This is a genomic window from Enterobacter genomosp. O, assembly GCF_001022965.1.
Classification (GTDB): Bacteria; Pseudomonadota; Gammaproteobacteria; order Enterobacterales; family Enterobacteriaceae; genus Enterobacter; species Enterobacter cloacae_L.
Genome location: NZ_LECZ01000027.1, coordinates 573,035 through 1,025,771 on the forward strand (window position 1 = coordinate 573,035; position 452,737 = coordinate 1,025,771).

At 55.7% G+C, this 452,737-nt stretch carries 458 protein-coding genes, 2 tRNA genes, 1 other RNA gene, 8 pseudogenes and 1 other annotated feature (2 of these 470 cut by a window edge); of the genes and pseudogenes, 218 read left to right on the top strand and 251 right to left on the bottom strand.

What is annotated here, in order from left to right; genetic code table 11:
* Nucleotides 1–183, top strand: a pseudogene (locus ABR39_RS25160) (helix-turn-helix domain-containing protein); its annotated part reaches 66 nt to the left of the window's first position; the annotation flags it as partial.
* A gap of 79 nt (nt 184–262) precedes the next feature.
* Here ABR39_RS25160 and ABR39_RS21470 read toward each other — a convergent pair.
* Entirely contained in the window at nt 263–700 is a 438-nt protein-coding gene (locus ABR39_RS21470) for a GNAT family N-acetyltransferase (RefSeq protein WP_047348637.1), read from the bottom strand.
* A 452-nt stretch (nt 701–1,152) separates the two neighbouring features.
* Here ABR39_RS21470 and ABR39_RS21475 point away from each other — a divergent pair, with 452 nt between their 5' ends.
* A complete protein-coding gene (locus tag ABR39_RS21475; RefSeq protein ID WP_047348638.1) occupies nt 1,153–1,698 on the top strand; it encodes a cysteine hydrolase family protein in 546 nt (181 codons plus the stop codon).
* A 64-nt stretch (nt 1,699–1,762) separates the two neighbouring features.
* Here ABR39_RS21475 and ABR39_RS21480 read toward each other — a convergent pair whose 3' ends face one another.
* Entirely contained in the window at nt 1,763–2,239 is a 477-nt protein-coding gene (locus ABR39_RS21480) for a WbuC family cupin fold metalloprotein (protein ID WP_047348639.1), read from the bottom strand.
* A 304-nt stretch (nt 2,240–2,543) separates the two neighbouring features.
* On the opposite strand from ABR39_RS21480, the gene ABR39_RS21485 reads away from it, so the two are divergent.
* Nucleotides 2,544–3,014 carry a hypothetical protein gene (locus tag ABR39_RS21485; RefSeq protein WP_047348640.1) on the top strand — a complete coding sequence of 157 codons (471 nt, stop codon included), beginning with the start codon at nt 2,544–2,546 and terminating at the stop codon, nt 3,012–3,014.
* A gap of 51 nt (nt 3,015–3,065) precedes the next feature.
* Here ABR39_RS21485 and ABR39_RS21490 read toward each other — a convergent pair whose 3' ends face one another.
* Both ABR39_RS21490 and ABR39_RS21495 read right to left on the bottom strand, forming a co-directional pair.
* The gene (locus ABR39_RS21490) at nt 3,066–3,989 is read right to left on the bottom strand and encodes a LysR substrate-binding domain-containing protein (protein WP_047348641.1); all 924 of its coding nucleotides are present in this window, start codon (nt 3,987–3,989) and stop codon (nt 3,066–3,068) included.
* 24 nt (nt 3,990–4,013) lie between these two features.
* Entirely contained in the window at nt 4,014–4,547 is a 534-nt protein-coding gene (locus tag ABR39_RS21495) for a MarR family winged helix-turn-helix transcriptional regulator (RefSeq protein ID WP_047348642.1), read from the bottom strand.
* Between the two features lie 130 nt (nt 4,548–4,677).
* Here ABR39_RS21495 and ABR39_RS21500 point away from each other — a divergent pair, with 130 nt between their 5' ends.
* The 3 genes from ABR39_RS21500 to ABR39_RS21510 all read left to right on the top strand — a co-directional run bounded on the left by ABR39_RS21500 (nt 4,678) and on the right by ABR39_RS21510 (nt 7,501).
* Entirely contained in the window at nt 4,678–5,838 is a 1,161-nt protein-coding gene (locus ABR39_RS21500) for an MFS transporter (protein ID WP_047348643.1), read from the top strand.
* A gap of 58 nt (nt 5,839–5,896) precedes the next feature.
* Entirely contained in the window at nt 5,897–6,334 is a 438-nt protein-coding gene (locus ABR39_RS21505; RefSeq protein ID WP_047348644.1) for a VOC family protein, read from the top strand.
* 228 nt (nt 6,335–6,562) lie between these two features.
* Nucleotides 6,563–7,501, top strand: coding sequence for an omptin family outer membrane protease (locus ABR39_RS21510; RefSeq protein WP_047348645.1), 939 nt, complete (start codon nt 6,563–6,565; stop codon nt 7,499–7,501).
* 137 nt (nt 7,502–7,638) lie between these two features.
* Here the strand turns inward: ABR39_RS21510 and ABR39_RS21515 are convergent, their stop codons facing one another.
* The 3 genes from ABR39_RS21515 to ABR39_RS21525 all read right to left on the bottom strand — a co-directional run bounded on the left by ABR39_RS21515 (nt 7,639) and on the right by ABR39_RS21525 (nt 9,124).
* Nucleotides 7,639–7,959, bottom strand: coding sequence for a cupin domain-containing protein (locus tag ABR39_RS21515; protein ID WP_047349061.1), 321 nt, complete (start codon nt 7,957–7,959; stop codon nt 7,639–7,641).
* Nucleotides 7,960–8,093: 134 nt separating this feature from the next.
* Nucleotides 8,094–8,576, bottom strand: a complete 483-nt coding sequence (locus ABR39_RS21520; protein WP_047348646.1) for a glutathione peroxidase — start codon at nt 8,574–8,576, stop codon at nt 8,094–8,096.
* Between the two features lie 59 nt (nt 8,577–8,635).
* Nucleotides 8,636–9,124, bottom strand: a complete 489-nt coding sequence (locus ABR39_RS21525) for a DinB family protein (protein ID WP_010430762.1) — start codon at nt 9,122–9,124, stop codon at nt 8,636–8,638.
* A gap of 135 nt (nt 9,125–9,259) precedes the next feature.
* Here ABR39_RS21525 and ABR39_RS24265 point away from each other — a divergent pair.
* A pseudogene (locus tag ABR39_RS24265) lies at nt 9,260–9,526 on the top strand (LysE family translocator); the annotation flags it as partial.
* Here ABR39_RS24265 and paaY read toward each other — a convergent pair.
* From paaY to paaA, 13 genes are all read right to left on the bottom strand, one after another.
* A complete protein-coding gene (paaY, locus tag ABR39_RS21530) occupies nt 9,524–10,120 on the bottom strand; it encodes a phenylacetic acid degradation protein PaaY (protein WP_025757959.1) in 597 nt (198 codons plus the stop codon). The pseudogene ABR39_RS24265 and the gene paaY overlap by 3 nt on opposite strands.
* 9 nt (nt 10,121–10,129) lie before the next feature.
* A complete protein-coding gene (paaX, locus tag ABR39_RS21535) occupies nt 10,130–11,065 on the bottom strand; it encodes a phenylacetic acid degradation operon negative regulatory protein PaaX (RefSeq protein WP_025757961.1) in 936 nt (311 codons plus the stop codon).
* A 133-nt stretch (nt 11,066–11,198) separates the two neighbouring features.
* A complete protein-coding gene (gene paaK, locus ABR39_RS21540) occupies nt 11,199–12,515 on the bottom strand; it encodes a phenylacetate--CoA ligase PaaK (protein ID WP_047348647.1) in 1,317 nt (438 codons plus the stop codon).
* Between the two features lie 27 nt (nt 12,516–12,542).
* On the bottom strand, nt 12,543–13,748 hold the full coding sequence (pcaF, locus tag ABR39_RS21545; protein ID WP_047348648.1) for a 3-oxoadipyl-CoA thiolase: 1,206 nt from the start codon (nt 13,746–13,748) through the stop codon (nt 12,543–12,545).
* Nucleotides 13,741–14,169, bottom strand: coding sequence for a hydroxyphenylacetyl-CoA thioesterase PaaI (gene paaI / locus ABR39_RS21550; RefSeq protein ID WP_047348649.1), 429 nt, complete (start codon nt 14,167–14,169; stop codon nt 13,741–13,743). The genes pcaF and paaI overlap by 8 nt, the downstream gene beginning before the upstream one ends.
* A complete protein-coding gene (gene paaH, locus ABR39_RS21555) occupies nt 14,159–15,583 on the bottom strand; it encodes a 3-hydroxyacyl-CoA dehydrogenase PaaH (RefSeq protein WP_047348650.1) in 1,425 nt (474 codons plus the stop codon). Before paaH ends, paaI begins: the two co-directional genes overlap by 11 nt.
* A 1-nt stretch (nt 15,584) precedes the next feature.
* The gene (gene paaG, locus ABR39_RS21560; RefSeq protein ID WP_123156798.1) at nt 15,585–16,373 is read right to left on the bottom strand and encodes a 2-(1,2-epoxy-1,2-dihydrophenyl)acetyl-CoA isomerase PaaG; all 789 of its coding nucleotides are present in this window, start codon (nt 16,371–16,373) and stop codon (nt 15,585–15,587) included.
* Nucleotides 16,373–17,140: a 2,3-dehydroadipyl-CoA hydratase PaaF gene (paaF, locus tag ABR39_RS21565; RefSeq protein ID WP_047348651.1), complete on the bottom strand. Its 768-nt coding sequence runs from the start codon at nt 17,138–17,140 to the stop codon at nt 16,373–16,375. The genes paaG and paaF overlap by 1 nt, the downstream gene beginning before the upstream one ends.
* Entirely contained in the window at nt 17,137–18,207 is a 1,071-nt protein-coding gene (gene paaE, locus ABR39_RS21570) for a 1,2-phenylacetyl-CoA epoxidase subunit PaaE (RefSeq protein WP_047348652.1), read from the bottom strand. Before paaE ends, paaF begins: the two co-directional genes overlap by 4 nt.
* A 7-nt stretch (nt 18,208–18,214) precedes the next feature.
* Entirely contained in the window at nt 18,215–18,712 is a 498-nt protein-coding gene (gene paaD / locus ABR39_RS21575) for a 1,2-phenylacetyl-CoA epoxidase subunit PaaD (protein WP_047348653.1), read from the bottom strand.
* Nucleotides 18,713–18,723: 11 nt separating this feature from the next.
* On the bottom strand, nt 18,724–19,470 hold the full coding sequence (gene paaC / locus ABR39_RS21580; RefSeq protein ID WP_047348654.1) for a 1,2-phenylacetyl-CoA epoxidase subunit PaaC: 747 nt from the start codon (nt 19,468–19,470) through the stop codon (nt 18,724–18,726).
* Between the two features lie 8 nt (nt 19,471–19,478).
* Nucleotides 19,479–19,766 carry a 1,2-phenylacetyl-CoA epoxidase subunit PaaB gene (gene paaB, locus ABR39_RS21585; protein ID WP_003857353.1) on the bottom strand — a complete coding sequence of 96 codons (288 nt, stop codon included), beginning with the start codon at nt 19,764–19,766 and terminating at the stop codon, nt 19,479–19,481.
* A gap of 12 nt (nt 19,767–19,778) precedes the next feature.
* Nucleotides 19,779–20,708 (bottom strand): 1,2-phenylacetyl-CoA epoxidase subunit PaaA, encoded by a 930-nt coding sequence (paaA, locus tag ABR39_RS21590; RefSeq protein ID WP_047348655.1) that lies wholly within the window; start codon nt 20,706–20,708, stop codon nt 19,779–19,781.
* Between the two features lie 284 nt (nt 20,709–20,992).
* Between paaA and paaZ the strand changes: the two genes are divergently transcribed.
* The 3 genes from paaZ to ABR39_RS21605 all read left to right on the top strand — a co-directional run bounded on the left by paaZ (nt 20,993) and on the right by ABR39_RS21605 (nt 27,179).
* On the top strand, nt 20,993–23,035 hold the full coding sequence (gene paaZ, locus ABR39_RS21595; RefSeq protein ID WP_047348656.1) for a phenylacetic acid degradation bifunctional protein PaaZ: 2,043 nt from the start codon (nt 20,993–20,995) through the stop codon (nt 23,033–23,035).
* 644 nt (nt 23,036–23,679) lie between these two features.
* Complete coding sequence (tynA, locus tag ABR39_RS21600; protein ID WP_047348657.1) at nt 23,680–25,953, top strand: primary-amine oxidase; 2,274 nt, start codon at nt 23,680–23,682, stop codon at nt 25,951–25,953.
* Nucleotides 25,954–26,072: 119 nt separating this feature from the next.
* A complete protein-coding gene (locus ABR39_RS21605) occupies nt 26,073–27,179 on the top strand; it encodes a GGDEF domain-containing protein (protein ID WP_047348658.1) in 1,107 nt (368 codons plus the stop codon).
* Nucleotides 27,180–27,188: 9 nt separating this feature from the next.
* Here the strand turns inward: ABR39_RS21605 and ABR39_RS21610 are convergent, their stop codons facing one another.
* On the bottom strand, nt 27,189–28,175 hold the full coding sequence (locus ABR39_RS21610) for a GlxA family transcriptional regulator (protein ID WP_047348659.1): 987 nt from the start codon (nt 28,173–28,175) through the stop codon (nt 27,189–27,191).
* A 121-nt stretch (nt 28,176–28,296) separates the two neighbouring features.
* Between ABR39_RS21610 and ABR39_RS21615 the strand changes: the two genes are divergently transcribed.
* Both ABR39_RS21615 and ABR39_RS21620 read left to right on the top strand, forming a co-directional pair.
* Nucleotides 28,297–29,061 carry an alpha/beta fold hydrolase gene (locus ABR39_RS21615; protein ID WP_052952213.1) on the top strand — a complete coding sequence of 255 codons (765 nt, stop codon included), beginning with the start codon at nt 28,297–28,299 and terminating at the stop codon, nt 29,059–29,061.
* Nucleotides 29,058–29,672, top strand: a complete 615-nt coding sequence (locus ABR39_RS21620) for an FMN-dependent NADH-azoreductase (RefSeq protein WP_047348660.1) — start codon at nt 29,058–29,060, stop codon at nt 29,670–29,672. The genes ABR39_RS21615 and ABR39_RS21620 overlap by 4 nt, the downstream gene beginning before the upstream one ends.
* 52 nt (nt 29,673–29,724) lie before the next feature.
* On the opposite strand, the gene ABR39_RS21625 is transcribed toward ABR39_RS21620, so the two are convergent.
* Nucleotides 29,725–31,224: an aldehyde dehydrogenase family protein gene (locus ABR39_RS21625; protein WP_047348661.1), complete on the bottom strand. Its 1,500-nt coding sequence runs from the start codon at nt 31,222–31,224 to the stop codon at nt 29,725–29,727.
* Between the two features lie 241 nt (nt 31,225–31,465).
* Here ABR39_RS21625 and feaR point away from each other — a divergent pair, with 241 nt between their 5' ends.
* Nucleotides 31,466–32,374 carry a transcriptional regulator FeaR gene (feaR, locus tag ABR39_RS21630; protein ID WP_047348662.1) on the top strand — a complete coding sequence of 303 codons (909 nt, stop codon included), beginning with the start codon at nt 31,466–31,468 and terminating at the stop codon, nt 32,372–32,374.
* Here feaR and ABR39_RS21635 read toward each other — a convergent pair whose 3' ends face one another.
* Genes ABR39_RS21635 through ABR39_RS21645 form a run of 3 tightly spaced genes read right to left on the bottom strand, consistent with a single transcriptional unit; the run spans nt 32,375 to nt 35,527 of the window.
* On the bottom strand, nt 32,375–32,692 hold the full coding sequence (locus tag ABR39_RS21635) for a YdbL family protein (protein WP_047348663.1): 318 nt from the start codon (nt 32,690–32,692) through the stop codon (nt 32,375–32,377).
* Between the two features lie 7 nt (nt 32,693–32,699).
* Nucleotides 32,700–32,891, bottom strand: coding sequence for a YnbE family lipoprotein (locus ABR39_RS21640; protein ID WP_014169918.1), 192 nt, complete (start codon nt 32,889–32,891; stop codon nt 32,700–32,702).
* Entirely contained in the window at nt 32,888–35,527 is a 2,640-nt protein-coding gene (locus ABR39_RS21645; protein WP_047348664.1) for a YdbH family protein, read from the bottom strand. The genes ABR39_RS21640 and ABR39_RS21645 overlap by 4 nt, the downstream gene beginning before the upstream one ends.
* Nucleotides 35,528–35,737: 210 nt before the next feature.
* On the opposite strand from ABR39_RS21645, the gene ABR39_RS21650 reads away from it, so the two are divergent.
* Nucleotides 35,738–36,727 carry a 2-hydroxyacid dehydrogenase gene (locus ABR39_RS21650; RefSeq protein WP_047348665.1) on the top strand — a complete coding sequence of 330 codons (990 nt, stop codon included), beginning with the start codon at nt 35,738–35,740 and terminating at the stop codon, nt 36,725–36,727.
* A gap of 19 nt (nt 36,728–36,746) precedes the next feature.
* Here the strand turns inward: ABR39_RS21650 and ABR39_RS21655 are convergent, their stop codons facing one another.
* The 3 genes from ABR39_RS21655 to dcp all read right to left on the bottom strand — a co-directional run bounded on the left by ABR39_RS21655 (nt 36,747) and on the right by dcp (nt 42,361).
* Entirely contained in the window at nt 36,747–37,952 is a 1,206-nt protein-coding gene (locus ABR39_RS21655) for an MFS transporter (RefSeq protein WP_047348666.1), read from the bottom strand.
* Nucleotides 37,953–38,377: 425 nt separating this feature from the next.
* Nucleotides 38,378–39,925, bottom strand: coding sequence for a methyl-accepting chemotaxis protein (locus tag ABR39_RS21660; protein ID WP_047348667.1), 1,548 nt, complete (start codon nt 39,923–39,925; stop codon nt 38,378–38,380).
* Between the two features lie 402 nt (nt 39,926–40,327).
* Complete coding sequence (gene dcp / locus ABR39_RS21665) at nt 40,328–42,361, bottom strand: peptidyl-dipeptidase Dcp (protein ID WP_047348668.1); 2,034 nt, start codon at nt 42,359–42,361, stop codon at nt 40,328–40,330.
* A gap of 142 nt (nt 42,362–42,503) precedes the next feature.
* Here dcp and ydfG point away from each other — a divergent pair, with 142 nt between their 5' ends.
* Both ydfG and ABR39_RS21675 read left to right on the top strand, forming a co-directional pair.
* Entirely contained in the window at nt 42,504–43,250 is a 747-nt protein-coding gene (ydfG, locus tag ABR39_RS21670; RefSeq protein WP_047348669.1) for a bifunctional NADP-dependent 3-hydroxy acid dehydrogenase/3-hydroxypropionate dehydrogenase YdfG, read from the top strand.
* Between the two features lie 91 nt (nt 43,251–43,341).
* Nucleotides 43,342–44,028: a GntR family transcriptional regulator gene (locus ABR39_RS21675; RefSeq protein WP_047348670.1), complete on the top strand. Its 687-nt coding sequence runs from the start codon at nt 43,342–43,344 to the stop codon at nt 44,026–44,028.
* A gap of 35 nt (nt 44,029–44,063) precedes the next feature.
* Here the strand turns inward: ABR39_RS21675 and ABR39_RS21680 are convergent, their stop codons facing one another.
* On the bottom strand, nt 44,064–44,495 hold the full coding sequence (locus ABR39_RS21680) for a universal stress protein (protein WP_047348671.1): 432 nt from the start codon (nt 44,493–44,495) through the stop codon (nt 44,064–44,066).
* A gap of 287 nt (nt 44,496–44,782) precedes the next feature.
* Between ABR39_RS21680 and ydfZ the strand changes: the two genes are divergently transcribed.
* Nucleotides 44,783–44,986 (top strand): putative selenium delivery protein YdfZ, encoded by a 204-nt coding sequence (gene ydfZ, locus ABR39_RS21685; RefSeq protein WP_025757991.1) that lies wholly within the window; start codon nt 44,783–44,785, stop codon nt 44,984–44,986.
* A 43-nt stretch (nt 44,987–45,029) separates the two neighbouring features.
* Here the strand turns inward: ydfZ and ABR39_RS21690 are convergent, their stop codons facing one another.
* From ABR39_RS21690 to ABR39_RS21715, 6 genes are all read right to left on the bottom strand, one after another.
* Nucleotides 45,030–46,493 carry a mannitol dehydrogenase family protein gene (locus ABR39_RS21690; protein WP_047348672.1) on the bottom strand — a complete coding sequence of 488 codons (1,464 nt, stop codon included), beginning with the start codon at nt 46,491–46,493 and terminating at the stop codon, nt 45,030–45,032.
* 236 nt (nt 46,494–46,729) lie between these two features.
* A complete protein-coding gene (locus ABR39_RS21695) occupies nt 46,730–48,064 on the bottom strand; it encodes an MFS transporter (protein WP_047348673.1) in 1,335 nt (444 codons plus the stop codon).
* 24 nt (nt 48,065–48,088) lie between these two features.
* Nucleotides 48,089–49,453: an MFS transporter gene (locus ABR39_RS21700; protein ID WP_047348674.1), complete on the bottom strand. Its 1,365-nt coding sequence runs from the start codon at nt 49,451–49,453 to the stop codon at nt 48,089–48,091.
* Between the two features lie 73 nt (nt 49,454–49,526).
* Nucleotides 49,527–50,546: a Zn-dependent oxidoreductase gene (locus tag ABR39_RS21705; RefSeq protein WP_047348675.1), complete on the bottom strand. Its 1,020-nt coding sequence runs from the start codon at nt 50,544–50,546 to the stop codon at nt 49,527–49,529.
* A 14-nt stretch (nt 50,547–50,560) separates the two neighbouring features.
* Nucleotides 50,561–51,775, bottom strand: a complete 1,215-nt coding sequence (gene manD / locus ABR39_RS21710) for a D-mannonate dehydratase ManD (protein ID WP_047348676.1) — start codon at nt 51,773–51,775, stop codon at nt 50,561–50,563.
* 111 nt (nt 51,776–51,886) lie between these two features.
* A complete protein-coding gene (locus ABR39_RS21715) occupies nt 51,887–52,213 on the bottom strand; it encodes a YnfA family protein (RefSeq protein ID WP_025757996.1) in 327 nt (108 codons plus the stop codon).
* A 152-nt stretch (nt 52,214–52,365) separates the two neighbouring features.
* Between ABR39_RS21715 and ABR39_RS21720 the strand changes: the two genes are divergently transcribed.
* Together ABR39_RS21720 and speG are read left to right on the top strand one after the other, a co-directional pair.
* The gene (locus tag ABR39_RS21720) at nt 52,366–52,704 is read left to right on the top strand and encodes a DUF1283 family protein (protein ID WP_047348677.1); all 339 of its coding nucleotides are present in this window, start codon (nt 52,366–52,368) and stop codon (nt 52,702–52,704) included.
* Nucleotides 52,704–53,264: a spermidine N1-acetyltransferase gene (speG, locus tag ABR39_RS21725; RefSeq protein WP_047348678.1), complete on the top strand. Its 561-nt coding sequence runs from the start codon at nt 52,704–52,706 to the stop codon at nt 53,262–53,264. The genes ABR39_RS21720 and speG overlap by 1 nt, the downstream gene beginning before the upstream one ends.
* Nucleotides 53,265–53,407: 143 nt before the next feature.
* Here the strand turns inward: speG and ABR39_RS21730 are convergent, their stop codons facing one another.
* On the bottom strand, nt 53,408–54,124 hold the full coding sequence (locus ABR39_RS21730; RefSeq protein WP_047348679.1) for a YnfC family lipoprotein: 717 nt from the start codon (nt 54,122–54,124) through the stop codon (nt 53,408–53,410).
* 98 nt (nt 54,125–54,222) lie between these two features.
* Between ABR39_RS21730 and ABR39_RS21735 the strand changes: the two genes are divergently transcribed.
* The 3 genes from ABR39_RS21735 to dmsD all read left to right on the top strand — a co-directional run bounded on the left by ABR39_RS21735 (nt 54,223) and on the right by dmsD (nt 57,892).
* The gene (locus ABR39_RS21735; protein WP_047348680.1) at nt 54,223–54,489 is read left to right on the top strand and encodes a DUF1161 domain-containing protein; all 267 of its coding nucleotides are present in this window, start codon (nt 54,223–54,225) and stop codon (nt 54,487–54,489) included.
* A 256-nt stretch (nt 54,490–54,745) separates the two neighbouring features.
* Nucleotides 54,746–57,184: a selenate/tellurate reductase subunit YnfE gene (gene ynfE / locus ABR39_RS21740; protein WP_047348681.1), complete on the top strand. Its 2,439-nt coding sequence runs from the start codon at nt 54,746–54,748 to the stop codon at nt 57,182–57,184.
* A gap of 93 nt (nt 57,185–57,277) precedes the next feature.
* Nucleotides 57,278–57,892, top strand: coding sequence for a Tat proofreading chaperone DmsD (gene dmsD / locus ABR39_RS21745; protein ID WP_047348682.1), 615 nt, complete (start codon nt 57,278–57,280; stop codon nt 57,890–57,892).
* 51 nt (nt 57,893–57,943) lie between these two features.
* Here dmsD and ABR39_RS21750 read toward each other — a convergent pair whose 3' ends face one another.
* A complete protein-coding gene (locus ABR39_RS21750) occupies nt 57,944–59,659 on the bottom strand; it encodes a SulP family inorganic anion transporter (RefSeq protein WP_047348683.1) in 1,716 nt (571 codons plus the stop codon).
* A gap of 283 nt (nt 59,660–59,942) precedes the next feature.
* On the opposite strand from ABR39_RS21750, the gene ABR39_RS21755 reads away from it, so the two are divergent.
* On the top strand, nt 59,943–60,350 hold the full coding sequence (locus ABR39_RS21755) for a cell envelope integrity TolA C-terminal domain-containing protein (protein WP_123156799.1): 408 nt from the start codon (nt 59,943–59,945) through the stop codon (nt 60,348–60,350).
* Nucleotides 60,351–60,511: 161 nt separating this feature from the next.
* Nucleotides 60,512–61,165 carry a LysE family translocator gene (locus ABR39_RS21760; RefSeq protein WP_047348685.1) on the top strand — a complete coding sequence of 218 codons (654 nt, stop codon included), beginning with the start codon at nt 60,512–60,514 and terminating at the stop codon, nt 61,163–61,165.
* Nucleotides 61,166–61,273: 108 nt separating this feature from the next.
* Here ABR39_RS21760 and gcvA read toward each other — a convergent pair whose 3' ends face one another.
* A complete protein-coding gene (gene gcvA / locus ABR39_RS21765) occupies nt 61,274–62,176 on the bottom strand; it encodes a transcriptional regulator GcvA (RefSeq protein ID WP_240477088.1) in 903 nt (300 codons plus the stop codon).
* A gap of 116 nt (nt 62,177–62,292) precedes the next feature.
* On the opposite strand from gcvA, the gene ABR39_RS21770 reads away from it, so the two are divergent.
* Nucleotides 62,293–62,619: a gamma-glutamylcyclotransferase family protein gene (locus tag ABR39_RS21770; protein WP_047348686.1), complete on the top strand. Its 327-nt coding sequence runs from the start codon at nt 62,293–62,295 to the stop codon at nt 62,617–62,619.
* Between the two features lie 190 nt (nt 62,620–62,809).
* On the opposite strand, the gene ABR39_RS21775 is transcribed toward ABR39_RS21770, so the two are convergent.
* The gene (locus tag ABR39_RS21775; RefSeq protein WP_047348687.1) at nt 62,810–63,646 is read right to left on the bottom strand and encodes a MipA/OmpV family protein; all 837 of its coding nucleotides are present in this window, start codon (nt 63,644–63,646) and stop codon (nt 62,810–62,812) included.
* A 203-nt stretch (nt 63,647–63,849) separates the two neighbouring features.
* Between ABR39_RS21775 and ABR39_RS21780 the strand changes: the two genes are divergently transcribed.
* The 3 genes from ABR39_RS21780 to ABR39_RS21790 all read left to right on the top strand — a co-directional run bounded on the left by ABR39_RS21780 (nt 63,850) and on the right by ABR39_RS21790 (nt 66,532).
* The gene (locus ABR39_RS21780) at nt 63,850–64,527 is read left to right on the top strand and encodes a response regulator (RefSeq protein WP_047348688.1); all 678 of its coding nucleotides are present in this window, start codon (nt 63,850–63,852) and stop codon (nt 64,525–64,527) included.
* Nucleotides 64,527–65,915: a sensor histidine kinase gene (locus tag ABR39_RS21785; RefSeq protein WP_047348689.1), complete on the top strand. Its 1,389-nt coding sequence runs from the start codon at nt 64,527–64,529 to the stop codon at nt 65,913–65,915. Before ABR39_RS21780 ends, ABR39_RS21785 begins: the two co-directional genes overlap by 1 nt.
* 137 nt (nt 65,916–66,052) lie before the next feature.
* Nucleotides 66,053–66,532: an RrF2 family transcriptional regulator gene (locus tag ABR39_RS21790; protein ID WP_047348690.1), complete on the top strand. Its 480-nt coding sequence runs from the start codon at nt 66,053–66,055 to the stop codon at nt 66,530–66,532.
* A gap of 65 nt (nt 66,533–66,597) precedes the next feature.
* On the opposite strand, the gene oqxB is transcribed toward ABR39_RS21790, so the two are convergent.
* Nucleotides 66,598–69,753: a multidrug efflux RND transporter permease subunit OqxB gene (gene oqxB / locus ABR39_RS21795; RefSeq protein ID WP_047348691.1), complete on the bottom strand. Its 3,156-nt coding sequence runs from the start codon at nt 69,751–69,753 to the stop codon at nt 66,598–66,600.
* 24 nt (nt 69,754–69,777) lie between these two features.
* Nucleotides 69,778–70,953, bottom strand: coding sequence for an efflux RND transporter periplasmic adaptor subunit (locus tag ABR39_RS21800; protein ID WP_047348692.1), 1,176 nt, complete (start codon nt 70,951–70,953; stop codon nt 69,778–69,780).
* A 336-nt stretch (nt 70,954–71,289) separates the two neighbouring features.
* On the opposite strand from ABR39_RS21800, the gene ABR39_RS21805 reads away from it, so the two are divergent.
* The 3 genes from ABR39_RS21805 to ABR39_RS21815 all read left to right on the top strand — a co-directional run bounded on the left by ABR39_RS21805 (nt 71,290) and on the right by ABR39_RS21815 (nt 72,334).
* Nucleotides 71,290–71,643 carry a helix-turn-helix domain-containing protein gene (locus ABR39_RS21805; RefSeq protein WP_047348693.1) on the top strand — a complete coding sequence of 118 codons (354 nt, stop codon included), beginning with the start codon at nt 71,290–71,292 and terminating at the stop codon, nt 71,641–71,643.
* 70 nt (nt 71,644–71,713) lie between these two features.
* On the top strand, nt 71,714–72,031 hold the full coding sequence (locus ABR39_RS21810; RefSeq protein ID WP_047348694.1) for a YebG family protein: 318 nt from the start codon (nt 71,714–71,716) through the stop codon (nt 72,029–72,031).
* 87 nt (nt 72,032–72,118) lie between these two features.
* Nucleotides 72,119–72,334, top strand: a complete 216-nt coding sequence (locus ABR39_RS21815; protein ID WP_047348695.1) for a DUF6500 family protein — start codon at nt 72,119–72,121, stop codon at nt 72,332–72,334.
* Between the two features lie 109 nt (nt 72,335–72,443).
* Here ABR39_RS21815 and ABR39_RS21820 read toward each other — a convergent pair whose 3' ends face one another.
* Entirely contained in the window at nt 72,444–72,980 is a 537-nt protein-coding gene (locus tag ABR39_RS21820) for a GNAT family N-acetyltransferase (RefSeq protein WP_047348696.1), read from the bottom strand.
* Between the two features lie 190 nt (nt 72,981–73,170).
* Nucleotides 73,171–74,211, bottom strand: a complete 1,041-nt coding sequence (locus ABR39_RS21825; protein ID WP_240477089.1) for an NAD(P)/FAD-dependent oxidoreductase — start codon at nt 74,209–74,211, stop codon at nt 73,171–73,173.
* Between the two features lie 320 nt (nt 74,212–74,531).
* Between ABR39_RS21825 and ABR39_RS25920 the strand changes: the two genes are divergently transcribed.
* Both ABR39_RS25920 and ABR39_RS21835 read left to right on the top strand, forming a co-directional pair.
* Nucleotides 74,532–75,059 carry a hypothetical protein gene (locus ABR39_RS25920; protein ID WP_072059271.1) on the top strand — a complete coding sequence of 176 codons (528 nt, stop codon included), beginning with the start codon at nt 74,532–74,534 and terminating at the stop codon, nt 75,057–75,059.
* Nucleotides 75,060–75,157: 98 nt separating this feature from the next.
* A complete protein-coding gene (locus tag ABR39_RS21835; protein ID WP_047348699.1) occupies nt 75,158–75,811 on the top strand; it encodes an AbiV family abortive infection protein in 654 nt (217 codons plus the stop codon).
* Between the two features lie 218 nt (nt 75,812–76,029).
* On the opposite strand, the gene ABR39_RS25170 is transcribed toward ABR39_RS21835, so the two are convergent.
* Together ABR39_RS25170 and ABR39_RS21840 are read right to left on the bottom strand one after the other, a co-directional pair.
* Nucleotides 76,030–76,701 (bottom strand): GIY-YIG nuclease family protein, encoded by a 672-nt coding sequence (locus ABR39_RS25170; protein WP_072059272.1) that lies wholly within the window; start codon nt 76,699–76,701, stop codon nt 76,030–76,032.
* A gap of 254 nt (nt 76,702–76,955) precedes the next feature.
* Nucleotides 76,956–77,153 carry a hypothetical protein gene (locus ABR39_RS21840; RefSeq protein ID WP_047348700.1) on the bottom strand — a complete coding sequence of 66 codons (198 nt, stop codon included), beginning with the start codon at nt 77,151–77,153 and terminating at the stop codon, nt 76,956–76,958.
* Between the two features lie 313 nt (nt 77,154–77,466).
* Here ABR39_RS21840 and ABR39_RS21845 point away from each other — a divergent pair, with 313 nt between their 5' ends.
* Nucleotides 77,467–77,877, top strand: coding sequence for a YybH family protein (locus ABR39_RS21845; protein WP_047348701.1), 411 nt, complete (start codon nt 77,467–77,469; stop codon nt 77,875–77,877).
* 44 nt (nt 77,878–77,921) lie between these two features.
* Here the strand turns inward: ABR39_RS21845 and ABR39_RS21850 are convergent, their stop codons facing one another.
* On the bottom strand, nt 77,922–78,377 hold the full coding sequence (locus ABR39_RS21850) for a hypothetical protein (protein WP_047348702.1): 456 nt from the start codon (nt 78,375–78,377) through the stop codon (nt 77,922–77,924).
* Nucleotides 78,378–78,732: 355 nt separating this feature from the next.
* On the opposite strand from ABR39_RS21850, the pseudogene ABR39_RS25175 reads away from it, so the two are divergent.
* Nucleotides 78,733–78,810, top strand: a pseudogene (locus ABR39_RS25175) (helix-turn-helix domain-containing protein); the annotation flags it as partial.
* Here the strand turns inward: ABR39_RS25175 and ABR39_RS21855 are convergent.
* Nucleotides 78,776–79,279, bottom strand: a complete 504-nt coding sequence (locus tag ABR39_RS21855; protein WP_047348703.1) for a winged helix-turn-helix transcriptional regulator — start codon at nt 79,277–79,279, stop codon at nt 78,776–78,778. The pseudogene ABR39_RS25175 and the gene ABR39_RS21855 overlap by 35 nt on opposite strands.
* 61 nt (nt 79,280–79,340) lie before the next feature.
* On the opposite strand from ABR39_RS21855, the gene ABR39_RS21860 reads away from it, so the two are divergent.
* Nucleotides 79,341–79,577 carry a tautomerase family protein gene (locus tag ABR39_RS21860; RefSeq protein WP_047348704.1) on the top strand — a complete coding sequence of 79 codons (237 nt, stop codon included), beginning with the start codon at nt 79,341–79,343 and terminating at the stop codon, nt 79,575–79,577.
* A 65-nt stretch (nt 79,578–79,642) separates the two neighbouring features.
* Here ABR39_RS21860 and ABR39_RS21865 read toward each other — a convergent pair whose 3' ends face one another.
* Nucleotides 79,643–80,527, bottom strand: coding sequence for a LysR family transcriptional regulator (locus tag ABR39_RS21865; RefSeq protein ID WP_047348705.1), 885 nt, complete (start codon nt 80,525–80,527; stop codon nt 79,643–79,645).
* A 114-nt stretch (nt 80,528–80,641) separates the two neighbouring features.
* Between ABR39_RS21865 and ABR39_RS21870 the strand changes: the two genes are divergently transcribed.
* The 4 genes from ABR39_RS21870 to ABR39_RS21885 all read left to right on the top strand — a co-directional run bounded on the left by ABR39_RS21870 (nt 80,642) and on the right by ABR39_RS21885 (nt 84,602).
* On the top strand, nt 80,642–81,769 hold the full coding sequence (locus ABR39_RS21870) for an alpha/beta hydrolase (RefSeq protein WP_047348706.1): 1,128 nt from the start codon (nt 80,642–80,644) through the stop codon (nt 81,767–81,769).
* Between the two features lie 49 nt (nt 81,770–81,818).
* Complete coding sequence (locus ABR39_RS21875) at nt 81,819–83,015, top strand: MFS transporter (RefSeq protein WP_047348707.1); 1,197 nt, start codon at nt 81,819–81,821, stop codon at nt 83,013–83,015.
* Nucleotides 83,016–83,087: 72 nt separating this feature from the next.
* Entirely contained in the window at nt 83,088–83,711 is a 624-nt protein-coding gene (locus ABR39_RS21880) for a glutathione S-transferase family protein (RefSeq protein ID WP_047348708.1), read from the top strand.
* 153 nt (nt 83,712–83,864) lie between these two features.
* A complete protein-coding gene (locus tag ABR39_RS21885; RefSeq protein WP_047349065.1) occupies nt 83,865–84,602 on the top strand; it encodes a YoaK family protein in 738 nt (245 codons plus the stop codon).
* Here the strand turns inward: ABR39_RS21885 and ABR39_RS21890 are convergent.
* Nucleotides 84,552–85,001: a MerR family transcriptional regulator gene (locus ABR39_RS21890; protein WP_047348709.1), complete on the bottom strand. Its 450-nt coding sequence runs from the start codon at nt 84,999–85,001 to the stop codon at nt 84,552–84,554. The two genes, ABR39_RS21885 and ABR39_RS21890, sit on opposite strands and share 51 nt — an antisense overlap.
* A 92-nt stretch (nt 85,002–85,093) precedes the next feature.
* Between ABR39_RS21890 and ABR39_RS21895 the strand changes: the two genes are divergently transcribed.
* The 6 genes from ABR39_RS21895 (at nt 85,094) to clcB (ending at nt 91,162) form a co-directional block, all read left to right on the top strand.
* Nucleotides 85,094–86,041 (top strand): NAD-dependent epimerase/dehydratase family protein, encoded by a 948-nt coding sequence (locus tag ABR39_RS21895; RefSeq protein ID WP_047348710.1) that lies wholly within the window; start codon nt 85,094–85,096, stop codon nt 86,039–86,041.
* Nucleotides 86,042–86,316: 275 nt separating this feature from the next.
* On the top strand, nt 86,317–87,027 hold the full coding sequence (gene osmY, locus ABR39_RS21900; protein WP_047348711.1) for an osmoprotectant ABC transporter permease OsmY: 711 nt from the start codon (nt 86,317–86,319) through the stop codon (nt 87,025–87,027).
* 18 nt (nt 87,028–87,045) lie between these two features.
* Nucleotides 87,046–87,945 carry an osmoprotectant ABC transporter substrate-binding protein OsmX gene (osmX, locus tag ABR39_RS21905; protein WP_047348712.1) on the top strand — a complete coding sequence of 300 codons (900 nt, stop codon included), beginning with the start codon at nt 87,046–87,048 and terminating at the stop codon, nt 87,943–87,945.
* Between the two features lie 8 nt (nt 87,946–87,953).
* Nucleotides 87,954–88,601, top strand: a complete 648-nt coding sequence (osmW, locus tag ABR39_RS21910; RefSeq protein WP_014169860.1) for an osmoprotectant ABC transporter permease OsmW — start codon at nt 87,954–87,956, stop codon at nt 88,599–88,601.
* Nucleotides 88,601–89,749, top strand: a complete 1,149-nt coding sequence (osmV, locus tag ABR39_RS21915; protein ID WP_047348713.1) for an osmoprotectant ABC transporter ATP-binding protein OsmV — start codon at nt 88,601–88,603, stop codon at nt 89,747–89,749. The genes osmW and osmV overlap by 1 nt, the downstream gene beginning before the upstream one ends.
* 102 nt (nt 89,750–89,851) lie before the next feature.
* Nucleotides 89,852–91,162, top strand: a complete 1,311-nt coding sequence (gene clcB, locus ABR39_RS21920) for a voltage-gated ClC-type chloride channel ClcB (RefSeq protein ID WP_065365753.1) — start codon at nt 89,852–89,854, stop codon at nt 91,160–91,162.
* On the opposite strand, the gene bioD is transcribed toward clcB, so the two are convergent.
* The 3 genes from bioD to ABR39_RS21935 all read right to left on the bottom strand — a co-directional run bounded on the left by bioD (nt 91,097) and on the right by ABR39_RS21935 (nt 94,170).
* Nucleotides 91,097–91,792 carry a dethiobiotin synthase gene (gene bioD, locus ABR39_RS21925; RefSeq protein ID WP_047348715.1) on the bottom strand — a complete coding sequence of 232 codons (696 nt, stop codon included), beginning with the start codon at nt 91,790–91,792 and terminating at the stop codon, nt 91,097–91,099. The genes clcB and bioD overlap by 66 nt on opposite strands.
* 130 nt (nt 91,793–91,922) lie before the next feature.
* A complete protein-coding gene (gene mlc, locus ABR39_RS21930; RefSeq protein WP_047348716.1) occupies nt 91,923–93,143 on the bottom strand; it encodes a sugar metabolism global transcriptional regulator Mlc in 1,221 nt (406 codons plus the stop codon).
* A 130-nt stretch (nt 93,144–93,273) separates the two neighbouring features.
* Nucleotides 93,274–94,170, bottom strand: coding sequence for a LysR family transcriptional regulator (locus ABR39_RS21935; RefSeq protein WP_047348717.1), 897 nt, complete (start codon nt 94,168–94,170; stop codon nt 93,274–93,276).
* Between the two features lie 121 nt (nt 94,171–94,291).
* On the opposite strand from ABR39_RS21935, the gene ABR39_RS21940 reads away from it, so the two are divergent.
* A complete protein-coding gene (locus ABR39_RS21940; protein WP_047348718.1) occupies nt 94,292–95,545 on the top strand; it encodes an MFS transporter in 1,254 nt (417 codons plus the stop codon).
* A gap of 63 nt (nt 95,546–95,608) precedes the next feature.
* Here ABR39_RS21940 and ABR39_RS21945 read toward each other — a convergent pair whose 3' ends face one another.
* The 3 genes from ABR39_RS21945 to ABR39_RS21950 form a co-directional block, all read right to left on the bottom strand.
* On the bottom strand, nt 95,609–97,000 hold the full coding sequence (locus ABR39_RS21945) for an APC family permease (RefSeq protein ID WP_047348719.1): 1,392 nt from the start codon (nt 96,998–97,000) through the stop codon (nt 95,609–95,611).
* Nucleotides 96,990–97,184, bottom strand: a complete 195-nt coding sequence (locus tag ABR39_RS26415; protein WP_048339063.1) for a hypothetical protein — start codon at nt 97,182–97,184, stop codon at nt 96,990–96,992. Before ABR39_RS26415 ends, ABR39_RS21945 begins: the two co-directional genes overlap by 11 nt.
* Before the next feature lie 172 nt (nt 97,185–97,356).
* Nucleotides 97,357–98,775: a glutamine synthetase family protein gene (locus tag ABR39_RS21950; protein ID WP_047348720.1), complete on the bottom strand. Its 1,419-nt coding sequence runs from the start codon at nt 98,773–98,775 to the stop codon at nt 97,357–97,359.
* Between the two features lie 213 nt (nt 98,776–98,988).
* Between ABR39_RS21950 and puuD the strand changes: the two genes are divergently transcribed.
* The 8 genes from puuD (at nt 98,989) to ABR39_RS21990 (ending at nt 107,942) form a co-directional block, all read left to right on the top strand.
* Complete coding sequence (gene puuD / locus ABR39_RS21955; RefSeq protein ID WP_047348721.1) at nt 98,989–99,753, top strand: gamma-glutamyl-gamma-aminobutyrate hydrolase; 765 nt, start codon at nt 98,989–98,991, stop codon at nt 99,751–99,753.
* A 25-nt stretch (nt 99,754–99,778) separates the two neighbouring features.
* A complete protein-coding gene (gene puuR, locus ABR39_RS21960; protein ID WP_047348722.1) occupies nt 99,779–100,336 on the top strand; it encodes an HTH-type transcriptional regulator PuuR in 558 nt (185 codons plus the stop codon).
* A 157-nt stretch (nt 100,337–100,493) separates the two neighbouring features.
* The gene (puuC, locus tag ABR39_RS21965) at nt 100,494–101,987 is read left to right on the top strand and encodes an aldehyde dehydrogenase PuuC (RefSeq protein ID WP_047348723.1); all 1,494 of its coding nucleotides are present in this window, start codon (nt 100,494–100,496) and stop codon (nt 101,985–101,987) included.
* On the top strand, nt 101,984–103,264 hold the full coding sequence (locus tag ABR39_RS21970) for an NAD(P)/FAD-dependent oxidoreductase (protein ID WP_047348724.1): 1,281 nt from the start codon (nt 101,984–101,986) through the stop codon (nt 103,262–103,264). The genes puuC and ABR39_RS21970 overlap by 4 nt, the downstream gene beginning before the upstream one ends.
* 25 nt (nt 103,265–103,289) lie before the next feature.
* Nucleotides 103,290–104,561 carry a 4-aminobutyrate transaminase gene (puuE, locus tag ABR39_RS21975; RefSeq protein ID WP_047348725.1) on the top strand — a complete coding sequence of 424 codons (1,272 nt, stop codon included), beginning with the start codon at nt 103,290–103,292 and terminating at the stop codon, nt 104,559–104,561.
* A gap of 150 nt (nt 104,562–104,711) precedes the next feature.
* A complete protein-coding gene (locus ABR39_RS21980; RefSeq protein WP_047348726.1) occupies nt 104,712–106,199 on the top strand; it encodes a carboxypeptidase M32 in 1,488 nt (495 codons plus the stop codon).
* A 228-nt stretch (nt 106,200–106,427) separates the two neighbouring features.
* The gene (asr, locus tag ABR39_RS21985) at nt 106,428–106,841 is read left to right on the top strand and encodes an acid resistance repetitive basic protein Asr (protein WP_047348727.1); all 414 of its coding nucleotides are present in this window, start codon (nt 106,428–106,430) and stop codon (nt 106,839–106,841) included.
* Between the two features lie 279 nt (nt 106,842–107,120).
* Nucleotides 107,121–107,942, top strand: a complete 822-nt coding sequence (locus ABR39_RS21990) for a trypsin-like serine peptidase (RefSeq protein WP_047348728.1) — start codon at nt 107,121–107,123, stop codon at nt 107,940–107,942.
* Between the two features lies 1 nt (nt 107,943).
* On the opposite strand, the gene ABR39_RS21995 is transcribed toward ABR39_RS21990, so the two are convergent.
* The 4 genes from ABR39_RS21995 to ABR39_RS26420 form a co-directional block, all read right to left on the bottom strand.
* Nucleotides 107,944–110,106: a bifunctional diguanylate cyclase/phosphodiesterase gene (locus ABR39_RS21995; RefSeq protein WP_047348729.1), complete on the bottom strand. Its 2,163-nt coding sequence runs from the start codon at nt 110,104–110,106 to the stop codon at nt 107,944–107,946.
* Nucleotides 110,107–110,190: 84 nt separating this feature from the next.
* Nucleotides 110,191–110,520 carry a multidrug/spermidine efflux SMR transporter subunit MdtI gene (gene mdtI / locus ABR39_RS22000; protein WP_047348730.1) on the bottom strand — a complete coding sequence of 110 codons (330 nt, stop codon included), beginning with the start codon at nt 110,518–110,520 and terminating at the stop codon, nt 110,191–110,193.
* Nucleotides 110,507–110,869, bottom strand: coding sequence for a multidrug/spermidine efflux SMR transporter subunit MdtJ (mdtJ, locus tag ABR39_RS22005; protein ID WP_047349066.1), 363 nt, complete (start codon nt 110,867–110,869; stop codon nt 110,507–110,509). The genes mdtI and mdtJ overlap by 14 nt, the downstream gene beginning before the upstream one ends.
* Nucleotides 110,870–110,986: 117 nt before the next feature.
* On the bottom strand, nt 110,987–111,157 hold the full coding sequence (locus tag ABR39_RS26420) for a hypothetical protein (protein WP_429052949.1): 171 nt from the start codon (nt 111,155–111,157) through the stop codon (nt 110,987–110,989).
* 133 nt (nt 111,158–111,290) lie between these two features.
* Between ABR39_RS26420 and ABR39_RS22010 the strand changes: the two genes are divergently transcribed.
* On the top strand, nt 111,291–112,325 hold the full coding sequence (locus ABR39_RS22010; RefSeq protein ID WP_047348731.1) for an AI-2E family transporter: 1,035 nt from the start codon (nt 111,291–111,293) through the stop codon (nt 112,323–112,325).
* A gap of 3 nt (nt 112,326–112,328) precedes the next feature.
* Here the strand turns inward: ABR39_RS22010 and ABR39_RS22015 are convergent, their stop codons facing one another.
* Nucleotides 112,329–113,276, bottom strand: coding sequence for a zinc-dependent alcohol dehydrogenase family protein (locus tag ABR39_RS22015; protein ID WP_047348732.1), 948 nt, complete (start codon nt 113,274–113,276; stop codon nt 112,329–112,331).
* A gap of 28 nt (nt 113,277–113,304) precedes the next feature.
* Nucleotides 113,305–114,330, bottom strand: coding sequence for an LLM class flavin-dependent oxidoreductase (locus ABR39_RS22020; protein WP_047349067.1), 1,026 nt, complete (start codon nt 114,328–114,330; stop codon nt 113,305–113,307).
* 178 nt (nt 114,331–114,508) lie between these two features.
* Between ABR39_RS22020 and yajD the strand changes: the two genes are divergently transcribed.
* Both yajD and ABR39_RS22030 read left to right on the top strand, forming a co-directional pair.
* Entirely contained in the window at nt 114,509–114,856 is a 348-nt protein-coding gene (gene yajD, locus ABR39_RS22025; RefSeq protein WP_006808895.1) for an HNH nuclease YajD, read from the top strand.
* Nucleotides 114,857–114,909: 53 nt separating this feature from the next.
* Complete coding sequence (locus ABR39_RS22030; RefSeq protein WP_047348733.1) at nt 114,910–115,179, top strand: hypothetical protein; 270 nt, start codon at nt 114,910–114,912, stop codon at nt 115,177–115,179.
* Nucleotides 115,180–115,190: 11 nt separating this feature from the next.
* Here ABR39_RS22030 and ABR39_RS22035 read toward each other — a convergent pair whose 3' ends face one another.
* Complete coding sequence (locus ABR39_RS22035) at nt 115,191–115,976, bottom strand: MipA/OmpV family protein (RefSeq protein ID WP_047348734.1); 786 nt, start codon at nt 115,974–115,976, stop codon at nt 115,191–115,193.
* A gap of 124 nt (nt 115,977–116,100) precedes the next feature.
* Here ABR39_RS22035 and ABR39_RS22040 point away from each other — a divergent pair, with 124 nt between their 5' ends.
* The 4 genes from ABR39_RS22040 (at nt 116,101) to ABR39_RS22055 (ending at nt 122,290) form a co-directional block, all read left to right on the top strand.
* Complete coding sequence (locus tag ABR39_RS22040) at nt 116,101–116,796, top strand: response regulator (RefSeq protein WP_047348735.1); 696 nt, start codon at nt 116,101–116,103, stop codon at nt 116,794–116,796.
* Complete coding sequence (locus ABR39_RS22045; RefSeq protein WP_047348736.1) at nt 116,793–117,989, top strand: sensor histidine kinase; 1,197 nt, start codon at nt 116,793–116,795, stop codon at nt 117,987–117,989. The genes ABR39_RS22040 and ABR39_RS22045 overlap by 4 nt, the downstream gene beginning before the upstream one ends.
* A gap of 78 nt (nt 117,990–118,067) precedes the next feature.
* Nucleotides 118,068–119,216: an efflux RND transporter periplasmic adaptor subunit gene (locus ABR39_RS22050; RefSeq protein WP_047348737.1), complete on the top strand. Its 1,149-nt coding sequence runs from the start codon at nt 118,068–118,070 to the stop codon at nt 119,214–119,216.
* Complete coding sequence (locus tag ABR39_RS22055; RefSeq protein ID WP_047348738.1) at nt 119,213–122,290, top strand: efflux RND transporter permease subunit; 3,078 nt, start codon at nt 119,213–119,215, stop codon at nt 122,288–122,290. Before ABR39_RS22050 ends, ABR39_RS22055 begins: the two co-directional genes overlap by 4 nt.
* A 22-nt stretch (nt 122,291–122,312) precedes the next feature.
* Here ABR39_RS22055 and ABR39_RS22060 read toward each other — a convergent pair whose 3' ends face one another.
* Nucleotides 122,313–123,080 (bottom strand): arylamine N-acetyltransferase family protein, encoded by a 768-nt coding sequence (locus ABR39_RS22060; protein WP_047348739.1) that lies wholly within the window; start codon nt 123,078–123,080, stop codon nt 122,313–122,315.
* 96 nt (nt 123,081–123,176) lie between these two features.
* Here ABR39_RS22060 and ABR39_RS22065 point away from each other — a divergent pair, with 96 nt between their 5' ends.
* Complete coding sequence (locus tag ABR39_RS22065) at nt 123,177–124,631, top strand: PLP-dependent aminotransferase family protein (protein WP_047348740.1); 1,455 nt, start codon at nt 123,177–123,179, stop codon at nt 124,629–124,631.
* On the opposite strand, the gene ABR39_RS22070 is transcribed toward ABR39_RS22065, so the two are convergent.
* Nucleotides 124,603–125,487 carry a LysR family transcriptional regulator gene (locus ABR39_RS22070; protein WP_047349068.1) on the bottom strand — a complete coding sequence of 295 codons (885 nt, stop codon included), beginning with the start codon at nt 125,485–125,487 and terminating at the stop codon, nt 124,603–124,605. The genes ABR39_RS22065 and ABR39_RS22070 overlap by 29 nt on opposite strands.
* A 135-nt stretch (nt 125,488–125,622) precedes the next feature.
* Here ABR39_RS22070 and ABR39_RS22075 point away from each other — a divergent pair, with 135 nt between their 5' ends.
* A complete protein-coding gene (locus ABR39_RS22075) occupies nt 125,623–126,603 on the top strand; it encodes an NAD(P)H-dependent flavin oxidoreductase (protein WP_047348741.1) in 981 nt (326 codons plus the stop codon).
* Between the two features lie 66 nt (nt 126,604–126,669).
* Here ABR39_RS22075 and ABR39_RS22080 read toward each other — a convergent pair whose 3' ends face one another.
* A complete protein-coding gene (locus tag ABR39_RS22080; protein WP_047348742.1) occupies nt 126,670–127,116 on the bottom strand; it encodes a hypothetical protein in 447 nt (148 codons plus the stop codon).
* 75 nt (nt 127,117–127,191) lie between these two features.
* Entirely contained in the window at nt 127,192–128,247 is a 1,056-nt protein-coding gene (locus ABR39_RS22085; RefSeq protein ID WP_047348743.1) for an SDR family oxidoreductase, read from the bottom strand.
* A gap of 97 nt (nt 128,248–128,344) precedes the next feature.
* Here ABR39_RS22085 and ABR39_RS22090 point away from each other — a divergent pair, with 97 nt between their 5' ends.
* Complete coding sequence (locus ABR39_RS22090) at nt 128,345–129,232, top strand: LysR family transcriptional regulator (RefSeq protein WP_047348744.1); 888 nt, start codon at nt 128,345–128,347, stop codon at nt 129,230–129,232.
* A gap of 46 nt (nt 129,233–129,278) precedes the next feature.
* A complete protein-coding gene (locus ABR39_RS22095) occupies nt 129,279–129,584 on the top strand; it encodes a hypothetical protein (RefSeq protein ID WP_430748980.1) in 306 nt (101 codons plus the stop codon).
* An 8-nt stretch (nt 129,585–129,592) separates the two neighbouring features.
* On the opposite strand, the gene umuC is transcribed toward ABR39_RS22095, so the two are convergent.
* Nucleotides 129,593–130,855, bottom strand: a complete 1,263-nt coding sequence (gene umuC, locus ABR39_RS22100; protein WP_047348745.1) for a translesion error-prone DNA polymerase V subunit UmuC — start codon at nt 130,853–130,855, stop codon at nt 129,593–129,595.
* The gene (umuD, locus tag ABR39_RS22105) at nt 130,839–131,273 is read right to left on the bottom strand and encodes a translesion error-prone DNA polymerase V autoproteolytic subunit (RefSeq protein WP_047348746.1); all 435 of its coding nucleotides are present in this window, start codon (nt 131,271–131,273) and stop codon (nt 130,839–130,841) included. The genes umuC and umuD overlap by 17 nt, the downstream gene beginning before the upstream one ends.
* Before the next feature lie 343 nt (nt 131,274–131,616).
* Between umuD and ABR39_RS22110 the strand changes: the two genes are divergently transcribed.
* Nucleotides 131,617–131,817 (top strand): hypothetical protein, encoded by a 201-nt coding sequence (locus ABR39_RS22110; protein WP_047348747.1) that lies wholly within the window; start codon nt 131,617–131,619, stop codon nt 131,815–131,817.
* Nucleotides 131,818–131,853: 36 nt separating this feature from the next.
* On the opposite strand, the gene ABR39_RS22115 is transcribed toward ABR39_RS22110, so the two are convergent.
* Nucleotides 131,854–132,720 carry an aldo/keto reductase family oxidoreductase gene (locus tag ABR39_RS22115; RefSeq protein WP_047348748.1) on the bottom strand — a complete coding sequence of 289 codons (867 nt, stop codon included), beginning with the start codon at nt 132,718–132,720 and terminating at the stop codon, nt 131,854–131,856.
* A gap of 143 nt (nt 132,721–132,863) precedes the next feature.
* On the opposite strand from ABR39_RS22115, the gene tcp reads away from it, so the two are divergent.
* Complete coding sequence (gene tcp, locus ABR39_RS22120; protein ID WP_047348749.1) at nt 132,864–134,525, top strand: methyl-accepting chemotaxis citrate transducer; 1,662 nt, start codon at nt 132,864–132,866, stop codon at nt 134,523–134,525.
* Between the two features lie 26 nt (nt 134,526–134,551).
* Here tcp and smrA read toward each other — a convergent pair whose 3' ends face one another.
* Nucleotides 134,552–135,115, bottom strand: coding sequence for a DNA endonuclease SmrA (gene smrA, locus ABR39_RS22125; RefSeq protein ID WP_047348750.1), 564 nt, complete (start codon nt 135,113–135,115; stop codon nt 134,552–134,554).
* A gap of 356 nt (nt 135,116–135,471) precedes the next feature.
* Nucleotides 135,472–136,383: a LysR family transcriptional regulator gene (locus ABR39_RS22130; RefSeq protein WP_047348751.1), complete on the bottom strand. Its 912-nt coding sequence runs from the start codon at nt 136,381–136,383 to the stop codon at nt 135,472–135,474.
* Nucleotides 136,384–136,558: 175 nt separating this feature from the next.
* On the opposite strand from ABR39_RS22130, the gene ABR39_RS22135 reads away from it, so the two are divergent.
* The 7 genes from ABR39_RS22135 (at nt 136,559) to uspE (ending at nt 143,735) form a co-directional block, all read left to right on the top strand.
* Nucleotides 136,559–137,869, top strand: a complete 1,311-nt coding sequence (locus ABR39_RS22135) for a M20 family metallo-hydrolase (protein ID WP_047348752.1) — start codon at nt 136,559–136,561, stop codon at nt 137,867–137,869.
* Nucleotides 137,869–139,314, top strand: coding sequence for a M20 family metallopeptidase (locus tag ABR39_RS22140; protein ID WP_047348753.1), 1,446 nt, complete (start codon nt 137,869–137,871; stop codon nt 139,312–139,314). Before ABR39_RS22135 ends, ABR39_RS22140 begins: the two co-directional genes overlap by 1 nt.
* A 41-nt stretch (nt 139,315–139,355) precedes the next feature.
* Complete coding sequence (abgT, locus tag ABR39_RS22145) at nt 139,356–140,882, top strand: p-aminobenzoyl-glutamate transporter (protein ID WP_047348754.1); 1,527 nt, start codon at nt 139,356–139,358, stop codon at nt 140,880–140,882.
* A gap of 10 nt (nt 140,883–140,892) precedes the next feature.
* The gene (gene ogt, locus ABR39_RS22150; RefSeq protein WP_047348755.1) at nt 140,893–141,408 is read left to right on the top strand and encodes a methylated-DNA--[protein]-cysteine S-methyltransferase; all 516 of its coding nucleotides are present in this window, start codon (nt 140,893–140,895) and stop codon (nt 141,406–141,408) included.
* 183 nt (nt 141,409–141,591) lie between these two features.
* A complete protein-coding gene (fnr, locus tag ABR39_RS22155) occupies nt 141,592–142,344 on the top strand; it encodes a fumarate/nitrate reduction transcriptional regulator Fnr (protein ID WP_006174991.1) in 753 nt (250 codons plus the stop codon).
* Nucleotides 142,345–142,492: 148 nt separating this feature from the next.
* Nucleotides 142,493–142,675, top strand: coding sequence for a hypothetical protein (locus ABR39_RS22160; protein WP_235836410.1), 183 nt, complete (start codon nt 142,493–142,495; stop codon nt 142,673–142,675).
* 109 nt (nt 142,676–142,784) lie between these two features.
* Nucleotides 142,785–143,735, top strand: a complete 951-nt coding sequence (uspE, locus tag ABR39_RS22165; protein WP_047348757.1) for a universal stress protein UspE — start codon at nt 142,785–142,787, stop codon at nt 143,733–143,735.
* Between the two features lie 120 nt (nt 143,736–143,855).
* On the opposite strand, the gene pntB is transcribed toward uspE, so the two are convergent.
* Both pntB and pntA read right to left on the bottom strand, forming a co-directional pair.
* Nucleotides 143,856–145,244, bottom strand: coding sequence for a Re/Si-specific NAD(P)(+) transhydrogenase subunit beta (gene pntB / locus ABR39_RS22170; protein WP_047348758.1), 1,389 nt, complete (start codon nt 145,242–145,244; stop codon nt 143,856–143,858).
* A gap of 10 nt (nt 145,245–145,254) precedes the next feature.
* Complete coding sequence (gene pntA, locus ABR39_RS22175) at nt 145,255–146,784, bottom strand: Re/Si-specific NAD(P)(+) transhydrogenase subunit alpha (protein WP_047348759.1); 1,530 nt, start codon at nt 146,782–146,784, stop codon at nt 145,255–145,257.
* A gap of 535 nt (nt 146,785–147,319) precedes the next feature.
* Here pntA and ydgH point away from each other — a divergent pair.
* The 3 genes from ydgH (at nt 147,320) to folM (ending at nt 150,593) form a co-directional block, all read left to right on the top strand.
* Nucleotides 147,320–148,264: a DUF1471 family protein YdgH gene (gene ydgH, locus ABR39_RS22180; RefSeq protein ID WP_047348760.1), complete on the top strand. Its 945-nt coding sequence runs from the start codon at nt 147,320–147,322 to the stop codon at nt 148,262–148,264.
* A 184-nt stretch (nt 148,265–148,448) separates the two neighbouring features.
* Nucleotides 148,449–149,831: an amino acid permease gene (locus ABR39_RS22185; protein WP_047348761.1), complete on the top strand. Its 1,383-nt coding sequence runs from the start codon at nt 148,449–148,451 to the stop codon at nt 149,829–149,831.
* 39 nt (nt 149,832–149,870) lie between these two features.
* Complete coding sequence (gene folM / locus ABR39_RS22190; RefSeq protein WP_047348762.1) at nt 149,871–150,593, top strand: dihydromonapterin reductase; 723 nt, start codon at nt 149,871–149,873, stop codon at nt 150,591–150,593.
* On the opposite strand, the gene ABR39_RS22195 is transcribed toward folM, so the two are convergent.
* On the bottom strand, nt 150,590–150,925 hold the full coding sequence (locus ABR39_RS22195; RefSeq protein ID WP_047348763.1) for a GlpM family protein: 336 nt from the start codon (nt 150,923–150,925) through the stop codon (nt 150,590–150,592). The two genes, folM and ABR39_RS22195, sit on opposite strands and share 4 nt — an antisense overlap.
* 128 nt (nt 150,926–151,053) lie before the next feature.
* On the opposite strand from ABR39_RS22195, the gene rstA reads away from it, so the two are divergent.
* From rstA to tus, 4 genes are all read left to right on the top strand, one after another.
* The gene (gene rstA / locus ABR39_RS22200; protein WP_047348764.1) at nt 151,054–151,770 is read left to right on the top strand and encodes a two-component system response regulator RstA; all 717 of its coding nucleotides are present in this window, start codon (nt 151,054–151,056) and stop codon (nt 151,768–151,770) included.
* Nucleotides 151,771–152,019: 249 nt separating this feature from the next.
* On the top strand, nt 152,020–152,280 hold the full coding sequence (locus ABR39_RS22205) for a hypothetical protein (protein ID WP_047348765.1): 261 nt from the start codon (nt 152,020–152,022) through the stop codon (nt 152,278–152,280).
* A gap of 75 nt (nt 152,281–152,355) precedes the next feature.
* Nucleotides 152,356–153,654 carry a two-component system sensor histidine kinase RstB gene (gene rstB, locus ABR39_RS22210; RefSeq protein WP_047348766.1) on the top strand — a complete coding sequence of 433 codons (1,299 nt, stop codon included), beginning with the start codon at nt 152,356–152,358 and terminating at the stop codon, nt 153,652–153,654.
* 73 nt (nt 153,655–153,727) lie between these two features.
* Entirely contained in the window at nt 153,728–154,657 is a 930-nt protein-coding gene (gene tus, locus ABR39_RS22215; protein ID WP_047348767.1) for a DNA replication terminus site-binding protein, read from the top strand.
* Here the strand turns inward: tus and fumC are convergent, their stop codons facing one another.
* Together fumC and fumA are read right to left on the bottom strand one after the other, a co-directional pair.
* Nucleotides 154,658–156,052, bottom strand: a complete 1,395-nt coding sequence (gene fumC, locus ABR39_RS22220; RefSeq protein WP_047348768.1) for a class II fumarate hydratase — start codon at nt 156,050–156,052, stop codon at nt 154,658–154,660. It lies immediately after the preceding gene.
* Between the two features lie 180 nt (nt 156,053–156,232).
* Nucleotides 156,233–157,879 (bottom strand): class I fumarate hydratase FumA, encoded by a 1,647-nt coding sequence (gene fumA / locus ABR39_RS22225; RefSeq protein ID WP_047348769.1) that lies wholly within the window; start codon nt 157,877–157,879, stop codon nt 156,233–156,235.
* A 199-nt stretch (nt 157,880–158,078) separates the two neighbouring features.
* Between fumA and manA the strand changes: the two genes are divergently transcribed.
* Both manA and ABR39_RS22235 read left to right on the top strand, forming a co-directional pair.
* Entirely contained in the window at nt 158,079–159,254 is a 1,176-nt protein-coding gene (gene manA / locus ABR39_RS22230) for a mannose-6-phosphate isomerase (protein ID WP_047348770.1), read from the top strand.
* Nucleotides 159,255–159,353: 99 nt separating this feature from the next.
* Nucleotides 159,354–160,886: a YdgA family protein gene (locus ABR39_RS22235; RefSeq protein ID WP_047348771.1), complete on the top strand. Its 1,533-nt coding sequence runs from the start codon at nt 159,354–159,356 to the stop codon at nt 160,884–160,886.
* A 123-nt stretch (nt 160,887–161,009) separates the two neighbouring features.
* Here ABR39_RS22235 and ABR39_RS22240 read toward each other — a convergent pair whose 3' ends face one another.
* Nucleotides 161,010–162,038, bottom strand: coding sequence for a Mal regulon transcriptional regulator MalI (locus ABR39_RS22240; protein WP_047348772.1), 1,029 nt, complete (start codon nt 162,036–162,038; stop codon nt 161,010–161,012).
* 177 nt (nt 162,039–162,215) lie between these two features.
* Between ABR39_RS22240 and malX the strand changes: the two genes are divergently transcribed.
* The 3 genes from malX (at nt 162,216) to add (ending at nt 166,127) form a co-directional block, all read left to right on the top strand.
* Nucleotides 162,216–163,808: a maltose/glucose-specific PTS transporter subunit IIBC gene (gene malX, locus ABR39_RS22245; protein WP_047348773.1), complete on the top strand. Its 1,593-nt coding sequence runs from the start codon at nt 162,216–162,218 to the stop codon at nt 163,806–163,808.
* A 48-nt stretch (nt 163,809–163,856) separates the two neighbouring features.
* Nucleotides 163,857–165,029, top strand: coding sequence for a MalY/PatB family protein (locus ABR39_RS22250; RefSeq protein ID WP_047348774.1), 1,173 nt, complete (start codon nt 163,857–163,859; stop codon nt 165,027–165,029).
* Between the two features lie 96 nt (nt 165,030–165,125).
* Nucleotides 165,126–166,127, top strand: coding sequence for an adenosine deaminase (gene add, locus ABR39_RS22255; protein ID WP_047348775.1), 1,002 nt, complete (start codon nt 165,126–165,128; stop codon nt 166,125–166,127).
* 50 nt (nt 166,128–166,177) lie between these two features.
* Here add and ABR39_RS22260 read toward each other — a convergent pair whose 3' ends face one another.
* A complete protein-coding gene (locus ABR39_RS22260; protein ID WP_047348776.1) occupies nt 166,178–167,218 on the bottom strand; it encodes an oxidoreductase in 1,041 nt (346 codons plus the stop codon).
* A gap of 243 nt (nt 167,219–167,461) precedes the next feature.
* On the opposite strand from ABR39_RS22260, the gene blr reads away from it, so the two are divergent.
* The 12 genes from blr to gstA all read left to right on the top strand — a co-directional run bounded on the left by blr (nt 167,462) and on the right by gstA (nt 177,630).
* A complete protein-coding gene (gene blr / locus ABR39_RS24275) occupies nt 167,462–167,587 on the top strand; it encodes a division septum protein Blr (RefSeq protein WP_196364997.1) in 126 nt (41 codons plus the stop codon).
* Between the two features lie 231 nt (nt 167,588–167,818).
* A complete protein-coding gene (ydgT, locus tag ABR39_RS22265) occupies nt 167,819–168,034 on the top strand; it encodes a transcription modulator YdgT (protein ID WP_013096896.1) in 216 nt (71 codons plus the stop codon).
* An 86-nt stretch (nt 168,035–168,120) separates the two neighbouring features.
* The gene (locus ABR39_RS22270; protein WP_047348777.1) at nt 168,121–168,561 is read left to right on the top strand and encodes a DUF2569 domain-containing protein; all 441 of its coding nucleotides are present in this window, start codon (nt 168,121–168,123) and stop codon (nt 168,559–168,561) included.
* 76 nt (nt 168,562–168,637) lie between these two features.
* Nucleotides 168,638–169,219: an electron transport complex subunit RsxA gene (gene rsxA, locus ABR39_RS22275; RefSeq protein ID WP_008500564.1), complete on the top strand. Its 582-nt coding sequence runs from the start codon at nt 168,638–168,640 to the stop codon at nt 169,217–169,219.
* Nucleotides 169,219–169,797, top strand: a complete 579-nt coding sequence (rsxB, locus tag ABR39_RS22280) for an electron transport complex subunit RsxB (protein ID WP_028012918.1) — start codon at nt 169,219–169,221, stop codon at nt 169,795–169,797. Before rsxA ends, rsxB begins: the two co-directional genes overlap by 1 nt.
* Nucleotides 169,790–171,820, top strand: coding sequence for an electron transport complex subunit RsxC (gene rsxC, locus ABR39_RS22285; RefSeq protein WP_047348778.1), 2,031 nt, complete (start codon nt 169,790–169,792; stop codon nt 171,818–171,820). The genes rsxB and rsxC overlap by 8 nt, the downstream gene beginning before the upstream one ends.
* Nucleotides 171,821–172,873, top strand: a complete 1,053-nt coding sequence (gene rsxD, locus ABR39_RS22290) for an electron transport complex subunit RsxD (RefSeq protein WP_047348779.1) — start codon at nt 171,821–171,823, stop codon at nt 172,871–172,873.
* Between the two features lie 10 nt (nt 172,874–172,883).
* On the top strand, nt 172,884–173,504 hold the full coding sequence (gene rsxG, locus ABR39_RS22295) for an electron transport complex subunit RsxG (protein WP_047348780.1): 621 nt from the start codon (nt 172,884–172,886) through the stop codon (nt 173,502–173,504).
* Between the two features lie 2 nt (nt 173,505–173,506).
* Nucleotides 173,507–174,193 (top strand): electron transport complex subunit E, encoded by a 687-nt coding sequence (locus ABR39_RS22300; protein ID WP_047348781.1) that lies wholly within the window; start codon nt 173,507–173,509, stop codon nt 174,191–174,193.
* Nucleotides 174,190–174,825 (top strand): endonuclease III, encoded by a 636-nt coding sequence (gene nth / locus ABR39_RS22305; protein ID WP_042719087.1) that lies wholly within the window; start codon nt 174,190–174,192, stop codon nt 174,823–174,825. The genes ABR39_RS22300 and nth overlap by 4 nt, the downstream gene beginning before the upstream one ends.
* A gap of 590 nt (nt 174,826–175,415) precedes the next feature.
* Entirely contained in the window at nt 175,416–176,924 is a 1,509-nt protein-coding gene (dtpA, locus tag ABR39_RS22310; RefSeq protein ID WP_047348782.1) for a dipeptide/tripeptide permease DtpA, read from the top strand.
* A gap of 100 nt (nt 176,925–177,024) precedes the next feature.
* On the top strand, nt 177,025–177,630 hold the full coding sequence (gstA, locus tag ABR39_RS22315; RefSeq protein WP_047348783.1) for a glutathione transferase GstA: 606 nt from the start codon (nt 177,025–177,027) through the stop codon (nt 177,628–177,630).
* An 89-nt stretch (nt 177,631–177,719) separates the two neighbouring features.
* Here gstA and pdxY read toward each other — a convergent pair whose 3' ends face one another.
* From pdxY to anmK, 5 genes are all read right to left on the bottom strand, one after another.
* Nucleotides 177,720–178,580: a pyridoxal kinase PdxY gene (pdxY, locus tag ABR39_RS22320; protein ID WP_047348784.1), complete on the bottom strand. Its 861-nt coding sequence runs from the start codon at nt 178,578–178,580 to the stop codon at nt 177,720–177,722.
* A 67-nt stretch (nt 178,581–178,647) separates the two neighbouring features.
* Nucleotides 178,648–179,922 carry a tyrosine--tRNA ligase gene (tyrS, locus tag ABR39_RS22325; protein WP_047348785.1) on the bottom strand — a complete coding sequence of 425 codons (1,275 nt, stop codon included), beginning with the start codon at nt 179,920–179,922 and terminating at the stop codon, nt 178,648–178,650.
* A 125-nt stretch (nt 179,923–180,047) separates the two neighbouring features.
* Nucleotides 180,048–180,704, bottom strand: coding sequence for a pyridoxamine 5'-phosphate oxidase (gene pdxH, locus ABR39_RS22330; protein WP_024909355.1), 657 nt, complete (start codon nt 180,702–180,704; stop codon nt 180,048–180,050).
* Between the two features lie 57 nt (nt 180,705–180,761).
* Complete coding sequence (gene mliC, locus ABR39_RS22335; RefSeq protein ID WP_047348787.1) at nt 180,762–181,085, bottom strand: C-type lysozyme inhibitor; 324 nt, start codon at nt 181,083–181,085, stop codon at nt 180,762–180,764.
* A 93-nt stretch (nt 181,086–181,178) separates the two neighbouring features.
* Nucleotides 181,179–182,303: an anhydro-N-acetylmuramic acid kinase gene (anmK, locus tag ABR39_RS22340; protein ID WP_047348788.1), complete on the bottom strand. Its 1,125-nt coding sequence runs from the start codon at nt 182,301–182,303 to the stop codon at nt 181,179–181,181.
* A gap of 255 nt (nt 182,304–182,558) precedes the next feature.
* Between anmK and slyB the strand changes: the two genes are divergently transcribed.
* Nucleotides 182,559–183,026, top strand: coding sequence for an outer membrane lipoprotein SlyB (gene slyB, locus ABR39_RS22345; RefSeq protein ID WP_047348789.1), 468 nt, complete (start codon nt 182,559–182,561; stop codon nt 183,024–183,026).
* Nucleotides 183,027–183,225: 199 nt separating this feature from the next.
* Nucleotides 183,226–184,587: a sensor domain-containing diguanylate cyclase gene (locus tag ABR39_RS22350; RefSeq protein WP_047348790.1), complete on the top strand. Its 1,362-nt coding sequence runs from the start codon at nt 183,226–183,228 to the stop codon at nt 184,585–184,587.
* 35 nt (nt 184,588–184,622) lie between these two features.
* Here the strand turns inward: ABR39_RS22350 and slyA are convergent, their stop codons facing one another.
* Nucleotides 184,623–185,063: a transcriptional regulator SlyA gene (gene slyA / locus ABR39_RS22355; protein WP_024909359.1), complete on the bottom strand. Its 441-nt coding sequence runs from the start codon at nt 185,061–185,063 to the stop codon at nt 184,623–184,625.
* Between the two features lie 186 nt (nt 185,064–185,249).
* Here slyA and ABR39_RS22360 point away from each other — a divergent pair, with 186 nt between their 5' ends.
* From ABR39_RS22360 to ABR39_RS22370, 3 genes are read left to right on the top strand one after another with little or no spacing between them, the layout of a single operon-like run.
* Nucleotides 185,250–185,486 carry a DUF1656 domain-containing protein gene (locus ABR39_RS22360; RefSeq protein ID WP_047348791.1) on the top strand — a complete coding sequence of 79 codons (237 nt, stop codon included), beginning with the start codon at nt 185,250–185,252 and terminating at the stop codon, nt 185,484–185,486.
* Between the two features lie 2 nt (nt 185,487–185,488).
* Complete coding sequence (locus tag ABR39_RS22365) at nt 185,489–186,352, top strand: efflux RND transporter periplasmic adaptor subunit (protein WP_047348792.1); 864 nt, start codon at nt 185,489–185,491, stop codon at nt 186,350–186,352.
* Nucleotides 186,349–188,382, top strand: a complete 2,034-nt coding sequence (locus ABR39_RS22370) for an FUSC family protein (RefSeq protein ID WP_047348793.1) — start codon at nt 186,349–186,351, stop codon at nt 188,380–188,382. Before ABR39_RS22365 ends, ABR39_RS22370 begins: the two co-directional genes overlap by 4 nt.
* On the opposite strand, the gene sodC is transcribed toward ABR39_RS22370, so the two are convergent.
* The 3 genes from sodC to ABR39_RS22385 all read right to left on the bottom strand — a co-directional run bounded on the left by sodC (nt 188,361) and on the right by ABR39_RS22385 (nt 190,144).
* The gene (sodC, locus tag ABR39_RS22375) at nt 188,361–188,879 is read right to left on the bottom strand and encodes a superoxide dismutase [Cu-Zn] SodC (RefSeq protein WP_047348794.1); all 519 of its coding nucleotides are present in this window, start codon (nt 188,877–188,879) and stop codon (nt 188,361–188,363) included. The two genes, ABR39_RS22370 and sodC, sit on opposite strands and share 22 nt — an antisense overlap.
* Nucleotides 188,880–188,959: 80 nt before the next feature.
* Nucleotides 188,960–189,856, bottom strand: a complete 897-nt coding sequence (locus ABR39_RS22380) for an aldo/keto reductase (protein WP_047348795.1) — start codon at nt 189,854–189,856, stop codon at nt 188,960–188,962.
* Nucleotides 189,857–189,904: 48 nt separating this feature from the next.
* Complete coding sequence (locus tag ABR39_RS22385; RefSeq protein WP_008500587.1) at nt 189,905–190,144, bottom strand: DUF1289 domain-containing protein; 240 nt, start codon at nt 190,142–190,144, stop codon at nt 189,905–189,907.
* Nucleotides 190,145–190,293: 149 nt separating this feature from the next.
* Between ABR39_RS22385 and eptA the strand changes: the two genes are divergently transcribed.
* The 5 genes from eptA (at nt 190,294) to rnt (ending at nt 194,975) form a co-directional block, all read left to right on the top strand.
* Nucleotides 190,294–191,919, top strand: a complete 1,626-nt coding sequence (eptA, locus tag ABR39_RS22390) for a phosphoethanolamine transferase EptA (RefSeq protein WP_047348796.1) — start codon at nt 190,294–190,296, stop codon at nt 191,917–191,919.
* Nucleotides 191,920–191,960: 41 nt separating this feature from the next.
* Nucleotides 191,961–192,560 (top strand): TetR/AcrR family transcriptional regulator, encoded by a 600-nt coding sequence (locus tag ABR39_RS22395; RefSeq protein ID WP_047348797.1) that lies wholly within the window; start codon nt 191,961–191,963, stop codon nt 192,558–192,560.
* A 53-nt stretch (nt 192,561–192,613) separates the two neighbouring features.
* The gene (locus ABR39_RS22400) at nt 192,614–193,711 is read left to right on the top strand and encodes an alkene reductase (RefSeq protein WP_047348798.1); all 1,098 of its coding nucleotides are present in this window, start codon (nt 192,614–192,616) and stop codon (nt 193,709–193,711) included.
* 101 nt (nt 193,712–193,812) lie between these two features.
* Nucleotides 193,813–194,220, top strand: coding sequence for a lactoylglutathione lyase (gene gloA, locus ABR39_RS22405; RefSeq protein WP_013096923.1), 408 nt, complete (start codon nt 193,813–193,815; stop codon nt 194,218–194,220).
* A gap of 95 nt (nt 194,221–194,315) precedes the next feature.
* Nucleotides 194,316–194,975 (top strand): ribonuclease T, encoded by a 660-nt coding sequence (gene rnt, locus ABR39_RS22410; RefSeq protein ID WP_047348799.1) that lies wholly within the window; start codon nt 194,316–194,318, stop codon nt 194,973–194,975.
* Nucleotides 194,976–195,050: 75 nt separating this feature from the next.
* Here rnt and grxD read toward each other — a convergent pair whose 3' ends face one another.
* On the bottom strand, nt 195,051–195,398 hold the full coding sequence (gene grxD, locus ABR39_RS22415; protein WP_003832760.1) for a monothiol glutaredoxin 4: 348 nt from the start codon (nt 195,396–195,398) through the stop codon (nt 195,051–195,053).
* A 338-nt stretch (nt 195,399–195,736) separates the two neighbouring features.
* On the opposite strand from grxD, the gene ABR39_RS22420 reads away from it, so the two are divergent.
* Both ABR39_RS22420 and sodB read left to right on the top strand, forming a co-directional pair.
* Nucleotides 195,737–196,510 (top strand): C40 family peptidase, encoded by a 774-nt coding sequence (locus ABR39_RS22420; RefSeq protein ID WP_047348800.1) that lies wholly within the window; start codon nt 195,737–195,739, stop codon nt 196,508–196,510.
* 122 nt (nt 196,511–196,632) lie between these two features.
* A complete protein-coding gene (gene sodB, locus ABR39_RS22425) occupies nt 196,633–197,214 on the top strand; it encodes a superoxide dismutase [Fe] (RefSeq protein ID WP_047348801.1) in 582 nt (193 codons plus the stop codon).
* A gap of 38 nt (nt 197,215–197,252) precedes the next feature.
* Here sodB and ABR39_RS22430 read toward each other — a convergent pair whose 3' ends face one another.
* A complete protein-coding gene (locus ABR39_RS22430) occupies nt 197,253–198,419 on the bottom strand; it encodes an MFS transporter (protein ID WP_047348802.1) in 1,167 nt (388 codons plus the stop codon).
* Nucleotides 198,420–198,582: 163 nt separating this feature from the next.
* Nucleotides 198,583–198,672: a YnhF family membrane protein gene (locus ABR39_RS25765; protein ID WP_020688313.1), complete on the bottom strand. Its 90-nt coding sequence runs from the start codon at nt 198,670–198,672 to the stop codon at nt 198,583–198,585.
* Nucleotides 198,673–198,969: 297 nt separating this feature from the next.
* On the opposite strand from ABR39_RS25765, the gene purR reads away from it, so the two are divergent.
* Nucleotides 198,970–199,995 carry an HTH-type transcriptional repressor PurR gene (purR, locus tag ABR39_RS22435; protein WP_047348803.1) on the top strand — a complete coding sequence of 342 codons (1,026 nt, stop codon included), beginning with the start codon at nt 198,970–198,972 and terminating at the stop codon, nt 199,993–199,995.
* Between the two features lie 17 nt (nt 199,996–200,012).
* On the opposite strand, the gene punR is transcribed toward purR, so the two are convergent.
* Nucleotides 200,013–200,924: a DNA-binding transcriptional activator PunR gene (gene punR, locus ABR39_RS22440; RefSeq protein ID WP_047348804.1), complete on the bottom strand. Its 912-nt coding sequence runs from the start codon at nt 200,922–200,924 to the stop codon at nt 200,013–200,015.
* Between the two features lie 115 nt (nt 200,925–201,039).
* Here punR and punC point away from each other — a divergent pair, with 115 nt between their 5' ends.
* Nucleotides 201,040–202,239, top strand: coding sequence for a purine nucleoside transporter PunC (gene punC, locus ABR39_RS22445; protein ID WP_047348805.1), 1,200 nt, complete (start codon nt 201,040–201,042; stop codon nt 202,237–202,239).
* Between the two features lie 298 nt (nt 202,240–202,537).
* The gene (cfa, locus tag ABR39_RS22450; RefSeq protein ID WP_047348806.1) at nt 202,538–203,686 is read left to right on the top strand and encodes a cyclopropane fatty acyl phospholipid synthase; all 1,149 of its coding nucleotides are present in this window, start codon (nt 202,538–202,540) and stop codon (nt 203,684–203,686) included.
* Nucleotides 203,687–203,717: 31 nt separating this feature from the next.
* Here the strand turns inward: cfa and ABR39_RS22455 are convergent, their stop codons facing one another.
* Entirely contained in the window at nt 203,718–204,359 is a 642-nt protein-coding gene (locus ABR39_RS22455) for a riboflavin synthase (RefSeq protein WP_047348807.1), read from the bottom strand.
* 225 nt (nt 204,360–204,584) lie between these two features.
* Here ABR39_RS22455 and mdtK point away from each other — a divergent pair, with 225 nt between their 5' ends.
* The 4 genes from mdtK (at nt 204,585) to ABR39_RS22475 (ending at nt 207,983) form a co-directional block, all read left to right on the top strand.
* A complete protein-coding gene (mdtK, locus tag ABR39_RS22460; protein WP_047348808.1) occupies nt 204,585–205,958 on the top strand; it encodes an MdtK family multidrug efflux MATE transporter in 1,374 nt (457 codons plus the stop codon).
* Between the two features lie 153 nt (nt 205,959–206,111).
* Nucleotides 206,112–206,188 (top strand) — tRNA-Val (locus ABR39_RS22465).
* A 4-nt stretch (nt 206,189–206,192) separates the two neighbouring features.
* A tRNA-Val gene (locus tag ABR39_RS22470) sits at nt 206,193–206,269 on the top strand.
* A 118-nt stretch (nt 206,270–206,387) separates the two neighbouring features.
* The gene (locus ABR39_RS22475; RefSeq protein WP_047348809.1) at nt 206,388–207,983 is read left to right on the top strand and encodes an FAD-NAD(P)-binding protein; all 1,596 of its coding nucleotides are present in this window, start codon (nt 206,388–206,390) and stop codon (nt 207,981–207,983) included.
* Nucleotides 207,984–208,011: 28 nt separating this feature from the next.
* On the opposite strand, the gene ABR39_RS22480 is transcribed toward ABR39_RS22475, so the two are convergent.
* Nucleotides 208,012–208,647, bottom strand: coding sequence for a carbonic anhydrase (locus ABR39_RS22480; protein ID WP_047348810.1), 636 nt, complete (start codon nt 208,645–208,647; stop codon nt 208,012–208,014).
* Between the two features lie 72 nt (nt 208,648–208,719).
* Entirely contained in the window at nt 208,720–209,502 is a 783-nt protein-coding gene (locus ABR39_RS22485; RefSeq protein ID WP_047348811.1) for an MBL fold metallo-hydrolase, read from the bottom strand.
* A 125-nt stretch (nt 209,503–209,627) separates the two neighbouring features.
* Between ABR39_RS22485 and ABR39_RS25770 the strand changes: the two genes are divergently transcribed.
* Nucleotides 209,628–209,768 carry a hypothetical protein gene (locus ABR39_RS25770; protein ID WP_013096938.1) on the top strand — a complete coding sequence of 47 codons (141 nt, stop codon included), beginning with the start codon at nt 209,628–209,630 and terminating at the stop codon, nt 209,766–209,768.
* A gap of 35 nt (nt 209,769–209,803) precedes the next feature.
* On the opposite strand, the gene ABR39_RS22490 is transcribed toward ABR39_RS25770, so the two are convergent.
* From ABR39_RS22490 to ABR39_RS26030, 5 genes are all read right to left on the bottom strand, one after another.
* Entirely contained in the window at nt 209,804–210,283 is a 480-nt protein-coding gene (locus tag ABR39_RS22490; RefSeq protein WP_047348812.1) for a GlcG/HbpS family heme-binding protein, read from the bottom strand.
* 90 nt (nt 210,284–210,373) lie between these two features.
* Nucleotides 210,374–210,985 (bottom strand): response regulator transcription factor, encoded by a 612-nt coding sequence (locus ABR39_RS22495; RefSeq protein WP_047348813.1) that lies wholly within the window; start codon nt 210,983–210,985, stop codon nt 210,374–210,376.
* Nucleotides 210,978–212,291 (bottom strand): sensor histidine kinase, encoded by a 1,314-nt coding sequence (locus ABR39_RS22500; RefSeq protein WP_240477090.1) that lies wholly within the window; start codon nt 212,289–212,291, stop codon nt 210,978–210,980. Before ABR39_RS22500 ends, ABR39_RS22495 begins: the two co-directional genes overlap by 8 nt.
* An 88-nt stretch (nt 212,292–212,379) precedes the next feature.
* Nucleotides 212,380–213,786 carry a DUF1996 domain-containing protein gene (locus ABR39_RS22505; protein WP_047348814.1) on the bottom strand — a complete coding sequence of 469 codons (1,407 nt, stop codon included), beginning with the start codon at nt 213,784–213,786 and terminating at the stop codon, nt 212,380–212,382.
* 144 nt (nt 213,787–213,930) lie between these two features.
* A complete protein-coding gene (locus ABR39_RS26030; RefSeq protein ID WP_014831607.1) occupies nt 213,931–214,098 on the bottom strand; it encodes a hypothetical protein in 168 nt (55 codons plus the stop codon).
* Nucleotides 214,099–214,343: 245 nt separating this feature from the next.
* On the opposite strand from ABR39_RS26030, the gene ABR39_RS22510 reads away from it, so the two are divergent.
* The 4 genes from ABR39_RS22510 to ABR39_RS22525 are packed head-to-tail and all read left to right on the top strand — an operon-like array spanning nt 214,344 to nt 217,437.
* Entirely contained in the window at nt 214,344–215,174 is an 831-nt protein-coding gene (locus tag ABR39_RS22510; protein ID WP_165587303.1) for an ABC transporter substrate-binding protein, read from the top strand.
* Nucleotide 215,175: 1 nt separating this feature from the next.
* Entirely contained in the window at nt 215,176–215,991 is an 816-nt protein-coding gene (locus tag ABR39_RS22515) for an amino acid ABC transporter ATP-binding protein (protein ID WP_047348815.1), read from the top strand.
* Entirely contained in the window at nt 215,991–216,767 is a 777-nt protein-coding gene (locus ABR39_RS22520) for an amino acid ABC transporter permease (protein ID WP_047348816.1), read from the top strand. The genes ABR39_RS22515 and ABR39_RS22520 overlap by 1 nt, the downstream gene beginning before the upstream one ends.
* Nucleotides 216,751–217,437, top strand: a complete 687-nt coding sequence (locus tag ABR39_RS22525; RefSeq protein ID WP_047348817.1) for an amino acid ABC transporter permease — start codon at nt 216,751–216,753, stop codon at nt 217,435–217,437. Before ABR39_RS22520 ends, ABR39_RS22525 begins: the two co-directional genes overlap by 17 nt.
* Here the strand turns inward: ABR39_RS22525 and fumD are convergent.
* The 4 genes from fumD to ABR39_RS22545 form a co-directional block, all read right to left on the bottom strand.
* Nucleotides 217,418–217,627 (bottom strand): fumarate hydratase FumD, encoded by a 210-nt coding sequence (fumD, locus tag ABR39_RS22530; RefSeq protein ID WP_008500615.1) that lies wholly within the window; start codon nt 217,625–217,627, stop codon nt 217,418–217,420. The two genes, ABR39_RS22525 and fumD, sit on opposite strands and share 20 nt — an antisense overlap.
* A 110-nt stretch (nt 217,628–217,737) precedes the next feature.
* Entirely contained in the window at nt 217,738–218,550 is an 813-nt protein-coding gene (locus tag ABR39_RS22535; protein ID WP_008500616.1) for a MetQ/NlpA family ABC transporter substrate-binding protein, read from the bottom strand.
* A 23-nt stretch (nt 218,551–218,573) separates the two neighbouring features.
* A complete protein-coding gene (locus ABR39_RS22540; protein WP_047348818.1) occupies nt 218,574–219,242 on the bottom strand; it encodes a methionine ABC transporter permease in 669 nt (222 codons plus the stop codon).
* Nucleotides 219,235–220,257, bottom strand: a complete 1,023-nt coding sequence (locus ABR39_RS22545) for a methionine ABC transporter ATP-binding protein (protein WP_047348819.1) — start codon at nt 220,255–220,257, stop codon at nt 219,235–219,237. The genes ABR39_RS22540 and ABR39_RS22545 overlap by 8 nt, the downstream gene beginning before the upstream one ends.
* Nucleotides 220,258–220,657: 400 nt before the next feature.
* Between ABR39_RS22545 and ABR39_RS22550 the strand changes: the two genes are divergently transcribed.
* The 5 genes from ABR39_RS22550 (at nt 220,658) to lpp (ending at nt 225,530) form a co-directional block, all read left to right on the top strand.
* Nucleotides 220,658–222,028: a pyridoxal-phosphate dependent enzyme gene (locus ABR39_RS22550; RefSeq protein ID WP_047348820.1), complete on the top strand. Its 1,371-nt coding sequence runs from the start codon at nt 220,658–220,660 to the stop codon at nt 222,026–222,028.
* Nucleotides 222,029–222,039: 11 nt separating this feature from the next.
* Nucleotides 222,040–223,185 carry a trans-sulfuration enzyme family protein gene (locus tag ABR39_RS22555; protein WP_047348821.1) on the top strand — a complete coding sequence of 382 codons (1,146 nt, stop codon included), beginning with the start codon at nt 222,040–222,042 and terminating at the stop codon, nt 223,183–223,185.
* A 73-nt stretch (nt 223,186–223,258) separates the two neighbouring features.
* Nucleotides 223,259–223,555, top strand: coding sequence for a hypothetical protein (locus tag ABR39_RS26425; protein WP_430748981.1), 297 nt, complete (start codon nt 223,259–223,261; stop codon nt 223,553–223,555).
* A gap of 7 nt (nt 223,556–223,562) precedes the next feature.
* On the top strand, nt 223,563–224,984 hold the full coding sequence (gene pykF / locus ABR39_RS22560; protein ID WP_047348822.1) for a pyruvate kinase PykF: 1,422 nt from the start codon (nt 223,563–223,565) through the stop codon (nt 224,982–224,984).
* 309 nt (nt 224,985–225,293) lie between these two features.
* Complete coding sequence (lpp, locus tag ABR39_RS22565) at nt 225,294–225,530, top strand: murein lipoprotein Lpp (protein WP_010430241.1); 237 nt, start codon at nt 225,294–225,296, stop codon at nt 225,528–225,530.
* Between the two features lie 61 nt (nt 225,531–225,591).
* Here lpp and ldtE read toward each other — a convergent pair whose 3' ends face one another.
* The 9 genes from ldtE to ABR39_RS22610 form a co-directional block, all read right to left on the bottom strand.
* On the bottom strand, nt 225,592–226,605 hold the full coding sequence (gene ldtE, locus ABR39_RS22570; RefSeq protein WP_047348823.1) for a L,D-transpeptidase LdtE: 1,014 nt from the start codon (nt 226,603–226,605) through the stop codon (nt 225,592–225,594).
* 97 nt (nt 226,606–226,702) lie between these two features.
* Entirely contained in the window at nt 226,703–227,119 is a 417-nt protein-coding gene (gene sufE, locus ABR39_RS22575) for a cysteine desulfuration protein SufE (RefSeq protein ID WP_047348824.1), read from the bottom strand.
* Between the two features lie 14 nt (nt 227,120–227,133).
* Complete coding sequence (sufS, locus tag ABR39_RS22580) at nt 227,134–228,354, bottom strand: cysteine desulfurase SufS (RefSeq protein WP_047348825.1); 1,221 nt, start codon at nt 228,352–228,354, stop codon at nt 227,134–227,136.
* Nucleotides 228,351–229,622: a Fe-S cluster assembly protein SufD gene (sufD, locus tag ABR39_RS22585; protein ID WP_047348826.1), complete on the bottom strand. Its 1,272-nt coding sequence runs from the start codon at nt 229,620–229,622 to the stop codon at nt 228,351–228,353. The genes sufS and sufD overlap by 4 nt, the downstream gene beginning before the upstream one ends.
* Complete coding sequence (sufC, locus tag ABR39_RS22590) at nt 229,597–230,343, bottom strand: Fe-S cluster assembly ATPase SufC (RefSeq protein ID WP_047348827.1); 747 nt, start codon at nt 230,341–230,343, stop codon at nt 229,597–229,599. Before sufC ends, sufD begins: the two co-directional genes overlap by 26 nt.
* Before the next feature lie 9 nt (nt 230,344–230,352).
* Nucleotides 230,353–231,843: a Fe-S cluster assembly protein SufB gene (sufB, locus tag ABR39_RS22595; protein ID WP_024909392.1), complete on the bottom strand. Its 1,491-nt coding sequence runs from the start codon at nt 231,841–231,843 to the stop codon at nt 230,353–230,355.
* 8 nt (nt 231,844–231,851) lie between these two features.
* Complete coding sequence (gene sufA / locus ABR39_RS22600; protein ID WP_008500631.1) at nt 231,852–232,220, bottom strand: Fe-S cluster assembly scaffold SufA; 369 nt, start codon at nt 232,218–232,220, stop codon at nt 231,852–231,854.
* Between the two features lie 313 nt (nt 232,221–232,533).
* Complete coding sequence (locus ABR39_RS22605) at nt 232,534–233,262, bottom strand: MerR family transcriptional regulator (RefSeq protein WP_047348828.1); 729 nt, start codon at nt 233,260–233,262, stop codon at nt 232,534–232,536.
* Between the two features lie 189 nt (nt 233,263–233,451).
* The gene (locus ABR39_RS22610) at nt 233,452–234,672 is read right to left on the bottom strand and encodes a diguanylate phosphodiesterase (protein ID WP_047348829.1); all 1,221 of its coding nucleotides are present in this window, start codon (nt 234,670–234,672) and stop codon (nt 233,452–233,454) included.
* A gap of 338 nt (nt 234,673–235,010) precedes the next feature.
* On the opposite strand from ABR39_RS22610, the gene ycgZ reads away from it, so the two are divergent.
* From ycgZ to fdhF, 4 genes are all read left to right on the top strand, one after another.
* Entirely contained in the window at nt 235,011–235,250 is a 240-nt protein-coding gene (gene ycgZ / locus ABR39_RS22615) for a regulatory protein YcgZ (protein WP_024909397.1), read from the top strand.
* 4 nt (nt 235,251–235,254) lie between these two features.
* Nucleotides 235,255–235,575, top strand: coding sequence for a hypothetical protein (locus ABR39_RS22620; RefSeq protein WP_047348830.1), 321 nt, complete (start codon nt 235,255–235,257; stop codon nt 235,573–235,575).
* A 29-nt stretch (nt 235,576–235,604) separates the two neighbouring features.
* Nucleotides 235,605–235,883 (top strand): biofilm/acid-resistance regulator YmgB/AriR, encoded by a 279-nt coding sequence (locus ABR39_RS22625; RefSeq protein ID WP_047348831.1) that lies wholly within the window; start codon nt 235,605–235,607, stop codon nt 235,881–235,883.
* A gap of 192 nt (nt 235,884–236,075) precedes the next feature.
* Nucleotides 236,076–238,226 (top strand): formate dehydrogenase subunit alpha, encoded by a 2,151-nt coding sequence (gene fdhF / locus ABR39_RS22630; RefSeq protein ID WP_047348832.1) that lies wholly within the window; start codon nt 236,076–236,078, stop codon nt 238,224–238,226.
* A gap of 47 nt (nt 238,227–238,273) precedes the next feature.
* Here fdhF and fliB read toward each other — a convergent pair whose 3' ends face one another.
* The 7 genes from fliB to ABR39_RS22665 all read right to left on the bottom strand — a co-directional run bounded on the left by fliB (nt 238,274) and on the right by ABR39_RS22665 (nt 245,616).
* Complete coding sequence (fliB, locus tag ABR39_RS22635) at nt 238,274–239,491, bottom strand: flagellin lysine-N-methylase (RefSeq protein ID WP_047348833.1); 1,218 nt, start codon at nt 239,489–239,491, stop codon at nt 238,274–238,276.
* Nucleotides 239,492–239,601: 110 nt separating this feature from the next.
* Nucleotides 239,602–240,243 (bottom strand): helix-turn-helix transcriptional regulator, encoded by a 642-nt coding sequence (locus tag ABR39_RS22640; protein WP_047348834.1) that lies wholly within the window; start codon nt 240,241–240,243, stop codon nt 239,602–239,604.
* A gap of 51 nt (nt 240,244–240,294) precedes the next feature.
* Nucleotides 240,295–240,807, bottom strand: a complete 513-nt coding sequence (locus tag ABR39_RS22645) for a fimbrial protein (RefSeq protein ID WP_047348835.1) — start codon at nt 240,805–240,807, stop codon at nt 240,295–240,297.
* Nucleotides 240,808–240,818: 11 nt separating this feature from the next.
* Nucleotides 240,819–241,766 carry a fimbrial protein gene (locus tag ABR39_RS22650; RefSeq protein ID WP_047348836.1) on the bottom strand — a complete coding sequence of 316 codons (948 nt, stop codon included), beginning with the start codon at nt 241,764–241,766 and terminating at the stop codon, nt 240,819–240,821.
* Between the two features lies 1 nt (nt 241,767).
* Nucleotides 241,768–244,308, bottom strand: coding sequence for a fimbria/pilus outer membrane usher protein (locus ABR39_RS22655; RefSeq protein WP_047348837.1), 2,541 nt, complete (start codon nt 244,306–244,308; stop codon nt 241,768–241,770).
* 44 nt (nt 244,309–244,352) lie between these two features.
* Nucleotides 244,353–245,030, bottom strand: coding sequence for a fimbrial biogenesis chaperone (locus ABR39_RS22660; protein WP_047348838.1), 678 nt, complete (start codon nt 245,028–245,030; stop codon nt 244,353–244,355).
* A 55-nt stretch (nt 245,031–245,085) separates the two neighbouring features.
* A complete protein-coding gene (locus ABR39_RS22665; protein WP_023292658.1) occupies nt 245,086–245,616 on the bottom strand; it encodes a fimbrial protein in 531 nt (176 codons plus the stop codon).
* Nucleotides 245,617–246,060: 444 nt separating this feature from the next.
* Between ABR39_RS22665 and ABR39_RS22670 the strand changes: the two genes are divergently transcribed.
* Together ABR39_RS22670 and ABR39_RS22675 are read left to right on the top strand one after the other, a co-directional pair.
* Nucleotides 246,061–246,720 carry a winged helix-turn-helix transcriptional regulator gene (locus tag ABR39_RS22670; protein WP_047348839.1) on the top strand — a complete coding sequence of 220 codons (660 nt, stop codon included), beginning with the start codon at nt 246,061–246,063 and terminating at the stop codon, nt 246,718–246,720.
* 66 nt (nt 246,721–246,786) lie between these two features.
* Entirely contained in the window at nt 246,787–247,416 is a 630-nt protein-coding gene (locus tag ABR39_RS22675; RefSeq protein ID WP_047348840.1) for a helix-turn-helix domain-containing protein, read from the top strand.
* A gap of 44 nt (nt 247,417–247,460) precedes the next feature.
* On the opposite strand, the gene ABR39_RS22680 is transcribed toward ABR39_RS22675, so the two are convergent.
* From ABR39_RS22680 to ydiJ, 3 genes are all read right to left on the bottom strand, one after another.
* Nucleotides 247,461–247,655, bottom strand: coding sequence for a YdiH family protein (locus ABR39_RS22680; RefSeq protein ID WP_003857766.1), 195 nt, complete (start codon nt 247,653–247,655; stop codon nt 247,461–247,463).
* Between the two features lie 85 nt (nt 247,656–247,740).
* Nucleotides 247,741–248,151 (bottom strand): 1,4-dihydroxy-2-naphthoyl-CoA hydrolase, encoded by a 411-nt coding sequence (gene menI, locus ABR39_RS22685; protein ID WP_047348841.1) that lies wholly within the window; start codon nt 248,149–248,151, stop codon nt 247,741–247,743.
* Entirely contained in the window at nt 248,148–251,204 is a 3,057-nt protein-coding gene (ydiJ, locus tag ABR39_RS22690) for a D-2-hydroxyglutarate dehydrogenase YdiJ (RefSeq protein ID WP_047348842.1), read from the bottom strand. Before ydiJ ends, menI begins: the two co-directional genes overlap by 4 nt.
* A gap of 324 nt (nt 251,205–251,528) precedes the next feature.
* Here ydiJ and ydiK point away from each other — a divergent pair, with 324 nt between their 5' ends.
* Both ydiK and rprA read left to right on the top strand, forming a co-directional pair.
* Entirely contained in the window at nt 251,529–252,644 is a 1,116-nt protein-coding gene (ydiK, locus tag ABR39_RS22695; protein WP_047348843.1) for an AI-2E family transporter YdiK, read from the top strand.
* Nucleotides 252,645–252,853: 209 nt separating this feature from the next.
* Nucleotides 252,854–252,961: antisense sRNA RprA (rprA, locus tag ABR39_RS24425), an RNA gene on the top strand.
* Between the two features lie 5 nt (nt 252,962–252,966).
* Here the strand turns inward: rprA and ABR39_RS22700 are convergent.
* The 3 genes from ABR39_RS22700 to ppsA all read right to left on the bottom strand — a co-directional run bounded on the left by ABR39_RS22700 (nt 252,967) and on the right by ppsA (nt 259,358).
* Nucleotides 252,967–255,342, bottom strand: coding sequence for a glycoside hydrolase family 3 N-terminal domain-containing protein (locus tag ABR39_RS22700; protein WP_047348844.1), 2,376 nt, complete (start codon nt 255,340–255,342; stop codon nt 252,967–252,969).
* A gap of 3 nt (nt 255,343–255,345) precedes the next feature.
* Nucleotides 255,346–256,746, bottom strand: a complete 1,401-nt coding sequence (locus ABR39_RS22705; protein ID WP_047348845.1) for an MFS transporter — start codon at nt 256,744–256,746, stop codon at nt 255,346–255,348.
* A 233-nt stretch (nt 256,747–256,979) separates the two neighbouring features.
* Nucleotides 256,980–259,358 (bottom strand): phosphoenolpyruvate synthase, encoded by a 2,379-nt coding sequence (gene ppsA, locus ABR39_RS22710; protein WP_047348846.1) that lies wholly within the window; start codon nt 259,356–259,358, stop codon nt 256,980–256,982.
* Nucleotides 259,359–259,693: 335 nt separating this feature from the next.
* Here ppsA and ppsR point away from each other — a divergent pair, with 335 nt between their 5' ends.
* The 8 genes from ppsR to ABR39_RS22750 all read left to right on the top strand — a co-directional run bounded on the left by ppsR (nt 259,694) and on the right by ABR39_RS22750 (nt 267,822).
* Entirely contained in the window at nt 259,694–260,527 is an 834-nt protein-coding gene (ppsR, locus tag ABR39_RS22715; protein ID WP_023311315.1) for a posphoenolpyruvate synthetase regulatory kinase/phosphorylase PpsR, read from the top strand.
* 152 nt (nt 260,528–260,679) lie between these two features.
* A complete protein-coding gene (gene aroH, locus ABR39_RS22720) occupies nt 260,680–261,726 on the top strand; it encodes a 3-deoxy-7-phosphoheptulonate synthase AroH (RefSeq protein ID WP_047348847.1) in 1,047 nt (348 codons plus the stop codon).
* 210 nt (nt 261,727–261,936) lie between these two features.
* Nucleotides 261,937–262,119 (top strand): hemin uptake protein HemP, encoded by a 183-nt coding sequence (gene hemP / locus ABR39_RS22725; RefSeq protein ID WP_047348848.1) that lies wholly within the window; start codon nt 261,937–261,939, stop codon nt 262,117–262,119.
* Between the two features lie 73 nt (nt 262,120–262,192).
* On the top strand, nt 262,193–264,175 hold the full coding sequence (locus tag ABR39_RS22730; protein ID WP_047348849.1) for a TonB-dependent hemoglobin/transferrin/lactoferrin family receptor: 1,983 nt from the start codon (nt 262,193–262,195) through the stop codon (nt 264,173–264,175).
* Nucleotides 264,176–264,211: 36 nt separating this feature from the next.
* Nucleotides 264,212–265,240: a hematinate-forming heme oxygenase ChuS gene (gene chuS / locus ABR39_RS22735; protein WP_047348850.1), complete on the top strand. Its 1,029-nt coding sequence runs from the start codon at nt 264,212–264,214 to the stop codon at nt 265,238–265,240.
* Complete coding sequence (locus ABR39_RS22740; protein WP_047348851.1) at nt 265,237–266,058, top strand: heme/hemin ABC transporter substrate-binding protein; 822 nt, start codon at nt 265,237–265,239, stop codon at nt 266,056–266,058. Before chuS ends, ABR39_RS22740 begins: the two co-directional genes overlap by 4 nt.
* On the top strand, nt 266,058–267,050 hold the full coding sequence (locus ABR39_RS22745; protein WP_047348852.1) for a FecCD family ABC transporter permease: 993 nt from the start codon (nt 266,058–266,060) through the stop codon (nt 267,048–267,050). The genes ABR39_RS22740 and ABR39_RS22745 overlap by 1 nt, the downstream gene beginning before the upstream one ends.
* On the top strand, nt 267,043–267,822 hold the full coding sequence (locus ABR39_RS22750) for a heme ABC transporter ATP-binding protein (protein WP_047348853.1): 780 nt from the start codon (nt 267,043–267,045) through the stop codon (nt 267,820–267,822). The genes ABR39_RS22745 and ABR39_RS22750 overlap by 8 nt, the downstream gene beginning before the upstream one ends.
* Here ABR39_RS22750 and ABR39_RS22755 read toward each other — a convergent pair.
* A complete protein-coding gene (locus ABR39_RS22755; RefSeq protein ID WP_047348854.1) occupies nt 267,789–268,712 on the bottom strand; it encodes a LysR family transcriptional regulator in 924 nt (307 codons plus the stop codon). The two genes, ABR39_RS22750 and ABR39_RS22755, sit on opposite strands and share 34 nt — an antisense overlap.
* A 140-nt stretch (nt 268,713–268,852) precedes the next feature.
* Between ABR39_RS22755 and ABR39_RS22760 the strand changes: the two genes are divergently transcribed.
* The 5 genes from ABR39_RS22760 to ABR39_RS22780 are packed head-to-tail and all read left to right on the top strand — an operon-like array spanning nt 268,853 to nt 273,625.
* The gene (locus tag ABR39_RS22760) at nt 268,853–269,560 is read left to right on the top strand and encodes a CoA transferase subunit A (RefSeq protein WP_047348855.1); all 708 of its coding nucleotides are present in this window, start codon (nt 268,853–268,855) and stop codon (nt 269,558–269,560) included.
* Between the two features lie 2 nt (nt 269,561–269,562).
* The gene (locus ABR39_RS22765) at nt 269,563–270,219 is read left to right on the top strand and encodes a CoA transferase subunit B (protein WP_047348856.1); all 657 of its coding nucleotides are present in this window, start codon (nt 269,563–269,565) and stop codon (nt 270,217–270,219) included.
* Nucleotides 270,220–270,228: 9 nt separating this feature from the next.
* Nucleotides 270,229–271,410, top strand: a complete 1,182-nt coding sequence (locus tag ABR39_RS22770; protein WP_047348857.1) for an acetyl-CoA C-acetyltransferase — start codon at nt 270,229–270,231, stop codon at nt 271,408–271,410.
* A 43-nt stretch (nt 271,411–271,453) separates the two neighbouring features.
* Nucleotides 271,454–272,845 (top strand): GntP family permease, encoded by a 1,392-nt coding sequence (locus tag ABR39_RS22775; RefSeq protein ID WP_047348858.1) that lies wholly within the window; start codon nt 271,454–271,456, stop codon nt 272,843–272,845.
* Nucleotides 272,846–272,854: 9 nt separating this feature from the next.
* Nucleotides 272,855–273,625, top strand: coding sequence for a 3-hydroxybutyrate dehydrogenase (locus ABR39_RS22780; RefSeq protein WP_047348859.1), 771 nt, complete (start codon nt 272,855–272,857; stop codon nt 273,623–273,625).
* 42 nt (nt 273,626–273,667) lie between these two features.
* Here the strand turns inward: ABR39_RS22780 and selO are convergent, their stop codons facing one another.
* The 14 genes from selO to thrS all read right to left on the bottom strand — a co-directional run bounded on the left by selO (nt 273,668) and on the right by thrS (nt 286,306).
* Nucleotides 273,668–275,110 (bottom strand): protein adenylyltransferase SelO, encoded by a 1,443-nt coding sequence (gene selO, locus ABR39_RS22785; protein ID WP_047348860.1) that lies wholly within the window; start codon nt 275,108–275,110, stop codon nt 273,668–273,670.
* Between the two features lie 61 nt (nt 275,111–275,171).
* Nucleotides 275,172–275,888, bottom strand: a complete 717-nt coding sequence (locus ABR39_RS22790) for an EAL domain-containing protein (protein ID WP_047348861.1) — start codon at nt 275,886–275,888, stop codon at nt 275,172–275,174.
* A 293-nt stretch (nt 275,889–276,181) separates the two neighbouring features.
* Nucleotides 276,182–276,646, bottom strand: coding sequence for an NlpC/P60 family protein (locus tag ABR39_RS22795; protein ID WP_008500650.1), 465 nt, complete (start codon nt 276,644–276,646; stop codon nt 276,182–276,184).
* 73 nt (nt 276,647–276,719) lie between these two features.
* Entirely contained in the window at nt 276,720–277,475 is a 756-nt protein-coding gene (btuD, locus tag ABR39_RS22800; protein ID WP_047348862.1) for a vitamin B12 ABC transporter ATP-binding protein BtuD, read from the bottom strand.
* A complete protein-coding gene (locus ABR39_RS22805; RefSeq protein WP_047348863.1) occupies nt 277,475–278,026 on the bottom strand; it encodes a glutathione peroxidase in 552 nt (183 codons plus the stop codon). Before ABR39_RS22805 ends, btuD begins: the two co-directional genes overlap by 1 nt.
* Nucleotides 278,027–278,048: 22 nt before the next feature.
* A complete protein-coding gene (gene btuC, locus ABR39_RS22810; protein ID WP_047348864.1) occupies nt 278,049–279,029 on the bottom strand; it encodes a vitamin B12 ABC transporter permease BtuC in 981 nt (326 codons plus the stop codon).
* Between the two features lie 104 nt (nt 279,030–279,133).
* On the bottom strand, nt 279,134–279,433 hold the full coding sequence (gene ihfA / locus ABR39_RS22815) for an integration host factor subunit alpha (RefSeq protein WP_003857805.1): 300 nt from the start codon (nt 279,431–279,433) through the stop codon (nt 279,134–279,136).
* Between the two features lie 4 nt (nt 279,434–279,437).
* A complete protein-coding gene (pheT, locus tag ABR39_RS22820; protein WP_047348865.1) occupies nt 279,438–281,825 on the bottom strand; it encodes a phenylalanine--tRNA ligase subunit beta in 2,388 nt (795 codons plus the stop codon).
* A 15-nt stretch (nt 281,826–281,840) separates the two neighbouring features.
* Nucleotides 281,841–282,824 (bottom strand): phenylalanine--tRNA ligase subunit alpha, encoded by a 984-nt coding sequence (gene pheS / locus ABR39_RS22825; protein WP_010426091.1) that lies wholly within the window; start codon nt 282,822–282,824, stop codon nt 281,841–281,843.
* A gap of 62 nt (nt 282,825–282,886) precedes the next feature.
* Nucleotides 282,887–283,011 (bottom strand) — a sequence feature (Phe leader region).
* Entirely contained in the window at nt 282,962–283,006 is a 45-nt protein-coding gene (pheM, locus tag ABR39_RS26035; RefSeq protein ID WP_001386830.1) for a pheST operon leader peptide PheM, read from the bottom strand. Its footprint overlaps the feature before it by 45 nt.
* 117 nt (nt 283,012–283,128) lie before the next feature.
* Entirely contained in the window at nt 283,129–283,485 is a 357-nt protein-coding gene (rplT, locus tag ABR39_RS22830) for a 50S ribosomal protein L20 (RefSeq protein WP_000124850.1), read from the bottom strand.
* 51 nt (nt 283,486–283,536) lie between these two features.
* Complete coding sequence (rpmI, locus tag ABR39_RS22835) at nt 283,537–283,734, bottom strand: 50S ribosomal protein L35 (protein ID WP_003030583.1); 198 nt, start codon at nt 283,732–283,734, stop codon at nt 283,537–283,539.
* Nucleotides 283,735–283,831: 97 nt separating this feature from the next.
* Nucleotides 283,832–284,374 (bottom strand): translation initiation factor IF-3, encoded by a 543-nt coding sequence (gene infC, locus ABR39_RS22840; protein WP_014069901.1) that lies wholly within the window; start codon nt 284,372–284,374, stop codon nt 283,832–283,834.
* A gap of 3 nt (nt 284,375–284,377) precedes the next feature.
* Nucleotides 284,378–286,306 carry a threonine--tRNA ligase gene (gene thrS / locus ABR39_RS22845; RefSeq protein ID WP_047348866.1) on the bottom strand — a complete coding sequence of 643 codons (1,929 nt, stop codon included), beginning with the start codon at nt 286,304–286,306 and terminating at the stop codon, nt 284,378–284,380.
* Between the two features lie 322 nt (nt 286,307–286,628).
* On the opposite strand from thrS, the gene yncL reads away from it, so the two are divergent.
* Together yncL and yniD are read left to right on the top strand one after the other, a co-directional pair.
* Nucleotides 286,629–286,721: a stress response membrane protein YncL gene (gene yncL, locus ABR39_RS25780; protein WP_021241082.1), complete on the top strand. Its 93-nt coding sequence runs from the start codon at nt 286,629–286,631 to the stop codon at nt 286,719–286,721.
* A gap of 98 nt (nt 286,722–286,819) precedes the next feature.
* Complete coding sequence (yniD, locus tag ABR39_RS25785) at nt 286,820–286,927, top strand: small membrane protein YniD (RefSeq protein ID WP_008500658.1); 108 nt, start codon at nt 286,820–286,822, stop codon at nt 286,925–286,927.
* 76 nt (nt 286,928–287,003) lie between these two features.
* Here the strand turns inward: yniD and ABR39_RS22855 are convergent, their stop codons facing one another.
* Complete coding sequence (locus tag ABR39_RS22855) at nt 287,004–287,762, bottom strand: DUF481 domain-containing protein (RefSeq protein ID WP_047348868.1); 759 nt, start codon at nt 287,760–287,762, stop codon at nt 287,004–287,006.
* 295 nt (nt 287,763–288,057) lie between these two features.
* On the opposite strand from ABR39_RS22855, the gene pfkB reads away from it, so the two are divergent.
* The 3 genes from pfkB to ABR39_RS22870 all read left to right on the top strand — a co-directional run bounded on the left by pfkB (nt 288,058) and on the right by ABR39_RS22870 (nt 290,353).
* Nucleotides 288,058–288,990 carry a 6-phosphofructokinase II gene (gene pfkB, locus ABR39_RS22860; protein WP_047348869.1) on the top strand — a complete coding sequence of 311 codons (933 nt, stop codon included), beginning with the start codon at nt 288,058–288,060 and terminating at the stop codon, nt 288,988–288,990.
* Between the two features lie 106 nt (nt 288,991–289,096).
* Complete coding sequence (gene ghoS / locus ABR39_RS22865; protein WP_047348870.1) at nt 289,097–289,387, top strand: type V toxin-antitoxin system endoribonuclease antitoxin GhoS; 291 nt, start codon at nt 289,097–289,099, stop codon at nt 289,385–289,387.
* Between the two features lie 105 nt (nt 289,388–289,492).
* Nucleotides 289,493–290,353 carry a fructosamine kinase family protein gene (locus ABR39_RS22870; protein WP_008500662.1) on the top strand — a complete coding sequence of 287 codons (861 nt, stop codon included), beginning with the start codon at nt 289,493–289,495 and terminating at the stop codon, nt 290,351–290,353.
* Nucleotides 290,354–290,389: 36 nt separating this feature from the next.
* Here the strand turns inward: ABR39_RS22870 and ABR39_RS22875 are convergent, their stop codons facing one another.
* Entirely contained in the window at nt 290,390–290,926 is a 537-nt protein-coding gene (locus ABR39_RS22875; protein WP_047348871.1) for a YniB family protein, read from the bottom strand.
* A 148-nt stretch (nt 290,927–291,074) separates the two neighbouring features.
* Between ABR39_RS22875 and hxpB the strand changes: the two genes are divergently transcribed.
* The 3 genes from hxpB to ABR39_RS22890 all read left to right on the top strand — a co-directional run bounded on the left by hxpB (nt 291,075) and on the right by ABR39_RS22890 (nt 293,957).
* Nucleotides 291,075–291,746 (top strand): hexitol phosphatase HxpB, encoded by a 672-nt coding sequence (gene hxpB / locus ABR39_RS22880; RefSeq protein ID WP_047348872.1) that lies wholly within the window; start codon nt 291,075–291,077, stop codon nt 291,744–291,746.
* A gap of 101 nt (nt 291,747–291,847) precedes the next feature.
* On the top strand, nt 291,848–292,438 hold the full coding sequence (locus ABR39_RS22885) for a metal-dependent hydrolase (protein ID WP_023335366.1): 591 nt from the start codon (nt 291,848–291,850) through the stop codon (nt 292,436–292,438).
* A 127-nt stretch (nt 292,439–292,565) separates the two neighbouring features.
* Complete coding sequence (locus tag ABR39_RS22890) at nt 292,566–293,957, top strand: L-cystine transporter (RefSeq protein ID WP_047348873.1); 1,392 nt, start codon at nt 292,566–292,568, stop codon at nt 293,955–293,957.
* Nucleotides 293,958–294,005: 48 nt separating this feature from the next.
* On the opposite strand, the gene cedA is transcribed toward ABR39_RS22890, so the two are convergent.
* Complete coding sequence (gene cedA / locus ABR39_RS22895; protein ID WP_279657047.1) at nt 294,006–294,281, bottom strand: cell division activator CedA; 276 nt, start codon at nt 294,279–294,281, stop codon at nt 294,006–294,008.
* Between the two features lie 167 nt (nt 294,282–294,448).
* Here cedA and katE point away from each other — a divergent pair, with 167 nt between their 5' ends.
* Nucleotides 294,449–296,698, top strand: coding sequence for a catalase HPII (gene katE, locus ABR39_RS22900; protein WP_047348875.1), 2,250 nt, complete (start codon nt 294,449–294,451; stop codon nt 296,696–296,698).
* An 89-nt stretch (nt 296,699–296,787) separates the two neighbouring features.
* Here the strand turns inward: katE and chbG are convergent, their stop codons facing one another.
* The 7 genes from chbG to osmE form a co-directional block, all read right to left on the bottom strand.
* Nucleotides 296,788–297,537 carry a chitin disaccharide deacetylase gene (chbG, locus tag ABR39_RS22905; RefSeq protein WP_047348876.1) on the bottom strand — a complete coding sequence of 250 codons (750 nt, stop codon included), beginning with the start codon at nt 297,535–297,537 and terminating at the stop codon, nt 296,788–296,790.
* A gap of 11 nt (nt 297,538–297,548) precedes the next feature.
* A complete protein-coding gene (locus tag ABR39_RS22910; protein ID WP_047348877.1) occupies nt 297,549–298,904 on the bottom strand; it encodes a 6-phospho-beta-glucosidase in 1,356 nt (451 codons plus the stop codon).
* A gap of 110 nt (nt 298,905–299,014) precedes the next feature.
* The gene (gene chbR, locus ABR39_RS22915) at nt 299,015–299,833 is read right to left on the bottom strand and encodes a transcriptional regulator ChbR (protein ID WP_047348878.1); all 819 of its coding nucleotides are present in this window, start codon (nt 299,831–299,833) and stop codon (nt 299,015–299,017) included.
* Nucleotides 299,834–299,862: 29 nt separating this feature from the next.
* Complete coding sequence (gene chbA, locus ABR39_RS22920) at nt 299,863–300,210, bottom strand: PTS N,N'-diacetylchitobiose transporter subunit IIA (protein WP_047348879.1); 348 nt, start codon at nt 300,208–300,210, stop codon at nt 299,863–299,865.
* A 47-nt stretch (nt 300,211–300,257) separates the two neighbouring features.
* Complete coding sequence (gene chbC / locus ABR39_RS22925) at nt 300,258–301,616, bottom strand: PTS N,N'-diacetylchitobiose transporter subunit IIC (protein ID WP_047348880.1); 1,359 nt, start codon at nt 301,614–301,616, stop codon at nt 300,258–300,260.
* Nucleotides 301,617–301,696: 80 nt separating this feature from the next.
* The gene (gene chbB, locus ABR39_RS22930; RefSeq protein WP_047348881.1) at nt 301,697–302,014 is read right to left on the bottom strand and encodes a PTS N,N'-diacetylchitobiose transporter subunit IIB; all 318 of its coding nucleotides are present in this window, start codon (nt 302,012–302,014) and stop codon (nt 301,697–301,699) included.
* Between the two features lie 281 nt (nt 302,015–302,295).
* Entirely contained in the window at nt 302,296–302,640 is a 345-nt protein-coding gene (gene osmE / locus ABR39_RS22935; RefSeq protein ID WP_010430142.1) for an osmotically-inducible lipoprotein OsmE, read from the bottom strand.
* A 232-nt stretch (nt 302,641–302,872) separates the two neighbouring features.
* Between osmE and nadE the strand changes: the two genes are divergently transcribed.
* Both nadE and cho read left to right on the top strand, forming a co-directional pair.
* The gene (nadE, locus tag ABR39_RS22940; RefSeq protein WP_047348882.1) at nt 302,873–303,697 is read left to right on the top strand and encodes an ammonia-dependent NAD(+) synthetase; all 825 of its coding nucleotides are present in this window, start codon (nt 302,873–302,875) and stop codon (nt 303,695–303,697) included.
* Nucleotides 303,698–303,845: 148 nt separating this feature from the next.
* Nucleotides 303,846–304,724: an excinuclease Cho gene (gene cho / locus ABR39_RS22945; RefSeq protein ID WP_047349072.1), complete on the top strand. Its 879-nt coding sequence runs from the start codon at nt 303,846–303,848 to the stop codon at nt 304,722–304,724.
* Here cho and ves read toward each other — a convergent pair.
* The 7 genes from ves to astC all read right to left on the bottom strand — a co-directional run bounded on the left by ves (nt 304,702) and on the right by astC (nt 312,412).
* Nucleotides 304,702–305,259, bottom strand: a complete 558-nt coding sequence (gene ves, locus ABR39_RS22950; RefSeq protein ID WP_047348883.1) for an environmental stress-induced protein Ves — start codon at nt 305,257–305,259, stop codon at nt 304,702–304,704. The genes cho and ves overlap by 23 nt on opposite strands.
* A 297-nt stretch (nt 305,260–305,556) precedes the next feature.
* Complete coding sequence (gene spy / locus ABR39_RS22955) at nt 305,557–306,051, bottom strand: ATP-independent periplasmic protein-refolding chaperone Spy (RefSeq protein WP_047348884.1); 495 nt, start codon at nt 306,049–306,051, stop codon at nt 305,557–305,559.
* Between the two features lie 338 nt (nt 306,052–306,389).
* Nucleotides 306,390–307,355, bottom strand: a complete 966-nt coding sequence (astE, locus tag ABR39_RS22960) for a succinylglutamate desuccinylase (protein WP_047348885.1) — start codon at nt 307,353–307,355, stop codon at nt 306,390–306,392.
* A 9-nt stretch (nt 307,356–307,364) separates the two neighbouring features.
* Nucleotides 307,365–308,690, bottom strand: a complete 1,326-nt coding sequence (astB, locus tag ABR39_RS22965) for an N-succinylarginine dihydrolase (protein ID WP_047348886.1) — start codon at nt 308,688–308,690, stop codon at nt 307,365–307,367.
* Nucleotides 308,677–310,164, bottom strand: a complete 1,488-nt coding sequence (gene astD / locus ABR39_RS22970; RefSeq protein ID WP_047348887.1) for a succinylglutamate-semialdehyde dehydrogenase — start codon at nt 310,162–310,164, stop codon at nt 308,677–308,679. The genes astB and astD overlap by 14 nt, the downstream gene beginning before the upstream one ends.
* Nucleotides 310,161–311,195, bottom strand: a complete 1,035-nt coding sequence (gene astA / locus ABR39_RS22975; protein WP_047348888.1) for an arginine N-succinyltransferase — start codon at nt 311,193–311,195, stop codon at nt 310,161–310,163. The genes astD and astA overlap by 4 nt, the downstream gene beginning before the upstream one ends.
* Nucleotides 311,192–312,412, bottom strand: a complete 1,221-nt coding sequence (gene astC / locus ABR39_RS22980; RefSeq protein ID WP_047348889.1) for a succinylornithine/acetylornithine transaminase — start codon at nt 312,410–312,412, stop codon at nt 311,192–311,194. Before astC ends, astA begins: the two co-directional genes overlap by 4 nt.
* Before the next feature lie 433 nt (nt 312,413–312,845).
* Between astC and xthA the strand changes: the two genes are divergently transcribed.
* The 6 genes from xthA (at nt 312,846) to ABR39_RS23010 (ending at nt 319,021) form a co-directional block, all read left to right on the top strand.
* A complete protein-coding gene (xthA, locus tag ABR39_RS22985) occupies nt 312,846–313,652 on the top strand; it encodes an exodeoxyribonuclease III (RefSeq protein WP_032645347.1) in 807 nt (268 codons plus the stop codon).
* A gap of 6 nt (nt 313,653–313,658) precedes the next feature.
* On the top strand, nt 313,659–314,342 hold the full coding sequence (locus tag ABR39_RS22990; protein ID WP_047348890.1) for a TVP38/TMEM64 family protein: 684 nt from the start codon (nt 313,659–313,661) through the stop codon (nt 314,340–314,342).
* A gap of 15 nt (nt 314,343–314,357) precedes the next feature.
* On the top strand, nt 314,358–315,518 hold the full coding sequence (locus ABR39_RS22995) for an ABC transporter substrate-binding protein (RefSeq protein ID WP_430748985.1): 1,161 nt from the start codon (nt 314,358–314,360) through the stop codon (nt 315,516–315,518).
* Entirely contained in the window at nt 315,491–317,020 is a 1,530-nt protein-coding gene (locus ABR39_RS23000; RefSeq protein WP_047348892.1) for a thiamine ABC transporter permease, read from the top strand. The genes ABR39_RS22995 and ABR39_RS23000 overlap by 28 nt, the downstream gene beginning before the upstream one ends.
* Entirely contained in the window at nt 317,020–317,640 is a 621-nt protein-coding gene (locus tag ABR39_RS23005) for an ATP-binding cassette domain-containing protein (protein WP_047348893.1), read from the top strand. The genes ABR39_RS23000 and ABR39_RS23005 overlap by 1 nt, the downstream gene beginning before the upstream one ends.
* Before the next feature lie 73 nt (nt 317,641–317,713).
* Nucleotides 317,714–319,021 carry a sulfurtransferase gene (locus ABR39_RS23010; RefSeq protein ID WP_047348894.1) on the top strand — a complete coding sequence of 436 codons (1,308 nt, stop codon included), beginning with the start codon at nt 317,714–317,716 and terminating at the stop codon, nt 319,019–319,021.
* Here ABR39_RS23010 and ABR39_RS23015 read toward each other — a convergent pair.
* Together ABR39_RS23015 and ABR39_RS23020 are read right to left on the bottom strand one after the other, a co-directional pair.
* Nucleotides 319,018–319,635 carry a CDP-alcohol phosphatidyltransferase family protein gene (locus ABR39_RS23015; RefSeq protein ID WP_047348895.1) on the bottom strand — a complete coding sequence of 206 codons (618 nt, stop codon included), beginning with the start codon at nt 319,633–319,635 and terminating at the stop codon, nt 319,018–319,020. The two genes, ABR39_RS23010 and ABR39_RS23015, sit on opposite strands and share 4 nt — an antisense overlap.
* A complete protein-coding gene (locus ABR39_RS23020) occupies nt 319,628–320,197 on the bottom strand; it encodes a carboxymuconolactone decarboxylase family protein (RefSeq protein WP_047348896.1) in 570 nt (189 codons plus the stop codon). The genes ABR39_RS23015 and ABR39_RS23020 overlap by 8 nt, the downstream gene beginning before the upstream one ends.
* A 75-nt stretch (nt 320,198–320,272) precedes the next feature.
* Between ABR39_RS23020 and ABR39_RS23025 the strand changes: the two genes are divergently transcribed.
* Nucleotides 320,273–320,689 (top strand): pyrimidine (deoxy)nucleoside triphosphate diphosphatase, encoded by a 417-nt coding sequence (locus ABR39_RS23025; RefSeq protein WP_047348897.1) that lies wholly within the window; start codon nt 320,273–320,275, stop codon nt 320,687–320,689.
* On the opposite strand, the gene ABR39_RS23030 is transcribed toward ABR39_RS23025, so the two are convergent.
* Entirely contained in the window at nt 320,649–320,927 is a 279-nt protein-coding gene (locus ABR39_RS23030) for a DUF1496 domain-containing protein (protein ID WP_047348898.1), read from the bottom strand. The genes ABR39_RS23025 and ABR39_RS23030 overlap by 41 nt on opposite strands.
* Before the next feature lie 228 nt (nt 320,928–321,155).
* Here ABR39_RS23030 and gdhA point away from each other — a divergent pair, with 228 nt between their 5' ends.
* Entirely contained in the window at nt 321,156–322,499 is a 1,344-nt protein-coding gene (gene gdhA / locus ABR39_RS23035) for an NADP-specific glutamate dehydrogenase (RefSeq protein WP_047348899.1), read from the top strand.
* A gap of 69 nt (nt 322,500–322,568) precedes the next feature.
* Here the strand turns inward: gdhA and ABR39_RS23040 are convergent, their stop codons facing one another.
* From ABR39_RS23040 to ABR39_RS23050, 3 genes are all read right to left on the bottom strand, one after another.
* The gene (locus ABR39_RS23040) at nt 322,569–324,476 is read right to left on the bottom strand and encodes a DNA topoisomerase III (protein ID WP_047348900.1); all 1,908 of its coding nucleotides are present in this window, start codon (nt 324,474–324,476) and stop codon (nt 322,569–322,571) included.
* A gap of 4 nt (nt 324,477–324,480) precedes the next feature.
* On the bottom strand, nt 324,481–325,524 hold the full coding sequence (gene selD / locus ABR39_RS23045) for a selenide, water dikinase SelD (protein WP_047348901.1): 1,044 nt from the start codon (nt 325,522–325,524) through the stop codon (nt 324,481–324,483).
* A gap of 116 nt (nt 325,525–325,640) precedes the next feature.
* Nucleotides 325,641–326,192: an NAD(P)H nitroreductase gene (locus ABR39_RS23050; protein ID WP_047348902.1), complete on the bottom strand. Its 552-nt coding sequence runs from the start codon at nt 326,190–326,192 to the stop codon at nt 325,641–325,643.
* Between the two features lie 167 nt (nt 326,193–326,359).
* On the opposite strand from ABR39_RS23050, the gene sppA reads away from it, so the two are divergent.
* From sppA to ABR39_RS23070, 4 genes are all read left to right on the top strand, one after another.
* Entirely contained in the window at nt 326,360–328,216 is a 1,857-nt protein-coding gene (sppA, locus tag ABR39_RS23055) for a signal peptide peptidase SppA (protein WP_047348903.1), read from the top strand.
* Nucleotides 328,217–328,279: 63 nt separating this feature from the next.
* Nucleotides 328,280–329,296 carry an asparaginase gene (gene ansA / locus ABR39_RS23060; protein WP_008500705.1) on the top strand — a complete coding sequence of 339 codons (1,017 nt, stop codon included), beginning with the start codon at nt 328,280–328,282 and terminating at the stop codon, nt 329,294–329,296.
* Nucleotides 329,297–329,305: 9 nt separating this feature from the next.
* The gene (gene pncA, locus ABR39_RS23065) at nt 329,306–329,947 is read left to right on the top strand and encodes a bifunctional nicotinamidase/pyrazinamidase (protein WP_047348904.1); all 642 of its coding nucleotides are present in this window, start codon (nt 329,306–329,308) and stop codon (nt 329,945–329,947) included.
* Nucleotides 329,948–330,168: 221 nt separating this feature from the next.
* Nucleotides 330,169–331,425, top strand: coding sequence for a glycoside hydrolase family 18 protein (locus ABR39_RS23070; RefSeq protein ID WP_047348905.1), 1,257 nt, complete (start codon nt 330,169–330,171; stop codon nt 331,423–331,425).
* A gap of 294 nt (nt 331,426–331,719) precedes the next feature.
* On the opposite strand, the gene ABR39_RS23075 is transcribed toward ABR39_RS23070, so the two are convergent.
* Together ABR39_RS23075 and msrB are read right to left on the bottom strand one after the other, a co-directional pair.
* Nucleotides 331,720–331,983: a YeaC family protein gene (locus ABR39_RS23075; protein WP_430748986.1), complete on the bottom strand. Its 264-nt coding sequence runs from the start codon at nt 331,981–331,983 to the stop codon at nt 331,720–331,722.
* A 56-nt stretch (nt 331,984–332,039) separates the two neighbouring features.
* Nucleotides 332,040–332,453 carry a peptide-methionine (R)-S-oxide reductase MsrB gene (gene msrB, locus ABR39_RS23080; protein ID WP_029739831.1) on the bottom strand — a complete coding sequence of 138 codons (414 nt, stop codon included), beginning with the start codon at nt 332,451–332,453 and terminating at the stop codon, nt 332,040–332,042.
* Between the two features lie 341 nt (nt 332,454–332,794).
* Here msrB and gapA point away from each other — a divergent pair, with 341 nt between their 5' ends.
* Together gapA and ABR39_RS23090 are read left to right on the top strand one after the other, a co-directional pair.
* A complete protein-coding gene (gene gapA / locus ABR39_RS23085) occupies nt 332,795–333,790 on the top strand; it encodes a glyceraldehyde-3-phosphate dehydrogenase (protein ID WP_020884442.1) in 996 nt (331 codons plus the stop codon).
* 74 nt (nt 333,791–333,864) lie between these two features.
* Nucleotides 333,865–334,749, top strand: a complete 885-nt coding sequence (locus tag ABR39_RS23090; protein WP_047348907.1) for a D-hexose-6-phosphate mutarotase — start codon at nt 333,865–333,867, stop codon at nt 334,747–334,749.
* Between the two features lie 96 nt (nt 334,750–334,845).
* Here ABR39_RS23090 and ABR39_RS23095 read toward each other — a convergent pair whose 3' ends face one another.
* Entirely contained in the window at nt 334,846–335,592 is a 747-nt protein-coding gene (locus tag ABR39_RS23095) for a MipA/OmpV family protein (RefSeq protein ID WP_047348908.1), read from the bottom strand.
* A 430-nt stretch (nt 335,593–336,022) separates the two neighbouring features.
* On the opposite strand from ABR39_RS23095, the gene yeaG reads away from it, so the two are divergent.
* From yeaG to ABR39_RS23110, 3 genes are all read left to right on the top strand, one after another.
* Nucleotides 336,023–337,957, top strand: coding sequence for a protein kinase YeaG (yeaG, locus tag ABR39_RS23100; protein ID WP_047348909.1), 1,935 nt, complete (start codon nt 336,023–336,025; stop codon nt 337,955–337,957).
* A gap of 74 nt (nt 337,958–338,031) precedes the next feature.
* On the top strand, nt 338,032–339,315 hold the full coding sequence (locus ABR39_RS23105; RefSeq protein WP_047348910.1) for a YeaH/YhbH family protein: 1,284 nt from the start codon (nt 338,032–338,034) through the stop codon (nt 339,313–339,315).
* A 99-nt stretch (nt 339,316–339,414) separates the two neighbouring features.
* Entirely contained in the window at nt 339,415–339,915 is a 501-nt protein-coding gene (locus ABR39_RS23110) for a YbaK/prolyl-tRNA synthetase associated domain-containing protein (protein WP_047348911.1), read from the top strand.
* 20 nt (nt 339,916–339,935) lie between these two features.
* Here the strand turns inward: ABR39_RS23110 and yoaI are convergent, their stop codons facing one another.
* Complete coding sequence (gene yoaI, locus ABR39_RS25925; protein ID WP_088205013.1) at nt 339,936–340,040, bottom strand: small membrane protein YoaI; 105 nt, start codon at nt 340,038–340,040, stop codon at nt 339,936–339,938.
* A 146-nt stretch (nt 340,041–340,186) separates the two neighbouring features.
* On the opposite strand from yoaI, the gene ABR39_RS23115 reads away from it, so the two are divergent.
* Complete coding sequence (locus ABR39_RS23115) at nt 340,187–340,633, top strand: DUF441 domain-containing protein (protein ID WP_024908579.1); 447 nt, start codon at nt 340,187–340,189, stop codon at nt 340,631–340,633.
* Here the strand turns inward: ABR39_RS23115 and ABR39_RS23120 are convergent.
* The gene (locus ABR39_RS23120) at nt 340,617–341,408 is read right to left on the bottom strand and encodes an AraC family transcriptional regulator (protein ID WP_047348912.1); all 792 of its coding nucleotides are present in this window, start codon (nt 341,406–341,408) and stop codon (nt 340,617–340,619) included. The two genes, ABR39_RS23115 and ABR39_RS23120, sit on opposite strands and share 17 nt — an antisense overlap.
* A gap of 99 nt (nt 341,409–341,507) precedes the next feature.
* Between ABR39_RS23120 and ABR39_RS23125 the strand changes: the two genes are divergently transcribed.
* Nucleotides 341,508–342,695, top strand: a complete 1,188-nt coding sequence (locus tag ABR39_RS23125) for a CynX/NimT family MFS transporter (RefSeq protein WP_047348913.1) — start codon at nt 341,508–341,510, stop codon at nt 342,693–342,695.
* Between the two features lie 121 nt (nt 342,696–342,816).
* On the opposite strand, the gene ABR39_RS23130 is transcribed toward ABR39_RS23125, so the two are convergent.
* A complete protein-coding gene (locus ABR39_RS23130; RefSeq protein ID WP_047348914.1) occupies nt 342,817–343,527 on the bottom strand; it encodes a CTP synthase C-terminal region-related (seleno)protein in 711 nt (236 codons plus the stop codon).
* 101 nt (nt 343,528–343,628) lie between these two features.
* Between ABR39_RS23130 and ABR39_RS23135 the strand changes: the two genes are divergently transcribed.
* Nucleotides 343,629–343,973 (top strand): DUF488 domain-containing protein, encoded by a 345-nt coding sequence (locus tag ABR39_RS23135; protein WP_047348915.1) that lies wholly within the window; start codon nt 343,629–343,631, stop codon nt 343,971–343,973.
* On the opposite strand, the gene ABR39_RS23140 is transcribed toward ABR39_RS23135, so the two are convergent.
* Both ABR39_RS23140 and ABR39_RS23145 read right to left on the bottom strand, forming a co-directional pair.
* Entirely contained in the window at nt 343,974–344,279 is a 306-nt protein-coding gene (locus tag ABR39_RS23140; RefSeq protein ID WP_047348916.1) for a periplasmic protein, read from the bottom strand. It lies immediately after the preceding gene.
* Between the two features lie 80 nt (nt 344,280–344,359).
* Nucleotides 344,360–344,614 (bottom strand): putative hemolysin, encoded by a 255-nt coding sequence (locus tag ABR39_RS23145; protein ID WP_047348917.1) that lies wholly within the window; start codon nt 344,612–344,614, stop codon nt 344,360–344,362.
* Nucleotides 344,615–344,923: 309 nt separating this feature from the next.
* Between ABR39_RS23145 and ABR39_RS23150 the strand changes: the two genes are divergently transcribed.
* Together ABR39_RS23150 and ABR39_RS25795 are read left to right on the top strand one after the other, a co-directional pair.
* Entirely contained in the window at nt 344,924–345,952 is a 1,029-nt protein-coding gene (locus ABR39_RS23150; RefSeq protein ID WP_047349073.1) for a sensor domain-containing diguanylate cyclase, read from the top strand.
* Between the two features lie 45 nt (nt 345,953–345,997).
* Complete coding sequence (locus ABR39_RS25795) at nt 345,998–346,096, top strand: YoaK family small membrane protein (protein WP_014883431.1); 99 nt, start codon at nt 345,998–346,000, stop codon at nt 346,094–346,096.
* Between the two features lie 130 nt (nt 346,097–346,226).
* Here the strand turns inward: ABR39_RS25795 and ABR39_RS23155 are convergent, their stop codons facing one another.
* The 3 genes from ABR39_RS23155 to ABR39_RS23165 form a co-directional block, all read right to left on the bottom strand.
* Complete coding sequence (locus tag ABR39_RS23155; protein WP_047348918.1) at nt 346,227–346,475, bottom strand: GlsB/YeaQ/YmgE family stress response membrane protein; 249 nt, start codon at nt 346,473–346,475, stop codon at nt 346,227–346,229.
* Between the two features lie 283 nt (nt 346,476–346,758).
* The gene (locus tag ABR39_RS23160; RefSeq protein ID WP_047348919.1) at nt 346,759–348,231 is read right to left on the bottom strand and encodes a sensor domain-containing diguanylate cyclase; all 1,473 of its coding nucleotides are present in this window, start codon (nt 348,229–348,231) and stop codon (nt 346,759–346,761) included.
* A 125-nt stretch (nt 348,232–348,356) separates the two neighbouring features.
* Nucleotides 348,357–349,877 carry an EAL domain-containing protein gene (locus tag ABR39_RS23165; protein ID WP_082132676.1) on the bottom strand — a complete coding sequence of 507 codons (1,521 nt, stop codon included), beginning with the start codon at nt 349,875–349,877 and terminating at the stop codon, nt 348,357–348,359.
* 235 nt (nt 349,878–350,112) lie between these two features.
* Here ABR39_RS23165 and ABR39_RS23170 point away from each other — a divergent pair, with 235 nt between their 5' ends.
* A complete protein-coding gene (locus ABR39_RS23170) occupies nt 350,113–351,612 on the top strand; it encodes an EAL domain-containing protein (RefSeq protein ID WP_047348920.1) in 1,500 nt (499 codons plus the stop codon).
* A gap of 291 nt (nt 351,613–351,903) precedes the next feature.
* Here ABR39_RS23170 and ABR39_RS23175 read toward each other — a convergent pair whose 3' ends face one another.
* The 3 genes and pseudogenes from ABR39_RS23175 to ABR39_RS25215 form a co-directional block, all read right to left on the bottom strand.
* Nucleotides 351,904–352,149 (bottom strand): DUF2543 family protein, encoded by a 246-nt coding sequence (locus ABR39_RS23175; protein WP_047348921.1) that lies wholly within the window; start codon nt 352,147–352,149, stop codon nt 351,904–351,906.
* A 74-nt stretch (nt 352,150–352,223) separates the two neighbouring features.
* Complete coding sequence (locus ABR39_RS23180) at nt 352,224–352,571, bottom strand: DUF1304 domain-containing protein (protein ID WP_047348922.1); 348 nt, start codon at nt 352,569–352,571, stop codon at nt 352,224–352,226.
* 77 nt (nt 352,572–352,648) lie between these two features.
* A pseudogene (locus tag ABR39_RS25215) lies at nt 352,649–352,816 on the bottom strand (isocitrate/isopropylmalate family dehydrogenase); the annotation flags it as partial.
* Between the two features lie 130 nt (nt 352,817–352,946).
* On the opposite strand from ABR39_RS25215, the gene ABR39_RS25930 reads away from it, so the two are divergent.
* Nucleotides 352,947–353,243 carry a hypothetical protein gene (locus tag ABR39_RS25930; RefSeq protein WP_131701717.1) on the top strand — a complete coding sequence of 99 codons (297 nt, stop codon included), beginning with the start codon at nt 352,947–352,949 and terminating at the stop codon, nt 353,241–353,243.
* A gap of 220 nt (nt 353,244–353,463) precedes the next feature.
* Here ABR39_RS25930 and ABR39_RS23185 read toward each other — a convergent pair whose 3' ends face one another.
* The 5 genes and pseudogenes from ABR39_RS23185 to ABR39_RS23205 all read right to left on the bottom strand — a co-directional run.
* Nucleotides 353,464–354,102, bottom strand: coding sequence for a hypothetical protein (locus tag ABR39_RS23185; RefSeq protein ID WP_047348923.1), 639 nt, complete (start codon nt 354,100–354,102; stop codon nt 353,464–353,466).
* Nucleotides 354,103–354,254: 152 nt separating this feature from the next.
* Nucleotides 354,255–354,962, bottom strand: coding sequence for a hypothetical protein (locus ABR39_RS23190; protein ID WP_123156802.1), 708 nt, complete (start codon nt 354,960–354,962; stop codon nt 354,255–354,257).
* Between the two features lie 237 nt (nt 354,963–355,199).
* The gene (locus ABR39_RS23195; RefSeq protein ID WP_047348924.1) at nt 355,200–355,466 is read right to left on the bottom strand and encodes a hypothetical protein; all 267 of its coding nucleotides are present in this window, start codon (nt 355,464–355,466) and stop codon (nt 355,200–355,202) included.
* Between the two features lie 87 nt (nt 355,467–355,553).
* A complete protein-coding gene (locus tag ABR39_RS23200; protein WP_047348925.1) occupies nt 355,554–356,156 on the bottom strand; it encodes a hypothetical protein in 603 nt (200 codons plus the stop codon).
* A gap of 103 nt (nt 356,157–356,259) precedes the next feature.
* Nucleotides 356,260–356,523, bottom strand: a pseudogene (locus ABR39_RS23205) (DUF1133 family protein); the annotation flags it as partial.
* On the opposite strand from ABR39_RS23205, the pseudogene ABR39_RS25220 reads away from it, so the two are divergent.
* Nucleotides 356,510–356,800, top strand: a pseudogene (locus tag ABR39_RS25220) (tyrosine-type recombinase/integrase); the annotation flags it as partial. The pseudogenes ABR39_RS23205 and ABR39_RS25220 sit on opposite strands and share 14 nt — an antisense overlap.
* 137 nt (nt 356,801–356,937) lie before the next feature.
* Here the strand turns inward: ABR39_RS25220 and icd are convergent.
* Entirely contained in the window at nt 356,938–358,188 is a 1,251-nt protein-coding gene (icd, locus tag ABR39_RS23210) for an NADP-dependent isocitrate dehydrogenase (RefSeq protein WP_003857898.1), read from the bottom strand.
* Between the two features lie 117 nt (nt 358,189–358,305).
* On the opposite strand from icd, the gene rluE reads away from it, so the two are divergent.
* The 6 genes from rluE to ABR39_RS23240 all read left to right on the top strand — a co-directional run bounded on the left by rluE (nt 358,306) and on the right by ABR39_RS23240 (nt 363,728).
* Nucleotides 358,306–358,959 (top strand): 23S rRNA pseudouridine(2457) synthase RluE, encoded by a 654-nt coding sequence (rluE, locus tag ABR39_RS23215; protein WP_047348926.1) that lies wholly within the window; start codon nt 358,306–358,308, stop codon nt 358,957–358,959.
* 9 nt (nt 358,960–358,968) lie between these two features.
* Nucleotides 358,969–359,442, top strand: coding sequence for an NUDIX hydrolase (locus ABR39_RS23220; protein ID WP_047348927.1), 474 nt, complete (start codon nt 358,969–358,971; stop codon nt 359,440–359,442).
* Nucleotides 359,443–359,482: 40 nt separating this feature from the next.
* Nucleotides 359,483–360,595 carry a tRNA 2-thiouridine(34) synthase MnmA gene (gene mnmA, locus ABR39_RS23225; RefSeq protein WP_047348928.1) on the top strand — a complete coding sequence of 371 codons (1,113 nt, stop codon included), beginning with the start codon at nt 359,483–359,485 and terminating at the stop codon, nt 360,593–360,595.
* A 27-nt stretch (nt 360,596–360,622) separates the two neighbouring features.
* Nucleotides 360,623–361,252, top strand: coding sequence for a high frequency lysogenization protein HflD (hflD, locus tag ABR39_RS23230; RefSeq protein WP_013097081.1), 630 nt, complete (start codon nt 360,623–360,625; stop codon nt 361,250–361,252).
* A 19-nt stretch (nt 361,253–361,271) separates the two neighbouring features.
* Nucleotides 361,272–362,642, top strand: coding sequence for an adenylosuccinate lyase (gene purB, locus ABR39_RS23235; RefSeq protein WP_047348929.1), 1,371 nt, complete (start codon nt 361,272–361,274; stop codon nt 362,640–362,642).
* Nucleotides 362,643–363,053: 411 nt separating this feature from the next.
* Nucleotides 363,054–363,728: an SOS response-associated peptidase gene (locus ABR39_RS23240; RefSeq protein ID WP_047348930.1), complete on the top strand. Its 675-nt coding sequence runs from the start codon at nt 363,054–363,056 to the stop codon at nt 363,726–363,728.
* A 51-nt stretch (nt 363,729–363,779) separates the two neighbouring features.
* On the opposite strand, the gene cspF is transcribed toward ABR39_RS23240, so the two are convergent.
* Nucleotides 363,780–363,992, bottom strand: a complete 213-nt coding sequence (gene cspF / locus ABR39_RS25225) for a cold shock-like protein CspF (protein WP_072059276.1) — start codon at nt 363,990–363,992, stop codon at nt 363,780–363,782.
* Between the two features lie 285 nt (nt 363,993–364,277).
* On the opposite strand from cspF, the gene ABR39_RS25230 reads away from it, so the two are divergent.
* Nucleotides 364,278–364,496, top strand: coding sequence for a cold shock domain-containing protein (locus ABR39_RS25230; RefSeq protein WP_072059277.1), 219 nt, complete (start codon nt 364,278–364,280; stop codon nt 364,494–364,496).
* Nucleotides 364,497–364,741: 245 nt separating this feature from the next.
* Here ABR39_RS25230 and ABR39_RS26295 read toward each other — a convergent pair whose 3' ends face one another.
* A complete protein-coding gene (locus tag ABR39_RS26295; RefSeq protein WP_240477092.1) occupies nt 364,742–364,906 on the bottom strand; it encodes a YnfU family zinc-binding protein in 165 nt (54 codons plus the stop codon).
* Nucleotides 364,907–365,053: 147 nt separating this feature from the next.
* Between ABR39_RS26295 and ABR39_RS25235 the strand changes: the two genes are divergently transcribed.
* Entirely contained in the window at nt 365,054–365,281 is a 228-nt protein-coding gene (locus ABR39_RS25235) for a hypothetical protein (RefSeq protein WP_072059278.1), read from the top strand.
* A gap of 173 nt (nt 365,282–365,454) precedes the next feature.
* Nucleotides 365,455–365,793: a hypothetical protein gene (locus tag ABR39_RS25935; protein ID WP_131701718.1), complete on the top strand. Its 339-nt coding sequence runs from the start codon at nt 365,455–365,457 to the stop codon at nt 365,791–365,793.
* Between the two features lie 376 nt (nt 365,794–366,169).
* Here ABR39_RS25935 and ABR39_RS23245 read toward each other — a convergent pair whose 3' ends face one another.
* Both ABR39_RS23245 and ABR39_RS23250 read right to left on the bottom strand, forming a co-directional pair.
* Nucleotides 366,170–367,438 carry a Y-family DNA polymerase gene (locus tag ABR39_RS23245; RefSeq protein WP_047348931.1) on the bottom strand — a complete coding sequence of 423 codons (1,269 nt, stop codon included), beginning with the start codon at nt 367,436–367,438 and terminating at the stop codon, nt 366,170–366,172.
* A gap of 2 nt (nt 367,439–367,440) precedes the next feature.
* Nucleotides 367,441–367,860 (bottom strand): translesion error-prone DNA polymerase V autoproteolytic subunit, encoded by a 420-nt coding sequence (locus tag ABR39_RS23250; protein ID WP_047348932.1) that lies wholly within the window; start codon nt 367,858–367,860, stop codon nt 367,441–367,443.
* A 756-nt stretch (nt 367,861–368,616) separates the two neighbouring features.
* On the opposite strand from ABR39_RS23250, the gene ABR39_RS23255 reads away from it, so the two are divergent.
* Complete coding sequence (locus tag ABR39_RS23255) at nt 368,617–369,153, top strand: serine acetyltransferase (protein WP_047348933.1); 537 nt, start codon at nt 368,617–368,619, stop codon at nt 369,151–369,153.
* A gap of 6 nt (nt 369,154–369,159) precedes the next feature.
* Here the strand turns inward: ABR39_RS23255 and ABR39_RS23260 are convergent, their stop codons facing one another.
* From ABR39_RS23260 to ABR39_RS23365, 22 genes are all read right to left on the bottom strand, one after another.
* Nucleotides 369,160–369,594, bottom strand: a complete 435-nt coding sequence (locus tag ABR39_RS23260; protein ID WP_047348934.1) for a tail fiber assembly protein — start codon at nt 369,592–369,594, stop codon at nt 369,160–369,162.
* Nucleotide 369,595: 1 nt separating this feature from the next.
* Entirely contained in the window at nt 369,596–371,422 is a 1,827-nt protein-coding gene (locus ABR39_RS26040) for a phage tail protein (RefSeq protein ID WP_052952214.1), read from the bottom strand.
* 2 nt (nt 371,423–371,424) lie between these two features.
* Nucleotides 371,425–371,976 (bottom strand): phage tail protein I, encoded by a 552-nt coding sequence (locus ABR39_RS23270; protein ID WP_047348935.1) that lies wholly within the window; start codon nt 371,974–371,976, stop codon nt 371,425–371,427.
* Nucleotides 371,969–372,883 carry a baseplate assembly protein gene (locus tag ABR39_RS23275; RefSeq protein ID WP_047348936.1) on the bottom strand — a complete coding sequence of 305 codons (915 nt, stop codon included), beginning with the start codon at nt 372,881–372,883 and terminating at the stop codon, nt 371,969–371,971. The genes ABR39_RS23270 and ABR39_RS23275 overlap by 8 nt, the downstream gene beginning before the upstream one ends.
* Nucleotides 372,873–373,220 (bottom strand): GPW/gp25 family protein, encoded by a 348-nt coding sequence (locus ABR39_RS23280; RefSeq protein WP_047348937.1) that lies wholly within the window; start codon nt 373,218–373,220, stop codon nt 372,873–372,875. The genes ABR39_RS23275 and ABR39_RS23280 overlap by 11 nt, the downstream gene beginning before the upstream one ends.
* Before the next feature lie 38 nt (nt 373,221–373,258).
* On the bottom strand, nt 373,259–374,377 hold the full coding sequence (locus tag ABR39_RS23285) for a contractile injection system protein, VgrG/Pvc8 family (RefSeq protein ID WP_047348938.1): 1,119 nt from the start codon (nt 374,375–374,377) through the stop codon (nt 373,259–373,261).
* A 1-nt stretch (nt 374,378) separates the two neighbouring features.
* A complete protein-coding gene (locus tag ABR39_RS23290; protein ID WP_047348939.1) occupies nt 374,379–374,594 on the bottom strand; it encodes a tail protein X in 216 nt (71 codons plus the stop codon).
* Nucleotides 374,569–375,030, bottom strand: coding sequence for a phage tail protein (locus ABR39_RS23295; RefSeq protein ID WP_430748987.1), 462 nt, complete (start codon nt 375,028–375,030; stop codon nt 374,569–374,571). Before ABR39_RS23295 ends, ABR39_RS23290 begins: the two co-directional genes overlap by 26 nt.
* A 5-nt stretch (nt 375,031–375,035) precedes the next feature.
* The gene (locus ABR39_RS23300; protein WP_047348940.1) at nt 375,036–376,895 is read right to left on the bottom strand and encodes a hypothetical protein; all 1,860 of its coding nucleotides are present in this window, start codon (nt 376,893–376,895) and stop codon (nt 375,036–375,038) included.
* Nucleotides 376,896–377,009: 114 nt separating this feature from the next.
* On the bottom strand, nt 377,010–377,297 hold the full coding sequence (locus tag ABR39_RS23305) for a phage tail assembly protein (protein WP_047348941.1): 288 nt from the start codon (nt 377,295–377,297) through the stop codon (nt 377,010–377,012).
* 49 nt (nt 377,298–377,346) lie between these two features.
* Nucleotides 377,347–377,853: a phage major tail tube protein gene (locus tag ABR39_RS23310; RefSeq protein ID WP_047348942.1), complete on the bottom strand. Its 507-nt coding sequence runs from the start codon at nt 377,851–377,853 to the stop codon at nt 377,347–377,349.
* Nucleotides 377,850–379,319, bottom strand: coding sequence for a phage tail sheath C-terminal domain-containing protein (locus ABR39_RS23315; protein WP_047348943.1), 1,470 nt, complete (start codon nt 379,317–379,319; stop codon nt 377,850–377,852). The genes ABR39_RS23310 and ABR39_RS23315 overlap by 4 nt, the downstream gene beginning before the upstream one ends.
* Nucleotides 379,320–379,357: 38 nt before the next feature.
* Nucleotides 379,358–379,981, bottom strand: coding sequence for a phage baseplate assembly protein V (locus ABR39_RS23320; protein ID WP_047348944.1), 624 nt, complete (start codon nt 379,979–379,981; stop codon nt 379,358–379,360).
* The gene (locus tag ABR39_RS23325; RefSeq protein WP_047348945.1) at nt 379,974–380,528 is read right to left on the bottom strand and encodes a hypothetical protein; all 555 of its coding nucleotides are present in this window, start codon (nt 380,526–380,528) and stop codon (nt 379,974–379,976) included. Before ABR39_RS23325 ends, ABR39_RS23320 begins: the two co-directional genes overlap by 8 nt.
* An 8-nt stretch (nt 380,529–380,536) precedes the next feature.
* Nucleotides 380,537–381,199: a hypothetical protein gene (locus ABR39_RS23330; protein ID WP_047348946.1), complete on the bottom strand. Its 663-nt coding sequence runs from the start codon at nt 381,197–381,199 to the stop codon at nt 380,537–380,539.
* 1 nt (nt 381,200) lies between these two features.
* Nucleotides 381,201–381,557 carry a head-tail joining protein gene (locus ABR39_RS23335; protein WP_047348947.1) on the bottom strand — a complete coding sequence of 119 codons (357 nt, stop codon included), beginning with the start codon at nt 381,555–381,557 and terminating at the stop codon, nt 381,201–381,203.
* A complete protein-coding gene (locus ABR39_RS23340) occupies nt 381,557–381,892 on the bottom strand; it encodes a DUF2190 family protein (RefSeq protein ID WP_047349079.1) in 336 nt (111 codons plus the stop codon). The genes ABR39_RS23335 and ABR39_RS23340 overlap by 1 nt, the downstream gene beginning before the upstream one ends.
* Before the next feature lie 69 nt (nt 381,893–381,961).
* The gene (locus tag ABR39_RS23345; RefSeq protein ID WP_430748982.1) at nt 381,962–384,082 is read right to left on the bottom strand and encodes a ClpP-like prohead protease/major capsid protein fusion protein; all 2,121 of its coding nucleotides are present in this window, start codon (nt 384,080–384,082) and stop codon (nt 381,962–381,964) included.
* Nucleotides 384,030–385,550, bottom strand: a complete 1,521-nt coding sequence (locus tag ABR39_RS23350; protein WP_047348949.1) for a phage portal protein — start codon at nt 385,548–385,550, stop codon at nt 384,030–384,032. Before ABR39_RS23350 ends, ABR39_RS23345 begins: the two co-directional genes overlap by 53 nt.
* 8 nt (nt 385,551–385,558) lie before the next feature.
* Nucleotides 385,559–385,774, bottom strand: a complete 216-nt coding sequence (locus ABR39_RS23355; RefSeq protein ID WP_047348950.1) for a hypothetical protein — start codon at nt 385,772–385,774, stop codon at nt 385,559–385,561.
* On the bottom strand, nt 385,771–387,888 hold the full coding sequence (locus tag ABR39_RS23360; RefSeq protein ID WP_047348951.1) for a phage terminase large subunit family protein: 2,118 nt from the start codon (nt 387,886–387,888) through the stop codon (nt 385,771–385,773). Before ABR39_RS23360 ends, ABR39_RS23355 begins: the two co-directional genes overlap by 4 nt.
* A gap of 3 nt (nt 387,889–387,891) precedes the next feature.
* On the bottom strand, nt 387,892–388,395 hold the full coding sequence (locus ABR39_RS23365) for a DUF1441 family protein (RefSeq protein WP_047348952.1): 504 nt from the start codon (nt 388,393–388,395) through the stop codon (nt 387,892–387,894).
* A gap of 273 nt (nt 388,396–388,668) precedes the next feature.
* Between ABR39_RS23365 and ABR39_RS25245 the strand changes: the two genes are divergently transcribed.
* Nucleotides 388,669–388,887, top strand: a complete 219-nt coding sequence (locus ABR39_RS25245) for a hypothetical protein (protein WP_072059279.1) — start codon at nt 388,669–388,671, stop codon at nt 388,885–388,887.
* Nucleotides 388,888–388,971: 84 nt separating this feature from the next.
* Here ABR39_RS25245 and ABR39_RS26045 read toward each other — a convergent pair whose 3' ends face one another.
* The 8 genes and pseudogenes from ABR39_RS26045 to ABR39_RS23405 form a co-directional block, all read right to left on the bottom strand.
* Entirely contained in the window at nt 388,972–389,145 is a 174-nt protein-coding gene (locus tag ABR39_RS26045) for a hypothetical protein (protein ID WP_165587298.1), read from the bottom strand.
* 56 nt (nt 389,146–389,201) lie between these two features.
* A complete protein-coding gene (locus ABR39_RS23375) occupies nt 389,202–389,519 on the bottom strand; it encodes a hypothetical protein (RefSeq protein ID WP_047348954.1) in 318 nt (105 codons plus the stop codon).
* Nucleotides 389,520–389,627: 108 nt separating this feature from the next.
* A complete protein-coding gene (locus ABR39_RS23380; RefSeq protein WP_047348955.1) occupies nt 389,628–389,882 on the bottom strand; it encodes a hypothetical protein in 255 nt (84 codons plus the stop codon).
* A gap of 221 nt (nt 389,883–390,103) precedes the next feature.
* Nucleotides 390,104–390,334 (bottom strand): hypothetical protein, encoded by a 231-nt coding sequence (locus ABR39_RS26050; protein WP_240477096.1) that lies wholly within the window; start codon nt 390,332–390,334, stop codon nt 390,104–390,106.
* Nucleotides 390,335–390,349: 15 nt separating this feature from the next.
* A pseudogene (locus ABR39_RS23390) lies at nt 390,350–390,768 on the bottom strand (glycosyltransferase family 2 protein); the annotation flags it as partial.
* A 511-nt stretch (nt 390,769–391,279) separates the two neighbouring features.
* Nucleotides 391,280–391,606 (bottom strand): annotated as a pseudogene (locus ABR39_RS23395) (hypothetical protein); the annotation flags it as partial.
* Nucleotides 391,582–391,896, bottom strand: a complete 315-nt coding sequence (locus ABR39_RS23400) for a hypothetical protein (RefSeq protein ID WP_240477093.1) — start codon at nt 391,894–391,896, stop codon at nt 391,582–391,584. The pseudogene ABR39_RS23395 and the gene ABR39_RS23400, both read right to left, overlap by 25 nt.
* On the bottom strand, nt 391,896–392,153 hold the full coding sequence (locus ABR39_RS23405) for a transcriptional regulator (RefSeq protein ID WP_023311189.1): 258 nt from the start codon (nt 392,151–392,153) through the stop codon (nt 391,896–391,898). The genes ABR39_RS23400 and ABR39_RS23405 overlap by 1 nt, the downstream gene beginning before the upstream one ends.
* Before the next feature lie 94 nt (nt 392,154–392,247).
* On the opposite strand from ABR39_RS23405, the gene ABR39_RS26300 reads away from it, so the two are divergent.
* Nucleotides 392,248–392,643, top strand: coding sequence for a hypothetical protein (locus ABR39_RS26300; RefSeq protein ID WP_023311188.1), 396 nt, complete (start codon nt 392,248–392,250; stop codon nt 392,641–392,643).
* A gap of 435 nt (nt 392,644–393,078) precedes the next feature.
* On the opposite strand, the gene ABR39_RS23415 is transcribed toward ABR39_RS26300, so the two are convergent.
* Nucleotides 393,079–393,333 carry a hypothetical protein gene (locus ABR39_RS23415; RefSeq protein WP_047348958.1) on the bottom strand — a complete coding sequence of 85 codons (255 nt, stop codon included), beginning with the start codon at nt 393,331–393,333 and terminating at the stop codon, nt 393,079–393,081.
* Between the two features lie 428 nt (nt 393,334–393,761).
* On the opposite strand from ABR39_RS23415, the gene ABR39_RS23420 reads away from it, so the two are divergent.
* From ABR39_RS23420 to ABR39_RS23455, 8 genes are all read left to right on the top strand, one after another.
* Nucleotides 393,762–394,034 carry a hypothetical protein gene (locus ABR39_RS23420; RefSeq protein ID WP_047348959.1) on the top strand — a complete coding sequence of 91 codons (273 nt, stop codon included), beginning with the start codon at nt 393,762–393,764 and terminating at the stop codon, nt 394,032–394,034.
* A gap of 222 nt (nt 394,035–394,256) precedes the next feature.
* Nucleotides 394,257–396,161 (top strand): hypothetical protein, encoded by a 1,905-nt coding sequence (locus ABR39_RS23425; RefSeq protein WP_047348960.1) that lies wholly within the window; start codon nt 394,257–394,259, stop codon nt 396,159–396,161.
* Nucleotides 396,082–396,387, top strand: coding sequence for a DUF4060 family protein (locus ABR39_RS23430; RefSeq protein ID WP_346417731.1), 306 nt, complete (start codon nt 396,082–396,084; stop codon nt 396,385–396,387). Before ABR39_RS23425 ends, ABR39_RS23430 begins: the two co-directional genes overlap by 80 nt.
* Before the next feature lie 61 nt (nt 396,388–396,448).
* Nucleotides 396,449–396,664: an excisionase family protein gene (xisR, locus tag ABR39_RS23435; RefSeq protein ID WP_010429804.1), complete on the top strand. Its 216-nt coding sequence runs from the start codon at nt 396,449–396,451 to the stop codon at nt 396,662–396,664.
* Nucleotides 396,664–397,950, top strand: a complete 1,287-nt coding sequence (locus ABR39_RS23440) for a site-specific integrase (RefSeq protein ID WP_047348962.1) — start codon at nt 396,664–396,666, stop codon at nt 397,948–397,950. The genes xisR and ABR39_RS23440 overlap by 1 nt, the downstream gene beginning before the upstream one ends.
* 73 nt (nt 397,951–398,023) lie before the next feature.
* Entirely contained in the window at nt 398,024–398,695 is a 672-nt protein-coding gene (gene phoP / locus ABR39_RS23445; protein ID WP_045285019.1) for a two-component system response regulator PhoP, read from the top strand.
* Nucleotides 398,696–400,159, top strand: a complete 1,464-nt coding sequence (gene phoQ, locus ABR39_RS23450; protein ID WP_047348963.1) for a two-component system sensor histidine kinase PhoQ — start codon at nt 398,696–398,698, stop codon at nt 400,157–400,159.
* Between the two features lie 91 nt (nt 400,160–400,250).
* Nucleotides 400,251–401,372 (top strand): cupin domain-containing protein, encoded by a 1,122-nt coding sequence (locus ABR39_RS23455; protein WP_047348964.1) that lies wholly within the window; start codon nt 400,251–400,253, stop codon nt 401,370–401,372.
* Between the two features lie 88 nt (nt 401,373–401,460).
* On the opposite strand, the gene ABR39_RS23460 is transcribed toward ABR39_RS23455, so the two are convergent.
* Nucleotides 401,461–401,952 (bottom strand): REP-associated tyrosine transposase, encoded by a 492-nt coding sequence (locus tag ABR39_RS23460; protein WP_047348965.1) that lies wholly within the window; start codon nt 401,950–401,952, stop codon nt 401,461–401,463.
* A gap of 99 nt (nt 401,953–402,051) precedes the next feature.
* A complete protein-coding gene (pepT, locus tag ABR39_RS23465; RefSeq protein WP_047348966.1) occupies nt 402,052–403,275 on the bottom strand; it encodes a peptidase T in 1,224 nt (407 codons plus the stop codon).
* 237 nt (nt 403,276–403,512) lie between these two features.
* Here pepT and potA point away from each other — a divergent pair, with 237 nt between their 5' ends.
* Genes potA through potD form a run of 4 tightly spaced genes read left to right on the top strand, consistent with a single transcriptional unit; the run spans nt 403,513 to nt 407,321 of the window.
* The gene (potA, locus tag ABR39_RS23470; protein ID WP_165587305.1) at nt 403,513–404,661 is read left to right on the top strand and encodes a spermidine/putrescine ABC transporter ATP-binding protein PotA; all 1,149 of its coding nucleotides are present in this window, start codon (nt 403,513–403,515) and stop codon (nt 404,659–404,661) included.
* Nucleotides 404,645–405,502 carry a spermidine/putrescine ABC transporter permease PotB gene (gene potB, locus ABR39_RS23475; protein WP_047348968.1) on the top strand — a complete coding sequence of 286 codons (858 nt, stop codon included), beginning with the start codon at nt 404,645–404,647 and terminating at the stop codon, nt 405,500–405,502. The genes potA and potB overlap by 17 nt, the downstream gene beginning before the upstream one ends.
* Complete coding sequence (gene potC / locus ABR39_RS23480) at nt 405,499–406,290, top strand: spermidine/putrescine ABC transporter permease PotC (RefSeq protein WP_047348969.1); 792 nt, start codon at nt 405,499–405,501, stop codon at nt 406,288–406,290. The genes potB and potC overlap by 4 nt, the downstream gene beginning before the upstream one ends.
* Nucleotides 406,287–407,321 carry a spermidine/putrescine ABC transporter substrate-binding protein PotD gene (potD, locus tag ABR39_RS23485; protein ID WP_047348970.1) on the top strand — a complete coding sequence of 345 codons (1,035 nt, stop codon included), beginning with the start codon at nt 406,287–406,289 and terminating at the stop codon, nt 407,319–407,321. Before potC ends, potD begins: the two co-directional genes overlap by 4 nt.
* Before the next feature lie 47 nt (nt 407,322–407,368).
* On the opposite strand, the gene ABR39_RS23490 is transcribed toward potD, so the two are convergent.
* Nucleotides 407,369–408,598 (bottom strand): EAL and HDOD domain-containing protein, encoded by a 1,230-nt coding sequence (locus tag ABR39_RS23490; RefSeq protein WP_047348971.1) that lies wholly within the window; start codon nt 408,596–408,598, stop codon nt 407,369–407,371.
* Nucleotides 408,599–408,836: 238 nt separating this feature from the next.
* Here ABR39_RS23490 and ABR39_RS23495 point away from each other — a divergent pair, with 238 nt between their 5' ends.
* Entirely contained in the window at nt 408,837–410,768 is a 1,932-nt protein-coding gene (locus ABR39_RS23495; protein WP_047348972.1) for a methyl-accepting chemotaxis protein, read from the top strand.
* Between the two features lie 45 nt (nt 410,769–410,813).
* Here the strand turns inward: ABR39_RS23495 and cobB are convergent, their stop codons facing one another.
* The 5 genes from cobB to lolC are packed head-to-tail and all read right to left on the bottom strand — an operon-like array spanning nt 410,814 to nt 415,752.
* On the bottom strand, nt 410,814–411,635 hold the full coding sequence (gene cobB, locus ABR39_RS23500; protein WP_047348973.1) for a Sir2 family NAD+-dependent deacetylase: 822 nt from the start codon (nt 411,633–411,635) through the stop codon (nt 410,814–410,816).
* A gap of 14 nt (nt 411,636–411,649) precedes the next feature.
* On the bottom strand, nt 411,650–412,561 hold the full coding sequence (gene nagK / locus ABR39_RS23505) for an N-acetylglucosamine kinase (RefSeq protein WP_047348974.1): 912 nt from the start codon (nt 412,559–412,561) through the stop codon (nt 411,650–411,652).
* A 53-nt stretch (nt 412,562–412,614) separates the two neighbouring features.
* On the bottom strand, nt 412,615–413,859 hold the full coding sequence (lolE, locus tag ABR39_RS23510) for a lipoprotein-releasing ABC transporter permease subunit LolE (RefSeq protein ID WP_047348975.1): 1,245 nt from the start codon (nt 413,857–413,859) through the stop codon (nt 412,615–412,617).
* Complete coding sequence (gene lolD / locus ABR39_RS23515) at nt 413,859–414,560, bottom strand: lipoprotein-releasing ABC transporter ATP-binding protein LolD (RefSeq protein ID WP_047061583.1); 702 nt, start codon at nt 414,558–414,560, stop codon at nt 413,859–413,861. The genes lolE and lolD overlap by 1 nt, the downstream gene beginning before the upstream one ends.
* Nucleotides 414,553–415,752: a lipoprotein-releasing ABC transporter permease subunit LolC gene (gene lolC, locus ABR39_RS23520; RefSeq protein ID WP_047348976.1), complete on the bottom strand. Its 1,200-nt coding sequence runs from the start codon at nt 415,750–415,752 to the stop codon at nt 414,553–414,555. The genes lolD and lolC overlap by 8 nt, the downstream gene beginning before the upstream one ends.
* 256 nt (nt 415,753–416,008) lie before the next feature.
* Between lolC and ABR39_RS23525 the strand changes: the two genes are divergently transcribed.
* From ABR39_RS23525 to ABR39_RS24370, 4 genes are all read left to right on the top strand, one after another.
* Nucleotides 416,009–417,082, top strand: coding sequence for an acyltransferase family protein (locus tag ABR39_RS23525; protein WP_047348977.1), 1,074 nt, complete (start codon nt 416,009–416,011; stop codon nt 417,080–417,082).
* A gap of 149 nt (nt 417,083–417,231) precedes the next feature.
* Nucleotides 417,232–420,678 (top strand): transcription-repair coupling factor, encoded by a 3,447-nt coding sequence (gene mfd / locus ABR39_RS23530; RefSeq protein WP_047348978.1) that lies wholly within the window; start codon nt 417,232–417,234, stop codon nt 420,676–420,678.
* Nucleotides 420,679–420,826: 148 nt separating this feature from the next.
* On the top strand, nt 420,827–421,792 hold the full coding sequence (gene ldtC, locus ABR39_RS23535) for a L,D-transpeptidase LdtC (RefSeq protein WP_047348979.1): 966 nt from the start codon (nt 420,827–420,829) through the stop codon (nt 421,790–421,792).
* Between the two features lie 568 nt (nt 421,793–422,360).
* Entirely contained in the window at nt 422,361–425,387 is a 3,027-nt protein-coding gene (locus tag ABR39_RS24370; protein WP_052952216.1) for an autotransporter outer membrane beta-barrel domain-containing protein, read from the top strand.
* Between the two features lie 78 nt (nt 425,388–425,465).
* Here the strand turns inward: ABR39_RS24370 and bhsA are convergent, their stop codons facing one another.
* Entirely contained in the window at nt 425,466–425,723 is a 258-nt protein-coding gene (bhsA, locus tag ABR39_RS23545) for a multiple stress resistance protein BhsA (protein WP_047348980.1), read from the bottom strand.
* Nucleotides 425,724–425,967: 244 nt separating this feature from the next.
* On the opposite strand from bhsA, the gene comR reads away from it, so the two are divergent.
* Nucleotides 425,968–426,603 (top strand): TetR family copper-responsive transcriptional repressor ComR, encoded by a 636-nt coding sequence (comR, locus tag ABR39_RS23550; RefSeq protein ID WP_047348981.1) that lies wholly within the window; start codon nt 425,968–425,970, stop codon nt 426,601–426,603.
* Between the two features lie 59 nt (nt 426,604–426,662).
* Here the strand turns inward: comR and ABR39_RS23555 are convergent, their stop codons facing one another.
* From ABR39_RS23555 to yceD, 22 genes are all read right to left on the bottom strand, one after another.
* Nucleotides 426,663–427,202 carry a glycine zipper 2TM domain-containing protein gene (locus tag ABR39_RS23555; protein ID WP_008500779.1) on the bottom strand — a complete coding sequence of 180 codons (540 nt, stop codon included), beginning with the start codon at nt 427,200–427,202 and terminating at the stop codon, nt 426,663–426,665.
* A gap of 193 nt (nt 427,203–427,395) precedes the next feature.
* Nucleotides 427,396–428,700, bottom strand: coding sequence for an NAD(P)/FAD-dependent oxidoreductase (locus tag ABR39_RS23560; RefSeq protein WP_047348982.1), 1,305 nt, complete (start codon nt 428,698–428,700; stop codon nt 427,396–427,398).
* Between the two features lie 237 nt (nt 428,701–428,937).
* The gene (gene ycfP / locus ABR39_RS23565; protein ID WP_008500781.1) at nt 428,938–429,480 is read right to left on the bottom strand and encodes an alpha/beta hydrolase YcfP; all 543 of its coding nucleotides are present in this window, start codon (nt 429,478–429,480) and stop codon (nt 428,938–428,940) included.
* A 34-nt stretch (nt 429,481–429,514) separates the two neighbouring features.
* Entirely contained in the window at nt 429,515–430,540 is a 1,026-nt protein-coding gene (nagZ, locus tag ABR39_RS23570) for a beta-N-acetylhexosaminidase (RefSeq protein WP_047349083.1), read from the bottom strand.
* 11 nt (nt 430,541–430,551) lie between these two features.
* Entirely contained in the window at nt 430,552–431,376 is an 825-nt protein-coding gene (gene thiK, locus ABR39_RS23575; protein WP_047348983.1) for a thiamine kinase, read from the bottom strand.
* Entirely contained in the window at nt 431,357–432,004 is a 648-nt protein-coding gene (lpoB, locus tag ABR39_RS23580; protein WP_047348984.1) for a penicillin-binding protein activator LpoB, read from the bottom strand. Before lpoB ends, thiK begins: the two co-directional genes overlap by 20 nt.
* Nucleotides 432,005–432,014: 10 nt before the next feature.
* On the bottom strand, nt 432,015–432,389 hold the full coding sequence (locus ABR39_RS23585) for a YcfL family protein (protein ID WP_047348985.1): 375 nt from the start codon (nt 432,387–432,389) through the stop codon (nt 432,015–432,017).
* Nucleotide 432,390: 1 nt separating this feature from the next.
* The gene (gene hinT / locus ABR39_RS23590) at nt 432,391–432,750 is read right to left on the bottom strand and encodes a purine nucleoside phosphoramidase (protein WP_006809243.1); all 360 of its coding nucleotides are present in this window, start codon (nt 432,748–432,750) and stop codon (nt 432,391–432,393) included.
* 257 nt (nt 432,751–433,007) lie between these two features.
* The gene (gene ptsG / locus ABR39_RS23595) at nt 433,008–434,441 is read right to left on the bottom strand and encodes a PTS glucose transporter subunit IIBC (protein WP_047348986.1); all 1,434 of its coding nucleotides are present in this window, start codon (nt 434,439–434,441) and stop codon (nt 433,008–433,010) included.
* A 297-nt stretch (nt 434,442–434,738) separates the two neighbouring features.
* On the bottom strand, nt 434,739–435,533 hold the full coding sequence (locus ABR39_RS23600) for a metal-dependent hydrolase (RefSeq protein ID WP_047348987.1): 795 nt from the start codon (nt 435,531–435,533) through the stop codon (nt 434,739–434,741).
* 10 nt (nt 435,534–435,543) lie between these two features.
* A complete protein-coding gene (holB, locus tag ABR39_RS23605; protein WP_047348988.1) occupies nt 435,544–436,548 on the bottom strand; it encodes a DNA polymerase III subunit delta' in 1,005 nt (334 codons plus the stop codon).
* Nucleotides 436,545–437,186 carry a dTMP kinase gene (tmk, locus tag ABR39_RS23610; RefSeq protein WP_047348989.1) on the bottom strand — a complete coding sequence of 214 codons (642 nt, stop codon included), beginning with the start codon at nt 437,184–437,186 and terminating at the stop codon, nt 436,545–436,547. The genes holB and tmk overlap by 4 nt, the downstream gene beginning before the upstream one ends.
* On the bottom strand, nt 437,176–438,198 hold the full coding sequence (yceG, locus tag ABR39_RS23615; RefSeq protein WP_047348990.1) for a cell division protein YceG: 1,023 nt from the start codon (nt 438,196–438,198) through the stop codon (nt 437,176–437,178). Before yceG ends, tmk begins: the two co-directional genes overlap by 11 nt.
* 2 nt (nt 438,199–438,200) lie before the next feature.
* Nucleotides 438,201–439,010: an aminodeoxychorismate lyase gene (pabC, locus tag ABR39_RS23620; protein ID WP_047348991.1), complete on the bottom strand. Its 810-nt coding sequence runs from the start codon at nt 439,008–439,010 to the stop codon at nt 438,201–438,203.
* A 120-nt stretch (nt 439,011–439,130) separates the two neighbouring features.
* Nucleotides 439,131–440,372 (bottom strand): beta-ketoacyl-ACP synthase II, encoded by a 1,242-nt coding sequence (gene fabF / locus ABR39_RS23625; RefSeq protein ID WP_048339067.1) that lies wholly within the window; start codon nt 440,370–440,372, stop codon nt 439,131–439,133.
* Nucleotides 440,373–440,463: 91 nt separating this feature from the next.
* On the bottom strand, nt 440,464–440,700 hold the full coding sequence (acpP, locus tag ABR39_RS23630) for an acyl carrier protein (RefSeq protein WP_003857954.1): 237 nt from the start codon (nt 440,698–440,700) through the stop codon (nt 440,464–440,466).
* Nucleotides 440,701–440,854: 154 nt separating this feature from the next.
* Entirely contained in the window at nt 440,855–441,589 is a 735-nt protein-coding gene (gene fabG, locus ABR39_RS23635; protein ID WP_010429699.1) for a 3-oxoacyl-ACP reductase FabG, read from the bottom strand.
* Between the two features lie 12 nt (nt 441,590–441,601).
* Entirely contained in the window at nt 441,602–442,531 is a 930-nt protein-coding gene (gene fabD, locus ABR39_RS23640) for an ACP S-malonyltransferase (protein WP_047348993.1), read from the bottom strand.
* A 15-nt stretch (nt 442,532–442,546) separates the two neighbouring features.
* Complete coding sequence (locus ABR39_RS23645; RefSeq protein WP_047348994.1) at nt 442,547–443,500, bottom strand: beta-ketoacyl-ACP synthase III; 954 nt, start codon at nt 443,498–443,500, stop codon at nt 442,547–442,549.
* Between the two features lie 6 nt (nt 443,501–443,506).
* A complete protein-coding gene (gene plsX / locus ABR39_RS23650; RefSeq protein ID WP_063955808.1) occupies nt 443,507–444,541 on the bottom strand; it encodes a phosphate acyltransferase PlsX in 1,035 nt (344 codons plus the stop codon).
* Nucleotides 444,542–444,621: 80 nt separating this feature from the next.
* Nucleotides 444,622–444,795, bottom strand: coding sequence for a 50S ribosomal protein L32 (gene rpmF / locus ABR39_RS23655; protein WP_003857964.1), 174 nt, complete (start codon nt 444,793–444,795; stop codon nt 444,622–444,624).
* Between the two features lie 16 nt (nt 444,796–444,811).
* A complete protein-coding gene (gene yceD / locus ABR39_RS23660; protein WP_014883375.1) occupies nt 444,812–445,333 on the bottom strand; it encodes a 23S rRNA accumulation protein YceD in 522 nt (173 codons plus the stop codon).
* Nucleotides 445,334–445,473: 140 nt separating this feature from the next.
* Between yceD and ABR39_RS23665 the strand changes: the two genes are divergently transcribed.
* Complete coding sequence (locus ABR39_RS23665; RefSeq protein WP_047348996.1) at nt 445,474–446,058, top strand: Maf family protein; 585 nt, start codon at nt 445,474–445,476, stop codon at nt 446,056–446,058.
* A gap of 94 nt (nt 446,059–446,152) precedes the next feature.
* On the opposite strand, the gene rluC is transcribed toward ABR39_RS23665, so the two are convergent.
* On the bottom strand, nt 446,153–447,100 hold the full coding sequence (gene rluC / locus ABR39_RS23670) for a 23S rRNA pseudouridine(955/2504/2580) synthase RluC (RefSeq protein WP_047348997.1): 948 nt from the start codon (nt 447,098–447,100) through the stop codon (nt 446,153–446,155).
* Nucleotides 447,101–447,672: 572 nt separating this feature from the next.
* On the opposite strand from rluC, the gene rne reads away from it, so the two are divergent.
* Nucleotides 447,673–450,807 (top strand): ribonuclease E, encoded by a 3,135-nt coding sequence (gene rne / locus ABR39_RS23675; protein ID WP_047348998.1) that lies wholly within the window; start codon nt 447,673–447,675, stop codon nt 450,805–450,807.
* A 41-nt stretch (nt 450,808–450,848) separates the two neighbouring features.
* Here rne and ABR39_RS23680 read toward each other — a convergent pair whose 3' ends face one another.
* Complete coding sequence (locus ABR39_RS23680) at nt 450,849–451,751, bottom strand: LysR family transcriptional regulator (RefSeq protein ID WP_074164689.1); 903 nt, start codon at nt 451,749–451,751, stop codon at nt 450,849–450,851.
* Nucleotides 451,752–451,896: 145 nt separating this feature from the next.
* Here ABR39_RS23680 and ABR39_RS23685 point away from each other — a divergent pair, with 145 nt between their 5' ends.
* Nucleotides 451,897–452,737 carry the 5' portion of an MFS transporter gene (locus ABR39_RS23685; protein ID WP_047349000.1) on the top strand. The gene runs 374 nt beyond the window's last position, so the window shows 841 of its 1,215 coding nt (coding positions 1–841); the start codon lies at nt 451,897–451,899; the stop codon falls past the right edge of the window.

Here is a 452,737-nt window from a genome sequence, read left to right on the forward strand (position 1 = left end):
CGGCTCAGACGGCGTGATGCAGCCGCTCATCTGGAACTGACTGAACTGCAGGTACAGCGGCTGGTCAACCGTTACCGTGAATCAGGCGCAGCAGCACTGGCTCACGGCCACAGGGGAAAGCCCGGCAATCATTGTTATTGTCTGCCTGACCCCTTTAAACTTCATGTACTGGCTCTGGTGCACTGAGAGCCATCAACCCCGTATTAGCCAATCCGGAAGAATTCAGAGCCAGTCTGATAAAATAGAGCAGACATCCCGGCCTTCATTTAGCACTACGAATGCAGGTGGCAGGGCGGTAGAAAATGATTTCAGGGTCACCTTCATCAAGGTTGTCTATGTAACCGCTTGGTCTGAAGCCCAACCTGACAAACAACTCCTGCATCTGCCTGTTCGACATGTTGGCGGAACCGAACAATTTCGAGTCGGTGATAGCTGACTCGAAATGTCTAACAATTGCTGTGCCTAACCCCTGGTTACGATATTCTACGCCTACCATCACCATCTCAATAAAAGGCTGGTCAAAGAAATGGCGCGTTAATACGCCGTAAGCGACCACCCGATTATTTACCTCTGCAACACAACAGCACGCCGACCCGAGCCAGTAACGAATTTGGTCACGTCGCGCCATGCTCTCTGCGGCAACTGAGTCGATGGCGCAAAGCGCCTCATAGTCATCAATACTAGCTGAACGTACGCACATGATCTCATCTTCTCCGTAGTAGCCAACTGCAATAGTTGTCAGAGTCCGAAGTAGGCTTTCTGAAACTTAATCGCAATAAACTGTTTTTTCATTGTGTTACGGAACTCCCTTTTTATACTTGACCATCATAATAAAAAGTTGAAGACAGTTCTCTAAAGAAGAAAATGTGACATTTTAAATTTGCAATAACACGTTGCACCTACTGATGTTGGTGTATTGAAGAGAATCTCTCACCAGGGCTATAACTGGACACGATAGTTGCGTTAACAGCGAAATAAACAAAGGTCATTGCATGGTTAAGTCAGTTCAGCCAACAACCCCCCTCACCACCACCGACACCTTCGGCGGCGTGGGCGTATCTGTAGCGAACGACTGACAAACAGAACCTCATCCCCGCCAATCTGGACGGGGAAATGTGTCTCCGTTCATCACCTTCTGAATGGAGAAAGAAAATGGTTTCATCTGACAATGCTCTCTTAGTTATCGACATGCAGCAGGGACTGTTCAATGGCCCGGTTTCCCCCTGTTCCGCCGATGCCGTTCTGGCAAATATCCGTTTGTTAATAGCCAAAGCGCGTCACGCGCAGGTGCCCGTCTTTTTTGCCCGCCATACCGGGCCTGATAACTCTCCGTTTTCAGAGAAGAGTCCGTTAACAAGCCTGCTACCCAAACTGGAGGTGAAGCGTGAGGTGGATGTTGTTTTCACAAAGCGCTATCCCAGCTGTTTTCGGGATACCGTATTGCAGCGTGAACTTAATCAGAGAGGCATCAAACAGCTGGTCATTGCCGGGATGAAGACAGAGTTTTGTGTCGATACCACTTGTCGGATTGCACCGGAACTGGGTTTCAGGACGGTATTGATTTCAGATGCACATACCACAATGGATAATGAATATTTATCTGCCAATGACATCATTACTCATCACAACAGCACGCTGGCAGGCCCATTCGTGACGCTGTCGACTGCCAGTGACTGGCATTTTAATACTGTCAGTTGAGTCAGCGGGATCTTGTCTATCTTGCCCGGCTCGCCCTTACGCGCGCCGGGCACCGGAGAGAATCTTAGAGGGTAAAACCACCGTCACCCACTTGCGCCTGAGCGTACCACTTCATCAGCTCGGCGGTGCCTGGTGCGTTTTCAGCCGGTGACCATGAAGCGGTATCGTGCTCAGCCACGGGCTGATAACCGCCGTGTTTTACCTCAAAAATAACGCCGCCTTTATCCAGGGACAGCACGGCATGCCAGGTCCCTGCGTCCATCTCCAGCACCTTGCACTCTTCACCTAATACAACGCGCTTAGTCACGGTACCGTTGTCATCAAAATTCAGCACCAGAAAGCGGCCGCTAAGCGCGGTCAGCAGTTCAAACGTGTGCGGGTGGCGATGAGGGCGAACATAAGTACCGGGCTCCATCGCAATGGCCAGGCGCTGCACCGGGTCGCTCAGCTCAGGATGTAAATTACGATGCGCGCGTAAGCGGGGAGAATTTGCGGCCTGCTCGCTCTGTTGCTGCAGGTCACTGAAAGTAATTTGTTTCATATACACCTTTATGAATAGGATCGGCTGACGGCAACCCGATTGCCGCAAGACGTTATATCATTTGGAACAGTTGATGAGCCATGGCATTTGTGAAACAAATCGCTGCAGGGAGAAATTACGCGAGGCTGATGTCCGAAGCGCCACTTTTCGCGGCGACATCGCGCACAACGTTGAGTAAAACTCACATTAATTCTCACTATTTATCGTTTTTCAAACACGTTTATCTTGAAATACAATCCGCACAGCCCTGGGATATATTTATCACGTCTAAAAATAATGAATACCAAGCCTGTATGGAGCACCTATGACACTCGATGTTTTATTCCGTGTGACGAAAATTATCGCGGCACATAAAAACGGTACCGGTGAAAATTTACATGAAATAATAAAGATTCTTTCAGCAGAAAAAGAGAACTCAGAAGTGCTGTCACCCTTTATCCATCGGCTGCATCTGCTCTCTTTCGCTCAGGGCAATCCGGGCAACGCCGAGGAGCTGCTCGCAGCGCATTTACCAAAAGATGATGGGATCCTCCCGCTGCTTGACTTCGCGGACTGGCCCCGGGTGCGTTACGCCGCGTCGGGCGAAGCGCAGACGGCGGAATCAGAGGAGTATTTCCGTAAAATGACCTCGGCTGCTAATCTGTTACGTTCAGCGCTGATCGATGCCGAACGCGCAAAGGGAACGCCTGCGCTGTATATTCTCGATAAATTGCTCAACCTGAATAGCGCCCTGCCGGAAAGATATAGAAAAATGGCGAACATTCCCTACGCGTAAATACATTTAATATGCAGGACATCCCATAAGGAATATCCTGCATTGATATTGTTAAAGCCGTTTTTCATCGTATTCAAGACAGACGATATCCAGGGCGGGAACAACCGGCGAGTTAAGGTTAAGCCAGTTCAGCAGCCGTTCAATACTCTGCGCTCGGAGCGAATTTTTCGGCCAGACAAGATAGTAGCCGTCTCCCGTGGCGATGGCTTCCCTGAAGGGCAATGCGAGCAAGCCACTTTTCAGGGCTTCCAGCGTGAGACGAAGGTCCGCCATCGCGACGCCGTGTCCGTTCATGGCGGCCAGGCTTCCCTGCTCCAGGGTGTCGAACACAATCCCGCTACTCATGTCGAGCCCGGGAAAAAACCCCGTCCTTTTCAGCCAGCGTCGCCAGTCTCGTCGGTCCGGCGAGGGATGAATCAGATCGCACTGCGGAAGCTGCTGCCGGGCTGATTCAAGCAAAGACGGGGTACAAACAGGAATAAGCCATTCACTGAAAAGCAGCCGGCTCTCTGTTGCTTCACCAAAATAGCCATTACCGAGGAGGATCGCACAATCGTATGGCTCGCGGCTGAAGTCAACCGTGTCGAAGTCCATCCAGACGCTGGCAATTTCGATTTTGGGTTTCGCATGGTTCTCGCGAAAGGTTTTCAGAACATTAAGAAGCCATCGCATCGTCAGGCTGCTGGGTGCTTTAAGACGCAGAAGGTGATTTTCACTTTTAAATGCGCGGCAGGCCCACTCGATGCTGGTGAAACTCTCGCTCAGATGTCCGGCCAGAATACGCCCGGCGTCACTGACCTCGACTCTCGGGCCTTGCCGTTTAAAAAGCTCACAGTCGAACCACATTTCAAGCGTCCGGACATGTCTGCTGACCGCCCCCGGCGTGATGTTGAGCGCTTCAGCGGCCTTGCTGAAGGAGTTCAACCGCGCGGCAACTTCAAACGCGCGCAGGGCATACAGTGGAGGTAAGGCCATAATTTCCCTTTCAGTGAGGTTTATTCATGCAGTGGTTTTATCGGTACCCGGCGACGTATCCGCCTCGTCCTCGGGCGGAAACGTCAGCAATAACTCCCTGAGCAGGGACTCAAGCTGCGCGCGCTGTGCGTCAGATAAGTTTCCCAGCAGCGCATTTTGCGTTTGGGTATGAACGAGCAGCGCCTGTTCGATACGCTCCAGCCCGAGTGACGTCAGGCTTACGAGAGTGCTGCGCTTGTCATCGGGATCGGCAACTCGCCGGATAAGCCCCTGTTGTTCTAGATGCGTAAGCCGGTTCGTCATCGCCCCGGAGGTGATCAGTAGCGATTTATACAGCTGCGTGGGCGAAAGACAGTACGGCTCTCCGGCGCGACGCAGCGTGGCGAGCACGTCAAATTCGCCCTCGCGAAAGCCAAACGCCGCCATGGCCTGCGCGCGTTTTTTTCCCAGATGCTTCATTAGCCTGAGCATTCGGCCAAAAATTTTCATCGACGAGGCGTCCAGCTCAGGCATGGCGCGGCTCCACTGGTCGACGACGAAGTCTACATGGTCTTTCATTTTCACCCCTGATGGCGTGGGAATTTATCGTGTTGTGCGGTACATCTTACACAAAAACACATTTTATCTTAACGTTAAGATAAATGCTCGCGGCGATTTGCCAGAGCTATTCACAACCGAAAAGGATTCCATGTTGAAACGCACGTCTCCATTACTCTTCGCCATTATCGCGTTTATCGTCGGGTTGAACCTGCGCCCCATTCTGGCATCTGTCGGGCCGCTTTTTTCCGTGCTACAGCGCGAAACGGGGCTGACGGCCACACAATTCAGCCTGCTGACCACCCTGCCGGTCGCGATGATGGGCCTGGCCGCCCTGTGCGGACCCTGGCTGCTAGCCAGAGTCGGTGCAGTCCGGGGGATCGCGATCGGTCTTTTCATCCTGCTGGTGGCCTGTTTATTACGCGGCTTGAGCGCTTCGCTGGCGGGGCTGATGGGCACTGCGTTACTCGGCGGGGCCAGCATCGGCACGATCCAGGCGTTAATGCCTGCCCTGATTAAAAAAGAGTATGCCCAAACGGCCAGCACGGTTATGTCGCTGTTCAGCACGGGCATTATGGCCGGTGCAGCATTAGCCGCCGCCAGCGCTGAACCGTTGTTTTCGTGGCTGACGCTGAAACCGGCGCTGGCCATGGCAGGCCTGTTAGCACTGCTTGCGCTGATGCCGTGGCTGGCCCTCGTAACGCGTTCGCAAAGTGAGAATACGGCCCGCGAAGCCGTTACGCTCTCCTCCTCCCGGACAGGGTTACTGCTGCTCTTTTTCGGCGTCGGGACGGGAGCCTATACGCTGGTGCTCGCCTGGCTGCCGCCGCTCTATATTCAGGCGGGATGGTCCGCACGCAGCAGCGGCTATATGCTGGCCTGGCTGACGTTAACCGAGGTGGTCGCAGGGTTTGTCGTCTCCGCGCTGATTGGTAAATTCCCCGACCGCCGCGTTCCGCTGATTACGGTCCTGCTGCTGCTGCTGGCAGGATTACTGTGTCTGGTCTTTGCGCCGGGCACCACGCCGGTGTTATCAACACTGCTGCTTGGCACAGGGATCGGCGCCCTCTTCCCGCTGTCGCTCATCGTCACCTTCGATCACGCCCGCACGCCCGCGCAGGCCGGGAAGCTATTGTCTAACGTTCAGGGAGGTGGATATATGATTGCCGCGCTAATGCCGTTAATTGCAGGGATCGTTCGCGACAGCGCAGTTTCACTGACCAGCGCATGGCTGGTCATGAGTGCGGGTGTTATCCTGCTGATCGTCATCGCGCTGAAGTTTAAACCCGTCGTGAAGGCGCAGGTGCGGTGAATGCGGTACCCGATTTGAGAGCCTTACTAAAAATTTTCCAGCCAATTAAGGAGTGGATATGTCGCAGACGTTACCGGGAATCGATGTCTTATTTATCGCCGGCTTCGGGCCTATTTCGCAAAGCACCGACGCCAGCACCGCGTTTTATGTCCAGACGCTCGGTTTGCCGCTGAAGCCGATGGAAGGAAATGCCGACTATCTGCTCACTGAAGAGGGACAGTTGCCAGGCGTGAAGCATTTTGCCGTCTGGCCGCTCTCGCAGGCGGCAACCTCCTGTTTTGGTGAAGCGCAGTGGCCCTCTGAGCACCCGATACCGCAGGGATGGATTGAATATGAGGTGCAGGACCTGGATTCTGCTACCCGCATTTTGAGCGAAAAAGGCTATCGCCTGCTGGTGGCCAACCGCATCGAACCGTGGGGACAGACCGTTACTCGCCTGCTCAGCCCGGAGGGCCTGCTGACCGGACTGACGATCACGCCGTGGCTGCGCGGGTAAACGGAATTTATTGTTGCGCCGGTTACAGTGAATCAACTGACTGCTATTTTGCACCGAGCCGGTAATGTTTTAAATATTATCGGCCGCCTCCTTCAGGCGGCCCAAAGTTAAATATCGCCCCTTACGTCAAATTATAAAAAATTACCAAAACTGGCAGTTGATTCTTATTTGCGTGACTTTTAATATTTCCCTGCAACTCATTGATTAATTTGTTTTAGGGAAATAAAAATGACAAGAAATATTGTTGCGGGAATGATGATGGCCGCGTTTTCAGGGGCGGTATATGCAGGTGTCTCACAAGTCACCCCGGATTTCTCACCGGAAAGCTTCACGGTTTCGGCCTCTGCCGGGATGCTGAGCGGAAAATCCCACGAGATGGTTTATGACGAAGTCACAGGAAGAAAAGTTAGCCAGCTGGACTGGAAAATAAAAAATGTCGCTATTCTGAAAGGCGATATTTCCTGGGACGCGTACTCATTTTTGACGCTGAACGCCCGCGGCTGGACCTCTCTGGCATCAGGCTCAGGTCACATGGATGACTATGACTGGATGAATGCAAAGCAATCCTCCTGGACAGACCATTCAAGCCATCCTGCGACCAACGTCAACTATGCCAATGAATACGATCTCAACGTAAAAGGCTGGATCTTCCAGGGCGATAATTATAAAGCGGGCGTCACCGCAGGTTATCAGGAAACCCGCTTCAGCTGGACGGCGACCGGTGGTTCTTACAATTACGACAACGGCGCCTATCAGGGGAATTTCCCGGCAGGTGAACGCGGCATTGGTTATAGCCAGCGCTTCTCTATGCCGTATATTGGCCTTGCAGGTCAGTACCGCTTTAATGACTTTGAATTTAACGCCCTGTTCAAATTCAGTGACTGGGTTCGCGCGCATGATAACGACGAGCACTATATGCGCGATCTGACCTTCCGCGAAAAGACTTCTGATTCCCGCTATTATGGCGCGTCCGTTGATGCCGGATATTACGTGACGCCGCACGCGAAAGTTTTTGCTGAATTTACCTATAGCAGTTACGAAGAAGGTAAAGGCGGTACGCAGATTATTGATACCAATACCGGGCAGTCCGGCTCTATTGGCGGGGACGCTGCGGGTATTTCTAACCACAACTATACCATTACAGCGGGTCTGCAATATCGCTTCTAATTCAGACGTTAAAACAGACCAGGCCCCTTACGGGGCCTGAGATTGATGACAAACCCTGCCATCAACATTTTTGCCGGGTGGCGCTGCGCTTACCCGGCCTACATTTCACACCGGGCGAAATTCCAAATCGCACTGTGTCAGCAGTCTGAAATTTCGGTTTCAGGTAGATCGATGATAACCAGTGTGCCAAAGCTGCCGATTTCCACCGTATGAGGCACGCCCGCTTTGGCTATATAAAGCTCGCCCGATCTTACAGAGATTTGTTTGCCGTTAACACTCAGTTCCAGACGTCCGTCAATGACCAGTAATCCCTCGTCATACTCATGCACCTCTTCAGTGACTGAGCGCTCATCCATTCGTAAAATTTTGAGATTTGCTTCCCCAACGCGGCCTAATACGTGAGAGCGCCAGGCCTCATTTAATCCATCTGCTTTAGACTTAAGGTCAAAAAGCGACATAAGCTCGTTCCCTTTGATATTCGTATGGAACATTTATGCCATATAAATTTTCTTTCGCTATATAACAAATAGGGGAAAACAAGGCGAAAAACAGACTAAAGAAAGGCCATCAGGCCCGCTCCAATCGAAAACGCTTAACTTTCCAGGGCAGCAAGAATTGCAGACTCCATTTTCTCGGGCTTTGTCATCGGTGCAAAGCGCTTGAGAGGTTCCCCGTTGCGTCCGATCAGGAACTTCGTAAAGTTCCACTTAACTCGCCCGCCCAGCACGCCGGGCAGTTCGTTTTTCAGATAACGAAACAGCGGGTGCGCTTCAGTTCCATTTACCTCTACTTTCTCGAACATCGGGAAACTGACGCCGTAGTTGATGTAACAGGTTTTTGAAATGTCGTCGGCACCACCGGGTTCCTGCTTACCGAACTGATTGCAGGGGAAGCCAAGCACCACCAGCCCTTGAGCCGCATATTTCTTGTATAGCGCTTCAAGCCCGGCGTACTGAGGCGTGAAGCCGCACTGGCTTGCCGTATTCACGACCAAAACCACTTTACCCGCGTAGTCGGCCATAGAGATTGGTCGGCCATCCAGGCTGGTCGCTGTAAGTTGGTAAAAATGAGTCATACTGGCATCCTCAAAACAGAACCTGTTCTAATTCGACGATTGTTTCTAACGTTGGCCTGTTAGTGATTGTGATCCCTCAGAAAAACAGTGAGCACATCCTTAGGCGGGGTAATTCCCGTTTCTGAAAGCATCCAGCCCACTGCACCACGATGATATGAGCCATGAAATAAGACATGATTAAGCATATCCATCGCTTTCATCTCACCGTATCCGCCATCGACAAAACGAAATTTTATCGTTTCCTGGAAATCAGCGGCACTCATTGCGCCTGCGTGTTGTATATACCAGTCAGCGCATTCAGACATCTTTAAAAGAAGTTCGTCTGAAGATGGAGTTTCTGGCGTATTTAACGCTGTGTACTGGTGTTTTTGACCGGTAATATTTGCTCTGAAAATCATATCCACAACATATATATGGTTCATAAGCCTGAGCATCAGATGGTGCTTCTTAGCATTCTCCAGGATATCGACCTTCTGCATTGCCCGTAGTGTTTCTGCGTCCGCCCAGCGTTTGAACTTAAATAACGTGACAATCGTGTCTGCGTTCATTTATCTCTCCAGATTAATTCAAAATTATCATATCAGTTCAGGCCTGATATTCCAGAACTTCACGGGTTGGGGCCTGACGCGTTCCTTGATAACAATAAAGCGTTGCGACATCAGGCTGATTAAGAAACAACCATCCTGGTTGCGCTAGGTCTGGGTGCTCTGCTGGCGGTTTCAGAACTGGCTTACACGGTGCTGAAAGTTTGTGGTGCTGCCTACTTAAGCTGGCTGGGCTGGCAGCTGCTGATACGCCCCCGGTCGTCCTTCAGTCACAGCGATAGCAATGCCGCTTCCAGGGGAAACTGGTTTATCAGAGGGATGCTTGGGAATGTGCTTAATCCCAAAATGGGTATTTTCTATGTCTCTTTACGTCCGCTTCTCCCGCGAAGCGGACCTTCCACCTTACACCGCCGACTTCGGCCGTAAATTCTCATCAAACGTCAGCCGTTTCCGTTCAGGCTCAACCTCACGCAGCGGCTCCACCTGATGCATCGTCAGCTTGCATCGTTCCACCAGCACCTGATACTCCCGCGTGCCCTGCTGCTTCCAGGCGAGCTCCTGCTCGCTCAGCTCGCGGATCGCTTTGGCCGGGCTGCCGATAATCAAATGGTTGGCGGGCATTTCCGCTTTCGCCTTCACGAACGCCGCCGCGCCGACGATGCTGTTTTCACCTATGACGGCCCCGTCCATCACCACCGCGTTCATGCCCACCAGCGCGTTGCGCCGGATCACGCAGCCGTGGAGAATGGCGCTGTGGCCGATATGGCCGTCCTCTTCCACCACCGTGTCCTGCTCCGGGAAACCGTGCATCACGCAGTTGTCCTGAATGTTCGCACCGTCTTTCACCACGATACGACCAAAGTCGCCGCGCAGGCTGGCATTCGGGCCGACATACACGCCCTTGCCCAGAATCACGTCGCCAATCAGCACCGCCGTTGGGTGAACATAGCTCTCGTCCGGCACCACCGGCGTCAGACCGTCAATTTGATAAACAGGCATCTTCCCTCCTTATGCGCTCGTAAGACCACCAAAGCGTTGATAGTAGAGCGTGCCGGGCACGGGCAGTTCGCCGACGGAGGTTTCGCCCTTCTCGCTGACAAACGCCAGCGCCCCCGGTGCCACACGCTGATAAATATTAATGCAGAGCTGTCGGGCGCTTTGTCCCGCCCAGTGCGCAGGCAGTAACTCTTCCGGCAGCAGCGGGTCTTTCAGCACCACGCGACGATAAAAGTGAATCAGTAACAGCTGGATCTGGAAGCAGCGTTCCGGCGTCAGTTCCTCCGGCGCGGCCTCCTTCAGCAGCGGCAGCAGCGGGCGGAACGAGCTGATAAACGTCTCGTACATCGCGTTTTGCTCGGTCAGCTGCCAGCACTCTTCTACCCGTGAACGCAGCGCGGCGCGGGAGAGCGCCAGCGGCGAATGGGCTTCAAAGAAAATCACGTTTTCCGCCACGCCGGCATCATGAAGCAGAGACTGCACGTCCGCCAGATGCTGCGACGGCGAGGCCATCAGGCTCGGCGCCAGCGTGCCAAATCCCTGCCAGATAAGCTGTTTTTTGACGTCGGCGAGGGTGTTTTTATCCAGCCCCTCCGAGAGCAGCAATAACCATTTGCCGTCCCAGGCGGGCAGTTCCGCGCGGTAGATCTTGTTTTCCGCGCGACGCGTCAGGCGCAGGCCTTTATCGCTCAGGCGGTAAAAGCTGCGCCGCCCGATGCGCGAGACGTCCAGCCAGCCCTCTTTGTTGAGGCGAAACAGCGCGGTACGCACGAAGCGTTCACCAAACCCCATGCCTTCCAGCAGGGCCGCCAGGCTGCCGAGCCAAATCTCACCGCCGCGATGGGAAAGCGCGTCACCGTATAACGAGGAGATAAGCGATGTCCCGCTAACGGGAACGGAGCTGACCGCATGCTGGATAAAGGCGTCGAGTTTATTCATGTGATTCATTCTGTTGTTATTTTTGTCCTGGATGAATCATAGCATAGGAATCTGGCATCGACCCTCACCCTAACCCTCTCCCCGTGGGAGAGGGAACTTAGTACACCCTCTCCCTTTGGGAGAGGGCTGGGGTGAGGGAAATTCAACCGTTGGCCGCCACCTTACGCAAATCAAACACCCGGCAGGCTTTCCCCTCCGAGCGCGGGATGCTGCCGCAGTTGACGATCGTCACGTCGGTGGAAATCCCGACCATCGATTTGATCCGGTGGCGCAGCTGGTGGCACACCTGACAGCGCTGCTCGTGGGTCAGCGTCAGGCTGCTCTCTTTCAGCTCCACCTTCACGGAAAGTGAATCAAGATGGCCGCGACGGTTCACCTCCAGCTGGTAGTGCGGAGAGAGATGTTCGAACTTCACAATCTCCTCTTCCAGCTGCGACGGGAAGACGTTGACGCCGCGGATGATCAGCATATCGTCACTACGCCCGCTGATGCGGTCCATGCGGCGCATGCTGCGCGCGGTGGCCGGCAGCAGACGCGTCAGGTCGCGGGTGCGGTAGCGGATAACAGGCAGCGCCTCTTTGGTCAGCGTGGTGAACAGCAGCTCGCCCTGCTGGCCGTCATCCAGCGGCGTGCCGTCGTTCGGGTTGACGATCTCCGGGTAGAAGTGATCTTCCCAGATGGTCGGGCCGTCGACGGTTTCGATACACTCCATCGCCACGCCCGGCCCCATCACCTCGGAGAGGCCATAAATGTCCAGCGCCGTAATGCCCAGGCGTTTTTCGATTTCGCGACGCATGGCCTGCGTCCACGGCTCGGCACCGAAGACGCCCACGCGCAGGGAACAGCCGCTGGCATCGCCGCCCATCTGGCGCTCCAGCTCTTCAATCAGGTTGAGGCAGTAGGATGGCGTCACCATGATCATGTCCGGCTGGAAATCACGGATCAGCTGCGCCTGTTTCTCCGTCTGGCCGCCGGACATCGGGATCACCGTCGCGCCTAAACGCTCGGCGCCGTAGTGCGCCCCCAGCCCGCCGGTAAACAGGCCATAGCCATACGCCACGTGAATTTTGTCCTTCGCGCTGCCGCCCGCGGCGCGCAGGGAGCGGGCCACCAGGTTGGCCCAGTTGTCGATGTCGTTTTGCGTGTAGCCCACGACGGTCGGTTTGCCGGTGGTGCCGGATGAGGCGTGAATGCGCACCACCTGCTCCATCGGCACGGCAAAGGTATCGAACGGATAGTTATCCCGCAGGTCCTGCTTGGTGGTGCACGGGAATTTACGGATATCCGCCAGCTCTTTGAAATCGTCAGGGTGAACGCCCGCGGCGTCAAACTTGCGTTTGTACATCGGCACGTTGTTATAGGCGTGGTGCAGCGTCCATTTCAGACGCTCGGTTTGCAGCGCCTGTAACTCGTCAAGGGAGGCCGTTTCAATCGGATCAAGCTTTGTTGTATTTGTCATTGTAGGGTACTCACATTGTTTTTATGCTCAAACACGCTCAAGGATCATGGCAATGCCCTGACCCACACCGATGCACATCGTACACAGCGCGTAGCGCCCGCCGCGTCGGTGCAGTTCATTGCTCGCGGCCAGCGCCAGCCTGGCACCGCTCATCCCCAGCGGGTGGCCCAGCGCAATCGCGCCGCCGTTCGGGTTGACGTGCGCGGCATCATCCGGCAGACCCAGCTGACGCAGCACGCCCAGCGCCTGCGCGGCGAACGCTTCGTTAAGCTCAATCACGTCCATATCGTTAATGCTGAGTCCGGCGCGCTCCAGCACCTTACGCGTGGCGGGTACCGGGCCGAGCCCCATCAGACGTGGCTCCACGCCCGCCGTTGCCATCGCCACGATCCGCGTGCGCGGAACTAATCCCTGTGCCAGCGCCGTCTGCTCGCTGGCGATGAGCAGCGCCGCCGCGCCGTCGTTAACGCCGGAGGCATTTCCCGCCGTGACTGCCCCGTTCTTGCGAAACGGCGTTTTCAGCCCGGCAAGCTGCTCGAGCGTGGTGTCCGCGCGCGGGTGTTCATCCACGCTGAACTCTGTGAACGCGCCCTTTTTACCCGGCACCTGCACCGGCACAATCTCCTGCGCCAGAATGCCGTTCTGCTGCGCCCGAGCGGTATGCTGCTGGCTGCGCAGCGCGAACGCGTCCTGATCGGCACGACTAATATTTAACAATTCAGCTACATTCTCTGCCGTTTCCGGCATAGTGTCAGTTCCGAATTGCTGATGCATGAGCGGATTCACAAATCGCCAGCCGATGGTGGTATCAAAGATTTCCGCCTGACGCTGAAACGCGGCGGTGGCTTTGCCCATCACAAACGGCGCGCGGGACATCGACTCCACGCCGCCCGCGATCAGCAGGTCGCCGTCGCCCGCCTTAATGGCGCGAGCGGCAAAACCAATCGCGTCCAGCCCCGACCCGCACAGGCGGTTAATGGTGGTCCCGGAGACCGTCTGAGGCAGACCGGCCAGCAGCGACGACATACGCGCCACGTTGCGGTTATCTTCCCCCGCCTGGTTGGCGCAGCCGTAAATCACGTCGTCAATCCGCTCGAGGTCGAGCTGCGGATAGCGGGCCAGCAGCGCGCGCAGCGGCACGGCGCCGAGATCGTCGGTTCTTACCGCAGAAAGCGCGCCGCCGTAGCGCCCCACCGGCGTTCGAACGCCATCACAAATAAATGCGTCACGCATCTGCCTCTCCTGTCACGCTGCCGCCGATGCGGTGAGATTTCCCGCGAAAAAGGGCGACGGTTTTCTGTTGTTGGTTTTGGATCTCAATGTCATATACGCCGGTCAGCTTGCCCTGATGCTTCACCCGCGCGGTGGCGGTAAGCGTGTCACCGGCAAAGCCCGGACGCAGAAAATCAATTGAGCAGCCTGAGGCCACCGCCGCCAGCCCCTGGCTGTTGCAGGCGTAGGCAAAGGCAGTATCTGCCAGGGAAAACAGCTGCCCACCGTGGCAGGTTTTGTGGCCGTTAAGCATCTGTGGAGTGATGGTCATGGTCACCACCGCGTAGCCGTCGTCCATGTCGACAATGTCCATCCCCAGCGCCTGCGCGCAGGCGTCCCGTTCGTACATGGCGCGGGCGTTATGCCAGGCGTTATGACTCATAGCTACTCTCCAGAAGCGCGCGCTGGCGCAGCAGTGAACAGGGGCGATAGCGTTCTTCGCCGTAATGGCGCTGCAGGTTCTCCAGCAGCGTCAGCAGGCGCTGCCAGCCCAGACGCTCGCCCCAGGCAATCGGGCCGCTCGGGTAGTTCACGCCGAGACGCATGGCGGTATCAATATCCTTCTCGCTGGCGACCCCTTTTTGCAGGGCGTCCAGCGCTTCGTTGGCAATCATCGCCACCGTGCGCCAGATCAGCAGGCCGGGATAATCGGCAATTTGCACCACCCGTTTTCCCTGCTGCTGCAGGTAGCGGATGACTTTTTGCGTCGCGGTGTGGGGGTTGCTGGCAGCCGCCGCAATGACCGCCACGTCGCCCTCCATGCGGTCAACGACCACCACCGGGCCGTTAAGACGTAGCGCCAGCGCCTGCGCGGTTTCCCCCTGCGTTTCTACCAGATACACGTCATCAATCTCGGTGACACCGTCACTTCTTTTCTCCACACGCATCGGGCTGTAGCTGTCATTCACCGCCTTGACCCACTGCACGTCGGGTTTGTCACCCTGCCAGTCGTAAACGCCCTTCCCGCTCTTTTTGCCCAGCCGTCCTGCCAGCACCAGCTCCTGCTGCACCAGCGAGGGCAGAAAACGACGCTCCTGCCAGAAGGCGTTAAATACCGAGCAGGTCACCGCAAAGTTAACGTCCTGGCCAATCAGGTCGGTCAGCTCCAGCGGCCCCATCGGGAAGCCGCCACCTTCGCGCAGGGCGGCGTCAATGACCTCTGGCGCGGCCACCTGCTCTTCCAGCGCGCGCCAGGCTTCGGAATAGAACGGACGCGCGACGCGGTTGACGATGAACCCCGGCGTGGACTGGCAGCGAACGGGCTGTTTCCCCCAGTTCAGCGCCAGCTCGCACAGCGCGTCGGCCACTTCCGGTGAGGTTGCCAGCCCGCTCACCACTTCCACCAGCTTCATCACCGGCGCCGGGTTAAAGAAGTGCAGCCCCGCGACGCGCTCCGGGTGGTTCACGTCCGCCGCAATCGCGGTAATGGAAATGGAAGAGGTATTGCTGGTCAGCACCGTCTGCGGCGGACAGATCTCAGCCAGCTGCGCGAACAGCGCCTTTTTGACGTCCAGCCGCTCGGCGGCCGCTTCAATCACCAGATCGGCCGCTGAGAGCGCGTTGATATCCGCGGCAGGAAGCAGCCTGGCAAGGATCTGGCTGCCGGCATCGGCGGAAAGTTTTCCCCGCGTCACCCGGGAGGCCAGACGCTGACGGATCCCGTCGATGGCGCGCGAAATCGTATCGCTCGAAATGTCATAGAGCAGAACCTGATGGCCGTGGCTGGCCGCCACTTCGGCAATCCCGGCGCCCATCGTGCCGCTGCCAATTACGGCGACAGTGCGTATGTTCAGCATCTTATTTCCCCGTAAAGTTCGGCGCGCGCTTCGCCAGGAAGGCGCTGACGCCCTCGCGGTAGTCGTCGCTGCGCCCGGCCATGCGCTGATAGTCGCGCTCGAGATCGAGCTGAGCGTCAAGGGTGTTGGTTTCTGCGGCATTGATGGCCTGCTTAATCAGCCCCAGCCCGAAGGTCGGCTGAGAGGCAAAATGCAGCGCCATCTGCTGCGCGGTAGCGGAGAGCTGGTCGTCATCCACCACCTGCCAGATCATCCCCCACGCCTGCGCCTGTTCGGCGCTAAGCTTGTCGCCGAGCAGCGCCAGCCCCATGGCGCGGGCGCGTCCGGCCACGCGCGGCAGCAGCCAGGTGCCGCCGCAGTCCGGCACCAGGCCGAGCTTGCTGAAGGCCATCACAAAGTTGGCGGAGCGCGCGGCAATCACCATGTCGCAGCCGAGCGCCAGCGTAGCCCCCGCGCCAGCAGCCACGCCGTTGACCGCACAAATGACCGGTTTCGGCAGCTTTGCCAGGCGGCGCACCAGCGGGTTGTAAAAGGTCTCAACGGACATGCCGAGGTCCGGCGCCGGGCCGTTGGGGTCGACGTTGCGGTCGTTCAGATCCTGACCGGCACAGAAACCGCGCCCGGCGCCGGTGATCAGCAGGCAGCGAACGGTGTCATCCCGCTCGGCCTGCTTCAGGCATTCGGCAAGCTGCTGATGCATCACGTCATTGAAGCTGTTCAGACGCTCCGGGCGGTTCAGGGTAATCGTCATGACGCCCTGTTCTACTTGACTGAGAATAAATTCCACAATTAGCGTCCTTTAAAGTCGGGAGTGCGTTTTTGTAAGAAGGCGTCGATGCCTTCCCGGCGGTCTTCGGTGGCAGAAAGCAGCGTAAAAAGCTGACGCTCCTGCGCCAGCCCGGCCTGCAGCGGCACCTCCTGAGACTGGCGCAGCGCCTGTTTCGCCGCCTGCAGGGCCAGCGGAGAGTGGTGCGCCATCAGCGCCGCCTGCTTCAGGGCATACTCCAGCGTCAGCGCAGCCGGGAAAATATCGCTGACCAGCCCCGCGCTCAGTGCCTGCTGCGCGGAGATACTCTCGCCGGTCAGCACCATTTTGCTGGCGAGCGATTTACCCACGCTGCGAATCAGACGCTGGGTGCCGCCCGCGCCGGGCATAATGCCCAGCGTGATTTCCGGCAGGCCAAAACGGGCGTTATCGCCCGCAATCACCACGTCGCACAGCAGCGCCAGCTCGCAGCCTGCGCCCAGCGCGAAGCCGTTCACGGCGGCGATCAGCGGTTTAGGAAACGCGTTGATTCGCGCCCACAGCTGCGGGCGAATATCGTTCAGGGTGGCAGGCAGGTCTTTCTCTGCCATTTCATTGAGATCGGCCCCGGCGGCAAAGCAGCGCTCGCTGCCGTAAATCACGCAGACGGAAATCTCGATGTCAGAAGCCGCGGCTTCAAGCTGCTCAGCAATCTGCGTCAGCAGCGCATTGTTGAGGGCGTTGCGCGCCGCCGGACGGTTCAGCGTCAGCTGCAGCACGCGGCCATGACGGGTTACGGTCAGTTCGCTCATGCCATTCCCTTCGCGTCAAAATCCACGATCACGTCAGCGGTTAACGGCAGCGACTGGCAGCTCAGCACGTATCCGGCGGCCAGCTCGTCCGGCTCCAGGCTGTAGTTGGTCGCCATGTCCACCTTCCCGCGCAGCACTTTGCATTTACAGGTGGCGCATACGCCGCCCTTGCAGGCATACGGCAGATCCGCGCCCTGGCGCAGGGCGGCATCGAGAATACTTTCATCGTCCGCCGTCAAGGTGATTTCACGGTCGCGTCCGTCCTGGCGCACGGTCACTTTCTGGCCTTCCGCCTGCACGCTCACCGCGCGCTTAACGGCATTTCCGGGCGTATTAAAGCGCTCAAGATGAATGGACGTTTCCGGCATCCCCAGCGCCTTCAGCGCGGCTTCCGCGTCGTCCATCATCGCCGACGGGCCGCAGATAAAAGCTTCGTCGTACTGGCGGAAGTTGATCAGGGTTTTCGCCAGCGCCTGCAGCTTTTCGCCGTCGATGCGGCCGTAAAGCAGGTCGCTGTCCAGCCGCTCCTGGCTAAAGATGGAGACCAGCTGCAGCCGCTGCGGGTATTTGTCCTTCAGGTCCGCCAGCGCCTGGCGGAACATCATGCTCTGGCTGCTGCGGTTGCCGTAGATCAGGGTGAAATGGCTGTTCGGTTCGGTCGCAAGCGTTGCGGAGATAATCGCCAACATCGGGGTGATCCCGGAGCCTGCCGCAATCGCCAGATAGTGGCCTTCGCGTTCGGCCCGCGGCTGGTAGCCAAACTGCCCCTGAGGAACCATCACCTCCAGCGCCATACCCGCTTTGATCTCATCCCGGGCATAGCGGGAAAAGCGCCCGCCGTCGATGGCTTTGACCGCCACGCTGATCTCGCCCGGGGCGGTACTCCGGCAGATGGAGTAACAGCGGCGCAGCTCGTCCCCGCCCAGCTTCGTTTTCAGGGTCAGGTGCTGGCCGGGACGAAACCGGTAGGCTTCCTGCAGCGCCTGCGGCACCGCGAACGTGATGGTCACCGCGTCGCGGGTTTCCGGTTCCACTTTTGCCACTGTTAATGAATGAAACGTTGTCATGGCAGCCTCAAATACATTTGAAATAGTCGAAGGGCTCACGGCATGTATTGCAGCGGTAGAGCGCTTTGCAGGCCGTCGAACCAAATTCACTGATAAGCGAGGTGTCGGTGCTGGCGCAGCGCGGGCAGCTCACCTCGGCCGGCGCGTGCGCGTGACAGCTATGACCCACGGGCGGGCTGATGCCGTAGGCCCGCAGGCGCTCGCGCGCGTCGGCGGTCATCCAGTCGGTGGTCCAGGCGGGTTCAAGCTGGAGCACGATATGCACCGGGGTAAAGCCGTGGGCGGTCATCGCGTCGCGGATCGCCCCCAGCAGGTGTTCCGTTGCCGGACAGCCCGAGTAGGTGGGCGTGAAGCCGATAACCCAGCCGTCACCCTGCGCCTTCACGCTGCGCACCATGCCTAAATCGGTGATGGTTAATACCGGCACTTCCGGGTCCGGGATCTGGCTTAACAGCGACCAGATCTGAGGAATTTGCGCAGGCGCGATGTCGACGAGGCGTTGCATAGCGTTCTCCTTTACCACTGCTGGCCGGGGTACGCGCGCTGGAGATACTGCATTTCCGCCAGCATCGGGCCCAGATGTTCGGTATGCAGCCCCTGCTTGCCCCCGGTGCGGTACGCCGCCTCTTCGGGCACCTGCAGGCAGGCTTCATTCAGACCGGCAAAGACTTCGCTTTCCCACGGCTGGCGCAGGAGGCGCGGGTCAACCGCCACGCCGGAGTCAGTCAATTCCAGCTCAACGTCATCCGCCTCAAACAGCTCGGCGGTAAAACGCCACAGGCTGTCGATGGCCTGCTGCATTTTTTGCGCGGAGGTTTCGCTGCCGTCGCCCAGCCGCACCAGCCAGCCCCGGCTAAAGCGCAGGTGATAGCGCGCCTCTTTAATCGCCTTGGCAGCGATGGCGGCAAGCTGGCTGTCGCGGCTTTGGGTGAGCCGTTCGTACAGCGCCACGTTCCAGGCATCCATCAGGTACTGGCGGGCAATCGTGTCGGCGAAGCTGCCGTTCGGCTGCTCCACCAGCAGGACATTGCGGAACTGGCGCTCGTCGCGACCAAACGCCAGGGTGTCTTCATCGCCCTGGCCTTCCAGCTCTGCGGCATAGGTCAGGAAATTGCGCGCCTGGCCCAGCAGATCAAGACCGATATTGGCGAGCGCGAGGTCAAGCTCCAGCTCCGGCGCGTGGCCGCACCAGGCGCCCAGACGCTGGGAGAGCACCAGACCGTTGTCGCCCAGACGCAGGGCATAGGCAGTCACTGAATTCATTCTTTGCCTCACATGTGCTCGATGCCGTCGGGGATGGTGTAAAACGTCGGGTGGCGGTAAACCTTGCTTTCCGCCGGGTCGAAGAACTCGCCGCTCTCTTCGGGTTGAGAGGCGACAATCTCGCTCGCTTTCACCACCCAGATAGAGCACCCTTCGCTGCGGCGGGTGTAGGCATCGCGCGCATTTTCCAGCGCCATGCGGTCGTCGGCGGCATGCAGACTGCCCACGTGACGGTGGGATAACCCCTGTTTGCTGCGTACGAACACTTCGTACAGCGGCCAGTAGACATTGCTCATGGTTTTTTCCTCTTATGCGGCCTGACGGGCGCGCTGTTTTTCGGCGTGCGCCAGCGCGGCTTCCCGCACCCACGCGCCCTCTTCCCAGGCTTTACGCTTGGCGGCCAGGCGTTCGTGGTTGCAAATGCCGCGTCCGCTAATGACCTCTTCAAACTCCTGCCAGTCGATCTCGCCGAAGCGGTAATGGCCGCTCTCGTCATCAAAGCGCAGGTCGGGATCGGGCACCGTCATGCCCAGCATTTCCACCTGCGGCACCGTGTTGTCGACAAAGCGCTGGCGCAGCTCGTCATTCCCGAAGCGCTTGATTTTCCACGCCAGGCTGCGGGCGCTGTTCGGCGAGTTGTCGTCGTTCGGCCCGAACATCATCAGCGCCGGCCACCAGAAGCGGTTGATGGCGTCCTGCAGCATCTGCCGCTGGGCCTCGCTCCCCTGCGCCAGCGCCATACAGGCTTCAAAGCCCTGACGCTGGTGGAAGCTCTCTTCTTTACAGATTTTCACCATCGCCCGGGCATACGGACCGTAGGAGGTACGGCACAGCGCGACCTGGTTGACGATGGCGGCACCATCTACCAGCCAGCCGATCACGCCGATGTCGGCCCAGCTCAGGGTTGGATAGTTAAAAATGGAGGAGTATTTCATCCTGCCGTCGAGCATCTTCTGGTAGATGTCTTCCCGCGCACAGCCCAGCGTTTCCGCCGCGCTGTAGAGGTAGAGCCCGTGTCCGGCTTCGTCCTGCACTTTCGCCAGCAGGATCGCCTTGCGGCGCAGCGTCGGGGCGCGGGCGATCCAGTTTCCTTCCGGCAGCATGCCGACAATTTCGGAGTGCGCATGCTGACCAATCTGGCGGATCAACGTCTTACGGTAGGCGTCAGGCATCCAGTCCTGAGGCTCAATCGCCGTCTCCTGCGCTATGCGCTGCTCAAACCGTTGTTCTTGCGTCACGTCATCACCTTTATGATTCGTTAGTTTGCAAATTAAAGCGTAATGTTGAATCACTTTGTTTTTTAAAAGTTACACAAAGGTTAAATATAACCCCAAGAATTGTTTCCTTGTTTTGTGATGCCGCTCGCAAGGCTTTTACTTCAGGCCCTACAGGCAGCGCCTTCTGGCGAGGAGATTCAGCATGCCGGATCACAATGTTAACAATTCATTAAAACTCAGCTTGATTTTTATGATTCGCGATCAAACTATTAATAGTGAAATTACGTAACATTTGGAGATAAGCGATGCAGCAGTTAGCCAGCTTCGTGTCCGGCACCTGGCAGTCTGGCCGGGGCCGCGAACGCACTATTCATCACGCCATCAGTGGCGAAGCGCTGTGGAGCGTGACCAGCGAAGGGCTGGACATGGCGGCCGCCCGCCGCTATGCGATTGAGCGCGGCGGTGAAGCGCTTCACGAGATGACCTTTATCGAGCGTGCTGCCATGCTGAAGGCGGTGGCAAAGCACCTGCTTGGCGAGAAAGAGACGTTTTATGCCCTGTCCGCTCAGACCGGGGCGACGAAAGCAGACAGCTGGGTTGATATTGAAGGCGGCATAGGCACCCTCTTCACTTACGCAAGCCTGGGTAGCCGCGAGCTGCCGGACGACACGCTGTGGCCGGAAGATGAGTTAATCCCGCTGTCTAAAGAAGGCGGCTTTGCGGCGCGCCACGTTCTGACCTCGAAGTCCGGCGTGGCGGTGCATATCAACGCCTTTAACTTCCCCTGCTGGGGCATGCTGGAAAAACTGGCGCCGACCTGGCTTGCCGGCATGCCCGCTATTATCAAACCCGCTACCGCTACCGCACAGGTAACGCAGGCGATGGTGAAATCCATCGTGAACAGCGGACTGGTGCCGGACGGCGCCATCAGCCTGATCTGCGGCGGCGCGGGTGACCTGCTCGACCAACTCGACAGCCAGGACGTGGTGACCTTTACCGGCTCAGCCAGCACCGGGCAAAGCCTGCGCGTACACCCGAATATTGTGGCGAATTCCATTCCCTTCACCATGGAGGCGGACTCCCTGAACTGCTGCGTGCTGGGTGAAGACGTCACCCCGGAACAGCCGGAGTTTGCCCTGTTCATCCGGGAAGTGGTGCGCGAGATGACCGCCAAGGCCGGGCAGAAATGTACCGCTATCCGCCGGATTATCGTCCCGCAAAACCAGGTTGACGCCGTGAGCCAGGCGCTTATTGCGCGGCTGGAAAAGGTGGTGATGGGCGACCCGGCGCAGGAAGGGGTGAAGATGGGCGCGCTGGTCAACGCCGAACAGCGCGCGGACGTGCAGGAGAAAGTGGAGCAACTGATCGCCGCAGGCTGCCAGATCCGTCTGGGCGGCAAAGCCGATATGCAGGCCGCTGGCGCGTTCTTCCCGCCAACCCTGCTGTTCTGCCCGCAGCCGGATGAAACCCCTGCCGTTCACGCGACGGAGGCTTTCGGCCCGGTTGCGACCCTGATGCCGTATCGCAATGCACAGCACGCGATGCAGCTTGCCCGCGCGGGCGGCGGCAGCCTGGCGGGAACGCTGGTCACCGCCGATTCGGCGATTGCCCGCCGGTTTATTGCCGGCGCGGCGCGCGCCCACGGGCGTATTCAGATCCTTAACGAAGAATCGTCAAAAGAGTCCACCGGCCACGGTTCCCCGCTGCCGCAGCTGGTCCACGGCGGTCCGGGCCGCGCGGGCGGGGGCGAAGAGCTGGGCGGCCTGCGCGCGGTGAAGCACTACCTGCAGCGCACCGCGATCCAGGGCAGCCCGACGATGCTGGCCGCCATTGGCAAACAGTGGGTGCGGGGCGCAGCGGTGCAGGAAGATCGCGTTCATCCGTTCCGCAAATACTTTGAAGAGCTGCAGCCGGGCGACAGCCTGCTGACGCCGCGCCGCACCCTCACGGAAGCAGACATCGTGAACTTTGCCTGCCTGAGCGGGGACCACTTCTACGCCCATATGGACAAGATCGGCGCGGCAGAGTCGATCTTTGGCGAGCGTGTGGTGCACGGCTACTTCCTGATTTCCGCCGCGGCGGGACTGTTCGTCGACGCGGGCGTCGGGCCGGTGATTGCCAACTACGGTATGGAAAACCTGCGCTTTATCGAGCCGGTTAAGCCGGGCGACACCATTCAGGTGCGTCTGACCTGCAAACGCAAAACGCTGAAAAAACAGCGTACCGCGGAGGAAAAACCAACCGGCGTGGTGGAATGGTCCGTTGAGATTTTCAACCAGCACCAGCAGGCCGTGGCGCTCTACTCCATTCTGACGCTGGTGGCGCGCCAGCGGGGCGATTTCAGCTGAGTTCCCTGCTTCTAATCCTCTCAACAATGGCTGAGCGCTCTCAGGTAATTGCAAGCAGACGCAATAACGCTGCTTTTAGAATGACTGAGGGCCTTCAGCGATGCCCTGGTCCGGCTGTAAATCGCCGAGGCGTTTCCGTAAGGCCGGGGCGAGGCGCAGGGATGCAGGGTCATGCCCGACCCGATAGCCCGAAGGAATAAGCTGAGGACAAAATTGCCGGGAGCAATTTTGGACAGCGCCTGCGCTGGCCCTGAAAGGGTGAGCCCCAAGGATGGGGCGAGCAATCCGCGAAGCGGCGATTTACCGCCGGGAGCCCGGGTCGCCAGGGTGGTGGCGATTGAGCCACCCTGGCACGTTCACAGGTCATGTCGTTACAGAGTAGCAAGGAACATGAAGTGAACGGAATGACCACCACAGCCGTATGTTCCCCCTCACCCCAGCCCTCTCCCTGTGGGAGAGGGGGCCGTCTGTGCTGACATCATTTGTGGGGAGAGGAAATAGCCCGGCATGTGATGTATCCCCGCTCTTTTTTTAACCTGGCAAGACCAACAAATAACCTGGCAGATGCAGGCAAACGCTTTTCTCATGGGCCTGTCAGGATAAGGCTGTCACAACACAATAAACACAACAAGATGAGGTCTACGATGGGAAGCAATTCTTCTTTTTCTGCCCGTAGAACGGCGCTGGCCATGGCCGTTGCGCTGTGGTGCGCCTGGCAATCCCCTGTTTTCGCCCACGGCAGCGAGGCGCATATGGTCCCGATGGACAAGACGCTGCAGGACTTCGGCGCGGACGTTCAGTGGGATGATTACGCACAGATGTTCACCATTGCGAAAGACGGTGCCTTTGTGAAGGTTAAACCGGGCGCGAAAACCGCCATCGTCAACGGTAAAACCCTCAAGCTTGAGGTGCCGGTGGTCATGAAGGGCAAGAAGGCCTTTATCTCTGACAGCTTCATCAACGATGTTTTCCAGTCTGGTCTTGACCAGACCTTCCAGGTGGAAAAAAGCCCTCACCCGTTAAACGCGCTAACGGGGGACGAAATCAAGCAGGCCGTAGAGATTGTTAAAGCCTCAGCGGATTTTAAGCCGAATACCCGCTTCACCCAGATTGCCCTTGCCGAGCCAGAGAAAGCCAAAGTGTGGGACTTTGTGCTCAACGGTACGGCAGTCGATGCCCCTCGCCAGGCGAAGATCGTCATGCTCGATGGAAAGCACGTTATCGAAAGCGTGGTGGATCTGAAGGATAAAAAAATCCTGCGCTGGGAACCTGTGAAAGACGCGCACGGCATGGTGCTGCTGGATGATTTCACCGCGGTGCAGCAGATTATCAACGAGAGCACAGAGTTTGCCGAGGTGCTTAAAAAGCACGGCATTACTGACACGAAAAAAGTGATTACCACGCCGCTGACCGTGGGCTATTTCGACGGTAAAGACGGTCTGAAGCAGGAAGATCGCCTGCTGAAGGTGGTGAGCTACCTCGACGTTGGCGACGGCAACTACTGGGCGCACCCGATAGAGAACCTGGTCGCGGTTGTCGATCTTGAACAGAAGAAAATTCAGAAGATCGAAGAAGGCCCGGTCATCCCGGTTCCGCTCACCCCGCGCCCGTATGACGGCCGCGACCGGGTAGAAACGGTGAAAAAACCCCTGGAGATCGTCGAGCCGGAAGGCAAGAACTACACCATCACCGGCGATATGGTGCACTGGCAGAACTGGGATTTCCACCTGAGCCTCGACTCCCGCGTCGGCCCGATGATTTCGACCGTGACCTATAACGACAACGGCAAAAAGCGCCAGATTATGTATCAGGGCTCCTTAGGCGGGATGATTGTCCCGTACGGCGACCCGGACGTCGGCTGGTACTTTAAAGCCTATCTCGACTCCGGCGACTACGGCATGGGCACCCTGACCTCCCCGCTGGTGCGCGGGAAAGACGTGCCGTCTAACGCCGTGATGCTCAATGAAACCATCCCGGATTACACCGGCGCGCCGATGGAGATCCCGCGCGCGATCGCTATTTTCGAACGCTACGCCGGGCCGGAGTACAAGCATCAGGAGATGGGCCAGCCGAACGTCAGCACCGAGCGCCGCGAGCTGGTGGTGCGCTGGGTGAGTACCGTTGGCAACTACGATTACATCTTCGACTGGGTGTTCCATGAAAATGGCACCATCGGCATTGACGCCGGCGCGACGGGTATCGAAGCGGTGAAAGGCGTGCAGGCGAAAACCATGCACGATGCCACCGCGAAAGACGACACCCGTTACGGTACGCTGATCGATCACAATATCGTCGGCACCACCCACCAGCACATCTATAACTTCCGCCTGGATATGGACGTGGACGGCGTCAACAACAAGCTGGTGGCGATGGACCCGGAAGTGAAGCCGAATACCGCCGGTGGCCCGCGCACCAGCACCATGCAGGTGAATCAGTACGATATTGATACCGAGCAGCAGGCGGCGCAGAAATTCGACCCGGGCACCATTCGGCTGCTGAGCAACACCCGCAAAGAGAACCGCATGGGCAACCCGGTCTCGTACCAGATAATCCCTTACGCGGGCGGTACGCACCCGGTAGCGACCGGCGCGAAATTTGCCCCGGACGAGTGGATCTACCATCGCCTGAGCTTTATGGACAAACAGCTGTGGGTGACCCACTACCACCCGGATGAGCTCTACCCGGAAGGCAAATTCCCTAACCGCTCAATCCACGACACGGGTCTGGGGCAGTACAGCAAAGATAACGAGTCGCTCAACGACCAGGATGACGTGGTGTGGATGACCACCGGCACCACCCACGTGGCGCGCGCGGAAGAGTGGCCGATCATGCCAACGGAATGGGTGCATACCCTGCTCAAACCGTGGAACTTCTTCGACGAGACGCCAACGCTCGGGAAGAAAAAAGACGATAAATAACCACCTACCGGGCAATTGCCCGGTTTTTTTTTGCCTCTGCAATTGAGGTTCGTCCAGGCTTGCTTATAGTTACTGATATCTCACCTGCATGATTTATCCCCCGGACGGGAAAGGACTTTATGGAAAAAAGAAAAAAACCGACACTTGAACGGGCAACCTGGCCAACGCGCCATGCCATGGTCATGCATGGGCTGGCGATGAACCTGCCGTGGCTGGCCTTCGTCAACGTCAGCTTCGCCGTGATGATTCTGCTGCGACACGTTCTGCTTAAGGCCGGCGATCCCCTTTATCCCCACTCGCCGCAGCTGACGAAAATAGTTGATGCCTCCATGCTCGGCATAACCCTCCTCTCAGCTGCGCTGATCCTCATGGCCTGGCGGCGCATCGCCGGTATCAGTGTGGTGTTGTTTATTTGTAGCGCCATCTGGTCGGTGTCCTGTTTCTGGTTTATCACTCATCTGCTGCTCCCGCACGTCTGGCCGCTGTGCGTCATTTTATTGCTCTCCGGCTTAACAGCGCTCTATTTTTATCCTAAAGGGTTGCTCGCCTTTGTGCTGCCGCTCTGGATCACCCTGCCGATAGCAAGCTGGGTACGAAACGATGGCCTCAACCTTCACTTCATTGTTATCTGGAGCGTCTTTACGCTGATCCTCATCTGCGGGCGTTTCATCCTGTTAAGCTGGTTTGACGAGGCCTGGCGGCGCAACCAGCAAAATCAGCTGCTGATCTCCAGGCTGGACGCGCTGGCGCATCAGGACCCGTTAACCAAAACCGCCAACCGCCGGAAAATGGAAGTGGTGCTGGAAAACGCCGTTGAGCAGAAAAAAGCCTTCTCGGTGATCATGCTGGATATCGACTATTTCAAGCGCTACAACGATACCTACGGGCACCAGGCGGGTGACGAATGTTTGACGCGCGTGGCGAGGGTGCTGAAGCAGTCGGTGCGCACACCTGAGGATGTGGTTTCACGCTACGGCGGTGAGGAGTTCGTAGTGATCCTGTTTAACTGCCCTGAAGCCATCGCTGAAAAGGTTGCCCTGCGTATTCAGGAAGGCCTGCGCGCGGAGTCTATACCGCACGGCGCCTCAACCGTCAGCGACCACGTTACCGTCAGTATGGGCATTGCGAGCATGGCGGAGGGGTTAGCCGGCACCGAGATCATCGCCCGCGCCGACGCGGCGCTGTACCGGGCGAAAGAGGCCGGGCGGGATCGGGTTTGCCGGTGAGAACGCCGGCTATTCCACATGCCGCTCGGCGATCCACTTACGGTATTGCCCGGGCGACATTCCCGTCACGCCGGTGAATGCGCGTCTGAATGCCGTGTCGTCAGCGTAACCGCAAGCCTCGGCAATCTGCCCTATCACGTTTCCCGGCTGCTCGAGGAGCCGCATCGCCTTTTCAATACGCATGCGCGTCAAAAAGTTTTTAGGGCTTTCATTCATCTCTTCCGCCATTTTTCGGTGCAGGGTGCGGGTGGTCATATTCAGCGCCCGCGCCAGCTGCTCCACGGTAATCGCCGGATTTTCATACCGGACGATGTGCTCCGCTTTCATAATCATCGGGTGTACTGAGTTTAAAAAACCAGCCGGCGCGTAAACCTGCTGAGACAACGGCTGGCTGTCAGCCACGGCCATATCGGCCGTCAGGCGCGCCAGCTTCTGCCCCGCGTGCAGACGAATGATGTGCAGCGCCAGGTCAACCCACGAGAGCGGGCCTCCGGAGGTGATAATCCGCGCGTCCTGTACCAGCGCCTTACCCCAGACCGGTTTGCTGAGCGGGTAACGCTGGCGGAAAGTGTGGTAAAGCCACCAGGTTGTCGTGCATATCCGGCCATTTAGCACCCCCGCTTCGGCGAGAACCAGCCCGCCGGCACAGGCTCCCGCCAGCATCGCACCCTGACTATGCTGGCCCCGCAGCCATTCGCCAGCCTCGTGGACCGCCGCTGGCGAGACCGGGCGCTTTTGTTCGTCAAGCTTCATCCCGCTGACAATCACGAGATCGAAAGTTCCGCCGGTGGTAAAACTCCCGTCGGCGTCAATCAGCCGGCCCTGTGCGTCCGGAACCGGCGTCCCCTCCGCCGTGATGATGACCGCTTCAAAAGCAGAAATGCCCTCGCCGTCCGGCTGCTGGGCAATCACCTCATTGGCCAGCCAGAACATGTCGCAGAGCCCAGCCACGGCTGACTTCATGCTGCCGGGTAACGCTAAAATGCCAATTTTCATGATGCAGGCCTGAGCAGAATGTCTGATTTCGTATGTTAACCGTCATTTCGGACACTACAAGCGTCATTACACCTCTCGTTACACTGTGCTTCACCGTTACTCAGAAAATTACGTCACGCCTATGAAACCGACACGCTTGCCCGTTCTTCTCACTTTGCTGTGCCTGGCTGCGTCGCAGCCAGTGCAGGCGCGGATTAATAACATCGTCCTCGTGCACGGAGCCTTTACCGATGGTTCCGTCTGGCAGGCGGTGATCGGCCGCTTGCAGTCCCGGGGCTACCGCGTCACGGCGGTGCAGAACCCCCTGACCTCGCTGAAGGAGGACGTCGCCGCCACGGAGCGCGTCATCGATCGCCAGCAAGGGGATGTTGTCCTTGTCGGGCACTCCTGGGCCGGCGCGGCGATCGCCCAGGCGGGCAATAACCCGAAGGTGAAGAAGCTGGTTTTCCTTTCCGCCCTTGCCCCCGACAGCGGAGAATCGGTCGCCTCTCTTCTGACCCGACTTAACGCACCGATGGCGGACATGCGCCCGGATAAACAGGGATTAATCTGGCTCGACGATCCCGTCGCTTATCAGCGCGTGATGGCCAACGACCTGCCTCTCAGCCGCGTAAAAGTGCTTACGGCGACCCAGCAACCTATCGCCGCAGGCGCCTTTAGCGAGAAGGTTGAGCACGCCGCCTGGCGTGAAAAGCCCTCGTGGTATCTGCTGACCGAAGACGATCGCGCCCTCTCTCCCGGCGTCCAGCAGCAGCTTGCCGGTGCCATGCACGCCACCGTCATGCGGATTAAGAGCAGCCATATGTCGATGATTTCCCATCCGGACGCCGTCAGCCAGCTTATCGAACAAGCAACCCAGCCCGACGTAAAGGAAACCAAAAAATGAAGATCCTGCATATAGATTCAAGCATTAACGGCGAGTTCTCACTTTCACGTCAGCTGACGGCAGAGGTGGTTCGCCAGCTCGCGTCAGACAAGGTGGTCTACCGTGACGTCGTTAAGACGCCCGTTGCCCATCTCACCGGCACCGTTGCCGCCGGCTTCCGGCCGCTGCGGATAGCCACGGACGCGACGGCGGAAGACGTCCGCGAACACCGGCTGTCCGGGGAGCTGGTGAACGAGTTTCTCGACAGCGACATTATCGTGATCGGTGCGCCTATGTATAACTTCTCCGTCTCAACGCAGCTTAAAGCGTGGTTAGATCGACTGGCCCAGCCGGGAAAAACCTTCAGCTATACCCCGACGGGCCCGGTGGGACATGCGACCGGCAAGAGGATTATTGTCGTCTCCACCCGAGGGGGGATCTATCACGGTACGCCAATCGCGGACATGGATTTTCAGGAGCGATACCTGCAGAAGTTTTTTGGCTTTCTGGGCATCGACAGCGTGGAATTCGTGCGTGCTGAAGGGGCAACGCGCGGTGAGGAGATCCGCGCTAAAGGCGTTGCGCAGGCGTTTGACGCTATTCCGTCCGTCATCGCCGCCTCGCTGAAATAGTCATCGGGTGAAAGCTTGCCGGGTAAGGCGTAGCCGCCACCCGGCTTGTTTTTTAATACCGCACGCAAACCGATTTGGTTTCGCACCAGCCGTCCAGCCAGTCCGGGCCAAAGTCACGTCCGGTACCAGACTGCTTCATCCCGCCGAACGGCAGGTTGGCGTCGATCAGCGTATGGCTGTTCACCCATACGGTGCCCGCCTGCAGCCTGTCGGTATACTCCAGCGCCTTGCTGATATTCTGCGTCCAGACGCTGGCCGTCAGGCCATATTCGGTGTCGTTTGCCAGCTGGAGCGCCTCTTCCCCGTCGGAGACGCGCACCAGGTTGACCACCGGGCCAAACACCTCTTCGCGGGTCAGCCGCAGCGCGGCATCCGGGTTCACCACCAGCGTAGGCGAAACGTAATAGCCTTTGCCTTCCGGGCCACGGTTCCCGACGATCAGCTCCGCGTGGCGAGACTTCGCTTCATCGAGGAAGGTCTGCACCTTGTCGCAATGCGCACGCGACACCAGCGGGTTGATAAACGCCTCCGGCGACATGCCCGGCCCGACGCTCAGGGATTTCACCGCCTGCTCAAACCCGCTGACCAGCGTGTCAAACAGCGGCGCTTCAATATAGATGCGGGAGCTCGCCGCGCAGACCTGTCCCTGGTTCAGGAAACTGCCGGTCATCAAGCCTTCTATCACCCACGCCGGGTCGGCGTCTTTCAGCACAATGGCCGGGTTTTTGCCCCCCAGTTCGAGGGTCACACCGGTCAGCGTGTCCGCCGCCGCGCGGGCAATTTGCTTGCCCGTTGCCGTTGAGCCGGTAAAACTGACCTTGGCAATATGCGGATGCGAGGTCAGCGCTGCGCCACACACCGCGCCGCTTCCGGTCACCACGTTAAACACGCCTTCCGGAATGCCGGCTTCGCTGGCCAGCTCCGCCACGCGCAGCATGGTCAGCGGCGTGGTTTCGGACGGTTTAATGACGATAGAGCAGCCCGCGGCCAGCGCTGGCATCACTTTCCACATCCCGATCATCAGCGGGAAGTTCCAGGGCACAATCCCGGCCACCACGCCAACCGGCTCTTTGCGCGTCCACGCCTGGTAGCGAGCGCCGTGCGGCAGTGGAATGGAGAGGTCGAGCGTTTTACCCGCAATTTTGGTGGTCAGCCCGGCGGTATAGCGCATCCAGTTCAGGGTGCAGCCGACTTCAAAGGCGCGGGAAATGTTGATGGATTTGCCCTGCTCCAGCGTTTCCAACTGGGCCAGCTCCTCGCTGTGCTTCTCAACCAGATCGGCAAAATGGAGCAAGATCCGCTCGCGCTCCGCCGGTAATTTTCCGGCCCAGCTGCGGGCGACAAAGGCGCGCCAGCCGGACATCACCGCGCGGTCGACGTCATCGACGCTGGCATCGGCAGTGGAGGCAATCACCTCGCCGGTGGCCGGGTTGTAGACATTGAGCCGTTTTTCACTGTCCGACGCGGCCTGACGCCCTTCAATCCACAGGCCATGATGTCGGTCTAAAAACTGCTGCACGGCAGGCTGAATAGCCACCTGTGATTCAGACATAGGATACTCCTTCGTTATTATTCGCAGGGTGTTAATCCAGTCTAAGAGGGGTTTCGCATTCTCGCTTTTGTCTCTGTGACATTCGCTTTGCCACCTGTGACAGGCTCCGCAAATCGTGATAATTCCGTCTTATATCGCTGTCCCCGGTGAGTGTTCTTTCCTATAGTCAGCCCCAGAGCTCTGACAAAATGCAACACAAATGCAACAATGCGAAAACGTTGACGGTGCAGTGAGAGAAACGATGGCGTGTGCAAGCGAGCAGGAACAGTATCAGCAGTGGCTGGCGCAAATTAACCAGGTTTGCGGGCGCTTTAACGCGCGTCCTCTGGAGGGAAAATTCTTCGGTGAACTGGAAACCAGCTACGCGCGCAGCCTGAAGCTCAGTACCGTGACCGCAGGCGGCGTTAACCTGTTCCGCTCCCGTCAGGAAATCACACAGAGTAACGATGCCTGGTTCTATACCGTTTTCCAGCTTGAAGGCAGCGCGGAAATTGAACAGGACGACCGCCGCGCGGTGCTGAAAACCGGTGATATCACGCTGCTTGACGCATCGCGCCCCTGCTCAATCAACTGGCAGGAAAAATCCCGCCAGATTTCTCTGCTGGTCCCCCGCCAGATTATTGAGCAGCAGTGTCGGTTTCAGGAGATAAGCTGCGCGCTCCCCCTTTCCCGCTCGTTGCCGACGGTCCAGCTGAGCCATCGTCTGTTGATGGACAGCATGAATAACGCCGACCTGAGTGACCGGGAGAGCGAAGCAGCGCTCGAAGCGATGGTCTGCCTGCTGCGCCCCGCTTTCCAGCAGCGCGAGCTGATTCAGCCGCGTAAGGAACGCCAGTTCCAGCACGTGGTGGCGATGATTGACGACCATATTCAGTCTGAATCTCTGCGTCCGGAATGGATTGCCGCCGAGAGCGGAATGTCCGTGCGCAGCCTCTACCGCATGTTTGCCGAGAAGGGGCTGGTGGTGGCGCAGTACATCAAAAACCGTCGTTTAGATCTCTGCGCGCAGGTGCTGCGCTCGGCCGGGGATGATGAAAAGCTGGCGGGAATTGGCTACAGCTGGGGGTTCACCGACCATAGCCATTTTTCAACGGCGTTTAAGCAGCGTTTTGGCGTCTCGCCGGGCGAATACCGCAGGCGCTACCGCTAGCTACTTCCTGAGCCATTTTCCGTTAATGCCCTTCACGTACTCGCCCGGCTGCGCGCGGGCAACCAGTTTTTGACCTGCCATTTTCGCCACTTCATCGACAGGCAAATTATTGCTGTCAGCCAGCTTCTGGTAGTTTTCCGCGCGCGCCGCGTTAATACGGCTGACCAGCGCCAGCGTTTCCGCGTCCTGTTGAATCGGGGCAATATACCCGCTGAGGGTTTCCCCCACGCGCCCCTGCGACCGCGCATCGTTTAAGGTCAGCGCAGCCGCCTGCACGTTCAACCCTACTACCAGTAAAATCAGAGCTAATCGTTTCATGACGTCCTCAGAACAGATCGCTGCGCGATTTCAGCAGGGTTTCAACGTCTTTATCGACCTTAATATGGATCTCATGTTCGATTTTGACATTCATATTGATGGTAATCGGCTCCTTTGGCGCAGCGACTTCAATACGCGGCGTACAGCCGGTCAGTAGCGCGGCAACGGCAACGGTGAGCACACCAGCCATCTTTTTCATTGTTGTTCCTCACTTTCCTTGCCAGTCGAACTGCGGGGAGCAGGTATCGCCGCATGTTGCTCAAACCAGGTTTGCAGGTTGTCTCCAAAACGCAGGCTGCGCCAGAGGGTAAAGACATTCTCGTCATGGGTATAGTTCAGGTTGACGGAGCTGCTTTTGCCATCCACGCGGCTGGTCCCCTTGATGGTCGCCTGCATGGTTAATTCACCCAGGTTATCTAAATTGATTCTCGTCCACGAACGCGAAATTTCCATATAGCGGAGCCAGTTAATCGCCGCGCCCGCTACCATATTATCTTTCACGATGGCGTCTGCCGTGTCTTTATCGATGCGCAACGTCATGGGTCCCGGGTTGGTCAGCCAGCCATCTTTAATGATCCATTTTTCATTGTCCAGCCAGAACGGCAGCGCTCCGCTGACCGGGCCCGACATGGCAAACTGTTTCGGATTCACGGCGCCGATCAGTTCGCTCGAGGAGATATTGTCCACGCGCAGCAGGGCCGGATCGTGCTGCGGCATCCTCAGCTGCTGCATGGTGATCTTCCCGCCGAGGGTTTCCACCTTCACGTTGGTGAGCAGAAGCGGATTGTCCTCAGTCCAGGGATAGTCCCCCTGTAAGTCGGCGGTGATGTTGCGCGCGGTCACGAGGTTTACGACTTCGCCAATGCGTAACGTAACCGGGCCGCGCGTGCCCAGGGACCAGGTCCCCTCGCTAAAGCGGAACGGCAGTACAAAATCGACGCCGTTGATCTGGTTATCAGGCATCCAGGCGCTGCCGGATTTCAGTACCCCGTGGCCACCCGCTTCAAAGCCCTGATCGGCCGCCGCCGAGAAGGCGACCTGCGCATAGAGTTCCCCGTCGCGCAGCGTCATTTTCCAGTCCGGCGGGATCAGCGGCTGGAACACGGTGAGCGACTGTTTCGGCCACCAGGCCTGCCCGCGAAGACGTACGCCATCCCATCGACCATTAACCTGCACCGGGCCGATTTTGTCCGCATGGAGGTCGCCCTTAAACTGGAATATCGTCGGGTCGGTGCCGTCGACGCTGAAGGTCAGGACCGACGGAGGTAAAAAGCTGCCGCCGGAGAAACGGGTTTGGCCGGCGTTGAGCGACAGCGCGCCGCTGAAGCTCGGCTTAGCGGGATCGCGGAACCAGCGCACCGGCCTTTCCAGCACCAGGCGCGGTTTGCTGACTTCCATCGTGCCGTACTGGAGCTTGTCAAAACCGGTGGAGAGCGCCGTCAGCTCGATAAGCTTGTCGCGCCACTCGCCTTTTCCGGCGACATCCCAGCGGGCATTCATCGGCGTAAAGCCGCCTTTCCCCCAGTAGCGCCACTGCCACAGGCCGTTGTCAGGTAAAAAGTCGTTGGCCTGTCCGTCCAGGTGAAGTTCAAAATCACCCATTTCGTTTTCATGGGCGCGTAGAATGGCCTGTAGACGTCCGTCCACGCCCTTCTGCGTCAGCTTAACGCCCGCCAGCGGCCAGCGGATTTCATCGATATCGAGTGAGTTGACGATGCGCCCGCGCGAGCGGAGCAGCGCGCCCGGCTCAAAGTCGAGCTGCGGTTCATACAGGCTACCGGTCAGTTTTGCCGGCAATCTGGCGTAAAGAATGAGATCGTTTTGCTTCGCCTCGCCGCTCAGGTGCAGCGGCATGTCGCTGTTTTCCATGCTGAGCCTGCCGGGACCAATATTCAGTACCGCGTTGCCTTTGCCCGCATCGCCGTGAGTCAGCACGTTCAGTCTGCCGGTCAGGGTGGCTTTCTCCAGCCCCTGCTGCCAGTTGTCAGCGCGAAGCGAAACGCGCCCGCTCAGCGGCATACCGGAAAGATCCCAGTTCCAGCGTCCGTCGCTGATGTTCAGCTGTTCAGCGGTTACCTGCCACGGCAGGTCGAGCAGCGGATCGGGGTTGTCTCGCGCCATCACCACCAGTTGCCCCTGATTCTCTTCCCAGTCGAGATCGGCATCGACCAGGGACGTTAACTGTGGCACGTTAAAGGTCGCGACCGCGTGGCCCTTCACCGGCACGCCGTCCGGAACCAGCGGCAGGGTGAACTCGCCCACCAGCTTAATGGGCTGCGGTTGGTCAGGAAGCTGAATATCGAACTGGCTGACGGAGAGCGTCTGGCCGCGAAGCGTTCCTTTAATGCTGACCTGCTCGCCTTTATAGGCGATCTCCTGGCTTGAGGGGGTCAGCGACGCGTTCAGCTCACCCTGCCACTGCTGCCAGGGCGAAAGCGTCAGACGATGAACGGTGAGCCAGGTATTGGGCAATACCGCCTGCCACTGGGCCAGCGTTTTGGGGGCAACCGTCGACGGTGCGGACTGGGGAATTTTGCTGAGGCAGACGGAGTTTAAATCCAGCGCGCCAATATCCAGCTTCCAGCGGCTTGGATGTGACAGCGTCACGTTATTGATGCGGGCAATCTCGCAGTCTTCAACCAGATAGCGGAGATCGGGGATAACCAGCGCGTGACGAGTGAGCTTAGGGCTCTCTTCGAAGGCAATGCGCGTCCCGACAGGCAGCCAGATCCCGGCGAGCGTCGGTACCCACTGGGCGAGCGTCATCAGCAGCGTCAGCGGCAACAATATGAACAGCAGTAATAGCGCAAGTGCGGCTTTGTATTTACCCTTCATGGGCAGTTAATATCCTGATTTAGCGAAAGAATTAAGCCGGCAGTGCCGATCATTGTCGCATGTTTAGCCAGTTAGTTGAAGGGAATGCCATTTTTAAGGATAGATGCTCTAGAATAATTGATAGAACTTATTGAATTCAATAATATTTTAGAAATTGTAAGATAATTTTAATCATGCTAACGTGAATGTAAAATCACTGGAGAAAGTCTTATGAAACTCGCGGTATATAGCACAAAGCAGTACGACAAAAAGTATCTGCAACATGTTAACGAGGCTTACGGGTTTGAGCTTGAATTTTTCGACTTTCTGCTGTCCGAGAGAACCGCCAAAACGGCGCACGGCTGTGAAGGCGTCTGCATCTTTGTTAACGATGACGGCAGTCGTCCGGTGCTGGAGGAGTTGAAAAAACAGGGGGTGAAATACATCGCCCTGCGCTGTGCGGGCTTTAACAACGTGGACCTCGACGCGGCGAAAGAGCTGGGTCTGAAGGTGGTTCGCGTGCCGGCGTACTCCCCGGAAGCGGTCGCGGAACATGCGATTGGCATGATGATGTCGCTCAACCGTCGTATTCACCGCGCTTATCAGCGTACCCGTGACGCCAACTTCTCGCTGGAAGGGCTCACCGGCTTTACCATGTACGGCAAAACCGCCGGCGTGATCGGCACCGGTAAAATTGGCGTGGCCGCCCTGCGCATTCTGAAAGGCTTCGGCATGCGTCTGCTGGCGTTTGATCCGTACCCAAGCGCGGCGGCGCTGGATCTGGGCGTGGAGTACGTCGACCTGCCGACCCTGTTCTCCCAGTCTGACGTGATCTCCCTGCACTGCCCGCTGACGCCGGAAAACTACCACCTGCTTAACCAGGCGGCGTTTGACCAGATGAAAGACGGCGTGATGATCATCAACACCAGCCGCGGCGGGCTGGTTGACTCCCAGGCCGCTATCGAAGCGCTGAAAACCCAAAAAATTGGCGCGCTGGGGATGGACGTGTATGAGAACGAACGCGATCTGTTCTTTGAAGACAAGTCTAATGATGTGATTCAGGACGACGTGTTCCGTCGCCTCTCTGCCTGCCATAACGTGCTGTTTACCGGACACCAGGCGTTTCTGACCGCCGAAGCGCTGATCAGCATTTCGGAAACGACGCTGGGGAATTTGCAGCAGCTGGAAAAGGGTGAGGCCTGCCCTAACGAACTGGCTTAAGCCCAACGCCGGGTGGCGTCTATACCTCACCCGGCACGTTTGTTTCCCAGCTCCGGTGAGCAACGCGCCACCAGAGCAGGACGGCCAGCAAGGCAATCGCGCTCAGTACGCTGAATGCCGTCGCAAAAGAGTAGTGCCCCGCGATCGTGCCGGTTAACGCCGGACTCATGGATGCCCCAACCCCTTGCATCAGCATCACCACGCTCTGCCCGGCATTGACGTGCCCGCTTCCTCGCAACAGCACCACAATAAACGACGGTACCACGACACCCAGGATCCCGGCGGCCAGCCCGTCAAGAATTTGTACCGGAATCATCATTACGGGCGCATCCGTGGACGCCGCCAGCGCCGCGCGCACCGGCATCACCAGCAGCGCCAGCATAATTAAGCGCCAGTAGCCGTAACGCTCTATGCGATGCGCCACCCAGATGGCGACGGGGATCATCACCGCCTGAGAGATGATGACGGTGCCCGCCGCATACAGGCCGGGGTTAATCGAGGCCGGTGCCGCTGCCACCCTCATGCTCAGCATCGGCAGCAGCGCGGCGTTTGCCAGGTGGAACAGCAGCAGCGTCAGGCCGGTCACAAACAGCGCGCGGTTTTTCATCAGCACCGTAAAGCCGGGAACCGGCAGGCTCTCTGAAGAAGACAGCCCCCGCGCGGCATTGTTATCGATATCGCCGCTGCGAATGGCCAGCAGCGCGCACAGCGTTAGCAGCGTCGTGCAGGTCATCAGCAGGAATATCCCGCCGACGCCCCAGTACCAGGCGATGCCGCCTGCAATCAGTGCGGTGGCAAAGTTGCCGCCGTGATTAAACGCCTCATTTCTACCCATCTGCGCGCTGAATCCGCTCTGGCCGGTCAGCCCCAGCGTAATCCCCGCAATTAGCGGCCCGACAAACGCCGCACAGATACCCGTTACTATCTGCGAAATAGCCACGATACCGCTCTGCTGACTAAACCAGAGCAGAAGCGTACTGAGGGTGATGAGCAGGCACACCAGCGCCAGCACGGTCCGCTTGCTGCGGGAGGTGTCGGTGATGAACCCCGCCGGTAGCGTGGCCAGTAACCCCGCCAGCCCTCCTGCCGTCATCAGTATGCCGATATCATCGGGGGTCCAGTGACGTTCGGTCAGAAAAATACCGAGAAAGGGACCAAGGCCATCGCGAACATCCGCGATGAAAAAACTCGTCAGGCATAACGCCCGCAGCGAACGAAGAGACATACTTCCTGCCTGTAAGGTATCCGGCTCGCGTTCTGCGATGACCCGCAGCCAGACGATCGCACAATAAACTTAAAGACGTAGTGTAGCGGTGCTTTTTGAAAAACAAATGACGACCTAAAGAGAGGATTCACGTGGGAAGCTACGTGTCACACCAGCCTTCCATGAGCTGAAGCAAAATGTGAATAGCCGCCGGAAACATCAGCAGAACGAGTAAAACCGTCATTGCGGCAATCACCATTGGAAACTCCTTTTTAAATTTTTCATCCTACGAAATCGTAGACCGTATTTTTTAATTGTCACTGGCGCTCGGCTACTTTTCTCAATATTCACGGGGACGTGCTTTTAATAAGACATCCCCGTTAAGGTTTGATTAATTGACGCGTTTAAAACGCTGGAGTTTTACCGTTAAGCTGTGCTTTTGCTGATCAAATCGCAAAGTTCTCCGTCATCTGCTTCAGGGTTCTGGACTGCTCGGTCAGAGCCTGTGATGCCGCAGCGGACTGCTCGACAAGCGCCGCATTCCCCTGCGTCACCCCATCCATCTGGGTAACGGCCGTGCTGATTTGCATGATGCCCTGCATTTGCTCAACCGAGGCCATTGAAAGGCTATCCATCGCTTCTGCAAGCGTAGCCACGTTGCTGGCGGCGCGTAAAATCGTCTCTGCGGTTCTGGATGCGACCGACACACCGTTGTCGACATCCTCAACGGCATGCTCAATCAGGGCCCCAATTTCCTTTGACGCCGTTGCGCTGCGCTGAGCGAGATTCCTGACTTCTGTCGCCACCACGGCGAAGCCGCGGCCATGCTCACCGGCACGAGCAGCCTCGACTGCTGCGTTAAGCGCCAGGATATTCGTCTGGAAAGCAATCCCTTCAATAACGCTGGTGATTTCTTTAATCTTCAGGGCATTAGCCGAGATATTTTGCATCGTTTCGCTCATCTCGCCCACGGCAGACTCACCTTCGCGTGCCAGTGCCTCCGTCTTTCTCGCGGACGTTGCCGTGTGCTCTGCAACCTCGGTGTTATTGCGAACGGTCATCGTCAGCTGTTCCATGCTGGCGGCAGTCTGTTGCAACGCTGCCGCCTGTTCCTCGGTACGAGACGATAGCTCCATATTTCCCTGCTCGATCTCTCCGGCAGCGAGATCGACCGAGGCCGCTGCCTCTTTGATTTCAGCGACAAGCGTTTTCAACTGGGTCTGCATGTTGTCCAGAGCGGCAAGCAGCGCGCCGGTTTCGTCCATACGGGTAATACGTATGGTTGAGGTGAGATTGCCAGCAGCGATAGTATTCGCCGTATTTACGGCCTGCTTGAGCGGTCGGAGAATACTGCGCGAAAGCAGTATGCCCGTCAGCAGCGCGGTAATAACCGCAGCAATCATTCCCACGACAATCATCATTCGCGTTCGGAAGCGTTCTTCAGCCAGTCGGGTTTGGCGTTCAGCCATAATGCCATACTCATCACTCAGCGCTTGCTGAATAACGCCCCGCATGGCGTCCATTTGGGCTTTTCCGGTATTCCGCTCAACGTTATTGATAAATGAATCCATATTTTCGCCCCCGCGGGATACGCTCTCCCTGCGCTGGATTAACGGCTGTGCAAATGACCTTTTCCATTCCTCTTCAAGTCTGGAAAGGGATGTTAATTTCTGCAGCTGCGACGGATTATCACGCGTAAGCCCCGCAATCTCTTCTACTTTGCTTTTAAACCTCTCATCACCCTGCGTGAAAGGCTCAAGAACATCCTGGCTTCCGGTGAGCGCAAAACCTCGAATACCTGTTTCCATGTTGATCAGGCTTTCGGTCAGGGAGCGAAGATTATCGACCACTTTGTAGCTATGGACGTTGAGCTTGCTTACGGCCGTCACTCTGTCAAAGCTCAAATAGAGCAATCCGCAGACGACGGACATTAAAACCACAATTGCGCCAAATGCTATGGTAAGCCGGGTGCCGATGTTGAGATTTTTAAACATTACTCTTCCTTAATAATTAGCATAGGTTCATCTTCTGGAGATGAATTTTAATAACGGCTTATTTTTTGTGGTTAATGAAATCAGGAATCCATCATGCCCACACCCATGCTAATCGGCAGCGAAAATTAATACTTTAGATCGGAGTTAAATTATATTTATCACCTAACCAGGACAATTCTCATATTTTATTCGAGACTGTATTTATAACAAAATAAATAATTAAATAAACTTGCAGGCTTATTAAATTTGAGATTCTCGAAAACAGGCGGAATTGATATTATTTGATTTCAAAATATTAACAAATGTAAGTATTAGTTCGTTTTTTAAACATATAGGGCGTTAACGGTTTTTTATAAATAACCGGACCGCGCGGCCCGGTTTTACTTCCAGCCTGAACGCTTGCTATTCGCTCAGCCCGCGATTCTCCAGCATCGGTTCAATCTTCGGATCGTGCCCACGCCAGTTACGGTACAGTTCAGCTAAATCCGTACTGTTACCGCGAGACAGAATCGCCTCGCGGAATTTTTGCCCGTTTTCACGCGTCAGGCCGCCCTGCTCGACAAACCACTGGTAGCCATCGTCCGCGAGCATCTGCGTCCACAGGTAGGCGTAATACCCTGCCGCGTAGCCTCCGCCAAAGATATGGGCAAAATAGCTGCTGCGGTAGCGCGGCGGCACGGCGGGCAGATCCAGCCCCTCTTTTTTCAACGCTGCCGCTTCAAAATCCTCTACGCTCGAAACGGCTTCACTGATGCCGTGCCAGTTCATATCCAGCAGCGCGGCCCCCAGCAGCTCCGTCATGTCATAGCCTTTGTTGAAATGCGTCGCGTTGAGCATGCTTTCCCGCAGCGCGTCCGGCATCGGTTCACCGGTTTCGTAATGGCGGGCGTAGTGGGTAAACACCTGTGGATGGCTGGCCCAGTGCTCATTAATTTGTGACGGGAATTCAACGAAATCACGCGGCGTATTGGTGCCGGAGAGCGTGGCGAAACGCTGGCTGGCAAACAGGCCGTGCAGCGTATGGCCAAACTCGTGGAACAGGGTTATCACGTCATCCCAGGAGAGAAGCGCGACGCCGCCGTTCGCCGGTTTTTGGTAGTTACAGACGTTGTAGATCACCGGACGGGCAGCAAACTCGAAGGATTGCTCGACGAAATTCCCCATCCATGCCCCGCCCTGCTTGGAATCGCGCGCAAAGAAGTCGCCGTAAAACAGCGCCATGCCTTCTCCCGTATGGTCGAAAATTTCCCATACGCGGACGTCCGGGTGATAAACCGGAATATCGAAGCGCTCGACGAAGCGGATGCCAAACAGCTGGCTGGCCGCCCAGAATACGCCATCCTGCAGCACGGTGTTGAGCGCGAAATAAGGCCTGATTTGCGACTCATCGAGGGCATATTTTGCCTGACGCACGCGCTCCGCGTAAAAAGCCCAGTCCCAGGCCTGCACGGTGAAACCACCCTGCTCGTCATTAATAACCTTCTGAATATCGGCCTGCTCGCGCTCCGCGCGGGCGCGGGCGGCAGGCACAATACCGCGCATAAATTCCAGCGCGGCTTCCGGGGTTTTCGCCATCTGATCGGCGGTGCTCCAGCTGGCGTAATCCTCAAAGCCCAGCAGGCGGGCCTGTCGCGCGCGCAGCGCCGTCAGGCGAAGGATCAGCGCGCGGGTGTCGTTTTCATCCCCTTTCTGGGTACGCGTCCAGCCTGCGTTAAACAGGTTTTCGCGCGTCTGACGATTGCGCAGCGCTGAAAGCGCGGGCTGCTGGGTGGTGTTCAGAAGCGGGATCAGCCAGCGATCGTTTAGCCCCCGCTCCGCGGCAGCCTGCGCAGCGTCAGCGATCTCAGCGGCGCTCAGCCCATCAAGCTGGTGGGCATAATCCACCACCAGCCCGCCCGTCTTATCGGCAGCCAGCAGACGCTGATTAAACTGGCTGGTCAGGGAGGCCGCCTCGGTATTCAGCGCCTTCAGCTCGGCTTTTTCTGCCTCATTCAGACGCGCGCCGGCCAGAATAAACCGCTGATACATATCCTCTACCAGCCGGTGTGATTCGGCATCCAGCACGGCGCGGTCCTGCCAGACGCTCTCCACGCGGGCGAAAAGCACGTCGTTCAGCCAGATATCGTTCGCCAGTTCGGCAAGCTCGGTAGAGAACTGTTCCTCCAGCTCCTGCAGGTACGCATTGGTGTGCGCGGAGGTCATGGCGAAGAAAACGCTGCTGACGCGCGAGAGCAAAGCGCCGCTTTTCTCCAGCGCCAGCACGGTATTGTTGAAATCTGGGGCTGCGGTTTGAGAGATAATGGCGTCAACGTCCGCGCGCTTCTGGCGCAGGGCTTCATCGAAAGCCGGACGATAGTGGCTGTCGTTGATTTCATCAAAATGGGGAGCCTGATATGGCAACAGGCTGATTTCAAAAAAGGGATTGGTGGCCGTCATCTTTCACTCCTGAGTACGGGTATCCTCCCAGAGTAGGCCAGGCCGCCATCCCCTGCAATGCTGTCATACAAATGTTGCCTTAACGCACCCTCTGCGGCCGTGCTATGTTAGTACAACACAAAAAGCGTTGAGGAACAGTGAGATGATTATTTTAGTTACCGGGGCAACGGCAGGTTTTGGTGAAAGCATCACGCGTCGCTTCGTCGCCAACGGGCATAAGGTTATTGCGACCGGCCGCCGTCAGGAACGTCTGCAGGAGCTGAAAGACGAGTTAGGCGACAGCATCCTGACCGCGCAGCTGGACGTACGTAACCGCGCGGCCATTGAAGAGATGATTGCCAAACTGCCCGCCGAGTGGCGCGCCATCGACGTGCTGGTCAACAATGCCGGTCTGGCGCTGGGCATGGAGCCCGCCCATAAAGCCAGCGTGGAAGACTGGGAAAACATGATCGACACCAATAATAAAGGCCTGGTCTATATGACCCGCGCGGTCCTGCCGGGCATGGTCGAGCGCAACCGCGGCCACATTATCAATATCGGCTCCACCGCCGGGAGCTGGCCTTACGCGGGCGGCAACGTCTATGGCGCGACGAAAGCGTTTGTGCGTCAGTTCAGCCTTAACCTGCGTACCGATCTGCACGGCACCGCCATTCGCGTCACCGATATCGAGCCGGGTCTGGTAGGTGGCACCGAGTTTTCCAACGTCCGATTCAAAGGCGATGACGCGAAAGCGGGCAAGACCTACGAAAATGCTAACGCGCTGACGCCGGAAGATGTCACCGAAACGGTCTGGTGGGTGGCAACGCTGCCAAAACACGTCAACATCAATACCGTAGAAATGATGCCAGTCAGCCAGAGTTTTGGCGGACTTAGCGTCCATCGTGGCTAAATGTGCCCTTCCCGGCCTGCGGGCCGGGTCTGTTTCGGGTCATAAAAGAATGGTAGTATGTTCAGGCTAACTCTCTGAGAAATGACAACTCATGGCCGCTGAATCGCAACTTAATCCCACCCAGCCCGTAAACCAGCAAATCTATCGCATTTTGCGACGTGATATTGTCCACTGCCTGATCCCGCCGGGAACGCCGCTTTCTGAAAAAGAGGTGTCCGTGCGTTTTGACGTTTCCCGCCAGCCGGTGCGTGAAGCCTTTATTAAGCTTGCGGAAAACGGCCTGATTCAAATCCGTCCGCAGCGCGGCAGCTACGTGAACAAAATTTCACTTTCTCAGGTTCGTAACGGGTGTTTCGTTCGCCAGGCCATTGAATGCGCGGTGGCGCGCCGTGCCGCGGCGCTCATCAACGACAACCAGTGTTACCTGCTTGAGCAGAACCTGCATCAGCAGCGCATTGCGATTGACCGTAAGCAGCTCAATGACTTCTTTCAGCTTGATGATGAATTCCACCAGAAACTGGCGCAAATTGCGGATTGCCAGCTAGCCTGGGACACCATCGAAAACATCAAGGCCACCATTGACCGCGTGCGCTACATGAGCCTCGATCACGTTTCGCCGCCGGAAATGTTGCTCCGGCAGCATCATGATATTTTCAGCGCGCTTGAAAAACGCGACCAGGACGGCGTGGAAAAAGCGATGACGCTGCACCTGCAGGAAATTAGCGAGTCCGTGCAGCTTATTCGTCAGGAAAATAGCGAGTGGTTTAGCGAAGAGTAATATTACGCCGCCCCCTTTCGGGCGCGGCGATAGGGTTAACGAACGACTAACACCGGAATCGTGGCGTAGCGCAGGATTGTTTCGGCATTTGAGCCCAGCAAATGCGTAGTGATGCTCGGATTTTTCGACCCGATGACGATGACGTCATATTCCCCCTCTTTGCTGAGCCTGATGATTTCATCGCGGACGTTGCCAAAGCGAACCATGCTGTGAATATTCTCAGGAGAGATATCGAACAGCCTTTTAAGCTCGTTCATTTTCTTCCCGGATTCTGCGGTCATATACTCTTCAAACTTTTTAATATCGGCATTGAATCCCCGCAGCAGAGACCGACTGCTGGCAGGCAGAATGTTGACCAGGGTAATCGAGGCGCCCTCAGCCTTCGCAAGGTTAGCCGCGTGGCGCACCGCTTTGTCGCTCAAATCCATTTCAAACACATCAACAGGCATCAAAATCTTCTTATACATAAGCCTGACTCCTTATTCCAATGAAAGGGTTATTTCCTGAACCCAGCATGACACCGGGAATATAAACCAACCCTCAACGCTTCCCTGTCGAAACTATCAGTAAAAGAAAATAACTGTCTGGTTTGTAAATTACCGTCGTGAACGGTCACCGCCCGGCACAATAAAGAAAAAAGTGTGAGTTTGATCAAAAACAAAAAAATGAAGCGCGGACAGGCGTATTTATATGCCCCGTGAACGGCAAACCTGAAATAGCGCCGTAACGAACAGGTTAGAGAGGAGAAAATACCATGATGACATACGACCGTAACCGCAATGCAATCACCACTGGCAGCCGCGTCATGATTAGCGGCACAAACCAGTTCGGCGTGATTAAAGCGATCCACAGCGACGGCCTCAATGCCGAGCAGGTGCGTCGTAGTAAAACGGTGGAAGTGGAAGGATGCGAAGGTAAGTTCGAACCGATCGAGCTGATTCGCCTGGGCATGCACTAAACCGCGTGCAGACATGCCGCCGCGCACGGCGGCATGTGCTGAATTACCGTTGAGACACGTACTGGGCCACGGTCGCTTTCGCGCCCTTTTGCAGTAACGTCTGGTATGCCTTCATCACCGCATCAACAAAGACTGATTCCTGCGGTAACTCTTTGCCGAAGATGGCCTCGATGCCGAGCAGCGCGTTGACCCGACTCTCCCCCTCCGTACTTCCCTTCACTGCCGCCTGAATCACCGCCAGCTGCGGGTCGCTCACGTCGATGGCGTTACCCTGCTCATCCACGCCGCCGACATAGCGCATCCAGCCAGCCACACCCAGCGCCAGCAGTGGGAAAGGTTTCTGGTCCACAAGGTGCCAGCGCACGGAATCCAGCATGCGCTGCGGAAGCTTCTGGCTGCCGTCCATCGCGATTTGCCAGGTACGGTGGCGCAGGGCCGGGTTGCTGTAGCGGGCAATTAGCAGATCGGCATAGCGCCCTAAATCAACGCCTTTCACTTTTAAGGTTGGCGCCTGTTCGTTAAGCATCAGCGCGTGGGCGGCGACGCGGTAGTTCTCATCTTCCATACACTCGTTGATATGCTGATAACCCGCCAGATATCCCAGGTACGCCAGGAACGAGTGGCTGCCATTGAGCATGCGCAGCTTCATCTCTTCAAACGGAATGACGTCTGACACCAGCTCGGCTCCGGCTTTTTCCCATTCGGGACGCCCGGCGACAAAGTTATCTTCAATCACCCACTGGCGGAACGGTTCACAGGCCACCGCGGCGGGATCGCGTACGCCGGTCAGCTGTTCGATTTTATCCAGCGTATCGGGCGTAACCGCGGGCACGATACGATCCACCATGGTGGACGGGAAGGTAACGTGGGCTTCGATCCAGTCCGCCAGCTCGCCGTCTACCGCGCGGGCGTAAGCGCACGTCACGTTGCGCATCACGTGGCCGTTCTCCGGCATGTTGTCGCAGGACATCACGCTGAACGCAGGCAGGCCCGCCGCTTTGCGCCGCGCCAGCGCTTCCACCACCACGCCAGGCGCGGATTTTGGCTGGTGCGGGTTTTGCAGGTCGGCAACGATAAACGGGTGATCGAGCATCAGTTGTCCGGTCGCCGGCGAATGACAGTACCCTTTCTCGGTGATGGTTAGCGAGACAATCGCCACCTGCGGTTCGCACATCGCGGCCAGCACGGTCTCGAGCCCGTCGACCTGCGCATGCAGCGCCTTTTTGACGACGCCAACCACGCGGGATGTCCACGCATCGGCGGACATTTCCGCCACGGTATAGAGCTTATCCTGCGCGTTCAGATCGGCAATCTGCTGCTCGCCGCCAATCAGGTTAACCTCGCAGTAGCCCCAGTCGCTGCCCTGCTCAGCCGCGAGAATGTCGGCATAGACCGCCTGATGCGCGCGGTGAAAAGCGCCAAACCCTAAATGAACAATGCGTGCTTTGAGGCTGTTGCGATCGTACTGAGGCAGCGTCGCCCTGGACTGTAATAACGTGTTTTCCATGATTAAGACTCGTTAATTAGAAAGCTGTGGATCGCTGCCGCTTTTTCTGAAGCGGCAGCGCCTGCTGACTACACCAACTAGAATGGCAGTCGGGGTAAGAGATTGCTGACATCCACCATACTGATAATGCCGTTTGTCATTTTGATTTATATTAACTTTTGGTCAGGTGGTGTGACATGAATATCAAGCTGTGTGATAGATTTCAAAAGATATAAACCATCACCACTCTTCTGAAATTAATGTTTTCCCCACTCCTGATACTCGCTCTCGCGCCGACGAGGCGCAGTTTCAGGCAGGGTCAACAGGCCTACCACCGAGATCGCGCCAAGGACAATGACGTAGGCCGCCATGCCATAGTAGTGGCCGTGCGTCATTTGCAATATTTTAACCGCCACCAGGCCCAGAACGCCGCTGCCAATGAGCGAGCCCACCTGCCAGATCAACGCAATGCCGCTACAGCGGATATGGGTCGGGAACAGTTCCGGAAAATAGGATGCCTGCGGGGCATAGCACATGCTGTGGCCGAAGGTAATCACGGCAATCATCGCTATTTGCGTCAGCCAGTAGCTGTCCTGATTGATAGCCATAAAGAACGGCACGATAGCCACTACCTGGAGAAGTGCACCCATAATGTAAACCGGCTTGCGGCCAATCCTGTCGCTGAGCGCGCCCATGAGCGGAATCGCAATAATCTCCAGCAGAACAGCAACAATCATCGTTTCCATCAGGATCGTGGCGCTGAGACCGTTGGCTTTCCCGTAGGCCAGCACGATAACCGTAAACATCGCGAACGTGCAGGCTTCAATCAGCTTGGCACAGACCCCTTTTGCCACAATACCCGGATAATCTCGTACCACTTCTATCACCGGGCGAGACTCTACGGCTTTGGTCTCACGGATTTTGGCAAACACCGGAGACTCATCAATGCGCAGACGAATAAACAAACCAACCAGCACCAGCACCGCGCTGAGCAGGAACGGAATGCGCCAGCCGTAGCTCATCATCTCTTCAGGCGTCAGGACGATGTTGAGCAAGGCAAACAAGGCCATCGGCAGCAGGAAACCCGCCGGCGCCCCTACCTGTACCCAGCTGGCAAAGAATCCGCGTCGTTTGGGCGTAGCGTATTCAGCCGTCATCAGGACCGCGCCCGCCTGCTCGCCGCCCACGCCAAACCCCTGCAGTATGCGGATCAAAATCAGTAATACCGGTGCCCAGATGCCAATTTTTTCATACGTAGGCAGAAGGCCGATACAAAATGTCCCTAGCCCAACGATCAGGATAGTCATCACCAGCGCTTTTTTACGTCCGACTTTATCGCCAATATGGCCGAACACAATGCCGCCGACAGGACGAGCCAGGAAGCCCACCGCATAGGTTGCGAAGGCGGCAAGCGTGCTAATCAGCGGGTCGCTGCTCGGGAAAAAAAGATGACCGAAAAACAGCACCGCGGCCGTGCCATAGGCAAAGAAGTCGTAATACTCGGCCGCGGTACCAATCGCCGAAGCGGTCGCCACGCGCTTGATAACAGGGGTATTATCCACTTCATTTTTTACATCAACTGAACTCACCATGTGTTTGTTCCTGCCAAAAAGATGTTAAATGAATCGCGTGCTGCGTTGGGATAACCCCTGCTGCGCCGTGTGTTCCGCAGCGTCTTCTGCAAGACTCAAATCACGGTCCCGCACTTCTGGCATCAGGATCGCCGAGATCAGCCCAATCACGGAATAGGCCACCAGCATGGCAACAATTGGCCACCAGGAGCCGGTCATATTGCAGAAGATCCCCGCCAGCACCGGACCAAAGCCCACCGCCACCAGACCGCCCGCCTCTTTTGAGATAGCCATGCGGGTAAAGCGATTCCGTGAACCAAACATCTCCGCCATGGTGATATTTTCCAGCGCAAACAGCCCCAGCACGGCGAAGTTATGGATAACGATGATAGAGAGCATAATCGTCCCCGGCGCATAGCTCTTATCGACGATAATCGACAGCATCGGGTAGGCCAGAATAATGGCTGAGATATTGAGGATAATGTACGGCAGACGGCGCCCCACTTTATCGGAAAGCCAGCCCAGCAGCGGGATGGAGATAAACCCGAGAATGGAGCTGATCATCAGCGCGTCGGTAGGGATGGCTTTATCGAACAGCAGCGTCTGGACCAGATACCCGGCGAGGAAGGTCTGGATCAGCCCCGAGTTACCCGCCTGACCAAACCGCAGGCCGGTCGCCAGCCAGAAGGATTTACTTTTCACCATGGCGCTCAGCGAGGTGTCCGGCACCGCGCGTTCTTCGTCATTTACTTTCTCGAAGACCGGGCTCTCTTTCAGGTTCATTCGCAGCCAGATGGCAAAAATCATCACCACAACGCTGGCGAGGAACGGCACGCGCCAGCCCCAGGCGAGCAGCTGTTCGCGGTCGAGGGCGAAGAACATAATGGCCCAGATAGCCGTTGCGCTCAGCGTCCCGCAGTTGGTGCCCATCGCCACCAGCGAGGAGATGATGCCGCGTTTTCCTTTTGGCGCGTATTCCGCCAGCATGGTCCCGGCCCCGGAGATCTCGGCCCCGGCACCCAGCCCCTGAATAATACGCAGCGTCACCAGCAGAACCGGGGCAAAAATACCGATATGCGCGTAAGTCGGCAGGACGCCAATCAGCGTGGTGCAGATCCCCATCATGGTGATGGTGATAAACAGCACCTTCTTACGGCCGATGCTGTCGCCCATTCGGCCGAAAATAAAGGCTCCAACAATGCGCGCAATATACCCTGCGCCGTAGGTTCCCATCGCCAGGATCAGCGCCATCGCGGCAGACTGTTCCGGGAAGAAGATCTCATGGAAGACCAGGGCCGCCCCCAGCGAGTAAAGCTGAAAGTCCATAAACTCCAGGGCGGTGCCCAGCCAGCCGGAAACGGCGGCTTTCACCAGATCGGAGGTGGTTCTTTGAGGTTGTGCTTGCGTCATAATGGCTATCTCTGAAAGGTAAGATGCGTACCACTTAGAGCCTGTCTGCGCAGGCTCTTAACCGCTTATAGGATTATTGGCCGAACGTGAGTAACACTTTGCAGCACTGCCGCTGGTCTTTCTCAAACAGTTCGATGGCGTCTGTAACAAGTTGATAGTCAAAGGTATGGGTAACCAGTTTTTCGGGGTCGATCAGCCCCTTTTCCAGCCAGTCGATGACGACCGGGAATTTGTTGGCATTCAGGCGCGAGGAGAAAATCGACAGCTCTTTGCCGGTGATGCCCTGCTGAACGATCTGGCTCGGCTCGCTGGAGAAGCCCATCAGCACGATGCGCGCCGCCGGAGAAGCCAGTGATATCGCCTCCTGCAAAATCGTCGGATGGCAGGCGGCATCAATGATTAACGTCGGTTTAATGCCTTTTTCGTCCAGCGCGGCCTGCAGCGACTGCTCGCCGTTATTCAAGACCCAGTCCGCGCCGCTGCGCTGGGCCATCGCCAGCCGTTCGTCTATGCGGTCAACCACGATAACCTGCTTCACCTTGTAGACGCCTTTCAGCGCCTGAACGGTGACCAGCCCCATCGGGCCCGCACCGTAAATCAGCGCAACGTCCTGTTCAGTGGGACTGGCCTGCCCCGTCACGTTGGCGGCAATGGTGAAGGGCTCAACCATGACGGCGTGTTTATCCGGGATCGCATCCGGGATGGGCCAGGCATTTTTAGCGGGCACTGCCGCATATTCGCTGAACCCGCCGTCGCGGTGAACGCCCAGCACCACCAGCGAGGTGCAGACGTTAGGCTTACCCACGGAGCACGGATAGCAGTGCCCGCAGCTGATCACCGGATCGACCGAGACGCGCTGGCCCAGACGCGCGCTGTCAACGCCCTCGCCCACGGCGTCAATTACGCCAAAAAACTCATGGCCGATGACGCGCGGATACTTCGCAAATGGGTTATGCCCGCGGTAGATGTGGCTGTCTGAACCGCAAATCCCGGCCAGTTTAACCTTAACGCGCACTTCACCTGCGCCCGGCAGCGGGAGTGGCCGCTCTTCAATAACCAGCTGGTTCGGCTGTTGAATCACTACGCTTTTCATCGTTCGCTCCTCATTTACCAGTTCCACAGCGTGCCGTCTTCAAGACGAGCCACCGGCAGATAGGCAGGATCGTACGGATACTTCGCTGCCAGTTTTTCATCAAATTCGATGCCCAGGCCCGGCTTGTCGCCCGGATGCATATAGCCGTTATCAAACCGCCAGCTGTGCGGGAAGACCTCCAGCATCTGTTCGGAATAGCCCATATATTCCTGCACGCCAAAGTTCGGTACCCACAGGTCGAAATGCAGCGCGGCCGCGTGGCAAACTGGCGACAGATCCGACGGGCCGTGTGAACCGGTACGCACCTGGTAGAGCGAAGCGAAGTCCGCGATGCGGCGCATCCCGGTGATCCCGCCCGCGTGGGTAATGGTGGTGCGGATATAGTCGATAAGCTGCTCTTCTATGAGCTGCTTGCAGTCCCAGATGCTGTTGAACACTTCGCCCACCGCAATCGGCGTGACGGTGTGCTGGCGGATAAGACGGAAGCAGGCCTGGTTTTCCGCAGGCGTCGGGTCTTCCATCCAGAACATGCGGAACTCTTCGATGCTCTTGCCGAAGCGCGCCGCTTCAATCGGCGTCAGGCGGTGGTGCATGTCGTGCAGAAGATGCTCGTTGAAGCCAAATTGGCTGCGCACCGCGTCGAACAGCTTCGGTGTAAAATCGAGGTATTTTTCGGTAGACCAGAGCTGCTCTTCCGGCCAGTCGCCTTTGGTCGCAGGCTCGTAGGCCAGCCCTTTTCCTTTGGCCATACCGTAGGTGGTTTTCATGCCCGGCACGCCGCACTGCACGCGGATCGCCTTAAAGCCCATCTCTTTATGGCGGGCGTAATCTTCCAGCACGTCGTCAATGGTGTGGCCGGTAGTGTGACAGTAGACCATCACTCCTTCACGGGAGGCACCGCCAAGCAGCTGATAGAGCGGCATGTTGGCGGCTTTGGCTTTGATGTCCCACAGCGCCATATCCACAGCGGAGATGGCCGACATGGTGACCGGGCCGCGGCGCCAGTAAGCGCCCTTATAGAAAAACTGCCAGATATCTTCAATGCGGTGCGCATCGCGGCCAATCAGCTGGGGGCAAAGGTGATCCTTCAGGTAAGAGGCCACGGAGAGCTCGCGACCGTTCAGCGTAGCGTCACCGAGGCCGACAATCCCCTCATCGGTGGTGATTTTTAGGGTGACAAAGTTCCGCCCCGGGCAGGTAACAAACACGTCAGCCGCGACAATCTTCATAATTCCTTTCCTTACATCGTTCATTGTGATGCTGGAAATTTACCCACCAACCCTACTACCATACAAGTATAATGATCGTGAAATCAGCGAACGATCACAAAATCCGGGGGCTCAGGCCCGCCCCCATCCCGCCACAATAATCAGCATACCGCACAGGGCAATCAGCGCGCCGGCCCAGTCGTACGCGCTGAGCTTGACGCCGTCCACCACGCGTAACCACAGCAGCGCCGTACAGACATAGACTCCACCGTAAGCCGCATAAACGCGGCCGCTTGCCGCCGGATGTAGCGTTAACAGCCAGACGAACAGGGCCAGCGCAACGCCCGCCGGGATCAGCAGTAATGCGCTTCCCCCCTTCTTCAGCCAGAGCCAGGGCAGGAAGCAACCGATGATTTCGCAGAGCGCGGTGGCAAAAAAAAGCAGCGTCGTTTTAAGCATATTTCACATCAGGTGAGGATTTATTTAGACATCATACCTGATGATGTCCTTTACTTTTCCATACTTGCTCCGCGGGTATGCCGTGATTTCGCTTTGGTGTAGAATCTGTACGGGGTAACTTGATTATCTGCACCCATTTAAAAGGAAACGCTATGACCACATTAAGCAAACGCCTTTGTCTGACAGCCGTGCTGGCGCTGTCATCGTTCGCCTTTGCCGCCTCTGCGACAGCGGAAACCAGCAAGCTCATTATTGAGTCTGGTGACAGCGCGCAAAGCCGTCAGAACGCCGCCATGGACAAAGAACAATGGAATGACACCCGTAACCTTCGTCAGAAAGTTAACAAACGTGCTGAAAAAGAGTGGGACAAAGAAGATGTCGCTTTTGACGCCCGCGATAAATGTCAGCAAAGCGCAAACGTCAACGCCTACTGGGAGCCTAACACCCTGCGCTGCCTGGATCGCCGCACTGGCCGTACGGTAGCCCCATAATGTCGGCTCCCTGTGACATTAAGCTCCGCCCGCTGGAGCGTGAAGACCTGCGCTTTGTCCACCAGCTCGACAACAATGCCAGCGTGATGCGCTACTGGTTCGAAGAGCCTTACGAGGCCTTTGTCGAGCTGTCCGATCTCTACGATAAGCACATTCACGATCAGAGCGAACGGCGTTTTGTGGTGGAGTGTGAAGGCGAAAAAGCCGGTCTTGTGGAGCTGGTTGAAATCAACCACGTTCACCGCCGGGCAGAGTTCCAGATCATCATCTCCCCTGAGCATCAGGGAAAAGGCCTTGCCTCACGGGCGGCGAAGCTGGCAATGGATTACGGATTCAACGTTCTGAATCTCTACAAGCTTTACCTGATTGTGGACAAAGAGAACGAGAAAGCGATCCATATCTACCGCAAGCTGGGCTTTATGGTGGAAGGTGAGCTGATTCACGAGTTCTTTATCAACGGTGAATACCGCAATACCATTCGCATGTGCATCTTCCAGCACCAGCACCTGGCCGGACACAAGCCGTCAGGCGCCAGCCTGCTGAAACCTACCGCGCAGTGAGATGAATGACAAACCCTGTCATCAACAATCGAGTTGTCTTTCTTGCCGGGTGGCGCTTTGCTTACCCGGCCTACACTGTGCAAAATATGTAGGCCCGTGCAAGCATAGCGCCGCCGGGCGAAGTAACCTGCGCGGCTTTACTGTCAGTAGTATTCAATCGTGTTTTTGATGGTGTACTTGCGCTCCACGGCGGGTTTGACGCTATCGTCCGTGATGGTCAGATCGCAGCTCACCGGATTATTGTGGCGATCGTAGTCGCAGCTCTGCGTCACGTTGCCCAGCGGTTTGTCGTTCAGCATGCTGACTGCCGAGTAATCCATTCTTTTGCGCACGTCTTTAGACGGCGTGGCCTGGACGGAAAGATGCTGATCCCCGGAGACGGTGGTTTTGCCCAGCGGGTAGCCGTCCGCATCGTAGCGATATTTCACCTCCATCTCTTTGCCGTGCGCCGCCACCACAAAACCGTTGTCGTCGGTATCCCACGTCACGCCGGCTGACGGCAGTTCGGCCAGCTGGCATTTCCCCTGCAGCTTCACTTTCCGCTGCTGGGTTTCCGCATCAAGGTAGTAATTGGCATCCAGCACCAGCGCCACGCCGGTGTTAGCCTCCAGGTCGTGCAGCTCCAGCGTATCAAAACACCCTTCCGCCGACACGGTGCCGGCAATCCGTTTGGACACTTCACCTTTCTCGTTGAACAGCGTCTGGGTAAAGTCTTTGACCGGGCCGCGCAGAGGATCAAAATCAAATTCGTTCGAAAAGCTCGCCATCTCGGGCGTAAACGACAGCGGCGCGGAGCTGTTGTCGCACCCCACCAGTGCTGCTGCCAGTAGCGTTATCGCTGCGTATTTCTTCACATTCATTACCGTACAGGGAGATTATTCCCAATCATATTAGCAAATACAGTTGTTTACACGAAGCCTGCTAAAATTAATCTACACACAGAGAAAAGGAGCTAAAGATGAAACGGTTACCCTGGATTACCGCCCTGCTGTTAATGAGTGCCTCAACGGCCGCGCTGGCGGCGCCGGATTCCTGCGAGCGCGTGAAAAGCGACATTCAGCAGAAAATCATCAACAACGGCGTGCCTGAGTCAGGCTTTACGCTGAGCATCGTGCCGAACGACCAGGCCGACCAGCCGGGCACGCAGGTTGTGGGCCATTGTGCTAACGACACCTTTAAAATTTTGTACACCCGTACAGGCTCCGGAGCTGGTGAAGCTCAGTAATTTACCCACAATCCCCGTTGATTTGATGAGGATTAAGATCTAATACCCCCAAATAAGTAACACTCACCCCATCATTAGCCCGGTTGTAATTACGGGAAAAATAATACGCAACTCTCTACCCTAAATAATTCGAGTTGCAGGAAGGCGGCAAGGGAACGAATCCCCAGGAGCGTACATAAGTACGTGACTGGGGTGAGTGAGTGCAGCCAACGCACCTGCAACTTGAAGTATGACGGGTATAATGATGGGGTGAGCCATGTCCGATACTGAACATCACGGCGGAATTAGCCGTCGAACACTCGTGAAATCTACTGCCATAGGTTCTCTGGCGCTTGCCGCCGGCGGTTTGTCGTTGCCCTTTGGCGTGAAAAGCGCTGCCGCCGCGGTGCAAAGCGCCATGAACGCTGCCGAAGATAAAGTGGTCTGGGGCGCCTGCTCGGTCAACTGCGGCAGCCGCTGCGCATTGCGTCTGCACGTTCGGGACGACGAAGTGTACTGGGTCGAAACGGACAACACCGGCGAGGATATTTACGGTAACCATCAGGTGCGCGCCTGCCTGCGCGGACGTTCTATTCGCCGTCGCATTAACCATCCGGACCGTCTGAACTACCCGATGAAACGCGTGGGCAAACGCGGTGAAGGCAAGTTCGAGCGCATCACATGGGATGAAGCGCTGAACGCCATCACCGCCAGCCTGAAAGACGTGGTGGCCAAATACGGCAACGAAGCGGTTTACATCAACTACTCCTCCGGCATTGTCGGCGGCAACATCACTCGCTCCTCACCTTATGCTTCACTGGTAGCGCGCCTGATGAACTGCTACGGCGGCTTCCTGAGCCACTACGGCACCTACAGCACGGCGCAAATCGCCTGCGCGATGCCCTACACCTATGGCAGCAACGACGGCAACAGTACGTCTGATATAGAAAACACCAAACTGGTGGTCATGTTCGGCAATAACCCGGCGGAAACGCGCATGAGCGGCGGCGGGATTACGTACTATCTGGAGCAGGCTCGCGAGCGCTCTAACGCCCGCATGATCGTTATCGACCCGCGCTACACCGACACCGCTGCCGGACGCGAAGATGAATGGATCCCAATCCGCCCGGGCACAGATGCCGCGCTGGTGGCGGGTATCGCCTGGGTATTGATCGACGAAAACCTGGTCGACCAGCCGTTCCTGGATAAATACTGCGTCGGCTACGATGAAAAAACGCTGCCGGAAGGCGCGCCCGCTAACGGCCACTACAAAGCGTATATTCTCGGCAAGGGCGAAGACAATACGGCGAAAACCCCTGAGTGGGCCTCCCGCATTACGGGCATACCCGCCGATCGCATCATTAAGCTTGCGCGCGAGATTGGCTCCGCAAAACCGGCCTATATCTGCCAGGGCTGGGGACCACAGCGTCAGGCGAACGGGGAACTGACGTCTCGCGCGATCGCGATGCTGCCTATCCTCACCGGAAACGTGGGCATTAACGGCGGTAACAGCGGCGCGCGTGAGTCGACGTACACCATTACCATCGAGCGTATGCCGCTGCCGGATAACCCGGTCAAAACGCAAATTTCCTGCTTCAGCTGGACGGACGCCATCGCCCGTGGGCCGGAGATGACCGCCCTGCGCGACGGCGTGCGCGGTAAGGAGAAGCTGGATGTACCGATTAAGTTCATCTGGAACTACGCGGGCAACACCATCATCAACCAGCACTCCGATATCAATAAAACCCACGACATCCTGCAAGATGAAAGCAAGTGCGAAACGATCGTGGTGATCGACAACTTTATGACCTCATCGGCTAAATATGCCGATATCGTGCTGCCGGACCTGATGACCGTCGAGCAGGAAGACATCATTCCTAACGATTACGCCGGGAACATGGGCTACCTGATTTTCCTCCAGCCCGTGACCGCGCCGAAGTTTGAACGCAAGCCCATCTACTGGATCATGAGCGAAGTGGCGAAACGCCTCGGCCCGGATGTCCATCAGAAATTCACCGAAGGACGCACGCAGGAGCAGTGGCTGCAGTACCTGTATGCCAAAATGCTCGAAAAAGACCCTAAGCTGCCGTCCTATGACGAACTGAAAAAAATGGGCATTTATAAGCGCAAAGATCCTAACGGGCACTTTGTGGCCTATAAAAAATTCCGCGAGAATCCGGAAGCCAATCCGCTGAAAACGCCGTCGGGCAAGATTGAAATTTACTCCAGCAAGCTGGCGGAGATTGCGGCCACCTGGGAGCTGGCAAAGGATGAAACCATCAGCCCGCTGCCCGTCTACGCCTCGACCTTTGACGGCTGGGATGCGCCCGAACGCGCGCAGTTCCCGCTGCAGCTGTTTGGCTTCCACTTTAAAGCCCGAACCCACTCAAGCTATGGCAACGTCGACGTGCTGAAGGCGGCCTGCCGTCAGGAGGTCTGGCTTAATCCTGTGGATGCCGAAAAACGCGGCATTAAGAACGGCGATACGGTGCGCGTCTTTAACGATCGCGGTGAGGTGCGAATTGAAGCGAAAGTCACGCCGCGCATCATGCCCGGCGTGAGCGCCATGGGCCAGGGCGCCTGGCACGACGCCAATATGAACGGCGATCGCATCGACCACGGGTCATGCATCAATACCCTGACCACGCACCGCCCGTCGCCGCTGGCAAAAGGCAACCCGCAGCACACCAACCTGGTGCAGATCGAGAAGGTCTAGAAAGTGAAGCGCATGACCGTGGTTTATTCTATGGTCTATAAATTGGTTTAACACAGTCGCGCGGGCGAAATCCGCGCGAGCAAGGAAGATGTAATGAAAGACGTCTCACAGCGTGAATCGTTCGCGTTTAGCGCCCGCGTACTGGGCGCGCTGTTTTATTTCTCACCCGACAGCGAACAGGCTGCGCCGCTGGTGCAGGCCCTCACCGCTGGCGACTGGGTTCAGGACTGGCCCCTGCCGCCGGAAATGCTGCAACCCGTTGCCGAAACCTTTGCCGCGCCTGCCGATGAGCCGCTGACGGACGCCTGGCAACGGCTGTTTATTGGCCCTTATGCCCTGCCCGCTCCGCCATGGGGTTCCGTCTGGCTCGACCGCGAATCCGTGCTGTTTGGTGACTCGACTCTCGCTCTGCGCCAGTGGATGCGGGAAAACAGCATTGCTTTTGAGATGCAGCAGAATGAGCCGGAAGATCATTTCGGTACGCTGCTGCTGCTGGCGGCGTGGCTGGCCGAGAATGGCCGCGAAGCGGAGTGCGCTCAGCTTCTTGCGTGGCACCTGCTGCCGTGGAGCACCCGCTTCCTCTCGGTGTTTGTCGACAACGCCGGGCATCCGTTTTATACCGCGCTGGGTCAGCTTGCGCAGCTGACGCTCGCGGACTGGCGTTCTTCGTTACTTATTCCGGTTGCGGAAAAGACGCTGTATCGCTAAGGGTTGTGGCTTGCTCGCGGGTGGCGAGCAAGCCTTCTACCCGAATTTGGTTTACACCTCTGCACCCGATTCACTTGCACTCTCTTTGCTTTGAATGAACCGGAGTGCCAGATAAAGATCTGGCGCCAGAATCATGTCATCATCATTCATTGTTGGCCGACTATCTTTAAACCAGCGCGTTAATTCCGTTTTCCTGCCCGCCAGGATTAACGTCACCTGCCGAGCTTTCAGGTCGCGCTTTAGCTCATTTATGGTTGCCAGGACACTGATGTCTGAATAGGTGAAGCAAGCCACGGCATCAATAATCACCCATTTAGGCTGTAACGCAGCACCATCAACTAAGTTCAATACCCGGCGTTTAAAATAAGCCACATTAAAATAGGTCAACGGTGAGTTAAATCGATACATCAGCACGCCCGGAACCATTTTAATATCGGTTGTATTACCTAATGAGTGAATCATTCCATCTTCGTCAATTCCCAGTAAGTGCTCAGAAGGACGAAATACGGTACGAAGGAATTGTAACAGGCCAAGCAACACCGCAAGGCCGATCCCCTGGATAACGCCGATAATTAAAACACAGCCAAACGTGAAGAAGGCCAGGCGAAATGCCTGTTTATTTCTTCGTCTCAGGTTCCATAAACCACGTAAATCAATCAATGACCAGGATGCATACATTAGAACGATACCTAATGCAGATACCGGAATAAATTGTAATGGCTGAGTGAAAAATATCACCACGATGCCGATGAGTAAGGCAGCGACGATGGAAACCAGCTGACTTTTCCCACCAACGGAATCATTAACCGCGGTTCGGGAATCGGCTCCACTGATAGCAAACCCTTGAGATAATCCCGACATGAGGTTTGCGATACCCAGTGCCCGGAACTCTGCATCAGCATTGATTTCATAGCCATTTTTCGCGGCGAAACTGCGGGCGGTCAGCATCAGACTGACAAAACTGACCAAAGCCAGGTTCAGCGCCGGGATGACTAAATCACGCATGGGACCGGGCTGGAACGCTCCCCAGTGAACGACAGGTAAACCCGGCTGGAAGCCGTCCCCTCCAATGGTGGCAATACCGTACTGTTGCGCAGAGGTTCCCCATACCAGTGCCGTTGCTATGACTATGGCAATCAAAGGCGCTGGCCAGTGGCGACGATACGTTTTAATAACCATTAAAATAATTAACGTTAAAAGCGATATCCCTATCGTTAATAAATGGCTGTCTGAAATTCGGCCGGGCAAAGCCATTATTTTCTCAATAACCTGGGCTTCATCTAGCTTTATCCCCAAAACCTTGCCTAATTGCCCGACAATAATCGTCACGGCTACGCCATTAAGCAAACCAGTCAGAATGGGATGAGAAAGCAGATCGGCAAGCGCGCCCAGGCGAAATTTACTGGCAAGCAGGCACCATCCGCCCATCATCAATGTCATGACGATCGTCAACTGCCAGTGCAGTTCGGGATTTCCCGCAGAAAGAGGAAACACGACGGCCGCAATCACCGCGCAGGTCGTGGCATCAGGGCCAACAATAAGCTGACGTGAAGAGCCAAACAGTGCGTAAGCTATCATCGGTAAAACGCAGGAATACAGCCCTACTATTGCCCCAACCCCCGCCAGCTCAGCATAAGCAATAGCAACGGGTAGCGCGACAGCCGCAACGGATAACCCGGCTTTAACATCATCTTTTAGCCAGCTTTTATCGTAGGCTAACAAATTTTGTAACCCAGGCATGTAGTTCAACAATAGCTTTCCGAACACGTTATTCTCCGGACATGAATATTACCCGCGAAATGTTGGCACACTTTTAAGTGAGGTTCTGGCTTTCAAATGCTCCGGACGGAGGCCCCGCCGCACGGGTCCTGTAAATACTTAACTACTTTGATTGGTGTTAAACATAGTTCAAAAACGACCGATTAGCCGAAGGTGGCGCCGGCAGCCATGTCGCCGACGCTGTGACCGTTATTGGTAGTTGAAAAGAGGTCGGGAAATACGGAAGAATATATAAATATTACTGAAGCTTAAATGGATTGCGGGGTAAGAAATGGAAATGTCTCAGGCAGTAAAGAAAATCGCGATAGTGGCTCTACTGGTGAACCTGACCGCGGGATGCGCACCGCTACACCCTTCCGGTTGCCATAAGACCACGGCAACGGGTAATTGCGGTTCAGGACGCTGGGACGATCGGGATGAATGGGGCGCGCAGGCGCGAGCAATCAGGGCGGCAATCAATGCCGAAATTGAAGAGCCGCAAAACTGGAAAGGGAAAAAATGCAGGTTGCATATTGAATTTGCTCCGGATGGCACGCCTTTAAGCATCTCAACCAGCAACGGCAATAGAGCCTATTGCGAAGCGATAATATCAGCCGCCCAAAAAGCCAAATTCCCGGCCTTCAGCAATCCGGAAGTTTATAGAGATTTTCAAAAATCCCGCTTCGACATGCGCGGTTAGCATCATGATAATGTTTTGAATGGCGCGCTTTGCTCAACGTTGACATCCTGCTTCAGGCCATGTCCGCTTCATGCCAGAAGCAGACGCTGCGGTATATTCCACTTTCGGCTCGAATCGGACTGAGGTAACGTAGCGGAAATATTTTTCCGGACTCAACCAGAATGCCTTCCATCGAAACGTTTATCACTTTTCTTCTCGCGCTGACGCTTCTGGAGATTTCTCCTGGTCCAGACATGATGCTCACTATCGCCAGAGGAGTCGGTCAGGGAAGACGCATTGCACTGCTTACGGTACTGGGCAATGTATTTGTAGCAGGTTTTGTGCAAGTCTCTTTTCTTGTCCTGGGGCTGGTAACCGTTGTTCATGCCTGGCCGGTTGCGCTGGATCTGCTCAGGTGGGCTGGTGCGGCTTATCTAATCTGGCTGGGCATAAAAATGATTGCGACTTCAGGCACTGATACGCGGCTGCGAAAAACTGCAAAAATTTCTGACTGGAATGCCGTTAAGGAAGGCGCCCTGAACAGCCTGACTAACCCAAAATCCCTGCTGTTCATGTTTGCTTTTCTTCCTCAGTTTGTCGATCCCGCCGCGGGCCCTGTCTGGCTGCAATTGCTTGTTCTGGGTAGTATCCAAAAGCTGGCAGGAATTGTTTCCCTGGGGTCAGTCGCGATGGCATCAGGAACATTTGGAAACTGGCTGGGTAAACACCCAGGCTTTATCAAATGGCAGGAACGATTTACAGGCGTTGTCATGATAGGCCTCGGAATCCGCATGTTGTTTAGCGGGACTGGCGTAGTATCGAAATCTGCCCGTTAAGTTTTACCTAAACGGTAAACCCAGGGTCCGCTCCTCGCCCGTAGCGGACCTTCAGCTCAGCCAGCTTATCCGCTGAGTGCCAGAAGCGGACTATCCTTAGAGCGCCATTCAATCTTTAAGTAAGCTCATTTCTTCAGCGAGCCATTGTCTTAGAATGCTTATTTTAAAGGAATCCTTATTATCTGAACGGTAGACTAAATCATATCCCCGCTCAGCTTTCAGTTTGTACTTTGGGAACGGAACAACAAGCCTTCCAGCAGCTACATCATCTGCAATCAGAACGCTGCGTCCCAGAGCAACGCCTTCACCACGTATAGCAGCCTCTGTCGCCATGCTGCCAAGAGTCCATAAGGGACCCTGTTGGCAGCTGATATTTTTTTCCCCGGCCATCTCAAACCATGCCTTCCAGTTCGCCAGCATTCTGTACTCATGTAGAAGAACGCAGTTTAAAAGCGCCTTAATCTCTGTCAGGCCATTATGCTTCTCAAGAAAACCAGGACTACACACAGGGGTGACCGTTTCATCGAACATACGTTCAGATGAAACATCTCGATAATTGCCATGGCCGTAACGAATTGCAGCATCTACCTGACCATCATTAAGATCCACGTTAACGTCAGTAACGTCCAGCTCAATGTCGAATTCAGGATATCGCTGCCTGAACCGGCTTAGCCGCGGCGCTAACCACTTACTGGCAAATGAAACCGTCGTACTTATACGCAAACTCTTTATCCGGTCTCTACCGCGCAGACGCTCAGACTCCCTCATCAAATCACTCAAAAGAAGGGTAACCGCACGGTGAAATTCAGCCCCTTCCTCCGTCAGTATTATCTGTCGCGTCAGTCTTAAAAATAGCTTTAACCCCAGATGCTCTTCGAGCTTCCGGATTTGTCGGCTTATCGCGCCATGCGTAACGTGCAGCTCCGCTGCCGCCAGCGTCATGCTTGAGAGACGGGCAGTGGCTTCAAAAGCGCGCAGAGTCTGCAATGGGGGGAGGCGATCGAACATCATACGCGTGATAATAATTCACGCGTATTGTGAGAACAAATGATTTGTCAGGCCAGGGGCCGGAAATCAAAATTAACGCCAGGAACGTTATCATTTTCATAGCAATACTCGGAGGAGTAATGGAAAGTTTGTTTGTTTACGGGACGCTCGGGCCGGGCCGGCCTAATGCTCATATTCTTGAAAATATTGGGGGAACATGGCAGGAAGGCCACGTTGGTGGTTCTCTATTAGAGAAAGGCTGGGGTGCAGAGATGGGTTATCCGGGGATTGTACTGAATGACTCAGGCGATCGCGTACAGGGCTTTCTTTTCACGTCAGAGAATTTACGTCATTACTGGCACATACTCGATGAGTTCGAAGGTTCTGAGTATGAACGGGTTCCGGTTGAGGTAACCACATCTACCGGTCAGACAGTACATTCATGTATTTATATGCTCAAAGCATAAACGTTGAGGCCCGCTGTGAGCGAATGACACAATGGCCAGGACACGATCTTCTGACAATATTCTCTGCAATGAACTGAAATAGTCCATGATTGTTCCTGCCTGTAAACGGGTCCGCCCCGCCATCTTAAGCGGAGCGGCTTATCTATGTCGTTAGTGCGCGCTCAAAACCTCAGGACAGCGCAACCAACAATCAGAAGCTGTAGGTCACCTTCAAACTTCCCGTAGGCGATGTCTTACGTTGCACAATCGGGCTATCGGCGGCATCTCCCACCAGCTGCGTCACGCCCGCTGCGGCAAGCACGCTCCAGCGCGAGGTGAGCCTGTGGGTCCAGTCAAGATTCAGCGAATACGCATAAATTCCGGCACCGGCGTCATGTCGGGCAAATCCCGATGCGGCCGACTGGGCGGCGCTGACCCCGTAGTACGTTTGCATATACTTGTCGGATCCCCAGCTGCCGGTCAGCGCCAGCGTGACCGTATTATTCGGTGAAGTATAGAGCGGACTGGAAATGCCGAAGTGTACCGCCTCGCCGTTATCTCTCTCAGAAACCGGAACCTCAGCCTGCAGCTGCAGATTAAGCCAGTCGGTCACCCTGTACCCCAGCCCCGGCACCACGATAGCCGAGCCTTTTATCTCGCCCATCCCTCGCAGCTCGTCGCTGCCGGAGCTGATCGAATCGCTGCTCACGTCTTTGTCTTTACGGCCTATGCGATAGCTCAGCGCCGCGCTGTAATCCAGGTTGCCGATGTTGTTGCCGTAACCGATCCCCCGCGTGGTGCCGATAAAAAAACCATTGGCCATGGAGTAATCCACCACCTGCGCCGCGCCGACGCGGATTTTATCTGAACCCGAGTAGCGTGGCGCGACGTCCACGCCGCCCCCCAGGGTTAACACATTGCCCTGACTCTGCTCTGCCGCCAGCGTTGGGGCGGCCAGTAGCGCCAGCACAATGCCCGGCACGATATTTTTCAGGCGGCGGCCCGGGAATAAATGGGGGAACGTATGACGCAGTTCGATGTTTCTCATTAAGGAAGTCCTTATGGATTCAAATGATGACGATGCAGGCGGTTAAACGCCAGAACGCCCATTTTGAATACTGACCCTAAGGTTCTTATGAGCCGAAAATGAAGAAAGACTGAAGCGCGCGCGGGTGCTGTAAACCGGACAGATTACCTGATACCGTTTTTTTCTTAAGATGTTCTTCATTCACTGCCGATACAGTAACTAATGTGAAAATTCTACTTATTGAAGACGACCTGGATCTCGGCAACGGCGTACGTATCGCCCTCTCAGATCAGGGATTTGACGTTATATGGGTACGCCGGAAAGAGGATGCGCTGCATCAGCTTAACGTCTGCGTGCCCGAACTTATTTTGCTCGACCTGGGGCTTCCCGATGGCGATGGCATGAGCCTGATGACGCGCTTGCGTCAGCAGCTTAAGGGGATCCCCGTCATCATCCTGACGGCGCGAGGGACGCTGCAGGATCGCCTGTGCGGGCTGGATGCGGGCGCAGACGACTATCTCGTCAAACCCTTTGTTCTCGCCGAGCTGCTGGCGAGAGTGAGAGCCCTTGCGCGACGCAGCTACGGTTTTGAGAATGAAGCAATTGAAATTCGCGGGCTGTCTCTGCATGTGCCGACGCGTCGCGTAACGGTGAGCGCGCGCAACGTTGACCTGACGGCCAGCGAATACGCCCTGCTTGAAACGCTGATGCTGCGCGCAGACCGCGTGCTTACGCGCCGCTTCCTGGAAGAAAGGATATTCGGCAACAAAGAAAACCTCAGTAACGCGCTCGACGTGCATATGGGTAATTTGCGGCGAAAAATCGGCGACGGCTATGTGCGAACGGTACGTGGGGTTGGGTATGTCATTGATACCGTCGCTGTCCAGAAGGTGACCGGTTAATGCGAAGCTTTTGGTATCACCTGAGACGCCCGACGCTGGTGCGGCGAATTATCATCGCCCAGATGCTGCTGCTTACCCTGCTGTGGTGTCTTTTTTTAACCTTTATTCTGTGGGAGGACCTGCGCAGTCCTCCCATTCTCACGGGCAGCAAGACGTACGAAACCCTTTTTACCCTGGTTGAGCGGATGGACGAACGCCCACAGGATCGTACCGCCGTGCTGGCAGCGTTCAGCAAAGCGTTGCGGGAAGGTTACGGCGGCGGTGAAGATCCCGCGCTGTCAATCAACTTCATCGTGCGCAAAAATAACGCGATTGTTTTTTCATCCCCAGGTGCACCAACGGGAGTAACCAACACCCGGCTGGGGGAAATGCAGCGTGTTCAGAGCGACGGTCGTACCTGGACCAGCCGAACCCTTAAATCCGCTCACTCCGACGTTGAGGTCACCCTTTTCACCCCGGCCGGCGGCTGGAACTTCTTTATCTACCTGAACTCGCGCGGGTACTACATCATGCCGCTGCTGGTCTGTATTCCTTTTCTTCTGTTCCCCGCGTGGATGTCGATCCGCATTGCGATGCGCCCCTGGAACAAGGTGGTCAATGAAATTACGTTACGCACGCCTGACGATCTCTCGCCCTTAAAAGCCGTTCCCAGGCACAGGGAGCTTCGCCAGATGGTGGACGCAATCAATGACTTCCTTGCCAGAGTGCGTGAAAGCGCTGAAAGGGAGCGGGTTTTCATTGGCGATGCCGCGCACGAGCTGCGGACTCCCCTCGCGGCAATGCGCATTAACGTGGAGGCGCTGCAGTCCTGGGTCATCAGCGAGAGCCAGCAGGAGCTGCTTGCGGGGGTTATTCGCAGCAACGGCCGCGCTGCGCGCCTCGTCAATCAGCTGCTGCTAATGATGCACAGCGAAGCGCGCATTGACACGGACATGGAGCCCGTGCCGCTGACGACGCTCATCCAGGAGCGAATGGCCGAGCTGGAACCGTTAGCCTCTGCGCGCAGGATCGAGCTGGAATTCTTCGCTGAGGATGAAATCTGGATCGCAGGCGTCAGGGAACGCCTGATGTCGCTGGTTGATAACCTCATTGAGAACGCAGTGAAGTACAGCCCTGAGGGCGGTCGGGTTCAGGTCGACGTGCGTGCGCTAGATCGCTGCACGCAGCTGCGCGTTTCCGACGCGGGCCCCGGTATTCCGGCGGAACTGCGGGAGCGCGTGTTCGACAGGTTTTTCCGCGACCCGAATCAGATGCAAAGCGGAAGCGGCCTGGGACTTGCCATCGTCAAAGCGGTGGCGCAGCAGCACAACAGCAGCGTAAACCTGAGCTCTTCTGCAGAAGGCGGTCTCATGGTGACGGTCGACTTCCCAAACCGCACGTTTAGCTAAACCGAAACAGGGTGTTCGATCGCAAATGCCGCAGATTGCTTCAAAATAATTACCGTATTTGTTATATTGTTGTTTATTGCTTATTCACCTCTGCGGTGCCAAAAAGAACAAGATTCACCGCAACCCAGGATACAAAAATGTTAGATTACCGCTTCCCGACAGCTTTGCAGATGGTTCTCAGCGTAGCGATGGCGGAGCAATTGGGTGAACGTTCGACGAGTGCGATTCTGGCCTACGGCCTGGAAGCGAACCCGAGCTTCATCCGCAAATTGATGGTTCCGCTCACGCGCGACGGCATTATCGTCTCAACGCTTGGCCGCAATGGTTCTATTCATCTTGGCCGCCCGCCGGAAGAGATCACCCTGCGCGATATCTACCTTTCGGTTATCGAAGATAAAAAGCTGTGGGCGTCGCGCCCTGACGTGCCGGCCCGCTGCGTGGTCAGCGCCAACGCATGCTGGTACTTCAAGTCGATTTCCGAAGAAGCCGAGGAAGCTTCGCTGGCGGTACTGGCCCGCCATACCGTGGCAAGCGCCCTGGAAGAGGTCAAAAAGGCCGATACCAGCGGCTGCGATCCGGTGCCTGAACTTATCGCCAAGTATAAAGAAGCGCTTTAACTTTTCTTGAGTGCAAAAAAAACCGCCTTCACTGTGAAGACGGTTTTTTATTATCTGCAACGTCCCTACGCAGGCAGAACTTCCCTTTCCGCTTTTTTCCCGCGCGTCACGAATTTACGCAGCGTCACGTAAAATACCGGCGTCAGGAACAGACCAAACAGCGTCACGCCCAGCATCCCGGAGAACACCGTGATCCCGGTGACGCCGCGCACTTCGGCACCCGCGCCGTGGCCGAGGATCAGCGGAATGGTCCCGGCAATAAAGGCGATGGAGGTCATCACAATCGGGCGTAAACGCAGGCGGCACGCCTCCAGCGCGGCCTCCATGATCCCTTTGCCCTGAATTTCCAGCTCGCGGGCAAACTCCACGATAAGAATGGCGTTTTTACAGGCCAGCCCCATCAGTACTACCAGCCCCACCTGCACGAACACGTTGTTATCGCCGCCGGTCAGCCAGACGCCGAACAGCGCGGAGAGCATCGTCATCGGCACGATGAGGATCACCGCCAGCGGCAGCGTCCAGCTTTCATACAGCGCCGCCAGCACCAGGAACGCCAGCAGCACCGCGACCGGGAAGACGATCAGCGCCGTGTTGCCCTGCGTGGCCTGCTGGAAGCTCAGGTCCGTCCATTCAATGTTCATCCCGTTCGGCAGGATCTGCTTAGACATGCCTTCCAGCTGCGTCATCGCCTGCGTGGACGAAAGCACGCGCGGGTCGGCATCGCCAATCAGGTCCGCCGCCGGGTAGCCGTTATAACGAATCACCGGATCCGGACCGTAGGTAGTGCTGATTTTCACCATACTGCCAATCGGCACCATTTCGCCCTGGTTATTGCGGGTGCGTAAGTTAGCAATATCCTCCACGCTGTCGCGGAACTGCCCGTCGGCCTGGGCCATCACGCGCCAGGTACGCCCGAACTGGTTGAAGTCATTCACGTACGACGAGCCCAGATAGGTTTGCAGCGTACCGAAGAGATCGGTCAGCGACACGCCCTGCGCTTTCGCCTTATCGCGGTCAACCTGCACGTCCAGCTGCGGCACGTTAGCCTGGTAGGTCGAGATCGGGAAATGCATCCCCGGCGTCTGCATAATCGCACCGGACATGGTGTTCACCGCGTTTTGCAGCGCGCCATAGCCCAGACCGGCGCGATCCTGAATGTACAGGGAATAGCCCGACCCCTGGCCCAGCCCTAAAATCGGCGGCGGCAGGATGGAAAAGCCAAAGCCCTCCTGGATTTGCGCGATTTTCGCGTTAATCTCCGCGTTAATTTCCGCAGCAGAATGTTTACGCTGGTCAAACGGCTTCAGGCCAAAGAAGACCGTCCCGGTATTCGGCGTGTTGGTAAACTGCAGCGCATTCAGCCCCGGAAACGCGACCGCATAGTCCACGCCTTCCGTATTCATCCCGATTTCGCTCATTTTGCGGATCACCGCGTCGGTGCGCGCCAGAGAGGAGCCTTCCGGCATTTTCACGCCGCCAATCAGGTACAGTTTGTCCTGCGTCGGTATAAACCCGCCGGGTACCGCTTTAAACATCACGCCCGCCGCGCAGAGCAGCAGCAGGTAAACGACAAACACCGAGCCGCGACGTCCGAGCGTTTTGCCCACCAGCCCCTGATAGCCGTTCGAGCTGCGGTGGAAAAAGCGGTTAAACGGACGGAAAAGCCAGCCGAACAGGCGGTCGATAAGCCGGGTCGGAAAATCTTTTGGCGCGCCGTGCGGTTTTAACAGCAGTGCCGCCAGCGCCGGCGAAAGCGTCAGCGAGTTAATGGCGGAGATCACCGTGGAGATCGCAATCGTCACCGCAAACTGCTTGTAGAACTGACCGGTCACGCCCGAAAGAAACGCCATCGGGACAAACACCGCGCACAGCACCAGCGCAATCGCGATAATCGGGCCGGACACCTCACGCATCGCCTGATGCGCCGCCGCAAGCGGCGCCAGCCCCTCTTCGATATTTCGCTCGACGTTTTCCACTACCACGATGGCGTCATCCACCACGATACCGATGGCCAACACCAGCCCGAAGAGGCTCAGGGTATTCAGCGAGAAGCCCAGCAGGTAAAGAATGCTGAAGGTACCCACTACCGAAACCGGCACCGCGATCAGCGGTATGATCGACGCGCGCCAGGTTTGCAGGAACAGAATCACCACCAGCACGACCAGCACCACCGCTTCCAGCAGCGTTTGCACCACCGCACGGATGGAGTCGCGAACAAATACCGTCGGATCGTAAGGTGCCGCCCACTTCATATCCGCCGGGAAACGCGTGGACAGTTCGTCCATTTTGGCGCGCACCGCGTTAGACAGGTCGATGGCGTTCGCCCCCGGCGACTGGAAGATACCAATCCCGACCGCGTCTTTATTGTTGAGCTGGGAACGCAGCGCGTAGCTGCCGGAGCCCATTTCGATACGCGCCACGTCGCGCAGGCGAACGACCGAACCGTCCTGCGCCGTTTTCAGCACAATATTGCCAAACTCTTCTTCGGTGTGCAGACGGCCCTGAGCGTTAATGGAGATCAGGAAATCGCTCTCTTTCGGCAGCGGCTCGGCGCCAAGCTGTCCGGCAGAAACCTGCACGTTCTGCTCCTGCATCGCCGTGACCACGTCCGAAGCGGTCAAGCCGCGTGACGCCACCTTGTTGGGATCCAGCCAGACGCGCATCGCGTATTCGCCGGAGCCGAAGATCTGAATCTGGCCGACGCCTGGCAGGCGCGCCAGCTCGTCCTTCACCTTCAGCGTGGCGTAGTTGCGCATGTACAGGGAATCGTATTTACCGTTTGGTGAAAACAGATGCACCACCAGCGTCAGCGTCGGCGACTGTTTCTGGGTGGTAATACCCAGACGCCGCACGTCTTCCGGCAGTCGCGCCTCGGCCTGCGCGACGCGGTTTTGCACCTGAACCTGAGCCTGATCGGGGTCAGTCCCCGGACGGAAGGTCACGGTGGTCACCAGCACGCCGTCCGAGCCCGCGACGGATTTCATGTACATCATGTTTTCAACGCCGTTGATGGCTTCTTCCAGCGGCGTCGCCACGGTCTCTGCAATCACTTTCGGGTTGGCGCCCGGGTACTCCGCGCGCACCTGCACGCTTGGCGGCACGACGTCAGGATATTCGCTCACCGGCAGCAGCGGGATGGCGATTAACCCTGTGATAAAAATCAGAATCGACAGGACGGCGGCAAAAATCGGCCTGTCGATGAAAAAGCGGGAAAAGTCCATGGGTTGGATTCTCAGGTCAAAGGATCAGTTGAGGGCGGTGCTGGCGGTCATGGCGACGGTTTTTGCGTTCACCGGCATACCCGGCATAAACACTTTTTGTAAACCATCGATGATGACTTTATCGCCAGGGTTCAGCCCCTGCCGCACGATGCGTAAACCGTCTGCCAGACGTCCCGGCGTAATGTCGCGACGCTGCGCTTTCCCCTCTTTATCCACGATATAGACGTATTTGCGATCCTGATCGGTCAGCACCGCTTTGTCGTCGACAAGCGTGGCTTTGAATTCCGCGCTGCCCGGCAGGCGTACGCGGGCAAACAGTCCCGGCGTGAACTGACGCTGCGCGTTATCCAGCAGCGCGCGCATGCGGATGGTGCCGGTGCTCGGCGTCAGCTGATTATCCAGGAAGTCGACTTTGCCCTGATGGGGATAACCCTCCTCGCCCGTCAGGCCAATCTCCACCGGCAGCGCCATGTGGTTGCTGGACGCCCCCTGCCCGCTGCGGGCAAGGTTTTGATAGTGAAGGTAGGTTGACTCGTCCACGTCAAAGTAGACGTAAACCGTCTTCTGCGAGACCAGCGTGGTGAGGACGCTGGCGGTGTCGCCCGCGGTGACCAGGTTACCGCTGGTGATCAGCGCCCGGCTGGCGCGGCCGTCGATAGGCGCGGTCACCCTGGTGAAGTCCAGGTTGAGCTGCGCCGCGTCTACCGCCGCCTGCGCGGCGCGAATGTCTGCCTGCGCCTGAACGGCGGCCGAGCGACGCTGTTCCCACTCTTCCCGTGAGACCAGGTGAGTATTGATCAGCTTATCGGTACGGTTAGCCTCACTTTGCGCCAGGCTGGCCTGCGTTTTGGCTCTCGCCAGGTTCGCCTGCGCCTGTTCCAGCGCGGCGCGATAGGTTCTGTCATCAATGGTGAACAGCACCTCGCCCTTCTTCACTTCCTGGCCGTCGGTGTAATTCACCTTATCAATGTAGCCGGAGACGCGCGGGCGCAGCTGAACGCTCTCCACCGCTTCAATCCGGCCGTTAAAACTATCCCACTGGCTAATGGATTTCACGACCACGTCAGCGGCGCTGACGGCGGGCGCGGGTGGCGCGGCGTTTTGCGCGACGCTGTTATCACACCCGACGAGCAGCACGGAGAGGAACATCACCCCCAGCACGCTCGGATAAACGTTACCCCAGGTTTTTTGCAGGCTCATTATTTTTATTCCGGTATTGGTAGCCGCCGGGCAAGACGCTGCGGGAGACGCCGCGCCACTTCCTTTGTCCGGTAGCTGGCTTAAGGCCATTTGTGTCGTTCATCGCCACAAAACTGTAACAGTTGCGAATACACTATCGCGGCGATTGTAGGAAGGCGCTTAATTAAGTGCAAGAATAATTGTTGCACTTTATGTGCTATTTGAGCCGATGTTAAAAGACCCGTTTCGGTCAGGGTTTTAAATGCAACAATAAAACTTGCAATTAATACAAAAACGCGCCACCTTTAAATGCAACAGACAAAGTTACTTTTAGATATTCTGCGTGGGGGTACCCAGATGAACACTGGCGCATTTATGCATGATTTACTCGACTGGATCGACAACAACCTGGACAGCCGTCTGGACATTGAGTCCGTCGCCAGGCGATCCGGCTATTCAAAATGGCACCTCCAGCGCCTGTTCAAGGAACATACGGGCTATCCCCTCGCCGGGTACATTCGCGCGCAAAAGCTGAAAAAATCGGTTGAGCGGTTATCCCACAGCGACGAACCGATTCTGAACGTGGCGATCGCGCTGGGCTTTGACTCCCAGCAGTCCTTCAACCGCAGCTTTAAGCGTCAGTATGGTCAGGCGCCTGGGGCATGGCGGCGGAGCATGGGTGGCCCGGAAACGCAGCAGCTACGCCAGTAATGCATATTTTGCTGCAACTTCGATCTGTAGCTGCTATACTGTATATAATTACAGTATAGCGAGGTGCACGATGGCTGTTGAAACAAAATTTGTTGTCGTAAGAAAAGGTGAAGAGAAAATGACATTTGCCAGCAAGAAAGAGGCTGACGCTCACGACAAGCTGCTCGATATGGCAGACGCGTTCACCGACTGGCTGTTGCAAAGCGGAATGCAGATGGACGAAACGCAGGCTGAAAATCTTGGCCTGTATTTCGCCGAGCAGAAAGAGACCGTGCAGCATATTCTGCGTACCAGCAAGCTTCCCGATGTCACTGCCCCAGCTGCAACCGTTAAAACAGAATCTGATGCGGCTGAAACGAAAAAAATCAGGGCCGTGAAAGCGGCCTGATTGTCAGCAAATCATCACCTATCCGGAAGCCGTAAGCAGATAACTGCTTACGGCTTTTTTAGTCAGAAAAAGAGTCAAGGAGATGGCGTGCGGCAAGGAATAAAGGAAAAAATCATCAGGATCTGTGATGCAAAAATCACCGCTAAGGGAAGCGACGTTGGGCTTTCGTTTTATGCTTTTTTTGCTAATAAAAATGACGACCCAGAACTGCTTATGGAAGTGGCGCACTGGTGGATTATGGAAATGAAACTGGACCATTTTGAAAAGGCTGAAAAGATCAGAAAGCTTGTTTTAGCCTTGTAACACCTGCGCTCAATGCAGACCTAAGCTTCAGAAGATTTCCCGCATAGTGCCAATGGCGGACGTTGGTACTTTCCTCATCGCTAATATCAATAAGTTAGAATAAATACGCTCACATAGATTGTCTTAACCACTCACTCAGTGTGAGAGAAAAAAGCAGGCTAGGCGGCGCATCTTTCACATCATGAATCTCTTTTATGTATTGCAACCCCGCTTTTTGAAGAACTTTCTGCGATGCCACGTGATGACCTCTTACTACGGCAGATATCTCAGTCAGCTTTAACTCACCAAATCCATATCTGATAGAGCTTTTCGAAAACTCTGTTGCCAGACCTTTTCCCCATGCCTCTGTGGCGAAACGATATCCTAAATTATTAATTACGATATCCGCATAACTGCTGACGCTCAGCCCACCAAAACCAATGATTCTTTCAGGACTTTCCTGTAACGCGATTGCCCAGTTTCCAAAGCCGTGCGTTTCCCAGTGGTTGATCCAACGGGCTAAGACAGTTTGTGCATGCTGTATGTCCGGATATGGCCCTGCTGGATTAAAGGTGTTCGTAGCCGGGTCGCCATAAATTCTGAAAAGATCATCCAGGTCAGACGTCGTTACGGGGCGAAGGTGCAGTCGGGAGGATTGAAGTTGCAAAACAATTTCCTGAATAATGAGCTTATTGGCTTAGTGATAGAACTGTTTTTATAGTAAGAAAAAAGCAGGTTCGCAACACCGTGCCAGGAATGGATGCTAGCGTCATTTATTATCTCACCTTCTGCAGAATTGCTCTGAACATTTCCATCTCGCTATCTTTCCTGTTTGTAGTAATAGCTTCTAAGGAGTGCTATTTATTTATAAAGCGTGATGGCCGGTAACATTGCGGGATTGCATTGCTCTGCACCTCGCGTAACTCCTCTGAAACCACTCTGCCAATCGTCGCTGCGCACGTCACGGCTGGGTGCATTGAAGCGACGTAAACGCTCCTGCTCTCATCCGTAAAACCAAGAACGGGATACCCATCCTGAATAACAGGACGCTCTCCTGTTGAGTACTGAATGAGAGCAGCCGACTCTGCGCCCGTGAGCCTGCTTCTTACCGCACGTTGTGCAGCCTCCACCGTTTCTTTGACGTTGCCGCTTGCCGGGTAATCTTCTGCGGCTAATAACTCACCGTTGCGCGCTTGCCGAACCTCAATATCATCACCTGAGACGATCGTATTGACCACGCGCTGGGGGACCGTAAAGCGCAGTAATATAGCCGGTGATGACAGAACCGGAACATGGATACCCACCCGCTCAGTCAGCGCTGGAATACCTGTCCCACAGGCCAGCACGACGCAATCTGCATCCAGTTTACCCCGAGAGGTCAGGACGCCTGTCACCCTCCCCTCCGTCATGCAAAGATCCGTAACGGTTGTTTGCGTATTTAGCACGATGCCTTTTTCACAGGCTTTTTCGAGCAATAGTCGCGTTGCGCTGGCGGCATCAATGGCACCATCTTTTACAGCATAGCGGGCCTGTGAGGGAGGATTTATCAGGGCAGGCACAAGACGGGTAATTTCAGCCTTATCGATGAGACGTTCGCCCTGCCGGCAGGACCCGGATGCCGTGCCGTAGCTTAACGAACCACTCCATTGAATGTGAAGTCCAGGAATGTGTTCTTCCAGCCTGTGCCAGTCCGCAAGTGCGATGCGCCGGATAAACACGTCGGCCGCATCATCCTTCACCACACCGGTCAGCCAGCCAAACGCATTACCTGTCGCACCTGAGGCAGGCATATCGTGTTCAACAAGTGTGACGTCAAATTCACCGTGGTCGAGATGCCATGCAATGGATACGCCAGTGATCCCAGCCCCTACGATAACGATCCTTTTTTTATGGGTCACGGTGCCCGTCTCCTGTGTGGGGAACATGTCATGCCATGATGCGAAAGTAATCTCTTACAGGTTATTTTGTAGGATTGCAAAATTCGCGGGCAAAACGGTTCAGGACAGCGGTTTTCGTCGTAAGCTTCTTGCTCAAAAAAAATATCTTGTCGCTGTCCGTTTTGTGCCAAGAGCAGACATTCTTTATGCGAGTGAATTTAATTATAATAACTTAAAGTTGGACTCGCTTGTTTAGGGGGGCTAACCCGTGGTTAAATACAGACTGCCGTTAAAATAAGCATTAGGCTACTTTGAAATTTATCAGTCGTCACGGAGAAACTATGAGAATTCCAACTAGTCGTAACCCCAAGTTGATGTCGAGCCTCAACCCAAACCTGACGAGCAGTATTAATCCTAAGCTAACTAGCAGCATTAACCCAAAGCTGACATCAAGCATCAATCCCAAACTGTCCTCAAGTATCAATCCTGCGCTTACATCGAGCATAAACCCCAAGTTGACCAGTTCAATCAACTACAAGCTCATGTCAAGCAAAAATCCAAATCTCACGTCAAGCATCAATCCCAAGCTAACCTCATCGATCAACCCAAATATATCGTCTAACATTCCAGGATTATATTTATTTGATCTAGCACTAAATGCGGTAGGATTCACCGTATCGTCAACTCCGAACTACTGGTTGTTATTTGATCCACACTGTCAATTTATTGGTGTTGCTGTTAATTGTCGGCAGAATTTTTTCATTGAATTTGATCTGGATAATAATTTTGTTGGATTCTTTATTCACGCCAAAGATCAAAGCTGGTTAAGATTCAACATAAATAACGACTGGGTGGGGCTGACCACATAACCTTACTAGTACGCGTCACAATGCACTATATAAAAACATGGCTTTCCCGCTCTCTATCGGAGTGTATTCCAAGAGTAAATTTTTGAAGCGGAGTATAAGTGAAAAAACACGAAGGCATGTCAAAATACAAGCTGAATAAAATAGCTGCTGAGTCTTTGAGAAATAGTATCCGTCTTCATTTTGACTCAATGCTGCTCTATGAGAACGGTTCGTATCCAAGTGCATTTCAGCTTTCAGTCCTGGCGCTTGAAGAGTTCTCAAAGGCCATCTGGGTAGATCACTACATTTGGTCATCTGAAACTAATGAGGGCTATCCAGATGTTCAATTTGAGCAGGCATGGTTAAAACTTCTATATCTACATCCCAAAAAACAGTGGAACTTTGTAGCAAAAGAAATAGATGATTATTCTCCAGGTTTTATTTCCATGATACAGAATAGAGAATTAGAAGAGAAAAAACAGAATTCTATATACGTTGGTTTGTCTCGCATGAAAGGAGTTGTTGATATAGATAGCCGAGTCTCTACCCCTTGGAGAATTAAACAAAAAGATGCCAGGCAGTTTATATCAGTTATCAATGATGAATTACTAAGGATAGCTGTGAGAATTGAGGAGAATGAATTTTATTTCGAAGGAGGAAAAGGAATGGATGAAGTATTTGATTATGAAATCTATAAAAATCTTTTGCAATGGCCTCATAAAAGCGGAATGAAAAATAATAGGTGGAGGAAGAAAAACCATCTACGGAAATAATAACTTTTTGTTTGTGACTTTCTCTCCCAGCGCCTATCTCCAGCCGTCCGCTTCTCGTTCTCAGCAGACCGTTATCGGCAGGTGCTTGTCTGCTGCGCGTCAGAAGCATATATAATTCGTTAACCAATGGGTGAAAAAATACTTCTGGAACATATTAACACTTCATTATTTTAAATTACTTCTTCATCAATGAATAAATAATTTCATAGTTAAAAAAATTAAATCTTATTTTTATGATTAATTTGCTTTGCTAATGAGCTATAAACCAAATCAACGAAAACATATTTTTCACATTCCCAAGGTTCACTACTAGATGGATTTACTAAATCTGGCTTCCCCCCCATTAGACTATGTATGTGCGAATAAATACCCATTCTTTCTGAGAGTTGCATTAGTTTTACTTGATGTTCTGGTGGGAGCATTTTATTTTTAAACCATGTTGTAAATATATGTTTAGTAAGCTCTTTAGTACAAATAAACCATTCACCCTGACGTCTTTCATTGCTAAATTTTTCATGTAGATACTTTTCTTTTTCTGATCCGCCAGGTTCCAAAGCGTGTAATATTAATTGACCAAATGTACCTGTTTGCAGGTTAGACAATCTTTTTAGCACATTATTGGAACGTCCTATTTTCACATACAGTCCCGAGTAAGGATTATTTATATCTGAAGAACCGGCCCAAGTATCAGGCACTTGTAAAATATAATAAATACTACTTACTTTCCCACTTGATACATTATTTGCCCAAATCTGCCATTCTTCCATCCAGCTGTTTGCAGCTTCCCTCGAGTCAAAGGCATGACTTGTATGGTATAATTCACCACTATCCAATAACATATCGAACACATATTTTCCACTCTCTATTATTCTTAAGTTGTCGGCTTTCATGGAAGTACCTCACAAATATACAGGAATATATAAAAAGAACTTTACTACATTTGTTAATGTGAAATCCATTCTTATTGTTTCAATTACAATATCCTCATCGATTATGTTACCACATAACTCTTGCATTATTTAATGCACGCGACTCATTGCTAGTGATAACGGTTTTAATGTTTTCTTCTCACTCTAAGCTAACTTTAAAAATAAACTTGATCTAAAATATATCAAAATAGATTGTTAGTTTAGATATCCTATTTTTAATCACTTAGAGGATCAACCTGATTTTCTCTAATAAGATTTCGCAACGCAGTACGAGCAGCGGCGACTTCTGTCATCCCATTAAGAGCCACGCTGGACTGCCCTCCTCTAACCCCAAAGACTGTGACCATGTTCTCTTCACAGAAAAACTCCGCTTCATACTGAAGGCCATCTTTCTCTACGCGAATATATGACATAACAACCTCATTTCAATATCTTTTGCTTGAATTATATATTCACAAAATAATTTAAGCAATCTGGCCTAAGACTTTACACTAAGCTTGCCTTGTAAGCATCCTGCAAGTATTCCAGTAAAATGAATCATTCGCTTTGAGAATATGTCCAAAGAACGGTTCAGGTATCCTCTCAGGCTAATATCCGTTTCTCGCTCTTAGCAGACCTAACGTTACCTAATCCCCCCAACGCCCCCCGCCACAAAACCTGGTAGCTATACAAACACGCCAGATTCTCACGTTAATACGCATTCCCCCTATCAACGAGGAAACGCGCATGCCCCAACACCCGCTACGCCAGATAATCGAATCCTGCGACCACGCCATCACCACTAAAAACTATGACGCGTTGATGGAGTTCTACGCCGAAGACGCAGCCCTGGTAGTTAAACCCGGCATGACCGTTAAAGGCAAAGAAAACATCCGCAGCGCATTTATTGCTATCTCTGATTATTTTCAGGACCAGCTGATAGTCGAACAAGGGGAAATGCAGGTGATCGAAGGCGGCGGCAATGCCCTCGTTATCATGGAAACCGTTCTGCGTTTTCCTGATGGTCAGGGTGGGATAACGGAAATGTCGCGCCGCGCAACCTATGTTTTTCGACAGGAAAACGACGGTCGCTGGCTTTGTACCATCGACAACTCCTACGGAACGTCGCTTCTGGATACGGGGAACGCATCACATTAATCACGGTTTCAAAGGGGCGCTACCGCCCCTCTACGCCAGCACCCTTAATGCGCAGTAATGCGCGGCTCCTTCACGAACTCAGCCAGCAGCCACACCATATCGTGCAGCAAGCCCGTCAGCTCTTTCGCTACGGGAGCGGGCAGCGTTCCCCCCATAACCGCTTGCGTCAGCGCCAGTGCATAGTCCACCTGAGTCAGGGTGTCCTGCCAGCAGTCCGGCACGCAGGAGTTCATTTTCTCCCCCATGATCAACTGCGCGATCAGGTCCGGCGGAAGATCGACATCGCAGAGTTCCCGCAGCTTGCGCAGAGCCTGAAGGAGACGGTCGCAAAGCACGGTAAACAGATTCGCATCCTCGATTTCGACCAGCACGCTCACCAGCGCGGCGCAGCTGTCAGCGACGTCAAAAAGATCGGCATCAGCCGGAAGCGGCCGGGAGATAAGGTGCTGAATGACGTTTTCGTCAGACGGGAGATAAGTCAGGGTTGGGATAGTAGCCATAGTAAGGCATCCTCAGTGTGTAAATTGGGTGAACCACCCGATGAGTTCCTACGCTCGAGGGGGTAGCGCTGACAGAGGTAGGAATGCCGCCCACAGAGAAAACGGCCAGCCTTACGGCTGCTCCGCCAGCGCCACCGCAATTTTAACGAGTTCGGCGCTGCCGCGACATATAAATATCGCTCTGTAGATGCGGGTTCCTACGCCCGATTGCGGATGTGCCGCAACGCAGGCACTTTACGACCCCGATCGGTTGAAGAAAAGACATAACCCTGAATTTCACACGGTTACTTTGCGGTTTGCGAGGCGCCTTCCAGAATGACAACGCGGCCCTAAACTTTAAGGGTATCAATCACCGCTCTCGCTGGGCTTCGACTCCCAGCAGTCCTTCAACCGCAGCTTTAAGCGTCAGTATGGTCAGGCGCCTGGGGCATGACGGCGGCGTATTGGCTATCGTGAAACGTTAACCGAACGTTTTTAGGGTCAACGAACTTACCGTCGGCGGTAACATAGGCGCTATTCACCACTTCTCCACTTTCTTTGTCTGTTAAGGCAATATGCGGTGCGTCGTGCAGTATGTTTTTATGACCCCACTCCATCAAAGAGAAAAGAATCGGCGCAAGGCTGCGGCTTTTGGCGGTGAGAACATACTCATACCGTTCACGCGCCCCTTCTTCCTGATAAGGGATTTTGCAAAGCAGGCCGAGTTCAGTCATTTTTTTTAACCGGTTCGCCAACGTCTGCCTGGTGATTTTTGTATGATCCCGTATCGTTTCAAAGCGTGTTACCCCATAAAACGCCTCCCTCAGAATCAACAAAACCCATTGATCGCCAAGAAGCTCAGCGGCCGCCGCTAGCCCACAAAGCTCAGGTAATAAGTACGGTAATGATTTATTTTTTGACATATCTTCGTTTGCCTCGTAACCTGAGTATGATTTAAAGACTCAGTTATTTAAGGAGAATACAATGCCCTTCGTAAATGTGCAAACCATTAAAGGAATTATGAATTCGGAGCAAAAAAAAGAACTGCTACGTCGTATGACTGACCTTGTTGTTGAAATTGAGGGAAACGGCGATCCTGAATTCCGGCGTTCAGTATGGATCCGTATTGACGAGCATGAACCGGAACAGTGGAGTCTTGGGGGAATACAGCCCACATCTGAAATGATTGCTGCAAAATTTGCCTCACCACAGCGGTCCTGATTTATTTTTAGTCATAGCCCACCGGCGGGCATTTTGAATGTCCGCTCTCATGATGTTATGCCGCCCTAAATCCTCAACGTATCAATCACCGCTCTAAGCGCAGGCGACACGTTGCGGTGCGGATAATAGAGGTACAATCCGTCCATGCGCAGGCTATAACGCTGCAACACCCGGATAAGCGTTCCGCGCTCTATATCATCAGCCACCAGCTCCACCGGAACATAGGCCAGCCCAAGCCCCAGCCGGGCGGCTTCGGCTTCCATGTAGCTGTCAGACAGCGCCCATTGCCCCTCTGGCCGATGGGTGATTTTCTTCCCGTCCTGAACCAGCTCCCACTGGTAGTCACCCCCGTCGGCAAACTGGTAGGAAATGCAGGGATGAACCACTAAATCCGCAGGCGTCTGGGGAAAACCGTAGCGGCGAAAGTGTTCCGGGGTAGCCACTACGGCCATTTCCATATCAGGGGTAATGCGCACGGCGATCATTCCCTGCCCTACCTCTGGCCCCAGCCTGACGCCCGCATCAAACCGCTCGGCGATGATGTCAACGAAGCGGCTTTCGTTTATCAGCTCCAGCCGGATATCCGGGTAACGCTGTTTAAAAATAGCGAGCTTTGGCAGCAGGCATTTGTCGATGGCGTGCTGGCTGGCATTAATGCGTACCGTACCGGACGGCGTCTGGCGGTAGTGCGCCAGCGTCGCCAGGCCCGTATCAAGCACATCGAACGCGGACTCGGCGGTCTGATAGAGCTGCTCCCCGGCGTGGGTCAGAGACAGCTTGCGCGTAGTACGGACCAGAAGCTGAACGCCCAGCCGCTCTTCCAGCTCGCGAACCGAGCGGCTGATCCCGGACTGCGCCAGGCCGAGCCGCTGTGCGGCCGCCGTGAAGCTCCCCTCCCTTACCACCTGCATAAACAGGTACAGCTCATTGTAGTTTTCCCGCTTTGCCATCGTGACTCGCCATTTATAACAATCTGGTATTAATCTTAGCAGTTTTCGGGCCCTAATCAGCACTATTTTTGCTAACTATAATGCCTGCATCACAACAACACAGGGCACCTTTTCATGAAAACATTCACCCAAAAACTGTCCGTTGCGATGCTGCTATGTGCATCATTAAGTGGAGTGACAACAATGAGTTATGCTGAGACAACCAATCCAAACGCGCCTGTTTCCATGGTGACCACCTGGGACAAAACCTTCGCCGAGAGTGATAAAGTCGACCACCGTAAGGTGACTTTCCAGAACCGTTACGGAATCACGCTGGTGGGCGATCTGTATTTGCCTAAAAACCGCGGCGACCGCAAGCTGGCGGCCATTGCCGTGAGCGGGCCGTTTGGCGCGGTCAAGGAACAATCCAGCGGCCTGTACGCCCAGACCCTGGCGGAACAAGGGTTTGTCACCCTGGCATTCGATCCGTCTTATACGGGCGAAAGTGGCGGCCAGCCGCGTAACGTCGCGTCTCCGGATATCAACACCGAAGACTTTAGTGCGGCGGTTGATTTTCTGGGGTTACAGAAAGAGGTTGATCGTAATCGCATTGGTATTCTCGGCATCTGCGGCTGGGGCGGTATGGCGCTGAATGCGGCCTCCATGGACACCCGCGTGAAAGCGGTCGCCACCAGCGTGATGTACGACATGAGCCGGGCGATGGGTCACGGCGTCGGCGACGGCAAAGATCGTTATTCAACGTCCGATCGCCGTGCCGTCCTGCAGTATCTGAACGAGCAGCGCTGGAAAGATGCCGAGCGTGGCACCTTTGCGCACGGCGGCCATGACATCTATGTCGATGAGAACGGCAAGGTGACTGCTGCGGAACGTATTCTGCCGGACGCGTTACCCGCCAACCCAAATCCGGTACTCAAGGAGTTCTTTGATTACTACCGGATGCCGCGCGGCTTCCATGCCCGCTCCGTCAACTCCACCGGCGCATGGACCGCGACAATGCCGCTGTCGTTTATGAATATGCCGCTGCTGAGCTATGCCGGCGAGATCGCTATCCCGACGCTTATCGTGACCGGTGAAAAGGCGCACTCCCGCTATTTTGCAGAAGATGCGTTTAAAGCGGTCGGCAGCAAGCAGAAGGAACTGGTGATTGTCCCGGGCGCAAACCATGTCGATCTTTACGACAATGTTGCCGGGAAGATCCCGTTCACCCGGTTTGACCAGTTCTTCAAAACCAGCCTGAAATAAACCCCTACGCCACCCGTTCTGCGCGGGTGGCTCTTCGCGAAAATAGACTATGTCCTCACTGACCCATACCCCACCACAACACGCTGAACATGCGCGCTGGAGCGGCGTTTTTGCCATGACCCTGTGCGTATTTGTTCTGATTGCATCTGAGTTTATGCCCGTCAGCCTGCTTACCCCTCTCGCCAGAACGCTGGATGTCACAGAGGGGCTTGCCGGCCAGGGAATTGCCATCTCCGGCGCGTTGGCGGTTCTGACCAGCCTTTTCCTTTCCCAGCTTGCCGGGAATATGAATCGTAAATACCTCCTGCTGGGCATGACCCTGCTGATGGCACTCTCGGGGATCGTTATTGGTTTCGCCCCGAACTATCTGACGTATATGCTCGGCCGCGCCCTGATCGGAATTGCCGTCGGCGGGTTCTGGTCCATGTCTGCCGCAACGGCCATTCGCCTTGTTCCTCCACATCAGGTTGCGCGCGCGCTGGCTATTTTCAACGGCGGTAACGCGCTGGCAACGGTGGTGGCCGCCCCGCTTGGCAGCTACCTTGGCGCCACCATTGGCTGGCGCGGCGCATTTCTTTGCCTGGTGCCGGTGGCGATAGCGGCGTTCATCTGGCAGTGTTTTAGCCTGCCGGACATGCAGGGGCGTAAAAACGGTGCGTCACAGGGAAGCGTTTTTCGGCTATTCCGCCAGCCTGCGGTTTCCGTCGGTCTGATGGCCTGCGGCCTGTTCTTTATGGGTCAGTTTGCGCTGTTTACCTATCTGCGCCCGTTCCTCGAAACCGTCACCCAGGTGAGTGGAACCGGGCTGTCGCTGATTTTGCTCACCATCGGCGTCGCGGGTTTTGTGGGCACCCTGTTCGTTGCCCTGGTGCTTAATGCCGCGTTTTACGTGACGCTGATCGCGATCCCTCTGCTGATGGCCGCCATCGCAGTCGCGTTGATTCTCACCGGGCATAACGTGTGGATCGTCGCCCTGCTGTCAGGCCTATGGGGGATGCTGGCAACGGCGGCACCGACGGGATGGTGGACGTGGATTGCGCGAACGCTGCCGGAGGATGCCGAAGCTGGTGGTGGACTGATGGTCGCGGTGATCCAGCTCGCCATTGCGCTCGGTTCAACGGCGGGCGGTATAGCGTTCGATCGTTACAGCTGGCAGACCACGTTTGCACTGAGTGGCATCGTGCTCGTCTGTGCGGCAGCGCTAACGTTTCTGCTTTCGCGTCTTCACAAACAACGCGCCGGATGATTTTTTGACCCTTGTCTGCCTCGCTGGTGTATTGTTTTTAAACAATGACATCCAGTAAAGGACACCTGCGCAATGATCAGCATCCTCGGTAAAACCACCTCCATCAACGTTCGTAAAGTGCTCTGGACCTGCGAAGAAGCGGGCATCGCTTACCGGCAGGAAGATTACGGCAGCGGTTTTGCCTCGACGGAAACGGAGGCCTTCCGCGCCCTGAACCCCAACGCCATGGTGCCGGTACTGATTGATGGCGATTTCGTGCTGTGGGAGTCCAATTCCATCTGCCGCTATCTGGCGCGCAAGGCGGAACGTCACGATCTGCTGCCCGCAGAACCGCAGGCCTGCGCCAACGTTGAGCGCTGGATGGACTGGCAGGTATCGGAATTTAACACCGCCTGGCGCTATGTTTTCCCGGCGCTGGGACGTAAAAACCCGGACTTTAACGATCCCGAGCGCATTGCGGCGGGTATTAAAGAGTGGAACCATTGCGTCAGCATTCTGGAGAATCAGCTGCAGCGCACCGGAGCCTTTGCAGCGGGCGAGACGTTTACCCTTGCGGACGTAGTGCTTGGGCTGTCGGTGAATCGCTGGAAAATGACGCCGTTTGATAAGCCTGACGTGCCCGCCATTGAGGCCTGGTTTGAACGCCTCAACCAGCGCCCGGCGTTTTTGCGTCACGGAAATAACGGCATGATTTAACGTATTACCCCCCATCTTGAGAAAGGGTATTTTATTTAATTACTAAACCCGTGAAGTCGTCAGAGGGAATAATAATTAAGCCATATCCTGGACAGCCCGTTGCGCCGCTTTGCTAGCCTGAATATTCAGGCAAAGTTCAACCCGGAGGTATTCTTGCTGATAAGACTCAAGAAAGAACGAACGCACCAGGAGGATCGCCGGCTTGCTCTCTGGCTGGCGACCTCAGCAGGTTTGCTGAACGCCATCGCCCTAGGGGCTTTCGGCTTTTTTCCCTCACACATGACCGGCAACACCTCTCAATTATCCAGCGAAGTCTCTTCCACCGATCTGAGCGATATTATTTTTTTCGGCTCGATTATTCTCTCCTTTGTGGCAGGCGCAATCATTGCGCGCACGATCGTGATATGGGGCATTATCCATAACATCAGACTGGTTTTTTGCCAGATCCTTTTTGTTGAGGGGTTATTACTGAGCGGCGTCTCTTTTTACGAAATGTATTTTCATGCCCTCACCAGCAACCGCGAGATTATTCTTTTTCTCTGCGGCCTGATGGGTATTCATAATTCCACCTCTACGCAGCTTTCCGGTGGACGAGTGAGATCGACGCATATTACCGGCACGCTGACGGACGCAGGGATATCCCTGGCCTCCGTTATGGTGGCGATGCTGCGCAGAGATTACTCCAAAGATACGGCGGCGCAAAAAAGCCAGCTGAAAACCCACTTAACCACCCTGTTCTCGTTTATTACCGGCGGGATCGCCGGGCTGCTGCTGTTCAGATGGATTGGGTTTAACGCCATGCTGGCGCTCGGGCTGATGCTGACCGTGGTCGCCACCGTCTCAATTATCACCGTCTCTACGCGAGTTCGACGGGTCCGCGCTGCCGTCTGAGCGTTGCAACTGCCCCAGCAGGCGCTGCATGTTGTCGTCACAGGATATCCCGTCCGGCCTGCTGGTGATGCTTGCGACCAGCGTCAGCAGCTCTTTTCGGTTTTCCTCGAGCTGCTTCTGCATCGCCTCTATTTCTGCAATGCGCGTCTTAAGGGACTGGACCAGTCCCTCATGATCCCAGCGCTGTTGCGGCTGCGGCAGGAAGCGGCGTATTTGCTCGAGGGTGAACCCGGCACGCTGCGCATTGTCGATGATGTTCAGCAGCGCTGCCGCGTCGGTTGAATACGAACGGTATCCGTTACCCTGCCTGACCGGTCGCGGCAGTAAACCTTCCGCCTCATAAAACCGAATGCGCGACGGGGTAATTCCCGTCATTTTCGACAGCTCGCCAATTTTCATTTCGTCAGCTCTGGCATATTGACCTTAAAGTTAACTTTAAGCTTAAACTTTCTATACGGTCAATCGGATCGCCAACTCATCAGGGAGCTACCATGCAAACTATTCTCGGCGCCAGCGGGCAAATTGCCCGTGAACTGACCCGCGAGCTTAAACGCAAATACACCGACGATATCAGGCTGGTCAGCCGCCATCCGCAGAAAGTCAACGCCAGCGATATCACGGTGGCGGCCGATCTCCTGGATGCGCAGCAGACGCAGAAGGCGGTTAGCGGCAGCGACACGGTCTACTTTACCGCCGGTCTGCCGCCTGACTCCGCCCTGTGGGAGCGTCAGTTCCCCACCATGCTGGAAAATGCGCTGGAGGCCACGCGAAAGGCGGGCGCAAGATTCGTCTATTTTGACAATACCTACATGTACCCTCAGAGCGACGTGCCGCAGATCGAAGAGACGCGCTTCGCGCCCCGGGGACGAAAAGGCAACGTGCGCGCGCAGATGGCCAACCGGGTGCTTGACGAAATGCAGCGGGGCGACATTCCCGTCATCATCGGTCGGGCACCTGAGTTTTACGGGCCTGACAAAACGCAGAGCTTCACGAATACGCTCATTATCGACAGGCTGAAGCAGCACAAACGCCCGCGCGTTCCGGTCCGTGACGATACGCTTCGTACGCTTATCTGGACTCCGGATGCCAGCCGCGCGCTCGCCCTGCTGGGCAATACGCCTGAGGCCTACGGGCAGACGTGGCATTTGCCGTGCTGGGACGAAAGGCTAACGTATCAACAATTTGTGACCCTCGCCTGTGACATCTTCGGTCAGAAGGCGGATTACGCCGTGCTCGGCAAGCTGGCCTTCGCCGCGACGGCGCTGTTTTCACAGGGGGCCCGTGAAATGCGGGAGCTGTTTCCCAGGTACGACGTTGACAACCTGTTTGATTCAACGAAATTTAAGCGCCGCTTCCCTGATTTTGCCGTCACCTCCTACCGGCAAGGGCTGGAGGAAATCTGGCAGGAATGCAGAGCAAGAGACGCTAAAACCGCATAATTTCCGTGCCGCACGAACTCGTAGGTGACGCTTTAAACGTGACAGCGTCACATTTAAATCTTCTCTTTAGGACTATTCTGCCCGCCCCATATCAGGCCTTACGCCATAAGGCCTGACCTGATGTTGTCACTATTTTCATAGGGTTACTGATTTCACCCCTTCGCTGGAACCCTTCCCAAACGCTTGCTATAGGTCATCTACCCCTGCCGAAACATGGCATAACAACAGGCAACCGGTGGTTGCTATAACGCATGCGCACAGGGAGACACACCGCAATGCATCCATTACTCAAACGTTCGCTGCTGTTTGTCGGCGCCATTATCGCGGTCCTCGCTCTCCTCGTCTGGGGCATCGGGCTGGAGACGATTAAGGCGCGCCAGGTTGACCTGGTTTATCTCGGGCAACAGCACATGATTCTGGTTTTCTCGTCGATGTTCTTTGCCCTGCTGGTCGGTATTCCTGCCGGTATCCTGCTGAGCCGCCCGGCCGCGCGGGGTATCGCCGAATACGTGATGCAAATCTTCAACGTCGGCAACACGCTGCCGCCGCTGGCCGTACTAGCGCTGGCGATGGTGGTGATTGGCATCGGCGATACGCCCGCCATCATCGCCCTGTTCCTCGCCTCGCTGCTGCCGATAGTGCGTAATACCTACGCCGGGCTGTGCTCGGTCCCGGCGTCGCTGCTGGAAGCGGCAAACGGGATTGGGATGACCAAATGGCAGCGTCTGCGCCAGGTCGAGTTGCCGAACGCCTGGCCGGTCATGCTCTCGGGGATCCGCATCGCCACCGCCATTAACGTCGGAACCGCGCCGCTGGCGTTCCTGATTGGCGCCAGCAGCTACGGTGAGCTGATTTTCCCCGGCATCTATCTGAACGATTTCCCGACCCTGATCCTCGGCGCGGCGGCCACCGCCCTGTTCGCCCTGATCCTCGATACCCTGCTGGCGGCGCTGGGTCGCGTGATGAGTCCCCATCTCGCTCGATAACAATAACAAGGAGCTTTTATGAGACTGTTTTCCGGCCTGACGGCGCTGTGTGCCGCGGCGCTGTTCACCAGCCAGGCGATGGCGGCCCCGCTGATTCTGGCAACCAAGAGCTTTACCGAGCAGCATATTCTCTCGGCGATGACCGTGCAGTACCTGCAAAAGAAAGGCTTTCAGGTGCAGCCGCAAACCAATATCGCCACGGTGATTTCCCGTAACGCAATGATCAACAAACAGATTGATATGACCTGGGAGTACACCGGCACGTCATTAATCATCTTCAACCATATCAACAAGCGCATGTCGCCGCAGGCGTCTTACGAGACGGTGAAACGCCTGGACGCGAAGCACGGTCTGGTCTGGCTCAAGCCCGCCGATATGAACAATACCTATGCCTTCGCCATGCAGCGCAAGCGCGCCGAGGCGGAACATATCAACACCATGTCAGAGATGGTGGCGAAAATTGAGCAGGTTCGTAAAACCAACCCGGACAAAAACTGGCTGCTGGTCTTAGACCTGGAGTTTGCCGGGCGCAGCGACGGCATGAAGCCGCTGCAGGCGGCCTATAACCTGACGCTGGATCGCCCGCAGATCCGCCAGATGGACCCCGGTCTGGTTTATAACGCGGTGCGCGACGGCTTCGTCGACGCCGGTCTGATTTACACCACCGACGGGCGCGTGAAGGGCTTCGACCTGAAGGTGCTGGAGGATGACAAAGGATTCTTCCCGAGCTACGCCGTCACCCCGGTGGTGCGTAAGGACACGCTGGAGGCCAACCCGGGCCTGGAAGAGGCGCTCAACACCCTCTCGGCCCAGCTCAACAACGACGTTATCACCGAACTGAACAAGAAGGTGGATATCGACCATCAGTCACCGCAGCAGGTCGCCCGAGATTTCCTGCGTAGCAAACAGCTGCTGTAGGAGGCGCTATGGAGACGATTCACTACATCCTCGATAACTGGGACTACCTGCTGACCCTGACGCTGCAGCATCTGTGGCTGGTGGCGCTGGCCGTGGGCTTAGCCATTCTCATCGGCGTTCCGCTGGGCATTTTGATTGTCCGCCACAAGTGGCTGGCGACGCCGGTGCTGGGAATAGCCACCATCGTGCTGACCATTCCGTCCATTGCTCTGTTTGGCCTGATGATCCCGCTGTTTTCGCTGATCGGTCAGGGTATTGGCGCCCTGCCCGCGATTACGGCGGTGTTTCTCTACTCGCTGCTGCCGATTGTGCGCAACACCCACACCGCGCTCGACAGCCTGCCGCCGGGCCTGCGCGAAGCCGGGCGCGGCATTGGCATGACCTTCTGGCAGCGTCTGCGCTGGGTTGAAATCCCGATGGCTCTGCCGGTGATTTTCGGCGGCATCCGCACCGCCGTGGTGATGAACATCGGCGTGATGGCGATTGCCGCGGTGATCGGCGCGGGCGGTCTGGGCCTGCTGCTGCTCAACGGCATCGGCGGAAGCGATATTCGCATGTTGATTGCGGGCGCGCTGATGATTTGTCTTTTAGCGATTGTGCTCGACTGGCTGCTGCACCGTCTGCAGGTGGTACTGACTCCTAAGGGGATTCGATAATGATAAAACTGGAAAACCTCACCAAACAATTTTCACAGAAGCACGGCCAGACCTTTAAGGCCGTCGATAACGTCAACCTGAACGTGCCCGAAGGGGAAATGTGCGTCCTGCTTGGCCCTTCCGGCTGCGGGAAAACCACTACCCTCAAGATGATCAACCGCCTGATCGCCCCGAGCAGCGGGACGATCCTCATTAACGGCGAAGACACCAGCGGCATGGACACCGTGACCCTGCGCCGCAACATTGGCTACGTGATCCAGCAGATTGGCCTGTTCCCGAACATGACCATTGAAGAGAACATCACCGTCGTACCGCGCATGCTGGGCTGGGATAAAGCGCGCTGTAAAACCCGCGCCGAAGAGCTGATGGATATGGTGGCGATGGATCCCCACAAGTTTCTCCACCGCTATCCGCGCGAGATGTCCGGCGGGCAGCAGCAGCGTATCGGCGTCATCCGCGCCCTGGCGGCGGATCCTCCGGTACTGCTGATGGATGAACCCTTCGGCGCGGTGGACCCGATCAACCGCGAGGTGATCCAGAACCAGTTCCTGGAGATGCAGCGCAAGCTGAAAAAAACCGTCATGCTGGTCAGCCACGATATCGACGAAGCCCTGAAGCTCGGCGACCGTATCGCGGTATTCCGTCAGGGGAAAATCGTTCAGTGCGCAAGCCCCGATGAGCTGCTGGCGAAGCCGGCGAATGAGTTTGTCGGCTCGTTTGTCGGCCAGGACCGTACGCTGAAGCGTCTGCTGCTGGTTTCTGCGGGCGACGTGACCGACCAGCAGCCAACCATTACGGTGCGGGGCTCGACGCCGCTTCCCGAAGCCTTTGCGACCATGGATGATAATGACATTCGTGCCGTGACGGTGGTCGATGAGAACGGCAAACCACTGGGCTTTGTGAAGCGTCGCGAAGCGCGCAACGCCAGCGGTATCTGCGCCGACATCCTGCATCCGTTCCGCATGACCGGCAAAGCGGAAGACAACCTGCGCGTGGTGCTTTCACGCCTGTATGAGAGCAATACCAGCTGGATGCCGATTGTGGATGAGGACGGGCGATACAACGGCGAGATTTCGCAGGACTATATTGCCGAGTACCTGAGCTCCGGGCGTACGCGCCGGGCGCTCAATATTCACAGCGACGGCTAACCTTTCCGGCCGGGCATCGCCCGGCCTTTTCGCACGCAGACCTTTTGCTAACCCCGCGATTTCCCGCCACAATATCGTATCGTCCTCGTTAAAACGCGACCCATGCAACGTCTTCATACCTACCCCGACATCCGCGCGATGTTTCGTCGCCTGCTGATTGCCACCGTCACCGGCGTGCTGGCCGCGCTGGCCGTTGCGGCGTTCCGCCACAGCATGTACCTGCTGGAGTGGCTGCTTCTCAGCAACGACAGCGGCAGCCTGGTGAATGCTGCCGCGTCGCTCTCTCCCTGGCGGCGCGCGCTGACGCCAGCCCTGGGCGGCCTGGCAGCCGGGCTGCTGCTCTGGGGATGGCAGCGGCTGACCGCGCAGCGCCCTCACGCCCCTACCGATTATATGGAAGCGCTGGAGACCGGGGACGGCCAGTTTGATTACGGCGCCAGCCTCGTGAAATCTCTTGCCTCGCTGCTGGTCGTTGCCAGCGGAAGCGCCATCGGGCGTGAAGGGGCTATGATCCTGCTCGCCGCCCTCGCCGCCTCCTTTTTCGCCCGACGCTTTACGCCGAAATCCGAATGGAAGCTCTGGATCGCCTGCGGTGCCGCGGCCGGGATGGCCAGCGCCTACCATGCGCCCTTGGCCGGGAGCCTGTTCATTGCAGAAATCCTGTTCGGCACGCTGATGCTGGCCTCGCTCGGCCCCGTGGTAATTGCGGCGGTGGTGGCGCTTCTCACCACGCAGCCCCTGGCACCCGGTGCCGGCACGCTCTATGAAGTTCATCTGAGCGGCACCCTCAGCGCGGCGGATTATGCCCTGCTGGTCGCCATGGGCCTGCTGGCTGGGCTCTGCGGGCCGCTGCTGATGTGGCTGATGGCCTTCAGCCACGGGCTATTTTTGCGCCTTAAACTTTCTCCGCCGTGGCAGCTGGCGCTGGGCGGCTTGATCGTCGGGCTGCTTTCTCTCCTCACGCCAAAAGTGTGGGGGAATGGCTACAGCGTGGTTCAGGCTTTTCTGCTCGCCCCGCCGCTGCTGACGGTGATTGCCGGGGTGTTTGTCTGTAAATTGCTGGCGGTGCTGGCCAGCAGCGGCTCGGGTGCGCCGGGCGGGGTGTTTACGCCCACGCTGTTTGTCGGCATGGCGACGGGGATGCTGTTAGCACAACTTTTCGCGCTGTGGTTACCGGGGTCTGAAACGGCGATTTTGCTGGGTCTGGCGGGAATGGCAACGCTACTCGCCGCGACCACGCATGCGCCTATTATGTCGGCGCTGATGGTCTGTGAAATGACCGGACAGTATTTTTTACTGCCCGGCTTGCTGGTCGCCTGCGTGGTGGCGTCCGTGCTGTCGCGGACGTTACGCCACGACTCGGTCTACGGTCAGCACGCCACCGAGGGAAGAGAGATCGATGTACTGCGCTAGCTCGCGCTGCTCGGCGCGAGGCAGATAAGGCAGTTCTCCCACCAGCGGCCCCGGCAGTTTGGTACTCAGCACGTCGATGATCTCGGCGTAGTGCGCCAGGCCCGGGTTGATGCGGTTTGCCACCCAGCCAATCAGCGGCAGGCCGTCATTGGCAATCGCCTGCGCCGTCAGCAGCGCATGGTTGATGCACCCTTCCTGGATACCCACGACCATCACCACCGGAAGCTGTTCCTGCACCACCCATTCAGACAGCGGGCGCAGGTCATTCATCAGGCTGCGCCAGCCGCCCGTGCCTTCAACCACCACGTGATCGACCTTCTCGCTCAGGTTCGCCAGGCCGTCGGACAGCAGCGGGTAATTAATCAGGCCGCTGTGCGCCACGCTGCTCTCGTCTTCGCTTAACGCAATGGGGTTGACCGCGTGATAAGGCAGTTCCAGCGACGAGACGCTTTGCAGCACCAGGGCGTCTTTATTACGCAATCCCTCTGGCGTCTCTTTACTCCCTTTTGCGACCGGTTTGTACCCTGCCACGCGTTTACCGCTTGCTGCAAGAGCCTGCAGCAATGCGCGGGATACAACGGTCTTGCCGACAGAGGTATCTGTACCAGTAACAAAGAAACGCTTAAGCATGACTCACTCCACCTCTTGGGTATGCTTCGAAAATATAAACCAGGTAAATAATTCAGTGGAGGAAGTCTACGGGATGCGTGCGCTACCCGGCTTGAGATAGCGCAATTTTTCTTACATCTGCGGAAAAGAGTTAACCCTGTAACAGGCGGATCAACAGCGAGCCGTTATACATGGCGTCTTTGACCAGCGCCGCCCCGGCCATCGTGCCCTGGTTGGAAAACTGGGTGCTTTCTACCGCAATATTTTTGCTGTAGGCGGGAAGCGACTGCTGGTGGATGCAGGCGGAGATCGCCGGGAACAGGATCTCCGCCGCCTGGCTGAGCGGCGAGCCAATGAGGATTTTTTGCGGGTTAAAGAGGTTCACCATAATCGCCAGAATGCGGCCAACGTTATTCCCCACGCCGGTAATAATGTCCTTCGCCAGCAGATCGCCCTGGCGCGCGGCGGCGCAGAGTGAATCTACCGTTAGAGGTTGGCCGTGCAGCGAGGAGCTCATGGACTGGCCGAGCCTCACCTGCGCCAGCTCCAGCACGCTTTCCACGCTGGCTATGGTCTCCAGACAGCCGTGGTTGCCGCAGTAGCAGCGCTTGCCGTACGGGTCGACCTGGGTGTGGCCAATTTCCACCAGGCTGCTGCTTCCGGCGTGAAGAAGACGTCCGTCGGTGATCACGCCCGCCCCGACGTTATGGTCGATGACCACCTGAATCACATCCCGCGCGCCGCGGGAGGCGCCGAACAGCGCCTCCGCCATGGTCCAGGCGCTGATGTCGTGCTGAATATAGACCGGCACGCCGGTGTGGTTTTTCAGTACTTCGCCCAGCGGCATCTCTTTGACGTCTTCATAAAACGGCATGCGGTGAACAATGCCATTTTCGGTATCAATAATGCCCGGCATGGTGATGGCAATAGCGGTTAAGCGCTCAAGCCGCTGCTGGTGGCGAATAAAGAAGTGATCGATGTGCGTGACAATTGCATCGAGAAGCGGTTCTTCCGCGTTGAGGGGCAGTTCAAGCCGGTCTTCCACCACCAGCTTGCTGCTCAGATCTCGCAGCGCGAGAAAGATCTCCCCCCGGCTGATGCGCAGAGAAAGATAGTGCCAGGCTTCCGTCTCGACCACCAGCCCGACGGCCGGACGGCCGCGGCTGCCCGGCTCCTGAATTTCCGTTTCCTGAACCAGGTGCGCTTCCAGCATTTCGCGGACAATCTTGGTGATACTGGCGGGTGCCAGCTGTGCCAGGCGCGAAAGATCGATACGCGAAACCGGACCAAGCTGATCAATCAGGCGATACACCGCGCCGGCGTTGGTCTGCTTAATCTGATCGATATGCCCTGGCTGACTATCAGCAACCACCTCGTACTCCCTTATTTTCGAGCTTCGAAATAAACTGTGGGCTATGGTGAAGCACTTGCATGGCTGCCGTCAAATATTTACTTAGCCATGTGATTTACCGCACATTTTCGCCCACTTTTCCCTGGAAATATCACCCTAAAGACGCGGTAATGAGCTGCTGTTTGAAGCGCTGCGCGGCATGGCTCTGTTCACGATGTTTTGACCAGACCAGCCACATCTCTGAAACGGCGTCCTCTTCGGCGATGCTCACCCAGCGCATTTCGCGCAATTGTACCCGTTTAAAGGAAGCCGGGAGAATAGACACTCCCAGCCCGGCGGCGACCAGGCCAATAATGGTCATCGCTTCCCCGACTTCCTGAGTGATGACCGGCGCAAGATCGTAGCGGCGCATCAGTCCCAGAATATCGTCGTACAGCCCCGTCCCGACCTGCGGGTCAAAAAAGACGAACGGCTCTTTTGCCAGCTCTGCCAGCGACACCGCCGGACGCGACGCCAGCGGATGATCGCGCGGGATCATGGCCATCAGCGGCTCGCGCAGAATGACCTGCCACGCCAGCGTGTCCGGCAGCTGGGTATTACGCATCAACCCCAGATCGAGCGAACCCTCATTGAGCGGCGCGATCTGCTCGCGGGTATTGATTTCGCGCGTCTGAATGTGAACATCCGGGAAATGGCGACGAAATGACGAAAGGGTCTCCGAGACGGCGCTGATAAACGGCGCGGACGAGGTAAACCCGATTCGCAGCTCTCCCGCTTCCCCGAGATACAGCCGTTCTGCCCGGGCGGCGGCATCCTCGACCATGCTCAGAATTTGTCGGCTGTCGACGAGAAACTGCTTTCCCGCCGCCGTCAGGCTCACGCTGCGGTTGGTGCGGGCCAAAAGACGCGCCCCGACCTGCTGCTCCAGGATCTGAATCTGCTGGCTTAACGGTGGCTGAGAGATGTTCAGCCGTGCCGCCGCGCGGCCAAAATGCAGCTCTTCGGCGACGGCGATAAAGTAGCGGAGATGACGCAGCTCGATATTCATATTTTTAAAGTATCATTTGAGATTATTAATATATTAGACAGAATATTTACATTTTCCTACCCTGAAGAGGTGGTCATACCCGTCACCAGAAATCACGGGGATGTTTAAGCAAGGAAACTGTGTGAGTCGTACAACTTCCATTGATATCGATCCGGCCAGCGACATCAATGATTTACCCATCGCATCGCAGCCGGTTCAGTTTATTAAACGTGGTACCCCCCAATTTATGCGCGTCACGCTGGCGCTCTTTTCCGCCGGTCTGGCGACCTTCGCCCTGCTCTATTGCGTTCAGCCGATCCTGCCCGTGCTTTCGCACGAATTTGGCGTATCGCCTGCCAGCAGCAGTATTTCACTCTCGATTTCTACCGGTATGCTGGCGGTTGGCCTGCTCTTTACCGGCCCGCTGTCCGACGCCATCGGCCGCAAGCAGGTGATGGTGACGGCCCTGATGCTGGCCTCGGTCTGTACGCTACTCTCGACCATGATGACCAGCTGGCACGGCATTCTGGTGATGCGCGCGCTGATTGGGCTATCGCTCAGCGGCGTGGCGGCGGTCGGGATGACTTACCTTAGCGAGGAGATCCACCCGAGCTTTGTTGCCTTCTCGATGGGGCTTTACATCAGCGGGAACTCGATCGGCGGGATGAGCGGACGCCTGCTGAGCGGGGTGTTCACGGACTTCTTTAACTGGCGTATTGCGCTGGCCGCGATCGGATGTTTTGCGCTGGCATCAGCCCTGATGTTCTGGAAAATTCTGCCGGAGTCGCGTCATTTCCGTCCTACCTCCCTGCGCCCGAAAACGCTGTTTATCAACTTCCGTCTGCACTGGCGCGACAAGGGGCTGCCGCGCCTGTTCCTGGCAGGCTTCCTGCTGATGGGCTCTTTCGTTACGCTGTTTAACTATATTGGCTATCGCCTGATGCTCTCTCCGTGGCACCTGAGCCAGGCGGTGGTCGGCCTGCTTTCCGTGGCGTACCTGACCGGCACCTGGAGCTCGCCGAAGGCCGGGGCGATGACCGCACGCTATGGGCGCGGCCCGGTGATGCTGTTCTTCACGGCGATGATGCTGCTCGGCCTGCTGCTGACGCTCTTCTCCTCCCTGTGGCTGATTTTTGCCGGCATGCTGCTCTTCTCGGCGGGGTTCTTCGCCGCCCACTCGGTCGCCAGCAGCTGGATTGGCCCGCGGGCGCGTCGCGCCAAAGGCCAGGCATCGTCGCTGTATCTGTTTAGCTATTACCTGGGTTCCAGCATCGCCGGGACGCTCGGCGGCGTGTTCTGGCATAGCTACGGCTGGAACGGCGTGGGCGGGTTTATCGCGCTGATGCTCTGTGCCGCACTGCTGGTGGGAGCAAGTCTTCATAAACGTCTGAGATAATAAGCCTGCGGGATGATGCCCGATCCAGATAAACGGCACCAGCGTACTGGTGCCGTTTCGCGTTCAGGAATCCCAGGCCTGCTCTATCTTAGCGGCTTCAAACTGCGGAGGCGGTTTGCGGAAACGGCGCGTCAGCCATGTCAGGTAAAGGATCCCCAGTGCCGCCCAGATGAGGCCAAGCGTCAGGGACGTCGCTTCGAGGTTTATCCACAGCACGCCGACCGTGACGGCACCGATGAGCGGCAGCAGGAGATAGTGGAACCGATCTTTCCACGTTTTGTTCAGCCCCTTGCGCCGCCAGAAATGGTTGTACACCGAGAGATTAACAAACGTAAACGCCACCAGCGCGCCGAAGTTGATCAGCGCCGTCGCGGTCACGAGATCGAAGTACAGGGCAGACAGCGCGACTATCCCTACCATAATGACGTTCAGGGCCGGAGTACGCCATTTCGGATGCACGTAGCCAAACACCCGCTCCGGAAAGACGTTGTCACGCCCCATCACATACAACAAGCGTGAGACGCTGGCGTGCGAGGCCAGGCCTGAAGCGAGCGTATTCACAAACGTGGTACACAGAAACACCGACTGGAAGAGCTTGCCGCCTACGTACAGCGCAATTTCCGGCAGCGCGGCGTCCGGGTTCTTGAAGCGCGCGATCGTCGGGAAAAAGAGCTGCATGAAAAACGAGGCAATAATGAATATCAGCCCGCCATACAGTGCGGTCAGGAAAATGGCTTTGGGAATCACCCGCGCCGCGTTTGGCGTCTCTTCCGACAGCGTAGTAACCGCGTCAAAGCCGAGGAAAGAGAAGCAAACGATAGTCGCGCCGGTAATAATAGGGATCAGGTGTGCGTTCTCGCTGATAAACGGCTGGAGCGACCAGACGGTACCGACGCCCTCTCCCTTGTGCAGGCCATGCACCACGAGTATGACAAACACCACCATGATGGCGACCTGCACCAGCACAAACAGGGTGTTAAAGTTGGCGACTAAATTAACGCTCTTCAGGTTCGCCAGCGTCAGGATCGTCACAAACCCCACCACCCAGACCCACGGCGGCACTTCAGGGAACAGCGCGGAAAGGTAGATCTTCGCCAGCAGCACGTTGATCATCGGCAGGAAGAGATAGTCCAGCAGCGATGACCAGCCGACCATAAAACCCAGGTGGGGTCCGATCGATTTCTGCGTGTAGGTGTACGCAGAGCCCGCTTCCGGGAACTGTCGCACCAGCTTGCCGTAGCTGATGGCGGTAAACATGACGCCAGCCAGCGCCAGGAGATACGAGGCTGGCACGTGGCCATTGCTGATGCCGGACACGATGCCGAAAGTATCAAACACGGTCATGGGGGTGAGGTAAGCCAGCCCCATCATGACCACCTGCCAGAGCTTGAGGGAGCTGCGCAGTCGGGTTTTTCCGGCCATGCCCGGCGAGTCAAGAGAGGTGTTAGTCGCCATATACCGTCCCCCCCATGCTTACCGTGGTTTGCAATCGCGTTGACCTTAACGCAAACCTGCTTAGCAAAGGGGGAAGTTGTAAAGAACACACGCGATCGTACCAGCGCACCGTCTCTGGTTCGCACTCACAGCAGGAGCCTGACTGGCCCCCTTCGCCCTGCGGATAGTTGAACATCTGCATCATTTCCTACCTCGTCACACAGTGTCGTTAAGAAAATCCCTGTGCCGCCTGCGCTCCATAACGCGACTCCCGGGAGATAGCTGGCGTGCCAGCGAACAGTTAGGCCAGGCTCCGCGCAGGCCGTTTGGTGATACGTATGCGATGAAACAAAGCGGCCCCTTACCGGGGCACGTCATCAGGCGTTTTTCAGCATCCACTCAATTTCAGTTTCGGTAATCAGGCGTTCAAACTGCAGCAGTTCATCATTTTTGCAGGCGTGATAGACGTGGCAGAAACGTTCGCCCAGCCGCTCCCGAAGACTATCGTTTTGCATAAATTCCCACAGCGCATCGCTCTGGCGAATCGGGAACGGCAGCCCGTCCTGCTCCAGGCCATTGCCTTCCACTTCTTCCTGCAGGGGTAAATCGTTATCCAGCCCATGTAAGATGCCGGCAAAAATCGCCGCCATTACCAGATATGGGTTCGCGTCTGCTCCCGCCACCCGGTACTCGACCCGGTGGTTATGGCGATCGCCGCAGGGGATACGCAGGGCAACCGTGCGATTATTGTGTCCCCATGACGCCTGCGTCGGCACGTACATTCCCGGCTGGAAACGGCGGTAGGAGTTGACGTTCGGTGCCAGCAGCGCCATGGACGCCGGCATCAGATCGATCATCCCGGCCAGCGCGCGCTTCAGCAGCGCGGAGTCCTCGCCGCTGGCGTCTGCGAGCACGTTTTCGCCTCTGTTGTTCTGCATGCTGATGTGGATATGCATCCCGCTGCCCGCATGCTCTTCATACGGCTTTGCCATAAACGTGGCGTGCATCTTATGTTTTTCCGCCATCTGTCTGACGAGTCGTTTCAGCGCCAGCGCATCATCGCAGGCATCGAGCACGTTTTCCGTATGGTGCAGGTTAATCTCAAACTGGCCCGGGGAGGCCTCAGCCACTGCCCCGTCGGCGGGGATCAGCTGCAGCTGCGCCAGTTCGTCAATGTCATTCAGCACGTCAGCAAAGTGGTTCAGGTTATCAACCGAGTAGACCTGGCTCTGCGTGTTACGCACGTCGGTGCCCGGCGCGCAAGGTGGCTGCAGATAGCCCTCGGCATCGCGTTTACGGTCAAGCAAATAGAACTCCAGCTCTACCGCTACCACGGGGAACAGACCGCGCTGGCGCAGCTGCTGCCAGAGTCGGTTGAGTACGTTCCGCGGCTCAACGTCAAAGGGAGCGCCATCTTCATCGACCATGGTGAGCTGCACCTGACCAATGTACTCCGGGTCGGCGGCGGACGGCGTCAGGGTGCCCGGCACCGGCACGCAGATACAGTCCGGCTCGCCGAGCTCCTGCCCCAGGCCCGCCTCTTCCACGACGTTACCCAAAATGTCCATGGCAAAAACCGATGCCGGGAAATAGCAGCCTTTTTCAAGCTTGCTCAGTCCTGCAACCGGGATGCGTTTGCCGCGAAAACAGCCGTTCAGGTCGGTCAGGAGGACATCAATAAACTGGGTGTCAGGATACTTTTCTAAATAGCGCTTCACTTCCTGCGTAAAGGCGCTGCCCCGCCTCTCATCCGTGTGCTGCACAAAGTTCTCAACTTCTACGATATTGGTTTCCATGATTTACCACCGTTTTTGGATTTGCGTTCGCTGCTCAGGACTGTCAAATATAATGTCCACCCTATCGAATCTGTATGCAAACAAATTGTTTGTCAAATGTTAAATTAAGTTTGCAAAAGGCAGATCCCGTTGCTAGATTGAGAAAATATTGAACGAAAAGGCCGTTTAACAGGCGAGAATGGCCTAAATTTAGTCCACTTTGTGAGGGCGATCATGGAAAATATAATGAACAAGCCAGTTATTGGCGTGGTGATGTGTAGAAACAGGCTTAAGGGTCATGAGACCCAGACCCTGCAAGAAAAGTACCTGAACGCCATTGTTAACGCGGGGGGCTTACCTATTGCCTTACCGCATGCGCTGGCAGAGCCAGAGCTCATTACCGCTCTGCTGCCAACCCTGGACGGGATTTACCTGCCGGGCAGCCCAAGTAACGTGCAGCCGCACCTTTATGGTGAAAACGGCGATGAGCCTAACGCCGATCCCGGGCGAGATCTTCTGAGCATGGCGCTGATTGCCGCCGCGCTCGAAAGGCGCATCCCCATTTTCGCCATCTGCCGGGGGCTGCAGGAACTGGTTGTTGCCACGGGAGGGACGCTGTATCGTCGCCTGTTCGAGCAGAACGACCTGCTTGAGCACCGGGAAGATCCTGAACTGCCGGTTGAGCTACAATACGCCCCGTCTCATGAGGTTCAGGTTCAGGAGGGAGGACTGCTGTCTCAATTAATACCAGGCTGTAACACATTTTGGGTAAACTCGTTACACGGGCAAGGTGCACGAACGTTAGGACCACGGCTCCGCGTGGAGGCCCGTTCGACGGACGGGCTGGTCGAAGCGGTCAGCGTTCATGACCACCCTTTCGCCCTCGGCGTGCAATGGCACCCCGAATGGAACAGCAGCGAGTACGCCCTGTCACGTATGTTGTTTGAAGGTTTTATCACCGCCTGTCAAAGCCACATTGCCGAGAAGCAACGGCTTTGACCACTACCGTAAAGGAAATGCAACTATGAGCGATGACGGACTGGCGCCAGGGAAACGTCTGTCTGAGATCCGCCAGCAGCTGGGTCTCTCGCAGCGGCGTGCCGCCGAACTGTCTGGGTTAACACACAGTGCCATCAGCACCATTGAACAGGACAAAGTCAGTCCTGCCATCAGTACGCTGCAAAAGCTGCTGAAAGTCTATGGGCTGTCGCTCTCGGAATTCTTTTCGGAACCGGAAAAACCTGATGAACCGCAGGTGGTTATTAATCAGGACGACCTTATCGAAATAGGCAGTCAGGGGGTTTCGATGAAGCTGGTTCATAACGGAAATCCGAACCGTACGCTGGCGATGATTTTTGAAACTTACCAGCCTGGAACCACGACCGGAGAGAGGATCAAACACCAGGGTGAGGAGATCGGTACGATACTGGAAGGTGAAATAGTGCTGACCATTAATGGCCAGCCTTATCACCTGGTTGCGGGGCAGAGCTATGCCATCAATACCGGCATACCGCACAGCTTCAGCAACACCTCGGCAGGCATCTGCCGCATTATCAGTGCCCACACCCCCACCACGTTCTAATTACCACTCGGTCCCGGCGTAAGCGCGCTTCCGCCGGGACAAATAAAAACGATTAATGTCGGCATTTAACGAGTTAATTCCCGGGATGCCCCACGGCTTCGTATTGCCTGAAACGGCCATGCCTTTATTTATCTGATTGCGAAAGAAAGGAGTGAATATGCATTTTCAGCACCTGACTTACTGGCAGGATAAAGCAAAAAACAGCGCCATTGAGACCCGGTTATTTATTAACGGCGCCTATTGTGACGCCGCCGATAATGCCACGTTTGAAACCGTCAATCCCGCTACCCAAAAGACGCTGGCGAACGTGGCCCGGGGCAAGCAGGCGGACGTGGACCGCGCGGTTCACGCCGCGCGTGAGGTATTTGAACGCGGTGACTGGTCGCAGGCGTCTCCGGCTCAGCGTAAGGCCGTGCTAAATAAGCTCGCCGACTTAATGGAACGCCACGTCGAAGAGCTGGCCCTACTGGAAACGCTGGACACCGGTAAACCCATCCGCCACAGCCTGCGCGACGATATTCCCGGCGCGGCTCGCGCCATTCGCTGGTACGCCGAAGCGGCGGATAAGGTCTACGGCGAAGTGGCGCCTACGGGTCCGGGCGAGCTGGCGATGATCGTGCGCGAGCCCATCGGGGTTGTCGCAGCCATCGTCCCCTGGAACTTCCCGCTGCTGCTGGCCTGCTGGAAGCTGGGCCCGGCGCTCATTGCGGGCAATAGCGTGGTATTGAAACCGTCGGAGAAATCGCCCCTCACCGCCCTGCGGCTGGCCGGGCTGGCAAAAGAGGCGGGCCTGCCGGACGGCGTGCTGAATGTGATAAGCGGTTACGGTCACGAAGCGGGCCAGGCGCTGGCGCTGCATCCGGAGGTCGAGGTGCTGACGTTTACCGGCTCTACCCGCACCGGCAAGCAGCTGTTGAAGGACGCGGGAGAAAGCAACATGAAGCGCGTCTGGCTGGAGGCAGGCGGCAAGAGCGCCAACATTATCTTTGCCGACTGTCCGGACCTGGACAAGGCCGTGAGCGCGACCGCCGCCGGGATTTTTTATAACCAGGGGCAAGTCTGTATCGCCGGCACCCGCCTGCTGCTCGAAGACAGCATCGCCGATGACTTCCTGGCAAGGCTGAAGGCGCAGGCCCGCCACTGGCAGCCGGGCGATCCGCTCGACCCCGACAGCACGATGGGAATGCTCATCGACGCCGCGCACGCCGATACCGTCCACACGTTTATTCGCGAGGGAACCCGAAAAGGTACGCTGCTGCTGGACGGGCGGGAACAAGCATGGCCTTCCGCAGTCGGCCCAACCATTTTTATCGACATCGACCCTGCCTCCCCGCTGTGCCGGGAAGAGATTTTCGGGCCGGTGCTGGTCGTCACCCGCTTTAAAACCGAAGAGGAAGCCTTAACGCTGGCCAACGACAGTGAATATGGGCTTGGCGCTGCGGTATGGACCCGCGATCTCTCCCGCGCGCACCGCATGAGCCGCCGCCTGAAGGCAGGCTCGGTCTTCGTCAATAACTATAACGACGGTGATATGACCGTACCCTTTGGCGGCTATAAGCAGAGCGGCAACGGTCGCGATAAGTCCCTGCACGCGCTGGAAAAATTTACCGAACTGAAAACCATCTGGATTGCCCTGGAGCCTCAATCATGACCGAACATACCACCAGCTACTACGCGGCCAGCGCGAACGCTTACGAACCTTTCCCGACGCTTAACGAGTCGATCAGCTGTGACGTGTGCGTGGTGGGCGGCGGCTATACCGGCCTCTCCTCCGCGCTGCATCTCGCCGAAATGGGCTACGACGTGGTGCTCCTTGAAGGCGCGCGCATCGGCTTCGGCGCCAGCGGACGCAACGGCGGCCAGCTGGTTAACTCCTACAGCCGCGATATCGACGTGATTGAGAAAAACTACGGGCCCGATGCCGCCAGAGTCCTCGGGAGCATGATGTTTGAAGGCGGGGAAATCATCCGGGAGCGTATCCAGCGCTATCAGATCCAGTGCGACTATCGTCCAGGCGGGCTGTTTGTGGCGTTAAACCATAAGCAGCTGGAGACGCTGGAGGAGCAAAAAGCCAACTGGGAACGCTACGGCAACACGCAGCTGGAGCTGCTGGACGCCAGCGCCATCCGCCGGGAAGTCGACAGCGAGCGCTATACCGGCGCGCTGCTGGACCGCAGCGGGGGGCACATTCACCCGCTGAACCTGGCGATCGGCGAAGCGGACGCCATTCGCCTGAACGGCGGGCGGGTGTATGAACAGTCCCCGGTGACCGCCATTCAGCACACCAGCCCGGCCGTGGTGAGCACGCAGCATGGCCAGGTGACGGCCCGCTACGTGATCGTCGCCGGGAATGCCTATCTGGGCGACAAGATAGAACCGGATCTGGCAAAACGCAGTATGCCCTGCGGCACCCAGGTGGTGACCACCGCCCCGCTGCCGGAAGAGGTAGCCCGCACGCTGATCCCCAATAACTACTGCGTGGAAGATTGTAACTATCTGCTGGATTACTACCGTCTCACCGCCGACAACCGCCTGCTGTACGGTGGTGGCGTAGTTTACGGCGCGCGCGATCCGGACGACGTCGAGCGCATGGTGATGCCAAAGCTGCTGAAAACCTTCCCACAGCTGGCAGGCGTCAAAATCGACTACCGCTGGACGGGCAACTTCCTGCTGACCCTGTCACGCATGCCGCAGTTTGGTCGTCTGGATAAAAACATCTATTACATGCAGGGCTACAGCGGCCACGGCGTGACCTGCACCCACCTGGCCGGACGGCTGATCTCGGAACTGTTGCGCGGTGACGCTGAGCGCTTTGATGCGTTTGCCAACCTCCCGCACTACCCCTTCCCGGGCGGTCGCAGCCTGCGGATTCCATTCACGGCGATGGGCGCGGCGTATTACAGCCTGCGCGATCGTCTTGGCGTATGATCGTTTCGACAAAAGGGTATCTGACATGAGTAACCAGGAATTTCATCAGCGCAGACTTTCTGCCACCCCGCGCGGCGTAGGCGTAATGTGTGATTTCTTTGCCCGCACGGCGGAGAATGCCACGCTTACCGACGTGGAAGGCAACGACTATATCGATTTCGCCGCTGGGATCGCGGTGCTGAATACCGGCCATCGTCATCCTGAACTGGTGGCCGCAGTGGAAAAACAGCTTCACCAGTTCACCCACACGGCCTACCAGATTGTGCCGTATGAAAGCTACGTTTCATTAGCCGAAAAACTTAACGAGCTGGCCCCGGTGCAGAGCCCGGCCAAAACGGCGTTCTTCACCACGGGCGCGGAAGCGGTGGAAAATGCCATTAAAATCGCCCGGGCCCACACCGGCAGACCGGGCGTGATTGCCTTCGGGGGAGGTTTTCACGGCCGAACCTATATGACCATGGCGTTAACCGGCAAGGTCGCGCCTTATAAGCTGGGATTTGGCCCCTTCCCGGGGTCGGTTTATCACGTGCCGTATCCTTCCGAGCTGCACGGCATTACGACGCAGGATGCCATCACGGCGATAGAACGCCTGTTCAAAGCGGATATTGAGGCGAAACAGGTGGCGGCGATTATTTTTGAACCCATCCAGGGCGAAGGCGGATTCAACGTCGCCCCGCCAGAGCTGGTGGCCGCCATCCGCCGCATCTGTGACGAGCACGGGATCGTGATGATTGCCGACGAAGTGCAGAGCGGCTTCGCCCGTACGGGCAAACTGTTTGCCATGGAACACTACGCGGACAAGCCTGACCTGATGACGATGGCGAAAAGCCTGGCAGGCGGAATGCCGCTGTCCGGCGTGGTGGGCCGCGCCGGGATCATGGACGCGCCGGCTCCCGGCGGTCTGGGGGGGACCTATGCAGGTAACCCGCTGGCGGTGGCCGCCGCGCACGCGGTTCTGAATATTATCGACAACGAGTCACTGTGCGCCCGCGCCTGTCATCTGGGGGATCGACTGACAGCCACGCTGGAAGAGATTCAGGGCACCTTCCCTGCGCTCGTGGCGATAAGGGGGAGAGGATCGATGATTGCGGCGGAGTTTTTTGATCCCGAGAGCCGCGAACCTTCGGCCGCCATTGCGCAGGCGATCCAGCAAAAGGCGCTCGCCCAGGGCCTGCTGTTGTTGATCTGCGGCCAGTACGGCAATGTGATCCGCTTCCTTTATCCGCTGACCATTCCGGATGCCCAGTTCACCCAGGCGCTGGCGATTTTGCAACAGGTTATGCGTGATAAGGCCTAAGCGCCCACCGAAAACCGTCTGCCGGAATGCCGGCGACGGTTTCAAAGGAGGAGGTCTACATAGATTTCCTCCGCGTGGGAAATGTTGGGGAATTTGGTCTGTTTCATTGTATGCTCCCTGAAACACATCCCTGGCAAGAGGAAATAAGAATTGCAAAAAACATCCGCCTATCAGTCACTTGTGAAAACCTTCCAGCGCCTCTCCCGCTTCTCGCACCTCTCCTCCATCGCCAGCTGGGACATGTTCACCATGATGCCGCCAGGCGGCAGCGCCGCGCGCGGTGAGGCGCTGGCGGAGATGAGCGTCCTGCAGCACCAGATCCTGACCGATAAGAAAGTGGGCGACCTGCTGGCTGCGGCGGCAGGTGAAGAACTCAATGACGTCGAACAGGCCAACCTGCGCGAAATGACGCGTCACTACCAGCAGGCCTCGCTGCTGCCGGAATCGCTGGTGGAAGCCAAATCCCTGGCGGGCAGCAGGTGTGAGCACGCCTGGCGCACGCAGCGCCCCGCTAATGACTGGCGGGGTTTTTCCGCCAACCTGAAAGAGGTGGTCAAACTCAGCCGCGAAGAGGCTCGCCTGCGGGCCGAAGCCAAAGGCTGTACGCCGTACGACGCGCTGCTGGATATTTTTGAGCCCGACATGACCAGCGCCCGTCTGGACGTTCTGTTCGGCGATATGAAATCCTGGCTGCCGGACCTGCTGGCAAACGTGGTGGAAAAACAGGCTCAGCGGTCGTTCGTTCCGCCGCAGGGCCCCTTCCCGACCGCGACGCAGCGCGAGCTGGGCCTGGAAGCCATGAAGATGCTCGGCTTCGATTTTAACGGCGGTCGACTGGACGTGAGTGCGCACCCGTTCTGCGGCGGCGTCCCGGAGGACGTGCGCATCACCACGCGCTATGACGAGGATGAGCTGCTCAGCGCGCTGTTTGGCGTGATCCACGAAACCGGACACGCGCGCTACGAACAAAACCTGCCGCGCGCGTGGGCAGGACAGCCAATTGCCCTGGCCCGCTCAACCGCGATCCACGAATCCCAGAGCCTGTTCTTTGAAATGCAGCTGGGACGCAGTGAAGCCTTCCTTAAACATCTTCTCCCTGCGGTGCACGCCCGCTTTGGCAGCCAGGCGGCGTTCAGCGAAGAGAACTTTATTGCCTGGAACCAGCGCGTGAAGCCGGGCTATATCCGCGTCGATGCGGACGAAGTGAGCTATCCGGCACACGTGGTGCTGCGCTATGAGATTGAGCGGGCGCTGATCAACGGCGAGATTGAGGTGGACGATATCCCCGCCCTGTGGGATGAGAAAATGCAGGCGTGGCTCGGATTATCCACCAAAGACAACTACCGCAACGGCTGTATGCAGGATATCCACTGGACCGACGGCGGTTTTGGTTACTTCCCGTCTTATACGCTGGGCGCCATGTATGCCGCGCAGCTGTTCCACGCCGCCAGCAACGCGCTGCCGGGGCTTCAGGCCTCCATCGCCGAGGGCGATTTTTCCGCCCTCTTCGACTGGCTGCGTCAGAACATCTGGCAGCACGGTAGCCGCTTTACCACGTCGCAGTTAATAACCCAGGCGACGGGTGAAGATCTGAACATTCGCTACTTCCGCGAACATCTGACCTCCCGTTATTTGTAATCTGTTTGGCCGGGGGTGAGGGACCTCCAGTAGAAGAGCCGTATGTTCCCCCTCACCCCAGCCCTCTCCCTCAAGGGAGAGGGGGCCGTCCGTGCAGGAGCCCGGCAATGTACATATGGTTACACGCCGATACCAATCACTCACGGAAACCTCGAATTTACAGGGATATAGTTATTTCAACGGCCCCGCAGTGGGGTTAAATGAAAAACCAAATTCGAGGGTATGAGAATGAATAAAGTATTAGCTCTGGTTGTTGCCGCTGCTATGGGTCTGTCTTCTGCTGCATTTGCTGCTGACACTACCGCAACTGCTGCACCGGCTGCCGCACCTGCTGCAACCACCACCGCTGCGCCAGCAAAAGCGGTTCACCATAAGAAACATCACAAAGCTGCAGCGAAAAAAGAAGCCGCTGCACCAGCAGCCGCAGCGCCAACCGAGCAAAAAGCGCAGGCTGCCAAAAAGCACCACAAAAAAGCCGCTAAACCGGCTGTAGAGCAGAAAGCGCAGGCTGCTAAAAAGCACCACAAACACAAAAAAGCGACCAAACCGGCCGTAGAACAGAAAGCGCAGGCTGCTAAAAAGCATCACAAAAAAGCAGTAAAACACGAAGCTGCTAAACCAGCTGCACAGCCAGCTGCGTAAGAGTACAAGCTTAACCGTGCCCTTCGGGGCACGTTGGTAAACCGGCGCTGAACCGGAACAGGTTCCGCGCCGTTTTTTTTATCCGGAGGGCGTATGCTGCGACGCTATCGGTTTGAGCTGATTCTGATTCTGCTTATTTTATGCGCGCTCATCGCCAGCCATTTTTATCTTTCCTGATTGTAGCACGCTGATTTTACTCCCACTTTCGCGCTGTCCCGTCTATAGTATTTTCATAGGGTTCACTTTTAATAATCATAATTACCCCCACCAGAGTGTGATATGCGTAAATCTGTTGTGTTGTTACTGGGAACGTTTGGTCTTTTTTCTGGATTTTCACATGCGGATGATGGCGGTGATGACACCATTAGCGCGAAAGAGCTAAAGACGCTTTTTTTCGGTCATGACGATCGCACGCGCGTCACCGATCCTACTCAGGCGCCCTGGGACGCTATAGGCCAACTGGAAACCGCCAGCGGTAACTTATGTACTGCAACGTTAATCACCCCGCAGCTTGCCCTGACGGCAGGCCACTGTCTGTTAACGCCGCCAAACGGCAAGCCGGATAAAGCGGTTGCCTTGCGTTTTGTGTCGCAAAAAGGCCTCTGGCGCTATGAAATCCACGGCATTGAAGGCCGGGTTGATCCGTCTCTTGGCAAACGCCTAAAACCGGACGGTGACGGCTGGATCGTGCCGCCGGGGGCCGCCTCATGGGATTTTGGCCTGATCGTTTTGCGCTACCCGCCTTCAGGCATTACCCCGCTGCCGTTATTTGACGGCGACAAAGCCGCGCTTACCGCCGCGCTGAAAGCCGCCGACCGCAAGGTGACGCAATCGGGTTATCCTGTCGATCATCTGGATACGCTTTATACCCACACTGACTGCATTGTGACGGGCTGGGCACAAACCAGCGTGCTTTCGCATCAGTGCGATACGCTGCCGGGTGACAGTGGTTCACCGCTGATGCTGAAAACGGATAATGGCTGGCAGCTGATTGGCGTTCAGAGCTCTGCCCCGGCGGCGAAAGACCGATGGCGCGCAGATAACCGCGCTTTATCCGTGACCGGTTTTCGCGACAAGCTTGAAGCGCTGGCGCAGCAGTAAATCAGCACCTTCTGACCTGATGTAACGCCCTGATTGACTCAATCGGCATCGGCTGGCTGAACCAAAAACCCTGCAGTTGATCGCAGCCAGCCAGCCGCAGCAGCTTCATTTGCTTCTCGGTTTCGACCCCTTCTGCGACCACCGCCATGCCCAGCGCATTGGCGATCCGCACCGTGCCGCTCACCAGCGCGGCCGCCTGCTCGTCGTTGTCCACCAGCCCGGCCAGCGATTTATCGATCTTGATGGTGTCGAAGTTAAAACGCCGCAAATACCCAATGCTTGAATAGCCGGTACCAAAGTCATCCAGCGCCACCGCAGTGCCCAACGCTTTAAGATTGGCTATCGCCATGCGGGCGCGCTCCGGGTTTTCCAGCACATAGGACTCCGTGACCTCAAGCTGCAGCCGGTTAGCCGGGAAACGGGTGGTCTCCAGCACGCTGGCCACTTTTTCTTCAAAGGCGGGATCGCGAAACTGTGCGGGAGAGATATTGACGGAGAGCTTTAAGTCACCGTACGGCTGCAGATCCTGACAGGCCCGCTGCAGAACAAACTGGCCCAGTTTGTAAATCAGACCGCTGGTCTCCGCAATGGCGATAAAGGCATCCGGGCCAAGCGGCCCGTCCGGGCGACGCGGCCAGCGTACCAGCGCTTCGACGCTGCTCATTTTCTGGCTGCGGGCGTCGATAATTGGCTGATACCAGACCTCAAACTCATCGCGCTCCAGGCCGAGGCGGATCTGATTTTCAATCGCCAGCTTGCGCTCACGGGCGCTGTTCAGCTCCGCGTCGTAGTGGGTGATACGCCCTTTCCCGCTCATTTTTGAGTGATACATGGCAATATCGGCGCGGCGAAACAGCTCGGAGCTGGTGCACTCAATCAGGGTACCGCTGGCGATTCCAATGCTGGCGCCAATATGGATGGTGCGTTCCCCCAGCTGAACTGGGGTGTTGAGATAATCCAGCACCGATGCGGCAAACGCGGTGGCCTGTGCCTCAGCATTGTCACCGCCGATGGTCATGGCAAACTCATCCCCGCCCATTCGCGCCAGCATTCCGCCCGGCGGCACGCGTTCATTCAGCGTTTTCGCAATCGCCACGATGAGATCGTCACCCACGCTATGGCCGTAGATGTCATTCACGTCCTTAAAGCCATCCAGATCGATAAACACCACGCTTTTGACGTCGATATCACCGCGTAAACTCACCCGGTCCAGCGCCTCGATGAGCGCACGGCGGTTCGGCAGATGGCTCAGCCAGTCCGTTCTGGCGACCAGACGCGCCTGGCTTTCTCCGCGCGCAAGCTTGTACAGCCCCACGCTGCTCACCAGAATGAAAAGCAGGATCAGCCCCGACGCCAGCACCACAATCTGCCGGATGTCAGAGGAGGCAGCCCGGGCGGCCTGCGCGCCCGGAAGCCGCGCCTGCCAGTTCAGATAGCCGACTAACTCCCCCGCCGCACTGCGCAGCGGCATGCTGCGATCGTTGATTTTGCCTGGGGAATAGCTGAGGTTATCGATCTGAAAGGTCGCTCCCAGGTCGGATAATATTTTGGCGTTCAAATGCCGGGTAATCACCAGATAGCGGCGCGTTCCGTCGGTCACCTGTAATCTTCCGACCATCGGGCGAATCAGCCCTATGCCGACAAAGGCGACACCGTGGCGCGTCTGACTGATTCCCGAATAGATATTTTTCTCACCAGAGAGCGCTCGCCTGTGCTGGTCAATAAGCGCTTCGAGACCCTTGCCAAAGAAGTCGAGGTTTTTCTCGTAGAAGCGTTGGCTTTGAAACGATCCCCAAATGACCCTGAAATGTTCATCAAGCACAAAGGTCCCGTCATAGAGATTGTTGATTTTAAAGCCGGCACCCCAGGTGTTATACAACCAGTCGGTATCCAGCGCGGGTCGGTAGGCTTCCCGCACCGCATCGTCCCAGACGGCGTTATCAAGCACCAGAGAGGAGACGCGGTTAACCGAGGTTTGAATGGCCCCCTGTACGGAAAGCGCCGAGCGGTGTTCATCAATTTCGTTGGTTTTGGTGCTGATAAGATGCAGAGAGAGATAAAGCAGTGCGACGATGGAAATAATTAAGCCGATCCCCGCCATGAAGACCATGGCAAACAACGTTCTCGCATTGGGAATATTGCGCCAGCTTAATGTGCGATACATCAGCCATCCTCTTCACTGTTTTGCTTTTCTAAGCGTAATACAGGCAGCGAATTTCGCTGCCTGTAAATGACGGCGAGAGGTCTGTCAGGCGAGTTTTATCATGATCATGCCGGCAAGCAGCAGTATGAGGCCGATCCAGCCCTTGTTATTTAAACGCTGACCGAAGAGTACCCAGCCTGCGGCTAGCGTGGCGGCGATACCAAAACCGCCCCATAGCGCGTAGGCCACCGACAGGTCGATCCCTTTTACCGCCTGGGACAGGGCGCTGAACGCCCCCAGAACCGCGGCAATCGACAGCAGGCCGTATATTTTACGGCGAAAACCATCGGAGAATTTCAGCAGGACGTTCGCCAGGATTTCCAGCACGATGGCAAGCCCCAGCCAGGCCGCATGAACCCACTCAAACTGTTGCATGGTTCTGCTCCTTCAGCTGTTTAGTCGGTTTACGGGTACCCGATTTAATCAGCACAATACCCGCCACCAGCGTCGTTAAGCCAGCGATCTTCATCGTTGTTAATGTTTCGTCAAATATCAGCACGCTGAACAGCGTAATCAACAAAATACCGATCCCTTCCCACAGGGCATACGCAACGCCCAGCGCAATTTTCTTCACCGCAAACGAGAGGAAAATATAGGAAAGTGAAATCATCACCAGCATTAAAATAAAACCGGTGTTGCCATCGCTGACGCTGGCCCATTTCATCGACAGCGTGCCGGTAATTTCAGCGATAATCGCCAGGGCTAATAAAATCCAGTAAAACATGATTTTCTCCTGCTTGAGAATATAATCCATCGTGGCCCGCTGCGAGCAGCAAACCAAAAAATACGAATTGAAATCAGATAGCTAAGCGCTTAGCGCCAGCTCAGGCAGAAGATATGACTATAGTGCGGTGCGCCAGTGTTGCTCACCAGAAAGCAGGAAGAAGGAGGTGGAAAATACAGCGGTGTTGTTTGAAGCGTACGTCCTGAACAGATTGTCCATAAAATTACAATTATCCGCGTTGTTGCTTCTCGTCTTTGCGGATGAAAATTGTCCTCGGTAGTTAAACACACCAGATTTGTACCATAAGCCAGGATTTTACTCAAAGTCTTTGCAATTCTTTACCCACCTCGTTTGATTTTGGTTAGTTTATTGCAGCGCCTTTCGCCTTTATTATAAATATAAAGAAAATTTCGGAGTCACCATGGCTAAACCCATCATTACCCTGAACGGGTTAAAAATTGTCATCATGCTGGGCATGCTGGTGATTATACTGACAGGCGTTCGCTTTGCCGCCGACATTATTGTGCCCTTTATTCTGGCGCTGTTTATTGCGGTGATCCTGAATCCGCTGGTACAGCGCATGACGCGCCTGCGCATTCCGCGCGTGCTGGCGATCACGCTGCTCATCAGCATCATTATTGTGGCGATGGTCTTGCTGGTGGCGTATCTGGGAACTTCGCTAAACGAGCTGGCGCGCACTCTGCCGAAATACCGCTCTTCGCTGGCGATACCGCTCCTGCAGCTTGAACCCTGGCTGCAGCGCGCGGGTATCGAAGTCTCGGTTGAGGAGCTTCTGAAATATATCGATCCGAATGCGGCCATGACGATCGTCACCAGCCTGCTGGCGCAGCTTTCCAATGCCATGACGTCTATTTTTCTGCTGTTTTTAACGGTGGTGTTCATGCTGCTCGAGGTGCCTCAGCTGCCGGCAAAGCTGCAGCAGATCATGGTCCGTCCGGCTGAAGGGATGGGGGCGATTCAGCGCGCCCTGGACAGCGTCTCCCGCTATCTGGTGCTAAAAACGGCCATTAGTCTGGTCACGGGCGGGGTCGTCTGGGTGATGCTTCTGGCGCTGGACGTTCGCTTTGCGTTCGTCTGGGGATTGCTGGCGTTTGCGCTTAACTATATTCCCAACATCGGTTCCGTGCTGGCGGCGATCCCCCCTATCCTTCAGGTGCTGGTTTTCAGCGGGCTTTATGACGCGCTGATTCTGCTGGCAGGCTATCTGGTCATCAATCTGGTGTTCGGTAACATTCTTGAGCCACGGATGATGGGCCGGGGGCTGGGACTCTCCACGCTGGTGGTCTTTTTGTCCCTGATATTCTGGGGCTGGCTGCTCGGCCCCGTAGGGATGCTGCTCTCCGTTCCGCTGACCATCATCGTCAAGATTGCCCTGGAACAGACGGCGGGCGGGCAAAGTATCGCCGTGCTGCTGAGCGATATGAGCCATCAATAGCGGTCAGTCCGCCATCGACAGGAGGGGCTTGCAGGTCCTTCCGCCTTCGCGCCAGGCACCGATCGCTCTCTGCCATTCCGCCAGTGGGTACACCGTAACATCGCTGTACTGGCTGGCGGGCAAGCGAAGCCAGATGCGATCGAACTCCGCGCGCCACGCCTCGGCGCTGAGCGCATCCAGACCGTTACGGATATGGAACCACGCCACCCGCGGCACGGGTCGTTGCTGTCTGAAGGGTTGACCACTCAGCAGCCCGTAGCAGACAAACATACCCTGCTCGGGCATCACGCTGAGGATAGCTTCTGCAAGCGGCCCGCCGGTGGCATCGTAGACGAGGTCGCTACGCGCGGCGACGGAGCCTATCCTCTGCGCGTCACGCTGCGCGACAGGAATTATACTCATCGCCTCCAGCCTTTGCGCATGAACGGCGGAGCGGTGAATTCCGTACACCGCTTCCGCCCCCGCCTGACGCGCCCACTGCCCCAGCAGGATGGCGCAGTCAGAACCGGCAGCCGTGAGCAGAACCCGCTTTCCCCGAGGCGGGTAGCGGGTGAGCATCATCTGCGCCGCCAGCGGATTGATATAGGCCCGCGCGGCCAGACGTGCGTCGATAGCGTCCGGAACAGGAATGGCATACTCTGCCGGGCAGTCAACATAGCGCTGCCAGGTGCCTTGTCCGCGCAGCGGCAGAACGCGTTTACCCAGCAGATAATCAAACGGCGCGGGTGCCTGGATGACAACGCCGACACCTTCATACCCCGCGACCGCGGGTAGCGGGGTTCGGTGGCGATAGGCCCCAGTGATGGGGATAAGATCGGACGCGTTTACCGGAGAAAACAGCATCCGCACGCGGAGATGACCCGGCGCAAGCGCGCCCGGAGGCGCGGTTTCAGGTTGCAGAACAGATTCTGGCTCGCCAAAGCGGCGATACCAGAGGGCCAGGTTTTCCATAACGATCTCACGGCTGATAGCGAAACGACTACTCGCGCCAGCCCATTGCCGGTGCGACATGCTTGAGAATGGACTCAATCACGTGCGCATTATAATCCACACCCAGCTGGTTCGGCACGGTCAGCAAGAGCGTATCAGCCTCGGCAATCGCTTCGTCCTTTTTCAACTGCTCAACAAGCTTGTCCGGCTCCGCCGCATAGCTGCGCCCGAAGATAGCGCGCGTTTTCTCATCCAGGTAACCCACGCTATCGCTGTCGTTGCGGCTGGCACCGAAGTACATCCGGTCGCGGTCGTCCATCAGCGCAAAAATGCTGCGGCTAACCGACACCCGCGGCTCGCGCGCGTGCCCCGCGTCTTTCCAGGCCTGACGGTACGCGCGGATCTGTTTTGCCTGCTGAATATGGAACGGCTCGCCGGTTTCATCGTCTTTCAGCGTTGAGCTTTGCAGGTTCATTCCCAGTTTTGCCGCCCACACGGCCGTCGCGTTTGAACCGGCACCCCACCAGATGCGCTCGCGCAGCCCTTCTGAATAAGGCTCCAGGCGCAGCAGCCCCGGCGGATTCGGAAACATCGGCTGCGGGTTCGGTTTGGCAAACCCTTCACCGCGCAGCACCTCAAGCAGCACCTCGGTATGACGGCGCGCCATATCCGACTCGTTTTCCCCTTCCTGCGGGACATAGCCGAAATGACGCCAGCCATCAATAACCTGCTCCGGAGAGCCCCGGCTGATGCCAAGCTGCAAACGCCCGCCGGAAATCAGATCCGCCGCGCCCGCATCCTCGGCCATGTACATCGGATTTTCATAGCGCATATCAATCACGCCCGTACCGATTTCGATGGTTTTCGTTTTTGCGCCAATGGCGGCCAGCAGAGGGAACGGCGAGCTAAGCTGTCGGGCGAAGTGGTGCACGCGGAAATACGCACCGTCTGCCCCCAGCTCTTCAGCCGCCACGGCTAAATCGATGGACTGCAGCAGCGTGTCGGCCGCCGAGCGCGTGCCGGACTGCGGCGAGGGCGTCCAGTGACCAAAAGATAAAAACCCGATCTTTTTCATAACCATATGTCCCGATAATACTTTGCGTACTACTTACTTTACGCATTACCTGCGGAGAATAAATGCCGTTTATTTAACGGAATGATTCAAATAAATTGATTGAATGGAGGGGTTCGTCATTACCATTCATAATGGGATATAATATTCCCCACTCTTTTTATGGCAGGTAAAACCGGCAATGGCTTTGATCCCCAAAAACTACGCGCGGCTGGAAAGCGGCTATCGCGAAAAAGCATTAAAAATCTATCCATGGGTGTGTGGACGCTGCTCGCGCGAGTTTGTCTATTCCAATCTGCGTGAACTCACGGTTCACCATATCGATCACGACCATACCAACAACCCGGAAGATGGCAGCAACTGGGAGCTGCTGTGCCTGTTTTGCCACGATCACGAGCATTCGAAATACACCGAAGCGGATCAGTACGGTACCACCGTGGTTGCCGGGGAAGACGCGCAAAAAGACGTGGGCGTCGCCACGTTTAATCCCTTTGCTGATTTAAAAGCGATGATGAATAAGAAGAAATAATTGCTCACCGCCCATACCTGCCGTATGGGCGGCTCAGGAAAAGGATATAAGCCATGGATACCCTCCGCTGCTACTGGGATACCTTTTATACCGCCTACGGTTTACTTTTCACGAGAATGATTAGCCTCATACTCCTGGTCTGGCTGTGCCATGATTTTCTGCGCCGCATAAGGAAAAACGCCGCGGACGCCACGGGCCCGATCGCAGAAGCCGATGCCCGGGAGCGTTATCAATGGCGTTTTCAGCTGTGGTCATTGCGAACGGTACAAATCCTCTGCCTGCTCTCTCTTTTCTGGATGTTTATTAAGGGACTCTTTGCCTGACCCTTTACTGGTTAAAATGTCCAGGTGATTGCGGCGGTTGCAGACCCCTCATTGCGCCGCATCACGATCGGGCTGTCATTCGCATGGTCGCCAAGCCAGGTATAGTCCGCGCTCAGAACAGTTCCCCAGTGAGCATCGAACTGATGGCTCCAGGTCAGACTGGTGTCGACGCCATAAAATCCACCCGACGCAGCATAGCGGCGATAGCCGGTGCGGCGGCTCTGCTGCTCGCTCACCCCATACCAAGTATTCAGATAACGGCTGTCACCAAACAGGGCCGCAGACTGAAAGGCGATCGTGTCCTGGCTATTTTGTACCGGGATCAGCGTCACGGAGGCCTGATAGCTTCCCCCCTGGCTGTCCGTTAACGGCAGCGTGGCTCTGCCCTCAACGCTCACCCAGGGCGCGGCCTGCCAGCCAACGGCAAGGCCGGTATTCAGGGTGGCGTCAATGTCCCCCATCCCTTTCAGGTTGTTTGCCCCCTCACGCCAGCCGGAGTTTTTATCTGCCCTTCCGAAGTCATAGCCCAGCGACTGTTCAAAATACCAACCGCTGTCGTTTTGCAGGTCATATCCCACTCCTTTTTGCGCATCAATAAAGAAAGCGCCTTTGCGTCCCTGCAGCACAGGAACCACCTGCCACACCTGCTTGTCTGAGCCTGAGTAACGCGGGGCATACTGTCCCCCCAGCCCGACGGTTAAGGAGTCGGACGCGGTGTCATCATCCGCCTGCGCGCCGGGTGCCGCGACCATCAGAAGCGGGACGGACATATACAGGACTTTTTTTATCGCTATCATACTGCTCTCCATACAGACGCTGGCATCTCCTGAGAAAGGAACAGCCACACAATGTTGGTGCAGTATGATTTGCCAGAATCAATGAATCGTCGGGATAGTGTTAAGAAACGGTCAAGGTGAACGGATGTTGTCCAGAAGAGTGCTGATTATTGAAGATGACGCCGACGCGGCTGGCGTGCTCGAGGCCTATTTACGGCGTGAAAATTACGACGTGGCCATTACCGGAGACGGTCTTTCCGGGCTGGATATGGCGCAGCGGTGGAAACCCGACCTCATCCTGCTGGATGTGATGCTGCCGGGGCTCAACGGCACCGAGGTGCTGGCGGGCCTGCGCCGTAAAAGCGACGTGCCGGTAATCATGGTTACGGCCATGGGGGATACCCCCGATCGCATTGGCGCCCTGCGCTACGGCGCCGATGATTACGTTGTTAAACCTTATCATCCGGGCGAAGTGGTGGCGCGGGTGCAGGCGGTGCTGCGGCGCAGCAGTAAAAAAGAGACAGAGGAAAAGATACTTCGCTGGCAAACGCTGGCGGTGGATGTCGCCGCCATTGTGGCGAGCGTGGATAACGGCGACGGCGCGCCTGTGATGCTCGATCTTACGCCAACGGAATTCTCTCTGCTGGCAACGCTGCTGCGCTCGCCTGCGCACCCGTTTTCACGCCAGTATCTACTGGAGCACTGCCTGCCGGAAAGCGAGGCGCTGGAGCGCGTAGTCGACACCCATATTTATAACCTGCGTAAAAAACTGGAGGCCGTCGGTATTTCCGGCGTGCTGATCAACGTTCGCGGCGTGGGTTACAGGTTCAGACAGCCATGATAAAACGCCGGCACTCCTCTCTGTGGCGCTGGATTTGCGCGCGCATCTTAGCGCTGGCCATCGGCAGCGTGATTGTCATTGCGACCTGCATGTGGCTGCGCTATGCGGTCCAGAACTACTGGATCATGGGCCGGATGCCGGCGGCGGTCCGACACGAATTTCTTACCCTCAGCCAGAACCCGCAGGCCAACCCGGCCCGCTTCCACACGATTGTGGACACCTGGTGGGGCCTGAGCTACTCCACGCCGTCCATCGCGTCGGCGGACTGGGTCACGGTGGCGCTGCTGGTGCTGGTGATGATCCCGTTTATTGTGGTGATGGGGCTAAAACACGCCCGGCCGCTGGCGCTGCAGTTCAGCCGTCTTCGCGACGCGGCAAAGGATGTCGCCGAAGGTCAATTTGGCCGTCAGGCAGAGCTCATCAAAGATGCACCGGCGGAAATGGTCAGCTTCGCGGCGGACTTTAACTCCATGACGGGGCAACTGGCCCGCTATGAGAAAGAGCTCCGCGCCTCACACGTGGCGATGGCGCACGAGCTGCGCTCGCCTCTGACGGCCGCCATCGGGCGTCTGCAGGGCATGTTAGACGGCGTGTTTGATGCCAGCCCCGCGCAGCTGGAAATGGTGATGAAGCAGCTCCAGCACCTCAACCGCCTCACCGATGAGCTCCACCTTCTCTCTCTGGCCGACGCGGGTAACCTGGTGCTGGAGGACCAGCCGTTCTATCTGGATGAGCTGATTCAGGAGCGGGCAGCCTGGATCGTGCCCCAGGCCGATGCGCATCAATTCAGCATAACGCTGCGTAACCCGCGCACCTGCCCTTTCCGGGGCGATGCGTTCCGCATGGGACAGGTCGTTACCATCCTTATGGAAAATGCGCTTCGTTACGGACGCGAAGGCGGCCACCTTGAGGTGACGCTGCACTACACCCGCGGGCATTACACCCTCGAATTTACCGATGACGGACCGGGCGTCTCGCCCCAGTTCTTGCCGGAAATGTTTAAACGCTTTAGCCGCGAAGAGCAGTCCCGCGCGCGGCATTCCGGCGGCAGCGGCCTCGGTTTGTCCATCGCCCGGGCGATTTGTCAGGCGCATGGGGGAGAAATTAGCGCGTCATTACCGGAAACAGGCGGCCTTGCGGTGCGCATTGTATTGCCCTGGCATCCGTTCGATAATAAAAATCTCCACTCTTGATAAAGCCTTGACACAACATCGAATCTTTCTCGACGTAGCGCGCATTAAATAACGCCATTACCTTTATGGAGCGGCGTTATGTCAGACGAATTTATACTCTCTCTCCGCCACTGCCTGCATCATTTGTACGGCGTGGCGCGCACCCTTTCCTGGCTGCATTTTCTTCCCCTGGCGCTGCTTGCGCTGGCGATTTTTCCGCTGACGGGCTGCGGTGATAAACACGAAAACAAGCCTGACCCAGTGCGTACGGTGCGCTACGTCGTCGTTGGCACCGCTCAATCCCTTCCCGCGCTGGAAAGAACCGGTGAGATCCATGCCCACGATGAAACGACGCTGAGCTTTCGCACCGGGGGCCGGATACTGACGCGTAGCGTCGATATTGGTGACAGTGTCACAGCCGGGCAGCTGCTGGCCACGCTTGAAAATACGACCGGGCAAAACCAGCTCGACAGCGCCGCGGCCGACTATGAAGGCGCCAAAGCCTCTGCGCAGGTCGCCGCGCTCAACGTGAGTCGGATGCAAAAGCTCATGCCAACAGGCGCCATAGCCCGCACGCAGCTCGACAGCGCCCGGGCGGACTGGCTTGTCGCCAGCGCGCGCTTAAAAAGCAGCGAGGCCGCATGGCGTAACGCGCGGGAAAGCCTGGGCTGGACGCGCCTGATCGCCCCGCAAGCGGGCACGATCACGGCCGTGAGCGCCTCTGCGGGACAGGTTGTCAGCGACGGCCAGTCCGTGCTGACGCTGGCGACCGGTGAAGCCCGCGACGTGGCGTTTGATATTGCTACGCCCGATGCGATCCCTCCTCTGGATAAGGCGGATCTACGGGTTTCCCTCCTCAGCGACCCATCGGTACAGGCGGCTGCCGCGCTGCGGGATATCACCCCGCAGGCCGATCCTCAGACCCGCACGTGGCGCGTCAGAGCTACCCTGAAAAATCCGCCGGAGGCCATGGCGCTGGGCGCCAGCGTCACCGTGACGTTACCCTCCGCCGCCCCGCACGGGTACGCCCTTCCCGCGTCGGCGCTAACCCGTGCCGGCGACAAACCGGCGGTTTTTGTGATTACCCCGCAGGCGCGGGCGCAGCTGCGCGTGGTGGTGCCCGCCAGCTATACGGCCACCTCCGTTATGATTGCCTCCGGCCTTAAGCCCGGCGACAGGGTCATTACGGCTGGCGTGAGCACATTACGCTCCGGCGAGCCGGTGGTGCCCGGGGAGGTTCAGCCATGAGCGCAGGCGCGGAAGCGAAATTTAACCTCTCCGCCTGGGCGCTGAAGAACCAGCAGATGGTCAGCTTTTTCATGCTGCTGGTGATCGCGGTGGGCGTGTTCTGCTATGAAAAGCTGCCGCGTAACGAAGATCCGGCATTCACCATTAAAACGGCCGTCGTCTCCGCGCAGTGGCCGGGAGCATCCGTGGCGGACACCACCCGCCTGCTGACCGATGCCCTTGAAAAAAAGCTGCAGGAAACGCCCTGGCTGGATTACCTCGAAAGTGAAACCCGGGCCGGACGCACCGTTATCCACGTCAACCTCCGTGACGATACGCCCCCGCAGGACGTGCCGGACATCTGGTATCAGATCCGCAAAAAAATGCAGGACATCGCCACATCCCTCCCTGAAGGGGTGCAGGGCCCTGCCGTGGACGACGAGTTTGACGACACGTTCGGCACAATCTATGCCTTTATTCCCGAGGGCTTCACCCTGCGGGAGGTGCGGGATCGCGCAGAGACAATACGTCGAGAGCTTATGTCCCTGCCGGATATGGGCAAAACCACCCTGCTGGGCGAACAGCAGGAGCAGTGGGTCCTCGCCTTTTCTCCGGCGCGTCTGGCCGGGATGGGGCTCGATATTCAGGAGGTTGCCGACGCCCTCCGGGCACAAAACGCGGTTGTCCCGGCAGGGGTTATGCGTACCGGGCAGGAGAACATCGCGATAAAGGTCAGCGGGGCGCTCACCACCGAGGAGAGCCTGCGCTCCGTCACGCTGCACGTTAACAATCGCTATATTCCGCTGACCGACATTGCCACCGTCACGCGGGAAATCGCCGAGCCACCGGCCCCCGCTTACCGGGTGAACGGCAAACCGGCGATCGGGCTGGCGGTGTCGATGGCGCCCACGGGCAACATGCTGCGTTTCGGCGCGGCGCTTAACGCAAAAATGGCGGCGCTCAGCGCCGGGCTGCCGCACGGTATAGAGATGGTGAAAGTCGCCGATCAGTCCGCGGTGGTCAGTGACGCGGTAAGCGGTTTTATCCGGGTGCTTATCGAAGCCGTTATTATCGTCCTGGCGGTTTCATTTGTCTCACTGGGTTTACGGGCAGGGCTGGTGGTGGCAACGGCCATCCCGCTGGTGCTCGCCATGACGTTTGTCGGCATGATGCTCGCCGGCATCGGCCTTCAGCGCATCTCGCTCGGGGCGTTGATCATTGCGCTGGGCCTGCTGGTGGATGACGCCATGATCGCCGTCGAAACGATGGTCTCCCGGCTGGAAGCGGGTGATTCCCGTCGGCATGCGGCCACCCATGCATTCAAAACGACGGCCTTCCCGATGCTCACCGGTACCCTGGTGATGATTGCCGGCTTTATTCCCGTCGGTTTTGCGGCCTCCAGCGCCGGTGAATACTGCTTCTCCCTGTTTGCGGTGGTGCTCATCGCCCTGCTCTGCTCCTGGGCCGTCGCGATCCTGTTTTCGCCGCTGACGGGCACGTGGCTGCTGCCGGAAAAAATCAGGCATCGCGCATCGGGCCCCGGCAGGATCGCGCACGGTTACGGACGGCTTTTGCGCCTGGCACTGCGTCACCGGCTCGCCACGGTACTGTTTGCGCTTGCCGCGCTGGGGCTGTCCGTGTACGGCACAACGTTTATGCAGGGCGAGTTTTTCCCCGCCTCCGACCGGCCTGAACTGCTGGTCAGCGTGACGCTTCCGGCCAACGCCTCGCAGCCGGAAACGCTCAGACAGGTGGAAAGGCTGGAAAAGGCGCTGGTCGGCAACGGCAACATCGATCGCTACTCGACCTACGTCGGGTCGGGCGCCATCCGTTTTTACCTGCCGATGGACGTGCTGCTGGAAAATGAAAATATTGCCCAGCTGGTTGTGGTGGCGAAGGATCTCGCGGCGCGGGATCGCCTGCATGCGCAGCTGAACACTATCCTGGCGACGCAATTTAGCGACATCATCACGCGCGTGTCTCCCCTTGAGCTGGGGCCTCCCGTCGGCTGGCCAATCAAATACCGGGTGAGCGGGCCGGATTATCTGCAGGTCCGGGCGCTCGCGAACCGCCTCACGGACGCGATTGGCCGGTCGCCGTTCTCCCGCGACGTTAACCAGACGGCCGGAGAGCCGGAGAGGGTCATTACCCTTGAGGTGAATCAGACGGCGGCCAGGGCGGCGGGCATATCGTCTGAGAGTCTGGCCCGCACGCTGAATACCGTCTGGTCCGGCAGCGTTGTCACCTCGGTCAGGGATAACGACCGCCTCGTTGACGTGGTGCTCCGGGCCGCGGACAGCGCGCGTCACAGCACCGCCACCCTCTCCTCGCTCACGATTCAGGGGAATGACGGTAAAAAAATTCCGCTCAGCGCCGTCGCAACGCCGGTCTGGGGCGTGGACGATCCGGTGATCTGGCGTCGCCAGCGCGTGCCCTTTATCACGGTGCAAACCGACCTCGCCCCGGGGCTGAGGGCTGAAGCGGTATCCGCGGCGCTGCGTCCGGCGGTTGACAAGCTGCGCGCGGGCCTGCCGGCCGGTTACAGCATTGAGGAAGGCGGCGCGGTTGCCGAATCGGATAAGGGGAATAGCTCCGTCTTTAGCGTTCTTCCAGTGACGCTGGTCATCATGCTGTTGCTGCTGATGCTTCAGCTGCGGCAATACTCCCGGATGCTGCTGGCGCTCCTGATGGCTCCGTTTGGTTTACCGGGGATCGTGCTGGCTATGCTGCCTGGTGGAACGCCAATGGGATTTGTCGCGCTGCTGGGCGTCATCGCCCTTGCGGGGATGATCGTGCGTAACGCGGTGATATTGATTAGCGAGGTTGACAGCAATCTTGCTCAGGGGATGGCCAACGATGCCGCGATTATGGCGGCCGCGGAGCACCGGGCCAGACCCATCTGTTTGACCGCCTGTGCCGCCATTCTGGGGATGATCCCTATCTCTCACCAGGTCTTCTGGGGCCCAATGGCCTATGCCATTATTGGAGGACTGCTGGCTGCGACGCTGGTGACGCTGACCGTATTACCCGCGTCGTTTAGCCTGCTGCTGCAGTGGGGGACTCAGCGCAAAGCCTCAGCAGACGGGCCGGGCTGAGCCCCCATCGCTTCCCGGCAGATTATGCGGCGGTCAGCGAAAAACGGTCTTTCAGGACATGGCGGATCTCCTCCTCCGCCAGCCGCTGCGTTTCAGTGCCGTTCTCCGTGATGGTTTTCAGCACATCGCCCAGTAAAATCTGGCGTCCTTCCGGGCGATGCTGCACCACCACCAGCTTCTGCACAAAAATAGCGTCAGGATGCGTGGAGTTAAGGTAGTTGGCCGGGACGAAATCAATCCACTCCTGGGGGGTGAGATCGAAGCCGTACTGCCGGGCCCACTCTCCCTCAACCTTCGCCTGAAGCAGATACTCGCCCTCAGCGCTACGGCTCAGTCGAAACGTGTCGAAATCCTGGGTGATATCCACATCAAGCGCGTCCAGCGCCATCGGGGCGCGGATGCCGTAGCTGCCGAAGCCGAGATCGCAAAGCCACTGTCGACCCTCCACGTCCGCGATGAGCGCCATATGGGTTTTCGGCCGCCGCGCCGGGTAGAACATCGGGCGCGCCGCCACGAAACGGTAAGGAATACCTAACGCCGCCAGCGCCATGGCAAAAAGCCCGTTCACCTCATAGCAGTAGCCGCCGCGCCCCCGCGTTAACACCTTATCGGCAATGTCGTCCGGCACCAGCGAGACAACTTTGCCCGCCTGCACGTCCAGATTCTCAAAGGGAACGGAAAAGAGCTGATGACGCATCAGCGCATGCAGGGTAGCCGTGTCGGCAGCCGCTGGCCCGGTGTAGTTTATGCGTTTGAAATACGTGGAAATGTTGAAATTATCGCTGTGCATAATGCCTCCTTGTCCTGAACATGCCGGACACTATAGATGGCACGCATCATTGGCTGTATAGTCAGTTTTATTGAAAATTAGCCTGAACAGATACCCATGTCTGCCTCGTCACCATCGTCCCCACGCTATCGCCGGATTGCCGAGATGCTGCGCCTCACGCTGACGTCCGGCGCGCTGCGCGCCGGCGACCGCATGATCTCCGCGCGTAAACTGGCCGAGCGCGAGCGCGTTAGCCTTCCGACGGCGCTGGAGGCCCTTCGCTGCCTTGAGGCTGAAGGGCTGATCGTTGCGCGGCCGCGTTCAGGCTATTACATCCGCCAGACCAGCCTCCCTCCGCGCGCGGAGCCCGCGCGTTCCACGCCGGGCCCGGTGCCCGTCACGATGTCCGGCGTGGCCCGCTCGCTGTTCAGCAGTGCAGAAGCCCGCCTGGTCCCGCTGGGCGCCGCCCTGCCCGATCCCGCATGGCTACCGGGAGACGCGCTGCAGCGGGCGTTGCACTCTGCGGGACGTCGCCTGGACGCGCACGGGCAGAGCTATAGCCTGCCTCCGGGGCGGGGAGATTTGCGCAGTAAAATTGCCGCGCGTGCCGCGCAGTGGGGAGCCCCGTTCGGCGCGGACGATCTGATTATCACCGCGGGCGCGACGCAGGCGCTGCGCCTGGCCCTTCGGGCCGTATGTCAGCCAGGCGATGTCGTGGCAATTGAACAGCCAGCCTACTTTGGTACGCTCCTGCTGCTGGAGGATTTAGGCCTGAAGGCCTTAGCGATCCCCACCGATCCCGTGGAAGGCCTGCTGCTGGAACCGCTGGCGGACGCCATTCGCTGCCATCGTCCCGCTGCCGTTCTGGCCTCGCCCACCGTGCAAAACCCGTTGGGTGCCAGCATGCCCGTCGCACGCAAGCAGGAACTGGTTGCCCTGCTTGAAGAAGCAGAAATTCCTTTGATTGAGGACGATGTTTACGGCGACCTGGTCGGTGAAGGGCAGCGTCCTCCGGCCTGTAAGGCGTTCGATCGCAGCGGGAACGTGATTTACTGCAGTTCGCTGTCTAAAACGCTTGCGCCGGGCTGGCGAATCGGCTGGATTGTCGCCGGGCGCTACCACGCGCAGGTCTTACAGGCCCGCATGGCCGGAGACTGGGCAGGTACGCCGTTGCTGGAAGCCGCAGCGTGCGAGATGCTGGCAAGCGGCGACTACGATCGTCACCTGCGGCGGCTAAAGCGGCGGATCGCAGAGGGAATACGCGCCGTCGTGGCGCGGGTCGAGGCCAGTTTCCCACCCGGTACGCGCGTTAACGTACCCGCAGCCGGTTTTCTGCTGTGGGTGGAGCTCCCTCAGCAGGTCAACGCGCTGGAGGTACATCGCCGCGCGCTGGCGCTGGGAATTGGCGTCAGCCCTGGCCCCCTGTTTTCTCCTGGCGCAGAGTTAACGCATTTTCTGCGGCTAAACTGCGCAAACGAACCCACGCCCCGCCTGCTGAACGCCGTGGAGCAGATTGGCGAGTTGTGTCACACCCTGGCTGTTTTCACACAAGACTTTCCAGCCACTCGGTAAAGACCCGCACCTTGCGGGAGAGATGGCGGTGTGGGTAGAGCAGTGACAGCTTGCGGTCCGGGGAGCGATAGTCCGGCAGGACTTCAACCAGCAGGCCGCGGTCAAGGTAAGGCTGGAGAAAGAGGTTCATCCCCTGCATTAACCCCAGCCCGGCCAGGCCTGCCGCGATGTAGGCCTCGGAGTTATCCACGACTAGCTTACCGGGCAGCGCAATTTCAGCAATGCCTTCTGGCGTGCTAAACGTCCACGGATGAATTTGTCTGCTGCTGTTATTAATCCAGTTGATGGCCTGATGCTTTCGCAAATCATCCAGCGTTTCTGGCGTACCGTGTTGTGCCAGCCAGGCCGGGCTGGCACAGGTCGTAATTTTAATGTTTCCGATTTTACGCGCGATATAGTCGCCGTCGTCCAGCTCTCCCACCCGCAGCACGCAGTCCAGACCATCCCGGAGCATATCCCGACGGCGGTCCGAGCTGCTCAGAATGATGTCAATCTCAGGGTGCTGGCGATAAAAATCAGGCAGGTTGGGTATTACCCGCAGCGCCGCAAAAGAGATGGGCATATCCACCCGCAGCTGGCCGTGTATTGCCCGGTCAGCGCCAAACGACTCCAGTAATTCATCCGCCTGCGCCAGCAGGGGTTTACTCCGGCGGTAAAACGCTTCCCCATCCGGGGTCAGGCTAATCCGACGCGTCGTGCGTTGCAGTAGCCGCGTGCCGCTGTGCTGCTCCAGAAGCTGTAGCGCTTTGGTGACGGCCGGACGATGGACCTGCAAATTCTCCGCCGCCTGGGTAAGGCTCCCGGATTCGACAATCTCAATAAAAATTCTAATGGATTCAAAGAGGTTTATTTGCATAAGGGATACGTTTGCCGCGAGCAGGATAAGATTATTGTTATTAATTTTATAACAGTGATGAATATTTTTGGCTATTTTTCCTAACAATCTTGCGCCTTACACTCTCCTCCATTCAAACGTAAGGGAGAGTCTGCTATGAAAAATAACCGTATCTGTCAGATCCTGGGTATCGAAAAACCTGTTATTCAGGGACCGCTGTCCTGGCTCACTGACGCCCGCTTAGTCGCTGCGGTCAGCAATGCCGGCGGGCTTGGCGTGCTGGGACCCAACGCAGGCTTAACCGCCGACACTGCGGTCTCCACGCCGGAAGAGACCGCCGAAAAAATGCGGGAAGAAATTCGTAAAACCAAGCGGCTGACCGAAAAGCCCTTTGGCGTGAACCTGATCCCCACGGCCGTGAATGACGTCTGGACAGGCCCTATCCTTCAGGTGGTGAAAGAGGAAGGCGTCAGGGCCGTGGTGTATACGGGCTATGGGGAAGGCAGCATTATTCCGGCGCTGTTCAGCGAGCTAAAAGAGGCGGGCATCGCCATTATCTACCGCGACATCAACCCCACGCCGGAAAACACCCGCCTCGCGGAAGACGTGGGCGCAGACATTATCGTCGCCACCGGTTTTGACGAGGGCGGAACGTTACCCGCCACGGCGCTTGGCACCTTTTCCATCGTGCCGCTGATTGTCGATGCCGTGAAGCACATTCCGGTGATGGCGGCGGGCGGCATAACCGATAATCGCACCGCCAGAGCGGCGCACGCCTTAGGCGCTGAAGGCGTGTTTGCCGGTTCGGTCTTTATCAGTACGGAAGAAAGCCGCGTGCCGCAGAGCGTCAAAGAGAAAATTGTTGCCGCCAACGGTCTCGATTTGCTGCTTTTCCGCACCGTGCCCCATTACTACCGCTCTCTTCCCGGCAGGCTGGCGGAAAAACTGGCGGCGATGGATAAAGCTGGCGCAAGCAACGAAGCGTTGGGCAAGGCGATGGGAGGATTACGGGGCCTGCGCCTGGGCATGCTGGAAGATAACACCGATGAGGGCTATATCGCGCTCGGCACGGGGATTGGGAATATTCACAGCGTGAAAAGCGTGGCTGAGGTGGTTAATGCGTTAACGGTTGAGTAAGCCCTTAACCCTGATGCTCCGGACGCTGCCCGCGGGCGGCGTCCGCAAACCGTCTGCGGTTGTTTTTCACACATTGAGGATTAAACGTTCTTTAACGACAGCGTCAGGATTGGCTCTTTTTACCGCTGCCAGAAAAGCCGTGAAGTTATGATTCCAGAGGGTAAGATTGTTATAAAACTGCACCTGCTTTTCATTAGCACCGTCACGGTAAATAACAATCCAGACCCGTCTGCTATTTATCTCGGTATTCCCCGGCCCGACCTTAATGATATTAGCCAGCGCAATTTTACGGGTGGCGTTGTTTTTAACTTCATATAAAAACTGGTCATCATAAAACCAGGTTTTACCTGCATTCCCGCCAAATATCGAGGGGTTGGCAGATATCTTTTTCATCCCGTTGCGGTCTGTAATGATGCGTTTTGCCTGGCGAATGCGCCTGACAAAAAATCCTGACAGGATGAAAAGCGCAACCAGGGGCAGCGCGACTGATATCATTTTTAGACTCTCGTGCATATCCCTGCCCCACCATCTATTATTCTCAACGCGTGAGTATAACGCGCCGATCGTTGATGACAACAACCCTCACGGTCAGGGAATAATCCGCGCGGCTCTCAGCTGCGCGAACAGGCTGAAGAACATCTCATCGGTCGCCTGCATTCGCGTGAAGCCCGACCGCCGGAGCTTGCTCCCGTCACCGAACATGTCGTAGTTCCAGCTAAAGACGAAATCGGCAAAATGCCCGTCGCTCAGCTGCAGAATATCCGCTTCCACCAGCCGCTCCCCGGCAAGCTCGCGCCATACGCCGCGATAGTCCGTAAACAGCTGATGAAATGACAGCCTCACCGGCGGCGCAGTGTCCAGCTCAAACCAGCGTGCGATGCGCGGCCACAGCTCGCTCCAGCGCCAGATATCGCCATTATTCACGTTGAACGCCTGATTCTGTGCCGCGGGTGACGCGGCGGCCCACAGCGTGGCTTCGGCCAGCAGCCCGGCTTCAGTATGATCGACGATGCTGTGCCAGGCCTGTTCCGAACCGGGAAAACGCAGCGGTAATCCCTGAGCCTTACACAGCGAGGCGTACAGGGCGATGCTCAGCGCAAGGTTCATGGTATTGCCCGGCACCGGGCTTCCCACCACGCCCGGCCTGATGGCGTTCCAGTGCCAGCGTTTCCCCCGCTGAAACTGGCTGAGCCACGTGAGCTGCGCGGCGTTAAATTCGGCCCCCGGTACGCGGGGATCGCTTTCCCGCGCCGGGGTTTTAAACGGCCCCAGATGCGCACCATAGACTTTGTACCCCTGCATCAGGCTTACCGTCTGCAAAGGTGCCGTTTTTTCAATCGTGCTGACCAGATTACGCAGCATCGTGACGTTTGGCTCAACCATCTCTTCCCAGCTCGCCGCGTTCGCCCAGGCGCTGTAAAAGAGATGGGTGATGCCGTTCAGGGAGCGCAGCGCCCGGGCGCTGCCCTGCGCGTCCAGTAAATCGACGTTCACCATCGGAATGCCGTCCGGATGGGTTACCGCGCGGCGGCTGAGGCCGATAACCTCCCACTGATGATGCAGGAGCGTGTTGACAAGCTGTCTGCCGACAATGCCGCTGGCCCCCGCGACCAGAGCGACGTTGTGTTGCTGCCTTTTATCCATGGTATTTCTCCAGAATGGGTGACAGACGCAGTGTCATATATTATTTTTTTAGCGGATATCCCTTTCATCAGATGGCACTTATCAGAAAAATCATTAAATGAACAATAAGCTCAACGCCATTTCCACGTTTCTCTGCGTTGCCGAAGCGGGCTCATTTTCTGCTGCCGCCCGTCAGAGCGGGATGAAACAGTCCGCCGTTAGCCAGCAGATCGCTGCCCTTGAGCAGGAGCTCGGCGTGGTGCTACTGCATCGTACAACGCGCACAATGAAGCTGACCGAGCAGGGAGAACGTTACCGCCGCGACATGCAGCTGCTGCTGGACGCCATGCGGGAAGCGGAAAGGCGGCTGAATCCCGTTGACCATAAATTTCAGGGAAGCGTGCATATCCAGTTGCCGAGCGGCCTGGGCCAGATCGTCTTGCCCCATTTACTGGCGCTGCAACGCCTGCATCCAGAACTGCATCTGATGGTTTCCCTTGATGACCGCATTGCCGACCTGGTGACGGAAGGTGTGGATGTGGCGATACGGCTGAGCAGCGAGCCCCCGCAGGCGCATGCGGCTCGCGTGCTGGCGCGTATTGAAACCGCGCTGTTCTCCGCCCCCGGCTTTCAGACGGTGCACGACGTCAGCGAGCTCGCAACGCTGCCGCACGTCCGATTTAGCGGCATCCCGCCGGATGTTCCGCTGAAGCTGATATCAGATGAGGAAACCCTCGACGTGAAGGTGAATACCGTTTTCCGGGCCAATACCAGCGACGCGCTGCTGCAGGCGCTGGAGGCAGGCATCGGGATCGGCGGCATGCAGCGACCTCTTGCGGCCCGCGCGCTGCAGGCCGGCACGCTGGTGCCGGTATTGCCCGGCTGGCGGTTACCCGATCGCGTACTCTATGCCGTCTATCCTGACGCGCGCTTTATTCCGCACCGCGTCCGAAGCGTCGTGGGCGTGATTGAGCAATTACTGCCTGAAATCATAAAGAAAAGCTGAACGCTGCTGCCCAAATCGCGTGCATTTTTTAACCGCAAGGAATAGAGTGTTTTCACCGTTTTCTTCTCTGCCTGAGGCACGTATGCCGGATTACCGTTTTTTCCAAAAAGGCCCGAACCTTGTTGCGATCGAGAGCGCAAACACCGACGCGGCCGCTCAGCTCATCGCTCAGGGGTTTGAAAAACAGTTTGAGGAGATCGGCGCCGCGGATGAAAAAGAGGCGCTTACCCGCCTTGCGGATATCCGTAAAAATAACGACATCGACCGCCATAACTTTCTGGCCGGTGCGGGCCAAATGCCGTGGATCGGCGTGCTGACCGCCGCGGCAACCTGGCTGACGCAAAAGAAATAACGCCACGATTACCTCGCCACCGGCAAATCGGCGTATCGCGTCGTATAGGCCGGTGACAGCATCTCACGCTTCATCGCCCAGGACTTCTCAATACCCTGCCCGGCAAACCATATCTTCCCTTTACCGGAATGATTTACGCTGTCGATTATCTCCATCAGCGCCGCGCTGTTGGCGCGCAGACGATTATCGTCAAACAAATTAAGCTGGGCGACGCCGCTGCTGAAAAAGTCTGCCAGCATCACCCCGGCTTTCATATAGCGATACCCGTCGAGCCATATCCGCCCCAGCGCCTCCGTGGCGGCACGGATGATATCCCGCGAGTCATTGGTAGGCGTCATCAGGGTGACGGAGGCCTGATTGCCGTAATAAATTTCGTTGTCCGCATGCGGGCTGGTGCGCACAAACACGCTGATAAAACGGCAATATTGATGCTCGCCGCGCAGTTTTTCTGCTGCCCGCTCCGCGTAGGCGCAAATCGCCTGATGCATATCTTCGTATTGCGTAATACGGTGTCCAAACGAACGGCTGCAGATAATTTGCTGCTTCGTGGGGGTGAACTCTTCCAGGTCAAGGCAGGGCTCGCCGCGAAGCTCGCGCGCCGTGCGTTCCAGCACCACGTTAAAATGTTTGCGAATGACCCATGAGGACGCATCCGCCAGATCCAGCGCCGTGGTAATCCCCATCGCGTTAAGCTTTTTCGTGATACGCCGCCCTACGCCCCACACCTCCTCTACCGCAACGTTTGCCAGCAGCTTACGCTGCCGCTCGCGACCCGACAGATCGACCACGCCGCCGGTGCCGGCCCATCGCTTCGCCGCATAGTTAGCCAGCTTGGCCAGCGTTTTTGTCGGGGCAATGCCGACGCCAACGGTTAAGCCCGTATTTTTAAAGACCTGCGTGCGCATCTGGTGACCAAACGCTTCCAGCGACATGCAGTGACTGACCCCCGACACGTTCACGAACGCCTCGTCAATCGAGTAAATCTCTATTGCCGGGGCGAGATCGGTCAGCGTCTGCATCACCCGACTGCTGAGATCGGCATACAGCGCATAGTTCGAGCTAAAGACGTAAACCCGCGACGGATAGCCCTTCTCTTTGAACTTAAAATAAGGCTCACCCATTTTTATGCCGAACTGCTTTGCCTCCCGCGACAGTGAAATAATGCACCCGTCGTTATTGGAAACCACCACGATGGGCTTCCCCTCCAGATCGGGGCGGAACACCTTCTCGCAGGAGGCATAGAAGCTGTTTACATCAACCAGCGCGAACATGTTTATGCGTTTTGAGGGTGTGGGTGACGACACCGAAGATTTGCAGCTCCTCTTCGGACTGAAAGGTAATCGGCTGATAGCGGGCATTATGTGGCAGAAGTCTCAGCACCGGACGGGTCTGCAGCTCTTTCACCGTAAACTCACCGGCGACCGACGCGACGACGATATCCCCATGTTCGGCATTTAACGAACGGTCAACCACCAGCAGATCGCCGTCGCCGATCCCCGCCCCAATCATTGAATCTCCACTCACCTTGATAAAATAGGTCGCACTGGGGTGCCTCACTGCCAGTCGGTTAAGATCGAGACGATCTTCCACATAATCCTGCGCCGGGCTGGGGAAACCACAGGCAACACGCTCTAAAAATAAAGGTAATTCAATGCATTGGTTTGGATGATAAGAAAAGAGAGTGTCCATAATGCCTTTCTCGCCAGATACTGTATATAAATACAGTATTACGGATTATGGCCAGGGATCAAGGTCATTTCCGGAAGCAAACCCAAACGCGTTGAAGTTTGAGCGGATTTAATTTAGCTGCATCCTCTGTCCGGAACTCGCCTCATGGTTCTTCCTGGTTAGCGTGAGTAGCCCTCCTGACACAAGTCATTTTAAAGTCATTAACCAATGACTTATTTATCACTTACAAAGAATGAATCCACAAAAATTGAATCACTACAAACTCACTTAATATTGACTTTAAAGTCAGATAGAAGCATATTTTAGAGCACGAATTAACGAGACTTACTGGAGACCGTTTTCTATGCCAGCCCGTGATTATCCAGACAAGCGCGTTGCACGCGGTGTGGCAAAGGAGGCCGATCTCAGAATGTTGAGCGCCCGCATCGATCCCGAGCTGATGGAGTACATCAGAATCACCGCCTTTGAGACGCGTAAGAGCAAGCAAGAGATTGTGGCGGAAGCGTTAGCGCTTCACAGACAGAAAAGTCAGACAGGACCATAAGCACGCAAAGCCCTTCGGGCCTTGCGTCTGTCACGATCAGTGCATCATTGAATTCAGCGTTTCCAGGGCCTCAGGCGGTAACCGCAGCTCGCCCGCCGCAAGGTTTTGCCGCAGATGCGCCACGGAAGAGGTCCCCGGGATCAGCAGGATATTCGGGGAGCGTTGCAGCAGCCATGCCAGCGCAACCTGCATTGCCGTTGCGCCCAGCGAGTCGGCGACAGCCTGAAGCCCGGAAGACTGCAGCGGCGTAAAGCCTCCCAGCGGGAAGAATGGCACATAGGCAATCCCCTGCTGCGCCAGCAGATCCACCAGCGCGTCGTCGCCCCGGTTCACAATGTTGTACATGTTCTGCACGCACACCACCGGCACCATCTTCTGCGCCTCCGCGACCTGGGTGGCCGTGACGTTGCTCAGGCCAATATGCCGCACCAGCCCCTGCTGCTGTAGTTCTGCCAGGGTGGAAAGCGGTTCAGCAATCGACCCTTCCGCCGGCCCGTGCGCGCTAAACATGATCCGCAGATTCACCACGTCCAGCGCGTCAAGCTGCAGATTACTCAGGTTGTCATGCACCGCCTGAGTCAGTTCCTGCGCGGAGAATGCCGGCAGCCAGGCGCCTTTGTCGTCGCGACGGGCACCAATCTTGGTGACGATCGTCAGATCGTCCCGGTAAGGATGAAGCGCCTCGCGGATCAATTGGTTAGTCACGTGAGGGCCATAAAAATCACTGGTATCAATGTGGTTCACCCCCGCCGCCACGGCTTCGCGTAACACCTCCAGCGCGGCCTGCTTATCCTTCGGAGGCCCGAAGACGCCCGGCCCGGCGAGCTGCATCGCGCCATAGCCCAGTCGTTTAACCGTCCGCGTCCCGAGCGCGTACGTCCCGCTTTTATCAATGCTGCTCATGCTGACCTTCCTCATAAAAATGATCCGGATTTACAACAGGTTCCTTCAAGGACCCCTTAGTTAAGCGCAAGTTAATTAAAGTTTAAATTCTATACGACGATAGTAATGATGTACCTCTGCATCCTTTCTAACGGACGACCGCTATGCTGAAAAATCTGCACGTGATTACCGGTATTATCTTTGCCCTCACCATATTCTGTCTGTTGCAAGTTGTCACGGGAGGGTTGTTCTACTCTGCCGTCAGCAACGATCGCCACAACTTCCAGAACTCTGGCGTGCTCAATGCCCAGCAGGAAAGCCTGAGCGACAGCGTGAACACGCTGGTGAAAACGCGCGTCACCGTCACTCGCGTGGCGATCCGCTACCTGAAAAACCAGCGTGACCCGGCTTCCCTTGCGGCGATCAATAAACTGCTTGGCACGGCAAGCGACTCGCTGGCAAAAGCCGAAGCCTATAACAAAGAGTGGCAGAAGCTGCCGCAGGTTAAGGGCCAGGAGGCGGCATTGACCGACGAGATGCAGAAATCCTGGAATCAGATGCACGAAGTGATGCGTTTATCGATTGAGTATCTGCGCGCCGACAACTACCAGGCCTACGGCGATCTGGACGCACAGCAGGCGCAGGATGATATGGAAGCGGTCTATAACCGCTGGCGCGCCGAAAACAACACCCTGCTAAAAGCAGCCACCGAAGAGAACCAGAGCAGCTTCACGCAGATGCAGTGGACGCTGGCGGCGATTTTGCTGGCCGTTATCGCGGTACTGGTGGTTATCTGGCAGGGTTTACAACACCTGCTGTTAAAACCACTCCACTCCATTATGAACCATATTCGCGCCATTGCAGGGGGCGACCTGACTCAGGATATCGCAATCTCTGGTCGCAACGAGATGGGCCAGCTGGCCGCCGGCCTGCATGAGATGCAGCAGTCGCTGGTGACCACCGTCAGCGCCGTACGCGGAAGCACCGATTCCATCTACACCGGCGCAGGCGAAATTGCCGCAGGAAGCAACGATCTTTCCGCCCGCACCGAGCAGCAGGCGGCCTCGCTCGAAGAGACCGCCGCCAGTATGGAAGAGCTGACGGCGACGGTTAAGCAAAACTCCGATAACGCCCGTCAGGCTACGCTGCTGGCGAAGAACGCCTCTGAAACGGCCGCACGCGGCGGTCAGGTGGTGGATAACGTGGTTCGCACCATGACCGAAATTGCCGACAGTTCGCAGCAAATTGCGCATATTACCGGCGTGATTGACAGCATCGCGTTCCAGACGAACATCCTGGCGCTTAACGCGGCGGTAGAAGCCGCACGCGCCGGGGAGCAGGGTCGTGGCTTTGCGGTGGTCGCGGGCGAAGTGCGTACGCTGGCGAGCCGCAGCGCGCAGGCGGCGAAAGAGATCAAAGGGCTTATCGAGAATTCCGTCAGCCGGGTGAATACCGGCTCTGAGCAGGTTAGCGAGGCCGGCACCACTATGAAGGAGATTGTCGCCGCCGTGACCCGCGTGACCGATATTATGGGCGAGATTTCATCGGCCTCTGACGAGCAGAGCCGGGGTATTGAGCAGGTGAGCCTGGCCGTTTCGCAGATGGACAGCGTGACGCAGCAAAACGCCGCGCTGGTGCAGGAGTCCGCCACGGCGGCGGCGGCGCTGGAAGATCAGTCCGAACAGCTGCGCCAGGCCGTAGCCGCGTTTCGTCTGAACGGAAAAGAAAAAGCGGTAGCCCCACGCCCGGCCAATGTGAAAACGCCACAGCTGCTGCGCCCGGCAACGACAACCGCCTCTACCGACAGCAACTGGGAAACCTTCTGAATTACCGGCGGGCGAGAAATCGCCCGCTAGCGGCTGCGCTTGGCGTGCCGCTCCCAGTTCTCCTGTTTCGCTTCATCGGATTTGCGCAGCGAAACATAGCATGCCCCGCTGCCGCCGTGATGCGGCAGCGCCACGCAAAAGGCCTGCACTTCCTCGAACTCGGTTAACCAGCGCGCCAGATAGCTGCGCACCACGTTCGGATGTGAGTTCTGCTCGCGTCCTTTCCCGTGAATGATAATCAGGTTGCGTAACCCGTCGCGCCCGGCCTGGCGAATAAACGAAAACAGCATCTGGCGGCAGCGTTCCGCGGGCTGGCGTAAGAGGTTTAAGCTGGCCTGGCGGGCGTATTTACCCGAGCGCAGCTTATCGATAACGCCCTGCTGTATCCCTTCACGCCGGAACACCAGCGGCTCTTCGAGGGGTAGAACGTCAAGAAAGTCCAGCGTCAGGAAGTTATCCAGCTGTTCATTATCCACCTCTTCGCGCGCCCGGGTATTGCGGCTGGGCTGCCAGTGAATATCCGCGCAGCGCTTCAGGGGCTGAACATCTTCCATGGCGTCAAGAAAAAAGGATTTGTCGTCAGGGTTCATGGGCGTCCTCCGGCTACAGCTGAGGACGGTACTATACCTGCGCCTGAAGCAGGCCTCAATCATCGCTGTACGCCGTCGTGCGCCATAAATATTAACCCGATGAATATATATAGTATTTATAAAATGAACTTAAACATGACTTAACTAAAATTTCAGCAAAGATAAAATAAGTGATTTGTGTTAAATTTTCGTAAAATCAAATACTCAACCCCCTTCCCTTTTTCGGGAAAGGTGTTATACCTAAATAAACCTGCTTCATGGAAATAATACTCAGGATTGGCGAAAGGACGCACTGCTGTGTGTACTGGAGGATCTGTCTGATGTCGGGCAGATCCTGTTTTTTTATGTTCTCATTTTCACGCGACGACTATTTTTCTGGCTTCCCTTCTGAACTGCGTAATTAATGATTCAGCAAGAGGCGTCTGACGTGAATCACGGCGCTGAATTAAATAATATGCCGCTTTTGGAAGCGATTCGACCACCGGCAGCATGACCAGGCGGTGCGCCAGCAGCGGGTCGCAGCCCAGCTCCTGCGGCAGTATGCTTAAAAAATCGCTTTGTGCGACGAGGCTAATACAGGAGGAGAATGTTTCGCAGACAACGCCGATTCGCGGTATTTGCGAGCGATGATTAAATACCTCTTCCAGCTGCTTATAATAACTTCCCCGCGGCGTTGGCATTGTCCAGTTATAATGCAGCAGTTCATTAATCGAGGTTGCCCCCGTCGCCGGATGCCCTTCCCGGCAAAATACCGCAAACGGCTTTTCGAAGAGCTTTTCAAACGTAAACTCGTGGTCGTAAGGCCCTTGATAATAGGTGTTGATGGTGAAGTCCAGCTCACCCTGGCGTAATTCATTGATCATCGACACCAGCTGCCCTTCCATAATTCGCACCTTGACCTGCGGATGTTGCGCGTGAAAACGGGTGATCACGGCGGGCATCAGGCTGCGTGAAACGCTGGCCCCCATCCCGATATTGATCTGCCCGGCCAGCTCGCCCTGCCGCTGACGAATATCATCCTGCGCCGCGCGCAGCTCTTCCAGAATCAACCTTGCGCGCTGGTAAAAGCCCTCACCGCATTCGGTCAACGCGACGCCCTTACTCCTGCGCACGAAAAGCTGCGCCGCCATGCCCTCCTCCAGCTCTTTGATGGATTTGGTCAGCGCCGGCTGCGAAAGATTCAGCGTCCTGCTGGCACCGCGAATGCTGCCCTGACGCGCGACCTCAACAAACGCCCGGATTTGATGAAATTTAATCTGAAATGACATAGCCCGACCGATAACCGTTGTTTATCAGAGTAAAGAAACTGTCATCTACTTTAATGGAAAGGGATATGCGAGGGTAATTCCTGAACGGTTAAAACTGTGAAAAATCGGTTAGTGATAAGTAAAAACTATCACAGCGTGAAGCAGTTCACATATTTTAATGATGACGGGAAGAGATATGAACACACTGGCGCAGTACATCCAGACCTTAACGCCGCAGCTAAGCGCATGGCGTCGCGATTTTCACCATTTTGCGGAATCCGGCTGGGTAGAGTTTCGCACCGCGGCGAAGGTCGCGGAAATCCTGGACTCGCTGGGTTACGCGCTGGCGATGGGCCGCGACGTCGTGGATGCCGAAAGCCGGATGGGGTTGCCCGACGATGCCACCCTGGCGCGCGAGTTCGCCCGCGCCCGCGCGCAAGGCGCCCCCGAGAAATGGCTGGCGCCGTTTGAAGGCGGGTTTACCGGTATTGTGGCAACTCTGGATACCGGCCGCCCTGGCCCGACCCTGGCGTTTCGCGTGGACATGGATGCCCTTGATCTAAGCGAAGCGTGCGATGAAAGCCATCGCCCGTTCCGCGACGGGTTTGCCTCCTGCAATCCGGGAATGATGCATGCCTGCGCGCACGACGGCCACACCACGATCGGGCTGGGGCTGGCGCAGGTGCTTAAGCAGAATGAAGCGCAGCTCAGCGGGATCGTCAAGCTGATCTTCCAGCCTGCCGAAGAAGGTACCCGCGGCGCGCGCGCCATGGTTGCCGCCGGGGCGCTGGACGACGTGGACTATTTCACCGCCATCCATATTGGTACCGGCGTCCCTCCCGGGACGGTGATCTGCGGCAGCGATAACTTTATGGCCACCACCAAGTTCGACGTGAACTTTACCGGCGTGGCCGCACACGCGGGCGGTAAACCGGAGGACGGACGTAACGCCCTGCTCGCCGCCGCGCAGGCCGCCATCGCCCTGCACAGCATCGCCCCGCACAGCGAAGGCGCATCCCGGGTGAACGTCGGCGTGATGCAGGCAGGCAGCGGACGCAACGTGGTGCCCGCCAATGCCCTGATCAAGGTTGAAACGCGCGGCGAAACCGAAGCGATTAATCAGTATGTCTTTGAACGCGCGCAGACGGTCATTACCGGCGCAGCGGCGCTCTACGGCGTGAGCGCCGAGATGCGCCTGATGGGTGCCGCGACCTCCAGCGCGCCGACACCGGCGTGGGTGGATTATCTGCGCGAACAGGCGAGCCAGGTTTCCGGGGTTGTTCACGCCATCAATAAGGTGAAGGCGCCAGCAGGCTCCGAAGACGCCACGCTGATGATGGCCCGCGTGCAGCAGAACGGCGGCATGGCCTCCTATATGGTGTTTGGCACGGATTTGAGCGCCGGACATCACAACGAAAAATTCGACTTCGATGAGCAGGTCATGGCCATCGCCATCGAAACGCTGGCGCGGACTGCGCTCAATTTCCCGTGGACGCGAGGTGTGTAATGCAGAACAACTACGCTTTTATTGCCGATGCGATCGACACGCGATGTCGCACGTTAACCGACATTGCCGACGAGATCTGGGATCATCCTGAAACCCGCTTTGAAGAGTTCTGGTCCGCCGAACGGCTCGCCAGCGAGCTGGAGGCAGAAGGCTTTACCCTGACCCGTGAGGCAGGCGGCATTCCAAATGCCTTTATCGCCAGCTTCGGCAGCGGGAAACCGGTTATCGCCCTGCTGGGCGAATACGATGCGCTGGCAGGACTTAGCCAGCAGGCGCACTGTGCGACCGCGCAATCCGCCACGCCGGGGGCAAACGGCCACGGCTGTGGGCATAATCTCTTAGGCACCGCGGCACTTGCGGGGGCTGTGGCGGTGAAAAGCTGGCTGGAGCAGCACGGCGGCAGCGGGACGGTACGCTTTTACGGCTGTCCCGGCGAAGAAGGCGGCTCCGGGAAAACCTTTATGGTGCGCGAAGGCCTGTTTGACGACGTCGATGCCGCCGTCACCTGGCACCCGGAAGCCTTTGCCGGCATGTTTAACGTCAGCACGCTGGCGAATATTCAGGCCGCGTGGCGTTTTCACGGCGTGGCGGCACATGCGGCTAACTCTCCCCATCTGGGGCGCAGCGCGCTGGATGCCGTAACGCTGATGACCACCGGCACTAACTTCCTCAACGAACACATCATCGAGAAAGCGCGCGTCCATTACGCCATCACCGATACCGGCGGGATTTCGCCCAACGTGGTGCAGGCGCAGGCCGAGGTGCTGTACCTGATCCGCGCCCCGGAGATGGCCGATGCGCGGCAAATCTACGAACGTATCGAGAAAATCGCCCAGGGCGCGGCGATGATGACCGAAACTACCGTCGAGTGCCGCTTTGACAAAGCCTGCTCCAGCTACCTGCCGAACCGTACGCTTGAGGCGGCGATGTATCGCGCCCTGCAGCACTACGGCACGCCGGCCTGGACAGAGGAAGAACGCGACTTTGCGCGCGAGATCCGCGCCACGCTAACGCCAGACGATCTGCAAAACAGCCTCAAAAATATTGCCGCAACGGGTGGCGACGCGGGGAAAGCCTTTGCTCGTCGTCATCAGCAGACGCTGCTGGTGGATGAAGTCGCCCCCTATGCCATCACCGACAACGTGCTGGCGGGCTCCACGGACGTGGGTGACGTCAGCTGGAAAATGCCGGTCGCCCAGTGCTTCAGCCCCTGCTTTACCGTCGGCACGCCGCTGCACACCTGGCAGCTGGTGGCGCAGGGGCGTACCTCCATTGCCCACAAAGGGATGCTGCTGGCCGGGAAAGTGATGGGTGCGACCGCGCTCAATCTGCTGCAGGACGCAGCGCTGCTGAAAAAATGCCGTGAAGAGTTTGAACAACACATACAAGAAAAACCGTACGCGTGTCCGATCCCACAGGGCGTGACACCGTCACCTTTAAAATAAAAAAACACAACACAACAACACAACACTCCCGAGGAACGCCCATGAGTATGTCATCCATACCTTCGCATTCCCCATCCGGTAAGCTCTATGGCTGGGTTGAAAGGATCGGCAATAAAGTGCCGCACCCTTTCCTGCTTTTTATCTATCTGATTGTGATTTTGATGGTCGCCACCGCCGTACTCTCCGCCTTTGACGTGAGCGTGCGCAGTCCGGCCGACGGCAGCCTGGTGGCGGTGAAAAACCTGCTCAGCGTTGACGGGCTGCACTGGTTTTTACCCAACGTGATTAAGAACTTCAGCGGTTTCGCCCCGCTGGGCGCCATTCTGGCGCTGGTGCTGGGCGCAGGATTGGCGGAACGCGTGGGCTTGCTGCCCGCATTAATGGTGAAGATGGCTTCCCACGTCAGCGCGCGCTACGCCAGCTATATGGTGCTGTTTATCGCCTTCTTCAGCCATATATCCTCCGACGCCGCGCTGGTGATCATGCCGCCGATGGGGGCGCTGATCTTCCTCGCCGTCGGGCGTCACCCCGTGGCGGGCCTGCTGTCGGCGATTGCCGGCGTGGGCTGCGGATTCACCGCCAACCTGCTGATCGTTACTACCGACGTGCTGCTGTCCGGCATCAGCACGGAGGCGGCGAAAACCATCGATGCGGCCATGCACGTCAGCGTGATCGACAACTGGTACTTTATGGCCAGCTCGGTCATTGTTCTGACGATTGTCGGCGGGCTGATTACCGATAAAATCATCGAGCCGCGGCTGGGTAAATGGGAAGGCCGTAGCGATGAAAAGCTGGAAACCCTGAGCAAAGAGCAGCGCTTCGGCCTGCGCGTTGCCGGCGTCGTTTCGCTGGCCTTTATCGCGCTGGTGGCGCTGATGGTGGTGCCGGGAAACGGGATATTGCGCGATCCGGTAAAACATACCGTCCTGCCCTCGCCGTTTATTCAGGGCATCGTGCCGCTGATTATTCTCTTTTTCTTTGTCGTCTCGCTCGCCTACGGTATCGCCACCGGCAAAATCCGCCGCCAGGGCGATCTGCCGCAGCTGATGATCGAGCCGATGAAGGAGATGGCGGGCTTTATCGTGATGGTATTCCCGCTGGCGCAGTTTGTGGCGATGTTTAACTGGAGCAACATGGGCAAGTTTATGGCCGTTGGCCTGACCGACGCGCTGGAGGCCGCCGGGCTAAGCGGCGTACCGGCGTTTGTCGGCCTGGCGCTGCTGTCATCGCTGCTGTGCATGTTTATCGCCAGCGGCTCCGCCATCTGGTCGATTCTGGCGCCGATCTTCGTGCCGATGTTTATGATGCTGGGCTTCCACCCGGCTTTCGCGCAGATCTTGTTCCGCATCGCGGACTCCTCGGTCATTCCGCTGGCGCCGGTTTCGCCGTTTGTTCCGCTGTTCTTAGGCTTCCTGCAGCGCTATAAACCGGAAGCCAAACTGGGTACCTACTATTCGCTGGTTTTACCGTACCCGCTTATCTTTTTAGGGGTATGGCTGGTAATGTTGGTGACATGGTATCTTGTCGGCCTGCCGATTGGGCCGGGAATATACCCGAGGCTGAACTAAAGGAATGAGGATGCTGAGATTACTCGAAGATAAGATTGCGACGCCGCTTGGGCCGCTGTGGGTGATCGCCGACGAGCAGTTTTGCCTGCGCGCCGTTGAGTGGGAAGAGCACAGCGACCGCATGGAAGAATTGCTCGCTATTCACTACCGCTCCCAGGGGTATGAACGTATCCATGCCACCAACCCGGGCGGACTGAGCGACAAGCTGGCGGCGTACTTCGAGGGCGATCTCAGCATCATTGACACCCTGCCAACCGCTACGGCAGGCACGCCTTTTCAGCGCGAAGTGTGGCAGGCGCTGCGGGCCATTCCCTGCGGACAGGTCATGCATTATGGGCAGCTTGCAGAGCAGTTAGGTCGCGCAGGCGCCGCACGCGCAGTGGGTGCCGCGAACGGCTCTAACCCGGTCAGTATCGTAGTGCCCTGCCATCGCGTAATTGGCCGCAACGGCACCCTGACCGGCTATGCCGGTGGGGTGCAGCGAAAAGAGTGGTTACTGCGTCACGAAGGGTATCTCTTGCTCTAGATCCCAGGCTTTTAGTGCTTAATTTTCTTCCGGTTAGGCTAAAAATCCATAATCAAGCTGTGGAATTTCAAGAAGATGGCGACACGTTGCCGTCTCTTGTCCTTATTGAGGGTTTGTCAGGCTTACGTACTTACCAAAAAGATGTTAAAATTGACCAATATCAATTAAGGCTTGAGCAAACCTATGATCCCGGAAAAGCGAATTATACGACGCATTCAGTCTGGCGGTTGTGCTATCCATTGCCAGGATTGCAGCATCAGCCAGCTCTGTATCCCGTTTACCCTGAATGAGCATGAACTCGATCAGCTTGATAATATCATCGAGCGCAAAAAGCCTATTCAGAAAGGGCAGACGCTGTTTAAAGCGGGAGACGAACTGAAATCGCTCTATGCTATCCGCTCTGGCACCATCAAGAGCTATACCATCACCGAACAGGGCGACGAGCAGATCACCGGCTTCCATCTGGCGGGTGACCTGGTAGGCTTTGATGCCATCGGTACGGGCCACCACCCGAGCTTTGCTCAGGCACTCGAAACCTCTATGGTTTGCGAAATCCCGTTTGAAACCCTGGACGACCTGTCCGGCAAGATGCCTAACCTGCGTCAGCAGATGATGCGTCTGATGAGCGGTGAGATCAAAGGCGATCAGGACATGATTCTGCTGCTTTCTAAAAAGAATGCAGAAGAGCGCCTGGCTGCGTTTATCTACAACCTCTCCCGCCGCTTCGCCGAGCGTGGCTTCTCGCCGCGTGAGTTCCGTCTGACCATGACGCGTGGCGATATCGGTAACTACCTGGGCCTGACCGTGGAAACCATCAGCCGTCTGCTGGGTCGTTTCCAGAAAAGCGGAATGCTGGCCGTTAAGGGTAAATACATCACTATCGAAAACGGTGAAGCGCTGGCCGTTCTTGCCGGGCATGCCCGCAACGTGGCATAACGCCCCAACGGTGTCCTGTCAGACCGATAAATTTTCATGATTTATTGGTCTGGCATATATACACCTTCGTTATTCGACATTTTCACCGCAGCACGTCCCCGCACAGCACCCGAAAGGTTCTCGTTGAGGTTATGAATTGAGAGAAAGTTTGTTTTTCGTTTCAGTCGTGATTGCCTCAGTGACCTTTATCTTCATCTGGATCATGCTTGTTGGCCCAATGAAGGGGGAGGAAAAAACCTACGTTCAGGATTCCACGACCTTTGCGATAGCGGTGATGGTGCTGCTGTTTATTGCGTTTATCGCGGTCACCGCAACGGTGCTGTTCCTCTGATAATTTTTCATGAATTATTGATCTCGCAAAAACTCCCCTCTGTTTCATTCAGGATATATAGGTTACTCTTTTAATTACAGACTGTGGTGACAGTAGTAAGGAGACCTGTATGGCCAAGTATCAAAACATGCTGGTAGCTATCGATCCTAACCAGGACGATCAGCCGGCATTACGACGTGCTGTGTATTTGCATCAACGGATTGGTGGCAAAATCAAAGCGTTTTTGCCGATCTATGACTTCTCGTATGAGATGACCACCCTTCTGTCGCCTGACGAGCGCACCGCTATGCGTCAGGGCGTCATCAGCCAGCGTACCGCGTGGATCCGTGAACAGGCTAAATATTACCTGGAAGCGGGCGTACCCATTGATATCAAAGTGGTCTGGCACAACAGACCTTTCGAAGCCATCATCCAGGAAATCGTTGCCGGTGGGCACGACCTGCTGCTGAAGATGGCGCACCAGCACGACAAGCTGGAATCCGTGATCTTCACCCCGACCGACTGGCATCTGCTGCGTAAGTGCCCCTGCCCGGTCTGGATGGTGAAAGACCAGCCGTGGCCTGAAGGCGGGAAAGCCGTCGTGGCGGTTAATCTCGCCAGCGAAGAGGACTATCACAATTCGCTGAACGAAAAGCTGGTGAAGGAGACAATCCAGCTTGCTGACCAGGTCAATCACACCGAAGTGCATCTGGTTGGCGCCTACCCGGTCACCCCGATCAATATCGCCATTGAGCTGCCTGAATTTGACCCGAGCGTGTACAACGACGCGATCCGCGGTCAGCACCTGCTGGCCATGAAAGCGCTGCGTCAAAAATTCAGTATCGATGAGAAAATGACCCACGTAGAAAAAGGGCTGCCTGAAGAGGTGATCCCGGATTTAGCCGAACATCTGCAGGCCGGGATTGTGGTGCTGGGTACCATAGGCCGGACCGGCATTTCTGCCGCGTTCCTCGGCAATACCGCTGAACAGGTGATCGACCATCTGCGCTGCGACCTGCTGGTTATCAAGCCGGATGATTACCAGACGCCGGTTGAACTGGACGATCCGGAAGACGATTAACCTCTAACGCCCGGCGGCGCAGGCTTGCCGGGCCTACAAAACCGTAGGCCGGGTAAGCGTTAGCGCCACCCGGCAATAAAAAAACCGCCGGATCCGGCGGTTTTTTCGTTTCAACGCAACTTACAGCGCTTTCAGAATCGCATCCACGCTGGCTTTGGCATCGCCAAACAGCATGTGGGTGTTCTCCTTGAAGAACAGCGGGTTCTGTACCCCGGCATAGCCGGTATTCATGGAGCGTTTAAACACAATCACGTTCTGCGCCTTCCACACTTCCAGAACCGGCATCCCGGCGATTGGGCTACCCGGATCGTCCTGTGCAGCAGGGTTAACGGTATCGTTGGCGCCAATGACCAGGACCGTGTCGGTATCAGAGAAATCATCGTTGATTTCATCCATTTCGAGCACGATGTCGTACGGCACTTTCGCTTCCGCCAGCAGCACGTTCATGTGGCCAGGCAGACGCCCTGCCACCGGATGAATACCAAAGCGAACCTTGATCCCGCGCGCGCGCAGCTTCTCTGTGATCTCTGCGACCGGATACTGCGCCTGCGCTACCGCCATGCCGTAGCCCGGGGTGATAATGACCGTGTGCGAGTTTTTCAGCATGTCTGCGGTATCTTCCGCAGAAATTTCACGGTGCTCACCCACTTCTTCATCCGCGCTGGAAGAAGCCCCGTCGGTACCGAAGCCGCCGGCGATTACGCTGATGAACGAACGGTTCATCGCCTTACACATGATGTAAGACAGAATCGCACCCGAAGAACCCACCAGCGCACCGGTGACGATCAGCAGGTCGTTGCTCAGCATAAAGCCCGCCGCCGCTGCCGCCCAACCGGAGTAGGAGTTCAGCATTGAGACGACCACCGGCATATCCGCACCACCGATGGACGCCACCAGGTGCCAGCCAAACGCCAGCGCAATGATGGTCATTACCAGCAACGCCAGTACCTGCAGGCCCACGCTTTCGGTACGCACGAAGACTACCAGCAGCACAAACGAGACCACCAGCGCCGCCAGGTTCAGCTTGTGACGGTTTGGCAGCATCAGCGGTTTAGAGGAGATCTTCCCGCGCAGTTTGCCAAACGCAACAATGGAGCCGGTGAAGGTGACCGCACCGATGAAGATACCGAGGAACACTTCCGTCAGGTGAATGTTCACCAGAATCGGTTCCAGACCCGGCGTGTGGTACAGGTAGCTGTTGAAGCCCACCAGCACCGCGGCCAGACCCACGAAGCTGTGCAGAATGGCCACCAGCTCCGGCATCTCGGTCATTTCGACGCGTTTTGCCAGGCGAATACCAATCGCGCCACCGATGATCATCGCCACCAGGATCCACGCTACGTTGCCGGTGTCCGGCCCGAAGATGGTGGCAATCAGCGCAATCGCCATCCCGGCGATACCAAAGTTATTTCCCTGCTGAGACGTTTCGTGTTTGGAAAGCCCCGCCAGACTGAAAATAAACAGGATTGCAGCAACAATGTATGCGGCTGTCACTAATCCTCCAGACATATGCTACCCCTTAGCCTTTACGAAACATTTTCAGCATGCGCTGAGTCACGGTGAAACCACCGAAAATATTGATACTGGCGATCAGCACCGCGATAAAGCTCAGGAAGCTGATCCAGCCGCCGTGACCAATCTGCAGTAACGCCCCCACGACGATGATCCCGGAGATGGCGTTGGTTACCGACATCAGCGGCGTATGCAGCGCATGGGAGACGTTCCACACCACGTAGTAGCCTACGACGCAGGAGAGCGCGAAGACGGTAAAGTGGCCAAGGAACTCTTTCGGCGCGACGTCAGCCAGCCAGCCGAACAGAATAATCACCAGCGCCATGATCGCGTATTTGCGCCACGGGGAAGCCGGTTTGGCGGGTTCTTTAGGCTCTGGTGCCGCTTTTGGAGCAGCCTGAGGCTGGGCAGAAACCTGAATAGGTGGCGCAGGCCAGGTGATTTCACCTTCACGGACCACGGTGACGCCGCGCACCACTACATCGTCAAAATCAACGGTGATGTTGCCGTCTTTCTCTTTGCAAAGCAGCTTCAGCAGGTTGACGAGGTTAGTACCGTACAGCTGAGAAGACTGCGTAGGCAGGCGACCCGGCAGGTCGGTATAACCGATCACCTTCACGCCGTTAGCGGTCGTGGTCACCTGATTCGGCACGGTATATTCGCAGTTACCGCCGTTTTGCGCGGCCAGGTCGACGATCACGCTGCCCGGCTGCATGGAATCAACCATCTCACGGGTGATCAGCTTCGGCGCAGGTTTACCCGGAATCAGCGCGGTGGTGACAATAATGTCGACCTCTTTCGCCTGGGCGGCGAAGAGTGCCATTTCGGCTTTGATGAACGCTTCGGACATCACCTTCGCGTAACCGTCGCCGCTGCCGGCTTCTTCCTTAAAGTCCAGCTCAAGGAATTCGGCGCCCATACTCTGGACCTGTTCCTTCACTTCCGGACGGGTGTCAAAGGCGCGCACGATAGCACCCAGGCTATTTGCCGCACCGATGGCGGCCAGACCCGCCACGCCCGCACCAATCACCATCACTTTTGCCGGCGGAACTTTACCCGCAGCCGTGATTTGACCGGTAAAGAAGCGACCAAACTCGTGGGCAGCTTCCACAATGGCGCGATAGCCAGCAATGTTTGCCATGGAGCTTAAGGCATCCAGCGACTGCGCGCGCGAAATACGCGGCACGGAGTCCATCGCCATCACCGTCACGCCGCGGGCCGCCAGCTTTTCCATCAGCTCAGGATTTTGCGCAGGCCAGATAAAGCTCACCAGCGTTGTCCCCGGATTCAGCAGCGCAATCTCACTCTCTTCCGGTGCGTTTACCTTCAGAATAACCGGCGACTGCCAGACGTCAGCACCGTCCACCACTTCCGCGCCAGCCTGGATAAAGGCCTCGTCATCGAAACTCGCCAGCTTGCCCGCGCCGCTTTCAACCGCGACGGTAAAACCCAGTTTTAGCAGTTGCTCCACCGTTTTCGGTGTTGCCGCTACGCGGGTTTCATTGGCTAACCGTTCTTTTGGTACCCCAATACGCATAGTTTTCCCTTCCATCGGTTTTTGATGATGGTTTATCGATAAATGCCCGCGGTTTGTATCAATTTTCACCGTCGCGCGAGCGACGAGATATGATTAACCCCGGAAAATAAAACAGTAACAAACTGTCTATAACCTACTGAAAATAGCGCCCGCGATCTACCGCCAGAAAACACTATTTCTTACTTTATCTGTGAAAAATAAGCGATCGGCGTCACTGACAGTGATATTTACCTTAAATTCATCGCCGGAACCGATAAATCGCGCAAGCGAAGCGGTAAAAACATGATATAGCGCCATGAGAGAACAAGTTATTAACATTAAATTAACTTGTAAAAGTCATATGCTTTATCAGTTTTACTTGTCAAACGCCCGTTTTTTCAACATATCACTAAATGTTATCGAATTCGGTGATTGAGTGAGCACAGGCTGTGAAAAATGGCGCAGACAGCGACGGGTTTTAAATGCAATAATCGGGACCGTCTCAAATTAACAACAATACCAGTACATGGTTTGCGCAAGGCGAAGGATTATTTTTATGAAGCTTAAGAACACACTCCTGGCGTCCGCACTTCTTTCCGCGACCGCCCTGTCTGCGAATGCCGCAACAGAGTTAACGCCGGAGCAAGCGGCAGCGTTAAAACCTTTTGACCATACGGTCATTGTGGGTCGTTATAATTCTATTGGCGATGCCGTCGCCGCTGCATCAAAAGCCGCTGATAAAAACGGGGCGGCCTCGTTTTACGTTGTGGACCAGTCTGATTACGGCAACAGCGGTAACCAGCGCGTGACCATTGCGCTGTTCAAAGACAATGCGCCAAAAGCTGACGCACCGAAAAACCGCGTGATCAACGGCGTGGTTGAGCTGCCGAAAGATCAGGCGATTGAGCTGGAACCTTACGACACTGTCACCGTTCAGGGCTTCTATCGCAGCCAGCCTGAAGTGAACGATGCCATCACCAAAGCCGCGAAAGAGAAAGATGCATACGCTTTCTACATCGTGCGTCAGGTCGATGCTAACCAGGGTGGCAACCAGCGTATTACCGCGTTCATCTATAAAAAGGATGCGAAAAAACGTGTTCTGCAGAGCCCGGATGCCATTCCGGCTGATTCAGAAGCCGGTCGCGCAGCGATAGCGAAAGGCGGCGAAGAAGCGAAGAAAGTGGAAATTCCAGGCGTAGCAACTTCTGCTGCACCAAGCGCTGAAGTGGGCCGTTTCTTTGAAACGCAATCCACGAAAGGCGGCCGTTATTCCGTTACTCTGCCAGACGGCACCAAAATTGAAGAGCTGAACAAAGCCACTGCTGCGCAGATGGTGCCGTTCGACAGCATCAAGTTTACCGGCAACTACGGCAACATGACGGAAGTCTCCTATCAGGTCGCGAAGCGTGCGGCGAAGAAAGGGGCGAAGTATTACCACATCACCCGCCAGTGGCAGGAACGTGGTAACAACGTGACCATCAGCGCCGATCTGTACAAGTAACAAAATCGTTTACGAAAGGCGGCGCAATGCCGCCTTTTTTGTTACTTTTTTTGAATTTCTGTACCATGTCATTGCATGCTTTCGTTACACTCCGTAAAATCCCGCGCCTTAGTGTGATCCACCATTTTTATGCGCCTGTGCGAAATAATTATTCTGGATTTGGACCTTTCATAACAGGAAGCCAATGGAAAAGAAACTTGGCCTGAGTGCTCTGACTGCACTCGTTTTAAGCTCAATGCTGGGTGCGGGCGTATTCAGTTTGCCGCAGAACATGGCGGCCGTTGCAAGCCCTGCCGCGCTGCTCATTGGCTGGGGCATTACGGGGGTTGGGATATTGCTGCTGGCCTTCGCCATGCTGCTGCTCACCCGCATTCGCCCGGATCTGGACGGCGGCATATTTACCTATGCACGTGAAGGTTTTGGCGAGCTGATTGGCTTCTGTTCCGCGTGGGGGTACTGGCTGTGTGCCGTTATCGCCAACGTCTCCTATCTGGTGATCGTCTTCTCGGCGCTCAGCTTCTTTACCGATACGCCTGAGCTGCGCTTCTTTGGCGACGGGAATACCTGGCAGTCTATTGTGGGCGCCTCGGTATTACTGTGGTTCGTCCACTGGCTGGTGCTGCGCGGCGTGCAAACGGCCGCCAGCATTAACCTGGTGGCGACCCTCGCGAAGCTGGTTCCGCTTGGCCTGTTCATCGTTCTGGCCTTTATAGCGTTCCGTCTCGACGTGTTTACGCTCGATTTCAGCGGCATGGCGCTGGGCGTCCCTGTCTGGGAGCAGGTGAAAAACACGATGCTGATAACCCTGTGGGTGTTTATCGGCGTTGAAGGGGCCGTCGTGGTTTCTGCCCGGGCTCGAAATAAACGTGATGTCGGCCGCGCCACGCTGCTGGCCGTGCTTGCTGCGCTGGGCGTGTATCTGCTGGTGACGCTGCTGTCGCTGGGCGTGGTAGCGCGTCCTGAACTGGCTGAAATGCGTAACCCGTCAATGGCAGGGCTGATGGTGAAAATGCTCGGTCCCTGGGGCGATGTGGTGATTGCTGCGGGGCTGATCGTCTCCGTTTGCGGGGCTTACCTGAGCTGGACCATTATGGCGGCTGAAGTGCCGTTCCTGGCCTCAACGCACAAAGCGTTTCCGCGCCTGTTTGCCCGTCAAAACAAAAACAGTGCGCCGTCTGCCTCACTCTGGCTGACCAACATCAGCGTTCAGGTTTGTCTGGTGCTGATCTGGCTCACAGGTTCAGACTATAACACCCTGCTGACCATCGCCTCGGAAATGATTCTGGTACCCTATTTCTTAGTGGGTGCGTATTTGTTAAAAATTGCCACACGCCCGGCGCATTATGTCGTGGGTGTCGGAGCCTGTATTTACGGCCTGTGGTTGTTGTATGCTTCCGGTCCTATGCATCTGCTGCTGTCGGTGGTGTTGTATGCCCCGGGTCTGCTGGTGTTTATCTACGCCCGCCGCACGCATCAGCTGGAGAACGCGCTGAAACGCCGTGAAATGGCATTAATTGGAATGTTACTGGTTGCTGCCGTACCGGCAACCTGGATGTTAATGGGATAGCATCGCTTTTCCCATTGTTGAACTGCAAAGGAGAATACGATGGGAAATGCACAGCTTCGCCCAATACTGATCACCGGTGGAGGCCGTCGTATCGGCCTCGCCCTCGCCCATCATTTTCTCAACCTTCGTCATCCGGTTATTGTCAGCTACCGTACGGAATATCCGTCAATTGAAGGGTTGCGCAAAGCCGGGGCGGTTTGCATTCAGGCTGATTTTTCGACCGATGACGGCATTCTGGCCTTTGCGGAAAAGGTGAAATCCACCACGCCGGGGCTGCGCGCCGTGATCCATAACGCCAGCGCCTGGCGGGCCGAGAAACCCGGTACCTCACTCAGCGAAACGCTCTCCGCCATGCTGCAGATTCACGTTAATGCGCCTTATCTGCTTAACCACGCGCTGCAGGATCTGCTGCGCGGCCATGGGCATGCAGCGGGGGATATCATCCACTTCACCGATTATGTCGTGGAGCGCGGGAGCGACAAGCACATCGCCTATGCGGCCAGTAAAGCCGCGCTGGATAACATGACGCGCTCGTTTGCCCGCAAGCTCGCGCCGGAGGTGAAGGTGAACGCCATCGCCCCGGCGATGATTTTGTTTAACGAAAACGATGATGCGGAGTATCGCCAGCAGGCGCTGAATAAGTCGCTCATGAAAATTGCCCCGGGCGAGAAAGAGGTAATCGACCTCGTGGATTACCTGCTCACCAGCTGCTACGTCACCGGCAGAACGTTTGCCGTGGACGGAGGCCGACCGCTGCGCTAGTGAAAGCGGCTCCAGAAGAAAATTAACACCCAGGCGCTGAGTCCCCAGCAGACCACCGCCCCGCTCAGCGCCAGGGGAAGACGCAGAAAACCGGTGAAATACCACAGCGAAAGCAGATAAAGAAAATAAGGGATGATAGACCACATGCCAAACACGATGGTCGTGCGTAACGCTTCCGTACCGCGCTCAGACGCCACAATATAGTGGGCGATAAGCGCAAAGGTCGGGAAGAGTGGGATTAGCCCGGCAATATAGTAATTTTTCGTTTTTGCCAGAACGCCAATCAGTAACACCACCAGCGCACCCAGCGCGGCTTTGATCGCCAGCCCCATACTTTTTCCTATAACAATCAAATAACAATATGAGCCAGAATAACGTAACCGGCGTTAATTTTGAAAGATTAATGGAAGGTTAAGGTTCCGCGGTGTATGTTGGCTTTTTTCACGAAAACAGACGTTGTATGAATAAGATTGTTTATGTTGAAGACGAACCCGAAGTCGGGCAATTGATCGCGGCCTATCTAGGTAAACATGATATGGACGTCATTGTTGAACCTCGCGGCGATCGTGCCGAAGAGGTGGTCGTCCGTGAAAACCCGGATCTGGTTTTGCTGGATATCATGTTGCCTGGAAAAGACGGCATGACGCTCTGCCGCGACCTGCGCGCCCGCTGGGACGGTCCTATCGTGCTCCTCACTTCGCTGGACAGCGATATGAACCATATTCTGTCGCTGGAGATGGGTGCCAATGACTACATTCTTAAAACCACACCGCCTGCCGTCCTGCTTGCCCGCCTGCGCCTCCACTTACGCCAGCACGCCAGCATCGAGCGCGAAGCGCCCGCGCCGTCTCTGACGCCGCACAAAGCGATGTGTTTTGGGACGCTGTCGATTGACCCGATCAACCGTCAGGTTCTGCTTTCCGGCGAGCTTATCGCCCTCTCCACCGCAGACTTTGACCTGCTGTGGGAATTGGCAACGCATGCCGGGCAAATTATGGACCGTGACGCGCTGCTGAAGAACCTGCGTGGCGTAAGCTATGACGGAATGGACCGCAGCGTGGACGTTGCGATTTCGCGACTGCGCAAAAAACTGCAGGATAACGCCACCGAGCCCTACCGTATCAAAACCGTGCGTAACAAGGGCTATCTGTTCGCCCCGCACGCCTGGGAAACCTGATCGCGTCCCCCTTTAAGATAACCTGCGCGAAAAGAAGGTATTACGCGATAATGCCCTTCTTTCGCGCGTTTATTTTTACGTTTGCGCAACAATTAACTTGCTAAGCCCGCGAACTATTCCATAATTACCTTCTCGGCTCTCCTTTCTTCAGCTCGCCACGCTCTTGCGACCGTTTTACTCATTTTCGCCGTGAAGCTTTCACGACATCTCTCCCATAAATCTTGAAATGAGGATTTAAGCCCATGAAATATGTATAGCTACAGTCACGTAGAAGCCATCAAAACCAATCTTGAGTGGATTGTTAATCAGGCCGCGCTTAACCATCCTTCTCCCTCGCGCCCCGACCAAAAAGCGCTCTTTGATCTCCTTGAACTCATCCAGTCTTACGAAATTCTCCTGGATTTAATTAACGAATTCGGGACCGATGTGATTGATATGCACATTGCGGAAGGCCTAGCCGTAACTGAAAAACTCATCGCCAAGGTAAAAAACAGCGCGAAAGCCATGTAAGACGCTCCACAGACATGAAAAACGCGAAGGCTTTTCATGTATATTCTGCATATAGCGTTTTTTCGGTGAGATCCAATGAAAAAGCTGTTTGTGCAGTTTTATCTTTTGCTGTTTGTCTGCTTCCTGGTCATGACCATGCTGGTCGGGCTGGTGTATAAATTTACCGCTGAACGTGCGGGCAGGCAGTCTCTGGATGACCTGATGAAAAGCTCGCTGTATCTGATGCGCAGCGAGCTGAGAGAGATCCCCCCCCACGACTGGGCTAAAACCCTGAAAGAGCTGGATCTGAACCTGTCGTTCGATTTACGCATCGAGCCGTTGAAAGATTTCGTTCTGGATCCGCCCGCCATGCAGCGTCTGCGCGATGGGGACATCATCGCGCTGGATGAGAAATATACCTTTATCCAGCGTATTCCGCGCAGCCACTACGTGCTGGCCGTCGGGCCGGTGCCTTATCTCTATTATCTGCATCAGATGCGTCTGCTAGACATGGCGCTGATGGCTTTTATCGCCATTTCGCTCGCGTTTCCGGTCTTTATCTGGATGCGTCCGCACTGGCAGGACATGCTGAAACTCGAATCCGCCGCGCAGCGTTTTGGTGAGGGGCATTTTACCGAGCGTATTCACTTCGACAGCGGATCCAGCTTCGAACGTCTGGGCGTGGCCTTTAACCAGATGGCCGATAATATCAATGCCCTTATCGCCAGCAAGAAGCAACTCATTGACGGGATTGCGCACGAGCTGCGCACCCCGCTGGTTCGCCTGCGCTATCGTCTGGAGATGAGCGAGAATCTGACGGAAGCGGAGTCTCAGGCCCTTAACCGCGATATTGGTCAGCTTGAAGCGCTGATAGAGGAGCTGCTGACCTACGCGCGTCTCGACCGTCCGCAGAACGAACTTAACCTCAGCACGCCGGACCTGCCTGACTGGCTGCAAACCCACATTGATGATGTCCAGAGCGTGAACCCGCAGCGCACGCTGTTGACCCGCGTCACGCCGGGTGATTACGGCGCGCTCGATATGCGCCTGATGGAGCGGGTGCTGGATAATCTGATCAACAACGCCATGCGCTACAGCGAAAGTACTCTCCAGATTGGCCTGGATTTGCAGGGCAACCAGGCCAGCCTGACGGTTGAGGATGACGGACCGGGGATTGCCCCGGAAGCACGCGAAACCGTGTTCGAGCCGTTTGTCCGCCTCGACCCGAGCCGCGACCGCGCCACCGGAGGATGTGGCCTGGGGCTGGCGATTGTCTACTCTATCGCGCAGGCAATGGGCGGCACGGTGCATTGTGAAGAGAGCGAGCTTGGCGGCGCGCGCTTCTGCTTTAGCTGGCCGGTATACCATAACATCGCCCTTCCCGTTCCTGCCTGACCTAAACCGCACGCTGGCCTGACCCGGCGTGCTGTGCTATATGATAAGTATGTTGTAACTAATGAGAGTGTTTATGGCAACCTACGATCTCATCGAAAGGCTGAACAGCACCTTTCGCGAAATAGAGCACGAGCTACTTACCCTGACCGAACGTTTGCAGACCTGCCGCCTGCTGGCCGCGCGCGTCTTTACTCTGCCCGACGTGGCCAAAGGGGCCGAGCACGATCCGCTGGATACTATCGAGGTGAAACAGCATATCGGCAGCGCCGCACTAGAGCTTGCGATGAAACACTATCGCCATCTCTTTATCCAGCAGCAGTCAGAACAGCGCAGCAGCAAGGCGGCCGTGCGCCTGCCAGGCGTGATCTGTCTGCAAACCGATGCCGCAGCGCGCGAAGCGCTGGAAACCCAGATTGCCCATATCAACGCCCTGAAAGCGACGTTTGAAAAGATCGTCACCGAAGAGTCGGGCCTGCCCCCTGCCGCCCGGTTTGAGTGGGTTCACCGCCAGCTTCCGGGGCTGATTACCCTCAATGCCTACCGCACGCTGACGGTACTGCGTCACCCTGCCACGCTGCGCTTCGGCTGGGCGAACAAGCACATCATTAAAAACTTCACCCGGGATGAGGTTCTGGAGCAGCTTGAGAAAAGCCTGAAAGCACCGCGTACGGTTGCCCCCTGGTCTCGCGAGCAGTGGATTGAGCGTCTGGAGCAGGAGTATCACAGCATCGCCTCGCTACCGGCGGACACGCGCCTCAAGATCAAGCGTCCGGTGAAGGTTCAACCTATCGCCCGCGTCTGGTATTCCGGGCAGCAAAAGCAGGTGCAGTATGCCTGCCCAACGCCGCTGATTGCGCTTTATGATGCCGATAAGGGAGCCATCGTGCCGGATATTGGCGAGCTGTTGAATTACGATGCTGAAAATGTTCAGCACCGTTATAGACCTCAGGCGCAACCGCTACAGCTGATTATTCCGCGGCTGCACCTGTACGTGGCGGGATGATTATTTCAGACTGCCGACCATCGCTTCCGGGCGTACCCAGGCGTCAAATTCCGCCTCCGTCAGATAGCCCAGCGCCAGGGCCGAGGCTTTCAGCGTCAGCCCCTCTTTATGCGCTTTCTTGGCGATCTCGGCGGCCTTGTCATAGCCGATATGGGTATTGAGTGCGGTCACCAGCATTAATGATTCATTCAACAACTGGCTGATGCGCTCGCGGTTTGGTTCAATGCCCACCGCGCAGTGCTCGTTAAAGCTCTCCATCCCGTCCGCCAGCAGACGAATGGATTGCAGAACGTTGTGGATCACCATCGGGCGATAGACGTTCAGCTCGAAGTTACCGGATGCCCCGCCCATATTGACGGCCACGTCGTTGCCCATTACCTGACAGCAGAGCATGGTCATGGCTTCGCACTGGGTTGGGTTAACCTTACCCGGCATGATAGAGCTGCCCGGCTCGTTTTCCGGAATGCTAATTTCACCAATGCCGCAGCGCGGACCGGAGGCCAGCCAGCGCACGTCGTTGGCAATTTTCATCAGCGAGGCCGCCAGCCCCTTCAGGGCACCGTGGGAGTGAACCAGCGCATCGCAGGTTGCCAGGGCTTCGAACTTGTTGGGTGCGGTGACGAACGGCTGCCCGGTAATGGCTGCAAGCTCCTCAGCCACGCGCACCGCGTATTCGGGATGGGTATTTAACCCGGTACCGACCGCCGTACCGCCAAGCGCCAGCTCCGCCAGATGCGGCAGGCTGTACTCAATATGCTTCAGGTTATGTTCCAGCATTGCCACCCAGCCGGAAATCTCCTGACCGAGCGTCAGCGGCGTGGCATCCTGCAGGTGCGTACGGCCAATTTTAACGATGTCGCGGAAGGCCTGCGCCTTCTCGTTGAGCGTGGATTTGAGCACGTTGAGCTGGGGGATAAGCTGCTCGCGGATAGCGATCACCGCCGCCACGTGCATCGCCGTCGGGAAGACGTCGTTAGAGCTCTGGCTTTTGTTCACGTCATCGTTCGGATGAACCTTGCGCTCCATGCCGCGCACGCCGCCCAGCAGCTCGCTGGCCCGGTTTGCCAGCACTTCGTTCATGTTCATATTGCTTTGAGTGCCGGAACCGGTCTGCCAGATGGCGAGGGGGAATTCGTCGGGATGCTTGCCCGCCAGCACTTCGTCAGCAGCATTAATGATGGCGGTGGCCTTGTCTGCCGCCAGCAGGCCAAGATCCTGGTTTACTTTCGCGGCTGCACGTTTGGTGAGCGCCAGCGCCTGGATCAGCGAGACGGGCATTTTTTCGGTCGAAATACGGAAATGTTCCAGCGAACGCTGGGTTTGCGCGCCCCAAAGCTTGTCGCCCGGAACCTCGATTGCGCCCATAGAGTCTTTCTCATGGCGTACCGTTGTCATTACTTTCTCCTTGATAACACTGTCGGGATTGCTCACATGCTTAAGGGATAAGTATTGATGACTTCTGAGAAACGTTATGGCGCTTTGTGCGCTCTTTTTGGTGTCGGGTGGTGCTGACGCTTACCCGACCTACCGAACACGTAGGCCGGGTAAGGCGCAGCCGCCACCCGGCTGTTTAACTTACTTCACACAGGCCGAACACTGAGAGGACTGGATCTGTTTGAAGAAGTCGTTACCTTTGTCATCCACCAGGATAAACGCCGGGAAATCTTCCACTTCAATTTTCCAGATTGCTTCCATACCCAGTTCCGGGTATTCCACGCACTCAAGGCTCTTGATGCTGCCCTGCGCCAGGACCGCAGCCGGGCCGCCGATGCTGCCGAGGTAGAAGCCGCCGTGCTTGTGGCAGGCGTCCGTCACCTGCTGGCTACGGTTGCCTTTCGCCAGCATGATCATGCTGCCGCCGTTGGCCTGCAGCTGGTCAACGTACGAGTCCATACGGCCAGCCGTGGTGGGGCCTAACGAACCAGAGGCATAGCCTTCAGGCGTTTTCGCCGGGCCCGCGTAGTAGATCGGGTGATCTTTAATGTACTGCGGCAGCCCTTCGCCGTTGTCCAGACGCTCTTTCAGCTTCGCGTGCGCAATGTCGCGGCCCACGATAATCGTGCCGTTCAGGGAGAGGCGGGTCGAGACCGGATACTGCGAAAGCTGCGCCAGGATCTCTTTCATCGGACGGTTGAGGTCAACGCGAACCGCTTCACCCTCGCCCGCTTTACGAAGCTCTTCCGGGATGTATTTGCCCGGGTTGTTTTCCAGCTTTTCGATCCACACGCCTTCGCGGTTGATCTTCGCCTTGATGTTGCGATCCGCAGAGCAGGAGACGCCCATCCCAACCGGGCAGGATGCGCCGTGACGCGGCAAACGGATCACGCGCACGTCGTGGGCAAAGTATTTGCCGCCAAACTGCGCGCCGAGGCCCAGATTGCGCGCTTCTTCCAGCAGCTCCTGCTCAAGCTGAACGTCGCGGAACGCCTGGCCGTGCTCGTTACCTTCGGTTGGCAGACCGTCGTAGTATTTGGTTGAGGCCAGCTTCACGGTTTTCAGCGTGCTTTCCGCCGACGTACCGCCGATTACAAAGGCGATATGGTACGGCGGGCACGCCGCGGTGCCGAGCGTGCGCATTTTCTCAACCAGGTAGTTCTTCAGCTTGCCCGGGGTGAGCAGCGCTTTGGTTTCCTGGTAGAGATAGGTTTTGTTGGCTGAACCGCCGCCTTTGGCGATACAGAGGAATTTGTACTCGTCACCGTCCACGCTGTAGAGATCGATCTGCGCAGGCAGGTTGGTGCCGGTGTTGACCTCTTTATACATATCCAGCGCCGCGTTTTGCGAATAGCGCAGGTTGTCTTCGATGTAGGTGTTGTAAACGCCGTGCGCCAGCGCCGCTTCATCACCGCCGCCGGTCCAGACGCGCTGGCCTTTTTTACCGACGATGATCGCCGTGCCGGTATCCTGACAGGTCGGCAGAATGCCTTTTGCCGCGATATCGGAGTTTCGCAGGAACTGCAGAGCAACGTATTTATCGTTTTCGCTGGCCTGCGGGTCGCTCAGAATATCGGCAACCTGCTGCTGATGCGCAGGACGGAGCATAAACGAAGCGTCGTGGAAAGCGTGCTGCGCCAGCAGCGTCAGGGCCTGCGGATCCACCTTGAGGATCTCTTGTCCTTCAAACTCAGAAACGGAGACGTGATCGCGGGTTAACAGGTAATACTCGGTCCGATCCTTACTAAGCGGGAAAGGATCCTGATAATGGAAGGGTTTATTCGACATTGTTCTCTCACTTACTGCTTCGGTCTGTTTATTCAGGGCAGATGTTCCGCTGCCCGGCTTAAAAGCGAGTCAGCTTATCCTACACAATTTTTTAACAAAAACTGAGACTAGTACGACTTTTTACATCCACAGGTTACTTCCATGTGGTTTATTGCTTTAATACCCGGAGTGAATTCCTTAATTGAATCAGGGCTTGATAATGCAAAAACTCATTAACTCGGTGCAAAACTACGCCTGGGGAAGTAAAACTGCGTTAACGGATCTCTACGGTATCGCGAACCCGGACAATCTGCCGATGGCAGAGCTGTGGATGGGTGCGCACCCGAAGAGCAGCTCAAAAGTTGAAGACGCCAGCGGCCAGGTACGCAGCCTGCGCGATGCGATCGACGCCGATAAAACCGCGCTGCTGGGCGACAAGGTTGCTCAGCGCTTCGGCGAACTGCCGTTCCTGTTTAAAGTGCTGTGCGCCGACCAGCCGCTCTCCATCCAGGTTCACCCGAACAAGAAAGCCTCTGAAATTGGCTTTGCGAAAGAGAACGCGGCGGGTATTCCGTTAGACGCCGCCGAGCGTAACTACAAAGATCCTAACCATAAGCCGGAGCTTGTTTTTGCGCTGACCCCATTCCTGGCGATGAACGCGTTCCGCGAATTTTCAGAGATCGTTTCTCTGCTGCAGCCGGTTGCCGGCGCGAACAAGGCTATCGCCCACTTCCTCGAAAACGTCAATGCTGAAAGCCTGAGCCAGCTGTTTGCCAGCCTGCTTAACATGCAGGGTGAAGAGAAATCCCACGCGCTGGCGGTGCTGAAAGCGGCGCTGAACACGCAGCAAGGTGAGCCCTGGGATACCATCCGCCTGATTTCTGAGTTCTACCCGGACGACAGCGGCCTGTTCTCCCCTCTGCTGCTGAACGTGGTGAAGCTGAACCCGGGCGAAGCGATGTTCCTGTTCGCAGAAACCCCGCACGCCTACCTGCAGGGCGTGGCGCTGGAGGTGATGGCCAACTCCGATAACGTGCTGCGCGCGGGCCTGACGCCGAAATACATCGACATCCCTGAGCTGGTTGCCAACGTGAAGTTCGTGGCGAAACCTGCCGCAGAGCTGCTGACTCAGCCGGTCAAAAACGGCGCAGAGCTGGACTTCCCGATCCCGGTTGAGGATTTTGCCTTCTCACTGCATGACCTGAGCCAGACAGAAACGACCATCGCACAGGAGAGCGCGGCAATTCTGTTCTGCGTGGAGGGCGAAGCGACTCTGCATAAAGGTAGCGAGCGTCTGGTGCTCAAACCGGGCGAGTCGGCTTTTGTTGCAGCGAACGAGTCGCCGGTTAACGTGAGCGGCACCGGTCGTCTGGCGCGCGTTTTTAATAAGCTATAAGCACTTACTGAATTTTTTAACAACTCTTGCTAAGCTAGTTTAAGGCTTTAAATCTCCGGGCGGTTTTTACCGCCTGGTTTCATTTTAGGGATAGTCGCAATGAAAAAATCGGTCGTAGCGGTTGGAGTGATTGTAGCGTTAGGCGTGGTCTGGACGGGTGCCTCCTGGTTTACCGGTAAGCAGCTGGAAGGCCGTCTGGCAGAAATGGTGGCGCAGGCGAACGGAGAGCTTAAGCGCAGCGCGCCGGAAGCGGGTGTTGAGCTGAGCTACCAGAATTATCAGCGCGGCGTGTTCACCAGCCATATGCAGGTGGTGGTGAAGCCGGCGGCAAGTAATCAAAACGGCTGGCTGAAACCGGGTCAGAGCGTGGTGCTGGACGAAGTGGTGAGCCACGGTCCATTCCCTCTGGCACAGTTAAAGTCATTTAACCTGATCCCATCGATGGCGTCCGTTCACACCGTACTGGTGAACAACGACCTGACCAAACCGCTGTTTGACCTGGCGAAGAATGAATCACCTTTCGAGATCGACACCCGCATCAGCTATGCCGGTGACACCAGTTCCGATATCGCTCTGAAAGCGCTGAACTACGAGAAAGAGAATGAGAAAGTCGCCTTTAGCGGCGGTCACTTCAAGCTTGACGCTGACCGCGAGGGGAACGTGTTCTCCCTGACGGGTGAAGCGGAAAGTGGCCTGGTCAATGCCGTGAACGAATATAACCAAAAAGTTCAGCTCACCTTCAACAGCCTGAAAGCCGACGGCAATAGCCGAATGACCGATTTCAAAGAGCGCATCGGCGACCAGAAGCTTTCTCTCGACAAGGTTGCCATTGCGGTTGAAGGCAAAGAGATGGCCGTGCTGGAAGGCATGGATATCAACGGCACATCTGACGTTTCCAAAGACGGCAAGAGCATCAACACGCAGCTGGACTACACCCTGAAGAGCCTGAAGGTGCAAAATCAGGATCTGGGTACCGGCAAACTTTCGCTGAAGATCGGCAATATCGACGGCCAGGCGTGGCACGAATTTAGCCAGAAATACAGCAAAGAGAGCCAGGCGCTGCTGACCGATGCCGCGCTGCAGCAGAACCCGGAGGTATACCAGCAGCAGGCCATGGCGGTGCTGTTCAACAACCTGCCTATTCTGCTGAAGGGCGAGCCGGTGGTAACCGTTGCGCCGCTGAGCTGGAAGAACAGCAAAGGCGAAACCAGCTTTAACCTGTCTCTGTTCCTGAAAGATCCGGCAACCGCAACGGGCGAACCTCAGACGCTGGCGCAGGAAGTGGATCGCAGCGTGAAGTCGCTCGACAGCAAGCTGACCATCCCGATGGATATGGCGACCGAGTTTATGACCCAGATTGCGAAACTGGAAGGCTACGGTGATGAAGACGCCGGCAAGCTGGCAAATCAGCAGGTGAAAGGCCTGGCGGCGATGGGCCAGATGTTCCGCATCACCAAGGTGGACAACAACACGATTTCCACCAGCCTGCAGTATGCCAACGGCCAGGTGACGCTCAACGGCGATAAAATGCCGCTGGAAGACTTCGTCGGGATGTTTGGTATGCCGACCTTGGGGATGCCGGAGCCGGCTGAACCCGCAGCGCCAGCCGAACCGGCAGCGCCGCAGCAGTAAACAACAAAACCCCTCGCATGAGGGTTTTTTTTATTGCCAGGTGGCGGCTGCGCCTTACCCGGCCTACGATCGACCTTGTAGGCCCGTGCAAGCGCAGCGCCGCCGGGCGATGTGCAGCGGAGATTATTTCACCGTCACCAGTCGCGCCGCCACAATCTGGTGCCCGGCCTGGACATCCGTATTGTCGATGCGCTGCATGATCCTGTCCGCCAGCGTGTAGCCCATCTCCCGCGCGGGGGTGGTGGCCCAGACGATCGGCAGGTCGTCGAGCGCGTTTTCACCGACGTCGGCGAACGCCCCCAATGCCACCTGGTGGCCGAAGAAGGTTTCCACCCCGCCCTCGCCGCTCTGGCGTCCGGCGCGGATCAGGCCAAACCAGGCGCCCATGGCAATCACATCGTTATAGCAAATCACGGCGCTGATCGTCGGGCTGCTTCGCAGCAGCGCGCCTATCGCTTCCGCCGCTTTCTTCTGGCTGGATTCACACTCCACGACCCATTCGCTGTGGAACGGCAGGCCGTATTTAATCAGCGTCGCGCAGTATCCGCCTACCCGCTCGGCGCGCGTCAGGGATGAGCTTTTCCCGCCCAGCCAGGCGATGCGCTGATGCCCGCGACGAATAAGATGCTCGGTCAACATTTGCGCGGCCTGCATGTTATCCGGTCGCAGCGTATCGGCCTCGTCGAGGTAGCTGGCGCGTGAAGCAAACACCAGCGGTACGCCTTTTTCGGCGGCTCGCTCGCACAGCTCGCTGCCCACGCCCGACGCCCCGGCGACGATCACCCCGTCCACCCCCTGGTTTAGCAGCATATCGAGCCGGGAGAGAAGTTGTTCGGCCTCGCGCCCGCCGTGCAGCAGAAATACCATTCGCCCCTGCGCTTCAAGCGCTTCGGTTAACCCTGCGGTCAGCTCCGCATAGAACGGTGACGTCAGGTCACGGACAATCAGGCCAATCACCCCGCTTTGCCCGCCGCGCAGCGCCGACGCCTGGCGATTACGCACAAAGCCCAGCTGCTCAACCGCCTCGTTAACCCGCTGACCGGTTGCGGGCGAGATACGCCCTTTCCCGCTCAGCACCAGAGAAACGGTGCTGACGGAAACGCCCGCCGCCAGCGCGACATCGTTGATGGTGATTTTTTTCGCTACAGCCATGTGTCGGCGTGACTCCCTGAAATGAGATCGGTAAAACGTTTTATCAATACGTTATCTTTATACTACCAGTCAAAGCCTGAGAATGTGATTTAGCGCGCACTAAACTTTGATAAAACGTTTTATCTTCTCGCAGCATTGAGGCAGATAAACTGATTTTAACAATAAAGGAGTCGTTTTATGACGGCGAAAGCAGCACAAAAAATATCGCTGTGGGAATTTTTCCAGCAACTGGGTAAAACCTTCATGCTGCCCGTGGCACTCCTCTCGTTCTGCGGGATCATGCTCGGGATCGGCAGCTCGCTAAGCAGCAAAGACGTCATTACGCTGATCCCGTTCCTCGGCGCGCCCGTGCTGCAGGCGATCTTTATCTGGATGAGTAAAGTCGGCTCCTTCGCCTTCAGTTTCCTGCCCGTCATGTTCTGTATCGCTATCCCGCTGGGCCTGGCGCGCGAGAACAAAGGCGTCGCGGCGTTTGCCGGGTTTGTGGGTTACGCGGTAATGAACCTTGCCGTCAACTTCTGGCTGACCGCAAAAGGCATTCTGCCTACCACCGACGCTGCCGTGCTGAAAGCCAACAACATTCAGAGCGTAATCGGCATTCAGTCTATTGATACCGGGATCCTCGGGGCGGTGATCGCCGGGGTGATTATCTGGATGCTGCACGAGCGCTTCCACAATATTCGTCTGCCGGATGCCCTGGCCTTCTTCGGCGGCACCCGCTTTGTGCCGATTGTGACGCTGGTCGTGATGGGCCTGTTTGGTTTGATTATTCCGCTGATCTGGCCGGTCTTCGCGATGGGCATCAATGGTATTGGCCGCATCATTAACGGCGCGGGAGATTTTGGGCCGATGATCTTCGGTACCGGCGAGCGCCTGCTGCTGCCGTTTGGCCTGCAGCATATCCTGGTGGCCCTGATCCGCTTCACCGAAGCAGGCGGTACCATGGAGGTGTGCGGTCACGATGTAAGCGGTGCGCTGACCATCTTCCAGGCGCAGCTAAGCTGCCCAACCACCCACGGCTTCTCCGAAAGCGCAACCCGCTTCCTCTCTCAGGGTAAAATGCCGGCCTTCCTCGGCGGCCTGCCCGGCGCCGCGCTGGCGATGTACCACTGTGCACGCCCGGAAAATCGTCATAAAATTAAAGGGCTGCTGATCTCCGGCGTGATTGCCTGCGTCGTGGGCGGTACCACTGAGCCAATCGAATTCCTGTTCCTGTTCGTTGCGCCGGTGCTGTATCTGATTCACGCCGTGTTAACCGGTCTGGGCTTTACCGTGATGGCGGTGCTGGGCGTCACCATCGGCAACACCGACGGCAACGTGATCGACTTCGTGGTGTTCGGGATCCTGCACGGCCTGTCCACCAAGTGGTACCTGGTGCCGGTTGTGGCGGCTATCTGGTTCGCGGTGTACTACGGCATCTTCCGCTTCGCGATTACCCGCTTTAACCTGAAAACACCGGGTCGTGATGCGGATACCGCCACCAGCGTAGAACAGGCGGTTGCCGGGACCGTGGGTAAATCCGGCTACAACACCCCGGCGATTCTGGCGGCGCTGGGCGGCGCGGATAACATCACCTCTCTGGATAACTGCATTACCCGCCTGCGTCTGTCGGTGGCGGATATGTCGAAAGTGGACACCAATGCCCTGAAAGCCAACCGGGCCATCGGCGTGGTACAGCTCAATCAGCACAATTTGCAGGTGGTTATCGGCCCGCAGGTGCAGTCAGTGAAGGATGAGCTGGCCACCCTGATGCGAACAGTTGAAGCCTGATGCCTCAGCCCCCTCGCCATGAGGGGGTTTTACGTTAAGGAATAAAGCATGTTTGATTTCTCAACCGTCGTGGATCGTCACGGCACCTGGTGTACGCAGTGGGACTACGTTGCGGACCGTTTTGGTGCAGCCGATTTGCTGCCCTTCACCATCTCCGATATGGATTTCGCTACCGCCCCCTGCATTACCGACGCGCTGCATGAACGTATTAATCACGGCGTATTGGGTTACAGCCGCTGGAAAAATGACGAGTTCCTGGCCGCCATCGCGCACTGGTTCCGGCAGCGCTTTAACAGCCGGATTGATACTGAAAGCGTTGTGTATGGACCTTCCGTCATCTATATGGTTTCCGAGCTGATACGGCTCTGGTCAAACCCTGGCGACGGCGTGGTGGTCCACACCCCGGCCTATGATGCCTTTTACAAGGCCATTGAGGGCAATGCGCGTCACGTGGTGCCCGTTGAGATGCAAAAACAGCCGGCAGGCTGGCAAGGGAATATGGCTGCCCTTGAAGCCGCCCTGGCGAAACCCGAAAACAAAATTTTGCTGCTGTGCAGCCCGCAAAACCCCACCGGCAAGGTCTGGACGCGGGATGAACTGACGTACATGGCTAAGCTGTGCGCACGCTATGACGTGGCGGTTATCAGCGATGAAATCCATATGGACATGGTGTGGGGCGAACATCGCCACACGCCGTGGAGTGAGGTCGCACGCGGCAAATGGGCGCTACTTACTTCCGGCTCGAAAAGTTTTAATATTCCGGCGCTCACGGGCGCTTACGGCCTGATCGGCGATGAAGAGAGCCGAAACGGCTACCTCAGCGCGCTAAAAGGCCGCGACGGGCTCTCTTCCCCCGCCGTGCTGGCACTGACGGCGCATATCGCCGCCTATCAGCAGGGAGCGCCGTGGCTGGATGCCTTACGCCATTATCTCGAAGAGAATTTGTCGTATATCGCTCGCGAATTAAACGGCGCTTTTCCGAATCTGAACTGGCAGCCGCCGGAAGCGACCTATCTGGCCTGGATCGACCTGCGCCCGCTGAACGTTGACGACCAGGCGCTGCAAAAAGTGCTGATCGAGCAGCAAAAGGTCGCCATCATGCCGGGATATACCTACGGTAAAGAAGGAAACGGTTTTGTGCGGCTTAACGCTGGCTGCCCGCGCCGCAAGCTGGAACAAGGGGTCCAGCGCCTGATTGCCGGCATTAACACGCTCCTGTAATCAATTTGCGCAACGGAATATTCCCTTGCGCAAATAGCTTTTTACCCCGTTTTGTTTTTATAATATGGCGCACTTTAACCAGAAAAGAGTGCGACCATGATTGATACACGCCTGCCTTTAACTGATATTCATCGTCACCTTGACGGTAACATTCGTGCCCAAACCATCCTCGATCTTGGCCGCCAGTTCAATTTAACGCTTCCCGCTCAGACGCTTGAGTCTCTGATCCCGCATGTACAGGTGACCTCTAATGAACCGGACCTGGTCAGCTTCCTGAGCAAACTCGACTGGGGCGTGAAGATGCTGGCGTCCCTTGATGCCTGCCGCCGCGTGGCGTTTGAGAACATAGAAGATGCGGCCCGCAACGGCCTGCATTACGTTGAGCTGCGCTTCTCGCCGGGCTATATGGCGATGACCCACAACCTGCCCGTTGCAGGCGTGGTGGAAGCGGTCATTGAAGGCGTGCGTGAAGGCTGCAAGACCTTCGACGTTCAGGCCCGCCTGATCGGCATTATGAGCCGCACGTTCGGCGAGGCCGCCTGTCTGCAGGAGCTGGAAGCGCTGCTGGCCCATCGCGATGCCATCACCGCCGTCGACCTTGCCGGCGATGAGCTGGGCTTCCCGGGCAGTCTGTTCCTCTCCCATTTCAACCGCGCGCGCGATGCCGGCTGGCACATTACCGTCCATGCGGGTGAAGCGGCGGGCCCGGAAAGTATCTGGCAGGCCATCCGCGAGCTGGGCGCCGAGCGCATCGGTCACGGCGTGAAGGCGGTTGAAGATCGCGCCCTGATGGATTTCCTGGCGGAGCAGCGTATCGGGATTGAGTCGTGTCTGACGTCCAACATTCAGACCAGCACCGTCGCCTCACTTGACAAGCACCCGCTGAAAACCTTCCTCGAGCACGGCGTGCTGGCCTCGCTGAACACGGACGATCCGGCGGTACAGGGGGTAGATATTATCCACGAGTACAACATCGCCGCGCCGCAGGCGGGTCTGAGCCGCGATCAAATCCGCCAGGCGCAGATCAACGGCCTGGAAAGTGCCTTCCTGACGCCTGCGGAGAAGCAGGCGCTGAAGGATAAAGTGGCTCACGGTTAACACCGTTGCCGGGTGGCGCTGACGCTTACCCGGCCTACAAACGTTTAAACTTATGCCAGACAGAGCGTGGCGCGATGTTTGGCAGATTCGATGCCCAGCTCAATCAGCTCCATAATCTGAATCGCCTGGCTGGCCGGAACCGGATTCTCCCCCGTTCCGTTCAGCGCATCGCGAACGGCCGCATAATACGCCGGGTAATTCCCCGGGATCGTCAGCAAGGTTTCTTCCACCAGCTCCTCACCTTCCACCCGCGTCACAACGCCGTCGCGCATGTCATAGCCCCAGTCTTCCTGCGGCAAGCGTTCGCCGTTTTTCAGGCGGTCCTCCTGCGGATCGAGACCAAACTTCACGTAGCTCCCGCGCGTGCCGTGAATAATGTACCGGGCCGACTCGGCGGCCGCGACCATTGTGCCGTGCAGCACTATTCGCCGCTGCGGGTAACTTAATACAGCGTGGAAGTAATCGGTTGTCTGCGCCCCGGGCCTGAGCTGGGCCAGATCGACCGTCATGCTCACCGGCAGACCAAAAAGATTTACGGCCTGATCCAGCAGATGCGGGGCTAAATCGTACCAGATGCCGCTGCCCGGGCCGGCCTGCTCGCGCCAGCGGTTGCGAACCTGCGGGCGGAAACGGTCGAAGTGCGATTCAAAAAAGGTGATCTCCCCTAACGTTCCTTCGCTCAGCAACGCTTTCACGGTCAGAAAATCGCTGTCCCAGCGGCGGTTGTGGAAAACCGACAGCAGCCTGCCCAGACCTTTTGCCAGCGCGTCCAGCTCGCGCGCCTGCGACAGCGTGACGGTAAAGGGCTTATCGACAACCACGTGCTTACCGGCTTCCAGCGCGGCCTTTGCCAGCGGAAAGTGGGTATCGTTCGGCGTGGGGATAACGATTAAATCAATATTCGGATCGTTGAAAAGGTGTTTAGGCTCAGAGACAACCGGCACGGAAGGCCAGTCGGCATGAACTTTAGCGGCATCGCTGCTGGATACCGCCGCCAGCTCCATCCCCGGCGTACCGGCTATCAGAGGCGCATGAAACGTTTTGCTCGCGTAGCCGTATCCAATTAGCCCGACGCGGATATTATCACTCATAGTGCCATCCTCTTTTATGACGCTCTTATTTCATACTGGCTAGTCTGGCTTTACCACAGATTAATAATGAGCCATATGACGTAAAATAGCAGGTTGTACCGGCTGTTTTTGTTACATAGTATTAACCTGCTGATTTTGCTTAAGGGAACCGTTCCCAAAGCGCTTGCCGTCGGGAAGCGCTCGCTGTAACATTTGCACCCAGTATTTATGGATAAAGTACAATTACGAATCATGACGTCAATTATTAATCGAATCATTGAATTAGCGGGATGGATTGTTCTTGGGGTATCGGTCATTTTGCTCGGCGTTGCCAGCCATATCGATAACTACCAGCCGCCGGAGCCTGTCACTGCCGCCCAACCTAAGTAACCGGTTACTGCAATAAAGAGTGACATAATATGTCAGTTACGTATTGCCAGCCCTGGTGAACACGGTTAACCTTCTCTTCCAGGCATCGTCTGATGCCTGAATTTCAGCAAAGAAAACTCCTAATTTCGTCGCGTTACCTGAGTGGGCTGTTTACGTCTTTATTAATCCGTTTATTATTCGAACAAATTACCTTAACGGGTATTACTCACTTTTATATGGAAACTTATTAATATGACAGTTCAGGACTATTTATTAAAATTTCGCAAGATCAATTCGCTTGAGAGCCTGGAAAAACTGTTTGACCATTTGAACTACACCCTGTCGGATAATCAGGACATCATTAATATGTATCGCGCCGCCGATCATCGCCGTGCAGAGCTGGTCTCCGGCGGCCGTTTGTTCAACGTGGGCGAAGTGCCTAAATCCGTATGGCGTTACGTTTTATAAGAAAGTAGCCATCCGCGCGAAATGTTATATACTCTCCGCCCTGCAAACTGGCTGTACAACATTTCGCGCAGATTATGGGAGAGTTCATGACCGCAACGCCTGGAGAACGCATTGGAGGCTGGTTAATCGCCCCACTGGCATGGCTGCTGGTTGCTTTATTAAGCGCATCACTTGCGCTGCTGCTTTATACCACCGCGCTGGTTACCCCTCATGCTATCCAGACCCTGATGTCGCAAAGCGTGCTTAATATTGCGCTGTGGTTTGTGTCGTTCGTTTTCGCGATAGGGATGTGGTACTACACGCTGTGGCTGACCATCGCCTTCTTTAAGCGCCGCAAAAGCGTGCCTAAGCACTACATTATCTGGCTGCTGATTTCGGTCCTGCTGGCGGTGAAGGCATTTGCTTTTTCGCCCGTTTCTGACGCCCTGGCCGTCCGCCAGCTGCTTTTCCCGTTGCTGGCCGCCGCGCTGCTGGTGCCCTACTTCAAGCGTTCGACGCGGGTGAAAAAGACCTTCGTGAACCCGTAATAACCCTACAGATAACCTGTTGTCGCCTGCGTGGGTTTGTCCGATAATAGGCGGCTTTTTTATTTCAGGCTAAATAATGACCGATTACTTACTGCTCTTTGTCGGCACCGTGCTGGTGAACAACTTCGTTCTGGTGAAGTTCCTTGGCCTGTGTCCGTTTATGGGCGTTTCCAAAAAGCTGGAAACGGCTATGGGTATGGGACTGGCGACGACCTTCGTTATGACGCTGGCGTCCATCTGCGCGTGGTGGATCGATACCTGGATCCTCATCCCGCTGGGCTTAACCTATCTCCGTACGCTGGCCTTTATTCTGGTTATCGCGGTAGTGGTGCAATTTACCGAAATGGTGGTGCGCAAAACCAGCCCGGCGCTCTATCGCCTGCTGGGTATCTTCCTGCCGCTGATCACCACCAACTGCGCCGTACTGGGCGTGGCGCTGCTGAACATCAACCTCGGCCATAACTTTATGCAGTCGGCGCTGTATGGTTTTTCTGCGGCAGTCGGTTTCTCGCTGGTCATGGTGCTGTTCGCCTCCATTCGCGAGCGCCTGGCGGCAGCGGATATTCCAGCGCCCTTCCGCGGTAACGCGATTGCGCTGGTGACCGCAGGTTTAATGTCTCTGGCCTTTATGGGCTTTAGTGGTCTGGTGAAGTTGTAATGAATGCTATCTGGATTGCCATCGCCTCTATCAGCGTTCTGGGGTTGGTGTTTGGCCTTATCCTGGGTTACGCCTCCCGCCGTTTCGCGGTAGAGGACGATCCTGTTGTTGAGAAAATTGACGAGCTTTTGCCGCAAAGCCAGTGCGGCCAGTGTGGCTACCCCGGCTGCCGCCCCTATGCCGAAGCGGTAGGGATTCAGGGTGAAAAAATTAACCGCTGCGCCCCCGGTGGCGAAGCGGTGATGCTGAAAATCGCGGCCCTGCTTAACGTTGATCCGCAGCCCGTTGACGGCGATGCAGAGGTGCAGGAGCCGGTACGCGCCCTGGCCGTGATCGACGAAGCGAATTGCATTGGCTGCACCAAATGTATTCAGGCCTGCCCTGTTGACGCCATTGTTGGCGCAACCCGCGCCATGCACACCGTGGTGGCGGATCTGTGCACCGGCTGTAACCTCTGCGTGGCCCCCTGCCCGACGCAATGTATCGAGCTGCGCCCGGTTGAAACGACTACCGAAAGCTGGAAGTGGGATCTTCAAACCATTCCGGTTCGCAATATTCCTGTGGAACAACATGCTTAAGTTATTTTCTGCTTTCAGAAAAGAGAAGATTTGGGACTTTGACGGCGGTATTCATCCACCGGAAATGAAAACCCAGTCCAACGGCACCCCGCTGCGTCAAATTCCGCTGGCGACGCGCTACGTCATGCCGCTCAAGCAGCACATCGGTGCTGAGGGTGAGCTGTGCGTGAAAGAAGGCGATACCGTGCTTCGCGGACAGCCGCTGACCTTTGGTCGCGGACGTATGCTGCCGGTACACGCCCCAACCTCCGGTAAGGTAGCGGCCATCGCCCCTCATACGGTGGCTCATCCGTCAGCGCTCTCAGAACTGAGCGTGATTATTGAAGCCGACGGCGAAGACCGCTGGATCGATCGTGACGGCTGGAGCGACTACCGCGCCCACAGCCGCGAAGCGCTCATCGAGCGAATTCATCAGTTCGGCGTGGCTGGTCTGGGTGGCGCAGGCTTCCCTACCGGGGTCAAGCTGCGCGGCGGTGGCGATAAGATTCAGACGCTGATTATCAACGCCGCCGAATGCGAACCGTACATCACCGCCGACGACCGTCTGATGCAGGATTGTGCCGCCCAGGTGGTGGAAGGTATCCGCATCCTCGCGCACATTCTGCAGCCGCGGGAAGTGCTGATTGGTATTGAAGACAATAAACCGCAGGCTATCTCTATGCTGCGCGCCGTGCTGGCCGGTAGCCATGATATCAGCCTGCGCGTCATTCCAACCAAGTACCCCTCTGGCGGCGCAAAACAGCTGACGCAAATTCTCACCGGCAAGCAGGTTCCGCACGGCGGACGCTCTTCGGATATCGGCGTGCTGATGCAGAACGTCGGCACCGCGTATGCCGTGAAGCGCGCGGTGATTGACGGCGAGCCGTTAACCGAGCGCGTCGTAACGCTGACCGGTGAATCGGTCTCTCGCCCGGGTAACGTCTGGGCGCGTCTGGGTACGCCAGTGCGTCATCTGCTGGAACAGGCTGAATTCTGCCCGGGCAGCGACCAGATGGTTATCATGGGTGGCCCCCTGATGGGCTTTACCCTGCCGTGGCTCGATGTGCCTGTAGTTAAAATCACCAACTGTCTGCTCGCACCTTCACCGACCGAGATGGGCGAAGAGCAGGAAGAGAAAGGCTGCATCCGCTGTAGCGCCTGCGCCGATGCCTGCCCGGCGGATCTGCTCCCGCAGCAGCTGTACTGGTACAGCAAAGGCCAGCTGCACGATAAAGCGAAAGCCCATAATCTGGCCGACTGCATCGAATGCGGCGCCTGCGCCTGGGTCTGCCCAAGCAACATTCCGCTAGTGCAATATTTCCGCCAGGAGAAGGCTGAAATTTATGCCATCTCAATGGAAGAAAAACGCGCTGCGGAAGCCAAGGCGCGCTTTGAAGCGCGTCAGGCGCGACTCGAACGCGAAAAAATCGCCCGTCAGGAGCGCCATAAGCAGGCCGCCGTTCAGCCAGGCGAGAAAGATCAGGATGCGATTAACGCCGCACTGGCGCGCGTTCGCGAGAAAAAAGCGACCGCAGCGCAGCCTGTCGTAATCCCGGCTGGTGAGAAACCTGACAACAGCGAAGCGATTGCCGCGCGTGAAGCACGCAAGGCCGCAGCGCGCGCCCGTCAGGCTGAAAAAGCGCAAACGGCCGAGGCGGGTGCTGAAGTCGATCCGCGTAAAGCCGCCGTTGAAGCGGCGATTGCCCGCGCCAAAGCCCGCAAAGCCGGAGAGCAGCAGGTGGTCGTCGAGCAGGAAGCGGTCGATCCACGCAAAGCCGCCGTTGAAGCGGCAATTGCTCGCGCCAAAGCCCGAAAAGCCGCGCAGCAGGCACCAGCGGCAGAATCAGAAGCAGAAGCACCACCGGTCGACCCGCGCAAAGCCGCCGTCGAAGCGGCAATTGCCCGCGCCAAAGCCCGTAAGGCAGCGCAGCAGGAAGAGCAACCGCAGGCCGCCAACGATGACCCGCGCAAGGCCGCCGTTGCCGCCGCCATCGCGCGCGTTCAGGCGAAGAAAGCCGCACAGAAAGCAGTTAACGAGGATTAAATGGTTTTCAGAATCGCAAGTTCCCCTTACACCCACAATCAGCGCCAGACGTCGCGCATTATGATGCTGGTCTGCCTGGCGGCGCTGCCGGGCATTGCCGTTCAGTGCTGGTTTTTCGGCTGGGGAACCCTGTTCCAGATAATCCTAGGCTGTGCCAGCGCCCTGGCGGCGGAAGCCCTTGTGCTCAAGCTGCGCAAGATTCCCGTTGCCCGCATTCTTGCCGACAACTCCGCGCTGCTGACCGGACTGCTGCTGGCCATCAGTATCCCGCCGTTTGCACCGTGGTGGATGGTGGTTCTCGGGACCGTTTTCGCCGTGATTATTGCCAAACAGCTGTATGGTGGCCTGGGCCATAACCCGTTTAACCCGGCGATGATTGGCTACGTGGTGCTGCTGATCTCCTTCCCGGTGCAGATGACCAGCTGGCTGCCGCCGCACGAGATTGCGGCCACGGTTCCGGGCTTTATGGATGCCCTGCACGTTATCTTCACCGGCCATACGGCGCTCGGCGCTGATATGAACGCCCTGCGTATGGGCGTGGACGGCATTAGCCAGGCGACGCCTCTCGATACGTTTAAAACGTCCCTGCATGCCGGGCACAGCGTTGAGCAGATTATGAAATCCGCCATCTACAGCGGCATGCTGGCGGGGGCCGGCTGGCAGTGGGTCAACCTGGCGTATCTGCTGGGCGGTCTGTTCCTGCTGCAGCAAAAGGCCATTCGCTGGCATATTCCGGTCAGCTTCCTTGTGACGCTGGCGGTCTGCGCCACGCTGGGTTGGGTATTCTCTCCTGAATCACTGGCCAGCCCGCAGATGCACTTGCTCTCCGGGGCGACCATGCTGGGTGCCTTCTTTATCCTGACGGATCCGGTTACGGCGTCAACGACTAACCGCGGGCGCCTGATCTTCGGCGCGCTGGCAGGGCTGCTGGTATGGCTCATCCGCAGCTTTGGCGGATACCCGGACGGCGTGGCCTTTGCCGTCCTGCTCGCCAACATTACCGTTCCGCTCATCGACTATTACACGCGTCCGCGCGTGTACGGCCATCGCTAAGGGTTTCGCCATGCTAAAAACGATGCAAAAACACGGCGTCACGCTGGCTGTCTTCGCCGCGGTTCTGACGGGCCTGACGGCCCTGGTCAATGCGTTGACTAAAACCACGATAGAAGAGCAGGCCACGAAGCAGCAAAAAGCGCTGTTCGATCAGGTGATCCCGTCCGATTTCTACGATAATGACCTGCAAAAAAGCTGCTTTGTGGTAGACGCGCCGCAGCTTGGGAAAGGTACGCATCGCCTCTTTATCGCCCGCAAAGGCGATAAACCGGTAGGCGCGGTCATGGAAGCGACGGCGCCCGACGGCTATTCCGGCGCCATTCAGCTGCTCGTCGGCAGCGATTTCTCGGGCACGATACTGGGCACCCGCGTGACGGAACATCATGAAACGCCGGGTCTTGGCGATAAAATTGAAACCCGTCTGAGTGACTGGATCCTGCACTTCGCCGGTAAAGTTATTCATGGCGAAGGGGATACCGCGTTTGCGGTGAAGAAAGACGGCGGCGAGTTCGACCAGTTCACCGGCGCGACCATCACGCCGCGCGCGGTGGTGAACGCCGTAAAACGAGCCGGGCTGTATGCTGAAACGCTGCCCGCGCAAATCAACAATCTTCCGGCCTGTGAGGAGTAATCATGAGCCAGGTTAAAGAAGTTATCGTCCAGGGATTGTGGAAGAACAACTCCGCGCTGGTACAGCTTCTGGGGATGTGCCCGCTGCTGGCGGTGACGTCCACCGCCACCAACGCGCTCGGTCTGGGTCTGGCGACCACGCTGGTGCTGACCCTGACCAACCTCTCCATCTCTGCCCTGCGCCGCTGGACGCCGTCGGAAATCCGTATTCCGATTTACGTCATGATCATTGCGTCGGTGGTCAGCATCGTCCAGATGCTGATTAACGCCTACGCGTTCGGCCTGTACCAGTCGCTGGGGATCTTTATTCCTCTTATCGTCACCAACTGTATCGTGGTCGGTCGTGCGGAAGCCTTCGCGGTGAAAAACAGCCCGGCCATGTCGGCACTGGATGGCTTTTCCATCGGCATGGGCGCCACGTGCGCCATGTTCGTGCTGGGCTCGCTGCGCGAGATCCTCGGGAACGGTACGCTGTTTGACGGCGCGGACGCGCTGCTCGGCGGCTGGGCCAAAGCGCTGCGCATTGAAGTGTTCCATACCGATACGCCATTCCTGCTGGCTATGCTGCCACCTGGCGCGTTTATTGGCCTTGGCATGATGCTGGCGATAAAATACCTGATTGATGAAAAACGTAAGCGCCGCGCGGCTGAGCGCAGCGTCCAGGAAGGGATACCCGAGAAGGCCACATGAATAAAGAAAAGCGCATTGCGATCCTGACCCGTCTGCGGGACGAGAACCCGCATCCGACGACGGAGCTGAATTTTACCTCCCCGTTTGAGCTGCTGATCGCCGTGTTGCTCTCTGCGCAGGCTACCGACGTGAGCGTCAATAAAGCTACCGCCCTGCTCTATCCGGTTGCCAATACGCCGAAGGCCATGCTGGAGCTGGGCGTGGAAGGCGTGAAGTCCTACATCAAAACCATCGGCCTGTTTAACAGCAAAGCCGAGAACGTCATTAAGACCTGTCGGATCCTGCTCGAGCAGCACGGGGGCGAAGTGCCGGAGGACCGCGCAGCGCTGGAAGCCTTACCTGGCGTGGGGCGCAAAACGGCGAACGTGGTGCTTAACACCGCGTTTGGCTGGCCCACTATCGCCGTTGATACGCATATTTTCCGGGTGTCTAACCGGACGAACTTTGCGCCGGGGAAAAATGTCGAGCAGGTCGAAGAGAAGCTGTTAAAAGTGGTTCCCGCCGAATTTAAGGTTGATTGCCATCACTGGCTGATTCTGCACGGGCGTTATACCTGCATTGCCCGTAAGCCTCGCTGCGGCTCATGCATTATTGAAGATCTCTGCGAGTACAAAGAAAAAGTCTATTCCTGATTATCCAACCCCTTACCAAAAGAAGGGTAATCGCATGCTCTTCTTTTGGCCGTTATTTGTTCGACATTCAATTCCCCTGACCTGTCACTTGTTCGGTCGTTTAACGCTCAAACAGGTTAATAGTTTTTTCATAGCCAAAAATTTCTATACATATGTGATCGCGATCACTCTGATAACTTCATGTTGATTTTTTGTTGTCAAAGTCTACCTAAACCCTCTGTGGCATAAGATATCTCCGACCCAAAACCGAAGATAAGACCAGTGTTTTTTCAGATTATGGGCTATATGACTGGAACAAACGGCAAATAGCAGAACATATCGCCACAAGCCGGTAATAAAGGGTAATTGCCAGACGAAAAAACTACCTTTACTCATCGTATGAAATTTAACGCTGAATAACATTTGTGTGAACCGACGATTATACCACTCCAGATATATGTAACAGATTATTACAAACGTATTGCCAGATGGGACAGGATAGTGAACATTACCCGCCGTTTCTCCTCCCAATATAACTATAAGGCGGATGGGCTACGGCCTTCACGCGATGAACACCCCCGTTAATATGGGATGTAAAAAAAGAGGTATATGTGTCGACTGCAAACAATAAACCAACAGATGAAAGCGTGAGTCTTAACGCTTTTAAACAACCTAAAGCGTTCTATCTCATCTTCTCAATCGAGTTATGGGAGCGTTTTGGTTATTACGGCCTGCAAGGGATCATGGCGGTTTACCTGGTAAAACAGCTGGGTATGTCCGAAGCCGATTCCATCACGCTGTTCTCCTCCTTCAGTGCTCTGGTGTACGGCCTGGTTGCTATCGGCGGCTGGCTGGGCGATAAAGTTCTCGGAACGAAACGCGTCATCATGCTGGGTGCCATTGTCCTGGCGATTGGCTATGGCCTGGTTGCATGGTCAGGGCACGATGCCGCTGTGGTGTATATGGGTATGGCGACGATTGCCGTCGGTAACGGTCTGTTCAAAGCGAACCCGTCCTCCCTGCTCTCTACCTGCTATAACAAAGACGATCCGCGTCTGGACGGTGCATTCACCATGTACTACATGTCCATTAACATCGGTTCGTTCTTCTCTATGCTGGCGACCCCATGGCTGGCGGCGAAATTCGGCTGGAGCGTGGCGTTCGCGCTGAGCTTCGTCGGTATGCTGATCACCGTGGTGAACTTCCTGTTCTGCCGCAGCTGGGTTAAAGACTACGGTTCAAAACCTGACTTCGAGCCTGTGCACATGGGCAAACTGCTGGCGACCATCGTGGGCGTGGTGATCCTTGCCGCAATCGCTACCTGGCTGCTGCACAACCAGGGTATCGCACGTGCCGTTCTGGGCGTGGTTGCGCTGGGTATCGTGGTCATCTTTGCGAAAGAAGCATTCGCCATGCAGGGGGCTGCCCGTCGTAAGATGATTGTGGCGTTCATCCTGATGCTGGAAGCGATTATCTTCTTCGTGCTGTACAGCCAGATGCCAACTTCTCTGAACTTCTTCGCTATCCGTAACGTTGAACATTCAATCCTCGGTATCGCGTTCGAGCCGGAGCAGTTCCAGGCTCTGAACCCGTTCTGGATCATGATTGGTTCCCCGATTCTGGCCGCTATCTATAACAAGATGGGCGACCGTCTGCCAATGCCGCACAAGTTCGCCGTGGGCATGGTGCTGTGTTCTTGCGCCTTCCTGGTGCTGCCGCTGGGTACCAAATTTGCCACCGACGCCGGTATCGTGTCCGTTAACTGGCTGATCCTGAGCTACGCGCTGCAGTCTATCGGCGAACTGATGATCTCCGGTCTGGGCCTGGCAATGGTTGCACAGCTGGTGCCGCAGCGTCTGATGGGCTTCATTATGGGTAGCTGGTTCCTGACCACTGCGGGTGCGGCAATCATTGCAGGTAAGATTGCTAACCTGATGGCGGTTCCGGAAAACGTGACTGACCCACTGCTTTCCCTGAACGTGTACGGCACCGTGTTCATGCAGATTGGTATCGCGACTGCGGTTATTGCGGTTCTGATGCTGCTGACCGCTCCGAAACTGAATCGTATGACTCAGGATGACGACAAAACAGCTGAAGCGACCAAAACCGCTACCGCGTAATATTATTGAGAAACGACGAGCCGCTAATGCTTATTAGCGGCTTTTTTTTTATCCTTTCGCGCACTAACATAGCTGAAATCTCAGCAAAAAGGAGTTACCGATGAAACTGTTCTACAAACCGGGCGCGTGCTCTCTTGCTTCCCATATTACCCTGCGCGAGAGCGGCAAAGATTTCACGCTGGATGGCGTTGATCTGATGAAAAAACGTCTGGAAAACGGCGATGACTATCTTGCCATTAACCCGAAGGGACAAGTTCCGGCGCTCTTGCTGGATGACGGTACTCTGCTGACTGAAGGTGTCGCGATTATGCAGTTCCTGGCCGATAGCGTGCCGGATCGCCAGCTGCTGGCGCCGGTCAGCACGATTTCGCGCTACAAGACGCTGGAATGGCTGAACTATATTGCGACCGAACTGCACAAAGGCTTTACGCCGCTGTTCCGTCCGGATACGCCGGAAGAGTTCAAACCAACCCTGCGTGACCTGCTGGAGAAAAAACTCCAGTACGTCAACGCATCGCTGAAGAACGATCAGTGGATTGGCGGGTCGCGCTTCACGATTGCCGATGCGTATCTCTTCACCGTGCTGCGCTGGGCGCGCGCGGTTAAGCTGAATCTCGAAGGGTTAGACCATATCGCATCGTATATGAAACGCGTGGCGGAGCGCCCTGCGGTGGCTGCGGCGCTGAAAGCGGAAGGGTTGAACTAACCGAGCGGCCTGTGTTGCCGGGTGGCGCTGCGCTTACCCGGCCTACAACTTCCGTAGGCCCGTGCATGCGCAGCACCGCCGGGCTATGTCTAAAGCTGCGTTGCGCTGAAATAGTGCTCCGGCTTCGCGATACGATCCTGTGCCGCAACCACCTGCAGTTCATATTCCTGCATCGCTTTCGTCGCAATCATGATTTCATACACTGCCGCAGTCACGTGCTCCAGCGCGTCGCGCAGCGTCGCCCCCTGCAGCAGTTTCACCAGCAGCAGACCGCTGGTGACATCACCAACCCCCACCGGCTGCCGCACGCCAAAATCCACCAGCGGTCGGCTGATATGCCATGCGTCGTCTTTCGTCACCAGCAGCATCTCAAAACGGTCCTGACTCATCCCTGCGCGCGCGAGGTGTTTTACCAGCACAACCTCTGGCCCCTGGGCTATCAGCTCACGAGACGCGCTTACCGCCTCTTCTACGCTGTTAACCGGACGCTCGCAGAGAATTTCCAGCTCGACCAGGTTTGGCGCAATGATATCGCTCGCGGGCAGCGCATGGCGGACGTGGAATTCGGCAACGCCAGGCGCTACGATGCAGCCTTTCTCCGGATGCCCCATGACCGGGTCGCAGAAGTATTTTGCCGACGGGTTTGCTGCTTTAACCTGGCGGACGATGCCGAGGATATGCTCCCCCTGCTCCGCCGAGCCCAGGTAACCGCTCAGTATGGCGTCACAGCGTTTGAGCTGGTCGATATCGGCAATACCCTGCACAACCTCTGTGAGGTGCGAAGGCGGCATCACACAGCCGGTCCATTTGCCGTACTGCGTGTGGTTGGAAAACTGCACGGTATTGAGGGGCCAGACGTTGACGCCCAGGCGGCGCATCGGGAATTCCGCTGCGCTATTGCCCGCATGTCCAAAAACAACGTGGGACTGAATGGCGAGGATGTTCTTCATTTTTTGCTTACCAAACCCTGAAAAAACAAAAAGGGGCGTGGTTTCCCACGCCCCTCGAGACTGTTAATTATTTCCAGCAGACAAGGCAGTAGTTTTTCTTACCGCGACGCAGCAGGGTGTAGCGGCCATACAAACGGTCGCCGTCAACGAAGGTATATTCCGGATCAGCCTGTTTCTCACCGTTGATGGTGATCGCGTTAGAGGCGATGGTTTTACGCGCCTGACCGCGGGAAGGCTGCAGCTCAGAGTCCACCAGCGCCTGCATCAGGTCCGCCCCTTTTTCCATCTCAACCATTGGCACGCCGTCCTGCGCCAGCTGTTCGAAGTCCGCTTCGCTCAGATCGCTCAGGGTACCGTTGAACAGGCTTGCCGTAATGCGTTTTGCCGCGGCCAGACCGTCTTCACCGTGGACCAGTTTGGTCACTTCATCCGCCAGCACATACTGAGCACGTGGCGCTTTACCGCTGTTCTTGTCTTCTTCTTCCAGCGCATTGATTTCTTCAATGTCCATAAAGGTGAAGAACTTCAGGAAGCGATACACATCGGCGTCCGCAGTGTTAATCCAGAACTGGTAGAATTTGTACGGGCTGGTTTTCTTCGGATCGAGCCATACCGCGCCGCCTTCGGTCTTACCGAATTTGGTGCCGTCAGCTTTGGTGATCAGCGGAACGGTCAGACCAAAGACCTGGTTCTGATGCAGGCGACGAGTCAGATCGATACCGGAGGTAATGTTACCCCACTGGTCAGAACCGCCAATCTGCAGGGAAACGCCGTGCAGTTTGTTCAGGCAGGCAAAGTCATACCCCTGCAGCAGGTTGTAAGAGAACTCGGTAAAGGAGATGCCCTGATCGTCACGGTTCAGACGCTGCTTCACGGCTTCTTTGTTAATCATCTGGTTAACAGAGAAGTGCTTACCGATGTCACGCAGGAAGGTCAGCACGTTCATGTTGCCAAACCAGTCGTAGTTGTTCGCGGCAATCGCGGCGTTATCACCACAGTCGAAGTCGAGGAACGGTGCAACCTGTTTGCGGATCTTATCCACCCACTCCTGCACGGTATCTTCAGTATTCAGCTTACGCTCGGCGGCTTTAAAGCTTGGGTCGCCAATCAGACCGGTCGCGCCGCCCACCAGGGCAACAGGCTTATGGCCTGCCATCTGGAAGCGTTTCAGGCATAACAATGGAACAAGATGCCCCAAATGCAAGCTGTCAGCGGTGGGATCGAAGCCGCAATAGAGCGCGATCGGGCCTTGCGCCAGTCGCTCTGCTAACGCTTCCTCGTCCGTCACCTGGGCCACGAGGCCCCGCTCTTGCAATTGTTTAATCAAGTTACTGCTTGCCATCAAATTCTCCATGTATAAACGACTGCACCTTTGCCGGTACACGACTTTTCGCCTGATGCGAAAGGACCATAGAATAAAGCGCAAGCGCGGTGTGCGCTAGCGCTTAAATCAACAAATTTCGGGGATTACGGTGCCAGTCTGTCGATTTTCCAGCCGCCATTCTCGCGCTGGTATAAAAAGCGGTCGTGCAGGCGATGTTCGCCGCCCTGCCAGAACTCCATCTGCTCAATCGGGATACGGAAACCGCCCCAGAAACTCGGCAGGGGGATTTCACCCTGCTGGAACTTCTGCTTTAGCTCAAGGAATTTACTTTCCAGCACGCCGCGGGCAGAAATGCGGCTGGACTGTTTTGATACCCAGGCGCCAATCTGGCTGTCACGCGGACGGCTGTGGAAATACTTCACCACTTCCAGCGTCGAGAGACGTTCCGCTTTGCCTGTCACCATCACCTGACGTTCCAGCATGTGCCAGGGGAACAGGAGACTGATACGCGGATTGTTTTCTAAATGATGCGCTTTGCGGCTGCCCAGGTTGGTATAGAACACCAGTCCTTTCTCGTCATAATGCTTGAGCAATACGATGCGCTGATACGGTTGGCCGTTTTCATCTACCGTCGCGACAACCATCGCCGTTGGGTCGGCAAGTTTCGCTTCGCAGGCCTGCTTCAGCCAGCGTTCAAAAAGCACGAGGGGTTCAGCGGGAAGGTCCTGACGGCGCAGGCCGCCTTTGGTGTATTCACGGCGCAGGTGCGCAATTTGCTGCAGTTCGTCGTTATCTGACATGGCGTTAGCTGACATTGAGATTGGGTGGCGCTATTGTGCGCCGCCCCTGTGAAAATCTCAACGCTTCGGGTTTTCGAGCTGGCAATTATTCAGCACAATGCGGTCGCGTTTGTAGACCGTGGCGCTGTCGCCTTTTGACCAGAACACATAGATACCGTCGGTATAGCGCGCGCCGGAGGCCGACATGCCCTGCTTCAGTGTCAACAGCTTATTGTCGTAAACAAAGCTGGCTTCCTGGCGTGGATTATTCAGCTTCACGGTCAGCGGCTTTTCGTCACAGCGATACTCCAGCGTATCGGTCTGCATGCGCTCAACGAGTTGGTTATAGACGCTGCATCCTGACAGCAACAAAGGGGCGGCAATAAGAAGAAGTTTTTTCATGGGCGTATTCCGAAGACTTTCCTGGTCCTGGAGGGCATGCCTGCCCTCCTGTTTCATTCCATTCTAACGACGACGCGCCGCGCTGAATTTCAGTTAACTCTGATTATGACGCGGATTGGCCGGGAAGATCGCCCCGAGCACGCTCGCCTCGCGCGCGCCGGTTACCGACGGCAAGTTGCCCGGCAGTCCGGCAATGGTGCGCCAGGCAAGCCAGGCGAAGGCCAGCGCTTCCATGTCATCCCCACTGATGCCGGCTTCATCGGTCGTCGACACTTCGGTACCCGGCAACAGACCCGCAAGACGCGCCATCACCAGCGGGTTGCGGCTTCCCCCACCGCACACCAGCAGGCGTTCACATCCGCCGCTGAGAAGCACCTGTTCGGAGATCGACATGGCCGTGAGCTCAGCAAGCGTCGCCTGAACATCCTGCGGCGCGAGTGCCGGGAATGGCGCCAGCTGGCGCTCAAGCCAGCTTAAATTGAAGTATTCACGTCCCGTACTTTTCGGCGCCGGTAAGGCAAAATAAGGATCGCTTAGCATGGACTGCAACAGCGGGAGAATCACTTTCCCCTCGCTCGCCCACTCCGCGTTTTTATCATACGGTTGGCCGCACTGACGCCAGATCCAGGCATCCATCAGCATATTGCCGGGGCCGGTATCGTACCCGCGGACCGGCTGCCCTGGGATAAGCATCGACAGATTAGCAATCCCGCCAATGTTGAGCACCATCCGCCGCTCTGTTGGGTGTGCCAGCAACGCCTGATGGAACGCCGGCACCAGCGGCGCACCCTGACCGCCAAGCGCAATGTCGCGACGACGAAAATCGCCGACCACCGTGACGCCCGTTTTCGCCACAATCTGGTTGTTATCGCCAATTTGCAGCGTATGCGGGGCATCGCCGGTGGGCTCATGCCAGACCGTTTGTCCGTGACATCCGATGGCCACCACATCCTGCGGGCGAAGATGTTCTTTTTGCATCAAAGCCTGCACCGCATCCGCAAACAGCGCCCCCAGGCGGACATCGAGTTGTCCAAGCTGGGAGAGGGTCAGCTGCTGCCCCTGACAGATACTCAGAATATCCTCTTTCAGTGAAATGGGGATTGGCCAGGTCAGGCTCGCCTGCTGCGCCACCATGTTTTCGTCAATGGCGGCCAGCACGACATCTACCCCATCCAGACTGGTGCCTGACATCACACCAATGTAGCGACCCGATTTCATGCGCTTTCCTTACGTTGCGTGGGCTAAGGATATCCACTCAACCATAAACGGCGCCGCTTTGCCATGCGGCGATAATATTTTTTAACAATGTCAGACGGGTAGCACGGGCGGATCCTGTTTATGTCTCGTTAAGTCAAATTCAAGTACAATTTTCCTATTGTTAGTGCAAAGATATGAACTATGGCCCCTTATGCCATATAATTTAGCCATAACGGATGCCCCCGATGGGGCGTTTTTGGTGAACAGGAGATTCAAATGATTTTACGTGTACTGGGCGTTTCGCTGATTGGTTTAACTCTGGCTGGCTGTGTGAACGACAGTTCACTCTCTGGCGACGTTTACAGCGCTTCTGAAGCGAAGCAGGTTCAGAACGTGACTTACGGTACCGTTGTTAACGCACGCCCTGTACAGATTCAGGGTGGCGATGAAAACAACGTGATGGGCGCCATCGGCGGCGCCGTTCTGGGTGGTTTCCTGGGTAACACCGTTGGCGGCGGTACTGGCCGCTCTCTGGCAACGGCCGCAGGCGCCGTTGCGGGTGGTGTAGCAGGCCAGGGCGTTCAGGGTGCGATGAACAAAACGCAGGGCGTAGAGCTGGAAATTCGTAAAGATGACGGCAGCACCATCATGGTTGTACAGAAACAAGGCAACACTCGCTTCTCTGCAGGCCAGCGTGTTGTTCTGGCAAGCAACGGAAGCCAGGTGACCGTTTCCCCGCGTTAATAAAAGAGGGATGTGGCCATTTGGCCACATCCATTTACAATATATATAATCCTCACGAATATATTTACAAAATACATTCACCCCATCAATTATTAATCACGCCGTATATTGTTTCTGCGCAAAGTATTTATTGCACTAATTGATTAGACTGTTCGCAATTACCTTTTCTTCATTGTTCATAATTTTGTCAGAAACCAATATGCTTGCGAATCGTCGTTCTCTAAAGAGTCGTTATATCGCGTTCTGCCTCGGCTGCATTGTTGTCATCGGGATATTACAAACTCTATTTTTAAAACTCGTTGAATGGGTGCCTTCCTTTTCACCACTTTTATTCCCTACGCTCACCATTTTCTTGCTGGTGTTTCACCTGTTTATTGCCTGTTTTATGGCGATGAAATACTGGTGTGACAGACGACGCATATATCTGATAGCGATCGCTTTCGCCTTTGCCGGTTCGGCATTGCTGATGGTTGGAACGCTGTCCAGCTTCCCAGCCTGGCTGGACCTCTATCAGTTCAACGTCGTGAACTACAACGATGCGATGATTTACTATATGTTCCGCCATCTCTTAATGGCGGTGCTGATACTGATTGCTGCAATACTCTATACCACGCGCGATTATCCCGTTTCCCGGCTGGCGCATATCTCAATAGTGAGCGGCGCGTTTCTCTTTACCGCCTGCGCAGTGGGGCTGGCCTGGCTCTATTCCAGTCATTCACCATTGTTATCCATTGACCTGGTTGATAATGAAACCCGTCAGTTTATGGTTCTCTGGAGCCAGTTCATTAATATTTCTTTAATTGTCCTGTGGGTGGTGACATTAGCAACGCTGATGTTTGTTACCCGCGTGCGCAATTTATTCTGGGTGGGCGGTAATTTCCTCTGCGTCTGCTATATCGTCACGCTATCAATGCTGTTAGCGGGTGGACATGCCGAAGATATATCGTGGTATCGCGCCCGGTTATTTGAAACGGTCGCCACGCTGCTGATTATTTTTGTGCTGCTTTACGATGTCTTCAGGCTGTATCGCGACTCGCACGTAAAATATCAACAGTCCTATCAGAACTCGATCCGCGACCCGCTCACGCGCCTTTATAACCGCAGTTATTTCTATGAATCGTTAAATCAGGCGCTGGATATCGCCAAAGCCAACCGCCCTGTTTCCGTCATCGTCAGCGATCTCGATCGCTTCAAGCGTATCAATGACACCTACGGGCATCTCCAGGGCGACAAAGTCCTGCAGTTTGTCGCCAACCTGCTGATGGATTCCGTCCGCCCGCAGGACATCGCAGCGCGTATTGGGGGGGAAGAGTTTGTTCTGATGCTGACTAACACCTCATCAGAGGCGGCATTCCGGGTGGCGGAACGCATACGGTTGCATCTGAGCAGCTTTGATAGCACCCGCAGCGGGGGTCAGTTACCGGAGCCGATCACCATCAGCATGGGGGTATTTACGGCCACATCATCGACGATAACCGCGGAAACGTGCGTGGAGAATGCTGATAAAGCGATGTATGAAGCGAAAGAGACAGGTCGTAATCGTGTGGTCGTCTTTAAGTAAAAAAAGGCCTTGCTGCTGCAAGGCCTTGTTGTTCGTCAGTCGCGCGACTGCAGCTCATGGATATTTTGCTCAAGGCGTCCAATGAGGCTGATGAGCATCTCCAGCTCTGCCGGTGAAACGCCTGACAGGATTTCACCGCGCGTTTTGGTAATCACGGCTTCCATTTCAGTGATGATAGGCGCCGCTTTCTCGGTAAGCTTAATCCGCTTAGCGCGACGATCGCTGGCGCAGGTTTGCCGGGAGATCAACCCCTTCTCTTCCAGCTGGTCAAGCGTGCGCACCAGCGACGGTTGCTCAATCCCTATCGCTTTTGCCAGCTGAATTTGCGACTGATCGGGCGGCAGCTGATGAATGTTATGCAGCGTGACCCAATGCGTCTGTGTTAATTCCAGAGGTTTCAGGCGATGGTCAATCAGAGCACGCCAGACGCGTACCAACCTTGCCAGATCAGAACCTAATGGCGATTCCAATTTCATCTCCTTATAATTAGCTTGCTAAGTTATTATACTGATTTTAGAATAGTGTGCAGCATTTGTATTGCCAAAACAAATGCAATACTGCATTCATCGAACTTAAAAGTATGACTTACACTGAATTGTGATGCTTCATCATACTAAGACAAGCCAACGCGGCATTCTGTTCACTGCAAAGGATTTCTGCCCGTGACGTTTTTTCATCGCTCAGAGGGTTTACCCCTTCAGGACCTGATCTTCGGTGCGTCAGTTTACTTTCCTCCCCTGTTTAAAGCCGTTCTGGTGGGCTTTATTCTCTGGCTCATCGCACATCGTCTGCTTCGCGACTGGATGTACTCCGGCGAAATCTGGCATCCCATGTTGATGGATCTTTCCCTGTTTGCCCTCGCCGTATGTGTGGGCCTTGCTGTCTTGATGGTGTGGTGACTATGCCCCTGAAAACGCTTAAGTACTTTTCCACCCTGTTTGTCCTTGCCCTCGCGCTGGTTGCGGGCTGGTGGATGTGGAATTTTTATATGCAGTCGCCCTGGACACGCGACGGCAAAATTCGCGCTGAACAGGTCAGCATCACTCCTCAGGTGTCGGGAAGTATCACGACGCTGCTCGTTAAGGATAACCAGTACGTTAAAAAGGGTGAGGTTTTATTCCGGATCGACGATACCCCATACCATATCGCGATTCTGAATGCCGAGGCGCAGCTGGCGAAAGCCCAGTCTGACTTAGCGAAAGCCAACAATGAGGCCAACCGTCGCCGGCATTTATCGCAAAATTACATTTCAGCGGAAGATTTAGACACCGCGAATATCAACGTCAAGGCCATGCAGGCGAGCGTCAACGTTGCCGAAGCCACGCTAAAACAGGCTCAGTGGGAGCTGACCCAAACCGTCATTACCGCACCGGTTGATGGCTGGGTGACCAACCTTTCCGCCCGCGTCGGGAACTATGCCACCACAGGACAACCCGTGTTTGCCCTCGTCGACAGCCACTCCTTCTACGTCGTGGGCTATTTTGAAGAGACCAAGCTCCGCCATATCCGCGAGGGTTCGCCTGCCGCGATAACGCTTTACAGCGGCTCGCAAAAGTTACAGGGTCACGTATCCAGCATTGGTCGGGCCATTTACGACCAAAGCGTTGAAACGGATTCAGGGCTGGTGCCGGACATTAAGCCGAACGTCCCCTGGGTGCGCCTGGCCCAGCGCGTTCCGGTTCGCGTGGAGTTTGATCGTTTACCGCAGGACATCACTCTGGTATCCGGCACCACCTGCACCGTCTCCATCGGAACCCGCGAGTGAAGCTGCCGGCTTTCTCCTGGCAAAACACGCCGTGGCTGAAAGCGACGCGCCCCCAGTGGCGCTATGCGCTGCGAAATGGCATCGCCATGTGTCTTGCGCTGACCGTCGCCTATTATCTGAACCTGGATGAACCCTACTGGGCGATGACGTCTGCCGCGGTGGTAAGTTTCCCCACGGTCGGCGGCGTGATCAGTAAAAGCCTCGGCCGTATCGCAGGCAGCCTGCTGGGTGCCACCGCGGCGTTGATTATCGCCGGCCATACGCTGAACGACCCGTGGCTATTCCTGCTGAGCATGGCGGCATGGCTGGGATGCTGTACCTGGGCCTGCGCCCATTTTACCAATAACGTCGCCTACGCCTTCCAGCTGGCGGGCTATACCGCCGCCATTATTGCCTTTCCGGTGGTTAACGTGCTCGACACCACCGAGCTGTGGGATATCGCTCAGGCGCGCGTCTGTGAAGTCATTGTCGGGATCCTCAGCGGCGGCTTCATGATGATGATCCTGCCCAGCACCTCCGACGGCACTGCGCTCATCACCGCGCTGAAAACGATGCATGCCCGCTTGCTGGAGCATGCGAGCCTGCTGTGGCAACCCGTTACCAGCGATGACATCCGCCTCGCGCATGAAAAGGTTATCGGGCAGATCCTGACGATGAATCTGCTGCGTATTCAGGCCTTCTGGAGCCACTATCGCTTTCGCCGCCAGAACACCCTGCTTAATTATTTACTGCACCAGCAGCTGCGCATGACCAGCGCAATCTCCAGCCTGCGCCGGATGCTGCTCAACTGGCCAACGCCACCTGAAAACACCCGGGCCGTAATTGAAACGCTACTCGCGGCCCTTGCGCGCCCGGATGCAGACATCTACACGGTCGCGCGGATTATTGCCCCGCTCGCCCCGGTTGATGAGTACGACTACCGCCATCGCGCCTTCTGGCAGCGTCTGAACTACTTTTGCCGGCTCTACCTGCGCAGCAGTCGCTGGATTAATGCGGTCGAGAATGCTACCCCGTTGACAGAATTTAACGTCCCCTGCAGCCCGGCGCTAGCAAGACATACCGACTATCTGGAAGCGCTGTGGAGCGGTTTTCGCACCTTCTGCGCGCTGATGCTGGTGGGTGCGTGGAGCATCACCACGCAGTGGGAATCCGGTACGGCGGCCCTGACGCTTGCCGCCATCAGCTGCGTGCTTTACTCCGTCGCGGCCTCGCCGTTCAACTCCCTGACGCTCCTGCTGCGCACGCTGGTGCTGCTGTCACTCTTCAGCTTTGTGGTGAAGTTTGGCCTGATGGTGCAGATAAGCGATCTGTGGCAATTCCTGCTGTTCCTGTTCCCCCTGCTAACCACTATGCAGCTTCTGAAGCTGCAAATGCCTAAACTGGCCGGTCTCTGGGGACAGCTGATTGTCTTTATGGGCTCGTTTATCTCCGTGACGAATCCGCCGGTTTACGATTACGCCGATTTTCTCAATGACAACCTGGCAAAGATCCTGGGCGTAGGGCTGGCGTGGCTTGCTTTCGCGGTGTTACGTCCCGGCTCCGATGCGCGCAAGAGCCGCAGGCATATCAGGGAGTTACGGCGGGGATTTGTCGACCAGCTCAGCCGTAAACCGCATCTGCGTGAAAGCGAATATGAATCGCTGGTTTATCACCACGTCAGCCAGCTGAATAACAGCCAGGACGCGCTTTCACGGCGCTGGCTGTTGCGCTGGGGCGTCGTGCTGTTGAACTGTTCGCACGTGGTCTGGCAGCTTCGCGCGTGGGAAACGCGTTCCGATCCGCTGTCGCAGGTGCGGGATGTGTGTATCTCCCTGCTGCGCGATGTAATGAGCGAGCGCGGCGTCCAGCAGCGACCGCTGGAAACCACGCTGAATGAACTGCAGCGGATCTGCGATACCCTGGCACGACATCATCTGCCCGCAGCCCGCGATTTGGCGTCGATCATCTGGCGCCTGCACTGCTCGCTGTCGCAGCTGGAACAGGCGCCACCACCGGGCACGATTGGGGATCAGATCACGCCGCAGGCATAACGTGCCCCGCCGCCGCCAAGCGGTTTAGGCTGATCGGACATATTGTCGCCGCCGACGTGGATCATCAGCGCTTTACCTTTCACCTCATCCAGCTTTTTCAAACGCGGCGCAACAACGGGCTCTGTGGCTTTACCGTCGTTATTGACCACCAGCACGGGCAAATCGCCCAGATGCCCCAGCCCCTCCGGGCCCTCATGCTTGCCGGAGTGCTGTGGATCAAGGTGACCTCCTGCCGCTTCCGCCGCAGACGGTTTGCCCTCTTTTAATGCGGGCTGACAGCTGCCTTTAGCATGAACGTGGAAACCATGTTCGCCGGGAGGGAGTGCTTTGAGGTTGGGGGCGAACTCCAGTCCTTTATCGGTTTCAGTGATTTTCACCGTTCCGATGGACTGGCCTACACCCTGAGAGGTGACGAGATTCATTTCCACTTCGTCGCTGGCTGCCTGCGCCCCTGCGCAAACAACCAGCGTGACCAGTGCCAGAGCAAAACGCTTCATATGACCTCCGCTGGTTATTTTTTGCCCCTTAAGTGTATACCAGGGGCAAAGATTTCACCGGAAAGTCACCTTCTGGCGGTTTATGGCACGTCGTAACCCAGCGCGGCCTTGCGGATGCGGAACCACTGCTGACGGGTCATCTGCAGCTCTTCTGCGGCCAGCGCAGAACGCACGCGTTCTATTTTGCCGGAACCGATAATTGGCAGCGGTTTTGACGGCAGGCGCAAGATCCACGCGTAAACCACCTGTTCGATGCTCTCAGCGTTCAGTTCGCGGGCGATGGTTTCAAGCTCGTTGCGCAGCGGCTGGAATTCATCATCATTAAACAGGCGCCCGCCTCCCAGGCACGACCAGGCCATCGGGCGAACGCGCAGCTGCTGCAGCTGATCGAGCGTACCATCCAGCAGCAGCGGCTGGTGTACCGGGGAGATCTCAACCTGGTTCGTGGCCAGGGTAAACGGCAGACGTGACTGAAGCAGCGCAAACTGCGCCGGGGTAAAGTTTGAAACGCCGAAGTGACGCACTTTCCCACTCTGATGCAGATTCAGGAAGGCTTCCGCCACCTCATCGGCATCCATAAGCGGGTCCGGGCGGTGGATTAACAGCAGGTCAATACGATCGGTCGCCAGATTGACCAGCGACTGCTCGGCGCTCTTGATGATATGCGCGCTGTCGGTGATGTAATGGCCGAGGGCATGTTCAGGTTTTGCCGTGGTGGCTATCCCACACTTCGTGACGATCTCCATGCGGTCGCGGAGAGCCGGAACCAGCTTGAGCGCCTCGCCGAAGGCGGCTTCACACAGGTAGCCGCCGTAAATATCCGCATGATCGACGGTGGTGACCCCTAAATCGATATGCTCTTCAATAAAGCTCGCCAGCTGGAGGGGGGACATATTCCAGTCCATCAGGCGCCAGTAGCCCATCACAAAGCGGGAGAATTCTGGCCCCTGGGGGGCAAGGGTAATTCGCTGAACCATAACATTTTCCTCAAGGACGTAATGTCATGAGTATACGCAATTACCGTGTTAAAAAAGTGAAGGCTGCTGCGGTTCTTCGGTCTCACCGGCTTTGTTTGCGCGTATTTTGCGCAGAAGTCGCTGTCGGCAAAGGCGAAGCACCTCTTGTTTTTGCGTGTCGCTAAAGTTTTGCCAGTTAAAACGCTCATCACGGGTACGCATGCACCCGCGGCAATATCCGCGTTCATCCACCTGACAAATACCCCGGCACGGGCTCTGGATGGGGAAAAACTCCAGCTGCTCTGCCACACTCACCTCCAGATAATCACTCTCACCTACAGTGAAGACGTTAAACGCGCCACGTGCAAGGGCTTTACCACAGATTTGTGGCATTAAGGTTTCACTAATCTTCCCTCTCTATACTCGGCCCATCAATACAATGACAGGTTTCCCGTTCGATGTGGTTAATCAAAAAGTTACAATGTAACGACATTAAATTTACTCTGGGCTGTGCACTCTTTTTTACGTTGATTAATGGGCTGTTTATCCAGCGCAGCTGGGCCATTATCGCCCCTGTACATCTGCACGACATCCTCTTTGCCGCGTCCGTACCGCTGGTGCTCTTCTGCGGCTGGGTGATTGTCTTTAGCCTGCTCAACATCCCGTATATCCGCAAGCCACTGCTGATTGTCTTAACCATCGGTTGCGCCGCGGCGACCTATTTTATGTACACCTACGGCGCGGTGATCGATCAGAACATGATTGTGAACGTGTTCGAAACCAACTCACAGGAAGCCACCGCCCTGGTCACCCCGCAGATGATTCTGTGGATTGCCCTTGCCGGCCTCGTTCCCTCGGTGGTACTGGCATTGACCCGCATCCGTACCGGAAAATGGTGGTATGCCCTGCTGACGCGCGTTGCCGCGATGCTCGGTGCCCTGCTGGTGATTATCCTGATTGCGGCGCTGTTTTATAAAGATTACGCGTCGCTGTTTCGCAACAACAAAAGCATCGTCAAAATGGTGACCCCGGCGAACTATGTCAGCGCCGTGGTGAAGTACAGCAAAATGCGCTGGTTTGCAGGCGATCAAACGCTGGTGCGGATTGGCGAAGATGCCCATAAAGGGCCATTAATTTCCGGTCAGCAAAAGAAAACCGTTCTGGTGCTTGTCGTCGGCGAAGCGTCTCGCGCGGCAAACTACTCCCTGAACGGTTACGGGCGTGAAACCAACCCTGAGCTGAAAAAGCAGGATGTGATTAACTTCCCGCAGGCCTCCTCGTGCGGGACTGAAACCGCCGTTTCCGTTCCCTGCATGTTCTCCGGCATGACGCGCAGCAAATACGATGCCGACCTGGCTCATCATCAGGAAGGGCTGCTCGACGTGCTCAACCATGCGGGCGTCAACCTGCTGTGGCGCGACAACGACGGCGGCTGCAAAGGTGCCTGCGATCGCATACCCCATACCGATATGACGCAGTGGAAACTGGACCAGTTCTGCAAAGACAAATCCTGTATCGACGATGTCAATTTCTACCGTCTGGACAACGTGCTGGATGGCCTGAAGCAGGACACGGTGCTGGTTATCCACCTGATGGGGAGCCACGGTCCGGCGTACTATCGCCGTTATCCGGATAATTTCCGTAAGTTCACCCCAACCTGCGATACCAACGAAATTCAGGATTGCGACCATCAGGCGCTGATTAACACCTATGACAACACCATCCTGTATACCGACAGCATGGTCAGTAAAACCATCGATACGCTGAAAGCGCGCCAGGCGAGCATGAACACTGCCCTGATTTACCTCTCGGATCACGGGGAATCACTGGGTGAAAGCGGTATCTATCTGCACGGTACGCCGTACATGCTGGCACCGGAGCAGCAAACGCACATTCCGTTTATGTTCTGGCTGTCCCCGGACTATGCGAAAAACTTTGGCATTAACGAACAGTGCTTACGCGACCACGCTACAAAAAATGCGGTTTCCCAGGACAATTTATTCTCGACCGTGCTGGGCATGATGGACGTGAAATCAAAGGTTTACCAACAGCAGCTGGATATTCTGAGCGCATGTCGTCAGTAAACTCGCTTGCATTAGACCGAACGGTCTATTAGAGTGCGGCCATGAGCAGAAATACTGAACACGATACCCGCGAACATTTACTGGCTACCGGCGAGCGGCTTTGCATGCATCGCGGGTTTACCGGTATGGGGTTGAGCGAACTGTTAAAAACCGCCGAAGTACCGAAGGGGTCGTTTTATCACTACTTCCGGTCCAAGGAGGCTTTTGGCGTGGCGATGCTGGAGCGTCATTATGCTGGCTACCACCAGCGTCTGGCGACCCACTTTGCCTCCGGTGAAGGCAACTATCGCGATCGTGTTCTGAACTACTATCAGGAAACGCTGAACCAGTTCTGTCAGCAGGGCATTATCAGCGGATGCCTGACGGTCAAACTGTCTGCCGAAGTGTGCGATCTTTCTGAAGATATGCGCACGGCGATGGATAAAGGTGCCAGCGGCGTTATCGCCCTGCTGGCCCAGGCGCTGGAGAAAGGCCGCAATGAAAAAACGCTGGCCTTTTCCGGCGAGCCGTTAACCCAGGCGCAGGTGTTATATGCGCTCTGGTTAGGTGCTAACCTGCAGGCAAAAATTTCGCGCAGTGCCGTGCCGCTTGAAAGCGCGCTGGCACATGTGAAAAACAGCATTACTGCGCCTGGCGTATAACAGGCGTTTTTATTTATTCCATTACTAGTCGACTGGTCTACTCAGGAGTCTTTATGTCAGCTGAAAATCTCTTTACCCCCTTGAAAGTGGGTGCCGTCACGGCGCCAAACCGCGTGTTCATGGCTCCGCTTACCCGTCTGCGCAGCATTGAGCCGGGCGACATCCCAACCCCACTGATGGGTGAATACTACCGTCAGCGCGCCAGCTCTGGTCTGATCATCACCGAAGCCACGCAGATTTCTGCTCAGGCTAAGGGCTACGCGGGTGCACCGGGTCTTCACAGCCCGGAACAGATTGCCGCATGGCAGAAAATCACCGCTGGCGTTCACGCTGAAGAGGGTCGTATTGCGGTCCAGCTGTGGCATACCGGTCGTATCTCTCACAGCAGCATTCAGCCCGGCGGCCAGGCTCCGGTCTCCGCTTCGGCCCTGAGCGCCAATACCCGTACTTCCCTGCGTGATGAAAACGGTAATGCGATCCGCGTGGATACCTCTATGCCTCGCGCACTGGAACTGGATGAGATCCCGGGCATTGTTAACGACTTCCGCCAGGCCGTGGCCAACGCGCGCGAAGCCGGATTTGACCTGGTTGAGCTGCACTCCGCGCATGGCTATCTGCTTCACCAGTTCCTGTCACCGTCCTCTAACCACCGCACCGACCAGTACGGCGGCAGCGTCGAAAACCGTGCCCGCCTGGTGCTGGAAGTGGTTGACGCCGTTTGTCAGGAGTGGAGCCCGGACCGTATCGGCATTCGTGTTTCCCCAATCGGTTCTTTCCAGAACGTCGATAACGGCCCGAATGAAGAAGCCGACGCGCTCTATCTGATTGAAGAGCTGGCGAAACGCGGTATTGCGTATCTCCACATGTCCGAGCCGGACTGGGCCGGCGGTAAGCCTTACACTGAAGCTTTCCGTCAGAAAGTGCGCGAACGCTTCCACGGCGTGATCATCGGTGCGGGGGCCTATACCCCTGAGAAAGCCGAAGATCTGATTAATAAAGGGCTGATCGATGCCGTCGCGTTTGGCCGCGACTACATCGCCAACCCGGATCTGGTTGCCCGTCTGCAGCAGAAAGCGGCACTGAACCCGCAGCGTCCGGAAAGCTTCTACGGCGGCGGCGCGGAAGGCTACACCGACTACCCTTCTCTGTAATCTCGCCATTGTTCATTGATAGCGGCGACACTTCGCCGCTATACTAAAACATCGTTTCTGTTCAAAAAAAACAGTCTGTTCCACAGGTTAATGAGGAAATTATGCGCCTACTTCACACCATGCTGCGCGTTGGCGATCTGCAACGTTCGATTGATTTCTACACTAACGTACTGGGTATGAAACTGCTGCGCACCAGCGAAAACCCGGAATACAAATACTCGCTGGCGTTCGTGGGCTACGGCCCGGAAACGGATGAGGCGGTTATCGAGCTGACCTACAACTGGGGGGTAGACAGCTACGAGCTGGGCACGGCATATGGTCACATCGCGCTGGAAGTGGACAACGCGGCTGAAGCCTGTGAACGCATTCGCAGCAACGGCGGTAACGTTACGCGCGAAGCGGGCCCGGTAAAAGGTGGCACCACCGTGATTGCGTTCGTGGAAGATCCGGACGGTTATAAAATCGAGCTGATTGAAGCCAAAGACGCCGGTCGCGGTCTGGGCAACTGATCCCTCAGGGCGCAACGTGCGCCCGTAGTTTTACTGCATCACCCGCCAAAATTTGCCATAATGCGCTCTGCTTTTTCCCCATGTAAGAGACCCTGATGTCCGATAACGCTCAATTTAGCGGTCTGTGCGACCGTTTTCGTGGTTTTTATCCCGTTGTCATTGATGTAGAAACAGCCGGATTTAACGCTAAAACCGATGCGCTGCTCGAAATTGCCGCCATCACGCTGAAGATGGATGAACAGGGCTGGCTTACACCGGACACCACGCTGCATTTCCACGTTGAACCTTTCGAAGGGGCAAACTTACAGCCGGAAGCACTGGCGTTTAACGGTATCGACCCGCATAACCCGCTGCGCGGTGCGGTCAGTGAATATGATGCGCTGCACGCCATTTTTAAAATGGTGCGTAAAGGCATGAAAGAAAGCAACTGCAGCCGCGCCATCATGGTGGCCCATAACGCCACCTTCGATCACAGCTTTACCATGGCCGCCGCGGAGCGCGCGTCGCTCAAGCGAAACCCCTTCCATCCTTTTGTGACCTTCGACACCGCCGCACTGAGCGGCCTGGCGCTGGGACAAACGGTGTTATCAAAAGCCTGCATCACGGCCGGGATTGAGTTTGACGGCACGCAGGCCCACTCCGCTCTGTATGACACGGAGCGCACAGCTGAGCTGTTCTGTGAGATCGTCAACCGCTGGAAGCGTCTGGGCGGCTGGCCGCTGCCGATGGGTGATGAGGCCGATCGCCAATCGTAGGCCGGGTCAGCGCAGCGCCACCCGGCAAAAAAAAAGCGACCACATAGCGGGTCGCTTTTTTATTTCCGCAGAAAATTACTCTGCGTCCGGCTCTTCAGTTTTGTACTTAGCCGCCGTCTCTTTGATCAGCTGCTGCAGTTCGCCGCGCTGATACATTTCAATCAGGATATCGCAACCGCCAACCAGTTCGCCGTCTACCCACAGCTGTGGGAAAGTCGGCCAGTTCGCGTACTTAGGCAGCTCAGCGCGGATGTCCGGGTTCTGCAGGATATCAACGTAAGCAAAACGCTCACCACAGGCTGACAGCGCCTGAACCGCTTGCGCGGAGAAGCCGCAGCTTGGCAGCTTCGGAGAACCTTTCATATACAGCAGAATCGGGTTTTCAGCGATCTGGCGCTGGATTTTTTCAATAGTGGTGCTCATGTCTTGCTTCCTTTAACTTCTGTTACGGCATTCGTCTGACATTGTAGCGGTTCAGACTGGCATCGGAAAATAACATTTTTGTCACGTTTATACATTCTACCCCGAGTCACGAAAAGTTGCATTGCAAATGGTGTTTAACCCTGCGGCAGTCAGGGTTTTGCTTAGGGAATGGGCAAATGTGCGACAGAACGATGAATTTTTTTGCACTTGCTAACGAAACACGATTGTAGATTGAAAAATGCTATTAACTTTCTGGGTTTTTATGGATTAGAATCGACGGGCTTTGTAAATCACACGCGGGTATTATTGATGACCTGCATTTATCAGGGGACTGCCCAGTGGCGCGGATAAATAAAATCTCGATCACGCTCTGTGCTTTACTGTTTACATCACTCACTTTCACGCCAGTGGCAAACGCCTCTCAGCAGGCGCGGCATTCTGCCGTACAAAAAAACCATCTGGTGAAAACCACAGAACGTAAGAAAAAAACCACCGCTAAGAACGACAAGAAAAAAACAACCACACAGACTAAACAGACCGCTTCCAGCAAGACGAAAACAAAATCTTCCCGCACTGCCCACATCGCCAAAAGCAAAGCTTCGCAAACCGCCGCTAACCTCGTTACTGAAAAATGCATCACGCGCAAAGGCCACAAGGCGAAGTGCACAAAGGTCACGAAAATAGCGGAAGTGCATAAAGTGCGCGTACAGAAAGCGCAGAAAACCGCGATGAACAAGCTGATGGGGCAGATTGGAAAACCTTATCACTGGGGTGGCAGTTCGCCACGTACCGGTTTTGACTGCAGCGGCCTCGTCTATTACGCCTATAAAGATCTGGTCAAGTTCCGCATTCCTCGCACCGCCAATGAGATGTACCACCTGCGCGATGCTTCCCCGGTTGACCGTGGAGAGCTGGAAAACGGCGATCTGGTGTTCTTCCGCACTCAGGGCCGCGGCACGGCTGACCACGTTGGCGTTTATGTCGGCAACGGAAAATTCATCCAGTCACCGCGTAGCGGCCAGGATATTCAGATCACCTCTCTCAGTGAAGACTACTGGGTACGTCACTACGTCGGCGCGCGTCGCGTGATGACGCCGAAAACCATTCGCTAACCCCTGCCCTGCCACGCCCGTGGCAGGGTAAGTTCCTCTTTTGCATACCCTTTCAATTTGCTATCCTGTCCCTGTTGTCTGTGTGGTTATTGACAACGCAAAATACAATAAGGAGAGAAGCAATGTCGTTCGAATTACCTGCACTACCGTATGCAAAAGACGCCCTGGCACCGCACATTTCTGCGGAAACCCTGGAATATCATTATGGCAAGCATCACCAGACGTACGTCACCAACCTGAACAACCTGATCAAGGGCACCGATTTCGAAGGCAAAACGCTGGAAGAGATCGTCCGCAGCTCAGAGGGTGGCGTATTTAACAACGCCGCTCAGGTGTGGAACCACACCTTCTACTGGCACTGCCTGGCACCGAATGCCGGTGGTGAGCCTGCAGGTGAACTGGCTGCCGCCATTAACGCCGCATTTGGCAGCTTCGCGGATTTCAAAGCGAAGTTCACCGATGCCGCGATCAAGAACTTCGGCTCTGGCTGGACGTGGCTGGTTAAAGAGGCTGACGGCAAACTGGCTATCGTTTCCACTTCTAACGCGGGCACCCCGCTGACCACCAGCGCTAAGCCGCTGATGACCGTAGACGTTTGGGAACACGCTTACTATATTGATTACCGTAACGCGCGTCCTAACTACCTGGAGCACTTCTGGGCGCTGGTTAACTGGGACTTTGTGGCGAAGAACTTCGCCGCGTAAGAGACACGCAGAAGGGTTCGCCCTTCTGCGTTTTTGGTTTATTCAGCAGCGCAGGCTGCTTCTGGCTGTTTACGACCCGACATCATCACCAGCAGCAGGCCGAGCGCGGCAATGATTGCCCCCATCACCGGCACAAAGCTGTACCCCAGCCCCCCTGAAATCACGGCCCCACCGGCCGCCGCACCGAGCGCATTGCCCAGGTTGAAGGCACCGATATTGACCGAAGATGAGAGACCCGGCGCTTCATGCGCGACGCGCATCACGCGCATCTGCAGCGGTGGAACCACGGCAAAGGTCGCAGCACCCCAGACGACCATCGCAATGGCGGCCCCATACTCATTACGCGCCAGCCACGGAATGGCGATCATAATGACAATCAGCAGGGTTAAGAAGCCCTTCAGCGTCCCGCTCACGGAACGGTCGGCAAATTTCCCACCCAGATAGTTGCCAATCGAGAAGCCCACGCCAATCAGCACCAGCATTGCGGTAACAAAGAGAGGCGTTGCGTGGGTGATGTCATGCAACACCGGCGAAATGTAGGTATAAAGGGTGAACATCGCCCCTGCCCCCAATACGGTGGTGAGCAGCGCGGAGAGCACCTGCGGGCGCATCAGCACCGAAAGCTCTCTGCGAACGTCAGGACGTTCCCCCGCGCTGCCTTTCGGCAAGGAGAAGAACAGCGCCACCATGGCAATCACGCCAAGCCCGGCGGTCGCCAGGAAGGACATACGCCAGCCGATCGCTTCACCCAGCCAGGTTGCCGCAGGTACCCCGCCAATGTTGGCAATCGTCAGGCCCATAAACATGGTTGCCACGGCGCTCGCCTGCTTGTGTTTTGGTACCACGCTTGCCGCCACGACCGACCCCAGCCCAAAGAAGGCGCCGTGGTTAAGGCTGGTCAGAATGCGTGACAGCATCAGCGTGGTGTAGTCCGGCGCAATGGCGGAAAGCACGTTGCCCAGGGTGAAAATGGCCATCAGGAATATCAGCGCATTGCGGCGCGCGCGGTGCGAAAGGAGAAGCGTCATCAGCGGCGCGCCAACCATCACGCCGATTGCGTAGGCGCTGATTAACATGCCTGCAGCAGGGATAGAGACATCCACGCCCCGGGCAATAACAGGCAGTAACCCCATCGGGGAGAATTCAGTGGTGCCAATCCCAAAAGCGCCAATCGCCAGGGCCAGCAGGGGAAAATTGATTTTCATGCGTCAACTCCGGATGCCGTGTCATGTGGTGACACAGAACAAAGAAGCCGAAAGCATGACATCAATCACAAAAAATGAGAAGTTAACAAAATGGCAAAAGATTTTTGCATGAGAAGTAACAATTGGGGCGATCGGGAGGGAGAACGCTCTCCCTCCGCGTAAATCAGTGCAGCGCAGCCGTCAGACCGGCAGCCACAATCAGAGCCAGCACAATAACGGTGGTGAACAGCGAAAACTTCAGATCGGAACTCATCAATTTTTCTCCTTTTAATCCCCCCACGAAAAGTGAGCCTGCTCATTTTTGCACAGTTTACGTCAAAAATCTTCCTGGATTTAAACTGATAAACACTTTACCTCTTCCCCTTTTCATCAAGATAGGACAAAATTCCACGCTAAATTTATTAGCGTACCGGCCATTGACCCCCTCCTGACGTCCCGTGTCGTTTTCCCGGCGTGCCGCAACTCAACATTGCGAAATAAGGGTGAGAGAAGGCAAACGTTTACCTTCAAGTTTTTCAGGAGTTTAGGATATGGTCTGGAGTGACATTTAATGGCAACAATTAAAGACGTAGCAAAACGCGCAAACGTTTCCACTACAACCGTATCACATGTTATTAACAAAACCCGCTTCGTGGCGGAAGAGACGCGCAATGCCGTCTGGGCCGCGATTAAAGAACTGCACTATTCGCCAAGTGCGGTTGCGCGAAGCCTCAAGGTTAATCACACCAAATCCATTGGATTGCTGGCTACCAGCAGTGAAGCGGCCTATTTTGCCGAGATCATTGAAGCGGTAGAGAAAAACTGCTTCCAGAAAGGCTATACCCTGATTCTGGGCAACGCGTGGAACAGCATTGAAAAACAGCGCGCCTACCTGTCGATGATGGCGCAAAAGCGTGTTGATGGCCTGCTGGTGATGTGTTCCGAGTATCCGGAGTCCGTGCTGTCCATGCTGGAAGAGTATCGCCATATTCCGATGGTAGTGATGGACTGGGGCGAAGCGCGCGCGGACTTCACCGATTCCGTTATCGATAACGCCTTTGAAGGCGGCTATATGGCCGGTCGTTATCTGATCGAACGCGGTCACCGCGAGATTGGCGTGATCCCGGGTCCGCTGGAGCGCAACACCGGTGCGGGCCGTCTGGCCGGTTTCATGAAAGCGATGGAAGAAGCGCTGATCAACGTGCCGGAAAACTGGATCGTGCAGGGCGACTTTGAGCCGGAGTCGGGATACCGCGCAATGCAGCAGATCGTCTCCCAGCAGCATCGTCCGACCGCCGTGTTCTGCGGAGGCGACATCATGGCGATGGGCGCGCTCTGCGCCGCCGATGAGCTGGGTCTGCGTGTACCGCAGGATATTTCCGTGATCGGGTATGACAACGTGCGTAACGCGCGCTACTTTACGCCAGCGTTGACCACCATTCACCAGCCGAAAGATTCGCTGGGCGAAACGGCCTTCAACATGCTGATGGACAGGATCGTCAACAAGCGCGAAGAGTCGCAGTCCATTGAAGTTCACCCGCGCCTTATCGAACGCCGTTCCGTTGCGGATGGTCCGTTCCGCGACTACCGTCGTTAATCGCTTTACGGGGCCAGCTACGCTGGCTCCCGTAACCACTCCCGGTTCAGCGTTTCACTGTCTCCCAGATAATCCAGAAGCCAGGCCATGGCGGGCGAGACGTCACTTTGCTGCCAGGTGAGGCAGCAGGCCGCATCCGGGAAGGGATTCTCCAGCGCCAGTTCAACCCATTCTCCGGTATCGATTCTTGGGCGCGCAAAATGCACCGGCACCATCGCAACGCACAGCCCGGCGCTGAGGCACGTCGCCGACGATTCCCAGTCAGGGGCCACCACTCGGCGCTGGTTATCCAGAAGCCAGGTGATGCGCTTGGGCAATGAACGGGAGGTATCCTCTAGCACCAGCGACGGCCAGTTGCGTAGCGTATCGTCGCTCAACGGCCCTTCCATCGCCGCCAGCGGATGATCGCGTGCCACCACGCACTTCCAGCTCAGCATGCCCATATCGCGAAAGGCGTAACGCCCCCCGACCGGGATCGCCTGCGTGGCCCCAATCGCCATCTCTGCCCTGCCGTCCGCCAGCGCATCCCAGACGCCGTTGAACACCTCCTGGGAGACCCGCAATTCGACGTCAGAAAAATGACGATAGAAATCGACGATCATTTGCCGGGTGCGTTCCGGCTTAACGATGTTATCCACCGCGATAGAAAGATGCCCCCGCCAGCCGTTGGCGATCTGCTGACACTGCTCGCGGGTGATCTGCATTTTTTTGATAACAGAACGCCCTTCCTTCAAAAACCATGCGCCGGCGGGCGTTAATTCCACATCACGATGGCGCCGTTCAAACAGCGGAACCGCCAGCCACTCTTCGAGCTGACGCACGGTGTAGCTGATAGCCGAAGGGACGCGGTGCAGCTCCTGCGCCGCACCGCTAAAGCTGCCGTTACGCGCGACAGCATCGACCACTTCAAGAGAATAATCTGACCACATTTTCTGCCTGCAAAATTTTTGAATGCACCCGCCAAATATTAGCGTTTCACAAGCGGCTTTGCACTCCCTACACTCAGCGCCAACGTACACCTGCCTCCTTAAGGAGAATAAAATAATGCAACCCAGGAAAGGTTTTTTAGTCTGGCTCGGCGGCTTAAGCGTGCTGGGCTTTTTGGCCACCGATATGTACCTGCCGGCTTTCGCCGCTATGCAGGAAGATTTGCAGACGCCTGCCGCGGCCATCAGCGCCAGCCTGAGTTTGTTCCTTGCCGGTTTTGCTTTCGCACAGCTGCTCTGGGGACCACTCTCGGATCGCTTTGGTCGTAAACCGGTATTGCTGCTAGGTCTGGCCATTTTTGCCGTTGGCTGTCTGGGGATGCTATGGGTACGCGACGCCACCTGGCTGCTGGTGCTGCGCTTTATTCAGGCTGTGGGCGTCTGTGCCGCTGCCGTCACCTGGCAGGCGCTGGTTACCGACTACTACCCGGCTAACCGCACAAACCGTATTTTCGCCACTATTATGCCGCTCGTGGGCCTCTCGCCAGCCCTTGCCCCGCTGCTGGGCAGCTGGATCCTCGCGCACTTTGACTGGCAGGCCATTTTTGCCACGCTATTTGCCATTACTCTGGTACTGATGCTGCCGGCGTTTGCCCTCAAGCCCGCGCATAAAAAAGAGGCGCATGCTGACGCGAAGCCAATTACCTTCACTTCCCTGCTCGGCACCAAAGCGTATCGCGGCAATGTCCTGATCTATGCCGCCTGCTCGGCGAGCTTCTTCGCGTGGCTCACCGGCTCGCCGTTTATTCTGCACGATATGGGATACAGCCCGGCGGCCATCGGGCTGAGCTACGTTCCACAGACCATCGCGTTCCTGGTGGGCGGGTACGGCTGTCGCGCGGCGCTGCAAAAGTGGGAAGGTCAGCAGATGCTGCCGTGGCTGCTGGTGCTGTATGCCCTGAGCGTTATCGGGACCTGGGCCGTTGGCTTTATGCCGGGCGCCGGTCTGGCTGAAATTTTGATTCCATTCTGCGTAATGGCCGTCGCGAACGGGGCGATTTACCCTATCGTCGTGGCACAGGCGCTCCGTCCGTTCCCGCAGGCGACAGGCCGTGCCGCCGCGCTGCAGAATACCCTGCAGCTGGGGCTGTGCTTCCTGGCAAGCCTGGTGGTCTCCGCGCTGATTGCTACGCCGCTTCTGACCACCACCAGCGTGATGCTGGTGACCGTTGCGCTGGCGGTAATAGGCTATCGTATGCAGGCCTCCGCGCAGCGTGAGCAGGATAACCGCGCTCAGGTTGAAACGTCACATGCATAATCGCGCCAGAAATCATGTTAATTTTCAGTGATTAGGTTGCTAAGAATTTTCTATTGAATCACCAAATTTTGAGGCCTATACTAAATTTGGTTCGATTAAATACGATAAATATTAAGCGTTAACGGGAGCCGGAGTGCTCCCGTTTTACCATGGAAGGCATTTTCGGCAAGGGTTATCTCCCTTCCTCTGTTCTACGTCGGATACTAGCCTCGCGGTATTTACCGTGAGATTTCTCACAAACCAAAAAAGCGTCTACGCTGTTTTAAGGTTCTGATCACAGTAGGGTGATGGAGAAGCTATGAGTTCATCGTGTATAGAAGAAGTCAGCGTTCCGGACGATAACTGGTCCCGGATCGTCAGTGAACTGTTGGGTCGTGCAGGCATCACTATCAACGGATCTTCGCCATCCGATCCCCAGATCAAACATCCCGACTTTTTTAAACGCGTGTTGCGTGAGGGATCGTTAGGACTGGGAGAAAGCTATATGGACGGCTGGTGGGAGTGCGAACGGCTGGATATCTTTTTCGCCAGCGTTTTGCGTGCCGGTCTGGAAAATCAACTCCCCCGCAACCTGAAAGACACCCTGCGTGTCGCCTCTGCCCGACTGTTTAATCTGCAAAGTAAAAAACGCGCATGGATCGTCGGCAAAGAGCACTACGATCTTGGCAACGACCTGTTCAACCGTATGCTTGACCCTTTCATGCAGTACTCCTGCGCCTACTGGAAAGACGCGTCGACGCTTGAAGAGGCTCAGCAGGCTAAGCTGCGTCTGATTAGCGAGAAATTGCAGTTACAGCCCGGAATGCGCGTGCTGGATATTGGCTGCGGCTGGGGTGGGCTGGCATACTTTATGGCGAAGCACTATGGCGTCAGCGTGGTCGGCGTCACGATTTCAGCGGAACAGCAAAAAATGGCGCGGGAACGCTGCCAGGGTCTCGATGTGGATATCCGACTGCAGGATTACCGTGACCTGAACGAACAGTTCGATCGTATCGTTTCCGTGGGTATGTTCGAGCACGTTGGGCCGAAAAACTACGACACCTACTTTGAGGTTGTGGACCGTAATTTAAAACCGGACGGCATCTTCCTGCTGCACACTATCGGCTCTAAGCGGACCGACAATAACGTTGACCCGTGGATCAACAAATACATCTTTCCGAATGGCTGTTTACCGTCCGTTCGCCAGATTGCCAACGCCAGCGAATCCCATTTCGTTATGGAGGACTGGCATAACTTTGGCGCCGATTACGACACCACGCTGATGGCATGGCACGCGCGTTTTCAGGAGGCCTGGCCAGAGATTGCGGACAACTATTCTGAACGATTCAAGCGGATGTTTAGCTATTATCTGAATGCCTGTGCGGGCGCGTTTCGCGCGCGGGATATTCAGCTCTGGCAGGTGGTATTCAGCCGCGGGATTGAACACGGGCTGCGCGTCGCACGCTAAAAAAATAACCCCGGGAAACCGGGGTTGTTTTTTATTCTTCTTCGACGGTCTTTATTATTGCGGCTTCTTTTGCCGCCAGCACGCGTTCAACCGTATCGACCACTGCCTGGGTTTGCGGATCGATTTCGATATTCACGCGATGCCCCAGTTTTTTCGCACCCAGCGTGGTGCGCTGCAGCGTTTCAGGAATTAAGTGCACGCAAAAACGCGTTGGCGTTACTTCCCCCACCGTCAGGCTAATCCCATCGATGCCAATAAATCCTTTATAGAGGATGTATTTCATTAATGAAGGATCCTGCATTTTGAACCAGATTTGACGGTTATTTTCCGAGGTGACGATTTTCGCCACTTCCGCGGTGGTCATGATGTGCCCGGACATCAGATGGCCGCCAATCTCATCGCTGAACTTTGCCGCCCGCTCAACGTTGACGGTATCCCCCACCACCAGCTCGCCCAGGTTGGTGATGCGCAGCGTCTCTTTCATTAAATCAAAGCTGATCTGGTTGCCGTTAATTTCGGTTACTGTCAGGCAGCAGCCGTTGTGGGCAATCGACGCGCCGGTTTCGATGCCCTCAAGCATATATTCCGGCAGCTCGACAACATGAGTACGGAAATTAGGTTTTTCATCAATGGACACCACTTTGGCGGTGCCCTGCACAATACCAGTAAACATGCTTACAACTCCTGTTTTTTCCGGACGGTGGTGACACCGTTTAATCCCACCACAATAACAGTTGGAAAAACAGGTTGCCAGCGGAGCGCATTTTCTGGCGATTTTTTCACTAGATAAATAGCTAAAGCCCGCTACAATAGCTGGCACCCCCCTGCATTTTCTTCTTGCTGCCCGTTTCGGCGGCTTTTTTAGTCTCTCAAATAACTACAAAATAAAGGTGTTCACGTGCAGAAGTACATGAATGAAGCGCGCCAGTTATTAGCACTGGCGATACCAGTGATCATCGCGCAAGTGGCCCAGACCGCAATGGGATTTGTGGATACGGTAATGGCAGGTGGCTACAGCGCCACCGATATGGCGGCCGTGGCTATCGGCACGTCAATCTGGCTTCCGACCATTCTGTTCGGCCACGGTCTGCTGCTCGCGCTCACGCCTGTTATCGCTCAGCTCAATGGCTCGGGGCGTCGCGAACGCATTGCCCATCAGGTCCGTCAGGGCTTCTGGCTGGCAGGGTTTGTCTCCGTGCTGATTATGGTCGTGCTCTGGAACGCGGGTCATATCATTCGCGCTATGCATAATATTGACCCGGCACTGGCTGATAAAGCCGTAGGGTATCTGCGTGCCCTGCTCTGGGGTGCGCCTGGCTACCTCTTTTTCCAGGTGGCGCGTAACCAGTGTGAAGGCCTGGCGAAAACCAAGCCCGGAATGGTGATGGGCTTTATTGGTTTGCTGGTTAATATTCCGGTTAACTATGTCTTTATTTACGGCCACTTCGGGATGCCGGAGCTTGGCGGCGTCGGCTGCGGCGTGGCGACGGCTGCCGTTTACTGGGTGATGTTCTTCTCCATGCTCACCTTCGTGAAGCGCGCCCGTTCAATGCGCGATATTCGTAACGAGAAAAGATTTAGCACCCCGGACTGGAACATCATGACCCGTCTGGTGCAGTTAGGGTTGCCGATTGCCCTGGCGCTGTTCTTTGAAGTGACCCTGTTTGCCGTGGTTGCCCTGCTGGTCTCCCCGCTGGGCATTGTGAACGTGGCCGGGCACCAGATTGCGCTGAACTTCAGTTCCCTGATGTTCGTCCTGCCGATGTCGCTGGCGGCGGCAGTGACCATTCGCGTGGGCTTCCGCCTGGGACAAGGCTCTACGCTGGATGCGCAAACGGCCGCCCGGACCGGGCTGGGCGTCGGCGTCTGCATGGCCATCTGCACGGCGCTTTTTACCGTTGCTCTGCGCGAGCAGATTGCCCTGCTCTATAACGACAATCCGGAAGTGGTCGCGCTGGCCTCGCACCTGATGCTGCTGGCCGCTATATACCAGATCTCGGACTCCATCCAGGTGATTGGCAGCGGCGTGCTGCGCGGATATAAGGACACGCGTTCGATCTTCTTTATCACCTTCATCGCCTATTGGGTGCTAGGTCTGCCGTGCGGTTATATTCTGGCCCTGACCGACCTGGTGGTAGAACGCATGGGGCCTGCAGGGTTCTGGATGGGCTTTATCATCGGCCTGACGTCGGCGGCGATTATGATGATGATGCGAATGCGCTTCCTGCAGCGCCAGCCATCAACGGTCATTTTGCAACGCGCTGCACGTTAAATACGCAGTAGCCGCCAGCCGGCGGCTACTTTCTCTTCACTTTGCGCGGTAATGAAGCAATCGCGTGAAATCAGAGAGAAAAATGCATTTTCCCTCTTGCCTCAATGATGCTGTGCCGCTAATATTCGTCCCCGTTGTCACCGACAACACGTTGCGTTCATAGCTCAGTTGGTTAGAGCACCACCTTGACATGGTGGGGGTCGTTGGTTCGAGTCCAATTGAACGCACCATTCTGCGTCCGTAGCTCAGTTGGTTAGAGCACCACCTTGACATGGTGGGGGTCGGTGGTTCGAGTCCACTCGGACGCACCATTTCATTCCTGAAATGGTGCAAATCCTCTTCTGATATCCTGAATTTTCCTAATCCCCCATTTTCATTACTGTTCTCCTGCTACGCTTTCCTCATGGAAAAAAGAGAGGAAAACCGTCGATGAAGAAAATCGCCATTATCGGTTCCGGCCCTACAGGGATTTACACCTTTTACGCGCTGCTTAAAAACCCCCAGCCGCTTTCGGTCTCTGTCTTTGAACAGGCTGATGAAGCAGGCGTGGGTATGCCCTATAACGACGACGATAACTCTCGTCTGATGCTGGCGAACATCGCCAGCATTGAAATCCCGCCACTGTTTATGACCTACCTCGACTGGCTCAAGGGCCAGAGCGACGCCCATCTGGCGCGTTTTAACGTTGATAAAGCCCGTTTGCATGACCGGCAGTTCCTGCCCCGGATCCTGCTGGGTGAGTATTTTCGCGACAGCTTTCGCTCAATCGTTGAAGAGGCTAAAAAGCGGGGGTTTCAGGTTGATATCCATGAATCCGCCCGCGTGACCGACATCATACCCTCGGAGGCCGGCGTCACGCTTTCAGTTAACGATAGCGCCTTTCCTGAACGCTTTGACCTTGCGGTTATCGCCACCGGCCACGTCTGGCCAGACGAGGAAGAAGCCACCCGCGCGTTCTTCCCAAGCCCGTGGTCCGGCCTGATGGACGCCAGCATTCCTCCGTGCCGCGTCGGCATCATGGGGACATCGTTGAGCGGTCTCGACGCGGCCATGGCGGTAGTGATGCAGCACGGCGCGTTTCGCGACGATAAATTCGTGCTGGATAACGACAGCGAAGCGTTAAATATTGTCCTGATGTCCCGAACGGGCATTTTGCCGGAAGCCGATTTTTACTGCCCTATTCCTTACGAGCCGCTGTCGGTCTTAACCGAACGCGTGGTTGAAACCGAGATCGGCAAAGGGCAGGATGGCCTGCTTGACCGCATCTTCGCCCTGATCGTGAAAGAGCTCCAGCTCGCTGACCCGACGTGGTGCGAGAAAATATCGCTGCACAGGCAGACTGCGGACAGCATTCGCGAGGCCTGGTTTGAGGATCGTAAACGGCACGGTCCGTTTACCTGGGCGGAGGAGAATCTCAACGAGGTTGAGCGGAACAAACGCGAACGGCGCACCGTAGCCTGGCGCTATACCGTGCTTCGGCTGCATGAGGTGGTTCAGGAGATCGTGCCCCATCTTAGCGAACAAGACGCTAAACGCTTCAAGCAGGGGCTGGCCCGGGTATTTATCGACAACTACGCGGCCATTCCTCCGCAGTCTATCCGCAGGCTTCTTGCACTTCGCGAAGCCGGCATCATTAGCGTGGCTGCGCTCGGCGACGATTACACGCTTGACGTTGGCAGCGACCGGACGGTGATAACCACTAAAGAGACGGTTTACCGTTTCGACGTGTTTATTGACGCGCGCGGACAAAAGCCGCTCAAAACGAAAGATCTGCCCTTCCCGACGCTGCGCAAACAGCTGGAAACGACGGGCGAAGAGATTCCCGACATCGGCGAGGATTACACCTTAAAAGCGCCTGAAACCGTCCGCGGACGCATCGCCTTCGGCGCGATACCGTGGCTGATGCACGATCGTCCCTTCGTTCAGGGGCTGGCGGAGTGCGCTGAGATTGCAGAGGCGATGGCGAAGGCGGCAGAAAAACCCGCGTCGGGGTTACGGCGGAGATTGCCGTACAGCGAGAGCTGACAGGGCGTCCATGCCCTGCTGGTGCTGATTACTCGAAGTAGACTTCCGGGTTTTCAGACAGGGAGACGAAGGTTTTCGTCGCTTTATCCAGCGCAAGGATTTTGCCGCTTTCAATGTCGTACACCCAACCGTGCAGGCGGATGGAGTTATTGCGCAGGCCCACCGCAACGGACGGATGGGTCTTAATGTTGCTCAGCTGCGCAAACACGTTCTCCTGCACCATCGCATTGACCTTATCGATCGGCTTATCCCAGGTTTTCTTCTCCACCACGGCTTTTGCCGCGTCGGAATAGCGCAGCCAGTGCGACACAGCCGGCATTGGCTCCAGATTCGCGTTATCGGCAATCGCCTTCATCGCCCCGCAGTTGGAGTGGCCGCAAATCACGATATCCGTGACGCCCAGTGCCACAACGGCGTATTCGATAGTGGCAGACACGCCGCCAGGCTCCGGCCCGAAAGGCGGTACGATGTTGCCAGCATTACGAATGACAAAGAGTTGTCCCGGCTCTTGCTGGGTGACCAGCTCCGGGACCAGGCGGCTGTCGGAGCAAGAGATGAACAGCGCTTTGGGATTCTGGCTGGACGCTAAACTGCGGAAGAGTTCTTTACGTTGCGGGAAAATCTCTTTTTGAAAGCTGAGAAAACCTTCAATGATATGTTGCATAGCAATGTCTCTTTTATCTGTTTTAGTTTAGGCATGATCGAGATCACACTCGTAAAGTTTACCCATCGTGGTTTACTTCAGACAAGCAATATATTTCTGGCCCGACCGCTGCACGATCTCGTCCGCACTGGCCTGGATGTTCTGCCCTTCAAACGCGCCGTACAGGCGTGAAAACGTTTTGCCTTCCAGATGACTGACAACCGACGCCACGGTGCGAGCCGGCAGCGGAAGATAATTCGGATAGCTCCACATAAACGAAACGGCGTCTTTACCGGGCGTGACCTGCAGGATATCGCCCACCAGCAACACCCCTTCCCCCTCCTGCCAGTGCAGCACCGTTCCGCCGGCAAAATGCCCGCCGAGACGCAGCAGGGTGACCGACGGGAAAATCTCCAGCGCATCCCCGTGCCAGAAGTGAATGGCCGGGCTGTCGCGCATGACCCACTCCCTGTCGCTGGCGTGCAGATAGACCGGCGCATCAAACGCCGCGGCCCACTCCTGCATGGCGGTGTAATAGTGCGGATGCGAAATCGCAATCGCGCTGATGCCGCCGAGCGCGGTGATGAGCTTTTTTGTGGCGGGGTCGAGGTTAGCAATGCAGTCCCAGAGAATATTGCCGTGGGGCGTTTGCAGGAGCAGCGCCCGCTGGTTGATAGCAAACGCGGGGACCGTTTTAATAGCGAACAACCGCGGCTCCAGCTGCTGCCATTTGTTGCTATGCGTGGCGGTTACGGTGTCGAAATCTGTCCATGCCTGGCCCGTAGCGGGCACATACTGGCGTTCATCCTCGCAAATCGGGCACCTGTCCGGCTGGGCGTCATAGGCGGTTCCGCAGGTTTTACAGAGTGTAATCATGGGCTCTCCTCAGCAATAAAGCACTGAGTATGGCAGGGATTATCGTTATGTGCTGCGAGGTACATTGCTGGCTTTTTTTGCCCTATACTGTGCCAGAATCACATACTGAACAGAGCAGGTGCCACATGGAAATTGATCTCGAAAACTTAGTCTTTAACGGTCTGGATGAAGCCGAAGAGCGTAATGCGGAACGTCTGGACGATGCGGACAAAAAAGCGCAGGCGATTGTCGCCGACGACGACTGCGGCGATGCCTGCAAGATCTGATAAAAAAGCACCGGGAAACCGGTGCTTTTTTGGTGTTACTTTTTGAGCCCGTCAATGGCTGCCTGCGCGCAGGCTTCATCAAGATGACCGCCCGGCGCGCCGCCGATACCGATCGCCCCGATCGTTTCATCGCCCTCTTTCACCGGCAGGCCACCCGCCAGCAGCAGGAAGCCTGGAATGTCACGCATGTTTTGCGCACCGGCGTTGCTCTGCGCCGCTTCCATCACTTTGCCTGACGCATTCTTTGCGCTGAGCGCCGTCCAGGCTTTCATCTCACTGGCTTTAACCGTGTGCGGGCCTGCATTATCCGTGCGCTGTACCGCTTTTACCACGCCTGCCCGGTCAACCACGGTGACCGTCACCTGATAATTTTTTGCCGTACACGCCTGAATAGCGGACGTCGCCAGCGCGTTCGCCTGGGCCAGTGAGAGATTCTTTTGACTCAACGTATCGGCCTGCGCCGCCAGGCTCAGGCTACCCGCGGCCAGTGCCGCAACCATCATTAATTTTTTCATCGCACGTCCTCGCGTGTTAGTAGACAGAGCAGAGGTTACTCAGCCGCGCGATAAAAGGTAATTCGGTTGATTACGCACTCATCCTGGTAGTTATACGGATTGCAATTTGTCGTATTCCCGGATTGCCTGGACCAGGCTGCTGACGCCAAGCTTGGAAAATGCCGCCGCGCGGTGCGCTTCTACCGTTCGTGGCGAGAGGTTCAGCCGTGCGGCCGCCTCCTTGTTGCTAAGCCCTTCCATCAGTGTGCCGAGCACTTCATGTTCCCGGGCGGTCAGCTGTGCAAAACGCGCCTTAACCCGGGACGTTTCCTGCCAGTCGGCAAAGCGGCGCTGGCTTTCCCCGAAGGCCTGTCCCACCGTTTCGATAAGCTTGTCGGCATCCAGCGGCTTGGTGAAAAACTCAAAGACGCCGTTATGGAATGCCCGACGGCAGGCGTCAACGGTACCGTGTCCGGTCATGATAATCACCGGCAACAGGGGCCAGGGCCAGTTGCCCTCTTCCAGCCAGGCGAGTCCGCCTTTGCCCGGCATCCGCATGTCCAGCAGCATACAGCCCACCAGCGCCGTATCACGAGCATGGGCAGCGATAAAGGCATCGACGCTTTCAAACGTTTTTACCGGCCAGCCCATCCCCGAAAGCAAAAATGCCATCGACTCTCTGATGGATTCATCATCATCAATCAGCCAGACTGTTTTATCCATTCTTCGCCTCCTTTCCGTGCGCCAGCTGTAGTCGGATCTGCGCCCCGCCCTGCGGGGCGTTACCCAGCGTAATCGAGCCGTTCATACGCGTCATCAATGACTCCGTTAAGGTCATCCCCAGACCGATACCCACTTCTCTGCCGCTATAAAACGGCATGAAGGCATTCTGTAACGCCTCAGGGCTAAAGCCCGGGCCGCCGTCAGTGACGGTAATCAGGACGCCGCTCTCGTTCTTTTGACTCTCAATTTTTACCCAACCGGCAGTATCCGGCTGCTGGGCCTGAATGGCGTTGCTGAGCAAGTTATGCAACACCTGTTCCAGCCAGAGAGGGTCAGCCAGCACCGTCGTTGCTTCCGGGGCGAAAGCATGGCTGACCGTAATATGCTCGGCCCTGCGCTCATGCTCCAGCAGGTTCACCACCTGCAGCCAGCAGTGCACCAGATCGGTTTCACGCAGGATCACCTTCTCCTGCACAACGTGCTCGCGAAAACGGGTCAGCAAAGCGCTAATACGCTGCGTTTGCGTCAGTGCGGCCGCCAGCGCCTGCGGCACGGCCTGCACGTTGTCCTGCTGCAGCTGGCGCTGCGCGCCCTGGATCCACGTCTGCGCCGCGGTAAGGGGCTGGTTTATCTCATGCACAATTCCAGCGGTGATTTCCCCCAGGGTATTAAGCCTGGCGTGTTGGTAATAGAGCGCTCTTTGCTCGGCCTCCTTCCGCGCTCTACGCTGCCAGAGCACCACGCTCGCCAGCGCAATCACTATCCCCCATCCAATAAAAATCAAGGGATATATAAACCCGTTGACGCCGAACCAGGCCGGCTGTGAATCGGCCTCCAGCGTAAAAGGCTGAGTATACTGCGGGAAGGTGCGTTGCCAGTGCCAGAAGGCATCAGACGCCTGCTCGTCACCGTTCGGCATAAAGCGGATCCCGAGGTGATTGAAAGGATGATGGGCGTTCAGGATCGGGCCGAGGTCTACCAGCACGCGGATTTGACGCCAGGGGTTGTATAGCCAGTACTGCATCTCGTGGGCAGGCTCAACCCGCGGCGCATCTAGCGCGCGTGCGGTGGTTTTTTCCAGGGCAAGCAGCTGGGGGAATTTTTTGCGCAGGGCGGCAATATCTTCATCGCCATTCAGAAGCGGCAGTACGGATTCATTTTGCGTCAGCACCGCGCTTAGTTCAGCGAAGAGCGCCGCGAACTCGCGATCGCGCTCCCAGAACTGGCGGCGGATTTGTTCGGCGTAGAGCAGCACGCCGCTTAACGTGCACGCTATCGCCCAAAGAACGATAGCGCGCCTCATCATGTTTTTGGTGGTCATTGTGTTAACGGAGCAGTGACGGATACCGTTGACCTTATCAGTTAACACCTGTAAGAACAAAAAACGCGGCGTTTTAGATCTCCGGCGTTGATTTGAAGCCGGTCAGCATAAGCATGATCCCGTCGGGTGAAGAGGCGGGTTCAAACTGATAGTGATTTCCCTGGCGATCGCCGCCGATATACCACGAGATCTCCGTTTTACCTTCTGCCAGCGCCTTACGCACCGCTTTATCCACGTCCACCATCCGGTATTCACGAGAATGGTTCAGATAAAGTATGGCATCGGAGTTGTAATGACAGGCCGGACGCGACGTCCACTTCACGGTAGCAGGATCCCAGTCGTTGCTGGCCGGATAGAAGAAGATCTGATCGGCACCGTTTTTTTCTACCTTCCCCCCGAAAATACGTATGCGGTATTTAAACATGGACGGATCCTGCCCGGCGGGCAGCGGAGGAATATGGAATTTAACCAGGCTCAGCGTCTCGCTGTTTTTCGTGCGTCCGCCGTTCTGCCAGTTATCCTCAACAAGTAACACCTGCGGTGAAGGTTGGGTAATGTTCGGTTCGAGACTGCTGAGCCAGACGTTGGCTTTCGCCAGAGAATAGCCGTATGGCACCGTTGAACCACAGTCCATACCCCGGTTCATACAGCGTTCGGTCATAAAGCGGGCGGCATCTTCCGTCCAGCCGTTCATAAAATCGGCATGCGCCGTATAGAGACTGCCCCAGCGCTCTTCACGTTCGTCGCCATGCATCACCGGATCAAGCGACAGCTGCGCCTTACCGGTGTCCAGGCTGGTGATGCCGTGCAGCACGTAAGCCACATTCATATTCACCGTCGGAATTTTTACCGGGAACGCGCTCGGGCACTGGCCGTTAACGTCATATGCCGCGTTGGCATGGCCGTGACCCGGCTTCAGATTCACGCCGTCCCAGCAGTTCGGGAACTGAATGCCAATATTAAACTGGACGGCATCATTGGCCTTACGTAGCCCGCAAACCTCTCCGATTTTGCTGCTGTACCCTTTACCGTTCGCGCACAGGAAGGTGATATGGGGGTTTGGCGCGCTGCCGTGGTGATCCCCTGCGAGCAGCGACAGCCCCGCCGGGAATGGCTGTAAAGGGTAAGTATCTACCTTTGCTGCCTGATAATAGGTTTTTTGATAGGCGGGTTTGACCACCGTCCCGTCAGGCAATCTCATAGAAGGCGCCCAGTAGGCCGAACTGTCTGCTTTGTTATCACAGGTCGTCTCTTCGTGCTGGCGCAAGGTTTCCCGGCTCGAAAAGGCATCGGTATGGGTATTGCCAAAGAAATCGTGCCACATGGCCTGGTTGGGCAAACCAAACATCATGATGGCATCATCGCCGAGGGTGTGGATGTAGCTGCAAACGACATGCGCCTGCGGCCCGGCATGCGCTGCCTGCATGGCAATCAGTGACGCGGTGGCTAACAGGGCGGGTGTGAATACGGTCCGTTTCATTATTATCTCCATTTGTGAAAGGAGATAGTGTTAACAAAACGGCTATGATTAACCGAGGATTTCCCTGCGTACTTTTCCGCTCATCCTCGCTTTACAGTGCCCACGCACAGCTCATTCCAGTACATTTCGCGCGTGCGGCGCAATTCAGCGTGACGTTTTATCATGGAACCACTCCGGGTCAATGTTGGCAACGTCTACGCCATACAGGCTGGCGACAGGCAGGATTGACTCAAGAACACGTTGCGCGCTGTTCTCCGCATTCACTGGTCGGGTCGCAAAAAACCGCCGTAACGTGCTGATCCATTTTTTCATCGTCTCAACCTCTCTCGCTTAACCTGTCCACAGTTAAACACCCAATTTCCACCCAAGGGAAATACCAAAATCCACTGTCGATGTGCAGGATTTGCAAATAGCGCCCCGTTCTTTTCACTCTTCATTAACACCTTGTTCACTAATGCTTTTTTGCTAATAACAAAGAACGATTTCTTATTTGGCGATAGCTTTCGCTTATGGGAGCGTAGCGGGGTAAAACAAAAACAACGGGATGGCGTATGACTATGGCAGCAAATATGAAAGGGTTTACAAAACGGACACTGGTTCTGGGATTGCTGGCGGCCGGGAGCCTGCTTTCAGCGCAGGCGCAGGCCGATCAGCTGGCGGATATTAAGGCCGCAGGGGTGGTAAAAGTGGCCACCTTTGACGCCAACCCGCCGTTTGGCTCCATTGATGCCAAAACGCACGAGATCGTGGGCTACGACGTGGACTTCGCCAACGCGCTGGCAAAATCGCTCGGCGTGAAGCTTGAACTGGTTGCCACCAATCCGGCCAACCGCATTCCGCTGCTGCAGTCCGGCAAAGCGGACCTGATCGTGGCGGATATCACCATCACGCCAGAACGCGCGCAGGTGATTGACTTCTCGACGCCTTACTTTGTCACCGGCCAGCAGTTCCTGGTTCCGGCGAAATCCCCGGACAAGCTCGATGACTACAGCCGGGCGCGTATTGGCGCGGTAAAAGGCACAACGGGTGAACAGGCTCTGCACCAGCGTTTCCCGCAGTCCCGCGTGCTCTCGTATGACGACATTCCGCTGGCGCTGACGGCACTGCGCAACGGCAACGTGCAGGCCATTACCCAGGACAGCACTATTCTGGCCGGTCTGCTGGCGCAGGCGCCGGACAAAGCGAACTTCAAAATTCTGCCCGACCTGCTGAGCAAAGAAGAGATTGGCGTCGGGGTGAAAAAAGGTGAAACGGCGCTGCTGAAAGCCGTCAACGATGAGCTGGTCAATCTCGAGAAGAACGGCCAGGCGGCAAAAATCTACGACGTCTGGTTTGGTCCAGGCACCCCAGCCCCTCAGCCTCGCGCCTTTAAAATAGAAGCTAAGTAATATGCTCTCAGGTTTATTTTCACACTCCGCGGCCGGTGCCGCGGATTTTTCACATCTGGAACAGGCCAGCGTCGAGTTTCGTCATGTGGACAAACGCTACGGTGACCATCAGGTTTTAAACGACATTAACCTCACCATTACGCCCGGTGAAGTGGTGGCCATCCTCGGCCCTTCGGGCTCCGGTAAATCCACCCTGATTCGTCTGATCAACCAGCTTGAAACCCTGAGCGGCGGAGAGATTCTGGTCGACAACAAGCCTACCGGCAAGCTTTCCGGTACCGGGCTGCGCCAGCTGCGAAGCCGCGTGGGGTTTGTGTTCCAGCAGTTTAATCTTTACGCCCATCTTACCGCCAGCCAGAACATCACCCTGGCACTGGAGCACGTTCACGGCTGGAAGCCGCAACCGGCCCAGGAGCGCGCGCTGGCCCTGCTTGAGAAGGTCGGGATGCTGGAAAAAGCCCACCATTTCCCGGCAGAGCTTTCCGGTGGACAGCAGCAGCGCGTGGCGATTGCCCGCGCCCTGGCCTCTTCACCGCAGATAATCCTCTTTGATGAACCCACCTCAGCGCTGGATCCGGAGATGATTGGCGAAGTGCTGTTTGTGATGAAAGCCCTCGCCCACAGCGGGATCACGATGATTGTGGTGACCCATGAGATGCAGTTCGCCCGGGAAATTGCTGACCGGGTCGTCTTTATCGACGGCGGGCAAATTCTGGAAGTTGCGCCGCCGGCGCAATTCTTCAGTCGGCCCGCGCATCCGCGCGCGCAGCGGTTCCTGCAAAAGGTGCTGAACCCGCTGCATCAGGAGCATCTCTGATGCCCGCGCTCGACTGGCAGGGTGTGCTGACCGGACAGCCTCTGCAGTGGATCTTCTCCGGATTTCTCACCACCCTGTGGGTGACGCTTGCGGGGGTTATGCTGGCCAGCCTGCTCGCCCTGCTCTTTATGCTCCTGCGCCTTGCCGGCGGACGCGTCGGGAACGCGGTCGTCAGCGGCTGGGTATCTTTGTTTCGCAATACCCCGCTGCTGGTCCAGCTGCTGTTCTGGTATTTTGCCGCCTGGAACGGACTGCCGCAGGCGTTTCGCGACGCGGTGAACGCCGATCACAGCTGGTCAATTCTGCCCGGAGACGTCTGGTGGTTTACGCCCGAGTTCCTCTGTTCGGCCTGGGGGTTGGGCGTTTTTACCTCGGCGTTTTTAATCGAAGAAGTGGAATCGGGATTGCGTTCTGTTCCGGCCGGGCAGCGCGAGGCGGCGCTCGCCCAGGGTTTCTCCGCGTGGCGCCTGTTTCGTTACATCCTTCTGCCTCAGGGGCTGGCAAACGCCTGGCAGCCCGTTGTGGGGCAGTATCTTAATCTGATGAAGCTCTCTTCGCTCGCCAGCGGGATTGGCTTCGCCGAGCTGACCTATCAGGTCAGGCAGATTGAAAGCTATAACGCGCACGCGCTCGAGGCATTTACCCTCGGTACCGCACTCTATCTCCTGACCGGCCTGGCGATGGGGATGGTGCTGGTTCGCATCGGACCTCAAGCGAAACGTAAGCGCCCGATCGTCGTCACCTCAGGGAGTGAGAAACATGATTGCCGGACTTAATGTCATCACCGATAACCTCGACTATCTGCTGTGGGGACGCGCGGCAGCCGGTGAACCGGGTGGCGTATTGCTCTCGTTGATGATGGCAGCTGGCGCAGCGGTCATCGCCCTGCCCGGCGGCGTTGCGCTCGCGTGTCTGGCCTGGCGCTATACCGGGCTCGTGCGAAAAGCCCTCTTTTTATGGGCAGAGCTGATTCGCGGTATCCCGCTTATCTTCGTGATTTTCTGGATGTGGTATCTTCTGCCGCTCATCACCGGAGGCGACCTGCCGGGGGCGCTGACCGTCACGCTGGCCCTGGCCTGGTTCACGGCGGCAACCGTCATGCACTCGGTGCTGGCCGGGCTTAACGCGCTGCCGTCCGGGCAGTACGAGGCCGCGCTGTCGCAGGGGTTCAGCACCCAGCAAACCCTGTGGCGCGTGCTGCTGCCGCAGGCGCTGAGGAATATTCTGCCGTCGCTGGTGGGGATTTTTATCAGCCTGCTGAAGGATACGTCGCTGGCGTTTATCGTGAACGTACCGGAACTGACCACGGTGGCGGGACAGGTCAACAACCGGGTGCAAATCTACCCGGCGGCCATTTTTATCTTTACGGGCGTGGTCTACTACCTGCTCTGCTGTTCGCTCGAGCAGCTTGCGAAGCGCTGGCGCATTACCCGGCCAGCGCTTTAACCACCGTTTCCATCGCTTCGGTTGTCAATTCACTGCGCTTAACGCGCTGGTTCGCCAGCGCGGTACGCAGCACCCCGGCAATGACAATATGCTTTGGCTCCTGCCCTAAATCACGCATCTCAAGCACGACCTTCCCGACCACCCGGCACATCTCCTGGTACAGCGCTTCATCTTTGGTCACGTTACCCATCGTCATCACTCCATTGCCTTTTAAACGTTGAGCTTAAATGATTCTCCTGCCGGATACAAAAAAGAAGCCCGGCGAGGAACTCGCCGGGCTTCATCTGTAAAATCAGCTAATTAGTTGTTTACTGGGATGACCGCGCCTTTGTACTTGGTGCGGATCCAGTCCTGAATCTCTTTGGAGTGCAGTACGTTCACCAGCGCGACGATGTCTTTCTTCTTCTCGTCACCGCGATGAACGGTAATGATGTTGGCGTACGGGTTGTTTTCACCGCTCTCTACCGCAATCGGGTCGTGAACCGGATCCAGACCGGCGTCAATCGCGTAGTTGGCGTTAATCACCACCGCATCGCCTTCGTTGTTGTTGTACATCTGCGGCAGCAGAGACGCTTCCACGTTAGGCGTGAACTTCAGCTTTTTCGGGTTCTCGACGATATCGCTGATGCGCGCGGTCACTTTGTCGATGCCCGGCTTCAGCTTGATCACGCCCTCTTTCTCGAAGATAGAGAGAATGCGCCCCTCTTCAGAAACGGCGTCACGCATGATGATCTTGCCGCCTTCCGGCAGGTCTTTCAGCGACTTGTATTTTTTGGAGTAGATGCCGATGGGCTCAATGTGGATCGCGCCCGCGCTGACAAAATCGTAGTCCTTATCGCCCGCGTGATCTTTCAGCACGCTGTTCAGATAAGGAATGTGCTGGAAATAGTTGGCGTCGATGTCATGACCCGCCAGCGCGGTGTTGGGCAAAATGTAGTCCTGGAAAGGTTTGATCTCCAGGTCGATACCCTGCTTCGCCAGAATCGGCTTTGCCTGCTCCAGAATTTCGGCGTGCGGCGTGTTGGACGCGCCCACGGTCAGGGTGTCGGCCCAGGAGGCGAAGCTCAGGGCGCTCAGGGTTGCAGCGGCGATCAGTGTCAGTGTCTTTTTCATGATGTGGTTCCTGTGTGTATTTATTAGCGTTTATCTAACAGAGAAGTAATGGCGTCGCCGCAGAACTGGATAATGAAAACGATGATCAGAATGGTCACCGTTGCCACCAGCGTGACGTCACCATGGTTGCGCTGGAATCCTTCCAGATAAGCCAGATTTCCCAACCCGCCGGCGCCAATCACCCCCGCCATGGCGCTGTAGCTCACCAGCGCAATCAGCGTTACCGTAATACCCGATACCAGTGCAGGTGATGATTCCGGCAGTAAAACCCGAAACACTAACGTGCTCAGTCGCGCGCCCATCGAGCGCGTCGCTTCTATCACGCCTTTATCCACTTCACGCAGGGCGATCTCCACCAGGCGTGCGTAGAACGGTGCCGCGCCTACAATCAGCGCCGGCAGTGCCGCGTTGGCACCAAGAATGGTGCCAACGACGGTCTTGGTGAACGGGATCAGCAGGACGATCAGAATGATGAACGGGATGGAGCGGAACACGTTCACCACGATCGAAATAACGCTATAGACCGTGCGGTTGTGGAACAAGCCGCCGCGCGCGGTTAAAAACAGCGCCAGACCCAGCACGATACCCAGTACAAAGGTTGCCACGCCGGACAGTGCGGTCATGTACAGCGTCTCCAGCGTCGCCGCCCAGAGCTGATCCCACTTGAGATGCGGAAAGAGATCCTCAGCCATGTTTAATCACCTCGCCTTCAATATCGCTTTGCTTCAGGTCGGCGAGGATATTGTTCAGTTGTTCATCGGATGCCACTACCTGTACCCAGAGCTGACCAAACACGCCGTGGGCAGTTTGCGTCATTTTGCCGTGCAGGATGTTAAACGGCAGGCCGTAGCGCAGGGTCAGCTCACCCACGATCGGTTGATGCGTGCTGTGACCGGTGAAGGTCAGCCTGATGACCGTCCCTTCCAGATCGTTTGCCAGCTCGGTATTGAAGGTTTCCTCTTCGGCATACTGGCTCACCTGGCGGACAAACTGCTGCGTAATCGGCTGCTGTGGATGGGTAAAGACGCTCAGCACGTCCCCCTCTTCCACCACTTTACCGTTCTCCATCACCGCCACGCGGTCGCAGATTTTGCGCACCACGTGCATCTCGTGCGTGATCAGCACGATGGTCAGTTTGAAGCGACGGTTAATGTCCAGCAGCAGATCGAGGATCTGATCGGTAGTCTGCGGGTCGAGCGCGGAGGTGGCCTCGTCGCAGAGCAGCACGTCCGGGCTATTGGCCAGCGCGCGCGCAATGCCCACGCGCTGCTTTTGCCCGCCGCTCAGCTGTGACGGGTACGCGTGCTCGCGGCCTTTCAGGCCGACAAGTTCGATAAGCTCGGCCACGCGGGCCTTAATGTCGGCTTTCGGTACGCCGGCAATTTGCATGGAGAACGCGATATTCTCACTCACCGTGCGCGACCACAGCAGGTTGAAATGCTGGAACACCATGCTGATCTTCAGACGCGCCTGGCGTAAGGCTTCGCCTTTAGCCGCGGAAATGTTCTGCCCGTTGATGGTTACGCTGCCGGTGCTGGGTTTTTCCAGGCCATTGAGCAGGCGAATAAGCGTACTTTTACCTGCTCCGCTATAACCGATAATCCCGTAAATCTGCCCCTGTGCTATCGTCAAATTGACGTTATCAACGGCCGTGAGTGCCACCTTTCCGTTGTCAAAAACCTTCGAAATATTGCTCAGTACAATCATTCTTATTCGTTATCCGTGCCGCCCGTGGCGGTTTAGCAGTATGGATGTCCAAACGATAGTAAACAGCCGTTATCAGCTTTTAAATGAACAAAAAAGAATGTGTTATTACTTTGGGGAATAAACAGCGGATTTACCGGGTGGGAAGCATTTAGACCAATTTCAGCAATGATTATCTGCCAGATGCATATCTGCTGGCTGACACGCGCAAAAAACGGTCATTTTTGCAGCATTTTACACCAGTATAGCCATCCTCACATCCAGACAACTTTACGTCTTGCTGTCCTGACATCCAAAAACGTCATTTATATTCCTTTCTGTTCTAAAAGGCAGTGAATGGTTCTTTATTGCTAAAATTTCACCGCCCTATCATCCCGTCATGACATCCAGAAAGGAAAACATCATGACGATTTACCACTCCGTCACCGAACTGATTGGTCGTACCCCGCTTATCCAGCTGCACAAGCTTGATACCGGTCCCTGCTCGCTGTTTCTGAAGCTGGAAAACCAGAATCCCGGCGGCTCCATTAAGGATCGCGTGGCGTTGTCGATGATTAACGAAGCGGAGCGTACCGGCCAGCTGCAGCCGGGCGGCACGATTATTGAGGCGACGGCGGGCAATACCGGTCTCGGCCTGGCCCTGATCGCCGCCCAGAAAGGCTACTCGCTGATCCTGGTGGTGCCGGACAAAATGAGCCGCGAGAAAATTTTCCACCTGCGCGCGCTGGGTGCTCAGGTGGTGCTGACCCGCTCCGACGTCAATAAGGGCCATCCCGCCTATTACCAGGATTACGCCCAGCGTCTGGCCAATGAACTGCCCGGCGCGTTTTACATTGACCAGTTCAATAACGAAGCCAATCCGCTGGCACACCGCACCACTACGGCACCGGAACTGTATGAGCAGCTTGACGGCAAGATCGACGCCATCGTGGTGGGTGTCGGCTCAGGCGGTACCCTGGGCGGCCTGCAGGCGTGGTTCGCCGAGCACTCTCCGCACACGGAGTTTATCCTCGCAGACCCGGCCGGATCCGTGCTGGCCGACCAGGTGGAAACCGGGCGCTACCACGATGCAGGCTCATGGCTGGTTGAGGGGATCGGTGAGGACTTTATTCCTCCGCTGGCCCATATCGAAGGCGTGAATCGCGCCTGGCGCATCACCGACCGCGAAGCGTTCACCACCGCGCGCGATCTGCTGAAAACGGAAGGCATTCTGGCGGGCTCCTCCAGCGGCACGCTGCTGGCGGCGGCGCTGAAGTATTGCCAGGCGCAGAGCACGCCGAAGCGCGTGGTGACCTTCGCCTGCGACAGCGGCAACAAATACCTCTCGAAGATGTTTAACGACGACTGGATGCGTCAGCAGGGGCTGATCGCACGCCCTCAGGCTGGCGACCTCTCCGACTACATCGCCCTGCGCCACGATGAAGGCGCCACCGTCACCGCCGCCCCGGACGACACGCTTTCCACCGTCCTGGCGCGCATGCGTCTGTATGACATCTCCCAGCTGCCGGTGCTGGAGAACGGCAAGGTGGTGGGCATTATCGACGAATGGGATCTTCTGCGGCATATCGGCGGCGACGGCGATCGCTTCGCGCTTCCGGTGACTGCGGCCATGACGCGTCAGGTGGAATTCCTGGATAAACACGCTCCGGAAAGCGCCCTGAACGCCATCTTCGACCGCGGCCTGGTGGCCGTAATTAATGATAACGACCGCTTTCTGGGTCTGATTACGCGCAGCGACGTGCTGACCGCATGGCGCAACCGTCTACAGCAATAAAGGAATTGATGATGAAAAACCTGGCAACCCTGAGCGTCCACAGCGGCGAGTTCAACGACCAGCACGGTGCGGTGATGCCGCCAATTTACGCCACCTCGACGTTTGCGCAACCCTCTCCCGGGGAACATACCGGCTATGAATATTCGCGCAGCGGCAATCCCACCCGTCATGCGCTGGAAACCGCCATCGCCGAACTGGAAGGCGGTACGCGCGGCTACGCTTTCGCCTCTGGTCTGGCGGCCATCTCCACGGTGCTCGAACTGCTGGATAAAGACAGCCACATCGTCGCCATTGATGACGTTTACGGCGGTACATACCGTCTGATCGAGAACGTGCGCAAGCGCAGCACCGGCCTGCAGGTCAGTTGGGTTAAACCGGACGACCTGGCCGGGCTGGAGGCCGCCATTCGTCCGGACACGCGTATGGTCTGGGTCGAAACGCCAACTAACCCGCTGCTGAAGCTGGCAGATCTCGCGGCGATTGCGGCAATCGCCCGTCGTCATAACGTCATCAGCGTGGCGGATAATACCTTTGCATCGCCGGTTATCCATCGCCCGCTGGAGTCGGGTTTTGATATCGTGGTGCACTCCGCCACCAAATACCTTAACGGCCACTCAGACGTGGTGGCCGGGCTGGCGATTGTCGGGGACAACAAGGAACTGGCGGATAAGCTGGGCTATCTGCAAAACGCGGTGGGCGGCGTTCTGGATCCGTTCAGCAGCTTCCTGACCCTGCGCGGTATTCGCACCCTTGCGCTGCGCGTCGAAAAGCACAGCACCAACGCGCTGGCGATTGCGCAATGGCTCGATCAGCATCCTCTGGTGGAAAACGTTTTCTATCCCGGTCTGGAATCGCACCCGCAGTATCAGCTTGCCCGCACGCAGATGGCGCTGCCAGGCGGGATGATTTCCGTCGTGGTGAAAGGCGATGCGCAACGCGCAACGGAAGTGATCCGCAACCTGAAGCTGTTTACCCTCGCGGAAAGCCTGGGTGGCGTGGAAAGCCTTGTGAGCCAGCCTTACAGCATGACGCACGCCTCCATTCCGCTTGAGCAACGGCTGGCAAACGGCATTGTGCCGCAGCTGATCCGCCTGTCAGTGGGGATTGAAGATCCTAAAGACCTGATTGCCGACCTCAGCCAGGCGCTGCAAAAATAGGCAAAGCGCGGCAGGTCAATCACCTGCCGCCATAAGTTGTCATTATGGCTTAACGCCTTGATAACAATATTATGTGAAACTGCACAGATTATTTTTGAAACACCGTTTCCATTTTCCTTTTATCTTAAAATCAGCGTATAATGCGCGCCTAATCCCTGGTGAATGGTTTCAGCGCTTGGAATACACAAAACAACGTACAACTTCTCCTCTCCTTCGTTGGGCTGTCACTCAGGCACACTTTCTTCTGCACGCTCATTTGATGTCTCCTATCCTTAGTGCGTGTCATATACTCTTTTGCAACACAGGTTTGACTCCGCGGCGGTGCGCCCCCGGAGCGAGATTTCCATATCCTTCCCAACTTAAAGACTAAGACTGTCATGAAAAAGACGAAAATTGTTTGTACTATCGGCCCGAAAACCGAATCTGAAGAGATGCTGACCAAAATGCTGGACGCCGGCATGAACGTGATGCGTCTGAACTTCTCCCACGGTGACTATGCAGAACACGGTCAGCGTATCCAGAACTTGCGCAACGTAATGAGCAAGACCGGTAAAAAAGCCGCCATCCTGCTGGATACCAAAGGCCCAGAAATCCGTACCATCAAACTGGAAGGCGGTAACGACGTCTCTCTGAAAGCAGGCCAGACCTTCACCTTCACCACGGACAAATCCGTGGTCGGTAACAATGAAATCGTTGCAGTGACCTATGAAGGCTTCACCAGCGACCTGTCCGTCGGTAACACCGTGCTGGTAGACGATGGTCTGATCGGTATGGAAGTCACCGCTATCGAAGGTAACAAGGTTATCTGTAAAGTGCTGAACAACGGCGACCTGGGCGAGAACAAAGGCGTTAACCTGCCGGGCGTTTCCATCGCGCTGCCAGCCCTGGCTGAAAAAGACAAGCAAGACCTGATCTTCGGCTGCGAGCAAGGCGTTGACTTCGTTGCCGCTTCCTTCATCCGTAAACGTTCCGACGTGGTTGAAATCCGTGAGCACCTGAAAGCGCACGGCGGCGAGAAGATCCAGATCATCTCCAAAATTGAAAACCAGGAAGGCCTGAACAACTTCGACGAAATCCTCGAAGCGTCTGACGGCATCATGGTTGCCCGTGGCGACCTGGGCGTTGAAATCCCGGTTGAAGAAGTAATCTTCGCGCAGAAGATGATGATCGAGAAATGCGTTCGCGCGCGTAAAGTGGTTATCACCGCCACGCAGATGTTGGACTCCATGATCAAAAACCCACGCCCAACCCGCGCTGAAGCAGGCGACGTGGCAAACGCCATCCTCGACGGTACTGATGCCGTTATGCTGTCCGGCGAATCCGCGAAAGGTAAATATCCGCTGGAAGCGGTGTCCATCATGGCCACCATCTGCGAACGTACCGACCGCGTGATGAAGAGCCGTCTGGACTACAACAACGACAGCCGTAAGCTGCGCATCACCGAAGCGGTCTGCCGCGGTGCAGTAGAAACCGCTGAGAAGCTGGAAGCGCCGCTGATCGTGGTTGCTACTCAGGGCGGTAAATCTGCTCGCGCCGTGCGCAAATACTTCCCGGATGCGACCATCCTGGCGCTGACCACCAATGAAACCACTGCCCGTCAGCTGGTGCTGAGCAAAGGCGTGATCCCACACCTGGTGAAAGAGATCGCCTCTACCGATGATTTCTATCGTCTGGGTAAAGAAGTGGCTCTGGAGCTGGTTGATCGCGGCCTGGCACAGAAAGGCGACGTTGTGGTCATGGTTTCTGGCGCGCTGGTACCAAGCGGAACCACCAATACCGCATCTGTTCACGTGCTGTAATAATTCCCGAACGAATTAATTTTGATAAAAAGCGCCCGCCGGGCGCTTTTTTTATTTCTGGCATTAGCCAAAGTCATTCAAAATGCAAATCGGGTTTTTCTATTTAATTGCGAATTATCTAAGATGAATCCGATGATAAATGCCTTTTTTTCCTTAGATTTTTGCCCGAAAAGGGCTGATTCGATGCTTCTTTGAGCGAACGATCAAAAATAGGTGTATTCCCATCAAAAAAATATTCTCAACCCAAAAAACTTTGTGTAATACTTGTAACGCTACATGGAGATTAACTCAATCTAGAGGGTATTAATAATGAATCGTACTAAACTGGTACTGGGCGCGGTAATCCTGGGTTCTACTCTGCTGGCTGGTTGCTCCAGCAACGCTAAAATCGATCAGCTGTCTTCTGACGTTCAGACTCTGAACGCTAAAGTTGACCAGCTGAGCAACGACGTGAACGCAATCCGTTCCGACGTTCAGGCTGCTAAAGACGACGCAGCTCGCGCTAACCAGCGTCTGGACAACCAGGCTACTAAATACCGTAAGTAATAGTACCTGTTAATAAAATGGCGCACATTGTGCGCCATTTTTTTTTGCCTCCGTCAAACGGCTACTGCGTCACCTTCTCCCCTTCATCTTCCGCTACCGCAGCGGACACCCGACTGTTCTGCACGGACAACACGTTATTACTGGCTGACGGGCCGCTACCTGACGACACGACAACCGGGATCCCGGCGCGGCGTGACAGGGCTTTATCAATAAGCGCCTTATCGCTTCCCGCCTGAGAAACAAAGGTCGCAAAGTCTGCGGAATGGGTAATTGGCGAGACCTGCGGGTTTTCGCCCTCTGCCTGCGCCAGCGGACGGTGGACTTCAATATAGCGTTTGCCATCCGGCTCAACGGAGAACTTCACCGGTTCATTGATAATCTGTACCCGCGTGCCCACCCGCACCTGTTCGAACAGGGCTTTAATGTCCGGGGCATTCATCCGCATACAGCCGGAACTGACCCGCAGGCCGACGCTGTCCGGCGCGCTGGTGCCGTGGATCAGATATTCCCCATTGCCCACGCCTAAACGCAGTGCGAAGCGTCCCAGAGGGTTATTTGGCCCGGCAGGTACTACCGGAGGCAGCTTAATTCCCTGCTCCAGAGAGCGTGCTCTGATGCCCGCTGTGGGTGTCCAGGTGGGATTAGGGATTTTCTGGCTCACGCGCGTGGTCGTAACCGGCGTTTCCAGCCCCAGCTGTCCGATGCCGAGCGGGAAAACCTGAACAATGTTTTCTCCCGGCGGGAAGTAGTAGAGCCGAAGCTCAGCGAGGTTAACCACAATGCCCTCACGCGGCGTGTCCGGCAGCAGCATCTGCGACGGGATGGTGATGACGGTTCCCGGAGCCGGGTTGACCGGCGCAATGGTATTGTTCGTTTCCAGGATCACCTGCGCCGCGGTATTAAACCGGCGGGCGATGGTCTGCAGCTTATTATCCCCTTCCTGTATCGTGTAGGTTTGATTTTGCCCAATCAGACGACTGCCTGCGGGCGGCAACGGATAGTCCATCGCGCGGGCCGAATTAAGGGCTCCGAGCGAACTGAGAAGTAATAGAGTTATTAGAGACGCGCGCTTCATGCTGAGATTCCTTATTCACCGGCAGGATGCCAGAAAGCTGAAAAACCAGCGAGGCGGGAACCACCTCGCGAAACAGAATGAATGCTGTTCTGTAAGTCTAGCTAAGGATTGCAGCTTTGGCGCGGATGGCGCGAATCATCGCTTCCAGCCCCTGAGAGCGGGACGGGGTGAGGTGCTGGGTCAGGGCCATTTTTTCAAACCACGGGCGGACGTCGAACGCGACAATATCCTGCGCCGACATCCGGTGATAAAGAATAAAGACGACCGCAATAAGCCCTTTTACAATGGCAGCATCGCTGTCGCCGTGTAATTCGATAGTGCCGTCATCCGACTGCGCCATCACAATCCACACCTGGCTCTGACAGCCCTGAATAATGTTTTCCGGGCTATGCGCTTCTTCGCCGAGCGGCGGTAAGCGCTGCCCCAGCTCGATGATATAGAGATACTTCTCTTCCCAGTTTGCGCAACGCGAGAAGTTACGCAGTAATTTATCTTTGTCCGGCAGCTCTGCCATCTTTCGCCTCTCCGTTAGCCCAGCAGCTGGTGAATGCGTTTTAGCCCCGCCACCAGCCTGTCGACCTCTTCCGTTGTGTTGTACATCACCAGCGATGCGCGGCACATTGCCGGTACCTGGTAAAACGCCATCAGCGGCATGGCGCAGTGGTGCCCGGTACGGACCGCTACGCCGTAGTTATCGAGAAAACTACCCACGTCATAGGCGTGGTGTTTTCCGAGATTAAACGCGATCACCCCTTGCCGGTCGGCAGGTCCGTAGAGGGTAAGATCCGGTACGCTGGCAAGCTGGGCAAGCGCATAGTGCATCAGCAGCTGTTCATACTCCTGAATGACATCAAGGCCAATCGCAGAAACGTAAGAAACCGCCGCCCCCAGCCCGATAATGCCCCCGGTGTTGGGCGTGCCCGCCTCAAAACGCCACGGCGCGCGGGCGTAGGTGGTCCCTTCCGACAGGCTAACGGTGGCGATCATCGACCCGCCCCCTTCCCACGGCGGCATCGCCTGCAGGATGTCTTCTTTCACATACAGCACGCCAATCCCGGTCGGGCCGTAGAGCTTGTGTCCGGAGAAGACGTAGAAATCGCAGTCCAGCGCCTGGACGTCAACCGCGTGGTGCATCACCGCCTGGGCACCGTCAATCAGCACCTTCGCGCCCGCCCGATGGGCCTTTTCGACGATCTCCGCGACCGGGTTTTCGGTTCCCAGCACGTTGGAAACCTGGGTGACCGCCACCAGCCGCGTTTTATCGTCAAGCAGTGCGTCTAGCTGCTCGAGCTGAAGCGTCCCGTCGACGTTCAGCGGAATCACCCGAAGCTGCGCGCCAGCGCGCTCGCAGAGCATTTGCCACGGTACAATATTGGCGTGGTGCTCCATCTGGGTGATGATAATGTTATCCCCCGCGTGGACCTGCGCGTTGCCCCAGCTGTTGGCGACAAGGTTGATCCCCTCCGTCGTACCGCGCACAAACACCAGCTCTTCGGGCGAGCGCGCGTTGAGGAAGGCGGCAATCTGCGTGCGCACGTTCTCCATGCGCTGCGTGGCTTCCGCGCTCAGCGTGTGGATCCCCCGGTGTACGGCGGCGTAACCGTGGCGATAAAACTCGGCCTCTGCGTCCACCACCTGATTCGGCTTCTGCGCGCTGGCCGCGCTGTCCAGATAGGCCAGAGGAAGACCGTTTACTTCACGGGTCAGAACCGGGAAATCTGCCCGTACTTTCTCGACGGGAAAACTCATGCTGCGCCTCCAGGCAGACGCTGGCCGATACGCTCCAGCACCTGCTGTTTTAACTGACCATCCTGCAGCGCTTCCGTCAGTTCGGCGGCAAACGCATAGATAATCATTTTCTGCGCCGCCTGCTGGTCGATACCGCGGGAACGCAGGTAGAACATCTGCTCGTCATCGATTCGTCCGACCGTCGCGCCGTGGCTGCATTTCACATCGTCGGCGTAGATCTCCAGCTGCGGCTTGGTGTCTACCTCCGCCAGGCGGCCTAACAGCAGATTATTGTTGGTCATCTGCCCGTCGGTTTTAATGGCGTGCTGCGCCACGTTAATCAGGCCGTTAAACACCGCGCGCCCTTTATCACTCACGATGGTTTTGTGCAGCTGGCGGCTGTTGCAGTAGCCTTTGTTGTGCTCCAGCCAGGTGCGCGTATCGCATACCTCTGATTTAACCGGCATCGCCAGGCTGTTGATGCGCAGCGTAGTGTTTTCACCGTTGAGCTGCGTGCTGGTGTTGTGGCGCAGCACCGCCCCGCCGAGCAGGAAGCTATGGCTGTATGCCGCCGCGTCCTGACCCAGCACGATATCGTTATGGGCAAAGTGGTGGCTCTGCGCATTCTCAAACGCCAGCTTGACGTGGTGAAGCTGCGCGTTAGCGGCGACGTTCATCGTCAGGCGCGACCCGGTAAAGTGGCGGGTGTCGTTGAGGCTGACGTAGTGCTCGATTACCGTGGCCTCCGACCCCTCCGCCAGCTCAAGATGGTGGCGATAGTGCGCGGTGTTGATTTCGTCGCCCTCCAGACCCTGAGTGATGTGCATCAGCAGCAGCGGTTTTGCCGGGCGCTGGTTACGCTTCACGCGGATATGCGTCACGCCGCGGGCCAGGCTCTCGGTCAGATGCAGGAAGACTTCAGGCTGAACCGGAGCGCTCAGGCGCTGGCGATCGTCGTTAATCTCAACCTCAAATCCGCTCTCCTGGAGGGCGTCGCTCAGCTCGGGGCGGAACTGACCGTCGACGAACACCAGGCGCAGGGCATCGACATTCAGCGCCAGCGCGTCGCGCTGCGCCGGAGCGATTTCCGCCAGGCGGGTCACAAACTCGGCGTTCAGCAGGCCATCAAGCGGGGTGTATTTCCAGTTCTCATGCTTGCGCGTCGGCAACCCGAGACGCAGCATCTGCTGCAGATGCTGCTGCGCCTGCTCGGAGCGCGTGCCCCCCTGGGCTTCAAACAGCCGGTGCCACTGCTGGAGCGCATTACTGCTGTTCGGTAAGCCAGCCATAACCCTGCTCCTCCAGTTGTTTAACCAGCGTGAAATCACCGGATTTCACAATACGCCCCTGGTAAAGCACGTGAACGTAATCCGGCTTGATGTAGTCCAGAATGCGCTGGTAGTGGGTGACGATAATAAACGAGCGCTTGCCGTCGCGCAGGGAGTTCACCCCGTCAGCAACGATCTTCAGGGCGTCGATATCCAGACCGGAGTCGGTCTCATCCAGTATGCACAGCTCGGGCTCCAGAACCGCCATCTGCAGGATGTCGTTACGCTTTTTCTCGCCGCCGGAAAAGCCGACGTTGACCGAGCGGGTCAGCAGATCTTCCGGCATTTTCAGCAGTTTGATCTTCTCTTCCATCAGGTCCTGGAAGTCGAAGCGGTCCAGCGCCTCCAGGCCGCGATACTTGCGCACCGCATTCAGCGCCGTCTGGAGGAAGAACTGGTTGCTGACGCCCGGAATTTCTACCGGGTACTGGAAGGCCATAAAGATGCCCTCTCCCGCGCGGTCCTCCGGCGACATCTCCAGCAGGTTTTTCCCGTGAAACTCGACCGAGCCGTTAGTCACCTCGTAATCTTCGCGGCCCGCCAGCGTCGCAGAAAGCGTACTTTTCCCGGAACCGTTCGGCCCCATGATGGCGTGAACTTCACCCGGCTTAACGTCAAAATTGAGGCCACGCAGGATCTCTTTATCTTCTACGCTAACCTGTAAATCTTTAATGCTTAACATGTGCTTTCCTTAACCGACGCTGTGTTCAAGACTAATAGCGAGGAGTTTTTGGGCTTCAACGGCAAATTCCAGCGGCAGTTCAGAGAACACGTCCTTACAGAAGCCGTTAACGATCATCGAGATGGCATCTTCTTCGCTGATCCCGCGCTGCAGGCAGTAGAAGAGCTGATCTTCCCCAATCCGCGACGTCGTCGCCTCATGCTCAAGCTGGGCGGTGTTGTTTCGACACTCGACGTACGGGAAGGTGTGCGCGCCGCAGTCTGCGCCAATCAGCATTGAGTCACACTGGGTAAAGTTTCGCGCGTTGGTGGCCGTCGGCATGATTTTCACCAGCCCGCGATAGCTGTTCTGGCTGTGCCCGGCAGAAATGCCTTTCGAGATGATGGTCGATTTGGTGTTTTTACCAATGTGGATCATCTTGGTGCCGGTATCCGCCTGCTGATGGCCGCTGGTGAGCGCCACCGAGTAAAACTCACCGATGGAGTTATCCCCGCGCAGGATGCAGCTCGGGTATTTCCAGGTGATGGCAGAGCCGGTTTCTGACTGTGTCCACGACATCTTGCTGTTTTCACCTTCGCACAGCGCACGTTTGGTCACGAAGTTCAGGATGCCGCCGGTATTGCCGTCGCCCGGGAACCAGTTTTGCACCGTCGAGTACTTCACCTCGGCATCTTTATGGATGATGACCTCTACCACCGCCGCGTGCAGCTGGTAGCTGTCGCGGACCGGGGCGGAACACCCTTCGATGTAGCTGACGTAGCTGCCTTCGTCCGCCACCAGAATCGTGCGCTCGAACTGACCGGTTTTTTCCGCATTGATGCGGAAATAGGTCGAGAGCTCCATCGGGCAACGTACCCCTTTCGGCACGTAGATAAAGGTGCCGTCTGAGGCCACCGCCGCGTTGAGCGCCGCAAAGAAGTTGTCGTTAGAGGGCACCACGGTCCCGATGTACTTTTTCACCAGTTCCGGGTGATCGTGAATGGCTTCGCCGAAGGAGCAGAAAATGATCCCCTGCTCGGCCAGCTTTTCGCGGTAGGTGGTCGCCACCGAGACGGAGTCAAAAATGGCGTCCACCGCCACCTCTTTCCCCTCACGCACCGGCACGCCCAGCTGGTTAAAGGCCTCTTCTACCTCTTTGCTGAGGAAGCTGTTTTCCGCGCCAGTTTGCTGCACCGCGCCGGGCTGCGAGGCGCAGGTGTCATCACAGCTGCCGCAGGAGGGCGCGGAGTAGTAGCTGTAGTCCTGATAGTTCAGCTTGTCATAATGCGCTTTCAGCCAGTGCGGCTCTTCCATCTCCAGCCAGGCGCGGAAGGCGCTCAGGCGAAATTCCAGCATCCACTCGGGTTCATTACGTTTCGCCGAGATTGCCCGAACGACATCTTCGTTGATGCCTTTCGCCAGCTCGTCCGTCTGCAGCTGGGTGAAGAACCCCTCTTTATAGTTGAGGTGCCCACCGCTCCAGGTATTTACTTCACTCGTTGCTTCAGTATTACGAGACATAGTACCGCCTATACCCCAAAGCTTTCGCCGCAGCCGCATTCGTTCTGGGCTTTCGGGTTATGAAATTTGAATAACTGATTTAAGCCTTCGCGGACGTAGTCCACTTCGGTGCCGTCGATAAACGGCATGGCCTGCAGCGCGACGTACAATTTCGCGCCGTCCGTTTCGAATACCAGGTCATCCTTCTCGGGTTCGGTGACGGTGTCGAGCACGTAACCGAAGCCTGCGCAGCCGGTCTGTTTGACACCTAAACGCACGCCGAGGATCTCGGGCTTTTTCGCCACCAGCTCATGAATATGTGCCGCCGCCGCTGGCGTGAGCGTTAAGCCGCGCCAGGCAAAATCGGCAGGATTAAAGGTTTCTGAATGCAGTTCCATAGGTCCACCTCATCTGATAAGCCATCAGGGCATAACACCATGTTAGTGATAACGATTATCACTTCAACCCTCTGACAGCAGGGGCATTCGGCTAAACCGCCCTTTTTGGCTACTTTTATTAAGCATAGACCCTGTGGGAAGATGCAGGCAGGATGGATTTATTTGTTCAATGCATTGATTAATAATGCATTTCGCCACGACATTTTTGACGGAGAGGAGAAAAGTAAAATATGCATCGGAAATGCCTATTTTTGAGATAGCTTCAGTGAGGAACGGGACAAAAACAAAAGAAGGCCCTCAAGGCCTCTCTCGATCAGTGATGAAATGAGACAGCAAAGCCCTGCTCACGCCAGTGGTCGAGTTGTTCCTGCTGGCGAGGCGTTGGCGATTTTCCCGTCCAGACGAAGATTTTTTGCCCGGGGAAAAGCTCGGGACGCGGTGAGTCAATCGGTTCTGCCAGCACGTCAATATGCCAGCCCTTCTGCGATAAGCGCGCGGCTTCGAGCCACAGATGGGTCCGGTCATCGCATTCCCAGCCAATAAGGAGAGCGTCCTGACCGGCTTTCTTGCGGGACTCCGCCAGACTCGCAATCGCGAATTCGATCAGTACGCCGTCAAAAAGGCTTGCCATGTGACGCACGGTGTTTTGATCCTGGTTCATTCGCTGACGGACGGGAGAGAGAATATTGTCAATCAGCGGATCCATCGCGTGATCGCGGCGGAACTCGCCTATTTTGGCGCGCAGCTTTGCCGGGCTGGCGTAGCGCAAAACGGTCATCATCTCTTCCTGGAACGAGACCCAGTTGCCCTGCGTCAATACTTCCTTGTTTTCCAGCAAGGCTTTCACTTTTCCGACCGAAACGCCGCTTTTCATCAGGCGTTTAATCTCTTCAATGCGCAGGATATCTTCATCGTCGAACTGACGATGACCCCCTTCGCTGCGCTGCGGCTTCAACAATCCATAACGGCGCTGCCAGGCACGCAGCGTAACGGGGTTGATACCGCATCGTTCGGCCACTTCGCCGATACTGTAATAGGCCATTAACTCCCTCACGCTCAGAACTTCCATACCTAACTGCACCAACCTTATCAGATTGTACACACCATTTGTATAACTAAGACCGCATTTTGCTCAGGTGAATGGGCTGCTTCTCCCCCTCACCTGTTAATACATTGTTGTATAAAATTTGCAGTTCGTACAGTTAACTCTGCCCGATTGTGTACAGCTTTATCAGAACTCGGATTTTTTCTCTGGCCATGCAATAGCCGGAATACCGCCGTGCCGGGGGCTGGCAAAAAGATGTCCCTGGAACTGGGAAATTCCCGCGGACTCCAGCCACATCCACTCTTCCGCCTTCTCCACGCCCACCGCGCAGAACTGGATCTCGAGCGAGGAACAGCATTTGATAATCGCCTGAATGATGGCCTGTCGGGGGCCGCTTTTGTGCACGTTCGCGACCAGATCGCGATTAATCTTAATTCTGTCCGGCTGGAACTGAGCCAGCAGCTGTAGCCCCGCAAAACCGGCGCCAAAGTGATCGATCGCCACGCTGAGGCCCGCACTTTTGAGCTGCCTGACCGAATCGGTGAATTCATCAAAACGGGAAATAGCTTCGCTTTCGGTAAACTCCACCACAATTTGCTCGGGTACAAACCCGTTTGCTTCAATCGCGGTGAGCAGGAAATCCACGGCGTTGGGAATGTTAACCAGCGTCATGGGCAGCAGGTTAAGGGATAGCGTCTGGTCCTGTAATCCCAGCGCGCTGGCCATGGAAAGCGCTACCTGCTTGCTCTGCAAATCAGATGCATAGACCTCGTCACGCGGGCGGTTAGCGAAATAGACGCCAGGCGAGCCGCCGTCAGGGGTGCGGATAAGCGCCTCCCAGGAGACGACCTGCTGCATAAACGGATCGACAATCGGCTGGAACGCAAAGCTGCAGTCTGCCCCTTTCGCGACCACCTCAGGCTGTGCGGACAAGCGTGTTTCTTCGGTAACGAAATCCCATGAATCTGCCGGCGGCAGTTCAAAATAGTTTGCTTTTTCAGTGGCTTCGACAAAGGTACGGAAAAACTGCAGCGGACGGTCGTTATACGTCAGCTGGTAACGCGTCGTTCCTTTGTTGAGCACCTGCTGCAGCACCTCGTCCCTGTCGAAGTGGCGCAAATCAAAAAGCTCCATCCCCACTTTGCCAAAGCGCCGGACAGGCCCGTGGTCGCGCATCAGCTCAACCACGTTATGGTGGCGCGGGTCATTACAGATCTGCTCATAAATTGCAGTAACGTGCTCCACTGGCCCTTCAAGCAGCTGGAAAAAATGCGTGCCGTTAAACAGCAGGATCCCCGTCACATTGGATTGCCGGTTTTTACTATTGGCAGCAGCGACCATTGCTTCCAGCGCTTTCACTGGAACGTCCTCGCAGATATGACTGCGGTAAATGATGGTTGTGAGCATGCTATTCCTGGGGGTTAGGGTTTTGGCCACAAAAAAGGTGGATAAGGATCATTTATAGCACATTAATTGCCTGACAAATAATTTACATCTCAATCATTTACGGCAGTTAATGAAACATTTTTCCGTGCTGTACAACTTACCAGTGTCGGTCCATTTTGTACAATATATCCTGTAACGTTACCGGTTCATGACAATATCATAAACCAATGAAAACAAAGTAATTTATAAAATATATCATAGAAATATTAAAAATCTGTACATTTTGAGTGTACAGATTTGGAAATTATGTATACCTTAATTGTAACGTTAGTGATTACAAAATTTTACAGGAGCGAAACATGCAGCAGAAAGGTTACGCCACAGATTCCGCAGCAGCGATCGCACAGTACTTCGAAAAGGCCGCGCTTCCTACTCAACAGGAGACGCTGGGTCAGGTGGTTGTCGAAATCCTCAGCGACGGGCGAAACCTTAATCGCAAATCGCTCTGTACCAAACTGCTCAGCCGCCTCGAAAAGGCCGACGGGCCGGAAGAGGAAGAGCATTACCACATGCTGCTTGGTCTGCTCTTCGAACGGTAAGGTTATGAATAGCAGTAACGCAGACCGACTGATCGACCAGCTAATCGGTGAAGCCGTTCTCTCTCTTCTTAAGGAGCGGGGGCCAGTGACAACCGAAGGATTGCTGCAGCGTCTGCGGAGCATGAAAGAACATGAAAAGGATCCCCGGCGGCGGGAGACACTTGCGGTGGTGATTGCCGAAATCGGCTCAAACAGCATCGCCTTTACACGTCGCAGAACCGCGCAAGGACGAACGAAAAGAGAGGGACCTCTCAACGATAACAGAGACAATGTTGTGCCGTTATTTGGAAGTGGAAAACCGTCCGATCCCAAAAAAATACATTGACTGCAATTTAACAGCTACGGTGAGAACAAATGAGACAAAATATTCAGCTTCAACCCGAATACCACTCTGCTTTTTTAGACAGTGCGCTGTCGGAGTACTTCCGTCACGCAGGCGATCGTTTTGCTGAAGAGTCCGCTATTTTTTCTACTGCAGTACGCTGTGTTCTGGCCTCCGAGGGGCATCTGTCTAATAAGGCAATCATCCTCTGGCTCATTCAGACGCTTGAAGCCACCCACGACGTGGTTCAGGCGGATGTGATTCGTAAGACCCTGGAAATCGTGGTGGGTTACACGATGGACGATCTCTGAGTTTCTGCTCGCCATTCCTCCCTAACGTGTCATCGTCAAAACTGACGAACAGCCTGACGATGACACGCGCCCTCCTCGCTTAACACCCTGTAAAACCAGCAAAGTTAAACTGGCACGGATCCTGCTTACCTCCGCTTACGGGACTGGGTTTTCCAGTCAACTTTGCTTCATTTCTTAACAGGTCTGTTATTGATGAAAAAGATCGCCAGCGTCTGCCCGTACTGCGGTGCAGGCTGTAAATTAAACCTTGTCGTTGAAAATAACCGTATCATCCGTGCCGAAGCGGCACAGGGGGTCACAAACCAGGGCACCTTGTGTCTGAAAGGATTTTACGGCTGGGACTTCCTCAACGATACCCGTCTGCTCACCCCGCGCCTGACTCAGCCGATGATCCGCTACCATAAGGGCGAGGCATTCACGCCCGTTACCTGGGAAGAGGCTATCCGCTACACCGCCCACAGGCTCAGCAGCATTAAAGCGCAGCACGGTCCACGGTCGATCATGACCACCGGCTCCTCCCGCGGAACCGGCAATGAAACAAACTATGTGATGCAAAAATTTGCCCGCGCGGTGCTGAACACCAACAACGTGGACTGCTGCGCGCGCGTCTGTCACGGCCCTTCCGTTGCCGGTTTACAGGAAACGCTCGGCAACGGCGCAATGAGCAATTCAATCAACGATATTGAAAACTCAAAATGCCTGCTGGTATTTGGCTATAACTGCGCGGACTCCCACCCTATCGTCGCCCGCCGGGTGCTGAAAGCGCGTGAAAACGGCGCAAAAATTATCGTCTGCGATCCGCGACGCATTGAAACGGCGCGTATTGCCGATCAGCATCTGCAGCTGAAAAACGGCAGCAACATGGCGCTGGTCAATGCCTTTGGCTACGTGCTGCTCGAAGAGGAGCTTTACGACAAAAGCTACGTAGCGCGCTTTACGGAGGGGCTTGAGGCCTACCGGCAGACGGTGAAAGACTATGCGCCGGAGAAGGTTGAACATCTCACCGGGATTCCCGCCCGTGACGTTCGCCAGGCGATGCGCACCTTCGCGGCGGCCCCTTCCGCCACCGTGATGTGGGGAATGGGCGTGACCCAGTTTGGACAGGCCGTCGATGTGGTAAAAGGGCTTTCCAGCCTGGCGCTGCTAACCGGCAACCTCGGTCGCCCTGCCGTTGGCGTCGGTCCCGTGCGCGGTCAAAATAACGTACAGGGTGCCTGTGATATGGGCGTGCTGCCGAATATGTTCCCCGGCTATCAGGATGTTACCGATCCGGCGGTCAGACAGAAGTTCGCCGATGCCTGGGGAATTGACGTCAAGGCGATGGACGATCGGGTCGGAACGCGCATTACCGAAGTGCCTCACCTTGCGCTGGAAGGCAAGGTCAAAGCCTATTACATCATGGGGGAAGACCCGCTTCAGACAGAGGCCGACCTCGGCCTGGTGCGCAACGGTTTTGAAGCGCTCGATTTTGTCGTGGTTCAGGACATCTTTATGACCAAAACGGCAGAAGTGGCTGACGTTCTGCTCCCTGCCACCTCCTGGGGAGAACACGGCGGCGTCTTTACCTGCGCCGACCGGGGGTTCCAGCGTTTTGGCAAAGCCATTGAGGCCAGCGGCAACGTGAAGCGCGACTGGGAAATCATCAGCCTGCTCGCCACCGAGATGGGCTACCCAATGCATTATGACTCCAACCAGCAGATCTGGGATGAGATGCGCGAGCTGTGCCCGCTCTTCTACGGCGTAACGTATGAAAAAATGGGCGAGATGGGCCACGTGCAGTGGCCGTGCCCGACGCTGGACCATCCCGGCACGCCGTACCTGTACAAAGATAATCAGTTCGATACCCCGAGCGGTAAGGGCCAGCTTTTTGCCGCACCGTGGCGCGCGCCGGCGGAAACCCCGGATGCGGATTTCCCGCTGGTCCTCTGTACGGTACGCGAGGTGGGGCACTACTCCTGTCGCTCCATGACCGGGAACTGCGCCGCGCTGCAAAGCCTGGCCGACGAGCCGGGTCGGGTGCAAATGAACCCTGCCGATGCGGACAAGCTGGGCATTACTGACGGGCAGCTGGTCTGGGTGCGTTCGCGTCGCGGCAAAGTGATTACCCGCGCCAGCATCAGCGAGCGCATCAACGCCGGGGCCGTCTATATGACCTATCAGTGGTGGATTGGCGCCTGCAACGAGCTGACGCAGGATAACCTCGACCCTATCTCCAAAACCCCCGAAACCAAGTACTGCGCGGTGCAGCTGGAGGCCATTGAGGACCAGCGCTGGGCGGAGGATTATGCGGCGTCTGCGTATCAGTCCATGAAGTCGCGGCTGATTAGCGCGGTGAATGTCTGAGAAAAAGCCGGGTGGCGCTGCGCTTACCCGGCCTACGTTCCGGGCGTTTAGCCAATCAACAACAGGCAGGATAAATCATCGCCGCCGTTGATCTTATCTATCGCAAAGTCCATGCGCGCATCGATGGTGCTATTGTGCATGGTCTTTTCTGACAGGCTGGCGATGGTTTTCATCACGACCTGCTGGTCGATTTCACCCTGCATCGATTTTACGCTGAGAATGAATTTCACGTAGAAAAAGTCCAGCACCATACGATAAAACTGACGCATCACGGTTGCCATATTTTTGCCGGGGAAATGGCTATTGTAGAGTTTATACAGCAGATAATTGCGTAACACGTAAGGCTCTGACAAACAGGACGCCTCACACAATTTATGCCACTGCTGATTAATCTTGTCGAATTTCGCCTCCAGTTCACCGGCGTCGTCTGAATTGGCAATATTCAGATACGAAGCAATTTGCTGATGCCCTTCAAGAATAAAACCGTCCCGGGCCGAATCTTTCGCCACGTTGGTCCCCATCACGGACAAGGCCAGATATTTCATCGCGTTTGAATGGGCCAGATTACCGGAATCGATCAGTGATTTGCCGCTTTGAAGTTCATTGCGTAACGCCTCGTAGAAATTTTCCACTTCAGGAAATTTATTATGCAAGTCAAAGTCAACGTGCTGAAGGCAGAGAATAAACTGTGCCAGCGCCATTAAATTCTCTTCAATGTTGCGGGAAGGCGACTGGATTAAATTCCAGGCAAAAAGATGGATCACCTGCTGCGTCTGCGAGACAGACTGACGCTGCCCAATCAGGTTTGTTTTGTAGCGCGCCACTAGCTCATCTTGTTCCTGAAGCAGCATGGCATCCGGGTCAAACAGCACGCGTCGAACCACTTCCGGACAGGAGAGCGTCATCGAATGTCGCGTCTCATCCTGATAGCGGGTTGAATTCCGGGGATAGGTGCTACAGGTATGCGAGAGCGCCTCTTCCCCTAAATCGCGGTGTACCATGCAGAGCTTGTTTTCATCGATAAAAGGACAGTCCCCTTTTTCGTTGAGCCTGACTCTGGAATAGTTGCTCTTACCCTTTCGCTGAAGAATGAGATTCTCTTTGGCAATGGCGGCAATGTCTGCGTGTGAGGAGAGGACATATTTCTGGTGGGTTTTCTTATCAATACCGATCGTCCAGCCACGACAGCATGACATTAAGCACTCTGGCCCAACACACTGAAACTTAGTGACAAAAATCGGCTTGATGGTTTTATGAATTTGCATAGCGAAGGCGTCATTATATAAAGCATAAAAAGTACCATGACGCGAACGCTATTCTATAGGTGTATAACCGTGCACTATGTTTTGTAATTCACTGCATAAAAAAAAACACATTACCCGTAATTATTGACCAGATAGTCACGCAGCATGTTCGGGTGATTGTTCTTCTCCACCATTTTGCGAATCAGAGCGATCAGTTCAAAATCACTTCGCAGATTGAATTTCTGCATCATCATATACTTATGCGTAAAAACGGTTTTATCGCTCATCTTCAGCGCACGGGCAACCTGCACCACCGATAGTCCCCTGTAAAAATTCCCCATAATGCGAATTTGCTGCGGTGACAGTATTTTATACTGACACTCGAAGCAGCTAATTTTCTTCCAGGTATAACCGGGTGACTGCGTGCTATGCCAGGCGATAAACAGCACCTGGCTTAGATGATCGAGCGAGGCGCTGCGGGGAATAAAAATAATATCCTGAAAACAGGACGGCAATGCCGAGAAACGCAGGGCATCCTCAACCAGCCCTATCACAATCCCTTTTTGTCGCGCCTGTAACTCAGGAAAACAGGTGAGTGTCTCTCCCTGACATAACGTAATAACGATAATATCCGCCGCACTGACGTTATCGTGGCTAAGCTCAACGCCAAACTGGATCTGCCGCTTAAAATTGCGCCAGAAGAATTCCATAAAGAAACGCCGTAGCCCATGGTGAAAAAATTGATCTGTCTCTTGAATCAGGATATTCAGCATAGCGAGTACCAATGTCTGTTAATCAATAAGGCTTATCAACACGCTTGCGACTTAGTTGTATTGCATCGTCATGACAACAACTGCGCTGATACTCCCCGGCGTCGCACCACCGCTAACCGATTTAACCGCCGCCTGCATGGCCATGGTGGCGGTTCTGTCTGCCGCAATATTTTGCGTTATGCTGGAACCTGTTCCCTTTAGCGTTCCCGTTCCGGCCTCACGCATAGCAACCGCCACATTTGTCGCCGAGCCGCTGTTCATATAGTAGTCTGCCCCGGCAACCGGATCGGGGCTTCCGGTGAACGAGACCGTGACGCTGCGGGTTCCCGCCGGACACTGAGTAAACAGCATGTTAAAAGGCACCGGATCGGATGATGACCCCGGCGTCGCCATATTGGTGGCCTGTATATTCCCGAGGTTAATATCCATACTGGTGCTCCCGCCGTTAAAGATACAGGGCGAGGCAACGATATTTCCCGTGACGCCAAGATTCACGCTGTCAGCAGCGAAAGCGTGCCCGCAGAATAAAAGCAGAATAAGCCCGCGCTGATAATGTAATTTCATTGTTCCACCCGTTACTGATACGTCAAATTAAGCGTGGCGGACGCATTCGCGGAGCCGGACTCGACGGAGGTTAATGTCTGGTAATAACGCGCCGTTAACGGGAGCGTCTCTTGTCCACCCGCAGACTGTTTGAGCAACAGACGGCTATTTAATGCCAGCGGCGTACCGTTATATAAAAGCTGCACGCCAACACCTTTTGCCGTACCGGTACTCCCCTGTCCCGTTAAGGCCATAACGCTGGTATTTGCACTGTCAGGATTCTGTATTCCGCTGAGCGAGACCGTAATATTGGTGCCAGCGCTGCAGGTTAATCCCAGGTTTTGCGTATTCTGCGCCACGCCCGGCGTGGTCCCCACCACGGTACCAAAGGCGGATGCGGAAATATCACCGATCGGGAACGTCAGCTGCGGCGTGGCGATCGTGCATGCCAGGGCGTTGATGGTTCCGCCGGTAAGCTGCTCGGTCAGCCCGTCACGATAAACACCGTCGCTGCCCTGGAGCGTCACCACGCCAATGACCCCCGGGGTTAAGGCACCGGATGACACCGGGCCGGTCACCACCAGCTCGACCCGACCGCCATACCAGTCCACATAAGAGGTCTGCGCACTGTAAGAGAACGTATTGCTCGGGTTCTCGAAATAGGCATTCGATGAAAACCGAATACCTATGCCGCTGATGTTGGTGTTATACACATGATTGCCGTAGCTGCTCAGCGTGGCGTTGTTATACCGCATGCTAAAACCCAGCATTAACGGATTGGTACATCCGGTAAGATAGGAGCTCGTATACGTTCCTGCGCCGGAAAAAATCACCGTGCCGACAGGTGCATCACGTTGAACATTAATTGTTCCCACCGACAGCGTCGACAGCTGCGGCACGATCGTCGTGCAGGTCCCGGCCCTGGCCACTTGCCAGCCACACAGACAACACAGCAGTAAAATAACGTTGATTACCTTCATATTAATGCTCCTGGCGACACGTGACGCTAATGTCAGCGATGCCACCATATTGAGATCCTTGCGGCAGATTAAAATCCGCCCGACACTGCTGGTGGGATTGCGTCCCCCATGTCGCCAGAACGGTGCCCTGTTCACGCAGGCCGGTTAAATACACCTGACCGCGATCGCCGACGATAAAACTACTGCTGGCATCGCCCTCCAGCGTGACCACCGCGCCAAACGGCACAAAACGGTTATTGTCCGTTAAGGTCATCAACACCCGACGCCCCACTTTGGAGAGATAATCCGCTTTCACGACCGCACCGCGTGTCGGCGTGACCGTGCGCGTGTTGATCTCCAGCTCCACATCATCAGGCATATTCTCGGGATCGAGGGCGAGATCGTTTTTCCGGTACACGGAGAGGTTATTTACCACCGTATAGCCCCGGTAATCCGTACGCACGCCAGCCTGATTGCGAATATTGACGCCGTGCGCGCCAGGAGCTTTGATTAACGCGTTGGTTTCGCCCAGCGGCTGAGACAGCGTAATGCCGTCAGCATGCGCGAGGATGCCGCCCTGTAAACCATAATTCAGGCGCTCGCTACTGCTGTCGTAGCCATAGCCCGCCGTGACCTCGCCGTATGTGCCTTTATAGTCGCCGTTCATATTGCCGGTATAACCCACGCCATCCGTGCCGTAACCCTGCTGGATATTCCAGTTCAGGGCGCTGTTTTCGAGAGCAACCCCGTTCATGCCGAGACTGTGCGTTGTGCCATTATTCTGACTGGCGTTCAGGCCATAGTTGGCCCACGTCTGCGGCAGAAATGTGTCCAGCGGCACGCTGACGGTAAACGCCAGAAGCTGGTCGCGATCGTAGGCTTTTGTACTTCCGCTAGCGGAAGACGCCGGGGTGCCATTTTTACTGTATGTCCAGGTCACGCCATAGCTGATGTTGTGCCAGTAGTTGTTGTAACCAACGCTCCAGGACGCCATTGATCTGGCAGCATTCCAGTAATCTTCCCGTGCGGCGCTAAGCGTCAGCGCGCCCAGGTCGCCACCCAGCGTCTGGCTCATCGTCAGCTCAACGCGATTGCGCCGTCTTTCCTGAAGCGCGCTGCTGTCCCCGAAGGAATCCAGCACTTCCTGCATCCCGTAATAGCCACGGGTTGAATATCGGTATCCTGCAATCGAAAAATTCGTGCCGGTATTTAGCAGGTTCTTGCTGTATCGCGCGCGCAAGGACTGCCCCTGCGTCTTTGCGGTGCCCTCCGGTGACGACCAGGCCTGGGTGATATCTGCGGAAAGCGCACCGAAATCACCCATGTTTTTCCCTACCCCGAGCGCAAGCGACCGGTACTTGCCGGAGCCCTGCACGCCGCCATAGAGCGTGATGCCATCCTGTAGACCATAAATCGCGGCGATCTGCCCGAACGGGGTTTTCTCCACTCTGCTGTTATAAGAGCGATACTGTCCCGCGGAGAGGGCGTATTTCAGTCGCCCTTCGCGCTGCAATACCGGTACCGAGGCATACGGCAACGTGAAATGCTGCTCGCTGCCATCCGCCTCTTTGATGGTCACGTCTAAGTCGCCCGCGCCACCGGTGGGGTACATATCGGTAATCTCAAACGCGCCCGGTGCCACATAGCTTTGGTAGATCTGATAGCCATTCTGGCGAATCACCACCTGCGCATTGGTACGGGCAATCCCGCGAACCACAGGCGCATAGCCCTTCAGGGAATCCGGCAGCATGTCATCGTCCGACGCCAGCTGGACGCCGCGAAACGGCATGCTGTCAAAGACATCCGCCGGCGCGGAACTGTCCCCGACGGTCAGCTGCGCTTTCAGCGGGATCACGGCGCGTTGCAGGTAGCTGTAGACCGTGTCCCATTGATCTTTTCCGGAAGCATCCCGCGACCAGGTAGTGTAGTTGCGTAAACGCCATGGCCCGACATTGATCCCCGGACGCAGGTTCGCATACTGGCTGTTGCTGCTGGCCCGCTCCCCCGTTTTCGCCCGGCTGGTCGCCCCGCTCAGGCTGTAATTAAGCATGGCTGCGGTTATCCCTTCATCCCACATCTGCGGCGGTACATAGCCTCTCGCCGGCAGATCGATGGCTGCCTGAGGGATGCTGAGCACCAGGCGCAGGGCGCTAAACTGGAAATCCGAACTGGCCTGCGGTATCGCCTGAAGATTGACACATTCGCCCTGTTCCGCGCTGAGTGCGGGAAATAATGCGGTTTTTACCCCCCACCGTTTTAATTGTTCAATACTCAGGCACGGCTGCAATATCTCATCGCCGTTCGCGTTTTTGCCCGCGGAAAAGCGAATATCCCCCGTCTCCACTAATGCGTCGTCAACGATAATATCGACATGGTAGTTTCCCGGCGCCTGAGAGCCTGATTCAAAAGCCGACAAATCGGCTTTATCCATGCCGGGATTGTCCAGCTCAATCAGATCCGTGTTAAATGCAACACTGGCACAGAGCGACGGAGAGGATCCGGCAAACGCCAGGGCGATAAAGGTCGCCAGGCGCGCAGGCCGCATCCTGTTTATTACTTTCATGACGAATTACCTGATGAATACGGGCGTTGCCGTTTGCTAACACATTACAAACTGGCCTGATGTAAAACGCCGGGACTGCCATAGTCGTTAATGATTTTAAACGTGAGTGAATTTCCCCTGACCTCATTTGGTAATGCAAACCGGGCTGAAGCGCCGGGTAAAACATACGTCACGTCATCCAGTTTTTTTCCCGCCAGCGTAATTTCATTAAAATTAATGACGAATTGCGTAGGGTTTTTAACCTCGAGGTTATCCCCGATTCGTTGCCAGGTTAATTTACTGGCCTGTTCCTCTGGTGTTGACGCCCGGAGACCTTCCGGACGGTAAATCAATTTGATGCGGGTTTTCACTGCAATTTGCAGGGAGTTCGTCTGTTTTGATGCCGATGGGATCGCTTTAATATTCAGCCAGAACAAACTTTCCCGCTCCTGTGGCAGTGCGCCCGTCATCACAATTCGCTCAATGTTTTTTTGTCCGCCATCCAGTCTATATAATGGCGGTGTAATAATAAAAGGCGCTTTACCTGAGTTCCCTTCCTGCATATCTATCCATGACTGAATTAAATAAGGCGCACTGTCAGGGTTATTTATGCTTATTGACGCTTCTTTTTTAGCCCCATCGAATATGAGACGGGTGCCGCCAATAATAACGCCGGCGCTGGCTGTGGTCAGCGTAAGCGCAGACATCGCCAGGGCCAATCCTGTTGTTGTGATAAAACGCATGATAAACCTCATACAACAAAGGGGCCGGGTTGGCCCCTTAATGATTCTGAAACTGTTAGTTGTAGACCACTGAGAAGTTAGCGACAGAGTTTGCCGGGCCGGCGGTGACTGTCGCTGCGGTGGAAATATACTGGGCATAGAAACTCAGGGTATTATCCGCCGTGCTGCTCAACGCATAGCTATAGCTGTTGCTGCCATGAAGCGGGAGATCCGCTTTATCTGCCGTCATCAGGTTAATAGCCACCCCGATAGCCGCACCCGCCGCAGACGAATCAATCGCCAGCAGGCTGGCATTGGTGGCATCCGGCGTACCATCAAAACGCACTTTGGCGTTGGTAACCGTCACCGGGCAGTTTTTCAACACAATATTAAACTGCGTTGCTGCCGTTCTGGCCCCGGTAGTAGGGAATTCTGTTTTATAATAATCCCCTAATACCACTACCTGATTCTGAGAAGCGACATCCACATCGCAGGCGGAATCCAGAATATTACCGTTAAAATTAACGGTACCGGCGGCGGCAAAAGCGTGCGTCGTTGCCAGAGTGGAGCCGATTGCCAGCATTGCTATCATCATTTTATTTTTCATAAGTAAATCCTGTATCACTTTATTTATTACAGAAATCCAGACAAAGCGGTTTAATGGTGTTCACGCCCGCCTTACCTTGTCATTTATATACTGCCAGGAGTTCATTAAATAACATCGCTTCGCAGCTCAGGTTAACATTACGGGTTATGCCTGCTGACGAGTAAAATTTATACAACTCTTTTTCAGCGCACAATCTATTTTGAGGTCTAGCTGTAGACTATGGTTTAACAAAATTAGAACAATTCTTTTTGGAATTTCCTTAACACCATAATCACGGGTCTACTTTTAGACCCGTAAAAGACAAGCTTAAAATTCATATAATTAGGACCACAACATCTTGCGGTCTATTTTTAGACCTTTCACAAATATTCCACTACCCGCTGTTTTTTAAGATAATTCTTTATGCCGATCAAAAAATGATCGCATCTGTTAGTGAGGTATCTAATGAACACCCGAATGGCTCCCGAAGTCGATATTGAAAAAACACCGGTGCTGACTGCAAAGCCCTATAAGCACATCGAGAAATTAATTAATACCCTTCTTCCCCTGACTGAAAGACGCATACTGTCCAGAGGGGAAGTGGTTCACTATTACCATCACGATGACCGCCAGTGTTTTTTACTCTTGCAGGGCAGCGTGGCACTGCACCGTCGGGGAGACGGCATTGTATTAAATTCTGAATCCTCGCCATTCATTCTCGGCGTCAGCAGCCAGTTCTCGTCAGAACACCTGTACGTCAGGGCGCTGGAGACCTCTGAACTTGCGGCCGTTTCGCTGGAACGTTTTAATCGTCTGGTTGCGCAACACAATTTATGGGAGCCCTTTTCGCATCTGCTGATCTATACCGCCTCGCGGGTCTACGAGCACTGCTCGCGGATCTCACAGATGTCGGCCTATGACATAATCCGTTTTCAACTGGTGGAACTGATGCAGGAGCCGGAAGCAATACGAATGAACATCACGGCGGCTGCGTATATACAAAGTCGAACCTGGCTGTCGCGCAGCGGGATTATGCGGATCCTGGCCGAACTGCGCACCGGGAAGTACATTACAATGGAGCGCGGCGTGCTGCTTGATGTACACCATTTACCGAGGAAATACTGACCCCGGTGGTGCTGGTGATGACGAGTAACGCTATAATCAGAAAGACGATTCTTTCAGGTTCAGGTTATGTCCACCACAGAAAAGCCACATCGTGGCTCCCCTTATGCACAAGAGCTGATTACTCACTTACAACCTTATTCTGCCATTCGTAACACCGGTCGCGGGGAGCAGTTGGATCTGGTGGTCAACGGTCAGGGGATGAGTTATTTGATCCTGGAAGGCACCGTGGCCATTTACCGACGCAGCGACAATCTGATGCTATCGACGGCGAAAAGCCCGGCATTTTTTGGGATGGCCAATCTGAATGACATCTTTTTTGACGACTACCTGAAAACGGTGACCCCCTGCAGGATCGGCACGTTGCCCACCGGGCAGCTCAACGCCATTATTCAGGAGAAAGCGCTGTGGGGACTGTTTTCAAACCATCTGATGTTTATGTACAACCGGCTCTACAACACCGTCATGCCGAAGGGTGCCCCAACGGCCTATGAGATGATTCGCCAGCAGCTGATGTTATTGATGAATGAAGATGAGTCTTACCGCCTGGGGATTACCGCTGAACGCTACATTCGCGACAAGACCCAGCTTTCCCGCAGCGGCGTGATGCGCATTCTGGCGGATTTAAAAACCGGCGGATTTATCGAAATGGAAGAAGGCAGGCTTATCAGAATCAACAAACTCCCGGCCCGATACTGAATTTCAGACACAAAAAAGGCCGCTGTCGCGGCCCTTTTATTCTCTCAATGGACGTGAACGCCCAACCGCCAGGCAAAGTAGATCTCTTCTTTTAGTTCATTCGAAGAGAGCGCCAGCAAATCTGTAAATTCCAGCTCAAGCTGTTTCAGCTTTTTCAGGTACTGCGCCGGAGACAGGTTGCTTTTATCGCGACGTAAATATTCAATTGCCAGCTGTGTTGGGGTTATTTCAGTATCCATGATGTCCTCGCTTATGTACAAAACCTGACCAGTATATCACAATCCGCTGGCTAGTTTTTGACCAAAGGCAAAACATCTGAAAACTTTACACAACCGCCGTCGTCAGTCGCGACGAGCAGCACAGGCGATCCTGCTCATCGTGAATATCTATCTGCCACACCTGATGGCGGCTACCGGCATGCAGGGCGCGGCAAACGCCGCGCACGCGCCCGCTGCGCACCGAGCGAATATGGTTAGCGTTAACCTCAAGCCCGACAACCTTCTGCTCCCCTTCGGTGCACAGATACCCCGCCACCGAGCCCAGCGTTTCGGCGAGCACGACGGATGCCCCGCCGTGCAATAAACCAAACGGCTGATGGGTGCGATGGTCGACGGGCATGGTGGCCTCAATCTCATCGTCACCAATGCGGATGAACTGGATATCCAGCAGCCCCACCATATTCCCCTCGCCCATGGCGTTCAGCGCCTGCAGCGTCACGGCACGTTTCCAGATCATCCAATTATCTCCAGTAAAGCCTGCAATGGGTGACGCACGCCGTTACCTTCGACCCGTTTTACCTGGCTACGACAGGAGTAGCCCGTCGCCAGGCAGCGGTTTCGCGGCAAACGCTGCATCGCCTGATGCCAGGACAGCTCATAAATGCCGAGCGAGTTGGCGTGGTTTTTCACCTCGTGCCCGTAGGTGCCGGCCATCCCGCAGCAGCCCACGTTGACGCTCTCCAGCTTCGCGCCGAACCGGGCAAAGACGGACGCCCACTGGCCGGGTGCGCCCGGCAGCGCGGTCACTTCCGTGCAGTGGCCGAACAGATACCACGGTTCACCGCTGACATCCTGAACCGCTTTGTCGTCCAGGGCCATCGGCAGCCACTCGTGCACCAGCATCACGTTGAAATCGCCGCGCTTATCGCCCAGCGTCTGCCTGTATTCATCGCGATAGCAAAGCACCAGCGCCGGATCGACGCCGACCATCGGTATCCCCAGCTGCGCCACGCGATTCAGGAAGTCAGCCGTTTTCCGCGCGGTCTTCGCAAAGCGCGTCAGGAAGCCTTTGATGTGCTGCGCCTTGCCGTTGGGTGAGAACGGCAGTACCACTGGCTGATAGCCCAGCTTTTCCGACAGGCGGATGAAATCCGCAACCACCTGCGCATCGTAGTAGCTGGTAAACGGATCCTGTACCACCAGCACCACGTTCGCTTTTTGCTCAGGGGTAAGCGCCTCCAGCTGCTCCAGGGTCATGTTCGCCGAGCGATGCCCGACGAGCTGGCGCTGCAAAGACGGTACCGACAGCAGCGGGAGATCGACCATCCCGATGTGTTTTTCGGAGAGCTTGCGCACCAGCGGCTGGTTGATAAAGAAGTTAAAGGTCTTTGGCGCACGCGCCATCAGCGGCGCGTAGCTTTCTACCGTCGCCACCAGATGGTCCCGCACCGGACGCAGATAGCGCGTGTGGTAAAGCTGCAGGAAACGCGAGCGGAACTCCGGCACGTCGATTTTAATCGGGCACTGGGTGGAGCAGGCTTTACAGGCCAGACAGCCGGACATCGCCTCTTTCACCTCGTGAGAAAAATCGTACTCGCCCTTGTTGGCATGCCAGCTGTTGCGGGTGCGCTCAATCAGCGAGCGCAGGCTGGCCCGTTTTTCCGGCAGCTCCTGCTCCAGCTTGAGCGGATCAACCCCGCGGTCGGCCAGCAGACGCAGCCATTCGCGCACCAGCGTCGCCCGCCCCTTTGGAGAGTGAATACGGTTGCTGGTGATTTTCATCGACGGGCACATCGGGCTTTTGACATCAAAGTTAAAGCACAGGCCGTTGCCGTTGCACTCCATCGCGCCGCGCCAGGAGGAACGCACCGCAATCGGGATCTGTCTGTCGTACGTGCCGCGCTTGACGGCGTCCACCTGCAGCATCGGGGCATCGACACCTTCAGGCGGGCAGATTTTACCCGGGTTAAGGCGGTTATGCGGGTCGAACGCCGCCTTCACCTTGCGCAGCTCCGCGTAGAGCTGTTCGCCGAAGAATGCCGGGCTGTATTCCGCGCGGAACCCTTTCCCGTGCTCGCCCCACAGCAGGCCACCGTATTTAGCGGTTAAGGCCACCACATCGTCGGAGATCTGCTTCATCAGGATCTCCTGCTGCGGGTCGCACATATCCAGCGCCGGACGCACGTGCAGTACCCCGGCATCAACGTGGCCGAACATGCCGTAGCTCAGGCCGTGGCCGTCCAGCAGGGCGCGAAACTCAACGATATAATCCGCCAGATGCTCGGGCGGAACGCAGGTATCCTCGGCAAACGGAATCGGCTTCGCTGCGCCTTTCGCATTGCCGAGCAGGCCCACGGCTTTTTTACGCATCGCATAGATACGTTCAATACCGGCCAGGTCGTTACAGAGCTGCCAGCCGATTACGCCGCCTTCGCCCTGGGCAATCAGCTCATCCAGCCGCTGGCAGAGGGTGGTGACCTGGCGCTCAATCAGTTCCGCATCATCGCCGGCAAATTCGACGATATTGAGACCCAGCATCTCTTTATCCGGCACGTCGGTAATCAACTCGCTTACGGAGTGCCAGACAATGTCTTCCCGGGCCAGATTGAGCACTTTAGAGTCGACGGTTTCCACCGACAGCGCCTGCGCTTCCACCATAAACGGCGCATTGCGCAGCGCGGAGTCGAAGGAGTCATATTTGACGTTCACCAGGCGACGCACCTTCGGCAACCGGGTGATATCCAGCCGCGCCTCGGTGATAAACGCCAGCGTCCCTTCAGAGCCGGTCAGCACGCGGGTTAAATCAAACTGGGTCAGGTCGTCGTTAAAGACGTGACGCAGGTCGTATCCGGTCAGGAAGCGGTTCAGCCTGGGGAATTTGTCGAGGATCAGCTGACGGTTGTCGCGGCAGCGCTCCAGCACGGTACGATAAATACGCCCGATGGCGGTGTTATCTTTGCCCAGCGTTTCCGCCAGCTCAACCGCCATCGGCTGGGTATCGAGGATATCGCCCCCCAGCAGAACCGCACGCACGCCCAGCACGTGATCGGAGGTTTTCCCGTAGACCAGCGAGCCTTGGCCGGAGGCATCCGTGTTGATCATCCCGCCTATGGTCGCGCGGTTACTGGTGGAGAGTTCGGGCGCGAAGAAGTAGCCGTAAGGCTTGAGATACTGATTAAGCTGATCTTTGATGACGCCCGCTTCGACCCGCACCCAGCCCTCTTCAGGGTTGATCTCAATGATGCGGTTCATATAGCGCGACATATCAATAATGATGCCCTGGTTCAGTGCCTGACCATTGGTCCCGGTGCCGCCGCCGCGCGGCGTAAAGACCAGCGAGGCGAAGCGCTCCTGCGTGGCCAGCCGGGCAATCAGCGCGACGTCGGCCGTTGAACGAGGGAAAACGACGGCATCGGGAAGAAGCTGGTAGATACTGTTATCGGTCGCCATCGTCAGCCTGTCGGCATAGTTCGTGGCGGTATCACCTGTAAAACCCTGTTGCTCCAGTGCCTGCAAAAAATTAAGCACCAGCTGAACGACGCCAGGTGCCTGAGAAATCTGTGGGATCATAACTGTCGACCCTAATTAGAGTTGTATAAACACGTCATCCTTCGAGCTGCCTCTGCGTTGGCTGCGTCTGCTCACCCCAGTCACTTACCTGAGTAAGCTTCTGGGATTCTCAGACTTGCCGCCTTGATGCAACTCGAATGATTTTGTGTATAAAATCGTTTGCGTTGTGTCTGGAAAGTTTTATCACATTTTTTTCTTATAATCTCTGCTGAATTACAGGCAGAATTCGCCTGTCAAAAACCGCTGAGATCATTAATGATTACAGAGACGCGGTTTTCCGTTCCCGCCAGCCCCGCTGGCGTTCTGTTAAGGAAAGTTTCATTTATGGTCAATCTTCGCCAGCCCAGGGATGTTGCGCAAATTTTGCTGTCGGTGCTGTTCCTGGCCCTCATGATTATTGCGTGTCTGTGGATTGTTCAACCCTTTATTCTCGGCTTCGCCTGGGCTGCGACCGTTGTCGTTGCCACGTGGCCTTTGCTGCTGCGCTTGCAGAAGCTGCTGTTCGGCCGCCGCGGGTTAGCCGTGCTGGTCATGACGCTCCTGTTATTCCTGCTGTTTATTATTCCCATTGCTCTGCTGGTGAATAGCCTGGTGGATTCCAGTGGCCCGGTTATTCGCGCCATTACCAGCGGCGACCTGACGCTGCCGGATCTCGCCTGGCTGAACAGCATTCCGCTGGTGGGTGCCAAACTCTACAGCGGCTGGCACAGCCTGCTGGAGATGGGCGGCAGCGCGCTGATGGCAAAAGTCCGCCCGTATATAGGCACCACCACCACCTGGTTTGTGGGTCAGGCGGCGCATATCGGCCGCTTTATGATGCACTGTACCCTGATGCTGCTCTTCAGCGCCCTGCTCTACTGGCGCGGCGAGCAGGTGGCTTTAGGGGTTCGTCACTTTGCCACCCGCCTGGCGGGTAAACGGGGTGACGCCGCGGTACTGCTGGCGGCACAGGCGGTGCGCGCGGTTGCGCTGGGCGTGGTGGTCACCGCGCTGGTGCAGGCGGTGCTGGGCGGTATCGGTCTGGCCATTTCCGGCGTACCGTACGCCACCGTGTTTACCGTGGTCATGCTGATGACCTGTCTTGCGCAGCTGGGTCCGCTGCTGGTGCTGGTCCCCAGCATTATCTGGCTCTACTGGACGGGTGATACCACGTGGGGAACGGTTTTGCTGGTCTGGAGCTGCGTGGTCGGCACCATGGATAACGTCATTCGTCCGATCCTCATCCGCATGGGGGCAGACCTGCCGCTCATTCTGATCCTCTCTGGGGTCATTGGCGGACTGATTGCCTTTGGCATGATCGGCCTGTTTATTGGTCCGGTGCTTCTCGCCGTCACCTGGCGCCTGTTCTCCGCCTGGGTGCATGAAATTCCGCCGCCGGCAACTGACCCGGACGTGATTTTGAGCGAACTGGAAGAGCTGGAAGAGAAAAACACGCATTAAGTTTGTTTGCCGGGTGGCGCTAACGCTTACCCGGCCTACATTCCCTCGCACAATACTTTAACACCGCTAAAGTATTTATTCGTTACTCACTGGTCAGACCCGCCGTTCCTGCACTAAACCTGCCTTTAACCTCAAGAAATCTTTACGTCTCTTTAACTATTGAGACGAATCCGATCGACGCTAAAAGATGACATGCCTACTATTAGCACACGGTTATAAATCAACACCTTGATTTATAAGCATGGAAATCCCCTGAGTGAAACAACGAATTGCTGTGTGTAGTCTTTGCCCATCTCCCACGATGGGCTTTTTTTTATCCTGATTACGCGCGCGTCACCTGACAGGTACTCAGCATCCGCCACGCCGCTGGCAGCACCCGCGTTTCGCCGGTCACATTCACCGTGACCACCTCATGGATATCCGCCGACGATGCGCCAACCTGCAGCTCAAACTCCCCCGGCTCAACGATGCGTTTCCCGTCCCTACGGGTGAAGTTGAACATCTCAACCGGTAGCGTAAAGGTGAGCGTGGCGCTTTCGCCCGGCGAGAGCGTGACGCGCTGGAAGGCCTTCAACTCCTGAAGCGGTCGAACCTGCGTGGCAACCTTATCTCTGACGTAAACCTGCACCACCTCGCTGCCGCTGCGCTCCCCGGTATTGGTGATATCCACGCTCAGCGTCACTTCACCGTCGACCGGTACGTCAGCTTCCGCCACCCTCGCGGCCCGCCAGCTAAACTGCGTCCAGCCGAGGCCGAAGCCAAACGGGTAACGTGAACCGAAATGGAACGCAAACGGCGTACCGCCGCTTTTGAGCTTGTGATTGTAGTAGTACGGCATCGCGCCTGCGCTTTTCGGCACGCTCACCACCAGGCGCCCCTGCGGCTCCGCACGCCCCGTTACTACGTCAGCAATGGCCCAGCCCCCTTCCTGCCCCGGCGCCCACGCCACTATCAGCGCCGCGACCTTATCCTCCAGCCCCTGAAGGTTGTACGGACGCCCACCGGTCATCACGACAATCACCGGTTTGCCCGTCGCCACTAGCGCCTCCAGCAGCTGTTGCTGAACGCCCGGCAGGTTCAGGGAATCGGTATCGGAACCTTCCCCCACGGTGCCGCTCTGGAACAGCCCGGCGAGATCGCCCACGCAGGCCACCACCACATCACTCTCCTGCGCAGCCTTCACGGCCTCGGGGATAAGGGCGGTACTTTGCGATACCGGCGACTGCTGCATCGGTTTACCGCCGCTGTCGCCCGGGAAGACCGGCGCACCCGCCATCCGTTTTTCGATGATGTGACACCCTTTGGCATAGCGGACCTGAGAGGCACCGAGATAGTGCTCCAGCGCCGCGCGCGGGGTCGTCACCTGCGAGGTCTCTTCCACCATATCGCTGATGATCAAATGCACCGGGAAGCTGTAGCCGCTGAGCAACGCCAGCGGGTCGTCCGCCGTCGGCCCCACCACCGCCACGCGGGGTTTGCCGCCGAGTGGCAAAATGCCGTTATTCTCAAGCAGCGTTAACGATTTACTCGCCACGTCCCGCGCGACCTGGCGGGTCGTCTCATTTTGCAGATCGATACCGTTTTCATCGGCATACGGCTTTTCAAACAGCCCCAGGCGGAATTTTTCGGTCAGCACGCGGTTTACGATCTCATCCACTTTCGCCATGGAAATCAGCCCACGCTCGACGGCCTCGGCCAGGTGGCGCGCGCAGTCATCCTTCGGCAGCTCAACGTCCAGCCCGGCGTTGAACGCCAGCGCGGCAGATTCGGCCGCATCGTGTGAGACCCCATGGTGCTGGTGCAGAAGGCTGACGCCGCCGTAGTCGGCGACAACGATCCCGTCGAACCCCCACCGTTCGCGCAGAACGGTGGTCAGCAGGAAGCTGTCGCTGTGCCCCGGCTGATTGTCGATATCGTGGTAGGCCGGCATCACCGAACCGGCATCGGCCAGCTTCACCGCCATTTCAAACGGCAGCAGGAAGGTGTCATTCAGCTCGCTAAAGCCTAAATGCACCGGGGCATGGTTACGCGCCCCCTCGCTGAACGAGTGGCCCACGTAATGTTTGAGGGTCGCCAGCAGGTTGCGCTTATCGCCCTGTAACCCCTTCACGTAGGCCGTGGCCATTACCCCCGCCAGCCAGGGATCTTCCCCGAAGGTCTCTTCGGTTCGCCCCCAGCGCACGTCGCGGGACACGTCCAGCACCGGCGCCAGCCCCTGCTGGCAGCCAACCGAGCGGGCCTCTTTGCCAATCTGTTCTGCCGCCCGCTGTACAAGCTCCGGGTCCCATGTTGAACCGTAGTTCAGCGACGACGGGAATAGCGTGGCCTCTTTGCACAACAGCCCCACCAGACACTCTTCATGGAACAGCGCCGGAATGCCGAGTCGCGTCTCCTCCATCATCATCCGCTGCAGGCGGTTAGCGGCGCGCACGCCGGTTTTTGCATCAACGATATGGGTGCCCAGCGGTCTCGTAATCTGCCCGACGCCCAGCTTTAGCCGTTCGCTGAGCGCAGCCTGCTCGCTCACGCCGGCGAATTCGTCACTCAGGTCGCTTCGCTCGCGGTGGTTACCGTTTTCATCGAGGATCAGCCAGTACGCGTGCATCTGGGCGAACTTCTCTTGCGGGGTCATGCGCGCCAGTAAGTCGGCGACGCGCTCGTGCACGGGACGTCCCGCGTCCTTATAGATAGCTGTCATGTTTTACTCCTGTATTGCGGAAGGGGTTGCCGGGCTGAGCTGCCCCGCTTCGGGTCTTACTTCACGTTTGCCGGCCAGCTCCCGGGCAATGGAATCCACCAGCCGGCTGTTGAGTTTGTAGATGGCGAGCAGCGCGACCATGCAGAGGAACAGCGCGCAAGGGATGAGGGTAAACAGGGCGTTGATGGTCGAGAGAACGCTCGGTGCCTGGGTTGCCTGGCCGGGGGCGTAATCCACCATGCCAAGCACCCAGCCGACGACCGCCCCGCCCAGCGCCAGGCCAAACTTGATGGCAAACAGCGCGGTGGAGAAAACCAGCCCATCCAGACGACGGCCGCTGCGGTGCTCTTCGTAGTCGACTACGTCGGAGAACATGGTCCACTGGAGCGGCGTGGTGAGGTTTTGCACAAAGCTGAAGACAATGTTGAGGCCAAAGATGAGCCAGACCTGCGAAGGCGGCAGGAAGAAAATCAGCGCGCCGAAAATGACGAAGGAAATAATAGTCCACTGATAGGCGCGTACGCGGTCAAATTTCCCCAGCAGCCGTTCAGATAATAATGCGCCGCTTAAGGAGGCCACCATTCCGGAAACAATAAATGCAAAGACCAGATCCGGGCGCAACAGCACGTAGTTGACGTAATACATCGTGGCGGAACCGCGCGTTACCACCGCCGTTAACAGCAAAATATTAAACAGGAACACAATCCGCCACTGGCTGTTTCCGGCCAGCAGTTTTAAATCGGTGAGCATGGAGCCGGAGGTATCATTACGCGGAGAATAACGCTCGCGGGTCATCAGGAAACAGCAGAAGAACAGCACAATCCCCAGCAGCCCCATCAGGCTCATGGCATAGAAATAGCCTTTCTGCACGTTGCCCTGGCCTAACAATGAGACCAGCGGCAGGGCAATAACCGTCACAATCAGCCCGCCGATAAACGACAGGCCAAAGCGCCAGGACTGCAGAGAGTGACGCTCGCGCGGATCCAGCGTCAGCGCGCCGGGCATGGCGCAGTAAGGCACGTTAATGGCGGAGTAAATCAGGCTTAAGATCGCATAGGTCACGCAGGCATAAACGATTTTTCCCGTCGGCCCGGCGTCCGGGACATAGAAGGTAATCAGGCAGCTCACGCCAAACGGAATGGCGAACCACAGCAGCCAGGGGCGGAAACGGCCGTGACGCGTCCGGGTGCGGTCGACCAGCGCGCCAATGCACGGGTCGACAAACGCATCGACCACGCGCACCACCAAAAACATGGTGCCCATTATCGCGGCGGGCAATCCAAAAACGTCGGTATAGAAGTAAGCAAGAAATAACGTTGCCGTTTGCCAGACCAGCGCGCTGGCCATATCACCTAAGCCATAGCCTATTTTATCTTTGGTACGCAATACAGAGGAGATTGTCATTGTTATTTGCCTTTTTATCAGGTTAAAACGTATTTCAACCAGTTGCGCATCATTGGTAGGGAATTGCGCAGTAAGGCTCAAGTATTAGCAACGCTTTGTGCGCTAACAATTGTCTAAATTAACAGGCAAATTATGATATTTGGTTTTTTACTTTATTTGTGATGGGGAGCATATTCGGGCGGAAATAAAAAAGGCGAGGAGATATCTCCTCGCCTTTATCCGTTTTTAAGCGGTTACTTGTTCAGTTCCGCCAGGCTCAGCCAGGTTTGCACCACGGTGTCCGGGTTCAGAGACAGGCTATCAATCCCCTCTTCCATCAGCCATGCGGCAAAGTCTTCATGGTCGGATGGACCCTGACCACAAATCCCGACGTATTTACCCTGCTTCTTCGCCGCGCGAATGGACATGGAGAGCAGCGCCTTCACCGCCTCGTTACGCTCGTCGAACAGCTCAGAAACCACGCCGGAGTCACGGTCCAGACCCAGCGTCAGCTGCGTCATGTCGTTCGAGCCGATAGAGAAGCCGTCGAAGTGCTCGAGGAACTGCTCGGCCAGCAGGGCGTTGGACGGAATTTCACACATCATGATGATCTTCAGCCCGTTCTCGCCGCGCTTCAGACCCTGGCGCGCCAGTTCGTCCACAACGGCTTTCGCCTGGTCCACGGTACGCACGAACGGGATCATGATTTCGACGTTGGTCAGCCCCATGTCGTTGCGCACGCGCTTCACTGCGTCACACTCCAGCGCGAAGCAGTCGCGGAAGCTGTCGGACACGTAGCGTCCGGCCCCGCGGAAGCCCAGCATCGGGTTCTCTTCTTCCGGCTCGTAGCGCTCGCCGCCTACCAGGTTGGCGTATTCGTTAGACTTAAAGTCCGACAGGCGCACGATCACGCGTTTCGGATAGAAGGCGGCGCCCAGCGTCGCGATCCCTTCGGTCAGACGGCCGACGTAGAACTCTCTTGGCGAGTCGTAGCCTTTCATCATCTCGCGGATTTCGTTCTGCAGCTTCGGATCCTGGTCGTCAAACTCCAGAAGCGCGCGCGGGTGAACGCCAATCATACGGTTGATGATGAATTCCAGACGCGCCAGGCCCACGCCTTCGTTCGGCAGGCAGGCGAAGTCAAACGCGCGGTCCGGGTTACCGACGTTCATCATGATCTTCAGCGGCAGGTCCGGCATGGTATCTACGCTGGAGCTTTTCACGCTGAAGTCCAGAATATCGGCGTAGACGTAGCCGGTATCGCCTTCGGCACAGGAGACGGTCACGTTCTGGCCGTCCTTCATGCGCTCGGTGGCGTCACCGCAGCCGACAACCGCAGGAATACCCAGCTCGCGCGCGATGATGGCGGCGTGACAGGTACGGCCACCGCGGTTGGTGACGATAGCCGCGGCCTTCTTCATGATCGGTTCCCAGTCCGGGTCGGTCATGTCGGTTACCAGCACGTCGCCGGGCTCAATGCGGTTCATCTCGCTGATGTCGTGGATCACTTTGACCGGACCGGCACCGATGCGGTGACCGATGGCGCGGCCTTCCGCCACGATTTTGCCCTGCGCGTGCAGCGTATAACGCTCCATAACCTGACCACGAGAGCGGACGGTTTCCGGACGCGCCTGCACGATAAACAGCTTGCCGGTGTTACCGTCTTTCGCCCATTCGATATCCATCGGACGGCCGTAGTGTTTTTCGATCTGCACCGCCTGCTTCGCCAGTTCTTCTACTTCGGCGTCGGTCAGGGAGAAGCGGTCGCGCTGCTCCTGCGGCACATCTTCAATTTTCACCTGCTTGCCATGCTCCTGGGTCGGGGCATAGATCATGCGGATTTTTTTCGAGCCCATGGTGCGGCGCACCACCGCCGGGCGGTTAGCCGCAAGCGTAGGCTTGTGAACGTAGAATTCGTCAGGGTTAACCGCACCCTGGACCACCATCTCACCCAGACCCCACGCGGAGGTGATAAACACCACCTGGTCGAAGCCGGATTCGGTATCGATGGAGAACATCACGCCGGATGAGCCTACGTCCGAGCGCACCATACGCTGAACGCCAGCGGAAAGCGCTACGCCGCGATGGTCATAACCCTGATGCACGCGATAGGAGATGGCGCGGTCGTTAAACAGGGACGCAAAGACGTGCTTCACCGCCACCAGTACGGCATCGTAACCCTGGACGTTCAGGAAGGTTTCCTGCTGTCCGGCAAACGAGGCGTCCGGCATATCTTCTGCGGTTGCAGAGGAGCGCACGGCAAAGGAGGCCTGCGCATCGTCAGCAGAGAGCTGGTTGTACGCGTCGTGAATGGCTTTTTCCAGTTCCGGCTGGAAAGGTGTGTCGATGATCCACTGGCGGATCTGCGCCCCGGCTTTCGCAAGCTCGGTGACATCATCAATATCCGTTTTATCCAGCAGGTCGTAAATGCGCTGGTTAACACCGCTCTGGTCTAAAAACAGGTTAAAGGCATCGGCGGTGGTGGCAAACCCGTTCGGTACGGAGACACCCATACCCGACAGATTTGTAATCATTTCACCCAGGGAGGCATTTTTGCCCCCAACTCTGTCTACATCATTCATGCCGAGTTGGTTATACCAAAGCACCAGCGGTGACGAGCCATTGTTGGACATCGAAACAATCCTTTTGTGATATTTGATCGGAGTAAGAAACACCTGACTACGTATTTATACTGGCATAATTATTTCCGCTAAAAAAACGGTGAATCGTGTAAGCAATTTAAATTTTCAACTTTTCGGATACTTTCCCACCAGCCAATAACCCGATGATTCCTATATATTCAGCCAGAAACCACAAAAACAAAGTCGCTATTTGAAAAATGAAATCCGCTTTTCAGGAAAATCAAAAACACCGTTTCATTTATAATTAGGACAAGTTCTTTGCTGTGTAATTAACTTTTTTAATTTATGCTTTCAGACAATTAGGTCTGATATTCAGGGTGTGTAAAATGGATAGTGCTGTCGATCGCCACGTTTTTTATATTTCTGATGGTACGGCGATCACCGCCGAGGTGCTGGGCCACGCGGTGATGTCGCAATTTCCCGTTTCGATTAACAGCATCACGCTGCCGTTCGTGGAAAATGAGAGCCGCGCCAAAGCGGTGAAGGACCAGATTGACGCCATCTATCAGCAGACCGGCGTGCGTCCGCTGGTGTTCTACTCTATCGTCATCCCCGAGATTCGCTCCATCATTCTGCAAAGTGAAGGCTTCTGTCAGGATATCGTGCAGGCGCTGGTGGCGCCGCTGCAAAGCGAGCTTAAGCTCGACCCGACCCCTATCGCCCACCGTACCCACGGGCTTAATCCCGGCAACCTGACCAAGTACGACGCGCGTATCGCCGCCATTGACTACACCCTGGCGCACGACGACGGTATCTCTCTGCGTAATCTGGACCAGGCGCAGGTGATTTTGCTTGGCGTATCGCGCTGCGGTAAAACCCCGACCAGCCTCTATCTGGCGATGCAGTTTGGCATTCGCGCCGCAAACTACCCGTTTATCGCTGACGACATGGATAACCTGGTGCTGCCCGCCGCCCTGAAGCCGCTACAGCACAAGCTGTTCGGCCTGACGATTAACCCGGAACGCCTCGCCGCCATCCGCGAAGAGCGCCGCGAAAACAGCCGCTACGCCTCCATGCGCCAGTGCCGAATGGAGGTCTCCGAAGTGGAAGCCCTGTACCGCAAAAACCAGATCCCGTGGCTGAACAGCACCAACTACTCCGTTGAAGAGATTGCCACCAAAATTCTCGACATCATGGGGCTGAACCGCCGCATGTACTAATATGCTAGTACATTAACTCAGATTCAGGTATCATCATCGGCAACAACGGGGCGGTATCGCCCCGAACTTGAAATCAGCAGGGATTGGTTTAAGGTGATGCCCATCACTTCCCGGTAGTCTGCCGATGAAGCAAAAATTTTCTGAGACATTCCATGAATAAAACCGATGAACTCCGCACTGCGCGCATTGACAGCCTGGTTACGCCGGCTGAACTGGCACAGCGGCACCCTGTTTCCGCCGCCGTCGCGGAACATGTGACGGCCTCCCGCCGACGCATTGAAAAAATCCTTAATGGTGAAGACAAACGTCTTCTGGTGGTGATTGGGCCATGCTCCATCCACGATCTGGATGCCGCGATGGATTATGCAAAACGGCTCCAGGGGCTGCGGGATAAGTACCAGCATCGCCTTGAGATTGTGATGCGGACCTACTTTGAAAAACCGCGGACCGTAGTGGGCTGGAAAGGGTTGATTTCCGATCCTGACCTGAACGGCAGCTATCGCGTGAATCACGGTATCGAGCTGGCGCGCAAACTGCTACTTCAGGTCAACGAACTTGGCGTGCCGACGGCGACCGAGTTTCTCGATATGGTGACTGGACAGTTTATCGCCGATCTGATCAGCTGGGGCGCAATTGGCGCACGCACCACCGAAAGCCAAATCCACCGCGAAATGGCATCCGCCCTCTCCTGCCCGGTCGGCTTTAAAAACGGGACGGACGGCAACACCCGCATCGCGGTTGATGCGATCCGCGCTGCCCGCGCCAGCCATATGTTCCTGTCGCCGGACAAGAGCGGCCACATGACCATCTACCAGACCAGCGGTAACCCGTACGGGCATATCATTATGCGCGGCGGCAAGAAGCCTAACTATCATGCGCAAGATATTGCGGCAGCCTGTGAAACGCTGGCCGAATTCGACCTGCCGGAACATCTGGTGGTGGACTTCAGCCACGGTAACTGTCAGAAGCAGCATCGCCGCCAGCTGGACGTATGCGATGAGGTTTGCCAGCAGATCCGCAGCGGCTCAAGCGCCATCGCGGGCATTATGGCCGAAAGTTTCATCAAGGAAGGGACGCAGAAAATCGTTGCCGGACAGCAGATGGTCTACGGCCAGTCGATCACCGACCCGTGCCTGAGCTGGGAAGACAGCGAACTGCTGTTGGATAAGCTGGCAGCTGCGGTTGATTCTCGCTTCTGATGTTATTGTCGGGTGGCGCTGCGCTTACCCGACCTACGATCCGTGCCCTTCTCCCTCTCCCTGTGGGAGAGGGTCGGGGTGAGGGCATCCAACCGCACTTCCCCCCCAAATTTGATCCCCTCACCCTTTTTTCACAAAAACGCTTGCCGTGAATTTGCAGTTTATTGATAATGATTATCATTGTTACATTGATTGTTATTTATAAACATTATGTCACGTACGGATAACAGCGCGGCAACGCCAGCAAAAACACACACAGCGCCAGCCCCCACCGAGCGTCGGATTGACAGCAAAGCCCTGCTCGGCGATGAGGGGCGGGTCATTATTGAGCATGGCGGCCAGCGCTATCTTCTGCGCCAGACCCATGCCGGAAAACTGATCCTCACGAAATAAACCAAAAAAATACGCCAGCCACCCAGGTGACCCCCAGGCAGCCAGCGCTTTTCAATTCTTATGGAGAGTTGCTATGCCACACCTGCCTTCCGCGTCTTTACGTCCGTCACTTCTGGCGCTGGCGATTGTCAGCGCCCTGCCGGGCATCGCGTTTGCTGCCACAGACGATATTACCGTGACCGCCACGGGCAACGCCCGCAGCGCCTTTGAAGCCCCCATGATGGTGAACGTGATTGACGCCAGCGCGCCGGAGAAACAGACCGCCAGCTCGGCGGCCGACCTGCTGCGCAACGTCCCTGGTTTGACGCTGGACGGCACCGGGCGCACCAACGGCCAGGACGTGAACCTGCGCGGCTATGACCGTCGCGGCGTGCTGGTGCTGGTTGACGGCGTGCGCCAGGGAACCGATACCGGCCACCTGAACAGCACCTTCCTCGACCCGGCGCTGATTAAACGTATCGAAGTGGTGCGCGGCCCGTCGGCCCTGCTGTACGGCAGCGGCGCGCTGGGCGGCGTGATTTCGTATGACACCGTCGATGCAAAAGACCTGCTGGATCCGGGTAAAAACAGCGGATACCGCATGTTTGGTACCGGCGCGACGGGCGATCGTAGCCTTGGCATGGGGGCCAGCGCCTATGGCCGCACCGATACGCTGGACGGTCTGGTCTCCTGGTCCAGCCGGGATCGCGGTGATATCCGCCAGAGCGACGGTGCCTCCGCGCCTAACGACGAATCCATTAATAACATGCTGGCGAAAGGCAGCTGGAAGATTGACCCGGCCCAGACCCTGAGCGGCTCCCTGCGCTACTACAACAACGACGCCCAGGAGCCGAAGAACCCGCAAACCTCCGGGGCGGACAGCAGTAACCCGATGACCGATCGCTCCACCATTCAGCGTGACGCGCAGCTGGGCTACAGCATCGCCCCGGCCGGAAACGACTGGCTGAACGCCGACGCGAAGGTCTACTGGTCCGAAGCGCGCATTAACGCCCAGAACATCGACGGCAGCGGTGAGTTTCGCAAGCAGACGACCAAAGGCGGCAAGGTGGAAAACCGCACCCGCCTGTTCACCGACACCTTTGCAGCACACCTTCTGACCTACGGCGGGGAATACTACCGTCAGGAACAACGCCCCGGCGGCGCGACCACCGGCTTCCCGGAGGCGAAGATCGACTTCAGCTCAGGCTGGCTGCAGGATGAAATTACCCTGCGCGACCTTCCCGTCACTCTTCTTGGCGGCACGCGCTATGACAACTATCGCGGCAGCAGCAACGGCTACGACGATGTGGATGCCGATAAATGGTCATCCCGCGCCGGGTTAACCGTCAGCCCGACCGACTGGCTGATGCTGTTTGGCTCTTACGCGCAGGCGTTCCGCGCGCCCACCATGGGCGAGATGTATAACGACGCCAAACACTTCTCCATCGGCAGCTTCTATACCAACTACTGGGTGCCAAACCCGAACCTGCGCCCGGAAACCAACGAAACGCAGGAGTTTGGTTTTGGCCTGCGCTTTGACGATCTGATGCTTGCCAACGATGCGCTGGAGTTCAAAGCCAGCTATTTCGACACCAAAGCCAAAGACTACATCTCCACCACCGTCGATTTTGCGGCGGCGACCACCATGTCCTATAACGTCCCGAACGCCAAAATCTGGGGCTGGGACATGATGGCGAAATACTCGGCCGACCTCTTCAACCTCGACCTGGCCTATAACCGCACGCGCGGGAAAGACACCGATACGGGCGAGTATATCTCCAGCATCAACCCGGATACCGTCACCAGCAAGCTGGACGTTCCGGTGGCGCAAAGCGGTTTTTCCGTCGGCTGGATTGGCACCTTTGTCGATCGCTCAACGCACATCAGCAGCAGCTACAGCAAACAGCCGGGCTATGCGGTTAACGACTTCTACGTCAGCTATAAGGGCCAGGAGAAGCTGAAAGGCGTGACCACCACGCTGGTGCTCGGCAACGCCTTTGACAAAGAGTACTGGTCCCCTCAGGGCATTCCGCAGGACGGCCGTAACGGCAAGATTTTCGTAAGCTATCAGTGGTAACTCCCGTCGGGGCAACTATTCAGAAGGATGAAAACAATGAATCACTACACGCGCTGGCTTGAGCTAAAAGAAGACAACCCCGGTAAGTACGCGCGCGACATCGCCGGCTTAATGAACATCAGCGAAGCAGAGCTGGCCTTTGCCCGCGTGGGCCACGACGCCTGGCGACTGCGCGGTGAAATCCGCGAGATCCTGGCCGCGCTGGAAGCGGTGGGCGAAACCAAATGTATCTGCCGCAACGAATACGCCGTGCACGAGCAGGTAGGAAGCTTCACCAACCAGCACCTGAACGGCCACGCCGGGCTGGTGCTGAACCCGCGCGCGCTGGATCTGCGCCTGTTCCTCAACCAGTGGGCAAGCGCGTTTCATATCAGTGAAGCCACCGCCCGCGGCGAGCGGCAGAGCATTCAGTTCTTCGACCACCAGGGCGATGCCCTGCTGAAGGTCTACGCCACGGATAACACCGACGTTTCCGCCTGGGGCGACGTGCTGACCCGCTTTATCTTTGCCGATAATCCACCGCTGGCGCTGAAGGTGGCCGATGTCCCGGCTCACGCAGAGAACGCGCAAGCCGAAATTGTAGACGCAGAGTGGCGCGCCATGACCGACGTGCACCAGTTCTTCGGCCTGCTGAAGCGCCACAATCTCAGCCGCCAGCAGGCGTTTCGCCTGGTGGGTGACGATCTGGCCTGCCGGGTCGATAACGCCGCACTGGCGCAGCTGCTGGAAGCGGCCCGCCGGGACGGAAACGAAATCATGGTTTTCGTCGGCAACCGCGGCTGCGTGCAGATCTTCACCGGCGCGGTGGAAAAGCTGGTGCCGATGAAAGGCTGGCTGAATATCTTTAACCCAACCTTTACCCTGCATCTGCTTGAAGGATCCATTGCGGAAACGTGGGTTACGCGCAAGCCGACGGCTGACGGGCATGTCACCAGCCTGGAGCTGTTTGCCGCCGACGGGACGCAAATCGCCCAGCTGTACGGCCAGCGTACCGAAGGCGAGCCGGAGCAGAGCCAGTGGCGCAGCCAGATTGACGCCTTAACGGCGAAAGGGCTGGCCGCATGAAGCGTTGGCTTGCCCTGCTCAGCGCCCTGCCCCTGCTGGCGTTTGCAGCGCCGCAGGAGAAAATCGTTACGCTCGGCGGCGACGTCACCGAGATTGTCTACGCCCTCGGCGCGGCGTCTTCGCTGGTGGCGCGCGACAGCACCAGCCAGTGGCCGCCGGCGGCGAACGCGCTGCCGGACGTGGGCTATCTGCGCCAGCTCAATGCGGAAGGGATCTTATCCATGCGGCCCACGCTGGTGCTGGCCAGCGCCCAGGCGCAGCCGTCTCTGGCGCTTAAGCAGGTTGAGCAAAGCCACGTCAGGGTGATCGCCATTCCCGCCGGAAACGACCTGAGCGTCATTGACGAAAAGGTGCGGATCGTCGCTGAAGCGACGCACCGCGAGGCCGAGGGGGAAGTTCTGCGCAACACGCTGCGTCAGGCGCTGTCGGCGCTTCCCGCGTCGCCGCTCAACAAGCGGGTGCTGTTTATTCTCAACCACGGCGGGATGACCGCCATGGCAGCCGGGCAACAGACCGGCGCGGATGCGGCCATCCGTGCGGCGGGCCTGCAGAACGCGATGCAGGGTTTCACCCGCTATCAGCCGCTGTCGCAGGAGGGCACGATCGCCAGCCAGCCCGATCTGGTGGTGATTTCGCAGGACGGGATCAACGCCCTGGGCGGTGAAGCGAATCTGTGGAAGCTGCCCGGCCTGGCGCAAACCCCGGCAGGACGGAACCGGCAGGTGCTGGCGATTGACGATATGGCGCTGCTGGGATTTAGCGTGCGAACGCCACAGGCCATCCAGCAGCTGCGCAGTAAAGCGGAGCAGCTGCCCTGATGTCCCGGCGGATTGCCTTATCGTTATGGATGCTGACCGCGATCCTGACCGTCATGACGCTCGCCGCGACCGGGGTTGGGGCATTACGCCTGCCGGTCAGCCTGCTGTGGGACAACAGCGACGAGGCGCTGCGTCAGATCTGGCTTACGATCCGCCTGCCCCGCGTGCTGCTGGCGCTGGCAATTGGCGGTTCACTGGCGCTGGCGGGCTGCGTGATGCAGGGGTTGTTCCGCAACCCGCTGGCGGACCCGGGCCTGCTCGGCATCAGCAGCGGCGCGGCACTTGCCGTCGCGCTGTGGGTGGTGCTTCCGCTCTCGCTGCCCGCGCTGGTGATGCTGTATGCCCCAATGCTGGCGGCGTTTCTCGGCGCGCTGGCCGCCACCCTCGTGATTTTCCTGCTCAGCCGGCAGCATGACGCTTCCCTGTCGCGCCTGCTGCTGGTCGGCATTGCCATCAACGCCCTGTGCGGCGCGGCCGTCGGCGTGCTGTCATGGCTCAGCAACGATGCCCAGCTTCGCCAGCTTTCGCTCTGGGGAATGGGCAGCCTCGGCCAGGCGCAGTGGTCAACGCTGCTGGCCGTCGCGTCGCTGATGGTGCCTACCGCGCTCGTTATCTGGCGTCTGGCAGGCGCCCTCAATTTGCTGCAGCTGGGCGATGAAGAGGCGCACTACCTCGGCGTGGACGTAGCTACCGTGCAGCGGATCCTTTTACTGTGCAGCGCCCTGCTGGTGGCCGCCGCCGTGGCGGTCAGCGGCGTTATCGGCTTTGTTGGCCTGGTAGTGCCGCACCTGGTGCGCATGTGGCTGGGGGCCGACCACCGCGCCGCGCTCCCCGGCTCGGTGCTGGCCGGCGCGTTGCTCCTGCTGGTTGCCGATACGCTGGCGCGCAGCCTGGTTGCCCCGGCGGAAATGCCGGTTGGCTTATTGACCAGCCTTCTCGGCGCGCCGGGTTTCCTGTGGCTTATCTTTCGTCGCGGAGGTGCGCATGGCTGAACGCTATGGTGCAGAAAACCTTGTTTTTCGCGTCGGGCAGCGGACACTGATTAACGACGTGTCGCTGACCTTATCTCAGGGCGAGCTGGTGGCGTTAATTGGCCCCAACGGCGCCGGGAAATCAACGCTATTGCGGCTGCTTACCGGCTATCTTAAACCGGCAGCGGGACGGTGCAGCCTGGCGGGCACGCCGCTTGCGGCCTGGCAGCCTGATGCGCTCTCCCGCTACCGGGCAGTGATGCGCCAGAACACGCAGCTCGGATTCGACTGGCCGGTTGAAGCGGTCGTCGGTATGGGTCGCGCGCCCTGGACCCGCACGCCTGAAGCGTCGGTTATTGAGGAGGTAATGGCCGTTACCGGCTGTTTACCGCTGGCGGGCAGGCGGTTTGCGGCGCTTTCCGGCGGCGAGCAGCAGCGCATTCAGCTCGCCCGCGCGCTGGCTCAGCTCTGGTGCGACGGCGCGCCGCGCGGCTGGCTGTTCCTTGATGAACCCACCTCCGCGCTGGATCTCTACCACCAGCAGCATCTGCTGCGCCTGCTGAAATCCCTGACCCGTCGGGGACATCTGCACGTGTGTGCGGTCCTGCACGACCTTAATCTGGCCGCGCTGTGGGCGGATCGCATCCTGCTGCTGCACGGCGGAAAAATAGTCTCCCAGGGGGAACCGGAAACCGTTTTGCAGGCCGATACGCTGGCGCGCTGGTACGGCGCGCAGGTCCACGTAGGCAGACATCCGGCTCACGCCGCGCCGCAGGTGTTTCTCGCCCCCTGACCGGGCTGGTAAAAATCCTTCAGCGTTTCCAGCAGGGCATGGGCCGCTTTAGAGAGCTGCGTGTGCCCCGGGTGGATCACCCCGATACACTTTTCAATCGGCGGGCTGTCCAGCGGAATACAAACCGCCCCCAGCGATGCCATCTGGGTCTCGCACAGCGCCGGCACGGCGCTGCCGCCCAGCCCGCTTGCGACCATTCGCCCAACCGTCACCAGCTGATGGCTCTCCAGCGCGACGTCCAGCTTTCTGCCGCTTCGCGCCAGCTCCTCTTCCATCATCAGACGCACCGCTGAAGGGCGCTGCAGGGTGATGAAATCCAGCGTCAGCAGCTCTTCCCATGCCAGGCGCTTCTTGCCCGCAAGCGGGGAATCTTTTGGCACAATGGCAACAAACCTGTCGAGGCCCAGCGGGGTAAACAGCAGGTTGTGCGTTGGCGCAGGCTCAAACGCGATGCCCATCTCCACGCGCCCTTCCCGCACCATCTCGATGACCTGCTCGTTAATGACGTCATGCACGGTGACGTTGATCCCGGCGTGACGGTCGCGAAACGCTTTTAGCACCTCGGGTAAGACATTCGCGGCAAACGACGGCATGGCTGCGACCGAGATTTTGCCGCGCTGCAGGGTAAAGCACTGGTGCATCGCCTCTTCGACATTATCCCAGTCAGCCAGCAGCTGCCGCGCCATCGGCAAAAAGGTCTCGCCCTCCTGCGTCAGAGCGACCTTGCGCGTGCTGCGCTGCAGCAGCGGTCCGCCGAGAGCATCCTCCAGCGCTTTTATCGTCAGGCTGAGTGCCGGCTGAGAGAGATTCAGCCGTTCGCTGGCGTGCGCGAAGTTCAGAGTGTGAGCTACCGCTAAAAACGCGCGTAACTGTTTGACACTCATTCTCATTTCTCATCCTGTTAACTAATTGAAAAAATTTAGTTAACAGGAAATTAATAAAAAAACCAAATGAGTGGGTCACAAATTCAAAATTAACAAATGAGTCGCCACCCCTAATGATACCGGCACGGCTAACGGGAGGGGTAACTATGGCAGGACTGGATAAGCGCGTCGGCAGCTATGCGCAGGCGCTGGATGGGCTGACGGACGGGATGACCTTGCTGGCGGGCGGCTTCGGCCTGTGCGGTATTCCTGAGAACCTGATTGCCGAGGTCAGACGCCGTCAGGTGCAGGGTCTGACGGTGGTATCAAACAACTGCGGCGTGGATGGCTTCGGCCTCGGGATCCTGCTTGAGACCCGGCAGGTCCGTAAGGTGGTGGCCTCTTACGTCGGCGAGAACGCGCTGTTCGAGCAGCAGGTGCTGAGCGGCGAGCTGGAGGTTGAACTCACGCCACAGGGGACGCTGGCCGAAAAGGTGCGCGCGGGCGGCGCCGGGATCCCCGCCTTTTACACCGCGACCGGCTACGGCACGCCCGTGGCCGCAGGCAAAGAGGTGCGCCAGTTTGCGGGTAAACATTACGTCCTCGAAGAGGCCATTACGGGTGATTTTGCGCTCATCAAAGGCTGGAAGGCGGACTGGTACGGCAACGTTATCTACCGACATACCGCGCAAAACTTTAACCCGCTGATGGCAACGGCGGGCCGGATAACGGTTGTGGAAGTAGAAGAGATTGTTCCGCCGGGGGAGCTGCCCCCGTCGGCCATTCATACCCCGGGAATTTACGTCGACAGGCTGATCGTCGGCCAGTTTGAAAAACGCATTGAGCAGCGCACGCTGCGCGCGGAAGGAGTGTGACGATGTTAACCCGTGAACAAATGGCCATGCGCGTCGCCCGGGAGCTGCGCGACGGTTACTACGTCAACCTGGGGATCGGCATCCCTACCCTGGTGGCGAACTACATTCCGGACGGGATGGACGTGATGCTCCAGTCGGAAAACGGTCTGCTGGGGATGGGCGCGTTTCCCGATGAGCAGAGCCTCGACGCCGACATGATTAACGCCGGTAAACAGACCGTGACCGCACGGACAGGCGCCGCCATTTTCGACTCGGCCCAGTCGTTTGCCATGATCCGCGGCGGCCACGTCGACCTGACCGTGCTCGGCGCCTTTGAAGTGGACGTCGAGGGCAGCATCGCCTCGTGGATGATCCCCGGAAAAATGGTGAAAGGGATGGGCGGCGCGATGGATCTCGTCGCCGGGGCGCAGAACATCATCGTGGTGATGACCCACGCCTCAAAAAGCGGTGAGTCAAAGCTGCTCCCGCGCTGCACGCTGCCGCTCACGGGCGTGGGCTGCATCCGCCGGGTGTTAACCGACCTGGCGCTGCTCGAGATCGAGAACGGCGCGTTCATTCTGCGGGAATACGCCCCCGGCGTCAGCATCGACGACATCGTGGCAAAAACGGCCGGGAAAATCATTGTGGCGGACGACGTTCGCGAAATGCGCTTCAGCTGAGGGCTCTACATGAAACAGGTCATGATTGTCGGGGCAACGCGTACCCCTGTCGGCAGTTTTCGCGGATCGCTCGCGCCTCTCTCTGCCGTTGAGCTGGGTGCCGCAGCGGTCCGTCGCCTGCTTGAGAACAGCGGTCTTAGCGCTGAGAAGATAGACGAGGTGATTTTCGGTCAGGTGCTGACGGCGGGATGCGGGCAAAACCCGGCGCGCCAGACGGCTATAGCCGCCGGATTACCCGTCACCACGCCGGCGACAACGGTCAATCTGGTGTGCGGCGCAGGCTTAAAAGCGGTGCAGCTCGCCGCGCAGGCGATCCGCTGCGGTGACGCCGACGTGGTTATCGCAGGCGGTCAGGAGAGCATGAGCAACGCCCCCTATCTGCTGGACGGGGCGCGGTCAGGATTACGTTTTGGCCATACGGGCCTGCAGGACAGCATGATTACGGACGGTCTGTGGGACGCGTTCAACGATTACCACATGGGCATCACCGCTGAAAACGTTGCCCGACAGTACGGCATTTCCCGCGAGCAGCAGGACGCCTTCGCCGCCCGATCGCAGCAAAAAGCGGCGTCCGCCATTGAGTCCGGTCGGTTTGACGCCGAGATAGCGCCGGTGACGGTGAAGCAGGGCAAAAAGCCGCCGCAGGTTGTCAGCTGTGATGAGCAGCCCCGGCCAGGGACCACCGCCGGGCAGCTTGCGCAGCTGCGCCCCGCCTTTTTGCACGAGGAAGGCACGGTCACGGCGGGCAACGCCTCGACGCTCAACGACGGTGCCGCTGCGGTGCTGCTGATGAGCGAGGAACGCGCCCGGGAGAGCGGGCTGCCGATCCTCGGGCGCATCGTGAGTTATGCCGTGACGGGCGTTGACCCGTCGGTGATGGGCATCGGTCCGGTCAGCGCCTGTCGGACGGCGCTGGCGCGGGCGGGCTGGACGCTGGATGACGTGGACCTTATTGAAGCCAATGAAGCCTTTGCCGCACAGGCGCTGGCGGTGGGCAAGCAGCTCGGCTGGGATGAGCGCAAGGTGAACGTCAACGGCGGCGCGATTGCCCTCGGTCATCCGATTGGCGCATCCGGCTGCCGCATCCTCGTAACGCTGCTGCACGAAATGCAGCGCCGTGACGTCAAAAAAGGGCTCGTCACCCTGTGCGTAGGCGGCGGGCAAGGCATCGCCCTGACCGTCGAGCGTTAAACATCTCGTTAGTACCCGAATATAACAAGAGTAAGGAGTCGTAATGAGTGTGTTAATTGCCCTGGGGGCGCTGGCACTGCTGATGCTGGCGGCCTATCGCGGATATAGCGTGATTTTATTTGCGCCGATTGCGGCGCTCGGCGCCGTGCTGCTGACCGAGCCGGGCGCCGTCGGCCCGACGTTCACCGGCCTGTTTATGGAAAAAATGGTGGGCTTCGTCAAGCTCTACTTCCCGGTGTTCCTGCTGGGCGCGGTGTTTGGCAAGCTGATTGAACTCTCCGGTTTCTCACGGTCCATCGTCGCCGCGGCGATTCAGATCCTCGGGCGTCGCCACGCGATCCCGGTGATTGTCCTCGTGTGCGCGCTGTTAACCTACGGCGGCGTGTCGCTGTTTGTGGTGGCATTTGCGGTGTATCCGTTTGCCGCCGAGCTGTTCCGCCAGAGCGGCATCCCTAAACGGCTGATCCCGGCCACCGTGGCGCTCGGGGCATTCTCGTTTACCATGGACGCCCTGCCCGGCACGCCGCAGATCCAGAACATTATTCCCACCAGCTTCTTCGGCACTAACGCCTGGGCCGCGCCGTGGCTGGGGCTCATCGGCTCGCTGTTTATTATCTGTTTTGGCCTGCTCTGGCTGGAACGCCAGCGTCGTAAGGCGTTTAATAACAACGAGGGTTACGGGACGGATCTGAAAAATGAACCGGAAACGCCGGACAACATTAACCTCCCTCACCCGCTGATTGCCATCTCCCCTCTGCTGCTGGTGGGGATCCTCAACCTGCTGTTTACCCGCTGGATCCCCGGCTGGTACGGCACAAGCCACGAGCTTACCCTGCCCGGGCTGGCGAAGCCGATTGTGACCGAGGTGAGCAAGATCACCGCCATCTGGGCGGTGGAAGCGGCGCTGATCTCCGGTATCGTGCTGGTGCTGATTTTTGGCTTTCGCAATATCCGCGGACGCCTGGCAGAAGGCAGCCGCACGGCGGTCAGCGGTGCCATTCTGGCCGCAATGAACACCGCCTCGGAATACGGTTTTGGCGCGGTTATCGCCGCCCTGCCCGGTTTTCTGGTGTTATCCAAAGCGCTGGCGGCGATCCCGAATCCGCTGCTCAATGAGGCCATCAGCGTGACCGTTCTGGCGGGGATCACCGGCTCGGCGTCCGGCGGGATGAGCATTGCCCTCGCGGCCATGGCCGACACGTTTGTCGCCGCCGCCCACGCAGCCAATATCCCTCTTGAGGTGCTGCACCGCGTGGCCTCCATGGCAAGCGGGGGGATGGATACCCTTCCCCATAACGGCGCGGTGATTACCCTGCTGGCGATCACCGGCCTGAGCCATCGGCAGGCCTACGGCGGCATTTTCGCTATCACGATCATTAAAAGTCTGGCAGTGCTTTTTGTCATTGCCGCGTTCTATCTGACCGGCATTGTGTAAGGAGAAAAAATGAATCTGAACGGTAAAACCGCACTGGTGACCGGCTCAACGAGCGGTATTGGCCTGGGGATCGCCCGCGTGCTGGCGAAAGCCGGGGCACAGGTGATCCTTAACGGTTTCGGCGACAGCGAATCGGCGCGCGCTGAGATTGCGCAACTGGGCAACAAACCGGGCTATCACGATGCGGATCTGCGCGATGTCCTGCAGATTGAAGCCCTGTTGCGCTACGCCGATACGCAGTTCGGCGGCGTGGACATCCTGGTCAACAACGCGGGCATACAGCACGTGGCCCCGGTTGATGCATTTCCGGTAGAGAAGTGGAACGACATTATCGCCATTAACCTTTCAGCGGTATTTCACACCAGCCGGCTGGCGCTGCCTGCCATGCGGGAGAAAAACTGGGGGCGAATCATCAATATCGCCTCGGTTCACGGGCTGGTGGCCTCAAAAGAGAAGTCAGCCTACGTGGCCGCCAAGCATGGCGTGGTGGGCTTTACCAAGTCGCTGGCGTTGGAAACCGCCCGCACCGGTATTACCGCAAATGCGCTCTGCCCCGGCTGGGTACTGACGCCGCTGGTGCAACAGCAAATCGACAAACGCATTGCGGATGGCGCCGCGCCGGATCTGGCGCGCGACCAGCTTCTGGGGGAGAAACAGCCTTCCGGGGAATTTGTCACCCCGGAACAGCTGGGCGAACTGACGCTGTTTTTGTGCAGCGACAGCGCCGTGAACGTACGCGGCGCCGCGTGGAATATGGACGGCGGCTGGGTTGCGCAGTGATTTGTCGGCCGGGTAAGCGAAGCCGCTACCCGGCAAACAGGGTTAGCTCGAGCAGCTGACCTCCAGCCGCTTGCCCCAGTCGGGCGGGCGGCTGACGTAGTCATCATCCCGGTCGGCAAACGGCGTGCGTAACGCCACGTGCAGGCGGTGCAATTCGTCGTATTCGCCCTGCTCTGCCTGCTCAATCGCCCGCTGCGCCAGCCAGTTGCGCAATACCATCGCCGGGTTAGTGGCGTTCATCTGCGTCTGGCGGGTAGCGTCATCCACCTGCTCCTGCTGCAGCCGCGCGCGGTACTGAGCAAACCAGTCGTCAAACGCCTGCCTGTCAATAAACTCGTCGCGCAGCGGCGAGGCCGCGCTGTGCTGCTCCGTCTGGCCCAGCATTCGGAAGGTTCGGGTGTAATCGCTGCCCTCACGCGCCATCAGAGCAAACAGGCCGTTGAGAATATCGTTATCGCCCCTCTCCTGCGTCACCAGCCCGAGCTTGTTGCGCATCAGCGTGCCATATTCCCTCAGCAAAATGTCCTGATAGCTGTCGAGGGCATCGTTCAGGGCATCCACGTCGATAAACGGCGACAGGGTTTGCGCAAGTCGCTGCAGGTTCCACAGGCCGACCGCCGGCTGGTTGTCAAAGCTGTAACGCCCCTGGTAGTCGGAGTGGTTGCAGATGTACCCAGGCTGATAATCATCGAGGAAACCAAACGGACCGTAGTCAAAGGTCAGCCCGAGGATCGACATATTGTCCGTATTCATGACGCCATGGGCGAAGCCTACCGTTTGCCAGCGGGCAATCAGGGTGGCGGTACGGGCCACCACATCCCTGAACCAGAGAACGTATTTATCCGCCTCGTCCTGCAAATGTGCCCAGTGGTGACGAATGGCAAAGTCCGCAAGCTGGCGAACCTTGTCCGGCTCGCGGCGATAGTAAAAGTGCTCGAAATGACCGAAGCGCAAATGGCTTTGCGCAATGCGCATCAGCATTGCCCCTTTTTCCATCGTTTCGCGCGCAACCGGCGTATCGCTGGTAACAATCGACAGCGCGCGGGTGGTGGGGATACCCAGCGCATGCATCGCTTCAGATCCCAGACATTCGCGAATCGTTGAACGCAGCACCGCGCGCCCATCGCCCATTCGCGAATAGGGGGTCAGTCCGGCGCCTTTCAGGTGCCAGTCAACCGTTTCCCCGTTGGAAAGCTGCTGTTCGCCGAGCAGGATCCCCCTGCCGTCGCCCAGTTGCCCCGCCCAGACGCCAAACTGATGTCCGCTATAGACCTGCGCCAGAGGTTGCATACCGGCGAGCAGCGTTTCGCCTCCCCAGACGCCAGCGCCCGCTGAAGGCTGAAACAGCTCAGGCGGAATAGCCAGCTCAACTGCCAGCCGGTCGTTATGCCAGATAAGGCGTGAATTTTGTAACGGTGTTGGTTTGAGTGCGGTGTAAAAGCCAGGCAACTCGTCATGCCAGTGAGCAGTAAAAGACAGGGTCATAAGTCCTCCTGCTTTTAGTGTAGAGGGTTTACCCGGACTTAAACACGGGCGAAAGCAAGGGTTATCGCTGCTGAACCAGCGTAGTGACGTGTTCGGCCGAGACGGCAGGCCAGAGCGCCCCCTGCATTGCGCCAAAATTGAAGGACAGAACGCGCTGCAACAGGCCGTGATCGTCAATGCCGGAGACGATCACCGACTGGCAGTGCGGCGTGATTTGCCAGAGGATGGCGCGCATAAATGGCTCAAAAGAGAGCTCCGGGGCACGCTGCTGAATGAAACCTTTATCGAGAATGACCCGTTTAAATAATCCGTCATAGACCGCTTTGAGCGATGCAGCGCCTGCGCCAAAGTTTGCCAGAACCAACGGGAAATGGATCGCCATTCTCGCTAGCTGCAGATCGTCCTTTCCGTTATTTAAACCTGGATAGTTCTCATTAACAGTAAACTCAAGAAACGGATAACGCTCAAGGATTGAAACAGCGTTCCCATTACTTAATAAAAACTCAACAATTACGGGTGTAATATTGATCCATGCAATTAACTGATGCTGAATAAAAAACAGTTTGCAGGTATCAAGCAATTGCAGTTTTTCGTTAAACAGTTCTAACTCTTCGGCTGCTGAAAGCCTTGGGATAACGAGCTCAGTGGGGATCCTCACATCGCTGCCGACGCCAGTAAAGTTAACCAGAATTTCTAAACCTTTAAGCTCACCTGCACTATTACGGGCAGGCAGAAGCAGCAGTTCAGACTGGTAAGCATTATCTAGCGTAATAATCATTGCACTCGCCCCGCATTAAAGATGAGAGAGGACATCCTGGAGCAATTGCCGACACAATTCCACTGTCTTGATTTTAATAAGATTAATTTCATTAGTTCCGTATTAATTTTCAGATTTATCCCTGAATCTAAAATAGATCTTATCCTGGTTACAGAATAATAGCCAGTTTTAGATAAAACAGTCACATGCGGACTTCGCTAATTTAGGCAAATTTAACTTTAATCATCTTATTTGAGAAAAACGGCATGATTTATTAGTTACCATGCCGTCATAAGAGATGTGTCCGGCGCAGACTATATACGTCGTGCCTGCCAGAAATTTTTACGCCAGTAAACATTATCAAGAGAAGAGCGCATCACGCCGCGGCTGGTTGAGGCATGAATAAACTGATTATCTGTATCATATATCCCCACATGAAGACCGCTTTCACCCGATCCGGTTTTAAAGAAAACCAGGTCCCCTGGCAGAAGATCGTCTTTATCAATTTCAGTGCCGATTTCAGCCTGCTTGCGCGTTTCGCGCGGAAGCTGTAAATCAAACTTGTCGCGAAACGTCATCAGAACAAAGCCGGAGCAATCCACACCACCCCGGCTCATGCCGCCGTAGCGATAGGGCGTACCGCGCCAGTTGCTCAGCTGATCGTTCAGGCTGGCGATGACGGTGATCGAATCTGAAAGCCGTGGGTTAGGCGGCGGGGCACGATGGCTGCTGCATCCCGCAAGAAAGAGTGCTGCCATCAGGAGAAACCAGAATCGCATTTCAGACGAATCCTCTGCTTTTTTTGTTCTTTTCGTAATTTAGCGTGCAATCGCGCTCACAGGCAAGAAACGGTTACTCTTGGCCGGTAGAAATCAGCATCTTATGTCCCTCTATATCCAGCCTGCGGAACGACATATTGTACGCGCGGGCAAGATTGGGCGGTGTAAGAACCTGATCCCGCGTGCCGCTGGCGATCATCTTTCCACGCGAAAGCAGCCACACCCGGTGAGCATGACGCAAGGTATGGTTGAGGTCATGACTGCTCATCACCACCGCAATGCCTTTTCGGCTCAGGCCGCTTAACAGCGTATCCAGCGCCGCCTGCTGCGCCACGTCCAGACCGCTCATGGGTTCATCGAGAAGCAGCAGCCGCCCGTGAGGGTTACCGGCCGGGTGGATCTGAACGATGACTGCCGCCAGACGCACCCGCTGCCACTCTCCCCCGGAAAGCTGGCTGGCATGCCGGGACAGTTTATCTTCCAGCCCCAGGGCCGCAGCCACGTCCGCCAACAGTGCCGTATGTTGTTTGTCGTGCAAATGCAGCATCAGATAGTGCCAGACAGGCATCGCAAAGGGAGGCACCTGCTGCTGCACGAGGTAACTGCGCCGGTGCGCCAGCGAGACCGGCGACCAGTCAGCAAGCGTATGCTCCAGCAACGTTATCTGCCCTGCTCCGCCGGTCAGGCCTGCCATCCGCGCCAGCAGCGTGCTTTTCCCTGCGCCGTTCGGCCCGACAAGATGCAGGATTTCTCCCGCATTGAGGGTACCGGTTATCGGCTCCAGACGTCCCTTCTCGGCAACGTCCGTGAGCTGCATCAGCAACGACATTATTTCGCCAGCGCCAGCTTGATTGATTCCATGACAATCGGATCTTCAGGCGTCATATCCGGTGAAAAACGCTGAACGACCTGGCCATCACGGCCAATCAGGAATTTTTCGAAGTTCCACAGAATGTCGTCCGGATAGAGCGGCGCGCGGCCTTTGCTTGCCATGCGTTCATAAAAACCGCTTCCTTCCGGCGCAACGGCTTTCGGTGCGGCAGCGATGAGCTTCGCATACAGCGGATGGCGATCGTCACCGTTGACGTCAATTTTGCTGAACAGCGGGAACGTGACGCCGTAGGTGGTGCTACAGAACGTTTTGATCTCCTCTTCGCTGCCCGGCTCCTGGCCCAGGAACTGGTTGCACGGGAACCCCAGCACGGTGAAACCGTCTTTCTCCCAGGCTTTCTGAATGTTTTCCAGCTGCTCGTACTGCGGCGTCAGGCCACATTTGGATGCCACGTTGACGATGAGCAGCACGTTGCCTTTGTAGCCTTCAAGCGTGGTGTTATCGCCATCAATGGTGGTCACTTTCGTATTCAGGATATCTGACTGCATAATATTTCCTCAGATTGTCGATTTAACGTCCAGCTTTTAATAGTAGCCAGATAAAGACCGGCGCGCCCAGCGTGGCGGTCACTACGCCAATGGGCAGCTCGGCGGCTGTCAGGGCAAGCCGGGCGATGATATCGGCCACCAGCAGCGTGACGGCACCGGCAACAGCCGAGGCCGGAAGTAAGGTTCGATGGTCCGTGAGGCCACACAGACGCAGCATGTGCGGAATAACCAGCCCGATAAAGCCAATCGCCCCCGCCAGAGCGACGCTGACGCCGACCAGCCAGCCAATGGCGATGACCAGCACATTACGCCAGAACCCTATCGGCATGCCGAGCTGGCGGGCTGAGGTTTCACCCAGCGCGAGCATATTCAGCGGCTGCGCCTGCAGGGTAGCCCACGCGATAACGGGCACCAGCAGCGTCATTAGCCAGCCCTGGTGCCAGTCAACGCCGCCAAAGCCGCCCATCATCCAGTACATGAGCTGGCGCAAGTCAAAGGAGGTCGAGAAGTAGACCGCCCAGGTCATCAGCGCGCTGCAGATAATCCCCAGCGCCACGCCGGCAAGCAGCAGACGGCTGGTGGATAAGTGCCGTCTGGCGAAGCGAAGAAGGATCGCGGTTATCAGCAATGCGCCGAGAATTGCGCTCAGGCTAATTCCCCATCCGGAAAGTTCTCCCCCGCCCAGCATGACCGCCGCAATCAGCCCCACGCCTGCGCCATTCGACACGCCGAGCAGCCCGGGCTCCGCCAGCGGGTTATCAAACAACGCCTGCATAATGGTGCCGCACAGCGCCAGCGCGGCGCCCACCAGAATCACCGCGACGGTGCGCGGAAGACGAATTTGCCAGACGAAGAGTTGCCCGTCAGGCCCCCACCAGCTTTCGGGCCCTATCCATCGGTCGCCGGCGCAGAGGCTCACGCCCGCGGCGACAATGAGCAACAGCACCAGCAAAAGCAGGCGACGTCGATCGGAACGGTGCTGGCGATGGGCATAATCAAGCATGTGTATGGTTATTAGTAGCGTGAGATGTAATTGATTTTACGGCGGGTTTGCCAGAGAGCGCAAAGAAAAAAGGCCGCGTGGGCGGCCTTTTTGGTTAGTTCATATTACTCTGCTTTGGGCGTTGCGTTTTCGACACGGCTTTTTAACTTCTGGCCGGGTCTGAAGGTCACCACGCGGCGGGCTGTAATGGGAATATCTTCCCCCGTCTTCGGGTTACGGCCCGGACGTTGGTTTTTGTCTCGCAAATCAAAATTACCAAAACCGGAGAGTTTTACCTGCTCACCATTTTCCAGAGCACGACGGATCTCTTCGAAAAACAGCTCTACCAGCTCTTTGGCATCCCGTTTGCTAAGCCCAAGCTTATCAAACAGATATTCTGACATTTCAGCTTTTGTAAGCGCCATAGGTTCAATCCCTCAATGATGCCTGGAATCGCTCTTTTAATGCCTCTACACATTTGGCGACGGTAGCGGCAATCTCCTCTTCTTCGAGTGTACGGCTGGTATCCTGAAGGATAAGGCTAATAGCGAGGCTCTTGAAACCTTCTGCTACGCCCTTGCCGCGGTACACGTCAAATAAGTTTACGCCAACTACCTGATTTACGCCAACTTTCTTACATTCGGCCAAAATATCTGCTGCGGGCACATTTTCCGCGACCACAACTGCGATATCACGGCGGTTTGCCGGGAAGCGGGAGACGTCCTGAGCCTGAGGAATCACGCGGTCTGCCACCAGGTTCCATTCCAGCTCGAACACGATGGTACGGCCGTTCAGGTCCAGTTTACGCTCCAGCTCAGGGTGAACAACCCCAATGAAACCAACGCGTTTGCCGTCTAAATAGATGGCCGCGCTCTGGCCCGGATGCAGAGCCGGGATGGCTTCCGCGCGGAATTCAATTTCAGATAATTTACCGGTCAGATCCAGAATCGCTTCCAGATCGCCCTTCATATCGTAGAAATCAACCGTGCCTTTTGCCAGGTCCCAGTGCTCTTCGTAGCGGTTACCGCTGATGGCGCCAGCCAGCATGAGATCCTGACGGATGCCTAAATTTGCCTGATTATCCGGCACAAAGCGCAAACCGCTTTCGAAAATTCGCACGCGGTTTTGCTGGCGATTCTGGTTATAAACGATAGTGCCCAGCAGGCCAGTCCACAGGGACAGACGCATTGCAGACATTTCGCTGGAGATTGGGCTTGGCAGGATCAGCGCTTCCTCGCCCGGGTGGATCAGCTGCTGCAGTTTTGGATCAACAAAACTGTAGGTGATCACTTCCTGGTAGCCTTTGTCGTTCAGCATGGTTTTCACACGCTTCAGGGACAGGTCGGCTTCACGGTGGGAACCCATCACCAGACCGGCCTGGACAGGCTCGTCAGGGATGTTGTTGTAGCCGTATACGCGGGCCACTTCTTCCACCAGATCTTCTTCGATTTCCATGTCGAAACGCCAGGATGGCGCAACGGCTTTCCACTCGTCCTGGCCTTCAGTCACGTCGCAGCCCAGACGCTTCAGGATATCGGTCACCTGCGCATCGGCAACGTGGTGGCCAATCAGACGATCCAGCTTGCTGCGACGCAGGGTGATGGTCGCGCGCTTCGGCAGAGTCTCTTCACTGGTGACGTCAATAACCGGGCCAGCTTCACCGCCGCAGATGTCGATCAGCAGACGGGTGGCACGCTCCATCGCTTTATACTGCAGAGCCGGGTCAACGCCGCGCTCGTAGCGGTGTGAGGCATCGGTGTGCAGGCCGTGACGACGTGCGCGACCGGTGATGGAAAGCGGGCTGAAGAACGCACATTCCAGCAGCACGTTTTGCGTCTCATCGTTCACGCCTGAGTGTTCGCCGCCGAAGATACCGCCCATTGCCAGCGCTTTGCTGTGGTCGGCAATAACCAGCGTGTCAGCGTTCAGTTTCGCTTCGCTGCCGTCCAGCAGAACCAGGGTTTCGCCCTCTTTCGCCATACGCACCACAATACCGCCTTCGATACGATCTTTATCGAACGCGTGCATTGGCTGGCCCAGCTCCAGCAGGACGTAGTTAGTCACGTCAACTACCGCATCGATAGAACGGATACCGCAGCGACGCAGCTTCTCTTTCATCCACAGCGGGGTTGGTGCTTTAACGTTAATGCCTTTCACCACGCGACCAAGGTAGCGAGGGCATGCATCCGCAGCGTCAACCTGAATAGGCAGCACGTCGCTGATGGTCGCTTCAACCGGCGCGATCTCCGGCGCGTTCAGCTCGGTCTGGTTCAGCACGGCAACGTCGCGCGCCACGCCGATAATACCTAAGCAGTCAGCGCGGTTTGGCGTGACGCTGATTTCGATGGTGTTGTCATCAAGCTTCAGATATTCGCGGATATCGGTACCGATTGGCGCATCCAGCGGCAGCTCAATGATACCGTTGTGATCGTCGGAAATACCCAGCTCGGAGAACGAGCACAGCATGCCTTCAGACGGCTCGCCGCGAAGCTTGGCGGCTTTAATCTTGAAATCGCCCGGCAGCACCGCTCCCACGGTTGCCACGGCCACTTTCAGGCCCTGGCGGCAGTTTGGCGCACCGCAGACGATATCCAGCAGACGGTCACCGCCTACGTTCACTTTTGTCACGCGCAGTTTGTCAGCGTTAGGGTGCTGGCCGCACTCTACCACTTCGCCGACGACCACGCCGTTGAAGGCACCGGAAACCGGCTCAACGCCGTCCACTTCCAGACCCGCCATGGTGATCTGGTTAGAAAGCGCGTCGCTGTCCAGCGTGGTGTTCACCCATTCGCGTAACCACAGTTCACTGAATTTCATTGTTCTGTCCTGCCCTTATTTAAACTGTTTGAGGAAACGCAGATCGTTTTCGAAGAATGCACGTAAGTCGGTCACGCCGTAGCGCAGCATGGTCAGACGTTCCATGCCCATACCGAACGCAAAGCCGGAGTACACTTCCGGATCGATACCCACGTTGCGCAGCACGTTTGGATGCACCATCCCGCAACCCAGCACTTCCAGCCATTTGCCGTTTTTACCCATCACGTCAACTTCTGCAGACGGTTCAGTGAACGGGAAGTAGGATGGACGGAAACGGACCTGCAGATCTTCCTCAAAGAAGTTGTTCAGGAAATCATGCAGCGTGCCCTTCAGGTTGGTGAAGCTGATGTTTTTATCAACGATCAGACCTTCCATCTGGTGGAACATTGGGGTGTGGGTCTGATCGTAGTCGTTACGATAGACGCGGCCCGGTGCGATAATGCGGATTGGCGGTTCCTGATCCTTCATGGTGCGGATCTGAACGCCTGAGGTCTGGGTACGCAGCAGACGCGTAGCGTCGAACCAGAAAGTGTCGTGGTCAGCACGTGCCGGATGATGGCCAGGAATGTTCAGGGCATCGAAGTTGTGGTAATCATCTTCGATTTCCGGGCCAGTCGCCACGGTAAAGCCGAGCTCACCGAAGAAACTTTCAATGCGGTCAATCGTACGGGTGACCGGATGCAGACCACCGTTTTCAATACGGCGGCCGGGCAGAGAAACGTCAATCGTCTCAGCGGCCAGACGCGCATTCAGCACCGCGCTTTCCAGCTCGGCTTTACGCGCGTTCAGCGCCTGCTGAACCTGTTCTTTGGCCTCGTTTATCACCGCACCCGCTGCCGGGCGTTCTTCTGGCGGCAGTTCACGCAGGGTTGTCATTTGAAGGGTCAAATGCCCTTTTTTACCAAGATATTCGACGCGGACATTGTCTAACGCGGCAACATCTGAGGCCTGATTAATGGCGGCTGTTGCACTGGCAACCAGCTCTGCGAGATGTGACATGATTTTCCTCATTATGTCGGTGCAGACACCGATTTGGTGGAGTTATTCTCTCAAATTCAGGCACAAAAAAAGCCTCCATCGGGAGGCTTATCTGGCGCTGTTTTTCGTTTCATCTTTCACGCGCTAGCCTCCTGAATTCAGGTGCTAAAGTAAAAGAAGAAGCGGAAAATAGCAGCATTCATGCTTGCGTTACCTTGTAGGGTAAAAACCGTTAAGACCTTATTGAAAAGCCTGGACGGGTAAAAGTCAATGTTCTGATGAAGTTAAAACAAAAGAGGGAGCAAAGCTCCCTCTCTCAACTGGCTTATGCCAGTGCTGCTTTCGCTTTTTCGACCAGAGCGGTGAACGCTACTTTGTCGAATACTGCGATGTCAGCCAGGATCTTACGGTCGATTTCAACAGAGGCTTTTTTCAGGCCGTTGATGAATTTGCTGTAAGAAATACCGTTCTGACGTGCTGCTGCGTTGATACGCGCAATCCACAGTTGACGGAACTGACGCTTACGCTGACGACGGTCACGGTAAGCGTACTGACCTGCTTTGATAACAGCCTGGAAGGCAACGCGGTATACGCGTGAACGCGCACCGTAGTAGCCTTTAGCTTGTTTCAAAATTTTCTTGTGACGTGCACGTGCAATTACACCACGTTTTACGCGAGCCATATGTGCTCTCCTGTATCTATATTCTTAGTAAAAAAATTAAACGTTAACGGCTTATGCGTACGGCAGGCACGCGATAACCAGACCCAGATCGCCTTTAGAAACAAGGCCTTTTGGACGCAGGTGACGTTTACGCTTAGTAGATTTTTTGGTCAGAATATGACGCAGGTTTGCGTGCTTACGCTTAAATCCACCACCACCGGTTTTTTTGAAGCGCTTAGCAGCACCGCGTACGGTCTTAATTTTTGGCATCTTAATAACTTCCACTTCGCATTGTTAAATAAACGAAACATAGGCGAACAAAACCTATGAAACCCGAAGGCTCCACAGATTTTGCTGCTTGAAGGCCTTACTGTTTCTTCTTAGGAGCGAGCACCATGATCATCTGGCGGCCTTCGATCTTCGTAGGGAAGGATTCGACTACTGCCAGTTCACTCAGATCGTCACGGACGCGGTTAAGCACTTCCATACCAATCTGTTGGTGGGCCATCTCACGACCGCGGAAACGCAGTGTGATCTTGGCCTTATCGCCATCTTCCAGAAAGCGAATCAGGCTGCGGAGTTTTACCTGATAATCGCCATCGTCGGTACCAGGACGGAATTTAATTTCCTTAACCTGGATAACTTTTTGCTTCTTCTTCTGTTCCTTAGAAGACTTACTCTTTTCATAAAGGAACTTGCCGTAGTCCATGATACGACAAACTGGCGGTTCGGCGTTAGGGCTGATTTCAACTAAATCTACTCCAGCTTCTTCAGCTTTTTCGATCGCTTCTCTCAGACTCACAATCCCCAGTGGTTCACCTTCAAGATCTGTTAAGCGAACTTCCTGGGCGCGAATCTCGCCATTGATACGATTCGGACGTGCCGTTTGAACTCGTTTTCCGCCTTTAATACCTTATTCCTCCAGTTGTTGAAGACTGCGGCTGCGAATCTCTTGTTGCAGCTTCTCAATCACTTCACTTACGTCCAGGCTGCCCAGGTCTTTACCACGGCGGGTGCGAACGGCAACTTTGCCTGCTTCCACCTCTTTATCACCACAGACCAACATATACGGGACACGACGTAAAGTGTGCTCGCGGATTTTAAAGCCAATCTTCTCATTTCTCAAGTCTGCTTTTACGCGAATGCCCGCATTTTGAAGTTTCTGCGTCAATTCTTTAACGTAATCCGCCTGAGAATCGGTAATATTCATCACTACCACCTGCACTGGCGCAAGCCAGGTTGGGAAGAAGCCTGCAAACTCTTCGGTCAGGATGCCGATGAAGCGCTCCAGAGAACCGAGAATTGCACGGTGAATCATTACCGGCACCTGACGCTCGTTGTCTTCGCCAACATAAGAGGCGCTAAGACGCTGAGGCAGGGAGAAGTCCAGCTGTACAGTACCGCACTGCCATGCGCGATCGAGGCAGTCATACAGGGTAAATTCAATTTTCGGACCGTAGAATGCGCCCTCACCCAGCTGGTATTCGAACGGAATACCGTTCTCTTCCAGCGCGACGGCGAGATCCGCTTCTGCACGATCCCAGGTCTCATCGCTACCGATACGTTTTTCCGGACGCGTTGAGAGTTTGACCACGATCTTCTCGAAGCCAAAGGTGCTGTACATATCGTAGACCATACGAATACAGGCGTTAACTTCATCACGTACCTGATCTTCCGTGCAGAAGATATGCGCATCATCCTGAGTAAAGCCACGAACGCGCATCAGACCGTGTAAGGCACCTGATGGTTCGTTACGGTGGCAGCTACCGAACTCCGCCATACGCAGCGGCAGGTCGCGGTAGGATTTCAGACCCTGATTGAAGATCTGAACGTGACCCGGGCAGTTCATTGGCTTAATGCAGTATTCACGGTTCTCAGAGGAGGTGGTGAACATCGCATCTTTGTAGTTGTCCCAGTGGCCGGTTTTTTCCCACAGCACACGGTCCATCATGAACGGACCTTTCACTTCCTGATACTGGTACTCTTTCAGCTTGGAGCGTACGAAGGTTTCCAGTTCACGGAAGATGGTCCAGCCATCGTTATGCCAGAACACCATACCCGGCGCTTCTTCCTGCATGTGGTACAGGTCAAGCTGCTTACCGATTTTACGGTGGTCACGCTTCGCGGCCTCTTCCAGGCGCAGCAGGTACGCGTTCAGGGCTTTTTTATCGGCCCACGCGGTACCATAAATACGCTGCAACATCTTGTTGTTGCTGTCGCCGCGCCAGTAGGCGCCCGCGATCTTCATCAGTTTAAAGTGATGACAGAAGCGCATGTTCGGCACGTGCGGTCCACGGCACATGTCGACGTATTCTTCGTGATGGTACAAGCCAGGCTTGTCATCATGGGAAATATTTTCGTCAAGAATAGAGACCTTGTAGCTCTCGCCGCGCTTCACGAAGGTTTCACGCGCTTCGTGCCAGCTGACTTTCTTCTTGATGACGTCGTAGTTCGTTTCGGCGAGCTCGTGCATACGTTTTTCGAGCGCGTCGATATCTTCCTGAGTCAGGGTGTGGTCAAGGTCAACGTCGTAGTAGAAACCGTTGTCGATAACCGGACCGATCGCCATTTTGGTGTATGGCCACAGCTGTTTGATGGCATGGCCTAGCAGGTGCGCGCAGGAGTGACGAATGATCTCCAGACCTTCTTCGTCTTTTGCGGTGATGATTGCAAGCGTCGCATCGTTTTCGATCAGATCGGAAGCATCTACCAGCTCACCGTTAACACGGCCAGCGATAGTCGCCTTCGCGAGACCAGGACCGATGTCCAGGGCAACATCCATTGGGCTAACAGCGTGGTCGAAATGGCGTTGGCTGCCATCAGGAAGAGTAATTACAGGCATTTTATATCCTTATTTGCAGTGATGCCCCACACATAAGAGCATATACAAAGAAAATAATCGTGATTTGACAATAGATTACGACACCATCTGACCAACAATCGTCAAATTGGTTCGTCATCATTCACCTGCTGAAATCAGACAACGTCGGATTTACAGTAAGCCCTGCAATGTTAACACTAACAAAAGGGAGATTGCACCCTCTGCCGGCAGATTGATGCGCTGGCACTTTCGCATGAATTTGCAGGTTGCGTATTCCCGGTGCTCGCATTCCAGAAATGCTGGGCTACTCTTGAACAGGTCTTTAAACCCAAAGGTGCATACCATGAACGTATCAAGTAGAACGGTTGTGATATTGAACATCCTTTCAGCCACAGGTTTATTGTTGATTCTCGCCGAACGATTCCACTGGTTCTGAGCCTGACCCTACGCTGGCATAACCCAATCGAACCTGAGAGGGGGCATATTTCGTCCCTGTTTGGTAGACTGTGGATATCAACGAACAAGGATTAGGTTATGCCAACAAAACGATTTGCCGTAAAACACTGGAAAATGGTGCTGGTGCTGATTGCCATCTGCGGCGCAATGCTGCTACTTCGTTGGGCGGCAATGATTTGGGGCTAGAAGTGAATAACGGTAATCAGATGGGACGTCAAAAGGTCAGGAGAAACGGGCCGACATCATCATCGGCCCGCCATCATTACATTTTATAACCCAGTGAAATCGTGGTTCTGCGATCGGTATGATCCGGCGCAGTTTCTGGTGGTGAAGAGTTCCAGGTCACGTTGTAGGCTACTTTCAGACCAAAGTGTTCGTTGATGGCCACGTTCAGCGCCGTCTCAGAGTTCAGCGTCGTATCGTCGGCACCAAATACAGAAACACCCTGGGTGAATTTGGTGTTGTCAGTCATCTGCCAGGCATAGGTACCGGAAGCGTAACCGAGCGGTTGGGTTTTGGTATCGCCATCTGTGTACTCGTCATAGCGCACACCCGGACCGAATTCAAAGCGGAAGCTGTGTACCGGACCGTTCAGGAACTGGCGACCATAACCGGCGGTAAACACATCGCGCTGACGATAACCGTTGTAACGGTCGGTTAACCAGCTTGCCTGACCAAACAGGTAGTCATAGTCGGTCATGTTGTAACGGCTACGTCCGCCTACCGCATATTTCTCGGAAGAGCGTTCGTCATTAGCGGACGTGTTGCTGGCATTACCCCACAGAGACCAGGCGGTGGTGTTACCGTACCAGGTGAGCGTACTGTCCGCCGTCAGAGAGGAGCTTTTCGTGTTACCGGATTGTGCCAGATACCCTGCGTTCAGGTTACCTTCAAAAGGTTTTTTCGCGGTGGTGGGATCGTCCATGACAGTAAAAACGGTATCATCGGCGGCTGCGTTCATAGCTGCAAACACGCCACCCGCCAGCATCAGTGCAGCGGGAACTGTCTTTAAAAGCTTCATTTTATTAAGGAGTCCGTACAACAAAAAAAGAGACCACACGGTCCCGGAATCTTTCTTGAGGATCAATGACAAGGCGTCCAGAGAAAGGTAACAAATTATAAAAAGCCGCAAATAACATAGCAATGATTTCTTATTTCATTTTTTGAATAAGAACGATCCCAAAAAGCGTTTTATTTTATATAAGCCGCACCGCATTTTTCGTCATTATTCATATTTAAAATCATACTGTTATTTACATTGCCTTCCTGCTAAATGGTGCCAGGCTAATAAGAACCCATGCTAAAAGGAGGTAATGATGGTTTCTATCTACACCCTGACGCTCTCCCCTTCCCTGGATTCCGCAACCCTGACGCCGCAGATTTACCCGGAAGGTAAATTGCGCTGTAGCGCCCCGGTCTTTGAGCCCGGCGGCGGCGGTATCAACGTGGCGCGCGCCATTACACATCTCGGCGGCAAAGCGACGGCAATCTTCCCCGTCGGCGGTGCGACCGGCGAACACCTGGTCTCTCTGCTGGCAGATGAACAGGTGGCCGCAGAGACCGTCGAGGCCAAAGACTGGACGCGGCAGAACCTGCATGTACACGTGGAATCAAGCGGCGAGCAGTACCGTTTTGTCATGCCCGGCGCGAAACTCAGTGATGATGAGTTTCGCAAGCTTGAAGAGAAAGTGCTGACGATAGAAAGCGGCGCGCTGCTGGTCGTAAGCGGCAGCCTGCCGCCCGGCGTCAGCACGGAAAAATTAACCGCGCTTATTCAGGCCGCGCAGCAGCGCGGGATCCGCTGCATTGTCGACAGCAGCGGCGAGGCCCTGCAGGCGGCCCTGGTGCCGGGCAATCTGGAGCTGGTCAAACCCAACCAGAAAGAGCTAAGCGCACTGGTCAACCGCGAGCTGACGCAGCCTGATGATGTTCGCACCGCCGCGCAGGAGCTGGTACGCAGCGGCAAAGCTCGACGCGTCGTGGTTTCCCTTGGCCCTCAGGGGGCGCTGGCCGTCGATGAAACGTCGTCCGTTCAGGTTGTCCCGCCGCCGATGAAAAGTCAAAGCACGGTAGGCGCTGGGGATAGCATGGTGGGCGCCATGACGCTGAAACTGGCGCAGGGCGCGTCGCTGCTGGAAATGACGCGTTACGGCGTGGCAGCAGGTAGCGCCGCAACCATCAACAAAGGCACGCGTCTTTGTTCGCTGTCCGATACGCAAAAAATTGTCGATTACCTGTCCCAAAATTAACGCCTGTTCCCCTTCATCGTTATGGAGGGGAATGCTATCTCTCAGTCGCCAAACGCAAACTATCGGCTATGCTAAGAAAAATTCCATGATAACAATGAGGTGAATTATGAGCAGTGGTGACATCACCCGCTACGTCGTGACCATCAACATTCATGCAGCATCGCTGACCGAGCTGAATGAGCTCAACAATGCCTTTACCCGGGCTAATTTTCTCCTCACGCTCACGGATGACGAGGGCAATGTCCATGATTTAGGTACCCTGACATTCGGCCTGATCAGCCCCCTGAGACAGGAAGAGGTTCAAGCGCTGAGCGCCAGCCTGGTGGAAAGCGTGACCGACAAGCCAGCCGAAATTGACGTGGAAACCTGGGAAAGCTGGCATAAAAAAGAACAATAAGTGCCCTGCATGAATTTAAACCGCTCAGGTGTGCGTTAGTTCGTATTTTTTTACCGCAATTATGCGCTAACTTTATGATCTGGCAGACAACATGGGAGAGACAACATGTGGCAGGCTATCAGTCATCTTTTAAGTGAGCAACTGGGTGAAGGTGAAATCGAACTGCGTAACGAACTGCCAGGCGGAGAGATCCACGCCGCGTGGCATTTACGCTACGCAGGACGCGATCTTTTCGTTAAATGCGACGAGCGAGAGCTGCTCCCGATATTTACCGCCGAAGCCGATCAGCTGGAGCTGCTGTCGCGCAGTAAAACGGTGACCGTCCCGCAGGTCCTGGCCGTGGGTAGCGACCGCGACTACAGTTTCCTGGTCATGGAATATCTCCCTGCCCGTCCGCTTGATGCCCACAATGCTTTCATTCTTGGTCAACAGCTCGCGCGCCTGCATCAATGGAGCGACCAGCCGCAGTTTGGTCTCGATTTTGACAACGACCTCTCCACCACGCCACAGCCCAACGCCTGGCAGCGCCGCTGGTCGACGTTTTTTGCCGAGCAGCGCATTGGCTGGCAGCTCGAGCTGGCCGCTGAGAAAGGGCTGGAATTTGGCAACATTGATGCCATCGTTGAGCACGTTCAACAGCGTCTGGCATCCCACCAGCCTCAGGCGTCTCTGCTTCACGGGGATTTGTGGTCCGATAACTGCGCGCTGGGTCCCAACGGCCCCTACATCTTCGACCCGGCCTGCTACTGGGGTGACAGAGAGTGCGATCTTGCCATGCTGCCGCTGCACCCTGAACAGCCGCCGCAAATCTACGACGGGTACCAGTCTGTTTCCCCTCTGCCGCCCGGTTTCCTCGATCGTCAGCCGGTGTATCAGCTCTATACGCTGATGAACCGTGCCATTCTTTTTGGCGGTGAACACCTCGTCAACGCGCAGCGGGCGCTCGAACGCATGCTTGCCGCCTGAGAAGAGAAAGGGTGGCCTTACCGCCACCCTTATCGGTTACAGAAAGCCGAGCAGTGAGAAGAAGAAATACCCCGCCACAATGATGAGCACGGGAAGGATATAGAGCGGGAAAATCTGCAGGAAAATGGTATGACGCGGAACAACAATGCGGGATTCAATCTGCTCCCGACTCATTCCTTCCGGGCCTTTGGCCTGCTCCAGAATAAGCTGGTCCTCAACGCCTTCGCGTAAAAAGCGCGTCTGGCGGCTCATTCGCGCGCCAGAGGCCTGCAGGGCCAGGGCGACAAAGATCAGGGCGTAGATTATCCAGAAGCCGATATTCAGCTGGTGCTGAAAGTCCGGAGTGGGCGAGTTGAACCAGAAGACATTCAAAAATGGCGTATTAAAACGCATCATCTCAATCATGACATGAGCGAAATCAAGCATTACCGCATTGATACCCGGCTGTTTTTCGCTGTGATCGTACATAAATTTGAGCACAGAGATCAGCGTAGAAATGACGGCGGGAATAAAACTCACCCAACCCGCAATACGTTTTAAGACCGCGATGCGTCCAGCTTGTTGATACGTCATCAGTTCCTCTTCATAAAGACGCGTTATTTGTGCCTAAGTCTACCTGCTGGTCATCAATTTCGCCCGCTCTTTAAAAGCAATATGCTAAATTGCAGAGTGTGCTTAGCACTTATCGTCTGTCGAACACCCTGGATAAGGAGACGTTGTGATGTCGACACCGCGCCAAATACTTGCCGCAATTTTTGACATGGATGGATTACTGATCGATTCCGAACCGTTGTGGGATCGCGCCGAGCTGGACGTCATGGCCAGCCTTGGCGTTGATATCAATCGCCGTAATGAACTCCCTGATACGCTGGGGCTGCGCATCGATATGGTGGTTGATCTGTGGTTTGCCCAACAGCCGTGGGTTGGACCCGATCGCGAAGAAGTGACCGCACGCATAATCAGCCGCGCCATTTCGCTGGTCGAAGAGAACAGGCCGCTGCTGCCCGGCGTGCGTGACGCCATTGCGCTGTGTAAAGCTCAGGGGCTGAAGGTCGGTCTGGCATCGGCTTCACCGCTGCATATGCTGGAAAAAGTGCTCACCATGTTTGAGCTGCGCGACAGCTTTGACGCCCTTGCGTCCGCTGAAAAGCTGCCGTACAGCAAGCCACACCCGCAGGTTTATCTGGATTGTGCCGCTAAGCTGGGTCTTGATCCCCTCAACTGCGTTGCGCTGGAAGATTCCGTTAACGGTATGGTGGCGTCGAAGGCCGCGCGGATGCGCTCCATTGTGGTGCCCGCTGAAGAGGGCCGCCACGACCCCCGGTTTGCCCTGGCCGATGTGAAGCTCACCTCACTGACAGAGCTCACCGCACGGCACCTGCAGGGCGGTTAACGCTTCCCGCCGGTTTGTGACAAACAGTTACACCGTCACCTCTTCCGCCTACTGTATAAAAACCCTATACTGTATGAATTGACAGTTTCGTGGGTTTTATCATGACGGCGGAAGGCCACCTGCTTTTTTCAATTGCGTGCGCAGTATTTGCCAAAAACGCTGAACTCACTCCCGTGCTGGCGCAGGGGGACTGGTGGCATATTGTCCCTTCCGCCGTACTAACCTGTCTGCTGCCCGATATTGACCACCCGAAATCCTTCCTCGGACAGCGCCTGAAGTGGGTGTCGAAACCCATCGCCCGCGCGTTCGGCCACCGGGGGTTTACGCACAGCCTGCTGGCCGTGTTTGGCCTGCTGACGCTTTTCTATTTAAAAGTGCCCGAAAGCTGGATTGTCCCTGCCGACGCCATTCAGGGGATGGTGCTGGGTTATTTAAGCCATATTCTCGCCGACATGCTCACGCCTGCGGGCGTGCCGCTGCTGTGGCCCTGCCGCTGGCGTTTTCGTTTTCCCATCCTTGCCCCGCAGAAAGGTAACCAGCTAGAGCGCGCACTGTGCATGGCGCTGTTTGCTTACGCGGTCTGGATGCCGCAAACACTGCCCGAAAACAGTGCAGTCCGCTGGTCTTCCCAAATGATTAATTCGCTGCAATTTCAGTTTAATCGCTTTATTCATCACCAGATTGAACAGTAAACCAACAAAATCATCCCGTTTGTCATAAACCATTCCATTTGGATATAAGCGCTACATCACACTTCTGCTAACCTTCCGCCAACAGGATCGGTAAAAACCGACCCGATAATAAATCAGGAGAACGGGGATGAATTTTCCACTCATCGCGAACGTCGTTGTGTTCGTTGTATTGCTATTGCTTCTCGCGCAGGCGCGCCACAAACAGTGGAGTCTGGCGAAAAAGGTGCTGGTTGGTCTGGCCATGGGTGTCGTATTTGGTCTGGCACTACAGGCGATTTATGGCTCCGATAATCCAGTTCTGAAAGATTCTATTCAGTGGTTCAACATTGTCGGTAACGGCTATGTCCAGCTGCTGCAGATGATCGTTATGCCGCTGGTATTCGCCTCTATTCTGAGCGCCGTTGCGCGCCTGCATAACGCAACCCAGCTGGGCAAAATCAGCTTCCTGACCATTGGTACGCTGCTGTTTACCACGCTGATTGCCGCGCTGGTGGGTGTGCTGGTGACCAACCTGTTTGGCCTGACCGCCGAAGGTCTGGTTCAGGGTAGCGCTGAAACGGCGCGTCTGACCGCGATTCAAACCAACTACGTGGGTAAAGTGGCTGACCTGACGGTACCGCAGATGGTGCTCTCCTTCATTCCGAAGAACCCGTTTGCTGACCTGACCGGCGCGAGCCCAACCTCCATCATCAGCGTGGTCATTTTCGCCGCCTTCCTCGGCGTGGCGGCGCTGAAGCTGCTGAAAGACGACGCGCCAAAAGGCGAGCGCGTGCTGGTTGCTATTGATACCCTGCAAAGCTGGGTGATGAAGCTGGTTCGTCTGGTGATGCAGTTAACCCCCTACGGCGTTCTGGCGCTGATGACCAAAGTGGTTGCCGGCTCTAACCTGCAGGACATCATTAAGCTGGGTAGCTTCGTCATCGCCTCTTATCTGGGTCTGGGCATTATGTTCGTGGTGCACGGTATCCTGCTGGGCGTGAACGGCGTCAGCCCGCTGAAGTACTTCCGTAAAGTCTGGCCGGTGCTGACCTTTGCCTTCACCAGCCGCTCCAGCGCCGCATCTATTCCGCTGAACGTTGAAGCGCAAACCCGTCGTCTGGGCGTGCCTGAATCCATCGCCAGCTTCTCCGCCTCCTTCGGTGCGACCATTGGTCAGAACGGCTGTGCGGGTCTTTACCCGGCCATGCTGGCGGTGATGGTTGCCCCGACGGTGGGTATCAACCCGCTGGATCCGGTCTGGATCGCCACGCTGGTCGGGATTGTTACCGTGAGTTCCGCAGGCGTTGCGGGCGTTGGCGGCGGTGCAACCTTCGCCGCGCTGATTGTTCTGCCTGCGCTGGGCCTGCCGGTCACGCTGGTCGCCCTGCTGATCTCCGTTGAACCGCTGATCGACATGGGCCGTACCGCGCTGAACGTCAGCGGCTCCATGACCGCCGGTACGCTGACCAGCCAGTGGCTGAAGCAGACTGACAAAGCGATTCTGGAAAGGGAAGACGACGCCGAGCTGGCGCACCGTTAATCACTGTAGAAATAAAAAAACCGCCTGATGGCGGTTTTTTTATGGCTGTTATTCTTCAACCTCTTCATCCTGGCGGACCTGCATCGCCCACCGCTGCGCTGACTCCGGCACGGTAAACGTGGGAGAGCGACGAAAATGTTCGCCGATTAGCACAAAGGCCACGTATTTGCCCCGCAGTTGCCAGACATCGCGATACCCCTCCACTTTCAGGGCATGGTCAGGCGGCGCGGGCTCAACGCGGGGCACATAGCTAATAACCTGGCGGTTTTGTTGACGAAGAGGTTTCATAAGCGACGGGTTCACTAAAGCAAATTCTTGAAGCAGGAAAATTCTATGATAGCCGATTCTGCCACCTTCCGTCGCGCCCCGCGTGGGTGAGAAGGCTCCTTTCGTTAATGACGGCATGTGAAAACTCTTAGTTCGCGAGCCATTTCACGACATTGTTCTATCCTTAATAGGGTTTTTAGCAATGAATCAAGGAGAATCGTGCAATGTCGAACAAAGATAAAACACATCAGTCACCCATTCATGGCACTGAAGAATCTCAACCGGGCATGGACTCTCTCGCCCCTTCTGACGGCTCTCACCGCCCCTCCCCTGGCCCTTCCGCCCCAGGCGAACAGCCTACCGCACCGGGAAGCATGAAATCCCCGGACACCGGGAACGAGAAGCTGAAATCGCTTGAGCCACACCGAAAAGGCGGCGAAGGTTTTGCGCTGACAACCAATCAGGGCGTACGCATCTCCGATGACCAGAACTCCCTGCGGGCCGGGACGCGCGGGCCAACCCTGCTGGAAGACTTTATCCTGCGGGAAAAAATCACCCATTTTGACCACGAACGGATACCGGAACGCATCGTCCACGCGCGCGGTTCCGCTGCGCACGGCTACTTCCAGCCTTATAAGAGCCTGAAAGCGATCACCAAAGCGGATTTCCTCTCCGACCCGGATAAGATCACCCCGGTGTTCGTGCGTTTCTCCACCGTGCAGGGTGGCGCGGGGTCAGCCGACACGGTGCGCGATATCCGCGGCTTTGCCACCAAGTTTTATACCGAAGAGGGTATTTTCGACCTGGTCGGCAACAACACCCCGGTGTTTTTCATTCAGGATGCGCATAAATTCCCTGACTTTGTCCATGCGGTAAAACCGGAGCCCCACTGGGCCATACCGCAGGGCCAAAGCGCGCACGATACCTTCTGGGACTATGTCTCCCTGCAGCCTGAAACCTTGCACAACGTGATGTGGGCGATGTCAGACCGGGGGATTCCGCGCAGTTATCGTACGATGGAAGGGTTTGGTATTCATACCTTCCGTCTGATCAACGCCGAGGGAAAAGCGACGTTTGTCCGTTTCCACTGGAAGCCGGTTGCGGGTAAAGCCTCACTGGTGTGGGATGAGGCGCAGAAGCTGACCGGGCGCGATCCGGACTTCCACCGCCGCGAGCTGTGGGAATCCATTGAAGCGGGTGACTTCCCGGAATATGAACTGGGCCTGCAGCTCATTCCGGAGGAGGACGAATTTAAGTTCGATTTCGATCTCCTTGACCCGACCAAGCTGATCCCGGAAGAGCTGGTCCCGGTTCAGCTGGTGGGTAAAATGGTGCTCAACCGCAACCCGGATAACTTCTTTGCCGAAAACGAGCAGGTCGCGTTCCACCCGGGGCATATCGTGCCGGGGCTGGACTTCACCAACGATCCGCTGTTACAGGGACGCTTGTTCTCGTATACCGATACGCAGATCAGCCGCCTTGGCGGGCCGAACTTCCACGAAATTCCGATTAACCGGCCAACCTGCCCGTACCACAATTTCCAGCGCGACGGGATGCACCGTCAGGATATTGATACCAACCCGGCCAACTATGAGCCGAACTCCATCAACGATAACTGGCCGCGTGAAACACCTCCCGCGCCGAAACGCGGTGGATTCGAATCGTATCAGGAACGTGTCGACGGCAACAAAATTCGCGAGCGCAGCCCGTCGTTCGGCGAGTATTACGCCCACCCGCGCCTGTTCTGGAACAGCCAGACGCCGATTGAGCAGCAGCACATTATCGGCGGCTTCAGCTTTGAGCTCAGCAAAGTGGTGCGCACCTACATCCGCGAGCGCGTGGTCGATCAGCTAGCGCATATTGATATTCAGCTTGCCCAGAGCGTGGCGGATAACCTGGGCATCACGCTGACCGATGAGCAGCGCAACCTGGCGCCGCCAAAAGAGGTTAACGGCGTGAAGAAAGATCCGTCGCTGAGCCTGTATGCGGTGCCGGGCGGCTCGATTAAAGGCCGCGTGGTCGCCATTCTCCTGAACGACAAAACCCGCGCCAGCGACGTGCTGGGGATCATGCAGGCGCTGAAAACCCAGGGCGTGCACGCCAAACTGCTCTATTCCCGCATGGGTGAAGTGACCGCCGATGACGGCTCCGTGCTGCCGGTGGCGGCGACCTTTGCCGGTGCACCGTCGCTGACCGTCGATGCGGTGATTGTGCCGTGCGGGGATATTGCCAGCCTGCTGAACAACGGTGACGCCGTTTATTACCTGCTGGAAGCCTATAAGCACCTTAAACCGATCGCGCTGTCCGGCGATGCGCGACAGTTTAAAGCGCAGCTGAAGGTGGCCGAGCAAGGTGAAGACGGCATTGTCGAAGGCGATAACGTAGACGATGCGTTTATGACGAAGCTGTTTGATCTGCTTGCCGCGCACCGCGTGTGGTCGCGCAGCAGCAAGATTGACCAGATACCGGCGTAAAAAAAGCCGGGTGGCGCTTGCGCTTACCCGGCCTACATTTCGATTGGTTTTGTAGGCCCGGTAAGGCGAAGCCGCCACCGGGCTTTATCTCAAAGATCCCCAAACGTCCCCAACCGATACCCACGCTCGGCAATCGCGTATTTCAGCGAGGCCGACGTCAGCACGTCCAGCTCCGCCAGACGCGGCCAGCAGTAGGCACTCTTACGCACGGTGTTATCAACAAACGCCGGGTGCGCCATCACTTCCACCGACGTTTCACCACGGGCAGCGGAATCATCCAGCACCTTCAGGAACAGCGCTTCGTCGATCTCCTCGCCATAAAACGCGCTGCTGAACCCCTGCGTTGTGGCAACATTGACCTCCGGCAAGCCGCGCACCTCGCGATCCACGCGCAGTGCCACGCCTTTGCGCTGGGCAAACCCTGCGACAATCGGGAAAATCGCCGGGATCATATGCACGTGGTGATGGCTGTCGATGTGCGTCGGCGCCTGGCCAAACACGTCAACAAAGCGGTTAAACTGGCAGTCCAGCTCGCGGGCAATCTCTTCAAGCGGCAGCGCGCCCTGCTCCGCCAGTTCCCAAATCCATTTGCCCAGCTGTCCGTCGCGCGTCAGGCCAGGCATCGGCGAAAGCGGCATTCCGAGCGTCAGCACAAAATGCATGCCGACGCCCAGCGCTGGCACTTCGCGGCTCAGCTGCGCCGCGTGTTCCACCGCTTCACCATTGACCATCGCCGTTGTCGAGGTCACAACGCCCCGGCGACAGGCTTCAATAATGCCGTAGTTCTGACCTTTCGAGAGGCCAAAGTCATCAGCATTAACGATCAGCAGGTTTTCCATTGTGCATCCTCTTATTGCTGTTTGAACTTCAGCTTCTCGATCGTGGCGGCAAAGTTCGGCAACCATTTCTCATGCGCCAGAATCATCTCGCTGGCCAGTTGCTCCGCATCGCGGTCGGAATGCACCAGCGGGCTGAGGTTCAGCGCCAGCAGCACGTCATTCAGCTCGCCGCTCAGCGCCGCGTTGCTGGCAGCCACTTCAAAGCCTTTGATAGTGTGGATCAGACCCATGACCTTATCATCAAAATGGGTAATGCGCGGATGCGGCTTAGCCCCGTCGCGCCCCAGGATGCAGGTCATCTCAACGGCCCAGTCAGCCGGGATGTTGTCGATGTGGCCGTGATGCGGCACGTTAACGTAGTGCTCCGCCTGCTTGTCATTGTAAATGGCGTTGATGACTTCACATGCGGCATCGGAATAGTAGGCCCCGCCGCGCTGCTCCAGCTCTTTCGGTTTGACGTTCAGGTTCGGATCTTTGTACAAATCGAACAGCTGCTTCTCAACTTTCTGCACGACCTGAGCGCGCGCGCCGCCCTTATAGTACTCGCCCATTTCGATGGCCAGCATCTCTTTCTGCTTGAAGTAGTACAGCAGATAGGAGCACGGCAGCAGATTCAGCGAACGGATCAGCCCTTCGCTGAACGGCAGATCGAAGATGTTTTTCACCGACGCCGCCGTCAGGCGACCGGAGGCCACGCCGTCGAGCAGTTCGGCAAAGCGCGATTTTCCGTTCACGATGACATCTTTAATAAACACCATGTGGTTCAGGCCGAACAGATCGATGGAGAGATCGTCGCTGTCGCTCAGTTCCAGCACGTCACGGATAAACATCTTCATGCCAATTGGAATATTGCAGACGCCGATAAAGCGTTTGAAGCCGGTATGACGATACACCGCCTCGGTTACCATCCCGGCCGGGTTGGTGAAGTTAATCACCCACGCGTTCGGGCAAATCTCCTCCACATCTTTGATGATGTCGAAAATCACGGGAATGGTACGCAGACCTTTAAACAGACCGCCCGCGCCGTTGGTCTCCTGCCCGAGGTAACCGTGGCTTAGCGGAATACGCTCGTCCAGTTCGCGCGCTTTGAGCTGGCCCACGCGCAGCTGGGTGGTAACGAAGTCCGCATCCTTCAGCGCCAGACGACGATCGAGGGTTTTGTGCACGGTCAGCGGCACGCCGGCTTTCTCAACCATACGCTTACACAGGTCAAAAATGATATTCAGTTTTTCCTGACCTTCCTCAACGTCAACCAGCCATAATTCGCTGACCGGCAGTTCGTGATAACGTTTCAGGAAACCTTCCAGTAATTCCGGGGTATAGCTGCTGCCGCCACCAATGGTTACGACTTTTAATTTCTTCTGCATAATATCTCCCTTTGCGTATCAGGTTAACCGCCTGCAAGATGTAGCGTACTCTTCCCGCTAAATGGGCAAGCAATTAATTCAATATTCGTGACGAATAAAATCGTCAAAAGTTAATTAATTACCGTTAAATTCTTCCGGTAACTGTTCGGTGTAAATGACGTAAATTTCTTAAAGGTTTTAATAAACAGGCTGGGACTGCTGTATCCTGACTCATAGGCAATATCGGTGACAGAATAGTTGGTAATTTCCAGCTGTTTTTTAGCAAAGTTAATGCGGATTTCATTAATAATTTGCACGGGCGTTTTACGATAATAACGCTGCGTCGCGCGGGTCAGATATTCCTGAGATTTGCCCGACAGGGAGACCATATTTTCCAGCGCATTATCGCTGAACTGGCCCTTATCGTGCATCAGTTCAACGGTGCTGCGCAGCCACTGCGGAATATCATCCGTCACCTGCTGCTCTTCACGATGATGGCGCAGTCGGTTCATCACGTAGAATGTTACCGTTTCAATAAACTCATCAAATTCATTGTCGCGAAAGTTAAGCGAGGCGATAACCGTTTCAATCCAGGTCATAAACTCGTTTTTGACCCGATAGACCTGTGATGCCACAAAGCAGAACGGCACCAGCGGCAGGTAGTGCTTCTCAAAGAAGCGTCTGCTGACGCCCACGTTCAGAATGCGGGTCGCACCAAATTCGTAAAAGCTCTGGTGATGGGAGCCCATAGGCAGAAAGACAAAATCCCCTCGCTCGAGCAGAACGCGCTTGCCGTTGATCTCCTGGTAGTAGCGGCCGGTCAGAACAATCGTGAACTCGTAGTAGTCATGCTGGTGCAGACCGCTCGCGCTCTCCGTTTTGTTGTAGATAACCACGTGAAAATTCTTGCCATTAAACAGCTGCTGCTCAAGTGCGGTTTTAATTTCCATCGTGCTGACCTCCTGCTACTCAGTCTGACTTACTGCATCTTCTCGTGAAGCTCGATTAGCTCCGCCACCAGCTCACGCGCCAGCATTGACGTCATCAGGTGATCCTGGGCATGGACCAGCACCAGGCTGACCTTCATTTTCCCTTCGCCCTGGTCACCTTCAATCAGCTTTGTCTGCACCAGGTGCGCTTCATTCAGCGCCGTGCGGGACTGGTCCATCATGGTTTTCGCGGCGGCGAAATCCCCCTGCTTGGCCTGCTTGAGTGCGGCATATGCCAGGCTGCGGGCCTGCCCGGAGTTGATGATAAGACCCATCACCACTTCTTCAAGATCGTTCTCTGCGGTTTCTTCTGCAACAATACTGTCCAAATCTAACATCTTTAAGCTCCTTGTGGCTGGCGCGGGTTGCCCCGCGCCGGTCAATCTTAGAATTTCAGTGAGAGGGCAATATCCTCTTCGCTCTCTTCTTCATCGATGATGGTGGCGGCTTTGTTCGCAATCGCCACAAACGGCATGTAGAGCAGGGTTGCAATCCCGAGGTTAAATATCGCCAGCAGGAAGGCCGCAACGCTACCGTTGGTGTTGAAGAAGGCACCCAGACCCGCCGGCATGGTCCACGGCGCAATGTTGGTGACCGGTGGAATGATGCCCATGTAATACGCCGTCAGGGTAATAGCGGCCAGCAGCGGCTGAACCAGAATGAACGGGATGAACATAACCGGGTTCATGATGATTGGCAGACCGAACAGAATCGGTTCGTTAATCTGGAAGATGCCTGATGGCAGCGCCAGTTTAGCCACCTGACGGTAGTCAGCGCGACGAGAGACAATAAAGACCGCGATGATCAGACCCAAGGTCGCCCCGGTACCACCCAGGAAGATATAGGAGTCAAGCATCGGCTTCGCCCACACATGGAAGGTTTTACCCGCTGCCAGCGCCGCGTCAACGGAGCCGTACTGCTGGTAAAGCGCAACGTTTTCCAGTGCCCATGGGGTCATAATCCCGCTGTCCAGCGCGGCCAGTGCCAGTGAACCATGCACGCCGAAGAACCACAGCAGAGAGGTGAAAATCACATACGCCCAACCGACCACGCCACCCATCGCCGCCAGCGGCGTAGAGATAGAGTCCATGATGATCTGGTGGAAGTTCGTGCCCCAGTGAGAAAGCGCCCAGGCAATAATCCCCATAATGGAGAGAATAATGAAGCCTGGAATCAACGCGGAAAATGAACGAGATACGGAAGCCGGAACGCTATCCGGCAGGCGGATAACCCAGTTTCGACGGATAATAAAGGTGAACATCTCCGCCACCACAAGACCGATAACAATACCGGAGATGATGTTAGCCCCACCCAGCCAGTTGGCGCCCACGGCATAGGCTTCACCAACGCTGTAAGGGGTTACGGTCATAAAGGCAGCAACGGATAATAACCCGGCGGCCAGCGGATCCACTTTCCGCTCTTCTGCCAGCGCCATCCCAATAAAGAAAGGCGCCATCAGCGACATAATTCCCAACGTACCGTTATAGACGTTGCCGCCAATGGCTTTTAAACCGTTAAGGGTTTCAATAGTGGATGCGTCTAACCGAATTCCTAATGAATAAAAGAAGGAACCTTCACCAAAGCTCAGAAAAACGTTGTTAATTAAAACGAACATGGCCCCGGCCAGCGTCAACGGCATTAATTTAATAAAGCCGTTTTTGATGGCATTAACGTGAGGCTGCTTTCCTATTTTAACAGCAAAAGGAAGGAGTACCTTTTCAAGTGAAGCGATGACTTTACTCATAGGAAAATACCCTTAAATGCCGCAACAGAGGTTACGGCGTAATTGTGTGTGAAATAACTCTTTGACGGGAAAAATAAAAATTAATTAGCAGCTTTTTTAATAGCTGCCACAGCAGCTTTCAGTACACCTAAACCATCAATCTTGCCGTACAGCCCCGAGTCGATCACCTCGACCGGTTTATTGGGTAACAGTCGTTGAATTTCGGGCAACATATAGGCAATTTGCGGCCCCAGTAAAACAACGTCGGCGTTCTGGCCTTTTTCGCCCGCCAGCGTCTCTGGAAACGCTTCAATCACCACAGGAACTTCATACTTTTCAGCCTGCGCACGCATCTTTGACACCAGAAGTGAGGTTGACATGCCCGCTGAGCAGAACAGGTAGATATGTTTCTTTTCCATCGTAATTTCCCTCTTGTATGACTACCTGCCATCGCGCTATCACTCGACTCGCTGTCCCGGCAGACAGGTAGCTTGCGTACTGTTGTTTATCGTTGGAGTGAGTATACGCAATGGTACAGACAGGGGATAATTCTGGATAGACTCAAATTGTCTCTCATTGACCTGGCTTGTTGACTACCTTCACATTTCGGGCAAATAATTCGCGCAAAGAAATAAGATTTACGTATGCATAAAAAAACCGGCCCATGGGCCGGTTTGTTAACATACTCAGGTAAGCAGCGTTACTGCGCCTTAGGTGCCTGCGGGTCGGTGTCGTATTCAGCACAGGTCTGATAGCCGGAGTTAATCACATGACCGGTATCATCCAGGGCAACAAAGTAGGTTTCTGCCTTACCATCACGTTGACCCAGGATATAGGTCTGGCAGGTCCCTTTCGCATGAATCATGGTCACTTCAGAAGAAGGTTTACCGGCAATCGCCGCCACCTGCGAACGGGTCATCCCTTTTTTGACGTCTTTCACTACGGGCTGCGTAAACTGATCCTTGGTGCGATCGTAAGCCGTACACCCTGCCAGCATAGTCAGTACCGCCGCTGCGCTAAGAATTCCTGCTACGTTCTTGTTCATATTCCGTCCTCTTGTTTATCAGCGTGTTATCTAAGCATGGGATAAAAAGTACTATTGTTCAACTTTGTGATTTGCGCCAGACGAATTTCGGAAAATTCTAATAAAACAACGATAACCTGCTAAATCGGCGCAAATTAGCGCACTCGAAACTGTGATCCTTGTCGTTTCTCGCCCAAAGGGTTAGTTTTAACAGTTAACACATTCCGTTTATGTACTGCATATGGAGGGCGTGATGGCTCTGCAACAAGAGATTATTCAGGCACTGGGCGCGAAGCCCACGGTAGATGCAAACGAAGAGATCCGCCGCAGCGTGGATTTTTTAAAATCGTACTTAAAAAAGAACGCTTTCCTGAAATCCCTGGTGCTGGGCATCAGCGGGGGTCAGGACTCTACCCTGACCGGTAAACTCTGCCAGATGGCGATTTCAGAGCTGCGCGACGAGACGGGCGATGAAGCGCTGCAGTTTATCGCGGTACGTCTTCCTTATGGCGTACAGGCAGACGAGCAGGATTGCCAGGACGCTATTGCCTTCATCCAGCCTGACCGCGTGCTTACCGTCAATATTAAAGGTTCGGTGCTGGCAAGCGAACAGGCGCTGCGCGAAGCGGGCATTGAGCTGAGCGATTTTGTTCGCGGCAACGAGAAAGCCCGCGAGCGCATGAAAGCGCAGTACAGCATTGCCGGAATGACCAAAGGCGTCGTCGTCGGTACCGACCATGCGGCGGAAGCGATCACCGGTTTCTTCACCAAATACGGCGACGGCGGCACCGACATCAACCCGATCTTCCGCCTCAACAAGCGCCAGGGCAAGCAGCTGCTTGCCGCGCTGGGCTGCCCTGAGCATCTGTATAAAAAAGCACCGACGGCGGATCTGGAGGACGATCGTCCCTCCCTGCCGGATGAAGCGGCCCTTGGCGTCACCTATGACAACATCGATGATTATCTGGAAGGCAAAAAGCTGGATGACGGTACCGCGAAGATTATCGAAGGCTGGTATCTGAAAACCGAGCACAAGCGTCATACGCCGATTACGGTGTTTGACGATTTCTGGAAATAAACGCAAAACGGTAACCTGGTTACCGTTTTTAATGTTTGCCCCCTCTCCCGTGGGAGAGGGCTGGGGTGAGGGCATCAGGCCACCCGGCTCTTTTTTAACCACCACACACCTGCTACACTGTATACCTGAACAGTATATGGAGCAGTATGTGAGCAGGCGTCAATCCGCCCCGCGTCTTGAGTTTGAAGCGGCGGCTATCTACGAATATCCCGAGCACCTTCGCCCCTGGCTTGAGGCCTTACCTAAACAGCCGGGCGTGTACATCTTTCACGGCGAAAGCGACACTCTGCCGCTCTATATCGGCAAAAGCGTCAATATTCGCAGCCGGGTGTTATCTCATCTGCGTACGCTGGACGAGGCCGCCATGCTGCGCCAGTCGCGACGCATCACCTGGTTCCAGACGGCGGGAGAAATGGGCGCGTTATTGCTGGAAGCGCGGTTAATCAAAGAACAACAACCGCTGTTCAACAAGCGCCTGCGTCGCAATCGCCAGCTCTGCTCCCTGCAGATAACCGCCGGCAAACCGCAGGTAGTCTACGCGCGCGAGGTCGATTTTTCGCATGCCCCAAATCTCTATGGGCTGTTCGCGAATAAACGCGCGGCACTTCAGGCGCTGCAAACTCTGGCGGACGATCTACAGCTTTGCTACAGCCTTTTAGGCCTGGAGGCGACCACCCGCGGACGCGCCTGTTTCCGCTCCGCGCTGAAGCGCTGTGCTGGTGCCTGCTGCGGGAAAGAGAGCGTTGAGGCACACCACGCCCGGCTCCTCACCGGCCTGGCGACCATCAGCGTGAACTGCTGGCCCTGGGAAGGCGCCGTTGCGCTAAAAGAAGTGGGTGAAGCGATGACCCAGTACCACATCGTCAACAACTGGTTCTGGCTGGGCGCCGTCGACGATATCAACGACGCGGCAACCCTGTTGCGCACGCCCGCCGGATTTGACCACGATGGCTACAAAATTCTCTGTAAACCTGTTTTAGCCGGTAAGTTTGAGGTCATTGAGCTCAATGGCCTGGCAGCCATGTGATTTCACTGAACAACAGGGTGCCCTGGGGCTCCAGCAGACGCAAAGTATGGCTCCCCTCCTCCCAGCTGGCACCCTGATCGGCCGTCAGCAATTTATCGCCCAGCTGCCACGCACCGCTTAACACGAAGACCACGCCCCCGCGTGAGCAAAAGGTGGTAAAGGTACGGTCGGCAACGCGCACCTTCGCCTGACAGCAGTCGCGGCGGGTCATGATGTTGAAGTCCATCGCCATCTTTCCATCCGAAAGCAACGCCTTTACCGGCAGGTCGCCGGCAAAGCTGTAGGGCTGATGGTGCTTGAGGGTATGAAAGAACGCCTGACCGGCATCGAGCGTCACCTCCCCTCCTTCCAGCAAGGTAATCACCCGGTCGACGCCGGGGAAAGAGGAGAACTCGCCGTTGCTGGCAATAGTCGCGATACTGGCACGCCAGTGAAAATCGCGCGTTGCGGGAGGGAAACAACAAATCTCACGCGTTTCGCCAGCACCATTGCGCCAGAGGCTGACCGGCATCTTACGGATATCAAAGAACTCCATCACCACTCCTGAATGGCACAACCCGTGCCAGGGCAAGGATATCGCTATCGTTGCTGTCTTGTTTGTTATCGTTGGGTATTTACAGACACAGTATCGGCAGCAGAGCGGGCAGGCCTTAGCAGAACGTTAATAAAAATTCTAACGCCATGACTCTACAAACATTCTCTGACGCGACTACAGGAGAATACCGCGCTGGCGGCGGCAGACAAGAGGGCTGGAAAGAAAAACCGCCGGTCCTGTCCACAGCGGTTGCGCTTTTGTGGACAGGATCCCGGCGGTCTTAAGAGAGTGAACCGATTATTCGGTTGGTGCTGGCATTTTACCTTCCATCGCCGGACGTTCTGTCAGACGCTTCTCAAAATTCGCATTAAATTGCTTTTTCTGTTCCGGAGTCAGAATGTTGTAGATCTTGTTCTGGGTTTCCATGTGAGCCAGCATGCGGGCTTTGTGCTGCTCGGCCATTTTGTCGATCTGCGCTTCGGCTTTTGCCTTATCGAAGCTGTCGCTGGCGATGATGTCATGCATCGCACGACGTTCTTCAAGCGGAGGACGTTTCATCTCGTCGCGCTCGCCTTTCCTGATGTCGCGGATCTGCTGCTTCTGCGCATCCGTCAGGTTGAGATCCTTAAACATCATCATCTCGTTGTGCATACCCGGCTTGCCTTTATGATGCATCATCATTTTGCCTTCAGCAGGCGCGGCAGTGGTGGTCGCGGTATCTGCGGCGAACGCCATGCTGGTAGCGCCCAGAGCCAGGGTAGAAGCAACAAACAGTGCAGTAAACTTACGCATAATTTATTTCCTTTCTTTCAGTTATTCTTCGGCGCTGTGCCGTGTTGACGAGATTAACTTTACGGGGTTTATCGTCAATTAGTCAGAGCAACGGTAAAACAATGAAAGTGTAAAAAACAAATTTTCGCCAAATGTGGAGGAAATAAGGATAAAGCGTGGAGAGTTGCAACAAAAAATATTCAATGCGATGATTTTAAAGAAAATTAGCAGAAGTATAGCGAAGTGAAGATTAATAATAAAGCAATTCACCAGGAATATTCCGCAAAAGAAGGGTGAGCGCTTTAATCGTAAAGAAAAAAGGTTGTATTTCCCCTCCCGGCTGACGAGAGGGGAAACGTTCAGGATATTTTTTCCAGCATCAATCCGGCCCGCAGGCCAAACGCCACGGTGGGGTTAGGGAATAAAACATACTCGGTTGTTTTGTGCACCTCGTAACGCTCTTCGCCATCTTCCGCCAGCAGCGCCCCTTTGCGGAACGGCGTGAAGTTCAGGGTGTGCGCGGCCATATGAAGCAGGAAAGCATCGCTGCGGCGCGTGATCTGCTGTACGACCCGATACCGCTCAACGGGCTGATGCGCGTGCTCGGGAGTCGTCCCGCCCAGCAGCGCCCGAAGGGCAAGGTGCGTTGGCGCAAAGCGGGACAGATCGTTCTGGCCGAACGGCAGCGCTTTTCCCAACTCCAGCGTGCAGGCCAGCGCGCCGAAATTTTCACAGGTAAAGTGGGTAAACGTCCCGCCCGGCGACTGATGAAATACCAGCGCCTCCAGCCCGGCGTCACCCAGCCAGCTCAGGAACGCTTCATCCCACGGCTGATTGCGCTGCGGCAGGACGCCAAAGCGGACGTGGTAAGACGCGCGGATCGCCGTATGCAGATCGAGATGCCAGCGCGCGGGCCCCGCCTCGGCAAAAAACGCGGTCACGACGTTCTCCAGCCACTGTGCCCGCGCAGTTTCGTCACTCTGCGGAAACTGCGACCAGCGCCCGCCGAACATGCGGTTAATGTCGCTCACCAGATACCGCTTGTTTTGCGCCAGCGCAGGCGGATTACCGAGCACCACCAGCACGCGGCACTTGAGCGCAATCTCACCCCGATACAGCGCGCGCAGCAGCAGGTCAACAATCTCAACGGGCGCCGTTTCGTTCCCGTGAATGCCCGTTGAAAGCAGCAGCGACAGCTCGCTTTTTGCGTCCGGCGTCAGCTCAAGCACCCCGCGCCCCAGCCACCGCCAGCGAAATGAGGGCCCCTCCCCCTCACGCTGTTCCGGCGTTTCGTCGGCCAGGGTCAGCGCCAGTAAATTTTCCATACCCACTCCTTAGCGCTGGAACGGATAAACCGATCCCAGCTGCAGGATTGATGTTAACGCGTCCAGCGCCTCGCGCCCTTCGCGCAGCAGCTGCGGGTCAACCAGGTCGGCCTGCGTTAGCCGGTCGCGATAGTAGCGTTCGACCCAGTCATTCAGCCGCGTAAAGAGCGTATCGTTCATCATGACCGCCGGGTTCACCGCCTGCATTTCGTCCTGGGCTAACACCACGCGCAGACGTAAACAGGCCGGACCGCCGCCGTTGGCCATGCTTTCACGCAGGTCAAACACGCGCAGCTCGTCAATTGGGTTATCGGCTTTCACCAGCTCCGTCAGGTATCTCCACACCCCTTTATGATCCTGCGACTCCTGCGGCAGGACCAGCATCATGCTGCCGTCGTCGCGGCTCAGCAGCTGGCTATTGAACAGATACGTTTCGACCGCATCCTGCACGCTGACCGCCCGCGTTGGCACCTGAATCGGCATAAAGCCGGGCACGCGTTCATGCAGCGTGGCGAGCAGCTTATCCTGATGGGCAAACGCCTGCTCGTGGCAGAACAGCACCTGACGGTTAGAGACGGCAATCACGTCGTTATGGAACACGCCCTGGTCGATCACCTGCGGGTTCTGCTGGGCAAAAATCACCTGCGAAGGATTAACCTGGTTCAGGCGGGCGACCGCCTGGCTGGCCGCCAGCGTCTGGCGGGCAGGATAGCGAACAGGAGCGGAATGACCGCCCTCCTCGCGCCCGTAGATAAACAGCTGCACGCCGGGATCGCCGTAATCGCCACCCAGACGGTTATGGTTAGCCGCGCCTTCGTCGCCAAACATCGCCACCTGCGGCAGGGCCTGGTGCACCTCAAAATGGGCGTCATGATTAAAAATGGCGCGCAGCACGCGCTCGGTGGTTTCCGCTTCGGTGGCGCGGTGGAATTTATTGTTCAGGTTCGCCACCGTCAGATGGACTTTGCCATCCAGCGTATCGGCTGACGGTGCGACGGTCGCCGCGTTGGCGACCCACATCGAGGAGGCGGAGCTTGCCGCAGAGAGCAGGTGCGGCGTCTGCGTACCCGCTTTTTCGACCACCTGCTCATCGCTGCCGGTGAAGCCGAGCTGGCGTAACACCGCCACGTTCGGGCGTTCCTGCGGCGGAATAACCGCCTGCGGGAAACCGGCATCCGCCAGCGCCTTCATTTTCAGCAGCCCCTGCTTCGCCGCCAGCTTCGGGTTGGAGACCTGAAAGCGGTGCTTCGTCGAGGCTTCATTGCCAAAGGAGAGACCGGCGTAGTGGTGCGTCAGCCCCACCAGCCCGTCAAAGTTGACCTCACGCGCTTTCATGACGATCCCCTCCGGTAAAGTCCAGACCCGGGTTGAGCGTTTCCGGCAGCGTCAGCGCCGGGGTTTCCAGGCTCGCCATCGGCCATGCGCAGTAATCCGCGGCATACCACGCGCTGGCGCGATGGTTGCCCGACGCGCCTACGCCGCCAAACGGCGCGGTGCTCGCCGCCCCGGTAAGCGGTTTGTTCCAGTTCACAATCCCGGCGCGTGCTTCCAGCAGCAGCTGTTCAAACTTCTCGCGATGCGGCGAAATCAGCCCGCTCGACAGGCCGTAGCGGGTGTTATTGGCCATCTCAATCGCCGCATCAAAATCGTCGTAGCGCCAGACGCACAGCAGCGGGCCAAAGACCTCTTCATCCGGCACGTTGCTCGCCCCGCTCATCTCAACGATGCCCGGCGTCAGCAGCGAGGTGCCCGGCTGAGCCTGCTTCGGCTCGAGCAAGGTTTTCGCCCCGCGCGCGACGTGGTCCTGCCAGGCCTTCAGCACGTTCAGCGCGGCCTGCTCGGAAATCAGCCCACCGATAAACGGCTGTGGGTCGGCATCCCACGCGGCTGGCACCAGACGCGCGCTCACCTCGACCAGACGTTTCAGGAAAGCATCCCCCTGCGGGCCACGCTTCACCAGCAAACGACGGGCACAGGTGCAGCGTTGTCCGGCGGTAATAAAGGCGGACTGAATCGTCAGGTGCACCGCGGCGTCGATATCGTCAGGGTCTTCCACAATCAGCGGGTTGTTGCCGCCCATCTCCAGTGCCAGAATTTTTTCCGGCTGCCCTGCCAGCTGGCGATGCAGCTGATAGCCCGTACCGGCGCTGCCGGTAAACAGCAGGCCGTCGATATCGCTCAGCGCGCTCAGCGCCTGACCGGTTTCGCGCCCGCCCTGCACCAGATTCAGCACGCCCGGCGGCAGGCCAGCCTGTTCCCACAGCTTCACCACCGCCTCGCCGGTCAGCGGCGTTAGCTCACTCGGTTTGAAGATAACGGTATTGCCCGCCAGCAGCGCGGGCACAATGTGGCCATTCGGCAGATGCCCCGGGAAGTTGTACGGACCAAACACCGCGAGCACGCCGTGCGGACGGTGGCGCAGCGTGGCCGCGCCGTCCGGCATGTCGGTGTGCTGTTCGCCGGTGCGGGTGTGGTACGCCTTCACCGAAATGGCGATTTTATTGATCATCGCCGTCACTTCCGTTGCCGCTTCCCAGCGCGGCTTGCTGGTTTCTGACGCGATGATGCGCGTCAGTTCGGCTTTGTTCGCTTCCAGTAGCCCGGCAAATTTTTCAACCATCGCCTGGCGCACGGCGAAGGGCTGCTTTGCCCACGCCGGAAACGCGCGGCGAGTGGCATGGCAGGCATGTTCAACCTGCGCAGCGCTGGCGTCATGCCCTTTCCAGAGCACCTCTTTTCCTACCGGATTGGTCTTTACGCGCTGCTCGCCTTCGCCCGTGACCCAGTCACCGTTAATCCATAATGTCATGCTGTTTTCTCCTCAGGGCAGAGACGCACCAGGCGAACCGTGTCGCCGGCGTTACATTTCAGGGCATCCAGTTCTGCAGCCGTCAGCACCAGACGTTCACATTTCGGATTGGTACGCACCAGCATGGCGCGGAAGTTGGTGTAATTTTCGTTCGACACCAGGCATGCCGGCCAGTCGCCCGGAGCGGGCTGACCTTCAGCAACCTCAACCAGCCGGCTTTTACGGATTGCGCGTACGCGGTCGATATCGCATTCAAGCGTTGGGCCACCGTCAAAGATGTCCACGTAGTTACGGTAGCGGAAGCCCTCTTTCTCCAGCACCGCGCGGGCAGGCGCGGTTTGCGGATGCACTTCTCCGATCACCGCCTGCGCTTCCGGCGTTAAGAAATGGGTATAGATAGGATGCTTCGGCATCAGCTCCGCGATAAACGCTTTCTGACCGGTGCCGCAGAGATAATCCGCCCGGCTGAACTCCATCGAGAAGAAGCGCTCGCCCAGGCTCTCCCAGAACGGCGAGTAGCCTGTATCGTCGATCACGCCGCGCATCTCAGCGACCACTTTTTCGTTAAAGCGATCGCGGAAGGCGGCCATAAACATAAAGCGCGATTTGGAGAGCAGATAGCCGTTGCCCTCTTTGCGCCACGCCGGGTCGAGGAATAGCGTGCAGAGCTCGCTGGCGCCCGTGTGGTCATTGCAGAGAAACAGCGTGGGCAGCGCGTTATAGACGTTCAGCTCTTTCGAGGCGTGAACCATGGTGCCGACGCGGTAGTTGTACCACGGGTCGTTAAGCCCGACGGCCACTTCGATGGCGCAGATCCCGGCCACGGTCCCCGTGTCGGTGTCTTCCAGCACGAACACATACCCCTGTTCGCTTTTTGGCAACGTCCCCTGCCAGGTTTGCAGGGCGCGCTCGATGCGCGCCGACAGCGTTTTTTCATCGGCAGGAAGCGAGGTCAGCCCGCCTCCCGTCTTACCGGCAAGCTGCATGAGCCCGGCAATATCGCCGCGCTCAACGGGACGGATGACCATCATGATGACACCCCGGACTTCACCTGTTCACACGCCAGCGCAAAACGATCCAGACCGGTTTGCACCTCTTCCTCGCTGACAATCAGCGCAGGAGCAAAACGCACCACGTTGGCACCGGCAATCAGTACCATCACGCCCATTTTTGCCGCTTCCTGAGAAATAAGTTTAGCTTTTCCGGCAAACTCAGGAGTGAGCTCGCAGCCAATTAACAGCCCCAGCCCGCGAATTTCTTTAAACATCCCCGTTTTGCCGTTGATGGCATTCAGGCGTTCAACGAACCAGTCGTGACGCTGCTTAACGCCTTTCAACACCTCAGGGGTATTAATGATGTCGAGAACCTGTCCGGCAACGGCGGTTGCCAGCGGGTTACCGCCGTAGGTGGTGCCATGGGTGCCCACGGTCATCACGCTGGCGAATTTATCGGTGGTCAGCATCGCCCCAATCGGGAAGCCGCCGCCCAGCGCCTTGGCGGTAGACAGGACGTCCGGCGTGACGCCGTAGTGCATATAGGCGTACAGTTCGCCGGTGCGGCCCACGCCGGTCTGCACTTCATCGAAAATCAGTACCGCGTTGTGGCGATCGCACAGCTCGCGCAGCCCCTGCAGGAACGCTTTTTGCGCCGGAAGGACGCCGCCCTCGCCCTGCATCGGCTCAACAATCACCGCGCAGGTGGTGTCGTTAATCAGCTCGCTGGCGGACTGCAGATCGTTATAGACACCGTGACGAATATCCGGCGGCAGCGGTGCGAAATCCTGCGAGTAGGAAGGCTGGCCGCCTGCGCTCACGGTAAACAGCGTGCGTCCGTGAAACGCATTTTTAAACGCCACAATCCCGCTCTTGTGCGTGCCAAACTTGTCGTGCGCATATTTGCGCGCCAGCTTCAGCGCCGCTTCGTTGGCTTCCGCCCCCGAGTTACAGAAAAAGACTTTTTCGGCAAACGTCGCGTCGATCAGCTTTTTCGCCAGGCGCAGCGCGGGTTCGTTGGTAAAGCCGTTGCCGGTATGCCAGAACTTCGCCGCCTGGTCGTTCAGTGCCTGACGCAGCGCCGGGTGCGCATGACCCAACGCGTTCACCGCAATCCCACCTGCAAAGTCGATATACTCTTTACCCTGCTGATCCCACAGGCGCGAGCCTTCCCCACGAACCGGAATAAAAGCCGCCGGAGCGTAAACCGGCATCATCCATTCATCGAAATTTTCACGCGTAATTGACAGAGACATAGCGACCTCATCCGGTAAATAAAAAGTTATTTGAATGTTAAATAATTGAGTGTTTGCACTGTGAATGTAGATTGCAGCCTTCGTGCCAGCCAGCGATAAAAATGCATAAACGGGTTGGGGTAACAGAATATCAATGAGTTACAACATGGAGTTATTCACTGTTATTGCATAAAAAGTGAATATTTTTACGACAAGCGGCGCTTTGCCGCATGAAAATCAGAAAGAGTATGCACAGGCCAAATATAATTCTGGAATTGTGATCGCTCGCGAAATTTATCTGTCATTTACGCCCTGTTTGGGGGCGAAGCGCGTCAGAATGGTGCAAATATTGCACCACCGGCATTATCTGTCGCAGTTATTGGTCGATCCCCGTAACAGTTGACGCAAATTCTGCTACCATCCTTGCACTATTCACCTTGCACTGGCAGCGACTATGAAATTTGTCTCTTTTAATATCAACGGCCTGCGTGCCCGCCCTCATCAGCTTGAAGCTATCGTTGAGCAACATCAGCCAGATGTGATCGGCCTGCAGGAGACCAAGGTTCACGACGACATGTTCCCCCTCGAAGAGGTGGCGAAACTCGGTTACAACGTCTTTTATCACGGTCAGAAAGGACACTATGGCGTCGCGCTGCTCACCAAAGCGCCGCCGGTTTCCGTGCGTCGCGGCTTCCCCGGCGACGGTGAAGAAGCGCAGCGTCGCATCATCATGGCGGAAGTGCCTTCTGCGCTCGGGAATATCACGGTCATTAACGGCTATTTCCCGCAGGGTGAGAGCCGTGACCACGAGACCAAATTCCCGGCCAAGGCGAAGTTTTATCAGGATCTGCAGGACTTCCTGACAACCGAGCTCAAAAAAGAGAATCCGGTGCTGATCATGGGCGACATGAATATTAGTCCGACGGATCTGGATATCGGTATTGGCGAAGAGAACCGCAAACGCTGGTTGCGTACCGGCAAATGCTCCTTCCTGCCGGAAGAGCGCGAGTGGATGGAGCGCCTGCTGGGCTGGGGCCTGGTGGATACCTTCCGCAATGCCAACCCGGAAACGCAGGACCGCTTCTCGTGGTTTGACTACCGTTCAAAAGGCTTCGACGACAACCGCGGTCTGCGTATCGATCTCCTGCTGGCCAGCTCGCCGCTGGCGGAGCGCTGCATTGAAACCGGGATCGACTACGATATCCGCAGCATGGAAAAACCGTCTGACCACGCGCCGGTGTGGGCTAAATTCAAGCTGTAATGACGCGTGAACAGTCGAAAAATCCTTTTCCTGTGCGCCCTTGTGGGCGCATTTATTCTGACGTTTGTCCTGCTTCCCCCGGGCACGCTCTCTCTGGAAGGGATTAAAACTCACCAGCAGGCTTTACTCTCTCACGTCGACCGCGCGCCATTACAAAGCGCGCTGATCTTTTTTGCGCTCTATGTGCTGGTCTCCGCCCTGTCGATACCCGGCGCGGCGATCCTTACCCTGTTGGGCGGAGTACTGTTTACCCTGTGGGAAGGCACCGTGCTGGTCTCGTTTGCCTCGACGCTCGGGGCCACGCTTGCGATGCTGGCCAGCCGTTATTTGCTGCGGGACTGGGTGCAGCACCGGTTCGCCCAGCAGATGAAAACGGTAAACGCCGGCATGGCGCATGACGGGGCGGGCTATCTTTTTGCCCTGCGCCTGATGCCGCTGTTCCCGTTTTTTCTGGTGAATTTGCTGATGGGGCTGACCCGCATTACGGTGAGGTGCTACTGGTGGGTCAGCCAGGTCGCCATGCTGCCCGCCACGGTTGTCATTCTGAACGCCGGGCGGGAGCTGGGAAAAGTGGCATCGCTCCGCGATATTTTGTCGCCGGGCATGATATTCGCCTTTACACTACTGGGGTTATTACCGCTGGTCACTCGCCGGCTGTTTTCCCGCACCCCCTCTTCGTTAAAAAAGTGAGGCATTATGCGCCGTGTGCGTTTTTGCGCGTTTCTGACCGGTCTGCTGCTGGCAGCCCCCCTCTGTGCCGCCGACGGCTGGCAGGCTATCCAACAGCAGGCTAAAGGCCAGACCATCTGGTTTAACGCCTGGGGCGGCGATCCGGCGGTCAACCGCTATCTGGAGTGGGTCAGCGGTGAGATGCAAACCCACTACGCCATTACCCTCAAAATCGTCCCGCTGGCGGACGCTGCCGATGCGGTAAAACGGATCCAGACGGAGGCCGCCGCAGGGCGTAAGGCGAACGGCTCAGTCGACCTGCTTTGGGTCAACGGGGAAAACTTCCGCACGTTAAAAGAGGCGAACCTGCTGCAGGCCGGATGGGCGCAGACGCTGCCAAACTGGCGCTATGTCGATACCCGCAAACCCGTAGCGGAAGATTTTGCTATTCCCACCGACGGGGCGGAATCGCCGTGGGGCGGCGCGCAGCTGACCTTTATCGCCCGCAAAGCCAGCATGCCGACGCCGCCGGAGGATCCTCAGGCGCTGCTGGCTTACGCGCAGCAGCACCCTGGCAAGGTCAGCTATCCTCGCCCACCCGATTTTACCGGCACGGCATTTCTCGAGCAGCTGCTTCTGACGCTCACTAAGCACCCGCAGGCGCTGCAAAAGGCACCCGATAACACCTTTTCCGAGGTGACGGCACCGCTCTGGGATTACCTGGACAAACTCCACCCGCTGCTGTGGCGAGAAGGAAAAGACTTTCCCCCATCACCCGCGCGTATGGATGCCCTGCTTACCAGCGGCAGTCTGAACCTGTCGCTGACCTTTAACCCGGCGCATGCACAGCAAAAAGTCGCTCGCGGCGAACTGCCCGCCGACAGCTACAGCTTTGGTTTCCACGGCGGAACGATTGGCAACGTCCATTTTGTGACGATTCCGGCGAATGCCAGCGCGAGCGCAGGCGCAAAGGTGGTCGCCAATTTCCTGCTTTCACCGCAGGCGCAGATCCGCAAAGCCGACCCGGCCGTATGGGGAGACCCGAGCGTGCTGGATGCCAGCACATTGCCCGAAGATGAAGCAAAACAGCTGATGGCCCATACGCCACAGGGGCTGCCGAAGGTACTTGCAGAACCGCAGTCCGCCTGGGTAAACGCGCTGGAGCAGGAATGGCTTCGTCGTTACGGAACCCGCTAAGCGGGCTTGTCTGGCTGGCGATGGCGGTTATCTATCTGCCAATCCTGCCCGCCGGTGCCATGCTGCTAGCACCCGCGTTTTCCGTGACAAACTGGCAGCTGCTGATCAACGACCCGCAACTGCCTCAGGCAACCGTCGCCACGCTGGTATCCACGCTCATCGCCACGCTGGGTGCCTTGCTGATTGCCCTTCTTCTCGTCAGCCTTTTCTGGCCCGGCAAGCGCTGGCGACGCCTCACCACGCGCCTGCCGTGGCTGCTGGCAATCCCCCACGTGGCGTTCGCCACCAGCGCGTTACTGCTGTTTGCCGAGGGCGGTCTGTTTTATCAGATTTGTACCGTCTGTACGGCTCCGTTTGACCGCTACGGCGTCGGGCTGGGCGTGACGCTTGCCGTCAAAGAGAGCGCGTTTGTGCTGTGGGCGATTTACGCCGTGCTGCCGGAAAAACGGCTCGCGCAGCAAAAGATCGTCCTGCAGACCTTCGGTTACGGACGGTTTCAGGTGCTTAACTGGCTGATCCTTCCGGCGATCGCCCCTGTCCTCGGGGCGGTGATGCTGGCGGTACTGGCGTGGTCGCTGTCGGTCGTGGATGTAGCGATCGTTCTCGGCCCCGGAAACCCGCCTACCCTTGCCGTGCTTGCCTGGCAGTGGCTGAGCCAGGGCGACGCGCAGCAGCAGGCAAAAGGGACGCTGCTGTGCCTGCTTCTCCTTTTGCTGCTGGCCGCGCTGGCCGCGCTGGGGTACGGCCTGTGGAAGGCATGGCGCCGAACGGTTCCGGACCTAACCGGGACGCGCCGCAGGTCTCAGCGCATTCTGCCTGAACGTGTACTCAGCGGCTTTCTGCCCGCGTGCGGCGTCGCGTGCGCCGCGGTGCTGGTGCTGCTGGCACAGCGGGACGACGTGGGGCCCGTGGCGACCAGCCTTTCCTTCGGCCTGCTGTCAAGCCTCATCGCCCTGGTCGTCTGCTTTCTCTGGCTGGAGTGGGGGCCGCAGCGCGGCGCGGCGTGGGTGTGGCTGCCGCTCGCCCTTCCGGCACTGCCGCTCGTCACCGGACAGTACGCGATGGCGTTGCGTCTGGGACTCGACGGGCACTACGCCGCCGTGCTCTGGAGCCATCTGCTGTGGGTGCTACCGTGGATGCTGCTGGTGCTGCAGCCCGCCTGGCGCCGGATCGATCCCCGGCTTATCCTTACCGCCAGAACGCTCGGCTGGCGGCGGGCAAAAATCTTCTGCCTGCTGAAATGTCCCCTGCTGCTGCGCCCAGCGCTGCTGGCCTTTGCCATCGGTTTTTCCGTCAGCATGGCGCAATATATGCCGACGCTGTGGCTGGGCGCGGGGCGTTTCGCCACGCTGACCACCGAGACCGTCGCGCTCAGCAGCGGGGGCAGTATCCCGGTTCTGGCTAACCGGGCGCTGGGGTTACTGCTGGTCACGGGCGCGGTGTTTGGCCTTGCCGCACTGCTATCACGGCTCGCGGGCCGCTACCGAAAAGGATTACGTTAATGCTGAAGGTAAACCACCTCACCATCGAACCGCTTTTCCGCGAGGTCAATTTTTGCGTTCCTCGCGGGGAGATTGTCACCCTGATGGGCCCCTCCGGCAGCGGGAAATCAACCCTTTTTGCCTGGATGGTCGGCGCGCTGTCGGACGATTTTCAGGCCCAGGGCGAACTGTGGCTCGACGCGCGCCGCTGCGATGGCCTTCCCGTGGAGTCTCGCGGGGTGGGCATTCTCTTTCAGGACGCGCTGCTATTTGACCCTTTCAGCGTCGGGCAAAACTTGCTGCTGGCGTTGCCTGAGCGGATCGTCGGGCGCGCGCGTCGGGAAGCGGTCGAGCAGGCGCTGGAATCCGCCGGGCTTGGCGACCGTTATGCCAGCGATCCGGCCACCCTCTCCGGCGGGGAACGCGCCCGGGTCAGCCTGCTGCGTGCTCTGCTCGCTGAGCCGCAGGCGCTGCTGCTGGATGAGCCGTTCAGCCGCCTTGATAAAACGTTACGGGCGTCATTCCGGGCATGGGTATTTGACGCCGTCCGCGCGCGCGATATTCCGGTGGTGCTGGTCACGCACGATGAGGACGATATTCCGCCGGGCGGCGAGCTGATTGAGATTTCTCGCTGGCAATAATGTGCTAACGCAATGTTTTCCGTTTCGGGAGAGACGACAATGCCCCCCTCTTTAATTGACGTCAGGTTATTCGATGAAACGTGTTTCTCAACTGACCGCGCTGGCCCTGCTCTGCGGCCTCGCTTCTTTTTCCTCTCTGGCGGCTGATATGCCCAACGCGATGACGCTGTCTCAGCTTCAGGCACAGCACGGCACGCCCGTCGACACCCGCGCCAGCGCGTTCTATAACGGCTGGCCGCAAACGCTCAGCGGCCCCTCCGGGCATGAACCTGCCGCGCTCAACCTGGCAGCCGCCTGGCTGGACGCGATGAGCGACGAGCAGATTGCGCTGTGGGCCAAACAGCATCAGCTCACGCCTGCGACGGCCATCGCGCTGTACGGTGACGAGCGCGATAACCAGGCGGTGAAAACCCGTCTGGAGAAAGCCGGATTCCAGCATGTTTCGCTTCTGAGCGATGCCCTGCAGACGCCCGACCGCCTTCAGCGCCTGCCTCATTTTGAACAGCTCGTCTACCCGCAGTGGATCCACCGGCTCCAGCAGGGTAAACCCGTGACCGCCGCGCCGGCGGGCGACTGGAAAGTGATTGAGGCCGCCTGGGGCGCACCGAAGTTTTTCCTGCTGAGTCATATTCCCGGCGCGGGCTACATCGACACCAACGAGGTGGAAAGCGAGCCGCTGTGGAATAAAGTCTCCGACGACAAGCTGAAAGCGATGCTGGCGAAGCACGGAATCCGTCACGACACCACCGTCATCTTGTATGGCCGTGACGTTTACGCCGCCGCACGCGTGGCGCAGATTATGCTGTATGCGGGCGTGAAGGATGTGCGCATTCTTGATGGCGGCTGGAAGGCGTGGTCGGATGCAGGCCTGCCGGTTGAGCGCGGTACGCCCGCGAAAGTCACGCCAGCCCCTGATTTTGGCGCACCGATCCCCGGTCAGCCGCAGCTGATGGTCGATATGGAGCAGGCGCGCGGGATGCTGCACCGCCAGGATGCCTCCCTGGTCAGCATTCGCTCGTGGCCAGAGTTCATCGGCGAAACCAGCGGCTACAGCTACATCAAGCCAAAAGGTGAAATTGCCGGTGCCCGCTGGGGCCACGCAGGCAGCGATGCCACCCACATGGAGGACTTCCATAACCCGGATGGCACCATGCGCAGCGCTGACGATATTGCCGCCATGTGGAAGCGCTGGAATATTCTGCCGGAGCAGCACGTCGCGTTTTACTGCGGCACCGGCTGGCGTGCGTCCGAAACCTTTATGTACGCCCGGGCAATGGGCTGGAAGAACGTCGCCGTTTATGACGGCGGCTGGTACGAGTGGAGTAGCCACCCGCAGAACCCGGTCTCCACCGGCGAGCGCGGGCCCGAAAGCGCCCTCTAAGCGTGACGTGACTTCAGCGTCACATAGCCGCTCCAGATGCGCGTTGTGGTGGTCAGCCAGCACAGCGCGCCAAAGACCCACGCAAATAGCGCAAAGTGCGCCGGAAACAGGCAGCACAGCACAAACAGCGCGATGGTCTCCGTCCCTTCCGTTAACCCACCGATGTAATAAAACGACTTGTGCGCATAGCCGGGGTTGTCGATGTCATGCTTCGCGGCCAGCGCCGCAAACGCCAGAAAGCTGCTGCCGGTGCCGATAAACGCAAACAGCAGCCAGGCGGCAGGCAGCGCATTCTCAACCGGTGCAGCCAGCGCAAAGCCAAACGGCACCAGGGCGTAGAACAGAAAATCGAGGGCGATATCGAGAAATCCCCCCGCATCCGTCAGCCCTCTCCGGCGCGCCAGCGCGCCGTCCAGACCATCCAGCAAGCGGTTAAGCACGATGGCGACAAGCGCGCCCGGGTACCAGCCGAGGGCCAGAAACGGCAGCGCCAGCACGCCAACGGCAAACCCGGTCAGGGTTAATCCGTCGGGCGTAATGCCCGGCCTATCCAGCACGGACACCAGACGATTCAGAGCCGGTTTTATCCGCGGGTGCAGGTGGCGATCAAGCATGGGGAGTCTCTTTAAACGTGGCGCACAGGCCCTGAGCGGGAATGTCCAGGGCGGCGTTAAAGCGGGCCGAGAGATTCTGAAACGCAATGAGCGCCGTCATCTCGGTGATGGCATCATCCGTGAAGTGGCGTTTCAGCGCCGTTCTGATTGCCTCATCCGCCCGGGGCGGCGTGGCGGTCACCGCCTCGGCGTAGGCCAGCGCCGCGCGCTCTTGCTCGGTGAATAAGGCCGAATCATGCCAGTTCCCCACCGCCTGAACTTTATCCAGCGCACCGCAGCGCTCGGCCAGCCGCAGGCTGTTGGCATCAATACAAAACGCGCAGTGACAGAGTTGCGACACTCGCGTCATGAGGAGTGAACGCAGCACGGGCGTCAGGCGCGCACGGCGACGCTCCAGAAACCCGACAAACAGCGCCACCAGCCAGAAAAGACGCGGCATGCGCCCCCACCAGCGCGTGGGGTTAAGCACGGTGCCAAAGTGTTTTTTCTGCATGGCGGCAATCGGTTTTAAACTCGCCGGAAGGGCTGGTATGGGCTCGACCCAGGTGGACGTCTCTTTCACCGGATTCTCCTGATGGCTGGACTCTGACAAAGGGCACGATAATATGGTGTTTTACGTTATCAAGTATTGACGCCCATGCTAAAAACAATCGATGTCGTTGCGGCCATCATCGAAAAAGACGACAAAATTTTACTGGCGCAGCGCCCTGCCCACGCTGACCAACCCGGAATGTGGGAATTCGCAGGCGGAAAAGTGGAAGCCGGGGAGACGCAGCCTGAGGCGCTTGTTCGCGAACTGTGGGAAGAACTCGGCATTAGGGCGCAGCCGGGGCAGTACGTGGCAAGCCACCAGCGGGAAGTCTCGCAGCGGATAATCAACCTGCATGCCTGGCACGTGCCCGCTTTTAGCGGCGAGCTCGCGGCGCACTACCACAGCGCGCTGGTGTGGTGTACGCCTGAAGACGCGTTCGGCTACGCCTTAGCCCCCGCGGATATTCCGCTGCTGGAAGCGTTTATGGTTTTACGCGGCGCCAGACCAGCGGGTTCGTGCTGATGGCGCGCTCGTCGCGCTGGCACTGCAGCAGAATGCCGTCCGCTTTCACAACGGCCCCTTCCGAGTAGTTCTGATTCTGATAGATGCAGCACTGATTGCAGGGTTGCACCGTTTGATTCTGGCCGCTGGAGCTAAAAACCTCCGGCGGTACGCTCACTTCTACATCCGGGCGAATGCGGTCAGCCTGCGCGCCTGCGGTCAACATTAAGCATAGCGCGGTGAGTACATAACGGTTCATAGACACATCTTCCTGTTGTTCCTTGATAATGACTATAACGGTAAACCCGAGCGGAACCTTTAATTTATCTTTTCATCGCTTTTAGTTATGACCCGGCCTGGGTCATTAATTTCCCTTTCGGCATGAATTTCTGCTTGCTTCACAAAGCGGTGCGGGTGATATAGTCAAAAAAACAACACAAATCGCATAAGCAATATACATAAATGACTATAAGAGGTTCTTATATCTATGGATCAGACACGCTCTCTGGAAAGTTTCCTTGCCCATGTTCAGCAGCGCGACCCGCATCAAAGCGAGTTCGCCCAGGCCGTTCGTGAAGTGATGACCACCCTGTGGCCCTTCCTTGAAGAAAATCCGCGCTATCGTCAGATGTCTCTGCTTGAACGCCTGGTCGAGCCAGAGCGCGTGATCCAGTTTCGCGTGACCTGGGTGGACGATCGGAATCAGGTTCAGGTTAACCGCGCGTGGCGCGTGCAGTTTAACTCTGCCATCGGCCCGTTTAAGGGTGGGATGCGCTTCCATCCTTCCGTGAACCTGTCGATTTTAAAATTCCTCGGCTTCGAGCAGACGTTTAAAAACGCGCTGACCACGCTGCCGATGGGCGGCGGTAAAGGCGGAAGTGATTTCGATCCCAAAGGCAAAAGCGAAGGCGAAGTCATGCGTTTCTGCCAGGCGCTGATGACCGAACTCTATCGCCACCTGGGCCCGGATACCGACGTACCGGCGGGTGATATTGGCGTGGGTGCCCGTGAAGTGGGCTTTATGGCCGGGATGATGAAAAAACTCTCCAACAACAGCGCCTGCGTCTTCACCGGCAAAGGGTTGTCCTTTGGCGGCAGCCTGATCCGCCCGGAAGCCACGGGCTACGGCCTGGTCTATTTCACCGAGGCCATGCTCAAGCGTCACGGCCTAGGCTTCGAAGGCATGCGCGTGGCGGTGTCCGGCTCCGGTAACGTGGCGCAGTACGCTATCGAAAAAGCGATGCAGTTTGGCGCTCGCGTAGTGACCGCTTCAGACTCCAGAGGCACGGTTGTGGATGAAGACGGCTTTACGGCGGAGAAGCTGGCGCGCCTGTGCGAAATTAAAGCCAGCCGCGATGGCCGTCTTTCAGACTATGCCGCGGAGTTGGGTCTGACGTATCTGGAAGGCAAACAGCCGTGGAGCGTGCCGGTGGATATTGCCCTGCCGTGCGCCACGCAGAACGAACTGGACGTGGATGCCGCGCGTACCCTGATTACCAACGGCGTGAAGGCGGTGGCCGAAGGGGCAAATATGCCGACCACCATCGAAGCGACCAATCTGTTCCTGGACGCGGGCGTGCTGTTTGCGCCGGGCAAGGCCGCCAACGCGGGCGGCGTGGCGACCTCCGGCCTCGAAATGGCGCAAAACGCCGCGCGTCTCGGCTGGAAGGCGGAGAAAGTGGATGCGCGCCTGCACCATATCATGCTGGATATTCATCATGCGTGCGTGGAGTACGGCGGCGAGGCATCGCAAACCAACTACGTGCGCGGCGCGAATATCGCCGGGTTCGTGAAGGTAGCGGATGCGATGATTGGGCAGGGTGTGATTTAAGTTTTATCGTGCGGCCGGTAGCCCTCACCCCGGCCCTCTCCCACCGGGAGAGGGAGAAAACCGGAGGTATCAGGCCGCGCTTTTTTTCTTTTTAAACGGTTTCTTCGCACCTCCACCCGGTGCAACCATCCCTCTGAACCGCTTCACCGGCGTGCTGCGCGCCTGGTCGATCAGCTGGTACAGCGTCCCCACCAGCGGCTGCATAAAGTCCTGATAGCGGCACTGCTTTTCGCTGATCTGCGTCAGCACCGATTCCCAGTGCGCCGTCATGTCCGGCCTGGCGGCCAGCTCCGGCAGCGAATGAATCAGCGCGCGTCCCGGCTCTGTCGAATGGATATAGCGTCCTTTTTTCTCGAGAAAACCGCGCTTAAAGAGCAGCTCGATGATCCCCGCTCGGGTTGCTTCCGTGCCGAGGCCGTCGGTGGCGCGCAGGATCTTCTTCAGATCTTTATCCTGCACGAACCGGGCGATCCCGGTCATGGCCGACAGCAGCGTCGCATCGGTGAAATGGCGCGGCGGCTGGGTCTGACGCTCCACCACTTCCCCTTTCTCGCACAGCAGCTCATCGTCTTTGGCGACCACCGGCAGCGGCGTACCGTCGTTCTCCTCATCACGCTCTTTGTTGCCGAGCAGCGTGCGCCAGCCGGCTTCCGCAAGGAAGCGCGCTTTGGCGATAAACTTCCCTTTCGCGATTTCCAGCTCGATCACGCACTTGCGGAACACCGCGTCCGGGCAGAACTGCATCAGATACTGGCGGGCAATAAGGTTATAGACCTTCGCTTCGTTTTCGGTCAGGTTGACGCTGCTGGCGCGGGCCGTGGGGATAATCGCGTGGTGGGCGTCCACCTTTTTGTCATCCCAGCAGCGATTATGGGTGTCCGGATTGACGGCTGGCTGCGGGAGCAGATCCGGCGCGTGGACGCCGATGGCGTTCATCACCGAATGGCGCCCGGCAAAGTGCTCTTCCGGCAGATAGCGGCTGTCGGAACGCGGGTAGGTGATAAGCTTATGGGTTTCGTAGAGCTTCTGGCAGATATCCAGCACGTTCTGCGCGCTCAAGCCAAACTTTTTTGCCGCCTCGATCTGAAGCGCAGACAGCGAGAACGGCAGCGGAGCGGGTTCTGATTCCCGTTTATCGTTATAGCTGGTGACGATAGCGGGCTGACCGGTAATGCGGTTAACCACGTGCTCCGCCAGCGGACGGTGCAGCAGGCGCCCCTCTTCATCCTGATACGATTCGCAGGCGTCGCTCGGCTGCCAGACCGCGGTAAAGCGCTCGTCTTTCGGGGTGACGATATGCGCTTTCACTTCAAAGAAATCTTTGGCGACGAAGTTCTCAATCTCTTCGTCGCGACGCACCACCAGACCCAGCACCGGCGTCTGCACGCGGCCCACGGAGAGCACACCCTGATAGCCCGCGTTACGCCCAAGAATAGTGTAGGCGCGGGTCATGTTGATACCGTACAGCCAGTCCGCGCGCGCGCGGGCTAAAGCCGAGACGCACAGCGGGATAAACTCGCTGTTGGCGCGAAGGCGCGAGATCGCCCGCTCAACGGCCTGCGGGTTGAGGTCGTTGATCAGGCAGCGCTGAACCTGCTGGCGCTTTTCCGGCGCCAGCTCCAGATAGTCCAGCACTTCATCCACCAGCAGCTGTCCTTCCCTGTCCGGGTCACCCGCGTGAACGATTTCAGCGGCTTCATGCAGGAAGCGCTTGATGACGTTCAGCTGTTTGGTGACCGAAGGCCGGGGCTGCAGGAGCCATTTTTCAGGCACGATGGGCAGATCGTTCAAGTTCCAGCGGGCGTAGCGGCTGTCATAGACATCCGGCTGCGCCTGCTCAAGCAGGTGACCAATACACCAGGTGACCACCTGCCCGTTACCGCACTCGATAAAGCCGTCGCCCTTGCGATGCGGTTTAGGCAGCACGTCGGCGATGGCGCGGGCCAGGCTCGGCTTTTCGGCAATAAACAACCGCATCGAATTAACGGATCTCAATCATCGGTCGGCCACCGCGGGCGGTGACAAGCTCGCCGATCGCCGTCAGAGTAATGCCAAACTCGGCGGCCGTCGCCTGAACCTCGGCTTCGGACTCCGGCGTGACTGCCAGCAGCAGGCCGCCGGAGGTTTGCGGATCGCACAGCAGGTTGCGCCATTCCTCCGGCATTTCGCCCATCAGATGTCCGTAGCTGGCGAAGTTGCGCTGGGTACCGCCCGGGACTGCCCCCTGAGCAATGTACTCCTCCACGCCCGGCAGCTTCGGCACGTCCTGATACCAGATTTGCGCCTGCACGCCCGCACCTTGACACACTTCGGAGAGGTGTCCCAGCAGGCCAAAACCGGTCACGTCGGTCATCGCCTTCACGCCGTCGATATTGGCGAAAGCGGCACCCGCGAGGTTCATCTGGCACATAACCTCTGTCGCCAGACCTTTGTGTTCCGGTTTCAGCAGGGATTTTTTCTCAGCGGTGGTCAGCACGCCAATGCCCAGCGGCTTGGTGAGGAACAGCTTACAGCCCGCCTGAGCGGTGCTATTTCGCTTGACGCGTTCGGTAGGCACCACGCCGGTGACGGCCAGGCCGAAGATAGGCTCCGGCGCATCGATAGAGTGACCGCCGGCCAGCGCAATCCCCGCCTGCTGACAGGCAAAGCGCCCGCCCTCAATCACATCGCGGGCAATCTCAGGTGGAATGGTGTTAATCGGCCAGCCCAGAATGGCAATCGCCATGATCGGCTTACCGCCCATCGCGAAGATATCGCTGATGGCGTTAGTCGCCGCAATGCGCCCGAAATCGAACGGGTTGTCGACAATCGGCATAAAGAAGTCGGTGGTACTGATAATGCTGGTGCCGTTACCTAAGTCATAAACTGCAGCATCGTCGCGCGTTTCGTTGCCGACAAGCAGGTTCGGGTCGACAAACTTCGCCTGTTCACTGTGCAGGATAGTCTCCAGCACTTTCGGGGAAATTTTACAACCGCAACCGGCTCCGTGGCTGTATTGCGTTAAACGAATAGTTTGCTCGCTCATGGACGTCTCCTGTCATCTCAATCGCGCTATGGTAGCGCTCATTCCATAAAGAGGTAAGTATGACTGTCTGAATTCTGCGGCAGATGCTCAGAATCCAGACAGTTTAGCGCGGGTTATCAGAAACGGCTGACGAAAGGCGTGGTGTCCGGCACGCTGATGGTGCTGGAGGCTTTAAGCTGCGGGGTACCGAGATAGAGGAAACCGACAATTTTGTCATGCTCGCCGCAGCCAAAACCGTCACGGACTACCGGGCTTTCGGTCAGCGGACCGGTGCGCCAGATACCGTTAAAGCCTTGTGCAACGGCTGCCATTTGCATCGCCATCACGGCACAGCCTGCGGACATTTCCTGTTCCCAGACCGGTACCTTATGGTCAGCCTGGCATTTTGCCACGACGGTGACGATCGTCGGGGCGCGGAACGGGGCATTGCGCGCCTTGTCGATCCCCTTCTCATCTTGCCCTGCGGCAACCGCGCCCTGCTCCAGCAGCTGACTGAAACGATCGCGCCCTTCGCCTTCAATCACAAAGAAGTGCCACGGCTGCAGCGTGCCGTGATCGGGGGCACGCATACCGGCACGCAGAATATTCTCCATCTGCTCGCCTGCCGGGGCGGGTTCGGCCAGGCGGGAAGCGCTACGGCGGTTAACAAGCAGTTCAAGTGCGTCCATTGGTTAACTCCTTTCTTGAGATTTACTCACAAAATTAACACGACGGCAGATTTTGTTACAGCCTGGCAGGCGATTCCTGCTGACAAGTGGCGGTTGGGTCATTACGATAACCCAACATTACCGTCCTGTGGCGACGGAAACAGTCATTTTCTGGTTAGGGAGAATACATGCGAACCCTTTGGCGAATCATTGCCGGTTTCTTTAAATGGACGTGGAGACTGCTCAACTTCGTCCGCAACCTGGTGATGAATATCTTCTTCATCTTCCTGGTTCTGGTTTGCGCGGGCATCTGGATGCACATCAGCAGTGCAAATCAGGCGCAGCATTCAACGCGCGGCGCGCTATTACTTGATATCACCGGCGTGATTGTTGATAAGCCGTCCACCAGCAGTCGCCTGAGCGTGATTGGTCGCCAGCTGTTTGGCGCAACCTCAGACCGCCTGCAGGAAAACTCCCTGTTCGATATCGTCGATACCATCCGCCAGGCCAAAGACGACCGGAACATCACCGGGATCGTGCTGGATCTGAAAGATTTTGCCGGAGGCGATCAGCCTTCAATGCAGTACATCGGTAAAGCGCTGCGCGAATTCCGCGACAGCGGCAAGCCGGTGATTGCCGTGGGCGACAGCTACAGCCAGGGGCAATATTACCTGGCGAGCTTTGCCAATAAAATCTGGCTCTCCCCGCAGGGTACGGTCGATTTGCACGGCTTTGCCACCAACGGCCTGTACTACAAGTCTCTGCTTGACAAGCTGAAGGTCACCACCCACGTCTTCCGCGTCGGTACCTATAAGTCTGCGGTTGAGCCATTTATCCGCGATGACATGTCCCCTGCCGCCCGTGAAGCGGACAGCCGCTGGATTGGCGAACTGTGGCAGAACTATCTGGGCACCGTTGCCGCTAACCGCCAGATTACGACCGAGCAGGTGTTCCCTGGCGCGCAGGGCGTTCTGGACGGTCTGCGCAAAGTTGATGGTGATACCGCGAAATATGCGCTCGATAACAAACTGGTTGATGCCCTGGGCACCAGCGCCGAGATTGAAAAATCCCTGAGCAAACAGTTTGGCTGGAGCAAACAGGATAAAAATTACAGCGCCATCAGCATGTATGATTACTCGACGAAAAAACCGGATGAGAACGGTGACAGCGTTGCGGTCGTCTTTGCGAACGGTGCCATCATGGACGGTCAAGAGACTCCAGGGAACGTGGGCGGCGATACTACCGCGTCGCAAATCCGCGATGCTCGCCTCGATCCGAAAGTGAAAGCGATTGTCCTGCGGGTGAACAGCCCTGGCGGCAGCGTCAGCGCCTCTGAGGTGATCCGCGCTGAACTGGCTGCGGCGCGTGCCGCCGGCAAGCCGGTAGTCGTATCCATGGGCGGAATGGCCGCCTCCGGGGGTTACTGGATCTCAACGCCAGCCAACTATATCGTGGCCAACCCAAGCACGTTGACCGGCTCGATTGGCATCTTCGGGGTCATCAACACCGTAGAAAACAGCCTGGATTCTCTGGGTGTGCATACCGATGGCGTTGCGACCTCCCCGCTGGCGGATGTGTCGGTGACAAAATCCCTGCCGCCGGAAGTCTCTGAGATGATGCAGCTCAGCATTGAGAATGGCTATAAACGCTTTATCACCCTCGTGGCGGATTCGCGTAAAAAGACGCCTGAGCAGATCGACCAGATTGCACAGGGCCACGTCTGGACCGGCCAGGATGCGAAGAGCAACGGTCTGGTTGACAGCCTGGGCGACTTCGATGACGCGGTGAAGAAAGCCGCCGAGCTGGCGAAGCTCAAGCAGTGGCATATCGAGTATTACCAGGACGAGCCGTCGTTCTTCGATATGGTCATGGACAGCATGTCCGGCTCGGTACGCGCCATGCTGCCGGAGGCAATGCAGGCTTACCTGCCTGCGCCGGTTGCCTCGGCGGCAAAAGCGATGAAGGCAGAAAGCGATAAGCTCGCGGCCTTTAACGATCCACAGAGTCGTTACGCGTTTTGCCTGACCTGCGCTAACGTCCGTTAAAAACCGTCCCCTCTTCCCGCGAAGAGGGGATTTTTTTCTTTTGAAGAACAAGAACTCACTATCATGCAGAAGAAATCGATTTATGTAGCCTACACTGGCGGTACCATCGGTATGCAGCGCTCTGAAAACGGCTATATCCCTGTCTCCGGCCATCTTCAGCGTCAGCTTGCGCTGATGCCAGAATTCCACCGTCCGGAAATGCCTGACTTTACTATCCACGAGTACGAGCCGCTGATGGACTCCTCCGACATGACGCCGGAAGACTGGCAGCACATCGCGGATGACATTAAAGCCCATTACGACCAGTACGACGGCTTCGTGATCCTGCACGGCACAGACACCATGGCCTTTACCGCCTCGGCGCTCTCCTTCATGCTGGAGAATCTGAGCAAGCCGGTTATCGTGACGGGCTCGCAAATCCCGCTGGCGGAGCTGCGCTCGGACGGGCAGATCAACCTGCTTAACTCCCTGTACGTTGCGGCGAATTACCCGATTAATGAAGTGTCGCTGTTCTTTAACAACCGCCTGTATCGCGGCAACCGCACCACCAAAGCTCATGCCGACGGTTTTGACGCCTTCGCCTCGCCAAATCTACAGCCTCTGCTGGAAGCGGGCATTCATATCCGTCGTCTGGGAACGCCGCCTGCTCCAAACACCGCCGGCGAGCTGATCGTGCATCCGATCACGCCGCAACCGATTGGCGTGGTGACCATCTACCCGGGTATCTCGGCGGACGTGGTGCGTAACTTCCTGCGCCAGCCGGTGAAAGCGCTGATTTTGCGCTCCTATGGCGTGGGCAATGCGCCGCAGAACGGCGAATTCCTGAAAGAGCTTCAGGAAGCCAGCGAGCGCGGGATTGTGGTGGTGAACCTGACGCAGTGTATGTCCGGTAAAGTCAACATGGGCGGCTATGCCACCGGCAACGCGCTGGCGCATGCGGGGGTGATCAGCGGCTTCGATATGACCGTTGAGGCAACGCTGACTAAACTTCACTATTTACTGAGTCAGGATCTGGATATTCAGTCCATTCGCAGCGCGATGATGCAAAACCTGCGCGGCGAACTGACGCCTGACGAATAAGGAGGTCTCATGAAGCAACGCGCCCTGCTCCTGGTCGATTTGCAAAATGATTTCTGCGCGGGCGGTGCGCTGGCCGTCGCCGAAGGTGACAGCACCGTTGACGTGGCAAACACGCTGATTGACTGGTGCAAAGCCCGCGGTGAAGCGGTTGTCGCAAGCCAGGACTGGCACCCGGCTAACCACGGCAGCTTTGCCAGCCAGCACCGCGTTGAGCCTTTCACTCAGGGTGAACTCGACGGATTGCCGCAAACCTTCTGGCCGGATCACTGCGTACAGCAGACGGAAGGCGCGGAGCTGCATCCGCTCCTGAACCATAAAGCCATCGACGCGGTGTTCCATAAAGGTGAAAACCCGGCCATCGACAGCTATAGCGCGTTTTTTGATAACGGGCATCGCCAGAAAACAGCGCTGGACGCGTGGTTACGTCACCATGAAATCACGGAGCTGATTGTGCTGGGCCTGGCAACGGATTACTGCGTGAAGTTTACCGTGCTGGACGCGCTCCAGCTAGGCTATACCGTCAGCGTCATCACCGACGGCTGCCGCGGGGTGAACATTCAGCCGCAGAACAGCGCCCAGGCGTTTATGGACATGGCCTCTGAAGGGGCGACGCTCTACACGCTGGAAGACTGGCTGGAGACGCAGGCGTAAGCCTTTTTAGCCGGGTGGCGCTGCGCTTATCCGGCCTACAAAACCAAAGCAAGTAGGCCGGGTAAGGCGAAGCCGCCACCCGGCAATCCCCTCTCCGATCTCCCATAAAGTGAACTCCCTCGCATCCTCAGCGCAGCGGCAATGCTATTCTCGTCAGGCTGTTTTTTCGCCACGCCTTTTCCGTGGCGTGGTTAATTTTATTATGTCAAAGAGGAAGTTGTATGAAACGTATGCCTTTGCTGGCAGCATTGCCCCTGCTGTGCGCTTCTGTTGTTTCTGCCAATACCCTGATGTCCGTGGGCTACTTTAACGGCGGAGGTGACGTCACCGCCGGACCGGGTGGCGATATCAATAAGCTGGACGTCCGCCAGATCACCCACCTGAACTACTCGTTTGGTCTGGTCTATAACGATGAAAAAGACGAAACCAACGCCGCGCTGAAAGATCCGGCGAAGCTGCATCAGATCTGGCTGTCACCCAAAGTCGCCTCCGACCTCGCGTTAATCCCGACCCTTCGCAAGCAAAATCCACATCTCAAAGTCCTGCTCTCCGTTGGCGGCTGGGGCGCCCGTGGCTTCTCCGGCGCGGCGGCCACCAAAGAGAGTCGCGCGGTGTTTATCCGCTCCGCGCAGGAGATTGTCGAAAAATACGGCCTGGACGGGATCGATCTCGACTGGGAGTACCCGGTGAACGGTGCCTGGGGGCTGGTCGCAAGCCAGCCCGCCGATCGGGATAATTTCACCGCCCTGCTGAAAGAGATGCGCGCCGCCTTCGGGCACAAAAAGCTGGTTACCATTGCGGTAGGCGCCAATGCGGAAAGTCCGAAAAGCTGGGTGGATGTCAAAGCCATCGCGCCCCTGCTCGACTACATCAACCTGATGACCTACGACATGGCCTACGGTACGCAGTACTTCAACGCCAACCTGTATGACTCCAGCGCCTGGCCGACGGTGGCCGCCGCGGACAAATACAGCGTGGATTTCGTGGTGAACAACTATCTGGCCGCCGGGCTGAAGCCGCAGCAGATGAACCTCGGAATCGGTTTCTATGGCCGCGTGCCAAAACGCGCGGTGGAGCCGGGCATTGACTGGACCAAGCCCGATGCGCAAAAAAATCCGGTCACACAGCCCTACTTCGGTTCCCAGGAGATTGAGTTGTTCAGATCGCTCGGCTATGACCTGACCAAAGATACCTACGTGAAGTACAACGATATCGTGAAGAAGCTGCTGAACGATCCGCAAAAGCGTTTTACCGAGCATTGGGATGAACAGGCGAAAGTCCCGTGGCTGTCGGTGAAAGGTGCCGATGGCAACGCGCTGTTTGCGATTTCGTATGAGAACCCGCGTTCCGTTGCGATCAAAGCGGACTACATCAAAGAGAAAGGTCTCGCCGGAGCAATGTTCTGGGAGTATGGCGCCGATGACGAAAACCGGCTAGCGAAGCAGCTGGCGGAGTCGCTCGGGATCCCGCACAAGTAATGAGGCAATCAGCCCTCTCCCTCTGGGCTGAGGGTTCCCCACAAAATAATGCCTGCACGGACGACCCCCTCTCCCTTGAGGGAGAGGGCTGGGGTGAGGGGGAACATACGGCTCTGGTGGTCATTCCGTTCACTTCATGTTCCTTGCTACTCTGTAACGACATGACCGGTGAACGTGCCAGGGTGGCTCAGGGCATCGCTGTAAACCATTCATTTTCCTGAAGCAACATGCACCGCTTCCGGTTAAAAAAATTACCGGGGATCCCTGCCCTGTGGGAGAGGGGTGAGGGCACCGTTATTGCATTTTCATCGTCGCAATCGGCTTCGGCGTGATGCCAAAGTCCTCTTTCAGCTCGCGCTTGCTCTTCATTACCATCTGACCCTGGGTGTCGATCGTCATGTGCTGCGCGTCGGTGTTATTGCGCGCCTGCCACAGCATTACCAGCTGCAGGCTGTTCTCTTTTTGCTCCTGCGTCAGCGCGACGCCGTCGGGCCATTTTCCCAGCTCCACGGCGGTCACCAGACGCTGATAAATCTCCGGCGTCATGCCGCTAATCATGTCATCAATATTCACAATCGCGCCCTTTCAAAGGAATAATTTGCTGAATCGTTTTTTCAACCCTTAACCTGGTCGCCGTTTTCGTCGTCAGTGAAGCTCATTGAGGCCGAATTGACGCAGAAACGCTCGCCCGTTGGCTGAGGGCCATCCGGGAAGACGTGCCCAAGGTGCGCATCGCAGTTACCGCAGCGAATTTCCGTGCGCACCATGCCGTGCGACGAGTCGGTCAGGTAGCGGATTGCCTCATCGCTCACCGGCTCGTAAAAGCTCGGCCAGCCGCAGCCAGAATCAAATTTCGTTTGTGAATTGAACAGGGGGGCATCACAGACCAGGCAGTGGTAGACGCCGTCCCGCTTGTTGTGCAGTAAACGCCCGGTGAACGGTGGCTCCGTTCCGTGATTCTGCGTCACGTAAAACTGCATTTCTGTGAGGTTTTTTTTCAAATCATCAGGGTTACGTTGGTTCGACATATGCTTACATCTCGCTGTAGAAACAGACATCTTTTAACCCGGATTCTAACAAAACATTAACACCCTTGCGTGCACTTTTGTTCTAAACTTATGTGTCGCGAAAAGGCGGTCAGGCAATTGTGATCATGTTCACATTTTTATCCTGCGAGGACTTTAAAATTCCGGGCGCAGCCCCCATGTGGTTGCAAGCTCAAAGGGAAAGTGAGGCGAGTCAGTCGCACAAACGTTAGTCACAGGATTGATTTGTCGCAATGATTGACACGATTCCGCTTGACGCTGCGTAAGGTTTTTGTAATTTTACAGGCAACCTTTTATTCACTAACAAATAGCTGGTGGAATATATGACTATCAAAGTAGGTATCAACGGTTTTGGCCGTATCGGCCGTATTGTTTTCCGTGCTGCTCAGAAACGTTCTGACATCGAAATCGTTGGTATCAACGATCTCCTGGACGCTGAATACATGGCGTACATGCTGAAGTACGACTCAACTCACGGTCGTTTCGACGGCACCGTTGAAGTGAAAGACGGCCACCTGGTTGTTAACGGCAAAACCATCCGCGTTACTGCTGAGAAAGACCCAGCTAACCTGAAATGGAACGAAATCGGTGTTGACGTTGTAGCTGAAGCTACCGGTATCTTCCTGACCGACGAAACCGCGCGTAAACACATCACCGCTGGTGCGAAAAAAGTTGTTCTGACTGGTCCATCCAAAGACAACACCCCAATGTTCGTTCGCGGTGCAAACTTCGAAACTTACGCTGGCCAGGACATCGTTTCCAACGCATCCTGCACCACCAACTGCCTGGCACCTCTGGCTAAAGTTATCAACGACAACTTCGGCATCGTTGAAGGTCTGATGACTACCGTTCACGCGACCACCGCTACTCAGAAAACCGTTGATGGCCCATCTCACAAAGATTGGCGCGGCGGCCGTGGCGCGGCTCAGAACATCATCCCATCCTCTACCGGTGCTGCTAAAGCAGTAGGTAAAGTACTGCCAGAACTGAATGGCAAACTGACTGGTATGGCGTTCCGCGTTCCAACTCCTAACGTATCCGTTGTTGACCTGACCGTTCGTCTGGAAAAAGCTGCTTCTTATGAAGAAATTAAGAAAGCAATCAAAGCTGCTTCCGAAGGCGCAATGAAAGGCGTTCTGGGTTACACCGAAGACGACGTTGTATCTACCGATTTCAACGGCGAAGTGTGCACTTCCGTGTTCGATGCTAAAGCTGGTATCGCACTGAACGACAACTTCGTGAAACTGGTTTCCTGGTACGACAACGAAACCGGCTACTCTAACAAAGTACTGGACCTGATCGCTCACATCTCCAAATAAGTTGAGATGAGTGTTTGATCCAAAAAGGCGACTTCGGTCGCCTTTTTTATTGTTTTTAGACAGAGGATTGCTTAATGATTAATAAAATTTTTGCACTTCCGGTAGTCGAACAACTTACCCCTGTGCTCTCCCGCCGTCAGATTGACGGTGCCGATGTTATCGTCGTTGACCATCCACGCGTGAAAGCCTCCGTGGCGCTGAACGGCGCTCACCTGCTCTCCTGGAAACCGGAAGGTGAAGCCGAAGGTTTATGGCTGAGCGATGCGACCTCTTTCAAAAAAGGGGCGGCGATCCGCGGTGGCGTACCGATCTGCTGGCCGTGGTTCGGCCCTTCCGCACAGCAGGGTTTGCCTTCTCACGGGTTTGCACGTAACCAGCAGTGGACCCTGAAAGCGCATAATGAAGATGAAAACGGCGCAGTGCTGACCTTTGAGCTGCAGGCGAATGATGAAACCCGCGCCCTCTGGCCGCACGATTTCACCCTGTACGCCCGCTTTAAGCTGAGCAAAACCTGCGAAATCGAACTGGAAGCCCACGGTGAGTTCGAAACCACCGCTGCCCTGCACACCTACTTCAACGTGGGTGATATCAGCGCAGTGAAGGTGAGCGGCCTTGGCGATACCTTTATCGACAAAGTGGATAACGCTAAAGAAGGGAAGCTGAGCGACGGGGTACAAACGTTCCCTGACCGTACCGATCGCGTCTATCTGCACCCGGAAGCCTGCAGCGTGATCCACGACGGTGCCCTGAACCGTGGAATTGAAGTGGTTCATCATCATCACAGCGACGTGGTGGGCTGGAACCCGGGTCCGGCACTTTCTGTCAGCATGGCCGACATGACGGATGAGGGTTATAAAACGTTTGTCTGCGTGGAAACTGCCTGCGTGAGCACCCCGCAAAAAGCGAGCGACGAAAAGCCGTCTCGTTTAGGGCAGACGATTAAAATCGTGAAGCGCTAAGGCATTTCGCCTCCCCTGCTTCACTGCACCATACCAAAGCAAACGGGGCGCAAGCGCCCCGTTTTGATGCACTGAGTGCACGATTTCAGTGCGCAATCAGAACTTGTAGGTCACACCGACAGAGAAAATGCCTGCCCAGGATTTATCGACCATCGGGCTGTCTTTCACTTCATCGCTCAGTCGCTCATAGCGACCGGTACCGTATACGCTCCAGTCACCGAGGAAGTTGTAGCTCGCGGTCAGCTCCAGGTAGGGATCCCAGCCGTCATCAGCGCTATAGCTTTTCAGACCACTGCGGCGGGACTCGTTTTTAGACACGCCATAATAGTAGTCGTTGTAGTTCTCGCTGTTGTACTGCACGCCGATACCTGGCGTCAGGGTCAATGCACCGTTGGTGTAGCGATATAACCACGCCAGATCCCAGATAAAGCCGTTGCTGTTATCCAGCGTATCACCCGCAAGGGCAGTACGCAGGAAGCCATACTGGGTGTTATGCACATATGAGAGACCGGCCATCATGGTGCTTTTACGCTTGTCGAGCTGGCGAAGCGCGTGGCTGTCGCTGTCTCCCGGCTTGAAGTGCGTTGGGTCGTAATAGGCCATGATGGAGAGCTTATCGGCCGTATCGTTCCAGAGATAGTAGCCGCCGCCTAAGCCGCGGAACCAGAAGTTATCGCCTTCATAGGTGACAACCGGAACGGGATAAACATCACGGTCATACTGCTTGTACGGGCTGTTAATCACACCAGCGCCCGCGCCAACCGTCCACTGACTTTCCGCCTGTGCGGTGCTCACTGCGGTCGCGGCAAGGATGCCCAATGCCAGAAGTTTGAGTTTGGTCACAATCCATTCTTTCCTGTAGTCAAATAATCAGCGGATGAAGTGTAACCGCCATTCCCGTACATCCCAAAATTTTTTGCCTGCTAATCAGTCTGATTAACCCGTTATCTTTAACTTTTCAGATGACAGCCCGCTTTCATTTATATGACCACCGCATGAAAAAGGGGCTTTTGTCTTAGAACCACAGTGGAAATTTTTGGATGAGTTATTGATATGTCATTGAAAGTAGATTTTATCGGCATGCAAGTTTTGCAAATGCCATCTACGCTTTAATTTAAGAAGAGTTTTCCTGAACACCTGCGGTTCTTAGCGTCTGACCTGGCACACAGGTTGCTGCTCTGGCAGTGAGGTGCGAGAGATTCTCTTCCGGGAGCCTCCACTACTCATACGAACGGCTCTTATCCTGTGCTAAAAAACGAAAGGACGGCATGCCATGAATATATTCGATCACTATCGCCAGCGCTATGAAGCTGCCAAGGACGAAGAGTTCACACTGCAGGAGTTTCTTACCATCTGTCGGCAAGATCGCAGTGCCTATGCCAATGCGGCAGAACGGCTATTGATGGCTATTGGTGAGCCAAACATGGTTGATACTGCCCTGGAACCCCGGCTTTCCCGTCTCTTTTCGAATCGGGTAGTCGCCCGATACCCGGCGTTTGAAGAGTTCTATGGTATGGAAGATGCCATCGAACAGATTGTCTCCTATCTGAAGCATGCCGCTCAGGGTCTGGAAGAGAAGAAACAGATCCTCTATTTACTCGGCCCGGTGGGTGGCGGTAAATCGTCGCTGGCTGAACGCCTGAAGTCGCTGATGCAGCGCGTCCCTATCTATGTGCTGAGCGCTAACGGCGAGCGCAGCCCGGTGAACGACCATCCGCTGTGCCTGTTTAATCCGCAGGAAGATGCGCAAATTCTGGATAAAGAGTATGGCATCCCGCGTCGCTATCTCGGCACCATCATGTCGCCGTGGGCGGCTAAACGCCTGCACGAGTTTGGTGGCGACATCACCAAGTTCCGCGTAGTGAAAGTCTGGCCATCCATTCTCGAACAGATCGCCATCGCCAAAACCGAACCCGGTGATGAGAACAACCAGGACATCTCGGCTCTGGTGGGTAAAGTCGACATCCGTAAGCTGGAAAACTTCGCGCAGAATGATCCGGATGCCTACGGTTACTCAGGCGCACTGTGCCGCGCTAACCAGGGGATTATGGAATTCGTCGAGATGTTTAAAGCACCAATCAAAGTGCTGCATCCCCTGCTGACGGCGACCCAGGAAGGCAACTACAACGGGACGGAGGGCATCTCCGCCCTGCCGTTTAACGGAATTATTCTCGCCCACTCGAACGAATCTGAATGGGTGACCTTCCGTAATAACAAAAACAATGAGGCCTTCCTTGACCGTGTTTACATCGTCAAAGTGCCTTATTGCCTGCGGATCTCCGAAGAGATCAAAATTTACGAGAAACTGCTTAACCACAGTGAGCTGGTGCATGCTCCGTGCGCGCCGGGCACCCTGGAAACGCTGTCCCGCTTCTCCATCCTTTCGCGCCTGAAAGAGCCGGAAAACTCCAGCATCTACTCGAAAATGCGCGTCTATGACGGTGAGAGCCTGAAGGACACCGACCCGAAAGCGAAATCGTATCAGGAATATCGCGACTACGCCGGGGTCGATGAAGGGATGAACGGCCTGTCCACGCGTTTCGCGTTTAAGATCCTCTCCCGCGTCTTTAACTTCGACCATGCGGAAGTGGCGGCCAACCCTGTTCACCTCTTCTACGTGCTGGAGCAGCAAATTGAACGCGAGCAGTTCCCGCAGGAGCAGGCTGAACGCTACCTTGAGTTCCTGAAAGGTTACCTGATCCCGAAATACGCCGAGTTCATTGGCAAAGAGATCCAGACAGCCTACCTGGAATCCTATTCAGAATATGGGCAGAACATTTTCGACCGTTACGTCACCTATGCTGACTTCTGGATCCAGGATCAGGAGTACCGCGACCCGGATACCGGCCAGTTGTTTGACCGTGAATCCCTGAACGCCGAGCTGGAGAAAATCGAGAAGCCTGCCGGGATCAGCAACCCGAAAGACTTCCGTAACGAGATTGTGAACTTCGTCCTGCGCGCCAGAGCGCACAACAACGGGCGCAATCCAAACTGGACCAGCTACGAGAAGCTGCGCACGGTCATTGAGAAGAAAATGTTCTCCAATACCGAAGAGCTGTTGCCGGTGATTTCGTTTAACACCAAAACCTCAACCGATGAACAGAAAAAGCACGACGATTTTGTCGACCGTATGATGGAAAAAGGCTACACCCGCAAACAGGTTCGCCTGCTCTGCGAATGGTATCTGCGCGTGCGTAAATCGTCTTAAAACAAGTGCCCGGTAGCGTTTTGCACCTGCCGGGCCTACAAAATGCAAGTTGGCAAATGCAGTACGGGGGGTATATGACCTGGTTTATTGACCGGCGTCTTAACGGCAAAAACAAGAGCACGGTGAACCGCCAGCGCTTCTTGCGTCGTTATAAAGCGCAAATTAAACAGTCTATCTCCGAGGCCATCAACAAACGCTCGGTGACCGACATCGACAGCGGCGAATCTGTCTCCATCCCCACCGATGACATCAGCGAACCGATGTTTCATCAGGGGCGAGGCGGCCTGCGCCATCGCGTACATCCAGGTAATGACCACTTCGTTCAGAACGACAGAATTGAGCGTCCTCAGGGCGGCGGCGGTGGTTCAGGAAGCGGTCAGGGACAGGCCAGCCAGGACGGTGAAGGCCAGGACGAATTTGTCTTCCAGATCTCGAAAGACGAATATCTCGACCTGCTGTTTGAAGACCTGGCGCTGCCGAATCTGAAAAAGAATCAGCATCGACAGCTTAATGAATATAAAACCCACCGCGCGGGCTATACCGCCAACGGTGTGCCCGCCAATATCAGCGTCGTGCGTTCGTTGCAGAATTCGCTGGCGCGGCGCACGGCCATGACGGCAGGGAAACGTCGTGAACTGCGCGAGCTTGAGAGCAATCTGAAGGTCGTGGAAAACACGGAGCCGGCGCAACTGCTGGAAGAGGAGCGCCTGCGTAAGGAGATCGAGGAGCTGCGGGCGAAGATCGAACGGGTCCCGTTTATCGACACCTTCGACCTGCGCTACAAGAACTACGAAAAACGTCCGGAACCCTCCAGCCAGGCGGTGATGTTTTGCCTGATGGACGTCTCCGGCTCAATGGACCAGGCCACCAAAGATATGGCGAAGCGTTTTTATATTCTGCTCTACCTGTTCCTGAGCAGAACCTATAAGAACGTCGAGGTGGTCTATATTCGCCACCATACGCAGGCTAAAGAGGTGGATGAACACGAGTTCTTCTACTCGCAGGAGACCGGGGGCACCATCGTCTCCAGCGCACTGAAGCTGATGGATGAAGTGGTGAAAGAGCGTTACGACCCGGCACAGTGGAACATTTATGCTGCACAGGCGTCGGATGGCGACAACTGGGCCGACGACTCGCCGCTGTGTCATGAGATCCTGGCGAAGAAAATTCTGCCGGTCGTGCGTTACTACAGCTATATCGAAATCACCCGCCGCGCGCACCAGACCCTGTGGCGGGAGTATGAACATCTGCAGTCGATGTTCGATAACTTTGCCATGCAGCATATCCGTGACCAGGACGATATTTATCCCGTGTTCAGGGAGCTGTTCCATAAGCAGTCTGCTACCAGCAACGCATAATCCAACAGCCAGCGAACTCGCTGGCTGTTCTCTTTCGACCCCGTTCATCCCGTGCTAATGTAGAACGCTGCATACTTGATTATCACCGGGAAAATCGTTATGACTGATGACGTTATTGGAACAGGAACCCACCAGCAACTGATCGCCTTACTCACCGAGCAGGGCGCGCGTTTTCGCGTCATGGAACACGAGGCGGTCGGGAAATGTGAAGCGGTAAGCGAAATTCGCGGAACCGATCTGCGGCAAGGTGCAAAAGCCCTGGTCTGTAAGGTGAAGGGAAATGGCGTAAAAAAACACGTGCTGGCGATCCTGGCCGCCGATCTGCAGGCCGATCTCAGCCAGCTTGCCGGTCATTTTGGCGGCCTGAAAGCCTCACTCGCCAGCCCGGCCGAAGTCGATGCCCTGACCGCCTGCGTTTTCGGCGCTATCCCGCCCTTTAGCTTCCATCCTGATTTAGCGCTGGTCGCCGACCCGCTGCTGTTCGAGCGTTTTGACGAAATCGCGTTTAACGCCGGCCTGCTGGAGAAATCGGTGATTATGGATACCCAGGATTACCTGCGCATTGCCCGTCCTGAGCTTGTGAACTTCCATAAAGCGTAACCGCGATAACGGGCGTTCTGTCAGCCCCTTCTTTCCAGAAACAGCACGGAGGCAACGAGAATAACGGCAATCGCGAAAAACGATGAGGAGATAATCAGCGTTTCAACAAACATGTGATCGTTCATGATGGCGACCCCTTTTGTGATATCTACCTTCGTTTTAATCCGCGTAAATGACAAGGTTATGACAGCGATATACTCTTTTTAAAAACTGTCCTCCGCCGTTTTTCAGCGTACAGTAAGCAGGTTGATTATTTTGGCAAGGATTCCCTATGTTTGACCCTACTCTGCTCATTCTCCTGGCGCTCGCCGCGCTCGGCTTTGTTAGCCATAACACCACCGTCGCCATCTCGATTCTGGTGCTGATTATTGTGCGCGTGACCCCGTTAAATACCTTTTTCCCGTGGATAGAAAAGCAGGGGCTCACCATCGGGATTATTATTTTAACCATCGGGGTGATGGCGCCCATCGCCAGCGGTACGCTTCCCGCCTCAACGCTGCTGCACTCGTTTGTAAACTGGAAATCACTGGTGGCGATTGCGGTGGGGATTTTCGTCTCGTGGCTGGGCGGACGCGGCGTCACGCTGATGAGCAGCCAGCCCTCGCTGGTGGCGGGGCTGCTGGTGGGCACCGTGCTGGGTGTGGCGCTCTTTCGCGGCGTTCCGGTGGGCCCGCTGATTGCGGCAGGCCTGGTCTCGCTGTTTATTGGGAAGTCGTAGTCAGGCTTGCCATATAACGCGCCGGCGTCTGACCCAGTCCCTTCTTGAACATGGTGATAAACGCGGTGGTCGAGTCATAGCCCAGTGACTGTGCCACCTGCTGTACCGATTTCCCACCAATCAAATGCTGTAACGCCACAATCAGCTGCAGCTGGTGACGCCAGCGGCGAAAGCTTAAGCCGGTCTCTTTCACCACCAGCCGCGCCAGGTTGCGTTCGCTCATGGCAAAGTGGCTTGCCCACTGCGCCAGCGTCTGCCAGGCTGCGGGCTCTTCCGCCATCTTCTCGCTCATCAGCCGGATTTTGGGATGGGGCGAGACGGGCAGCTGCAAATGCTCCTGACGCTGGAGCGGCAGCTCGTCAAACAGGACGTCCACCAACCGCGAGGTGGCCGCAAGCTGCAGCTGTTCACGGGACTTTTCCGCGAGCGATAAAATCAGCTCCCGCACCAGCGGGGAGATTTTCAGGGTGCAGCAGCGCTCTGGCAAGCTGGCTGCCCCCGGTTCAATGAACAAAAAGCAGAGCTGCGCCCCCGGCGTGGCCCTGTTGCTGTGCGGCATCTGGCCGGGGATCCAGACGGCGTACTGGGGCGGTACCATCAGCATGGCATTTTCCACTTCGCAGGTGATCGCGCCGCCGAGGGCCAGAATCATCTGTCCCTTACGGTGATGATGAAGCGGAATATATTGTTCTTCCGCCACCACGCGAATGCGAAATGCGATGGCCGCATCGTGCTGGCTATCAGGATCGTAGCCGTCCAGTCCCAGACCAATCATCAGGTTGTCCGATATGAGCGATAAACTGTCATTTTAGCCTGATTTCAACCGCTGAGAAAATCGGTATTGTGTGCGCTCGCTTGAACGTATGAGAACATAATGACTACTGCTATTCGCACTTCAGGAAAACATGGCGCGCTGCTGATCGCAGGTATCCTGATGATTGCCACCACGCTTCGCGTCACCTTCACCGGGGCAGCCCCGCTGCTCGATGCTATTCGTCTTGATTATGGCTTAACCACGGCGCAAACCGGTCTGCTGACCACCCTGCCGCTGCTGGCCTTCGCCCTTGTCTCGCCGCTCGCAGCTGGCGTTGCCCGGCGTATCGGCATGGAGCGCAGCCTGTTTATTGCCCTGCTGCTGATTTGCGCCGGAATTGCCCTGCGCTCCCTGCCTTCCGCCGCCCTGCTTTTCATCGGTACCGCGGTCATCGGGTGCGGGATAGCGCTGGGGAATGTGCTATTACCCGGATTAATTAAGCGTGACTTTCCAGGCCAGGTGGCGAAACTCACCGGAGCCTATTCCCTGACGATGGGCGTCTCGGCGGCGCTCGGCTCGGCGCTGATTGTTCCCGTGGCGCAGGGTGCGGCAGGCTGGCATGGCGCACTGCTGATGCTAATGGTGTTTCCGCTGGCCGCGCTGCTGCTCTGGCTGCCGCAGTGGCGGCAGAAGCACGTCGCGACGGTAACCGGCGCTGGCGCGCTGCATAACCGCGCGATCTGGCGCTCGGCCCTCGCCTGGCAGGTAACGCTCTTTTTGGGAATTAACTCGCTGATTTACTACGTCATCATCGGCTGGCTGCCGGCAATTTTGCTCAGCCACGGCTACAGCGAAGCGCAGGCCGGCTCGGTTCACGGCCTTTTACAGCTGGCCACGGCCGTTCCGGGGCTTGCCGTTCCGCTGATCCTCCACCGCCTGAAAGATCAGCGGGGGATCGCCGGCGCGGTGGCGTTGATGTGCGCGGTAAGCGCGGCGGGGCTGTGGTTTATGCCTGACATGGCGGTGATGTGGACGCTGGTGTTTGGCTTTGGCTCCGGGGCAACGATGATCCTCGGCCTGACGTTCATCGGCCTGCGCGCCAGCTCTGCACACCAGGCTGCGGCGCTGTCCGGAATGGCACAGTCGATTGGCTACCTGCTCGCCGCCTGCGGCCCCCCGCTGATGGGGAAAATTCACGATACCGCAGGAGACTGGCAGATACCACTTCTGGTCTGCGCGCTGGCCGCCGTGATAATGGCCATCTGTGGCGTGCTCGCCGGGCGAGATCGGGAGATCGCGCCCCGTTAAGCAGTGTGGCACACCAGAGTTTCGCCCGGCGGCGCTACGCTTGCATGGGCCTACACTGAATTGTGCAATCGGAATGTAGGCCGGGTAAGCGCAGCGCCACCCGGCAAGGAAAGTGACGACGTTATGAATCGCGGGCCGCGCGCAGCATCGCCTGCACCAGCACGACCGGACGTCCTTCTAGCGCAGCACGTTCATGCTGGAATAAGGTGATCACGAAGAACGGGTGCGTAACCAGTTCTGCGGCACGAATTTCTCCCTGGTCATCCCAGCCCGTAACGTGCATATCACCGCTTTCCAGCGCCTGTGCAAACGTCGGCGACACGCCATAGTTACAGTGATACCCCTCTTCAATTTCCGGTCTGCCGTAGGCTTTCGCGATCAGCGTATTATTACGCAGCTCAATGGCATCGGTTTTTTCCACCAGCGAGCAGGTCAGCGGCGCAATCACCATGGTGCCTTCGGTATCCGTCTCGGCATGTGCCGCATCAGCCCAGCCCAGCACATTTCGGGCATACTCAATTAGCGCATGCTGGAACCCACCGCAGGTGCCAAGGAAAGGAATGCTGTTTTCACGGGCGTAGCGCGCGGCGATAAAAGCGGCTTCCGTGTTTTTATAGGGGCTTGCAGGAACCAGCCAGATAGCATCGTAGCCCACCAGATCCTCAGGGCTCGTCAGCTCCGTGGTGGCAAGCCAGTCGTAATCGGCGGTGAGGTCAAGCACTGCGGCGGCGTCGTCAATGGCCAGTGGGATAGCCTGATGCGCAATAACATTGGGATTGTAATCGCCAACCAGCGCAATGCGCAGCGTCGTTTTAACCGGGAGGTGTTCCATGAAAGGTTCCTTATGCCAGAGAATTATCAGATAACATAAGGAACCTCAGACTACCGATCTTCTGCAATTATCACAATACCTTAAATTGGGAGGGTGGAATTATGATTCAGTGCAAACGCGTATACGAACAGGCAGGTACGGACGACGGTTATCGGGTTCTGGTGGATAAACTGTGGCCGCGCGGCGTTAAAAAAACGGACCTCGCCTATGATGAATGGTGTAAAGCGCTCACGCCTTCGAATGAACTACGCAAGGCCTTTCACAGCGAAACCATTGATTTTGCCGCCTTCAGTCAGGCCTATCGGGAAGAGCTGGCGCAGCATACTGACGAGGGATTGCGCCTGGCTGCGCGGGCAAAAAAGCAGACCGTCACCCTGCTCTTTGCTGCCAAAAACACGGAGCAAAATCACGCCCTGGTATTAGCCGACTGGCTGCGCCATCTGTAATCAGCCGATGGTCAGCGCATCCACAATTTGCGGTGCTTCATCCGGGGTAAGCGGCATTAGATGTTCGGGGCGAACAAACGCAAAGCCGTGCTGATTGTCAAAGGCGAAAACATCACCTGTTACCAGCCAAAGCGCGCGGTCTGCGGTAGCGGGTAACTGCGTCATGACGCCGTTGACCGGGTTAACGAAACGCATTCCGGGCTGGCAAAGGCCAAACAGCTCAACAGATTTACCAATATTGCGACGGCCAGACGCCGTGCGGGCACCCACGATCATCGCCATGCTGCCCGGTTTAAGCTGAAACATACTTCTCTCACGATAACGGTAGCCATGAATTGGCTAAGAATAATCCTAAAGAGAAGTGTATCGCAGGCAATATGACTTTGTCACCTGGTGGGTTGCGGATGATCGCGACGATAAAGCGTCCATTCATCGATCACTTCGCCACCTGGTAATTTGCACTCGGTACGGACGCCCTGCGGGCTCTGAACCGGGATCTGTTCCCCGCCTTTCTCCAGGCAGTACACGGAGGCCGGGTTCGCCATACCGATAGCGTGTGGCGGTTTCGGCGCATCAGGCGGCGTTGTTTTTGTGGTGCAGGCGACTAAGGGCAAGGCCAGCGCCAGAAGCAGAAATCTCATCACTTTGATCCTTTTGACATCATTACAGGTTAAGGGTAACGGGTCAGCGCCGCTTTCTCCATGATTTCTCCATTTTAACTGCACTTTTCAACACTATAGTGTGGCATGTTCTCGATATGACCAGAGAACATCATTCCGTAATCAAGATGTCTTTGCCCCGGTCTCAACAACGGGGCCTTTTTTCTCGCCCGCCGCCCTCCCGCTGCATATATTAAATTTTCTGTATTCATGTTTTACTATGCCCGAAGTCTAAAAACTCAGCATAACATGCAGATGCAGACGTCTTCTGCCTGGGAGTCACTCTACGTCATGTCGGATATTATCCTTGCCCGTGTTTCAGAAACCCTCGCCACTGAACAATCCCTTGAAAGTCTCGTTCGTCAGCTTCTGGAGATGCTGGAGATAGTGACCGACATGGAGTCGACTTATCTCACTAAAGTCGATATCAAAGCCCGGCTGCAGCATATTCTCTATGCCCGTAACAGCAAGCAGATGGAGATCCCCGAGGGGTTAAGCGTTCCCTGGGATGAAACGCTCTGCAAGCGCGCGCTGGATAGCGACACGCTGTTCAGCAACGACGTGCCCGAACGTTGGCCCGAGTGTGAAGCCGCAAAAGCGCTTGGCATTACCACCTATATGAGCATCCCCGTTCATCTTGCCGATGGTTCACTGTACGGAACGCTCTGCGCCACCAGCACGGCCAGGAAACCGCTCAGCGAGCGCGGTGAGCAGGTGCTGAGATTATTCGCCGGTTTAATTGGCCAGTACATCCAGAAAGAGTCGCTGGTCACCCAGCTGCGCGAAGCCAACGCGGCCCTCATCGCGCACTCTTATACCGATGCCCTGACCGGGTTGCCCAACCGTCGCGCGCTGTTTGAGGATCTGACGACCCTGTTTTCTCTGGCGCGGCATCTTAAGCGTAACGCCATTATCGCGTTTATCGATCTGGATGATTTCAAACTGATTAACGATCGCTATGGACACGAAGCGGGCGACCAGTTCCTGATTGAAGTGGGCAAGCGGTTGACGGAAGAAAAGCAGCAGGACGATATCATTGGCCGGCTGGGCGGCGATGAGTTTCTGGTGGCTTCGCTGAGCCAGTCTCACGATAAGGGAGATAACGCGCAGGTCACCCTGCTCAGAACGCGCCTCAGCGCCTGCATTGCCGGTGAATACTGGCTGGGCAGCGTTAATCTCATCTATCCCGGTGCCAGCCTTGGCGTTATCGAAGTGGACCCAGGCGTAACCGATCCGGACACGGCGCTACGCGACGCGGATGTCGCGATGTATCAGGATAAGAAAGGAAAAAGCAAAACACGCTTTCTCACTATGGATTAACCCCGTACACTCTACGGCGTGATAGAAACCGAAACAGGTGATGGTATGAGAATAGGGATCCTCTTCCCGGTCGTTATTTTTATAACGGCGGTGGTTTTTTTAGCATGGTTTTTTGTCGGTGGTTACGCGGCGCCAGGGGCATAAATGAGAAAAACGACCCTCATTATGCTGATCGTTGCCATCGCGGCATTTGCCGGCACGCAGCTTGGCTGGTGGTAAACCCCAATACGTAAAAAGGCCGCCATCTGGCAGCCTTTTTCAACGCTTTTAAGCCTTAGCTTTTGATTTTTCTGTAGATAAACAGAACGACCAGTGCACCGATCACCGCGACGGCGAAGCTGCCGAAGTTAAAGCCATCGACCTTGCCAAAACCGAACAGCGTACTGATCCAGCCGCCAACTACCGCGCCGACAACACCCAGTATTACGGTGACGATAAACCCACCGCCATCTTTGCCCGGCATGATCCACTTCGCCAGAATACCCGCAATAAGCCCAAAGATAATCCAGGATAAAATTCCCATAACTTTCCTCTCTGTATGGTTTTTGTCATTAAATCAACGACACAAAAAAGAATAGCACAGGATTTGAGAAAGGAAATTTGTGATAAGCATCACAACGAGAGAGTGCGTAATTATTCATCAACGAAATGAACGTTCCACATAAACTGTGGGGTTGCAACTTTTGTTGAGAAAGATTATCTTTCTCAACACTGAATAGTTGAGTGAAATACTCAGGTATTCAGTACGACATTGCTCACATTGCTTCCAGTATTTCTTGCCCACTCTTGAGTGGGCTTTTTTTTGATCACACCCCAACAAATGCGTACCGGTTACGCCCGGCGCGTTTTGCCTGGTAGAGCGCCCGATCCGCGGCAATAATAATGTCCTGCTGGCTGCCTGCGATATCGACAGCACGTGCTGTTGAAATCCCAACGCTTACCGTCACCCGTCCGAATGGGCTGAAAGCATGGGCAATGTGCAGCGAGAACACATTGCGAATAATCGTCTGCGCCAGGCGAAGCGCCTCCTGAATATCCGTATCAGGTAATATCAGCGCAAACTCCTCTCCGCCGTATCGCGCCACAATCTGATTATCACGGGTGAGGCTCTCCCGGAGGCTGTTTCCGAGCATTGCCAGACACCGGTCCCCTTCCGGATGACCGTAGTTATCGTTGTATTTTTTGAAGTAGTCTACATCCACGATCAACATCGAAATCGGTGCGTCACGTGCGGCACAGAGCGCGATTTCCGAGAGGATTCTTTCATCAAAAATGCGACGGTTGTACAGCCCGGTCAGCGCATCCTCAGAGGCGATAATCTTCAGCGCTTTGTTATCCCTTGTTTTTCGGGATAAGTCGGAATACAGGAAGTATGACGCGAAGATGAGTATCGCGGTGAACACGAAAATGAGCACCGCCAGCTGAATCGCCTGCTTGCGCCAGGGTGCGAGGGCTTCATCAATACTGACGGCCACGGTGGTGACCAGCCCGTAGCGTTTATTTTTCTCATAGGCATAAATGCGCTCGATTTTATCAAACCGGGAAATGGAGCTGGCTATCCCTGAATTTTGTACCTTGAGGTATTTCCTGAAGAGAGGTGAATCAGAAACAATCGTGCCGATATAGGTATTTTTAAAGGGATAACGGACCAGCAGCACGCCTGCCTGCGTCGTTAAGCCAATCACGCCCGAGTGACCGATATTAATCTGCCCGTAGAGCGCGAGAAAATTTTCGATACCCAGCGTCACCACCACGACACCGTTAAATGCCCCGGTGTCGGTTTCAAGGCGCCGGCTAATGGTGATAACCCATTTACCATTGGTTCTGCTTACCACGGGCTCACCAATAAAAATTTGCTGACTTTTATTTTCCTGGTGATAGATAAAAAACTCTCTGTCCGAGCCTTTGCGGGGTCCGGTAAAACTTTCGTGCAATGCGGTAAAGATATCGCCCTGCGCATCGTAAACAACCACATTATTAATCTGGGTAAGAAGATTATCCTGATTATTTATCATTCGCTGAATATGGGCCGCCTGCTGCGGGGTCATGCCATAAATTTCGATTATGTCGGAAACGGTAGTAATTAACATTTCACTCTGGCGCATGATCCCCTCAGTGTAGACATCAAGGGTATGGCTCAGGTTAGCGACGCTGGTATTAATTTGCTGGATTGACTGCTGCCTGGACGTGGCAATTTGGACGGCAAGCGACAGCGAGATGATCAATGAGACAATGATGACGGTAATGGTTGTTGTGTAAAAAGTATTTTTCACATGCACGAGCTATTCCACCTTATCACGCCTGACATCCCTGGCTGACAACTCTTGTCACTGTAACAAAGCTCAGGATAAGAGGAAAATGAATTGCACTTAAGCATACAACAGAAGCTCGTCTTAATTTCGTTTTACAAACTTACCGTCTCCCTGGGCTTAGATAAAATGACTTTAATAAAGTCTATATAGGAGACGGGTTTACCAAAATAATAACCCTGCAACAGGGTAATCTCATTACGGTTGAGATACTCCAGCTGCTCTTTCGTTTCTACGCCTTCAGCTACAATGCGCAACGAAAGTTTTTTCGCCAGGTCTATGACGCAGTCCAGCAGGATCGTTGAATCCTTCTCCTCTGAAACCCGGTTCACAAAGCTCTTATCGATTTTAATATAGTCAATGGCAAGCGCATTAAGGCACGACAGCCCGGAATAGCCCGTACCAAAGTCATCCAGCGCGATGACAAAACCGGCGTTATGAAGCGTGTTGAGGTTTTTCACCAGATGAGGATTATCGATCAACGGTTCACGTTCGGTTACCTCAAGAACCAGCTTAACTTCTTTACCCTGAAACCCTTTCCCGAATACGCGGCAGTCACCAATAAACGAAGGGGCATTGATGTGTCTGGCGCTGATGTTTACCCCGATATGAAACCCATCCGGTAGCTTAGGCAAAAGCGGCTTAAGCTGAGTGACCACTTTCGCCATTAACCCTTTGGTCAGCGGAATAATTAAACCGCTACGTTCGGCAATCGGAATAAAAACATCCGGCGGAATAAAGCCTGATTTTGGATGCTTCCATCTTGCAAGTACTTCAACGCCATACAACCCGCCGGTATCACCGTTCACGATCGGTTGATAATAAGGAACGATCTCCCCCTGCATAATGGCCTTACGCAGATCGTCTTCAAATGAGGTGCTTTTCCCCTTGTAACGCTGGATCAAAATGCCCACCGCTATGGATAACGTGAGAATAAGGAGTATCAGGCTCCATCCCTGGTGCAGCAGTCTGGTCAGGCTAAAAAAGGCAGGGGGTTGCCAGGCCAGGCTAAAGGGGAATAGCGTTGATGCCGTTAGCGCCCCTGCCCACGAGGCCGCTTTCCAGCCGATGACATTACCGTCGCGCGCAAGCATTCTTTCACCGACAACGAGCCCCAGGTCAACGCTGTTTGACGCGTTCGCAATAACGTCCTGCAAATGTGCCTCACTGACGCTGACGATGACGCGCCCGCCCGCGATGGGCATCTGGAACAGGAGCACCGGCATACCGTTCACTAGTCGATTACCGGGTAACAGCATCAATTTTTCGTCAGGTAGCGTCTCCGGGTGAACAATCAATACGCCATTTCCGGGAAGGGAAGTACAGATGATTTTACCCTGCTGCTGGATCATGATGGCGCGCAAATGCGGCTTAAGCGCCGCTTCTGTTCCCAACGCCAGCTGTCCGCTGCTGGTACACCCTTGAGCCGCAACGCGCTTTGCCGTGTTGGCCGCGCTGGTGGCTTCAGCAAGAATGTTTTCTATTTTTTGGGTGCTTACGGTGGCGGTATGAATATTATTAAGTTTCGCCATCTGCCATAGCTGCCAGTTAACGATCAGTATGCCGCTCAAAAAGAGAAACAGGGCACTAAGAATGGGGATCGTCACGTTGCGCACGATGTTTTCCTTAATAGAAAAAACAAGCATGGATGTTCTGAAAGAAGAGCCTGAGGCTAACCCGGCGTTGCTATAACAATGAAAAAAGCTTAGCTGAGATTTGTCTTAAAAAACTGATGCTTTCGTATGAGTTCATCCTGCTGAATGTACTCACCTGCCGTGACTATCAGGCTTGTACCTTGCCCTGGCTGTGTTAAGATTTGTGAAATCAGGGAGCGGACAGGATAACTGGAAAATGAAAAAACTCATTGCCGTTGCTATCGTTTCAACGCTTCTGGTCCTCCTGTCTCTTTATGCGGTCAATGCGGTTATCGTGGGTCAGCAGAAGAGCAAACAGCTCGAGATATCGCGCACCCTTTTACATTATTCAGAAGATTTGTCACAAAGCGTGGCGCTGGCCCTTAAAAGTATTACAACCCAGGGGTGTGATAAAAGCAGCCTTGATAGCTACAGACAAATAAAGCTTAATAGCCTCTATTTCGGCGATATCGGTTTTATTGAGAAGGGGAAAATTGTCTGTACCGCTTTTTGGGGTAAACTCGCGACGCCCGTTGCACTTCCTGCAGAGCTGCATAAAACGCCCAGGGGCTTTCTCCTGGCGCAGTTTTCCAGAAAAGATTTTTTCACAGGCAATGCGGCAATTTATAATAATATTATTATCTTCACCTCCCGCTATGCTTACGATAAGTTCACCCCGGTTACAGCAAGCTATTCTCTGAGTACCACCACCAAAGACTTCGGCAGAACATTTTTTTCAACCACTCCTCAGTTAAAGCAGCAGAGCTGGCTGCATTCGAGGTTGTTTACCCTGACCCTGACGCAGTGCAGCCCCATCTGGGACTTGTGTGTCATTGTGAAGCATCACGACGCTGGACTGGCCTCGCTACCCCCGTTTATCTTTACGCTCCTCGCGATCATTCTCTATTGTATCTGGGCTGCGATAACGCTATTTGTCTTCCGTATCTATGAAGACCGCTTTTCGCTGGAGCGCACGCTGATCAAGGCCGTCATTACGAATACCATCTGCGTTAACTACCAGCCTATTATTCGCATTCACGATCAAAAAATAGTAGGCGTAGAAGTGCTGTCGAGATGGCGCGATCCAAAGCACGGAGACGTCTCTCCGGAGCTTTTCATTCCGTTAATTAAGAAAATCGGTCTGTATAAAAAATATTATAATAACATTATTGAAAAATCCCTTTCTGAAATTGCCCCGCTTGCGATTAAGCATCAGCTGATTGTCTCAATCAACGTCGGGCGGAAGGAAATTGAAGATGGACAATTCATTAACGTTTTGCGCCGTGTCTGTTTAGCCCATCACCTTCCCCTTACCCTGATAAAGGTTGAGCTTTCTGAGAAGGCCATTTCCGCTGCAGATATCCTCGAGGGATTCTGTCGGGAGCTGAAATCTCTTGGCGTAAAAATATCAATCGATGATTTTGGCGTGCAAAATTCAAACCTCGCCAGGCTGTCACTGCTTGAATATGATGAAATCAAAATCGATAAGTCGCTGGTGGATGGCATCAATGAGCATTATAAGCAAAACATATTTGTTATCTTTAGCGATGCACTTGCAAGATTGAATAAGACCCTGGTTTTTGAGGGAGTGGAGAATGAAATACAGTATCGCTTTATTGCTGACAGATATCCCGATGCGCTGATTCAGGGCTGGTATTTTTCTAAGTCACTCACCCGGAGCGAACTGGCGAAGCGGCTTACCGGCGTCGCGGCGTAACCCAAAGCCTGGCGCGCCCGTATTTTTTCTGCCCGGGCGTATCCATTTTATTCGCAAAAACATATAGTCGTCACAATCAGACGGTAGATTACCCTGAAGCACACTCTTATTTTGGTTAAAAACGTGAAATTATCCTTACTTTTCCCAGTGGTACTCTTTTTTCTGATCGTTATTTTCGCGCTGTTTATTGACACTCCCGCTTCGCATATTCTGCGGAAAAAATGCATGTGGTCCGATAGCGTGATGCTGAGCTGTCTGGCAAAGCATCAGCATAATGGTTTTTAAGGCAGGTTATTCATTGCCCCATTGATTGAGGAAGTTCGCAATATCATCAATGCGGGCAGCGCGGATTCCGGCCTCCGCGGCCATCTCCTGCTGGGCTTCCTCGCTAATTTCCTCATTATTCGCTAAACGGGTGAGCAGCAGCTGGAAATAATGTGCCAGCGCGTCGCGCTCTGACTCACCGACCTGCTCTGCGGCTTCCGTCGCGTACTCATCGGCAATGTCATAATATTTCAGTGGGATATCGTTGTTCATCGCAGTCTCTTCTCAAACCTGTATGGGTCAAGTCATGAGTATATCGGACGCCCTGGCTCAACCAAAGCATTGCTTCAGATGAACAACGCAAGCAGCGCTGCGAACGCGGGCAAAGCCTGCACATACAAAATTTTTCGGCTGGCGGTCACTGCACCAAATACACCGGCAATTATCACGCAGGTCAGGAAGAAGATGGCCACCTGAATGCCCTTTTCGCCGAGCCAGAGGCTCCAGAGCAGACCTGCCGCCAGAAAACCGTTATACAGCCCCTGATTCGCGGCCAGCACGCGGGTATCGCGCGCAAAGTCGGGACGCAGATTAAAGGCCTTGTGCCCGGTTTTGGTGTTCCACAGGAACATTTCCAGCACAAGGATATAGAGATGAATTAACGCAACAACCGTGATAAGAACCGTGGCTAACATCGTGCTGTCTCCCGCAGGCAGAGGCAAAAAAAACAGGAACCCTCAGGCTCCCGTTCCGGTATAACCCAGAATCTGGATTACATGTTCGCGATAATCGCGTCGCCAAACTCTGAACATTTCAGCAGCTTAGCGCCTTCCATCAGACGTTCGAAATCGTAAGTTACGGTTTTCGCGTTGATCGCGCCTTCCATACCTTTAACGATCAGGTCTGCGGCTTCGAACCATTCCATATGACGCAGCATTACATGTTTAGGCTCTGCTTAAGCTAATGCTTTTAAAGATAATTATCAACTATCTTTGTTTCATTTTACGACATTAACGCAATGTGCTAACTTGCTGATACCACTATCTTTGTTTTTAGTTTTGGGGAATGAAATGACTCGCGATCTCCTTCTAAGCACTTCTTTTGAGCACCTCCTTTGCTGCCCTCATTGCAAGGGTACTTATCTGCATCAATACAAATACGAAATTTTTGATCGTGCAGAAGATGCACGAGAAGGTAACCATGTGGTCGTAGATGGAAACGATGTGACTATCAATCGTTCGATGGAAGGTAACCCATCAGCCAGAAGGGATGGATTGAAAATTTATTTCACTTGCGAAGGGTGCGAAGAAAATCCTACTTTGCTGATTACTCAGCACAAAGGGCAAACCTTTCTTCAGTTTGAGTAAACGCTGTCAATGTGAATCAGGTCCCGTGGTTCAGCCAGAGATATCATCTCTGGCTGAACTGACTAAGCGGGTGTAATAGATATTCTCAGATGCAGAAGTGAAGGCGTAGGCGAACGGTTTGATTAAAACCATGGCATGTACCTGAATAAAAATGAGTTTTATAAAAATGAACTTCATCTTTATAATGCAAGGTAATTGTTACAAACTCCATCACTAAATTTCACTGCCCACGTACTATATCAACAAGTTTCCTATAACCTTCCCATTTTTCGGGCATAGCTGAATCTAAAGCCGAAATATGATCCATAAATAACTCCATTTCTTTATCAAACTCTTCTGCTGTATCGATCCCTTTACTCTCAACTTTTTGTTCATATATCACATCTAACCCATCAGTTGCACTTCCATGACGGTTAATAACTATCGCCATGCAAAAACAAGCCATTTCATATATTAAAAGTATTTCAGCATAATTATTTGGAACGTCCGCCTTAAAATACCACTTTTCAAAATCAACTGGCTTATAAATAGTTCTACCTTCATTACATCTCAATTCCTCTCTAAAACCATGGGCTAAAACTTTATTCCTAAAATCTCTTATCCCTCCCCATGATTTCAAACGAGTTATTGCAGGCTTGCAAATTTTTAGTGTTTCAACCATCTGTGGTTCGGATTTACAGAGGGGGCCAAGCCTTGCCCATTCCTCAGTAAAAGAGGATAAATCAACAATCATCTTCATTTGCAGAGAGAACTTTAAATCCTCATCATGAATATAACGTTTAAATACTTTCAAAACACATTCAAAATTATTTTTCATCGCCGATAAAACAAGGATTGATTCCTGGATTGGCGTTAACATAAACATTCCTCATGCTATTTAAACTTCATTGCTTATCAAAAATGATTTGCCACTATTTTAATAGTAATATTGGTGTTATCAGTCTGGAGGCCTTCAAAAAGGCCTCACCACTGAAACAGAACTTTTCAACGCTTGTGTGGTCACTCCAATAATTAGATACTGATATAGCCTCGATCCACCGCCTGCTTTTTCATTCTCCTGATATATGCAGGCGTTCCTTCATTAATTAAAGACATTACATCACCACCTAAGCCAGGAGGAATGAGAAATTCAACATTCCTGTCAGCTAAGACAGGCACGAGATTTTCATATGGCTCAGAGTCATCACAAAAATCAACAGCAAATAGTCCCCACTGAGAATTTATGAACGGGTCTATGAAACCATAGATGTAGTTTGTTATCTGACTTTGAATATCTTCATTAGGCGATGCAAAATGCTGTATTTTGTTACGAAGATACCCGAACTCCTTATAGATCTGAAGTTGTTCTGCTGTAAATCTCAAACCTGTTGCTGCCCATACTTTTTCAGGTAACTCAGAATAATCAATAGTTCTACCATCTTGGAGTAAACTTTCGAAATTTAACAAACCATTGCTGTCAACATGTCTGTTTGTTGATTTTGGAATTTTCTCAAAAATTAGTAGAGGATGCTCTTGTGCAAGTCTTGCTTTCATAAAAATTTCGCCAGCATGTGCAGCTTGAAGCACCGCTAGTTGATTCCAATGGTCACTAACCATATCGTAGAAATGCCCCAAAAAATTGGCGTGCATTAATGATCCACATCCTAATTGAATCATATGCTCATAGATTGTTTTAAGTTTCTGATCCACATACTGCCCCTCATTATTATGGTCAAACATAGCTTAACTCATTGATGTAGAATGTGCATGTGTTGCATAAATTTCATACAATCAAAAGAGCCAAAAGCCCGACGCAGAGCGTTTTTTAGGCCTCAAGATAGGAGTCATGGGGTGTCGGAGGTTCAAATCCTCACTTGCCGACCAAAAATAAATTGAAAACCAGCCTCTTACGGATGATTTTTGTTTCCGTAAAATTATGATGGCGAAACGCTTGTGAAATGATGGTTGAACGCTGCTTTAAATTGCCGGGCAATCATCGTTACCCACTAGGTTAAGACTATGCGTTAACACGCCAAAAACCTCCACGTCATCCAGCGCATCGCTTTCTATCGCTTCACCCTCTTCAGTTATCAATGCCGCCCCGTAAAGCTTTGCAAACTCGTTCCTGTTATCCATTCTTAACAGTAGTGTATCTCCCTGCTCTGGTCTTAGTGCAACGTTAATCACAGCCCAACCACACGTCGTTTCTATTACTCTGCAGTTCGCGTCTAGTGCCAGAAACATTTAGCACCCTTTTATTGCTATGAGTCCTCTCAGAACGAGGGGAATAAAAAAGGCCACCAATTGGTGATCTATCATTTTGTTAACTAGTTATTTAACTGACGTGACTAATTGCCACTCGTGCTCAATACATCTTATCGTTTCCTGAGTAAGCTTGTCAGAAATATGAAAAACATCAAAGTTAGCAGATTCGTGTAAAATATTTGAAATCCCTTCAACTATTTCATCCATCAGTTTTAGGATTTTTTGAAACCTTGGTTCTCCACCAATCATTAGTTCCACATAATTATATTCACGATCTAGAGCATGTATAATATCAAGAAATTTTTTACGGAGCGGCTCAGAAGCATCCTTAAACTTTATATCTTTCTCTGTAAATTCATCATTCAGGAACAATGACAATTTAGCTACGTCTGCCGTAAAAATTGAAATCTTAAGTCTAAGTTTATCAATAAAATCTTGTCTATTGATTATCATCTGCTGATGAAGCATTTGTTCTTTATTTGCACGTATAGCTTTAATTGCAACATAGGCAGGAATAGCACCGCCAACCAAGGCACCCAATACCGATAGTAATGGACTTACCCAAGCGTATGATGAATCAATTATGATGTGAGGTAATTTGCTTATGACAATGTTAGATGATTGATATATTTCAAATTCTGATAGTTTAAAAGGTATGCCTTTCCACATATAGCCTCCAGTTATGAGAAGGCTATATTACCAAAAACCCGCTCTGATGGCGGGTTTATGTTTTGTTGCTCAGTACGCTTTACTGTCCAGAGACTAATACAACTTAAGCATTTTCTTGCTCACTCTGCAACTTAAATCTGTCACTATTTGTGCCAAACGCTTCGCAAAGTAGAGCGTACAGGATCGATTCTGCAAGACTTAACCAAGTGTCTATGCGGCGAAGGCAGGTGATGAGCGTCCAGTCAGGGTGTTTTGCATTTAGCTCGTTAGCCATTTGCAGCTTGCTCTTGCGCAGGCGGTGACTGTCGACGGTGACGCTATAGAGCCCTCGGTAATCATCATTCATCAGGACTGAAACAATAACGCCATGCCGAGATGCAGTGATAAGCAAATACCTTGTTCAGTTTTGCCACTCGACATCTCAGGCAGCCAGAGAAAACAGCGTTTCATCGAGTAGCCTTACGACATCTTTTAAAAAAGCCCGGAATAAATGCGGCATCGAATGGGGAAAGGAAACTGCACCTAGGTTTCATGAACAACGTTCGCTTTCAGAAAGATTGTATGAGGCTCAGGGGGTTGATACGCAAAAATTACTCGGCCACAAATCACCTCAGCAGACGGCAAAATACCATGATGACAGGTGAAAAGACTGGACTGTCATAGCCGTTTGAAAAGGATGTTTTATAGCCAGTTTTTGGAGGGAGTTTTGGGGAAGAAATTCTTTAGTAAATAAAAAACGGGAACCCTCAGGCTCCCGTTCTCATTTAACCCAGAATCTGGATTACATGTTCGCGATAATCGCGTCGCCAAACTCTGAACATTTCAGCAGCTTAGCGCCTTCCATCAGACGTTCGAAGTCATAGGTGACGGTTTTCGCGTTGATCGCGCCTTCCATACCTTTAACGATCAGGTCTGCGGCTTCGAACCATTCCATATGGCGCAGCATCATCTCTGCGGACAGGATGATTGAGCCTGGGTTCACTTTGTCCTGGCCTGCGTATTTTGGCGCAGTGCCGTGGGTCGCTTCGAACAGCGCGCATTCGTCACCGATGTTCGCGCCAGGGGCGATACCGATACCGCCAACCTGAGCGGCCAGGGCGTCAGAGATGTAGTCACCGTTCAGGTTCATACAAGCAATGACGTCGTATTCCGCAGGACGCAGCAGGATCTGCTGCAGGAACGCATCGGCGATCACATCTTTAATGATGATCTCTTTGCCGGTGTTCGGGTTCTTAATTTTCTGCCATGGGCCGCCGTCGATCAGCTCGCCGCCGAACTCTTCGGTCGCCAACTGGTAGCCCCAGTCTTTGAACGCGCCTTCGGTGAACTTCATGATGTTGCCTTTGTGAACCAGGGTCACAGAATCGCGGTCGTTGGTGATCGCATATTCGATCGCCGCACGTACCAGACGCTTGGTCCCTTCTTCGGAGCACGGCTTAATGCCGATGCCGCAATGTTCAGGGAAGCGAATTTTCTTCACGCCCATCTCTTCGCGCAGGAATTTAATCACTTTTTCTGCGTCAGCAGAGTCAGCTTTCCATTCGATACCCGCGTAGATGTCTTCTGAGTTTTCGCGGAAGATAACCATATCGGTCAGTTCAGGGTGCTTAACCGGGCTTGGGGTGCCCTGATAGTAACGAACCGGACGCAGACACACGTACAGGTCCAGCTCCTGACGCAGTGCCACGTTCAGGGAACGGATACCGCCGCCAACTGGCGTCGTCAGTGGGCCTTTAATAGCAACGCGGTAGTCGCGGATCAGGTCCAGCGTTTCTGCTGGCAGCCAGACGTCCTGGCCATAAACTTGAGTAGATTTCTCACCGGTGTAAATTTCCATCCAGGAAATTTTACGCTCGCCTTTGTAGGCTTTCTCAACAGCGGCATCAACCACTTTCAGCATTGCCGGGGTAACGTCTACACCGATACCGTCACCTTCGATGAACGGGATAATCGGATTGTGAGGAACGTTAATCTTGCCGTTTTGCAGGGTGATCTTTTTACCTTCCGCCGGAACAACTACTTTGCTTTCCATTAACCTCTCCTTCGAGCGCTTCTGGTTGTTACTGATCTTATGTTAATAAATTGTAATGAGCCCTTCGATAGTACCTGATTGTCCTGCGCCATGAAAGGTCTTCGTTATTAGGCTATAATGCGGCAATTGATAACGCCTGAAAATACCATGAAGAAAACTTCTTTTACAAAACACCGGGTTGAGCGATTCAGCTCGCGACAAGCCACCAGAAGACCGAAAGAAACCCAGCCGACGCGGGTGATTCTGTTTAATAAACCCTACGATGTATTGCCGCAGTTCACCGATGAAGCCGGGCGCAGCACGCTGAAAGATTATATCCCCGTTCAGGGCGTTTATGCGGCCGGGCGACTGGACCGCGACAGCGAGGGACTGTTGGTCTTAACCAACGACGGTGCTTTGCAGGCGAAGCTCACGCAGCCGGGCAAACGTACCGGCAAAATATACTTTGTACAAGTTGAAGGCGAGCCGGATGAAGAGACGCTGGCTAAGCTGCGCAACGGCGTGACCTTAAACGACGGTCCAACCCTGCCGGCAGGTATTGAACGCGTGAATGAACCGGAGTGGCTGTGGCCGCGCAACCCGCCCATCCGTGAGCGCAAATCGATTCCGACAAGCTGGCTCAAAATCACCCTTTATGAAGGCCGCAACCGTCAGGTTCGGCGCATGACCGCACACGTCGGCTTCCCTACCCTGCGTCTGATTCGCTATGCCATGGGCAATTACACCCTGGAAACGCTGGCAAACGGCGAGTGGCGGGACGTTACCTCTTAAGGAGTTACTATGTTTAAACCTCATGTCACGGTAGCCTGCGTGGTCCACGCCCAGGGTAAATTCCTTGTGGTTGAAGAGAGCATTAATGGCAAAGCGCTGTGGAACCAGCCTGCCGGGCACCTTGAAGCCAATGAGACCTTACTGCAGGCAGCGAAACGCGAGCTGTGGGAAGAGACCGGGATTCACGCTGAGCCCCAGCACTTCATCCGTATGCACCAGTGGATTGCACCCGACAGCACCCCGTTCCTGCGCTTTTTATTTGCCGTTGAGCTTAGCGAAACGTGCGCCACAGCGCCACAGGATGACGATATCGACCGCTGCCTGTGGGTCACCGCTGACGAGATCCTGAACGCGCCAAACCTGCGCTCGCCGCTGGTTGCGGAAAGCATTCGCTGCTGGCAATCTGCCGGGCGCTTACCGCTCGATGTCATCGGCGCATTTAACTGGCCGTTTACAGAGGGTGTCAACGGTGGGGGGGCGTGATAGAATACGCCGCCTTGAAGTTCAATGTCGTGAGTATTCCATGTCAGATAACAGCCAGAAAAAAGTAATCGTCGGCATGTCCGGCGGTGTCGATTCCTCCGTTTCCGCCTACCTGTTACAGCAACAGGGCTATAAGGTGGAGGGCCTGTTCATGAAGAACTGGGAGGAAGATGATGGCGAGGAATATTGCACTGCCGCAGCGGATCTTGCCGACGCGCAGGCCGTGTGCGATAAGCTCGGCATTGAACTGCACACCGTTAACTTTGCCGCAGAATACTGGGACAACGTTTTTGAACTGTTCCTTGAAGAGTACAAAGCCGGCCGCACGCCAAACCCGGATATTCTGTGCAACAAAGAGATCAAATTTAAAGCCTTCCTGGAATTCGCCGCGGAAGATCTGGGCGCAGACTTTATTGCGACCGGTCACTACGTGCGTCGTGCAGATGTGAATGGCAAAAGCCAGCTGCTGCGCGGCCTGGATGGCAACAAAGATCAAAGCTATTTCCTCTATACGCTGAGCCACGAGCAAATCGCCCAGAGCCTGTTCCCGGTCGGCGAGCTGGAAAAGCCGCAGGTGCGTAAAATTGCTGAAGAGCTGGACCTTATCACCGCGAAGAAGAAAGACTCTACCGGTATCTGCTTCATCGGCGAACGCAAATTCCGCGATTTCCTGGGTCGTTACCTGCCCGCACAGCCGGGTAAAATTGTTACCGTCGACGGCGAAGAGATTGGCCAGCATCAGGGGCTGATGTACCACACCTTAGGCCAGCGTAAAGGTCTGGGTATCGGCGGGACCAAAGAAGGTAGCGAAGATCCGTGGTACGTCGTCGACAAAGATGTCGAAAACAATATTCTGGTTGTTGCTCAGGGTCACGACCATCCGCGTCTGATGTCCGTTGGCCTTATCGCGCAGCAGCTGCACTGGGTCGATCGTGAGCCGCTAAAAGGCACGCTGCGCTGCACGGTGAAAACACGTTACCGTCAGACTGACATTCCTTGCACCATTACCGCGCTCGATGACGATCGCATCGACGTGCGTTTCGACGAGCCTGTCGCCGCCGTCACCCCGGGTCAGTCTGCTGTCTTCTACAGCGGTGAAATCTGCCTGGGCGGCGGGATCATTGAACAGCGCCTGCCGCTGCCCGCTGTTTAACACGATTGCACACATAAAGGAGACCGTGTGGCGAAGAATTACTATGACATCACCCTGGCACTGGCAGGAATTTGCCAGTCAGCCCGTCTGGTGCAACAGCTGGCACATCAGGGTCACTGCGACGCTGATGCCCTGCACGTTTCACTCAACAGCGTTATCGACCTCAACCCCGGCTCAACCCTGGGTGTGTTCGGCGGCAGTGAAACCAATCTTCGTCTCGGTCTTGAAACCCTGCTTGGCGTGCTCAACGCCAGTAGCCGTCAGGGGTTAAACGCAGAGCTGACCCGCTACACGCTAAGCCTGATGGTGCTGGAACGTAAGCTGAGCGCGGCGAAAGGCGCGCTCAACACCCTGGGCGATCGCATTGCTGGGCTACAGCGTCAGCTCGACCATTTTGACCTGCAGTCCGAAACGCTGCTGAGCGCCATGGCCGGCATTTATGTTGACGTCATCAGCCCGCTGGGCCCGCGTATTCAGGTCACCGGCTCCCCTGCTGTGCTGCAAAGCCCACAGGTACAGGCAAAGGTACGTGCTTCTCTGCTGGCAGGGATCCGTGCCGCCGTGCTGTGGCATCAGGTTGGCGGTGGCCGCCTGCAGTTAATGTTTTCTCGTAATCGCCTGACCACTCAGGCAAAACAAATTCTTGCTCATTGTTAACCTCCCGGAGTTGCGAATTATGGAATTATCCTCACTGACCGCCGTATCCCCTGTCGATGGACGCTACGGCGATAAAGTCAGCGCGCTGCGCGGGATCTTCAGCGAATATGGTTTGCTGAAGTTCCGTGTTCAGGTTGAAGTACGCTGGCTGCAAAAGCTGGCCGCCCAGGCAGCAATCAAGGAAGTTCCTGCTTTTGACGCCCAGGCAAACGATTACCTCGATAAAATCGTTGCCGACTTCAACGAAGAAGATGCTGCGCGCATTAAAACCATTGAGCGCACCACCAACCATGACGTAAAAGCGGTTGAGTATTTCCTGAAAGAGAAAGTGGAAAGCGTTCCTGCGCTGCATGCGGTGTCCGAGTTCATTCACTTCGCCTGTACCTCTGAAGACATCAACAACCTGTCGCACGCCCTGATGCTCTCCACCGCACGCAAAGACGTGGTGCTGCCTTACTGGCGTAAAATCATCGACGCGGTGAAAGCGCTGTCCTTGGAATACCGCGATATCCCGCTGCTTTCCCGTACCCACGGTCAGCCAGCCACCCCATCCACGATGGGTAAAGAGATGGCGAACGTGGCGTACCGTATGGAGCGCCAGTACCGCCAGCTGGAGCAGGTTGAGATCCTCGGCAAAATCAACGGTGCGGTCGGTAACTATAACGCCCACATCGCCGCGTACCCCGAAGTTGACTGGCATCAGTTCAGCGAAGAGTTCGTGACTTCGCTGGGCATTCAGTGGAACCCGTACACCACCCAGATTGAGCCGCATGACTATATTGCGGAGCTGTTTGACTGCATCGCGCGCTTCAACACCATTCTGATCGATTTCGATCGTGACGTGTGGGGCTACGTCGCGCTGAACCACTTCAAACAGAAAACCATCGCCGGTGAGATCGGCTCGTCAACCATGCCGCACAAAGTGAACCCAATCGACTTCGAAAACTCTGAAGGCAACCTGGGTCTGGCAAATGCCGTGCTGCAGCATATGGCAAGCAAACTGCCGGTATCCCGCTGGCAGCGCGACCTGACCGACTCCACCGTGCTGCGTAACCTGGGCGTGGGCATTGGCTACGCGCTGATCGCTTACCAGTCCACCCTGAAAGGCGTGAGCAAACTGGAGGTGAACCGCGATCGTCTGCTGGACGAGCTGGATCACAACTGGGAAGTTCTGGCAGAGCCGATTCAGACCGTGATGCGTCGTTACGGTATCGAAAAACCGTATGAAAAACTGAAAGAGCTGACCCGCGGCAAGCGCGTTGACGCCGAAGGGATGAAGCAGTTTATCGACGACCTGGCCCTGCCAGAAGAAGAGAAAACGCGCCTGAAAGCGATGACTCCGGCGAACTACATTGGCCGCGCCATTACCATGGTCGACGAGCTGAAGTAACTTCCCCTCCCCCCTTTCCGCCCGGAAAGGGGGTTGCTTTTCCCCGGTTTACTCAATGTTTATCCCCACAGCAACATAATCAGCGTTAGACTGCTTAGCTAAAAATACAATCAACATTAAAACAATAAGTTATATATTTATCAGCAGTTTACAAGAATTACAGTACAGACATTATCGGACAATAAAGGTCATTTTATCGCCCCAAATCATGCCCCCAGCACGATTTTGCCCCCAAATTTGCCCCCAAAATTCACGCTTTTACGTAGCTCCTTCCCGTTTCTTAACACACCGCTTTACACCCTCTCTACCTGATCAGCATAACCGCCACGAATCCGTTTGTAAGACTTAACCAGCGCGCTGATTTTTCTCCCTGCCCTATACTTTCAGTCTGACATCCGACTGGAGGTTTCTATGTGTGGACGTTTTGCACAAGCCCAAACCCGTGAAGAATATCTGGCATACCTGGCCGATGAAGCCGATCGTGACATTGCGTATGATCCGGAACCTATTGGCCGGTACAACGTGGCGCCTGGTACCAAAGTGCTGCTGCTGAGCGAACGCGACGAGCAGTTACAGCTTGATCCTGTATTCTGGGGTTATGCCCCGGGATGGTGGGATAAAGCGCCCCTGATTAATGCGCGCGTCGAAACGGCGGCCACCAGCAGAATGTTCAAGTCTCTATGGCAGCATGGCCGGGCAATCTGCTTTGCTGATGGCTGGTTCGAATGGAATAAGGAAGGAGACAAGAAACAGCCTTACTTCATTCATCGGGCCGACGGCCAGCCCATCTTCATGGCGGCGATTGGAAGCACGCCGTTCGAACGTGGTGACGAAGCAGAGGGTTTTCTCATCGTGACGTCTGCAGCTGATAAAGGTCTAGTCGACATTCACGACCGCCGGCCACTGGTCTTGTCACCTGAAGCGGCCCGTGAATGGATGCGCCAGGACATAGGCGGAAAAGAAGCTGAAGAGATTGCATCTGACGGCACTGTGCCAGCTGAGATGTTTATCTGGCATGCAGTGGCCCGTGATGTTGGAAATGTAAAAAATCAGGGGAGAAAATTGATAGAACAAACAGATATATAATTTACAGTACTTTTTATGCGCACTTTATATTTGGTTCAATATTATCATATTTTAAGAAAGAAATATATTTGCAGCCATCGGACCACTAAGTCCATTTATACGATAGAATTCAACACGAACACCAGGTTTTAACGTTTGGCTTTCACTCTTACTTAATGCAGAAACATGTAAAAAAACATCTTTTCTGCCATCTGATGGGATAATCAATCCCTTTCCGCTCTTGAAGTCAAAAGTTTTGACAATTCCTGTCATTTTACGAGACAAATATTTTCCTAAGGATAATCCAGATTTGACTATACAGGATTAGTTAATAATAGCCAATCCTATTTCATTAGCCTTCTGGAAGGCTAAAATAAAATTTGCTTAATCATTCAACACGTGCATTAATGGTTTGGCTGATTTGTTGCGATGATGAATCTAACTTTTCCAAAAGCCGTCCTCATAACCAGGTGTTATCTCTGATATCCCCTCCTCTTGAGTCCATACGTATACCATAATACGTTCCTTATCATATGCTTGTTAGTTTGAAAATGTTCAAATGGAGGTTTTATGCCATCTAAAGTTATAGGTCTTGTTAAGTGGTTTAACGACGATAAGGGATTTGGCTTTATCTCCCCACTTGATGGCAGTAAAGATGTTCTGGTTCACACTTCTTCTCTGCAGGGAGAAACATTTAATACTCTATTTGAAGGTCAAAAAGTCAAATTTGCTATTATAGCTGGAACTAAAGGTCCAACCGCTGCAAATGTAACGCTATGCGATAGATAATTTCAAAATAGCTTATTTAAGTCAGAAAAACTTTATCAGTAGAAGGTGATTATTAAGCTATTTACATCATTACAACAGGCCAGCATATTTAGTTACTATCAAGTTTGCTGACCGATGTGATGAAATGCAGGACTGCTGCATGAACAGTCTCAAAGCAGAAGCTAACTGCTTATAAAATACTAAAGTGCGTAAGAGGTTAGGTAGCCTCCAAAAGCATCACTTCTTATTTGATGTATTAATGTTTTTTAGAAGCGCTGGGTAGATTTGAACAAAGCGCAGCAGTATGGGCACACCAACTGAGCTCCCTTTTGTACACGATTGTAACTGTGCTCGGAATCTTTCGAGCAGATTGGACAAGGGCATTTTACTAAATAATTTCGGCGGAATTGAGTGTTTTTACGTGCAGACATAGACTTCTCCAGTTCAAATGGACCGTTACAGTACACGTTAAGGCAGTATAATGCTTGTTTTAATTTCGAAAGCGGCAAAAAAATGAACAAACAGAACCCTTTCGAACACCTGCAGGGGCTAAAAACCCTCAAAATACATGGTGATATATGAAAAAAGTAATCATTTTTTTTAATGGTAAGCCAAGTAAAGTTATCACTGTTCTTAAAGGTGTGACATCAATACTTGAAGAATATCCTAATGGAGAAGTGATAAACCTTCAGATAATGTCAGCAGGTTTTCCCTCTTTAACAGGTGACCATGAAGTGGTCTATGTAGCATCAGATCGAGAGCTTACCTCTCAGGAAATATTATATGCGGCGCAGAAGTATCTTTGACGCTAGGGATTCAACGCCAACATTCATGAAATCATTATTATAACTACGTTTAATTATTATAGCCTGCTTAACGCAGGCTTTTTTTTACCCCCACACAAACATTTATAATTAAGACATGTACATCCAACACCACGGCAATATGAATTTATTGCTGAAGCAACCATAAGGCTTCCATGAAAATCCTACATTACACAGTATTAATAGTTATTGAAGCCCCATTCTCAGATAATAATATCAACCCTCTTATCTTGGGTCTCTTGCATGACCGAAACTATTCAAGTAAGTCAAACCGAGGCGTTAAACTTCCATCCCATGCATTTATTGGTTCAGAGGGTCAGGCAGTTTTAGAGTGGGAGTCTGAAAAAGATGGAGCAGAAAAACTAAAAAAAAGACTCTATCAGATGCTGCATGCAATTACACGTTTAGAAGAATCTCCCACAGCAATTTTTCTAATGATTTGCCCAGAAGATAAAACCTTAACCTTTGTTTCAAAACTTAAAGTAAGAGAATGAACATCAATATTTTAACCTTCACCATCTGAAAATGCCGTGACCGTGAAAACTGCGAAAGAAAATCATGAGGCACATCAGTAAATATTGTATCATTTGCTAAGCATTGCTGTTACATTCGGTTTAATGATGAATCCTCCTCAGCGGCAGGGCTAATTAACCTGATGATTTGTATATCAAGCGGCTCATCGTGAATTTCTGAAGCAGCGAGTCAAGAGTGGTTAGTTCAATGACTCACCGGGAGGCACCCGGCATCATATCCATAAGCCCCTGTATAATTGCAGGGGCTTATTTATATTATAAAAGCATAGTAATAGACACATTACACTTAATACTCATAGCCGATAATTAGGTTCGAATGAATATATCGTTTAAAGAATCATCTAACTTTTATTAGGTCTGAATACCTCGTAGTATATCTTGGAGATAACATATCCCGTTTCATCTGCCACTGCTGCTGTATGCCCTGCCCGGCAAAATAAAGCGTTCCTTTCCCGTCTTTCGCGTTGAGATGATCGAGAACCTCCATCAATTTTTCGCTACCGGCCCGCGGAGCATTCTCGTCAAACAAGTTTAGCTGGGCCACGCCCTGGCTGAAAAAGTCACCCAGCATAATGCCAGCTTTCTGGTAACGGTGTCCGTCTTTCCAGATTTTGTCCAGGCACTTGACTGCGGCGTTGATGATGTCGCGAGAATCCTGTGTAGGAGTGAGAAGTTTCATTGACGCACTGTTGCCGTAATATGGCTCATTCAGGGCAAAGGGTGATGTTTTCACGAACGCAGAGATAAAGCGGCAATACTGATGCTCGCCGCGAAGCTTTTCGGCGCCACGTGCCGCATAGCTGCAAATGGCCTGGCGCATCTGTTCGTACTCAGTAACGCGTTCGCCGAACGAACGACTACATACGATTTCCTGTTTTGCCGGTGCAAACTCCTCCAGATCGAGGCATGGCTCGCCGCGCAGCTCGCGGACAGTTCGCTCCAGGACGACATTGAAGTGCTTTCGAATAATCCACGTACTTTGCTCAGAGAGGTCCAGAGCCGTTTTGATTCCCATCGCATTCAGCTTCTTACTGATGCGCCTGCCGACGCCCCATACGTCTTCTACTGGCACGATAGCGAGCAATCGGCGCTGGCGATCGATATTGGACAAATCAACAACTCCGCCCGTCTGCCTCTGCCATTTCTTGGCGGCGTGATTTGCCAGCTTAGCGAGGGTTTTCGTCTGCGCGATGCCAACTCCGACAGTCAGGTGCGTACGCTTAAGAACTGTTGCGCGGATCTCTTTGCCAAAGTCAGTCAGGTCCCAGCAGTTTCGCACTCCGGTCAGATCACAAAAAGCTTCATCGATACTGTAAATTTCGACGCGGGGGCTCATTTCTTCCAGCGTCGTCATTACCCGGTTAGACATGTCAGCGTAAAGCTCGTAATTGCTGCTGAAGCAAACAACGCCAGCGCGCCGGAAAAGCTCCTTTTGCTTGAAGAAAGGCTCACCCATTGCTATCCCTGCGGCTTTTGCCTCAGCGCTGCGTGCGATTACACAGCCATCGTTATTTGAGAGAACGACAACTGGCCGCCCTCTCAGGTCCGGCCTGAATACAGTCTCGCATGATGCGTAGAACGAATTCACATCACAGAGAGCAAACATATTCAGCTCACAGATTTAACGATGAAAGTCACGACGCCGAAAACGTCCAGCGTGTCTTCGCTGCCTACAACAATCGGGCTGTAGGCGCTGTTCATAGGATTGAGTTGCACGGTCGGTCGCAGCTGCAGGCGTTTAACAGTGAACTCCCCTTCCACCGCAGCGATGACAATGTCACCATGCTCAGCAGTCCTAGAGCTGTCCACTACCAGCAGATCACCGTCGCTGATCCCGGCTTCGATCATAGAATCGCCCGCGGCTTTGACGAAATACGTTGAGCTCGGGTGAGCAACAAGTAACTCATTGAGATCGATGCGCTGTTCAACGTAATCAGCCGCTGGGCTTGGGAAACCACACTGCACTAAGTCACTGAAAAGCGGGAGAGCGATAATTTCTCGCAGTTCTGTAGGCCTGATAAATTCCATATTGCATACCTCAAATACTGTTTTTATATACAGTAGTTTCATTTGAGTATGCACGCAAGACAGGAGGTCTGTCATGGCTGACTAAAGCTTCGCCGTTTCGTTTCTAAGTTTCTATGTCGCTTCGAATTATGAGTTTTGTAAATTTCATGGATGTAACCCTCTGTGAGCAGATTTAAGGCGGTTTTGAACGAGGAATTTTTAGAGTGCATGTACGCCACCACATCGTAAATGATCGCTTCCCACTTTCCCTTTACTCCGTTTGTGATCAGCCAACAATGTTCGGGCATAATTCCCGACGATTACTCTGGTATGAACACTGAGTAAATAACCATCGCCAGTTCTTGCATACACCACCAGGTCGCGGTTTTCATTTTCCCTACTGATAAACATCTATTTCGAAAACGGCCTGCCGGTGGCTTGCCACCCTCTTATGCCTGGCGAAGTAGTTATGAATCCCGATTCATACCTGGAACATGTGATCCGTTCCGGCTATGTTGTAATCCCATGCGATGAAGAAGAAAAATTCACACTTGGTGAGATACAGGATATGATCACCATAGCACGCCGTACGCGGGATTATAGGTTGCAACCTTAATTCAACGTAAGCAACTTGCTGGTAACAATAATGGGCTGCAAAACTATAATATAAAAACGCGGCTTTTTATGCCCCTCCGCTGAATTGTCGTTCTAGGGAGCTTAAATATTGAGCTCTCCGGTCAAGCACACCGGAAATTTACAAACCTCAAGGAGTTAGTGATGTATCAACAATTAAAAAAATGTCTAAAAGTAGAAGTGCAAAAAGGTAGTAAGGATTTTAGCTGGTCAAGAACCATCCGACACGCTTTCAAATGCGTGGATCGGCGTTTTTACTTCTGGTTTAGAATCTGGTGTTATCTCTATCAAACCAACAAATATGGCATGCGAGAGTTTGCCAAACACCGAATGATTAATCTCAACAGAAGTTATTCAACAGATATAAATCCGAAGGTTGTCATTGGCCCAGGAATGAAAATTGTCCACTTCCCTGGAATTGTGATGAGGGGTAATACAGTTATAGGTAAGAATGCGATCATTCGACAGGGGGTGACTATCGGAGCAAGGAATGATATAGATGAAGGGTTTAGTCGTATCGGAGATAATGTAGAAATTGGCGCTAATGTTTGTTTAATTGGTGACATTTCAATAGGCAATAATGTTAAAATTGGTGCAATGGCATTTATTAATAAAAACATCCCGGACGATACCGTGGTTTTCTCCAAAAACGATATCGTCCTCAAACCATTTACCAAGTAACTATGATTATTCGCTTGATGGTTTCACAGGCCAATCTATTCTGTTAAAGCTATCCTCGTCACTTACGGCAGAAAAATCCATTACTTTAATCTTCTTGATATAGGCCATCCATTCACCAAGGCTGGCCTTTTCTTCATTGGTTATCGTTCCTAGCTGCAGCTCTATTTTCCAGTCATCAACCTGGGTGTAAGCTTCAGAAAGTAAATGTTGTCTCATCTCCTCAGCTTTTGACACCCAATCAATCGGTTGCTCGATCAATACAGGTTTTCCATAGCTGTTTGGTGCGATAATTTTACCCTCCCCCTGCCCACATAAAAGGTAGTTATACCAGCGTTCTGATATCGCAAGAGCATCTGCAGGCCAGGTGTCACGCTCATTATAAGTTTCTTTTAAAAACTCGGGGTAAAACCCATTTGTTGTTGCGCTGTAATATATTGTCATTTCATTTTCCCATTGCGACCCACATTACCGTTTCCGTACCACCACCTGCAATTCGCAGATTCCAACCAGTAGTATTAACGTCATAAGGTTGCATTGCCGCACCTTGCCCTGACGAATTGTTTCGGGTTGGGATAACACCAAAACATTTTGTAGGAAAGGCAAACGGAAATGTCACCCTGCCACTGTTTGCTACTCCGGCTGTCTGCCCCATCATTGTGATCACACCGGTTGCTGTATTCTTCCACCAAAGAACGTTGCCGCTGATGCCTGATGTGTCCGGCGCGCCATAACTGCCCTTAGGCTGAAATCTACCGTCACTTTCCGCTTTGGTGTAAGCTCCTGTTTTTGGCATGTACCCGGCATCAGATTGTGATTTTGTGTAATAACGGCTGTCAAAATTTGCGTAATTGGTTGGTATTATTTGCCCAGTGTATGAAAAAGTTGTTTTATTCCAGTACCCAACCATCGCGCTGTTTGACCATAAATCTATCTGTCCATCGACAGAGTTCCTCAAACCTGAATCATTGTCACCGATATTCAAAATCGCAGAGCCAGCCGAACCAAGCTGAAGCGGGCCATTTACGATTGCGGATTTTCCCTGGGTAGGATTTAGGTTAACGGTACCGTCAGAATTTAAACTGATGCTGTTATTTGCCCCCTTGTAATTAAGGAATGTAACGTTGGTGTTCGTGGTAGAACCTGCCCCCACATACCAGTGGTTAGCATTAGCAGAGTCTTTAGAAATAATATAACTGGCATAACCTGCGGTTTTGGGCTGTAACCAGATCCCATCACCATCAACATTCATGATTAGCCGACCAGACATGGTGTCGCCAGTTTTGGCAACCGCTCCCACATCCCCGGCAGAAGGCTTGTTTAATGTCGTGTAGTGGACCGCCCACGGAGTGCTTGTATCAAGTGCAACATCCGAGATGGAAAACCGTGAATATACTTTCCCTGCAGTGTCCATAAAAATCTGAGCACGACGGGATGCACCATAAGCTGATTGCCATCCCGCACCATTTGATGGCACTTCTTTTAAATCTGCAGCCGCATAAGCAAGGAATTGTGATACCTGCCCCATGCGAATTTGAATAGCAGAGCCTAGCCCCTGCCAGCCAACTACCGGAACACGATCAACTGTCGTATCGGTCGCTGATGTAACGATATCTTTTAGCGCTGCAGTTTTTAGCTGCAGGTTGTCCCGCGCCAGCACTTTATCTGGCAGGTCAGACAGGTTGTTATTTTTCTGCAGAGCATTCACGATACGCGTGTCATCGCCTGCCGCAACAGTCTTGGCAACTTTCCCCACGTCCAGTACGGCAGCCCCCTTCAGGCCCAGGCTTTTTCGTGACAGAGAGGCATCCTTCACATCGCTCAGGTTTGCATCCTGTCGCAGAAAAAGACCATCGCCGGTTGCAACCTTCAGCTCAATGTTCGCAGTTTCGGAAACCGCAAGGCGGTATTGCAGGTTAACGCTGACGCCGTTTTCCGGCTTCTCGATGGCCGCACAGTTCGCAACGGAATACAGTTCCCCTGCATCGGTCAGCAGCCCGACTTCCCTCACCACGAACCCGCCCACTCCTGCCGCTAATACCAACTGAGCAATGAACTGGTTCGCCTGGTCTGGCGAAACCTGCAGCGCCGATATCGCATTGCGATAGACTTCACGGACCAGTTTCGTCTGTGCCGGCTCCGGCTTAACAGGCTGGCCGTTCCCGTCGCCCACCACAAAATCTTTAATAATGACGGGCTTCCCGGTCGCAGAGGACTGCGCCTCCAGCTCCTTGCCCCGGTTGGTCAGAATGCTGTAATACTTCTCAGCCATGATTAAACTCCTGCCTCAATATCGACATCAATCCAGGCGGTGACAGCACCGCCCGTGTAATAGGTTCCCTTCGCGCCCAGATCGGCGATCACGTCAATGGTGGTCAGCAGGCTACGGAGGTTTTTAGCTTTATCCACCTGACGGCGTATGCGCTGATACAGCGCCTCATCAATGGCCTGCAGGCTGTAGACTTCCACCCGGAAGGTGTAAGGGAGCTTGCGGGGCTCATCTTCCCACCACTCCACAACGGTGGTTGGCAGACTGACGGCGCTCAGTGACCGGCGGACCGCACCAGCCGTACCGCGGTGCTGATGCACGTAGGCAGCATCCTTAATCACCTGCCGTTTTTCTTCCTCCGTCCAGGCATCCTCCCACGAGTCCACCGCAAATTCCCAGGCAAGCCAGGGCAGCAGATGAGCCGGACAGGTGTCAGGATTTTTCACCTTCCGGACCATGTCCGTATCCAGCCCCGTGATCTGCTCCGTGCTGGCCTGCTCAAGTGCCCGCTCAGGGTGAATGGCTGACGGGGGAAGGAGGGATCGAAATTTATCCACTGGTGCCTCCTTTGCGGGTGACGTTTATCGCGCTGCACCAGGGAGCCTGCCCGGCTGCCCCTTCCAGATCGGCCGTCGGGCTGATCAATTTGACCCGGGATACGCCAGGCTGCTGCAGGGAAGCGTATATCGCAGAGAGCGGTACGATGGCGTTAATACGATGGGATAGCTGGGTATAGTTCGTCAGCGTGCTGATGGCATTCTCCAGCACCGTCTGTGCATCCGGCCCGTCAGGAATATCGAGTTCAGCCGTGACGGCATAGCTGGCAACAGTGGCACTTTTCACGCTCACAAAATCGGTCAGCGGCCTGACTTCATCGGCACTCAGGGTGTTCATCACGGTTTCGATCAGAATTATCCCGGCCTCACCGTTGCCCGTTCGCGACAGCACATACACATCCACTTCACCGGGTCTGTTATGGGTCTCCGGCCCGTAGGCATCCGCATCCAGCACATCGTTATCGGCCGATTTGGCATGAAAGCGGTACGCGTTGCGCGCGCCGGCGGTGTTCAGTTGCGCCCACGAAAGCTGGATACGCTCACGAAAAGCGTCATCACTTTCATAGACAGGTTCGACGGGCGGTACCGCATCCGGATCGCCGGGGTCAATCACCAGGCGGGAAACGTTGAAGGCCGCGCCCAGCTGGTCGAGATCGGCCCCTCTGGCGCTGGCAAGGAAAACAGCCCTTACCGCGTCGTTGACACGCTGAAACGCCAGCGTCAGCTGGTAGGCGTTGATTTCCCCCTGTTTATACGCCGGGTCCGACTCCACCAGGGCGTCGAATTCCGGATCCAGCTCGCGCAGGCGCGCCAGCCAGCGGGTAAAAATATCGGCGGCATCCGGTACCACAATCGCATCCGGTACCGCCAGCGCGGACAGGTTGATAACGTCGTAACTACTTGCCATAAATCTGTATGCCTCCGGTGCTGACAGGAAGATTATTCTCTTTGTTGATGCCCTCGATATCGACGACACACCCTGTTTCATCGGCCGGGAAAGTGACCATCACACGCGTGACCCGCAACCGGGGCTCCCAGCGTGCCAGGGCTGAGGCCGTGGCCGCGATAATCCGCAACCGGGTGAGATCGTCGCGAGGGTTGTCCACCAGCGAAAACAGGTCACTGCCGTAATCGCGCACCAGCACGCGGCTGCCGAGCGGTGTGGAGAGGATATCGCTGACGGACTGGCGCAAATGATCGCTGCCGGACAGGGGTTTACCGGTCCGGCTGTTTACACCGTTCATAATGTTTTTCCGTATGAGGATCGCCAGGTGGCGGAGAGTTAACCGAAATAATCCGGGCCGGTTTTATCCTTGTTGCCGGATTTTTTTGACGATTTCGCAGGCTTGCGGATATCCACCACCAGGTTGTACGTGTAACTGAATCCGGCAGGCGACAGGGAATAGACCAGCGATTCCACCACCCAGGAACGATCTTCCCGCTCGCCAAAGCCGGACGTGGAGACGCCGGATTCTGCTGTGAGCGGGACATGCTTGGGGCGGCATGGTCCTGTCACCGTCATTTTCTGCTCATTGCGCCGGGCCTGCGTTTTTTTCGATTTAGCCTGCTGGTCAGCAGTGGCCTTTGCGGGCTGGGTATAGGGATTCGCCATCGAGGGGCCGTCATGGTCAACCGTGGTGGTTTTGGTCTTCCCGTCCGCTTCATCATAATAGCGAACCCCGATTTTGCCCGATGACTTACCGCTGCTGCCGGTCGCTTTCCCCGTCGAACTCCCCCGCTCGCCCTCACTGTATGACCAGTTTGAGACTTCTTCCGGAGTGATAACCAGTTCCCCTGTCTGCTCACCTGAGGCGTTAGCCGTTGCGCCCTGCCGGAGAAAAAGCCAGTACCCGCCGGAGGGTTTGCTGACGGCGTTCCAGGTCCGGGCAAGTCTGGTCAGCAGGTTGGCGTCAGACTCCGCTACCTGATCAACATGGTCAATATGGATATTCGCAAGCTCCGTGGCCACTTTCGGTACCAGACCGTTTTCAGTGGCCACGGTTTTAACCAGATCCGCCAGTCGGAGATTATCCCAACTTCGGGTCTTCTGGCTCAGCACATCACCGGGCTGTTTCTGCGCGTTCATGGGCGCGGCCGTGGCATAAATATCCACGCGCCGTGGCGGACCACTGCTGCCGACGCCGGACACCACGAACCAGCCCTTATCCACCAGCTGGTCGTTGAAGCCCAGCGCCACGCGTAACCGCGCGCCTTTTATCGGTAAAGGGAGGGTTTCTGAGAGTAACGTGATTTTCAGCTCGTCCGCTTTTGCCGTGGCGCCTCCGTAATCGGTCAGCGTCATCTCTGCCAGGCTCTGTTGCAGCGCGCGGGTGATATCCTTTCCTTCCGCGCTGACACTGAACGCCGGCGCGTATTCCGGTTTAACAATCTGTTCAGTCATATTAATCCCACAGGCTGAAGGCGGAATCCTGAACCGGCGGTGCCAGATCCGGCAGGGTGATAAAGAGACCTGACGGGTAAACCGCGCCGGCATCAGCCAGCCCCGGATTCGCTTCAAGCACCTGTGTCACGATAAAAGACAGGTTTTCCGTGCCGTAATGCAACGCGCAGAGAGCATCCAGCACATCACCGTCACGGGTTTGATATGTCGTCGGCATAATGTTTCAGCGTCATCGTCCAGTTTTTATTTCGGTGGCCACCACCGGGCAGGAAACGGTTTGTCGTGTCGGAGAAGTCGATCACCACCCACCAGCCCAGCACATCCCCTTCACCGCTGACCAGCTGCTGTGGCTTGTTCTGGTCGGCGAGATCGTAGAGATCGTTAACGGCATCCACCCCCTTACGGAAGAAGGCATGCGATTCCCCTTCAAGCCGGACGGTTCGCCCTGGCTTGCCGGTGTACTGCAGCAGGTCCTGTTTGCCGATACGCTCCTGCTCGCTCCATCGCCAGCTGGCCTCACGGGTCAGCTGGTTATACGCCGTGGTATCGATGGAAAAGGCAAAATTGCCCAGCATCATCATCACCCGGGCGGCCTGTGCACCTCGCGCCGCGCTGGCACCTGCCTGCCCGAAGTCTTCAAAGACAGGAATGATTTCACTCACCAGATTTGCCCTCCGTCCAGCATGCTGCTATTACCCGTAAAAGCCGGGCTGCTTTTCGTCACAGCCTCCACCTCATTAGCAATGCCCCGCTCGTCCTGCCCCGGTGCGCCGTGAATTTCAAACCGGTATTCGAACCGGCGATTGTCAGTCAGTTGCCGGGGTGCGGGTGCGGCGTCCGCTGCATCCAGTTTTTGCAACAACATATCCCAGCGACCTTCCGCATCCGTGCCGGCATTCACCCGGCCGCTGTCAGCAGTACCGGAAAGCGGAACGGTACGCGGTACGGCGGTCTGTTGGCGTGAGTCCTGATCCGTTATACCCGATACCACCTGCAGGGATGTTTCTGGTGGTAATGGCGCCAGCAGGGTCCGGGGGTAATTATCCCATACTGTCGGGACGGTACCGGGCGTAACAGGCTGCTGTGCCGACTTCATCAACCTATCCGGCCCGAACAGTCCGCCGCTGTTCTCCGGGGTCAGATACTTATCAAGGGAGGTGTTGAATGTCTCCTCGTCATCACGGAAAAAGCCCCGCGTATCCCGGTAAGATTTTTTCACATCGTCAGGCAAGTCAGGCTTTTCCTTCAGCTGCTGTTCAAACCATTCTCCCTGGCCGTTTCGCTGCGCCGTCATCCGGGCGATATCGACCGAGCCGGTCATGGCAAGCGATTTAAGGACATCCCGTTGTTCGCTTCGCTCATCCGGCAGCAGCCAGGACAGTTTTTTTGCCAGCGCGTACGCTACCTTCCCGACAAAAACAATTCCCTGCCCGAACGTCAGCACGCCCGGATAGAGATCATTGCGCAGGAAACTGACAATGCGCTTGATCCCGCCGCCTTTAAACCACTCCGCCAGATCATCAGTAAGACGGCGTACATCCGGTGCCAGCTCGTTACCCAACTGGCCGGAGATTTCCGCCACCGCAGAAGAGAACACGGTCTGCAGGTTGGTAATGGCGCGGTTGCCTTCCATTGCACCTTCTGCGCCCTCTTTCGTGACCAGGTTATACCGGCGCTGCTCGTCCATCAGATCGCGGTAACTCTTCCCGGACTGCTTCAGCAGCATCAGCAGTTTGCTGGCCTCACCACCAAACAGGGAGTCCAGCGCAAATGAGGCTTTCGATTCATCCTGCAGGCTGAGCGCACGCTCGACGATTTTCTCAAACTGCGCCATATCGCTGAGCCCGGCAAAATCACCCGCCTTAAATCCCAGCGTTTCAAAGGCGTCCTGCAGCGATCCCTGCTTGCCGTTCTGCTTGTACTCCCCCGCCTTGTGCAGATACTCCTCGAACAGATCGCCGATGTTCTCCCCGTTCATGTCGTACTGTTTTGCGAGCGTGTCCCAGGCATCAAACGTCGGAATATCCACGCCATAGCTTTTCGCCACACCGGCACGCCGGGCCGTCTCCGCGTTGGTGGCCGCCGGGGCAATCAGGGTGCCCAGTGCGGAAGCCACCACCCCGCCGCCGCCGATCGCCAGCCCCGGCGCCACCATGCCACCCAGCTGACCGGCGATACCCAATCCGCGGCGAAACAGCCCCTTACCGGCCCCCTTGAAGGCCGCCAGCCGCTGTGCCTTCTGCATCTGCTGGTTAAGTTTCTGCTGCTCGGCTTCGGTTTTGCGAATTTCGCGGGATACGTCGCTGTAACGCCGTTTAAGCTCGCCAAGACTCTGCCCGGCGAGCTTTGCCCGCTTGATTTCCGCTGCCAGCTTCGCCTGGTCTTTCGTCAGCTTTTCTGACTGCTTACCGACATCCTTCAGGTTCTTTTGCAGGCCGTTCGCAGAACGGCTCCATGAACTGTCGATATTGCCGCCAAAGGTAATGACGGCCTTAAGGTTCTGGCTTAATCCGGCCACGATTTACCGCCTCCACTTCGTCGGATAGAAAATCAGAAAACACGCTGAACGGCATATCCAAGTATTCCGTCATGGGAAAATGCAGACGCCGCCCGAGAAATCGTATCGCCTGGATTAATCCTCTTTCGGACGCTCCACGGGCGGGAGCATAAAAACATTGAACGCGTCCAGCAGCTGCGCATAATCCGCCGCCGTCAGCAGCCAGATATCCTGCTCACTGAGGTTGCACAGCAGCGCAATCATGCGCGCTTCTTTTTCTTCTTCACTGCCGCGGTCCTTGGAAAAGGCGATACGGTCACGCACCAGCGGCTCACGCAGCGTCACCTGGTTGAGCGCACTGCCATTTTCAAGCGTGACGGGGGAATACAGTTTGATAACGCGGGTTTCACCTGGAAAAGACATGTTTATCTCCATGAAAAAACGGCCCGCAGGCCGTTGTCAGTTTTTTGAATTAAAGGCGGACTTTGGCCGCCAGGCCGGATAACACATCCACGCCATTAACCCGCCGCGCGAAGCGCTCAGTATCAATGGCAAAGAGTTCGCGGCCGTCTTTGGTCTGGCGGTAATAGCTCACGGCGATATCCACCGTGACAGCGTTTTCCGAGAGGTTGTCCTTGCCCCGCGCATCCGGGGTGACTGTCTGCACAAAGCCCTCGATCTCCTCGATGGTGCCCAGCGCGGTACCGTTCGCCAGATAGCCCTGATACGCAGTAAAGCGCGGACGGCTGCCGCTGACAAAACCGAAGGCGGTCAGCATATCCACGTCCACCCCGTAAAATTTCAGCTGGCAGGTCAGTGCCTCCATGCCGTCATCCACGGGAGAAGGTGCATCCTGCGCGCCGGTGCGCAGATCGGTTTTGACAATGGACAGTGCCGGCGGTGTAAATTCATGCGCACCCTGAATACGGATCCCCTGCCGGAAGAAGGTCCAGACGCGTAACGTGTTTTTCTCGCTCATGCTGCCAGCATCTCCTCAAGCGCATAGTTGTTATTCACCCGGACGCGCAGGCTGATAAGCTCAGTCGGCGATTTCGGACCAAAGTCATAGTTGATGTACAGCACGCCCGCCGCCATGCTCTCTGCCGTGTTAAGCTCCTCATCCAGCCAGGCGCGGCCACCAAAAATGGCACCGAGCCCGACCAGCTGGCGCATATAGGCGTTGATGGTGCCGATAATGTCGTCGGCATTTTCACGGTCAAGCGGACGGTCAACGTATTCCAGCATCGTTTCCTGAATGCTGTCCTCGATGACGTCAGCGGTACGGCGAACCGATTCGAAGCGCCACTGCGGGTTGGTACCACACAGACGGTTGCCCCAGTGCTTAAACCCGGCCCGGCGGATGATGGTGGAGACGTTCTGCATGTTGAGCAGGTTCGCATCGCAGTTTTCATCGCCGAGAATGAACTCGTCGATCTGCTCCACGCCGAGAATGTTGTTAATGTCCTGGTTGGACTTACTCCACCACCAGCCCTTCTCAAAGTCGATACGGGCGCGCAGCCCCGCCGCAAACGCAGAATAAGGGCGATACACCAGCTGGCCGTCGGCGTTGCTGACCTGAACGCGCGGACGCAGCAGTTCAGTACGCATGCCGTAGGACTGACGACGCTGAACCACTTCCTGCAGGGTGGCGCCGGATTCACAGTCTACATACGCTACAGCGCGTAGTTTGCCGGCAACGGTTTCCAGTGCCTTGCCCACGGCGTCATCCTCACTGAACCCCGGCGCAATGACGATTCGGGGCTGGTACGTCGTCACCGATTTTGCAGATGACAGCGAGCCGATCCCGGTCAGCACCGCCGCACGCTGTTTCGCTTCGTCGGTTTCTTCCGACACACGAACCACCACGGTCAGTGCATTTCGCTGGTCGTTGATTTCGGTGAGCGCCTGTTTAAGCGTACCTTTATCACCGAGACGGGAAAGCATCGTGGTACCGACAATCGCCACCGGCGTATTCAGCGGGAACGGCTCATCCTCGCCACCGGACAGCTGCAGGCTGAACGGCATGACGATACCGCTGCCGCTACCCTTAGCCGTCATCTTCACATCCGCCACCGTGCCGACGGCAGCAGCAACATCTGCCGGGGTTGCCGTCAGCTTTCCGGTGTCGTCACAACCCAGCGTGATGGTCAGGGTTAATGCCGTTGCGTCCCACACAGCCGTCGTATCCACCGCGGCGGGACTTTCTGCATCAGGAACACCGGCTACCGCCTCAACCAGCAGGACATTTCCCGCCCTGCCGGCGATCGTCGCGGCAAACTCCACAACGTTATCCAGAATAGGCGACCCGACGGTACCCGCTGCCGGCGTTCCGGCTGAGGCATCCGGCGCGGTACCCACCAGACCGATAATAGCCGTCTGGATCGTCGTGACCGCGACCGTACCAGACGTCAGTTCGATCGTTTCCACACCATGTAAATTCGCCATTCATTTTCTCCAGGCATAAAAAAACCTGCCGCGGCAGGTCACATTTTTTGATTGGGGGGATTTGTGGTACCACCGCCATCACCATTTTCTTTATGGTTATGGCCGTTGTAGGTTTCGCGGATCCCGCTCATTTTCCCGGTACCGTCTGAAATCTCCTGGGTTGCTCCGATATTTCCGGCCACGTTCGTGTCGGCGTTTATCTGCGTTTTCCCCTGTACGGTCAGGGTATCGGTGATTTCCACCGGACCGTCCAGCGTGCCTTTCCCGATAATTTTGTAACTCCCGCCCTCAGCCAGGGTGATGGTCAGGGCATGCGCGGCACGGTCATAGCGGATCTCGGTACCGTCGCCGTAACGGGTGATATGCTCGCTGTCGCTGCCCTCCGGCACCGGCAGACCGCCGGTATTCCAGCCGGGAAACACCCGACCATTATTCAGCTCCCCCGCCTCCGACAGTACCGTGACCGCATCCCCGACCGCATACGGATTGGAGTCAGCCCGGTTAACACCCGAAAAGCCCTGGCAGAGCGGCAGCCAGGTTGTGGTGATGTCGCCCAGGTCCACCCGGCACTTCGGTATACCGTCATGCTTAACGGAATGAATAACCCCGCGCCGGACAATATTCGCCAGGCGGCGTTGTAAATCGCCCTCGATATCACTCATCGGGTTTCGCCTCGTAAATCAGCTGATAATCGTCCACATGCATGCGCCCGATATCCGGCGCCTTACCGAGCCAGATGGCATTCAGCGGGGCATTGTTCTGCTCAAACGGATCCGCTCCAAAGGCCGCTGACTGAGTGAAGGAAATACGCCAGACCAGATAATCATCCATGCGCGGATCAAACTCATCGCGTGACGCATCGATAAACACGGCTGGCTCCAGACTGGTCAGGCCGAACAGTTGGCCATCAATCCACTGGGTGATATCTGCGGCCGCCGTGCGCAGGAAAATTTCCGGCCGGCTGACACCCGCGCCGGCCGCATCCACCACCACGAACAAATCGCAGGACAGAGTAACGTTAAGCTGCCCCTCGTTGCCTCCGCCCTGCTCCCAGCCGTTAATGGAGAAATACACCGCCGGCGTTGTCAGCCCGGTAAAGCGGGGGACATTTTTTTCCGGATAGGCATCGGCGTCGCGCACCCAGTCAATTTTTTTCAGCGCACCGGTGACAGCATCGTGGTACTGCCCCAGTAGCAATGGCTCGGCCATGGTTAACCTCAGACAGAAATACGGGCTTTCACACGCCCGCGCAGATCCGTTTCAAAGTGATGCATGAAAATCTCCATCGCCTCGGCAAAGGCGTTATCTTCGATGTAGTTCAGCATCGGCTCATAAATATCAATTTCCGCTTCGCGGGTCCGCCGGGTGTCAGGATCGCGAATGACCACCGTTCGCCTGTTCTCCCGACGGGAGCGTGCCACTTCACCGTTTTCATACGTGCGCGGTGAAAGCAGACTCCCTTTTGGGGTAAAGCCCGCGTTTTCCGCCTGGCGCCGCGCCTTAATAAACCGCCCGGTGGATTTATCCCGCCGGGTATGATGAGGCCTGACCCGCCCGTTAATCCGGCCTTTCAGGTCTTTTACCTTGATGGCATTCAGGCCAAACCAGAGACGAAAGTTATCCAGTTTCGACTGAGAACTGCGATCGAGGCGAAAGGAAAGCAGACGCCGGCGCACCATATCCAGACTGCGCGGCGCCAGACCATCCTTCATGTCAGCAACCGCTTTCTTACGCAGCGTGGCGGCGGTACGTTTCAGCGCACGGGAATACGCCGCCCGAAACTGCTTATGAGTGGCACCGATGTGCTCCGCAATCCGCCAAATGGCATCCACATCGATATCGACGGGTAAATCCCGTCGCAGTCTAGACTCACGCGCCATATCAGCTCCACTTGTTGATTTCTGGCTGCGGTTTTCCCGGTGCACCATAAGCCAGGGTGACGCGGGTCCGCCCTTCTTCATCGGCACCAACGTGCGTTACGCGGTAAGCGGTACCGTTAATTTCCACCTCATGGTGCTTCTCAAGCCCCGCGATATCGGCAGTCATCGCGCTGAAGGCCGGAGAGCGATCCTGAATTTGCCCCCCGCCAGCCACGTCAACCGGGGCATCCGGCGTCTCGAAAATCACGGTAACAGGACGCAACTCAGCGTCAATAAACAGGACGGCAGGCACCTCTTCGGCAAATGCCCGGGAGATCCGGGCATCCGCGTTCAACAGGCGTTGACGAAAGCGGTTCATCAGTAGCCAAGCCGGACCGGAACAGATTCGGCATCTGCCGCCGCAGCAGCCCAGGCCGTACCCGCCAGAGGGTTCGGTGCTGCCGCCTCCCCCGCTTCTGCTGTCAGCTTACCGTCAGCCAGATATAGCTTCTGGCCGAGAGTGACAGCTTCCGCCGCCTTTGGCAGAACGAACACGCCCGTGGTGTGCAGCACGCCCCACAGCCCTGCCGGGATGTCATCGTGAGCTACACCTACCAGTGAGCCTGAAAGCACAGCGTCACCCGATTGAATATCGTTCGCACCTGTATTGTGGAAATCCAGGGTGTTGCCGTCCTGCTGATAATTTGTCGCCATTTTTCTCTCCAGACAAAAAAGGAGCAGCATTCGCCACTCCGTTATAAAAAAACCGTCAGAAGACGGTTGTTATTTTTTGGTCACTTTCACCATGCCGCGCCAGTCAAGCGGTGCTACCCCGGCATCGATACGCACCTTGAAGGCGGCACCGTCAACGGTAAAGCCCTGCTGCTGCTCTAGATACGGCGTATCAATACCGTCCAGATACGCCACTTCGATAGTGTCGCGTCCCTGCGCAGCGGTCAGGTAGTAATCCGTCGGGCTGCTGTCGTCCAGACGCGCCTCAGAGGCCACCGTCACAAAGTTCTGGATCGGGTTAACGATACCACTGTTGGCATCCGCACCCGGCACGCTTGCTGACTTGATGAGCTGGTTAGCGCGTGACTCGATAGCCACTGGTGTCAGCATGTAGGCCGGACGAATATTCAGACGGCGATCGCCGGATTTCTGCAGCAGCATCGCCTTACGCGCCGTATCCAGGCCTTCGATACTCAAATCGGCGGAGACAAGGTTGCCATGATCGGCATGGAACAGCGGCTTACCGTCGGACATTTTCGGGTTGCTGGTCAGCACCGCCCACACCAGATCGCCCACGGTGGCACGCGCAGCAAGCCCCATTGCCTGCGGAATACGGGTCAGCATGTCCAGGTCGTCGTTGATGATGGTCTGGCGGTCAATGCTAAAAAGTTCGCCGTAGGTCGCCAGAGCAATTGGCTCGCCGCGATCCTTGATGGTGACATATTTATATTCCGCCCCAGCGCGAACCTTGCGAAGCGATGCGAGTGATTCCAGACCGACGCGGTGCGCGGTTTTGAAATCGGTCAGCGTGCCCTTGCGGGTCCACTGTTCGAACGTCTCTGTAGCCTCATCCCAGCCCATCAGCGCCGCCTTGTGCGCCACATCCATCAGGATATTGCCGAAATCGCTGCTGCTGTGGGTGAACGCCAGCCCGACCATCACCTGTGCCGTACCAGCTCCGGAGATACCGATGCCGCGATCGACCAGGGAGGCTCGCGCCAGTTCGCGCAGGGTGTAACCGTTGTAAGCGTTATCCTTCTCGGCCTGCGCATAGCCCGCACGGGTCATGATGGCAGCTCGGATGGAATCACCGACCAGATTACCGTTGCTGGCATACAGGTGGATGGCGCCCGGACCGGCACTCGGGGTGGTACCCGCCGCCAGCGCCTGCAGCAGTTTGTCGCGGGCCTTTTCGGCGTTGCAGGTGAAGTCGGACAGGCATTCCGCCTTTAGCGTCGCGAAGGCCGGAAACGCCTCAAATACGGCTGAGACGGAATTCACGCGCTCCGCGTTCGCCGTCTGCATCTGCTGCTGCAGCTGCTGGGCCAGCGCGGTGATGTCGATGTTTGTCATCTGCGACGCGGGCTGTTGTGGTGCTGGCGGGGTAAGGTTTGCCTGTACCGGCGCGGGCTGCTGTACCGGAGCAGGTTGCTGTGGCTGATTCACCGGAGCTTCGGCGCGCGGCGCAAAAAGGGATTTAATCTGTTCTGGCATGTTTTGGTAATCCTTCAGTTTATTTTCATTCACACAGGCCGCGGCCTGCAGTTCAGGTTCAAGCGTATCGGCGAAACCTTTTTCCACCGCCTCGGCACCGTTAAGCCAGGTCTCCGCTTTCAGCATCGCCTCCAGCTCCTCCTGCCCCAGTCCGGTTTTGTTCATGTAGGCGCTGAGCATCAGGGCTTCATTACGATCAAGCCAGGCGGCGTAATCGCGCATGTCGTCAGAATCCCCGGCGATACCGCCCCACGGTTTGTGGACCATAATCCAGGCGTTTTCCGGCATGTGCACCGTGGCGCCGGGCAGACAAATAATCATCGAGGCCATGCTTGCCGCCACGCCGTCCACCCAGATATCCACTTTCGCTTTCAGCCGCGACAGGGTGTTGTAGATGGCAAAGCCCTGCATCACATCGCCGCCGGGGCTGTGGATATGCAAATCCACGGCGCTGGCCTCAAACACCCCTGCCTCCTTACAGTCGGCGACGAACTGCTGGGCAGTGATGCCCCAGCCGCCGATCACGTCATAGAGGAAGATTTCGACCCGTCCGGCAGCCAGCGCGCGGATTTCGTACCAGCACTGGCCGTTTGCCGCATCAACACCCGCCAGGCTGGCGTGGGGGTTAATCATCATCGTCCGGCTCACGCCGGGAATTGTCTGGTTTTGCCGTTGCATCTGGCATCGCTCCTTTGTCATTGGCGGCGTCGGAATCAAACACCAGCCCGTGTTTACGGTTAAATTCGGTTTCACGCAGTCGCTGGCGCTTAACCTCCTGAGGGTTTTTCCCCCTGGCCCGCGCCCATTCCGCTTCAGTACCGGCACCGCCACGCACAATGGCTTTCCAGGCGTTCGCCTCTTTGCCCGGATCAATCCACGGCATCACCGGCCCGAGATAAAGCGCGTTATAAAGAGAATTCGGATCCACATCCGGCGGGACTTCAACGCCGCTCAGCAACGCCATCGCCAGCCATGAGCGGTAAACGGGCCGGCTGTGCTGGCCGACAAACCACTGTTGCAGGACGTTGTACCCTTCGAAGCTCTCCACCAGCTCCTGTCGCTGGGAGCTGTAGGTGCCGTTATAGTCCCGGGCAATGCTGGAATAGCTGCCGCGTGTACCGGCGGCCACAGCCCGCATCTGTCCGTTTCGGAATTCATAGAGGTGAACATTCGGGCGATTTGACTCCACCATGCCAAGGTCTTCGCCGGGTCGGAGTTCGTCGTAAATCATGCCCGGCGCGATATCGTAGTGACGCTGACCACCGGGCGATGAAAACTCACTTTCATCGCCAAGTGACTGTGCATCGCCGCGCTTGATGTAAAAGCCCAGCGCAGCGGCAATACGGGCGGCCACGCGCTCGCTCTCTTCATAATCCTTGATGTCTGACAGACGGGTAATGACCCCGTGGATCAGGCTGATACCCCGCAACTGGTGCAGTCGCTTGCGCTGTGCCAGGTGAAGCATGTTGTCAGCAGAGACGGTTTTAAGTTCCGCACTGAACCGCGTCATGTTCGCCGGATGATATTTGTAAACGCGGTACCCGACGGGACGCCCCCAATCGTTCACAATGATGCCCTGGCGAACCTGCTGACCTGCGGTGCTGTTGAGGTTGAACGGCACAAAATCCGCCTCCAGCATTTCCAGAGAAAATGGTACCGAGGTGGCATGCTGCAGGCCGGGTACATTTCCTCTGACCAGCTGCGTGAACACTTCCCCGTCGCGCAGAGCAGAACGTAACAGCAGACGTTCAGCCTCCGGGCGGGTAAACATGCCGGTCACCTCAGGACGCACGGACCACTCAGCCCAGAGCGCTGAGAGCTGCCCGGCAAAATCGGAATGGAGATTTCCCTCCAGATCGAGAGGCTGGGGCTCAACATGGATACCGTGGGCACCGATAACCCGGTCTTCCATTTTGTCGAACAGGCCGATCACCAGGTCATGATTTTCATCAAGCCACCGGGCCTGTTCCCGCAGTGACTGACCTGCAGCAAATACCGCGGTGTCCGCTGACTGGCTTTGTTTTTTGGCCTTGTGCAGCCGTGACGGGTTTGCCGCTTCATACGCATTGAGCCTTAGGCGGTCCCGTGCACGTGCGGCTGCCCACCCGGGAGAAATTGCCCCCAGTGTTCTTTCAAGAATGCCCATAGAACGCCTTACAAAAAGTTAGCGAGTTTGTACGAACCGCCGCGGCAATTTACCGTCCGCCAGCGCCGTTCCCAGTATTCAAGCTCGTCGCGCAGCGCTTTCGGATCGTGGTTGGTAATGGCGCGACCGTTAACGCCAGTGAATGAAATGCTCTTGCCGTCAAGCGAGTCCTGGTAGGCCTGACGCACCTTCAGCAGCGTTTTCCAGATATCATCTTTCGTCACAACCAGCCTCCCTTGCCGGAAGATCCCAGCCAGCTGCCGGAGAGAACTGTGTCCTTTTCAGGTTCAGCCTTAACAGTCGTTTGAACGGGTTTTGTTTTTTTCACGGTTATCTCCCGGGGGCGTTCCCCTTCAAAAATATTTGGGTTGAGATCCTGTAGCTCTGCCCATGCTGGCGGTTTTTCCCAGTCACGGATTTTTTCGTACCCGCGCAGGACCGCCACGGCGTGGGCATAGCAGAACAGGTCAAAGGCTTCATTGGCGCCCTTACCCGGTTTTCGCCATTTGCCGTCAACACCGCGTTCTTCGTAGGTCAGTTCCTCGTAGAACCACTCTCCCAGCCAGTCAGGAAAATGGATGTAACCGCCACCGGGGGTTTCGCGGTCCAGATTGTTGCTGAGCTGGTCCTTAAGCAGGTCGGTCTGCAGCAGATACACCGGCACCTCGCCACGCGCATCAGCACGACGGTCGCTGCGTTCGGTATTGTTCGGGTGGGTTTTGGTGATAATTTTCTGGCGCTTTGTACTGTCGCCCTTGACCAGGTAAACGCGTTTACCCAGGCCATCGCGCCGGCACTGGCGCCAGAATTTATATGCGTTGTCCGTCACGCCTTCTTCACCGCCACTGTCGACGGCCATCGCCAGAACCGGCATACGCCGCACCGGGTCAGACTGCAGCGCATAGGTTTTTTCCAGCACATCGGAGACCAACAGTTGCCAGTCCTCCGGATAGGCACCGGGGTGAACAGGCTCCGCCTCGCCGTGCTCATTGCAGCGTAGCGACTGGCGAATGTTGTAGCGGTCCACCAGCCAGCGCTCACCGTTTTCGCCATAACCAATAATCTGCACGACGAAACGGCGCTTTTTGCCGCCCTGGACGTCAACGGCCGCCAGCAGAAAACGCACTTTTGGCGGAACCAGGCGTTTACCGTAATCCTCCGCACGCAGCATCAGCGCATCGGCGCGCCGCTGTTCGCTGGCCGAGCGCGGCAGGTATGGCAGCCCCCAGTCGGTGTTGATAACCGCCTTGAGGGTTTCTTCGCTGCCCGTGGCCTCGTACTCCTGCTCAGCGGTCAGCAGCTTATAGACCAGTTGCGCCCAGGTCTGATACGCAGCTGCTGGGCCTTCCATCCAGAAACTGGCGATACGGGAGCGGCGCGGCTCACCGGAAATATTGCCGTCACGGTCAACACTCTGACCTTCACGCAGCCAGACCCCCACCCCGTTAAGCTCGCGCTTTTTATCTGCGGTGATAACGCTGCTGCAGTGCGGGCAAAGCAGATGGGCTGACTCGCTGGCTTTCACCGGATCAGGCTCATCGCGGTAGCCGGTCATCGCCTCCATGGCTGGCTGAAAAAATTCACCACAATGCGGGCACGGCCAGTACCATCGACGGCGATCGCCGCGGTTGTACAGAGAAAGCGCACCTGTCGTCGGTGGCGCTTCATGAGGAGACTTACGGCGCCATTTGCTGTCGCGAATATCACGTCCCGGAGAACACTCCACCAGCGTCATCCCGGCGGACATAAACGTCGTGGTACGCTTGGAAGCCAGGGTAAAGCCGTCACCCTCGCCGTCGATGTCCTCAGGGAAGCGGTCATAATCCGTGAGCGCCACACATTTGAAATCTGACGAGGACATGATGTTGATTGAAGGCCAGCCGATCTTGAGATAGTTACCCGCCAGAAAAGTACGATCATGCACGTTATTGTCGTTTCGCAACGGGCTCAGGCGTTTTGCCACCTCAGGACTTACACGGAAGGTTCTGGCCAGTCGCTTTTTTGAGTGCTCGCGGGCTTTCTCTTCGGTCATCTGAACGACGAGCATATCGGACGGGTCGCAGACGATGTTGTAAACCACCCAGCCATCCACCAGGCCGATCGTTTTCCCCGTTCTTGCCGGTCCAACAAACACCACCGCATCGTATTCACGCATCGCGAGGCAGTTCATTGGCTCGATCACATAGGGAGCGACAGCAGGGTCCCAAGGTACCGAGTTACCGGCTCCCATAGGTACGCGCATAAATTTCTGAACCGCCTCCGCCACAGGCATACGGCGCGGGGCTTTGAGAATAGCGGAAGCGTTACGCCTGACTTCCGCTGCCGTGGCCTGTCGCATGATTTACTCCTCTTCTGGCATATCCTCCTGTTCCGGTGAGTCGGCCTGCTCAACTTTGAGGGCTATCTGATCGCGCAGATCGTCAATAACCTGCTGCACCCTGACAACCGCTGCAGGGGTCATGGCGCAATCGCGCTCAAGAATATCGGGTAAAGTTTCCAGTACCTGAACCATCGCTTTCGCCATGGAAGAAAACTCCCTGGTGACTTCGGAGGCCGGGATCAGCTCCCCTGTTTCCCGCTGAAACTTGAGCCGTTCACGCTCCGACTGAAACCAGGCTTTGCGATCGGGAGGTAGCATTTTGTCGACATCCACCAGCTCCGACGGTGTGGTGCTAGTCAGCAGCTCCCGCAAAATATCGGCAATGGCATAAAGCTTAAGTTTCGGATTGCTGCCGGGTGCGGGTTGCACATTTGCCAGCTTGCCTGCGACCGTCTGACGGTGAAGATCGGTAATGGCTGCCAGCTGAGTGATATTCAGCCGGAAATTTTTCAGTTCGTTATCCATGATGGTGAACAAAAAATAGGCATTTCGACATCCTGAAAATCATCAGGACTGAAATATCAAGAGGTTAAACGGATGATGATGAAACCCATAAAATGCAAAAAACTAGACGTTTCCCGCGTGTCGTCGCCCCCTCGGTGTTCCAAATCGCCAGGAGGACCCGTGAAACGTGAATAATATCACGCTAATTTTCAGTAGGTTAACTTGAAAAAACCACCAGTAACCACAAGGTAAACAAGGTCACAATGTTGTGGCGTTCTTTTTGGAAATTTGACTATGCACAAAACTGGCATTCCTAACGGAAGCGACACTTCTTCCGGTACTTACCGCTGCGACGACTGTGGCCACGAAATCACCAAGCCATCCAATACCTCTCTCCAGGTATGTCCGAACAGCAATAAGAAAGACTTCCCGATAAAACACACCAAATTCACCTGGACTTCCCTGAGTGGTCAGGGTGATGCTGAAGCCGATCCTTATCCGAACGGCAGGTAAACTACCAAAGGCGTCCATCCGGACGCCTTCTTTATCTGTCTGCCTTATTTAGCCAGAGAAAACCACCGGACCGCCTGATATGATTCATGCGCCGTATTCTTCCCTCCAGCAGCAGTCCGCGGCATAGATAGATGAAGAAAAGGGAACAACTTCCCAGGAGTTATTCACAGCGATAGTAGCTATTCCTGCTTTATGAAGAAGTTTACAATCTACCGCAGTAAGCGAAGGGCCGCTTGCCACACAGGCAAAAGTATTCATATCACACTCCTGCCAAGCTAATAAAAAAGGCCGCCGAAGCGACCTTTTAAAACTGTTTAGGGCTGTTTAAGCCTTACTGATTTCAGTTCAAGCAATTCCCAATCCTCGCCGGTCTGGAGTTTCACCTCCTCCAGTTTAACCATATAGGTATGATCTTTTGTGTCGCTAACAAGTACAAGATCCACGGTATCTTGTGCCATTTTCATCAGCTCCGCGACATCATTACGGTTAAATTGGTGTCCATTCTTTGAAAAGGTGATGCTTATTCTTCCATCAGACATAGGGGCTGTGTATTCGAAAACAGAAAGCTTACCAAGATTTACTTCCTGCCCTTGTCCATAACGAACCCGAACAACTGTATTTTGATCAATCATAAACCCTCCTTTTTTGGAAGATTTACATTAGCACAGGTCAAAAGTTATTACTGCTGTGTAGCTAACCATTATCAAGCCCACCAGCAGGTGAGCTCTGTAATGATCACTTCAAGCATGGATCCAAAGGAATTTCACAATCCCTACGATACTTGCGAGCACGCCAAAACCGAAAATCAATTGCCCACATACCCCGATCACTCCAGATGTGATCGCACCAATGTTTGTCTGTGCATTCTCATTTATGGCCGCCCCTATTAGGTACATGACCAAACCAATCACGAGAGAGGCAACTATCCAATGTTCTACAGCTAACACTATAATAATACTAATTATTTTATCCAAGCTACTGCTATGATCGTGCATAATTCATTCCATAAAGGGATCAATATGCACACGATTATAGGGGATTTCTGGTTTCGATTTTATGTAAAAATACTACTGTAATACGCATTTAAATATGGCAGTTCGCCTGCCACGCTTTGTTATGCGCCAGGATGTCTTTTTTCGTCTGGCGATCTAGTACATCCCAATCATGAGCGGTTCCGTTAATGGGTCTAACCCAATCGCAAGCAGTGTCCACTACCTCAACCCTTGCGGGTCCAGTCTGTGCGCAACTCGCGATCAACATCGTTATCAGGCATGTGATTAACATTCTGCTGTACATTGCTGGCCTCTTTCGTGACTCCCGCCTTACGTTCTGCCGCGGCAACGGTCGCCGCTGCATTTTCTTCAGTGCGCTGCTGATTGGCTTTTGCCTTTGCCTTACCGCTAACGCGATTGCTGCCAGCAACAAACACGCTGAACGTGACGGCCATCAGCGCAGCAGAACCGGCCATATCATTCAGCTTTTTGCTATCGGCCAGATCCAGAAACTGGTAAGCCAAATGCGGCTCAGGTGATTCGATGTAAGGTAGGTGCCAGTCATCAGCGATAGGCCAAGCATCATCATCCCACAAAAATAGATGCTCGACCCGGCATCCATCAGAGCTGACAGGCTGGCATTCTTCGAAGCAACAATGTCGAGTGATGTTTCATGGCGAAGCAGCTGCACGCCGTCAGGTCCTACCGCGGCCGGTTTCGAACCATCATCTACAACGGCCACCATTGCACCGGCTGGCAGGTGCTTCATGTGCTGTTCAAGCGCACGTTTCAGAACGTCGGCACGCTGATGTGTCGTAATTGCAATGCCGATCCGCGATGAAATTGCGCAGGCGGGTGCATACGGGACACCATCAATAGTGACCTGCATACCTCTCCTTTTAGTGAGATTTATGGCTATATCTACCTGAGGGAATAACCATTAGTTAATGGATCTGTTGTCCGTTGTCACAACAAAAGATGCATTTTGTTTGCAATTTTTTAATGCAGTGTTATTGTCACGCTGCCTTAGAGCAAGAAGCACATAAACAAAACAAAAGATTCAACTCATACTTGCCCCGCACCAGGGGCAATTTTTTTGGCCGAATACTGTCAGACCACATTCTTTTTATTGAATGGGAATTGCAACTGAGGTTTTTCTTCTTGGTGGGTATCAGGTATGCACCTGGAACAGACAAGAGCTTTCAACCTCAGGAAATTCCTAATGCTTTTCGCTTACGCTTGTTGATTACTGGCTGAGTGCCAGGCTACCAAAGACTCTGATGAGGAGACTGCCAACTCCAGGGAATCATCGATATAAAAAGAGCAAGTGAAACTGAGACTCCTGTAGCCCTCCTTGTGAGGGCTTTTTTTGATGTTGCGAAGTCATAATTCATAATTTCTCACCTCCCTTGCGTGACTAATTTCTGATTTGTCCTTTCCAGTTCGATCTGCCTGATAACCGCAAAGTTATTATTGCCCTTCTCAATAATGGCCAGTAGCGGCTTAATCCACAAAACGGCCTGGCAATATGTCATTGAGCTGGCGGCAGCGGCACGATCATCGGTTTCGTCAGGTCGGCCGGTATCGGTGTGCATTGCGCTGGCACGTAAACGGTGCGCGTATTCGAGCAGCCCACCAGCGATATCAGCAGGAACAGGCAGATCACAGGTCTTTTCACGGCGGAGAATCTCCCGGTATTCGATCACGGTTTCTTCAGTGCTGATGCCCGGTAGAGCATGCAGTCTTTCTGCTCCAGCTCGTTATCAATGGCGGTGCGGATGGCATAGCTCAGGGCTTCAGCCTGTTTCAGGTAGTTAGGTGTAGAGTTGCGGAATGCACGCTGAATAATCTGCTTGTTGTTGTGCAGCCGGCGCGCGTACTCGTCCGGATCCGAAACGTCATCCAGTGACTGAAGCAGATCGCCAAAGTGATGCGGGGTTATCAGCTGCGTGACTGTCTTCCAGCCCTTTTCCTGCGCCCAGGACTCCAGCTCACATGCCAGTTTTTTGATTTCCATCAGTCAGTATCCTCCTGAGCTGTTGTGTTATTTTTTGGCTTGTAATCAGGCCAAATTTCAGCCCAATCGCTTGGCCGCATGTCAGAACGAGAAACCTTTCCATCGGTAAAGGTTTCGATAACGATGCATCGACTCGGCGAAATAGCAGCCCGCCCCGTTGCAAGTTGGGAGAGGTAAGATTTCGATATCCCAAGGTGTTGCTCCAGCGCCTTGCGGATCTTTGGCCCACCGGCTTTCAAAAAGTCATTGAGTTGCATAATTGCTCCTGTGTGTTGAGCTGTAAGTTTATAAACCACTAAACATTAATGTCAAGTTTTTGCTTGTTTAGAAATTACTAATCAAAATGACTGAATGGACACAAAAGAAATCAGGCGTAAGCGCCTAGCGGCATGGTTTTCCAGCAGAACCCTGCCGGAGAAAGAGAAGAGCTACCTTTCACAGCTGATCAACGGCAAAGCGTCGTTCGGCGAGAGAGCTGCGCGCCGTATTGAACGAGATTACGGCATGGCTCCTGGTTATCTTGATGAAGAACCTATGGGTGAAGAGATAAGATCCCCTCGCCCATTTGACGCGCGCCATGAAGAACTGCTAGACCTTTTCGACAGCCTTGCTGAATGGGAAAAAGAGCAGCACATGGTAAACCTCAGAGCCCAAGTTAACTCCATAGACAATGAGCTCAAGGCAAGGCTTAAAGGCAAGAGCAAACAAGAAATCCTTCAGATGCTCAAAGACCTCGAAATAGACTAACTCCCCTAAAGACCGCTTGTTGCGGTCTTTTTTTTCTCCAAATTCAACCACATCCAATTTTTCACGCCTTTTTGTTTACTATTAACTTTACATATCGGTTTATTTGCTTATAAACTTAGACCAACAAAACACGCAGTAATCAGTAAACGTTCCGCCTACCCGGCGATAAGGGTGAAAAAGCGAACTGGCAGGATGCCCGCGAAGTAGCCGCCCGGGGCATATGAAGACCGGGATGATTCGCCAGTATGAGTTGAGGAGAGTAAGTGGATAAGAATGTGGAAGAACTTTTTGAAAAGATTGGACGCTTGGAGCTGGCAGCTAAGCGAGGGTTGCAGTTCAACGAAGAGATTAAGCCTCATTTAACACAAGGTCACATTGTCTCCGTTGAATACTGCAACGCGACGTTAAAGCACTGTGCTCTTTTTCGTGGGTGGATTAACGAGTACCTCGGATCATGAGAATTGATTGCTTTTCAGACATGCCGTAACCCTGAACAAACACCTCAATCTCTTCTTCCTCAGTCTCGTTCGTGAAGGTTTCGCCACCAAGACTGTGGAGCTCACCGGATATGACGTGCCCCTTCTCGACGTCATACCCACCGAGCAGCTCAGCGACCGTGAACTCTCCGATTAGGTCACGGATAACGATGTAACCAATGCGGTGCTCATGATGTACGACGACTCCGCGCATGCAAGTTTCCTTCTGGCTGTGTGAGAGCAACCAGAATACCACCGAGCCTGAAGTGGTGAAAAGACAGGCGCACAACATGGAAGCACATTCCACCCTTTCACTAATGGGGATTGGTTTGTTAGCTGGCGGAGTGTGCTTCCAGTTGTGGGCAATCGAAAATTGTAGATGGCTGTTAATAACCTTAATAAGGGATTCATTATGACAGACTTTAATCGTCAACCATCACGGCAACAGGCAGTCCGCCTTAACTGGTTTGAAATAAAACTTCGAAAACTTTGTTATTTGCTTGCTCAAAAAGGCAACCCTGAACTCTGAAGGTTAATAGCGTCGATAAAAACGCAATAACCTGACTGTCATTTAATTATACACGATTAAAAACCATGCCTTAAACGGCAGGGATTCTCTCAAGCTAAAACAAGGTATCTGAAATGAAATTAGAAGTAACAACCATTGAAATGAGTCTGGCAATAGTAAACAAAGAAATTGCGACATTTAATATTAACGGGATTATTTCTGGCGTGGTCCATTTACCATCCTCTGGCCCTGTAACCGTTGTGCTTGATGGCGGCTATGTGCTGGGAGAGTTTCATTGTCCAGTATGCGCTGTTAAGCACATTAGCTTGCTGTCTGTGAAGTTCGCAGTAGCACAGAACGCCTGCTGCATGTCCTATTACGATCACAAACGCCAACTACTTAACTGATATGGATGACATCATTTGTCATTGCGTTGTTTGCTGCCGCGAATATAAAAAATCGGAAATGCACGAAAGGAAAACAGACATATACCCCTTTAAGCGCACGATTTATTTATGTGAGCAATGCAATGAAAAAAGAGAAAAACGTGACGCTTTAAGAAAGGTAAAAAACGGCATCCGCAAGCCATTTCATTCAACATCATTTTTCAAATATTAAGCGAGGTCATTATGTCTGTTGAGTTAAAAGTATTTGGTGGTGCTTATTTCCCAAAAGATAAAGCATTAAAAAAACACCCAGATTTAAAACCGCTTGCAACCGCAGTTAATGCGGCAACAAAAGCCATCGCTGAAGCCGTTATTTTCGGCAAGCTGGCGGCTGAGCACCCTGAACATATTGATGATTATTTTAAAGTGAAAATCTGGGAGCACCGTGATGGTTTGCCGTGCCCTGAGCTTGATGTTTTCTCACCTGAATTTTTCGATACCGTGGCTATCTGGAATGTTAACGCTGGCGAACCAGCTGCGGCGGCACAGCAAGATGCTGATGCAAAGGAAGAATGGGAGGACAACAAAACTCAGGAAGAAATTAAAATCGTTGCGCAGCTCGACCAGACATCCCGCGCAGCTTGTCTGGCACTGTTCGGCCCGGTCCCTGGAATCACTTCAGCGCAGTACGGACAGATCGTCGATCTGAAGAATGATGATGAACCCAGCTTTGCCCGCGAGCTGGCCGAAGCACTATCCAAAGAAACACGATCACTGGCCCTGGCACCGGAACGGCAGGAACAATTACTCGCCTGGGTACGTGAGAACACAAAAGACTCTGCACAGTGGCCGGACATTAAAAAGCAGATCGCCAAATGGATCGATACGCCGATTGAAAAGCGACCTCAGGCTGTTAGCACTACAACCGAAGAAAACCGCACGGACACTGGCTCCACTTTGGGCGGAGGAAACAAGACAGACCGCAGCCCGGATCTGGCACACAACCTGTCTACGCTCAAGATAGAGGTTGCTGTTGCGATTCTGGGCATGTACGACGAGATCGACATTTACGGGATCCCGAATAGATTATTTATTCCGGCGAAAGCCATGGCCGAAGCAGAACAGGATCCCCGCTTTACTGCATGGTGGAAAAAACTGCGCGGCACCCCCGGTATTCTGGATTATTCCCGGGCAGCCATCATCACCTTGATTAAATCGGCTCCGGAAGAACTCTGGCTAGATCCTGTCGCGCTGCGCGAGTACATCAATCGCGAGTTGGTTGAATTTGACCACGCGCACCCGGATCAGAAAACGGTTGATGCGGCTTGCCGCCCAAAATCCCGCGCCACCCCTGAGGTAAACGAAAATGATGAAGCCAAACCGCCTGTACCTGGCGAAACTCAGCCACCAGCAGTTTGCCCTGCCAAAGCTGCGCAACTCGACAAAGAACTCAATGAGGCATTCGCTCAGAGCTCCGCGCCAGTGCAGCAGCCCGCGGACCAGCCGAAGGTGGAGAACCTGGGAGGAGGCGTCTTCTCTGTCGATGCACTGATAAATACTACCCCCTCAAATGAAGTCAAAAAACAGGAAGTACCACCAGCACCAGGCGAACGCGAAATTTCAATTTTGCATGCACTGAATGACCTGATTTCTGGCCGCACCGACATCATGGGGAAAGAAGAGGCAGAGGGAGTGGTGGCATGCACCGGCCAGCTCGTTTCCGATGTTATACCGCTACTGATGGAAGATATCACCGCCACAGAATTTTGCTTGTCTCCTGATTTCACCGACGAGGAGATCCACGACGTGGCCACCACCATGCTGGATAGCTGGTCCGATGAAATTAGCGTTCGTCAGAAAATCGCTCTTGATGCGATCGTGGAATACCGACGACCGGAACCACCAAAATCTTTCGTGCTCGATCCGCTGGCAGTTACTGCAAAGCCCAAAGCAGAGCCCGAACCAGCACCTGAAACAAACGCTCCGCTTTCTTCTGTGACCTACCTGCAGCAGCTGACCATTGCAGCGCTGCAGGGCTTATGTTCCAACCCGGCATATTGCAATCAGTATGAGGAATTACCGGCTATGGCCGCCGGGCTTGCACACAGCGTTATCAACCATCAGGAAGGCTCCTGTGCGTCTGATTAACCGTAGCAAGGGAGACAACATCGGCGGGCCAGCATGCGCCGCCGCGCTCAAATGCAATTTTGAGAAATATGGCGCGCATGGTCGCAGCGACAAGCAGACTTTTTACACCATCAAGTTCCAAGGGAGAAAAATTACGGTTGAGGTTGTTAACCGCCCCCGTAGTTACGTGGCCACGGCAATGACCGGAGCCAGGCATCTCCGGTGCCTCCCTGGCCTTGATCGGTGATTTTTGACAATCAATATACTATCTGCCGCTGCGGTATCGTGGCGGCGTCATGGAGTTAAGCATGGCGCAAATCATTTTTGATGAAGAGTGGATGGTGGCGGGAAAGCTAACTGAAAAAACGGGGCTGGATGACAGGCAAATAAAAGCTTATCGCCTCGGATGCTGGATTGAAGGGGTTCATTTTAAGCGAGTACCCGCGGTACCCGGCGGAGAAAGCAAACGCGCTTTGGTCTGGTACAACTTCCCGCTGATTAATAGATTTATTCAGGAAGCATGATGAACTTTCCAACCGGCGTTGAACTTCACAACGGAAAAATCAGGATCACGTTTACCTATCGCGGCATTCGCTGCCGCGAAGTTCTCCGTGGCTGGGTGGTTAACAGCAGCAACATCAAGAAGGCTGGAAACCTTCGCGCCGTCATCGTGAGTGAGATCCAGTTCGGCCAGTTCGACTACGCGGCGCGCTTTCCTGAATCGAAGGCTCTTAAAAAATTCTCATCAACTAAGCGGATCACGACATTTAAAGAGCTGAGCGATTTTTTCATTGATACAAAGGCACTGGAGGTGTCGGGGGCTACGCTGCATTCACTCACATCTGCCGTTAACACACTGAAACGTGTTGTGGGAGAAAATACTCCCCTGGCTGATATTCAGCACGCCGATATTCTGAATTACCGCAAAGAGCTGCTGACCGGCAGCGTATTAAACCCTTCAATGCCTAATCTGGTTAAAAAGGGACGCGCGCCCTCAACAGTCAATAAACAGATGGCGGTTTTATCAGAAATGCTGAAGCTTGCGAACCGAAGTCAGTTTATATTACACGCTCCTTATGAGGGCGTGTCCAGGCTCAAGCTATCTAAGGCAGACCCCGATCCGCTTCTACTTCATGAGTACCAGGCACTGATTGCCGCCCTCCCCCGAAAACTGGCTTTGATCATCATTGTAGCCGTCCACACGGGAATGAGGCCTGGCGAGATTTGTGCTCTGGCGTGGGAGGATATCGATCTGAGAAAAGGTGAGATTCACGTATCAAGAAGCCTGACGAACAAGCGGGTGTTTGTGCCGCCGAAAACAGATGCAGGTATCAGAACGATTACACTGCTTAAGCCTGCTCATGATGCGCTGCTCGAGCAGTTCGAAATCACCGGCAACAACCCAAGGCAGCAGATCGTTTTCCATCACCGTGAAATTGGCAAAACCGAGCCGCAAAATCTGCGTTTTGTATTTACTCCTGAAAAGAAATCTTCAGTGAATGAGAGCTATTTTTCCAAAAATTCGATTTCGTATGGATGGAAACGGGGCACTAAACTTTCTGGAATACGTGAGAGAAACCCTTATCAGTCCCGACACACATACGCCTGCTGGACACTTATGGCCGGTGCTAACCCTTCCTTTATCGCCAGCCAGATGGGCCATGAGGATGCGCGTATGGTGTACGAGGTTTACTCGAAGTGGATTGGAGATATGGACCAGGATCAGGTCAATATGCTGAATAATCAGATGCCGACTGCAATGCCCCCAAGACGCCCCCAAGGCACTGGTAGCATTAAAAAAGTCATTTAATTTCATGACGCTGGTTTCAAACTACATAATCAGCGTTAAACTATTCATACTATTAATTCTGGGAGAAAAGATGATGCGCGTACTGGTTGTTGAGGATAACGCATTGCTACGCCATCACCTGAAGGTTCAGCTTCAGGAGATGGGACATCAGGTGGACGATGCTGAAGATGCAAAAGAAGCCGATTATTATCTCAATGAACATCTGCCGGATATCGCCATCGTCGATTTAGGGTTGCCTGATGAAGACGGCCTGTCGTTAATTCGTCGCTGGCGCAGCCATGATGTCTCCCTCCCGGTTCTGGTACTGACCGCCCGTGAAGGCTGGCAGGATAAGGTCGAAGTGCTCAGTGCGGGTGCAGACGATTACGTCACCAAGCCGTTTCATATTGAAGAGGTGGCGGCGCGCATGCAGGCGCTGTTACGCCGCAACAGCGGGCTGGCTTCACAGGTTATTTCCATCCCACCTTTCCAGGTCGATCTCTCCCGCCGGGAATTAGCGATCAACGACGAAGTGATCAAGCTAACCGCCTTCGAATACACCATCATGGAAACGCTGATCCGTAACAGCGGCAAGGTGGTGAGCAAAGATTCCTTAATGCTCCAGCTTTATCCTGACGCCGAACTGCGCGAGAGCCATACCATTGATGTGCTGATGGGACGACTGCGTAAGAAAATTCAGGCACAGTACCCACAGGATGTGATTACCACCGTCCGTGGCCAGGGCTACCTGTTCGAATTACGCTAAATGAGACGGATTTTGCGCCATATTTTGCCCCTCTCGCTGCGGGTACGTTTTTTACTGGCAACGGCCGCCGTTGTGCTGGTGCTGTCGCTCTCGTACGGCATGGTCGCCCTGGTGGGCTACAGCGTCAGCTTTGATAAAACGACCTTTCGCCTGTTGCGTGGCGAAAGCAATTTGTTTTATACCCTGGCGAAGTGGGAAAACAACAAAATCACCGTCGAAATGCCGGAAAACCTCAACCAGCAGAGTCCTACACTGGCCCTGATTTATGACGAAAAGGGCAAGTTGCTCTGGGCGCAGCGTGATATTCCCTGGCTGGTCAAAAGCATTCGCCCGGAGTGGCTTAAAACCAACGGGTTTCACGAAATTGAAGCCGATCTCAACACCACCAGCTCGCTGATCCGTGAAGATCGTTCCCTGCAGCAAAAGCTTAACGAGATCCGCGCGGATGATGCCGAAACGGAAATGACGCACTCCGTTGCAATTAACCTCTATCCCGCGACGCTGAACATGCCGCAGCTGACCATCGTGGTGATCGACACCATTCCGGTTGAGCTGAAGCATTCTTATATGGTCTGGAGTTGGTTCATTTACGTTCTGGCTGCGAATTTGCTGCTGGTGATCCCGCTGCTGTGGGTGGCGGCGTGGTGGAGCTTACGCCCCATTGAATCACTGGCGAAAGAGGTTCGCGAGCTGGAGGAACATCATCGCGAGAAGCTTAATCCGGAAACCACCCGCGAGCTCACCAGCCTGGTGCGTAACCTCAACCGCCTGCTGAAAAGCGAACGCGAGCGCTATGATAAATACCGTACCACCCTTACCGATCTTACCCACAGCCTGAAAACGCCGTTGGCCGTTATGCAAAGTACCCTGCGGTCAATGCGCAGCTCAAAGCTAAGCGTCGATGATGCCGAGCCGGTGATGCTGGAACAGATCAGCCGTATTTCCCAGCAAATTGGCTATTATCTGCACCGCGCCAGTATGCGCTCAGGCAGCGCGCTGTTGAGCCGGGAACTGCATCCGGTGGCACCGCTTCTGGATAACCTCACGTCCGCCCTCAACAAGGTGTATCAGCGTAAAGGGGTGAACATCAGCCTCGATATCTCGCCTGAGATAAGCTTTGTTGGTGAGAAAAATGATTTCATGGAAGTGATGGGTAACCTGCTGGATAACGCCTGCAAATACTGCCTGGAATTTGTGGAAGTGTCGGCGCGTCAGACCGATAACGAACTGCATATTATCGTTGAGGATGATGGCCCGGGGATCCCGCGCAATAAACGTGATGTGGTATTCGACCGCGGTCAACGCGCCGATACGCTGCGTCCCGGCCAGGGCGTTGGGCTTACCGTCGCTCGGGAAATTGTTGACCAGTACGACGGAAAAATCGAAACCAGCGAAAGTTTGCTGGGCGGGGCCAGAATGGAGGTCATTTTTGCTCGTCAGCAGCCCACATCGAACGATAGTTAACCCGTTATGTGAAAAATGCGAGGATCTCGCAGCCGGGGGGCCGAGCTTCCGTTATAATCCGAGTCAGTAAGAGCCTGCGGAATAAAAAAATATGGATTATCACTTAACACTTAACTGGCCCGAGTTTATTGAACGTTACTGGCAAAAGCGCCCGGTGGTTCTTAAACGCGGGTTCAGCAATTTTGTCGACCCCATCTCGCCTGACGAACTGGCCGGCCTGGCCATGGAAAACGAAGTCGACAGCCGTCTGGTCAGCCATCAGGACGGGAAATGGCAGGTTAGCCACGGTCCTTTCGAAAGCTACGATCACCTCGGTGAAAACAACTGGTCGCTGCTGGTGCAGGCGGTCAACCACTGGCATGAGCCCACTGCCGCATTAATGCGCCCGTTCCGTGCCCTGCCCGACTGGCGAATGGACGATCTGATGATCTCCTTCTCCGTGCCGGGCGGCGGCGTAGGTCCGCATCTGGACCAGTACGACGTGTTTATCATTCAGGGGACGGGCCGCCGCCGCTGGCGCGTGGGCGAAAAAGTGCCAATGAAACAGCACTGCCCGCATCCTGACCTGCTTCAGGTCGATCCTTTTGAAGGGATCATCGACGAAGAGCTGGAGCCAGGCGATATTCTCTACATTCCGCCGGGATTCCCTCACGAAGGTTACTCCCTGGAAAACTCACTCAACTACTCCGTCGGGTTCCGCGCGCCAAGCGGCCGCGAGATGATCAGCGGATTTGCCGACTATGTTCTGCAGCGCGAGCTGGGCAGCTATCGCTACAGCGATCCGGATGTGCCTGCGCGCGAGCATCCGGCGGATATCCTGCCCGAAGAGCTGGATAAGCTGCGCGGCATGATGCTGGATCTGATCAACGAACCGGAACATTTCCGTCAGTGGTTTGGTGAGTTTATCAGCCAGTCTCGCCATGAGCTGGACGTTGCGCCGCCAGAGCCGCCTTATCAGGCCGACGAGATTTATGATGCCCTCCAGCAGGGCGATAAGCTGGTACGTCTGGGCGGGTTGCGCGTGCTGCGCATTGGTGAAGAGGTCTTCGTTAACGGCGAGAAGCTGGATTCCCCGCACCGTCCGGCGCTGGAAGCCATTGCCAGCCATCTGGTGTTGACTGCCGAGACCTTTGGCGATGCGCTGGAAGACCCGTCCTTCCTCGCGATGCTGGCCGCGCTGGTCAACAGCGGGTACTGGTTCTTTGAGGACTGAGTCGTCAGCATTTGCCGGGTGGCGGCTACGCCTTACCCGGCCTACGATCCGAATGTAGGCCCGGTAAGCGCAGCGCCACCGGGCGTTTTTATCGCCGCTCACCCGCCGCAAAATCCTCGAGCTCTCCGGTCCAATCGACCGAATACAACCCTTCCTGCACATCCCGATGAAACGTTGAATACGGCCAGTCGCTGACCTTACTGACATAGCCATGTTTCACCGGATTGATGTAGATGTAATCCACATGCCGACGGTAGTCCTTTTCGTTACGGACGGTGTGCTCCCAGAAGCGTGGCTGCCAGATATAGCGCATGTCGATGTTGCGGCTAAATGTCTTTTTGATCTCGCGCCAGCGGGCAGAAAAATCACTGTCTCCTGCCGGCAAGGTCCAGATACAGTGCATATGTTCAGGAAGGATGACCCAGGCATTGATTGTAAAAGGCTTTGCACGTTTAACCGCAGCAGTTGCGGCACGGAGGCTATCGATATGACGGGTAAGCAAATCGCTCTGACGGTTTTGCAGATTGACGGTAAAAAACCAGGTGCCGCCGGGAACGTAGTGGCGACGATAGTTTGACATGGGCGCTCCTTGCCTTTGTGCCCGGTGGCGCTTCGCTTACCGGGCCTACAATTTGAACGTAGGCCGGGTAAGGCGCAGCCGCCACCCGGCTTAAAGCGGCTACCGCTTCGCAGTTAACTCCGCTATCCGCACAATCACCTTCACCGCCTTTTCCATGCCTTCGAGGGTGACGAATTCATGTTTACCATGGTAGTTATATCCCCCGGTAAACAGGTTCGGGCACGGTAATCCCATGAATGAAAGCTGCGAACCGTCGGTTCCGCCGCGAATCGGTTTTAATTCCGGTTCAATGTCGCAGTCGCGCATGGCCTGCTGGGCAATATCAAGAATATGCGGATGGGCCATCACCTTCTCACGCATATTGTAATAGCTGTCTTCAATGATCAGCTCGATATAGCAGTCAGGGTGTAACCCTTTGCCCACTTTCTTCGCAATTTCCATCATCTTGCGCTTACGCGCCTCAAAAGCTTTGCGATCGAAATCGCGGATGATGTAGTGCATCTGTGCACTGTCCACGGTGCCTTTAATGCTGGTCAGATGATAGAAACCTTCATACCCTTCGGTCTGTTCAGGGCTCTCTTCCGCCGGGACTTCCGCATGAATTCGCGACGCCAGCGACAACGCGTTCACCATCACGCCTTTCGCCGAACCGGGGTGAACGTTGTTGCCGACAATTTTGATCGTGACGGACGCGGCATTGAAGTTTTCATACTCCAGTTCACCGACGCCGCCGCCGTCAACGGTATAGGCCCACTGCGCGTTGAAGGCTTCCACGTCGAAATGTTTCGCGCCTTTACCGACCTCTTCGTCCGGCGTAAAGGCCACGCGTATATCCCCGTGCGGGATATTTTTCTCTTTCAGCACCGCCAGCGCCGTCATGATTTCGGCTATACCGGCTTTGTCATCGGCACCCAGCAGCGTTTTTCCGTCGGTGGTGATCAGCGTCTGGCCCAGCAGCTGGTGCAGCACCGGGAACATCACGGGAGAGAGCACTTCGTCACCAATGCCCAGCGCAATGTCGCCGCCGCGGTAGTTTTCAACAATCTGCGGGTTCACATGCTTACCGCTAAAATCCGGAGAGGTGTCGACATGGGAGATAAAGCCAATCGCGGGAATGTCGCCCGGGACATTCGCCGGCAGCGTTGCCATCACAGTGCCTTTCTCGCTTAACGTGACGTTGACCAGCCCCATGGCTTCAAGCTGCTCTTTAAGCAGGTTTAATAGCTTCCACTGGCCTTCGGTGCTCGGCACCTGGCGAACACCCGGTTTAGATTGGGTATCCAGCGAAACGTACTGTAAAAAACGCTCAAGTAATTTATCCATGCAGTCACCCTCACTTTTTGTGACAACATTATCAATAAGCATCAAAACGCAAATATTGCGTCAGGTCACTTTTATCCCGCAAACGAGAATATTTTCCGTTTATATCGTTATACGTAAGTAAATGTAGCTTATGAATCAGTGACAAGGATTGGCGATCGCAGGGGATTGCCGTAGAATGTCCGCCCTCATTACGAGTCACCAAGGTGGTTACACACAAACCCCGCTTCAGTCTGCTGCCTGAGGCGTCTATATGGGACAGCGCAAAAATTGAATACACAATCCCGTTCACGTTCGCCGCTGGTGAAACTGGAACGAATTCGTAAAAGTTTTGATGGTAAAGACGTCATTTCCGACCTCAATCTCACCATCAATGACGGTGAGTTTCTTACGCTGCTTGGCCCCTCTGGCTGCGGCAAAACAACCGTACTGCGCCTTATCGCCGGGCTGGAAAGCGTCGATAACGGCCATATCCATCTTGAAAACCAGGACATCACGCGGGTTCCCGCTGAAGATCGCCACGTCAATACCGTCTTTCAGAGCTATGCCCTGTTCCCGCACATGACCGTGTTTGAGAACGTGGCGTTTGGCCTGAGGATGCAAAAAACTCCAGCGAATGAGATCGAGCCGCGCGTCACCGAAGCCCTGCGTATGGTGCAGCTTGAGACGTTTGCACAGCGTAAACCCCATCAGCTTTCCGGCGGCCAGCAGCAGCGTGTGGCCATCGCCCGCGCCGTGGTCAACAAGCCTCGTCTGCTCTTGCTGGATGAATCCCTCTCCGCGCTGGATTATAAGCTGCGCAAGCAGATGCAGAACGAGCTCAAGGCCCTGCAGCGCAAGCTCGGCATTACCTTCGTCTTCGTCACCCACGATCAGGAAGAGGCCCTGACCATGTCCGACCGCATCGTGGTGATGCGCGACGGCAAAATCGAGCAGGACGGCACGCCGCGTGAAATTTACGAAGAGCCGAAAAACCTGTTTGTGGCCAGCTTCATTGGTGAGATCAACCTCTTCAACGCCACGGTAATTGAACGCCTGGACGACCAGCGCGTGCGGGCCAACGTTGAAGGTCGCGAGTGCAATATCACGGTGAATTTCCCGGTCGAAAAGGGACAAAAGCTCAACGTTCTGCTGCGCCCGGAAGATCTGCGCGTCGACGAAATTCACGGCAACACCGAGGCCGAAGGACTCATCGGCTATATTCGCGAGCGCAACTACAAAGGGATGACGCTGGAATCCGTCGTCGAGCTAGAGAACGGCAAAATGGTGATGGTCAGCGAGTTCTTTAACGAGGACGACCCTGACTTCGACCACTCTCTCGACCAGAAAATGGTTATCAACTGGGTAGAAAGCTGGGAGGTTGTGCTGGCTGATGAAGAACACAAGTAAGTTCCAGAATGTGGTGATTGCCACGATCGTCGGTTGGCTTGTGCTCTTTGTCTTTTTACCCAACCTGATGATCATCGCCACCAGCTTCCTGACCCGCGATGATACAAACTTCGTGAAGCTGGTCTTTACGCTGGATAACTACGCGCGCCTGCTCGATCCGCTCTATTTTGACGTGCTGCTGCACTCGCTCAATATGGCGCTGATTGCCACCGCTGCCTGTCTGGTGCTGGGCTACCCTTTCGCGTGGTTTCTGGCGAAACTGCCGCAGAAGGTGCGCCCGCTGCTGCTGTTTTTACTGATTGTGCCGTTCTGGACCAACTCGTTAATTCGCATCTACGGGCTGAAAATTTTCCTCAGCACCAAAGGCTATCTCAACGCGTTTCTGCTGTGGCTGGGGGTGATTGATACCCCGATACGCATCATGTTTACCCCGAGCGCGGTGATTGTGGGTCTGGTCTATATCCTGCTGCCGTTTATGGTGATGCCGCTCTACTCGAGTATTGAGAAGCTGGATAAACCGCTGCTGGAAGCGGCAAAAGATTTGGGTGCCAGCAAGCTTCAGACGTTTATCCGCATTATCATCCCGCTGACCATGCCCGGCATTATCGCGGGTTGTCTGTTGGTGATGCTCCCGGCGATGGGCCTGTTCTACGTGTCTGACCTGATGGGCGGCGCGAAAAACCTGCTTATTGGGAATGTGATTAAAAGTCAGTTCCTCAACATTCGCGACTGGCCGTTCGGATCCGCGACCAGCATTACGCTAACGGTGGTGATGGGTCTGATGCTGCTGGTTTACTGGCGCGCGTCACGGCTGCTGAACAAGAAGGTGGAACTCGAATGATCGGTCGACTGCTTCGCGGCGGTTTTATGACCGCCATTTACGCTTACCTTTATATCCCGATTATCATTTTGATCGTGAACTCGTTTAACAGCTCGCGCTTCGGCATCAGCTGGCAGGGCTTTACCACCGACTGGTATAGCCTGCTGATGAACAATGACAGCCTGCTGCAGGCGGCGCAGCACTCGCTGACGATGGCGATTTTCTCCGCCACCTTCGCCACGCTGATTGGCTCACTGACCGCAGTGGCGCTGTATCGCTATCGCTTTCGCGGCAAACCGTTCGTCAGCGGCATGCTGTTTGTGGTGATGATGTCGCCGGACATCGTGATGGCCATTTCGCTGCTGGTGCTGTTTATGCTGCTGGGCGTGCAGCTTGGCTTCTGGTCACTGCTGTTCTCGCATATCACCTTCTGCCTGCCATTCGTGGTGGTGACGGTCTTTGCACGCCTGAAGGGGTTCGACGTGCGCATGCTGGAGGCGGCGAAAGATTTGGGTGCCAGCGAGATGATCATTCTGCGCAAAATCATCCTGCCGCTGGCGATGCCCGCCGTCGCGGCGGGATGGCTGCTCAGCTTCACGTTGTCGATGGATGACGTGGTGGTCTCCTCCTTCGTGACGGGCCCGAGCTACGAAATTCTGCCACTGAAAATTTACTCGATGGTAAAAGTCGGCGTCTCGCCTGAGGTGAACGCGCTGGCGACCATTCTGCTGGTGTTCTCGCTGGTGCTGGTCATTGCCAGCCAGCTTATTGCTCGTGATAAAACAAAATCTCAGGGGACAATGAAATGAAAAAAATGCTCGCCGCTGCGGCACTGGTACTTGGCATGGGTGCCGCACACGCCGATGACGGCAAAACGCTCTACTTCTACAACTGGACCGAGTACGTGCCGCCGGGCCTGCTGGAACAGTTCACGAAGGAGACGGGTATCAAGGTTATCTACTCGACCTACGAGTCGAATGAAACCATGTACGCCAAGCTGAAAACGTACAAAGACGGCGCGTACGATCTGGTCGTTCCTTCCACCTATTTTGTCGACAAAATGCGCAAAGAGGGGATGATTCAGAAGATCGATAAAACGAAGCTAACCAATTTTTCAAATCTCGATCCAGAGATGCTTAATAAACCGTTCGATCCCAATAACGACTACTCCATCCCGTATATCTGGGGCGCGACCGCGATTGGCGTCAACGGCGATGCCCTCGATCCTAAAACGGTCACCAGCTGGGCCGACCTGTGGAAACCGGAATACAAAGGGAGCCTGTTGTTAACCGACGACGCGCGTGAAGTTTTCCAGGTCGCGCTGCGCAAGCTGGGCTACTCAGGCAACACGACGGATCCAAAAGAGATTGAAGCGGCGTATAACGAGCTGAAAAAGCTGATGCCTAACGTGGCGGCGTTCAACTCTGATAACCCGGCAAACCCGTATATGGAAGGTGAAGTGAATCTGGGAATGGTGTGGAACGGCTCCGCGTACGTGGCCCGCCAGGCCGGCACGCCGCTTGAGGTGGTCTGGCCGAAGGAAGGCGGGATCTTCTGGATGGATAGCCTCGCCATCCCTGCCAACGCGAAAAACGTGGACGGTGCGATGAAGCTGATTAACTTCCTGCTGCGCCCGGACGTGGCGAAACAGGTTGCCGAGACGATTGGCTACCCGACGCCAAACCTGGCCGCGCGCAAGCTGCTGAAGCCGGAAGTGGCTAACGATAAATCCCTTTATCCGGATGCCCAGACCATCAGCAAAGGTGAATGGCAGAATGACGTCGGCGACGCCAGCCGGCTCTACGAAGAGTATTACCAAAAATTAAAAGCGGGCCGATAAACGGTATCGCGCTCTTCCTCACGCCGCCTGGACGGCGTGAGGAAGGATTAACTGGCCGCATTCTCCCCAGCCCAGATCGTTGCCCTTCTCATCGCCTCCACCACGTCCTCATCGGACAGACCCAGCGCCTGACGGATTCGGGTTGCTTCGTCCCACTGCTGCTGTTCATAGTAACGGCAAAGGCTGATCATATCGGCTAACCGTCCCTCCTGATGGCACAGCGCGTTGCTCACGCTCTGCGGAACCGCAATTTGCTTCATCAGCTCTGCCATCGGCAGTTCAAGCAGGGTATCGAGCAGTGAAAACAGGCCGCACATGAATGCATTTTCAGCCAGCGTCGGTTCGTTGATGGTCTCTGCAATCAGCTCGCAGAACTTACCGCGCATCATGCTCAACGGATAAAGCTCGCTGACGGTGTCATTGCCCGCGCTTGCCAGGACCACGACGGCAACAAACCGCCTCAGCTGGTTTTCTCCGAGGTATCTGAGCACCTCACTCAGGGTTAACTTGCTGAAATTACAGGCACCGATATGCTTAAATGCGGTGTGCTTCATGTAGCGCATGATTTTCCAGGAGAGCGTAAGATCGGTTTTTATCAACGACTCGATAATCCGAAAATCAGGTTTATTGCGCCCAACTTCCATTTGCAGGCGGAAAATCGCCAGCTGGTTTTGCGATAGCCGTTTATATTTAATGACCTCCGGACGGCAGAAAAAATAGCCCTGAAATAGAGAAAAACCTTCTTTCCTGTATTGTTCGAATTCCTCTTTAGTCTCAACTTTTTCAGCTAGATATTTAATATGCCCGGTCAGATTATTACGTTCTTTCAGATACGCTTTAATTTGCGCTAAGGAATAATTTCTGACATCGAATTTCAGTATCGAAATATAGGGTAAAAAAGCATCCCATTCAGGTGCAAGGGTGAAATCATCAAGCGCAAACTGATAGCCGTGCGCATTCATCTCCTTGACGGCCTGCAGCAGCTCCGCCCCCGGCACCGCATCTTCAAGGATCTCAATGACCACGCTCTCTTTATCGAGCGCTTCACCACTGCGGTCGATGACCATTCTTGACGGGAAATTAATAAACGACGTATGTGTGCCTGCGATGCGCTGGGACGGCACGCATAAAAACTGGTCCGATATCATTCTGGATGTGGCATATTCCGCTGACACATCCGGAAAACGGTTTGTCATCCCATCTCTGAAGAGCAGCTCATAGGCCACCGTCTTCATCTCAGGGTTAAAAATGGGTTGTCGCGCGATAAATCCGTACATATCCCATCCTCCTCTACAACTTTATATTTATTAGCATCCTCTTTCTACACCACGATAACGAGCATTATCGAGCGCTATTTTGATTGAATGCACAAAATAAAAGCATCCACACTAATTAACGGGATTTAATATTATGGAAATTTAAATTAAATATATCCGGCGCTCTACAAAAAGAGAACGAAATATCCGATAAGTACTGAGTGCCTGCCCGACATGCACGCCATTACGGGAGATGAGAATGAAAGACGCCATGGTCCAGAAACAAAAAATAAGAGTCAAGACGTTGATGCTATTGTCCATTTTCCTCACCGTGACGGTGGGCTTTACGGCAACGATCGGGTTTATGATGTGGCAGTGGATGGCGCAGCAGGAGGTTCTGGCCAAAAAGCATATTCGTCAAATTGCCGAGGTGCAATCGTTGCACGTCAGCAAACAGCTGGATTCCGCCCTGGCTGCCGCTCGGGATATGGGCAACAGCGCCCTGGCGCTGCGAGAGGCGGGCGTGAGCGATCGTCAGAGCCTTAACCAACTGCTCATCCACTACCTCTCCGCTCACCCACAGTTTCTCTCCATGTCGATGGCCTTTGAGCCTAACGCGTTCGACGATAAAGATGCTACCCTGGCCGGTCAAAGCGGTGAAGATCCTGCCGGGCGTTACGCCCGCTACGTCGACCGCGACGCATCCGGCAAACCGGCATTACACCTGCTGACGGACATCGAAACGCCCGGCAGTGGGGATTACTATCTGCTGCCGAAACAACGGCATAAAGACGTGATCATCGAGCCCTATATTTACCCCTACAACGGCGTAGACGTGATGCTCACCTCGATTGCCGCCCCCATCATGCGTGACGGTCAGTTCCTGGGGTCGGTCACCTCTGACTTCTCCCTGGCTACGCTGCAATCCACGATCGGGGCGATTAAACCGTGGAACGGCACAGGCTACGCCCTGCTCCTTTCAGCCGGTAACAACGTGGTGTCCAGCCCGGACAAACGTGCGGCAGGCAAGCCTTACGCGGGCCAGATTGCGGGTCATGAGGTTATACGAGCTAACGATCCGCTGCTGAATGAAGAGGTGTTTATCACCTGGCAGGAGATCGCCGTCGGTAACAGCCAGACGCCGTGGAAACTCGCCATTGTCACCCCGGTCAGCGAAGTCATGGCCGAAGCGCGCGCATTTTTACTGAAAGCCATCATCCTGATGGTGTTAAGCATCGTTGCGGTGAGCCTGGTGATGGCCCAGATCTTTACCCGCAAAGTTGACCGTCCTGTTGGAGGGGAACCTTCGGAGGCCGCCGGGATCGCCCTGGCCGTTGCCCGAGGTGATCTGAACAACACCATCCCGGTTCGCTCCGGGGATACCCACAGCATTTTTTATGCTCTGCACACCATGCAGACGCAGCTCAAGCGCATCGTCGACAACATCAGAGAGGCCAGCCATTCCGTGCACGGCGGCACCAGCGAAATTTCGGCGGGCAACCTTGACCTCGCCTCACGTACCGAAGAACAGGCTGCGGCGATTGTTGAAACGGCAGCCAGCATGGAAGAGATTTCGGTCACGGTGAAGAATAATGCCGACAACGCGCACAAAGCCACCACGCTGACCGATCGCGCCGCGAGCCTCGCCGGGCATGGCGAAACGCTGGTGAACGACGTGGTCGTTGTGATCGGAGAGATTGATGAGAGCGCGCGTAAGATCGGTGAGATTAACAGCATCGTCGACGGCATCGCCTTCCAGACCAATATCCTGGCGCTGAATGCTGCCGTTGAAGCGGCGCGCGCGGGCGAACAGGGGCGCGGTTTTGCGGTGGTGGCTGGCGAAGTTCGCAACCTTGCCCAGCGAAGCGCTAACGCGGCAAAAGAGATCTCTCAATTGATTGCCGAGTCCTCAGGCCGCGTCAGCAAAGGCGTTGAGCTGGTCAATGAAACCGGCGTGATGATGAAGCAAGTGATTGAGGCGGTGTCGCACGTACATCTGGTCATCAACGATATTGTTCAGGCGCTGGACGAGCAGAATCGGGGGATTAGCCAGGTCAGCACCGCCGTTAATCAGATGGACAGCACAACCCAGCAGAACGCCTCTTTGGTTCAGCAGATCTCTGCGGCGGCGCTCTCACTGGATGAGCAGGCTAAATCGCTGGAGAAAACGCTGGCGTTCTTTCATTCATAAATAATAAGGCACCCGCAGAACGGGTGCCTTTTCACGCGATTGCCGTTACAGCCCTTTCAGCAGCTTGTCGACAAACTCCGGGACGACCGCGCTTGCCAGGCCGTAGTGTTTCTCTTCAAACTCGCTGCCCACCTGGCTGGGTTCGAGGTTGAGTTCTACCGTATGCGCACCGTGCAGCCGCGCTTCGTGAACAAACCCCGCAGCCGGGTAAACGTGGCCGGATGTGCCAATCGCGATAAATACGTCAGCCATCGCCAGCGCGCTGTAGATCTCATCCATGCCCAGCGGCATTTCGCCAAACCAGACCACGTGCGGTCGCAGGCGCGACGGGAACTGGCAGCAGTGGCATTTATCCTCTGGCAGCACATCCTCTTTCCAGTCCAGAACCTGACCGCTCCACGCGCAGCGAACTTTGAGCAGCTCACCGTGCATATGGATGATGTTCTTGTTGCCGGCACGCTCGTGCAGGTTGTCGATATTCTGCGTCACCAGCAGAAAACGATCGCCCAGCGCCTCTTCCAGCTTCGCCAGCGCCAGATGCGCCGCATTCGGGGCAATCTCTGGCTGAAGAAGCTGGCGACGGCGGGCATTGTAGAACGCCTGCACGAGATCCGGATCGCGAGCAAAGCCCTCCGGCGTGGCCACATCCTCCACGCGGTGCTCTTCCCACAACCCGTCCGCCGCGCGGAAGGTTCGAATTCCTGACTCGGCGGAGATCCCCGCCCCGGTCAGCACCACCACTCTGGGTTTATCCATCGCTTCTGGCATCATTCTGTCTCTGAAAAAGATCCGCTGGCGCAAGCGCTCACGTAAGCGGCGTTTATTTTTGCGAAAACGGCTGAGTCGACCCTGGCGACGCGACAGCATAGAAACCTCGTAAACTAATCGGTGAGATGAAGGAATGCGGCTCCGCGCATGCCTCCTGCGTCCCCGTGTCGCGCGCGTTCAATACGCGGCACGCGGGCAACCGGCAATAAATGTCGGGGCAAACGCCCGGACAACCGTTCCGTAATCGCGGTAAAGTTTGAAAGCCCTCCCCCTATCACCAGCAGATCCGGGTCGACGATGGTGAGAATATTTCCCAGACATACCGCCAGCAGATCCAGATAGCGCTCGACGTGCTCACGCGCCTGCGCATCACCTTGCTCCCACAGGGTAATGATTTGAGGGGCCTCAAGTTTCTGATGATAGAAGTGTTCGTAAAGCCATGCAAACCCGCGGCCGGAGAGATAGTTCTCAATACAGCCGTGCTGGCCGCAGCCGCAGCGGGTCAACGGAAAATCACGCCCGACGACGTCCAGCGCGTCCACCGGCAGGCGGATATGGCCAAACTCTCCGGTGATGTAGCTGCGCCCGGTGATGGGCTTCCCCTTGATCACAATCCCCCCGCCGACGCCGGTGCCGAGGATCAGCCCCATCACCAGCGGATAGTGACGGAATTCATCATCCCAGGCTTCAGAGAGGGCAAAGCAGTTGGCATCGTTGTCTAAACGCACGTCGCGTTCAAGGAGGGCAGAGAGATCGGCGCGCAGCGGTTTGCCGCTGGCAGCAGGCACGTTAGCGGCATACAGCGTGCCGTCGTCGGTTTCGGGCATCCCCGGAATGCCAATGCCAACGCTGCCTTTGACGCCAAAGCGTTCATCAGCCTGCGCCACCAGCACAGCAATGGCGGTTAAAAACTCGTCGTAGCTTTCGTGCGGCGTGGGAACGCGGGTTTCCCACTGCAGCTTAAGGTCTTTATCAAACACGCCGAGCGCAATCTTGGTGCCGCCAATATCAAATCCGTAATACATAACGCATTCCTCTTTTAACCTGGCGGCCCGAAAGCCGCTAGATCATGACGTAATTACTGGCCACTTAATACCCTCGCCGGATCAATTCGGCTTGCGCGACGCGCCGGATACCAGCTTGCCAGCAGACTCAGTAAAAGTGCTGTAACCAGCACATAAAAAACGTCCAGCCAGTGCAGTTCAGACGGCAGGAAGTCAATAAAATAGATGTCACCCGACAGGAACTGGTGGCCAATAAGTTTTTCAATGCCGTTGATAATCGGCGTCAGCTGCAGGGAAACCACCACGCCAATCACCACGCCGCACAGGCTGCCGAACAGCCCCGCCAGCAAACCGTACCAGACGAAGATGGCGCGAATAAGACCGTCCTTTGCCCCCAGGGTACGCAGCACGGCAATGTCACCGCTCTTGTCTTTGACCGCCATCACCAGCGTCGAGACGATATTAAAGCACGCGACACCGATCACCAGCACCATGGCCAGATACATAATGGCGCGGATCATCTGGATATCACGGTACATATAGCCGTAAGTGCCGATCCAGCTCTTGATGTAGACGTAGTTATTGGTCACGCTGCCCGCGTCTCGTACCAGTTTGTTGGCGTTAAAGACGTCGTTCACCTTGATGGCAATGCCCGTCACGCTGTCGGCCATGTCGAGATACTGGCGCGCATCTTCCATCGGCACCATCGCAAAGCTATGGTCAAGCTGACCGCTCAGCTGAAGAATACCGGTGACGTGCAGGCGCACGCGTTTAGGCTGCTGCAGTTTGTGATCGGCGCTGGCGTTGGGGATCATGATAGACACCCAGTCGCCCTGCTTCACCTTTAGCGCATCCGCGACGCCTTTACCCATGATGATTTGCTGCTCGCCGGCCTTAAAGTTCGCCCACGCGCCGTTCTGCACATATTTCGGCAGCGCGCTCAGGCGTTCTTCCTGGACGGGATTCACCCCTTTCACCTGAATGGCGCGCAGGTTTACCCCGCTCTCCACCAGCCCGGTAAAATTAATGTAGGGCGCCGCAGCGGCGATGCCCGGGACCTTTTCCACTTTGGCCAGGGCGTCGCTCCAGTTGATCCAGGGCTGGTTAACCGGTTCGATTTCACCGTGCGGCACCACCGCCAGAATGCGGTTATTCAGCTCGCGCTCGAAGCCGTTCATGGCGCTCAGGCCAACAATCAGCACCGCCACACCCAGCGCGATACCGATGGTCGAAATGACGGAGATCAGCGACACCATGCCGCCGCGACGGCGACCGCGGCTAAAGCGTAGCCCGATGAGTAACGATAACGGTGAAGCCATTACTCCGCTCCCATCAGAGTCAGTTCTGCATTCAGATGGCCGTCGCGCATCTCAAGCTGGCGCCCCATGCGTTTTGCCAGCTGCAGATCGTGGGTTACCACCAGAAACGCGGTGCCCTGCGAGGCGTTCAGCTCGCCCAGGAGCTGGAAAATACTGTCCGCATTGCGCGCATCCAGGTTACCGGTAGGCTCATCCGCCAGCACCAGACGCGGGTTGTTCACCAGCGCACGGGCAATCGCCACGCGCTGACGCTCGCCGCCGGAAAGCTCCGACGGACGGTGGTTACCGCGATGGCCCAGCCCTACCGCTTTCAGCATGTCGCTGGCGCGGGCGTTAATTTCTGCCGGCTTCTTTTTGCCAATCAACAGCGGCATCGCCACGTTTTCCAGCGCCGTGAAATCCGGCAGCAGGTGGTGGAACTGGTAGATAAAGCCCAGCTCGCGGTTACGCAGCTCAGCCTTCGCCGCGGAGGACATTTTGCTCATCGGCTGGCCGGAGAAAATCACGTCGCCGTTGGTTGGGGTATCCAGCCCGCCCAGCAGGTGTAATAAGGTACTTTTGCCGGAGCCGGAACTACCGACAATCGCCATCATCTCGCCTTCGCCCACGCTGAAGCTCACATTGTGCAGCACGTCAGTCTGCACAGAGCCTTCCTGATAGCGTTTGGACAGGTTGTCGCATTGCAACAGGATCTTATTCATAACGTAAAGCCTCAGCGGGTTGGGTGGCGGCGGCGCGCCAGGAAGGATAAAGCGTAGAAAGCAGCGCAATGGCCATCGCGGCCAGCGCAATACCGACCACCTGCAGCGGCTCGATAGCCACCGGCAGCGCCGCGCCATCAAGCAGCGCGCCAATGATCGGCATTAAGTTATTAAGCTGGCTGGCAAGCAGCGCGCCCAGCGCTGCCCCGAGCAACGCCCCGATAATCCCGGCGCTCGCGCCCTGCACCATAAAGACCGCCATGATCTGGCGCGGCGTGAGCCCCTGGGTTTGCAGAATGGCGACTTCGCCCTGTTTTTCCATCACCATCAGGCCCAGCGAGGTGATGATGTTAAAGGCAGCCACGGCCACAATCAGGCTCAGCAGCAGCCCCATCATGTTTTTTTCCATACGTACGGCCTGGAACAATTCGCCTTTACGCTCGCGCCAGTCCTGCCATTTCGTGCCGTCCGGCAGCTTTTGCTGGCTGAGCGTATCGACCTTCAGCGGCGCGTCGAGCCACAGGCGCCAGCCGGTGATATTCCCCGCCGGATAGCGCATCAGGCGTGATGCGTCCTGGATGTTAACCAGCATCTGGTAACCATCGACTTCGCTGTTGGCAGCAAAGGTACCAATTACGGTGAACAGACGCTGGCTTGGCAGGCGACCCATCGGCGTAAACTGGCTGGCTGAAGGCACCATCACGCGCAGCTGGTCGCCACGGTTGACGCCAAGCTGGCCGGCAAGCTGTTCACCCAAAATAACGTTGTATTTTCCGGCTTCGAGATCGGTCTGCTTCACGTTAACCAGGTATGGCGTTAGCGGATCGTTTTGCGCCGGGTCGATGCCCAGCATCACGCCGACCGCCACGCTGCGGGCGCTTTGCAGCACCACGTCGCCGGTCGTCAACGGCGCAACGCGCGTGACACCCTGTAACTTCGCCGCGCTTTCCGGGAGCTGTTGCGGGTTAACCGAACCGTTAGTCGATGAGAGTACGGCCTGCGGCATCAGCCCCAGGATGTTGTTTTGCAGCTCGCGCTCAAAGCCATTCATGACGGAAAGCACCGTCACCAGCGCCATCACGCCAAGCGTGATGCCAATAGTCGAAAGCCAGGAGACAAAGCGACCGAAGCGGTCCGCGGCGCGCCCACGCATGTAGCGTAAGCCTATGAAGAGTGCGACAGGTTGATACATGAAATCCGTCTGTTTGCTGATAGCAGACCCACGAGTATATAAGCGAATCCGTTAAGCGTAAATGACTGAAACCGTAAGCTTTGGTAATCATTTTTCCGAAAAATTCAGATAAATCAGGATGCTAATGGCTGAAAGTGCACCTCGCAACCTCCACCTTTTCCGAAAAACCTCCTGATACAGACTGTTACCCATTACATCCTGGTTTCGTTTTAGAACAATTGCTCGTTCGTTTATGGCAATAAGGTAGTTGCGAACAATGAAGCAAAAAGCATTATGGATTAACCAGATAAAAGGGCTGTGCATCTGCCTGGTGGTTATCTATCATTCGGTCATCACGTTTTATCCGCATCTGATCGGGCTGCAACACCCGCTCTCCGGCCTTCTCGCCAAATGCTGGGTCTACTTTAACCTCTACCTCGCACCGTTCCGTATGCCGGTCTTCTTCTTTATTTCTGGCTACTTGATCCGTCGCTATATTGACGAGGTGGGCTGGCGTACCAGTCTCGACAAACGCGTCTGGAGCATTGTCTGGGTCCTGGCGCTGTGGGGCGTCCTGCAATGGCAGGCGCTGAGCCATCTGAACGCCTGGCTGGCACCGGAGCGTGAGCTTGCTACCTCGTCGAACGCGGCCTACGCCGACTCGTTCTCAGGATTTGTGCGCGGGATGCTCACCGCCAGCACCAGCCTGTGGTATCTGTATGCCCTGGTGGTCTACTTCACGCTGTGTAAACTGCTGAGCCGCTGGAAGCTGCCGGTACTGGGGCTGCTGGCGCTGGCAAGCATCGCGATCAACTTCCTGCCGCTGCCGTGGTGGGGAATGAACAGCGTGGTACGCAACATGATCTACTATAGCCTTGGGGCGTGGTATGGCGCAGAGCTGATGGCATGGATGAAAGGCGTCAACCTGCGCCGCATCTGGCTGGCGACTGTCGCTTTCGCTGCCGTCTCGGTGGTGCTGTGGTTTGCTAACGTTCCGCTGCTGCTCTCCTTGTTGTCGATTGTGCTGATCATGAAGCTGTTCTACAGCCTTGAGCAGCGCTATGCCGTTCATCCGCACAACCTGCTTAACGTGATTGGCTCAAACACCATTGCGATCTATACCACCCACCGCATCTTAATTGAGGCCTTTAGCCTGTTCCTGATTGGCGAGATGAATGCCGCATACTGGCCGGTCTGGGCTGAGCTGACTTTAATTCTGGTCTATCCGTTTGCCAGCCTGCTTATCTGTACCCTTGCCGGGCTTGGTGTGCGTAAACTCTCCACCGCACTGTTTGGGGACATTTTCTTCTCTCCTCCCTCAACGCTAAGCCTGTCAACAACCACCCGTTAATGCCCTCTCCGCCCCCGCCTCGGGGGCGTATCGCCCCGCCGAGCGGTTCCGATTTGCTTATGCAAAACGATCGAGGATAATAAAGACATTGCGTATCAGTGATATGCCCCAATACTGTTGGTATATCCATAAGAGACTCTGACATAGCCATGCCTGAACACTATCGTTATTCCTTGCCTGCCAAAGCGGGCGACCAGCGCCAGCTGGGTGAACTCACGGGCGCGGCGTGCGCCACGCTGGTGGCAGAAATCGCTGAGCGTCATCCTGGACCGGTGATACTGGTTGCCCCGGATATGCAAAATGCCCTGCGCCTGCACGACGAAATTCGCCAGTTCACCGATAGCCTGGTGTTCAGCCTGGCCGACTGGGAAACGCTGCCGTATGACAGCTTCTCTCCGCATCAGGAGATCATCTCCTCGCGCCTGTCGACGCTCTATCAGCTGCCGACCATGCAGCGCGGCGTGCTGATTGTACCGGTGAACACCCTGATGCAGCGCGTCTGTCCGCACAGCTACCTGCATGGCCACGCGCTGGTGATGAAAAAGGGCCAGCGCCTGTCCCGTGATGCCCTGCGCGCGCAGCTTGACGGTGCCGGCTATCGCCACGTCGATCAGGTGATGGAGCACGGGGAATACGCGACCCGCGGCGCGTTGCTCGACCTGTATCCAATGGGCAGCGACCAGCCGTATCGTCTGGACTTTTTCGATGATGAAATCGATAGCCTGCGCGTATTCGATGCCGACACGCAGCGCACGCTGGAAGAAGTGGAGTCGATCAATTTACTGCCCGCGCACGAGTTCCCGACGGACAAAACCGCTATCGAACTGTTCCGCAGCCAGTGGCGCGACAGGTTCGAGGTGAAGCGCGACGCCGAACATATTTACCAGCAGGTCAGCAAAGGCACGCTTCCTGCCGGGATCGAATACTGGCAGCCGCTGTTCTTCAACGAGCCGCTACCGGCCCTGTTCAGCTACTTCCCGGCGAATACGCTGATTGTTAACACCGGCGATATCGACGCCAGCGCCAGCCGCTTTGAAAGCGAAACCCGCGCCCGCTTTGAAAACCGGGGCGTTGACCCGATGCGTCCGCTGCTGCCGCCGGAAGCGCTGTGGCTGCGAACCGATGAGCTCAACGCCGAGCTGAAGCGCTGGCCGCGTATGCAGCTTAAAACCGATTCGCTTGCCGATAAGGCCGCCAACACCAACCTTGCCTTCCGGACGCTGCCGGACCTCGCCGTTCAGGCACAGCAGAAATCACCGCTGGATAATCTGCGCAAGTTCCTCGAATCCTTTACCGGCCCGGTGGTGTTCTCCGTTGAGAGTGAAGGCCGTCGTGAAGCGCTCGGTGAACTGCTGGGGCGCATTAAGGTTGCGCCGAAACGCATCCTGCGTCTGAGCGAAGCGACCGGAAACGGTCGTTACCTGATGATTGGCGCTGCCGAGCACGGGTTTATTGATACGCTCAACAACCTGGCGCTGATTTGCGAAAGCGACCTGCTGGGCGAGCGCGTCGCGCGTCGCCGTCAGGACAGCCGTCGAACCATCAATCCGGACACGCTGATCCGTAACCTGGCCGAGCTGCACCCGGGTCAGCCGATTGTTCACCTGGAGCATGGCGTTGGGCGCTATCAGGGGATGACCACGCTGGAGGCGGGCGGCATCAAAGGTGAATACCTGATGCTGACCTATGCTAACGACGCCAAGCTGTACGTTCCGGTCTCCTCACTGCATCTCATCAGCCGCTATGCGGGCGGTGCCGAAGACAATGCGCCGCTGCACAAGCTGGGCGGCGACGCCTGGGCGCGCGCGCGCCAGAAAGCCGCGGAAAAAGTGCGCGACGTGGCGGCCGAGCTGCTGGATATCTACGCCCAGCGCGCGGCTAAAGAGGGCTTCGCCTTTAAGCATGATAAGGAACAGTACCAGCTGTTCTGCGACAGCTTCCCGTTTGAAACCACGCCGGATCAGGCACAGGCCATTAACGCCGTGCTGAGCGATATGTGCCAGCCGCTGGCAATGGACCGCTTAGTCTGCGGCGACGTCGGCTTCGGTAAAACCGAAGTGGCGATGCGCGCCGCCTTCCTTGCGGTTGAAAACAACAAGCAGGTGGCGGTGCTGGTGCCGACCACCCTGCTCGCTCAGCAGCACTTTGACAACTTCCGCGACCGCTTTGCCAACTGGCCGGTACGCATCGAGATGCTGTCGCGTTTTCGCAGTACCAAAGAGCAGACCCAGATCCTGGAGCAGGCCAGCGAGGGTAAAATCGACATTCTGATCGGCACCCACAAGCTGCTGCAAAGCGACGTGAAGTGGAAAGATCTGGGGCTCCTGATCGTCGACGAAGAGCACCGCTTCGGGGTGCGTCACAAAGAGCGCATCAAAGCCATGCGCGCCGACGTTGATATTCTGACCCTGACCGCGACGCCTATCCCGCGAACCCTGAATATGGCGATGAGCGGCATGCGCGATCTGTCGATTATTGCCACGCCGCCGGCGCGCCGTCTGGCGGTAAAAACCTTTGTCCGCGAGTACGATAATCTGGTGGTCCGTGAGGCCATTCTGCGTGAAGTGCTGCGCGGGGGACAGGTCTATTACCTCTACAACGATGTGGAAAATATTCAGAAAGCGGCGGACAGGCTGGCGGAGCTGGTACCGGAAGCGCGCATTGCTATCGGTCATGGGCAGATGCGCGAGCGCGAGCTGGAACGGGTAATGAACGACTTCCACCACCAGCGCTTTAACGTGCTGGTGTGCACCACTATCATTGAAACCGGTATTGATATCCCGACGGCCAATACCATCATCATCGAACGTGCGGATCACTTCGGTCTTGCGCAGCTCCATCAGCTGCGCGGCCGCGTCGGGCGTTCGCACCATCAGGCCTACGCCTGGCTGCTGACACCGCATCCGAAAGCGATGACTACCGACGCGCAAAAGCGTCTGGAAGCCATCGCCTCGCTGGAAGACCTCGGCGCAGGCTTTGCGCTGGCAACGCACGATCTCGAGATCCGCGGTGCCGGTGAACTGCTGGGTGAGGACCAGAGCGGCTCGATGGAGACCATCGGCTTCTCGCTCTATATGGAGCTGCTGGAAAATGCGGTCGATGCCCTGAAGGCCGGACGCGAGCCGTCGCTGGAAGATCTCACCAGCCAGCAGACCGAGGTCGAGCTGCGTATGCCTTCCCTGCTGCCGGACGATTTCATTCCGGATGTGAATACCCGACTGTCGTTCTACAAGCGCATCGCCAGTGCGAAGAAGGAAAACGAGCTGGAAGAGATTAAGGTGGAGCTGATCGACCGCTTTGGTCTGCTGCCCGATGCGGCGAGAAATCTGCTGGATATCGCGCGCCTGCGCCAGCAGGCACAGAAGCTGGGCATTCGTAAGCTTGAAGGCAACGAAAAAGGCGGCGTGATTGAATTCGCCGAGAAGAACCACGTCAACCCGATGTGGCTGATCGGTCTGCTGCAAAAACAGCCGCAGCATTTCCGCCTGGATGGGCCGACGCGTCTGAAATTTACCCAGGAGCTGACGGAGCGCAAAACCCGTATGGACTGGGTGCGTAACTTTATGCGTCAGCTGGAAGAGAACGCGATCGCGTAATCGTCTCCCCGGCAGCACGGCGCTCGCTGCCGGGGCATAATTTACAAACTCTTTGCACTTCCCCTGGATTTCCCGACACGCTCATTCGCCATAATTATCGTTAACTGCTTATAAAACAATAACCTTATCATTTATATGGATTATGGTGATGATGACCTCTACGCGTTTTACCCGATGGATATGTTTTTTCGCGCTGGCCGCAGCGGTAGCGATAACCCTTCCTGCGCGGGCCAATACCTGGCCTCTTCCGCCTCCCGGCAGCAATGTGGTCGGGAAAAACCAGTTTCACGTGGTGGAAAATAACGGCGGGTCGCTGGAAGCAATTGCCAAAAAATATAACGTCGGCTTTTTGGCTTTGCTGCAGGCCAACCCCGGCGTTGACCCTTACGTGCCGCGCGCCGGTAGCGTGCTGACGATCCCTCTTCAGACCATACTCCCGGATGCGCCGCGTGAAGGGCTGGTAATAAACCTTGCCGAACTGCGTCTTTACTACTATCCCCCAGGCAAAAATGAAGTGACCGTCTACCCGATAGGCATTGGTCAGCTGGGCGGCGATACCCTAACGCCAACGATGGTCACGACCGTATCGCAGAAGCGGGCCAACCCAACCTGGACACCAACCGCCAATATTCGTGCCCGTTACAAAGCGCAGGGTATAGAGCTACCGGCAGTTGTCCCTGCGGGGCCAGACAATCCGATGGGGCATCATGCGATCCGCCTTGCCGCATACGGCGGAGTGTATTTGCTGCACGGAACCAACGCTGATTTTGGGATCGGCATGCGCGTCAGCTCCGGCTGTATCCGTCTGCGCGATGACGATATCAAGAAGCTGTACAACGTCCTGGCGCTCGGCACGAAGGTCAATATAATCAACACCCCGATTAAGGTCTCTGAAGAGCCAGGCGGCGTACGGCTGGTTGAGGTGCATCAGCCGCTGTCGAAAAATATCGGCGACGATCCGCAAACGTTGCCAATTAACCTTAATGCAGCACTGATGAGTTTTAAAACCAGTGCCAGCACGGACGAGACGGTGATGGAGTCCGCGATGACTACGCGGTCCGGTATGCCAACGGACGTCACGCAACACCACGATAACGCACAGCAGTCGATATAAAGCACTGCTCTGCTAGCGGCCCCCTCCTTCAGTAAAAGAGACAGGCATAGCGTGATTACGCTATGCTGTTCTCTGAATATGTCAGACTGACTTCCCTCATGTCCTGGTACCGGAAAGTGTATTTGCATACAGGTAAAAAAAGTGTGCAGCGTGGAACGTGAAAAAAATGAATCCTTATTTCTTAGGTATATCTTATTTCTGATGAAATAATGGTAGTAGCAGCAGGACAATATCTTAAAACCCGATTTTTATCCTCTGGAAATGCGCAACGCCGTTTCATATTTCAGCCAGACCAGCATGAAGAATCACCACCCCAACAATGACGAAACATAAATCCTTATATTTTACCCTTAACAGCATTTAATTCCATAAATCCAGTTAAGACCATTTCATTTGTGATTATTCGCTAAAACGGGAGAATTAGCTCAAGGCATAATAATCATTGTATTCGACAGCAAGCCTTGCAATAAGTCGAAATTAATTTTCAGCACTTTGGTTATAAATATAAAAATGCCTTCTCCTTTCAATCAAATAATTGCATACGATTGTTCGTCGTAACGGATAGTATATGAAAAGATTTAAACTAAGCACTACTGCGGTGTTAATCAGTAGCTTATTGTTCGTGAACAATGCTATTGCGCAAATCGAAGAAATCAATAATGCCAACGGCGTTATTTCCGGAAGCGGCGTGATTGCCAACGGTGGCGTTTACAAGGTTATCGGTACCGCAGGTGAAAACAGCGTCATTTCTGTTGCGGATAACGGCAGCGTTACCGTGAATCACAACGGCGGCTCTCCATTGATCATGGGCTGGGGTGAGTTCGAGAATGGCGATCTTCTGATCACCAGCGGCAGCGTTATCGTCGCCAACAGCGGGACAATCAACTTAGGTAGTGGTTCGACTATTAATACCACGTATGGCGATCTGATCGAGGGCACGGTTCCCAACCGACCTGACCTTCCTCTGGATAAAGATTACCAGTTTGTGTTTGCTTTAGGCGTCACTACGACGGGCGCAATCAGCGCGGCTAACCTTGCTAAAGAAGGGAAAATCGTTGCCGACGACCTGACGATCAATATCAGCCACCAGCGTGACGATAAGTTTGTCGTTGGGATCCATGGTGAAAAGGCGAATGCGAACATTGATTTGACGGGGTTAACCACCGTTAATACTACGGCACTCGGTAACGAAAGTCTGGCGCTGGGTATTTATGCCAAAAACAGCACGCGGGTTACCGCTGACGATTTGCGCCTGACCAGCACGGGACAGATGTATGCTGTGGGGCTTTCTTCACAGTCCGTTGAAGAAAACGCTCGCTCCCTCATCACCTATAACAATGCGGTGATCACTTCCGTGGCCGATGATTTTGCCGATGGTATCAGCACCGCTGGCGGCCACATCGTCGCTCAGGGCGATACGCAGATCGACATCACCGTCAATAAGACCGGCGCGGTAACCTCGGGGATCTGGGTATCAGATGGACTCGACGATATCGATTTAGACTCCTACTTCACCAGCCACGGAAAAATAGCGCTCGCCCTGAACGCCGGTGCGGACGGTACGGAACTTCGCGGGGCGGAATCCGTTGGCTCGTCGGAACTGACCACCCAGGACCTGGCCATCTCGATGAATACGAACGGGCATCAGCAGACCAAAGGCACGGGCTTGTTTGCCTCAAAAGACAGCGCGCTGACGCCGGGTAACCTTGTCGTTAATGGCAAACTGAACATTGACGTCGCAGATACGACCCGCAGCGGCACATGGCACTACATCCACGCGGATAAAGGCGGCAGCATTGCGCTAAACGGCGAGGCGAGCCTGGGCGTGAACTACAACGATCCGGATACCATTGCCATTCTGGCGGAGAACGCTGATTCTCGCGTGTCGGCGGCTGGGCAGAAAATGCAGGTCGTGGGTACCGTTGAAGCGAAAGATGCAGGGCTGGTCGATCTTAGTGCCGTCAGGGCGTCCCGTTTCGACGGCGGCTTCCTGACCAGCACTGGCGGCACTAACAACCTGTCGCTGGCAGAAGACTCGGTCTGGAATATGACCAAAGATTCTCAGCTGACTAACCTGACGCTGAATGAATCGACGCTGAATTTTATGCATACCTCCGCGCAGGCGCAGCGACAGACGCGTGACGCAGCCACGTTCAAAACCCTGACTGTGGACGGTGATTACGCGGGCAGTAACGGCAATCTGGTGATGAATACGGCGCTTGGCGATGACAACTCCCCTACCGACCGCTTGATTGTCAACGGTAATACCAGCGGCACCACCAACGTGATGGTGCTGAACGCGGGCGGGACAGGCGGCCTGACGACGAACGGGATTGAGCTGATCGCCGTTAACGGTAACTCTGTCGGTGAGTTTAAACAGAATGGCCGTATTGTTGCCGGGGCGTATGACTATACCCTGCAGCGCGGCGCGGGTCAGAACGCCGCAAACTGGTACCTGAGCAGCGCGCTGACGCCTGAAATACCAGAAACGCCAGAACCTCCAGCGCCGCCGGAACCGACAGAACCAACAGAACCTCCGGTGAAGCCTGAGCCACCAGCGCCGGTCAATCCGCCCGATCCGGTGACGCCAGCCTCTCCGACACCGGTACCGGCTGTTGAACACGCGGTGCGTCCAGAAGCAGGTCTGTATGGCGTTAACCTGGCGGCGGCTAACACGCTGTTCAACACCCGTTTGCATGACCGTCTAGGTGAAACCCACTACGTTGATGCCCTGACCGGTGAAGCGCGCGCGACCAGCATGTGGCTGCGTAACGTGGGCGGACATACCCGCCAGCACGACAGCAGCGGCCAGCTGAGCATGCAGAGTAACCGCTACGTAATGCAGCTTGGCGGTGACGTGGCGCAGTGGAGCAGCAATAACGCTGACCGCTATCATCTGGGCGTGATGGGCGGCTATGCCAACCAGAAGAGCCGTGCAGAAAACCAGCGTAACGGTAACCATGCTACCAGCAGCATCGACGGATACAGCGTCGGCGTCTACGGTACCTGGCTGCAGGACAACGAAAGTAAAGAAGGCGCGTATGTTGATACCTGGGTGCAGTACAACTGGTTCAACAACACCCTTTCTGGTGATGACGTTGCTACGGAGACGTACAAATCAAAAGGCTTCACCGCTTCTGTCGAATCTGGCTACACCTGGAAAATGGCGGACCTCAGCGAGCGTAGCGCGCTGTATATCCAGCCAAAAGCGCAGATAACCTGGATGGGCGTGAAGGCGGACTCGCACAAAGAAGTCAACGGTACCCGTGTAGAAGGTAACGGCGACGGCAATATTCAAAGCCGCGTTGGCGTGCGTCTGTACGGCCATGCTCACAACAAGCTGGACGATGGCAACGACCGTAACTTCCAGCCGTTCGTGGAAGCCAACTGGATCCACAATACTAAAGACTTTGGCGCATCGCTTAATGGTGAAAAAGTGAATCTGGCGGGCAACCGCAACATCGGTGAAATGAAAGCGGGTGTTGAAGGTCAGCTGTCGAAGAATGTCTCTCTGTGGGGCAACGTTGCTCAGCAGGTAGGTACCAAGGGATACAGCGATACGCAAGGTATGCTGGGTATAAAATACAGCTGGTAAGCAGTATGAATAAAAAAACGCCCTGCTCATGCAGGGCGTTTTTTATTGCAGTGGCATAAATGAGGGTTTATGCGTGACTTATTTGTAGATTACAGCCGTGCCGTGCAGGGTGTTAGGGCCGGTCACAGAGGTAATACGGAAAGATTTCGCACCCATCTCTTCAGCTTTTTGCGCCAGCTGGCTTTCCAGTGAACCCAGGTTAGTACCGGCAGATGCGGAGATAGTCCCGACTTTATGCTGGTCAGCAGGTGTGGATTGCACTTCAACAGCAGCAAAGCTTGCGAAAGAGAGTGAGCTCAGAACGGCGGCAGCGATGAGGGTTTTTACGTTTTTCATGATCTTTACCTTTAGCAGATGAATTTGGAAGTCGTTATCTATTTAGTTAACGATCGATAGGTAAATAATAAGTGTGATCCAGGTCACGCGTCAACATAATTTTATAATGAGCGTTAACTTAATTTTAAAGTCGTTATTTTTCATACTCATATGATTAATTTATTTTTAAGCATTCAGCGCTGGTGGTGGCTTGCGTTTATTTTTATAATGGTTATTCAACAAACCAACAGAGGACCAACGGCAAATGACAACCGATGTCACGAGTTGTGCGAAGAAAAGCCGTGGCCGACCAAAAGTGTTTGACAGGGATGCAGCGCTTGATAAGGCCATGACTCTCTTCTGGCAACATGGGTATGAAGCAACCTCGCTTTCCGATCTGGTAGAAGCCACCGGAGCCAAAGCGCCGACGCTGTATGCTGAATTTACCAATAAAGAGGGGCTGTTCAGGGCGGTGCTGGACAGATACATTTCGCGCTTTGCGGCGAAACACGAAGCCCAGCTATTTTGTGAAGAAAAAAGCGTTGAGCAGGCACTGCGAGACTACTTCACCGCCGTCGCCACCTGCTTTACCAGTAAAGATACGCCTGCGGGCTGCTTTATGATTAACACCTCTGCCACCCTTGCGGCATCGTCTAAAGAGATCGCCAATACGGTGAAATCGCGTCACGCCATGCAGGAGGAGACGCTGAGCGCGTTTCTGGCTCAGCGCCAGCAGCGCGGTGAAATCCCCGCGCACTGCAACCCTCAGGTGCTGGCGCAGTACCTGAGCTGTATTTTGCAGGGGATGTCGATCAGCGCCCGCGAAGGTGCTTCACTGGAAAAACTGCAGACTATTAGCGACACCACGCTGCGGCTGTGGCCTGAGCTACTCAAAATCTGACGCAAAAAAAAGCTCCTCAGCCTGAGCGCATGAGGAGCTAAGTTCAGAGAACATCTTTTTTACACTTTGTTATTCAGAACCAGCTGGCCATTACCGTCCAGAGGGATTTGCGTCCCTGGATCTTTATCCATGCGGATTTTGCCCTGCTGATCGCCAATTTTGTACGTCACGTCATAACCCAGCATTTTCTCCGACTTGTCATAGACGGTTTTGCAGCGCTGCTGAGTTGTGGTGTAGGTATCGTTATCCTGCATCGCGCCCTGCACCTGGTTACCGGCATAGCCACCGCCCAGCGCGCCGACCACGGTCGCCACATCTTTACCGCGGCCACCGCCAAACTGATGACCAATGACCCCACCGGCTACCGCACCCAGAACAGAGCCGGCAATACGGTTTTCATCCTGAACAGGACGACGGTGAGTCACGGAGACGTTGCGGCACTCCTGACGAGGGGTTTTCACGGTTTCTTTAATCGGAGTAGCAGAAACCACCTGTGCATACTGCGGGCCGCGATCTAATACGTTCAGACTGGCAACGGCAGCCACACCTAACGCAGCCGCGACGCCAATCCCTATACCCGCCAACATTGATTTATTCACGGGACTTCCTCCTTTGTTGCTATTGGTAACAATTTTGCAATGGAGGCACGGCTTCGCCAATCAGATAAAGGATCAAAAAAGAGGCATTGAGGGGGGATATATCCTATTTAGGAGAACTCTTAAGCACGCATTCTGTGATCTGCAGCACGATATGCTAAAAACTCCCTCCGGAAGGCCCGGAGGGAGTAAAAGATTAGTGCAGCTTCAGACGCGGACGGATCACGCGGTTGATTCTGCCCACCAGCATCATCAGCCCGGTTTTGAAGTAGCCGTGCAGCGCAATCTGGTGCATACGGTACAGGGAGATATACACGAAGCGTGCAATGCGCCCTTCTACCATCATCGAGCCACGCATCAGGTTGCCCATCAGGCTGCCGACGGTTGAGAAGTTAGACAGCGATACCAGAGAACCGTGGTCTTTGTAGACATAGGCTTTCATTGGCTTACCTTTGGTCTGCGCCAGAATGTTGTGCAGTACCAGGCTCGCCATCTGATGCGCCGCCTGGGCGCGCGGCGGTACGAAGCCGCCTTCAGGACGCGCGCAGGAAGCGCAGTCGCCGATAGCAAAGATGTCAGGGTCGCGGGTAGTTTGCAGCGTCGGCTCAGTCACCAGCTGGTTGATGCGGTTCGTTTCCAGGCCACCGATCTCTTTCATAAAGTCAGGCGCTTTGATACCTGCCGCCCAGACCATCAGATCCGCTTTGATGTACTCGCCGTCTTTCGTGTGCAGGCCACCTTCGTCGGCGCTGGTCACCATGGTCTGCGTCAGCACCCGCACGCCCAGTTTGGTGAGTTCATTGTGCGCCGCACCGGAAATACGCGGCGGCAGCGCAGGCAGAATACGTTCACCGGCTTCAACCAGCGTCACGTTCAGCGCTTCGTTGGTTAACCCTTTATAGCCGTAGCTGTGCAGCTGCTTCACCGCATTGTGCAGCTCAGCGGACAGCTCAACGCCCGTCGCACCGCCACCAACAATGGCGATATTCACTTTACCGTTCGCACCCATATTGCTGGTGTACTTCAGGAACAGGTTCAGCATTTCCTGATGGAAACGACGCGCCTGGTGCGGGTTATCAAGGAAGATACAGTGCTCTTTCACGCCTGGCGTGTTGAAGTCATTGGAGGTACTGCCCAGCGCCATGACCAGTGTGTCATACGCCAGCTTGCGCTCAGGGACCAGCAGCTCCCCTTTTTCATCACGCAGCTCTGCCAAGGTAATGGTTTTGCTTTCGCGGTTGATGTCCACCACCGAGCCCAGCTGGAACTGGAAATGATGGTTGCGCGCGTGCGCCAGATAGCTGAGCGCGTCCACGCCCTCGTCCAGAGAACCGGTCGCCACTTCGTGCAGCAGCGGTTTCCACAGGTGACTGTGGTTACGATCCACCAGCGTAATTTTGGCTTTTTTACCGCGGCCCAGCTTCTTGCCCAACTGTGTCGCCAGCTCCAGCCCGCCTGCTCCACCGCCTACAATCACTATCTTTTTCAATGGCGTAGTCAACGTGACCCCCTCAAATTATTAACCAATTGTTAATTAAAAGTTATAAAAATAACCCTTAATTAACAACAGGTTACAGCACTGAAACCATTCAGGTGCATTGAGAATAACACGTCAGGCGCATTGGTCATACCAAAATTGATATGCATCAAGTTTTGATGGCTTAAAAGTAGACAATTCTGGTCAAAAAGAAAGCCCGGCACGCTTTCACGTCCGGGCTTCTGGGCCTGCTTCAGGAGTTTAACCCAGCGTTTTAAAGGCCTTGATACGCTGCAGGTGCGGAGAGATGTTCTTAAACTTGTGGGTCTGTTCTTCGTCCCAGACGATCTCATAGTAATGATGCAGCAGTTCTGCAGCCCGATGGCTGTTGAGCGCCTCATCGTTACGCGACAGGATCACCAGACAGCGGTCGCGGTTTTTCTCCCGAAAATTGCTGACGCACTTGGTCGCGATATCGACATACTCTTCCGGGCGGTCAATTTTGCCTTCCATGTTCTCGTTCGGGAACAGGTTAGGATTGAACACCACCTGGCGGATGTCACACAGGAAGCCAATCCGCTCCGCCCAGTAGCCGCCCAGCCCCACGCCGCAAATCAACGGGCGATCGTCGACGTTGAGCTGCAACATCTTGTCCACTTCTTTGAGCAGATGCTGCATATCATGCTTCGGGTGACGCGTGCTGTAGCTGATCAACCGGACATCCGGATCGATAAACTGCAGCTGCAGCACCTTCTCATGATTACCAGGACTGTTAGAGTCAAAACCGTGTAAATAGATGATCATCGTCTTCTCACCACGCTACGCCTTCCGGGAGGGTTTACAGGCTGGCTTTATATGCCTGCCAGCGCTCATTCAGGTCTTCAAGCCGGGCGTTGACCGTCTTCCAGCGCGCCGAATCCATCAGCTCCTGACGGCTAAATGAACCTTTATGATACAATTGTGTAACACGCTCTGCATTGATCGGCGACAGGTTATCCAGCACGCTAACGGCACCTTTACGATTATTGCAGACCAGGATCATATCGCAACCTGCGTCCAGCGATGCCTGACCGCGTTCTGCGTAGCTGCCCATAATCGCGGCCCCTTCCATCGATAAATCGTCGGAGAAAATCACGCCATTGAAGCCCAGCTCCTGGCGCAGAACGGTTTTCAGCCAGTGCGGAGAGCCGCTGGCAGGACGCGGGTCAACGTCGCTGTAAATCACGTGCGCAGGCATAATGGCATCCAGCTTGTTATCGGTGATAAGCGACTGGAAAACCGACATATCTTTGGCGCGAATTTCCGCTTCCGGGCGCGGATCGCGCGGCGTCTCTTTGTGGGAATCCGCCGTCACCGCCCCGTGGCCCGGGAAGTGTTTGCCGGTGGTCTTCATCCCGGCATCGTGCATGCCGTCGATAAAGCGGGTCGCCATTGCCAGCGCAATACGCGGATCTTCATGGTATGAACGCTCGCCAATAGCGGCGCTGATATGCCCCACGTCCAGAACCGGGGCAAAACTGATGTCGATATCCATGGCGATCATTTCGCTGGCCATCAGCCAGCCGGCGTCCTGCGCCAGTTTTCCACCCTCTTCCGTGCCTAACAGCGCGGCAAAAGACTGGGCTGCCGGCAGACGTGTAAACCCTTCGCGAAAACGCTGCACGCGTCCACCTTCCTGATCGACGGCCACCACCAGATGATTGCGCGACGCGGCGCGGATCTGACGCACCAGCTCACGCAATTGCGCCGGATCGTGATAGTTGCGGGTAAACAGGATCAGGCCACCCACCAGCGGATGCGCCAGAATTTCACGCTCCTCCGCATCCAGCTCAAACCCTTCTACATCCAACATGACTGGACCCACATCCACCTCTCTTATCCTTTAGTTTGTAACTGACGCCAGGCATCGTTTGCCAGCGCAATAAATTGTTTTTCTCTGGACTGCTGGTAGCGCATTTCAAACCAGCCGGCCATTAACATGATGACCCAGGGACGCCAGCGCCTGACCTGCCGCGTCAGCGCGTCGACGTCAATTTTTGCCGCGTGGGCATAGTCGCTGATGAGCGCCTGCCGCGCGGCGTCACTCTTCGTCCAGACCGCCGCCAGCTCCAGCGCCACGTCGCCGTCTCCGGCATATTCCCAGTCGATAAGCCTGATACCCGCTGACGTATGCACAATATTTCCGGCATGAACGTCCATGTGCAACGGCGAGAGCCGGATCGGCTGTGGCTCGCCCGCTTTACGCATCCGTTTAAGATGTGCCAGCCACGTTGGGGTGCGTCTGTCAGGCAGGGCTTGCTGCCAGTAGTGTTCAAGCAACGGGAATAGCGTGATTCGCCATCCCAGACGTGGCTGCCGGTGCAAATGATACAGCATCGCCGCAAGCGCTGAAGTGTCCGGCAGCGCGCGTTTAACCTCACCTTCCAGATACTCGACGGCCATCCAGCCCTGTCTGAAAAACCGGGGTTCAGGCACGAGATCTGACGCAAGACGTCTCAGGGCTCGAAACTGACGACGGAAATGGAAAGCAGGCGCGAAGGGATCGTGATTCTGCCGCAAGACCAGACGGTGTTCGCCCTGCGCTATAATGCAACTCGCGCCGCCAAGCCCGGAATGGGCCTGCGGCGCGATAAGGCGATATTGAGGAAAATAGCGTGTCAGAATCTCTTCACGCGTGCTGTCATTGTTGCGTAACCGCACCTTTACCTGACCAGATAATTTCGCCTGTCTGGACCAGCATCAGCTGCATCTGCAGGGCTGGCGTATTCACGTTACCGGTGGCGTTAGAGTACAGCACATACTGTGCGCCAACGTTTCGGGCAATACCGATCGCCTTGCTGCGTGAGCCGAGGCTATCCTGCGGCGACAGGCCCAGCTGCTGTTTCGCGACCGCGAGCTGTTGAGCCGAAACCAGCGTAAACTTACCGTTGTTTGCCAGGGCATTGCGCAGGGTTTCCGTCGCTTCGCCCGCGTTCAGCGAACCGTTGGTACGGTTGTTCACGCTATCGACCAGCAATACGCTGCCTGCCGTCACGCCCTGTGCCTGCAGCATCTTACCGACCATCGGCTGCATTGCGCCGTTCCAGTCGTAATGGCGCACGCGCGGCGTGGGCTGCGACGTCTGGTCCGGATGCTCAATAGGACCAGGCTGTTCCGGAATAGACGGCACAGATGGCACGGTTGGCTGCGGCTGCGCGGGCTGCGTCGGCTGTTCAGTACCCGGTTTAGCCTCTTCAACAGGCGCTGGCTGTTCAGTACGCGTCACACACCCTGCCAGAAACAGAGCGAAAGCTGTCACGAGCGCATAGCGGCTCAAATTTTTAATCAAGATTCACCCCTTAGAGATAAAGATAAAGTCTCACCTTATGCGCACCCAGATAGTTGGCGCTGCCATAGAGCGTTACCGACGATCTTGCCGGAATGGTGACGCTTCGCGGCGCTTCCAGCGGATGCATTTCAAGACCTCTTACGTCATACCAGAAAAAGCGGTAGTGGACCGTCACTGGTTCATGTCTTTCATTGAAGAGCGTAGAGGAGGCAGACGAATTGATTTCACTGATGGTCAACGCGGGTTGCTGCGCCGTGATGCCTGCGGCAAGTACGGAGGATTCCATCACCAGCGTCTGTTCATCATTCACGGGGATCGCCGGGCGCGAGCTGCACCCTGCGATCATCATCGTCACTACCAGCGCTGCAATACGCCCTTTAAGCATGTTAAAGACCTTTGTGTGCCAGCATCGGCCCCAGAGGACGCCCGCCCAGCAGATGCATGTGAATGTGATAAACTTCCTGCCCGCCATGACGGTTGCAGTTCATGATCAGACGGTAGCCGTCTTCCGCAATGCCTTCCTGCTCAGCAATTTTCGCGGCCACCGTCAGCATACGACCTAACGCCACTTCGTGCTCGGTTTTTACGTCGTTTACGGTAGGAATCAGAATATTAGGAATGATAAGGATGTGCGTCGGGGCCTGAGGGGAAATGTCCCGGAAAGCCGTCACCAGTTCATCCTGATAGACGATATCCGAAGGGATTTCGCGACGGATAATTTTACTGAAAATCGTTTCTTCAGCCATGACCTTTTCCTTTTTTGTTTAGTCTGGTGCGATGCGTCCGCTGTTGACACACTCTCTGGATGAGCGCGTGACACAATTCAAGAGTATGAGCGAGTTTCTCCTGTCCTTTCAACCTCCTCCCCCGATTTCTTTCCTGAATGTTTATCAGCTGGATGAAGAGTGACCGCTCCTGCGTCCTGGTGATGTTTTTTAAGACATAAAACCGCACCAATAAAAAAGGCAGCCATTCGGCTGCCTTAGTCTCCCCAGGTCACAACTTAGTTGCTGCGGATGTACTCATCCATTTCGGTTTTCAGGTTATCGGATTTAGTACCGAAGATTGCCTGTACACCCGAACCTGCAACAACAACACCTGCTGCGCCCAGTTTTTTCAGACCCGGCTGGTCTACTTTCGCTACATCGGCAACGCTCACACGCAGACGGGTGATGCACGCGTCCAGGTTAGTGATGTTCTCTTTACCACCGAACGCTGCGACCAGTGCTGGCGCCATTTCGCTGGTTGCGCCTGCTTTGCTGTCTTCTGTCGCATCTTCACGACCTGGGGTTTTCAGGTCCAGTGCTTTAATCAGCACGCGGAAGATGGTGTAGTACGCAACCGCATAGCACGCACCAACGATTGGGAACAGCCACAGCTTGCTGCTGTTACCGGACAGAACGATGAAGTCGATCAGACCGTGAGAGAAGGACGTACCGTCACGCATACCCAGCAGGATACAGATTGGGAACGCCAGGCCCGCCAGAACCGCGTGAATAATGTACAGGATCGGCGCAACGAACATGAAGGAGAACTCGATCGGCTCGGTGATACCGGTCAGGAACGAGGTCAACGCTGCGGAGATCATGATACCGCCCACTTTTGCACGGTTCTCTGGCTTAGCAGAGTGCCAGATAGCAATCGCCGCAGCTGGCAGACCGTACATTTTGAACAGGAAGCCACCAGACAGTTTACCTGCAGTTGGGTCGCCCGCCATGTAACGTGGGATATCACCGTGGAACACCTGACCTGCTGCGTTGGTGAATTCACCAATCTGCATCTGGAATGGAACGTTCCAGATGTGGTGCAGACCGAATGGTACCAGGCAACGCTCGATGAAGCCGTAGATACCAAACGCCACAACCGGGTTCTGGTAAGCAGCCCACTGAGAGAAGGTCTGGATAGCGGAACCGATCGGTGGCCAGATGAAGGACAGGATCACGCCAGTGAAAATCGCTGCCAGACCAGAGATGATCGGAACGAAACGCTTGCCCGCGAAGAAGCCCAGATACTCAGGCAGCTTGATGCGATAGAAGCGGTTAAACATGTACGCTGCAATCGCACCGGAGATGATACCGCCCAGCACACCGGTGTCCGCCAGGTGTTTCGCAGCGATCTCTTCTGCCGGTAAATGCAGAACCAGCGGCGCAACCACAGCCATGGTTTTCACCATGATGCCGTAAGCAACCACTGCAGCCAGCGCAGAAACGCCGTCGTTGTTGGTGAAGCCCAGAGCCACACCGATCGCGAAGATCAGTGGCATGTTAGCAAAGACTGAACCGCCTGCTTCGGCCATCACGTGTGAAACTACGGCTGGCAGCCAGCTGAAGTTAGCAGAACCGACACCCAGCAGGATACCTGCGATAGGCAGTACGGATACTGGCAGCATCAGCGATTTACCGACCTTTTGCAGGTTAGCAAATGCATTCTTAAACATAATTGAGAGTGCTCCTGAGTATTTGTGCTTTTTTTACGCTTTCACGCATTGGCCCGGGGGGAGTACCGTGCCGTGGACAGGACATCTAAGCGCCCTTTATTTATTACACAGAGTAAAATAATTCCCTCTGAGTTTGTTTGACGGCTATCACGTTTCAGCTTAAGGCGGTCGAAAAACTTTCAGTTATTTACAAAAAGCATGTCCGGATGTGTCTAAAAACACCCTCACCGCCCCAAATGAGGCGGTGAACTTTACTCGTTTTACTTATTAATTACGAGCCTAAAAAAAACAGGTGTATCAAACAGATTGCAGGCGGGCGGGGTCGATATGGAACAGCGTAGAGAAGTTTTCCGTCGTGACGCGGGCCAGTTCTTCGATACTGACACCTTTAAGCACGGCCATGTACTCCGCAACGTCTCTCGTCATGGCCGGCTGGTTCTCTTTACCGCGATGCGGTACCGGTGCCAGATAAGGAGAGTCTGTTTCCACCAGGATGCGATCGAGCGGAACATAGCGCGCAGCGTCGCGAAGCTGCTCTGCGTTACGGAACGTCACGATCCCAGAAAACGAAATATAAAACCCTAGATCAAGCAGTTTACCCGCCGTTTCTCTGTCTTCTGTGAAACAGTGTAGTACGCCACCGCAATCCGTCACATTTTCTTCCCGCAGGATCGCCAGCGTATCGGCACGCGCATCGCGGGTATGAACAATGACCGGCTTGTTAAGTTCGCGGCCAATGCGGATATGATGGCGGAAGGACTCTTGCTGGCGCGGTTTGGTTTCCGGCGTGTAGAAATAGTCCAGCCCGGTCTCCCCCATTGCCACCACGCCCTCTTCCGCTGCCAGTCGGCGCAGCTCCTCGACGTCGTACGCCTCGTCCTGATTCAACGGGTGCACGCCGCAGGAGAACACCACGTTATCGCGAACGCCCACCAGCTCGCGCATCGTGCGATAGCCCGGCAGCGTCGTCGCCACCGCAAGGCAGAATTTCACATCGCGGGCTGCGGCTTTCGCCAGCACGTCATCCACGTTTTTATGCAGGGATTGATAATCCAGGCCATCAAGATGGCAGTGTGAGTCGACTAAAAACATAATGTCTCTCTCAGAGATGGGAAACAGGCGGCGTAACGCCTGGTTGCAGGTAATGTTCAATACGCAGTAACTGGTCGGTCAGTAAAAGCTCGCGATTAAGACCAGTCACGGTTAAAAGCTGTTCGCGGCTCTGGCAAATGTCATGAAGCATCGCGTGAAGAACCGCGCCTGAGAGGCGGTTCGCCAGCGTATTCACCAGTGGCCATACGTCCGGGTTAGTCAGCAGCGTTGCTCCTTGCTGGAGTTTGAGCGCATCCAGCAGTAAGGAGGCCAGCCAGTGCAGACGCTCATCGGCCCGATCGCAGTTCAGTGCCGGCAGTAAACTTAGCCAGTCCTGGCTATTAAGCGAAGATTCGACAGCCCGGCAGAGCGTTTCTCGCTGTGACCAGACGTCAGGTTGCAGCAATGCCAGTGCCGCCGCGGGCGCACCGCTGCTCAGACGCAATGCGGACAGCGCACTTTCAGGTGACGTTGTCACCTCTCGTTCAAGCCAGCTCAGCGCCCACGATTCCTGAGGCATCGCAAGGTGATGAAGACGGCAGCGGCTGCGCAACGTTGCCAGTAATCGTCCCGGGTCGCGGCAAGAAAGGAAAAACCACGTTTTTTCCGGCGGCTCTTCCAGGGTTTTAAGCAGGGCGTTAGCCGCCGCCTCGGTAAGCAGCGTGGCGTCTTTGAGCCAGACCACTTTAGCGCCGCCCAGGCGCGCGTGTTCGTACAATTTTTCACTGACTTCACGAACGGCATCAATACCGAGCGCGCTTTTGCCCTTCTCAGGCTCAAGCGTATAGTAGTCAGGGTGTGTGCCCGCCTGCATCAGCTGGCAGCCGCGGCATTTGCCGCAGCTTTTGTGCCCTTCGGGCTGCTGACACATCAGAAAACGGGTGATGGCATAAATCAACGCATCCTCACCCATCCCGGGCAATGCCTGAATCAGTAACGCATGATGCCCCCGCCCCGCCTGATAGCTGCCGATCAGCTGTTCAAAGTGCGGACGCAGCCATGGATACCATTTCATGCCTGTTGCTCCTGTACCCACTGCGTAACGGTCTGCTGAATGTCGCGCGTGACGTCTTCCAGGGATTTCGTCGCATCGATGGTGCGAATAGAGCTGTCCTGTGCGGCCAGTTCAAGATAGCGCGCACGGGTGCGGTTAAAGAAATCAAAGGACTCTTGTTCAATGCGGTCCAGTTCGCCGCGCGCGCGGGCACGCCTGAGACCCACTTCCGGGGTAACATCTAGATAGAGGGTCAGGTCGGGGCGAAAGTCACCCAATACGGCATTGCGCAGCGTTGCCAGCATCGTCTGGTCAATGCCGCGTCCCCCGCCCTGATACGCCTGAGTAGACAGATCGTGACGGTCGCCGATAACCCATTTGCCGTCGGCCAGAGCGGGCTTGATCACCGTCTCAACCAGCTGTACGCGCGCCGCGTAGAACATCAGCACTTCCGCTTTGTCAGTGATAACTTCGTCGCCAACGGATTTAATATCCAGCACCAGGCTGCGCAGCTTCTCGGCCAACTGTGTGCCACCCGGCTCGCGGGTAAATACCATATCCGCCACGCCAAGCGCGTTGAGCGTATCCACCACCACGTTGCGGGCGGTGGTTTTACCCGCCCCTTCGAGTCCCTCAATGACAATGTATTTACTGCGCATTTTTTTCCTTAAGTGCCTTCAGATAGTCCTGAACAGAGCGATTGTGGCTGGCAAGGTTGGTGTTAAAGGTATGCCCGCCTTTTCCATCAGCCACAAAATAGAGATACGGTGTTTTGGCCGGATGCGCGGCTGCTTTGAGCGAAGCCTCGCTCGGCGTGGCAATTGGGCCTGGCGGTAAACCGCTAATCACATAAGTATTATACGCCGTTGGCGTCTCCAGATCTTTCCTGGAGATCTTACCGACATAGCTTTCGCCCATGCCGTAGATGACGGTAGGGTCGGTTTGCAGGCGCATGCCGATGCGCAGCCGGTTGATAAACACCGACGCCACGCGATCGCGCTCGGCGGCGACGGCCGTCTCTTTCTCAATGATTGAGGCCATCGTCACAAACTGGTTCCGATCGCTGTAAGGCAGTCCTTCCATTCGCCCTTCCCAGGCGGAATCCACCGCGGCGACCATTTTTTTGTGCGCCCGCTTCAGAATCGCCACATCGGTCGTCCCTGCCGTGTACATCCAGGTATCTGGCCAGAACCAGCCTTCAACCCAGTCCGGATGTTCAAGCTTCAGCACCTCGGCTACCGTCTGATAGCGATCGTCTTTTAACGTGTGTTTGATATACGGCGCGTCACGCAGCTGTTTGAGGTAATCACTCAGGCGCATCCCTTCTACAAACCGCAGAGGGAACTGCGCTTCTTTGCCGCTTTCCAGCAGCTGCAGCATCTCTCTGACGGTCATTCCAGGCGTAAAGCGATAGGTACCGGCTTTGAAATGGGACAGCTCGGGTTCCACGCGCAATAGCCACTGGAATACCCGGGGACGATTGATAATCTTGTCGCCATAGAGCTGTTCCCCAAGCGCCTGGCGGCCGGTTCCTGCTTTCAGGGTAAAGATCGTCTCGTCTTTAATCAGGAGCTTACTGTTCGCCAGTTGGCGAACTTTCCATACGCCTGCTCCGCCAGCGACGCCCAGCGCAACGATGAGGATAAGGACAAAGCGCAACATTTTTTTCATGACTATCTGGTTTGCTCACATATCGGGGCTAAAAACTGAAACAGCTCGCGCGAAGACCAGCGTTGATGGCCATACGCACGGACAGGTACAACAGGCATTAGCGCGTTACAAATGACGACTTCATCTGCGGTCTGCAGCGCCGCTTCGCCTGCGCTAACTTCGACAACGCGAAAGCCAGAGCGTGCCAGCTGCTCCAGACAAAACTGACGCATTATCCCGTTAACGCCAGCCTGATCCAGCGACGGAGTAAACACCTCACTCCCCTGCCGCCAGAGTAAATTAGCCGCACAGCATTCCGTAATGAACCCTTCGCTGTCAAGAACCAGCGCCTCATCGGCGTCCGTCTGTTCAAGATGAGTACGAATGAGCACCTGCTCCAGGCGATTGAGATGCTTAATCCCGGCCAGCATGGGGTTTCGTCCCAGACGGATCGGGCTCAGCGTCAGCGTGACACCCTCTTCCCGCCAGCGAGAGTAATGCGCAGGATAGGCAGACACGGAGAGGATACGCGTTGGGCTAAGACACGATGCAGCGCTATAACCCCGGCCACCGCTGCCGCGGCTGATGATGACTTTAAGGACGCCGCTCTGCTTCCCGGATGCCAGCTTGCACATTTCCTGACGCAATGTATCCCAGTGCGTAAATGGGATCATTAGCGTTTCACAGCCATGCTGCAGGCGTCGAATATGCGCCTCCAGCAGGCAGATATTGCCGTCCAGAATGCGCGCGGTCGTAAAGCACCCATCGCCGAACTGTATCGCCCTGTCGCTGGCAGGCAGCGCGTCCTGCTCAAGGCCATTGATCAAAAACATGGTGGCTCCTATGCGTAGGCGTTTAGTCTGGCAGGATGTCCTGCAGCCAACAAGAAGAGTAGACGTAATAAAAAAGGTCCGGCAAGCGGACCTTTCTTAAGTGCTATCGGGACTTCGGGATCAGATCTTTTTGAAGATCAGAGAACCATTCGTGCCGCCGAAGCCAAAGGAGTTACACAGGGTGTACTCCATACCGCTAACCTGGCGCGCTTCGTGAGGAACGAAGTCCAGATCGCAACCTTCATCCGGGTTATCCAGGTTGATGGTTGGCGGAACAGCCTGATCGCGCAGCGCAAGGATAGAGTAGATAGATTCTACTGCACCCGCCGCACCCAGCAGGTGACCGGTCATGGATTTCGTGGAGCTTACCATTACGCGGCTGGCAGACTCGCCGAAGATAGACTTAACCGCCTGAGCTTCTGCTTTATCGCCAGCTGGTGTAGAAGTACCGTGTGCGTTGACGTAGCCAATCTGAGCTGGGGTAATACCCGCATCCCGGATTGCATTTGCCATCGCCAGCGCAGCACCCGCGCCGTTCTCCGGAGGAGACGTCATGTGGTAAGCATCGCTGCTCATACCAAAGCCAACGACTTCAGCATAAATTTTCGCACCGCGTTTTTTCGCGTGTTCGTACTCTTCCAGTACGATCATGCCTGCACCGTCGCCCAACACGAAGCCATCACGATCTTTATCCCACGGACGGCTTGCCGCCTGAGGATTGTCGTTGCGGGTAGAGAGCGCACGAGCCGCGCCGAAACCACCGACACCCAGTGGGGTACTGGCTTTTTCTGCACCGCCCGCCACCATAGCATCTGCATCGCCGTACGCAATAATGCGCGCGGCCTGGCCGATGTTATGCACGCCAGACGTACAAGCGGTCGCGATAGAAATGCTTGGCCCACGCAGGCCGAACATGATGGTCAGGTGACCCGCCACCATGTTAACAATCGTGGACGGAACGAAGAACGGGCTGATCTTACGCGGGCCGCCATTCATCAGGGATGTATGGTTTTCCTCAATCAGGCCAAGACCGCCAATCCCGGAGCCGATAGCGGCGCCGATACGGGATGCGTTCTCTTCCGTAATCTCAAGGCCAGAATCCTGCATGGCCTGAACGCCAGCGACAATTCCATATTGAATGAAGGCATCCATCTTGCGCTGTTCTTTGCGCGAGATGATCTCTTCACAGTTAAAATCCTTTACTAAGCCAGCAAATTTCGTTGCATAGGCGCTAGTATCGAAATGGTCGATTAGGCTGATGCCGCTCTGACCGGCAAGGAGAGCTTTCCAGGTGGACTCTACGGTATTGCCGACAGGAGACAACATGCCAAGTCCGGTCACAACTACACGACGCTTAGACACGTTTGTCCTCCAGGGAGGGATAAAAAAAGAGATTCGTGGGACTAAAAAAGATAAAACTCAGGCGGTCGAATGACCGCCTGGAGATGTTCACTTACGCCTGGTGACCGTTGATGTAATCAATGGCAGCCTGAACGGTGGTGATCTTCTCAGCTTCTTCGTCCGGAATCTCAGTATCAAACTCTTCTTCCAGAGCCATTACCAGCTCAACGGTGTCAAGAGAATCTGCGCCCAGGTCTTCAACGAAGGAAGCGGAGTTCACAACTTCTTCCTGCTTAACGCCCAGCTGTTCGCCGATAATTTTCTTAACGCGTTCTTCGATAGTGCTCATACTCTTAAATTTCCTATCAAAACTCGCTTTCGCGATGGTTTTCGTAGTGTATAAAATGTTGAAAAATTTGCAACTAAATCCCGGCAGTTCGTACCACGATTTTACGTTATTTTGAGGCCATTCGCCCTAATAACGCAAATATTTTTCATCGTGGTTAAACCATATACATCCCGCCGTTGACGTGGAGGGTCTCACCAGTGATGTAACCCGCTTCGTCAGAGGCTAAAAATGCAACCGCACTGGCAATTTCTTTCGGGTCGCCTAAGCGGCCCGCAGGAACAGCTGCCAGCGTACCCGCACGCTGATCATCAGTCAGCGCACGCGTCATGTCCGTTTCAATAAAGCCCGGAGCAACAACGTTTACAGTAATACCGCGGGACGCGACTTCACGCGCCAGCGACTTACTGAAACCAATCAGACCTGCTTTCGCCGCAGCGTAGTTAGCCTGACCAGCATTTCCCATGGTACCAACCACAGAACCGACAGTGATAATACGACCATGACGCTTTTTCATCATAGCGCGCATTACCGCTTTTGACAGACGGAATACAGATGACAGGTTGGTTTCGATGATATCGTTCCACTCGTCGTCTTTCATTCGCATTAACAGGTTATCGCGAGTGATCCCGGCATTGTTTACCAGAATATCCACTTCACCAAACTCTGCGCGAATATTTTCCAGAACAGATTCGATAGATGCAGGTTCGGTCACATTCAGTACCAGACCTTTACCGTTTGCACCCAGATATTCGCTGATGGCCTGAGCGCCATTCTCGCTGGTTGCTGTACCAATCACCTTCGCGCCGCGCGCAACCAGTGTTTCAGCAATTGCACGCCCGATACCGCGGCTTGCGCCAGTCACCAGGGCAATTTTTCCTTCAAAACTCATGGTATTCCTCTTTTATTGCGAGAGTGCCGCTGACATCGCTTCCGGCTCGTTAATCGCCGAGGCTGTCAGGGTGTCAACAATACGTTTTGTCAGACCGGTGAGGACTTTCCCTGGGCCGACTTCATACAGATGCTCAACGCCCTGGGCGGCCATAAACTCAACGGTTTTGGTCCACTGTACCGGGCTGTAGAGCTGGCGAACCAGCGCGTCACGGATAGCTTCCGGCGTGGTTTCGCATTTCACATCGACGTTGTTCACAACGGAAATCGTCGGTGCATTAAAGGTAATTTTTTCCAGCTCAACCGCCAGTTTCTCGGCAGCAGGCTTCATCAGTGCACAGTGAGACGGCACGCTGACAGGCAGTGGCAGCGCACGTTTTGCACCCGCTGCTTTACAGGCAGCACCGGCACGTTCAACCGCTTCTTTATGCCCGGCGATAACCACCTGGCCCGGCGAGTTAAAGTTCACCGGAGAAACAACCTGACCTTCAGCGGATTCTTCACATGCTTTTGCAATCGCGGCGTCATCCAGACCGATGATCGCAGACATGCCACCCGTACCTTCCGGCACCGCTTCCTGCATGAATTTTCCGCGCAGCTCTACCAGACGTACCGCGTCAGCAAACGCAATCACACCGGCACAGACCAGCGCAGAGTATTCACCCAGACTATGGCCCGCGAGCAGCGCTGGCGCTTTACCGCCCTGCTGCTGCCAGACACGCCACAGCGCAACGGACGCGGTCAGCAGCGCTGGCTGGGTCTGCCAGGTTTTGTTCAGTTCTTCGGCTGGCCCCTGCTGGGTCAGCGCCCATAAATCATAACCCAGTGCATCGGAAGCTTCACGGAAAGTCTCTTCAATGACCGGATAGTTTGCTGCCATTTCAGACAACATCCCAACGGTTTGAGAACCCTGACCCGGGAACACAAAAGCAAATTGCGTCATTTTTTATTCCTTATCCTAGAAACGAACCAGCGCGGAACCCCAGGTGAACCCGCCACCGAAGGCTTCAAGCAAGACCAACTGGCCCCGTTTGATTCGCCCGTCGCGTACCGCTTCATCAAATGCGCACGGTACTGACGCCGCAGAGGTGTTGCCGTGGCGATCCAGCGTCACCACAACGTTATCCATCGACATGCCCAGCTTTTTAGCGGTCGCGCTGATGATACGCAGGTTCGCCTGATGCGGCACCAGCCAGTCGAGGGCGGTGCGTTCAAGGTTATTGGCTTCCAGCGTCTCATCGACAATGTGCGCAAGCTCAGTCACCGCCACCTTGAACACCTCATTACCTGCCATGGTGAGGTAAATGGAGTTATCAGGATTAACGCGATCTGCGTTAGGCAGCGTCAGCAGCTCACCGTAGCTTCCATCGGCATGCAGATGCGTGGAGATGATACCCGGCTCTTCAGACTGCCCCAGCAGCACTGCACCCGCACCATCGCCAAAAATAATGATCGTTCCGCGATCGGTCGGATCGCAGGTACGCGCCAGCACGTCAGCACCGATCACCAGCGCATATTTGACGGCACCGGATTTAACATACTGATCGGCAACACTCAGTGCATAGGTGAAACCTGCACACGCGGCAGCGACGTCAAACGCCGGACAGCCCTTAATGCCGAGCATGTTTTGCACCTGGCACGCCGCGCTTGGGAAAGCGTGCGTGGCAGACGTCGTGGCGACCACGATCAAACCAATCTGTTCTTTATCAATGCCCGCCATGTCGATAGCACGCAGTGCGGCTTCGTAACCCATGGTCGACACGGTTTCGTCTGGCGCGGCAATACGACGTTCACGGATACCTGTGCGCGTGACAATCCACTCGTCAGACGTATCTACCATTTTTTCCAGATCGGCGTTGGTACGCACTTGTTTTGGCAGGTAGCTGCCGGTACCTATAATCTTCGTATACATGTACGCTCAGTCACTTTTAGCTAATACAGATTCCAGGCGAGCGGCAATCCGCTGAGGGACTTGTCGCTGCACCGCCTGCACTGCCTGTTCAATCGCGACAGCAAATGCTCGCTGATTGGCGGCGCCATGACTCTTAATCACGATGCCGCGCAATCCTAACAGACAGGCGCCATTATACTGGTCGGGGTTGAGGTGACTGAATCGCCGCGTCAGGCTTTTTTGTAACCAACGCTTTAATAAAATCAGCCACCATGCGCTTTTTTTGCCCTCTCCCTGCGATTTGAGCAGAGAAAGAAACATGCGCACGACCCCTTCCATGGTCTTCAACGTTACGTTTCCGGTGAAGCCATCGCACACCAGAACATCCGTTTTACCCGTCAACAACTCATTGGCTTCGAGATAACCAATATAGTTGATGGAGGGAACCTGTTTGAGCAATTCAGCGGCTTCGCGAATGCTGTCCAGGCCTTTGGTCTCTTCTTCACCAATGTTCAGTAACGCAACACGGGGATTGTTGATCCCGACCACTTCTTCCGCCAGCACCGATCCCATCACGGCAAACTGAGCCAGCATTGTACTATCACAGTCGACGTTAGCGCCCAAATCGAGCACCACCGTCTTACCCTTTTGTTGGTGCGGTAACACCGTCACCAGCGCCGGGCGCTCAATACCGTCAATCGGCTTGAGCAACAATTTCGACAGCCCCATCAGCGCGCCGGTATTTCCCGCACTGACGCAGGCCTGAGCGCGCCCTTCTTTCACCAGCTCCAGCGCTATTCGCATAGAACTGCCGCGGCTATTACGAATAGCCTGCGAGGGTCGGGCATCACTGGCAATAACTGACTGCGCAGGAATAATCTGCAGACGTGAACGTTGTTCAAAGTCAGCTTTTGCAAGTAATGGCGTGATTGTGTCGGGATTGCCGACTAATAGAAGAGTGAGTTGCGAATTAGAATTCAGTGCCTGCAATGCTGCAGGCACTGTCACGGAAGGGCCAAAATCTCCCCCCATGACATCTAACGCCAGGGTTAGACGTGTCAAGGTATCGTCGCAGCCTGGTTCGGTAAATTCCCCGTTTGCACGGGGAAATCCTCACTAAGCCTAATCACGCTGACGCGTGATTACTTAGTGATAACCTTGCGGCCGCGGTAGAAACCGTCAGCGGTGATGTGGTGACGCAGGTGTTTCTCACCAGAAGTCTTGTCTACAGACAGGCTGGTAACTGCAGTCAGCGCGTCATGGGAACGACGCATGCCACGTTTGGAACGGGTTGGTTTATTCTGTTGTACGGCCATGGACCTTACTCCTCAATTACTTACGCTTTAAGCTGGCTAATACGGCAAATGGGTTTGGTTTTTGCGCTTCATCAGGCAGTTCCCCAAAGACCATGTCCGCCTCGGACACTTCACAGTGTTCAGAATCATGCACCGGAACGACTGGCAAGGTGAGGATGATTTCATCTTCAACCAGAGCCAGAAGATCGATTTCACCGAATTCGTTAACCTCAATCGGCTCATACGCTTCCGGGAGTGCTTCAGCCTGTTCGTCAGAACGAACCGGACTGAAACAATACGTTGTGTGAACATGCTGTACAAACGGTTTCCCGCAACGCTGACACTCGAGCGTTACCGTCACCTTTGCATCACCGGTTAAAACGGCGAGACGCTGGTTGTCGATAGCGAACGACATGGAGCATTCTACATCACTGTCCACACTGACTACGGATTCGGCAATACGCTCAGCCTGATCGGAAGTATAGATACCTTCGTAATCGAGGCGTTTTTGAGCCGTACGAACCGGATCAAGAGTCAGGGGTAATTTTACCTTTTGCATAGGGCGCGCATATTAACTTTGTAACGTCATAGAGTCAAAGAAAAAGGCAACCTGAGCTGCCTTTTGCCAATTATTCGCACACATTGCGGCCTGTAGTTTAAAATGGCTGGCATCGATACGCTATATCTGGTGATAAAAATATGCCAAATCTCGTTCTCGCCTCCACGTCACCCTACCGCCGAATGCTGCTGGAAAAGCTCGGGATCCCGTTTGAATGTGCCGCACCAGAGGTTGATGAGACGCCACAACCGGGCGAGTCACCGCGTCATCTGGTGACGCGTCTTGCTAAAGAGAAAGCACAATCGCTGGCCGCACGCTACCCTTCGCATTTGATTATAGGCTCCGATCAGGTTTGTGTACTGGATGGAGAAATCACCGGCAAACCCCATACGGAAGAGAACGCCTGCCAGCAGCTTTTGCGTGCGCGAGGCAGTATCGTTACCTTTTATACCGGTCTGGCGCTCTATAACTCCGCCTCTGGTCACCTGCAAACGGAATGCGAGCCCTTCGACGTCCACTTCCGCCATCTCAGTGAGCAAGAGATTGTGGATTACGTGCGCCGTGAGCGTCCGCTGAACTGCGCGGGGAGCTTTAAAAGTGAAGGATTGGGGATTGCGCTGTTTGACAAGCTGGACGGACGAGACCCGAACACGCTGGTGGGACTGCCGCTGATTGCGCTGTGCCAGATGTTAAGGCGAGAAGAGTGTAATCCGTTGACGGCGTGACCTTTGCGGCCTGATGCCCTCAGTCCGGCCCTCTCCCACCGGGAGAGGGTGCAAACATTAAAAACGGCAACTTCGTTGCCGTTTTACTTTTACCTTAGCCGCGCAGAACCTTAAGACAGCGTTTCAACTGCTCGTCGAGCGGCGCTTCAATACGGATGATTTCACCCGTATTAGGATGGGTGAACTTCAGCGCTGCCGCATGCAGGAAGAGACGAGACAGCCCGGTACCCGCCAGCTGCTTATCAAATTCCCTGTCGCCATAGCGGTCATCAAACGCGATAGGATGCCCTGCAAACTGCGTATGCACGCGGATCTGGTGGGTACGGCCGGTGACAGGACTACAGCGCACCAGCGTGGCAAATTCATACCGCTCCTCAACTTTAAAGCGCGTTTCGGACGGTTTCCCTTCCTGATTGACGCGCACAATGCGCTCGCCACTCTGCAGAATATTTTTCAACAGCGGCGCCTGCACCACCTTCACGTGAGACTGCCACTGTCCGCGAACCAGCGCCAGATAATCCTTCTGCATCCCTTTTTCACGAAGCTGCTCGTGCAAAGAACGCAGTGCAGAACGTTTTTTCGCCACCAAAAGCACGCCGGAGGTGTCACGGTCCAGGCGATGCACCAGCTCCAGGAAGCGGGCTTCCGGGCGCAGCGCACGCAGCCCTTCAATCACGCCAAAGCTCAGACCACTACCGCCGTGTACGGCTGTACCTGACGGCTTATTCAGCACAAGGATATAGTCATCCTCATAAAGGATGACGCCACTCAGCGCGGCCACTTTTTGCAGCTTAGGGGAAACCACTTCTTCTTCACGTTCAGCCACGCGCACCGGCGGAATACGCACTTCGTCACCGGCTTCGAGTTTATACTCAGGCTTGACGCGCTTTTTGTTCACCCGCACCTCGCCCTTACGCAAGATGCGATAAATCATGCTCTTTGGCACACCCTTCAGTTGGGTGCGCAAGAAGTTATCGATGCGTTGCCCCGCGTAGTCATCCGCGATAGCAACCATTTTTACGGCTGGAGTCTCTGTTTTCATGGTTGGCGATTCTAAATATCGTCAGCCATTAGCGCCACTCATTTTTCTATGCTTATATTTACTTTTATCCGGCCTGTCCCCCGTTTCGCGCAATCGATTTGGTGGTTATTAAACCAATCACCACCTTGAAGTGAAGAAACTGTGAGTAACCGGGTGATAATTGGTAAAAGTCATCTTGCTATAACCCGGCGAGCAGTGGAATAATGAAGCCGTTTTCCGTGTTTAATCCAGGTTTTGTAAGGATGTTGACGGAATGACCAATTTTGTCTGACCGATCATCCACGCAGCAATGGCGTAAGACGTATTGATCTTTCAGGCAGTTAGCGGGCTGCGGGTTGCAGTACTTCCCGGTATAAGGATTGTTCTCTGGAGAGTTCTTCCCAGGCAATTCCCCTGATAATTGCGCTGTGTTTCCGTATGAAGCACAGGCAACCGACACTCTGCGCCTCTTAAGCGAGCGACAACCGTGAGGTTGGCGACGTGAATAGACACGAGGCCATCGGTTCATACCCCGGAAAGCGTCACCTTGCCCGCAGCTTTGTCGTCAATGTAAGAATAACGAGTAAGTTACGATGAAAAGAATGTTAATCAACGCAACTCAGCAAGAAGAGTTGCGTGTCGCCCTTGTGGATGGGCAGCGCCTGTACGATCTGGATATCGAAAGTCCTGGACACGAACAGAAAAAAGCGAACATTTACAAAGGTAAAATCACCCGCATTGAACCAAGCCTTGAAGCTGCATTTGTCGATTACGGTGCTGAGCGTCATGGTTTCCTCCCTCTGAAAGAAATCGCCCGCGAATATTTCCCTGCAAACTACAACGCCCATGGCCGCCCAAACATCAAAGATGTTCTGCGTGAAGGTCAGGAAGTTATCGTTCAGATTGATAAAGAAGAGCGTGGCAATAAAGGCGCCGCACTGACTACCTTTATCAGCCTGGCAGGGAGTTATCTGGTTCTGATGCCTAACAACCCGCGTGCGGGTGGTATCTCTCGCCGTATCGAAGGCGATGACCGTACCGAGCTGAAAGAAGCGCTGGCGAGCCTCGAACTGCCTGATGGCATGGGGCTTATCGTGCGTACCGCAGGCGTGGGCAAATCAGCCGAAGCGCTGCAGTGGGACCTGAGCTTCCGTCTGAAGCACTGGGAAGCTATCCAGAAAGCTGCGGAAAGCCGCCCTGCTCCGTTCCTGATCCACCAGGAAAGCAACGTTATTGTGCGTGCCTTCCGTGATTACCTGCGTCAGGACATCGGTGAGATTCTGATCGATAACCCGAAAGTGCTTGAGCTGGCGCGCCAGCACATCGCCGCGCTGGGTCGTCCGGACTTCACCAGCAAAATTAAACTGTACACCGGTGAAATCCCGCTGTTCAGCCACTATCAGATCGAATCCCAGATTGAGTCCGCCTTCCAGCGTGAAGTGCGTCTGCCGTCCGGCGGTTCTATCGTTATTGATACCACCGAAGCGCTGACCGCTATCGACATCAACTCCGCGCGTGCAACGCGCGGTGGCGATATCGAAGAGACCGCCTACAACACTAACCTCGAAGCCGCTGATGAAATCGCCCGCCAGCTCCGCCTGCGCGACCTGGGTGGTCTGATTGTTATCGACTTCATCGACATGACCCCTGTACGCCACCAGCGTGCGGTCGAAAACCGCCTGCGCGAAGCGGTGCGTCAGGACAGAGCGCGTATCCAGATTAGCCATATCTCACGCTTCGGCCTGCTGGAGATGTCCCGTCAGCGTCTGAGCCCGTCTCTCGGTGAGTCCAGCCATCACGTTTGTCCGCGCTGCTCCGGCACCGGTACCGTGCGTGATAACGAATCTCTGTCCCTCTCCATTCTGCGTCTGATTGAAGAAGAAGCGCTGAAAGAGAACACCAAAGAGGTTCACGCCATTGTGCCGGTGCCTGTTGCCTCTTACCTGCTTAACGAAAAACGTGCAGCGGTAAGTGCCATTGAAGCGCGTCAGGGTGGCGTTCGCTGCATCATCGTGCCGAACGATCAGATGCAGACCCCGCACTATCACGTGCTGCGCGTCCGTAAGGGTGAAGAGACGACCACCCTCAGCTACCTGCTGCCGAAGCTGCATGAAGAAGAGATGGCCCTGCCATCCGATGAAGAGCCTGCCGAGCGCAAACTGCCAGAGCAGCCTGCGTTAGCGACCTTCATCATGCCAGAAGCGCCACCGGAAGCAGCTCTGGAAAAACCTGCTGCAAAACCTGTGGCACAGAAACCAGAAGCCAGGGTGGCAAAAGCCGAGCCAGAGCAACCGGGTCTGCTGAGCCGCTTCTTTGGCGCGCTGAAGAAAATGTTTGCCGGCGAGGAAGTTCAGCCAGAGCAACCGAAAGAAGAGCCAAAAGCGGCCAAACCTGAGCGTCAACAGGACCGCCGTAAGCGTCAGAACAACCGTCGCGATCGTAACGACCGCAGCGACCGTAATGACCGCAGCGAACGTCGTGACAACCGTGACAACCGCTCTGAGAATAACGAAGGCCGTGAGCAACGCGAAGACAACCGTCGCAACCGTCGCGAGAAACAACAGCAGAACGTTAATGTTGAAGATCGTGAAATTCGCCAGCAGGCGGGCGATGAGTCTGAGAAGAGCAAACAGCGTGACGACCAGCAGCCACGCCGCGAACGTAGCCGTCGTCGTAACGACGAGAAACGTCAGGCGCAGCAGGAAGTCAAAAACCTGAACCGCGAAGAGCCTGCTGAACAGCAGGACGGCGAGCAGGAAGAACGTACTCAGGTTATGCCGCGCCGTAAGCAGCGCCAGCTGGCTCAGAAAGTACGCTTCGCCTCCGAAGCAACCGAAGAGTCAACCATTGTCGCCGCCGAAGCAAGCGAGAGCGCAACCGGTACACAGCTGGCAAAAGTCGACCTGCCAGCGGTCGTTGAAAACAGCGCTGAACAGGATGAAAACGGTGAAAACCGTGATAACGCCGGCATGCCGCGCCGTTCACGTCGTTCTCCACGTCATCTGCGCGTCAGCGGTCAGCGCCGTCGTCGCTATCGTGACGAGCGTTACCCGACTCAGTCGCCAATGCCACTGACCATTGCCTGCGCTTCGCCAGAAATGGCCTCCGGCAAAGTCTGGATCCGCTACCCGGTTGCACGTCCGGAGCAGGTAGTTGAAGAACAGCCGGTGACCGAAGAGGTGATTACACCTGTTGCTGTCGCTGAAGAGGTCGTGACTGAAGCCGCTACCGTGGTTGAACCGCAGGCTGTTGAGGTTGAAGAAACCCCACAAGCGGTAGAAGTGGAAACCACGCATCCTGAAGTGATTGCCGCGCCGGTTGATGCCGCACCGCAGTTGATTGCTGAAGAAGATACCGTAGTGGCTGAGGAAGTTGCTGAAGAGGCAGAACCTGTAGCAGCAGTGGAAGAGACAGCTGAAGTCATCGTTGAAACGACGACTGAAGAAGTTGTTCAGGACGTTGAGATTGCCGTCGAACCTGTTCGTGAAGCCGAAGAAGCGAAAGCGCCTGAAGTGAAGCCAGCGCCGGTTGTTTCTGCTCCAGCCGCTGCCCACGTTGCGACAGCACCTATGACGCGCGCTCCGGCGCCGGAGTACGTGCCTGAAGCCCCGCGTCACAGCGACTGGGTACGCCCGGAGTTCAACTTCGAAGGTAAAGGCGCTGCAGGCGGCCACAGTGCAACGCATCAGGCGACTGCACCGGCGACGCGTCCGCAGTCTGTCGAATAACGACACAGAAAGTAAAAAGCCGACCTCCGGGTCGGCTTTTTTTATGGCTGCTGCACGGGCTTTCTCATCCCGGTGACCTCCGGCATTATCTGCCGCATCAACTCCAGAAAACGCCGCAAGCGCGCCGGATAATAACGGGACCAGGGGTAAACCAGATGCACCGGTAACGCGGCGGGCTGCCACTCTGGCAGTAAATGCACCAGCCGACCTTGCTGAATATCATCCTGTACCGTCCAGCTGGATACAACCGCCACGCCAAGCCCGGTGAGCGCCGTATTGCGTGCAACATACAGGCTGTCGGTGCTGAGGCGTGGGGTAATAGCCACTCGCGCGGGAGCAGGTGATGCATCGTGAAAAAGCTCCACGTGGCGCTGGTAGAAAGAGCTGATGGCTATCCAGGGGAATTGTTGCAAATCCTCCGGGGCGTTAACCGCCGGGAAACGGGCCAGCAATGCCGGAGAAGCCACCACCGAACGCGGCACTTCGGCCAGCAGCACGGATACGGTTGCCGGATCCACTTCCACGCCCACCCGAATCGCGCAGTCAAGGTTGTCGCCGAGAAAATCCGCCGAGCGATCGTTAAGCATCCACTCAATCGAAAGCTGCGGGTAGCGCTGCAAAAATTCGGTTAACGGCTTCAGAAGCTGGTCCTGACCAAACGCGTGCGGTGCCCGCACCCGCAATACGCCCACAGGCTCATCTTCCGTCTGCCCCACTTCATCTTCCAGCGCCAGCCAGCTGTCAATCACCCGACGGGCGTGCTGATAGCAGCGCTCGCCGTCATCCGTTAGCCGCGTCGTGTGGGTAGTGCGCAACATCAGACGCACACCCAGCATTGTCTCAAGCGACTGTAACCGTCGGCTCACCGTGGCCTGGGTTGTTGCCAGCTGCCGTGCCGCCGCAGAGAGTGAACCCGCCTCAACAATCCGGACAAACGTCCGCATTAGCTCCACCCTGTCTATACGCTCAGCTCTTTTCATCGCATTTTCACTTATACGTCTAACGTATAAGCGTTTTACCACCGGGCCCGCTACCGCCGCAAGGCGTACTGATAAAAAATAGCCTCACACGACGAATGAGGAACAACGTATGAACACAACAACCACTCCCCACGCTGCAAGCCGCTGGGTGATTTTTATGCTGGCCCTGGGGGCTGGTTTCAGCGTGGCATCAATCTACTACGCGCAGCCCCTTCTGCCGCTGATGGGCGCCGATCTTCATCTGAGCATTGAAGGCATGGGGCTGGTACCCACCTTGACTCAGGCAGGCTACGCGCTCGGCATTCTCTTCCTGCTTCCGCTGGGCGATCGCCACGATCGCAGGACGTTAATCCTGATTAAAAGTGCCGCGCTGGCGCTATTTCTTCTCGGCTGTAGCCTGACCGGGCAGCTTCATTCTCTGCTGCTGGCAAGCCTGCTCATAGGCATGGCCGCCACCATGGCGCAGGATATCGTCCCCGCCGCGGCAATCCTTGCCCCGGAAGGCAAACAGGGGAAAACCGTGGGCACGGTAATGACCGGGCTGCTGCTGGGCATATTATTATCAAGAACCGTGAGCGGCGTGGTGGGCGAGGCATTTGGCTGGCGCGTCATGTACCAGCTGGCGGCGGCGAGCATTGCGTTCATCGGGGTAATGATGTGGTTTGTGCTTCCCCGTTTTGCCATTCACTCCACGCTGAGCTATCCCGCGCTGATGCGCTCGATGGAACATCTGTGGCGTCGGTACCCGGCACTGCGCCGCGCCGCGCTGGCTCAGGGTTTTCTGTCGATTGCCTTCAGCGCCTTCTGGTCTACCCTTGCGGTCATGCTGCTGGAACGTTATCACCTTGGTAGTGCCGTAGCGGGAGGCTTTGGTATTGCAGGTGCCGCCGGTGCGCTAGCTGCTCCGCTGGCAGGGGGTCTGGCGGACAAACTGGGTGCGGGAAAAGTCA

Coding starts and splice junctions, on each gene's coding strand:
- paaX (WP_025757961.1), bottom strand. CDS start 11,065: ATGAATCACATGAATAAACTCGACGCCTTTATCCAGCATGCGGTCAGC.
- ABR39_RS22765 (WP_047348856.1), top strand. CDS start 269,563: ATGTTAACCCGTGAACAAATGGCCATGCGCGTCGCCCGGGAGCTGCGC.
- gcvA (WP_240477088.1), bottom strand. CDS start 62,176: ATGATGTTCGATCGCCTCCCCCCATTGCAGACTCTGCGCGCTTTTGAA.
- ABR39_RS22665 (WP_023292658.1), bottom strand. CDS start 245,616: ATGAAAAATAAAATGATGATAGCAATGCTGGCAATCGGCTCCACTCTG.
- sufS (WP_047348825.1), bottom strand. CDS start 228,354: ATGAGTTTTCCCGTCGAGAAAGTACGGGCAGATTTCCCGGTTCTGACC.
- ABR39_RS22620 (WP_047348830.1), top strand. CDS start 235,255: ATGAATAGCAGTAACGCAGACCGACTGATCGACCAGCTAATCGGTGAA.
- ABR39_RS22080 (WP_047348742.1), bottom strand. CDS start 127,116: ATGCACGAGAGTCTAAAAATGATATCAGTCGCGCTGCCCCTGGTTGCG.
- ABR39_RS21490 (WP_047348641.1), bottom strand. CDS start 3,989: ATGGCCTTACCTCCACTGTATGCCCTGCGCGCGTTTGAAGTTGCCGCG.
- paaK (WP_047348647.1), bottom strand. CDS start 12,515: ATGACAAATACAACAAAGCTTGATCCGATTGAAACGGCCTCCCTTGAC.
- ABR39_RS22270 (WP_047348777.1), top strand. CDS start 168,121: ATGACCGCAACGCCTGGAGAACGCATTGGAGGCTGGTTAATCGCCCCA.
- sufA (WP_008500631.1), bottom strand. CDS start 232,220: ATGGAACTGCATTCAGAAACCTTTAATCCTGCCGATTTTGCCTGGCGC.
- ABR39_RS23340 (WP_047349079.1), bottom strand. CDS start 381,892: ATGGCGACAAATTATCAGCAGGACGGCAACACCCTGGATTTCCACAAT.
- ABR39_RS21875 (WP_047348707.1), top strand. CDS start 81,819: ATGTCCTCACTGACCCATACCCCACCACAACACGCTGAACATGCGCGC.
- ABR39_RS25765 (WP_020688313.1), bottom strand. CDS start 198,672: ATGAGTTCCGATCTGAAGTTTTCGCTGTTCACCACCGTTATTGTGCTG.
- ABR39_RS25245 (WP_072059279.1), top strand. CDS start 388,669: ATGCACAAAACTGGCATTCCTAACGGAAGCGACACTTCTTCCGGTACT.
- ABR39_RS23430 (WP_346417731.1), top strand. CDS start 396,082: ATGAGGAATTACCGGCTATGGCCGCCGGGCTTGCACACAGCGTTATCA.
- rstB (WP_047348766.1), top strand. CDS start 152,356: ATGAAAAAGCTGTTTGTGCAGTTTTATCTTTTGCTGTTTGTCTGCTTC.
- ABR39_RS21730 (WP_047348679.1), bottom strand. CDS start 54,124: ATGAATGTGAAGAAATACGCAGCGATAACGCTACTGGCAGCAGCACTG.
- paaZ (WP_047348656.1), top strand. CDS start 20,993: ATGCAGCAGTTAGCCAGCTTCGTGTCCGGCACCTGGCAGTCTGGCCGG.
- ABR39_RS23365 (WP_047348952.1), bottom strand. CDS start 388,395: ATGGATAACGAACTGAAAAATTTCCGGCTGAATATCACTCAGCTGGCA.
- manD (WP_047348676.1), bottom strand. CDS start 51,775: ATGAAGATTGTCGCGGCTGACGTGTTTGTTACCTGCCCGGGGCGGAAC.
- fliB (WP_047348833.1), bottom strand. CDS start 239,491: ATGCAAATTCATAAAACCATCAAGCCGATTTTTGTCACTAAGTTTCAG.
- rsxC (WP_047348778.1), top strand. CDS start 169,790: ATGCTTAAGTTATTTTCTGCTTTCAGAAAAGAGAAGATTTGGGACTTT.
- ABR39_RS22300 (WP_047348781.1), top strand. CDS start 173,507: ATGAGCCAGGTTAAAGAAGTTATCGTCCAGGGATTGTGGAAGAACAAC.
- mnmA (WP_047348928.1), top strand. CDS start 359,483: ATGTCAGATAACAGCCAGAAAAAAGTAATCGTCGGCATGTCCGGCGGT.
- ABR39_RS21485 (WP_047348640.1), top strand. CDS start 2,544: ATGACACTCGATGTTTTATTCCGTGTGACGAAAATTATCGCGGCACAT.
- rnt (WP_047348799.1), top strand. CDS start 194,316: ATGTCCGATAACGCTCAATTTAGCGGTCTGTGCGACCGTTTTCGTGGT.
- ldtC (WP_047348979.1), top strand. CDS start 420,827: ATGATGACCTCTACGCGTTTTACCCGATGGATATGTTTTTTCGCGCTG.
- ABR39_RS22520 (WP_047348816.1), top strand. CDS start 215,991: ATGCCCGCGCTCGACTGGCAGGGTGTGCTGACCGGACAGCCTCTGCAG.
- pntA (WP_047348759.1), bottom strand. CDS start 146,784: ATGCGTATTGGGGTACCAAAAGAACGGTTAGCCAATGAAACCCGCGTA.
- ABR39_RS23245 (WP_047348931.1), bottom strand. CDS start 367,438: ATGTTTGCTCTCTGTGATGTGAATTCGTTCTACGCATCATGCGAGACT.
- ABR39_RS23050 (WP_047348902.1), bottom strand. CDS start 326,192: ATGGACGCACTTGAACTGCTTGTTAACCGCCGTAGCGCTTCCCGCCTG.
- ABR39_RS22475 (WP_047348809.1), top strand. CDS start 206,388: ATGAAGAAAATCGCCATTATCGGTTCCGGCCCTACAGGGATTTACACC.
- tcp (WP_047348749.1), top strand. CDS start 132,864: ATGCTGAAAAATCTGCACGTGATTACCGGTATTATCTTTGCCCTCACC.
- ABR39_RS23405 (WP_023311189.1), bottom strand. CDS start 392,153: ATGCAACTCAATGACTTTTTGAAAGCCGGTGGGCCAAAGATCCGCAAG.
- ABR39_RS23360 (WP_047348951.1), bottom strand. CDS start 387,888: ATGCGACAGGCCACGGCAGCGGAAGTCAGGCGTAACGCTTCCGCTATT.
- ABR39_RS21840 (WP_047348700.1), bottom strand. CDS start 77,153: ATGTCATATATTCGCGTAGAGAAAGATGGCCTTCAGTATGAAGCGGAG.
- ABR39_RS21625 (WP_047348661.1), bottom strand. CDS start 31,224: ATGTCTGAATCACAGGTGGCTATTCAGCCTGCCGTGCAGCAGTTTTTA.
- ABR39_RS22535 (WP_008500616.1), bottom strand. CDS start 218,550: ATGAAAAAGACACTGACACTGATCGCCGCTGCAACCCTGAGCGCCCTG.
- pfkB (WP_047348869.1), top strand. CDS start 288,058: ATGGTTTCTATCTACACCCTGACGCTCTCCCCTTCCCTGGATTCCGCA.
- ABR39_RS21615 (WP_052952213.1), top strand. CDS start 28,297: ATGAAACCGACACGCTTGCCCGTTCTTCTCACTTTGCTGTGCCTGGCT.
- pykF (WP_047348822.1), top strand. CDS start 223,563: ATGAAAAAGACGAAAATTGTTTGTACTATCGGCCCGAAAACCGAATCT.
- chbB (WP_047348881.1), bottom strand. CDS start 302,014: ATGGAAAAGAAACATATCTACCTGTTCTGCTCAGCGGGCATGTCAACC.
- add (WP_047348775.1), top strand. CDS start 165,126: ATGATTGATACACGCCTGCCTTTAACTGATATTCATCGTCACCTTGAC.
- ABR39_RS23070 (WP_047348905.1), top strand. CDS start 330,169: ATGAAACGTATGCCTTTGCTGGCAGCATTGCCCCTGCTGTGCGCTTCT.
- paaD (WP_047348653.1), bottom strand. CDS start 18,712: ATGCAACGCCTCGTCGACATCGCGCCTGCGCAAATTCCTCAGATCTGG.
- tus (WP_047348767.1), top strand. CDS start 153,728: ATGGCAACCTACGATCTCATCGAAAGGCTGAACAGCACCTTTCGCGAA.
- ABR39_RS22240 (WP_047348772.1), bottom strand. CDS start 162,038: ATGGCTGTAGCGAAAAAAATCACCATCAACGATGTCGCGCTGGCGGCG.
- folM (WP_047348762.1), top strand. CDS start 149,871: ATGGGAAATGCACAGCTTCGCCCAATACTGATCACCGGTGGAGGCCGT.
- ABR39_RS21935 (WP_047348717.1), bottom strand. CDS start 94,170: ATGAATATCGAGCTGCGTCATCTCCGCTACTTTATCGCCGTCGCCGAA.
- ABR39_RS26030 (WP_014831607.1), bottom strand. CDS start 214,098: ATGAAAAAATGGATCAGCACGTTACGGCGGTTTTTTGCGACCCGACCA.
- rsxB (WP_028012918.1), top strand. CDS start 169,219: ATGAATGCTATCTGGATTGCCATCGCCTCTATCAGCGTTCTGGGGTTG.
- rpmF (WP_003857964.1), bottom strand. CDS start 444,795: ATGGCCGTACAACAGAATAAACCAACCCGTTCCAAACGTGGCATGCGT.
- rluC (WP_047348997.1), bottom strand. CDS start 447,100: ATGAAAACAGAGACTCCAGCCGTAAAAATGGTTGCTATCGCGGATGAC.
- ABR39_RS21500 (WP_047348643.1), top strand. CDS start 4,678: ATGTTGAAACGCACGTCTCCATTACTCTTCGCCATTATCGCGTTTATC.
- ABR39_RS21860 (WP_047348704.1), top strand. CDS start 79,341: ATGCCCTTCGTAAATGTGCAAACCATTAAAGGAATTATGAATTCGGAG.
- ABR39_RS21865 (WP_047348705.1), bottom strand. CDS start 80,527: ATGGCAAAGCGGGAAAACTACAATGAGCTGTACCTGTTTATGCAGGTG.
- hxpB (WP_047348872.1), top strand. CDS start 291,075: ATGTCGACACCGCGCCAAATACTTGCCGCAATTTTTGACATGGATGGA.
- ABR39_RS21735 (WP_047348680.1), top strand. CDS start 54,223: ATGAAACGGTTACCCTGGATTACCGCCCTGCTGTTAATGAGTGCCTCA.
- ABR39_RS22870 (WP_008500662.1), top strand. CDS start 289,493: ATGTGGCAGGCTATCAGTCATCTTTTAAGTGAGCAACTGGGTGAAGGT.
- ABR39_RS22775 (WP_047348858.1), top strand. CDS start 271,454: ATGAGTGTGTTAATTGCCCTGGGGGCGCTGGCACTGCTGATGCTGGCG.
- ABR39_RS23010 (WP_047348894.1), top strand. CDS start 317,714: ATGAAACGTGTTTCTCAACTGACCGCGCTGGCCCTGCTCTGCGGCCTC.
- ves (WP_047348883.1), bottom strand. CDS start 305,259: ATGGAGTTCTTTGATATCCGTAAGATGCCGGTCAGCCTCTGGCGCAAT.
- ABR39_RS22235 (WP_047348771.1), top strand. CDS start 159,354: ATGAAAAAATCGGTCGTAGCGGTTGGAGTGATTGTAGCGTTAGGCGTG.
- potC (WP_047348969.1), top strand. CDS start 405,499: ATGATCGGTCGACTGCTTCGCGGCGGTTTTATGACCGCCATTTACGCT.
- thrS (WP_047348866.1), bottom strand. CDS start 286,306: ATGCCTGTAATTACTCTTCCTGATGGCAGCCAACGCCATTTCGACCAC.
- yniD (WP_008500658.1), top strand. CDS start 286,820: ATGCCAACAAAACGATTTGCCGTAAAACACTGGAAAATGGTGCTGGTG.
- rsxG (WP_047348780.1), top strand. CDS start 172,884: ATGCTAAAAACGATGCAAAAACACGGCGTCACGCTGGCTGTCTTCGCC.
- ppsA (WP_047348846.1), bottom strand. CDS start 259,358: ATGTCCAACAATGGCTCGTCACCGCTGGTGCTTTGGTATAACCAACTC.
- astD (WP_047348887.1), bottom strand. CDS start 310,164: ATGACATTATGGATTAACGGTGACTGGGTCACGGGCGAAGGCGAGCAG.
- ABR39_RS22760 (WP_047348855.1), top strand. CDS start 268,853: ATGGCAGGACTGGATAAGCGCGTCGGCAGCTATGCGCAGGCGCTGGAT.
- slyB (WP_047348789.1), top strand. CDS start 182,559: ATGATTTTACGTGTACTGGGCGTTTCGCTGATTGGTTTAACTCTGGCT.
- ydiK (WP_047348843.1), top strand. CDS start 251,529: ATGGTCAATCTTCGCCAGCCCAGGGATGTTGCGCAAATTTTGCTGTCG.
- ABR39_RS23325 (WP_047348945.1), bottom strand. CDS start 380,528: ATGGCCGAGCCATTGCTACTGGGGCAGTACCACGATGCTGTCACCGGT.
- ABR39_RS26295 (WP_240477092.1), bottom strand. CDS start 364,906: ATGTCTGCACGTAAAAACACTCAATTCCGCCGAAATTATTTAGTAAAA.
- ABR39_RS22675 (WP_047348840.1), top strand. CDS start 246,787: ATGTCCACCACAGAAAAGCCACATCGTGGCTCCCCTTATGCACAAGAG.
- grxD (WP_003832760.1), bottom strand. CDS start 195,398: ATGAGCACCACTATTGAAAAAATCCAGCGCCAGATCGCTGAAAACCCG.
- ABR39_RS23005 (WP_047348893.1), top strand. CDS start 317,020: ATGCTGAAGGTAAACCACCTCACCATCGAACCGCTTTTCCGCGAGGTC.
- ABR39_RS22015 (WP_047348732.1), bottom strand. CDS start 113,276: ATGGAAAACCTGGCCCTCTGGTATCGCCGCTTTGGCGAGCCAGAATCT.
- purB (WP_047348929.1), top strand. CDS start 361,272: ATGGAATTATCCTCACTGACCGCCGTATCCCCTGTCGATGGACGCTAC.
- acpP (WP_003857954.1), bottom strand. CDS start 440,700: ATGAGCACTATCGAAGAACGCGTTAAGAAAATTATCGGCGAACAGCTG.
- ABR39_RS23040 (WP_047348900.1), bottom strand. CDS start 324,476: ATGCGGTTGTTTATTGCCGAAAAGCCGAGCCTGGCCCGCGCCATCGCC.
- ABR39_RS22505 (WP_047348814.1), bottom strand. CDS start 213,786: ATGAAACGGACCGTATTCACACCCGCCCTGTTAGCCACCGCGTCACTG.
- ABR39_RS22660 (WP_047348838.1), bottom strand. CDS start 245,030: ATGCGTTTTATCACAACAACAGGATTGGCCCTGGCGATGTCTGCGCTT.
- ABR39_RS21715 (WP_025757996.1), bottom strand. CDS start 52,213: ATGCTTAAAACGACGCTGCTTTTTTTTGCCACCGCGCTCTGCGAAATC.
- rplT (WP_000124850.1), bottom strand. CDS start 283,485: ATGGCTCGCGTAAAACGTGGTGTAATTGCACGTGCACGTCACAAGAAA.
- punR (WP_047348804.1), bottom strand. CDS start 200,924: ATGTGGTCAGATTATTCTCTTGAAGTGGTCGATGCTGTCGCGCGTAAC.
- osmW (WP_014169860.1), top strand. CDS start 87,954: ATGGAGACGATTCACTACATCCTCGATAACTGGGACTACCTGCTGACC.
- umuD (WP_047348746.1), bottom strand. CDS start 131,273: ATGGACACTCTCTTTTCTTATCATCCAAACCAATGCATTGAATTACCT.
- hemP (WP_047348848.1), top strand. CDS start 261,937: ATGTCACGTACGGATAACAGCGCGGCAACGCCAGCAAAAACACACACA.
- ABR39_RS23110 (WP_047348911.1), top strand. CDS start 339,415: ATGACTGATGACGTTATTGGAACAGGAACCCACCAGCAACTGATCGCC.
- oqxB (WP_047348691.1), bottom strand. CDS start 69,753: ATGGACTTTTCCCGCTTTTTCATCGACAGGCCGATTTTTGCCGCCGTC.
- mdtI (WP_047348730.1), bottom strand. CDS start 110,520: ATGCAACAGTTTGAGTGGGTTCATGCGGCCTGGCTGGGGCTTGCCATC.
- ABR39_RS22670 (WP_047348839.1), top strand. CDS start 246,061: ATGAACACCCGAATGGCTCCCGAAGTCGATATTGAAAAAACACCGGTG.
- ABR39_RS21950 (WP_047348720.1), bottom strand. CDS start 98,775: ATGGAAACCAATATCGTAGAAGTTGAGAACTTTGTGCAGCACACGGAT.
- ABR39_RS23195 (WP_047348924.1), bottom strand. CDS start 355,466: ATGTTTCTGGCACTAGACGCGAACTGCAGAGTAATAGAAACGACGTGT.
- potD (WP_047348970.1), top strand. CDS start 406,287: ATGAAAAAAATGCTCGCCGCTGCGGCACTGGTACTTGGCATGGGTGCC.
- ABR39_RS25230 (WP_072059277.1), top strand. CDS start 364,278: ATGCCATCTAAAGTTATAGGTCTTGTTAAGTGGTTTAACGACGATAAG.
- ydgH (WP_047348760.1), top strand. CDS start 147,320: ATGAAGCTTAAGAACACACTCCTGGCGTCCGCACTTCTTTCCGCGACC.
- selD (WP_047348901.1), bottom strand. CDS start 325,524: ATGAGCGAGCAAACTATTCGTTTAACGCAATACAGCCACGGAGCCGGT.
- ABR39_RS21495 (WP_047348642.1), bottom strand. CDS start 4,547: ATGAAAGACCATGTAGACTTCGTCGTCGACCAGTGGAGCCGCGCCATG.
- pepT (WP_047348966.1), bottom strand. CDS start 403,275: ATGGATAAATTACTTGAGCGTTTTTTACAGTACGTTTCGCTGGATACC.
- yoaI (WP_088205013.1), bottom strand. CDS start 340,040: ATGAACGATCACATGTTTGTTGAAACGCTGATTATCTCCTCATCGTTT.
- ABR39_RS22545 (WP_047348819.1), bottom strand. CDS start 220,257: ATGATTGTACTGAGCAATATTTCGAAGGTTTTTGACAACGGAAAGGTG.
- ABR39_RS22525 (WP_047348817.1), top strand. CDS start 216,751: ATGATTGCCGGACTTAATGTCATCACCGATAACCTCGACTATCTGCTG.
- ABR39_RS23330 (WP_047348946.1), bottom strand. CDS start 381,199: ATGGCGCGTGAGTCTAGACTGCGACGGGATTTACCCGTCGATATCGAT.
- ABR39_RS21480 (WP_047348639.1), bottom strand. CDS start 2,239: ATGAAACAAATTACTTTCAGTGACCTGCAGCAACAGAGCGAGCAGGCC.
- puuC (WP_047348723.1), top strand. CDS start 100,494: ATGCATTTTCAGCACCTGACTTACTGGCAGGATAAAGCAAAAAACAGC.
- yceG (WP_047348990.1), bottom strand. CDS start 438,198: ATGAAAAAAATGTTGCGCTTTGTCCTTATCCTCATCGTTGCGCTGGGC.
- chbC (WP_047348880.1), bottom strand. CDS start 301,616: ATGAGTAAAGTCATCGCTTCACTTGAAAAGGTACTCCTTCCTTTTGCT.
- ABR39_RS21805 (WP_047348693.1), top strand. CDS start 71,290: ATGAACACTGGCGCATTTATGCATGATTTACTCGACTGGATCGACAAC.
- ABR39_RS22195 (WP_047348763.1), bottom strand. CDS start 150,925: ATGGGGCTGGCGATCAAAGCCGCGCTGGGTGCGCTGGTGGTGTTACTG.
- ABR39_RS21760 (WP_047348685.1), top strand. CDS start 60,512: ATGCCTTCCATCGAAACGTTTATCACTTTTCTTCTCGCGCTGACGCTT.
- phoQ (WP_047348963.1), top strand. CDS start 398,696: ATGAGACGGATTTTGCGCCATATTTTGCCCCTCTCGCTGCGGGTACGT.
- pheT (WP_047348865.1), bottom strand. CDS start 281,825: ATGAAATTCAGTGAACTGTGGTTACGCGAATGGGTGAACACCACGCTG.
- ABR39_RS22610 (WP_047348829.1), bottom strand. CDS start 234,672: ATGCTCACAACCATCATTTACCGCAGTCATATCTGCGAGGACGTTCCA.
- paaI (WP_047348649.1), bottom strand. CDS start 14,169: ATGAGTCATAACGCCTGGCATAACGCCCGCGCCATGTACGAACGGGAC.
- ABR39_RS21705 (WP_047348675.1), bottom strand. CDS start 50,546: ATGAAAAGCGTAGTGATTCAACAGCCGAACCAGCTGGTTATTGAAGAG.
- ABR39_RS21810 (WP_047348694.1), top strand. CDS start 71,714: ATGGCTGTTGAAACAAAATTTGTTGTCGTAAGAAAAGGTGAAGAGAAA.
- ABR39_RS22805 (WP_047348863.1), bottom strand. CDS start 278,026: ATGCAGTCAGATATCCTGAATACGAAAGTGACCACCATTGATGGCGAT.
- ABR39_RS22645 (WP_047348835.1), bottom strand. CDS start 240,807: ATGAAATTACATTATCAGCGCGGGCTTATTCTGCTTTTATTCTGCGGG.
- ABR39_RS26415 (WP_048339063.1), bottom strand. CDS start 97,184: ATGATGCAGATGTTCAACTATCCGCAGGGCGAAGGGGGCCAGTCAGGC.
- ABR39_RS26300 (WP_023311188.1), top strand. CDS start 392,248: ATGGACACAAAAGAAATCAGGCGTAAGCGCCTAGCGGCATGGTTTTCC.
- ABR39_RS23380 (WP_047348955.1), bottom strand. CDS start 389,882: ATGCACGATCATAGCAGTAGCTTGGATAAAATAATTAGTATTATTATA.
- manA (WP_047348770.1), top strand. CDS start 158,079: ATGCAAAAACTCATTAACTCGGTGCAAAACTACGCCTGGGGAAGTAAA.
- paaF (WP_047348651.1), bottom strand. CDS start 17,140: ATGAGCGAACTGACCGTAACCCGTCATGGCCGCGTGCTGCAGCTGACG.
- ABR39_RS23000 (WP_047348892.1), top strand. CDS start 315,491: ATGGCTTCGTCGTTACGGAACCCGCTAAGCGGGCTTGTCTGGCTGGCG.
- asr (WP_047348727.1), top strand. CDS start 106,428: ATGAATAAAGTATTAGCTCTGGTTGTTGCCGCTGCTATGGGTCTGTCT.
- ABR39_RS23075 (WP_430748986.1), bottom strand. CDS start 331,983: ATGATTAGCGGCATGACGCCGGAGATTTATCAGCGTCTGGTGACCGCC.
- ABR39_RS25930 (WP_131701717.1), top strand. CDS start 352,947: ATGACTCGCGATCTCCTTCTAAGCACTTCTTTTGAGCACCTCCTTTGC.
- cobB (WP_047348973.1), bottom strand. CDS start 411,635: ATGCTGTCGCGTCGCCAGGGTCGACTCAGCCGTTTTCGCAAAAATAAA.
- ABR39_RS22890 (WP_047348873.1), top strand. CDS start 292,566: ATGAATTTTCCACTCATCGCGAACGTCGTTGTGTTCGTTGTATTGCTA.
- ABR39_RS23200 (WP_047348925.1), bottom strand. CDS start 356,156: ATGTGGAAAGGCATACCTTTTAAACTATCAGAATTTGAAATATATCAA.
- lolD (WP_047061583.1), bottom strand. CDS start 414,560: ATGAATAAGATCCTGTTGCAATGCGACAACCTGTCCAAACGCTATCAG.
- ABR39_RS23190 (WP_123156802.1), bottom strand. CDS start 354,962: ATGTTTGACCATAATAATGAGGGGCAGTATGTGGATCAGAAACTTAAA.
- ABR39_RS26045 (WP_165587298.1), bottom strand. CDS start 389,145: ATGAATACTTTTGCCTGTGTGGCAAGCGGCCCTTCGCTTACTGCGGTA.
- ABR39_RS23135 (WP_047348915.1), top strand. CDS start 343,629: ATGATTCAGTGCAAACGCGTATACGAACAGGCAGGTACGGACGACGGT.
- ABR39_RS23375 (WP_047348954.1), bottom strand. CDS start 389,519: ATGATTGATCAAAATACAGTTGTTCGGGTTCGTTATGGACAAGGGCAG.
- ABR39_RS22795 (WP_008500650.1), bottom strand. CDS start 276,646: ATGCGATTCTGGTTTCTCCTGATGGCAGCACTCTTTCTTGCGGGATGC.
- ABR39_RS23145 (WP_047348917.1), bottom strand. CDS start 344,614: ATGAGATTTCTGCTTCTGGCGCTGGCCTTGCCCTTAGTCGCCTGCACC.
- ABR39_RS21695 (WP_047348673.1), bottom strand. CDS start 48,064: ATGGTGAGTTCAGTTGATGTAAAAAATGAAGTGGATAATACCCCTGTT.
- ABR39_RS22855 (WP_047348868.1), bottom strand. CDS start 287,762: ATGAAGCTTTTAAAGACAGTTCCCGCTGCACTGATGCTGGCGGGTGGC.
- pdxH (WP_024909355.1), bottom strand. CDS start 180,704: ATGTCAGATAACGACGAACTGCAGCAAATTGCGCACCTGCGCCGTGAA.
- ABR39_RS25770 (WP_013096938.1), top strand. CDS start 209,628: ATGGAAATTGATCTCGAAAACTTAGTCTTTAACGGTCTGGATGAAGCC.
- mliC (WP_047348787.1), bottom strand. CDS start 181,085: ATGAAAAAACTTCTTCTTATTGCCGCCCCTTTGTTGCTGTCAGGATGC.
- potB (WP_047348968.1), top strand. CDS start 404,645: ATGAAGAACACAAGTAAGTTCCAGAATGTGGTGATTGCCACGATCGTC.
- ghoS (WP_047348870.1), top strand. CDS start 289,097: ATGAGCAGTGGTGACATCACCCGCTACGTCGTGACCATCAACATTCAT.
- ABR39_RS21700 (WP_047348674.1), bottom strand. CDS start 49,453: ATGACGCAAGCACAACCTCAAAGAACCACCTCCGATCTGGTGAAAGCC.
- abgT (WP_047348754.1), top strand. CDS start 139,356: ATGAGTATGTCATCCATACCTTCGCATTCCCCATCCGGTAAGCTCTAT.
- ABR39_RS21890 (WP_047348709.1), bottom strand. CDS start 85,001: ATGAAAATTGGCGAGCTGTCGAAAATGACGGGAATTACCCCGTCGCGC.
- selO (WP_047348860.1), bottom strand. CDS start 275,110: ATGACCCTGTCTTTTACTGCTCACTGGCATGACGAGTTGCCTGGCTTT.
- rsxD (WP_047348779.1), top strand. CDS start 171,821: ATGGTTTTCAGAATCGCAAGTTCCCCTTACACCCACAATCAGCGCCAG.
- gloA (WP_013096923.1), top strand. CDS start 193,813: ATGCGCCTACTTCACACCATGCTGCGCGTTGGCGATCTGCAACGTTCG.
- ABR39_RS22140 (WP_047348753.1), top strand. CDS start 137,869: ATGCAGAACAACTACGCTTTTATTGCCGATGCGATCGACACGCGATGT.
- punC (WP_047348805.1), top strand. CDS start 201,040: ATGCAACCCAGGAAAGGTTTTTTAGTCTGGCTCGGCGGCTTAAGCGTG.
- hinT (WP_006809243.1), bottom strand. CDS start 432,750: ATGGCTGAAGAAACGATTTTCAGTAAAATTATCCGTCGCGAAATCCCT.
- nagK (WP_047348974.1), bottom strand. CDS start 412,561: ATGTATTACGGATTTGATATTGGCGGCACCAAGATTGCGCTCGGCGTG.
- sufB (WP_024909392.1), bottom strand. CDS start 231,843: ATGTCTCGTAATACTGAAGCAACGAGTGAAGTAAATACCTGGAGCGGT.
- yeaG (WP_047348909.1), top strand. CDS start 336,023: ATGAATATATTCGATCACTATCGCCAGCGCTATGAAGCTGCCAAGGAC.
- ABR39_RS22755 (WP_047348854.1), bottom strand. CDS start 268,712: ATGAGAATGAGTGTCAAACAGTTACGCGCGTTTTTAGCGGTAGCTCAC.
- ABR39_RS22010 (WP_047348731.1), top strand. CDS start 111,291: ATGGCTAAACCCATCATTACCCTGAACGGGTTAAAAATTGTCATCATG.
- fabG (WP_010429699.1), bottom strand. CDS start 441,589: ATGAGTTTTGAAGGAAAAATTGCCCTGGTGACTGGCGCAAGCCGCGGT.
- ABR39_RS22510 (WP_165587303.1), top strand. CDS start 214,344: ATGGCAGCAAATATGAAAGGGTTTACAAAACGGACACTGGTTCTGGGA.
- ABR39_RS23255 (WP_047348933.1), top strand. CDS start 368,617: ATGTATCAACAATTAAAAAAATGTCTAAAAGTAGAAGTGCAAAAAGGT.
- chbG (WP_047348876.1), bottom strand. CDS start 297,537: ATGGAAAACCTGCTGATCGTTAATGCTGATGACTTTGGCCTCTCGAAA.
- ABR39_RS21610 (WP_047348659.1), bottom strand. CDS start 28,175: ATGAAAATTGGCATTTTAGCGTTACCCGGCAGCATGAAGTCAGCCGTG.
- menI (WP_047348841.1), bottom strand. CDS start 248,151: ATGATCTGGAAACGTGCCGTGACGCTGCAGGCGCTGAACGCCATGGGC.
- ABR39_RS22185 (WP_047348761.1), top strand. CDS start 148,449: ATGGAAAAGAAACTTGGCCTGAGTGCTCTGACTGCACTCGTTTTAAGC.
- osmY (WP_047348711.1), top strand. CDS start 86,317: ATGCATCCATTACTCAAACGTTCGCTGCTGTTTGTCGGCGCCATTATC.
- holB (WP_047348988.1), bottom strand. CDS start 436,548: ATGAAATGGTATCCATGGCTGCGTCCGCACTTTGAACAGCTGATCGGC.
- ABR39_RS22700 (WP_047348844.1), bottom strand. CDS start 255,342: ATGACAGCTATCTATAAGGACGCGGGACGTCCCGTGCACGAGCGCGTC.
- ABR39_RS22045 (WP_047348736.1), top strand. CDS start 116,793: ATGATAAAACGCCGGCACTCCTCTCTGTGGCGCTGGATTTGCGCGCGC.
- malX (WP_047348773.1), top strand. CDS start 162,216: ATGACGGCGAAAGCAGCACAAAAAATATCGCTGTGGGAATTTTTCCAG.
- ABR39_RS21650 (WP_047348665.1), top strand. CDS start 35,738: ATGAAACTCGCGGTATATAGCACAAAGCAGTACGACAAAAAGTATCTG.
- ABR39_RS23250 (WP_047348932.1), bottom strand. CDS start 367,860: ATGGAATTTATCAGGCCTACAGAACTGCGAGAAATTATCGCTCTCCCG.
- dmsD (WP_047348682.1), top strand. CDS start 57,278: ATGAAAGACGTCTCACAGCGTGAATCGTTCGCGTTTAGCGCCCGCGTA.
- feaR (WP_047348662.1), top strand. CDS start 31,466: ATGGCGTGTGCAAGCGAGCAGGAACAGTATCAGCAGTGGCTGGCGCAA.
- ABR39_RS22480 (WP_047348810.1), bottom strand. CDS start 208,647: ATGCAACATATCATTGAAGGTTTTCTCAGCTTTCAAAAAGAGATTTTC.
- ABR39_RS21790 (WP_047348690.1), top strand. CDS start 66,053: ATGTTAGATTACCGCTTCCCGACAGCTTTGCAGATGGTTCTCAGCGTA.
- ABR39_RS23305 (WP_047348941.1), bottom strand. CDS start 377,297: ATGTCTTTTCCAGGTGAAACCCGCGTTATCAAACTGTATTCCCCCGTC.
- ycgZ (WP_024909397.1), top strand. CDS start 235,011: ATGCAGCAGAAAGGTTACGCCACAGATTCCGCAGCAGCGATCGCACAG.
- rne (WP_047348998.1), top strand. CDS start 447,673: ATGAAAAGAATGTTAATCAACGCAACTCAGCAAGAAGAGTTGCGTGTC.
- ABR39_RS23115 (WP_024908579.1), top strand. CDS start 340,187: ATGTTTGACCCTACTCTGCTCATTCTCCTGGCGCTCGCCGCGCTCGGC.
- ABR39_RS21515 (WP_047349061.1), bottom strand. CDS start 7,959: ATGTCGCTTTTTGACCTTAAGTCTAAAGCAGATGGATTAAATGAGGCC.
- ABR39_RS22740 (WP_047348851.1), top strand. CDS start 265,237: ATGAAGCGTTGGCTTGCCCTGCTCAGCGCCCTGCCCCTGCTGGCGTTT.
- ABR39_RS22055 (WP_047348738.1), top strand. CDS start 119,213: ATGAGCGCAGGCGCGGAAGCGAAATTTAACCTCTCCGCCTGGGCGCTG.
- purR (WP_047348803.1), top strand. CDS start 198,970: ATGGCAACAATTAAAGACGTAGCAAAACGCGCAAACGTTTCCACTACA.
- ABR39_RS23090 (WP_047348907.1), top strand. CDS start 333,865: ATGATTAATAAAATTTTTGCACTTCCGGTAGTCGAACAACTTACCCCT.
- xisR (WP_010429804.1), top strand. CDS start 396,449: ATGGCGCAAATCATTTTTGATGAAGAGTGGATGGTGGCGGGAAAGCTA.
- btuD (WP_047348862.1), bottom strand. CDS start 277,475: ATGTCGTTGCTGATGCAGCTCACGGACGTTGCCGAGAAGGGACGTCTG.
- ABR39_RS21510 (WP_047348645.1), top strand. CDS start 6,563: ATGACAAGAAATATTGTTGCGGGAATGATGATGGCCGCGTTTTCAGGG.
- ABR39_RS21755 (WP_123156799.1), top strand. CDS start 59,943: ATGGAAATGTCTCAGGCAGTAAAGAAAATCGCGATAGTGGCTCTACTG.
- astB (WP_047348886.1), bottom strand. CDS start 308,690: ATGAAAGCGCGTGAGGTCAACTTTGACGGGCTGGTGGGGCTGACGCAC.
- puuE (WP_047348725.1), top strand. CDS start 103,290: ATGAGTAACCAGGAATTTCATCAGCGCAGACTTTCTGCCACCCCGCGC.
- ABR39_RS23490 (WP_047348971.1), bottom strand. CDS start 408,598: ATGTACGGATTTATCGCGCGACAACCCATTTTTAACCCTGAGATGAAG.
- ABR39_RS21525 (WP_010430762.1), bottom strand. CDS start 9,124: ATGAACGCAGACACGATTGTCACGTTATTTAAGTTCAAACGCTGGGCG.
- ABR39_RS22490 (WP_047348812.1), bottom strand. CDS start 210,283: ATGAAAAAATTAATGATGGTTGCGGCACTGGCCGCGGGTAGCCTGAGC.
- ABR39_RS21845 (WP_047348701.1), top strand. CDS start 77,467: ATGCCCCAACACCCGCTACGCCAGATAATCGAATCCTGCGACCACGCC.
- ptsG (WP_047348986.1), bottom strand. CDS start 434,441: ATGTTTAAGAATGCATTTGCTAACCTGCAAAAGGTCGGTAAATCGCTG.
- ABR39_RS22040 (WP_047348735.1), top strand. CDS start 116,101: ATGTTGTCCAGAAGAGTGCTGATTATTGAAGATGACGCCGACGCGGCT.
- paaC (WP_047348654.1), bottom strand. CDS start 19,470: ATGAATTCAGTGACTGCCTATGCCCTGCGTCTGGGCGACAACGGTCTG.
- ABR39_RS23460 (WP_047348965.1), bottom strand. CDS start 401,952: ATGTCAAACTATCGTCGCCACTACGTTCCCGGCGGCACCTGGTTTTTT.
- smrA (WP_047348750.1), bottom strand. CDS start 135,115: ATGAACCCTGACGACAAATCCTTTTTTCTTGACGCCATGGAAGATGTT.
- ABR39_RS23350 (WP_047348949.1), bottom strand. CDS start 385,550: ATGGGCATTCTTGAAAGAACACTGGGGGCAATTTCTCCCGGGTGGGCA.
- sufE (WP_047348824.1), bottom strand. CDS start 227,119: ATGGCAGAGCTGCCGGACAAAGATAAATTACTGCGTAACTTCTCGCGT.
- ABR39_RS21475 (WP_047348638.1), top strand. CDS start 1,153: ATGGTTTCATCTGACAATGCTCTCTTAGTTATCGACATGCAGCAGGGA.
- ABR39_RS22495 (WP_047348813.1), bottom strand. CDS start 210,985: ATGGATAAAACAGTCTGGCTGATTGATGATGATGAATCCATCAGAGAG.
- sufD (WP_047348826.1), bottom strand. CDS start 229,622: ATGGCTGGCTTACCGAACAGCAGTAATGCGCTCCAGCAGTGGCACCGG.
- ABR39_RS22395 (WP_047348797.1), top strand. CDS start 191,961: ATGAGCAGAAATACTGAACACGATACCCGCGAACATTTACTGGCTACC.
- ABR39_RS23125 (WP_047348913.1), top strand. CDS start 341,508: ATGACTACTGCTATTCGCACTTCAGGAAAACATGGCGCGCTGCTGATC.
- astC (WP_047348889.1), bottom strand. CDS start 312,412: ATGTCTCTGTCAATTACGCGTGAAAATTTCGATGAATGGATGATGCCG.
- ABR39_RS22555 (WP_047348821.1), top strand. CDS start 222,040: ATGAAAAACCTGGCAACCCTGAGCGTCCACAGCGGCGAGTTCAACGAC.
- ABR39_RS23120 (WP_047348912.1), bottom strand. CDS start 341,408: ATGATTGGTCTGGGACTGGACGGCTACGATCCTGATAGCCAGCACGAT.
- ABR39_RS23175 (WP_047348921.1), bottom strand. CDS start 352,149: ATGAACAACGATATCCCACTGAAATATTATGACATTGCCGATGAGTAC.
- ABR39_RS22515 (WP_047348815.1), top strand. CDS start 215,176: ATGCTCTCAGGTTTATTTTCACACTCCGCGGCCGGTGCCGCGGATTTT.
- ABR39_RS22910 (WP_047348877.1), bottom strand. CDS start 298,904: ATGCAGAAGAAATTAAAAGTCGTAACCATTGGTGGCGGCAGCAGCTAT.
- ABR39_RS23240 (WP_047348930.1), top strand. CDS start 363,054: ATGTGTGGACGTTTTGCACAAGCCCAAACCCGTGAAGAATATCTGGCA.
- ABR39_RS21995 (WP_047348729.1), bottom strand. CDS start 110,106: ATGTATCGCACATTAAGCTGGCGCAATATTCCCAATGCGAGAACGTTG.
- anmK (WP_047348788.1), bottom strand. CDS start 182,303: ATGAAATCGGGTCGCTACATTGGTGTGATGTCAGGCACCAGTCTGGAT.
- ABR39_RS21520 (WP_047348646.1), bottom strand. CDS start 8,576: ATGACTCATTTTTACCAACTTACAGCGACCAGCCTGGATGGCCGACCA.
- ABR39_RS22065 (WP_047348740.1), top strand. CDS start 123,177: ATGTCTGCCTCGTCACCATCGTCCCCACGCTATCGCCGGATTGCCGAG.
- ABR39_RS23260 (WP_047348934.1), bottom strand. CDS start 369,594: ATGACAATATATTACAGCGCAACAACAAATGGGTTTTACCCCGAGTTT.
- ABR39_RS22020 (WP_047349067.1), bottom strand. CDS start 114,330: ATGAAAAAGATCGGGTTTTTATCTTTTGGTCACTGGACGCCCTCGCCG.
- ABR39_RS23280 (WP_047348937.1), bottom strand. CDS start 373,220: ATGAACGGTGTAAACAGCCGGACCGGTAAACCCCTGTCCGGCAGCGAT.
- pheS (WP_010426091.1), bottom strand. CDS start 282,824: ATGTCACATCTCGCAGAGCTGGTTGCCAGTGCAACAGCCGCCATTAAT.
- sodB (WP_047348801.1), top strand. CDS start 196,633: ATGTCGTTCGAATTACCTGCACTACCGTATGCAAAAGACGCCCTGGCA.
- pncA (WP_047348904.1), top strand. CDS start 329,306: ATGAAGCAACGCGCCCTGCTCCTGGTCGATTTGCAAAATGATTTCTGC.
- bioD (WP_047348715.1), bottom strand. CDS start 91,792: ATGCTTAAGCGTTTCTTTGTTACTGGTACAGATACCTCTGTCGGCAAG.
- icd (WP_003857898.1), bottom strand. CDS start 358,188: ATGGAAAGCAAAGTAGTTGTTCCGGCGGAAGGTAAAAAGATCACCCTG.
- fnr (WP_006174991.1), top strand. CDS start 141,592: ATGATCCCGGAAAAGCGAATTATACGACGCATTCAGTCTGGCGGTTGT.
- ABR39_RS23455 (WP_047348964.1), top strand. CDS start 400,251: ATGGATTATCACTTAACACTTAACTGGCCCGAGTTTATTGAACGTTAC.
- ABR39_RS25920 (WP_072059271.1), top strand. CDS start 74,532: ATGAGAATTCCAACTAGTCGTAACCCCAAGTTGATGTCGAGCCTCAAC.
- tynA (WP_047348657.1), top strand. CDS start 23,680: ATGGGAAGCAATTCTTCTTTTTCTGCCCGTAGAACGGCGCTGGCCATG.
- ABR39_RS21720 (WP_047348677.1), top strand. CDS start 52,366: ATGACCACATTAAGCAAACGCCTTTGTCTGACAGCCGTGCTGGCGCTG.
- ABR39_RS21635 (WP_047348663.1), bottom strand. CDS start 32,692: ATGAAACGATTAGCTCTGATTTTACTGGTAGTAGGGTTGAACGTGCAG.
- pabC (WP_047348991.1), bottom strand. CDS start 439,010: ATGTTTTTGATCAATGGCCTTGAGCAGGACGCGCTGCCTGCCAGCGAC.
- yceD (WP_014883375.1), bottom strand. CDS start 445,333: ATGCAAAAGGTAAAATTACCCCTGACTCTTGATCCGGTTCGTACGGCT.
- ABR39_RS21855 (WP_047348703.1), bottom strand. CDS start 79,279: ATGTCAAAAAATAAATCATTACCGTACTTATTACCTGAGCTTTGTGGG.
- ABR39_RS23495 (WP_047348972.1), top strand. CDS start 408,837: ATGAAAGACGCCATGGTCCAGAAACAAAAAATAAGAGTCAAGACGTTG.
- ABR39_RS23345 (WP_430748982.1), bottom strand. CDS start 384,082: ATGCAACGGCAAAACCAGACAATTCCCGGCGTGAGCCGGACGATGATG.
- ABR39_RS22430 (WP_047348802.1), bottom strand. CDS start 198,419: ATGAAAATCAATTTTCCCCTGCTGGCCCTGGCGATTGGCGCTTTTGGG.
- ABR39_RS21770 (WP_047348686.1), top strand. CDS start 62,293: ATGGAAAGTTTGTTTGTTTACGGGACGCTCGGGCCGGGCCGGCCTAAT.
- ppsR (WP_023311315.1), top strand. CDS start 259,694: ATGGATAGTGCTGTCGATCGCCACGTTTTTTATATTTCTGATGGTACG.
- ansA (WP_008500705.1), top strand. CDS start 328,280: ATGCAGAAGAAATCGATTTATGTAGCCTACACTGGCGGTACCATCGGT.
- speG (WP_047348678.1), top strand. CDS start 52,704: ATGTCGGCTCCCTGTGACATTAAGCTCCGCCCGCTGGAGCGTGAAGAC.
- ABR39_RS22400 (WP_047348798.1), top strand. CDS start 192,614: ATGTCAGCTGAAAATCTCTTTACCCCCTTGAAAGTGGGTGCCGTCACG.
- osmV (WP_047348713.1), top strand. CDS start 88,601: ATGATAAAACTGGAAAACCTCACCAAACAATTTTCACAGAAGCACGGC.
- ABR39_RS26050 (WP_240477096.1), bottom strand. CDS start 390,334: ATGGCCGTCACGTTCAGCGTGTTTGTTGCTGGCAGCAATCGCGTTAGC.
- eptA (WP_047348796.1), top strand. CDS start 190,294: ATGTGGTTAATCAAAAAGTTACAATGTAACGACATTAAATTTACTCTG.
- ABR39_RS22705 (WP_047348845.1), bottom strand. CDS start 256,746: ATGACAATCTCCTCTGTATTGCGTACCAAAGATAAAATAGGCTATGGC.
- ABR39_RS21990 (WP_047348728.1), top strand. CDS start 107,121: ATGCGTAAATCTGTTGTGTTGTTACTGGGAACGTTTGGTCTTTTTTCT.
- fabD (WP_047348993.1), bottom strand. CDS start 442,531: ATGACGCAATTTGCTTTTGTGTTCCCGGGTCAGGGTTCTCAAACCGTT.
- mdtJ (WP_047349066.1), bottom strand. CDS start 110,869: ATGTTTTACTGGATTTTATTAGCCCTGGCGATTATCGCTGAAATTACC.
- sodC (WP_047348794.1), bottom strand. CDS start 188,879: ATGAAGCGTTTTGCTCTGGCACTGGTCACGCTGGTTGTTTGCGCAGGG.
- puuR (WP_047348722.1), top strand. CDS start 99,779: ATGAGCGATGACGGACTGGCGCCAGGGAAACGTCTGTCTGAGATCCGC.
- ABR39_RS23400 (WP_240477093.1), bottom strand. CDS start 391,896: ATGGAAATCAAAAAACTGGCATGTGAGCTGGAGTCCTGGGCGCAGGAA.
- ABR39_RS21945 (WP_047348719.1), bottom strand. CDS start 97,000: ATGGCGACTAACACCTCTCTTGACTCGCCGGGCATGGCCGGAAAAACC.
- ABR39_RS22060 (WP_047348739.1), bottom strand. CDS start 123,080: ATGCACAGCGATAATTTCAACATTTCCACGTATTTCAAACGCATAAAC.
- astA (WP_047348888.1), bottom strand. CDS start 311,195: ATGATGGTCATCCGTCCCGTTGAGCGCGGCGATATTGCCGGGCTCATG.
- ABR39_RS23155 (WP_047348918.1), bottom strand. CDS start 346,475: ATGGGAATTTTATCCTGGATTATCTTTGGGCTTATTGCGGGTATTCTG.
- ABR39_RS23025 (WP_047348897.1), top strand. CDS start 320,273: ATGCTAAAAACAATCGATGTCGTTGCGGCCATCATCGAAAAAGACGAC.
- ABR39_RS23170 (WP_047348920.1), top strand. CDS start 350,113: ATGAAAAAACTCATTGCCGTTGCTATCGTTTCAACGCTTCTGGTCCTC.
- ABR39_RS21640 (WP_014169918.1), bottom strand. CDS start 32,891: ATGAAAAAGATGGCTGGTGTGCTCACCGTTGCCGTTGCCGCGCTACTG.
- ABR39_RS23525 (WP_047348977.1), top strand. CDS start 416,009: ATGAAGCAAAAAGCATTATGGATTAACCAGATAAAAGGGCTGTGCATC.
- lpp (WP_010430241.1), top strand. CDS start 225,294: ATGAATCGTACTAAACTGGTACTGGGCGCGGTAATCCTGGGTTCTACT.
- rpmI (WP_003030583.1), bottom strand. CDS start 283,734: ATGCCAAAAATTAAGACCGTACGCGGTGCTGCTAAGCGCTTCAAAAAA.
- gdhA (WP_047348899.1), top strand. CDS start 321,156: ATGGATCAGACACGCTCTCTGGAAAGTTTCCTTGCCCATGTTCAGCAG.
- ABR39_RS22365 (WP_047348792.1), top strand. CDS start 185,489: ATGCCCCTGAAAACGCTTAAGTACTTTTCCACCCTGTTTGTCCTTGCC.
- ABR39_RS22680 (WP_003857766.1), bottom strand. CDS start 247,655: ATGGATACTGAAATAACCCCAACACAGCTGGCAATTGAATATTTACGT.
- ABR39_RS22650 (WP_047348836.1), bottom strand. CDS start 241,766: ATGAAGGTAATCAACGTTATTTTACTGCTGTGTTGTCTGTGTGGCTGG.
- ABR39_RS26040 (WP_052952214.1), bottom strand. CDS start 371,422: ATGGCTGAGAAGTATTACAGCATTCTGACCAACCGGGGCAAGGAGCTG.
- ABR39_RS22605 (WP_047348828.1), bottom strand. CDS start 233,262: ATGGCCTATTACAGTATCGGCGAAGTGGCCGAACGATGCGGTATCAAC.
- ABR39_RS22350 (WP_047348790.1), top strand. CDS start 183,226: ATGCTTGCGAATCGTCGTTCTCTAAAGAGTCGTTATATCGCGTTCTGC.
- nadE (WP_047348882.1), top strand. CDS start 302,873: ATGGCTCTGCAACAAGAGATTATTCAGGCACTGGGCGCGAAGCCCACG.
- ABR39_RS22885 (WP_023335366.1), top strand. CDS start 291,848: ATGACGGCGGAAGGCCACCTGCTTTTTTCAATTGCGTGCGCAGTATTT.
- ABR39_RS22070 (WP_047349068.1), bottom strand. CDS start 125,487: ATGCAAATAAACCTCTTTGAATCCATTAGAATTTTTATTGAGATTGTC.
- ABR39_RS22640 (WP_047348834.1), bottom strand. CDS start 240,243: ATGCTGAATATCCTGATTCAAGAGACAGATCAATTTTTTCACCATGGG.
- ABR39_RS23585 (WP_047348985.1), bottom strand. CDS start 432,389: ATGCTTAAAGGGCGTATTGCAGCGCTGGTAGTGACGATGATGATCGCA.
- ABR39_RS21680 (WP_047348671.1), bottom strand. CDS start 44,495: ATGTATAAGAAGATTTTGATGCCTGTTGATGTGTTTGAAATGGATTTG.
- ABR39_RS22110 (WP_047348747.1), top strand. CDS start 131,617: ATGCCAGCCCGTGATTATCCAGACAAGCGCGTTGCACGCGGTGTGGCA.
- ABR39_RS21690 (WP_047348672.1), bottom strand. CDS start 46,493: ATGGAAAACACGTTATTACAGTCCAGGGCGACGCTGCCTCAGTACGAT.
- ABR39_RS21970 (WP_047348724.1), top strand. CDS start 101,984: ATGACCGAACATACCACCAGCTACTACGCGGCCAGCGCGAACGCTTAC.
- ABR39_RS25170 (WP_072059272.1), bottom strand. CDS start 76,701: ATGAAAGCCGACAACTTAAGAATAATAGAGAGTGGAAAATATGTGTTC.
- ABR39_RS21775 (WP_047348687.1), bottom strand. CDS start 63,646: ATGAGAAACATCGAACTGCGTCATACGTTCCCCCATTTATTCCCGGGC.
- ABR39_RS22780 (WP_047348859.1), top strand. CDS start 272,855: ATGAATCTGAACGGTAAAACCGCACTGGTGACCGGCTCAACGAGCGGT.
- paaE (WP_047348652.1), bottom strand. CDS start 18,207: ATGACAACGTTTCATTCATTAACAGTGGCAAAAGTGGAACCGGAAACC.
- pntB (WP_047348758.1), bottom strand. CDS start 145,244: ATGTCTGGAGGATTAGTGACAGCCGCATACATTGTTGCTGCAATCCTG.
- ABR39_RS22135 (WP_047348752.1), top strand. CDS start 136,559: ATGAACACACTGGCGCAGTACATCCAGACCTTAACGCCGCAGCTAAGC.
- ABR39_RS21785 (WP_047348689.1), top strand. CDS start 64,527: ATGCGAAGCTTTTGGTATCACCTGAGACGCCCGACGCTGGTGCGGCGA.
- ABR39_RS23415 (WP_047348958.1), bottom strand. CDS start 393,333: ATGCGCGGAGTCGTCGTACATCATGAGCACCGCATTGGTTACATCGTT.
- ABR39_RS21605 (WP_047348658.1), top strand. CDS start 26,073: ATGGAAAAAAGAAAAAAACCGACACTTGAACGGGCAACCTGGCCAACG.
- xthA (WP_032645347.1), top strand. CDS start 312,846: ATGAAATTTGTCTCTTTTAATATCAACGGCCTGCGTGCCCGCCCTCAT.
- ABR39_RS22115 (WP_047348748.1), bottom strand. CDS start 132,720: ATGAGCAGCATTGATAAAAGCGGGACGTACGCGCTCGGGACGCGGACG.
- bhsA (WP_047348980.1), bottom strand. CDS start 425,723: ATGAAAAACGTAAAAACCCTCATCGCTGCCGCCGTTCTGAGCTCACTC.
- ydfG (WP_047348669.1), top strand. CDS start 42,504: ATGATTATTTTAGTTACCGGGGCAACGGCAGGTTTTGGTGAAAGCATC.
- pdxY (WP_047348784.1), bottom strand. CDS start 178,580: ATGAAGAACATCCTCGCCATTCAGTCCCACGTTGTTTTTGGACATGCG.
- ABR39_RS22050 (WP_047348737.1), top strand. CDS start 118,068: ATGTCAGACGAATTTATACTCTCTCTCCGCCACTGCCTGCATCATTTG.
- ABR39_RS22770 (WP_047348857.1), top strand. CDS start 270,229: ATGAAACAGGTCATGATTGTCGGGGCAACGCGTACCCCTGTCGGCAGT.
- ABR39_RS23310 (WP_047348942.1), bottom strand. CDS start 377,853: ATGAGCGAGAAAAACACGTTACGCGTCTGGACCTTCTTCCGGCAGGGG.
- ynfE (WP_047348681.1), top strand. CDS start 54,746: ATGTCCGATACTGAACATCACGGCGGAATTAGCCGTCGAACACTCGTG.
- ABR39_RS23220 (WP_047348927.1), top strand. CDS start 358,969: ATGTTTAAACCTCATGTCACGGTAGCCTGCGTGGTCCACGCCCAGGGT.
- nth (WP_042719087.1), top strand. CDS start 174,190: ATGAATAAAGAAAAGCGCATTGCGATCCTGACCCGTCTGCGGGACGAG.
- ABR39_RS21675 (WP_047348670.1), top strand. CDS start 43,342: ATGGCCGCTGAATCGCAACTTAATCCCACCCAGCCCGTAAACCAGCAA.
- ABR39_RS22500 (WP_240477090.1), bottom strand. CDS start 212,291: ATGATGAGGCGCGCTATCGTTCTTTGGGCGATAGCGTGCACGTTAAGC.
- ABR39_RS22260 (WP_047348776.1), bottom strand. CDS start 167,218: ATGAGTGATAATATCCGCGTCGGGCTAATTGGATACGGCTACGCGAGC.
- ABR39_RS22540 (WP_047348818.1), bottom strand. CDS start 219,242: ATGGCTGAGGATCTCTTTCCGCATCTCAAGTGGGATCAGCTCTGGGCG.
- ABR39_RS22250 (WP_047348774.1), top strand. CDS start 163,857: ATGTTTGATTTCTCAACCGTCGTGGATCGTCACGGCACCTGGTGTACG.
- katE (WP_047348875.1), top strand. CDS start 294,449: ATGTCGAACAAAGATAAAACACATCAGTCACCCATTCATGGCACTGAA.
- ABR39_RS23130 (WP_047348914.1), bottom strand. CDS start 343,527: ATGGAACACCTCCCGGTTAAAACGACGCTGCGCATTGCGCTGGTTGGC.
- ABR39_RS21645 (WP_047348664.1), bottom strand. CDS start 35,527: ATGAAGGGTAAATACAAAGCCGCACTTGCGCTATTACTGCTGTTCATA.
- osmX (WP_047348712.1), top strand. CDS start 87,046: ATGAGACTGTTTTCCGGCCTGACGGCGCTGTGTGCCGCGGCGCTGTTC.
- ABR39_RS23150 (WP_047349073.1), top strand. CDS start 344,924: ATGTCGGATATTATCCTTGCCCGTGTTTCAGAAACCCTCGCCACTGAA.
- ABR39_RS23665 (WP_047348996.1), top strand. CDS start 445,474: ATGCCAAATCTCGTTCTCGCCTCCACGTCACCCTACCGCCGAATGCTG.
- comR (WP_047348981.1), top strand. CDS start 425,968: ATGACAACCGATGTCACGAGTTGTGCGAAGAAAAGCCGTGGCCGACCA.
- ABR39_RS22130 (WP_047348751.1), bottom strand. CDS start 136,383: ATGTCATTTCAGATTAAATTTCATCAAATCCGGGCGTTTGTTGAGGTC.
- fumA (WP_047348769.1), bottom strand. CDS start 157,879: ATGTCGAATAAACCCTTCCATTATCAGGATCCTTTCCCGCTTAGTAAG.
- sppA (WP_047348903.1), top strand. CDS start 326,360: ATGCGAACCCTTTGGCGAATCATTGCCGGTTTCTTTAAATGGACGTGG.
- yajD (WP_006808895.1), top strand. CDS start 114,509: ATGGCTTTGATCCCCAAAAACTACGCGCGGCTGGAAAGCGGCTATCGC.
- ABR39_RS23320 (WP_047348944.1), bottom strand. CDS start 379,981: ATGAGTGATATCGAGGGCGATTTACAACGCCGCCTGGCGAATATTGTC.
- fumC (WP_047348768.1), bottom strand. CDS start 156,052: ATGACAACGGTACGCCATGAGAAAGACTCTATGGGCGCAATCGAGGTT.
- btuC (WP_047348864.1), bottom strand. CDS start 279,029: ATGCTTGATTATGCCCATCGCCAGCACCGTTCCGATCGACGTCGCCTG.
- ABR39_RS23290 (WP_047348939.1), bottom strand. CDS start 374,594: ATGCCGACGACATATCAAACCCGTGACGGTGATGTGCTGGATGCTCTC.
- ABR39_RS22790 (WP_047348861.1), bottom strand. CDS start 275,888: ATGATTATTACGCTAGATAATGCTTACCAGTCTGAACTGCTGCTTCTG.
- ABR39_RS23275 (WP_047348936.1), bottom strand. CDS start 372,883: ATGGCAAGTAGTTACGACGTTATCAACCTGTCCGCGCTGGCGGTACCG.
- ABR39_RS25795 (WP_014883431.1), top strand. CDS start 345,998: ATGAGAATAGGGATCCTCTTCCCGGTCGTTATTTTTATAACGGCGGTG.
- osmE (WP_010430142.1), bottom strand. CDS start 302,640: ATGAACAAGAACGTAGCAGGAATTCTTAGCGCAGCGGCGGTACTGACT.
- tyrS (WP_047348785.1), bottom strand. CDS start 179,922: ATGGCAAGCAGTAACTTGATTAAACAATTGCAAGAGCGGGGCCTCGTG.
- dcp (WP_047348668.1), bottom strand. CDS start 42,361: ATGACGGCCACCAATCCCTTTTTTGAAATCAGCCTGTTGCCATATCAG.
- ABR39_RS23015 (WP_047348895.1), bottom strand. CDS start 319,635: ATGCTTGATCGCCACCTGCACCCGCGGATAAAACCGGCTCTGAATCGT.
- ABR39_RS22030 (WP_047348733.1), top strand. CDS start 114,910: ATGGATACCCTCCGCTGCTACTGGGATACCTTTTATACCGCCTACGGT.
- ABR39_RS22745 (WP_047348852.1), top strand. CDS start 266,058: ATGTCCCGGCGGATTGCCTTATCGTTATGGATGCTGACCGCGATCCTG.
- cfa (WP_047348806.1), top strand. CDS start 202,538: ATGAGTTCATCGTGTATAGAAGAAGTCAGCGTTCCGGACGATAACTGG.
- ABR39_RS22075 (WP_047348741.1), top strand. CDS start 125,623: ATGAAAAATAACCGTATCTGTCAGATCCTGGGTATCGAAAAACCTGTT.
- paaB (WP_003857353.1), bottom strand. CDS start 19,766: ATGAGCAATGTCTACTGGCCGCTGTACGAAGTGTTCGTACGCAGCAAA.
- ydiJ (WP_047348842.1), bottom strand. CDS start 251,204: ATGATCCCACAGATTTCTCAGGCACCTGGCGTCGTTCAGCTGGTGCTT.
- ABR39_RS21660 (WP_047348667.1), bottom strand. CDS start 39,925: ATGTTTAAAAATCTCAACATCGGCACCCGGCTTACCATAGCATTTGGC.
- ABR39_RS22625 (WP_047348831.1), top strand. CDS start 235,605: ATGAGACAAAATATTCAGCTTCAACCCGAATACCACTCTGCTTTTTTA.
- mfd (WP_047348978.1), top strand. CDS start 417,232: ATGCCTGAACACTATCGTTATTCCTTGCCTGCCAAAGCGGGCGACCAG.
- ydgT (WP_013096896.1), top strand. CDS start 167,819: ATGACAGTTCAGGACTATTTATTAAAATTTCGCAAGATCAATTCGCTT.
- ABR39_RS21880 (WP_047348708.1), top strand. CDS start 83,088: ATGATCAGCATCCTCGGTAAAACCACCTCCATCAACGTTCGTAAAGTG.
- ABR39_RS23680 (WP_074164689.1), bottom strand. CDS start 451,751: ATGCGGACGTTTGTCCGGATTGTTGAGGCGGGTTCACTCTCTGCGGCG.
- ABR39_RS22380 (WP_047348795.1), bottom strand. CDS start 189,856: ATGGTTCAGCGAATTACCCTTGCCCCCCAGGGGCCAGAATTCTCCCGC.
- msrB (WP_029739831.1), bottom strand. CDS start 332,453: ATGTCGAACCAACGTAACCCTGATGATTTGAAAAAAAACCTCACAGAA.
- ABR39_RS25935 (WP_131701718.1), top strand. CDS start 365,455: ATGAAAATCCTACATTACACAGTATTAATAGTTATTGAAGCCCCATTC.
- rluE (WP_047348926.1), top strand. CDS start 358,306: ATGCGGCAATTGATAACGCCTGAAAATACCATGAAGAAAACTTCTTTT.
- ogt (WP_047348755.1), top strand. CDS start 140,893: ATGCTGAGATTACTCGAAGATAAGATTGCGACGCCGCTTGGGCCGCTG.
- paaH (WP_047348650.1), bottom strand. CDS start 15,583: ATGCTGAACATACGCACTGTCGCCGTAATTGGCAGCGGCACGATGGGC.
- ABR39_RS22730 (WP_047348849.1), top strand. CDS start 262,193: ATGCCACACCTGCCTTCCGCGTCTTTACGTCCGTCACTTCTGGCGCTG.
- ABR39_RS23425 (WP_047348960.1), top strand. CDS start 394,257: ATGTCTGTTGAGTTAAAAGTATTTGGTGGTGCTTATTTCCCAAAAGAT.
- ABR39_RS23600 (WP_047348987.1), bottom strand. CDS start 435,533: ATGTTTTTAGTCGACTCACACTGCCATCTTGATGGCCTGGATTATCAA.
- gapA (WP_020884442.1), top strand. CDS start 332,795: ATGACTATCAAAGTAGGTATCAACGGTTTTGGCCGTATCGGCCGTATT.
- ABR39_RS22550 (WP_047348820.1), top strand. CDS start 220,658: ATGACGATTTACCACTCCGTCACCGAACTGATTGGTCGTACCCCGCTT.
- ABR39_RS23180 (WP_047348922.1), bottom strand. CDS start 352,571: ATGTTAGCCACGGTTCTTATCACGGTTGTTGCGTTAATTCATCTCTAT.
- tmk (WP_047348989.1), bottom strand. CDS start 437,186: ATGCGCAGTAAATACATTGTCATTGAGGGACTCGAAGGGGCGGGTAAA.
- ABR39_RS22090 (WP_047348744.1), top strand. CDS start 128,345: ATGAACAATAAGCTCAACGCCATTTCCACGTTTCTCTGCGTTGCCGAA.
- spy (WP_047348884.1), bottom strand. CDS start 306,051: ATGCGTAAGTTTACTGCACTGTTTGTTGCTTCTACCCTGGCTCTGGGC.
- ABR39_RS22085 (WP_047348743.1), bottom strand. CDS start 128,247: ATGGATAAAAGGCAGCAACACAACGTCGCTCTGGTCGCGGGGGCCAGC.
- rstA (WP_047348764.1), top strand. CDS start 151,054: ATGAATAAGATTGTTTATGTTGAAGACGAACCCGAAGTCGGGCAATTG.
- ABR39_RS22750 (WP_047348853.1), top strand. CDS start 267,043: ATGGCTGAACGCTATGGTGCAGAAAACCTTGTTTTTCGCGTCGGGCAG.
- rsxA (WP_008500564.1), top strand. CDS start 168,638: ATGACCGATTACTTACTGCTCTTTGTCGGCACCGTGCTGGTGAACAAC.
- ABR39_RS23285 (WP_047348938.1), bottom strand. CDS start 374,377: ATGACTGAACAGATTGTTAAACCGGAATACGCGCCGGCGTTCAGTGTC.
- ABR39_RS21895 (WP_047348710.1), top strand. CDS start 85,094: ATGCAAACTATTCTCGGCGCCAGCGGGCAAATTGCCCGTGAACTGACC.
- gstA (WP_047348783.1), top strand. CDS start 177,025: ATGAAACTGTTCTACAAACCGGGCGCGTGCTCTCTTGCTTCCCATATT.
- lolC (WP_047348976.1), bottom strand. CDS start 415,752: ATGTATCAACCTGTCGCACTCTTCATAGGCTTACGCTACATGCGTGGG.
- ABR39_RS21655 (WP_047348666.1), bottom strand. CDS start 37,952: ATGTCTCTTCGTTCGCTGCGGGCGTTATGCCTGACGAGTTTTTTCATC.
- ABR39_RS23030 (WP_047348898.1), bottom strand. CDS start 320,927: ATGAACCGTTATGTACTCACCGCGCTATGCTTAATGTTGACCGCAGGC.
- ABR39_RS22655 (WP_047348837.1), bottom strand. CDS start 244,308: ATGAAAGTAATAAACAGGATGCGGCCTGCGCGCCTGGCGACCTTTATC.
- ABR39_RS23185 (WP_047348923.1), bottom strand. CDS start 354,102: ATGTTAACGCCAATCCAGGAATCAATCCTTGTTTTATCGGCGATGAAA.
- ihfA (WP_003857805.1), bottom strand. CDS start 279,433: ATGGCGCTTACAAAAGCTGAAATGTCAGAATATCTGTTTGATAAGCTT.
- chuS (WP_047348850.1), top strand. CDS start 264,212: ATGAATCACTACACGCGCTGGCTTGAGCTAAAAGAAGACAACCCCGGT.
- ABR39_RS21870 (WP_047348706.1), top strand. CDS start 80,642: ATGAAAACATTCACCCAAAAACTGTCCGTTGCGATGCTGCTATGTGCA.
- ABR39_RS22205 (WP_047348765.1), top strand. CDS start 152,020: ATGTATAGCTACAGTCACGTAGAAGCCATCAAAACCAATCTTGAGTGG.
- puuD (WP_047348721.1), top strand. CDS start 98,989: ATGGAAAATATAATGAACAAGCCAGTTATTGGCGTGGTGATGTGTAGA.
- ldtE (WP_047348823.1), bottom strand. CDS start 226,605: ATGAAGCGCGCGTCTCTAATAACTCTATTACTTCTCAGTTCGCTCGGA.
- clcB (WP_065365753.1), top strand. CDS start 89,852: ATGCAACGTCTTCATACCTACCCCGACATCCGCGCGATGTTTCGTCGC.
- aroH (WP_047348847.1), top strand. CDS start 260,680: ATGAATAAAACCGATGAACTCCGCACTGCGCGCATTGACAGCCTGGTT.
- uspE (WP_047348757.1), top strand. CDS start 142,785: ATGGCCAAGTATCAAAACATGCTGGTAGCTATCGATCCTAACCAGGAC.
- ABR39_RS21620 (WP_047348660.1), top strand. CDS start 29,058: ATGAAGATCCTGCATATAGATTCAAGCATTAACGGCGAGTTCTCACTT.
- ABR39_RS22035 (WP_047348734.1), bottom strand. CDS start 115,976: ATGATAGCGATAAAAAAAGTCCTGTATATGTCCGTCCCGCTTCTGATG.
- lolE (WP_047348975.1), bottom strand. CDS start 413,859: ATGGCTTCACCGTTATCGTTACTCATCGGGCTACGCTTTAGCCGCGGT.
- ABR39_RS22875 (WP_047348871.1), bottom strand. CDS start 290,926: ATGACGTATCAACAAGCTGGACGCATCGCGGTCTTAAAACGTATTGCG.
- ydfZ (WP_025757991.1), top strand. CDS start 44,783: ATGATGACATACGACCGTAACCGCAATGCAATCACCACTGGCAGCCGC.
- ABR39_RS22485 (WP_047348811.1), bottom strand. CDS start 209,502: ATGATTACACTCTGTAAAACCTGCGGAACCGCCTATGACGCCCAGCCG.
- ABR39_RS23645 (WP_047348994.1), bottom strand. CDS start 443,500: ATGTATACGAAGATTATAGGTACCGGCAGCTACCTGCCAAAACAAGTG.
- ABR39_RS23315 (WP_047348943.1), bottom strand. CDS start 379,319: ATGGCGAATTTACATGGTGTGGAAACGATCGAACTGACGTCTGGTACG.
- umuC (WP_047348745.1), bottom strand. CDS start 130,855: ATGTTCGCGCTGGTTGATGTAAACAGCTTCTATGCCTCCTGCGAGAAG.
- ABR39_RS21850 (WP_047348702.1), bottom strand. CDS start 78,377: ATGGCTACTATCCCAACCCTGACTTATCTCCCGTCTGACGAAAACGTC.
- phoP (WP_045285019.1), top strand. CDS start 398,024: ATGCGCGTACTGGTTGTTGAGGATAACGCATTGCTACGCCATCACCTG.
- ABR39_RS25235 (WP_072059278.1), top strand. CDS start 365,054: ATGAAAAAAGTAATCATTTTTTTTAATGGTAAGCCAAGTAAAGTTATC.
- ABR39_RS21470 (WP_047348637.1), bottom strand. CDS start 700: ATGTGCGTACGTTCAGCTAGTATTGATGACTATGAGGCGCTTTGCGCC.
- ABR39_RS23140 (WP_047348916.1), bottom strand. CDS start 344,279: ATGTTTCAGCTTAAACCGGGCAGCATGGCGATGATCGTGGGTGCCCGC.
- ABR39_RS23440 (WP_047348962.1), top strand. CDS start 396,664: ATGAACTTTCCAACCGGCGTTGAACTTCACAACGGAAAAATCAGGATC.
- ABR39_RS21505 (WP_047348644.1), top strand. CDS start 5,897: ATGTCGCAGACGTTACCGGGAATCGATGTCTTATTTATCGCCGGCTTC.
- ABR39_RS24370 (WP_052952216.1), top strand. CDS start 422,361: ATGAAAAGATTTAAACTAAGCACTACTGCGGTGTTAATCAGTAGCTTA.
- fumD (WP_008500615.1), bottom strand. CDS start 217,627: ATGGGTAACGTGACCAAAGATGAAGCGCTGTACCAGGAGATGTGCCGG.
- slyA (WP_024909359.1), bottom strand. CDS start 185,063: ATGAAATTGGAATCGCCATTAGGTTCTGATCTGGCAAGGTTGGTACGC.
- astE (WP_047348885.1), bottom strand. CDS start 307,355: ATGGAAAATTTACTGGCGCTGACCCTGGCCGACGAAACGCCGGAACAG.
- yncL (WP_021241082.1), top strand. CDS start 286,629: ATGAACGTATCAAGTAGAACGGTTGTGATATTGAACATCCTTTCAGCC.
- chbA (WP_047348879.1), bottom strand. CDS start 300,210: ATGTTAGATTTGGACAGTATTGTTGCAGAAGAAACCGCAGAGAACGAT.
- chbR (WP_047348878.1), bottom strand. CDS start 299,833: ATGGAAATTAAAACCGCACTTGAGCAGCAGCTGTTTAATGGCAAGAAT.
- pcaF (WP_047348648.1), bottom strand. CDS start 13,748: ATGCGTGACGCATTTATTTGTGATGGCGTTCGAACGCCGGTGGGGCGC.
- ABR39_RS23105 (WP_047348910.1), top strand. CDS start 338,032: ATGACCTGGTTTATTGACCGGCGTCTTAACGGCAAAAACAAGAGCACG.
- fdhF (WP_047348832.1), top strand. CDS start 236,076: ATGAAAAAGATCGCCAGCGTCTGCCCGTACTGCGGTGCAGGCTGTAAA.
- ycfP (WP_008500781.1), bottom strand. CDS start 429,480: ATGATCATCTATTTACACGGTTTTGACTCTAACAGTCCTGGTAATCAT.
- paaY (WP_025757959.1), bottom strand. CDS start 10,120: ATGCCTGTTTATCAAATTGACGGTCTGACGCCGGTGGTGCCGGACGAG.
- ABR39_RS21800 (WP_047348692.1), bottom strand. CDS start 70,953: ATGAGCCTGCAAAAAACCTGGGGTAACGTTTATCCGAGCGTGCTGGGG.
- sufC (WP_047348827.1), bottom strand. CDS start 230,343: ATGTTAAGCATTAAAGATTTACAGGTTAGCGTAGAAGATAAAGAGATC.
- ABR39_RS22455 (WP_047348807.1), bottom strand. CDS start 204,359: ATGTTTACTGGTATTGTGCAGGGCACCGCCAAAGTGGTGTCCATTGAT.
- ABR39_RS23335 (WP_047348947.1), bottom strand. CDS start 381,557: ATGAACCGCTTTCGTCAACGCCTGTTGAACGCGGATGCCCGGATCTCC.
- ABR39_RS23420 (WP_047348959.1), top strand. CDS start 393,762: ATGAAATTAGAAGTAACAACCATTGAAATGAGTCTGGCAATAGTAAAC.